This is a genomic window from Burkholderia sp. MBR-1, assembly GCF_013822785.1.
Lineage (GTDB): Bacteria > Pseudomonadota > Gammaproteobacteria > Burkholderiales > Burkholderiaceae > Burkholderia > Burkholderia vietnamiensis.
In genome coordinates this window covers 1,145,296-1,606,668 of the sequence record NZ_CP053610.1, presented here as the reverse complement: position 1 = coordinate 1,606,668, position 461,373 = coordinate 1,145,296, and the positions used below count along the sequence as shown (strand labels likewise).

Sequence of the window (461,373 nt, the reverse complement as noted above, 5' to 3'; positions counted from 1 at the left end):
CAGACCGGTCGACGTCGACGTCGACAGTGAGGCCACCGAGCTATCGGTCGAACTGAGGCCGGTCGACAGCGAACTGATACCGGTCGAGGTCGACGTGGACAGCGACGTGACGGAGCTCGTCGCCGACGAGAGGCCGGTCGACGTCGACGTCGACAGTGAGGCCACCGAACTGTCGGTCGAGCTCAGGCCGGTGGACAACGAGCTGATACCGGTCGAGGTCGAGGTGGACAGCGATGTGATCGAGCTCGTTGCCGACGACAAGCCCGTCGACGTGGACGACGACAGTGACGTCACCGAGCTGTTGGTCGAGCTGAGGCCGGTGGACAGTGAGCTGATACCCGTCGAGGTCGACGTGGACAGCGACGTGATCGAGCTGGTGGCCGACGACAAGCCCGTCGACGTGGACGACGACAGCGACGTCACCGAGCTGTTGGTCGAGCTGAGGCCGGTGGACAGCGAGCTGATACCCGTCGAGGTCGAGGTGGACAGCGATGTGATCGAGCTCGTTGCCGACGACAAGCCCGTCGACGTGGACGACGACAGCGATGTCACTGAGCTATTAGTCGAGCTCAGGCCCGTCGACAGGGAACTGATACCGGTCGAGGTCGAAGTGGAAAGCGAGACCACCGAACTATTGGTCGAGCTGAGACCTGTCGACAACGAGCTGATGCCCGTGGACGTCGAGGTGGACAGCGACGTGATCGAGCTATTGGCCGACGACAGCCCCGTCGACGTGGAGGTCGAAAGCGACGTCACCGAACTGTTGGTCGAGCTCAGGCCGGTGGACAGCGAGCTGATACCCGTCGAGGTCGAAGTGGAAAGCGAGCTGATCGAACTGGTTGCCGACGACAGACCCGTCGAAGCCGAAGTTGACAGCGACGTGATCGAGCTGGTGGCCGATGACAAGCCCGTCGACGTGGACGACGAAAGCGACGTCACCGAGCTGTTGGTGGAGCTCAGGCCGGTGGACAGCGAGCTGAGACCCGTCGACAACGAGCTGATGCCCGTGGAAGTCGACGTAGACAGCGACGTAATCGCGCTATTGGCCGACGAGAGGCCGGTCGACGTCGACGACGAAAGCGACGTCACCGAACTATTGGTCGAACTGAGCCCGGTCGACAGCGAGCTGATACCCGTGGAAGTCGACGTAGAAAGCGACGTCACCGAACTATTGGTCGAACTGAGGCCCGTGGACAACGAACTGATGCCGGTCGAAGTCGACGTAGAAAGCGAAGTAATCGAACTACCAACCGTCGACAGCCCCGTCGACGTCGAAGTCGAAAGACTGCTGATACTTGACGTCGTCGTGCTGGCGACCGAATAGAGCTGGCTTCCGTTGACCGCATCGGTGCTGCCGGAAGTCACGAGCCCGGCCGCGACGTTCTGGATCCGCCGCTCCGCGCCGGGGCTGCCGATGCTCACGACCCCCGCGGCCGAGCTCGTGCCGGCGAACCCGGTGAACGTCTGCGTGCCGACCGTCGCGCTGCCGACGGCCCCGGTGCCTGCCGTCGTCGTACCGCTCGTGCTTGTGGTCACGGCGTTCTTGCCGAGCGCGACCGAGCCGGCGACGTTGGCCGTCGCGCCGTTGCCGAGCGCGGTCGCGCCGCTGGCCGCCGCGGTCGCGGCGGAACCCAGCGCCGTGGCGTCGGTGCCGGCCGACGTGACGACCGAGTTGGCGCCGATCGCAACGCCCGACGTCGCCGCCGCATCGACATTGGAGAACCGGCCGATCGCGATCGCGTTCGTGCCTGCCGCGACCGCACCGCCCGTGCCGCTGCTGTTGCCGCCGCCCAGCGCGACCGAACTGATGCCCGATGCCGTCGTGTCGTTGCCGACCGCGGTCGCGCCGGTATTGAGTGCAGTGGAGCCGGAACCGATGCCGATCGAGCTCGAGCCGGTGGCCACGGAACGCTGACCGAATGCTTGCGAATAGTTGCCCGACGCTGTCGCGTTCGCGCCAATCGCGATCGAGGTTGCGCCGCTGGCCGTCGTCGTGCTGCCGGCGTTGCCGCCGATCGCGATCGCCTGCGACCCCAACGCGAGGACGGAGCCGCCGAACCCGCCCGCACTGTACTGCGCGTGCGCGACGTTGCCGACCGTCGCCCCCGCGACGAGCGCCACTGCCGCAACAGCCTTCGCGACGGCGGATTTGTTCGGCTTACCCCGTGCCGAGTCGTGTTCCGAGGCCGCGACCCAGGCGCCGAGAGCTTCGTTCCAGATCGAGCGGTATGTGCGGTTCATGTCCTGCTGCCTCCAAATAAGCGCGCCGCACACACCGCCTTTCATTAGACGAATATTTCGTGCGCTCGCGCGAAACTCTTAATCGATGCGCGAATTTTATTTGAGGCGTTATTTGTAAATTGACAAACAGTGATAAATGTAGCGCGTGGAAGTTTAAAGAATCGTTAATGCATCGCGATTTGATGTATTGATTAACAACCAATCCAAAAGTATGAAGAATTGTTTTTGTAAAGTGCCGGAGGTCTGATGTTCGCGCATAAAAGTAGTGTGAAATCAATGGTTTGCATGGGTTGTTTGTGCGATGACGCGCATTTTGGCCCCGGAAAGATAGGAAGAATTGAATGGCAAACGTTTGCGCGGCGCATGTTTCTTTCTGTTCTGTAATGCGACCACGATGTCGATCTACAAGAATATGAACATATTTATCAATTCGCTATTTTAATATCATGAGTGGCATTTTTATTATGTCGTTAATCATGGGAGATAATCGATTGACGACGCGGGGCGAGCCGTCGCGATATGCTGAATTGCGCATCGCGCCGCCCGCGCTGGTCCGTCGGGCGGGCTTCCGGCAGCGCTCACTATCAGTCGATGACAAAGAAACCGCTGCAGCGCAATCGCTCGCTAATTGAGAGCACATGTTGAAACGATCCTATTGATCGTGTTCCATATGGCGGGCAATTGAGCGATTCGGCTAATCGCCGATGGGGGCAGCCGGAGGCTCCAACCGCTCGGCTGCGCGAAGCCACCGGCGGGCGCGAAATTGTCAGATCATCGCCGCCGCGTCCGGGCCGACTGTCCACGGCGCAACTCCGTTACGAGGAGCGGCAAGCCGAGCAGCGAAGTGGAAACGCGAGTAGGAACGGCGATGCGCCATCGCATTCGAAACGGCCGTGCGGTAATGGCCGCGCACTGACCGGCATCGTGTCGCGCGCGATGCGACCCGGCCAAATCGGGAACCGTGCGTTTTTGCTCCGGGAGCAAGCCTGCAAACGTTGCGCGGCGGGCACAGCATGAGCCGGACGACACCACGATGGCGCCACCTGCCGCCCCGTTGGCCAGCACGAATCGCCGGCGGTCCGCGGCCGCGATACTCGTTCGCCGCAGAACCGCCCCGTCGCAACGACGCCTATTTCCGCAGAAAGCGCAGCGCGAGCCGCGCCATGCGCGGCACGAACGTCGGGCGCAGCAGCCGCTCGTCGTACCCGGCCATGCGTCGGTCGTTCTCCGTCAGACACAGCTCGATCAGCTCGCGCGGGTCGAGTGCGTCGCCGATTTCGGCGGTGCTCGTCGCCGGAAAGTTCGCGTCGTGCGCCACGCCGTCCGTATCGATCCCGCGCGCGATGCCGACGCGCTCCCATATCAGGAACGCCCATACGGCGACGACACGGGCGAAGAACCACGGTCGTCGCCACCACGGCAGATTGCGCCAGTACCACGCGTACCAGTTCACGAAGAACAGGATGTGGCGGCCTTCCTCCTGGATCACCGGTTCGAACGTCTCGACGAGTTCGGCCGGGAAATAGCCGGAGCGCTGCGCGGAGCGGAACAGCCCGAACGCGAAGAAGCTGTCGATGCATTCGCTGAAGCCGGTCACCATCCACGACCACTCCGCGTCCTTCGGCGCCGGATACGGCGGTTCGGGCGCAAGCTCGATGCCGTATGCGGCCACCAGCTTCGACAGCACGACCTTGTGGCGCGCTTCCTCGCCGCCGTCCATGTCGAGTGCGCTGCGCAGTAGCGGATCGTCGACGGTTGCCGCGAAGGTGGCGACGCGGACCGACGCGCGGCCTTCCGTCTGCACGGCGATGTCCCAGATCGGCAGCGACGTGAGCCGCTTGAGCGCGTCGGGTTTCAGCGGCGGCCAGTCGATGACGGCCGGTTTGTATGGGTTGTGCGTATCGAGGAGCATGCGGCAGAACATCCGCTTGTGCGCATCGGAACCGATCTTGACGGGACCTTGACTCTCGAAGGTCCAGTGGCGCATGGCGTGATCTGCCGCTGCATGTTGTTCCTGCAGCGTGTCGGACATGGCTATTGTTATACGATTACAAGACGAAAGATTCTTGCATAGCTTTCGTCAGCGCGTATTTTCGTGCAGCCCGGCGCTGCCGCGCGTCGCGTTCAGGCCTGCGTGTCGACCCACAGGCGTCCCCAGCGGGATGCATACGCGAGCGCGTGTTCCTCTTCGAAAAAGAAATCGATCGCGTCGAACGACACGGCGCGCGGCGACGGGCCGCCGCTCGCCTTCTCGATCGTCAGGTTCGCGGCGAACAGCCCGTTCGGCAGACGGGCGGCGGCGGGGGCGACTTCGTAGCCCTTGTAGCGGATCGTGCGGTTCATGGCTCGCGCTTGGAAGGTACGGGCTTTCAGCGTACGAAAACCCGCGCCGCGCGTGAACCAATCTTTCGGCCAATGCAAATCACGCGGTGAGCCGAATCGTTATCGGCTGGGGGAGTCGCGAACGGCGGGAGCATCGCGGCGGACGCCGCTTGAACGAGCGAACGCCGCGCGCGCGGCGAACGTCGCCGGCCGCGCGCGGGCGGTGTGCGGTTACTGGTTGGCGATCTTCAGTACGGGCGCGAGCGCGTCGACCGATGCAGCGTGCGTGGCCGCGCGATGCGACGCGAACGCGAGCGCGAATTCGGCCGCCTGCGAGCCGACCGTCTCGAGCTGCGCGACGACCTTCGGGTCCGAGCAGCTTTCGGCGCTCTCGAAGCGCGTTTCGAGCGTATTGACGGTCGCACCGAACGGCGTCGGCCAGCCGCGCAACGCATGGACGATCGACCGCAGCGACGTGAGCACGGTGCCGGCGGCCTGCCAGCCGTACGCGGTGACGATCAGGCCGACCGCGCGGCCGTCCAGATACGGGCGCTCGTCGGCGCGCAGTTCCTCGAGCGTGTCGAGCGCGTTCTTCACGAGGCCGGACACGCCGCCGTGATAGCCCGGCGTCGCGATGATGATCGCGTCGGCCTCGCGCACGGCGTCGATCAGCTCGCGCTGTGCGTCGGTCAAGGCCTTGTGCTCGGGGGCGTAGTGCGGCAGCGTGTGCAAGAACGGGCCGTCGAACAGGCGCGTGCGCGCACCGGCCGCCTGTGCGCCGCGCAGCGCGAACGACAGCGCGCGCTCGGTCGACGATGCGGCCCGGGTGGTGCCGCCGATGCCGACCACGAACGGCCGGCGGTGTTGATCGAATGCAGTCAAGGGGCGCTCCTTGGGGATGGTTGCCCGGCTAAGCGCAGGCTTAAAACCAGATGGTAACGACCCCGCCGCCACTCTGAAAACGACTTTTCGTTCTATCGATATGCGATGCGCGCAGGTCGCGCGCGGATGCGGCGCCGCAGATGGATAGCAGAAATGCTTGGTTGGGACGCCATGCCGGGCTCGATATGATGAGCCCGTCTCCTCCATGATGTCTCTACTGACATGGGTTGGCCCCGCCGCGCGGATGCAGGCGGGGCTTTTTTTCGTCCGGCGCCGCAAAGGCGCGGCTTACTCGAACACCGGCCGGAAGAAGCTGCGCTCGTAGCTGACGATGCAGCGCGTTTCCTCCGCGTAACGGAACGCGGCCTGGCATGCCGGGTCGGCCTTCGAGCGTTCGCGGTAGCGCTCGTATTCGGCAAGGCTCGGGAACGAGAACATCGCGAGCGCGATGTTGCTCGCGCCCTCGGACGGCAGGAAGTAGCCGTGATGCGTGCCGCCGAATTGCTCGACGAGCGGAATCCACATCTTGCCGTAGGTTTCGAACTGCTCGAGTTTGTACGGATCGACGACGTAACGAAGAAAGCAGGTGACCATGGGCGCTCGCAGGGCGATGAACGAGCAGCGAGCATGGAATGCGCGGCCGGCCGTGTCAACGGGGCGCCGTCCCGCGCATGGGTCCGGCGCCGTCATCCTGCCGCGCGATGCCACGTCATTCGTCGCGCTTGCGTACCTCGCCGCTGCCGCGCGCGAGACGCCACGCGATCGTGCCGAGCACCGCGACCGCGGCGACCAGCGCGCCCCACAGCACGTAGCGGCGGGTCGCGTCCGCGTCGGCGCTCGGCTCCGGCGCGGCCTCCGACGTCGCCAAAGCCGCGCCCACGCGCGCGGGACGCACTTCGGGCGCCATGCCGATCAGCAGCGCATCGCGGCTCACGGCCGACGACGACAGCGCCGCATTGCCGACTCCGAGCGTGAAGGGCGGCGTGCCGCGCGCGACGAACGTCAGTGCGGCCGGATGCCAGCCGATCGCCACGGCCGGCTGACCGCCGCCGAGCCCGCCGTTGCGCATGTCGACGACGATGCGCCAAGCCCGGTCGGGATTCGGCGCGAACGCGAGCGGCGGGTTGCGTTGCTCGCCGCCGTCGCGTTGCAGCCGGAACAGCACCGCATCGGCGACGTCGCGCCACGGCGACTGCGCATCGCTGCGGCTCTGCACCGTTGCGCGCGCAACCGTATTCGGCTGCGGCAGGTCGATGCGCAAGCGGTCGACCGGATACGGGCCGTCGGTGTCGAACCGGTATTCGCCCGGCGTGTCGCCGGCTCGCACGTGTACGGCGTCGCGCCATTGACGCGGCACCGCGGCGGCTTCCACCGCGCGCGCATCGCGCGGACGCGTCTCGACGTCGATCGAAGCGATCGACGGCACGTCGTCGAGCCATTCGAGCCGCAGGTAGCGCGAACTCATGCCGTCGAGTGCGATACGTTCCTGCACCAGCGTGTCGCCGCCGCGTGCCACCTTCAGCAACTGCACGCTGCCGAGCGAGCGCCAGTCGTGCAGATCGTCGCTGGCCTCGACCGCGACGCGTCCCTGGTAGCTGTCGTCGCCGAGGTGCACGAGCAGCGCGTCGACGTCGCCGTCCGCGTGAGACAGGTCGACGAGATCCACCGCATGCGTCGCGCGTGCCGGTGCGGCGACGGTTGCGCGTAGCGAACCGTCCGGCGCGACCGCTACGCCGAGCGGTCCGCGGTCGTCGTTGCCGCGCGTGCGCGGCAGCGCGAACCAGTGCGCCGGCGTGCGCGTCGGCGGCACCGCGGCCGCGGTCGTCGCGGGCGCATCGAGCGAATACGGCACCGGCTCGCCCGCGCCGTTGAAGATCCGCACGTCGCCGAGGTCGTCGCGCCGGCTGCCCGCATAGACGGGTTGCGGCACGGTGAGCTGGTAATACGCGGCGCTGCCGTCGAGATCGAGCGCGAAGCGCCGTGCGACGCGTTCGGCGCCGGGCGGGCCGCCAGCGGCCGCGAACGATGTCAGCAGGCTCAGGCTGAGCAGGGCTGCGAGTCGCTTCATGATTGGCGATCGTCCGGTTGAGCCGCTGCCTTCGGCGGCAGCGGCGAGAAATAGCCGATCAACAGCAGCAGCACACCGATGCCGATGAACGACACGATGCGTTCGATGCCGGTGACGTGCGACAGGTCGAACACGAACAGCTTGATCACCGTGAGCGCGAGCAGCGCGGCGCCGACGAACCACAGCGGACGCAGCCCGCGGCGCGTTGCCCAGATCATCGTCGCGAGCGCGCAGAGCGTCCAGTACACGGACACTGACGCCTGCACGAGCGTCGATTCCGCCATCGCGTCGAACGCATAAGGCACGCCCGCCCAGTGATGGAGCGTGCGCAGCAGGATCGCGTTCAGCCACAGGAACGCCGTCGCGCCGGCCGCCGCGAGCAGCTCGACGCGATACGCGCCGAACGACCAGCCGAGCCGGCGCACGCGCACGAACCACGACGCGGCGAGCGCGTAGACGGCCACCAGCACGAGATCGAGCGGATTGAGCAGCGGGATGCGCGCCCAGCTGCCGCCGTCCTGCGTGAAGTTCGCGTAGAAGGTCCAGAGCCACATCACGACGATCAGCGGCAGCGACGCGAGCGCGCAGATGCGTGCGATGGCGTCGCGCCGCATCAGCCACATGCCTGCGAACGCGAACACGCTCCAGCCGACCATGAACACCTGCTGCATGCCGAACGACGACAGCACGGCGTCGACGTCGTAAGCGAGGTGGAAATGGTGATGCAGCGTGCGCAGCAGCAGCGCGTTGAACCACAGGAACACCGTCGCGAGCGCCGCGAGATCGGCCGCGAGCGGATGCCACGTCACGCCGAGCGCCTTCAGGCGGCGCAGCCACATCGCGAACGCGACGAAGATCAACAGCTGCGCGACGTCGAGCGGATTGAGGATCGGCAGCCAGAACAGCGGCGACGCGTCGCCGTCGCTCGTCACGCTCGCGATGCTCCACAGCCACAGCAACGCGGCGAGCGGTGCGGCGCCCCACAGCTGGTAGGCGCGCGGGTACGCGCCGATCGGCCAGCGCAGCCGCGAGCCGGGGCCCGAAACCAGCAGGAGCAGCGCGCCGAAGCCGTACGCCCATGCGCTCCAGCTCCACGCGCCTTCGGGCACGAACGCGCGCAAGCGCCAGAAGCCTTCGAGCGAGCACAAGCCGCACAAGGTCCAGAACATCAGCGTGTGCAGCGGCGCGAGCCACGCCGCGGGCACGGCTGCGACGGTCGGCGCGCCGGTTGCGGCGCGGGCCGTCGCCGATGCCGCCGAGGCGGGGATCGCGCGCGACTGGCGCAGCAGCAGCGCATAGCACGCGATCACCGCGATCGGCCACGCGAACGCGCCCATGCCGGACAGCGGCGCGTCGTGCGTATCGAACGCGCGGATGGCGAGCAGCGCGAGCACCGGCGTCAACGCGAGCGCGGGCCATTCGGCGATCGGCCACGCGAGCTTGCGGCGCGCCAGGTGCGCGAGCCATGCGGTGCCGGCCGCGAACAGCGCGGTCGCATCGACGACGAAGCGGTCCGCATGCAGATCGACGTGGCGGCTCGCATAGACGAGGATCTCGTGCAGCCCGCCGCTGAGCCACCACAACAGCCCCCAGACCGCGGCCGCCGAGCCCACGTCGGGCATCCACGCATGCCACGCGCGCGCTTCGTTGCGCCCGTGCAGCCACCAGCCGGTGAAGAGCCCGGCGAGCGCGATCAGCAGCATCGCGATGTACGGGCTGTTGAGCACCGGCAGCGCGTTCGCGTCGGGCGCGCCAAGCAGGCTCGTGAAGAACGCGCCGGCGGCCGCGAGTTGCATCGACAGGCCGAAGGCGAACGGCGCGAGGCGCCGTTCACGCACGCCGACCCACACGATCGCCGCGCCTTCGATCGCCCACGCGGCGCTCGTCGTCGGGCCGGAGAACGCGAGCGGCACCGCGAGCGTCGCGAAGATCACCGCGAGCGCGAGCATCGCGTCGAACAGCAGCGCGAGACGCGCGCGGCGCCGCGCGAGCCACGCGACGACCACGAGGTAGAACGCCGACAGCGCGACCGCGCTCCACGCGAGCGCGAACGGGATGTCCTTCACGAGCGCCGCCTGCAGCGCGGTCGCGACGATCGGCGTGCCGAACACGAGCGTGCCGTCGACGTAGTGACGCAGCGCCAGCTCGCGCTTCACCGCATACAGCAGCGCGATGCCGACGTACATCAGGAAGAACAGGATCAGGAACGGTTCGGTGCTCGCCAGCAACGCGGGACGATACGCGGTCACGCCCCACGCCGAACCGATCGTGAACGTGAACACGAAGCCGAGCAGATTCAGCGGACGCCACGCCTTGAACCATGCGATCGCGAACACGCCCGCGTTCAGCAATGCGTAGTAGCTGAACAGCGCGACGTGGCTGCCGTGTCCGGTCGACAGCAGCACCGGCGCGAGGAAGCCGCCCGCGGTGCCCATGAACGCGAGCGGCAGCGCGTTCTGCATCACCGCGAGGAACGCGCCGAGCGCGCATATCGCGACCATCAGCGGGAACGCCGCGCCGACCGGCAGCAGCGCGTAGAGCTTGGTGGCGGCGAAGATCGTCAGATACAGGATGCCGATGCCGCCGCCTTGCAGCACGAGCCCGTATGCCGCACGCCGCGCGCGCACGCGCCAGCCGATCGCGAGCAGGGCGGCCGCGGCGAGCGCGGTGCCGGCCAGGCGGAATTCGATCGGCAGCAGGTCGTTGTCGGCGGCGTACTTGAGCAGGAACGCGACACCGAAGAACAGCACGATGATGCCGACCCGCACGACCGTGTTGCCGCCGAGCAGCCAGTCGCGTGCGGCGCGCAGCGCGCGCTCCGCGATACCGGGCTCGCGCGGCTTCGGCGGGGCGGGTGGTGCGGGCGGCGTGGTCGCGGCGGGCGTAAGCGTCGGTGCGACGGCGGCCGCAGGCTCGGCGCTCGCGCGCGCCGAAGCGGCAGGCGCGGGCGCAGGCGCAGGCGCAGGCCCAACCGCGATCGTCGACGCCGGCGTGGCGACACGCACGGCCGCCGGTTGCACCGACGGTTGCGGCGGCATCGCGGCGGGTGACGGCGTGACAGTCGGTTTGCCCGCCGGTATGACCGCCGACGCGTGCGCGGCGCTGCCGGCCGCGACGCCGGCGTTCGCGCCGGCCAGCTGCCCGCGTAGCGCGTCGAGCTCGTGGGTGAGCGCGTCGACGGTCGCTTCGAGCCGCGCGACGCGATCGGCGAGCGGCACCACCACAGATGGCGGCGCGCTGCCGGGTGTGGAAATTGCAGATGCGTCGGATGTCGTGTCGCCGCTCGTGCGCCTGCCTTCCTGCAGCGCGTAGCCGACGCAGAATCCGGTCACCGCGCCGAGCAGCGCGCCGGTGGTGACCGAGACATCCCCGAACAATGCGGCGATACCGCCCGCGATGAAGCCGATTGCGGCCAAGGCCCAAGTCATCGCCTAACTCCCTCTCTCATTTCGTTATCGTCCTTCGATCGTCGCGCTGCCCGATCGAGGCGGTTTTTCCATTCTGGCCGGCAGGCGAACCGGCATGCGCGCACCGCTCGAGCGTGCGCCGCGCAAGGCGCGCGGTGATGTCCCGAATGGCGTGGTTGCCGGCAATGTATCACAGTGGCCATGCGGGAATTTCAGGGTTGCCGACGGCCCGCGAACGTGGCGGTACACGTTCGCGATGCAGTCTTTTCGTACGACCATTCTTTTAATTTGCGCACGGCGCCGCGACGCGGCCGATCGGACGCAAAATTGTCGTAAAGCGACGCGCGCCACTTGTGTTTTTTCGCCCGACTGCGTGGGTTACGCGTCGCGCTGCTGCGCACAAGTCCGGGACGCGATGCCCGTCGTTGCTGACGCTGCGCGTAGTGCGTCGCCGCAATCGGGGGCCGCCGCGCGCCGCGGCCCGCGGGGCGCGGCTGTGGGGTGTGTCGTATTTGCGCAAGCGTTTGTCGTAATTCGTCGGCAGGTCGGGGTTTTTTCTGGCAACTATGTAGGCACGCTAGACACGCGTGAGTCCCCGCTACACGAGGAGAAGGTTTCGATGGATGCCCCCAAGGTCGTGGTCGAAGGTCTGTGCAAGGTGTTTGGAAGTAACCCGCAACAGGCGCTCGACATGCTCGCCGCCGGCGCGACGAAAGATGATGTGCTCAAGCGTACCGGTCAGGTCGTCGGCGTGCACAACGTATCGTTCGACGTGCAGGAAGGCGAAATATTCGTGCTGATGGGCCTGTCCGGCTCCGGCAAATCCACGCTGATCCGCCTCGTGAACCGGCTGGTCGATCCGAGCGCCGGCAAGGTGCTGATCGACGGGCTCGACGTCGCGTCGGCACGCCGCTCGGCGCTCACCGCGCTGCGCCGCAAGGACATGAGCATGGTGTTTCAGTCGTTCGCGCTGATGCCGCATCGCACCGTGGTGTCGAACGCCGCGTTCGGCCTCGAGGTCGCGGGCGTCGGCAAGAAGGAGCGCGAGCGGCGCGCGATGGAAGTGCTCGAGCAGGTCGGGCTCGCGCCGTTCTCGCACAAGCTGCCGTCCGAGCTGTCGGGCGGGATGCAGCAGCGCGTCGGCCTCGCCCGCGCGCTCGCGGTGAACCCGTCGCTGATGATCATGGACGAGGCGTTCTCCGCGCTCGATCCGCTCAAGCGCCGCGAAATGCAGGACGTGCTGCTGCAACTGCAGAAGGAGCAGCGCCGCACGATCATGTTCGTGTCGCACGATCTCGAAGAGGCGCTGCGCATCGGCAACCGCATCGCGATCATGGAAGGCGGCCGGCTCGTGCAGGTCGGCACGCCGCAGGACATCATCGCGAACCCGGCCGACGAGTACGTGCGCGCGTTCTTCGACGGCATCGACACCAGCCGCTACCTGACGGCCGGCGACCTGATGCAGACGGGCGCCGTGCCGCTCGTGTCGAAGTGCGATGCGGAAGGCGTCGCGGCGACGCTGAACGGCAGCGCCGAATATGCGTTCGTGCTCGACGCGCAACGCAAGATCCGCGGCTTCGTCACGCGCGACGCGCTCGGTCAGGCCACGCCGTCGGTGCGGCCGATCGAGAGCATCCGGCGCGACGCGTCGCTCGAACATGTCGTCGCGCGCGTCGTCGCGAGCCCGAATGCGCTGCCCGTCGTCGACGACGAAGGCTGCTACTGCGGCTCGGTCGACCGCGCACTTATCCTGAAGGCCATCACGCGTTCGCGAGGCTCCCATGTCTGAAATCATTCCACTCGGCAGCTGGGTCGACCAGTCCGTTCACTATCTGCTCGATCACGACGCAAAGACCTTCGACGCGATCGGCCAGGCGATCGAGAGCCTCGCCGCATTGGTCGAACACGGCCTGCAGGCGATTCCGATGTGGCTGATGATGGCGATCTTCATCGGCGTCGGGCTGTGGCGCGTCGGCTGGCGCTTCGCGCTGTTCACCACCGCATCGCTGCTGCTGATCTTCGCGACCGGCTTCTGGGATCAGACGGTCATCACGCTCGGCCTCACGCTGTCGTCGACGATCATCAGCCTCGTGCTCGGCATTCCGCTCGGCATCTGGGCGGCCAAGAGCAAGTGGGTCGCCGCGACCCTGCGCCCGGTCCTCGACCTGATGCAGACGATGCCCGCCTTCGTCTATCTGATTCCGGCCGCGATGCTGTTCGGCCTCGGCCGCGTGCCGGGCATCCTGTCGACGGTGATCTTCGCGATGCCGCCGGCCGTGCGGCTGACGAGCCTCGGCATCCGCCACGTGAACCGCGAGATCGTCGAAGCCGGCCAGGCGTTCGGCTGCACGCCGTGGCAACTGCTGTACAAGGTGCAGTTCCCGAACGCGCTGCCGTCGATCATGCAGGGCGTGAACCAGACGATCATGATGGCGCTGTCGATGGTCATCATCGCGTCGATGGTCGGCGCGGGCGGTCTCGGCAACGACGTGCTGGCGAGTATCCAGCGCCTCGACATCGGCCTCGGCTTCGAAAGCGGTCTGTCGGTCGTGCTGCTCGCGATCATCCTCGACCGCATCACCGAGAGCTTCGGCCGCGCGCCGGGTGCCGTGAAAGCGCCGCTGTTCTCGGGCCTGAAGCACCTGTTCCGCGCGAAGGCCGCGCCCGCGCAAGCGTAACGCCCGGCGGCCGCGCGCTGCGGCCGCTTTTCCCGATCCGATACCAGCTTCCGTGGCCTGCGCCACGGGGCTGGCTGCGTGCAACCTGATCAACCGTTCGCCAGGAGCCCGATGTGACGTTCGCCGCCGCCGCACCCGCCCCCTGCGTTTCACCGGTTTCTTCCCTCGCTCATTTCGGTTTTCTCACGCTGCCGAACTTCTCGATGATCGCGTTTTCGAGCGCGGTCGAAGTGCTTCGGATGGCAAATTACGTCGGCCGCGCCGATCACTACAAGTGGTCGATCTATTCGCTCGACGGCAAGCCGGCGCAGGCCAGCAACGGCATCGCGGTGCGGCCCACTCAGGCGCTCGACCATGACAACCTGCCCGACGTGATGATCGTGTGCGGCGGCGTGCGCATCCGCGACGTGGTCGACGACGTCGCGCGCGACACGTTGCTCGCGCTCGCCGAGCGCGGGCTGCCGCTCGGCGGCATCTGCACCGGCGCGTATGCGCTGATGTCGAGTGGGTTGCTCGACGGCTATCGCTGCACCGTGCATTGGGAGAATCTGTCGGCGCTGCATGCCGAGTTTCCGCGCGTCGGTTTCGCCGACGAGCTGTTCGTCGTCGATCGCGACCGCCTCACCTGCACCGGCGGCACCGCGCCGCTCGACCTGATGCTGAACCTCGTCGGCATGCGCTTCGGCCAGCAGCTCGCCGCGCAGGTGTCCGAGCAATTCATTCTCGAACGTATCCGCAGCGCCACCGACACGCAGCCGATTCCGGTCGATGCGCGCGTGGGTTTTTCGCGGGCGGAGCTGATCGAGGTCGTGCGGCTGATGGAGGCGAACATCGAGGAGCCGCTGTCGCTCGAGGAGCTCGCGCGGCTCGTGCGGCTGTCGCAGCGTCACCTGCAGCGCATGTTCAAGGTGTATCTGAACGTCTCGCCCACCCACTACTACCTGACGCTGCGACTGAAGCGCGCGCGCGACCTGCTGCGCACGACCGACGCGTCGATTGCGCGCGTGACGACGACGTGCGGCTTTCATTCGCCGTGCCATTTCAGCAAGGCGTATCGCGCGCAGTTCGGTCACGCGCCGAGCTACGAGCGCCGCCTGCCGGGGCGCTGACGCGAACGGCGCACCGATACGCGAACCATCCGGTCCGCGACGCCGCCGGGATCGCGGCGCGCGGCTTTACCCATCGATCCCGTAGCCCAAGCAAACGACGTCACTTTGAGGAGAAGAAAGATGAAGCGCCTATTGATCGCAACGGTATGCGGGATCGGGATGGCAGCGCCGATGTCGGCGGTTTACGCGGCCGACCCGCCCGTGTGCAAGACCGTGCGCTTCGCGGACGTCGGCTGGTCCGACATCGCGGCCACCACCGGCCTCGCATCGGCGATGCTGCAGGGGCTCGGCTACACGCCGACCAAGACGATCGCGTCGGTGCCGATCACGTTCGCGGGCATCAAGAGCAAGCAGATCGACGTGTTCCTCGGCTACTGGTCGCCGACGATGGACCCGATCATCCAGCCGTTCACGAAGGCCGGGCAGATCAAGGTGCTCGCCACGCCGAACCTGACCGGCGCGAAATACACGCTCGCGGTGCCGGACTACGTGTACCAGGGCGGCCTGAAGTCGTTCGCCGACATCCAGAAGTTCGCGGACAAGCTCAACGGCAAGATCTACGGGATCGAGCCGGGTAACGACGGCAATGCGCTGATCAAGAAGATGATCGACGGCAACCAGTTCGGCCTCGGCAAGTTCAAGCTGGTCGAGTCGAGCGAGGCCGGGATGCTGGTCGAAGTGAATCGCGCGATCCGCGACAAGCAGTGGATCGTGTTCCTCGGCTGGGAGCCGCATCCGATGAACGTGCAGATGAAGATCGATTATCTGAGCGGCGGCGACGACGTGTTCGGCCCGAACTACGGCGAAGCGAAGGTGCTGACCGCCACGCCGCCCGACTACGCGCAACGCTGCCCGAACGTCGCGAAGTTCGTGTCGAACCTGCAGTTCACGACGACCATCGAGAACCACGTGATGGTGCCGATCATGAACAAGCAGGACCCGAACAAGGCCGCCACCGAGTGGCTGAAGGCGAATCCGCAATCGCTCGACAAGTGGCTGGCCGGCGTGACGACGATCGACGGCAAGCCCGGCTTGCCGGCGGTGAAGGCGTATCTCGGCGTGCATTGAGCGAGGTCGTACACGGCGCGCCGGCCGAATGGTCCGGCGCGCCGGACCTCGCGCGTTACCCGAAGCGCACGCAATACACCGGCGGCAAATGCGCGGACACCTGACGCCAGTTCTCGCCGCCGTCGCCGGACGTCCATAGCCCGCCCGTCGTCGACGCCATCGCGAGGTGCGTGCCGGTGTCGTCCACCGCGAGCCCGTGCCGATACACGAGGTCGTAGGCCGGCGCGGGCGGCAATCCGTTCGACAGGCTCTCGAAGCTGCGGCCGCCGTCGCGCGTGCGCGTGACGACGAAGCGGCCGTTCACCGGAATCCGGCACGCATCCTTCACGGCCGGCACGAACCAGGCCGTGTCGGGATCCTTCGGATGCACGGCGACCGCGAAGCCGAAGCTCGACGGCTGCGCGTCGATGCGCTGCCAGCGTGCGGCGCCATCGGTCGAACGGAAGATCGCGCAGTGATGCTGCGTCCACAGTACGTCGGGCGCGGCCGCGCACTGGACGACCCGATGCGGATCCTGCGCGTTGGGCTCGCCGCGCCGCTCGGGCGGCATGTAGTCCGCTTCCATCCCGTCGGCGCTGACGTGCCAGCTCGCGCCACCGTCGACGCTCTGCCAGACGCCGCCGCACGAGATGCCGACCGTCAGATGTCGGCTGTCTCGCGGATCGACCATCACCGAATGGATGCCCGGCGCATCGTAGCCGCCGCCGAACCACTCGGCGCGTTCCGGGCGGTCCCACAGCGCACGGTTCAGCGCCCACGAGTCGCCGCCGTCGTCGGAGCGGAACAGCCCGCCCGGTATCGTGCCGGCCCACAGCACGCCGGGTTCGTCGGCGCCGCCGGGTTCCAGCGACCAGATCTGCTGAAGCGTCCACGGCGCGCGCGGCGCGGCGGGCGCTTCGGCATCCGTATTGCCGGCGCCCGCGTCGGCCGGCTGCGGCGGATAGACGGGCACCGCGCATTCCTCCCATTCGTCCGCATCGGCACGCCTGCGATGCAGCTTGACCCCGAAATGGCCGAGATGGAGCGCCGCATACAGCGTGCCGTCGCGCGGATCGGCGAGCGTCATGCCGACCGGCTCGCCGATGAAGTGCGGCTCGCCGAGCGACCAGCCGCCGTCGCCGTCGGCGTGCAGCACGAACAGGCCCTTGCGGGTCGCGACGAGCAATCGGTCGTTCATGTCCGGTGTCTCCTGTGGGCTCGGGCGCGGCTGGCTGCGCCGCGCATGCGCCCCGTTATCCGCCCGACAACGCCTGCACGACATAGACGCGGCTGGCGTCGTCGAGCGTATCGGACAAGTGTTGCCGGTCGCGTACCGGATGGCCGTCGATGAACACCGACAGGTGCTTTCTCAGCGCACCCTGGTCGTCGACGATGTAGCCGCGCAGCCGCGGCTGCGCGGCGAAGGCCGTTTCCAGCGCGTCGCGCAGCGTGCGCGCGTCGATGTCGCGCTCGGGCATGTCGACATGCCGTTGAATCGATGCCGCGAAGAAGAGGTGTGCCATGGCAGGGGCCGGCAGCAGCGTGCGGGGGACGGTCTGTAGTTTAGGCGATCGTTCGGCAAATCGAGCAGGGCATCAGCCCGCTTCACCGGGCCGGCCGGCGACGCCATGCGCTTGCTGCGCCGCGCAACGGCGGCGCGCGGCGCGGCGTTACGCGTACTTGTCGCCGACCGTGCTGCGGATCGGGTAGGTGTCGTAGATGATCGTCATGCGCTCGATGCGTGCGGCGTCGTCGAATTCGAATACGTCGACGCACTCGAAGCGCACCGCCGAGCCGTCGTTCAATCCCCAGTCGTACACGAAATAGCCGGTGGCCCGACGTGCGCCGGTCGTGCTGACGCAGACGTCGATCGGCGTGATGCGGCTCTGGCCGGACGCCGCCGCGACTTTTTCGAAGAACGGCTGCGGCGTCATCCAGCCCAGAAACGGCGAGAAGATGCGCGCATCGGGCGTGAACAACGCGCAGATCGCCGCGACGTCGCCGCGCTCGAGCGCCTTCAGGTAGGTATCGACCTGCCGCGTGTATAGTGCGTCGGACGACGAAATCATGGTATTTCTCCGCTGATGATGGACCGGCCCGTCGCGACTGCCGTCGCGCGCCGGTTCCACCACGATAGCGACGCAGCGATGACCGAACAAACGAATAATCCGCAACCCGGGTATGCGGCCGGCGCATACCCGCTGGCGGACCTGACGCGCGCATTGCCGCCGCTGACGGCGTTGCAGGCGTTCGTCGCCGCCGCCGAGCTCGGCAGCTTCAGCCGTGCGGCCGAGCATCTGTGCCGGACCCAGGGGGCGGTGAGCCGGCAGGTGCAGCAGCTCGAAGCGTATTACCGCTGTGCATTGTTCGTCCGCCATGCGTCGGGCTTGACGCTGACCGCCGAAGGCGGCGCGCTGCTGACGGTGGCCGTCGACGTGCTCGCCCGACTGGCGCGACACGCAGATGCGCACGCGCAGGCCGCGTCGGTCCTCACGCTGCGCGTGCCTTCCACGTTCGCGGTGCGCTGGCTGCTGCCGAGGCTCCCGGCGCTCAACCGCGCGTTGCCGCGCACCGAGTTGCGCATTCACACGTCGGCGGACGACACGCCGGATTTCACCGACGCCGGTTTCGACGCGATCGTCGTGCGCGGCAGCGGAACCTGGGCGGGAATGGCGGCCGTGCCGCTGTTCGATGAATGCTTGACGCCGATGTGCACGCGCGAGGCCGCTGCGTCGTTGCACGCGATCGACGACCTCGCGCGGGCCACGCTGCTGCATCCGGCGCGCAACCGCGACGAATGGCGCTGCTGGCTGGACGCGGTCGGCGCGACGCAGATCGACCGCAGCGCCGGCCTCGTGCTCGATACGCTCGAACTGACGCTGACGGCCGCGGAGCAAGGGCATGGCGTCGCGATCGGCGATCCGCGCATGGCGGCCGACCGGCTGGCCGCCGGAACGCTCGTCACGCCGTTTCCGCAGGTGGTGCGCAATGGCCTCGGCTACTACCTGGTTCATCCGGTGCAGCGCGCCGCGCAGCCGGCGATTCGCGCGCTCGCCGATGCGCTCGCGCAGCTCGCGCGCGAGGACTGACCGCTACGCAGGTGCGCCCGGTGGGCCGCTAAACGGGAATCGAGCGCCCGCGGATGCGGATCCCGAGCCGCACGATGCCGATCACCGCATTCGACAGCCACGTGAGCCATCGCGGCATTCCGCGCCGGCGGATGTCGAGCAGCAGCACGATGCGCACGTCGTCGCTGTCGTTCCATACCTCGTGCACGAACGTGTCGTCCCACAGCAGGAAGCGCCCTTCGTCGAGCCGGTATTCGCGGCCGTCGACCTTCAGCACGGCGGCGGGCGTGCCGTCCGCGCGCGTCGGCATCGACAGCACCAGGTAGCCGCGCAGGATGCCGCGAAACGGCCCGCGATGCGGCGGGATGTGCTTGCCCGGCGCGAGGAACGACAACGATGCGGACAGCACGTCCGGCGACGTCGCGACGAGCGACTCGACCGTCGGGCAGCGCGACAGGTTGCGCGGGAACGGCTGACCGTAAGCCTGCATGATGAACATCCGCCAGTCGCGCGCGTCGTTGGCGGAGATGTCGCGCTGCTCGCGCATGATCTCGTGAAAGCGCGGGATGCGCGGCATGTCGCGCGCCACGGCCAACGCCTCTGCCTGGATGTCGCGCCATGCGCCAACGAAACGCACGGCATCGGGAAACGCGGCCGTGTCGAGCACCGCGCTGCCGTCGATATGGCGGTCGTACAGCGTGCGAAGCAGGCCGGCTGCGTAGTCGTAAGCGACGGACATGATCGGAGGGCGATCCACGAGGTGTCGTCAGTCTGCCCCACGCGCGGTGGAGCGTGCGTTACGTGAGGTTACGCCCGCTGACGAAAGAATGACAGGGCGTTCGAGATGCGGCGCCGCGAATGAATGGCCACCATGCGTCGTCGGACCGGTGGTCATGCGCGCGCTCGTCGATTGGCGCAGCGATCGAATATGAAGCCGCAACGGCCAGGGGCCGCGACGTGCGTGGGCGGGTGCCCCGACGCCTGCATCGGCCCAGGTGCTGTCGCGCGCAGGTTTGCGACGCGCCGATCGGTGCGGCGGCGGCCGGTGTGGCCGGTAGAAGGGGGAAGGCGGGGATTCGGCGGAAGATCGCGACCTTGGCCGCCGTGCATAGGTACATGGGCACATCGACGATGCGGTAGCAGGCCGACGCCAGCCTGCTACCCGGTGCCGACGCGAGCGCGTCCCGCGTCGGCGCTACGGCATCGAGCATGCCGTTCCCGGCATGCTCACCACGGCATCATCCGCTGCATGGTCTGGTCGCGCAGCACGAAGCGATGCGCGAGTGCGGCCGCGACGTGCAGACAGATGCCGGCGAACAGCACCCACGCGAGCACGCCGTGCACGTCGCCCATCGCGTGCCCGAACTGCGATCCGGCTTCCGACAGCGCCGGCAGCGGCAGGACGCCGAGCAGCGTGACGGCCCATGCGCGCGACGACGCATTGATCCAGCCAAGCAGCGGCACGACGATCAGCAGCGCATAGAGCGCGAAATGGGTGGCGCCGGACAACTTGCGCATCGTGGGCGACAGCGTGTCGGCGGGCGGGCGATGCGTCACGCGCCACAGCACGCGGCACACCATCGCGGCGACCAGCGCGGTGCCGACGAGCAGATGCGCGGCGATCAAGCCGACCGGTTGCGTGTCGCGATGCACGTCGGGCATCGTCCAGCCGATCAGGTACTGCGCGACGACGAGCGCCACGATCAACCAGTGAAGAAGACGTGCGACGACGTCATAGCGTGCGGGTGTGGACATGGAGGCTCCTGGCAAGGCGGTGGGGATCGTAGGTATCGACCGGATTCTACGGCGGGATCGTTAACGAAACATTAAGCGTTCGGCAGCGCGCGGCGCCGCCGGTCCGGCGCATGACGCACCAGCTGCACGACGGCGTCGCCGCTCGAGCAGCCGGCGCGCGAGACGGTCGTTCATCATCGGCGAGATACGGGAATTACAGGTACGGCCGCAGCCAGCCGAGCCCTTCGGACGTGCCGGCCTTCGGGCGGTATTCGCAGCCGATCCAGCCGTCGTAGCCGAGCGCGTCGATCAGCGCGAACAGGTACGGGTAGTTCAGTTCGCCGACGTCGGGCTCGTGCCGCTCGGGTACGCCGGCGATCTGGATGTGGCCGATGCTCGCGAAGTCGCGCCTGAGCTTGGTCGCGAGGTCGCCTTCGACGATCTGGCAGTGATAGCAGTCGAACTGCACCTTCAGGTTCGGCGCGCCGACTTCCGCGCAGATCGCATGCGCATCGTCCTGGCGGTTCAGGAAATAGCCGGGCATGTCGCGCGGGTTGATCGGCTCGATCAGGATCGTGACGCCGTGCGCGGCGGCGGCCTGCGCCGCGTGGCGCAGGTTCGCGACGTAGGTGTCGCGCTGGCGCGCGCGGTCCGCGCCCGGCGCGACGATCCCGGCCATCACGTGCAGCTTCTTGTTGCCGAGCACGCGCGCATAGTCGAGCGCGCGGTCGATGCCGCGGCGGAATTCGTCGTCGCGGCCCGGCAGCGACGCGATTCCGCGTTCGCCGGCGTCCCAGTCGCCGGGCGGCGCGTTGAACAGCGCCTGCTCGAGGTCATGCGCGTCGAGGCGCGCGCGGATGTCCTCGGCCGCGAAGTCGTACGGGAACAGATACTCGACGGCGCGAAAGCCGTCGTACGACGCGGCGGCGAAGCGTTCGAGGAACGCGTGCTCGGTGTACATCATCGACAGATTGGCGGCGAAGCGGGGCATGGCAACGGGTCCAGGAAGTGAATGGGGCGGGGCACAGGGCGCCCCGCGTCGAATGTCGGTTCAGCGGTTCACGAGCCGCGCGCCGCTCGTGCACGCGCGATCGCATGCGCGCACAACCAAACGGCAGGCGCGCCGGTCAGTCCGGGATGTCTTCGACTGAATCGGCAACGGCAACGGCATCGGCCGCCACGCCGGCGTCCACGGCTTCGCCGCCGCGCTCGCGATAGGCGGCCGGCGGCACGCCGAACTGCTTGCGGAATTCGCGGCCAAGGTGCGACGCGTCGGCGAACCCGCAACTCGACGCGATATCGGCGACGGTGCGGTCGGAGCTGGTCAGCAGCCACGCGGCGGTGCGCAGCCGCACCTGCTTCGCGAACGCCTGCGGGCTCTTGCCGGTTTCGGCCTTGAACAGCCGCTCGAGCTGGCGCGTCGACATGTCGAGCTTGCAGGCGAGCTCCTCGAGCGGCAGCGCGCGCCCGACGTGCTGTTCCATCAGAAGAATCGCGCGCTTGACCTTCGGATGCGTGGCCGGCTCGAGTCCCGGCGGATGCGGTTGCGGCGCATTGCCCTTCTGCATCTCGCCGACCAGCAGGATGCGCAGCGCCTTCTGCACGGTCGCATGGTCGAAATGGCGCAGCAGGATCGCGGCGGCGACGTCGATCGACGCGCGCCCGCCCGAGCACGTGATGCGGCGCCGGTCGATCACGAACAGGCGATCGGCGATCAGCATGTCGGGGTCGGCGTTCGGAAAGCGTTCGACGAAATCCCAGTAATGGAACCAGCTGACGCAGGTGCGATAGCCGTCGAGCACGTTCGCGCGCATCAGCGTGAACACGCCGGTGCAGATGCCGACCACTGTCGCGCCGCCCGCGGCCGAGCGGCGGATGAACTCCAGCGTGTCGGGGCCGGCTTGCGGCCCCGAATGCAGCAGCCCGCCGACCACGACCACGTAGTCGAACGGCTCGGCGTTCTCGAAGGTTTCCCACGGCGTGATCTGGATCCCGCAGCTCGCCCGCACCGGCGCGAGCGTCTCGCCGATCACGCTCCACGCGCAGCGCACCGGCTTGCTGTAGTCGCCGTCGTCGGCGGACAGCCGCAGCATGTCGACGAACCCCGAAAAGGCCGTGAGCGTGAAGTTCGGCAGCAGCACGATGCCGAAGCGGATGCGCTGCGGCGCCGGTTCGGCGAGGGGGGAAGCGGGTACGTCGGATGTCATCGCGGTCAATCTCGTCACGCCCGGAAGGCGGGTCTCAGTCGTTTCACTCTGCGCGCGGGCACGGCGCCCGACTTGTGTTTTTGCGTCGCCAACCATCGTCAAAACGCATTTTCCTGCCGTCCTGCGTGGGGCTTGGCGGCGCTATCCCACGCCGATGCCGTTTTTGTTCTATCGGCCGATTTTACGCTTTGATGTACTGACGCCAACGACATTTCACGTACGCCTACCCAGAGGAAGCCAGATGAACGTCAGCGCGTTCGACCTGTTCAAGATCGGCATCGGCCCGTCGAGTTCGCATACGGTCGGCCCGATGATCGCCGCGTGCCGCTTCGCGTCGCACATCGACGATGCGAACCTGCTCGGCTTCGTGTGCCGCGTGCGGGTCGAACTATACGGGTCGCTCGGTGCCACCGGCAAGGGCCACGGCACCGACAAGGCGGTGCTGCTCGGCCTCGAGGGCCATCTGCCGGACACGATCGATCCCGACCTGATCGAGCCGCGGCTCGCGGCGATCCGCGCGGAGAAGTCGCTGACGCTGCTCGGCCGGCAGACGATCCGCTTCGAGGAGAAGGAGCATATCGGCTTCTTCCGCAAGATGATGAGCGGCACCAGCATCGTTCACCCGAACGGGATGCGCTTCCAGGCCTTCGACGAGCACGGGCAGTTGCTCGTCGAGAAAGAGTATTACTCGATCGGCGGCGGCTTCGTCGTGAACCGCGACGGCGATCGCGTGAACGGCGTGCGTGCGGCGGCCGACGTGCCGTATCCGTTCCGCACCGGCGACGACCTGATGCGCCAGTGCCGCGAGCACGGGCTGTCGATCGCCGAGCTGATGCTGCGCAACGAAGCCGCGCTGCGCCCGGCCGACGAAGTGCGCGCGGGGCTGCTCGCGATCTGGCGCACGATGGCCGCGTGCGTCGAGCGCGGCTGCAAGGTCGAGGGCGAGCTGCCCGGCCCGATGCGCGTGAAGCGTCGTGCGGCCGAGCTGAACGGCCGCCTGCGGGCGCGCTCGGAGGAGTCGCTGCGCGATCCGCTGTCGATGCTCGACTGGGTCAACCTGTACGCGATGGCCGTCAACGAGGAGAACGCAGCGGGCGGCCGCGTCGTCACCGCGCCCACCAACGGCGCGGCCGGCGTGATCCCCGCGGTGCTGCACTACTACGTGAAGTTCGTGCCGGGCTCGAACGAAGCCGGCATCCTCGAATTCCTGCTGACGGCCGCGGCGATCGGCATCATCTATAAGGAAACCGCGTCGATCTCCGGCGCCGAAGTCGGCTGCCAGGGCGAAGTGGGCGTCGCGTGCTCGATGGCCGCGGCCGCGCTCGCGGCGGTGATGGGCGGCACGCCGGACCAGGTCGAGAACGCGGCCGAGATCGGCATGGAGCACAACCTCGGGATGACCTGCGACCCGGTCGGCGGACTCGTGCAGATTCCGTGCATCGAACGCAACGCGATGGGCGCGATCAAGGCGCTGAACGCGTCGCGCATGGCGCTCAAAGGTAACGGCCAGCACTACGTGTCGCTCGATTCGGTCATCAAGACGATGCGCGAGACCGGTGCCGACATGAAGACGAAATACAAGGAAACGTCGCGCGGCGGCCTCGCCGTGAACGTCATCGAATGCTAACGAAGGATCACTAACATGAGCCGCTACTCGATATTCAGCCTGTTCCGCAACGGCCTCTCGTATCACGAGAACTGGGAGAAGCAGTGGAAGAGCCCGGAACCGAAGAAGGAATACGACGTCGTGATCGTCGGCGGCGGCGGCCACGGCCTCGCGACCGCGTACTACCTCGCGAAGGAGCACGGCATCACCAACGTCGCGATCCTCGAGAAGGGCTGGATCGGCGGCGGCAACACCGCGCGCAACACGACGATCGTGCGCTCGAACTATCTGTGGGACGAATCGGCCGCGCTGTACGAGAAGGCGATGAAGCTGTGGGAGGGCCTGTCGCAGGATCTCAACTACAACGTGATGTTCAGCCAGCGCGGCGTGATGAACCTCGCGCACACGCTGCAGGACGTGCGTGACACCGAGCGGCGCGTCAACGCGAACCGGCTGAACGGCGTCGATGCCGAATTCCTCACGCCGGCCCAGGTCAAGGAAATCGAGCCGACCATCAACCTGAACAGCCGCTACCCGGTGCTCGGCGCGTCGATCCAGCGCCGCGCGGGCGTCGCGCGTCACGACGCGGTGGCCTGGGGCTTCGCGCGCGGCGCCGACCGCGCCGGCGTCGACATCATCCAGAACTGCCAGGTGACGGGCATTCGCCGCGAAGGCGGCGCGGTGGTCGGCGTCGATACGGTGAAGGGCTTCATCAAGGCGAAGAAGGTCGCGGTGGTGGCCGCCGGCAACACGACGACGCTCGCCGACATGGCCGGCGTGCGCCTGCCGATCGAGAGCCACCCGCTGCAGGCGCTCGTGTCCGAGCCGATCAAGCCGGTGGTCAACTCGGTGATCATGTCGAACGCGGTGCACGCGTACATCAGCCAGTCCGACAAGGGCGACCTCGTGATCGGCGCGGGCATCGATCAATACACGGGCTTTGGCCAGCGCGGCAGCTTCCACATCATCGAAGGCACGCTGCAGGCGATCATCGAGATGTTCCCGGTGTTCTCGCGCGTGCGGATGAACCGTCAGTGGGGCGGCATCGTCGACGTATCGCCGGACGCCTGCCCGATCATCAGCAAGACCGACGTGAAGGGCCTCTATTTCAACTGCGGATGGGGCACCGGCGGCTTCAAGGCGACGCCGGGCTCGGGCTGGGTGTTCGCGCACACGATCGCGCGCGACGAACCGCATCCGCTGAACGCGCCGTTCGCGCTCGACCGCTTCTATACGGGCCACCTGATCGACGAGCACGGCGCCGCCGCCGTGGCGCACTGATCCCGACCACCATTGGAGAAACCAACATGTTGCTGATCGAATGTCCGTGGTGCGGGCCGCGCGCCGAATCCGAGTTCACGTGCGGCGGCGAAGCCGACATCGTGCGCCCGGTCGCTAACGAGAACATGACCGACCGCGAATGGGGCGAGTACGTGTTCATGCGCGAGAACAAGCGCGGGCTGCACCGCGAGCAGTGGCTGCACACGCAGGGTTGCCGCCGCTGGTTCAAGGTGACGCGCGATACGGTCACCTACGAAATCAAGGGTTACGAAAAGTTCGGCGGGGCCGCCGGTCACGCACACGAAGAGGGCACGAGCAAATGAGCCAGAAAGACCGCCTCGGCACCGGTGGCCGCGTCAATCGCGCGATTCCGCTGACGTTCACGTTCAACGGCCGCACCTATCAGGGCTTCCAGGGCGACACGCTCGCGTCCGCGCTGCTCGCGAACGGCGTGCACTTCGTCGCGCGCAGCTTCAAGTACCACCGTCCGCGCGGGATCGTGACGGCCGACGTCGCCGAACCGAATGCCGTCGTGCAGCTCGAAACCGGCCCGTACACGGTGCCGAACGCACGCGCGACCGAGATCGAGCTGTACCAGGGCCTCGTCGCGACGAGCGTGAACGCGCAGCCGTCGCTCGAGCACGACAAGTACGCGATCAACCAGAAGCTGTCGCGCTTCATGCCGGCCGGCTTCTACTACAAGACCTTCATGTGGCCGCGCAACATGTGGCCGAAGTACGAAGAGAAGATCCGCGAGGCCGCCGGCCTCGGCAAGGCGCCGGACGTGCTCGACGCCGACCGCTACGACAAGTGCTACGCGCACTGCGACGTGCTCGTGGTCGGCGGCGGCCCGTCGGGCCTCGCCGCCGCGCATGCGGCCGCGACGGCCGGCGCGCGCGTGATCCTCGTCGACGATCAGCGCGAACTCGGCGGCAGCCTGCTGTCGTGCCGGGCCGAGATCGACGGCAAGCCGGCGCTGCAATGGGTCGAGAAGATCGAGGCCGAGCTGCGCAAGCTGCCCGACGTGACGATTCTGTCGCGCAGCACCGCGTTCGGCTATCAGGACCACAACCTCGTGACCGTCACGCAGCGCCTGACCGAGCACCTGCCGGTGTCGATGCGCAAGGGGACGCGCGAACTGCTGTGGAAGGTCCGCGCGAAGCGCGTGATCCTCGCGACCGGCGCGCACGAGCGCCCGATCGTCTTCGGCAACAACGACCTGCCGGGCGTGATGCTCGCGGGCGCGGTGTCCACCTACGTGCATCGTTACGGCGTGCTGCCGGGCCGCAACGTCGTCGTGTTCACGAACAACGACCGCGCGTACCAGACCGCGCTCGACCTGAAGGCATGCGGCGCGAAGGTGACGGTCGTCGATTCGCGTGCGTCGTCGAACGGCGCGCTGCCGGCCGCCGCGAAGCGGCAGGGCGTGACGGTGATGAGCGGCGCCGTCGTCACGGCGGCATCGGGCAAATGGCGCGTATCGTCGGTCGACGTCGCGTCGTATTCGAACGGGCAGACGGGCGGCAAGCTGCAGTCGCTGGCATGCGACCTGGTCGCGATGTCGGGCGGCTTCAGCCCGGTGCTGCACCTGTTCGCGCAGTCGGGCGGCAAGGCCTGCTGGAACGACGAGAAGGCGTGCTTCCTGCCGGGCAAGGCCGTGCAGCCCGAGGCGAGCGTGGGTGCGGCGGCCGGCGAGTTCGGTCTTGCCCGCGCGCTGCGGCTCGCGGTCGATGCGGGCGCCGAGGCCGCGAAGGCGGCGGGCTTCGTCGCTGCGCAGCGCGCGGTCGCGCCGCAGGCCGCGGAACTCGTCGAAGGCGCACTGCAGCCGCTGTGGCTGGTCGGCAGCCGTGAGGCCGCGGCACGCGGGCCGAAGCAGTTCGTCGACTTCCAGAACGACGTGGCCGCGGCCGACATCCTGCTGGCCGCGCGCGAAGGCTTCGAATCGGTCGAGCACGTGAAGCGCTACACCGCGATGGGCTTCGGCACCGATCAAGGCAAGCTCGGCAACATCAACGGGATGGCGATCCTCGCGCAGGCGCTCGGCAAGACGATTCCGGAAACGGGCACGACGACGTTCCGCCCGAACTACACGCCCGTGTCGTTCGGCACGTTCGCGGGCCGCGAGACCGGCGACTTCCTCGATCCGATCCGCAAGACCTGCGTGCACGAATGGCACGTCGAGCATGGCGCGATGTTCGAGGACGTCGGCAACTGGAAGCGGCCGTGGTACTTCCCGAAGAAGGGCGAGGACCTCCATGCGGCCGTGCAGCGCGAATGCCTCGCGGTGCGCAACAGCGTGGGCATTCTTGATGCGTCGACGCTCGGCAAGATCGACATCCAGGGCCCGGACGCGGTGAAGCTGCTGAACTGGATGTACACGAACCCGTGGAACAAGCTCGAGGTCGGCAAGTGCCGCTACGGGCTGATGCTGGACGAGAACGGCATGGTGTTCGACGACGGCGTGACGGTGCGCCTCGCCGACCAGCACTTCATGATGACCACCACCACGGGCGGCGCGGCGCGCGTGCTCACGTGGCTCGAGCGCTGGCTGCAGACGGAATGGCCGGACATGAAGGTGCGGCTCGCGTCCGTCACCGATCACTGGGCGACGTTCGCGGTGGTCGGCCCGAAGAGCCGCAAGGTCGTGCAGAAGGTCTGCCAGGACATCGATTTCGGCAACGAAGCGTTCCCGTTCATGAGCTACCGGAACGGCACCGTCGCCGGCGTGAAGGCGCGCGTGATGCGGATCAGCTTCTCGGGCGAACTGGCTTATGAAGTCAACGTGCCGGCCAACGCGGGCCGCGCGGTGTGGGAGGCGCTGATGGCGGCCGGCGCCGAGTTCGACATCACGCCGTACGGCACGGAGACGATGCACGTGCTGCGCGCGGAGAAGGGCTACATCATCGTCGGCCAGGACACCGACGGCTCGGTCACGCCGTACGACCTCGGGATGGGCGGGCTCGTCGCGAAGTCGAAGGACTTCCTCGGCAAGCGCTCGCTGTCGCGCGCCGATACGTCGAAGGAAGGCCGCAAGCAGTTCGTCGGCCTGCTGACCGCGGACGATCAGCTGGTGCTGCCGGAAGGCGCGCAGATCATCGCGAAGGACACGCAGGTGTCGGCCGCCGAGCCCACGCCGATGATCGGCCACGTGACGTCGAGTTATTACAGCCCGATCCTGAAGCGCTCGATCGCGCTCGCAGTGGTGAAGGGCGGCCTGAACAAGATGGGCGAGAGCGTCGTGATTCCGCTGGCCGACGGCAAGCGCATCACCGCGACGATTTCGAGCCCGGTTTTCTACGATACCGAAGGGGTGCGCCAGCATGTGGAATGAAACCAGAAACCAGACGCCGGTGGCAGGCGCGGGCGTCATGCTTGAATCGCCGTTCGTCGGCGCGGCCGATGTGCTGAAGCCGCATCAGGCGCGCGCATCGAAGAAGTTCACGCTGCGCGAGCGGCCGTTCCTCGATCTCGTCAACGTGCGCGGCGAGCCGGGCGACGCGGCGTTCGTCGCCGCGTTCGAGCGGGTGGTGGGCTGCCAGCCGCCCTCGGCGCCCAACACGGTCGCGCGCGGCGTCGGATACGACGTGCTGTGGCTCGGCCCCGACGAGTGGCTCGTGCGCTCGAACGGGCCCGTGCAGGCCGGCATGCTCGAAGGGCAGCTGGCCGAGGCGATGCAGGGGCTGTATGCGGCGGCCGTCGACGTCGGCAGCGGCTACACCGTCGTCGAGATCAGCGGCGAACGCGTGCGCGACGTGATCGCGCGCGGCTGCCCGCTCGATCTGCATCCGCGCATGTTCAAGCCGGGCCAGTGCGCGCAGTCGCACTACTTCAAGTCGCCGATCACGCTGATTCCGACCGGCGACGATACGTTCGAGATCGTCCTGCGCCGCAGTTTCGCCGACTATTTCGTGCGCATCATGCTCGACGCCGCAGCGCCGCTGGCATCATGAAGCCGTTCGACGAACCGTTCGTGGCGATCGATGCGCCGCGCCTGCGCGGGCGCGGCTGGAGCGTGTTCGTCGACGAACTGAAGGTGCCCGCGCGCATCGGCATTCATGCGCACGAGCATGAAGCGCCGCAGCCGGTCGTGATCGATGCGCGGCTCGGTTATCGCTGCGAGCCGAGTGAGGAAGGCGAGTGGATCGATTACGACGGCTACTGCGCGCGCGTCGCGTCGTTCCTGTCGCACAAGCCGCATACGCGGCTGCTGGAGACGCTCGTCGCCGAGCTCGCGGTGATGTCGTTTCGTGAATGGCCGGCGCTGGAGTCGCTGACCTTGTCGATGTACAAGCCGAAGATCCGGCCGGGCACGAAACGCGTCGGCGTGTCGCTCGACTGGACGCGCGGCGATTACCTGCGGTGGACGGGCGCGGCGGGGCAGCTGTAAGCGCGCGTAGCGTCTACTTCGCGTTGCGGTTCGCCGATGGCGCCGCGCTCGACGGATCGCTGACCGGTATCATCCGCGGCGTCGCATCGGCGGCGTTGCGTGAGCCGTCTTCGGGTTCGAGCACGAAGCGGAACGCGTCGACGCGCTGCATCACCTTGGCCGCATAGGCATTCGATCCGCCGTAGCTCTTCAGGCCGGCCTGCACGTTGCCGCCGGCCGCGCGCACGTAACCCGACAGAATCCTGGAGCCGACGTCGACGTTCGCGTTCGGTTCGGTCAGGTCCTTCACGTCGCGCAGCATGCCGCGGTGGGCGGTCGGCACGACCTGCATCAGGCCGGTCGCGCCATGCTGGCCGCGCGCCTTTTCCTGGAAGCGCGATTCGATCGAAATGATTGCGTAAACCAGCGCCGGCGGCAGCGAATATTTCGTCGCGGTGAGGTTCACGATATCGGCGAGCCGCGTCGCCTTTTCCTTCGCGAGACCGAATTTCTTCGTCAGATACGACGTGATGCGGTGGTTTGCTCCGTTGGGCTGATCGTTGGCGAGCGGAGCGGATGCGGCGTCCGCTGCCGACGCGCTCGCTTGCGGCGCGGAGGCCGGTTGCGCGGAGGCCGGCAGCCCGGGCGCTTGCTGCGCCGCTGCCTGTTGCGCAATGCCGAGCGAAACCACGATCAGCCAGAGAAACCGTCGTCGCATGGTCGAGTGCGAGGAATTGGGAGGCGCATAGTATATCGGCCAATTGCGGCGCAGGGTCGAGCGCGGGGTCGAGTGAAAGGGCGATGTAGGGTTGGGGCGGTGGGGATGGGGATGGTTGTGGGCGCCCGCATCGGAGTCCGCATCGAGCGCGTGAGTCAGTCGCGCTCTGGCTCTGTTTTGGTCGCGAGTGAGCCGCCCACGCGCACTACCCCCGCCGCCCGCCCGCCACCCTCGCCAGCGCCCCGATCGCATCGCTGACCAGCACCGCGAGCAGCCCGACGATCACGCCGCCTTGCAGCACGAACGCGGTGTTCGACGTTTGCAGTCCTGCAATGATCACGTCGCCGAGGCCGCGCGCGGCGACCGTCGAGCCGATCGTCGCGGTGCCGAGATTGATCACGACCGCGAGCCGCACGCCGTTGACGATCACCGGAAACGCGAGCGGCAGCTCGATCGACACGAGTTGCTGCCAGCCGTTCATTCCCATCCCGCGCGCGGCCTCGACGATGTCGCGCGGCACGTCTTCAATGCCCGCGATCGTGCTCTCGAAGATCGGCAGGAGCCCGTACAGGACGAGCGCGATCAGCACCGGCTTCAACCCGAATCCGACCGCCGGCACCGCCAGCGCGAGCACGGCAACCGGCGGAAACGTCTGGCCGATGTCGGCCACGCTGCGCGCGACCGGCAGAAAATCCGCACCCCACGGCCGCGTGACGGCGATGCCCGCCGCGACCGCGACGAGCGTGCCGATCAGGCTCGACAACGCCACGGTGCCGAGATGCGCGAGCGTCAGGTCGAGCAGGCTCGCGCGGTCGTAGATGACGGGCGCGCCGTTGTCCGCGAACGGCGCGAACGCGCCTTGCAGCCACGCGGGGCGCAACAGCAGCACGAGCAATAGCGCGAGCGCGGCCGCGCGCGCGACCTGCGCGACATGCGGCGCCAACCGCCGCGGCAGCGGAGCACGCGCCGGCTGTGCAGGCGCGCTCATGCGGGCTTCCTCGCGTGCGCGCGAATCGCGTCGAGCGTGATGCGTCGCGCGGCCGGCGCACCGTGCGCGCCATCGCCGTTCGCCTCGCCGACCGGCAATGCTTCGACGCCGCGCCACAGCAGCTCGGACACCGCGTCGCGTAACGTGCGCGTCGCGGCGATCGGTTCGCCGTCCGCGTGACCGGGCTCGGCGACCGCGTCGATCGGCGTCAGCGCGAGCAGCCGCAGCGGCCGGTCGACACCGGCGACGAGCTGCTCGACCACACCCGCGGCCGGCTTGCCGAGAATCTCCGCCGGCGACGCGACCTGCAACAGCCGCCCGCCGTCCATCACGGCGATCGTGTCGCCGAGCTTCAGCGCTTCCTCGATATCGTGCGTGACGATCACGACGGTGATGCCGAGCCGGCGCTGCAGCGCGTACAGATCGTCCTGCGCCTTGTTGCGGATGATCGGATCGAGCGCGCCGAACGGCTCGTCCATCAGCAGCATCGCCGGCTCGGCGGCCAGCGCGCGCGCGACGCCCACACGTTGCTGCTGGCCGCCCGACAGCTCGTGCGGCAGCTTGTCCGCGAACTCGGACGGCGCGAGATGAAACAGCTCGAGCAGTTCGCGCACGCGCGCGTCGATGCGCGCGGCGGGCCAGCCGAGCAGGCGCGGCACGGTCGCGATATTGCGCGCGACGCTCCAGTGCGGGAACAGCCCGTGCCCCTGGATCACGTAGCCGATGCGCCGCCGCAGCTGCTCGGGCGGCACGCCCGCGGTATCGACGCCGTCGATGCGGATCGTGCCGCTGCTCGGCGCGATCAGCCGGTTGATCATGCGCAGCAGCGTCGATTTCCCGCTGCCCGATGCGCCGACGAGCGCGGTGATCGTGCCTTGCTTCATCGTCAGCGACACGTCGTCGACGGCGACGATCTCGCCGAAGCGTTTGCCGATGCGTTCGATCTCGATCATGCGGTACGTCCCTTCGCGAGCGTGGTCGCGGCCTCGAACACGACAGCGGCCGTCAGCGCGAGCGCGATCGTCGGAATCGCGCCGAGCAGCACGAGGTCCGCCGCCGATTGCCCGATGCCCTGGAAAATGAAAGTGCCGAAGCCGCCGCCGCCGATCAGCGCGGCCACCGCCGTCAGCCCGATGTTCTGCACGAGCACGATGCGCACGCCGCTGAGGATCACCGGCAGCGCGAGCACGAGATCGACGCGCAGCAGCCGCTGCACGCGCGTCATGCCCATCGCGCGCGCGGCTTCGGTCACATGCGGCGGCACCTGCGCGAGCCCGACCACGACGCTCGACGCGATCGGCAGCAACGAGTAGAGGAACAGCGCGAGCACGGCGGGCGCGACGCCGATCCCGCGAATCCCGAGCGCGGCCGCGAGCGGCACGCGCGCGGCCAACAGCCCGAGCGGCGCCATCATCAGCCCGTACATCGCGATGCTCGGGACCGTCTGCACGATATTGAGCACCGGCATCACGACGGTGCGTACCGACGCGAACCGCGTGCATGCGATGCCGAGCGGCAGGCCGGCGACCAGCGCGGCCGCGACCGAGCCGCCCGCGAGCGCGACGTGGCGCGTCGCCTCGCGCCAGAAGTCGTCGCTGCGCACCGCGTATTCGCGCATGATCGACAGCCCGTCCCACCAGCCGCTCGCCAGCGGCACCGAAATCGCCGCGATCGCGACTGCCAGTGCGGCGAGGCGCCGCCACGGGCCGAACGCGAGCCGTGCGAGCGCGTCCGCGACCAGCACGGCCGACGCGAACAGCAGCACCCACACGCTCGCGGCGGGCGACACGCGCGCGAGCATGTCGTCGGGTGCGACGACGTGCGCGGCGGCCGCGCCGAGCGCATACGCGAGCGTCGCGAGCGAGGCGCAACCGGCCGCGAGCCGCCACACGGGGCGGCTCGCCTTCATCGTCCACAGCGCGCCGGCGGTCCACAGCACGGCGAGCGCCGCGCCCGATGCGGCGGGCAGCGCGGCGAACACCGACAGCCCGGTGCCGGCCGCGATGCGGTTCGGCCGCAGCACGACGAACGGCATCCCGAACACCGCGATGATCGTCAGCACACCGATCAGGACGCCTAGCTTGTCGAGCGCGATGCGCGCCGCGCGTTCCGTCACTTAACGAAGCCCTTCGACTTCAGGTAGCGCTTTGCGACGCCGGCCGCCGGTTCGCCGTTGATCTGGATTCGTGCGTTCAGCGACTGCAGCGTCTTCAGGTCGAGGCTGGCGAACACCGGTTTCAGATAGTCGGCGATTTGCGGATGCGCCTTCAGCACGGCTTCGCGAATCACCGGCGTCGGCGCATAGACGGGCTGCACGTGCTTGTCGTCGTCGAGCACGACGAGGCCGCTCGACGCGATGCCGCCGTCGGTGCCGTACACCATCGCCGCGTTCACGCCGTCGGTCTGGTTCGCGGCCGCCTTGATGGTGGCGGCCGTGTCGCCGCCGGACAGCACGACCAATTGATCCTGCTTCAGCTTGAAGCCGTACGCCTTCTCGAACGACGGCAGCGCAGACGCGCTGTTCACGAACTCGGCCGACGCCGCGAGCTTGAGCTTGCCGCCGCCCGCGACCCATTTGCCGAGATCGGAGAAGGTCTTCAGATGCTGTGCCTGCGCGACGGGCGCGAGCACGGCGACGCCCCACGTGTTGTTCGCCGGCGCCGGCGTGAGCCAAACGAGATGGTTCGCCGAATAGTCGAGCTTCTTCGCGGTGTCATAGCCCTGGCTCGCGTTTTTCCACACCGGGTCGTCGGCCTTGTTGAAGAAGAACGCCGCGTTGCCGGTGTATTCGGGGTAGATGTCGATCTCGCCGCTGGTGAGCGCCTTGCGCACGATCGGCGTCGTGCCGAGCGCGATCTTCTCGGTGACGGCGATGCCGTGCGCCTTCAGCACCTGTGCGATGACGTTGCCGAGCAGGTTGCCTTCGGTGTCGATCTTCGACGACACCACGACGGGCGTATCGGCGTGCGCGCCGGGCGCGACGACGGCGGCGGCGAACGCGAGCCCCAGGAGCGGGGCGGGCAGGGCGAGCTTCATCGGGCCAATCTCCAGTATCGGGACGTACGCCGAAAGTTACTTGACTGGGCGGCCTTTGGCAAACCGCGCGCGGCGGCGTGCCCACAGCGTGCGTGGGGCTAACGGCACGCGCCGCGCGCCGTTGTTACACTGGAACGCATTCCCGCCTGCGGACACTTGCTGACATGAAACCCGAGTTGCTGGTTCTGATCGCGCTGCGCGACGACGCGCACCGCCGCATCGCCGCGTCGTACCACGTTCACCACGCGCCGACGGCCGAGGCGCGCGGCCAGGCGATCGCCGCACACGGCGGCACGATACGCGCGGTGCTGACCAACGGCAGCACGGGGCTCACGGCCGCGGAAATCGATCTGCTGCCGCAGCTCACGTTGGTCGGCGCGCTCGGCGCCGGCTACGAGCACATCGACGTCGCGCATGCGAAGGCGCGCGGCATCACAGTGGTCACCGGTGCGGGCACCAACGACGATTGCGTCGCCGATCACGCGTTCGCGCTGCTGCTGGCGGCCGTGCGCGACGTGGTGCGGCTCGATGCGGCCACGCGCGACGGCGTGTGGCGCGACGCGCTGCAGATGCCGCCGAACGTGTCGGGCAAGAAGCTCGGCATCGTCGGCCTCGGCAGGATCGGCGAGAAATGTGCGCGGCGCGCGGCGGGCTTCGACATCGAGATCGGCTATCACAACCGGTCGCGCAAGGAGGTTCCTTACCGCTATTTCGACCGGATCGACGCGCTCGCGCAATGGGCCGATTTCATGATCGTCGCGACGCCGGGCGGCGCGCACACGCGTCATCTGATCGACGGCGCGGTGCTCGATGCGTTGGGCGCCGGCGGTTTTCTCGTCAACGTGTCGCGCGGCAGTGTCGTCGATACCGCTGCTTTGGCGGAGGCGCTGCGCGAACGGCGCATCGCGGGCGCCGCGCTCGACGTGTACGAAGGCGAGCCCGAGCCGCCCCGCGCGCTGACGGCGCTCGACAACATCGTGTTGACGCCGCACATGGGCGGATGGTCGCCGGAGGCGCTCGATCGGTCGGTGCAGCTGTTTCTCGACAATGCCGCGCGGCATTTCGCGGGCGCGCCGGTGCTGACGCCGGTGTGAATGAAACGGCATGCGGTCGCATGCTCGAGCGGCGCGTGCTCGTAAGGAATCCGCAGCGCGACCGGACGCGCCCGGCAGTCGGTCATGCCGGGCGCGCCCGCTCAGCCGCTCACTCTCGCACCCGATCGCTCACGACGATACCAGCGGCACCGTGACCGACGTGCCTGCGGGATCGAGCGCAAGGCCCGTGCCGGGCGTCGGCCGCAACGTCGCTTCATAGTCGCTCGACAGCACGACGAGCCCGAGCGTGTGGCCCGCGGCGAGCGTGTAGTCGCGCGGCATGAAGGTCAGCTTCAGGTCGTACGGCATGCCCGGCAGCACGGGTTGCGAGAACCATTCCGACACGCGGTTGCGCGGGTCGGTCCATGCACGTGTGACGATCGTCGCCGTACCGTCGGGCGCACGATCGACCAGCAAGGCGGTGACGTTCGCGACGCCGGTGAAGGTCAAGCGCACGCGCGCGGTCGCGGTGCCCGACATGCGCGTCGCGGTCGCGAACGGCGCGGTCTCGAAGCGGCTGCGATGCTCGCCGGTCGTTGCATTGGCGAGCGTGAGCGCCGGTATCGACGCATCGTCGGTGAAGCGCGCGAGCGGACCGCCGCTCGGTATCCGCAGCAGCGTGCCGATACCGGTGCCGTCGCCGCCGGCGAAATATGCAACGGGCGTCGCGTGGCGCGCGGCCCAGTCCGCTTCCTTCAGCAGCGTGCCGTCGGGCTGCTCGATCACCGCGCGCGGGTCGCGCTCGACGCCGTTGTCGACGCCGATCAGATAGCGCGTGAACCAGCGGTTCACTTCGGCGGGCCACGCGTTCGCCATCGCCGGCACGCGGGTCGGGTCGGTGTGCTTCAGGCGGTGCAGCCACAGCTGCGTGGGCACGTGCTGGCGTCGCATCGCCAGATACCACGACGTCGACTGATCGGTGCGCACGTTGTCGTCCGTCAGCCCCTGTGCGACGAGCGCGGGCGCGACGGCCAGCGCGGTGGGGATCTCGCGCGCGGCCCAGAACGGCGAATAGTCGCCGGTCTTGCGGTCTTCCTGCTGCAACGCCTCGTCGACCAGGTGTGTGCAGCGCTCCGGATGCGCATTCGTCAGAAGCGCCTTGATATAGACGTCGACGTCTTCGCCCTGATAGCCCTCCGGCGCGCGCACGAGGCCGCCGGAGCGGTAGTAGCCGTACATGTTCGACAGCCCGGCGATCGGCACGATCGCATCGAGCCCGCGCGTGCGCAGGCTCGCGACCATCTTCGGCAGCGTGCCGTCGTACGACACGCCGTACATGCCGACGTGCCCGGTGGACCAGCTCGCGACGAGCGGCTTGCCGTTCGCATCCTTCGCGGTCGCATCGCGGCCGAGCCAGCGGATCACCGACGCCATTGCGACGGATTCTTCGCGGGTGAGGATGGTCGGACAGCCGTCGGAGCCGGCCGTGCCGAGCGAATCCGCATAGACGATCGTGAAGCCGCGCGGCACGAAATAGCTTTCGATCCACGAGCGGCCGGCCGCGGCCGCTTCGAGCTGCTGCAGCATCCGCGTTTGCGGCGCGGCGGCCATGATCCGCGTGGCCGAGCCGCCTGCGGCGGCGGTGGCGGTGGCGGGATGAGGCGTGCCGTCGAGCTCGACGTCGACATCGTGGTTGGGGCTGTCGGCGAGCCCGGCGTAGTACGGGCTCGCGAGCACGATGACCGGCGTGCGTGCGCCGCTGGCCGTTTCCGACGGGCGCACGATCCGTACGTGAATCCGGTCCCTGGTGCCGTCGCCGTCGGAATCGACCGGCGTGTCGACCCATGCATTTTCTTCGATCGTCGCGCCCGACAACGACGGCTGCACCTGGCCGTCGTCGATCACGGGCTTATAGCGGCCGCCGCTGGCCGGATTCGCATACGGGACGCCGGACGGCGACACGCGCGACGCGAGCGATCCAGCGGCGTCCGCCGAGGCGGACGCCGCGTCCTGTTGGGTTTGCGCGAGCGCGGACGCGCCCGCCACGCTGCCGCCGTCGTCGCCGCCGCACGCGGCGAGCGTCGCGGCTGCGGCCAGCGCCGGCAGCCATGCGCGACGGAATCCTCCTGGATGGAATTGCATTGTCGACCTCGTTGTTCTGATTGTGTGGATACGACCGTTCCGCGATACGCCCCCTGCGGGCCGGGCCGATTACCGCCTGCGACGAACAGATGACCGCACCGCCGCAAGCGCCGGGGCGACCGCCCACGGCCCGATGCGGCGCGGCTCATGCAGTACTGCCAATCAAAGTCGTGCCGGGTACCTTGCCTCGTCAAACCAGGCGGTATCGGCAGAGAAAACGGGGATATTGCGAGCTGCGGTGCTGTGCTGCGGACGACACGACACGCGTGCGAGCGGCGACGGGATGAAACGGACCGGCGATGTCCGACGCGCCGCGCGTCTTATGAGCTTGCCGGTCTGCGTTTGCTTTCCGGAAGCTTGCGCAAAACTTATCTCAGGGAAAACGGCGTGTCAAACTTTTTTAACCACAGGTAAATAAAGTTTCTCGCACTTGACCGGCGACGTGTCGGCGGCGTCGCCGGATGCAAAACGGGCGGCGACGGATCGCATCCGTTACCGCCCGCGCGTGGCCGTTCCGCCGTTCCGGGGTTTGCCGGCTGCGCGCCGTCACCCGCTTTCGGCCTTCGTCTGCAAGTCCTTCAAGCCCTGGATCACCACCAACAGCGCGCGCCCGTGCTCGTCCGAGCCGTCCCAGGCGTCGACGATCGCCTCGCGCAGCAGGTCGTTGTAGCGACGCGGGCCGGGCGCATTCAGTCCATAGAAACTGCATAGCTTATTGAATGGCGCGCTGCGCCGCAGCCGGCGCCCGTCCGACATCCGAAGCCGCGACACCGTCGGTTGGCTGACGCCAGAAAGTCGCGCAATTTCGCTGGACGAGCGTGTATCTGCCAGCAAGTGGCGTAACAGGTCTTGTACAGGAAAATCGCGGTCCGGGGCTTCCATGTCATGCATTATACCTATACAGTTATGGTTGTTGAATGGGCTTGCTGTCGCCAGCGAGGCTGTATCCCGAGAAAGTCGATGACACTGAAACACCTCCCTCCCACGTTCTGCTGGACGAAGATCGGTACCGAGTCCGGCGAGGAACTTCCGACCGTCGTGCTCCGCAAGGAATGGGAGCGCCGGCTCGGGGGCGGGCGCTTTCTGTGGGGCATCAACCAGCCGCTCGGCAGCAGCGCGCAGGTCGCCGCGCATCGCACCGGTTCGCTGCTCGCGTTGTTTTCGCCGGTGGCGTCGCGGGTGCGGCCGGGCGAGCGCAAGCGCGCGGACGCGCTGCTGTGGAATGCGTGGATCGATGCGAGCGGCCAGGTGCGGCCCCTGCCGCCTCATACCTTCATCGCCAGCCGCGCGACGCTGCCGTCGGGCCGGCGCCGCGAACAGCACTACGCGCTCGTATGCGCATCGTCGACCGCGTTGACGGTCGGTACGCAACTGCGCGTGTTTCCCGAGCACCTGCGCAGCGTGAGCACGGGCAAGCCGCTCGGCGTCGCGCAGGGCGCGGCCGTGGTCGATTGCGTCGGCCGCGCGAAGGAGCAAACGGGCAGGAGCTATCCGCTTGCGCTGTCGGTCGAGCTGGAAGCGCCGTATTTCGTGCGGCTCGCGCAGCCTTGCGTGCTGAAGGCACGCGATCTCGCTGACGTGAACAACGCGACGCGCGCCGGCGATTTCGATCGCTTCGTCGAGCTGGTTGCTCGTCTGCGCGGCCGGTCGCCGACGGACACCGTGCGCGGCGTCACGCGCGATCTGTTCGACGTGGCGCCGATTGAAACGGCTGCCGCCTATGTCGCGCCCGCGCACGTCGTGCGGCTTCGGCACCGGCCCGCGGCCGAGCATCCGCGCGAGCTCACCGGCGATCTGTTCGATCTGGGGCCGGCCGAGGCAGCCGCGTTCGGCGGTGTCGCGCAGCCGCGCATCGGCCGCGCGTGACGGTTGCGCCGCGAGCGCGCGGCGTGCGGTTCAGGGATTGAAGGTCGATGCGCGCGCAACGACCGGCAGCGGTGTCGCCATCATCGCGACGTGCGCAAGGAATTTGTTGCAATCTCGCCGTAGCGGGCAAGCGGACATCGCGCGACAATCGCGACGAAGCGCGCTGCTCGGCGATTCGCGCATCGCCCGGCAAGCGGCCGTCGGTCACGCGGCCGACACGCGGGCCGCGCACACTGCGCGGCGGCTTGCTTCACACTGCAATCCTCAGGGAGAAGTGTCGATGTCGATCCACATCCGTTCGCGGGAAGCCCGGGCCGCACAACGCTTCGTCGAGGCCACGCGCAACGTCGATCAGGCGTTTCGCGCCGTGCGCGGCGAAAGCGACGACGACATCTCGTCGGCCGACTATGCACGCGCGATGTCGCGCCTCGATCGCGCGCTCGACGAACTGGCGCGCGCGCAGGAGATCTTCGATCGAGTGGTGAACGCCGACGCGGCGCAGCGCAACTGAGCGCAACCGAGCGCGTGGTTCGGCTGGCGCTCGACGCTGGTTTTCCGTTTTCTTTTCCCTTCCTGTCGCGTCACCGCGCGCGCTCATCGTCTGTTGCACATCGCCATGCGAGCCGGTGCGATACGACACGCCACCCACTTGCCATGCGCCGGTAGTTCGTGCGTTACGCGTAACCGCCGTGCTGGAACGACGTCGCGAAGAACTGCATCTGATAGCGGATCGCGTGTGCCCAGTAATCCCAGGTGTGGCCGCCCGGGCGCTCCGCGTAGTCGTGCGGCACGCCGAGCGCGATGAGCCGTTGATGCAGCGTGCGGTTCGAGCCGACCAGCGAGTCGTCGCGGCCGCAGTCGATCGTCAGGTCGAGGTGCGCGCGCACGAACGTACGCGCGCTTTCGATGATCGCATTGCGGTTCCAGAACGACGGATGGCGGACGGGGTCGCCGAACACATGATCGATGCCGGGTTCGTCCTCGCAGCAGCGCGGGTCGACTGCGCCGCTGATGCTGCCGACCGCGCCGAACGTGTCGGGCCGGTCGAGCGCGATGCGCAGTGCGCCGAAGCCGCCCATGCTGAGGCCGGTGATCGCGCGCGCGCCCTTGGCGTCGATCGTTCTGAAATGGCTGTCGACGTACGACACGACTTCGTCGCCGATGAAGGTTTCGAAGCGGCTGGCCGAATCGAACGGACTGTCGATGTACCAGCTTTCGTGGCCGCCATCGGGCATGACGAGGATCACGTGATAGCGGTCGGCGAGCGCGGCGATTCGGGTGTTGGTGGTCCAGTCGGTGTGGTCGCCGCCGGAGCCGTGCAGCAGATAGACGACCGGAAAGCGCTCGACGCTGCGCTCCGGGCCGTGCCGAAGGCGCGCATACGCATCGGGCAGCACGACGGTCGCCTTCAGCGTCGCGTTCATCGCGGCGCTCGGGATCGTGACGATGCGCGACTCGAACGCGGCGGCCGGTACGGCGGCCGCGAGCAACAGCAGTAGCCACAACGTGCGTAACAGGTTCATGGAGCCTCGCATGTGTCGTGCCCTTTCGGCAGTCCGGCATCGGGAAAACCCTGTGCGGACACTCTAGCAACGGTGCCTTTCAGACAAATTTCTGCGAAGCCTACGAGTTGTCAGGCGGTCGTCGCATGACTGGTGAGTACGGGTATCGAGGAGCGGCATCGCGGGCTCGCCGCCCGCGCTTGATTAATCGCACCGATCGGCCGCTGCGCGACGACTCGACCGGCGCAGCGTGTGTCAGTCGATGGCCGCGCGGGCGCGGGACGAGATGCGCGGCCGGCCGTGCGCGTGCGTCGAGCGTGCCGATGAAACCGTGAACGCAGACAACCGACATGCACGACCGCTCATTCGGCGGTAGACGGGCGAAGCGGCGGCAACTCGAGTTCGGCGAGCAATTCGTCGAGTTCGAGAAGGTGGGTGCGATCGTGATCGAGCAGTTCGCGGACGAGTTCGTCGAGCGACATCCGGCGGATGCCGTCGCGTAGGCCGCAGCGTGCAAGTTCCTGTGGCTGCAGCGCCGCGACCGTCGCGCACAGCGCGGCGCGCCCGCGGCCGAACGCGGCGAGCGCTTCGTCGAGCGGCTGCGCGAGGTAGTCGCGCTGGGCGGCGAGCGCGGTGCCGTCGACGGACGCGATCACCGGCAATTCGCTGCTCCGGACCAGATCGATGCGCTCGGCGAACACGGCGTCGAGGTCGCGCAGGTGGCACGCATGCTCGACCAGCGAGAAGCCCGTCCCGGCCGGGCGGCGCGTGACGAGTGCGGCGGGAACGTGCGCCGCGTACGCGGCGATCCGGGACGGCATCTCGGCCAGCGCGGCCGCGAGGTCCGCGAACGGCAGCACCTGCGGATACGCGCTGAATACCGCGCCGTAGCTGAACAGGGCGCCGCCGAGCCGGCCGCGCGCCTGCACGACGTCGTGCCCGTGGCGACGCATCACGTCGGCGACCATCGAGCCGCAGAACTGCCGCGCCGTCGTATCGGCGGCGACTTCGGGGAATTTGCTCGCGATCTCGTGCTGGATCGCGCCGATCGCGGCGACGCCCACCCGCGACAGCGCCGCGAATTCGACGTAGCGCTCCGGTTGTCCGATCAGCGCTTCAAGCTGTGCGCCGAGCGGTGTCTCGCGAAAACGGTCGAAACGGGAATGCATGACGACGACTCCGTGTATTAACGTATCAAAACGATACGTTAATACACGGAGTCGTGTCAATCCGGGTGGTCGTCCTGCTCGCTGACCCGCGCCGGCGTGCCGCGCTCGGTCAGCGAACCGCGCCCACCCGTCGCCTCACTCGCCATGCTTGCCGTCCAGCTCCGCGCGCAGCCGCGCTTCCTGCGCCTGCAGCTCCGGCGTGAATGCCTCACCGAAGTCTTCGGGTGAAAAGATCGGGCGAATCTCGATGTCCGAGTCGACCGGCATCGGGTTCGGGCAGCGCTTGACCCATTCGACCGCCTCGTCGATCGAGCCGACCTGCCACACCCAGTAGCCGGCGATGAGTTCCTTGGTTTCGGCGAACGGGCCGTCGATCACGGTGCGCTCGTTGCCGGAGAAGTGCACGCGCTTGCCGCGCGAGCTCGGATGCAGGCCTTCGCCCGCGAGCATCACGCCGGCTTTCACCAGTTCCTCGTTGAAGCGGCCCATCGCGGCCAGCAATTCGGTGTCGGGCATCGCGCCCGCTTCGGAAGAGGCCGTGGCCTTGACGATCACCATGACGCGCATTGTCGTTGCTCCTTTGACGTGGGAAAGAGGCGTCCGTTTGCGGCCCGTCGTACCGACGTCGAAACGAACGCTTGCGTCACTGCGACGTGCGAGCGGCGCAGGAATCGACATCGCATATGAAATATTTTGGGTGGTAGCTGATGGTCAGGACGGTTTCCGCACGCCACCGCCGATGCGCTGCGGCCCGAAGCCGAAGCCCGCGATCACCCTCACGCCCCCATCGGCTCGGCGGTAACGGAGCCGGCCCGCAACGCGGTCCGGCTCAAGCCGCCTTCACATTCCGGTCGAGCACACTCCGAATCCGCGCCGCGAGCTCATCGCGGCGGTACGGCTTGCCGAGCAGCATCACACCGGGATCGAGCCGCCCCGAATGGAAAATTTCGTCGCGCGTATAGCCGGACGTGAACAGCACGGGCAGCGGCGGCGTGCGCTGCGCCGCACGGCGCGCCAGTTCGCCGCCCTTGATGTGCCCCGGCATGATCACGTCGGTGAACAGCAGGTCGATCGGCGTGCCGCTGTCGAGTATCCGCAGCGCGGCTTCGCCGTCCGACGCGCTGAGCACCTTGTAGCCGAGCTGCGCGAGCATGTCGACGACGGTGAGCCGGACGTCCGCGTCGTCCTCGACGATCAGGATGGTTTCCCGCCCGCGCACGGGATCGGGCCGCGGCGCGCACGCCGGTTCCTCGGCCAACGCATCGTGACAGCGCGGGAACGTCAGCCGCACGGTGGTGCCCTGGCCCGGCGCGCTGTCGATCGACGTATGGCCGCCGCTTTGCTTGACGAAGCCGAACACCATGCTGAGCCCGAGCCCCGTGCCTTCGCCGTCGGGCTTGGTCGTGAAGAACGGTTCGAACACGCGTTCGAGCACGTCCGGCGTCATGCCGCTGCCCGTATCGGTGATCTCGAAGGTCACGTATTCGCCGGGCGGCAGCGGCGTGCGCCGGGCGCCGACGGCAGTCGTGTCGTTGTAGGCCGCGATCGTCAGCGTACCGTCGCCGCGCATCGCGTCGCGCGCATTGATCGCGAGGTTCAGCAGCGCGTTTTCCAGCTGGTGGCGATCGGCGAGCACGTTGCCGACGTCGGGCGCCAGCGCGGCCACGACGCGCACGGTTTCGCCGAGTGCGCGGTGCAGCATCTCGCTCATGCCGTCGATCAGCTTGCGCGGGTTCAGCACCGTCGGCGACAGCGGCTGACGCCGAGCGAACGCCAGCAGGTGCGACGCCAGCTGCGCGCCGCGCCGCACCGCGTTGTTCGCGCTCTCGATCCGCGGCTGCGCGCTCGCCCGCTCGCCGAGTTCGACCGCCAGCACCTGCAGATTGCCGCTGATCACCTGCAGCACGTTGTTGAAGTCGTGCGCGATGCCGCCGGTCAGGCTGCCGATCGCCTCCATCTTCTGCGCGTGACGCAGCTGCTCCTCGATGGCCGCGCGCTCGGCGAGCGCGTCGGCGACGCGTTGTTCGAGCGTTTCGGTCAGCCGGCGCAGCGCGTCGTTCGACGCTTGCAGCGCGGCTTCCGCGTGTGCGCGTTGACGGGTGGCGAGCACGCGCTCGGTCGTCTCGATCACGACGGCGAGCACGCCGCCCGGCGCGCCGTCGTCGTCGGCGAGCGGGCTGTAGTGGAGGTCCATCCACACGTCTTCGGGCCGGCCGTGGCGCAGCAGCACGAGTTCCTTGTCGCGATAGGACAGCGTGCCGCCCGCGAGGCAGGTATTCATCACGTTGCGGTTGAAATCGGCGACTTCGGGCCAGCCGAGTTCGACCGGCTTGCCGAGCAGATACGGATGGCGGCCGCCGGAGAATGCGGCGTACGCATCGTTGTAGATCATGTAGCCGGGCCGGCCCCACAGCATCACCAGCGGCAGCGGCGACGCGAGCACGGTGCGCACGGCGGCGATCAGGCTCGCCGACCATTGCTCGATCGGCCCGAGCCCGGCCTCCGACCAGTCGAAGGCGGCGATGCGCCGGGCCATTTCACCTTCCCAGCCCGGACAACCGTGGTGTTGTGCGAACAACTCGACACGCATGAAAACGCTCCGAAAAAGACATCGCGGTAACGTGGCCGCGTCCGGGGACGGCGAGTTGGCAAGCGGGTCCATTCTAGTGCAGATCGACGGCCCGGCGGCGTTCCTGGCCGCCTGCCAAGCTGGTATGCTGACCAGCGTTACGTTCGTGCGGAGGGCGCCATGGCAGCGAAGGAAGTGTCGAAGAAGAAGTATCTGAAGATTCTGAACAAGCGTCTGCGGGCCGAGCCGGAGGCGCCGGCCGGTGCATCGTTCGTGTTCTTTCCGCTCGGCGCGAAGGCCAAGCATGCGACCGGCGTGGTGTCGGGCGAGCCGCACACCAAGCGCGAACTGGCCGTGCTGGCCGCCGTGCAGAGCAAGGCGGCCGACGAATTCGTCGTCACCGGCGCCTGAACGGCGGCCGTCGCCGCGCCGCGCTGTGCACTACGCGGCGGCAGCCTCGCAATGCGCGATGACGCCGGCGATCACGCGCTGAACGTCGCGCGTGATCGCCGGGCCGTGCATCGGCAGCACGATGTCGATATCGTGCGCCTGGACGCGGCGCAGCGCGCTCGCGAGATGCGCGAGCGACGGCAGGTAGTCGGCGCGGGCGATCGCGTCGAGGATCGCCGGCAGCGGATCGTCGGCGTCCTGCGTGCCGAAGCGCATCAGGATGTCCGACGACAGCAGCGCTTTGTACGCCGGCAGATAGACGACGAGCGCGTCCCACTGATGGACGTGCTTCGTGAACACCGGCACGACGTCGATGCCGGACAGCGTCGTCGGCTCGCCGTCCTGCAACGGTACGGCGCGCACGCCGAACACGTCGGCCAGCCCCCACGCGCACATCGGATGCGCGTAGGCGACGAGCGCCGGGTTGGCTGCGAGGAAGTCGGGCAACGCGCCCATCTCGTCGGCCTCGAAATGCGGGACGATCACGTTGCTGACCATCGACGGCGCAATGCCGACCGCGTCGAGCGCCGCGCTCAGTTGCGTGAAATTGGCGCGCGTGCCGGTTTCGACGCACAGCACGTCGCCGTGCGGCGAGCGTATGAAGAACTGGCTGAAGCCGAGGTTCAGCGTGTCGACGTAGGTGGTGGCGCGAAACAGGCCGTCGCGGACGGCGTCGATTCGGGAGGCGCTCATCGGGATCCTCGCGCAGGCAATGGGGCGGGAAGCGCGCCGCGCGTACCGCATCATGCTGCGATGCGGCAGGCGGCGCCGGTCGATCTCCGGCCCAGTCTAGCAGCGCAACTTCTCCCCGCGAACCGGGGCGATCCCGCGCCCGCGCGCGTCAGTTCTTCAGCTTGTAGCCGGTGCGGAACATCCACGCGACGATCGCGAGCAGGATCGCCAGGAACAGCGAGGTCGCCGCGAGGCTGATCCACACGTGCACGTCGGCCAGCCCGTAGAACGACCAGCGGAAGCCGCTGATCAAATAGACGATCGGGTTGAACAGCGTGACCACGCGCCACACGGGCGGCAGCATGTCCACCGAATAGAAGCTGCCGCCGAGAAACGTGAGCGGCGTGATGATCAGCAGCGGCACGAGCTGTAGCTTCTCGAAGCTGTCGGCCCAGATCCCGATCACGAACCCGAACAGGCTGAACGTGATGGACGTCAGCACGAGGAACAGCACCATCCAGAACGGATGCAGGATGTGCAACGGCACGAACAGGCCGGCCGTCGCGAGAATGATCAGCCCGAGCAGCATCGACTTCGACGCGGCCGCGCCCACGTACGCGATCACGATCTCCCAGTACGACACGGGCGCGGACAGCACCTCGTAGATCGTGCCCGTGAAGCGCGGGAAGTAGATGCCGAACGACGCGTTCGAGATGCTCTGCGACAGCAGCGACAGCATCACGAGGCCGGGCACGATGAACGATCCGTAGCCGATCCCGTTCACGTCGCTGATGCGCGAGCCGATCGCCGAGCCGAACACGACGAAGTACAGCGACGTCGAGATCACCGGCGCGATGATGCTCTGCATCAGCGTGCGTCGCGTGCGGGCCATTTCGGCGCGGTAGATCGCGCGGATCGCCTGCAGGTTCATGTTGGTCATGTGCGTTACGCCCCTTGTGCGCCGTTGCGGCGATTGTCGATCAGGCTCACGAAGATGTCCTCGAGCGAGCTCTGCGTCGTATGCAGATCGCGAAAACCGATGCCGGCCGCGCCGAGCGCGGCGATCAGCTTGGCGATGCCCGCGTCGTCGCGCTGCGAGTCGTAGGTGTAGACGAGCGCGGTGCCGTCGGCCGCGCGTTCGAGCCCGAACGCCGCCAGCTCGGCCGGCACCGCCGCGAGCGGCTGCTCCAGCTGCACGGTCAGCTGCTTCTTGCCGAGCTTGCGCATCAGTTCGTGCTTGTCTTCGACGAGCACGAGCTCGCCGCCGAGAATGATGCCGATGCGGTCGGCCATTTCCTCGGCTTCCTCGATGTAGTGGGTGGTCAGCAGGATCGTCACGCCGCTTTCGCGCAGCGAATCGACCAGCTTCCACATGTCGCGGCGCAGCTCGACGTCGACGCCGGCGGTCGGCTCGTCGAGGAACAGGATGCGCGGCTCGTGCGACAGCGCCTTCGCGATCATCACGCGGCGCTTCATGCCGCCCGACAGCGTCATCAGCTTGTTGTCGCGCTTGTCCCACAGCGACAGCGCCTTCAGCGTCTTCTCGATGTACGCGGGATCGGGCGCCTTGCCGAACAGGCCGCGGCTGAACGACACCGTCGCCCAGACGGTCTCGAACGCATCGGTCGTCAGTTCCTGCGGCACGAGCCCGATCATTTCGCGCGCCGCGCGGTAGTGATCGCGGATGTCGTGGCCGCCGACCGTCACGCGCCCTTCGGTCGGCGTGACGATGCCGCAGATCGAGCCGATCAGCGTGGTCTTGCCCGCGCCGTTCGGCCCGAGCAGCGCGAAGATCTCGCCGGGGCGGATGTCGAGGTTCACGTGCTTGAGCGCCTGGAAGCCGGACGCGTAAGTCTTGGAGAGGTCGGAAACGGAGAGGATCGGTTGCATGCTCACGGATGGCACGGCTGCTCGGGCCGACCCCGTGCGCCGCGCGAGCCCGGCGCCGCCGCTGCGACACGGCTGGCTGCGGGTGCGGCATGGCGAACGGGCGTCATGTCGAACGGCGTTGTGGTGCGGGATCGCAGGATCGCCATATTAGCAACCGGAAGATGGAAATGCATTTCGGCGCAAACGATATGCGATGCATGCACGGAATTCGCGCGAAATAGGCGCGCACTGCTCATCAATCAGGCGATTTATTTGAATCGGGTGAACAATGAGCGGTATTTTGCCGGAGCGTGCCGGGCCGGAGCGGTAAGCAGCACATGTACCGCCGAAGTATTTGTCTGAGCAAATAAATCGAAGGTCGTTTGAAAAATTGTGAAAGGCCCTGAGCGCGCTTGGATCGAGCCGTCCGGTTCGTTTGGAACTCTGCATCCATTTACTTGCGCGCAACGCCCGATCATAGTCTCGGCAAACGTCGCATCACGATAACGAATCCAGCGTACGTACGGAGACCAACCCATGAGACGCCTTTCCGAGGGCCCGGCCAAGCTGCCGTTCATCAGCTGTTCGCCTGACGCAGGCGCGACGCGAGTCGCCTGCCTGCGTTACCGCATCGCGTCGGCGCTGTAGCGACGCATCCCGATCCGTTTCGATTGTTCCGACGGCGCCGTGCCCGATGGCGGCGCTGCCGGCTTGCGCCTGCGTGTCGCCGCGACTCCGTGTTCGCTCGGACGAGCCGTGCGGCGCGCGCTGCGCGCATCGTCATGCGCCGCGCCCGATGTGCGCGGCGTGATACCAACCGGCGGGCCACGCAGCCCGACCGGACGAGACTCGTCGTACCTCAAAAGGAGGGGTTGATGCTTTGCATTCCTGAGTGGCGGAAAGCGATCCTGTCGTGTGCCGTGCTGGCGCTGCCGTTCGTCGCCGGCTGCGGCGGCGGTGACGACCCGGGGCCGATCAACGTGCCGCAGTGTTCGGGCAGCGCGTGCGGGCCGAGCGGCGCCGAAACGACGCCGCCCGTCGTGACGAAGCTGTGCCCGGATTCGCTCGACTACACGACCACCTACACCGGCGGCTCGGGCAGCGGCGAATACGTGAAGGTGAAGTTCGACACGACCAGGCTCACTTACCAGATGCAGTTCCTCGAATCGTCGGTGCCGACCTCGGCGGGGCAGGTCAACGACACGCGTGCGGGCCTGACGATCAGCGGCGCATTCCATCACCCGACCAACCTGCCGACCGCCGAGCAGAACCGCTGCGCGTTCGTGCTCGACAGCGGCGCGACGAGCGACGGTGCATATTCCGTGACGATCAATCGCGCCGATCCGCCGATGCTGTTCGTCGGCAACGGCGTGGTCGGCGGCGGCATTCCGGGTGCGACGATCGCGTTTCCGGGCATCGAGCTGCTGCCGGGGCTGTTCCTCGGCACCGTGCCGTCGCGTACGTTCGACTTCTATCCGTTCATCGGCTTCACCGACACCGAGACCGATTTCGCGAAAGTCGCGGGCAACTACAACGAGGTGGGCATCCATCTGTCGCCGCTCGGCGGCAACGCGCAGAGCACGGCCGGCCCGGTCGGCTGGGAGCCGGACGTCGTGAACTGGAACCAGACGCTCAATGCGGACGGCTCCTGCACGATCACGCCGAACAGCGACTACTCCTGCCAGACCACCGGCTCGCCGTGGACGCTGCGCAAGAACGCGGACGGATCGAACGACAACGTGTTCGTGAGCAATGCGGTGGCGAGCCAGTTCGGCACGCCGGTATACCCGCTCGCGGGGCAGGGCGCGTCGCTCGTGATCGCACCGAGCCAGGCGAAGGGCATCATGATCGTCGGCAAGCTCAACGGCGTGCGCGTGCCGGTCGTGATTCGCGTCGGCTACAACCACGTCGATGCCGGCAATCTGCTTGCGTCCGTCGCGGACCCCGAGGTCGGCATCTCGATGCTTTCGTCGACGACCGCGATCGCCGCGAATTCGCTGAAGGGCGGCTACATCGGCGCGACGAGCGCATCCGCATGCGGTGTCGTGACGTCGACCGGGCAGGCGAACGCGCTGGCGGTGGGCGGGCCGAGCCTGGACGTGAGCGTCCCGCACCCCGACCTGCCGGGCACGTTCATGAACGGCGCGTTCTATTCGGCGGCCGGCAGTTGCAACGACGGCACCGCCGTGTCGACGATGGCGGCGAACTACACGTCGACGCTGTTCCAGGGCGCCACCGCGGCGTTCATCGATCCGCAGACTTCGTCGGTCACCTCGCAGTTCGCGCTCGACTACACGCAGGCCACGCCGGGCAAGATCAAGGTGACGGTCGCCCAGGACTTCAACGCGAAGGGCGCGAACGGCAACGTGGCGATCTTCGCCAAGGGCGACACGGGCTGGCTCGTGACGGCGGGCAACGTCTACGCGATGGTGGTCAACAACAGCAAGGTCAACCCGTTCTTCACGGTCGGCGCGTTCGTTCAGTAACGGCGCATCGAACACGGAACCCCGGCGGCGCACGCAGCGCCGCCGGCGAACAAAATTTCAAGAGGATTCCTATGAACGTGAAGCATTGGATGGTGGCGGCGTCGCTCGCGCCGCTGGTGGCCGCGTGCGGCGGCGACGGCGACCCGCCGGCCGTCAGCCCCGTGCGGCTGTGTCCGCAGACGATCGACTACAACACGGCCTTCGTCGGCGGCTCCGGCTCGGGCGAGCTCGTGAAGGTGCAGCTCGACACCACGAAGATGACGTACCGCGTGACCTACCTCGCGTCGCCGGTCCCGACCACGACCGGCACGGTCCAGCCGACGCGCGACGCGGCGCCGGCCAACGTGGTCGACGGCACGCTGGTCGACGAGACGGGGCTGCCGACGGTGAAGCTGAACCAGTGCACGTTCCGGATGCAGAACGCGAGCCTCGACCCGACCCGGCCGGCCCGCCTGTTCCTCGGCGAAGGCGTGCTCGGCGGCGCGATTCCCGGCGCGACGATCCAGTTCGACGGCGTGATCGGCGTCGGCAAGATCTCGAAGACGACGTTCCCGTACTACCCGTTCATCAGCTTCTCGTCGCTCGAAACCGATCTGTCGAAGATCGCCGGCACCTACAACCAGCTCGGCTATCACCAGGTGCCGTCGCAGAGCTTCGCGCCGGTGGCACTCGACCAGCAGGTGACGATCCACGCGGACGGCAGCTACGTCGAAACCGACAACTTCGGCAAGAAGAACGGCGGGCAGCCGCTGGCGTCGAGCGCGACCGTGAACCAGCCGTTCACGCTGCGCGCCGACGCGCCGGCCTTCCAGTCGCTCAACTACCAGCCGCAGATTGCGCCCACGCTCGCGGCCGTCGATCCGGCGAAGGCCGGCAAGGGCATTCTGATCGTCGGCAAGCTGCGCAATCAGCTCGTGCCGATCTTCATCCGGACCGGCGCGGCGAATGCGGACCTCACGCAGGGCCCGCCGAGCGCCGACGACGAATCGGGCATCTCGTTCCTGAGCCCGCAGACGGCCATCGCGCCAGGCTCGCAGAACGGCGAGTACACGGGTGTCGACAGCGCGTTCAACTATCGCGCCACCGCGCTCGTCGGCGCGCAGGCGACGCTGCTCGATCCGTTCAATGCGTCGCAGGCCGCACTCGCGCGCGCGCTGAACCTCGACTTCACGCAGCAGGTGCCGGGCGTCGTGACGACCGTGCATGCGGACGCGGCGTCGGGGCCGGCGACCGGCAAGTTCGTGTTCACCGGCGGCGTGTTCGGGTTCCTCGACATGGCCGATGCAAGCAATCCGTACTTCACGGTCGGCGCGTTCGTGCAGTGACCGCGCGCAGCGACACGGCGGCGCTGCGCAGGTGCGCGGCGCCCGGACAGAACAGGGGAGACTTCATGAAGAAGGTGATTGCCGCGGGTGTCGTCGCATGCATGTCGACGCTCGCATCGGCGCAGCAGGCGGGTGACAACGTCGCGACGCTGGGCTGGCTGCACATCATGCCGCAGGATTCGACCAACGGGCTGACGACCAATCTCGCCAACATGCCGATCAACGGGCCGCTGCGGCTGCCCGGCTCGTTCACGTCGCCGGGCACCAGCCTGACGGTGAACAACGCCGATACGGTCGGCCTCACGCTCACGCACTTTTTCACCGACCACATCGCGGTGACCTCGGTACTCGGCGTGCCGCCCGAATTCACGCTGACCGGGCACGGCGTGATCCGGCCGCCGGGGCCGTCCGGCGCGCTCGGCTCGGTCGACATGGACAAGACGTCGAACCAGCCGGCCGTGAAGAACGCGCGGCAATGGAGTCCGACCGTCATTCTTCAGTACTACTTCAATGCGCCGACCGCGAAGTTTCGTCCGTTCGTCGGGATCGGCGTCGCGTACAGCTGGTTCAGCAACATCGAGCTGAACGGCAACTTCGCGAGGGACATCAACGAGAACCTCGGCAGCGTGCTGGCGGCCGGGGCCGGCAAGCCGGGACCGACGTCGGTGGAGGGCAAGGCGTCGTCGTCGTTTACGCCCGTCTACAACATCGGCGCGAGCTACGCGATTGACAAGCACTGGGGGCTGACGGCAACGCTGACCTACATGCCGCTGAAGACTTACTCGTCGCTCGTGATCAAGGCGGCCGACGGCTCGACGCTCGCCACCACGCGCACCAGGCTGAAGGCCGATCCGCTGATTACGTTCGTCGGGATTTCCTACAAGTTCTGAGCCGCGCGGCGCGCCCGGTGCGCGCCGTGCGGCTTCCTGCGACGGGCCGGCCGTTCGCTTCGTCCGGGCCGTCGCGTTTCCGGCGGCATGCCGCCATTTGTGAAGAGAGGGGGCAGTTCAAATGAGCATTCGTCAAATCGCATCGCTTGTTGCTGCAGTGGCATTCACCGCGGCTGCGGCCGCGCCCGCGTTCGCGGTGACCGTATCGCGCGCGGACGGCCAGCCGATGAACCCCAACGGCGAACCGTTCTCCGCGTCCGGGCTCACGACGCTCAGCAAGGGGTCGATCAATGCGGCATGCAACGCGACGTTCAACGGCACGATCACGTCGACCGGCATCGTCAACATCACGTCGACGACCTTCACGGGCGGCGCCACCTGCGGGCTGATCAGCGGCAGCGCGACGAGTGCGTCGCCGTGGACCGGCCAGGCCGACAGTCCGACCCAACTGTCGATCAACAACGCGAAGGTGACCGTCACGCTGCTCGGCACCTGCGGGCCGAGCAAGGTCGTGACCGCGTGGAGCGATCCGAACTCGTCGCTGACGTTCAACAACGCGGTGCTGACGCCGGACTGCAAGGTCAGCGGCACGGTCGTCACGTCGCCGAAGTTCCACGTGCAGTAAGCATCGCGCGATCGCGACCGCACGCCTGCCGGTTACGAGGGCCGTGAGAGGATGCGCGGCGGGCGTCGCGGTTTCGCGGGACTGGGCGTGGCCGCTCGGACCAGCGCGGATCGACGCGGCAGCGAGGCAGGCGGTGCGGCTCATCGCGCCGCCTGCGCTTGACGGGACCGCTCGACCGGCCCACTACATAACAACCATTCCGATTCGCCGGAACTCCTTCGGACCACCCATGCTCACCGACCCAGCGAAGTATGGCGATGCCCGCGGTGCGACGCCTGACCGGCTGCGCACGGCCGCGTGGCTGCAGTATCTGATCGAACGTCTACAGGTGCCGGCCGGTGCCGAGGCCGACGCGGCCGCTGCGGCCGCTGCTTCGTCGACGGACTCGCGCGATGCGCGCGTGCGCGCCGGCGCAGCGCTTTCCGATGAGGCGATCGCCGTCCTGCACGAGGTCGCGCCGTGGCTGGCGACGGATGGCGGCGGTTGCGCATGCGACGCGGGCGACGCGCTCGAAGCATGCGTGCACGTGCCCGACGCGCAGCAGTTGGCGCATGCGGAGCGTCGCTGCCCCGGTTCGCGCGTGGCGTTCGAAGCCGCTCACGGATTCGTCGCTGCGTGGACCTTCGACGATCCCGACGATGGCTGGGCCGCACTCGAGCGGATTGCCAGCGGCGTCGCCCTCGATGACGGCAGCGGCGAACGCGCACCGCATGAAGCCGAAGCAGACGGCGAAGCACCGCCTGCGAAGAACCCGAGAGAACGCCGCGTGGCGGTCGCCGCGGGCGGCATGGACGCGTCGGCCGGCCCCGACGCGATCATCGACGCGCTCGTGCTGCGCGTGTGCGGGCCGCGTGACGCGGCGGCCCGCATCGACGAGATGGCCGCGCTCGCGACGTACTGCGCGGCGCTCGCCGCAGGCACGCGGATGTCGCTGGCCGCATACGGCGGCCGGCACAATCTCGTCGCGCGCGCGATCCGCGAACGGCGCGGCGATCTCGCCTCGGTGTCCGGACTGCTCGCGGCGGTGTCGGTGTGCCGGCTCGAACGGCTCGTCGGCGCGGGCAGCTTCTGGGCGTATTACCTGCTGGCCGGCGTCGTGATCGCGGCGCCCGACACGGTGCGCGCATACGCGCGCCGCTTCTACGGCGATGCATGGCAGAGCTGGCTCGATCAGACGCTCGCATGGCCGGCGATCGGCCGCTTCGGTGCGAAGGAAGAGGTCGCATTCGACCGCTTGCGCGGCGCGATGAGCCTGACGTCGCGTGCGAACCCGATCGTGCGCGCGAAACGCGTACGCTCGCGAGCGACCGCGATCACGCGCTTCAATGCGGGCGGCAGCGACGCCCAATGAAAAACGGCTCGCGGCGAGAACGCCGCGAGCCGTGCACGCTGTCGTCGCGCGCGGACGCGCCTACGCCGTCTCCGGTTGCCGCACCGCTTTCGCGACGTTGCGCGCCGGCGCGCCGTTCGCGACGTAGTACGCGACGTTCGCACGCGCGAGCGGCTGACGCCCGCGAATCCGGTCGGCGATCTTCTCCGCGATCATGATCGTCGGCGCGTTCAGGTTGCCGGTCGTGATGATCGGCATGATCGACGCGTCGACGACCCGCAGCCCGTCCAGCCCATGCACGCGGCCTTCGTCGTCGACCACGGCCATGTCGTCGTAGCCCATCTTGCACGAGCACGACGGATGGAACGCGGTCTCGGCGCGCGCGCGCACGAACGTATCGAGTTCCTTGTCGGAGCGGCAGTCGGCGCCCGGGTTCAACTCGCGGCCGCGATAGCGGTCGAGCGCCGGTTGCCGCATGATCTCGCGCGTCGCGCGGATCGCATCGCGGAATTCGCGCCAGTCGAGCGCTTCGGCCATGTAGTTGAACAGGATGCTCGGATGGTCGTTCGGGTCGCGCGAGCGCAGCTTCACGCGGCCCCGGCTCGGCGAGCGCATCGAGCCGACGTGCGCCTGGAAGCCGTGCATCTCGATCGCGTTCGAGCCGTTGTAGTTGATCGCGACGGGCAGGAAGTGATACTGGATGTTCGGCCAGGGATCGTCGTCGCGCGTGCGGATGAAGCCGCCGGCCTCGAAATGGTTGCTCGCGCCAAGGCCCGTGCCGTTCAGCATCCATTCGAGCCCGATCTTCGGTTGGTTCCACCACTTGAGCGCCGGATACAGCGAGACGGGCTCCTTGCATTCGTACTGGATGTACATCTCCAGGTGATCCTGCAGGTTCTGGCCGACCCCCGGCAGGTCCAGCACGATCGGGATGTCGAGCTCCTTCAGCCATGCACCGGGGCCGACGCCCGAGCGCTGCAGCAGTTGCGGCGACGCGATCGCGCCGCTGCACACGAGCACCTCGCGGCGCGCATGCGCGGTCGCGCGCTCGCTGCCGCGCAGGTATGCGACGCCCGACGCGCGCTTGCCGTCGAACAGGATGCGGTCGGCCAGCGCGTGCGTGACGATCTCGAGGTTGGGGCGCGTCTTCGCCTGGTCGAGGTAGCCGCGCGCGGTGCTCGCGCGGCGGCCCTTCGGCGTGACGGTGCGGTCCATCGGACCGAAGCCTTCCTGCTGATAGCCGTTGAGGTCGTCGGTGCGCGGATAGCCGGCCTGCACGCCGGCCTCGACCATCGCTTCGAACAGCGGGTTCGCGCCCGGCTTGCTGGTCGTGACCGACACGGGGCCGTCGCCGCCGTGGTAATCGTTCGGGCCGACGTCGCGCGTCTCGGCCTTCCGGAAGTACGGCAGGCAATCGAGATAGGTCCAGCGCTCGAGGCCCTGGTGCGTCGACCAGTTGTCGTAGTCGAGCGCGTTGCCGCGGATGTAGCACATCCCGTTGATCAGCGATGAGCCGCCGAGCCCCTTGCCGCGGCCGCATTCCATGCGGCGGTTGTCCATGTGCGGCTCGGGGTCGGTTTCGTACGCCCAGTTGTAGCGGCGGCCCTGCAGCGGATAGGCGAGCGCCGCCGGCATCTGCGTACGGAAGTCGAAGCGGTAGTCGGGGCCACCGGCTTCGAGCAGCAGCACCGTGACGTTCGGATCTTCCGTCAGGCGCGTCGCGAGCACGTTGCCCGCGGAACCGGCGCCGCAGATGATGTAGTCGTATTCGCGTGTCGTCATGACGGGATATCTCCTATCGTTCTCAAAACACCGGGTTGTAGCGGCCGAGTTCGACCTGTACCGATTTGATCCGAGTGTAGTGTTCGAGCGTCGTGATGCCGTTCTCGCGCCCGACACCGGATTGCTTGTATCCGCCAACCGGCATCTCGGCCGGCGATTCGCCCCACGTGTTGATCCAGCAGATGCCGGCTTCGAGGCGATGGATCGTGCGATGCGCGCGCGACAGGTTCTCCGTGACGACGCCGGCCGCGAGGCCGTAGTGCGTGTCGTTCGCGCGCGCGATCACTTCGTCCTCCGATTCGAAATCGAGGATGCTCATCACCGGCCCGAAGATTTCCTCGCGCACGATCTTCATGTCGTCGCGGCAGTCGCCGAATACCGTCGGCGCGACGTACTGGCCGTTCGTGAAATGGCCGTCGGTGAGCCGCGAGCCGCCGGCCAGCAGCTTCGCGCCTTCCGCCTTGCCGCTGGCGATGAAGCCGAGCACCTTGTCGAGCTGCGCGGCCGACACGAGCGGGCCGAAGTTGGTGTCGGCATCGGTCGGCTTGCCCACGCGGATCCGCTTCACGCGTTCGAGCACCTTGGCGGTGAACGCGTCCTTGATCGAGCGCTGCACGAACACGCGCGTGCCGTTGGTGCAGACCTGGCCCGAGCTGAAGAAGTTGGCGGTCACCGCGATGTCGGCCGCGCGATCGAGGTCGGCATCGTCGAACACGATCAGCGGCGACTTGCCGCCGAGCTCCATCGTCACTTCCTTCAGCGACGACGCGCCGGCCAGCGACATCACCTTCTTGCCCGTCTCGACGCCGCCCGTGAACGACACCTTCGCGATGTCCGGGTGACCGGTCAGCAGCGCACCGACCGAGCCGTCGCCCTGCACGACGTTGAACACGCCGGCCGGCACGCCGGCTTCCGTATAGATCTCGGCGAGCTTCAGCGCGGTGAGCGGCGTGACCTCGCTCGGCTTGAACACCATCGCGTTGCCGGCCGCGAGCGCGGGCGCCGTCTTCCAGCATGCGATCTGGATCGGGTAGTTCCATGCGCCGATGCCCGCGCACACGCCGAGCGGCTCGCGGCGCGTGTAGACGAACGACTCGGCGCGCAACGGCACCTGCAGCCCTTCGATCGCGGTCGCGAGGCCCGCGTAGTACTCGATCACGTCCGCGCCGGTGACGATGTCGACCGCGAGCGTCTCGCCGATCGGCTTGCCGGTGTCGCGCGTCTCGATCGCCGCGAGTTCGTCGTTGCGCTCGCGCAGCAGATCGACCGCGCGGCGCAGGATGCGCGAGCGCTGCATCGCGGTCAGCGCCGCCCATTCGCGCTGCCCTTGCTGCGCCGAGGCGACCGCGCGGTCGACGTCGGCCGCGCTCGCTTGCTGCACCTGCGCGAGCAGCTCGCCGGTGGCGGGATCGAAGGTGTCGAAAGTCTTGCCGCTGGTGGCGTCGACATAAGCGCCGCCGATGTACAGGCGCTGCAAACCGTATACGGACATGAGGATCTCCAGGTTGGCGACTGCGCGACGCGTCACGCGGACGCGAGCAGCAGGTCGATGTAATCGTGGGCGAGCTTCAAGGCCGCCCGGGTGTCGATCGGGCCGCCGGCGAGCGCGCCGCGCAGCCACAGGCCGTCGATCAGCGCGGCGAGGCCGCTGGCCGCTTCGCGCGCCTTCGCGCGCGGCAGGCGCTTCGCGAATTCGGCGCACAGGTTCGAGTGCAGGCGCCGCGTGTTGACGTGCTGCAGGCGCTTGAGCCTCGGCTCGTGCATGCTCTGCGACCAGAACGCGAGCCAGGTCTTCATCACCGGCGCGCTGACCTGCGTGTCGTCGAAGTTGGCGGCGACGATCGCGCGCAGCCTTGCGCGCGGATCCTTGCGCGCGGCGACGCGGCGGCGCGTGGTGGCCGCCCACAGATCGCGCAGCACGTGCCGCATCGTGGCTTCGAGCAGGCCGTCCTTGTCGCCGAAGTAGTGACTGACGATGCCCGTCGAGATCTTCGCGCGCTGCGCGACCGACGCGAGCGTCGTGCCGGGCAGGCCGGCTTCGTCGATCGAGCGCAGCGTCGCGTCGATCAGCTGCGCGCGACGGATCTCCCGCATTCCGACTTTCGGCATCGCGCACTCCTTCGCCCCGGACGGGCCGTTCGTGGAAGTCGAGAGCTTATCGGTTTTTTATTGATCGTTCAATCAACAAAAAATCGGGTCCGACGATGTGCGGCGGGGATGCCGTGCGGCGGGCGCGGCGCCGGCTCGGGCTTCGCGCGGCCGATGTCGGCACCGTTCAAACACCTGTCGCGTTTGAGACATCGGCGCCCCGGTCTCGGGGACTACTCTCGAACAGCACGTTGCAGGTGCGCCGCAGTCGTGCGGCGGCCCGCAGCGCGAACCAACGAGACATGGAGACAATACGATGAGCAGCAATCGAGGTGTCGTCTATCTTGGGCCGGGCAAGGTCGAGGTGCAGAAGATCGATTATCCGAAGATGGTCGATCCGACCGGGCGCGCGATCGGCCACGGCGTGATCCTGAAAGTGGTGAGCACGAACATCTGCGGTTCCGACCAGCACATGGTGCGCGGCCGCACGACCGCGCCGGTCGGACTCGTGCTCGGTCACGAGATCACCGGCGAGGTGGTCGAGGTCGGCCCCGACGTCGAGACGCTGAAGATCGGCGATCTCGTGTCGGTGCCGTTCAACGTCGCGTGCGGACGCTGCGCGATGTGCAAGGACACCCATACGGGCGTGTGCCTGAACGTGAACCCGTCGCGTGCGGGCGGCGCGTACGGCTACGTCGACATGGGCGGCTGGATCGGCGGACAGGCCGAGTACGTGCTCGTGCCGTACGCCGACTTCAACCTGCTGAAATTCCCGGACCGCGATCAGGCGATGGCGAAGATCCGCGACCTGACCTGCCTGTCCGACATTCTGCCGACCGGCTACCACGGCGCGGTGAGCGCGGGCGTGAAGCCGGGCTCGACGGTCTATATCGCGGGCGCAGGCCCGGTCGGGATGGCGGCGGCCGCGTCGGCGCGGCTGCTCGGCGCGGCGGTCACGATCGTCGGCGACATGAACGCGGAACGCCTCGCCCATGCGCGCGCGATGGGCTTCGAGACGGTCGACCTGTCGAAGGACGCGTCGCTCGGCGAGCAGATCGCGCAGATTCTCGGCGTGCCGGAAATCGACTGCGCGGTCGACTGCGTCGGCTTCGAGGCGCACGGCCACGGCTCGTCGGGCAGTGCGGAGGAAGCGCCGGCGACGGTGCTGAACTCGCTGATGGAGATCACGCGGCCTGCCGGCGCGATCGGCATCCCGGGCCTCTACGTGACCGACGATCCGGGCGCGAAGGACAAGGCCGCGCAGCACGGCAGCCTGAGCATCCGCTTCGGCCTCGGCTGGGCGAAGTCGCATTCGTTCTTCACGGGTCAGACGCCGGTGCTGAAGTACAACCGCAACCTGATGCAGGCGATCCTGTTCGACCGGCTGCCGATCGCGAAGATCGTCAACGTCGAGGTGATCTCGCTCGATCAGGCGCCGGAAGGCTACAAGAAGTTCGACGGCGGCGCACCGCGCAAATTCGTGATCGACCCGCACGGCCTGCTCGCGGCCTGACGCGCGAACGGCTCACATGAAGCGGGCGGCGCCGGAGACGGCGCCGCCCGTTTTTCATTCCTCGACGACTCTCCCGACGCCTGCCTCGCTACCGGTCAGAACGAAGTCACCACCATCCCGACCGCGATCACGAACATCACGATCGTGGCGAGCCAGCCCAGCGCGCGCAGCCAGCCCTTGACGCTGAAGGCGCCCATGATGTCGGTGCGCGACGCGATCAACATCATCACGATCATCACGGGCACGGCGATCACGCCGTTGAGCACGGCGCTCCAGTAAAGCGCCTTGATCGCGTTGATGGACGTGAAATTGATGACCATCCCGATCAGCGTGGCGATCGCGATGGTGGCATAAAAGGCCTTGGCCTCCTGGACCTTCCGCGAAAACCCGACGGGCCAGTCGCGCGCCTCGCCTACGGCGTAGGCGGCCGAGCCTGCCAGCACCGGCACCGCGAGCAAGCCGGTCCCGACGATGCCGACGGTGAACAGCAGCGCCGCGAAGTGTCCCGCGATCGGCCGCAGTGCGAGCGCCGCCTGCGCCGAAGTCTGGATGTCCGTGATGCCGCCTGCGTTGAGTGTGGCGGCGGTGGTGGCGAGGATGGCGAGGGCGACCAGATTGGACAGGCCCATCCCGGTCACCGTGTCCATCTCGATGCGGTGCAGCGCCGTCGGCGCCTGTGCCGGCGCGCTGAAAAGGTCGCGGCGGGTCGGATGCGCGTGCATGTCCTCCACTTCCTCTTCCGACTGCCAGAAGAACAGATAGGGGCTGATGGTGGTGCCGAAGATCGCCACGACGAGCGTCAGGTAGGACGACGTCCAGCTCAGATGCGGAACGAACAAATGGCTCGCCAGACGCGCCCATTCGATATGCGCGATCGCGAGCACCGCGAAGTACGCGAACAGCGACAACGTGAACCATTTCAGCACGGCGACGTAGCGCGTGTACTGCAGCAGCAGCTGCATCGCGATGCAGATGGCCGAGAAAAGCAGCACGTACAGCCACTTCGGGCCGGGCAGCAGGAGCGCCATCGCATCGGCCATCGCGCCAAGATCGGCGCCGAGATTGATGATGTTGGCGATGAGCAGGAGCACGACGACCCATTGGAGCAGCCAGTCGGGATAGTGCCGGCGCAGCACGCCGGCGATGCCGTGGCCGGTGGTGCGCCCGATCCGGGCGCTGATCATCTGGATCGCGACCATCAGCGGATAGCTGAACAGCAACGTCCACGAAAGCCCGTAGCCGAACGCCGCGCCGGCCTGACTGTAGGTTGCGATGCCGCTCGGGTCGTCGTCCGATGCGCCGGTGATCAAGCCGGCGCCGAGAAAGCCGAACAGGCGCGGTTTGGACGGACCGACGACGGGGTCGCGCGTGGGTAGGGGATCGTTCTGTGAATTGCTGTCCATGGGACGAGGGTCTTTGCGCGAGGGCGGGAATTCGGGTGGGTGTCTACCGACGCGGGTTATGACGCGCGCCCGTTCCGTCAGACGCCCGCGAGGGTTGCGCCGTAAGCCGACCTGCCGTGCGGGATGAGCCGGTAGACGAGGCAGCCGATAGCGTATCGGATTCTGGCGAAGGAGGCATTCTCGTTCGCTCCGCGCGGCCGAGCGCGGGCGGTTGGTCGACCAGCGGCGGCGGGAGGCTTGCGAGCGGGGTCGTGACTATGCGGGGTTGGTCGGCGGGTGCGTGCGGCTGGCCGGGGCAGGCTTCGTCAGCGGCCACGGATGTTGTCCGGCGCCGACTGGAGCGGGGGCCACCGACGGCTCCGCTACCGACATCCGCGGCAACTGACGCGCAACCAGGTTCCTCGCTGCGCGGCCGTCAGTGTCCGCGGTACAGATAGGCCATTTCGGCGTCCGTTGCCCCGCGTCGCAGGTGGCGCGCGTGCCAGCTCACGCGACGGGTCGCATGCGTGCGCCGGGCCGGGACCCCGCCTTTCCAGTCGGCGACGCGGATGCCGCCTTGCGCGCGATCCGTGTCGCGAAGCGGCGGCACTTGCCGCGCGAGCGTCGCGGGCGCGCCTGCGCCCGCTCTCGCATTCGCCCTCGCGTGGCGGCTCGAGGCCGCACCACGCGGGCCGTCGACGGTGGCCGGCTGGCCGGCATCGGCGAGCGGGCCGGCCGCCGACGCCAGCGTCTCATCCCGACGAAACGCATAGACGGGTGCGGGCAGCACCGGCAACGCGGGCGTGTCGGCGACCTGCACGCCGGCGTCGGCCGCGCCGGTGCTCGTTGCGCCGTGGCCGCGACAGACCGGGTCGGCCCGGCACGTGCGGTCGAACGTCACGTAACCGCCGACAAGCAGGACCAGCGTCAACACGCTGAGCAACGGTGCGCTCGATGCGCGCGGCCGATGAATCGCCGCGTTGCGTACGGCGGCCGCGAAGCGCGACACCCATGTGGGTGCCGACGGCGCGCCGCGGTCGGGTGCGGCCGGATCGCCGCCGAGCCAGCGACCGAGCGGGGCGAACGGCCGGTTCCCCGTTCCGCACACGGGGCAGGTATCGCTGGCGCGGAATGCCATGAAGCCGCATTCCCGACAGCGCTGACTGACCGTCACGCGCGGCTGGACGCGCACATTCATCGCGCCGAGCAGCGTGTCGCGTGAGCGGATTCTCCGGCTGGGCAGGACTCGCATCGTCGTTGCTACCTCGTTTGTCGTTGCCGGTCGGCGAGCGTTCCGAGGGTCCGGATCGCATCCTCGACGGCGGGAGGCCACGGCCAGCGATGGCTGAGCCGGGTATGGCGTGCTTGAACTGGTCGGTCGACTGGAATGTCGCGTCGTCGTCGCGCGCGGTTTGCGACGCGTCGGTGCGGTGCTGGATCGCAATGCATTCGCGTGGCGTGGTGGTTCGGGACAAGCTGACCACGGCGCGCACATGCGGCGGTCGGCGGCTCGCTTTCGCACATGTAGAAGCCGCGCCGCGCGGTAGCAGGATTTACACGACGCGCGCCGCATGCGGACGGCTCAGTCGCGACGCGCGCGACATGGGAGAAATCACCGTACCGGATCGAGTTGGCGACCATTTGCGCGATCGCCGCATATCGCTTCATGCGTGGCCTCCGGCCGGGCGCGGCCGGCGCTGAAGAAAGAGTAGCAACGGCAACCGCCGCATTCAATCCCGCCCCAATCGCCAATGTTTCGCGGGCGATTCCGCTCCGCTGCATCGGTTCGGGAACCGGGCGTCCTGCGCAAGTCTCGTTCCCGCTGACGGGTCGGTACGGCGTCACGTTTTCCGCTGCCGAGCGGCGAGGTTGCTGAAGCCGAACGCGCGCGAATGCACATTCGAGGATCGTGTACGCGGCGCGCGATGCAGCCACCTGACACGCTCGCCGAAACGCACGCGCCGAAATCGTCAGCGCAAAAGAAAAGCGGCCATTGGGCCGCTTTCGTGATTGCAACGCTCGCGCCGCAGTCGGCGCCGGCGTCACGCATGGAGCGCATGCACCGGAAACATCGGCGCGGCCGCCGCCGCTGCGCCCTGCGCGAGCGGCGCCACCTGCTTGCGGCGCTCGCGCGTCGGCGCGACGCCGAACGCGTCGCGATAGCTCTTGCTGAAATGGCACGCCGACTGGAACCCGCACGCCATCGTGATGTGCATGATCGACATGTCGGTCTGCAACAGCAGCTCGCGTGCGCGGCGCAGCCGCAGCGTCAGGTAATAGTGGGTGGGCGTCATCCCGAGGTGCTCGCGGAACAGCCGCTGCAACTGCCGCTGCGACATGTTCGCGAGCCGCGCGAGCTCCTCGCGCGACAGCGGCTCCTCGATGTTGTTCTCCATCAGTGCGATCACTTCGAACAGCGACTTGTTCGCCGAGCCGAGCCGTGCGACGAGCGGCATCCGCTGCTGCGCGCTCGTGTCGCGCACGTGTTCGACGATGAACTGCTCGGCGATCTGCGTGACGCGCGCGGTGCCCACCCGTGCGGCGATCAGGTTCAGCATCATGTCGAGCGGCGCGACGCCGCCCGTGCAGGTGATGCGATCGCGGTCGATGACGAACAGCTCCTTCAGGAAGCGCGTGTCCGGAAACTCCTCCTTCAGCGCCGACATGTTCTCCCAGTGGATCGCGCACGCGTAGCCCGCGAGCAGCCCCGACTTCGCGAGCGCGTAGGTGCCCGTGCACAGGCTGCCGAGCGCGACGCCCGAGCGCGCGAAACGGCGCAGCGTCGACAGATGGTCGGGCGTGGTCGCGCGCTGCACGTCGACGCCGCCGCACACGAAGACGATATCGGGCAGCCCGACGCAATCGGCCGGCCCCGTGTCGACCGTGAGCCCGTTGCTGGCCGTCACCGGTCCGCCCTCCGGGCTGATCACCGACCAGCGGTAGAGCGGCTGGCCGCTCAGATAGTTCGCCATCCGAAGCACCTCGATCGCATTCGTGAACGCGATCATCGTGAAGTTCGGCAGGGGCATGAACGCGAAGTGAGACAGCGACGCTGTGCGGTCGGGCGACATGGGGAGCGTTCCTTGAATCTCTAATAGCTATGGGCCCGAGTGGCACGGATCGGGCTGCCGTATTGTGTGAGCCAGCGCAACAAGCGTGCCATACGGCTAAACCCTAGCTCCATACGTTGTCTGGGCGTCCGGCCGATATTGCACTGCACCGTAAGCGTGATGCGCTGCACCCCGCGCGCGCAGCGGCGGCACCGGCGAAGTGCTTGCGCACGAACGCAGCGCACGACGCCGCGCGCAGCGGCGCTTCGAAAAGCACGATCGGTCACTTGTGCAAAACGGACGCGCATGGCGGAAAAGGCAAAGAACGCGTCTAAATTCATCAATCCGCCGAAAATCCGAACGACAAGAATAGAGCCGTCGGCAGCCTTGCACTGGAAGCGCTGGAAACCCAGGTACGGCGGGCCTCGAGCTTCGGTTACACGCCCTTCATTCTTCGTCACGGACGCACTATGTCGAACACCCAGCCTTTCTTCTCGCAGCCCCTCGCCGAGCGCGACGCCCCGGTGCGCAGCGCCATCCTGAAGGAGCTCGAGCGCCAGCAGTCGCAGGTCGAGCTGATCGCGTCGGAAAACATCGTGTCGCGCGCCGTGCTGGAAGCGCAGGGTTCGGTGCTGACCAACAAGTATGCGGAAGGCTATCCGGGCAAGCGCTATTACGGCGGCTGCGAATTCGCCGATGAAATCGAGGCGCTCGCGATCGAGCGTGTGAAGCAGATCTTCAACGCCGGCTATGCGAACGTGCAGCCGCATTCGGGTGCGCAGGCGAACGGCTCGGTGATGCTCGCGCTCGCGAAGCCGGGCGACACGGTGCTCGGCATGTCGCTCGACGCCGGCGGCCACCTCACGCACGGCGCGAAGCCGGCGCTGTCGGGCAAGTGGTTCAACGCGGTGCAGTACGGCGTGAACCGCGACACGATGCGCATCGACTACGACCAGGTCGAGGAGCTCGCCCACCAGCACAAGCCGACGCTGCTCATCGCCGGCTTCTCCGCTTATCCGCGCGCGCTCGACTTCGCGCGCTTCCGCGCGATCGCCGACAGCGTCGGCGCGAAGCTGATGGTCGACATGGCGCACATCGCGGGCGTGATCGCGGCCGGTCGCCATGCGAACCCGGTCGAGCACGCGCACGTCGTCACGTCGACCACGCACAAGACGCTGCGCGGCCCGCGCGGCGGCTTCGTGCTGACCAACGACGAAGAGATCGCGAAGAAGATCAACTCGGCCGTGTTCCCCGGCCTGCAGGGCGGCCCGCTGATGCACGTGATCGCCGGCAAGGCCGTCGCGTTCGGCGAAGTGCTGCATGCCGACTTCAAGACCTACATCGACCGCGTGCTCGCGAACGCGCAGGCGCTCGGCGACGTGCTCAAGGCAGGCGGCGTCGATCTCGTCACCGGCGGCACCGACAACCACCTGCTGCTGGTCGACCTGCGCCCGAAGGGGCTGAAGGGCGCGCCGGTCGAGCAGGCGCTCGAGCGCGCGGGCATCACCTGCAACAAGAACGGCATTCCGTTCGACACCGAGAAGCCGACCGTCACGTCGGGCATCCGCCTCGGCACGCCGGCCGGCACGACGCGCGGCTTCGGCATGGCCGAGTTCCGCGAGATCGGCCGCCTGATTCTCGAAGTGTTCGACGCGCTGCGCGCGAATCCGGACGGCGACCACGCGACCGAGCAACGCGTGCGCCGCGAGATTTTCGCGCTTTGCGAGCGCTTCCCGATTTACTGACCGACGACCCCACACACGCAGAGACTAGAGCGAGAGGCAGATATGAGCACGCTGCATCAGGACAGCATCATCATCGACGGATTGAACATCTCGAAGTTCGAGAAGCCGGTGTTCGAAGACATGCGCCGCGGCGGCATCACCGCCGCGAACTGCACGGTATCGGTGTGGGAGAACTTCACCAAGACCGTCGACAACATCGGCGTGATGAAGAAGAAGATCCGCGACAACGGCGAGCTGCTGACGCTGGTGCGCACCACCGACGACATCTTCCGCGCGAAGCAGGAAGGCAAGACGGGCATCATCCTCGGCTTCCAGAACGCGCATGCGTTCGAGGACAACATCGGCTACATCGAGGCGTTCGCCGACATGGGCGTGCGCGTCGTGCAGCTTTGCTACAACACGCAGAACCTGGTCGGCACCGGCTGCTACGAGCGCGACGGCGGCCTGTCCGACTTCGGCCGCGAAGTGATCACGGAAATGAACCGCGTCGGCATCATGGTCGACCTGTCGCACGTGGGCGGCAACACGTCGTCGGAAGCGATCGCGTTCTCGAAGAAGCCGGTGTGCTATTCGCACTGCCTGCCGTCGGGCCTGAAAGAGCATCCGCGCAACAAGAGCGACGCGCAGCTCAAGGAGATCGCCGACGCCGGCGGCTTCGTCGGCGTGACGATGTTCGCGCCGTTCCTGAAGCGCGGGATCGAAGCGAACATCGACGACTACATCGAGGCGATCGAATACGTCGTGAACCTGATCGGCGAAGACGCGGTCGGCATCGGCACCGACTTCACGCAGGACTACGCGAAGGAATTCTTCGACATGCTGACGCACGACAAGGGCCGCTATCGCCAGCTGACGAACTTCGGCAAGGTGATCAACCCAGAAGGCATCCGCACGATCGGCGAATTCCCGAACCTGACCGCGGCGATGGAGCGCCACGGCTGGAAGGAGTCGCGCATCCGCAAGATCATGGGCGAGAACTGGGTGCGCGTGTTCAAGGACGTGTGGGGCGCGTAAGCGCACGCACGAACCGAACCGAGCCGAACCGCCCCAGCGATTCAACACCACTCAACACCACAAGAATCCGGCCGTGCCGGCGCGTCGCGCGCTGGCGCGCGGACGATATCGCGCCTGCGCCCGAGCCGCGCGGCGTTTTTCCTCACGGAGCCACCACGATGCAACCGCAACTGCCGATCAACGTCGATCCCGATACCGGCGTCTGGACCACCGACGCGCTGCCGATGCTGTACGTGCCGCGTCACTTCTTCACGAACAACCACGTCGCGGTCGAGGAAGCGCTCGGCGTCGAAGCGTATGCGCAGATTCTCTACAAGGCCGGCTACAAGTCCGCCTACCACTGGTGCGACAAGGAAGCGAAGCTGCACGGGCTGACCGGCATGGCCGTGTTCGAGCATTACCTGAAGCGCCTGTCGCAACGCGGCTGGGGCCTGTTCTCGATCATCGAAGCCGATCCGGCCAGCGCACGCGCGAAGATCGAGCTGCGCCACTCGTCGTTCGTGCTCCAGCAGCCGGAGAAGGAAGGCAAGCTCTGCTACATGTTCGCGGGCTGGTTCGCCGGCGCGATGGACTGGGTCAACGACACGACGCCGGAAGGCCAGGGTGCGCCGCGCGCGCAGTCGAAGGAAGTGCAGTGTGCGGCCGAGCACCACGATCACTGCGTCTTCGAAGTGTCCCCGATCGCCCACTGACGCACTGAAGCCGCCCAGCAACACCACAACACCCGCAATACGAGACATTCGAACGCCAGAGGTCGCCAGCGATGCGTTATCCCCACCTGTTCAAACCCATGCAGCTGAACCAGCTGACGCTGCGCAACCGGATCGTCAGCACCGCGCACGCGGAGGTGTATGCCGAGCCGGGCGGCCTGCCGGGCGACCGCTACATCCGCTACTACGAGGAGAAGGCCAAGGGCGGCGTCGGCCTCGCGATCTGCGGCGGCTCGAGCCCCGTGTCGATCGACAGCCCGCAGGGCTGGTGGAAGTCGGTGAACCTGTCGAACGACAAGATCATCGATCCGCTCACGCGGCTGGCCGACACGATGCACAAGCACGGCGCGAAGATCATGATCCAGGCGACGCACATGGGCCGCCGCTCGTCGTTCCACGGCGAGCACTGGCCGCATCTGATGTCGCCGTCGGGCGTGCGCGAGCCGGTGCACCGCGGCAACGCGAAGATCATCGAGATCGAGGAAATCCGCCGCATCATCGGCGATTTCGCGGCGGCCGCGAAGCGCGTGAAGGCGGCCGGCATGGACGGCATCGAGATCTCGGCGGCGCACCAGCATCTGATCGACCAGTTCTGGAGCAAGCGCTCGAACCATCGCACCGACGAATGGGGCGGCAGCCTCGAGAACCGTCTGCGCTTCGGCATCGAAGTGCTGACGGCCGTGCGCGAGGCGGTGGGCAAGGACTTCTGCGTCGGGCTGCGCATGTGCGGCGACGAATTCCACGAAGATGGCCTCGATCACGAAGCACTGAAGGAAATCGCGCAGGCGATGTCCGAAACTGGCCTGATCGACTACCTGAGCGTGGTCGGCTCGGGCGGCGACACGCACAACACGATCGCGAACTGCATGCCGCCGATGGCGCTGCCGCCGGAGCCGTTCGTGCATCTCGCGGCCGGCATCAAGTCGGTCGTGAAGATCCCGGTCATGCACGCGCAGAGCATCCGCGATGCGGGCCAGGCCGAGCGCCTGCTCGCGAACGGGATGATCGACCTGGTCGGCATGACGCGCGCGCAGATCGCCGATCCGCACATGGTGATCAAGATCCGCGACGGCCGCGAGGACGAAATCAAGCAATGCGTCGGCGCGAACTACTGCATCGACCGCCAGTACAACGGCCTCGACGTGCTGTGCATCCAGAACGCGGCCACCTCGCGCGAAGCGACGATGCCGCACATCATCGAGAAATCGCGCGGCCCGAAGCGCAAGGTCGTCGTGGTCGGCGCGGGCCCGGCCGGGCTCGAGGCCGCGCGCGTCGCGAAGCTGCGCGGCCATGACGTCGTGCTGTTCGAGAAGAACGCCGAGGTGGGCGGCCAGGTGATGATCGCGGCGAAGGCGCCGCAGCGCGAGCAGATGTCGGGGATCATCCGCTGGTTCGACATGGAAACGAAGCGGCTGGGCGTCGACCGGCGTCTGGGCGTCGCTGCCGACGAGAAGATGATCATGGCCGAGAAGCCGGACATCGTCGTGCTCGCGACGGGCGGCTCGAGCTTCACGTGGCAGGTGCCGGCGTGGGGCGTCGCCGAAGGGCTGGCGGTCAGCTCGTGGGACATCCTGACCGGCAAGGTCGAGCCGAAGCAGAACGTGCTGCTGTTCGACGGCGTGAGCACGCATGCGGGCGCGGGCGTCGCCGACTTCATGGCGAGCCGCGGCTCGAAGGTCGAGGTCGTCACGCCCGACGTGAAGGTGGCCGACGACTGCGGCGGCACGACGTTCCCGATCTTCTATCGGCGCCTGTACGCGCTCGGCGTGATCCCGACGCCGAACACGATGCTCGACCGCGTGTACGAGGAAGACGGCAAGAAGATCGCCGTGCTGCGCAACGAATACACGGAAGAACTCGAAGAGCGCGCGGTCGACCAGGTCGTGATCGAGAACGGTTCGTCGCCCAACGACGAGCTGTACTGGAAGCTGAAGCCCGAGTCGGTGAACCGCGGCCAGATCGATCCGCACACGCTGTTCGCGGCCGAGCCGCAACCGTGCCTGTCGGAAGAGCTGGGCAACGGCCGCTTCCTGCTGTTCCGTGTCGGCGACTGCATCTCGATGCACAACGTCCACGGGGCGATCTACGACTCGCTGCGTCTCGTCAAGGATTTCTGAAGATGAATCCGGCTTTCCTCATTACCGCACTGCTGTGGCTGTCGGTGGCGGGGCTCGTGTTCGCGGTCGCGAAGCGCTCGTCCTACTGGCGTCTCGGGCGCGCGACGGCGCCCGGCTCGTTCGGCGTCGCGAACCTGTTCGCGATTCCGAAGCGCTACTTCGTCGACCTGCACCACGTGGTCGCCCGCGATCCGTACATCGCGAAGACCCACGTCGCGACCGCGGGCGGCGCGATCGCCGCGCTCGCGCTGGTGTTCGTCAACTACGGCCTCGCGATCTATTCGCCGTGGCTCGACCGGCTGATCTTCGTCGCGGCGCTCGCGATGCTGGTCGGCGCGGTGTTCGTGTGGCGCCGTCGTGCGGCGAAGAACGTGCCGGCCCGGCTGTCGCGCGGCCCGTGGAACACGCTGCCGTGGATGCTCGGTTCGTTCGCGCTCGGCCTCGTGCTGTTCATGGTCGTGCCGACCGGCGCGATGTCGGGCGCGTTCGCCGTGCTCTGCGCGCTGCTGATCGCGGCCGGCGCGTTCACGATGACGGTCGGCGCCGCGAAGGGCGGCCCGATGAAGCATGCGATCGCCGGGCTGCTGCACCTCGCGTTTCACCCGCGTCAGGAACGTTTCGCGGCCACCCGTGAATCGTTCACCGGCAACGGCACCGCGACGCCGCCGACCGCGCTGAAGCTGCCCGATATCGAACACGACGAGTACGGCGTCGCGAAGCCGGTCGAATTCCGCTGGAACCAGCTGCTGAGCTTCGACGCATGCGTGCAGTGCGGCAAGTGCGAAGCCGCGTGCCCCGCGTTCGCATCGGGCCAGCCGCTGAACCCGAAGAAGCTGATCCAGGATCTGGTCGTCGGGATGGCCGGCGGCACCGATGCCGCGTATGCGGGCAGCCCGTACCCGGGCATCCCGGTCGGCCAGCATCGCGGCGAGCCGAACGGCCCGATCGTGTCGGGCCTGATCGAGGAGCAGACGCTGTGGTCGTGCACGACCTGCCGTGCATGCGTGCAGGAGTGCCCGATGCTGATCGAGCACGTCGACGCGATCGTCGACCTGCGCCGCAACCGCACGCTGGTGCACGGCACGGTGCCGGGCAAGGGCCAGGAGGTGCTCGCGAACCTGCGCGAGACGGGCACGATGGGCGGCTACGACACGGCCGCGCGCTACGACTGGTCGGTCGACCTGAACGCGCCGATCGCGCAAGCGGACAAGCCGGTCGACGTGCTGATCGTCGCGGGCGAAGGCGCGTTCGACATGCGCTACCAGCGCACGCTGCGCGCGTTCATCAAGGTGCTGAACAAGGCGGGCGTCGACTACGCGGTGCTCGGCGGCGCCGAGACCGACACGGGCGACGTGGCGCGCCGCCTCGGCGACGAGGCGACGTTCCAGCAGATGGCGAAGCGTCTGATCGGCACGCTCGGCGCGCTGTCGTACCAGCAGATCGTCACGGCCGATCCGCACGTGATGCACAGCCTGCGCAACGAGTATCGCGCGCTCGGTCTGCGCGTGACGGTCAAGCATCACACGACCTACCTCGCGGAGCTGGCCGACAGCGGCAAGATCGCGCCGAAGGCCGTCGATGCGCTGCACGAGAAGCGCACCACCTACCACGATCCGTGCTATCTCGGCCGCTACAACGGCGAGACGGAGTCGCCGCGCAAGCTGCTGAAGACGATCGGCATCCAGGTCGTCGAGATGGAGCGCAACGGCATGCGCGGGCGCTGCTGCGGCGGTGGCGGCGGTGCGCCGCTGACCGACATCCCGGGCAAGCAGCGCATTCCCGACATCCGCATCGCCGACGCGCGCGCGATCGGTGCGGACGTCGTCGCGGTCGGCTGCCCGAACTGCACGGCGATGCTCGAAGGCGTCGTGGGCCCGCGCCCCGATGTGCTCGACGTAGCCGAACTCGTTGCCGCTTCGCTGGAGTGAATCGATGAACCCGATCAAACGAATCGATCCGCGCCGGCCGTTCATCATCACGGCTGCGGGCCTGAAGCGCATCACGCTCGGCGAGGAAGGCAGCGCCGACGCGAGCGCCGCGCAGTGGTCCGCGCACGGTCATGGCGGCGCGGCCGCGAAGCCGCGCCGCGCGGTGCAGGACCCGAAGCACGTGATGCTGGTGGTCGCGCACACCGAGCGCGGCGCGCTCGACGACCACGCGCGGCAGGCGATCGCCGCCGCCGCGGTGCTCGCCGACGCGCAGACGGAAGTCGCGCTGCTGGCGTTCGGCGAACTGAAAGACGACGCGGCCGCGCTCGGCGTCGACAAGCTGGTCGAGCTGACCGGCTTCGACCGTCGCGCGTTCGCGCCCGAAAGCGAATTGCAGGCGTTGCAGGCCTGTGCGGCAGCGCTCGCGCCGAAGCACGTGCTGATGCCCGACAACGCGACGGGCGACGGCGATCTCGGCCGGCGCTACGCGGCGGCGGCCGGCGCGAGCGTCGCGACCCATGTGGTCGAGATCGACGCGAAGCACGTCGGCGCGTATGCGCACGCGGGCCGCGCGTTCGCCACCCGTGACCTGCCCGACGTGATCCTGCTCGCGCCGAACGCGGTGGAGCCGAAGCTGCCGTTCGTCGGCGCCGGCGAGCGCCTGGCTGCGGACTTCATTCATCCGACCGGCGACGCGGCCGGCGCGGCCGGTGCGGCCGACGCCTATCGCGACCTCGGCCTCGACGAAATCGACGCGGCGCAAGTCGCGCTGGAGGAAGCCGACTTCATCGTGTCGGCCGGCAACGGCGTGTCCGACATCGCCGCGTTCGAGCGGCTCGCCGGCGTGTTCGGCGCGGCGATCGGCGCGAGCCGCGTCGCGGTCGACAACGGCCATTTCACGCGCGACAAGCAGGTGGGCGCGACCGGCAAGACGGTCGAGGCGAGCGTGTACATCGCGTTCGGCATCTCCGGCGCGGTGCAGCATCTGCAGGGGATCAAGGACTGCCGCCACGTGATTGCGGTCAACCTCGACGGCAGCGCGCCGATCGCGAAGCGCGCGAACCTGACGGTCGTGGGCGACGCGCAGGCGACGATCTCGGCGCTGATCGAACAGGTGCAGGCCGCGCGCGCGGCGCGCGGACAATCGCCGGCCGCGGTCGGCGCCCGTGAAACGGAAGGAGTCGCAGCATGAACGCCCCCCGCCAGTTGCAACGCATCGCGGTGCTCGTGTCCGTGGGCCGGCATCCGGTCAGCGGCACCGCACGATACAGCCGCAACGACGCGGCCGCGCTCGAGCTGGGCCGCCAGCTCGCCGAGCGGCACCGCGCGCAGCTCGACGTCGTCCATGCGGGCGACCCCGCCAATCAGGCGCTCGCCGAATACCTCGCGCTCGGCGCGCGCGAGGTCGAGGTGCTCGCGTGCCGCGACGGCGACGACGCCGCGCACGCGCTCGCGGCCCGCGTCGAAGGCTACGACCTCGTGCTGACCGGCACCCGCGCGGAAGGCGCGTACGACACCGGCATGCTGCCGTACCGCGTCGCCGCGACGCTCGGCTACCCGCTGGTCGGTGCGGCCGTCGACGTGACGGTGGACGCCGGCCGCGCGGCGGTCCGGCAATTCTTGCCGAAGGGGCTGCGGCGCGGGGTCGACACGGCGCTGCCGGCGGTCGTCGCGGTGCATCCGCTCGCGAACGCGCAGCCGCGCTACGCGTATGCGCGGCTGCGGGCCGGCGCGATCCGGCCGGCGCTCGCGTCGAGCGGCGCGGATGCCGAGGCGGCCGCGTGGAAGGTCGGTCCGATCGAGCGTAAACCCGTAAAACTGGTCGCCGCCGAGAAGCGCTCCGGGCACGCGCGGATGCTGTCCGCGACGACGACCGAAAGCCGCGGCGGGAACGTCGTAAATGAAGGGAGTTCAGTCGAAAAAGCACAAGTGATCCTCGCGTATTTGCGCGAGCATCAGCTCATCGACTACTGATTTTTGGGGCCTGTCGGCAACCACCCAGGGATGCAAGGAATCCGGAGCAAACGATGAAAGTATCGGCAGACATTCGCGCACTGATCGAACGACGCAAGGCAGGCTACAGCCTCGAGGCACCGTTCTATACGAGCGAGGAAATTTTCGCGCTCGACATGGAGGCAATCTTCCGCCAGCACTGGATCCAGGTCGCGGTCGAGCCTGACGTCCCGGAGCCGGGCGACTACGTGACCGTCGAGCTGGGCAGCGACTCGATCCTGATCGTGCGCGACGACGACATGGAGATCCGCGCGTTCCACAACGTGTGCCGCCACCGCGGTGCGCGCCTGTGCAACGAGGACAAGGGTTCGGTGGGCAACATCGTGTGCCCGTACCACAGCTGGACCTATAACCTGACCGGGCAGCTGATGTTCGCCGAGCACATGGGCGAGCAGTTCGACCGCTGCAAGCACAGCCTGAAGTCGGTGCACGTGCAGAACCTCGCGGGCCTGATCTTCGTGTGCCTCGCCGACGAGCCGCCGGCCGACTTCGCGCAGCTGCGCGCGCAGATGGAGCCGTACATGCTGCCGCACGATCTGCCGAACGCGAAGATCGCCGCACAGGTCGACATCATCGAGGAAGGCAACTGGAAGCTCACGATGGAGAACAACCGCGAGTGCTATCACTGCGTCGCGAACCATCCGGAGCTGACGATCTCGCTGTACGAATACGGCTTCGGCTACCAGCGCTCCGACGCGAACGCCGAAGGCATGGATGCGTTCGCGGAAACCTGCGTGCGCCGCGGCAAGGAATGGGCCGAGATGGGCCTGCCGTCCGCCGAGATCGAGAAGCTGCTCGACGTGACCGGTTTCCGCACGCAGCGCCTGCCGCTCGACCGCAGCGGCGAATCGCAGACGCTCGACGCGAAAGTCGCGTCGAAGAAGCTGCTCGGCAAGTTCGAACAGGCCGACCTCGGCGGCCTGTCGTTCTGGACGCAGCCGAATTCGTGGCATCACTTCATGAGCGATCACATCGTCAGCTTCTCGGTGATTCCGCTGTCGGCCGGCAAGACGCTCGTGCGTACCAAGTGGCTCGTGCACAAGGACGCGAAGGAAGGCATCGACTACGACGTGAAGAACCTCACGGCCGTGTGGAATGCGACCAACGACCAGGATCGCGCGCTCGTCGAATTCTCGCAGCGCGGCGCGAGCAGCAGCGCGTACGAGCCCGGCCCGTATTCGCCGTACACGGAAGGCCTCGTCGAAAAATTCTCGGCCTGGTACATCGCCCGGCTCGCCGAAAAGATCGGCGCATAGTATCCAGCAGCGGACAAGCGGAGCAAGACATGATGCGAGATGCGGCCAATTTCGAGCCGGTGGACAGCCGGGTCACGCACCCGGCGTTCTGGAACGCGCTGCCGGAGCGCTGGACGAGCGACGTCGAGGAAACGCTGGTGTGCTGCCACGTGCGGCAGGAAACGCATGACGTGAAGAGCTTCTTCTTCCGTTCGCCGCAGGGCCGTACGTTCTCGTTCGAGCCCGGGCAGTTCATCACGCTCGAGCTCGACATCGACGGCGAGACGATCAATCGCTGCTATACGATCTCGTCGTCGCCCGCGCGGCCGCACACGATTTCGATCACGGTCAAGCGGGTGCCGGGCGGCAAGGTGTCGAACTGGCTGCACGACAACCTGCAGCCGGGCGCGCCGGTGCGCGTGCTCGGCCCGGCCGGCGAATTCACCTGCGCGCGGCATCCGGCGCGCAAGTATCTGTTCCTGTCGGCCGGCTCGGGCATCACGCCGCTGATGTCGATGAGCCGCGCGCATCACGATCTCGCCGAGGATCGCGACATCATGTTCGTACACAGCGCGCGCACGCCGGACGACATCATCTTCGCGCGCGAGCTGGACCTGATCGCATCGAACCACACGAACTTCCGCACGTCGTTCGTCGTCGAGCGCGTCGGCGCGCGCACCAACTGGCCGGGCGTCACGGGTTTCCTGACGCTGCCGCTGCTGAAGCTGATCGCGCCGGACTTCATGGAGCGCGAGATCTTCACGTGCGGGCCGGCGCCGTACATGAAGGCCGTGCGCGACCTGCTCGACGAGGCCGGCTTCGACCGCAAGCAGTATCACGAGGAGAGCTTCTCGTTCGAAACGCTCGCGCAGACCGCGAGCGACGACGTGCTCGCCGAACTCGTGCCCGCGGCCGACGGCGGCGACGTCGCGACGAAGCAGTACACCGTCAGCTTCGCGAAGAGCAACCGCGAGATCTCGTGCGGCTCCGAGCAGCACGTGCTCGACGCGGCGCGCCAGTCTGGCGTGCGGCTGCCGGCATCGTGCACGCAGGGCATGTGCGGCACCTGCAAGGTGAAGCTCGTGTCGGGGCAGGTCGAGATGAAGCACAACGGCGGCATCCGCCAGCGCGAGATCGATCAGGGCATGGTGCTGCTCTGCTGCAGCAAGCCGCTGTCGGATCTCGTCATCGACAAATAGCGCGCAACGCATCGTCGGCCGTCCGTGCGCGTCGCGTGCGGACAAGCATCCGTCGCAAAATAGCGATACCGTGGATTTGTGGTTGAAGAACCTAGAGAGGCAACGCGCAGTGAGCGCATATCAAGGAGATCGACCATGAAGCTGTTCGGGAAACTGCTGTGGGCCGGCGCAGTGTCGGCGATGGTGACGCTGAGCGCGTCGGCAATCGCGGATACGAAGCCGACGCTGAAAATCGGTTACGTAGAAGGCTGGGACGACAGCGTCGCGACGTCGAACGTCGCGGCCCGCGTGATCGAGAAGAAACTCGGCTACCACGTGCAGCTGGTGCCGGTCGCCGCCGGGATCATGTGGCAAGGCGTGGCGCGCGGCGACCTCGACGCGACGCTGTCGGCGTGGCTGCCCGTCACGCACGGCTCCTACTGGAGCGAATACAAGACGAAGGTCGTCGACCTCGGCGTGAACTTTCCGGACGCGAAGATCGGCCTGATCGTTCCGGATTACGTGAAGGCGAAGAGCATCGACGATCTCAACGCCGAGAAGAGCAGCTTCGGCGGCCGCATCGTCGGTATCGACGCGGGTGCGGGCGTGATGCGCAAGACCGACGAGGCGATCAAGAGCTACGGGCTCAGCTACACGCTGATGCCGAGCTCGGGTAGCGCGATGACGGCCGAGCTGTCGCGCTCGGTCGGTGCGAACAAACCGGTGATCGTGACCGGCTGGGCACCGCACTGGATGTTCGCGAAGTGGAAGCTGCGCTTCCTCGACGATCCGAAGAAGGTGTTCGGCGGCGCGGAGCACGTCGACAGCGTCGTCAATCCGCAGCTCGAAACGAAGGCGAAGCCGGTCGTCGCGTTCCTGAAGAAGTTCCAGTGGAAGCCGGGCGAGATCGACAGCGTGATGCTGGCGATCCAGAACGGCTCGAAGCCGGATGCGGCCGCCGACGCATGGATCGCAGCGCATGCGGACCGCGTGAATGCGTGGACCGAAGGCGCGCAATAAGCCGCAATAAGCCGCAATAAGCACACGACGGTTCGTCCCGCGAATCGTCACGACGACACGCCGGGAATGGCTCGCAGGAATCCGAAACAATCGTGAGCCCATGCGTTCATATCCCGGCTTTCTTTTGCTGATTCTGCAAAAAACCCCGCAAGTTGTTACACTACGGCGCTCGTGCGGAGTCGTCTGCTTTGCATCGAACCAGCGTAAACGCTAAAGCGCCAACACTGATCGAGAGGAGGAATTGGATGAGTCAAGCAGGACTGCGTGCGAACCGCACCAGCGATGTCGAGACAACCATCTCACATGATTCGACGGGCCACACGCTGCAGCGTGGCCTGACATGGAAAGACGCATTCTGGGTGACGAGCGGCGTGCCGGCTGGCGTGCTGTTCACGATCGGCGGCGTATGCACGACGATCGGCCAGCCCGCGTGGGCGATCTGGATCGCCGCGATCGCGATGGGGCTGATTCAAAGCGCGACTTATGCGGAAATTTCGGGGCTATTTCCTCATAAATCGGGCGGCGCGTCGGTGTACGGCGCGATCGGTTGGGTCCGTTACAGCAAGCTGATTGCCCCGGTTTCAGTGTGGTGCAACTGGCTCGCGTGGTCGCCGATGCTCGCGCTCGGCTGCGGCCTCGCGGCGAGCTACGCGCTCACGAGTCTCTTTCCCGCCGACGCGGCGGTGCTGCACTGGCAGCTCAAGGTCGCCGATCTCGGTTTCATCAAGCCCGGCCTCTCCCTGCGAATCAACGCGACGTTCATCATCGCGACGATTCTTCTCCTCATCACGTTCAAGCTCCAGCACAGCGGCGCATCGAAGGCGGCGCGCACGCAGCGCATCCTCGGCATCGCGTCGCTCACGCCGCTGTTGATCGTCGGCATCGTGCCGTTCGTCACCGGCGACGTGCCGATGTCGCATCTGCTCCCGCTGCTGCCGCTCGGTCACGACGCGAACGGCAACGTCACGGCCGCGACGTTCGGCACGTGGAACGGGCAGGGCGTCACGATGGCGCTCGGCGCGATGTTCATGGCCGGCTGGGCGTCGTATGGGTTCGAGACGGCCGTCTGCTATACGCGCGAGTTCCGCGATCCGCGCCGCGACACCGCGAAGGCGATCTTCTGGTCGGGCGCATTGTGCCTGGTCGTGATGACGCTGGTGCCGATGGCGTTCCAGGGCGCGCTCGGCACGCAGGCGCTGCTCGATCCGGCGATCGGCGACGGCACCGGCGTCGCGGCGGCGATGGCGAAGATCGTCGGCGGCGGCGTGTGGGTCGCGAATGCGGTCGTCGTGATGCTGATGCTGTCGATCCTGCTGATCGTGATGACGTCGATGATGGGCTCGTCGCGCACGCTGTATCAGGCATCGGTCGACGGCTGGCTGCCGAAGTACCTGTCGCACGTGAACGAGCACGGGTCGCCCACGCGCGCGATGTGGACCGATCTCGGCTTCAATCTCGTGCTGCTGATGATGTCCGACTACATGACGGTGCTGTCGATCTCGAACGTCTGCTACATGTTGTTCGTGTTCCTGAATCTGCAGTCGGGCTGGATTCACCGGATGGATCGCGGCAACTGGGAGCGGCTGTTCCGCTGCCCGACCTGGCTGCTCGTCGGCGGCGCGATCTGCGGCTATGCGAATCTCGTCTACGTCGGCGCCGGTGCGAACCTGCAGGGCGACGGGACGCTGCGCAACGGGCTGATCGCGATGCTGCTGATCGTGCCGGTGTTCCTGTATCGCCACTACTGGCAGGATCGCGGCCGCTTCCCCACCCAGATGCAGCGCGACATGGAGCTCGAAGTGCCGCAGCGTGCGATGTGGCTGAACCTGATGCCGTATGCGTCGCTGGTCGGCGCGGCGCTCGCGATCGGGTTGTCGTATTACTTCGCCTGGGTGAAATGAGTCACCGCGCGCGACACGCGTCGCGCGCAGCCCGCGTCCGAGCGGGACCGTCGGCGCGCGCTTACGGAAACACCACCGTCCGGTCGCCGTTCAGGAACACGCGCCGCTCGATGAACGCCTTCACCGCGCGCGCGAGCGTGAGGGATTCGACGTCGCGGCCCACCGCCAGCAACTGCTCCGGCCGCAGCGCATGATCGACGCGCTCGACGACCTGCTCGATGATCGGGCCTTCGTCGAGATCGTCGGTCACGAAGTGCGCGGTCGCGCCGATCAGCTTCACGCCGCGCGCATGCGCCTGGTGATACGGCTTCGCTCCCTTGAAGCCGGGCAGGAACGAGTGATGGATGTTGATCGCGCGATTCGCGAGCTTCGCGCTGGTCTCCTGCGACAGCACCTGCATGTAGCGCGCGAGGATCACGAGTTCCGCGCCGCTCGATTCGAAGAAGTCGAGCCACTGCGCTTCCTGCTGCGCCTTCGTATCTGCCGTAATCGGGAAATGGCGGAACGGCAGCCCGTGCTGCGCGGCGAGCGGCTCGAAGTCGGGATGGTTCGACACGATGCCGACGATGTCCATCTTCAGCTCGCCCATCCGCCAGCGGAACAGCAGATCCGCGAGGCAGTGCTCGAGCTTCGACACCATGATCAGCACCTTGGGCCGCGCGTTGACGTCGTGAATCGCCCATTGCGTGTCGCCGCCGTCACCGGCGAGCGCGGCCGCGATCGGCCCGAACTCGTGGCGCAGCGCGTCGATCTGCAGCGTCTCGTCGGTCGGATGAAACACGCAGCGCACGAAGAAGTGGTTGCTGAGATCGTCGTCGAACACGTTCAGCGCGTCGACATAGCAGCGATGGCGCTCGAGAAAGCCGACGACGGCGGCGACCTGGCCGGCCGCGCTCGGGCACGACAGCGTCAGGACGAATTGATCGGGGCGTGAGTCGGCGGTCATGGGATTCCTCGGGTGTCATGGGGCGCGAAGCCGCGGCGCAGCGCGGCTTCGCGCCGCGTGTCGCGGTAGCGGGAGGCTCAAGTAAATCAGGACGATTACGCGGCGGATAGAACCAACCCGCCGTGTGGCTGGTATCGGTGCGCCAGCGCCGCCGCGCCCATGCGCGATGGCGCGCGGCGCGTCACGCCGTTGCGCACGCGTCGAGCAGCCAGCGCCGGAACACGTGGGTCGCGTCGGTTTCGGGCCGTTGCGGCGGCCGCACCAGGAAGTAGCCGTGCGACGTGACGACCGGCGCGTCGACGAGTTTCACCAGTTGCCCGGACGCGACCAGCTCGTCGACGAGCGGCGACCAGCCGAGCGCGACGCCTTCGCCGAGCAGCGCCGCGTGGATCACCAGCGCATAGCTGTTGAAGGTCACGCCGCGCGCGGCGGCTGGCGCGTCGAGGCCGTGCGCGTCGAACCAGCCGGCCCACGACAGCCAGCGCTCCGGGTGCGTCGGCTGCACGTGCAGCAGTGGCAGCGCGTGCAGGTGTTCGGGCCGCGCGACGTGCGCGTGCGCCGCATGGAACGCCGGCGCGCAGACGGGCGTGACCGCTTCGGGAAAGAGCCGCGCGGCCGTGCACGACGGCCAGTGGCCGTCGCCGAACAGGATCGCGATGTCCGCGTGATCGCGCTGCACGTCGTAATCCTGTGACGTGACGACGCGCACGTCGACGTCCGGCATCACGCGTTTCAGCCCGGCCAGGCGCGGCATCAGCCAGTAGGTCGCGAAACCGACGTCGGTGACGATCGTCAGCGCGCCGTGCTCGCGGCGCGCGCGCAGCGTCGCGGTCGCGCCGCGCAGCGTCTCGAGGCTCGCGCGCACGGCTTTGTACAGGCACTGGCCGTCGTTCGTCAGCGTGACGCCGCGCGGGCTGCGCTCGAACAGCGGCACGCCCAGCTCCGCTTCCAGCTGGAACACCTGCTGGCTCACGGCCGGCTGCGTCGAGCCGAGCTCGCGCGCGGCGGCCGTGAAGCTCTGCAGACGCGCGGCCGATTCGAACGCGCGCAGCGCCTGCATCGACGGTAACGATTCGGATTTCGACATAAGCCTCTCTAATGGCCCCATAAGAGCCGGACGTCTTCCCGCGCGGATTCGGGCGGGAGATAGTGCATCGGACGGCTCGGCGCCGCGCGGCCTGTCGCGATTCTAGCCAGTCGCGGCCCGAGCGCGCGGCACTTCGTGCAGCCGCGTCCGTCATGCCGGCTGCGTCGCTGCAACAGCGTCGCGCCGTTCCGTTCGAACACCGATTTCCCCACGACCGCCGATGACGAACCCGACTCCCAACATCCTGATCCTGATGGCCGACCAGCTCACGCCTTTCGCGTTGCCGGCCTACGGCAACCGCGTCGCGCGCACGCCGACGCTCGACCGGCTCGCCGCGCAAGGCGTGGTGTTCGACGCCGCGTACTGCGCGAGCCCGCTGTGCGCGCCGTCGCGCTTCTCGCTGCTGACCGGCAAGCTGCCGTCGCGTATCGGCGCCTACGATAACGCCGCCGAATTGCCCGCGCAAACGCTGACCTTCGCGCACTACCTGCGCGCGGGCGGTTACCGGACGATGCTGTCCGGGAAAATGCACTTCTGCGGCCCCGACCAGTTGCACGGCTTCGAGGAGCGGCTCACGACCGACATCTATCCGGCCGACTTCGGCTGGGTGCCCGACTGGGACCACCCGACCGAGCGGCCGAGCTGGTATCACAACATGAGCTCGGTGCTCGACGCCGGGCCGTGCGTGCGCACCAATCAGCTCGACTTCGACGACGAAGTGACGTTCGCGGCCCGCCAGAAGCTGTTCGACGTCGCGCGCGAGCGTGCGGCCGGCCACGACGCACGGCCGTTCTGCATGGTCGTGTCGTTGACGCATCCGCACGATCCGTATGCGATCACGCGCGAATACTGGGACCTGTACCGCGACGACGAGATCGACATGCCGGCGGTGCGGCTCGACGCCCAGCAGAGCGATCCGCATTCGCAGCGGCTGCGCTTCGTCTGCGAGAACGACCGTACGCCGCCGACCGACGCGCAGATCCGCGCCGCCCGCCGCGCATACTACGGCGCGACCTCGTACGTCGACGCGCAGTTCGCCAGCGTGCTCGCCGCGCTCGAGCAATGCGGCTTCGCCGACGACACGATCGTGATCGTCACGTCCGACCACGGCGACATGCTCGGCGAGCGCGGGCTCTGGTACAAGATGACGTTCTTCGAGGGCGGCTGCCGCGTGCCGCTGATCGTGCATGCGCCGCAGCGCTTCGACGCGGCGCGCGTGCGCACGCCGGTGTCGCACCTCGACCTGCTGCCGACGCTGGTGGACCTCGCCGGTGTGACGCCGGCCGGCGGCTGGCCGGACCCGGTCGACGGCGCGAGCCTCGTGCCGCAGCTGCGCGGCGCGCCGGCGCACCACGTCGCGCTCGGCGAATATCTCGCCGAAGGCGCGGTCGCGCCGATCGTGATGATTCGCCGCGGCGACTGGAAGTACGTGCACTGCGCGGCCGATCCCGACCAGCTGTACAACCTCGCCGACGATCCGCACGAGCGCATGAACCTGGCCGGCCTGCCCGAAGCGGCGGAGGTGCTCGCCGCGTTGCGCGCGGAGGCCGCGCGGCGCTGGAACCTGACGGAGCTCGACGCGCAGGTGCGTGCGAGCCAGCGGCGCCGGCGCTTCCATTACGCGGCGACCACGCAGGGCCGCATCCACGCATGGGACTGGCAGCCGTTCACCGACGCGAGCCAGCGCTACATGCGCAATCACATCGAACTCGACACGCTCGAAGCGATGGCGCGCTTCCCGCGCGTCGGCCGCTGAACGCATACATCGCGCACACTGACGAACGACGGAGGAACCGACTCATGAAACGGCAATGCAATGCAGCAATCCGCAGACTCGGCACGGCGCTCGCCGCAGCCGCCTGCGTCGCGGCGACGGCGCTGCAGCCCGCGCACGCCGCCGACGCGCAGACGTGTCGCGACGTGAAGATGGCGGCGCCCGGCTGGACCGACATCGACGCGACCAACGCGATGGCCGGCGTGGTGCTGAAGGCGCTCGGCTACCGCCAGGACGTGGCGAACCTGTCGGTGCCGATCACGTACCAGGGGCTGAAGAAAGGGCAGGTCGACGTGTTCCTCGGCAACTGGATGCCCGCGCAGGCGCCGCTCGTGAAGCCGTTCGTCGACGAGAAGGCGATCGACGTGCTGCACGCGAACCTGAGCGGTGCGAAATTCACGCTCGCGGTGCCCGACTACGTGGCGGCGGCCGGCGTGCACACGTTCGCCGATCTCGCGGCCCACGCGGACCAGTTCGGCGGCAAGATCTACGGGATCGAGCCGGGCGCGCCCGCGAACCAGAACATCAAGCGGATGCTGGCCGATCATGCGCTGGGCGCGGCGAACTGGTCGCTGGTCGAATCGAGCGAGACGGGGATGCTCACGCAGGTCGAGCGCGCGGTGCGCGACAAGCGCTGGATCGTGTTCCTCGCGTGGGAGCCGCACCTGATGAACACCAAGTTCCATCTGACCTACCTGTCGGGCGGCGACGCGTACTTCGGGCCGAACTACGGCGGCGCGACCGTCAACACCGTGACGCGCGCGGGCTTTGCCGGCCAGTGCGCGAACCTCGCGCGGCTGTTCCGGCAGATGACGTTCTCCGTCGACGTCGAGAACCGCATGATCGCCGACATGCTCGACCACAAGACGCCCCCCGCCGTCGCGGCGCAGCACGTGCTGAAAGCGGACCCGCCGCTGGTCGAGCGCTGGCTCGACGGCGTGACGACCGCGGCCGGCGCACCCGCGCTGCCGGCCGTGCGCGCGGCGCTCGACGCGCGCTGACGGCCCCTCGGGCGGCCGGTTGCGGCCGCGCCGCCCGTCTCCGTGTTTTCCCGAACGGTCGTAACGAGACTATTTGTTGTCGCCTTTAGACGGGTGAGCCGAAATATGGGTTTGTACTTTTTGCCAATGGCTGCGTTATTGCGGAATACGTAATAGCGAAGCCAGAGGAGTACAAAATTCGAATCAGCCAGCGCAATGCGGCGCGCGCCAGCCAAGATTCCTTCCATCGAACGGTTCAGGGGGTAGTCGACAATGAAGCAAACGAAAGTTGCCGTAGCCGCCGCGCTCGCGTGCGCGGCCTGCATTCCCACCATCGGCCACGCGCAGAGCAGCGTGACGCTGTACGGGATTCTCGACGCCGGCATCACGTACGTGAACAACACGGGCGGCTCGCACGTGGTGAAGTTCGACGACGGCGTCTCGTACGGGAACCGCTTCGGCCTGAAAGGCACGGAAGATCTCGGCGGCGGCCTGAAGGCGGTGTTCGCGCTCGAGAGCGGTTTCCACCTCGGCAACGGGCAGCTCGGCTTCGGCGGCGCCGAATTCGGCAGGCAGGCTTATGTCGGGCTGCAGAACGACTGGGGCACGCTGTCGTTCGGCAACCAGCTCGACATCACGAACGAACTCGTATCGATCTACAACATCTCGGCGTGGGGCAGCGGCTATGCGATCCACCAGGGCGACTTCGACCGGTTCAACGGCGACCGCCTGCCGAATTCGGTGAAGTTCCTGTCGAACGACCTGAGTGGCTTCAAGTTCGGCGCGATGTACTCGTTCGGCAACGTCGCCGGCAACTTCCATCGCAACAGCGCGTGGAGCGCGGGCGCGAGCTTCACGAAGGGCGACTTCTCGATCGGCGCCGCGTACACGCGCCTGAACAACCCGAACGGCATCTATGCGTTCGACCCGTACGCGATGATCGGCACGCATACGTTCCTCGGGCAGCAAACGGTCACCGTCGATCCGGCCACCGGAGCACGCACCGACCTGTTCGCGAACACGGCGATGGACGTCGACAGCCAGGGCACGTTCGGCATCGGCACGAGCTACACGATCGGCAAGCTGTCGCTCGACGCGAACTTCTCGTACACGACGATCAAGGGCTTCGGCCAATCGTCGCACATGCAGGTCTACGAAGGCGGCGGCATGTACCAGTTCACGCCGGCGCTCAGCTTCATCGCCGGCTACCAGCACACGCGCTTCGAGGGCCACCACTGGAACCAGGGCACGGCCGGCCTGCACTACCTGCTGTCGAAGCGCACCGACGTGTACATCTCCGGCGATTACCTGCGCGCGTCGCAGGGCGTCGACGCGGTGATCGGCTACAGCTTCACGCCGTCGACCACGCAGACGCAGGCCGACGTGCGGATCGGGATGCGGCATTCGTTCTGAGCCCGGCAGGGTAGTTCATTCGACGTCTTCAGCGAGGTCTCTCTTTCGCGCGAACTGCGGTTCGCGCTTTTTTTTTGCTGCGATTTTTGTTGCGATAGGGCGCCGGGTGCGACATGCGCGTGCCGAGCGCGGTCGCGGCACTTGACGATATCATCGCGGTTCGACACGCGCCGTGTCGCGCCGATCGCCTGCCGGCGACACGACGATATCCCGTCGATATCCCGCCGATGACCCGATGACCACCCCGTTACCCGAATCCGCTCCGCCGTCGCCGCTACCGGCGAATCTGTTCCGCCATGCGCCGTTCCAGCGTTTCTGGGGGACGCGCGTGACGTCGTCCCTAGCGTTCCAGATCCTGTCGGTCGCGATCGGCTGGTACGTTTATACGCTCACGCACAGCGCGTTCGCGCTCGGCCTCGTCGGGCTTGCGCAGTTCGTGCCGATGTTCGCGCTGACGCTCGTCGTCGGGCAGGTGGCCGACCGCTACGACCGGCGGCGCATCGCGACGATCTGTCAGAGCGTCGAGGCGCTGGCTGCCGGCGTGTTCGTGCTCGGCGCGGCACGCGGCTGGCTGACGGCGCCGGGCGTCTACGCGCTCGCGGCGCTCGTCGGCACCGCGCGCGCGTTCGAATCGCCGTCGGTGTCGTCGCTGCTGCCGGCCGTCGTGCCGCGCGGCGACCTGCCGCGCGCGACCGCGCTGTCCACCTCGGCCAACCAGGCCGCGCAGATTCTCGGGCCGGCGTTCGGCGGGCTGCTGTACGGCGTCGGCGCACCGGCCGCGTTCGGCACGAGCGCCGTCGCGTTCGCGATTGCCGCGGTGCTCAGCGGCACCATCCCGCTGCGCAGCGCGCCGCCCGCGCGCGAGCCGGTCACGCTGCGTTCGGTGTTCTCGGGCATCGCGTTCATCCGGCGCGAGCCGGCGATCCTCGGCGCGCTGTCGCTCGACCTGTTCGCCGTGCTGTTCGGCGGCGCGACCGCGCTGTTGCCGATCTATGCGCGCGACATCCTGCAGGTCGGGCCGTGGGGGCTCGGCGCGCTGCGCGCGGCGCCGGCCGTCGGCGCGCTCGCGGGCACGCTGTGGCTCACGCGCTTTCCGCTCGACGTGCGGCCGGGCCGCGCGATGTTCGGCGGCGTGATCGCGTTCGGCATCGCGACGATCGTGTTCGGCCTGTCGCGGCATTTCGCGCTGTCGCTCGTCGCGCTGGCGGCATTGGGCGCGTCGGACGTGGTGAGCGTCGTCGTGCGTCTGTCGCTCGTACAGCTGCGCACGCCGGACGACATGCTCGGGCGCGTGAGCGCGGTGAATTCGCTGTTCATCGGCACGTCGAACCAGCTCGGCGAATTCGAATCGGGCGTGACGGCCGCATGGTGGGGCGCGCCGGCGGCGATCGTCGTCGGCGGCACGGCGACGATCGCGGTCGCGCTCGCGTGGATGCGCCTGTTTCCTCAGCTGACCGGCATGAAGTCGCTCGAACGCGACCGGTGATGCGCGTCACGCATCGGGCGTCACGCACACCGCGGTGCCGTAGCAGATCACTTCGGTGACGCCCGAGCCGATCTCGGTCGAGTCGTAGCGCATCGCGACGATCGCGTTCGCGCCGAGCTTGCGCGCATCCGCGAGCATCTTCTCGAATGCCTGCTCGCGCGCCTTCTCGCACAGCGACGTATAGAGCGTGATGTTGCCGCCGAAGATGGTCTGCAGCGCCGCGCCGAACGAGCCGACGATCGAGCGCGAACGCACGATGATGCCCTGCGCGACGCCGAGCGAGCGGACGGTCGTGTGGCCCGGCAGATCGAAGGCGGTCGTGACGCGTGCGGGCGTGAGCGTATCGGCGGAGCGGGAAAGGTCGGTCATGGCGGCGCACCGTATCGCGGAAGTGGATGGACGACGATTCTATCCGGAATGACGGGCCTGCCCGGCGCGGGCCGCGTGCGCATGCCGTGCGCGCACTGGCTGCGCGATCGCTAGCGTTCGCCTTCTGCCTCGTTCATTCGCCGCGTCGATCGCGCATCCGCGTGAAGGCGTCGCGCAACTCCACACAGAATGCATCGCCGAGCATCGACAGCGGCTGCGACGCGGACGTCACCAGATAGAAGTGATCGGGCACGGCCGGCTCGAACGGCTTCACGGCCACGCGATGCCCGGCAAAGGCCGCCGTCACCGGATCGATCAGCGCGACGCCGGCGCCGTTCGCGACGAAGGCGACGATCGTCTGCGACAGCTGCGCCTCGATCGACAGCACGCGCGACACGCCGGCCTCGACGAACAAGCGGTCGATCGCGCTGCGCGCGTCGAAGCTCGGCGGAAACGAGATGAACGACTCGCCGCTCAGATCGGCCGGCCGCACCACGCGCTTGCGCGCGAGCCGGTGCCCGCGCGGCACGATGCAGCACATCGCGCCTTCCGCGAGACGCTCGGTGCGCACCGCCGGATGCGGGACCGGCTCCGCGATCAAGCCGACGTCGCACTGGCCCGACGCGACCTTGTCGACCACGGTGGACGCGCTGTGCGCGAGCAGCGTGATGTCGACGCCCGGATGCGCGTGCGAGAAACGCGTGACGAGTTCCGGCAGCAGGTCGAGCGCGACGGCCGGCGAGCCGGCCACGCGCAGCGTGCCGCGCCGCATCGCGCGGATCTGCTCGGCGGCCTGCGCGACGCGATCGAGCCCGACGAACGCGCGCTCGACCTCCTCGTACAGCACGCGCGCCTGCGCGGTAGGCGTGAAGCGTCCCTGCTGGCGCTCGAACAGCACGAAGCCGACGCGATCCTCGAGATCGGCGATCAGCCGGCTCACGGCCGGCTGCGAGATATGCAGATCGCGCGCCGCGCGCGTGACGGTATGGCGTTGCATCACCGCGCGGAACGCTTCGATCTGCCGGATTCTCAGGGATGGCGTGGTCATAACACTGGATTATGGGTCGTTGATCAAGCTGTATTGGACAGCCTATTTTGCCTGCCCGAACATCGGTTCATCAACGATATATACGCAAGGAACCGCGCCGACATGGCCCATAACACGCATCGACCGACCGGCTCGCCGCGGAGCCGCACATGAGCACGCGCGGCTTCGACGTCGTCGTCGCTGGCGGCGGCCTCGTCGGCATGGCGCTCGCGTGGGGCATCGCACGCGCCGGCAAGCGCGTCGCCGTGTGCGACGGCGACGACATCGCGTTTCGCGCGGCCCGCGGCAACTTCGGGCTCGTCTGGGTGCAGGGCAAGGGCGGGCGCTGCCTGCCGTATGCGCGCTGGTCGCGCGAATCGTCGGAGCGCTGGCATGCCTTCGCGGCGCAGCTGCAGCGAGAAACCGGCGTGAACTGCGGTTTCGAACGCCCCGGCGGCATCGAACTGTTCGAGCACGCCGACGAACTCGCGAGCGCGACCGCGCTGCTCGAGTCGCTGCATCGGCAGGACGCGGCGCTGTCGTACGAAGTGCTCGATGCGGCCGCGCTGCGCAGACGGATCCCCGCGGCGTCCGCTGCGCTCGCCGGCGCGCTGTGGTCGCCGAACGACGGCCATGCGAATCCGCTCTATACGCTGCGCGCGATGCTGCAGGCGTTCGTGCAAAGCGGCGGCGTCTATCTGCCGCGCAACCCGGTGAACGAGATCCGTCCGCGTGCCGGGCGCTTCGAGATCGACACGCGCGAAGGCCGTCTCGAAGCCGGGCGCATCGTGCTCGCGGCCGGACTCGACAATGCACGCCTCGCGCCGATGGTCGACATGCACGCGCCGATCGCGCCGCTGCGCGGCCAGATCATGGTCACCGAACGGCTCGCGCCGTTTCTCGACTATCCGACGCTGGTCGTGCGTCAGACGCCAGAAGGCTCGGTGCTGCTCGGCGATTCGGCGGAAGACGTCGGCTTCGACGACGGCCAGACACGTGCCGCGATGGTCGACATCGCACGCCGCGCACGCACCGCGTTTCCGGTGCTCGCGCATGCGCGCATCGTCCGCGCCTGGGGCGCGCTGCGCATCATGACGCCCGACGGGCTGCCCGTGTACGAAGCGTCGACTACGCATCCCGGCGCGTTCGTCGCGATCTGCCACAGCGGCGTGACGCTCGCGGCCGCGCATGCCGACCTCGTCGCGCCCTGGATCGCAGGCGATGCCGCACCGGCCGACCTGTCCGCCTTCAACACCGCGCGCTTCGCCGCGCCCCCGGAGCACCGGCATGTTTGAATTCATCGTTCCCGCCGCCGCGACGCGCGAGCGCGTGCGCATCCATATCGACGGCACGCCGCACGACGTGCCCGCGCACTACAGCGTCGCCGCCGCATTGCTCGCCGCGGGCGTGCTCGCGTGCCGCGCCAGCGCCGTCGGCGGCGCACCGCGCGGCCCGTTCTGCATGATGGGCGTGTGCTTCGACTGTCTCGTCGACATCGACGGCGTGCCGAACGTGCAGGGCTGCATGACGCCCGTGCGCGACGGGATGCAGGTGCGTGCGATGCATGGCCGCGCGAGGCTCGCATGACGCGCAGCCAGTGCGATCTGCTGATCGTCGGCGCCGGGCCGGCCGGGATGGCCGCGGCCGCCGCCGCATGCAAGGCGGGGCTGTCGGTCGTGGTCGCCGACGAAGGCCCGGCGGCCGGCGGCCAGATCTATCGCAACGTCGCGGCCGCGCCTGCCGAATTCGCACAGTGGCTCGGCAAGGATTACGTCGTCGGCCGGCCGCTCGTCGACGCGTTGCATGCGAGCGGCGCGCGTTATCTGCCGCGCAGCACGGTATGGCAGGTGGCGTTGGAGCCGGAGCCGGTCGCGATGCTGACGCGAAGCGGTCCGTCGGGCGGCACGCTCGAAATCGGCGCGCGCGCGGTGCTGATCGCGGCCGGCGCGCAGGAGCGGCCGTGGCCGATACCGGGCTGGACGCTGCCGGGCGTGATGGGCGTCGGCGCCGCGCAGTCGTTGCTGAAATCGTCGGGGCTCGCGCCGTCGGCCGACACCGTGCTCGCCGGCAGCGGCCCGCTGCTGTGGCTGTTCGCGGCGCAATTGCTGAACGCGGGCAGGCGCGTGCGCGCGCTGGTCGACACGACGCCGCGCGATGCGTGGCGCCGTGCGCTTCCGCACGCGCTGCCGGCGCTGCGCGGCGCCGACTATCTGCTCAAGGGCTGGCGCATGCTGCGTGCGGTGCGCGATGCGGGCATCGCGGTTCATCGCGGCGCGACCGACGTGCGGATCGACGGCGACGGCCGCGTGCAAGCCATCCACTTTCGCGACGCGCACGGCATCGCGCATTCGCTCGACACGTCGCTCGTGCTGTTGCACCAGGGCGTGATTCCGTCGACGCAGCTCGCGCGCGCGCTCGGCTGCGCGCATGAATGGGACGGACGCGCGGCATGCTGGCGGCCGCAATGCGACGCGCGCGGCCGCAGCAGCGTCGCGCCGGTCTGGATTGCCGGCGACGGCGCCGGCATCGGCGGCGCGCAGGCCGCGGCACTGGCAGGCGAAGTCGCCGCGTTCGACGTTGCTGCCGCGCTCGGCGTGCTCGATCGGCACGCGCAGGCCGAACGCGAGCGCCCGTTGCTGCGTGCGCGGCGCCGTCATCTCGCCGTGCGTCCGCTGCTCGATGCGCTCTATACGCCGCCCGCCATGCTGCGCCGCCCCGACGGCGACACCATCGTATGCCGCTGCGAGGAGATCACGGCCGCCGAAATACGCGGCCTCGCGGCGCTCGGCTGTCCGGGGCCGAACCAGATGAAGGTGTTCACGCGCTGTGGAATGGGGCCGTGCCAGGGGCGCTGGTGCAGCACGACGGTCGGCGAACTGATCGCCGACGTGCAGCGGCGCGACGTCGGCGACGTGGGCCACTACCGGATCCGCGCGCCGATCAAGCCCGTGACCGTCGGCGAGATGGCCGACGCGCTCGAACTGTCGAACGATTTCCGGCGCGGCGAATTCCCGAGCTGACGCACGGCCCGCGCATGCCCCAGCTTGCCCACCCGAACGGAGCCTGACCATGAAGAACAAGACCCGCATCACGATCCTGCTTTCCGCCGCCACGATGGCCTTCGCGACGCTGGCGTCGGCGAAGGAGTGGACGACGATCCGCATCGGCGTGGACCCGACCTATCCGCCGTTCGAATCGACCGCGACCGACGGCAGCGTGCAGGGCTTCGACGTCGACCTCGGCAATGCGCTGTGCGCGAAGCTGAACGCGAAATGCGTGTGGGTGTCGAGCAGCTTCGACGGACTGATTCCGGGCCTGCAGGCGCGCAAGTTCGACGTGATCCTGTCGTCGATGGCCGCGACCGAACAGCGCCGCCAGCAGATCGACTTCACCGACCGCCTGTACCGCAACCAGACGCGCCTGATCGCCCGCACGGGCGCCGGGCTGCTGCCCGACGCGGCGAAGCTCGCCGGCAAGCGCATCGCGGTCGAACAGGGGACGATCCAGGAGACCTATGCGCGCGAGAAGTGGGCGCCGGCGAAGGTCGAGGTCGTGCCGTATCCGAGCTACGACCAGGCGTATGCGGACCTCGTGACGGGGCGCATCGACGGCGTGCTGATGGATGCGGTGCAGGGCCAGCTCGGCTTCCTGGCGACGCCGCGCGGCAAGGGCTTCTCGTTCGCGGGCGGCGTCGTGTTCGATCCGCGGATCATGGGCAACGGCGACGCGATCGGCGTGCGCAAGGCCGATACCGACCTGCGCGACGCGCTGAATCGCGCGATCGCGCAGATTCGCAGCGACGGCACGTATCGCAAGATCGAGTCGAAGTACTTCGACTTCGACATGTACGGGAATTGACGGCCTTCGCCGCGGCGCGCGGCAACGCATCGGTTCGCGGCGCGCCCCGCATCGCTCAGCGCTTCGGCGCGAGGCCGCCGCGGTCGCTGCGCGGGCTCACGCCGAAGCGCGTGCGGTACGTGCGCGAGAAATGCGACGGCGATTCGAACCCGCACGCGACGCACACCGACGTGATGCTCATGTCGGTCTGCTGCAGCAGCTCGCGGGCGCGATCGAGCCGCAGGTTCAGATAGAAGCGCGTCGGCGTGTCGTTCAGCGTCGCGCTGAACAGCCGTTCGAGCTGGCGTCGGGTGATCGACACCTCCTGCGCGAGCGCGTCGGAGCCGAGCGGCGTCTCCATGTGCCGCTGCATCGAGTCGATCACCTGGATCAGCTTGCGGTTGTGCACGCCGTAGCGCGCGGCGATCTCGAGGCGCTGGCTGTCCGAGCGCTGCCGGATGCGGCTCACGACGAACTGCTCGGAGATCGCCGCGGCGAGATCGGCGCCGTGCCGCCGGCCGATCAGGTCGAGCATCATGTCGATCGACGCGGTGCCGCCCGCGCAGGTGATGCGCCGCTCGTCGATCTCGAACAGCTCCTGCGTCGCGTTCAGGCGCGGGTAACGCTCGCGGAACGCGGCGAGCGCCTCCCAGTGCAGCGTCAGCGTTTGCGACGCGTCGAACAGCCCGGCTTCCGCGAGCACGAAGCTGCCGGTGTCGATGCCGCCGAGCGTCGCGCCGTGCCGGTGCTGGCGGCGCAGCCAGTCGGCGAGCGCGCGGTCGTAGCAGGCGAGCGGATCGAAGCCGGCGACGACGAACACCGTGTCGACCTGCCCGACGTCCGCATAGGCGGCCTCGGCCGCCACCGGGATGCCGTTGCTCGCGGCGACGGGCGCGCCGTCCGCGCTGATCACGTGCCAGCGGTACAACTCGGTGCGGAACCGGTTCGCGACCCGCAGCGGTTCGACCGCGGACATGAAGCCGAGCGCGGAGAAGCCGGGCAGCAACAGGAAGTGGAAATCCTCGGGCATCGCGGGGTCGCGTCGAATCGGATGAAGGCCGGGCGGCGAGCGGGGCGCAGCGCGCGCCGGACGCTCGACACTGGATTATCGCGGGTTTGCGCGGCGCTCCGCGTATTTTCGTGCGACGGCCGCTGCAGCCGCTCGACCGAGAAGCGGGCGACGAGATCGAAGTTCAGCGGGATCAGGCGGTACAGCGAATACTTCGACTGGCCCGCGAAACGCTCGGCGTGCGGTCGCCGACGGCAGCTCGCCGAATTGCGTGTTGTAGACGGTCGCGAAATTTCCGAGGCGGATGAGGCCCCGGCGCGCGGCGGCAGCGCTGACCGGCGTCTCGGCGTGGCGCGTGCCGCCGGTCTAACCGCTGCAGCCTCATCATGTTCAGATCTGTTGCTGACCGCCGTCGACGAACAGCTCGATGCCGTTCACGAAGCTCGCATCGTCCGACGCGAGGAACAGCGCAGCGCCCGCGATTTCCTCGGGTTCGCCGAGGCGCCCCATCGGAATCAGCGAAGCCAGATAGTCGGCGAGCCCTTGACGCTGCGCGGCGTCCTGGCCGGCGAGGTCGAGCAGGCCCGGCGTACGCGTCGCACCGGGGCTGATCGTGTTCACGCGGATGCCGCGCTCCTTGAGGTCGAGAATCCAGTTGCGTGCGAACGAGCGTACCGCGGCCTTCGACGCCGCATACACGCTGAACGCCGCGGTGCCGGCGCTGGCTGCCGTCGAGCCGGTGAGGATCACCGACGCGCGGTCGGCGAGCAGCGGCAACGCCTTTTGCACGGTGAACAGCACGCCTTTCACGTTGCGATCGAACGTGTCGTCGAAGTGCTCTTCGGTGATGCTGCCGAACGGCAGCATCGAGCCGCCGCCCGCGTTCGCGAACAGCACGTCGAGGCGGCCGCGTTCTTCGCCGATCTGCGCGTACAGCGCCTCGAGTTCGTCGAGCTTCGTCGAGTCGATCCGCACGCCGGTCGCGCTGCCGCCGTTGTCGCGGATCGAGCCGACCGCGGCGTCGAGTTCGGCCTGACGGCGGCCGGTCACGTAGACGTGCGCGCCTTCCGCGGCGAAGCGCTGGGCGGTCGCGAGGCCGATCCCGCTGGTGCCGCCGGTGACGAGTGCGATCTTGTTGTCGAGCTTGCGTGCCATGGTGCTTCTCCTTTCGATATCTGGATGAGGGGGTTCGTGTTACGTGCTGCGATGTAAGGAGAATATCGACGCACCCAGACTTTCGAAATAGAATTGATTGCAAGCCAACGTTGCATAAATGAAAAGATGAGGGGAAATGACCAGATTGCCTGACTTCGAGGGGCTCGCGATGTTCGCGAAGGTGGCCGAGGAGGGATCGTTCGCGGCGGCGGCCCGCTCGCTGGGCGTGTCGGTGGCGACCGTGTCGCGCGGCGTCGCGCGCCTGGAAGGCCGGCTCGGCGGGCGGCTCTTCAACCGCACGTCGCGGCAGCTCGCGCTCACCGAGTTCGGCCGGACCTTGTGCGAAAAGGCGGGCGACATGTATCGCCACGCGGAAGAAGCGGAGAGCGCCGCGCGCGAGATGGCCGTGCAGCCGCGCGGGCTCGTGCGGCTCGCGGTGCCGATGTCGTTCGGCCTGCGTTGGGTCGCGCCGCTGTTGCCGGCGTTCTTTCGCGCCTATCCGGAAGTGTCGATCGACCTGCATCTGTCGGATGCGTCGGTCGATCTGATCGCCGACGGTTTCGATGCCGCGCTGCGGATCGCCGCGCTGCCCGATTCGTCGCTGGTCGCGCGGCGCCTGTGCGCGGTGACGCAATACGTGGTCGCGTCGCCGGCCTATCTGGCGCGCGAAGGCCGGCCGACGCATCCGCGCGATCTGGCCGGGCGCGCATGCCTGTCGTACGCGTACCGCGCGCACAGCGACGTGTGGCGCTTCACGAACGACGCCGGCGAAGAAGAACCGATCCTGCCGGACGGGCCGCTGCGCGTGACGAATTCCGACGCGCTGCTGCCGACGCTGCTCGAAGGGCTCGCGATCGGCGAGCTGCCGGAGTTCATCGCCGGCGAATATCTGGCCGACGGCCGGCTCGAAGCGATCCTGACCGACTGGTCGCTCACCAAGGGCGGCCTGTACTTCATCACGCCTTCCGCGCGCGCCCGGCCGGCGAAGATCGCCGCGCTGTCCGACTTCTTCGCCGAACATCTGTCGGAGCCGAGCTGGCGGTGGCCGAGGTAGGCGAGCGGCGCGGCAACGCGCAGCGCGCCTGCGCGCCCCGTCGTACCAAGCGCAGCGGCTTTCGCTAGAATCGGTCGTCGTCGATGCAACCGTCATCCGATGTTGCATTGCAGCGGCGGCGTCCGCCCGGATGCCGCGCGCGCTCATCCCATGCCAGATTCTTTACCGGAGGCGAACGTGCCAGGATTACTTCCCGATGTCGACCGCGACGGGCTTCTCGAATATTCGGTGGTGTACACCGACCGGTCGATCAATCACATGTCGCAGCGCTTCCAGCACGTGATGCGCGACATTTCCGCTGCGTTGAAGCAGGTCTACCACGCGAAGGCCGTCGCCATCGTGCCGGGCAGCGGGACCTTCGGCATGGAGGCCGTCGCGCGGCAGTTCGCGACCAACCGCAAATGCCTCGTGATCCGCAACGGCTGGTTCAGCTTCCGCTGGTCGCAGATCTTCGAGATGGGCGGCATTCCGTCCGAAGCGATCGTGCTGAAGGCGCGTCCGGTCGAGCCGGGCCGGCAGGCCGCCTACGCGCCTGCGCCGCTCGACGAAGTGGTCACCGCGATTCGCGAGCACAAGCCGGATCTCGTGTTCGCGCCGCACGTCGAGACCGCCTCCGGCATGATGCTGCCCGACGCGTATCTGCGCGCGGTGGCGGACGCCGTGCATGCGGTCGGCGGGATGTTCGTGCTCGATTGCATCGCGTCCGGCACGGTGTGGGTCGACATGGAGGCGACCGGCGTCGACGTGCTGATCAGCGCGCCGCAGAAAGGCTGGAGCGCCTCGCCCGGCTGCGGACTGGTGATGCTCGGCGCGCTGGCGCGCGAGCGGATCGACGCGACCACCAGCACCAGCTTCGCGTGCGATCTGCGCAAGTGGCTGCAGATCATGGAGGCGTACGAGAACGGCGGCTTCGCGTATCACGCGACGATGCCGACCGACAGCCTCGCGACGCTGCGCGACGTCATCGCCGAAACACAGGCGTACGGCTTCGACAAGGTGAAGGCCGAGCAGCTCGAGCTCGGCGCGCGGATTCGCGCGTTGCTCGCGCAGAAGGGGTTTCGCAGCGTGGCGGCCGAAGGCTTCGAGGCGCCGGGCGTGGTCGTCAGCTATACCGACGACGACGGGATCCGTTCCGGCAAGAAGTTTGCCGACGTGGGCGTGCAGATCGCGGCCGGCGTGCCGCTGCAATGCGACGAGCCGGCCGACTTCAAGACCTTCCGCATCGGCCTGTTCGGCCTCGACAAGCTGCATGACGTCGATGCGGCGGTGGCGCGCTTCGCCGCTGCGCTGGAGCGCATCGTATAAGCGCAACGGGCGGTGCGCAGCACCGGACGGGGGGCCGCCTCGGCCGCCCCTCGTCCGTGGTCGTTACGCCGCCGCGTTGCGATTCGCCTCGATCACCGTCAACGCGGTCATGTTCACGATCCGCCGCACGGTCGCGCTCGACGTGAGGATGTTCACCGGCGCATTGACGCCGAGCAGGAACGGCCCGACCGCGACGTTGCTGCCCGCTTCGGTCTTGAGCAGGTTGTACGCGATGTTGCCGGCGTCGACGTTCGGGCACACGAGCAGGTTTGCCGCACCCTTGAGCGGCGACATCGGCAGCAGCCGCAAGCGCAGCGACTCGTCGAGCGCGCAGTCGCCGTGCATCTCGCCGTCGGCCTGGATGTCCGGCGCCTGCGCGCGGATGATCTCCAGCGCGTTGCGCATCTTCGCGCCCGACGCCGCGCTCCCCGACCCGAAGTTCGAACGCGACAGCAGCGCGACCTTCGGCGTCAGGTTCAGCCATTCCATCTGGCGCGCCGCCGCGATCGTGAATTCGGCGATCTGCTCCGCATCGGGGTTGTCGTTGACGTGCGTATCGACGAGCGCGACGGTCCGCTGGTTCAGCAGCAGGATGTTCATCGCCGCGTAGGTCGACGCATCGGGCTTCCTGCCGATCACTTCGTCGACGAAGCGCAGGTGGTTGTGATATTCGCCGACGGTCCCGCAGATCATCCCGTCCGCATCGCCGAGCCGCACCATCATCGCGCCGATCAGCGTCAGGCGCCGGCGCATCTCGACGCGCGCCATCTCCTTCGAGATGCCGTCGCGGCAACGCAGTTCCCAATACGTCGTCCAGTACTGCGGGAAGCGCTCGTCGTATTCCGGATTGGTGACCTCGACGTCCTGGCCGAGCCGCAGGCGCAGCCCGAAGCGCTCGATGCGCGCGAGCAGCACCTCGGGGCGACCGACCAGGATCGGACGCGCGAGCTTCTCGTCGACGATCACCTGCACCGCGCGCAGCACGCGTTCGTCCTCGCCCTCGGTGAACACGATGCGCGCCTTGCCGCCGTCGCGCACCAGCTGGCGCGCGGCCGCGAACAGCGGCTTCATGAACGCGCCCGAGTGATAGACGAACTGCTGCAGCTGCTCGACGTACGCGTCGAGGTCGGCGAGCGGGCGCGTCGCGACGCCGCCTTCGATCGCGGCCTTCGCCACCGCCGGCGCGATACGGACGATCAGGCGCGGGTCGAACGGCTTCGGAATCAGGTATTGCGGGCCGAACGACACCTCGTCGCCGCCATAGGCCGCCGCGACGATGTCGCTCTGTTCTTCCTGCGCGAGACCGGCGATCGCGTGGACCGCGGCGATTTCCATTTCACGCGTGATCGTGGTCGCGCCCACGTCGAGCGCGCCGCGGAAGATGTACGGGAAGCACAGCACGTTGTTGACCTGGTTCGGGAAATCCGAGCGGCCGGTCGCGATCACGACGTCGTCGCGGGTCGCATGCGCGAGCTCCGGGAAGATCTCCGGCGTCGGATTCGCGAGCGCGAGGATCAGCGGGCGCGCGGCCATCGCGCTCAGCATCTCCGGCTTCAGCACGCCGCCGGCCGACAGGCCGAGGAAGATGTCGGCGCCGCCGATCACCTCGGCCAGCGTGCGCGCGTCGGTTTCCTGCGCGAAGCGCTCCTTGGCCGGGTCCATCAGCGTGGTGCGGCCGCGGTAGACGACGCCTTCGATGTCGGTCGCCCACACGTTTTCGATCGGCAGCCCGAGGTCGACGAGCAGGTCGAGGCAGGCGAGCGCGGCCGCGCCGGCGCCCGAGGTCACGACCTTCACGTTCGAGATCGACTTGCCGACCACCTTCAGCCCGTTGATGAACGCGGCCGCGACGGTGATCGCGGTGCCGTGCTGGTCGTCGTGGAACACCGGAATCTTCATGCGCTCGCGCAGCTTGCGCTCGACGGTGAAGCACTCGGGCGCCTTGATGTCCTCGAGGTTGATCCCGCCGAAGGTCGGCTCGAGGCCGGCGATGATGTCGACCAGCTTGTCCGGGTCGGTCTCGTTGATCTCGATGTCGAACACGTCGATCCCGGCGAACTTCTTGAACAGCACGGCCTTGCCTTCCATCACCGGCTTCGACGCGAGCGCGCCGATGTTGCCCAGACCCAGCACCGCCGTGCCGTTGGTGATCACGCCCACCAGATTGCCGCGGCTCGTGAAGCGATGCGCGTTCAGCGGTTCGGCGGCGATCGACTCGCAGACGCTCGCGACGCCCGGCGTGTAAGCCAGCGCCAGATCGCGCTGCGTCACGAGCGGCTTGCTGGCGACGACCGAGATCTTCCCCGGCGTCGGAAACTCGTGATAGTCGTACGCGGCTTGCTGCTGAGTCTCTGTCTGTTTCATGTTTTGGGTCCGGGCAGGTGCGTCAGGCCAGTCCCGACGCGATCGATGACGGCCATTCTAGGGATCGGCCATAAGGAGATGATTCTGTTTTAATATCGGGCCATCACTTTTTCCTGATAGTGCGGCGGTCCCAAGGTGACATTCGACGCAAACGACGTGGTCCGGCGCCTCGGCGCGCGGCTGAAGATGCGGCATCTGATGCTGTTGCTGCAGATCCAGCAGCACGGCTCGCTGACGCGCGTGGCGGAGCACATGGCCAGCAGCCAGCCGGCCGTGACCAACGCGCTGTCCGAGCTGGAGAGCATGTTCGGCACGCCGCTGTTCGAGCGCTCGTCGCGCGGGATGCGGCCGACCGCGCTCGGCGCGGTCGTGCTGGAGCGCGCGAAGGCGATGCTGAAGGACCTCGAGCATCTGGCCCGCGAAATGGAGGCGGTGGCGGCCGGCCATGCGGCCCACCTGCACATCGGCGTGATCCCGTTCATTTCGGGCCAGATGCTGTCCGCGGCGCTCAAGCGGCTGCAGGCGGGGATGGAGCGGCGTCTGACCGTGACGATCCACGAGGGCACCAGCGACCAGTTGCTGCTGCAGCTGAAGGATCACAGCGTCGATCTGGTGATCGGCCGCGCGTCGTCGGCGATCGATCTCGGCCAGGTGTCGTTCGAAGTGCTGTATCAGCAGCAGCCGCGGATGATCGCGAGCCGGCGTCTCGCCGCGAAGCTGGCCCGCATGCCGCTCGACTGGGAGAAGCTGCGCGCGCTCGACTGGATTCTCGGCGCGCCGCACACGCCGATGCGCGAGCAGGTGACCGACCTGTTCCTGTCGGCCGGCATCGCGCCGCCGGTGCCGATCGTCGAGAGCTACTCGTCGAAGCTGATCGGCGAAATGATCGCGTCGAGCGACGACGCGGTGTCGATCGTGCCGGCCGATATCGCCGAGGAAATGGTGCGCATCGCGGGCGTCGCGATCGTGCCTTACTCGCTGGTCTGGACGCTGCCGCCGATCGCGCTGTTCACGCGCGCGGCCGAACCGCATGCGCCGACGCGCGATCTGCTGGTCGACGCGCTGCGCGCCATCTGCCGCGAAACCTACGTCGACGTACGGCGCTGACGCGGCGCCGCTGCGGCGCCTCCGCGTCACCGTCCCGACGCCGCATCCGGACAACCGCCCGCCCGCCGCGATCGCCGTAAAACCCCCGTCGCACAAGCCGCTGCGCGCGCGTAGTGGTTTCCACTCATAGTCGCAAACAGTCAAGAACAGGTCGCCGGCGGTCGCCTTGCGGGCAATATGGCCCGTTACTTTTACTCCCACGATGCAGGCCGGGACGCACTTCCGCGAACCCGTCGGACATCGGTCCAACCGGGAGAGAAGACCATGAAGTCGACAAAGATCGCCGCGTTCGCCGCGGCCGTGCTGGCGACCGGCGCATGCGCGACTGCCGCGCAGGCCGAGACGGAGGCGGCGAGCTGCCGCAACGTCCGCTTCGCCGACATCGGCTGGACCGACATCACGTCCACCACGGCGCTCGCGTCGACGGTGTTCGAAGGGCTCGGCTACAAGCCCACGACGACGATCGCGTCGGTGCCGATCTCGTTCGCCGGCCTGAAGAGCAAGCAGCTCGACGTGTCGCTCGGCTACTGGTGGCCGGTGCAGCAGAAGCAGCTGCAGCCGTTCCTCGACAGCAAGTCGATCAACGTGGTCGAGCCGCCGAACCTGTCCGGCGCGAAGGCGACGCTCGCGGTGCCGAGCTACGAATACCAGGCCGGCCTGAAGACCTTCGACGACATCGCCAAGCATCGCGCGGAGCTCGACGGCAAGATCTACGGGATCGAGCCGGGCAGCAGCGCGAACGCGACGATCCAGAAGATGATCGACACGAACCAGTACGGCCTCGGCGGCTTCAAGCTGGTCGAGTCGAGCGAGGCCGGGATGCTGGTGACGGTCGAGCGTGCGATCCGCGAGAAGAAGTGGGTCGTGTTCCTCGGCTGGGAACCGCATCCGATGAACATCCAGATCGGCATGAACTATCTGGCCGGCGGCGACGCGGCGTTCGGCCCGAACTACGGCGAAGCGCGCGTGTACACGCTGACCGCCTCCGACTTCATCTCGCGCTGCCCGAACGCCGGCAAGCTGGTCGAGAACCTGCGCTTCACGACGCAGCTGGAGAACCAGCTGATGCAGTCGGTGATGAACAAGACCAAGCCGTCCGATGCGGCGAAGGCCTACCTGAAGAAGAACCCGCAGGTGCTCGATGCGTGGCTCGCCGGCGTCAAGACGTTCGACGGCAAGGACGGGCTGCCGGCGGTGAAGGCCTATCTCGGCCTGTGACGCGGCACTGCGGAAACTGAACGACACGAACCGAATCAAGCGAGGGTAAGCGGCATGAACAATGAAGTCATCATCACCTGTGCGGTCACCGGTGCGGGCGATACGGTCGGCAAGCATCCGGCGATTCCGGTCACGCCGAAGCAGATCGCGGCGGCCGCGATCGAAGCGGCGAAGGCCGGCGCGACCGTCGCGCACTGCCACGTGCGCGATCCGCACACGGGCCGCGGCAGCCGCGACCCGAACCTGTACCGCGAGGTGGTCGACCGGATCCGCTCGGCCGACGTCGACGTGATCATCAACCTGACGGCCGGCATGGGCGGCGATCTGGAGATCGGCGCCGGCGAAGAGCCGATGCGCTTCGGCCAGGGCACCGACCTCGTCGGCGGCCTCACGCGCCTCGTGCACGTGGAGGAGCTGCTGCCCGAGATCTGCACGCTCGACTGCGGCACGCTCAATTTCGGCGACGGCGACTACATCTACGTGTCGACGCCCGCGCAGCTGCGCGCCGGCGCGCGGCGCATCCAGGAGCTCGGCGTGAAGCCGGAGCTGGAGATCTTCGATACGGGCCATCTGTGGTTCGCGAAGCAGCTGCTGAAGGAAGGGCTGCTCGACGATCCGCCGCTGTTCCAGCTGTGCCTCGGCATCCCGTGGGGCGCGCCGGCCGACACCGGCACGATGAAGGCGATGGTCGACAACCTGCCGCCCGGCGCGCACTGGGCCGGCTTCGGCATCGGCCGCATGCAGATGCCGATGGTCGCGCAGGCGATGCTGCTCGGCGGCCATGTGCGGGTCGGCCTCGAAGACAACATCTGGCTCGATCGCGGCGTCCATGCGACCAACGGCACGCTGGTCGAGCGCGCGCGCGAAATCGTCGAACGCCTCGGCGGGCGCGTGCTGACGCCGGCCGAAGGGCGTCGCAAGCTGGGCCTGCCGGCGCGCGGCGAGCGCGCGCTCGAGCGCCGCCCGATCACCGAATTCGCCTGAGCGCCGGTTCAGCAGTTCAGCGATTCATTGCGGCGGCGCGCAGCTGCGCGCGCGCCGTCCGATTTTCCTCGCTTCGAAGGATGCATTGACATGGCAGTGAAGACCGACATCAGGACGTTCGCCGCGATCGGCACCGGCGTGATCGGCAGCGGATGGATTTGCCGTGCGCTCGCGCACGGTCTCGACGTGGTCGTGTGGGACCCGGCGCCGGGCGCGCCGGAGCGGCTGCGCGCGAGCGTCGCGAACGCATGGCCCGCGCTGGAGCGCGTCGGCCTCGCGCCGGGCGCGGACCCGGCGCGGCTGCGTTTCGCAGCGACGATCGCCGAGTGCGTCGCCGACGCGGACTTCATCCAGGAAAGCGCGCCCGAGCGCGAAGTGCTGAAGCTCGAGCTGCACGAGCAGATCAGCCGCGCGGCGAAGCCGGACGCGATCATCGCGTCGTCGACGTCCGGGCTGCTGCCGACCGACTTCTATGCGCGGGCCATCCATCCGGAGCGCTGCGTGGTCGGCCATCCGTTCAATCCGGTCTATCTGCTGCCGCTCGTCGAGGTGCTCGGCGGCGAGCGCACGTCGCCGGAGGCCGTCGAAGCGGCGATGACGATCTATCGCACGCTCGGCATGCGGCCGCTGCACGTGCGCAAGGAGGTGCCGGGCTTCATCGCGGACCGGCTGCTCGAGGCGTTGTGGCGCGAGGCGTTGCATCTCGTCGACGAAGGCGTCGCGACGACCGGCGAGATCGACGACGCGATCCGCTTCGGCGCGGGCATCCGCTGGTCGTTCATGGGCACGTTCCTGACCTACACGTTGGCGGGCGGCGACGCGGGCATGCGACACTTCATGCAGCAGTTCGGCCCCGCGCTCGAACTGCCGTGGACGAAGCTGGTCGCGCCGCAGCTGACCGATGCGCTGATCGACCGCGTCGTCGACGGCACCCGCGAACAGCAGGGCACGCGCAGCATCAAGGAGCTCGAGCGCTATCGCGACGAGTGCATCACCGAGGTGCTCAACGCGATCGCGACGGTGAAGGCGCGGTATGGGATGCGATTCGAGGATTGAACCAACATGACCGGCGATACTCCGCTGACGATTTACCACGACGTCGTGCGGCCCGAGTGGGTCGACTACAACGGCCATCTGCGCGATGCGTTCTATCTGCTGATCTTCAGCTTCGCGACCGACGCGCTGCTGGACCGGATCGGCCTCGACGACGCCGCGCGTCGCGAGCGCGGCCGCTCGGTCTACACGCTCGAAGCGCACGTCAACTATCTGCAGGAAATCAAGGAGGGTGCGCGCGTGCGCGTCGACGTGCGCGTGCTCGCGCACGATGCGAAGCGGCTGCATCTGTATCTCGAACTGTTCGCCGACGGGTACGACGCCGCGGTGGCGGCGAGCGAGCAGATGCTGCTGCACGTCGCGACGCGCGGCGGCGCGAAATCGGCGCCGTTCGACGACGACGTGGCCGCGCGCGTGGCCGGCTTGCACGCGTTGCAGCTCGATTGCGCGGCGCCCGCCTACGCGGGGCGCGTGATCGGCCTGCCGCCGCGCCGCTGACGCGGCGAACGACGGCACGCACGCGATGCTCGAAGCGCAAATCGCAGCGTTCGTCGCGGCGGTCGACGCCGCGTATCCGGCCGGCACGGCCGCGCGCTCGCCGGCCGAGCAACGCCGCATCTACGATCGCTTCGCGGCCGCGTGGACGCCCGCCGAACTGCCGCCGGGCATCGTGCGGCACGACGCCTTATGGCGCGCGCCGCACGGGCCCGCGATCGCGCTGCGGCGCTACGCGCCGGCGCACGGCGCACCGCGCGGCACCGTGTTGTTTTTCCATGGCGGCGGCTTCGTCGTCGGCTCGCTCGACAGCCATGCGCTGATCACCGCGCAGCTCGCGGCCGACACCGGGCTCGCGGTGATCGCCGTCGCTTACCGGCTCGCGCCCGAGCATCGCGCGCCGGCCGCGCTCGAGGATTGCCTGGCCGTCACGCGCGCCGCGCGCGATGCGGCGCACTGGCCGTTCGGCCCGTGCGCGCGGCCGCTGACGCTCGCGGGCGACAGCGCGGGCGGCAATCTCGCGGCGGCCGTCGCGACCGCGCTGCGCGACGCCGGCGAAGCGGGCCTCGACGGCATCGCGCTCGCGTATCCGCTGCTCGGCATCGAGCCGCAGGCACCGGCGCGCGACACCGAAGCGCACGCGCCGATGCTCACGCTCGACGACGTTCGTCGCTATCGCGCGCTGTACTGGGCGCAGGCCGACGCAGCCGCACTGAGCGCCGATCCGCTGCTGCGCGCGTCGGTGCCGCTCGCGGCGTCGCGCTTCGACGGGCTGCCGCCGGTGCTCGCGATCGGCGCGCAGCACGATCCGCTGCGCGACGATGCGCGCGTCTACGTCGAACGGATCGTCGCGGCCGGCGGCGTGGCGCGTTACTGGATGGGGGAAGGGCTGGTGCACGGCTGCTGGCGCGCGCTCGGAACGAGCCCGCAGGCGGCGCAGATGCACCGGATGATCGGTGGGTTTCTGCTCGCACCACACGCGTAGCGGGCGTTTCCGGGAGGCAACGATGCAGGCAGCGCAACACCGTATCGAGGACTGGCGGACCTTTTCCGCCGACGCGACGATCGCCGCGGCGACGCTCGGCGACGCCGCGGTGGAGGTCGAGTGGAGCGACGCGCGCCGTTCGCCGTTCCACTTCGACTGGCTGCGCGACAACTGCGCGTGCGCCGCGTGCGTGCATGCGCTGACGCGCGAGCAGGTGTTCGAGATCGCCGATGCGCGCGCCGATCTGTCCGCGCGCGTCGTGCACGTCGACCGCGACGGCGCGCTGCACGTCGAATGGAACGACGGGCATCGCAGCGCGTGGTCGCCCGGTTGGTTGCGCACACATGCATATGACGACGCATCGCGCGCCGAACGCCACGCGGCGCACGGGCCGCACGTATGGCTCGGCGACGATGCCGCGGCGCTCGGCGTGTTCGCGTGGCGCGATCTGATGGACGACGACGGCGCGTTGCACGCATGGCTCGGCGCATTGCAGCGCACCGGCCTGACGCTCGTCGAGGGCGTGCCGGCCGAGCGCGGGCGGGTCGCCGACGTCGCGCGGCGCGTCGGCCTGATCCGCGAGAGCAATTTCGGCGTGCTGTTCGACGTCGAATCGAAGCCGCGGCCGGACAGCAATGCATACACGTCGCTGAACCTGCCGCCGCATACCGATCTGCCGACCCGCGAGTTGCAGCCGGGCGTGCAGTTCCTGCATTGCCTCGCCAACGACGCGACGGGCGGCGACAGCGTGTTCATCGACGGCTTCGCGCTCGCCGACGCACTGCGACGCGAACGTCCGGCCGATTTCGAGCGCCTCGTGTCGACGCCGTTCGAGTTCTGGAACAAGAGCGCGCACAGCGACTATCGCTGCTCCGCGCCCGTGATCGGGCTCGATGCGCGCGGCAACGTCAGCGAGGTGCGCGTCGCGAACTTCCTGCGCGGGCCGCTCGATGCGCCGGCCGATGCGGTCGCCGCCGTCTATCGCGCGTACCGGCGCTTCCTCGTGCTGGCGCGCGAGCCGCGGTTTCGCGTGCAGCGCCGGCTGCGCGCGGGCGACATGTGGGCGTTCGACAACCGCCGCGTGCTGCATGCGCGCACCGAGTTCGATCCGGCGACCGGTCGCCGGCATCTGCAAGGGTGTTACGTCGATCGTGACGAATTGCTGTCGCGCTGGCGCGTGTTGTCGCGAACGCTGGGCGCCGTGGCCGCGCCGCGTTGACGGCGCACGGCCTGGCCGCATCTACCTCGGCGGGGAAAAAGCGCCCGGACGCGGTGCGTCCGGGCGAAGCCACCCGTTGCCGGGCGGCGGAGGTATGCGTATCGCAAAACAAGACGAGCCCGCTTGACGGGCTCGTCCGGGTACTGCTTCAGCGCGTCAGGCGCTGTGCGCCCGCCGAGGGCGCGTCGGCTTACTGGCCGAAGAAAACCGAGTCGCGGGCGTTCGACGACGTTGCTGCCGCCGGGGCGCCCGAATGGACGACCGGCGCCGGCTGCGCGCCGTAACCGCTGGCGTCCGCACCGTGCACGCGCGCTTCGGCGGCCTGGATGTCGGTCGGGTAATACGGGCTCGCGAGGCCCGGCTTGTAGCCGGCCTTTTCGAGCTGAACCAGTTCGTTGCGCACTTGCGCACGCGTCACGGTGCTTTGAGCGAACGCGCCGAACGAAGCGGACAGCGCAACAGCGGCAACGACTGCGGAAACGAGCGATTTCATGATGACCTCCGGTGTTTTATTTGATTCGCTTGCGACACCATGTCTGCAGCGATTGGGTTGAATCTTAGTCACCGGGGCGTTCAGGGTAAACGCTGATTTTGACGATAGATTGTTTCCTGATGAGTAACAGTGCAGCGCCGATCCAGCCTTTCATCGTGCTTTCGTTTCCGCCTGTGCAATGAGTCGCAGCGCGCCGCGACGTCACGTCGGCCGACTCGGCTGCATGCCGGCGCGACGCCCGTGCGTGCGGATACCCACGGCGTGCGCGTCGGATGACACAGGCAGCAGAGACGGGGAATCGGCGCGCCGCTTGCGCGTCGCGCAGCCGCCGACGTGGCGGCGCCGCCGCGCGCTTAGCGGTTGCCGGCCAGCGCGAGCACTTCGGCCGCGGAGATCATCGCGGCCGCGTTGGCGGGCGCCGGGCGCTCGGCCGGGCGGAACACTTCGTCGCCGCGCTGGATCACCTGGCGCGACAGCGCGCAGGTGCCGGTGCGTTGCGCGAAGCGGCGGCGCCAGCGCTGTTCGCCGTAATGGCAGCGGCCGGGTTCGACCCAGCGAACCACCAGCAGCGTATCGGAACGTTCGAGAATTTCGACGTGGACGTCGGCGGGATCAAGCGCAGGCATGGATTGGGGTGCCTTCATTTTGCCGTTTCCTAAAGCGCAGTGCGGTTTCGTCGATGGCAGTGGATGTCACTACCCGAGCGCGAATCCGTAGCGGTTTCCATGAGTGGTGCGCTAAATGTAAGCGTCTGTGACGGGAAAAAACATCCTGTTTGGCTCAAATTACCTTTTGCCGATTTAGAAACAATGAGGGCGCGTTTTCGGGTAAAACGCCCACGACAAAAGCGCCCCGGACTTAAACGTCCGGGGCGCGAAATCGGCCCGCGCCAACGTGCCCGCTCGCCCGGGCACGTCGGACCCCGCGGGGGACGGAGATGCCCGCCGCACTTGGCGGCGGACGCTGCGGTGGACCGGTAGGGCGCGGCCGACGACGCCATGATCCCGTGCGCGCCCGGTTGCCAGCCTGACGCGAACATGACTTTTTTGTCAGTTTCGAGCCGGCCGCGCGCGCGGCGAGCGCGCGCCAATCGGCGCGAGCCGCATGCCTATTGGCGTTGCGGGCAATCGCGCGGCGCGGCGAAGGCTCGTTTCCCGACTTCTCCGCTGTTTGGCGACCGATTTTGTCGCTCGGGAAAACACTGAATCCCGCGTTCGTGACAAATCCGGATTCTCTTCCTAAGATTGGTTGGGCCTTTGGTCCTTTGTGCCAATCGGCCGGCTCGACCGGCTCTCCCGGAGGGGCTCATGAGATTGCAGGGCAAGCGTGCGCTGGTGACGGCGGCTGGACAGGGCATCGGCCGCGCGACCGCGCTGCGGTTCGCAAGCGAGGGCGCCGACGTGCTGGCGACCGACATCAACGACACCGCGCTCGAGCAGCTCGCGGCCGATGCGCAACGTGCGGGCGGCCGGCTGTCCACGCGCCGGCTCGACGTGACCGCTGCGGCCGACGTGGCGGCGCTGGCAGCGCGGGAACGCGCGTTCGACGTGCTGTTCAACTGCGCGGGCTTCGTGCATCACGGCTCGATCCTCGACTGCGACGAGCGCGCGTGGGCGTTTTCGTTCGATCTGAACGTCACGTCGATGTACCGGCTGATCCGCGCGCTGCTGCCGGCGATGCTGGAGGCGGGCGGCGCGTCGATCGTCAACATGGCGTCCGCCGCGTCGAGCGTGAAGGGCGTGCCGAACCGTTTCGTCTACGGCACGACCAAGGCGGCCGTGATCGGCCTCACCAAGTCGGTCGCCGCCGATTTCGTCGAACGGCGCATTCGCTGCAACGCGATCTGCCCCGGCACGATCGCGTCGCCGTCGCTCGAACAGCGCATCGCCGAGCAGGCGCGCGCACGCGAGGTGTCGACCGACAGCGTGCGCGCGGCCTTCGTCGCGCGCCAGCCGATGGGCCGCATCGGCACCGCCGACGAAGTGGCCGCGCTCGCCGCGTATCTCGCGTCCGACGAAGCGTCGTTCACCACCGGCACGATTCACGTGATCGACGGCGGCTGGTCGAACTGACCGCGGCGGCCGCCCGCACCTTTCCATCCACTTCCGTTTCGCTGGGACGACATGAAACTGCTGAGATTTGGCGACAAACACCACGAGAAACCGGGGCTGCTCGATGCGCAGCGCAGGATCCGCGACCTGTCGGGCGTGATCGACGACGTCGCCGGCGACGCGCTCACGCCCGCGTCGCTCGCGCGGCTGCGCGAGCTCGATCCGGCGTCGCTGCCGCTCGTCGACGGCACGCCGCGGCTGGGCGCCTGTGTCGGCCGGGTCGGCAAGTTCATCTGCATCGGCCTGAACTATTCGGATCACGCGGCCGAGTCCGGCATGGAGGTGCCGAAGGAGCCCGTCGTGTTCGGCAAATGGACCAGCGCGATCTGCGGGCCGAACGACGACGTCGAGATTCCGCGCGGCTCCGAGAAGACCGACTGGGAAGTCGAGCTCGGCGTGGTGATCGGCCGGCCCGGCCGCTATATCGACGAAGCCGAAGCGCTGTCGCACGTCGCCGGCTACTGCGTGGTGAACGACGTGTCGGAGCGCGAGTACCAGCTCGAACGCGGCGGCACGTGGGACAAGGGCAAGGGCAACGACACGTTCGGCCCGCTCGGCCCGTGGCTCGTCACGGCCGACGAAGTGCCGGACCCGCACGCGCTGCGCTTGTGGCTCGAGGTGGACGGCCACCGCTATCAGAACGGCTCGACCGCGACGATGGTGTTCCGCGTGCCGTTCCTGATCAGCTATCTGAGCCGCTTCATGAGCCTGCAGCCGGGCGACGTGATCTCGACCGGCACGCCGCCGGGCGTCGGCCTCGGGCAGAAGCCGCCCGTCTATCTGCGCGCCGGGCAGGTCATCACGCTCGGCATCGACGGGCTCGGCGAGCAGCGCCAGCGCACCGTGCAGGCCTGAAACCCTTTAACGGAGCGTTCGCCATGCCTGTCATTCGATCGATGCGCGTCCTCGACGTGCGCTTTCCGACCTCGCGCGAGCTCGACGGCTCCGATGCGATGAATCCGGACCCCGACTACTCGGCCGCCTACGTCGTGCTCGAAACCGACCGCGACGGGCTCGCGGGCCACGGGCTCACGTTCACGATCGGGCGCGGCAACGAGATCTGCTGTGCGGCGATCGAGGCGATGCGTCACCTCGTCGTCGGCCTCGATCTCGACTGGATCCACGAGGACATGGGCCGCTTCTGGCGGCACCTGACGTCGGACAGCCAGTTGCGCTGGATCGGCCCCGACAAGGGCGCGATCCATCTGGCGACGGGCGCCGTCGTCAATGCGGTGTGGGACCTGTGGGCGAAGGCGGTGGGCAAGCCGTTGTGGCGGCTGGTGGCCGACATGAGCCCGGAAGAGATCGTGCGCGCGATCGACTTTCGCTACCTGACCGACTGCCTCACGCCGGACGAGGCGCTCGACCTGTTGCGCCGCCAGGCGCCGGGCAAGGCCGCGCGGATCGCGGCGCTCGAGCGTGACGGCTACCCGTGCTACACGACCTCGGCCGGCTGGCTCGGCTACGGCGACGACAAGCTGCGGCGCCTGTGCCGCGAGGCGGTCGACGCCGGTTTCGACTACGTGAAGCTGAAGGTCGGCGCGAACCTCGACGACGACATCCGCCGCGTGTCGATCGCGCGCGACGTGATCGGCCCGGCGCGCAAGCTGATGATCGACGCGAACCAGGTGTGGGAAGTCGGCGAGGCGATCGACTGGGTGCGCGAGCTGGCGTTCGCGAAGCCGTGGTTCATCGAGGAGCCGACGAGCCCCGACGACGTCGAAGGGCATCGCAAGATCCGCGACGCGATCGCGCCCGTGCAGGTCGCGACCGGCGAGATGTGCCAGAACCGCGTGCTGTTCAAGCAGTTCATCGCGCGCGGCGCGATCGACGTCGTGCAGATCGACGCGTGCCGGCTCGGCGGCGTCAACGAGATTCTCGCGGTGATGCTGCTGGCCGCGAAATACGGGCTGCCGGTGTGTCCGCACGCGGGCGGCGTCGGGCTGTGCGAATACGTGCAGCATCTGTCGATGATCGACTACGTGTGCATCTCGGGCACGAAGGAAGGGCGCGTGGCCGAATACGTCGATCACCTGCACGAGCATTTCGTCGAGCCGTGCATCGTGCGCGGCGCGGCCTACATGCCGCCGACCGCGCCCGGCTTCTCGATCGAGATGAAGCCCGACTCGCTCGAGCAGTACCGGTTCCGCGGCTGACGCAGGGTGCTGGCGGCGCGGCGTCGCACGACGTCGCGCGACGAGATGGACGATACGAACGACACGAACGACGGAGACGCGAAGTGGATCTGGATCTGCAGGACAAGGTCGTGATCGTGACCGGCGGCGCATCGGGCATCGGCGCGGCGATCACGTTGCGGCTGGCCGACGAAGGCGCGATTCCGGTGGTGTTCGCGCGCCACGCCCCGGACGACGGCTTTTTGCGTGCGGTCGAACGGAAGCAGCCGCGCGCCGTGTGCGTGCGCGTCGAGCTGCAGGACGACGCGCAGTGCCGCGACGGCGTCGCGCAGACCGTCGCGCGCTTCGGCCGCATCGACGGGCTCGTCAACAACGCGGGCGTCAACGACGGCGTGGGGCTCGACGCCGGGCGCGACGCGTTCGTCGCGTCGCTCGAACGCAACCTGATCCACTACTACGCGATGGCGCATCACTGCGTGCCGCACCTGAAGGCGACGCGCGGCGCGATCGTCAACATCTCGTCGAAGACGGCCGTCACCGGGCAGGGCAACACGAGCGGCTATTGCGCGTCGAAGGGCGCGCAGCTCGCGCTGACGCGCGAATGGGCCGTCGCGCTGCGCGACGACGGCGTGCGCGTCAACGCGGTGATTCCGGCCGAGGTGATGACGCCGTTGTACCGCAACTGGATCGCCGGCTTCGACGATCCGGACGCGAAGCTCGCCGCCATCGCCGCCCGCGTGCCGCTCGGCAAGCGCTTCACGACGGCGGAAGAGATCGCCGATACCACCGTGTTCCTGCTGTCGGCGCGCGCGTCGCACACGACGGGCCAGTGGCTGTTCGTCGACGGCGGTTACACGCATCTCGATCGTGCGATCGACTGACGGCGGCAACCGATGCGAGCAGACCCGAACCCCAACGACGCGCCGCCGCTGATCGCGTTGAGCGGCGTCAGCAAGCGCTTTCCCGGCGTGCTCGCGCTCGACGACTGCCGCTTCGACCTGCGCGCCGGCGAAGTGCATGCGCTGATGGGCGAGAACGGCGCGGGCAAATCGACGCTGATGAAGATCCTCGCCGGCGTGTATCAGAAGGACGGCGGCGAGATCCGGATCGACGGCCGCGCGGTGGAGATCGCCGAGCCGCGCGCGGCGCAGGCGCTCGGCATCGGCATCATCCATCAGGAGCTGAACCTGATGAACCACCTGAGCGTCGCGCAGAACATCTTCATCGGCCGGGAGCCGCGCGGCCGCTTCGGCGTGTTCATCGACGAGGACCGGCTCAACCGCGACGCGGCCGCGATCTTCGCGCGGATGCGGCTCGCTCTCGATCCGCGCACGCCGGTCGGCCGGCTGACGGTCGCGAAGCAGCAGATGGTCGAGATCGCGAAGGCGCTGTCGTTCGACTCGCGCGTGCTGATCATGGACGAGCCGACCGCCGCGCTGAACAACGCGGAAATCGCCGAGCTGTTCGGCATCATCGGCGACCTGCGGGCGCACGGCGTCGGCATCGTCTACATCTCGCACAAGATGGACGAGCTGCGCCAGATCGCCGATCGCGTGACGGTGATGCGCGACGGCAAATGGGTGGCGACCGTGCCGATGGCCGATACGTCGATGGACGCGATCATCGCGATGATGGTCGGCCGCCAGCTCGATACGCAGCCGCGCACGCCGCCCGATACGTCCGCGAACGACGTGGCGCTCGAAGTGCGCGGGCTGTCGCGCGGCCGCGCGATCCGCGACGTCGGCTTCACGTTGCGGCGCGGCGAGATTCTCGGCTTCGCGGGGCTGATGGGCGCGGGCCGCACCGAGGTCGCGCGCGCCGTGTTCGGCGCGGACCCGGTCGACGCGGGCGAGATTCGCGTGCACGGCAAGCCGGTGACGATCCGCACGCCGGCCGATGCGGTCGCGCACGGGATCGGCTACCTGTCGGAGGACCGCAAGCATTTCGGGCTCGCGCTCGGCATGGACGTGCAGAACAACATCGCGCTGTCCAGCATGCCGCGCTTCGTGCATCGCGGCATGTTCGTCGACGCGCGCGCGCTGCGCGCCGCCGCGCACGCGTACGTGCGGCAGCTCGCGATCCGCACGCCGTCGGTCGCGCAGCCGGTGCGGCTGCTGTCCGGCGGCAACCAGCAGAAGATCGTGATCGCGAAGTGGTTGCTGCGCGATTGCGACATCCTGTTCTTCGACGAGCCGACGCGCGGCATCGACGTCGGCGCGAAAAGCGAGATCTACAAGCTGCTCGACGCGCTCGCCGCGGACGGCAAGGCGATCGTGATGATCTCGTCGGAGCTGCCCGAGGTGCTGCACATGAGCCACCGGATTCTCGTGATGTGCGAAGGGCGCGTGACCGGCGAGCTGCGCGCGGCCGACGCCACGCAGGAAAAGATCATGCAGCTCGCGACGCAGCGCGAGTCGACCGTGTTGTCCTGATTCAGGTGTCCACTCCGATCATGTCCAACGATACGCATCCCGTTCCGCCCCTCGCGTCCGCCGACACGCCGGCCGGCGCCGCGAACCTGAAGTCGCGCCTGTTCAACCCGGCCGCGCGGCAGAAGCTGCTCGCGTTCGCGAGCCTCGTGCTGCTGATCGTGTTCTTCGGTTTCGCGTCGCCGAACTTCCTCGAGGTCGACAACCTCGTCGCGATTCTGCAGGCCACGGCCGTCAACGGCGTGCTGGCCGTCGCGTGCACGTACGTGATCATCACGTCGGGCATCGACCTGTCGGTCGGCACGCTGATGACGTTCTGCGCGGTGATGGCCGGCGTCGTGCTGACCAACTGGGGGATGCCGCTGCCGCTCGGGATCGTCGCCGCGCTCGGCTGCGGCGCGCTGTCGGGCTGCGTGTCGGGCTTCGTGATCGCGAAGATGAAGGTGCCGCCGTTCATCGCGACGCTCGGCATGATGATGCTGCTCAAGGGGCTGTCGCTCGTGATCTCCGGCACGCGGCCGATCTACTTCAACGACACGCCGGGCTTCACGTCGATCGCGCAGGACTCGCTGATCGGCAGCGTGATCCCCGCGCTGCCGATTCCGAACGCGGTGCTGATCCTGTTCGTCGTCGCGATCGGCGCGTCGATCGTGCTGAACCGCACGCTGTTCGGCCGCTACACGTTCGCGCTCGGCAGCAACGAGGAAGCGCTGCGGCTGTCGGGCGTGAACGTCGATGCGTGGAAGATCGCCGTCTACACGTTCGGCGGCGCCGTGTGCGGAATCGCCGGGCTGCTGATCGCGTCGCGGCTGAACTCCGCGCAGCCCGCGCTCGGCCAGGGCTACGAGCTCGATGCGATCGCGGCGGTCGTGATCGGCGGCACGTCGCTATCGGGCGGCTCGGGTAGCATCGTCGGCACCATCATCGGCGCGTTCATCATGAGCGTGCTGACCAACGGGCTGCGCATCATGTCCGTCGCGCAGGAGTGGCAGACGGTCGTCACGGGCGTGATCATCATCCTCGCCGTCTACGTGGACATCCTGCGCCGGCGCCGCCGCTGATGCACGAAAGAACGCAGACACGCAAACCCGCATGCGCTTCATCGCCGGCCGGGCCGGCATTTCAGTCGATACAACCAAGGAGACGCGAAGTGATCAGGAGCAAGGTGTTGAACGCGATCGCCGGGCTGACGTTCGCCGTCGGCGTGACGGCCGGCGCGCATGCGCAGGAAGCCTATATCCCGCTGATCTCGAAGGGCTTCCAGCATCAGTTCTGGCAGGCCGTGAAAGCCGGCGCGATGCAGGCGGCGAAGGACTACAAGGTGAAGGTCACGTTCGAAGGCCCCGAGACCGAGGCGATGGTCGACAAGCAGATCGACATGCTGTCCGCGGCGATCGCGAAGAAGCCGGCCGCGGTCGGCTTCGCGGCGCTCGACAGCAAGGCCGCGCTGCCGCTGCTGAAGAAGGCGCAGGCGGAGAAGATTCCGGTGATCGCGTTCGACTCGGGCGTCGACAGCGACATTCCGGTGACCACCGCCGCGACCAACAACAAGGCGGCGGCCGCGCTCGCGGCCGACAAGCTCGCCGCGCTGATCGGCGACGAAGGCGAGGTCGCCGTGGTCGCGCACGACCAGACGAGCCGCACCGGCATCGACCGCCGCGACGGCTTTCTCGAACGGATGAAGGCCGCGCATCCGAAGGTGCAGGTGGTGACCGTGCAATACGGCGAAGGCGACCAGCTGAAGTCCACCGAGGTCACGAAGTCGATCCTGCAGGCGTATCCGAAGCTCAAGGGGCTGTTCGGCACCAACGAGGGCTCGGCGATCGGCGTGGTCAACGGCGTGCGCGAGATGAAGCGCAAGGTCGTGATCATCGGCTACGATTCGGGCAAGCAGCAGAAGGACGCGATCCGCAGCGGATTGATGGCCGGCGCGATCACGCAGAACCCGGTCGGGATCGGCTACAAGACGGTCGAAGCCGCGGTGAAGGCGATCAAGGGCGAAAAGCTGCCGAAGGTCATCGACACCGGCTTCTACTGGTACGACAAGACCAACATCGACGACCCGAAGATCACCGCGGTGCTGTACGACTGAGCGTCATGCGGCGCGCGACGATGCTGCGCGCGGCGACGACGCGGGGTGAAGCACGAGGACACCATGAGCGCAGTGCGTATCGATTCCCATCAGCACTTCTGGCGTTATCGCGCGGCCGACTATCCGTGGATCGGCCCGGCAATGGACGCGCTCGCCCGCGACTACCTGCCCGCTGCGCTGTGGCCGCAGATGCACGCGCATGCGCTCGCTGCGTCGATCGCGGTGCAGGCGCGCGCCGGGCGCGACGAGACGGCGTTCCTGCTCGAGCTCGCGCGCGACGACGCGCGAATCGCGGCGGTGGTCGGCTGGGAGGATCTCGCGGCGCCGGAGCTGGCCGAGCGCGTCGCCGCGTGGCGCAGCCCAAAGCTGCGCGGCTTTCGCCATCAGCTGCAGGACGAAGCCGACGTCGCGGCGTTCGTCGGGCAGCCCGCGTTCAATCGCGGCGTCGCGTGGCTTCAACGGCATGGCTACGTATACGACGTGCTGGTGTTCGAGCGCCAGTTGCGCGACCTGCGCGCATTCTGCACGCGGCACGACGCGCATTGGCTCGTGCTCGATCATGCCGGCAAGCCGGCGCTCGCCGAATTCGAGCGCGACGCGACGGCGTTCGCGCGCTGGCGTGCCGAATTGCGCGAGCTGGCCGCGCTGCCGCACGTCGTGTGCAAGCTGTCGGGGCTCGTGACCGAGGCGGACTGGCGGCGCGGCCTGTGCGCGCCGGACCTGCGCCACATCGAGCAATGCCTCGATGCGGCGCTCGACGCGTTCGGCCCGCAGCGGCTGATGTTCGGATCGGACTGGCCCGTGTGCTTGCTCGCGGCGTCGTATGACGAAGTGGCGTCGCTGGTCGAGCGCTGGGCCGCCGCGCGGCTGTCTCCGGCCGAGCGCGACGCGCTGTGGGGCGGCACGGCCGCGCGCTGCTATGCGGTGCCGGGCGATGCGATGGCCGGCATATAGAATAGGCGCGCACGGCCCGGCGCTCGATGCGTCGGACCGTTCGCAAAACAACCGCTCATCCGTATCGAAGTATGTCCATCCAGCCGATTCAGAACCGCCGCCTGTACCAGCAGATCGCCGACAAGCTCAGTGCGATGATCGAGTCCGGCGATTTCCCGCCGGGCAGCTACCTGCCGCCCGAGCGCGAACTGGCCGAGCGGTTCGGCGTGTCGCGCACGTCGGTGCGCGAGGCGCTGATCGCGCTCGAGGTCAACGGGCTCGTCAGCGTGCGCGTCGGCGACGGCGTGAAGGTGCGCCAGCGCGAGGCCGCTGCCGCGCCGCAGCCGCTTGCTGCCGCGAAGGTCGCGCCGTTCTCGATCGTCGAGATCGATCCGGAGCTCGGCATCGCGCTCGACCTCGACACCGAGATCCCGCCGTTCGCGCTGTTGCAGGCGCGCCGCCTGATCGAGCCGGAAGCGGCGGCGCTCGCCGCGCAGCACGGCTCGGACGCGCAGATCGAGGGGATTCGCGACGCGTTCCTGCGCAACCAGGAAGACAACCAGAGCGGGTCGCTCACGCATCCGGGCGATCGTCTGTTTCATATCCGGATCGCGGAGGCGAGCGACAACGCCGCTTATGCGCTGATGATCAAGCAGTTGCTCGCGCACAAATACGATCCGATGTTCCAGCGGCTGCAGTCGCTCTACATGCCGAACGACATGCCGCACCGGTCGGAGCTGGAGCACCGCGCGATCCTCGACGCGATTCGCGCGCGCGACCCGGAGGCCGCGCGTCGCGCGATGGCCGAGCATCTGGACGAAGTGATCGAGATCTTCGGCCGCGCGCTCGACTGAGCGCGGGCCGCCGGCGTCAGAAGCGCTCGGCGCGGTAGGGCGTCGGATCGGTGAACGGCGTTTCGCCGGTCATCATCTCGGCCAGCAAGCGGCCGGACACGGGGCCGAGCGTGAGCCCGTGATGGTTGTGCCCGAACGAGAACCACAGCCCGCGATGCGCGGGCGCGGGGCCGATCACCGGCCGCATGTCGGGCGTGCACGGGCGAAAGCCGAGCCACGGCTGCGGATCGAGCCGCTCGCCGAAGCCGAACACCGGACGCGCGATGCGTTCCGCGCGATCGAGCTGCACGCCGGTCGGCGGCAGGCCGCGGCGCGCGATTTCAACGCCCGTGGTGAGCCGCAAGCCGCGCCGCATCGGTGCGATCACGTAGCCGTATTCGCGATCGACGATCGGCGCCGACGGCGTGCCGCGCGCCGATGGCGCGTAGTGCATGTGATAGCCGCGCTTCTCGCGCAGCGGGATCTTGTAGCCGAACTTGCCGAACACCGTATCGGACCACGGGCCGAGCGCGACGACCATCGCCGGCGCGGCGATCTTGCCCTGGTCGGTCATGACCTGCCAGCCGGGCGACAGCGCGTCGACGCTCGCGGCATCGCCGGTGAGCAGCGTGCCGCCGCCTTGCACGAACAGCTGCGCATAGCTTTTGACGAGCGCGGACGGATCGACGACGCTTTTCGGATCGAGCCAGTGCAGTGCGCCGCAGAAGCCGGCCGCGAGGCTCGGTTCCTTGGCGCGCAGTGCTGCGGCGTCGAGCGGCTTGATGCCGAGCCCGTGGCGGCGCGCGGTGAGGCCCGCATCGGCGACGGCGCGCTCGAACGCGGAAGGCGTGCGGAACGCTTCCATCCAGCCGCTCGCGCGCACGAGCTCGCCTGCGCCGGCGCGCGCGATCAGCGCGTCGTGCTCGGCGATGCAGCGCTCGATCAGCGGCAGCATGTCGCGCGACGCGGCCGCGTGGCGCAGCGGCGCCGATTCCCACCAGAAGCGTGCGAGCCACGGCGCGAACGCCGGCAGCGACGCGCTGTGCCAGTAGAGATCGGTCGAGCGGTTCAGCGCATAGCGCATCAGCGTGAACGGGCTGCGCGGAAACGGATACGGCTCGATCGACGAGCGCTCGATCAGCCCCGCGTTGCCGAAGCTCGTGCCTTCGCCGGGCGCGGCGCGGTCGACGAGTGCGACCTTGCGGCCGCGATCCTGCAGGTGCAGCGCGGCGCTGACGCCGACGATGCCGGCGCCTAGAACGATTACGTCGAAGTCCATTCGGTAGTGGTGGTGGCGGTTGAAGTCGCTGATCGGCCAACTTGGCGGACGAGGCCGGATGCCGGATAACGCATCGGCATGTGGCTGCTCGTTAGCATACCCGCTCTGCCGTTCGCTTCGCAAAGCCTGGATGTGGTCTGCCGGGCGCGTCGTCAAGATCGGCGACATTTCCTGCGCAGCTCTCGAGCAAAGGATCGGCCGGAATCAGGCGGTTGCGATCTTGCGTCGGCGCGGTAACCCCATGAATTAGAATGAATTCGACGTACTGGTGAGGGCGATGTTGCGGCGCGCGCCCGGAGCGAATTGCGTAGCATGTCCGTGGCGAGTGACGCATCTATCTATCATGTGCCGATGGTGGATGGTGGATGGTGGATGGTGGATGGTGGATGGTGGATGGTGGATGGTGGATGGTGGCCCTTTTGAATCGATTGAGAAACTGGGATGAAACGAGAACCCGTTGAAGGCGTGCAGGCCGAGGTGTTGCGCTGGGCAAGAGAGACGGTCGGACTGTCGCTCGACGAGGTGGCGATCATGCTGCGCGTCCCCGCTGCCGAGGTTGCCGACTGGGAGGCCGGCGCCGGGGCGCCGACCTACGCTCAACTCGAGAAGCTCGCGTATCAAGTTTTCAAGAGGCCGCTCGCCGTCTTCTTTCTTCCGGCTCCGCCCGACGAGAAAGTACCCCAGAGCGAATTTCGGACGCTCCCGGAAGCCGACATGCGATCGCTTGCACGCGACACGTATCTGCAGATCCGGCAGGCTCAGGCATTTCAGCTCTCGCTCGGGGAGGTGTTCGGCGGGCGCAACCCGGCAGCCCGGATGATCTGGAAGTCGTCGTCGCTGTCACTATCGGAGCCCGTATCCAGGCAGGCCGCCAGGGTTCGCGATGCGCTCGGTATCACGCTAGATGAACAAGCGTCGTGGCGCAATGATGAACTCGCTCTCAAGCAATGGCGCAAGGCCGTTGAGGAAGCGGGTATTTTTGTTTTCAAGTCGGCATTCAGGCAGCGTGAAATCTCGGGCTTTTGCTTGATGGACGACGCATTTCCGATCATCTATCTGAACAACAGTACGACCAAGACGCGTCAAATATTCAGCCTCATGCATGAATTGGCGCACTTGCTCCTGAACATGAATGGCCTGAGCAAGCTCGATTCCGGTTATATCGATGCGCTTCCCCAAGCCGAAAGGAAAATCGAGCGATTCTGCAATGCCATCGCGGCGGAGATACTGATTCCGCACGCCGTATTCGACCGTCTTGCGGCAACGCTTCCTGCCAATGTCGAGTCTGTGTCCGAGGAAGCGTTTGCCGAGCTGGCCGGCTATTTCGGCGTGAGCCGCGAGGCCGTGCTGCGGCGCTTGCTGGACCAGGGACGAGTCAGTCCGGCTTTCTACAGGAGCAAGGCTGCGATGTGGTCGGCGCAGCGCAGAGATACGGCCGGCGGTAGCTACTATGCGAACCAGGGTGCATATCTGAGCGATCGATTCGCGCGGGAAGTCGTCGGTCGCCACTACCGGCACCAGATCACGCTCGAGCAGGCGGCGGATTTTCTCGGTATCAAGCCGAAAAGCTTCGCCGGATTTGAAGAGCATGTTCTTCATGGGGCCGGTGCATGATCTATGTCTTCGATACCAGCTCCATTCGATCATTGCAGCATTTCTATCCGCGCGTGTTCCGCAGTATCTGGGATGGTATCGAGAAACTCGTAAGCCAGCGGCGCTTGATTTCGACGAGAGAAGTGTTGAACGAAATCGAACGACAGGCCGTGAGCGCTGATGTGTCGGCGTGGGTGAAAGGCAACCGATCCGTATTCACGACGCCGACCGTGGACGAACTCCGATTCGTCGCAGCGATTTTGCGCATCAAGCACTTTCAGGCATTGATCGGGCAGCAGCAACGTCTCAAGGGCACGCCGGTCGCCGATCCGTTCGTCATAGCGTGCGCCAGGGTGCGCCGGGGAACGGTCGTGACCGAAGAGGGGTGGCAGCGTGCGGGCGCCGGCTTGGTGCCGAAGCCGCACGCCGCGAAGATTCCCAACGTATGCGCCCATTTCGAGATTCCGTGTATCGATCTCGAGGAGTTCATGCACCAGCAGGATTGGCAGTTCTGATCTGCCGGGCGACGGTGGCACAGGATGCCTGACGGCAACTGCTACCCCACCACAGCCCCCATCACCTCCCGATATTGCAAACCGACCGCGACGTCCCCGCGCCGCGCGTAACCACGCAACGCGAGCGCGCACCGTTGTCGTAGAACAACGCACGCGGCGGCGGTGGCAGCACAGCCGAATTGAACCGGTTCGACGCGTCGGGCACGTAGAGGAATGGATTCGGCGCGCCGATGGAGTAGTGCGGTACATCGACGGGCCGCTGCTCGTCGGCCCACAGATGTTCGTTCCGGCGCTGCTCGCGCTGTTCGATCTCCGACAGCACGCGACCGAGGCCGCCGCCCGTCGAAGGCTGCGGCTCGAGCTTGTCCCCCGACACACGCAATGCCCGCGTATCGCGCGTATCGAACGGGCTGCGCTTGAGCGGCGCCGCTTCCTTCGCGCGTCGTTTCGCGCGAACCGGGCGGACGTCGTTCCGGGCCGCGGCGCGACGTTCCGAATGAAACAGATTGGTATTGCCTGAACCGTCGATCAGCGAATCGCGACTCGAAGCGTCGGCAGCACCGAGCGAAAGCGCGCAGGCAATGGTGGCGGCGGAAGAAAAACGAAGAGGATGATGCATCGGGCCCTCCGGCAGGTGACATGCAACGAGAAAAAACGGCAGATCACTGGCTGGCTGCGGTGCGACAGGGGGCGCGACAGGGGCGCGTCAAACGACGTGCAGGAGGGCTGGCTGGATTGCGGTTGCGAGTTCGAATTATTTCACAGATATAACAATATGCTTTCGTAACGCGTGAAATCGTCAGCATAAAGAAGGAAATCGCGCGATCCGCTCGCGCCCCACGCCGGTGCGTTCGCCTGAATCCTCTGTTGAATACCTGCCGCGGCATACAGCCGTGCACGACTTCCGAATCACGCGTCATGTCTCCCGATCTCGCCGAACGCGTTGTCCAGCAAGGCTTCATCGTGCAGAGAGCTTCAAAATCGCAACCCGATTGCACCGGCCACCAACCTCACGACCGTCACCCAGTTGCTCCCCGATCGCCACCGCCACCGCCCGAGGTTTCTCCGTGTTTTCCCTCATAGGAGACGCATTTTTGACAGACGTTTCAAAAACGCCCATATAATTTCGGCTGCCTTGCCAACGGCTGTCGGAACATCCCTCCGACTAGCGATTTGGCAAGCGGGGCAGGCGAAACGCTTGCGCAATGCAAGACGCATCACGATGTCTTTCCGAACCAGACGTCCCCTTCGGGGACTGCAAGAGCCGGGCCCCGCTATGCATCATCCCTCCGCAGGTCCGTCTTCATGTGTCTCGGGCGTGTCCCATATCCTCGCCCCGGGTGCTGTTCGATTGCGCAAGTCATGCCGCCTTTGCCCGTATGACTAACAACATCGAGGAGTTCCTGATGACGCTGTCCCGTCTTACCTCCATTTCCGTCGCCGCCGTGCTGTTCGCCGCCGGCGCCGCCGCCGCGCAAGCGGAAACCGTGAAGATCGCCTTCGCCGGCCCGATGAGCGGCTCGGTCGCCCAGTATGGCGACATGGTGAAGGCCGGCGTGCTGACCGCGGTCGAACAGATCAACGCGGCAGGCGGCGCGGGCGGCAACAAGCTCGAACTGGTGACGATGGACGACGCATGCGAACCGAAGCAGGCCGTCGCCGTCGCCAACAAGATCGTCAGCCAGAAGATCAAGTACGTGATCGGCCACGTGTGCTCGGGCTCGACGATTCCCGCCTCCGACATCTACGAGAGCGAAGGCATCGTGATGGTCACGCCGTCGGCCACTGCGCCGCAGCTGACCGAAGGCAAGAAGCGTCACTTCATCTTCCGCACGATCGGCCGCGACGATCAGCAAGGCCCGGCCGCCGCGCACTACATCATCAACAACGTGAAGCCGAAGAAGGTCGCGATCCTGCACGACAAGCAGTCGTACGGCCAGGGCATCGCATCGTCGGTGAAGAAGGACCTCGAAGCCGCGAAGATCCCCGTCGTGCTGTTCGAAGGCATCAACGCCGGCGATTCGGACTACTCGGCGGTCATCACGAAGCTGAAGTCGCAAGGCGTCGATTTCGTCTACTTCGGCGGTTACCACCCGGAAATGGGCCTGCTGATGCGCCAGGCGCGCGAGCAGGGCGTGAAGGCCACGTTCATGGGCCCCGAAGGCGTGGGCAACAAGGACGTGACCGCGATCGCCGGCCCGGCTTCGGAAGGCATGCTGGTCACGCTGCCGGCCGACTTCTCGGCCGACCCGGCCAACGCGGGCCTCGTGAAGGCGTTCGCCGACAAGAAGCGCGACGCGAACGGCCCGTTCCAGATGCCCGCATACGCAGCGGTGAAGATCATCGCCGATTCGATCGCGGGCGCGAAGACGACCGACCCGACGAAGGTGGCCGCGTACATGCACAAGACGACGTTCGACACGCCGATCGGCAAGGTCGCGTACGACGCCCAGGGCGACCTGAAGGCGTTCAAGTTCGTCGTCTACACGTGGCACAAGGACGCGACGAAGACCGCCGCCAAGTAACAACGCAGTACCCGCCCGCGCACCCGCCTCGTCCGGCATCCGGACGGGGCGGCGTGCGTATTGGTCGCGTATTGGTCGCGCATCGGTCGCGCATCGGCCCGATGCGCGCCGACGGGCGGCCCGAGACACACCAGACACACCGTGCATCGCGCGCGGCCCCACGCCACGATCCGGCGGCGGCCCGCGACCGATGCCAACGGGAGCTTCCCGCACATGACTGACTTCTTTCCCCAATTCGCCCAGCAGCTGGTCAACGGCCTGACGCTGGGCGCGATCTATGCGTTGATCGCCATCGGCTATTCGATGGTCTACGGCATCATCGGCATGATCAACTTCGCGCACGGCGAGATCTACATGATCGGCGCGTACGTGGGCCTCGTGACCCTCACCGCGATCGGCATCTCCGCCGGCTATCCGCTGCCGCTCGTGCTCGGCGCCGCGCTGATCGTGTCGGTGCTCGTCACCGGCCTGTACGGCTTCGCGGTCGAGCGCGTCGCGTACCGGCCGCTGCGCGGCGGCCCGCGCCTCGTGCCGCTGATCTCGGCGATCGGCATGTCGATCTTCCTGCAGAACTACGTGCAGATCGGCCAGGGCGCACGCGACGTGTCCGTGCCGGTGCTGATCTCCGGCGCGTTCGACATCCATCTCGGCGGCGACTACGACGTGACGGTGCCGTATGCGCGCCTGCTGATCGTCGGCGTGACGCTCGTGCTGATGATCGCGCTCACGCTGTTCATCTCGCACTCGCGGATGGGCCGCGCGTGCCGCGCGTGTGCCGAGGACATGAAGATGGCGAACCTGCTCGGCATCGACACGAACCGCGTGATCTCGTTCACGTTCGTGCTCGGCGCGATGCTGGCGGCCGTCGGCGGCGTGCTGATCGGGCTGACGATCGGCAAGCTCAATCCGTACATCGGCTTCGTCGCCGGCATCAAGGCGTTCACCGCCGCCGTGCTCGGCGGGATCGGCAGCATCCCGGGCGCGATGCTCGGCGGCGTGCTGCTGGGCCTCGCCGAAACCTTCGCCGCAGGCTACATGCCGGCCGAGTACAAGGACGTGGTCGCGTTCGGCCTGCTCGTGCTGATCCTGCTCTTCCGCCCGACCGGCCTGCTCGGCAAGTCGGACATCGAAAAGGTCTGAGGGAGACGCAGATGAGTCAAGTCATTTCCGTGCGCCGTCCGTCCGCCGGCGCGACCGCCGGCCAGGCGCTGAAGAATGCGGTGGCCGCCGCGCTGCTGACCGCGATCCTCACGATTCCCGTGTTGGGCCTGCAGCTGAAGCTCGACGGCTATCAAGTGGTGCTGACGCCGCACTGGCGTCCGGTCTGGATCGCGGTCGCGGCCGTGTTCCTGTTCCAGCTGTTCAAGCCGTGGCTCGTGCGCGCGAAATCGGCGGTGAAGCTGCCGGCGGCGCCCGCGATCGGCGCGCAGCAGCAGCGCGCGATCATCTGGGTGCTGCTCGCGGTCGGGCTCGTGTGGCCGTTCTTCGGCTCGCGCGGCGCGGTGGACGTCGCGACGCTCGCGCTGATCTACGTGATCCTCGGCCTCGGGCTGAACATCGTGGTCGGCTTCGCGGGGCTGCTGGATCTCGGCTACGTCGGCTTCTACGCGGTCGGCGGCTATACCTACGCGATGCTCAACCAGTATTTCGGGCTGTCGTTCTGGGAGTGCCTGCCGATCGCGGCGCTCGCCTCGGCGACCTTCGGCTTCCTGCTCGGCTTCCCGGTGCTGCGGCTGCGCGGCGACTATCTGGCGATCGTCACGCTCGGCTTCGGCGAAATCATCCGCCTGCTCGCGAACAATCTGACCGACCTGACGGGCGGCCCGGACGGCATCTCGAGCATTCCGAAGCCGACGGTGTTCGGCTTCGAGATGGCGCGCTCGGCGAGCGTCGAAGGCGCGAAGACCTTCCACGAGCTGATCGGGCTGGAATACAGCGGCGAGCACATGGTGATCTTCCTGTACCTGATCGCGCTGGCGCTGGTCGGCTTCACGCTGTTCGTGACGAGCCGCCTGATCCGCATGCCGATGGGGCGCGCGTGGGAAGCGCTGCGCGACGACGAGATCGCGTGCCGCTCGCTGGGCCTGAACCCGACCCGCATCAAGCTGTCGGCGTTCACGCTCGGCGCGGCGTTCGCCGGCATCGGCGGCGCGTTCTTCGCGGCGCGCCAGGGCCTCGTGAATCCCGAATCGTTCACGTTCATCGAATCGGCGCTGATCCTCGCGATCGTCGTGCTCGGCGGGATGGGTTCGCAGCTCGGCGTGATCCTCGCCGCGATCCTGCTGACCGTGCTGCCCGAAGTCGCGCGCGGTTTCGCCGAATACCGGATGCTGATCTTCGGTCTGGTGATGGTGTTGATGATGATGTGGCGTCCGCAGGGCCTGCTGCCCGCGAGCCGTCCCCACGTGGAGCTGCCGCAATGAGCGCGAATCCAGAACTGTTGAAGGTCGCCGGGCTGCAGATGCGCTTCGGCGGGTTGCTCGCGGTGGACGGCATCGATTTCGACGTGCGCCGCAACGAGGTGTTCGCGATCATCGGGCCGAACGGCGCGGGCAAGACCACGGTGTTCAACTGCGTCGGCGGCTTCTACAGGCCGACCGGCGGCGACGTCGTGCTCGACGGTCATGCGATCGCCGGGCTGCCGAGCCACAAGATCGCATTGAAGGGCCTGGTGCGCACGTTCCAGAACATCCGTCTGTTCAAGTCGCTGACGGTGGTCGAGAACCTGCTGGTCGCGCAGCACCGCAAGGTGAAGTCGGGGCTGCTGCCGGGCCTGTTCGCGACGCCCGCGTATCGCCGCGCCGAGAAGGAAGCGCTCGAACGCGCGGCCGTGTGGCTCGACCGGATGGGGCTGACGGCGGTCGCCAACCGGCCGGCCGGCACGCTGTCGTACGGGCACCAGCGGCGTCTCGAGATCGCGCGCTGCATGATCACCGAGCCGCGCCTGCTGATGCTCGACGAGCCGGCGGCCGGCCTGAACCCGCAGGAGAAGATCGAGCTGCAGCATCTGATCGACAGGCTGCGCCGCGAGTTCGGCGTATCGGTGCTGCTGATCGAGCACGACATGAGCCTCGTGATGGGCGTGTCGGACCGCATCCTCGTGATGGAGCACGGCCGGCCGATCGTGATCGGCACGCCCGACGCGGTCCGCAACGACCCGCGCGTGATCAAGGCGTACCTGGGGGAAGAGTGATGCTGAAGCTGGAACAGGTCCATACGCACTACGGCGCGGTCGAAGCGCTCGCCGGCGTGTCGATCGAAGTGAACAAGGGCGAGATCGTCACGCTGATCGGCAGCAACGGCGCCGGCAAGACGACGTTGATGATGACCGTGTGCGGCACGCCGCGCGCGTCGTCCGGCCGCGTGCTGTTCGAGGGCAACGACATCACCGCGATGTCGACGCACCAGATCATGCGGCAGGGGATGGCGATCTCGCCGGAAGGGCGGCGCGTGTTCCCGAGCCTGACGGTGCTCGAGAACCTGAAGATGGGCGGCTTCTTCGCGAGCCGGCACGAGATCGACGACGGCATCGAGCACGTGTTCAAGCTGTTTCCGCGCCTGAAGGAGCGCGCGGCGCAGCGGGCCGGCACGATGTCGGGCGGCGAGCAGCAGATGCTCGCGATCGGCCGCGCGCTGATGAGCAAGCCGCGCCTGCTGCTGCTCGACGAGCCGACGCTCGGCCTCGCGCCGCTCGTGATCGCGCAGATCTTCGACATCATCCGGACGATCCGCGACGAAGGCGTCACGGTGTTCCTGGTCGAGCAGAATGCCAACAAGGCGCTCGGCGTGGCCGATCGCGGCTACGTGCTCGAGACGGGGCGCGTCGTGCTGGCCGACACCGGCGCGAACCTGCTCGCGAACGACCGGATCAAGCAGGCGTATCTCGGCGGCTGAGTGCACCGCGCGCCGCCGGCCTGCAACGGGCCGGCGGCTTGCGACGCTCGGTGCCGCTGCCGCTCGTTCACACGTACCGAGGAGGCAACCGATGAAGGTCAAACGCATCGTCGCGAACGTCGACACGCAGTCGGTCGACGACGCCAAGCGCTTCTATCAGCAGATCTTCGGTCTGGACCTGCTAATGGATCTCGGCTGGATCGCCACCTACGGCAGCGCCGAGCGGATGCGCGTGCAGATCAGCTTCGCATCGCAGGGCGGGTCCGGCACGCCGACGCCCGACCTGTCGATCGAAGTCGACGACCTCGACGAGGCGCTCGCGCGCATTCAGGCGGCCGGCATTGCGGTCGAATACGGGCCGGCCGACGAGCCGTGGGGTGTGCGGCGCTTCTTCGTGCGCGATCCGTTCGGCAAGCTCGTGAACGTGCTCGTGCATCGCTGACCGGCTCGCGCGCCGCGCCGCACGGACACCTTCATGCGTGCAGCGAGAGCCCCTTCACGGCCTTGTCGACGGCCTTCTTCGGCCCGTGCAGCGCGAGGCCGACCAGATCCAGATTGGCGGCATCCTCGGCGCGAAACGCGTCGCGGTTGGCCGCGTCGTGCCCGGTCGAGAACATCGCGCGCACGTACGGCACGATCCTCAGCTCGCGCGACAGCGCCTGCCGATGCGCGGCCTGCAGCCCGTTCAGATCGGCCGCGAACACCAGCATCGGCTGGCCGAGCATGCGGCCGTAGCGATTGCCGGCCGCATCCTCGTATGGCTCGCCGAGCGCATCGGGTGCACCGGCCGCGACACCCGTCGCGAGAAACGCGACCACGTTGAGTTTCTGCCACGCCGCGAGATCGTCGCGCACGATCAATGCCACCTTCGTATCGAACATGAGTGCTCCTGGTTGAAGCGCTCATGATCGGACGCCGCGCGCGTTCAGTCTGGAACGTTTGTGCAGATCCGCCGATACGCGGCCGGCGTCATCCGGTACGCGCGGCGGAACCAGCGGCCGAGGTGGCTCTGGTCGGCGAAACCGACGTCCGCGGCGGCCTGCGCGGGCGTGCGGCCGGCCGCGAGCAGCCGCCGCGCGGCGCGCAGCCGCAGGCGCACCAGATACGCGTGCGGCGACGTGCCGTAGGCCCGCTGGAACAGCCGCGTGAGCCGGAAGCGATCGACGCCAGCGAGTTCGGCGAGTTCGTCGAGCCCCGGGTTGCCGTCCATTCGCATGTGCAGCAGCTCGCGCACGCGCGCGATCGCGGGCGGCACGTCGCGGCCGCCGACGCCGGTCGGCGACGACGCGCGCAGCTGGCCGCCGAGCCGCGTGAGCAGACGGTCGAGCGTCTGGTCGCGCGCGAGCTTGCCTTCGTTGCCGTGCAGCGCGACGAAGGCGTCGCGGATCGCCTCGACGAGCGCGCGATCGTCGACCAGCGTATGGCCGAACGCGGCTTCGACGCCGCTCAGGCCGGGAAGATCGATGCGGCGCGCCGCACGCTCGACCCATGCCTGCGGCAGGTACAGCATCGAATACGTGAAGCCGCCGGCTTCCGGCGCATGGCCGTCGTGCGTCGCACCGGGCTCGATCAGGATCGCGCGGCCCGGCACGCTGGTATGCAGCGACCGATGACACTGGAACCGCTGCACGCCCTGTTCGGTGAAGCCGATCAGCATGTCGTCGTGATCGTGCGGGTCGTATGCGTGGCCGCTGAAATGCGCGCGCAGGCTTTCGATCCCCGTTTCAGGATCGCGGCGCGCGACGAGCCAGTGCTCGTGCGTGCCGCCGTCATCCGCTGCGCGTCCCATCGCTCGCCTCGCTGCCCGTCGTTGCCCGGCGGATAGTGTACGCAGATCGCGGAGGGTCCGTGCGGCGCCGGCGCACGCGACGGCGTTACAGCGCGCGCGCGATCGCCTGTTCGAGCAGCGACAGCCCGAGATCGATTTCGGCTTCGCTGACCGTGAGCGGCGGCGCGATCCGGAACACGCCGCCCATCCCCGGCAGCTGCACGATGTTCATGCTGAGCCCGAGCTTCATGCATTCGCGCGTGATCTTCGCGCCGAGGCCGTCCGCCGGCTCCTTCGTGCGCCGATCCTTGACGATCTCGACGCCGAGCAGCAACCCGCGTCCGCGCACGTCGCCGATGCATTCGAAGCGCTCCATCAGGTCGAGCAGCCCGCGCCGCAGCCGCTCGCCCATCAGGTTCGCGCGTTGCACGAGGCCGTCGCGCTGCACCACGTCGAGCACGCGCAGGCCGACCGCGGCCGGCAGCGGGTCCGACACGTGGGTCGTGTAGAACAGGTAGCCGAGCGCGTGCGCCCGCTCCTCGATCTGTGCGGACGTGACGACGGCCGCGAGCGGCAGCCCGGCGCCGAGCGTCTTCGACAGCGTCAGGATGTCGGGCGTCACGCCGTCGCGCTGGCACGCGAACATCGTGCCGGTGCGGCCGACGCCCGTCTGCGCTTCGTCGAGGATCAGCAGCATCCCGCGCTCGTCGCACTTGCGCTTGAGCGCCGCCATGTAGCCGTCCGGCAGTTCGATGATGCCGCCCGAGCTGAGGATCGGCTCCGCGATGAACGCGGCGAGATTGCCGCTGGACTGGCGATCGATCAGATCGAACGCGTAGTCGAGTTCCGCAAGGTAGTCGTACGCGCCGTTGCGCTCGAAGCGCGGCCGGTACGCGAACGGCGCCGGAATCGCGAACGAGCCCACGGCCGCCGGGCCGACGCCCCTGCGGCCCGCGCTGTAGGTGGCGGACGCCGCCGCGCCCGTCATCCCATGCCACGACTGCGCGAAGCCGACGATCTCGTACTTGCCGGTGACGAGCTTCGCCATCCGGATCGCCGCTTCGTTCGATTCCGCGCCGGTGCTCAGCAGCAGCGCGCGATCGAGGCCCGGCGGCGTGAGGTCGGCGAGGCGCGTCGCGAGCTCGACGACCGGCCGCGACAGCATCCCGCTGAACAGGTGATCGAGCTTGCCCGCATATTCGGCGATGACCGCGACGATGTCCGGATGGCAGTGCCCGAGCACCGCGCTCATCTGGCCCGACGTGAAGTCGAGGATCGCGCGGCCGTCCGCGTCGTAGACGAAGCTGCCCTGCGCACGCTCGACGATGAGCGGCTCGAACGTGCCGCCGTAGCGGATCAGGTGATGCGTCGCGTTGTGCCAGAACGTTGCGTCGTCGTTTGCGGACATCGTTTTCTCCAGGCGAGGGGCAGGGAACGCTTGCAGTCTAGGCGCCGCTCTGTTTTGATGGAAACGAATAGTTCTTATGCAAGGTAGAAAAGGAGCTAATACCTTGGCACGTTCGCTCGACATCGATCTGCTGCGCTCGTTCGTCGTGATCGCCGAAGTGCGCTCGCTCAGCCGCGCGGCGGCGCGGGTCGGCCGCACGCAGTCCGCGCTCAGCCAGCAGATGCGGCGGCTCGAGGAGAGCGTCGACCAGCCGCTGTTCCAGCGCACCGGACGCGGCGTGGTGCTCACGCATCCCGGCGAGCGGCTGCTGCTGCATGCGCAGCGCATCCTGCGGCAGCACGACGAGGCGCTGGCCGATCTGTGCGGCACGGGGCTGTCGGGCACGATCCGCTTCGGGTGCCCGGACGATTACGCGCAGGTGTGGCTGCCGTCGCTGCTGCGGCAGTTCTCGAGCCATCATCCGCACGCGATCGTCGAGGTCGTGTGCGGGCCGACGCCGCGGCTGCTCGAGCAGCTCGACAAGCGCGCCGTCGATCTCGCGATGATCTCGGTGCCCGACGAGGCGGCAACCGACGATTTCATCCGCCGCGAGCAGCTGGTGTGGATCGGCTATCCGGGGCTCGATACCGCGCAGTTCGAGCGGCTGCCGCTCGCGCTCTCCGATCCCGACACGCTCGACCACATCGCGGCGTGCGACGCGCTGGCGCGCGCCGGGCGCGACTATCGCGTCGCCTATGCGAGCAGCAGCCTCGCGGGGCTGATCGCGCTGGTGCGCTCCGGGCAGGCGATCGCGGTGATGACGCAAACGGCGGTGCCCGCGGACCTCGCGATCCTCGCCGCCGAACGCGGGCTGCCGCCGCTGCCGGCGGTGGGCATCACGCTGCGCTTCGACCGGAAGCGGCCGTCGCATCTGACGGCGGTGTTCGCCGAGCACATACGCGCGGTGTTGCCGCTGTTGTGACTCGCGGCGGCCGAGGCGGCGCATGCCGTTACCGTGCGTCGCAGCGCAACTCCCGTCAGAACCGATGATGCGCATGCCCGCGGTGCGGCTTTCCGCATCGCGGGTCGTAAGTTCGGTCGCGTGCAGGCGCGCTGCTGCCCCGCGACCGTCTTACGACGTCGCGCGCCTTCTGTCGCATTTACACGCGTCGATCGCGAAATAGACTTCGAATCGAGCGACCCGATGCGCGGGTCGACAGGGCCGCCCACCATCCCGCGTCGCTCATGCAACGGCCTTCGCACGTCGTTCGACGGTAGCTGGCTACCGGGGACCGTCGACCATCGGGCCGCGTTCGGGGGAGCGCGCCTGTTTCGGTGGAAGCGCGGGTGACGACGTCAAGCGATGCGCCACTCAACTGTTTTCGCACGAACCCGTTCCGTCCCGCTGGCCGACCTCGGTCGCGCCGGCTCGCCGTCGACCGCCGACCTCATCGGGCCGGATGCCGCCGCATCGGATGCCGCTGCGGGCGGATGGGCAACGAGGGGTCAGCATGAACAGGTCACTTCGGATCGTCAGTGCCGCGCTCGCCGCGCTGGCATGCAGCGCCGGCCATGCGCCGGTTCCGGCCCACGCGGCGACGCTCACGTATACCGCGCCGTCGCACGCGTTCCACCCATCCCGCGCATCGCGCGTGCGACCGGCCGCATCGGCTACGCTGCCGCCCGTGATCGTCAAGCCGGCCGTCGACGGCAGCGACCAGGCCGACGCATTGCAGGCGGCGCTCAATGCATTGCAGGCCGGACAAACGCTGATACTTTCGCCGGGACGCTATACGGTCAGCCGGTCGCTGTCGGTTGCGATGTCGGGTGTCGTCGTGTCGGGCTACGGCGCGACGCTCGCGGCGACGAATCCGGCCGACCAGACGATCGTGATGAGCGGCGCCGATTCGACGCTGGTCGGCGTCACGCTGATCGGCGCCGGCACGACGCGCCTCGCGACACCGGCGTCGACCAAGGTCGAAGTGACCGGCACCGGCGTTCAGGTGCTCGGCGTGACGGTGCAGGGCGGCGCGAGCGCGGGCATCTTCGTGTTCGGCGGCCGCAACGTCGCGATCGTCGGCAATACGGTGCGCGCGACGCTTGCCGACGGCATCCACATGACCGACGGCGCAGCCAACGTGCTGGTGCAGGGCAACACGGTGACGGGCACCGGCGACGACCTGATCGCCGTCGTCAGCTATCTGTCCGACGGCCGCGTGAGCAACAACGTGCTGATCGACCACAACACCGTATCGGGAAACTACTGGGGGCGCGGAATCGCCGTCGTCGGCGGCCAGGCGGTGACGATCTCGAACAATACGGTCGACGGCGTGCAGAAGGCGGCCGGCATTCTGGTCGCGCAGGAGGACAGCTGGCGCACCTACGGCGTCTCGAACGTCGTCGTCGACAACAACGTCGTGTCGAACGTCCAGAACGCGAACGTCGACAACGGACTGTTGCCGACGCAACAGGGCGCACTCGAGCTCGATACGTGGTCGGGCACGGTGTCGTACGTCGTCGTCACGCGCAATCGCGTGACCGGGTCCGGCTACACCGGGTTCCGCGCGCTGGGGAACGTGTGCGCGTTCGAGGCGGCAAACAACGCGTTCGCGTCGATCGCGCAAGCGCCGGTGTCGTTGCTGTCGCGCGGCTGCCCGGCCGGCCGGATCGTCGTGGCCGGCAACACGCTCGACGGCGTTGCGCTGGTCGCGCCGGTCGGCGCATCGCCGTCGGGAACGATTCAGGCGACCGGCGCGGCGACGGCGACGATGCCGCAGGTGCGTACCAATCTGATGCGGTAGCCGCGCGGCGCAACGCCGTCACGCGGCGCCGCACGGACCGCAGGTTTCGGCATACGCGTGCATCATCGTCGCGACGTGCGGCCGAATCGCGTCGGTGCCGAATGTTGGCCTCGGCGCGCGCCGACAAGCACATCGCGCGTCAGGCCATCCGGCGCGGGTGTGCCGGCAAATCCGGCCGCCGCATCGGGGCGTACATGGTGCGATCGGATCTCGCGGCGCTTGTCGCGCGTGCGCGAGCTGCCCATCCCGGCTCACAGCAGCCCGGCCTTGCGCGCGGCCGCTGCCGCCTGGGTACGGTTCAGCACATTGAGCGCCTTGAAGATCGCCGTGACGTGCGCCTTGACCGTCTTCTCGGACAGATTGAGGCGATCCGCGATCACCTTGTTGGGCACGCCTTCTGCAACGTATCGCAGCACCTCGATCTGGCGCTGCGTGAGCGGCCCGGCGCTGCGCGTCGCCGGCGCAGGACGCGGGCTGCCCGGTGCGGCCGACGACGAATCGTCGAGCATCAGCGGCGGCACGTAGCGCTCGCCGTCGAGCACCATCCTGATCGCCGACAGCACCGTATGCGGCCCCGCCGATTTCGGCACGTAGCCGAGCGCGCCGCGCGCGAAGGCGGCCCGCACGTCGGCCGCATCCTCGGACGTGGACAGCACGATGATCTGCAGTTGCGGGCACTTGCCGGCAAACGCGGAGATCGCATCGAGGCCGTTCATTCCCGGCAGCTTCAGGTCGAGCACGATCGCGTCGAAATCGGCGGATTGATCGAGCATCCGCATCGCATCGTCGGCGTTGCCGGCTTGCGCGACCGTTACGTCTTCGCCGTTTTGACGCAGCAATGCGGCTACGCCGTCGCGCAGAATCGGATGATCGTCGACGATGAGAATCTTCATGAGAATCCGCGATGCCGAAGGGAGGAAAAGCTGCCGGTTGAACGAGGCCCGAGGTTGCGTGCAAGGCCCGGATGGCTGGTCGTGGTCGCGTTCCGCCGTGCGATCTTACAGGCAATCGTGCGCGTGCAACGCGCCTGTTTCGGCGACGTCGATCGTTGCGGCGACATCGTATTTACATTGCCGCATGAATCGCCGCGACTGACTCGCGCCGGTAACCAATCCCCGGCGATCGTCGCTGCGTGGTGGCGTCCCGGTGCAGGCCCAATTCGATGCGCCGACAACCAAACAGAATCGCGGCAATGGCCGGATCGCCGGATGGGCGGACCGCCGGATTGCGCGGATTCGAACTGCAATTTGGCGCGGATGCCGAGTATTCGTGATTCGGGTGACGCAGTGTGGGAGTCGAACGTGTCGTACTTGTGGTTGTCGCTGCAACGACTGCTGGCGGATTGCGCGACCGCGACGTTCCGGCTCGGCATGACGGGCGACCCGGCCAATGCGAATGCATCGCTGTCGATGACGCTGAGGATCGAGAGGAGCGAACTCGCGTCGTTCGATCGATCTGCGTGCCGCGCCTGAGTGTGCCCGGCGTCATCGATGCGACGGCGCGCGGTTCGGCTCACTCCGGTTCGCCGCTCCGCGCGCGCACGCCGGCCGCGATCAGGTTGCCGATCGCCGCGCGCAGCTTGCCGTTCGGGATCGGCTTGTGCAGCAGCAGGCAATGGCTCGCATGGGCTTCGGCGAGGCGGTCGGCGGCCGTGTCGCCGCTGATCAGCAGTGCGGGGATGTCGTCGTTGTATTCGCTGCGCAGCCGCTCGATCACCGTCAGCCCGTTTTCGGCGCCGCGCAGGCGGAAGTCGCAGACGAGCAGGTCGGGGCGGCGCGCGCATGCCGACAAGCGTTCGATCGCAGCGTCGCCGCTGTCCGAGACGATCGTTTCATAGCCCCACAGTTCGAGCAGTCTGGCCATGCCGTCGCGGATCGCGAGCTCGTCGTCCACGACGACGACGAGCCCCGAGTGATGCGACACGTCGTCGGCGGGTTCGGCCGATGCGTCGGCTTGCGCCGCAGCGTGATCGCAGCGGCTCACCCACACTTCGAAGCACGATCCGCGGCCGGGCGCCGAGCGCACCTTCAGCTCGCATTCGAGCAGGTCGGCCAGCCGTCGCACGATCGCGAGCCCTAGTCCGAGGCCGTTTGCGCGGTCGCGTTCCGGGTTGCCGACCTGGTAATACTCCTGGAACACCAGCTCGAGCTGGTCGGCAGCGATCCCGCGTCCGGTGTCCCATACCTGGATCGCGACGCGTGCGCCGCGTCGTCGGCAGCCGACCACGATCCGGCCGGCATCCGTGTAGCGCACCGCGTTGGACACGAGGTTGCGCACGATGCGCTCGAGCAGCACCGGATCGGTATCGACGATCGCGCGGCACGGGACGCGCGTCAGCGTCAGGTTTTTCGCCGCCGCGTCGAGCATGTGATCGGTGCATGCGTGTTCGAGCACCGCGTCGACGTGCACCGGCCTGCGATGCACGTCCACCACGCCGGCATCGAGCCGCGACACGTCGAGCAGCGCGCCGAACAGCGAGTCGAGCGCATCGGTCGAACGCTCGATCTGCACGAGTATCTGCGCCCGCTCCGCGTCGGTCTTCGTGCCGCGCAACGCGCCGACCAGCAGGCTCAGCGCGTGGGACGGCTGACGAAGATCGTGGCTCGCGGCGGCGAGAAAGCGCGATTTGGCGAGATTGGCTTCTTCGGCGATCTGCTTCTGGCGCAGCAGGTCGTCCGCGAGCCGCTTCGCGGTCCGGTTGCGCGCGCGCAGATCGCGGGCGAGCTGTTCCGCGCGAAAGCGCAGGCGAATGTTCTGCGCCGCGCTTCGGTTGGCGAGCAGGCCGAGATAGGCGATCACGCAGACGAACAGGAACATCATCGGCGCCGTCGCCTGCTGCACGCGATTGTCGGACAGCGCGGCGGCGACGACGTATGGGACGGTGGCCGGCAACAGGAACGCGAGGAACGCCGGAAGATACGTGCCGAAGACCGGCACGGCGCCGGCCACTACCCCGAGCGTGGCGGTGACCGCGAGGCTCTCGACCTCGAACCCGCGTCCCTTCGCCAGTTCGATCGACGACCACCCCCAGCCGATCCCGGCCGCCGTGCTGCAGGCGACGAATCCTGCCGCCCAGCGCGATCTGCGCGTGTCGCGGTTGGCCGAGCGGTGGTAGCGCCACGCGAGGCACGCGTGCGCCGTCGAGCACGCGACGATGTACGACAGCCACGCGGCGCCGGCCAGCGGATCGACGCGCCCGAGGCGCTCCAGCGAAACGACGAGTGTCGCGGCCAGCAGCGTTCCGCCGCACACGCTCAGGGTCACGATGCCGTAGACGAGCTTCAGTTGTTCGGCGGCGATCGGGCTTTCCGGATGCATCGTCATCCAACGGGCTCCCCGAGGTACGAACGCAATTGCAGCAGGCGGCGCACGTCGGTCCTGCTGGGCCGGCATGTCGACGCTGGGTTGGTCGATCGTCGGCAAGGATCGCGCCGATGGACGGTCAAGTATCGCCATGTCGGATCATGGCGTCCATCGGTCGATCGTCCGTTTTGTGGCGCCGAGCGGAACGGCGTGGGGAGGGGAGCATCGCTCGCCGGGGAGCCGAGCGGGATCGGCCAACGATGTCGTGGCATGCTCGCTGCCGTCGATTGCTGCGGCCGAGCGATCCGCGCGTTGTGCGCGCCCAATAAAAAAACCGCGAAGCGTTGCGCTGTCGCGGTTTCTTTCCTATGCCCGAAACACGGTCGATGAAAACCGTATCTGGTGCCGACGGCGAGACTCGAACTCGCACAGCTTTCGCCACTACCCCCTCAAGATAGCGTGTCTACCAATTTCACCACGTCGGCACTTCGGTACTGCAAGGGGCGCAATTCTAGCGTCACATTGCGCGTTTGTGAAGGGGGTATGACGCGATTGCGCCGGCGGCGTGCGCGATCCCGGTAAAATCCGTCGGTCCGCCCGGCCCAACATCGCATCCGTACCCGCTTCTTCCCGTGACGACCACCCTCGAACGACTTCAATCCGGCCAGTTGTCCGGCGCCCGAGAACTCAAGCTCGCGTGCGGGCTGACCGAATTCCCGCGCGAGATCTTCGACCTCGCGGACACGCTCGAAGTGCTCGATCTGTCCGGCAATGCGTTGTCCACGCTGCCGGATGACCTCGCGCGGCTGCACCGGCTGCGCATCCTGTTCGCGTCCGGCAACCGCTTCACCGAATTTCCCGCAGCGCTCGGCGCGTGCCCGCAGCTCGACATGATCGGCTTCAAGGCGAACCGGATCCGCACGGTGCCGCGCGGCGCGCTGCCGCGTGCGCTGCGCTGGCTGATCCTGACCGACAACGAGATCGACGCGCTGCCGGCCGACATCGGCGACTGTTCACGCCTGCAGAAGCTGATGCTCGCCGGCAACCGGCTGCGCGCGCTGCCGGCCGAATTGGCGGCGTGCCGTGCGCTCGAGCTGGTGCGTCTGTCCGCGAACCGGCTCGACGCGCTGCCGGACTGGCTGTTGCGCCTGCCGCGCCTTTCTTGGCTCGCGGCCGCCGGCAATCCGCTCGGCGCGGGCCCGGAGGCCGCCGCGTCTGCCGAGCCCGGCGTGGCCGAGATCGATTGGGCGTCGCTCGCATGCGAACACCGGCTCGGCGAAGGCGCGTCGGGCGTGATCTACCGCGCGCAGTGGCGTGCGGAGGGCCGCGCGACGCGCGCGGTCGCGGTGAAGCTGTTCAAGGGCGCGGTGACGAGCGACGGGCTGCCCGACTGCGAAATGGCCGCGTGCCTGCACGCGGGCCGCCATCCGAACATGATTCCGGTGATCGGCAAGCTGCGCGGTCATCCGGACGGCGCGCACGGCCTCGTGATGGAGCTGGTCGATCCGGCGCTGACGAATCTCGCCGGGCCGCCGAGCTTCGCATCGTGTACGCGCGACGTCTATGCGGCCGATGCGCGCTTCGCGCCGGCCGACGCAGCGCGGCTCGCACACGGCATCGCGTCGGTCGCCGCGCATCTGCATGCGCGCGGCATCATGCACGGCGACCTGTACGCGCACAACATCCTGCACGACGGGGCAGGCGGCGCGCTGCTCGGCGATTTCGGCGCGGCGTCGCTCTACGACGTGAACGACCGCGTGCGCGCGGCGCGGTTCGAGCGGCTGGAAGTCCGCGCGTTCGGTTACTTGCTGCGCGAGTTGCTGGAGCGATGCGAGCCGCGTGCCTGGGCCGCCGCGCAAGCCCTCGGCGCGCTGGCCGCTGCGTGCGTGAACGACGAGGTCGACGCGCGGCCGTCGTTCGAGCAGATCGTCGCCGCGCTGGCTGCAACGATGGACTGACGGTGTCGTGCGCGCGGTGCCCGCGCGGGCGTTCGCGCTCAAGCTTGCCGCGCCGTCAGCAGCTTGATCCCGAGCCCGACGAACAGCAGCCCGCTCGCGCGCTTGGCCGCGCGCAGCCACGGGCTGACGCCCAAGCCGCGATGAAGCCGGCGCACGCCGAACGAATAGAGGCTGTGCACGACGATGACGGTGCATGCGATCGTCGCGTACATCGCGACGAACTGCATCGCGAGCGGCCGATCGTGCGAGATGAACTGCGGCATGAACGCGGACAGGAAGATCATCGTCTTCGGATTGCTGCCCGACACGAACAGCGCTTCACGGAACAGCTTGCTGCGATCCGGTTCGACGCTTGCCGCGCCGCTGTCCGGCGCGCGCCGGTGGCGATCGCCGCGCAGTTGCCGGATGCCGATGAAGATCAGGTACGCGGCGCCGACGACTTTCATCGCGACGAACAGCGGCGGCATCGCGGCCAGCACCGCGCCCACGCCGAGCGCGACCAGCCCGACCACCGCGCCCTGCGCGACGAGATTGCCGGCGATCGTGGCTGCCGTGCCGCGCGAGCCGTAGCGCACCGTATTGCGGATCACCAGCAGCACGTTGGGGCCGGGCGACAGCGTGGTCGCGAGATAGGCGGCGGCAAACAACATCCAGGTCTGAACGGACATGCGGCGCTCCGGAAGGCGGGGTCTGCGGTCGGGGTGAATCGCTGCATGATGCCACGGCTGCGCGCGGCTCACCCCGGCGCATCGCGTCAACGCGTGTCGCGCACGCAGGATGCGACGATCGACGCAGGCGAATCGATCGCGGCCGGCCGCGTGATCCACGCGACCCACGCCGCCCATAAACCGCAGACGATCAGCACGGCGAGATTCAGCGGCGTCCGGTAGCGGACGATCCGGTCGGCGAGCGTCGGGCGTTGGTGGCGCATGTTGGTCTCCTTCGGGCGGGAAATAGGGCGTTACTGGCCGGTGTACGACGGCGCCTTCGCGTCGCAGGTCACGGACACCGTCGAGCCGTCGGCGAAGTGCAGCGCGAGCGGCACCTTCGCACCGGGCGCGACCGGCTTGCGCGCGTCCTCGAGCATCACGTGATAGCTCTTCGGCTTGAACGTGACCGTGCCGTGCGCGGGCACCTCGACCGCGTCGACGTGGACCATCTTCGCGGTGCTGCCGGCCGTCAGCGTTTCGTGGATCATCGCCATCCCGTATGCGGGCGTGTCGATGCCGGTGAGCGTGGCCGGCTTGTCGCCGTCGTTCTTCAGCGTGAAGTAGCCGGACGACGGGACCGTCGCCGGCATCGTGCGGATCCAGCAGCCATCGGCCTGGACGGCCGACGCGGCGAAGGTGGCGGGCGCCTGCAGCGCGAGCAGGGCTAACAGCAGGCTGGCGGGAATCGAGCGTTTCATCGAGTGCATTCCTTGTCGGGTATCGGAAGTTGCCGTGCGGGCATCGTCGGCGTCACTTCACCGTGAACGTGTAGCGGCCCTGCGTGCGATGGCCGTCGCTTGCCACCGCGACCCACGCGACCGTGTACGTGCCGGCCGCGAGGCTTGCGAGGGCGACGTGCATGCGCTTGCGGTTGCCGGCGTCGACCGCCGATTTCCCGTCGGCGACCGACTGGCCGTGGCTGTCGGTGACCACGATCGAGCTGAATGCGGGTTCGAGCGTTTCGCTGAAGTCGATCACGACCTCGTGCGGCGCGCTCGCCAGCGTGGCATCGGCGGCGGGGTCGAGGGTTTTCGGGTGTGCGTGCGCATGAGCAGCCTGCGCGATGACGAAGCCGGCGACGACGAGTGCGCCGCGAACGAACGAAGTGATTTTCATGTTGGTTGATCCGATCGGAGATGACGAGGAGAACGATGCGTTCGACGCGTCGCCGCGCGCGTTCGCACGCGCGCATGCCGCAAGCGGGCGTGCGCGCACGGCGCGATGCCGCGGGCAGGCAATACGGTCGAACAGGAACGTTTTGGCGCCGCGCGCGACGAGGCGCGCGCAGGCGGACGGCGCGATGCGCCAACGCATCACGCGCGGTGACGGTGCTTCAGGCGGCGGACGGTGGCGCGCGCGGTTGCGCGACGGTGAGCGGCAGCGCGCGCGGCAGGCTCTCGAAGCGGGTCGCTTCGCGGTGCCGCAGCGGCGCAAGATTGGCCGCGAACGTCAGTTCGGGCGCGGGCAGGGCCGGCGTATGCGCGAGCAGGCTGCAATAGCCGCATGCCTGCAGATGGGCCTGCAGGCTCTTCGACGACGCAGCGTCGCCGTGGTCGGCATCGCTCGGCCCGGCCGTGCAGTAACCGGCGAGCAGCGCGTCGACGCGGTGTTGCGTCGTCAGCGCCTGTGAGATCGTCGGCGCGAGCGTCGTCATCAGGATGGCGAGCATCCCGATCAGACTGACGATCTTGCGGAGACGACGACTCAGCATGCGATGCGCGGCGGCATATGGAGGAAGGCGATGCTGCGGATTATGCCACGCAGCCGCCGCGGCGGCGGGCGCGGCACACGGCCGCGCGCCGCGCTCATTCGATCATTTGGGCGTCGGGCACGTCGAGCACGAGGTCCGACGTCGCGACGGCCACGCACGGCAGCGTATAGCCTTCGGCCTTCTCGTCGCGGCTCAGCCCCGGCCACTCGATCGTGTAGCGCACGCTGCCGCTGACGATCCGGCACAGGCAAGTGCGGCACGTGCCGTTGCGGCACGAGCGCGGCAGGCTGACGTGCGCGAACGCGGCGGCTTCGAGCAGCGTCAGCGAGTCGGGCGCGTCGAACGTCGCGCCGAGCGGCTCGACGCGCACGAGAGGGGGACGTTCCGGATCGGTCATGGTGAAGGCGGGCGGCAGGCGGCGGCAATGCGATGCGAGCGCCCAAGCATACCCGAAGCCGCGCGCGGCCGGCGCCGTGCAGGCCGCCGGCCGCGATCTCAGTGCCGGCGCAGATAGCGGTAGACGGTATTGCGCGCGAGCCCGAGCTCGCGCGCGGCAGCCGACACGTTGCCGCCGTGCCGCGCGAGCACCGCATCGATCACCGCGGCCTGGTGGCTCTGCAACGTCGTTGCCGCGCGCGTGCCGGCCGGCGCGGGCGAGCTTGCCGGCGCGTCTTCGCAGTCGAGCCAGAAATCGTCGGGCAGGTGCGCGAGCGTGATTTCGGCTTCGTCTTCGGCGAGCATGCCGGCCGTGCGCAGCACGTTGGTCATCTGCCGCAGGTTGCCGGGCCAGCGGTGGCGCAGGAATGCGTCGAGGACGTCGGCGGCGACGCGCGTCGGCATCGGCTCGCTGTGCGCGAGCCGCGCGAGGATGCGCTCCACCAGCACCGGCAGGTCGGTGCGCGCGGCGAGCGGCGGCAGCGTGACGGCGAGCCCGTTGATCCGGTAGAACAGGTCTTCGCGGAACGTGCGCTCGGCGATCATCGCGCGCAGGTCGCGGTGGGTCGCGCACACCACGCGCACGTCGACCGGCACCGCGCGTGCGCCGCCGAGCGGCATCACCGCGCGTTCCTGCAGCACGCGCATCAGCCGCACTTGCTGCGCGAGCGGCATGTCGCCGATTTCGTCGAGAAACAGCGTGCCGCCGTCGGCCTGCGCGATCTTGCCGGGGCTGCCGCGCTTGCGCGCGCCGGTGAACGCGCCGTCCTCGTAGCCGAACAGCTCGGCCTCGATCAGCGAATCGGGCAGCGCGGCGCAGTTGACGGCGACGAACGGGCCGTCGGCGCGCGGCGACGCCTGGTGCAGCGCGCGGGCGAGCCATTCCTTGCCGGTGCCCGTCTGGCCGAGGATCAGCAGCGGCAGGTCGCGCCCGCGGATCTTCGCGACCCGGTCGAGCACGGCAGCCATCCGTGTATCGCCGGTGTCGAGCGTCGCGAACGTGATCGCCTCGGGGTCGACCGCGCGCGGGCGCGCGGCGACGGGCGCCGGTGCGGGCGGCGTGACGGCGACGGCCGTCTTGCGCGCCTCGGCGAATTCGCAGCGCGCGAGCACGCGCACGCCGGTCGACAGCGTCAACTGGAACGGCGCGCCCGGTGCACGGGCCGCCTGCTGCGCGAGCTGATTGAACTGCATGCCGAACAGCGCGTCGCAGCCGCGATGCTGCAGTGCATCGAACGTCGCGCCGAGCTGAAACTGCGCGCTGCGGTTCGCGGCGATCAGTCCGCCGTCGCGGTCGAACGCGACGAGCCCGGCGAACAGCGAGTCGACGCAATCCTCGTGGGCGTGGAAGCGCAGCCGCAGCGCTTCGGCGCAGCGGTTCGCGAACAGATGGTTCTCGATCAGCTGCGCGGACATTCGCACGAGCGCGAGCGTGTGCGGGCTGAAGCCGCGCGGATCGCCGCTCACGTCCAGCGTGCCGAGCGTGCGGCCGAACGGATCGATGATCGGTGCGCACGAGCAGGTGAGGATGTGATTCGCGCGCAGGAAGTGTTCGTCGCCGTGCACGGCGACGGCCTGGCCCGACGCGAGCGCGGTGCCGATCGCGTTGGTGCCGCGCGTGCCTTCGGCCCACGACACGCCGGTGCACAGCGCGACGCGGTTCGCCTTCTCGATGAAGTCCGCGTCGCCGATGCTGTGCAGGATCACGCCGTCGGCATCGGTGAGGAGCACGAGGCTTTGCGTGTCGGCGATCTGCGCGTGCAGGTTCTCCATTACCGGGCGCGCGTGGGCGAACAGCGCATGGTTCGTGTCGAGGAGTTCGCGCAGCGCGAGCCGCGACAGCGGCGAGAAATCGGGGCGCTCGTCCGCGCGCAGGCCGAGCGACGTCGAGCGGGCGTGCGCCTGTGCGAGCAGGTCGTTGCGGCCCGCGGTGGCGGGCAGCACGAAAGGTTGAGGCATGTGTCGTCTCCTGTCGGCCGCGGGCGGCGCCGAAGCGCGTGCCGGGGCACCGTGCGTCGCGGTCGGCCCGCCGTGACGCGTTGCGCGGCGCCATCCGGGCTGCGCTTGGCGGGCTGCGCCCGCGCGCCTCGGCGGCCGCGATCGATATCGCCTCATCATACAAGCGCCGCGCGCGTTGTGCGCGCCGCGTATAAACCCGTCTTGCTTTCACGCGGCCGCCTGCAATGATGGAAGTGGAGCACGCACGCGCCGTGTTCCGCATTGCAACATGCATGCGACGTGACATGCATCCGTTCGGGAGACCCATCATGGTTCGGACGGAACTCAGAGTCGTGCTGGCGGCCATCGCCACTTTCATCATGCTCGGCGGCATCGGCGTCGCGATCCACGGTTTGCTGTTCGACGCGATCGACGCCGTCCGGTACGGGGCGGCCGCAATCGCGGTGGGCGCGACGACCGCCGCGATCGCGCTCAACATCTGGCCCACCGATCCTCACTGACGCCGCGCGGCGCACGCCGCCGCAGGGCGCGCTGGTCGGACGAAAATGCGCGTCGGAACGACGCACGCCCAAAATTTGCCTCCTGCGCGAAACCGTCTAAAGTGGAATGCAACCGGCACGCATCGTCCGCGCGACTAGCCCGCGGGCGACGCCGCTGCCGGCGAGCCCGCGTCCATTTTCGTCCGGCCGGTGGCGGACGACGGACGCGGTCACGTGTTGACTACCGGACGAAGGGCGGCGCCATGCAGATCCATTTCACGAACGAGAAACCCGAATATTCGGGGCGCGACCTGATGCTCGGATTCACGGCGCTCGTGAATGGCGAGCGCGTCAAATGCCAGATCACGGCCGAAGCGCTGGAAGACCATTTCGGCGCCGCGTCGCCGCGCTTCGAGGACATGGTCGGCGCGTACGACCAGCATCGCGAGCGCATCGAGGCGGCCGCACGGCGGCTCTTGTCCGAAACGCGCGCGCAATGCGTGACGCTGCGCAGCGGCTACGTGCGCTTCTACGAGGCGAACTGGCGCTGAGCCGCACGCTCGGGTAGTGACGCAGCGGGCGCCGAATTCCGGCGCCCGTGTCGTATCGGCGCGGCGCGCATGCGGCGCCGCGCGTGCGGCGACCCGCGCGTCGCATTGCGCCCGGTTCGCGCCGCCCGAACCCGTCAGGATTCCATCGCGTTCAATCCGTCGCGACCAGCGCATACGCGCCGTCGGTCGCGCCGTGCGCGCGGGCGATGCGAGCGAAGCCCGTATCGGCGAGGTGCATGCCCGCGATCATCAGGTTCTCCCCAGCGGCGTGCGCGAGCGTGGCCGCGCGCGTCGCGCATGCCAGCGACGCATCGTGGTCGAACGCGATCGACACGTCGGGGTGCGCGACCTGAACCGGCGCGAAATGCACGAGATCGCCCCAGATCAGCAGGCGCTCGCCGCGCGATTCGACGCGATAGCCGGTATGGCCGGGCGTGTGGCCCGGCAGCGGCACCGCCGCGATGCCGGGCAGCACGTTGCCGCCTGCGATGGTGCGCAGCTGCGCGCGACAGGCGTCGAACGCGCGCCGTGCCAGCTCGAAATTCCCGCGTGCGCGCTCGCTGGCGCGTTCGTATGCGTCGTGATCCAGCCAGAACGCCCGTTCCCGTTCGTGAATCAGCACCTCGGCGCGCGGGAAGGCCGGCTGTCCGCGCGCATCGAGCAGGCCGCCGATATGGTCGGGATGCGCGTGCGTCAGCAGGATCGTGTCGATGTCGCGCGCATCGATCCCGGCTTGCGACAGCGCCGCCGGCAGCAGGCCGCCCCAGTTGCGGAAGCCGCCGGCGCCGGCGTCGACCAGCACGGTCCGGCCGCCGCCGCGGATCACATAGCAGTTGATGTTGACGTCGGACGGCGCCGGCACGCCGGCCCGCTGCATGATGCCCGCGGCCGCGTCGACGTCGATGTTCGACAGCAGATCGAGGCCGGCGCTCAGCGTGCCGTCGCTGAGCGCAATGACGGAGAAATCGCCGATCTGACGGCACGGGAACGGCGGGCGCGCAATGGACGGGTTCATGGTCAGTTCCGGGCGTGAAGGTGGGCGCTGTCGTGGCCGAAGCAGCGGATGCGCGCGACCAAGCCGGTGTGGCGGAGAATTTCGCGGTCGAGCGAAGCCATGAATCGATCGATCAATTCGGCGGTGCGCAGTCGGCCGAGGCGAAAGCGGATCTCCGCGCTGACCGGGTGTCCGCAGCCGTGCCGCACTGGCACGAACGCGACGTGGACGGTGCCGGGCGCGGCATTCAGCACGTCGGTGCAGAGCGTGTCGCATGCCGACGACAGCGCGGCGAGGGACGTCTGCGCCGGCATGCCGGCCTCGGCGATGAAAATCGTGACGCTGGGCATGGCCGGCTCCCGTCAGCGTGCGGCGGCCGTGGCCGGCGTGCCGACGAGCTGCTCGCCGATCGGCGCATAGAGCCGGATCGCCGCGCCGGCTGCGTGCGACGCGAGCCGTGCTCCGTCGCGATCGAGCACGGCCAGCCAGCGGTGGGCCGGCCGACGATCCAGCGCGACCGCATGCAGCGCGGCGGCGGCGATGCCGGCCAGGGCGAACGGCGCGGCGTCGTCGCTCACGGCCAGCCATTGGCCGTCGGCGACGGCCGGCGCGGGCGCGGCGCTGTCGTACACGTTGCGGCGCCACTCGACGATGTGCGGCTGCCAGCGTGCGAAATTGCCGCCGCCCTTCGCGCGATACTCGGCCGACGTCAGCACGTCCGGCGCGTCGATCGTATGCAGCGCCAGATAGACGGGGCCGTCGCCGCCGAGCGCGCGAAAGCGTTGCGACGTGCGAAAGCCCGACACGGAGATCAGCGCGGGCAGTTTGACGCGGCTGTAGAAGTCGTTCCACTCGGCTTCGACGGCCGGCTCGGCGATGCTGCATTCAACGGCATAGATCATGACTTCTCCACGGGTGGCGAGCGGCCGTCGGCATCGGCGGGCTGGCTCGTTGATTGAGTTTTTGTCATGATAGTGAGCCGCAGAACCGCGGAAAAACGATGATTCGTCATCGTTCAGTGACATTCGATCAAGTTGTGGCCCAACCCGGGGGAAACGTGACGCGACGCAGGATTCCGAGCAACTCGGCCTTGATGGCATTCGAGGCCGCCGCGCGGCACGGCAGCTTCGCGCGGGCCGCCGACGAGCTCGCGCTGACCGAAGGCGCGATCAGCAGGCAGATCGGCCGGCTCGAGGCGTTCCTGGGCGTGGCGCTGTTCGAGCGTGTCGGCAACCGCGTGCGGGTCGTGCCGAACGGCGCGCGTTACGCGGCGCAGGTGCGCGAAGTGCTGGACCGGCTCGAGCGCGACAGCCAGTACCTGATGGGGCAGGCGGGCGACGGCGGCAGCATCGACATCGCGGTGACGCCGACCTTCGCGACGCGTTGGCTGATTCCGCGGCTCGGCGGATTCCAGGCGGAGCATCCGAACATCACCGTGCATCTGGCCGATCGGGCCGAGCCGTTCGTGCTCGCCGGCAGCGGCTTCGATGCCGCGATTCATTTCGAGCATCCGGCGTGGGCCGGCATGCATACGTATCGGTTGTGCGAGGAGGTGCTGGTGCCGGTCTGCCGCCCGTCGCTGCTCGCGGGCGGGCACCCGGACGCGCTGCTCGGCACGCTGCCGCGCCTGCACAAGCGGCAGACGCCCGATGCGTGGTCGGCCTACGTGCAGGAGACGGGATTGCCGGTCGACAACCCGGCTGTCGGCGCGCGCCACGATCTTTATTCGATGCTGATCGCCGCGGCGCTGGCCGGGCTTGGCGTCGCGCTGGTGCCGCGGCTCTACGTGGAAGCCGAGATCGCGCAGGGCTTGCTCGCGGCGCCCTGGCCGGACGGCCGCGGCGTGGTCAAGCGCTTCTGTCTCGTGGTGCCCGAAGCGCTCGAATTGGGCGACGGCCCGCTGCGCACGTTCGCGCGCTGGGTGCTTCGGCAGGCAGACGCGTGATGCGGCGGCGCGTGCGCCGCATGCGCGCCCCAACGAAAACGCCACCCGAAGGTGGCGTTGCGTCATCGTGGGTCGCGCCGCGGCGCGTGGGTCACTCGCCGCCGAGGTAGAAGTAGCGGAACAGGAACACGGCCGCGATGATCCAGACGATCGGCTTGACCGTGCGGGCCTGGCCGGTCAGCAGCTTCAGGCCGCCGTATGCGATGAAGCCGAACGCGACGCCGTTCGCGATCGAATACGTGAACGGCATCAGCAGCGCGGTGAGCGCGGCCGGCACGGCTTCGGTCGCGTCGTCCCACGGGACGTCGACCATCTCGCGCAGCATCAGGCACGACACGTACAGCAGCGCGGGCGCCGTCGCGTAGCCGGGCACGACGCCGGCGAGCGGCGCGATGAACAGGCAGGCGAGGAACAGCACGGCGACGGTGATCGCCGTCACGCCCGTGCGGCCGCCGGCCTGCACGCCCGAGGCGCTCTCGATGTACGCGGTGGTCGACGACGTGCCGAGCACCGAGCCCGCGACGATCGCGGTGCTGTCGGCGAGCAGCGCCTTGTTCAGGCGGTCCATCTTGCCTTCGACGAGCAGGCCCGCGCGGTTCGCGACGCCCATCAGCGTGCCGGTCGCATCGAACAGCTCGACGAGGAAGAACACGAGGATCACGTTGATGATGCCGGTCGACAGCGCGGCGCCGATGTCGAGCTTGAACAGCGTCGCGTCGATCGACGGCGGGGCGGAGAACACGCCATGGAACTGGTTGTCGCCGAAGAAGAACGACAGGACCGTGACGCCGATGATGCCGATCAGGATCGCGCCGCGCACGCGCAGATAGTCGAGCGTGACGATCGTGAAGAAGCCGACGATCGCGAGGATCGTGTCGTGTTTGTGCAGGTCGCCGAGCGTGACGAGGGTCGCGGGACTGCCGACGATCACGCCGGACGTCTTCAGCGAGATGATGCCGAGGAACAGGCCGATGCCGGCGGTGATCGAGATGCGCAGCGATTTCGGAATGCCGTTGACGATCGCCTCGCGCACGCGCAACAGCGTGACGAGCAGGAACAGGCAGCCGGAGATGAACACCGCGCCGAGCGCGGCCTGCCACGTGAAGCCCATGCCCTTGACGACGGTGTAGGCGAAATACGCGTTCAGGCCCATGCCGGGCGCGCACGCGATCGGATAGTTCGCGTACAGGCCCATGATGATCGACGCGAGCGCCGCGACGAGGCAGGTCGCCACGAACACCGATTCCTTCGGCATGCCGGCGTCGCCGAGAATCGCGGGGTTGACGAAGATGATGTAGGCCATCGTCAGGAACGTGGTGACGCCCGCGAGTATTTCGGTGCGGAAGTCGGTGCCGGCTTCAGCGAAGCCGAAATACCGCTTGATGGATTCCATGAAGGCGTTTCTCCGGTCGGGTTGTCGAGTTGCTTGTTGTTCGTGCCGAATTGTTGTAAGCCAGCGCGAGGCCGGCGTACTGTAACCAGCCACTATTGCGACGCTATCGGCGGATTGTAATAGCGTGGATAGCTCGGACGATATAGTCGCGGGGCGCGATCGCGCGCGTTCGCGCGGACGGCCGCAGATGCACGTTGCAGATGCACGTCGCGCGACGGCGGCGCGCATTTTACCGGTTCGGGCGAAGCGGCCGGGCGCAAACGATGGAAACGATTCGGTGGCGGGTACGACGGCGATGGCACGACGCCGTGCGGTAGAGAGGGTGCGCCTGCAAGGGCGCGCCCGCCCGAACGGGCGGGCAGCTGCGCGCGCCGGCCGTTCGGCAGGCCGGGCGGCGGCGGACATCGGGCTATGCTGCTCCGAAGCCGGCGCGTGCGCAACTGCGATTTCGCGCCGCTCGCGCGACTGTGGTTTCTGTGTAAAAGATCGCAAGACGCCATCGCGTTAACCGGCAAGTCTTTCTACGATAGATGAACCGTGCACGCACGCCGGCCGATCGCTGCCGACGCGGGGGAGTCGCAGTCCGTGCAGGCCAGGCGGCGAAGTGCGGTAACGGTCGTTGCGCGTTCGGGCACGCGCGACCGGTTGCGATAGCCCGATGCGGGTTCGTCCGTCATCACGGAGGTCAGCATGTTGAACTGGATCAGCCGTTGGGCGATGCGGCACGCCCCCACGCCGGAAAAAACCGCTGCGTCGATGCTCGTCACGGCGCGCATGGAACTGTTCACGGCCGAACAGCGCGTCATCGATGCGAAATTACAAGCGGATTACTGGCGCACGCGTGTGTCGTTCCTCGAGGAGGTGCAAAAGCAGGGCATCGATCCGTGGGTGACCTCGCAGGCGGCGCAACGTCCGGACGTCGACACCACACCCCGCGGTACGGGCCCGCGTCTCGCCGCCAGCACCTGACGCATGCGTTGCATGTGAAAGCTGCGCAGGGCGCGCGATCGCGCGCGGCACGCAGCGGCGTGCCGCGCCACTCGAAGCGCACCCGCGGCCGATTGCGCCGCGGGTGCGTTCGTTTTCCGACGCGGTCGTTCGCTGCGTCAACGCATTGCCCGGCAGCGCAGCGTCAGTCCCGCCTTCTCCCTCTTGCGGCGAGCCAGCCGCGCATCCGCGCGAGCGTGCGTCCGAGGCGGTCGCCGCGCCGCACGTATGCGGTCGTGATCGATGCTTCGGCGGGGCGGCCGTCGTAGGTGCCGAGCCAGATGCGATCGCCGCGCGCGATGCGCAGCACGTCGCCCGGCTGCACCCAGTAGTCGTCGACGCTCGGCGGGCGCGTGATCCACAGCGCGGCGCCGTGCGCGCGGATTTCCGCATCGCTCGGCGCGCGCCACGTCAGTGTCGTGTGCGGTGCAACCGCGAAGCGGATCACGACGGTCGGTAACGCGATCGCGCCGGCGCGGCGCGAGTCGGGACGGTCGAACAACGGGCTTGCCTGGTCCATCGTCTGCTCCATTCGTTGGGCCGGACGAATGAAGCGCACCAGAACAAAAAGGCCTCATCCGTTTCCGGTGAGGCCTCGTGTGACATGCGTACTGCTCGGATGCTAACGCACAAGCGCCTCCCGTGATCCATTCTTTCGAATGTTCACCGGGCAATGAATCGCGATGGCGATGAGCTTGAACGTAGGCATGCGAACGAGTGTGTCGATGTCGTACGGCGTTGTCAACGACTATTTGGGCGTCGCGCGGCGCTCACGCGTCGCGCTGCGCGAGGCCGTTCACGAGCAGTTCGGACAGCAGGCCCGTCATCCCGTTCGGATGGGTGGCCGCACGCGCCTTCAGCTGTTCGACGAGTTCGGCGTTGAGCTTGCACGCGAACGGCACGAGGCCCTGTTCCTGGTCGAGCTTGCGCTGCGCGCGGCGATCGAGCTTCGCCGCTTCGTCGGCGCCCTTGCCGAAGCGCGCGGAGCCGGACTGCTTCATCGCTTGCGTGAGCTTCAGCGCCTTGTTCTTTTCGAGATCGGTTTTCTTCATGGCCATCGCGGCACCTCCGGGAAATGAAGCCGCGATTGTACGCATTTCGGCGCACGCACCGCCGGAACCGTCGAGTTGCAGGGCGCGGCGCGGCGCGGGCGTCGTCCTTCGTCGCGCTCCGGTTGCCGTTCTGCGCGGCGGGCCGGCGCGTCATGTCATATATGAGAGCGCCGGTTCGAGCCTTCGCAATGCGGTGTGTATGTAACCGGGCTTGAAGTCACGCTGCGCCGCGCCGCTCGTTCCAGAACGACGGCCGGCGGTCGCGTCGCGACGCATGCGTCTCGACCGGGGGACGCGGCGCAGCGCCCCACGCGAGGTCCCCGCACGCGTCCGGATGTCGCGCCGGATCAATTCGCCGTCGCGTCGTGGCGCGACGCTGTCAAATTGCCGAAATAATTTCGTCACATCATTCGCCCCCATTCGACGCCTTTGCGGCCTCGAATGGGGGCGATGTGTCGCGCGTCGCGCGGGGCAGCGGCCGAAGCCGATTCGGCATTTCAACGGAGAGATACCATGCAACGCCGCAAGTTCATCAACACCCTTGCCGCGGCGACCGCTGCGACGCCGCTGATGCTCAAGGCCGGCATGGCCGGCGCGAAGAGCGCGACCGCGCCGGACGCGCTGGACCCCGGCCGCTGGTCGCCGTTCAACGCCGCGCGCCTGCAGACGGTGCTCGACCGGCATGGCGTCGCGAGCGCGGGCTACGACGCCAAGCGCCGCCCGTATGCGGTGTTCGACTGGGACAACACGTGCATCATGAACGACTGCGAAGAAGCGTTGCTGATGTACCAGATCAACCATCTGCAATACAAGCTGACGCCCGACGAGTTCGTCGGCGTGATGTGGAAGGACGTGCCGAAGGGCGCGTTCATGAAGGACTACACGACCGTCGACGGCAAGCCGGTGACGATGGAGGATCTCGCCGCCGACGTCGAGTCCGACTACCGCTGGCTCCATGCGAACTACCAGGGCTTCGGCGGCGACAAGAGCCTCGACGAGATTCGCGAGACCGACCAGTTCAAGGACTTCCGCGCGAAGCTGTACTTCATGTACGACGCGATCTGCGACACGCATCCGCTCGAAGTCGGCTACAAGTGGATCATCTACTTCTACAAGAACATGACGACCGCCGAGCTGCAGGCGATGGCGCAAGCGTCGAACAACTACGGCATCGGCGACGCGCTGCGCAAGGTCCGCTACGAAAGCCCGAAGGCGCTGCCGGGCAAGGCGGGCGTGGTGGCCGACACGCATTTCCACGGCATCCGCATTCACGAGGAGATCCGCTCGGTGATGCATACGCTGCGCGCGAACGGCATCGACGTGTACGTGAGCACCGCGTCGCTCGACGACGTCGTGCGCGTGTTCGCCGGCAACCCGAACTACGGCTACGGCGTGGCGCCCGAGAACGTGATCGGCCTGCGGCTCGACATGCAGGACGGCAAGTACACGAGCACCTATCCGGCCGGCTGGCATTTCAACTGGGGGCCCGGCAAGACGGTGGGGATCCGCAACGTCCTCGCGTCGAAGAAGGGCTACGGCCCGCTGCTGGTGTTCGGCGACAGCGACGGCGACGCGTGGATGCTGCGCGATTTCAAGGACACCGCAGCCGGCGTGATCGTCAACCGGATGAAGAAGGGCGAGATCGGCGCGGACAGCAAGCTCGCGTCCGAACAGATCGGCAACCCGGATGCGCGCTTCCTGCTGCAGGGCCGCGACGAGCACACCGGGCTGATGATTCCCGACGAGAAGTCGATCAAGTACGGCAAGACCGAGCGCAAGCTGCTGGCCTGACGCGCACCGGACGCGGGCGCCGCCGCACCCATCGGCGCCGGCGCCCGGCATATCCGAGCCTCAACGCTCGGGCGGTGCGCCCAGCCGGTCCAGCAACGCCCCGAGCAGATCGATCGGCAGCGGAAACACGATCGTCGAATTCTTGTCCGCCGCGATGGTCGTCAGGGTCTGCAGGTAGCGCAGCTGCATCGCCTGCGGCTGCTGCGCGAGCCGCTGCGCGGCCTGCAACAGCTTCTCCGACGCCTGCAATTCACCTTCCGCATGGATCACCTTCGCGCGCCGCTCGCGCTCGGCCTCGGCCTGCCGCGCGATCGCGCGGATCATCGTCTCGTTCAGGTCCACGTGCTTGATCTCGACCGTCGACACCTTGATGCCCCACGCGTCGGTCTGCGCGTCGAGCGTCTTCTGGATGTCGGCGTTCAACTGCTCGCGCTCGGCGAGCAGCGCGTCGAGTTCGTGCTTGCCGAGCACCGCGCGCAGCGTCGTCTGCGCGAGCTGGCTCGTCGCCTCGAAGAAGCGCGCGACCTGGATCACGGCCTTTTCCGGATCGACGACGCGGAAATACACGACCGCATTGACCTTCACCGACACGTTGTCGCGCGTGATCACGTCTTGCGCGGGCACGTCGAACACGACGGTGCGCAGGTCGATCCGCACGACCTGCTGGACGATCGGGATGATCAGCACGAGGCCCGGCCCCTTGACCTTCCAGAAGCGGCCGAGCATGAACACGACGCCGCGCTCGTACTCGCGGAAGACGCGGATCGACGAGGCGACGAGCACCACGACGAAGACGATCAGGACGCTGCCGAAGCCGAACGTATAGCCGATCATGACGGGGCTCCCCGCTGTTGTGGTTCGTGTGCCGGCACGTCGTAGAGCGGCGTGACGGTGAGCGTCAGTCCGTGGCGGCCGGTGACGCGCACGCGACAGCCGGCCGCCAGCGGCGTGCTGCTCGCGACGCGCCAGCGCTCGCCGTGCACGCGCGCCCAGCCCGCCGCCGACGGCGCGGGGCCGGCGGCGCCGTGCGGCTGGTCCGGACGCAGGCCGTCGTCGAGCACTTCGCCGACGCTGCCCAGCATCGCCTCGGCGCCCGTCACGACCGGCCGCCGCCGCGCGCGCAGCGCGACGCTCGACACGCCGGCCACCAGCAGCGCGCCGGCGGCCGCGAGGCCCGCGATCAGCGGCCACGGAATGCCGTAGCCCGGCACGTCGGTGTCGATCAGCATCAGCGCGCCGATCGTGAACGCGACGATCCCGCCGAAGCCGAGCACGCCGAAGGTCGGCAGGAATGCCTCGGCGACGAGGCAGCCGAGCCCGAGCAGCACGAGCCCGAGGCCCGCATAGCTGACCGGCAGCAACTGCATCGCGAACAGGCCGATCAGCAGGCAAATGGTGCCGGCCACGCCCGGCAGCACGAAGCCCGGATTCGCGAATTCGAAGAACAGCCCGTAGATGCCGATCGTCAGCAGGATCAGCGCGACGTTCGGATCGGCGACGATCGACAGGAAGCGGCTGCGCCAGTCGGGCGCGAGCACGACGAGCGGCGCGTGCGCGGTCGCGAGCCGCAGCGTGCCGGCGCTCGTCGTCACGGTGCGGCCGTCGAGCCGGCGCGCGAGATCGGCCGGATCCTGCGCGATCAGATCGACGACGTGCTGCGCGCGCGCGTCGTTCGCGGACAGGCTCACGGCCTCGCGCACCGCGCGCTCGGCCCAGTCGGCATTGCGCCCGCGCAGCTGCGCGAGGCCGCGGATGTACGCGGCGGCGTCCTGCGTCGCCTTGCGGATTTCGGTCGATTGCGTGTCGTTCGGCAATTCGGCCGACGTCGCCGACGTGCCGGATGCGCCCGAGGCCGCGGCAGGCGACGATCGCGGCGTACCCGGCGCGCCGCCGCCGATCCCGAACTGCACCGGCGACGCCGCGCCGAGATTGGTGCCGGGCGCCATCGCGGCGACGTGGCTCGCGTAGACGATATAGGTGCCGGCGCTCGCGGCCCGTGCGCCGCCCGGCGCGACGAAGGCCGCCACGGGCACCGGCGAGCCGACGATTGCCTTGATGATCTGGCGCATCGACGTGTCGAGCCCGCCGGGCGTATCGAGCTGCAGGATCGCGAGCGGCGCATGCACGCTTGCCGCACGGTCGAGCGACCGGACGATGAAGTCGGCACTGGCCGGGCCGATCGCGCCGTTGACCGGAATCACGACGACCGGCGCCGCGGCGGCGGGCGCGTTGGCCGGCGCGGCGGCGCCTGGAGCGGCAACCGCCGCGCACACGACGAGCAGCGCCGCGAACAGCGCGGCGCGCGCGACCCGCGCGGACAGCGGGTGACGGGAACGGGCGCCGCGCACGGCGGGCGCCGGCGGCGCGTGACGATGAATGCGCATCGGGGCGTCCGGGCGGCGCGCGGCCGCACGCCGTCCGGCTCGCGGAAATGGGCGTTGGCCCGATGCTTGAAGATTAGGCGCTTTCGGCGGAAAGCGCGAAGGCGGCGGCGTTCAGCGCGCGCCGCCCGCGCGCGCAAGCGCCTCTTCACGGTACTCGGCCGGGCTGCGCCCGCTCCATTTGCGAAACGCGCGGTAGAACGCGCTCGGTTCCGCGAACCCGGTGGCCGCCGCGACGTCGGCGATCGTGCGCGACGGATCGGCCAGCGCCTCGAACGCGAGATCGCGTCGCAGCGTGTCCTTGATCGACTGGTAGGCCTGGCCTTCCTGGTGCAGCTTGCGCCTGAGCGTCGCCTCGGCCACGTGCAGCCGCGCGGCCATCCCGTCCGCGCCCGGCCACGACGCGGGCGGCATCCCGCGCAGCACGGCGCGCACGCGCTGCGCGAGCGCGTTCGGATTGCGGTACTTGACGATGAAGCTGGCCGGCGCGGTGCGCAGGAAGGTCTTCAGCGTCTTTGCGTTCTGCACGACGGGCAGCGTCGCGAATTCCGGATCGAAATCGACATACGAATCGGGCTGGTTGAACCGCATGTCGTCGCACAGCATCGACGGATATTCGTGATCGGCGGGCGGCGTGTCGCAGCGAAAGCTCGCGTGCAGCACCGGGATGCGCCGCCCGATCAGCCAGCAGGTCAGCCCGTACACGATGATGAAATAGGTCGCGTACGTGAACATCGCCGGCGCAGCGCCGTTGTTGCGGTGCACGAAGCGCAGCCGCACACGCTGCGGATTGGCGTCGAGCTCCGCGTGGAGATCGTCGAGCACGCAGTGCATGAAGTTCACCGCGCGCGCCATCGCCCGCAGCCCGTCCTGCGCGGACAGCGCGGCCTGGCTCATCGCGATGAAGCTGCCGCTGCGCATCGGATGGCGGTCCTGCCCGAAAAACTCGTCGTCGAGCGCGCGCGCGATCGCATTCCACAGCGCGCCGTATTGCTGCGCGCTCACGCGCGCGCGCGGCTGCGCGAGCAGCGCGGGCGCGATGCCGGCCTGCGCGAGCAGCGGCTCCGCCGCGACGCCGCGGCGGGCGGCCAGCGCGACGCTGTACGCGACCAGGCTGATCGCGATGGTTCCCCTTTCGTCCTGCTTCATCCGTATCGCCGGTATGGCAAAAACGCTCAGTGTAAATGAGCGGCGCGAGCATCGAACACCGGCGCGCGCTTGCCTACACTTGTTGCATCGAAACGAAACGACGGTCGCCACAGGCGGCCGCAGGAGACGGCAGGACCATGGACGAGCTTTACACCGAAGATCAGCGGATGATCCGCGACGCCGCGCGCGCCTTTGCCACCGAGGTGCTGGCGCCGAACGCCGCGCAGTGGGACCACGACGCGCGCTTGCCCGACACCGTCGTCGCGCAGCTCGGCGAGCTCGGCCTGCTCGGGATGATCGTGCCGCAGGAGCTGGGCGGCGCCTATACCGACTACGTCGCGTACGCGCTCGCCATGGAGGAGATCGCGGCCGGCGACGCCGCCTGCGCGACGATGATGAGCGTGCACAACTCGGTCGGCTGCGGGCCGATCCTGGGCTTCGGCACGCCCGCGCAGAAGGATCGCTGGCTCGCCGAGATGGCGGCCGGCCGCGTGATCGGCGCGTTCTGCCTGACCGAGCCGCACGCCGGCTCCGAGGCGCACAACCTGCGCACCCGCGCGGAGCTGCACGACGGCCACTGGGTGCTCAACGGCGCGAAGCAGTTCGTGACCAACGGCCAGCGCGCCGGCGTCGCGATCGTTTTTGCCATGACCGATCCCGATGCCGGCAAGCGCGGCATCTCGGCGTTCCTGGTGCCGACCGACACGCCGGGTTTCATCGTCGGCAAGCCCGAAAAGAAAATGGGGATTCGCGCGTCCGACACGTGCCCGATCACGCTCGAGAACTGCACGCTTCCCGCCGACGCGCTGCTCGGCAATCGCGGCGAAGGGCTGAAGATCGCGCTGTCGAATCTCGAAGGCGGACGCATCGGCATCGCCGCGCAGGCGCTCGGCATCGCGCGCGCCGCATTCGACAAGGCGCGCCGCTATGCGGGCGAGCGCGTGCAGTTCGGCAAGCCGATCGCCGAGCATCAGGCGATCCAGCAGAAGCTCGCCGACATGGCCACCCAGATCAACGCGGCGCGCCTGCTCGTCCATCACGCGGCGAAGCTGCGCACGGCCGGGCTGCCGTGCCTGTCGGAGGCGTCGCAGGCGAAGCTGTTCGCATCCGAGATGGCCGAGCGCGTGTGCTCGGACGCGATCCAGATCCACGGCGGCTACGGCTACCTCGCCGACTACGAGGTCGAGCGCCACTATCGCGACGCGCGCATCACGCAGATCTACGAAGGCACCAGCGAAGTGCAGCGGATGGTGATCGCGCGGCAGCTGTGAGCGGCCGCGCGCGCAACGGAGCAACGGGCAATCAGGCAGGGCACGCAGCGACGCAGTGAAGGTGGTGAAGGCGGTGAACGCGGCACGCAACGACGTGACCGTGCGCCGCGACGATGGGGGGCCGGCGCATGCGCCGGTCGTCCGCAGTATGGATGGAGACAATCCGGGCACGGAGCGCGAGCAAGGTGCGATGCACCGACGCTCGCGGACAGGAGACGACACGATGACGGTACAGGCATTCCTGGACGCACGCGACTTTCTGCTGCGCCATCGCACCGACTACGAAACCGCGTACCGCGATTTCGAATGGCCGGTGCTCGATGCGTTCAACTGGGCGCTCGATTATTTCGACCCGATGGCGCGCGGCAACGACGCGCCCGCGCTGTGGATCGTCGATGCGGCGACCGGGACGGGCGACCCGTATTCGTTCGCGCAGATGTCCGAGCGCTCGTCGCGGATCGCGAACTGGCTGCGCGGCATCGGCGTCGTGCGCGGCGACCGGATCCTGCTGATGCTGCCGAACCGCGTCGAGCTGTGGGACGCGATGCTCGCCGCGATGAAGCTCGGCGCGGTCGTGCTGCCCGCGACCACGCAGCTGTCGGCCGACGACGTGCGCGATCGCGTGCAGATCGGCGGCGCGACCTATGCGATCGTCGACGAGCACGAAACCGCGAAGTTCGAACAGGCGGGCCTCGGGCTGAAGCGGAAGATCGTGGCCGGCGCGCCGCGCGACGGCTGGCTCGCGATGAACGACGGCTACGCGGCGAGCGCGGCGTTCGAGCCCGACGCCGTCACGCGGTCGAACGAAGCGATGTTGCTGTACTTCACGTCGGGCACGACGTCGAAGCCGAAGCTCGTCGAGCATACGCACCGCACGTACCCGGTCGGGCACCTGTCGACGATGTACTGGATCGGGCTGCAACCGGGCGACATCCATTGGAACATCAGCTCGCCGGGCTGGGCGAAGCACGCGTGGAGCTGCTTCTTCGCGCCGTGGAATGCGCAGGCGTGCGTGTTCGTCTTCAACTACGCGCGCTTCGAGCCGAAGGCGGTGCTCGATGCGCTCGTCAAATACCGCGTGACGACGCTGTGCGCGCCGCCGACCGTGTGGCGCATGCTCGTGCAGCAGCCGCTCGCGACGTTCGACGTGCAACTGCGCGAGATCGTCGGCGCGGGCGAGCCGCTCAATCCGGAGATCATCGAGCGCGTGAAGAAGGCGTGGGGCATCACGATTCGCGACGGCTACGGCCAGACCGAAACCACCTGCCTGATCGGCAACACGCCGGGGCAGCCGGTCGTCGCGGGCTCGATGGGCCGGCCGCTGCCCGGCTACCGGATCGCGCTGCTGGACCCGGACGGCGCGCCCGTCGGCGAAGGCGAGGTCGCCTTGCCGCTCGGCGGCGGCACCGGCGCGATGCGCCCGGTCGGGCTGATGAACGGCTACGCGAACAACCCGGATGCGACCGCGTACGCGATGCGCGACGGCCACTACCGCACGTCCGACATCGCGATGCGCGGCGACGACGGCTACTACGTGTACGTCGGCCGCGCGGACGACGTGTTCAAGTCGTCCGACTACCGGCTCAGCCCGTTCGAGCTCGAAAGCGTGCTGATCGAGCACCCGGCGATCGCGGAAGCGGCCGTGGTGCCGAGCCCGGACCCGGTGCGGCTGTCGGTGCCGAAGACCTTCATCACGTTGCGCGACGGCTTCGAGGAAAGCCCGGCGCTCGCGCTGGAGATCTTCCGCTTTTCGCGCGAGAAGCTCGCGCCGTACAAGCGCATTCGCCGACTGCAGTTCGCCGAGCTGCCCAAGACCATCTCGGGAAAGATCCGTCGCGTCGAGCTGCGCCGCCGCGAGATCGAGCGCGGCGACGATGCGACCGCACGCATGCCCGGCGAGTACTGGGAAGAAGATTTCGCCGCCGAACTGAAGTGACCGCCGGCGGGCCGGGCGCGCCGCTTGCGGCGATCATGCGCGGCCCGTCGACGCGGCAGAAGATGATCTAACCGATCGAACCGACTGACCCGGCCGCCCGGCGCGAGCGCGCGACGCGGCCCACTGCAAGGAGAGCACACCGATGAACGCGAATGCGACGCCCCAGCCGGGGCAAGACGTGCCGACGGTCAAGCTGCTGATCGACGGCGCCTTCGTCGAGTCCGCCACGAGCGAGTGGCGCGACATCGTCAATCCGGCCACGCAACAGGTGCTCGCGCGCGTGCCGTTCGCGACCGCGGCGGAAGTCGACGCGGCCGTGCAGGCCGCGCACGCCGCCTATGCGACCTGGAAGAACACGCCGATCTCCGCGCGCATGCGGATCATGCTGAAGTTCCAGGCGCTCGTGCGCGCGAACCAGCAGCGCATCGCGAAGACGCTGACCGCCGAGCAGGGCAAGACGCTGCCGGATGCCGAAGGCGACATCTTCCGCGGCCTCGAAGTGGTCGAGCATGCCTGCTCGATCGGCACGCTGCAGCTCGGCGAATTCGCCGAGAACGTCGCGGGCGGCGTCGACACCTACACGCTGCGCCAGCCGCTCGGCGTCTGCGCCGGCATCACGCCGTTCAACTTCCCGGCGATGATCCCGTTGTGGATGTTCCCGATGGCGATCGTGTGCGGCAACACGTTCGTGCTGAAGCCGTCCGAGCAGGACCCGCTGTCGACGATGGAACTGGTCGAGCTGGCGATCGAGGCCGGCGTGCCGAAGGGCGTGCTGAACGTCGTGCACGGCGGCAAGGAGGTCGTCGACGCGATCTGCACGCATCCGCTCGTGAAGGCGATTTCGTTCGTCGGCTCGACGGCCGTCGGCACGCACGTCTACAACCTCGGCAGCCAGCACGGCAAGCGCGTGCAGTCGATGATGGGCGCGAAGAACCACGCGATCCTGCTGCCCGACGCGAACCGCGAGCAGGCGATCAACGCGCTGGTCGGCGCGGGCTTCGGCGCGGCCGGCCAGCGCTGCATGGCGACTTCCGTCGCGGTGCTCGTCGGCAGCGCGCGCGAGTGGCTGCCCGACATCGTCGCGAAGGCGAAGGCGCTGAAGGTCAACGCGGGCTCGGAAGCGGGCACCGACGTCGGCCCGGTGGTGTCGCGCGGCGCGAAGGCGCGCATCCTGTCGCTGATCGATGCGGGCGTCAAGGAGGGCGCGAAGCTCGAACTCGACGGCCGCGACGTGAAGGTGCCCGGCTTCGAGGACGGCAACTTCATCGGTCCGACCATCTTCTCCGCCGTGACGACCGACATGACGATCTACACGCACGAGATCTTCGGGCCGGTGCTCGTCGTGATGGAGGTCGACACGCTCGACGAAGCCATCGCGCTCGTCAACGCGAACCCGATGGGCAACGGCGTGGGCCTCTTCACGCAGAGCGGCGCGGCCGCGCGCAAGTTCCAGAGCGAGATCGACGTCGGCCAGGTCGGCATCAACATTCCGATCCCGGTGCCCGTGCCGTTCTTCAGCTTCACCGGCTCGCGCGGCTCGAAGCTCGGCGATCTCGGCCCGTACGGCAAGCAGGTCGTGCAGTTCTACACGCAGACCAAGACGGTCACCGCGCGCTGGTTCGACGACGATACGACGGCCGGCCCGGTCAACACGACGATCCGGCTGCACTGAGCCGTGGAGGACACCAACATGAAGATCGGATTCATCGGCCTCGGCCACATGGGTGCGCCGATGGCGCTGAACCTGCTGAAGGCCGGCCACGAAGTGCATGCGTTCGACCTGAGCGCCGACGCATTGCGCGCGCTGCAGGACGCCGGCGCGCAGGTGGCCGCGTCGCCGCGCGATGCGGCGGCCGGCGCGGCGTTCGTGATCACGATGCTGCCGGCCGCGCCGCACGTGCGCTCGGTGCTCGCCGGCGAGAACGGCGTGCTGGCCGGCCTGGGCGCCGGCGCGACCGTGATCGATTCGAGCACGATCGACCCCACGAGCGCGCAGGCGTTCGGCGCGCTCGTGCGCGAGCACGGCGGCGCGTTCGTCGATGCGCCGGTGTCGGGCGGCACCGGCGGCGCGGCCGCCGGCACGCTGACCTTCATGGTCGGCGGCAGCGACGCCGATTTCGAGCGCGTGAAGCCCGTGCTCGCCGCGATGGGCAAGAACATCGTCCACTGCGGCGCGACCGGGATGGGGCAGGTCGCGAAGGTCTGCAACAACCTCGTGCTCGGCATCTCGATGGCGGCCGTGTCGGAGGCGATGTCGCTCGGCGTCGCGCTCGGCATCGATCCGAAGGTGCTGGCCGGCATCGTCAACACGTCGACGGGCCGGTGCTGGAGCTCGGACACCTACAACCCGTATCCGGGCGTGATCGACACCGCGCCTTCGTCGCGCGGCTACAGTGGCGGCTTCGGCACCGATCTGATGCTGAAGGATCTCGGCCTCGCGAACGATGCCGCGCGGCAGGCGCGCCAGCCCGTCTATCTCGGCGCGCTCGCGCAGCAGCTGTACCAGACGATGAGCAGCCGCGGCGACGGCCAACTCGATTTCTCGGCGGTGATCCGCCTGTACCAACCGGCTGGCAAGAAGGACGCGTGATGATCGAACTGGACTACGTCGACGACGGCGCGATCGCGTGCGCGACGCTCAAGCGTCCGCCCGCGAACGCCTTTACGGCCGACGGACTGCGGCAGCTGCAGGACACCGTCGCCGAACTGAACGCGAACCCGCGCGTGCGTGCGCTGGTGATCACCGGCGACGGCCCGAAGTTCTTCAGCGCCGGCGCCGATCTGAACACGTTCGCCGACGGCGACGCCGCGGTCGCGCGCGCGATGGCCGCGCGCTTCGGCGCGGCGTTCGAGGCGCTGCACGACGCACGCGTCGTGACGATCGCGGCGATCAACGGCTATGCGATGGGCGGCGGCCTCGAATGCGCGCTCGCGTGCGACATGCGCATCGCGGAGACGCATGCACAGATGGCGCTGCCCGAGGCGTCCGTCGGCCTGCTGCCGTGCGGGCTCGGCACGCAGACGCTGCCCTGGCTCGTCGGCGAAGGCTGGGCGAAGAAGATCATCCTGGCCGGCGCGCGCGTCGATGCGGCCACCGCGCTGCGCATCGGGCTGGTCGAAGACGTCGTCGAAAGCGGCGCGGCGCGCGACGCGGCGCTGGCGCTCGCGCGCAACGTCGTGCGGCAGAGTCCGCATGCGCTCGCGTACAGCAAGGAGCTGATCGGCCTCGCACGCCGCGGCGTGCCGCGCAGTGCGGCGCTCGCGGTCGAACGCGAACGCTTCGTCGACCTGTTCGATACCGCCGATCCGCGCGAGGGCGTGGCCGCGTTTCTCGGCAAGCGCGCGCCGCAATGGCATACCGATGGAGATACGCAACGATGAGCACGCCGATGACGACCGATGACCGCTTCGCGCAACCCGCGCCCGAGGTGCTGTTCCGCGTGGTGAACCGCGTGGCGTTGATCACGCTGAACCGGCCGGCCGCGCTCAATGCGTTGTCGTATTCGATGATCGGCGAGCTGGCCGCGCTGCTCGAGCGCTGCCGCGGCGACGACCAGATCGTCGCGGTGGTGCTGCGCGGCGCCGGCGAGAAGGGCTTCTGCGCGGGCGGCGACGTGCGCGCGCTGCACCGGATGGTCGCGCAGCGCGAAACCTGGCTGCCGTTCTTCGTCGACGAGTACCGGCTCGACTACGCCATTCACACGTTTCCGAAGCCGGTGGTCGCGTTGATGGACGGCGTGACGATGGGCGGCGGCATGGGCCTCGCGCAGGGCGCGGCGCTGCGCGTCGCGACCGAGCGCAGCAAGATCGCGATGCCCGAGACGCGCATCGGGCTCGTGCCCGACGTCGGCGCGACGCATTTCCTGGCGCGCATGCCGGTCGAGCTCGAGCTGTACGTCGGGTTGACCGGCGCGGTGTTGTCCGGCGCCGATGCGCTGATCGCGAAGCTCGCGGATCTGTGCGTGCCGTCGTCGTGGCTCGATACGTTCGAGACGCGCATCGAAAGCGTCAAATGGGACGGCGACGTGCTGGCGGCGCTGCGCAGGGTGTTCGAGCCGCCGTGCAACGTCGTGCCGCATGCGGCGCTCGACACGCAGATGGGCTGGATCGTGCGTCACTTCGACAAACGTTCGACCGTCGAGCGGATCGTCGCGACGTTGAAGCAGGAGTTCGCGCGCGACGAGCTGGCGCGCGAGCATCGGCAGTGGCTGCAGGCGACGCTCGACGCACTCGCCGGCCATTCGCCGACGATGCTGTGCGTGACGCGCGAAGCGTTGTTGCGCGGGCGGCAGATGACGCTGGCCGAGTCGCTCCGGATGGAGCTCGGCATCGTCGCGCGTGCGATCGAGGAGGGCGACTTCCGCGAAGGCGTGCGCGCGCATCTGATCGACAAGGACCGCAAGCCGCGCTGGGCGCCGGCGTCGCTGGTCGAGCTGCGTGCCGAGCGCGTGCGGCATTTCCTGACGTCGCCGTGGAAACTGTTCGCGCATCCGCTCGTGGATCTCGGCGGGGTGTGAACAAGGCGGGGTGATCGGCGCGGCGTGCCGGGCGCGGTTGCGCTCGCGTGCGCCGTGTTCAACCGGCTTTTTCGGGGTTCCGGGCGTCCGATCATCGGCGGCACCGCCTGAACGAGCGCGTCGATGATGGTGCGATCGCGCATTCAGAATGGACGCGCGCGTCCGGTCGCGGCGTCCCCCCATGACGAGTCCACGGCCGCCGCTCCGTTTCGTCATCCGTTCATATTCGTGCAACGTGGCTGCGGCAACAATCGCGGGCAGACATTCGACAACCTTGCGGCGCCGCTCGCGACCGCAAGCCTTTTCCGAGGACATGCCATGTTGAACACACTCGCCCGCACCGTGGCGGCGCTCGCCGTCGCATCCGCGTCGCTGCATGCCGTCGCTCAGACCAGCTACGACTACCTGTTGCTCGCCGCATCGTGGGAGCCCGGCTTCTGCGCGTCGCACGACACGCCGGAGTGTACGAACCTGGCCGGCACGTACGCGGCGACGAGCCTGTCGCTGCATGGCCTGTGGCCGAACAACTACGACGGCAACCAGCCGTTCTACTGCGGCGTGCCGCAGAGCGACGTCGACCTCGACAACGCGCACCAGTGGTGCAGCATGGATGCGTATCCGATCAGCACCACGACGCGCAACACGCTGTCGACGTACATGCCGGGCGTCGCGTCGTGCCTCGACAAGCACGAATGGTTCAAGCACGGCACCTGCTCGAATTCGGCATCGGCGGACGCCTACTGGAATCAGGCGACCGGCATGGTGAGCCGGCTCGGCAACACGTCGTTCAACGCGTTCCTGCAGGCGAACGCGGGCAAGACCGTGACGCGCAACCAGCTGCTGTCCGCGTTCGAAGGCGCGTTCGGCAGCAACACGCGCAGCGCGGTGTCGTTGAAGTGCACGAAGACCAACGGCGTCAGCTATTTCACCGAAGCATGGATCGCCGTGAAGACGAGCGCGACCACGCAGTTCCCGAGCGCGGCGTCGCTCGTGACCGACGGCAATACGCAGGGGACCTGTCCGACCTCGGGCGTGTATATCGCGAAGTGAGGCGCGACGTCGTGCGCGCCGCGCCGGCCGCGCTCGTTGTGGTCGGCGCGGCACGCATTCACGCGAGCAGGCGCAGCGCCTGTTCGAGCGACAACACCGTCGTGCGCGTCTCGAACGCGGTCGCGAACAGATGTTCGTGCACGATCGGGTCCGGGTCGTAACAGCAGTCCTTCACCGTGTACAGACGGAAATCCGCATCGCTTGCGTGCGCAACCGACGACAGCACGACGCCGGTCGACGCGATCCCGACCAGGATCAGCGTGTCGATGCTTCGCGCGGCGAGCCGTGCCTGCAGATCGGTGCCGAAGAACACGCTCGCGCGATGTGCGGCGATCAGCGGCTCGCCGTCGAGCCGGCCGAGTTCGGGGCATGGGCCGTCGTCGACGAACCGGCCGAGCTGCTTGATCCCTTGGCCGTTCTTGTTGCGCGGGCTGACTTCGGGGTAGCCGGGACTGAAGTGGAGATTCGCGAAGCAGACGTGCACGCCGCCCGCGCGCGCCGCGTCGCAGAGCCGGCGTGTGTTCGCGAGCAGCGTGGGCGCCACCGACGGAAACAGCCCGAGAATGTCGGTCTGGTAGTGCATGACGATCAGTACGGTTTGCGCGGGCACGAGCGGCGGAAGCGGCGCGTGTGCGCGTGCATCCGGGCCTGTCGGGTCGTTCGTGGCGTGATCTGAAGCGTGTTCCGGTTGCATGGCTGATGCTCTCCCGTGGGTCACTTCGATGGTCACTTCGGTGGGTTCAAACAATCGGCTGGGGCGGATATGGCGGCAACGGTTCGGGCGCGCGCGTGTTTCAGGTCGAGCAATGTAAGCCGGTGGGGTGGTACACGTGCCGACCATGCGGGCGTGCGCCGCGTTGCCTTCTGCCAGCGGCTGCGGCCATTATCGGCTATTCGCGAGCGGCGTTCGTGTCGGCGCTCAGGTTCGTGGAGTGCGGCAAAATATGCGTTTTGTCGCGCAGGCGGCCGCGATGGGCGGCATACCGGAGCGCGCGCGTCCCCAGGCGTGCGCCCCGTGCGATGATGCGCGACGATCAACACGAGAGATGGCATGACGACTACCTTCGACGAGGCGACAACGGCGGCGATCGCCGCGTTTGCCGAACTGGATTTCTATACGGCTGTGCAAGCGATGCGCGCCGAGGCCGATTACGACCGCGAGCTGGATCAGTGGATCTCGCGCTATATCGACGACCACGGCGGCGGCGTCGACGATGCCGAATACGACGCGTTGCATGCGCGGGCGCAGGCGACGCCCGAATACGCGCAGTTCGTCGATGCGGTACGCCGGGAGATTTGCGAATACTTCGACGTGACCGACGAGCAGCTCGACTGGATCGTCGTATTGCGCAACGACGACAGCGACGAGCTTTGGGCCGAAGTCAACCGGCGGCGCAGCGCGCTGGGAACGGGGGAGGTGCGGGGAGATTTGTGAGCGCGGTTCGGTGGTCGGTTCTGAGGTCTGACGCCGGAGATGTACGTTGCACGGGAATGCTTCGATCGCCGCAATGATACGAAGCTCCCGCACGATCGCACCGCCGGCGGTTCCGGTTGCGCGACCAACCGCTTTCCGCAGCCCGTTTTCCGCGTCGGCATCCGTATGGTGGGCTGGATGCATCGCGATCGCGTTCGGCAAGGGCTTGCGGCCCTTGCCTGAGCCATGTCGAAGCGGCGGCAGCAGTCCTACGACGATCGGGCAAAGTCCAATATGTCCTGATTGAGGCGATCCTTGTGCGTGTAGTACAACGCATGATAGGCGCCCTCGTAGACAACCAGTCTCGCACCGGGAATCAGCTCGGCAGACACCTTGCCCGAAAGGTCGATTGGCACAACGGGGTCGGCGCCGCCGTGGATGACCAGCGTGGGGATATCGAATTTTTTCAGGTCGGGACGCAAATCGGTTTCGGAAAACGATGCAATGCAGTCATGGGTTGCCTTGATGCTCGCCGTGATTGCCATATCGAATGTCCAGTCGAGCATCGCCTGCGTGACCACCGACGCGTCATGATCGGCTCCCGTAAAGGCGCGACCGAAATTGACCAGAAAATCGGCGCGATCATGGAGTACGCCGGCACGCAACCCGTCGAAAATGTCGCGGGGAACGCCCGCCGGGTTATCGGCCCCTGCCATGAGTAACGGGGTCGTCGCGCTGAGAAGAACGACCTTGGCGATACGCTTCGATCCGCGCGTACCGATGTATCGTGCAACTTCTCCGCCGCCCATCGAGTAGCCGACCAAAATGGCGTCGCTGAGGTCCAGCTGCTGAATCAACTCGTCCAGGTCGCTCGTGAGGCTGTCGTAGTCGTAGCCCGACCACGGCTGGCTCGACCGTCCAAAGCCGCGGCGATCATACGCTATGACGCGGAAGCCGTTGCTGGCGAGGAAGTGCGCCTGGTATTCCCACATGTCGGCGCTGACCAGCCACCCGCCAACCAGCACGATTGGCTGCCCGGTTCCCCAGTCGTTGTAATAGATTTCAGTACCGTCAGGCGTCGTAATCCGGCTCATTTTGCTCGCTCCTTCAGATGGGAATTGCCTTTCGCTTCATGGACCGGCTTTCCGCGCATCGATATGAAGAGCGTCGCGCGACGCTTCCGGCTGCTGTGCAGCAATGATAGGTTGGGCAGCAGAGCAGCAATCTGAAATGTTCTGAACGACGCTAGCGCAAGCGCTGAAAAAACAGCACGGGGCCACCGGCCGGGCGCCCGATCCAGTGTCGTCGGCTTATAGCCTCGAAGCCGCAATCAAGACCCCGCCAGTGCCTGCCGCCCGGCCTGCAGATATGCGTTCATCTCAGCTTCCGGCACCATACCGCCGCCCGTTGCCCAGATCACATGCGTCGCGTCCCGCATCACGGAGTCGTCCAGCTGCATGCGGGCACGGTAACCTTGCCGTTCCGTCGACACGCGCGCGAAACCCGGCGCGCCGGCCAGCGCCGACGGCTCCAGCCGGATGTCGCTCGTCTGCGCCATCAGCGCGAGCATTGCATATAGCTCGCGATCCTCGACGGTGAAATAGCCATCGATCATCCGTTGCATCGCACGACCGACGAATCCGGAAGGGCGTCCGACCGCGAGGCCGTCGGCGGCCGTCACGTTGTCGATACCGAAATCCTGCACCACAAGCTGCTCGTGCAAGCCGGTCAGCACGCCCATCAACATGCACGGCGAATGGGTCGGCTCCGCGAAAACACAGTGCACCGCATCGCCGAAGGCGAGCTTCAAGCCGAACGCGACACCGCCCGGGCCGCCGCCTACGCCGCAAGGCAGATACACGAAGAGCGGATGCGTCGCATCGACACGCACGTTCGACGCTTCGAGCTGACGCTTCAGGCGCTCACCCGCGACCGCATAGCCGAGGAACAGCGTCGTCGAATTTTCGTCGTCGACGAAGTGGCACATCGGATCGTTAGCCGCAAGACGCCGGCCGTTCTCGATCGCTTCGCCGTAATCGCCCGCATACTCCACGACCGTCACGCCATGCGCGCGCAGGCGGTCCTTCTTCCATTGGCGCGCATCGGTGGACATATGCACGGTCGCCGCAAAGCCGAGCGTCGCGCTCGCGATGCCGATCGACATGCCGAGATTGCCGGTCGACCCGACCGCGATGCGGTGCTCGCGAAACAGCGCGCGACATGCGTCGCCGGCGAGGACGCGGTAATCGTCGCCGTCGTTGAGCAAGCCGTGGCGCAGCGCAAGCTGCTCGGCGTAGAAGAGCACTTCATAGATGCCGCCACGCGCCTTGATCGAGCCGGAGATCGGCAGATGGCTGTCCTGCTTGAGCAGCAGGCGCCGCGGCGTTTCCACGCCGTAACGTTCGCTCAATGCCTGCGCGAACGCAGGCACGTCGGTGAGCGGCGATTCGATGATGCCGCCCGTGTCGCACACATCTGCGAACAGGTCGGCCAGCAGCGGCGCGAAGCGTTGCAGGCGCGCGCTCGCATCGGCGATATGCGAGGCGTCCAGCGCAATGTCATCGAGCGCTTCGGTCAGCGGCGCGACGGCGGGGTTGAACCACTCGACCGGCTCGAGCGCCATCAATGGGCGCAGAAGCGGGTAGTCGCGAAGCCAGGATTCGAGTGGCTTGCCGTAGATGGAATCGGTCATGGGCAAAATCAGACTGCCGAAGCGCAAGCGTGGGAGGACGACGCGGCGTCCAGCACCGGCGGATGCGTGACGATGGAACGGAGATCGACATCCGATGCGCGCAATTTCGCGACATCGGGAATCGGGCGGCGCATTTCGTCCGACGACTCGAAGAGAGTTTCGAATGCGCGTGCCGCGTCGAGCAGCGCAAGATCGCCGCGAAATGCACCGATCATCTGCAAGCCGAACGGCATGCCGCGATGATCGACGCCGCACGGCAGCGACACGGCCGGATTCGTCGTCAGCGTGACGACATAGGTCAGCGACAGCCAGCGATAGTAGTTTTCCAGTGCGATGCCGTTCACCGATTTCAGATACGGCTGCGTCCAACGGAACGGCGAAACAGGCGTCGTGGGCGACAGGATCACGTCGTAGCGATCGAACAGCGTCTGGAAGCGGCGGAACAGCCGCGTCTGGTCGGCATGCGCGCGCACGCAATCGGCAAGACCGAGGTTGATGCCCATTTCGTAGTTGGCGCGCGGATTCGGCCCGAGCAGATCGGGATTCGTCTCGTAGGCTTTTTGCAGACCCGCGACGAAGGCTTCCGCGCGCAGCACGTCGAAGCATTGATGCGCGCCCGAGAAATCGACGTCGATCGGCTCGCAGACGGCCACTTCGCCGCGCAGCAGCGCGATCCTGCGGCGAAACACGGCGCGGATATCGTCATCGACAGCGCAGACGCCGAAATCTTCCGTGTAGCCCACACGCAGCGTCGCGAGATCCGTGTGCGCGCGGCGTTCCATCGTCGCGTCGAGCGCGCACGGATAACCGAGCGGATCGCTCCCGGATTGCCCGACCGTCGCGGCGAGTTGGAGCCACGTGTCCTCGACGGTGCGACCCATCGGCCCCACCACGGCAATTGGCGTCCAGCCGAGCGGCTTGCGATCGCTGGGCACGAGCCCCGGCGAGGTGCGCAAACCGACCACGCCGCATTTGGCCGCCGGAATCCGTAGCGAGCCGCCCGTGTCCGAACCGGATGCGAGCGGCACCATATCGAGCGCAAGCGCCGCTGCCGAGCCGCCCGACGAACCGCCCGCATTCAGACGCGGATCGAATGGATTGCCCGTCGCGCCCCACACCGGATTGAAGCTGTTCGCACCCGCGCCCATTTCGGGCACGTTGGTCTTGCCGACCACGATCGCGCCTGCCACGCGCAACCGGCGCACCAGCGTGTTGTCCTGTGCGGGAATGTTTGCGCGGTACAACGGCGAACCGTAGGTGGTCAGAAGGCCTTCGGTTTCTTCGAGATCCTTGATGCCGACAGGCAATCCGTGCAGTACACCGACGGCATTGCCGCGTGCGAGCGCGGCGTCGGCGGCGCGCGCTTCGCGGCGTGCGCGTTCGAAACTCGTCGCCGTGATCGCGTTGACATACGGATTGAGCGTTTCGATGCGCGCGATGCAGGCATCGAGCAGTTCAACAGCGGAGATTTCCCGCGCCAGCAACAGCGCGCGCAACGCGACGGCGCTATGGCGGGTGAGTTCGTGGCGGTCGCTCATCGGGCGGTCCTTTAAACGGTCATGCAACAGAGCGCCAATGTAGACGACGAGAAAGGCAGCGACCAGTGATGAATATCGAAACGTGGATTCACTTTTGCTCAACGCGTGCGGCAGGTGCGAGCTCGCGGCTCAAGTGCTCGATAAACGCGTCCAGAAGCGGCGGCAACGCACGCCGCGCGAGCGTCTGGATTTCGATGGCGCGTTCGCTCGTCGTGAGTTCCGGCACGTGCAACGCGACCAGCTCGCCCGATGCCAGACGCGGCCGCACAAACAGTTCTCCGCTGAACGTGACGGCGTCGCTGGCGATGGTGAAGCCGAGCAGCGTTTCGAGCGTTGCGCTGCTCAGCACGCTCTTGCATGCGACGCCTTCGCGGCTGCAATAGATATCGATCAGCTTGTGCAGCGTCGAATGCACGCCCGGCAACGCGAGCGGATAAGCGAGCAGTTGACGGAACGAAACCTGCGGCACCCGCGCGAGCGGATGCGACGCCGCGACGATCGCGAAAATCGGCGAAGGCATGGAGAACGCCGTGTTGATGTCTTTTTCCGGTCCGAAACTGAACGTCAGACCGACATCGCATTCGGCTTCGCGCACGCGCTGAGTGACGCCTGCGGCCGTGTCGACCACGACCTCGAACGACGCCGGGGCGACGGTTCGGCGGAACACCGCCATCGCGCGCGGCACGAACGTGGCCGCGAATCCTTCCGTGCAGGCGATGCGGATCGTGCGTTCGGCTTCACCGCGCAGTGCGTCGATTTCCAGAGAAATCTGCTCCGCGTCGAGCTGCGAACGGCGCGCATACGCGGCGAGCATTTCGCCTGCCTTGCTCGGCACCATGCCGCGCGATCGCCGCACGAACAGCGGCGTGCCGAGCTCGCTTTCGAGCCGCGCGATTTGCCTGCTCACGGCGGAAGGCACGACGTTCAAACGACTGGCGGCGTCGGCAACGGAGCCGGTGTTGACCACTTCGAGGAAGTAGCGGACGGCGGCTTCCTGAAGAATGCGGGCGCTCATGATGGATCGATGTGATGACACGTGATGCTTCATCATAGCGCCTGTCGCCGACGTCGAGCGATCAGGCTTCTTTCGTCGCGCCCACGTGCGGAGTGGCTTCGGGCACCAGACGAATCGACAGACTCGTGACGAGCGCAAACGCCGTTGCCACAATCAGGAAGCCGAACACGGCGTCGTAGTTGCCCGTCGCCGACACCAGCAGGCCAATGATTGCAGGCGCAACGAATCCCGCCACCTGCCCGCCGAAGTTGACCATTCCCGCGCCTGTGCCGATGAGATTGGTCGGCAGGAATTTGGCCGGCAACGCGAACACGCCTGCGAACACGAACGATTTGAAGAAGTAGACGATCGACTGGTACGCGATCACGCCCGTCACCGTTTGCGCCGTGTACATCTGGTAGAGGAAGAACCCCGAGATCGCGCAGCACGCGGCCATCAGCCACTTCTCGCGACCATCGAACCAGCGCGTGAGAATCCAGCCGCCGAGTGCGGTCGAGATGCTCGCCGCGACGAACGGCAACGGTGTCAGCATGCCGACGGCCTTCAGATCGAGGTGGCGCTCGGTCAGCAGATACGCGGGCATCCATGCGTCGAGCCCCTTGTTGACGATGCCCATGCCGAACCACGTCAACAGGATCTTCCACATCAGCGGCATCTTGAGCAGCGCGCGCGTCGCGTCGCCGTCGATGCGCGCGGCGCGGCCATTTGAATCGCGCTTCTGATGCGTATCCTTCACGGCGAACAGATAAAACAGCGCGAACACGAGGCCGGCGCAGCCCGCAACGAAAAATGCATGGCGCCAGCCGAGCAGCAGAATCAGCGGTGCGATCGCGAGCGGCGCGATGAAACTGCCGACGTAGTTCGACGACATTAGCAGCGCGGACATCTTCGGACGATCCGCTCGCGCCACCGATTCGGTGACGCCCTTGACGGCCGCGCCGGGATAACCGCCTTCGCCCAGACCGAAGATGAAACGGATCGCGATCAGCGAGGCGAGCGACCACGCGAGGCCGGTCATCAGCGTGAACAGCGACCAGAATGCCACCGAGACGACGATGACCTTCTTGCTGCCCCAGCGGTCGGCGATCCAGCCGCCGGGAATCTGCATGGCGGCATAGCTGATATAGAACGTGCTCATGACGACGCCGAGCGCGGCCGAGCCGACATGAAACTCCTTGCCGATGGCAACGAGCGAGAGCGCGATCGCCGAGCGGTCGATGTATGAAATGCAATAGCCTAGATAGAGCAGCGCGAATACCGCGAAGCTGGCGCGTCTGCTCTTGTTCGGGTCGATCATGCCGGGCACCTGTCGATAGAGAAGAGACCGGGCTCGCGTCGGCCATGCCGAGCGCGCCCGCCTTGACTAGTCGAATCGATCGTAAGCAGCCGCAAATGTGCCGACAAGTGACATATTCCGATGTCTCCGTTCGCGAAAACTCATCCGAGAAGCGCGGCGACGGGGCGGAGTGAATTACTGCCCGCCGTGACCGGTCCCTAGATACGCGCGTGCTTCGCCGTGCTTGCGGTGCGACAGTCTGTATATTGGGCTGCGTTTCGTCACCTTTTCGCCAAGCTCGCGCATCGGCGCGATCCGGCGCCGTCTGTCATGGCACGATGCACGCTGCGCAACGAGGGACCGCTGGGGGCCGGAGCGATGCCCCCAACCCGTCGATTCCCCTTGCACCTGACGCTACGTCAGCTTTTAACGTTGACCCTCGACGATCGAGAAAGCAATGCGACTGAAAATCGGCGAACTCGCGAACAAGGCGGGATTGACTGTCCGTACGCTTCACCACTACGACGCGATCGGGCTGCTGTCGCCGTCGCAGCGTACCGAAGGCGGCGCGCGCCTGTATGGGCAGGATGACCTGATCCGGCTGCATCGCATCGAGGCGCTGAAACGTTTCGGGTATTCGCTGCCGGACATCAAGGCGAGCCTCGAGGGCGACCCGGCTCGCGTTCCGCTGGAACTGCTGCAACGACAGATCGCAGAGCTGAATGCGCAGGCGCTGCGCGCGCAGCGCCTTGGCCGTCGCTTGCAATACATCGTCGACATGGTTTGCGCCGGCAGCGAGATCGCCGCCGCCGATTGGATGAACGCTCTGGAGCTGATGAACATGTACCAAAAGCATCTCGATGACGAAGAACTCGATGCGTTGCTGGCATCCGGGCCCGAGACGGCGGCGCCGTCGGATCCGGCATGGGCCGCGCTGATAGAGGAGGTCCGCGTTGCCATGCAGAACGCGTTGCCCACCGCGAGCGATGCGGCGCAGGCTTTGGCGTGGCGCTGGATCCGGCTCGTGGTCCGGATGACGCGCAATGACCCGGACCTCGCGACCAAGCTGATGCTGATGCAACTGCGCGAGCCGCGTGCGCGGCAAATCGTGGGCATTACCGTCGAGATGCTGGAATGGATCGACGAAGCCTTCATGCACGCGCGCTGCGCGCTGCTCGCGAAGTATCTCAGTCCGGCGCAGGCCGACGAGGTGCGCCGTCGTCAGTTCGCGAGCGCGAAGCATCGCGCATGGCCGGCGCTGGTGGTCGAGCTGAGGGCGAACATGGCAGCCGGTGTCGACCCCGGCGCCGCGCCGGTGCAGGCGATCGTCGGGCGCTGGCAGCAACTGTTCCGCGACAGCTTTTGCGGAGACGACGCGGTGCTGGAGGCACGTGTGCGCGATGCGTTGATGCGCGAGCCCGATCTGCAACTGGGCGTGGGCCTCGACGATTCGCTGCTCGCGTATCTGAACGCCGCGCATCTCGCCGGCCGCGACATGTCGCCAGTCGACGGCGGCCCGAAGCCGAGCGCGTTGATGGTCGCGACGCAGCGCGCCGCACATCAACTGCTCGATCGGCCGCTGGTGCTCGACGATCCCGTTGCGCTGCCGATCCTCGGCGCCGCCGAAGCACAGGCGCTGCGTGACAATCTCGACCGATTCCGCGAGCCGCCGTCGGTCGGCATGCGCAGCTCGGTCATCGTGCGCAGCCGGCTGGCCGAAGACGTGTGGCGCGAGGCCGTCGAACGCGGCATTCGTCAGTACGTGATTCTCGGGGCGGGGCTCGATACCAGCGCGTTTCGGCATCCCGATATGCCCGGGCGAATCTTCGAGGTCGATTTGCCGGCAACGCAGGCGTGGAAGCAGGCTCGCTTGCGCGAGGCAGGCATCGCGGTGCCGTCGTCGCTGCATTTCGTGCCGGTCGACTTCGAAAGCGTCGGGCTGGCGGAGGGATTGGCGCGGGCGGGTTTCGACGCCGATGCGCCGGCCGTTTTCAGCTGGCTCGGCGTGACGATGTATCTCGACGAGGAGGCGGTCATCGACACGTTGCGCTTCATCGCCGGTTGCGCGAAAGGCAGCGCCGTGCTGTTCGAGTACGTGACGCCGCTTTCGGGCTTGCCGACGATCATGCGTATCGCGATGGAGCAGTTTACGGCGCGGCTCGCCGAGCGCGGCGAGCCGTGGAAAACCTTTTTCGAACCGGCCGTCATTGCCGAGAAGTTGAGTGCGTTGGGATTCGGCCAGATCAATGCGTGGACGCCGGAGGAGTTGAACCAGCGCTATCTGGCGAACCGCGACGACGGATTGCTCATCGGGGTGACGCCTGCGCGGTTGATTCTTGCGACGGTTTGAGAACGGTTCGTGCGTGGGGAGTTCGATACCGATAAGCGTCAAGACGAAGCATGCATTTGAATGCGACGGCTATTGAGCCGGTTTAGCCCATTTTGGCCGTGCTAGAGTGAGTCCGCCCGTCATGGTTTTCTCAAAGGCTACAGCGCTTATATGACCTACGTTGCCCAACTCGCCGCCGTCGGCGGCGTAATGCTTCTGGCCTGCGTCAGCCCCGGTCCCGACCTCATCGCCGTCACGTCGCATGCACTTGCCAAACGACGGGCCGGTCTTTATGCCACTGCCGGCATTTCGACTTCACATGCGTTATGGGCGGCGCTCGCAATCTTCGGCCTTGGGCTCATCCTCGCAAAGCTCGCGTGGCTGTATGAAGTCATTCGGATCGCCGGCGCGGTTTATCTCCTCTATCTCGGCGGAAAGACGCTCGCCGGGTTGAGAAAACCGATGCAGCAAACCGAGGTAGATGCGCAGTCCGCCAAGAGCGACGGGCAGGCATATCGACGAGGTCTGTTGGTCGGACTTACCAACCCGAAAGCGGCGGCGTTTTTCGGCAGCCTTTTCATCACGGTCCTGCCGGCGCATGCCCCGCTGTGGGTGCACGGCGCGACCCTGGCCATCGTTACGGCAGTCTCGCTGACGTGGTTCGGCGCGATGGCGATTCTGTTTTCCACCGAGCGCGTGCAAGTGGGTTACGCGCGCATACGCAAGCCGATCGATGCCGTGATGGGGACTGTCTTGCTCGGTCTGGGTGCGAAGCTCGCGCTGGATCGATAGCCCGGTTATCGGGCATCGCGGTTGCCGACCACGGCTGCCCGCAAGCGGCCGAGGGTGTGTCAAAACCCGCGCGATCGCCTAGACTGAATCAACCTGTTAGCGCGAGAGGCGGAGATGGGGCGATTCGTCGAAGGTGCAAGCCGCAATCAGGCCACGTTGCTGCCGGAGTGTCTCGAAGACTTTATCGCTGAAGACGATCCCGTGCGGATCGTCGACGCATTCGTAGACGAACTCGATCTGGCTTCCATGGGCTTCGAAGGCACCACGCCGGCGATCACGGGCCGACCGTCTTACCATCCGTCCGTTCTGCTCAAACTCTACATCTACGGCTACTCAATCGTGTGCAGTCGAGCCGACGTCTGGAGCGCGAGTGCCAGCGTAATGTCGAACTGATGTGGCTGACCGGTCGCCTCGCGCCGGACTTCAAGACGATTGCCGAGTTCACGGGCAGCAATGGCGCCGGCATTCGCAATGTATGCCGCCGCTTCGTGGTGATATGCCGCGACCTGAAGCTGTTCACGCAAGCAGTCGTTGCCATCGACGGCAGCAAGTTCAAGGCGGTCAACAGTCGCGATAACAACTTCACGCCCAACAAGATCGCAAAGCGTCAGGAGCAGATCGAGCAAAGCATCCAGCGCTATCTGGATGCGCTGGAAACTGCTGATCGCACGCAACCCGCAGAGGTCGAAGCGAAAACCGAACGGCTGCGGGAAAAGATCGAGACGCTGCGCGAGCAGATGCGCGATCTGGATCGGGCCGCGGAACTGTTGAATGATTTACCGGAAAAACAGGGTTCGCTGACTGATCCCGACTCACGTTCGATGATGTCGCAAGCCACGTGCACAGGCGTGGTGGGCTACAACGTTCAGGTGGCTGTTGATACGAAGCACCACCTCATCGTGACACACGAAGTGACGAACGTCGGTAGTGACCGCGCTCAGCTAAGCCCGATGGCCAAAGCCGCGCGTGAAGCGATGGGCAAGAAGAAGCTCAAGGCGCTGGCCGATCGCGGGTATTACAGCGGCACGGAGATCAAAGCATGCGATGACGCTGGTATTGCAGCGCTGGTGCCAAAAACACAAACCTCCAGTGCAAAGGCAGATGGACGGTTCGATCGGGCCGACTTCATCTACATCGCCAAAGACGACCAATACCTATGTCCAGCGGGGCAACGGGCGATTTACCGATTTACTTCCGTCGAGCGCGAAACTCCGGTGGCCCTGCGTACCTACTGGAGCAGCGCTTGCCCGAAATGCCCGATAAAGAACCGGTGCACGCCCACTGACTACCGGCGTATTCGACGATGGGAACACGCAGCGGTGCTCGAGGCGATGCAGTCCAGGCTGGATCGCCAGCTCGATGCCATGACGATGCGACGGCGCACGGTCGAGCACGTGTTCGGCACACTCAAGCACTGGATGGGGGCGACGCACTTCCAGACGCGCGGACTTGGCCATGTCGCCGCTGAAATGAGTTTGCACGTGCTGGCATACAACCTCAAGCGAGTCATCAGGATTCTCGGGTTCGCAAAGACGATGCGAGCGATGAAGCTGGCAGGCGCGTGAATGCGCGCGCCGACGCTGTTTGCCAGTAAAACATGATCACTTCATTTGCCTGCGTCACGTCCTAACGCAACTGTGCTCCCGCCGAGGAGGGATCGGTCGGCCGTTCTGCGCGTTTTTACACGGCCTCGGCCAGAAGCGGTCAGTCGACTGCCGAGGCAGAATCGTCGACAAAATCGGACAGACAGCGTTCCACAGCGCAGCCATGAGCGGTCGTTCCAATGCCAGCACTACAATTCCCACTTCGTAATCTGCTACTACGATCGTTGAACTACTCAACAAGGATGAGTGAAGATGATGAAAAGAACTCTGCTTGCTGCACTCTTCGTCGTGCAAGCAACGGGGTTGCCCCATGCTATGGCCGCCGGTGTTGACGATGGTTTTGGAGCGTACAAAGATGCGGACTGGCAGACCAAGTTTGTGGCGTGCGAGAAAGCGATCTACGAGCGGAACTGGTTCACTTACGACCGTGACCTTCTACTGAAAGGTGGCTTGAACACACAACAAGCGGAGGCGGTCTACGAGGCAATGAGAGAAGCAAGCATGCGCATGATCTTCTTCACCGCGCTGGCTCGAGGAACAGACAACGAGGCGTATTCAGGGAAGTCGCAGCAGGTGGACGCGGCCAATTTTGGCATGTACGAGCGAGACGCTGCTGCCGCAGTACGCGAATACAAGCGCCTTGGGGAGTATTGCTTGACCTATGTATACCCCGCATTGATTGCCCGTGGTAGCGCGTTGGCAGAACTGGACAAGTCCGTTCGTAGTACACCGATACCAGAAGAGTTGGCAAGGGCGGCCAAAGCCGAATTCATAAAGCAGGCGACAAAGGCTGTCGCAAAGTAGGTTGCGTTGCCGTTGAGTGGGATGAGCCGTCATGGCCAGGTACTCTTAGCTTTGCTCGTCGAAATCTTCTTTGGCACCACAAGGCTCAACGGTTGATTCGTGCTTTGGAGCGACCGCTTTGCAGAAAATCGAGGGACCGCTCCGGGTCAATCGCTGCCAATGGCCGAATCCACCATTAAGCGCACCGGTGCGCGCCGATATTCACCTGCCGCCGTCGCGCCCGCTGAGGCGAGCTTGTCCCCGCCACCTCAAAAAATCGACCGCCCCGAATACGTGGTCAGCCATTCGAGAGCCAGCGTCCCCGCCAACGAATTTCCATTCGCATCGAGCCCCGGCGCCCACACGCAAACGGCCATTTCCCCCGGCAGCACCGCGACGATCCCGCCGCCCACGCCGCTCTTCGCCGGCAGCCCGACCCGATAGACGAAATCCCCCGCCGCGTCATAGGTGCCGCAGGTCAGCATCAGCGCCGACAGCCGCTTGGCCGAGCTCGCATCGACGATCCGCTCGCCGGTGACGGGCGCGACGCCGCCGTTCGCGAGAAACAGCGCGGCCTGCGCGAGTTCGATGCAGTTCATCTCGATCGCGCACTGGCGACAGTACGCGTCGATCACCGTGTCCGGCGGCATCTGCATGTTGCCGAAGCTCGCCATGAAATGCGCCATCGCACGGTTGCGCTCCGCGTGCTGAAGCTCGGAAAGCGCGACGCGCGAATCGTAATCCACGTCGGTCGCGCCGATCAGCCGCCGCACGAATTCGACGAGCGCCGTCTCGGCCTTCACGAAACGGCGGCACAGCACGTCGGTGACGACCAGCGCGCCGGCGTTGATGAACGGATTGCGCGGCTTGCCGCGCTCGCTTTCGAGCTGCACCAGCGAGTTGAACGCGGTGCCCGACGGCTCGCGGCCCACCCGCTCCCACAGCGCGTCGCCGAGCAGCTGGAACGCCAGCGTGCACGCGAACAGCTTCGAGATGCTCTGGATCGAGAAGCGCTCCCGCGCGTCGCCGACCGTGTAAACGTTGCCGTCGAGCGTCACGACGGCCATCCCGAACTTGTCGGCCGGCACTTTCGCCAGCTCGGGAATGTAGTCGGCCACGCGGCCCTGGCCGATCCAGGGGGCGAGTTCGGTGTGGATGCGTTCGAGAATCGGCTGGTAGTTCATCACGTGGAGCAGGGCGGGCGCACGGCCCGAATTCCGGGGAGCCCGTATGGAACAGTTTTGCCGCCGATTCGTCAAGCGCGACCGCCATGGCGCCCTTATTTTCAAGATGCCTCAACGTGCGACCGGCGGGCGCAGTATCATGCGGTACGTTTCGGCCGCCGGCCGGTATCCGCGCAAGCCGGTGCCGGTACGGTCCTCCCGTATGTTCCGACCGTTGACCATGTCCTTTCGCATCCTGCTCGTCGAAGACGACACCCGCCTGTCCACGCTGATCGCCGGCTACCTGCGCAAGAACGACTATGAAGTCGACACGGTGCTGCACGGCGACGCCGCCGTGCCGGCGATCCTGTCGACGCGCCCCGATCTCGTCATCCTCGACGTGAACCTGCCGGGCAAGGACGGCTTCGAGATTTGCCGCGAAGCGCGCAAGCAGTACGACGGCGTGATCATCATGGTGACGGCGCGCGACGAGCCGTTCGACGAACTGCTCGGCCTCGAATTCGGCGCCGACGACTACGTGCACAAGCCGGTCGAGCCGCGCATCCTGCTCGCCCGCATCAAGGCACAGCTGCGCCGTGTCCCGGCGCGCTCGATCGAAGGCGCCGCGGCGCAGCCGGAGCGCTACACGTTCGGGCAGTTCTCGATCGATCGCACCGACCGCTCGGTCGTGCTGCCGGGCGGCGGCTCGCCAGACCTGACGTCGGCCGAGTTCGACCTGCTGTGGGTGCTGGTGTGTCGGGCCGGGGAAGTCGTCAGCCGCGACGACCTGATGCTGCAGCTGCGCGGCGTCGAATTCGACGGCCTCGATCGCACGATCGACGGCCGCATCTCGAAGCTGCGCCGCAAGCTGCACGACGACGCGGGCAACCCGCAGCGGATCAAGACGATCCGCAGCAAGGGTTACCAGTTCAGCAAGCATGCGTGGGACTGATGGCGCGCCGCCGCCGCTGCGCCGTCGGCCGCCGCATCCGCGCAGCGCACGATAGCCGGAAGCCGCGATGATCCGACGCAACCCCTCGCATCCCGACGCAGCGCCGCTGTCGCCGCTGCGCTACGCCAAATGGCGCTGGCTGCATTTCCGCCGCGCATGGACGGACACGCGCGCCGACCGCATTCCGAGCTGGTCGCGGCTCTACGTGCGCACCTACCTGCATCTGCTCGGCCTCGTGCTGCTGACCGCGCTCGTGCCGGGGCTCGCGCTGTGCGTCGTGCTGTCGCCGCAGGTCGTATGGCATGCGTTCGACGCGTTGCCGGGCGACATCTGGATCGTGCTCGCGTTCATGCTCGCCGCGCCCGCGCTTGCCGCCTATCGCTGGATGCGGCCGGTCTGGTCGGATCTCGTGATGGTGCGCGAGCGCGCGATCGACTTCACCGGCGGACGCTTCAACACGCGCGCGCGCGAATCGCACAGCGTGATCATCGGCCCGCTCGCGCGCACGCTGAATGCGCTGGCGATGCGCATGGAGCGGCTGATCGCCGCGCAGCGCGACCTGACCAACGGCATCTCGCACGAGCTGCGCACGCCGCTCGCGCGCGTGCGCTTCGCGCTCGAGATGCTGCGCGAGCCGGGCTCCGCCGCCGAATACTACGGCGCGCTCGACAGCATCGCGCAGGACGTGACCGAACTCGAAGAGCTGATCGACATGAGCCTCACCTATGCACGGCTCGAATACAGCTCGCTGCAGTCGAACCTCGAGCTGACCGCGCCCGTCGCGTGGTTCGAGCATCAGATCAGCGACGCGCAGCTGCTGTATCCGGAGCGCGCCATCGAGTCGCGCATCGCGATCGCGTCCGATCTGCGCGTGAAGATGGACCGGCGGCTGATGTCGTATGCGATGCGCAACCTGCTGCGCAACGCGAGCAAGTACGCGAACGCGCGGATCGTCGTCGGCATCGCGCTCGAGCACGGCAACATCGCGATCTTCGTCGAGGACGACGGCCCCGGCGTGCCGGAGAACGACCGCGAACGGATCTTCGACGCGTTCGTGCGCCTCGACCGCCGCACCGGCGGCTACGGGCTCGGGCTCGCGATCACGCGCCAGGTGCTGCACGCGCACAACGGCCGGATCGCCGTCGTCGATCCGGTCGTGCTCGGCGGCGCGCGGTTCGAGATCAGCTGGCCGATCTGAGCGCCTTCGCCTTCAATACGTGCGGCCGAGCTGCAGGTAGATGTTGCGCCGCCCGCCCGGCGCGAGCGCGACGCCCATGTACAGCGGCCCGAACGCGGTCGTCAGGCTCGTGAAGAACGTATAGCTCTGCTTGAGCGTGCTGCCGCCCACTTTCACGCCGCTGGTCCACACGTTGCCGAGTTCGGCGCTCGCGCCCACCGACAGCGCCTTGATGGGCGACGCGTTGAACGTCATCAGCTGGTTCATGTACGTCACGTTGCCGTACGCGAGCTCGTTGCCGGTGAGCTGGTCGGCCGCATACGCGGCCAGATGCTGGAAGCCGCCGAGCGTGAAGTTGAACGCGTTGATCAGGTTGGTGCCGCCGATGCTCTTGCCGCCCTCGAGCGTGGCGCTGACGCTGTGCCGGCCGTACTGCTGCGCGATCATCGCCTTGCCGTAGAGCTCGGTGTAAGGCTTGTTCGACGTATCTGCGAGATCCTCCGCCGACTGGCTGTTGTGCGACCACAGCGAGCGTTCGATGCGCAACTCGGTGTAGTAGCCGCGGCGCGGGAACATCGGGTCGTCGAGCTGATCGATGACGAGGCGCGCGCGCGCCGTCAGCGCCTGCGACGTGAAGCTCGGCCACATCAGCGTCGAGCCGTTCTCCTCGAACGGGAGCGGCAGGTTGTAGTTCGGCGAGCCGTGCCCGGTCGCGTAGCCGATGCCCATCCGGAAGTCGCCGAGCCGCGCGATCGGCAGCCCGAAGTCGAGCCCGGCGCGCGCCGTCTGCATCAGATACTGGTTCAGCTTGACCTCGCCGGTGTTGTCGTACACGTTCACGTAGCGGCGCTGATATTCCGCGTACGGCGAGATGTAGAAGCCATAGGCGGCCGGCAACGGTTGGCGCAGCTCAACGCGCGCGGACTGCAGGTCGCTGCCGATCGTCGCATCCGCACGGAATTCGAGGCCCGATTCGGTGAGCCACGGCCGCCGGTAGCCGACGTGCAGGCGGAAGCCGCCTTCGTCGGTCGAGCTGCTCGACATCCCGACGCCGAACAGCAGGAAATTCGGCCCCCAGTATTTCTCGCGCGCATCGATCTCGAGCACGTTGTCGTCGCCGTGGCTCACGATCTGCTGCGTCACGCTTTCGAAATTGCCGTCGGTCGTGAGCCGCAGCAGGTCCTGGCTGACGGTCGCCGGATCGTAGATGTCGCCCGGCTTCACGTGCAGCGCATCGCTGACGACGCGTTTCGGCACGCCGCCGGTCGTCTTGATCTCGATGCGCGTGATGCGGATCGGCGGCGGCAGCGGCTGCGCATGCGCGGACCGGTACGCCGCGTACTGCTCGGGCGTGAGCGCGAGGTGCCTGAGGCGCGGCAGCGCGGCCGTCGCTGCAGCCGCGCCCGCGGCGATCGCCTGCTTCGCGTTCTGAAAGTCGGTGAACGCCAGCGAGCCGAGGTCGGGCGTGAGCAGCACGTCCTGCGCGGCGAGCTGCTTGCGCTGCGACGTCACGTTCTGGCGAATCAGGATGCCGACCATCTGCTGCATCACGTCGGCCGGCGACGCGAGCGCGTCGAGCGGGCGCAGCTGCGAGCCGATGTCGACGGCGATCACGACCTTCGCGCCCATCTGCCGCGCGGTGTCGACCGGCAGGTTGCTGACGAGCCCGCCGTCGACCAGCGCGCGCCCGTTGATCTCGGCCGGCGCGAACAGGCCGGGCATCGCCATGCTCGCGCGGATCGCGAGCGGCAGCGAGCCGCGGTCCAGCACGACCATCTGGCCCGTCTGCAGATCGGTCGCGACCGCGCGGTACGGGATCGGCAACCGGTCGAACGGCTGGTTGGTCGGCACGGCGGCGGTCCAGTCGGCGAGCAGCGCCTGCAGCCGGTTGCCCTGCACGAGGCCGACCGGCGCCTTCACGCCTTTCTTGCCGAACCCGAGCGTCAGGCTGTTGATGTACAGGCGCTCGTCCTCGCGGCTGCTTTGCGGCAGGTCGGCGCGGTCGGTCACGTCGAACGCGATGTCGGTCAGGTTCACTTCGGACAGGCGCTTGCGCATTTCATCGGCGGCCATCCCGCTCGCATACAGGCCGCCGACCACGGCGCCCATGCTGGTGGCCGCGATGCAGTCGATCGGGATACGGTTGTCTTCCAGCACCTTCAGCACGCCGAGGTGCGCGTAGCCGCGCGCGCCGCCGCCCGACAGCACGAGGCCGACCGGTGGGCGGCCGGCCGGACCGCCGTCGGCGGTGCAGCTCGGTGTGGGGGCGGGTGCCGCGGCGGCGGCCACGGCTGCAGGCGCTATCGTCGCGGATGCCACGGCCGCGGCCGAAGCGGCGCCGGCCGCGCCGGCGCCTGCCTGGGCGGCGCGCGTTGCGGGGTCGGCGGCCGGCACGGGCTGCGCGGCGGCGGCGCAGCACCAGAGCGCAACGAGCGTTGCGCCGAGCCGGCGCGCCGCGAGCCAGCGAAGGGAGGCAGGCGCTGTCATGTTGGAATACCTGGCGTGATCGGGCGTCGGAAGCCTGCCGGGGGCAGGCAAGACCGAGAGATTACCGTGTTTTACAAGCGCAGCGCGAGCGCTCGGCGCGTAGTCGTGCGGCGGCCGGCCCGGGTTTTCGGTCATTTCGTCGCAAAAAAATCATTAGAATTGCCTAAAGTATCGGAACGATTTGCCGCTAAGTCCGTGATGGGACCGCAAATGCGTGCCGCATCGATGCGGGCCGGCCGTTCCGGCCGGTTTGTTCATGAAAAGGGTTGATATGTCGACACCGCTGTTCGGAAAGTTGTTTGCGCAACCCGTTGCGATCGACCCTGGAACGGCGAGTACGCGGATTTATACGCACGAGCGCGGCGTGGTCCTGAACCAGCCGTCGGTCGTCTGCTTCCGCAAGGCCGGCATGTCCGATGCGCGTCCGACCCTCGAAGCGGTCGGCGAGCGGGCGAAGGCGCTGCTCGGGCGCGAACCGGGGCATCTGCAGGCCGTGCGGCCGATGCGGCACGGCGTGATCGCCGATGCGCACGCCGCCGAACAGATGATCCGCCGCTTCATCGACATGTCGCACACGCGTTCGCGCTTTCGCCGGCGCGTCGAGGTCACGTTATGCGTGCCGTCGGACGCCACGGCGGTCGAGCGTCGCGCGGTGCGCGAAGCCGCGTTCGCGGCCGGCGTATCGGACGTGGCGCTGATCGAGGAAGCGCTCGCGGCCGGGCTCGGCGCGGGCCTGCCGGTCACCGAGCCGGTCGGCTCGATGGTCGTCGACATCGGCGCCGGGACGACCGAAGTCGCGGTGATCGCGCTCGGCGGCATCGTGTATCGCGAGGCGATCCGCGTCGGCGGCAACCAGTTCGACGCCGCGATCATCAACTACGTGCGCAACGTGTACGGCGTGCTGCTGGGCGAACAGACGGCCGAGCGCGTCAAGCAGACGATCGGCTCGGCCACCAGCGCCGTGCCGCGCACGTCGACGCGCGCGATCGGACGCGGCATCGGCGATGGGCTGCCGCGCTCGATCGAGCTGTCCAATCACGACGTGGCCGACGCGCTCGCCGCGCCGCTCAAGCAGGTGATCGGCGCGGTGAAATCGGTGCTGGAAAACGCGCCGGCCGAACTGGTGACCGACATCGCGCATCGCGGCGTGGTGCTGACGGGCGGCGGCGCGCTGCTCGCGGATCTCGAACGCCTGCTGCGCGACGAGACGGGGCTGGTCGCCCGCGTCGCCGACGAGCCCGCGACCTGTGCCGTGCGCGGCGCGGGCGAGGCGATGGGGCGGCTCGCGATGTGCCCGGTGGACTGACGCCGGGCGGGCCACGCCAGCCACTCGCGCCCACGCGCCCACGCAGCGCCTCTGCCACACACGCGCTGCGCACATCCATCGTTCTGGCCTATCCTGTGCGAAACACGCGACGCGCGCCGCGCGTTGCGTTTCGACACAGGAGCATCGATGCCGAATCACGCCGAAGCCACCACGACGCAGGCGCCGCAAGTCGCGCCGGTTTCTCCCGCCCGGGCGTCGGGTCCCGCGTTCATCGCGCCCGAAGCCGACCCGCAGGCGCTCGCACGCAACAATCAGTACGTCCTCAAATCCGGTGACGCGTTCGTCGTCAGCGATGCGCTCGGCGACATCGGCGGCCGCGACGACGGTCTGTTCGTCGACGACATGCGCGTGCTGTCCGCATGGCGTCTGACCTTCGGCGGTCGCGCGCCGTCCTTGCTGTCGGGCGCGACGAGCGCCGACAACGCGTCGTTCACCGCGCATCTGACGAACCGTCCGCTGCCGCCGCTCGGCGGCCACGAGACGCCCGAAGGCGTGATCCACATCGAACGCACGCGCGTGCTCGCGGGCGACGTGCTGTACGAAGCGCTGACGCTCACCAACTACGGCGCGAGCGAGGCCGAGGTGCCGCTGTCGCTGTCGTTCGCGGCCGATTTCAAGGACATGTTCGAAGTGCGCGGCACGCAGCGCCCGAAGCGCGGCACGGTCGCCGCGCCGCGCGTCGCCGACGGCGCGGTGCGGCTGCGCTACGACGGCCTCGACGGCGTCGAGCGCAACGTCACCGTGCATTTCTCGCCGGCGCCCGACGCGCTGTCGGTCGACCGTGCCGACTACACGCTGACGATCGCCGCCCAGGCGTGCCTGTCGATCTATCTGACCGTCGACGCGACGCTCGGCCCCGCGCACGACGGCGAAGGCCCCGGCTGCGGGCGCGTCGCGCTGCGCACCGCGCTCGTCGGCGTGCACCGCGAGATGCGTTCGCGACGCGAATCGATGGCGCGCGTGAACACCGGCAACCCGCTGTTCGACGCGTGGCTCGACCGCTCGCTCGCGGATCTCGGCCTGCTCACGACACAGCTCGACACCGGGCCGTACCCGTATGCGGGCATTCCGTGGTTCTCGACGCCGTTCGGCCGCGACGCGGTCATCACGTCGTTGCAGATGCTGTGGCTGCAGCCGTCGCTGGCGCGCGGCGTGCTGCGCTTTCTCGCGGAGCATCAGGCGCGCGAGACGTCGGCGTTTCGCGACGCGGAGCCGGGCAAGATCATGCACGAGTTCCGCCGCAGCGAGATGGCGGCCACCGGCGAGGTGCCGTTCGCGCTGTACTACGGCGGCGTCGACACGACTCCGCTGTTCATCGTGCTCGCGGGCGCCTACGTCGAACATACCGGCGACGATGCGCTGATCGACGAGCTGTGGCCCGCGCTCGAGCGCGCCGCGCAGTGGGTGATCGACAAGTGCGACCGCAATCCCTACGGCTTGCTCGATTATCAGCGCACGTCGGAGCGCGGCCTCGCGAACCAGGGCTGGAAGGACAGCCACGACTCGGTGTTCCACGCGGACGGCCGCTTCCCGGACGGGCCGATCGCGCTCGTCGAAGTGCAGGCGTATGCGTGCGCGGCGCTCGACGCGATGGCGACGTGTTCGCATCGGCGCGGTCATGCGGCCGATGCGGCGCGCTACGCGTTGCGCGCGAAGACGCTGCGCGAGCAGGTCGAAGCGCTGTTCTGGATGCCGGACGGCGACTTCTACGGGATCGCGCTCGACGGGCACGGCGAGCTGTGTCGCGTGTTGGCGTCGAACGCGGGCCATCTGCTCGCGTTCGGCTTGCCCGATGCCGAACGCGGGGCGGCCGTGGCCGGCGTGCTCGGCTCGACGCTGTTCCAGACCGGCTGGGGCATCCGCACGCTCGCGGCCGGGCAGCCGCGCTTCAATCCGATGGCCTATCACAACGGCTCCGTGTGGCCGCACGACAATGCGCTGATCGCACGCGGGCTCGCGCGCTATGGCGACAAGGCGGCCGCGGTGAGCCTGTTGCGTGCGTTGTTCGAAGCAGCGGTCAGCTTCGAGATGCGGCTGCCCGAGCTGTTCTGCGGCTTCCCGCGCCGGCGCGGCGAGCCGCCGACGGCCTATCCGGTCGCGTGTCTGCCGCAGGCGTGGGCGGCGGGCGCGCCGTTCATGATGCTGCAGGCGTGCCTCGGCGTGAGCGTCGACGCGTCGCGTCTCGAGGTGCGCGTCGAGCGCCCGGCGCTGCCGGAAGGGGTGGACTGGCTGCGCATCGACGAACTGCGCGTCGGCGACGAGACGGTCTCGCTGATGTTCCGCCGCGTCGACGGGCAGGTGGTCGCGGCGGCCGAGCGGTCCGGGCGCGTGAAGGTGGTCGCGGTGCTGTAGCGGCCGGGCGGCGCGTCGTTGAGCCAGGTCGTGCCACATACGCGCGCCGCGGCATAGAATCGCGACATGACCCTTTAACTATGGCGGAGGCATCCAAGATGACCACGGACAACCGGCCCGACGATCGGGACGAGCACAAGCTAGAAAATCTCGAAGCAGCAGTCGACCATCTGCACAAGTCGATCGAATCGCAGAGCATTGCGGCGGGCGCGGCGAAAGGCATTCTGTTCAGCCTGATCGAGACGCTCGGTGCGCTGATCGGCGACCCCGATCTGCCCGAACATGCGCGCTCGGGCTACGAGGCGCTGCGCGACAAGGCAAGCGAGCTGCGCAGCGGTCTCGACCGGCATTGACGCGGACAGTGCCGGCGCGTGCGTTGCTGCCCGCGCCGGCACTGCCCGATCCAGCGCCGCGCATACAAATTCCCGTGCGCTCAATGAGTTAGCGGCGCGGTGCGCAGGATATCCACACGCTTGCCAACAAAATCTGTGGAGAACCGGCTCACGATCGGACACTTGTCGGACGGTCGTGAAACGGGCACGGCACGGGCACCGCACAGGTGCCAATCGATGTCGCATCGTTGACCTGCGGCGCGCGATCTACCAAATCCCCTTTTGCATCAGTGGCTTGCGCGGCACTTTGGCGGAATATCCACAGGTTTGCCAACAAAATCTGTGGATAAGTGTCACGCGATAGATTCCTGATGGTTTGGAATCGGCCGCGTTCGCCTCGATCCTGTGGCGGCCAATGCGCGATGCGCACGTGGCACCTGGAATTCGTGCCCGATCAACGGGTTACGCGCCGGGTACCCAGGATATCCACATCCTTGCCAACATTTTCTGTGGACAAACACGCGTGCCTCATTCGTGCGGCGGGGCGTCGGCCGCTTCCGCGACGATCCAGTCGCGAAACAACTGCATCGCGGGCGTCAGCGGCTTCGACTTCAGCGACGTGAGCCAATAGGCGCCGCCGCGCACGTCGATGTCGAGCGGCCGCGCCAGCATGCCGAGCTGCAGCTCGCGCGCGAACATGCAGGCCGGCGCGAGCGCGATGCCCGCGCCCTGCATCGCGGCCTCCACCATCAGTCGCGATGAATCGAACACCGGCCCGTTGACCGTCCACGGCTCGACCTGCGCGGCGTCGAACCAGCCCAGCCATTCGTCGGTGCGGTACGAGCGCAGCAGCGTTTCGTTCGCGAGATCGGCCGGCCGCGACAGACGCCGCGCGATGTCCGGCGCGCACAGCGCGCTGAGCGGCGCGTCGAGCAGCCGCTCGTTGCGCGTCGCGGGCCAGTTGCCTTCGCCGAAGCGGATCGCGAAATCGAGGCCTTCGCCGGCGAGATCGACGACGTTGTTGTTGGTGCGCAGTCGCAGCTCGACGAACGGGTGCGTCTCGCCGAACCGCTTCAGGCGTGGCATTAGCCAGCCTATGGCAAAGGTGCCGACGGCACCGAGCGTCAGCACCTCGTGGAAGCGCCCGCCGTCGAACTGATTGAGCACGGTTTCGATCCGGCTGAAGGCGTCGCTGAGCACCGGCAGCAGCGCGCGCCCTTCGTCGGTGAGGCCCAGGCCGCGCGGCAGGCGCGTGAACAGCGCACAGCCGAGCCGCTCCTCCAGCGAACGCACCTGCTGGCTCACGGCTGCCTGCGTGACGCTCAGCTCGAGGCCGGCGCGCGTGAAATTCAGGTGGCGCGCGGACGATTCGAAGGCGCGCAACGCGTTCAACGGGAGACGAGGACGGAGCTTTGTCATAAGAAATTCTTTTGTCAGCGCCCAATTATCATTGCTTGTCGGACAAACGTAAAGTCACGATAGTGCTGTCTCGCCGGCCGGCCGTTCTGCATCCATTCCACCACGAGAGACATGACATGACCTACTCATCGCAACGTCGAACCTTGTTGCTGGCCGCGGCATCGGCGCCGCTCGTCGTGACCGTCGGCGCGTGCGCGGCGCCGTCGGCCGCCGCACCCGACATCGCGTCCGCCGCGACGTTCGCCGCGCTCGAGCGGGCGGCGGGCGGCCGCCTCGGCGTATGCGCGATCGATACCGCGAGCGGCCGGCGCGCGCAGCATCGCGCTGACGAGCGCTTTCCGTTCTGCAGTACGTTCAAGGCGATGCTCGGCGCGGCGGTGCTCGCGCGGAGCGTCGAGCATCCCGGTTTGCTGCAGCAGCGCGTGACGTATGCGCAGGCCGATCTCGTCAACTCCTCGCCCGTGTCGGGCCGGCATGTCGACACCGGGATGACGGTGGCGCAGCTGTGCGAGGCGGCGATCCAGTACAGCGACAACACGGCCGCGAACCTGGCGATGAAGCTGATCGGCGGGCCGGCGGCCGTGACCGCGTATGCACGCTCGATCGGCGACGACACGTTCCGTCTCGATCGCTGGGAAACCGAGCTGAATACGGCGCTGCCGGGCGACCTGCGCGACACGACGACGCCCGCGGCGATGGCCGCGAGCATCCGCGCGCTCACGCTCGGCGACGCGTTGCCGCCCGCGCAGCGTGCGCAACTGGTGGCATGGATGCGCGGCAACAAGGTCGGCGACAAGCGGATTCGCGCGGGCGTGCCGGCCGGTTCGCAGGTCGCCGACAAGACCGGCACCGGCGACTACGGAACGACGAACGACGCGGGCGTCGTGTGGTTGCCGTCGCGCGCGCCGATCGTGCTGACCGTGTACTACACGCAGGCACGCGCCGATGCGAAGGCGAAGGAGAACGTGATCGCCGCGGCGGCGCGGATCGCGGTCGCGACATTCGCGTGACGGGCGGGGGGCGGCGATCGAGGCAGGCGCTGCCGCAGTCGTGACCGCGGCAGCCAAACGTTGTGCGATCAACGACTTACGTCGCGCATGCTCAGGATATCCACATCCTTGCCAACAAAATATGTGGAAAAGCCGGCTGGCCGCCGCGCTTGCCGCAACGCGGCCGCGGCGGCGGCGGGCGCTGCCCGATTCGAAGCGATGGGAACAAAGTCTTTCGGATCAAGCGCTTGGTTGCGGTGTGCGCAGGCTATCCACATGCTTGCCAACACAATCTGTGGACAAGCGGGAGGCGGCGTTGCGCGCCGCGTGCCGCATTTGGAGCACCGCGCAGAAAGTCTTTCGGATCAAGCGCTTGGTGCCGGTATGCGCACGCTGTCCACATGCTTGCCAACATAATCTGTGGACAAGCGGGCCGGCCGGCTCATCCGATGCGCAGGCCGGTTCGCAAGCCCGTTATAAGCGTGAGCAGGCCCTAGCGTTGCCGATCGTCGGTGGCGGGCCAGCGTGCGAACGCGAAGACCCACAACATGATGAAGTTCAGCACCGGCACGAACATCGTCAGGATCCACCAGCCCGAGTGGCCCGTGCGCCGCACGATGCGCACGTACGGATAGACGACGATCGCGACGAGCACGAGCGCGACCAGCATTTGCCCTGCGTTGAAATGTTCCATGGCCTTCCTCGGAGTGATGTGTCGTTGTCGAATGCGGGCGGAGCGGCCGGCCCGTGGCGCCGACGCGTGACGTGCGCGGCGTCGTGTGATCGTGACGCGTCGCGTGTGCGGCCGTCAAGGGACGCACGGGGATCGCCGGTGCGGCGCGACGGCCGTGCCGAAACGTTGACATGGCGCGCGAATCGCCGGCCGATCAATGGCTTAGCGAACGCTTGCGCAGGATATCCACAAGCTTGCCAACACAATCTGTGTGTAAGTGCCGCGATGCGCACGTCGTGCAGCGCGGGTCTGGCCGCGTGGCATCGTGATGCGAACTGCGGCGAAGCCGTGCATAACGCGGCCCGGCTGGCGCAGCGTCTGCATCACACGTGCCAAAGTCTGTCGGATCAAGGGCTTAGCGTCGCGGTGCGCAGGATATCCACAAGCTTGCCAACATTTTCTGTGGAGAAGTGCATGTGGCGATCGTGTGGCGCGGTGTCCCGCTGCGCGGCGGTTCACGGCGTGCAAATGCCCGTCGGCGCGACTTTCCGGAACAACGGCAGCTGTTGTTTCGCGATGGCGGCTGATCGAAACGTCACGGTCGACCATTCGATCGCATCGTTGAAATACGTCGGACTGCTGGCGAGTGCGTGACGAAGCTGGGTCGGCATGAACTGCCGCTTCAATGAATTCGGTATCGCCGAGCCGCACGGTTCGCGATGTCGAGGCTACCAGCGGTGTCCGCGGCGACGTCGCTTTGCTGCGTATCACCTGCGATAGCCATGCGCGACGGCGCGTTTGCTGCGCACACCGATCAAATCTTTTCGGATCAATGGCTTGCTGTCGTTGGCGGCCGGTTGTCCACAAGCTTGCCAACACAATCTGTGGACAAGCCGCGCGACCGGCCCGCGTCAGGACTCGTCTGGCCTCGTCATGCCGCGGCCGGGAAGCGCACCGTCACCGTCAGCCCGCGTCCGCCCTCGGTCGTGCCGAGCGAGACGGTCGCGCGATGCTGTTCGGCGATCCGTTTGACGATCGACAGCCCGAGTCCGCTGCCGGACGACGTGACGGCCTGCGCGCCCGCGCCGCGATAGAAGCGTTCCCACACGTCGTTGCGTTCCGCCTCGGGGATGCCGGGGCCGTTGTCGGCGACTTCGAGCACGGGCGTCGCGCCTTCGACGCGTGCCGACACGTCGACGCGCGCACCTTCGCCCGCATAGCGGATCGCGTTGTCGACCAGGTTGTTCAACAGCACGCGCAGCGTGTCGGGATTGCCGGCGGCCATCACCGGCGACGACACGATCGCGCCGAGGTCGATGCGATGCGCATCGGCGACCCGCGCGCGCTCCGCGACGACCGAGCGGCACAGCGCCGCGAGATCGACGCGCGCGGCGGCCGCTGCGGCCGCCGGCGCATCCGGCTCGAGGCGCGCGAGCGTCAGCAACTGCTCGGCGAGATGGCCGAGACGCGTCGTGCCCGCATGGATCTGCGCGAGGATCTGCTCGCGTTCGTCGGCCGTCGACGCGCGCCGCAGCAGTTCCGACTGGATCGACAATCCCATGATCGGCGTGCGCAGCTCGTGCGCGGCGTCGGCGATGAAGTGCCGCTGCAGCGTGAAGGCGCGCTCGAGCCGCGCGAGCAGGTCGTTGATCGCTTCGGCGAGCGGGCGAACCTCGTTCGGCATCGACGCGACGTCGACCGGTTCGAGGTTGTTGGCATTCCTGTGCTTCAGCCCGGACGCGATCGTGCGCAGCGGCCGCAGCCCCGCGCCGATGCCGAACCACAGCCCGACCGCGAGCACCGGCAGCATTGAGAACACCGGCCACAGCAGATGCACGGCGATGCCCGCGATCGCTTCCCAGCGCGCGTGGCGCGCCTGTGCGAGCCGGATCGTGGTGCCGGCGCGTTCGGTCACGTAGGTGCGCCACGGCTGGCCGTCGACGTCGACGCTCGCGATGCCCGACCGCGTCGGCGGCGGCAGCGCCGATTCGCGATCGGTCGAATAGACGAGCGTGCCGTCGCGCCATACCTGCAGCAGTACGGCGTCGGGATCGTCGCGCTTGAAGCCGTGCTTGTCGCTGCCGCGATCGCGGAACGACAGCTCGCCGTTCGGGCCGACGACGATCTGCTTCGACATGCTGCGCATCTGATCGTCGAGCAGGTCGTCGAGTTCGCGCAGCGCGCCCCAGTAGGTACCCGCGCTCGCGACCAGCCCGATCGCGCAGGCGGCGGGCAGCAACCACATCAGCAGGCGCCGCCGCAGCGACGCGCTGCGCCAGCGCGCGATCGCCTGTTGCAGGCCGCTCATGCGCCGTCACCGATCCGGTAGCCGACGCCGCGCACCGTGCGGATCATGTCGTGACCGAGCTTCTTGCGCAGGTTGTGGATGTGAACCTGCACCGCGTTGCTCTCGATCTCTTCGCCCCAGCTGTACAGCCGTTCCTCGAATTGTTCGCGCGAAATCACCGCGCCGGGGTCGCGCATCAGTTCGTGCAGCAGCACGAACTCCTTCGGCGACAGCGTGACTTCGTCGTCGTTGAGCCACACCAGATGCTTGATCGGATCGAGCCGCAGCGGGCCGATCGCGAGCGTCGTCTGCGCGCGCCCGGCGTGACGCCGCGTGACCGCGCGAATGCGCGCGAGCAGCTCCTCGAGCACGAACGGCTTGACGAGGTAGTCGTCGGCGCCGCTGTCGAGGCCGGCGATGCGGTCCGGCACGCCGTCGCGCGCGGTGATGATGATCGCGGGCAGCGTTTCGTCGCGGCGGCGCAGTGCCGCGAGCACCGACAGACCGTCGCGGTTCGGCAGCCCGAGGTCGAGCAGCAGCAGCCCGTAGCCGGTCGAGCGCAGCGCGAGCGACGCGGCGTCGCCGTCCTTCACCCAGTCGACCGCGAAGCCTTCCTGTCTGAGGCCCTGTTCGAGCCCGCTGCCGATCAGCGGATCGTCCTCGACGAGCAGTACGCGCATGGATTGGTATCTCTTCAGCAGGGCGCGATGCGCCCGGGGTGTCCATGATAAGCGCCCGTATCTTAGGTCGTGCTTAAGTGCCGGCGCCCGGCGCCACGACCGCGTCGCGCGGTTCGCGCCTTCAGGTGCGCTTAATCTTACGCTTCGTAAGCTCTGGCCGTCGCGCTCGATCCGGGCGCGGCGCACCATCGAAGAAGAGGAAACGACATCATGAAGAAACTGTTCAGCATCCTGGCCGTCGCGCTCGCCACGCTGTCGGCGGGCGCGCACGCGCAATACACGGGGCCGTCGGCGGCCGCCGCCACGACCGTGAAGGACCTGCTCGCCACCGGCAAGGACGACCAGCCGGTGCAGTTGCACGGACGGATCGTCCGGCACGTCGGCGGCGACGACTACGAGTTCGCCGATGCGACCGGCACGATCCGCGTCGAAATCGACCGGAAGCTGTGGGCGGCGGGGCAGCCCGTCAGCGAGCAGAGCGACGTGAAGCTGACCGGCGAGTTCGAGCGCAAGTGGTCCGGCAGCGTGAAGGTCGACGTCGATCGCGTGGACGTGCTGCGCTGAACGGTGCGCGCGGGGCCGGTGATACCATGGGCGACCGGTTCCCGTTCTCACCAAGATGGCTGCCAATTTCGATGAACTCGCGTCCCGGATTCGGGCGCAATTTTCCGAACTGAGCCCGCAATTCCAGGCGGGTGCTGCATTTCTGCTCGATCATCCCGACGAGGTCGCCACGTCGTCGATGCGCAAGGTCGCGCAGCACGCGCAGGTTCAGCCCGCGTCGCTCGTGCGCCTCGCGCAGCAATTCGGTTTTCCCGGCTGGAACGAGCTGCGCGATCTGTGCGTCGCGCGCGTGCGCACGCGCCCCGAGCCGCTCACGCAGCGCGCGCGCTCGCTCGTGCGGCCCGACGCGAAGGCGTCGCTCGCGCACGACCTGCTCGCGGCCCAGCAGCACAATCTGTCGGCGACCGCCGCACAGAACGAGCACGCGCTCGCCGACGCCGCGAAGCTGATCCGCAAGGCAGCGCACGTGCACGTCGCGGGCTTCCGGTCGTGCTATCCGGTGGCGTTCGGTTTCGTGTACGGCTACCGGCTGTTCCGGCCGACCGTGTCGCTGCTCAACGGCGTCGCCGGTTCGCTGGAGATGGAGCTTCGCACCATCGCGAAACACAGCGTGACCGTGATCATCAGCTTCGCGCCGTATTCGACCGAAGCGACGCGCGTGGCGCAGGCCGCGAAAGCGCAGGGCAGCAAGATCGTCGCGATCACCGACAGCGCGGTCGCGCCGATCGCGCTGCATGCCGATGCGCAACTGATCTTCACGCACGACAGCCCGTCGTTCTTTCCGTCGCTGGTGGCCGCGCATGCGATGGCCGAAGCGCTGGTCGCGCAGCTGCTCGCGCTGGAAGGCAGCGGTGCGGTCGCGGCGCTCGAGCGCACCGAAGCCGAGTTGCATGCGAAGGGCGCGTACGTCGTGTAGCCGCGCGCGCGGCTGCGGGACGCTTGCGCCGCCGACGGCCTGACGCGGGTCTAACACGGCGGCAGACGGCCCGGCGCTCGCACGCGCATGGTCGCGATCAAACGGCGCGGCTCCCGTGCCGGTCTCGTCCGCATCGATATTTCAGCGCACGCCGAACCGTGCCCGCGCCGTGCGCGCGTATGCTGGCGTCTCCGTTCCGAGGAGACGACGATGTCCGATTCCGTTCTGCAATTGCGCCACGCGCAAGCGTTTCGTGCGCTGCATACGCGCCCCGGCGCGTTCATCATCCCGAACCCGTGGGATGCCGGCTCCGCGCGGCTGCTCGCGATGGCCGGCTTCGACGCGCTCGCCACCACCAGCGCCGGTTTCGCCTATTCGTGCGGCCGGCCGGACAACGCGATCGGCCGTGACGAAATGCTCGCGCACATCGCGGAGATCGTCGCCGCAGGCGGTCTGCCGGTCAGCGCCGATCTCGAGAACGGCTTCGGCGATGCGCCCGACACGGTGGCCGACACGATCCGGCTGGCAGCCGCGGCCGGCGCGGTGGGCGGCTCGATCGAGGATGCGACCGGACGCGCCGACGCGCCGATCTATCCGCACGACCTCGCGGTCGAGCGCATCGCGGCGGCCGTTGCCGCGGCGCGCGAGCTGCCGTTTCCGTTCATGCTGACCGCGCGTTGCGAGAACTATCTGCACGGACGCCGCGATCTCGCCGACACGATCGCGCGGTTGACCGCCTATCGCGATGCGGGCGCCGACGTGCTGTATGCGCCGGGCCTGACCGATCGCGACGACATCGCGGCCGTCACCCGCGCCGTCGGCGCGCCGGTCAATGTCGTGATGGGGCTGCGGGGCGGCGTGCTGAGCATGGACGAACTCGCCGCGCTCGGCGTGAAGCGCGTGAGCGTCGGCGGCGCGCTCGCGCGGACCGCGCTGGGCGCATTCCTGCGGGCGGCGACGGAAATGGCGCGCGACGGCACGTTTACCTTCGCGCAAGAGGCGGTGCCGGGCAGCGATCTCGATCGCTGGTTCGCCGAGCGGGACAATTCGCCGGTCCGTTTCGCAGAATGATCGTGGCTAAATCGGGGTAACGTTTTCCAGATGGATACCGGTTGACCGTTATCAAACGAAGCCGCAGTCGATTTAATCTTCGGTGACTGCGGCAATTACATCGTTTACTCTGCGAATTCCGGCCGATTGGCGGGAGTCGGCGCGCAAGCCGCGCCGGCATTGGCGCCAATCATGCGCCCGGCGTACCCGATTTACGTATTGTCCCGATTTTAAGACCGGTATTTTTTCGGTTTTCGGGAGTTGCCGGTTATTTTTCGGATTGTTAATCTGCGGCATATCCGAATGATCGGCCGGCGGGGCGCCGGAAATAATGAATATATAAAAATCGAGAGAGCGATGACAATCCGAGAAAATCACCGCAGCCGCTTTCGCGTCGGCGATGTCGTGACGCTGAAAACCGGCGGCCCGCGCATGACCGTGACTTACGCGGGCCCCGTCGTGTTCGACGACGCCGACTGGCTGATCTGCCAGTGGTTCGACGACGGCGGCCACTTTCGGCAGGAAATGTTTCACCACGAGACGGTCGCGCCCGAACCGCGCGCGATTTCGGCCGGCCGCGCGCGCGTGCGCATGCAAACGTTTCGCTTTCGTTCGGCGGCCTGACGCAGGAGCGGGGCGCCGGTTCGGTACGGCCGCTGCGCCGATTGTGCTGGCGCGTTCACCGCGGCATTGCGTCATTGCGGTCGTCGCGGCGATCCCGCTCACCGCGGCCACTGCGGCCACTGCGGTCACGCGCCCACGCAACCACGCCACCACGCCACCGCGCCACCGCGCCACCGCGGCCCGAAGCCCCCGCACACCCGCACACCCGCACACCCGCACACCCGCACACCCGCACACCCGCACATCGACATTTCACGTCGACCCGAAACATGCTGCCGGCCTGCGCGCCGATACTGCACGCATGAACCCGACCGATCCGATTGCCGCGGTTACGCACCGCGATCCCTATCCCTACTACGCGACGCTCGTCGACGGGCCGCCGCTCGCGTTCGACGCGACGCTCGGCCTGTGGGTCGCGAGCCGCGCGGCCAGCGTGGCGGCGGTGCTCGGCCATCCGACCTGCCGCGTCAGGCCGCTCGATGCGCCGGTGCCGCCCGCGTTGCGCGGCACCACCGCCGGCGCGCTGTTCGGCGACCTGATCCGCATGAACGACGGCGCGTTGCGCCACGACGTGCCGAAACAGGCGCTGCGCGCGGCATTCGCATCGATCGACGCGCACGCGTTGCGCGAGCGGACCGCGTCGCTCGCCGGCCGCCGCCTGCGCGCGCCGCTCGACGCTGAGGCATTGAACGCATGGTGCCTGACGGTGCCCGTCTGCGCGGTCGCCGATCTGCTCGGCTTCGATGAAGCACAGCTCGACGACATCGCTGCGCTCGTCGTCGCGTTCGTCGCCGCGCTGTCGCCGCTGTCGGACGACGCGACGCTGGCGCGTGCAAGCGATGCTGCGCGGCGCTTGCTCGAACGGATGACGGAGCGGGTCGCACGCACGCGCGCCCGGGACGGGTCGCTCGTCGCGGCGGTTCAGGATGCGGCGCGCGCCGCGGGCTGGCAGGCCGGCGGCGCGCTGGTCACGAATCTGGTCGGATTGCTGTCGCAGACATGCGAGGCGAGCGCCGCGTGGCTCGGCAATGCGCTGATCGCTTGGGAAGAGTCGGCGCGCGCGAGCGCGGACGGCGGGCGGGCGATTCCGGATGCCGCTGCGCTCGACGCATTCGTCGCGGAAGTGGGGCGCTTCGATTCGCCGGTGCAGAACACACGCCGCTTCGTCGCGTCGCATACGACGATCGAAGGCGTGAGCGTCGATGCCGGCGCGGCGATCCTCGTCGTGCTCGCCGCGGCGAACCGCGATCCGGCCGTGCATCGCGAGCCGCATCGCCTGCTGCCCGGCCGCGCGCCTGCGCCGACTTTCGGCTTCGGTAAGGGGCCGCATGGCTGCCCGGGCGAGCGCATCGCGCGGGCGGTGACGACGGGGGCGTTCGACGTGTGGTTACATGCGAGCAGCGGCGAGCTGCCCAGCGGGCTCGTGTGGGACTACCGCGCGTCGACCAACATCAGGATGCCGAACTTCGGCATCGCGAGCCAGGCGTGAACAGGCGGTTCAGCGGCAGCCCTGCTTTTCGGCCCATTGCTCCTGGGCGGCGATACGGCGCTGCACGCGCTCGACGAGGCCGGTCGAGAAGGTCCGCATGCTGATGCCGCGGCGCTTCGCGAGGATCGTTTGCGCGACGTCGGCCCGCGGGTTCGGCTGGCACGCCCAGTAGAGCGTCATCAGCCAGCCGATGCCGGTCCATCCGAACAGTGCGTTGAACATCGCGATCGTCAGCTTGTCGTGCCGCCCGCGCCGGTCGGCGATGACGGCCGGCAGGAAATAGAGCGCGATCGCTGCGATCGAACCGGCTACCTGAATCAGGACTGCGTGTGGCATGTTGCTACTCCGTCCAGACTGCAATGAGACCGATTGTCGCGCTTTTTCCGTTCGTGTGCAGGCCTTCCTTTGGCAATTGATTGTTGCGTTTTTAGCGACGATCAGTGCATGGCACCGGTTTCCATTTGCGCATCGTTGCTCAGCGCGAAACCCTCGTCGCGCCAGCCGGCGATCCCGCCGATCATCAGCTTCACCGGGCGGCCGAGCCGCGCGAGCCGGATCGCCGCGCGCGCGGCGCCGTTGCAGTGCGGGCCCGCGCAGTAGACGACGAACAGCGTGTCGGCCGGATGGTCGCCGAGCTTGCCCGCGACGATCTTGCGGTGCGGCAGGTTGCGCGCGCCCGGCACGTGGCCGGCCGCGAATTGTTCGGGACCGCGAACGTCGAGCAGCACGAAATCGGCTGCGCCGGACGTGAGCGCGTCGTGCACGTCCCAGCAATCGGTTTCGAACCGCAGCGACGCTTCGAAATGCGTGGCGGCGCTTGCGCTGTCGGCGGCCGGGACGTCGGTGACATATGACATGAAATGCGCTCCTGAGCAGGCGGCGCGGAATGCGCCGCAACGAGGCCAGTATCGCGTGCGCGCCGGTTTTCCGGCAGTGGCGCGATCGACAAGTTCCGGTAACATCGCGCCATGCACAATCATCTCGTCGTCGCGCTTGCCTACGATCGGCTCTGCACTTTCGAATTCGGCTGCGTGGTCGAATTGTTCGCACTCGAACGGCCGGAACTCGGCGTCGACTGGTATCGCTTCGCGGTCTGTGCGAGCGAGCCCGGGCCGGTGCGCGCCGCGGGCGGCATCACGGTCGCCGCGCCGTACCGGCTCGCGATGCTCGATCGTGCGGACACCATCGTGATTCCCGGCTGGCGCGACCCGGACGAACGGCCGCCCGAACCGCTGCTGAAGAAACTGCGCGCCGCGCATCGCCGCGGCGCGCGGCTCTGTTCGATCTGTTCGGGCGTGTTCGTGCTGGCGGCGGCCGGCGTGCTCGACGGGCTTACCGTGACGACCCACTGGCGTTACGCGGAGCGCCTGCAGGCGCGCTATCCGGCGCTGCGCGTGAACCCCGACGCGCTGTACGTCGATGCCGGGCAGATCGTCACGTCGGCCGGTTCGGCGGCCGGCCTCGACATGCTGCTGCATCTGGTGCGCCGCGATCACGGCGGCGCGATCGCGAACCGCGTCGCGCAGCGGCTCGTGCTGCCGCCGCATCGCGACGGCGGGCAGGCGCAGTTCGTGCCGCGCCCCGTCGCGCCTGGCGGCAGCGACCGGCTCGCGAAGCTGATCGACTGGATGCGCGCGCATGCGGCCGAGCCGCACACGCTCGCGTCGCTGGCCGCGCATGCCGCGATGAGCCCGCGCACGCTGCAGCGGCAGTTCGCCGACGCGACCGGGATGTCGCCACTCGCGTGGCTGATCCGCGAGCGCGTGAACGTCGCGAAGGATATGCTCGAAGCGCAGCCGTCCCTGTCGCTGGCGCAGGTTGCCGCGCGTGCGGGCTTCGGCTCGGAGGAATCGTTGCGCCGGCATTTCCGGCGCGTCGCGGCGACGAGCCCGGCCGCTTACCGGCGCGGCATGGATCGCGGCGTGCGGCCGCCGCGCGCGTGACGCGTCGCGGCGCTCCTGGACGGCTGCACGCGGCGGTCGCCTTTTCGCTTTTCCCGTTGCCCGTTTCCGCCACCGCGTCGCACGCGTAAGATGGCGGTCGCCGTGCGGCGGCCGTGGATGCGGCGCCGCCATTCCTTCACCATAACGACAAGGACCACGACATGGGTCTGCTGGGAAAGCTGTTCGGGAAGAAACCGCGCGACGAGGCCGCCTCGCTCACGCCGCCCGCATCGTCTACGCAACGCACGCAGCCGTCGGACGCCGACGCGGACGCGGACGAACAGCGCGGCCCCGACATCGCCCCCGAACTGGCCGCGGCGCTGGCGGCATATCAGGCCGGCCGGCACGAAGCGGCGATCGCGGCTGCCGCGCCGCATGCGCAACGGCTGGCCGACGCGGCGCGTCTGTGCGCGCTGTCGTATTCGGCGCTGCAGCGCTACGCGGAGGCATTCCCTTACTGGCTCGAATTGTTCGGCCATGAGCCGAGTGCGCACAACGCGGTGCAGCTCGCGACGACGTCGGCGATGTGCGACGAAGTGGAGCGCGGCGAGGCGTGGATGCAGAAGGCGGCCGAGATCAATCACGACACGCACGAACAGTCCGACGTCGCCGCGCGCACGAACTTCATTTCGGCATTGATGCAAAGCGGTCATGCGCGCGAGGCGCTGCCGCATCTCGGGTGGCTGCGCGACGTGTACGGCCATGTGCGCATCACCGATTCGACGTTCCTCTACATGCGCGGGATTCCGTTCTTCGGCGCGTTCCTCGAGAACAGCCTCGAGATCCTGAAGGCCACGCAGCCGGCCGACGCGATCGTGCAGTGGTATGGAGAACTCAGCGGCAAGCTCGACGACGAAGGCGAAGCGCAGCTTGCCGCGTGGGTCGCCAAGTTGCCCGCGTAGCGGGCCGGCACCCCCGGCCCCGGCCGGGGCCGTTAGCGACCGGCCGTGACGCCGGTCGCTGCTCACCGCCTTCGCTCAGCGCGCGGCGCTATCGCGGCCCGCCTGCCTGATGCACGCGATGCGGTACACGCCGTCGTCCACTTCGACGCCGTGCGTATCGTGCGTGAAGCCCGGGAAGCGCCGGTCGAACTGTTCGAGCGCCTTCAGGTAACCGAGCAGCGGACCGTCGGCCGGCCCTGCGTTCTCGCCCGGCATCAGCAGCGGAATGCCGGGCGGATAGGGCACGACGCCGGTCGCGACGGTGCGGCCGGCCATCTCCGACAGCTCGAGCATCTCGATGTCGTTGTGAACCAGATGCTCGTACGCCTCGGCCGGGCTGTAGTCCGGCTGCGGCAGCGTCGAGAAGCCGCGCGACATCATCTCGGTCGTCTTCAGGTCGCTCATCGCGGCGAACATCAGATCGCACAGCTCGCGCAGCCCCAGCTTGCCGTAACGCTCCGGATAGCGCGCGACGAGCTCCGGCAGCGCTTGCTCGAGCGGCGCGTTCGCATCGTAGTCGCGCTTGAAGTCGAGCAGCGTGTTGACGAGCGTGCCCCACTTGCCCTTCGTCACGCCGAGCGAGAACAGGAACAGGATCGTGAAGTCGGTCGTCTTCTCGACGACGATCCCTTGCCGGTCAAGATAGGCCGTCACCACCGACGCGGGAATGCCGACCGGCATCAGCCCGCCGTGCGGCGCGACGCCCGGCGTGACGATCGACACCTTGATCGGGTCGAGCATGCAGTAGTCGTCCTCGATCGCGCCGAAGCCGTGCCACGTGTCGCCCGGATGCAGCACCCAGCACGACGGATCGGTCGCGAGCAGCGTCTCGTCCGCTTCGTGGAACGGCACGCGTCGCCCGGTCTTGCGGTCGACGACCGTGTCCGGCTGCCAGCCGTCGAAGAACCAGTCGTCGTTCTCGTCGTATTCCGCATGCAGGCGCGCCAGCATCCGGCGAAACGACACGGCCTCGCGGATCGCGTCGGTCGTCAGCGCTTCGCCGCCGGGGCCGTCCATCATCGCCGCGCTCACGTCGTTCGACGCGATGATCGCGTAGTTCGGCGACGTCGACGCGTGCATCATGTACGCCTCGTTGAAGCGCGCGTGCTCGATCGGATTGCGGCCGTCGCGGATATGGATGAACGACGCCTGCGACAGCGCGGCGAGCAGCTTGTGCGTCGATTGCGTCGCGAACACCGTCGGCTTGCTCGCGTCGTGCCGCGCCGGATCGCCGTGCATCGCATAACGATCGCGGTAGATCGGGTTGAAGCGCGCATAGCCGTACCAGGCTTCGTCGAAATGCAGGCGGTCGACGCTCTGGCCGAGCAGCTCCTCGACGCGCGCGACGTTGTAGCACAGCCCGTCGTAGGTCGAGTTCGTGATCAGCGCGTGCACGGGCGTCGGGCTGATGCCGTCGCGGCCGCGCACCAGCGGGTTCGCGTCGATCGCGAGCCGCACGGCCGCGGCCGTGAGCCGCTCGGGCATGATCGGGCCGATGATGCCGTAGTGGTTGCGCGACGGGATCAGGTAGGTCGGAATCGCGCCGGACATCGTCATCGCGTGCTCGGCCGATTTGTGGCAGTTGCGGTCGCACAGCGCGACCTGATTGCGCGTGACGCTCGCCATCAGGATCACGCGGTTCGACATCGACGAGCCGTTCGTCACGTGATACGTGCGATGCGCGCCGAACACGCGCGCCGCATAGCGCTCGCTGTCGCCGATCGGACCGGAGTGGTCGAGCAGCGAGCCGAGTTCGCCGACCGAGATCGACAGGTCCGAACGAAACAGCGCTTCGCCGAAGAATTCGAAGTAGGCGCGCCCGACCGGCGACTTCAGGAACGCGGTGCCGCCCGTGTGGCCCGGCGTGTGCCACGAGTATTCGTACACGCGCGAGAACTGCGCGAGCGCGCGGAACATCGGCGGCAGCACCGTTTCGCGGTAGCGTTCGATCGCGGCGACGATCCGTCCGCCGATGAACGCGGTGGTGTCCTCCAGCATCCAGATGAAGTCGTCGGCCTTGCGCATCGCGTCGACCGGAATCGCGGCCGCGCTCGCGCGGCTCGCGAGCAGGAACACCGGCACCGTCGCATTGCGCGCGCGCATCGCGTCGAGCACGGCCTGCGCGGGCGCGTGGGCCGGATCGTTGCCGAGCTCCCAGTTGAGCAGCAGGCACTGGATCGCCGGATCGGCGACGACCACCGCGCACGCGTCGTCGGCGGAGGTCGCGATCACGACGTCGACGAGCCGCGTGCGCAATTCTTCGGCGAGCGCGGTGGCGGCGCGGCCGGTCGCGGTTCGCTCGTCGATGTCGTGCTGCACGAGCAGCGCCTTCATCCCGAGGCGGCGCAATGCCGGTTGGGTCAAGGAAGCGGTCATCTGTTATTCCCCCGTGTGCTGGGTTGCCGCGACGCCCGCGGCCGGCGAGCGTGCGTGAAGGATATCGGCCTCGTGCTGGCCGACGGAGATCCAGAACGTCGCGGCGAGCGCGACGATGGTGACGCCGAGCGCGAAGTAGCGCACCCAGCGCGGCGAACGGCCGCCCGGATGGACGTGGGTTTCCTCGATTTCGCGCTGGCGGTTGATCGACAGTTCGTAGAACACGATCGTCGCGATCACGAAGATCAGCGACCAGCGCGTCTGCTGGCCGTCGGAGCCGACCATCGCCCACAGCGAGTAGACCGCGCCGATCAGGCCGACGATCGTGTAGAACGTGAACTGGTGCGGCGGCATCTTGCCGTAGCCGAGCACCTTGATCGCGATGCACGAGTAGATGTACGGCAGCAGCGTCATGATCACCGCGATCGACGCGATCTTGCCGAACTGCTGGCTTGCGCTCGGCGACATCGTCGCGAGCACCTGCACGGTCATGATGACGGCGACGATCGCGAGCCCCGCCGACGGCACGTTCTTCGAGTTCACGCGTGCGAACACGCTGGCGAACAGGCCGTCGTCGGCTGCGGCCTTCGCGGTCTGTCCGACCAGCAGCGTCCAGCCCGCGAGCGAGCCGAGGCAGCCGAGCGCCGCGCACAGCGCGACCGCGTTCGCGGCGGTGTCGCCGAGCGCGAGGCGCGCGGCGTCGGCGAACGGCGCGCTCGAGGCGAGCAACGCCTTGTTCGGAATCATCCCCATGATGACGGTCGAGCTGAGCACGTAGCAGACCGCCGCGAGCACCACGCCGCCGACGGTCGCGATCGGCACGTTGCGCGACGGATTCTCGACCACGCCGGCCGACACCGACGCGCTCTCGACGCCGATGAACGCCCACAGCGTGAAGTTCAGCGTCGCGCCGATCGCGCCGATGCTGCTCGTGCCCGACACGTTCCAGCCCGCGAGATAGACGTCCTTGCTGAACCAGAACCAGCCGAACAGGGCCATCCCGAGGATCGGCACCAGCGCGACGACGGTCGTGACCGACTGCACGCGGCCGACCACGTTCGGCCCGAGGATGTTCGCGTAGGTGAACAGCCAGATCACGAAGATCTGCGCGAGCGCGAACACCAGCGGGTCCTTCATCACCGGGAAGAAGTGCGTGAGGTAGCCGAGGCCCGCGACCGCGAGGCCGACGTTGCCGAGCACGTTCGCGAGCCAGTAGATCAGGTTGGTCTGATAGCCCATGTACGGGCCGAACGATTTTCTGGCGTACGCGTAGGGGCCGCCGGCGGCCGGGTCGATCGCCGCGAGCTTCGCGAACACCAGCGCGAGCGAGACGGCGCCGACGACGGTGATCAACCAGCCGAAGATCGCGATGCCGCCGGTGGCGGCGAGGTTCGCGGGCAGCATGAAGACGCCGGAACCCATCATGTTGCCCGCCACCATCAGCGTGGCGGGAACGACGCCGATCTTCGGCGCGTCGGACGCTGCCGACGCAGCGGTGGAACGGGAGGAGGACGAGCTGGCATCGGACATGCGAGGCTCCTTGAACGGACGTGATGCGGTTGAGGTGGCGCGGCCGGCGCCGGTGGACGATTCCGAAATGGATCGCCGTTTTATTAACGTCGCCATGTTATCGCTTTGGCCCGTTCTGGTAATGGTAAACGCCGGAATTTAATGACTTTAATATTGATTCATGTCATTGAAAGTAGGCGGGCGGCGACGCGCCGTTTCGGTATGTCGGGCGCTCGGCCTTTACTGATAAGGGCTTCGCCGATTTTCTCGGTCATTCGCTGGATGCGCGGAACAACCGGCGTCCGGTAAATATCCTCGACGAAATGGCTAAATCAATTCGCAGCCTAAATAATCCGGCGGCTCGTAATCGTTTTGGTTGATGGGGCGCGTTCTGCCGGCCGGTATCGCTGGCCGGCCGTGGCGGAAAGGGCACTGAAAGCAAGCGCGCGGCGAATGCACCCGGGCGGCGGGCCGTCGGCGTATCATCCGAATCTTCGTCAGCCCGATCCCGGCACCCACCATGACCTCCGTCGACACTACCCCCGTCCTCGACCATGACAAGCTCGTCGCCTTCGTCGAGCGCAAGTGGAACGATGAAATCCTCCACGCCCTGACCGACTACATCGCGATCCCCGCGAAGAGCCCCGCGTTTGACCCGGACTGGGCGAAACGCGGCTATCTGGAGCGCGTCGTGACCGATGCCGCGCAGTGGGCCGAACGCCAGCCGGTGAAAGGGCTGAAGCTCGAGATCGTTCGGCTGCCGGGCCGCACGCCCGTGATCTTCTTCGAAACGCCGGCGACGCGCGCGGGCAGCACCGACACGATCCTGCTGTACGGCCACCTCGACAAGCAGCCCGAATTCGACGGCTGGCGCGCCGACCTCGGCCCGTGGACGCCGAAGTTCGAGAACGGCAAGCTGTACGGCCGCGGCGGCGCGGACGACGGCTATGCGATCTACGCGAGCCTCGCGGCGCTCGGCGCGCTCGACGAGCAGGGCGTCGAACGGCCGCGCTGCGTCGGCCTGATCGAGACGTGCGAGGAGTCGGGCAGCTACGATCTGCTGCCGTACGTCGACGCGCTGCGCGACCGGCTCGGCCAGGTATCGCTCGTCGTGTGCCTCGATTCCGGCGCAGGCAACTACGACCAGATGTGGCTCACGACGTCGTTGCGCGGGCTGGTGTCCGGCGATCTGCAGGTGGAGGTGCTCGACGAAGGCATTCATTCGGGCGTGTTCGGCGGTATCGCGCCGTCGAGCTTCCGCGTGATGCGGCAGCTGTTCGAGCGCCTCGAGGACGCCGGCAGCGGCAACCTGCTGCCGCGCGTGTTCCATTGCGAGATTCCCGACAGCCGCGTGCGCGAAGCCGATGCGGCCGCGGCCATCCTCGGCGATGCGGTATGGAAGGGCCTGCCGTGGGCCTGCGGCGCGGACGGCAAGCCGGTGCTGCCGACCACGACCGACCCGCGCGAGGCGCTGCTGAATTCGACGTGGCGGCCGTCGCTGTCGGTGACCGGCGCGTCCGGGTTGCCGGCGCTCGCCGACGCGGGCAACGTGCTGCGGCCGCGCACCGCGTTCAAGCTGTCGCTGCGCCTGCCGCCGCTCGTCGACGCCGCGCAGGCCGTGCAGCAGTTGAAGGAACTGCTCGAACTCGATCCGCCGTACAACGCGCGCGTCACGTTCAAGCCGGATGCGGGCGCCGCGACCGGCTGGAGCGCGCCCGATCTCGCGCCGTGGCTCGCGTCGTCGCTCGATGCCGCGTCGCACCGCCACTTCGGCGCAGCGTGCGGGTACATGGGCCTCGGCGGCACGATCCCGCTGATGAACGTGTTGCAGGCCGGCTTCCCGTCGGCGCAGTTCATGGTGTGCGGCGTGCTGGGGCCGAAGTCGAACGCGCACGGGCCGAACGAGTTCCTGCACGTGCCGTATGCGAAGAAGCTGACCGCGGCGGTCGCGGACGTGATCGCTTCCGCTCGCTGAGCGCGATGGTCGGCCGATCGCGCCGACGTCGGTCTGAACCCCTGGAGTCCTGCCGATGACTATGCCGCCGATACCCGATACCGATGCGTTGTGCATGCGCGCCGAACCGCTGCACGACTTCGTCGCCGCGCTGTGGGAACGGGCCGGCAGCAGCGCGCGCGAGGCGCGGCTGGTTGCCGAGCACCTGGTCGGCGCGAACCTCGCCGGTCACGATTCGCACGGCATCGGGACGATCCCGAACTACGTCGCATCCTGCCGCGAAGGGCAGTTGCAGTTGAACCGGCATGCGGCGATCGTGCGCGACGGCGGCGCGGTGCTGACGATCGACGGCGGCCGCGGCTTCGGGCAGGTGATCGCGTTCGAGGCAATGGTCGAGGGCATCGAGCGCGCGCGGCGCATGGGCATCTGCGCGATCGGATTGCGCGACGTGCATCATCTCGGCCGCATCGGCCACTGGGCCGAGCAATGCGCGCGATCGGGGCTCGCTTCGTTCCATTTCGTCAACGTGCCGGGCGATCTGCTGGTCGCGCCGCTTCACGGCGCCGATCCCCGGTTCGGCACCAATCCGTTCTGCGCCGCGTATCCGCGCGCCGGGCGCGCGCCGCTGCTGCTCGATTTCGCGACCAGCGCCGTCGCGTACGGCAAGACGCGCGTCGCGTACCACCAGCGCAAGCGCGTGCCGGCGGGCGCGCTGATCGACCATCGCGGGCGGCCGACCGACGATCCGGCCGTCATGCACGAGCAACCGTTCGGCGCGCTGCTGCCGTTCGGGCTGCACAAGGGTTATGCGCTCGCCGCGATGTGCGAGGTGTTCGGCGGCGCACTCGTCGGCGGGCATACGACCTACGACGGCACGTTGCAGAAGACCAGCGCGATCGTCAACGGCATGCTGTCGGTGTTGATCGATCCGAACGCGTTCGATGCGGCCGATGCGCAGCGCGAGGCCGATGCGTTCGTCGCGTGGGCGAAGGCGTCGCCGCGTTCCGGCGACGCGCCGGTGCAGATGCCCGGCGAGCCGGAGGAGGCGAGCCGCGCCGAGCGGCTCGCGCACGGCATCCCGGTCGATCGGCCGACGTGGCGTCAGATCGGCGACAGCGCGGCGGCGCTCGGCTTCGACGCCGCCGAATTCGACGCATGGACGCAACGCTGCGTCGGCGCCGCGTGATGCACCGGCAAGAAGGAGCGTGCCGATGAGCTGGCAGGCAGACAAGGCGCACGGCGACGAGATCGCGTATCGGCTCGCGATGCTCGGCAACGTCGTGGTGACGCGATTCTTCGGCGGCGCGGCGATGCGGCTCGACGGCGTGATGTTCGGCTTCCTTGCGCGCGGGTCGCTGTTCTTGCGCGTCGACGACGTGAATCGTCCGGCGTTCGTCGCGGCGGGGATGGGGCCGTTTTCGTATACGGGGCGCACGCGTACCGTCGCGCTCGAAGGCTATTACGAAACGCCCGCCGACGTGCTCGAGGATGCGGGCGCGTTGTTCGACTGGTGTCGCGGCGCGTATCGGGCGGCGTTGCTTGCGGGGGCGCCCAAGCGCAAAGCGAAGGCGAGGCGGAAGCCGGTGGACGAGGGTGAGGCGGAGTCGCGGTCGATGCGTGGGCGCAGTGTCAAGCCGTCCGCGAAACCTGACGCGAAGCGGGCGACGGAATCGGCTTCGAAGCGTGCGTCGAAAGCGGAAACGAAATCCGGAGCGAAACCGGCGTCGAAGCGTAAGCAGGCGTAGCGTCGGTCGGCGCCGCGGCGCTCGGTGTTCGCTGCGCTCGACGCTCGGCACGCGACGCTCAGGACTCTTACTCGATGCTCAGTGCCCTGCGCCGTCCGCACGCATACGCCCTGACGATTCGCGCGCCGCACGTTGCTCGCATCCGCTAGACGAAACTTCAAGCATGCCGCGCGCTGTTTCTCCGCGCTTCACAACGGCGGTCGCGGCGTTTATGATCGGCGCGAGCCGCACGCGACATCTGAGCGGCCCGCACCGCGACACCCGCCCCGCGAACGGCGCATCGACGCCGCGCTGAATGCATTCCCCACTCATCGTTGCAGATGGAGACAACCGATGCTCGTGCTGATTCTCGGTTTGGCGATCTTCCTCGGCGTACATTCGATCCGCATCGTGGCCAGCCGCTGGCGCGCCGCGACGATCGCGCGCGTCGGTGAGCGCGGCTGGAAGGCCGGCTATTCGGTTGCGTCGCTGATCGGCTTGGTGTTGATCGTGCGCGGCTACGGGATCGCCCGCGACAGCGCGACGCTGCTGTGGGTCTCGCCGGTCGGCGTGCGCCATCTGACGGGCATGTTGACTGCGATCGCGTTCGTGCTGATCGCCGCGTCGTACGTGCCGCGCAACCGGATCAAGACGCTCGCCGGGCATCCGATGGTCGCCGGCGTGATGGTGTGGGCCGTCGCGCATCTGCTCGTCAACGGCACGTTGCGGGCGGCCGTGTTGTTCGGCGCATTCTTCGTGTGGTCGCTCATCCTGTTCATCGCGTCGCGCACGCGCGATCGGCGCGACCGCGTCCGTTATCCGGCGGGCCGTCTGTCGGGCGATGTGTCGGCGATCGCGGCCGGCGTCGTCGCATGGGCGGTGTTTGCGCTGTTCCTGCACGGCCCGTTGATCGGCGTGCGGCCGTTCGGTTGAACGTTGCGCGTGCGCAGGCTCGGCGACTGCGTCACGCCGATCGGCCGCGGCCCGGCGCGCGAGCGGCAGGCATCGCCCGGCCTACCGGCCGACGCATTCAACATCGGTGGCGGCATTGACCGACGGCGGGCACGATCGCGCGGCGGCTGGCGAGTTCGCCCGCGCATCGACGCGGGCGCATGGCGACGACGCTCGCGGCACGCGCGTCAGAGCGGCCTGACGAACAGCCCGACCGTCAGTGCCGCGCCGATACAGACGATGGCGATCCGCAGCACGCGCTCGTTCACGCGATGCAGCGCCCATGCGCCGAGCAGGCCGCCGACGATCGCGCCGCTGCCGAGCGCAAGCGCCGCGCCCCAGTGCAATTGCGGCGAGGTGACGAACAGCAGGACCGCCGACGCGTTCATCACGCCCGCGAGCGCGTTCTTGGTCGACATCGCGTGACGCGGCGACAGGCCGGCCATCGTGAGCGCGGCCATCATCAGGAAGCCGATACCGCCGCCGAAATAGCCGCCGTAGATCGCGATCAGGAACTGCGAGATCCCGGCCGCCATCGGGCCGAGATGCTGCGCGGCCTCGGTCGGCTTGCGGAAGAAGCTGCCCCATGCGAACACGACGGTTGCGAACAGCACGAGCCACGGCACCAGCTGCGAGAAGATCGACGACGGCGTTTTGAGCAGCAGCAGCCCGCCGAGCGCGCCGCCGATCACGCTGATCACGAACAGCGCGCGAAACGACAGCGTGCCTGCGCCGCGGACCATCTTGCGGCTTGCCCAGCCGGTCGTGACCTGGCCGGGAAACAGCGCGACCGTCGACGTGATGTTGGCCGCGAGCGGCGACATCCCCGATACGATCAGCGCCGGTAGCGTGACGAACGAACCGCCGCCCGCGAGGGCGTTCTGGAGACCGGCCCACAGGCCGGCGAGGATGATGAGGACGAGCATCGGTGCGCAGGAAGGGTAGCGTGGCAGGGCGCGCCGGCGGCGAGCGCGAGCGCGAAGGTGGCCCGATGGTAATGCAGGATCGCGTCCGCGCAAAGGCGGTGCGTGCGCTCCGTTTCAGACGCGCACGGGCGGCCGCCGTGCGGCGGCGCATCGGCCGGCTGCGTCAACCGATCGTGTCAACCCGTCGCATCAACCAACCGCATCAACCAACCGCATCAACCAGCCGGCGCGGGCAGCGCCGACGCCCGGTCATTCGTTCGATTGCGCCGTGGCATCTTCCTGCGTATCGCCGTCGGCGTCCGGATAGACGACCGCACCGTCGTCGCGGACCGTCGCGCCGGCCGTGATGCGCGCCGGCTCGACACGATTCAGGCCCATGATGTGCAGCACCGTCTCGCCGCGCGCGAGCAGGTAGTCGGACACGATACGCCGGTGACAGCGCCACCAGACGGCCTCCGAACACATGAGCGCGCAGCGCTGCTGCTCCCCGAGTGCGATCAGCCGCGCGAGGCCGGCGCGGAATTCCGGCGACAGCGCGTAGTCGGCGTACCGATGGAAGCTGCGGTTCCTCCAGAAGCCGTTGAGCGCGTCGGGCACGTCGCGCGACTTGCCGCGCAGCCCGCCGAGTTCGGCGATGTGCTCGTAGCCGATGTCGGCCGCGGCCAGCGCGTCGGGCAGCGTTGCCTCGTTGAACTGCGGGTTGGTGCGCGAGCGCGTCATCTTGCGGATATCGACGAGCAGCGTGATGTCGACGGCCCGCAGCATCGCGACGAGTTCGTCGAGCGTGCGGTTCGAATGGCCGATCGTGTAGAACGGGAGCGTCACGTGCGCTCCTTGCCGGCGACGCGTTCGAGCACGCGGCCGCGATGCGCGGCGACGTGGTCGGTGCGATCGCTTTTGATTTCGTATTGGGGGTCGTCGGGCGACGCGCGATGACGATGGCCCTTGTAGTCGAAATCCTGCGTGTGCACCGCGATGATCGTGCCGGTCACGTAACCGGCTTCGGAATTCCAGCGGACATGGTCGCCCGGTTCGAACGGCGTCGTCATGCGGGAGCCTCCTCGTGGTGATGCTGTTGCGATACGGCCGCAAGCTGCGGGTGGAGCGAGCCACGCCAGTATGCACATTGCCGCGCTTTCGCGCGTGCGAGGTGCATCATGTGGGGTCTCGGGCAGGCTCGTCCATGCAATCTGCATGCCCTGTGTCGAGGTCTGAAGTGACATTTTTGCTTCGCGAGCATCGACGACTTTGCTTTGGCCGACGGCTCGACGACGATCAGGCGAAGCAGATGAAAGTCGATCCAGATCCGATCGTCCGGCATATGGCGCCGTCTCCGAACGACCGCCTCGAATCGGCGCGCGGTTCGGCAATGGACCGCCGACAGGACACCGTGCATCAGCAAAACTCTGGCAGTTTTTGCAGATGCGTTGTCATCTTCCACAAATTCATGCTCGCTGGATGTCGATAAAGTACGCATCACGGAGACGCTTCAAAGCACCGACGTGCCGGGTTCCGTGCTTCGGGCCGGTAGTGAACAAGCGTTGTGCGATGTCGATGGCCGCGATGCGTCATGAACCCATGATGCAGCGCTTCGAGCGCTGTTCAGCACCATCGACGGATCGCCGAGAGATCGACCGTAAGGTCGGGTCAGATTGGGGAGTCAATCATCATGAAACTTGTCATTTCGAAAGTCGCAAAGGCAATCGTGTCCGCGTGCGCGATTCAGAGGGCCGACGTCATGGTCTGCAATTCGGCGGGACAGCAGATCCCGTACGTCATGTTGTTCACCATGTATGGCTTCGTCTGAGCGCGGCGCCACGGCTTTACAAGGAAGGAGATTCTCATGCGCACGACAATTGCAGCGATACTCTGGTTCGTCACGTGCATCCCGTTGGTCGCGAGCGCCGGTGTAGTCGATGCGGGCTGCGCCGCGGCCGTGGTCACAAGTGGAAAGACGCGCGCCGAAGTGCGGGCCGAACTCGTTCAGGCAGAACGCGACGGCTGGATTCCGATTCACTCGCCCAGGCAGCGGACCTATCCGCCCGATATGGCGCAGGCTCGCCGGAATCGGGATGTCCGCGATGCAGGCGCGGTGGCGACGCCATCCTTGCAGGCGTCGAGCCAGCAGCCTTGAGTAATGACCCTGGCGTCCGCATGCCGGCGCTGCAATATCGCTGCATCGTCATGTGGGCTCCAGGGCGAGCAACGCTCAGAACTTATGTCGTATAGCGAGCCGATAAACCATCTGGTGGTTATTCGACGAATCTCCGGAGCCGCCGATGTTGGCGACGGCTGGCGCGCCCGTCGACGATGTGCCCGAAGCGCGCTGCCAGCCGCCGGAGAGGTACACGTCGGTACGCTTCGACAGCAGATAGTCCAGCGTGAACGCCACCTGATTGTAGTGCTGGTTGCCGACGGCATTGCCTTGTGCCGTCGTGACGCTCCGCGCGTTCATGTAGTCGTACGCGACGCCGACGAAAAAGACCGGCGTGACACGGTAGTTCAACCCGATGTCGTAGTTGTTGAAGACGGCGGTGCCGTTCATGAACCCCGCGCCGAGATTGGCGTATTGAACGTTCGAATACGATGCGCTGATCGTCGCGTTTCCGATCGTGTAGGCCGCCGCGATGACGGCGTCCTGATAGGCCTGCGCGACCTGATAGGCCGAGTTCAGAGAGGAGGCCAGCAGATTGAAGCCGCTTGCATAGTTGGTGAACCATCCGTTGCCTGGCGTCGAGGTCGGGTGTTTGAAGTAATCGAACGCCGCGCCGATCTGAAGCGGACCGTGTGTGTAACCGACTCCAAGCGAATAGCCCGACGTCGACGTGAAGTCGCCGGGTACGCCGCCAAGGCTATATTCGACGCCAAAGGAGAAGCCGCGGAAGTCCGGGCTCATGTAGCGCACCGAGTTGTTGAATCGCACGCTGTTGCTGGTGTTGTCGAAATCTCCCGGATGCGCGCTCGGCAGGTCGCCAACCGCCGCGGATCCGGCAAGAAACTCGGGGAAATACCACACCATGTCGTATTGGCGGCCGGCGGTGAGAGAGCCGTAAGTGTCGCTGCTCAGTCCGACGAAAGCCTGCCGGCCGAACGCCGTGCCGCCCTGGGCAAACTGTCCGTTGTTCACGTTGATGCCGGACTCGAGTGTAAAAATCGCCTTGAGACCGCCACCCAGATCTTCCTTGCCGGTCAGCCCCCAGCGGCTGCCGTCGATGCCGTCCAGCGAGTCCATGTAGACGGCCTTGCCGCCGCCTACGTTGGTCTGGTAATGAATGCCGTTGTCGATCTCGCCATAGAGTGTGACGCTGCTCTGGCTATGCGCGACGGAACTGGCCAGCCCCACGAGCGAGCCGACAATGATTTCGATTTTTTTGGTTTTCATGAGATCTCCGCAATCAAAAGGCCATACAAAAGAACGGTTCACTTGACGTTCATCGATTCAGCGAGCGGTACCGATCAGGCCGAAAAGGATTTCTTCAGGCCGTTCTTCGTCAGGCCATAGCAAGCGCCCATCAGCGCCACGCAAGCCGCTGCAATGAGGATTGGCGCGGCTGCCACGCGAAACATCGCGTCGACGCTCCAGTTGTTCGCGTACAGGACGCCCGCGAGGTAAGTGCCGCCCGCGGCGCCGAGCCGACCGAATCCGTAGGCCCACGCGACGCCCGGGGCGCGCAATTCCGGGCTATAGAACAGCGTGCACAACGCGATCGCACAGGTTTGTCCGCCGCTGATGCAAAAGCCGCAAAAGAAGATCGTCGTGAGTAAAGCGAGATGCGATGAGCCGATCGCGATGGAGATTGCGTACATCGACACGGCGCCGCCGACGTAGACCGCGGACAGAATTCTGTAAGGGCTCGTGCGATCCATGATGGGTCCCATCAGCAGACTGGCCACCATGCCGCCGATGATCACGGTGATGGTCGCCCAGACCACGAGCGCGGGTGGGAACGAGATGGACGCGAGAACGGTCGGCAGCCAGCTCTGCAGAAAATAGAACGCGGCCAGGTTGATGGCGAATACGGCCCACAGCAGGAATGTCCCCACGCGGAATGGTGCGGAGAACAATCCGAGCACACTTGCGTCTGCCGGCTTCTCTTCGTGAGTGACCAGTTCGCCGTCCGCTTGCAGCGTGAAATCGGGAAAGAGGCGCTTGGTTGCACGAAGCAATTCACCGCGCTGCGCGTTTGCCGACAGGTAGGCCACGGATTCCGGCAGCAGCGGGACGAGCAACACCGTCAAGCCGAGTGCCGCGAGCCCGCCCAGCCACAGTGGGCCTTCCCAGCCGAACCGCGGGATCAACGCGCTGCTGCAGATGCCCGCGAAGATGAACCCCAGCGCATATCCCATGTAGACGAGAATGACGAAAGTCGCGCGGGTTCTCTTCGGGCTGAATTCCGAAACGAGGCCCACCGCGCAAGGCGTGGCCGCTCCGAGGCCGATGCCGGTGAGGAACCTCAAGGCGATCAGCTGCGGCACGCTGGTGGCAAAGACGGTCAGGACGGTGAACAGGCCGAAAGCAGCGGTTGCCACGAAAGCGATCTTCTTCGTGCCGAAGCGTCGGGTCGCGAACGGAATGCCGAAATTGCCGATCAGCAACCCGAAGAACACCGCTGAAAAAATCGCACCGAATACGGCCTTGGGCAGTTGCCATTCTTTCGCGAGAACGGGCACGATGAAGCTGATGACCTGGGTGTCGAAGCCGTCGAAAAGCATCAGCAGCGCGCAGAAGGCGACGATGAAATACTGCCTCCTGCCGATTCTGCGACTGTCGATGATGTCGTAGACATTGATTTTCCGTATTTCCACATCGTTCTCCTCGCGTTAAAAGAAAAGGTTTTACTTCGGGTATTGCATTTTCTTGCCGGGTTAAAGGTGGTGGCGCGAATGGGCGAGCATTCGGTGCCATTAAAACGAGCTTGAGGAATCGACGATTAATACGACGAATACTTGATTAATTTACGAAGTTGATTGCTGATGCAAATGCGGCGGCCCGACGGATTCGATCGACGGCCGTGCCGTGCCGTCCCGTCCCGCACGGGGCAAGCGCCATGCACAATGGTGCGGCGCCGTCGTCCGTTCGGTATTGGTGTGAAAAAACTGTCTCGCTCGATTTATTATTCCGTCGCCCCGTATTTCATTGCGTTTGAAGAAATCCGGGCCGCCGGGATGGTGAAGTCATCTTGATTGCACGGAGAAATATTGCCGCAGTCCAGGCAGTATTTATTATTCTTGTGTTGCCGCGGCGGCGCTCCGTTCGGCAGATTGTGCGGTGAGAGCGGTCGATCGAAGCGTAATTCGCGGTCGGTGGCTCGCTGAACTTCGCGGTGCCGTCCACGCCGATCTGCTCGGCGCCATCGTGGCGTTCGTCCGGCTCGTGGAGCGTGCACGTGACGTGCCACAGCCCATGTACGAAGCACAATCGGGTCCGAACCGGACTGCATGGGCATCGACACCGTCGAACCGCTCACGCGCGAGCCCGGACGTCGGGCGTCCGCGAAGGGGCGGTCTCGCGCAATGAAGTCGTGGCGCCATTCCAGCGTGGCACGTGATGCGGCTGTGCCTGCTTATGCTTCGCATCGTTCGCCACAATTTCAACATGTCGCTAGAATGCCCGATATGAACCGTTACGTTAGCCTTCCTGATTTTGCGGATCCGGACGCGATCGATCGGCCGGCGGTGGCGATGTGCATGCACGTCGACGAGCATGCTGCCGAAATTCCGGTTCACAAGCATCAGAAGGGGCAGCTGGTGCTCGCGTTGCACGGCGCCGTGACCTGCCGGGTCGCGGGCGCGTTCTGGATCGTCCCGCCGCAATGCGGCGTCTGGATTCCCGGCGAGATGCCGCACAGTAACCATGCGACACCCAATGCCCGGCTTTGCTATCTGTTCGCCGAGCCCGGTGTCGTCGACTTGCCGACGGAGTGCTGCACGCTCTCCATTTCGCCGATGCTGCGCGAAATGATCCTGCATCTGGCCGGTGCGCCGCTCGACTACGAGCAGGGCGGCCATACCGACCGGCTTGCGCGCGTGCTGTTGCATGAGCTGACGTTGATGCCGGTCGAGCGCCTCTATCTGCCGGTTACGGATCATCCGCGCATCCGGCTGATGGCGGACGCATTGAACGCCAATCCCGGCGATCGCAGCACCGTCTCGCAATGGGCGAAGCGTCTCGCCATGAGCGAGCGTTCGCTGGCAAGACTCGTCGTCAGTGAAACGGGACTGACCTTCGGCCGCTGGCGGCAGCAGTTGCAACTGCTCGTTGCGGTGCGCGAGCTTGCCGGTGGCGCTTCCGTGCAACGCGTGTCGGACGAACTCGGCTACGAGTCGGTAACCGCCTTCATCACCATGTTCAAGAAAGCGCTCGGGCATTCGCCAGGCCGCTATTTCGCCGCGCTGGCTCGCACGCAATCGGAGGCCGGGCTCGCGCCGGCGGCTGCGACCGAGATGGACGACCGAGCGGATGGCGCAGCGGACGTTGTGGGCGGTGCATGAAGCCGCGCCTTCGTCCGTTTTCCCGCCCGTGACGCCGGGTTCTCCACGCGAGACCGCGCGCATCGAATAGAAATGCTGTAGATCGCGCATTCCGCAGAAGACACTGCAGCCGACACCGCTTTGGCGGCCTTCAATACGACCACACATTCTGCGGCATCCCCCGTAATCTTTGCGCACTCGCCACTGAACTCGCATTGCTTTTACGGAGTTGCAAGATGACCGACTTATCGACGGGGACACCCTCGATCCTTTCCCTGGGCCAGACGAAAATCGACGACGACCCACTCGAAACCGCCGAATGGCTCGATGCGCTCGATGGCGTGGTTCGGCATGCCGGTGCCGAACGGGCTCAGTACCTGTTCGATCGGCTCGCGGCCCACGCGTCGTCCAACGGTATCGCAACGGCGCGCCTCAATGTCACGCCCTACGCGAATACGATCGCCGTCGATCAGCAGCCGCCGTATCCGGGAGACTTCGATATCGAAGAAAAGCTTGCCGCCGCGCTGCGCTGGAATGCGCTGGCCATGGTCGTGCGGGCCAATCGCGCCTACGGTGAACTCGGCGGGCATATTGCCAGCTATGCGTCGGCGGCCGACCTGTTCGAAGTGGGCTTCAATCATTTCTTTCGCGGCGCGAACGATGCCAACGGTGGCGATCTCGTCTATTTTCAACCCCATTCCGCGCCGGGCGTTTACGCGCGGGCTTACCTCGAAGGTTTTCTCGACGAAGCGCATCTCGAGCATTACCGACAGGAAATCACCGGTGCGGGCCTGTGTTCCTACCCGCACCCGTGGCTGATGCCGGACTTCTGGCAGTTCCCGACCGGCTCGATGGGTATTGGGCCGATCAACTCGATCTACCAGGCGCGCTTCATGCGCTACCTGCAGAACCGCGGACTGCAACGCACGGAAGGCCGCAAGGTGTGGGGCTATTTCGGCGATGGCGAAATGGACGAACCCGAGGCGATCGGCGCACTGTCGCTGGCCGCGCGCGAGCGTCTCGACAATCTCGTGTTCGTGATCAACTGCAATTTGCAGCGGCTCGACGGACCGGTGCGCAGCAATGGCCGCATCATCGACGAACTCGAGGCGCAGTTCACGGGGGCGGGGTGGAACGTCATCAAGGTGTTGTGGGGTTCGGACTGGGATCCCCTGTTCGCACGCGATCGCAGTGGGGCGCTGTTGCGCGCGTTCGCGCACACCGTGGACGGCCAGTTCCAGACTTTTTCCGCCAACGACGGCGCCTACAATCGTGACCGCTTTTTCGGCCAGAACGCCGAACTGGCCGCGCTCGCCGCGCATCTGAGCAACGACGATATCGACCGCCTGCGGCGCGGCGGCCACGATGTGCGCAAATTGCACGCTGCCTACGACAAGGCGTCGAAACACCGCGGGCAACCTACGGTGATTCTCGCGAAGACGATGAAGGGCTTCGGCATGGGCTCGATCGGCCAGGGGCGCATGACCACACATCAGCAAAAGAAGCTCGACATCGAACAGTTGAAGGCGTTTCGCGACCGCTTTCGCCTGCCGCTCTCCGACGACGATGTCGAACAACTCAAGTTCTACAAGCCGGATGAAAACAGTGCCGTCATGCAGTATCTGCACGCGCGCCGTGCGGCGCTGGGCGGCTACCTTCCGCGCAGGCGCACAGCTGCGTCGCACGCGCCCGCCGTGCCCGCGATGTCGTCGTGGGGACGATTCGCGCTCGATACCAACGACAAGGAAATGTCGACCACGATGGCGTTCGTGCGCATGCTCGGCAACCTGTTGAAGGACGCCGAGCTGGGGCCGCGTGTGGTGCCCGTCGTCGCCGACGAGGCGCGCACCTTCGGCATGGCGAATCTGTTCCGGCAAATCGGCATCTATTCTCCGCTCGGTCAACTGTACGAGCCGGAAGACATGGGTTCGATGCTTTATTACCGTGAGGATACCGGCGGCCAGATTCTGGAAGAGGGCATCTCCGAGGCGGGCGCGGTGTCGTCGTGGATTGCGGCGGCGACGTCATACAGCGTGCACGATCTGACGATGCTGCCGTTCTATATCTACTACTCGATGTTCGGTTTCCAGCGCATCGGCGACCTGATCTGGGCGGCTGCCGACCAGCGCGCGCGCGGTTTCCTGATCGGCGCGACGGCCGGCAAGACGACGCTCGGCGGTGAAGGTTTGCAGCATCAGGACGGCACGAGCCACCTTGCGGCCTCGACGATACCGAACTGCCGCGCGTACGATCCGGCCTTCGCGTACGAAGTGGCGATGATCGTCGACGAAGGCATGCAGGAGATGATCGCGCGTCAGCGCGACGTCTTTTACTACATGACCGTCACCAACGAAAACTACGCACAACGTTCGTTGACTGAAGCCGATCTCGATCGCGTCCGTAGCGGCGTGCTCAAGGGGATGTACGTGCTGGAGCCCACGCAGATCGAGATCGCGCAGGTGCAGTTGCTCGGCTCGGGCGCGATTCTCGGTGAGGTCCAGGCCGCGGCACGGATGTTGAAAGACGACTGGAATATCGACGCGGCCGTCTGGAGCGTGACGAGCTTCACCGAATTGCATCGCGACGGCGTGTCCGCGGAGCGTGCGCAGCGGCTATTGGCGCGCGGCGAGCCTGCGGTGCCCTACGTGACGGCGGCCCTGGGCGCCGCGCGTGGACCGGTGATCGCCGCGACCGACTATGTGCGCGCCGTGCCCGAGCTGATCCGCGCCTATGTACCGTCCCGCTACGTCGTGCTCGGCACCGACGGCTTCGGGCGCAGCGATACACGTGCGGCGTTGCGTGCGTTCTTCGAAGTGGACCGTGCGTCGATCGTGATCGCCGCGCTGAAAGCACTCGTCGACGAGGGCCGGCAGGACCCTGACGTCGTGCGTCAGGCGATCGACCGATACGGGCGAAGCGGAACCGGGCTGACCGAACCCTGGCTGGTCTAGCACCCGTTGACCGGTGAGCGTCGTGCGAGCGGCGCGCGAAGCGGCTGCTCGAAGGCCTTGCGCGTCCATCGGTCCATCGCGGGAAATCCGATCGAACCAAGTGCGTCCGACCTGATGAAGAGGGGGCGTTGACTGTTGAAATGCTTGCTGTTGGAGACGAATGTGCGGGTGACACGAATAGAAGTGCCGGATATCGGCGATTACAAGAACATCCCCGTGATCGAAGTTCTGGTGGGAGTCGGACAACGCGTCGAACGGGAGCAGTCGCTCGTCGTGCTCGAGTCGGACAAGGCGACGATGGATGTGCCCAGTCCCGCCGCTGGCGTGATCAGGGAGATGAAGGTCGCGGTCGGCGAAACGGTGTCGCAAGGCACGTTGATCGCGCTGCTCGACAGCGACGGCGAGCGGCAGGACGACGCGGCGCCTGTGCCTGCGACCGCCTCGGCTGCGCGCGATCTCGCGTGTCCGTCGGCGAATGTCGCGACAGGGCTGGTGTCGGCGCTTGCGCCGGCGCCCGAACGGGAATCCGCATCCGCGCCATTGCATCGCGCGCCGGCGCGCGAAGGCGAGCCGTCTCGCGCGAGCCACGCGTCGCCGTCGGTGCGCAAGTTCGCGCGCGAGCTCGGCGTCGACGTCGCGCGCGTGCCGGGCAGCGGCCCGAAGGGGCGCATCACCAAGGACGACATCACGGGCTTCGTGAAGGGCGTGATGTCGGGCCAGCGCGCGGCGCCGGGCGCAGCAGCCGCGCCGGCAGGCGGCGGCGAGTTGAACCTGCTGCCGTGGCCGAAGGTCGACTTCGCGAAGTTCGGCCCGTTCGAGGCGAAGCCGCTGTCGCGCATCAAGAAGATCTCGGGCGCGAACCTGCATCGCAACTGGGTGATGATCCCGCACGTCACGAACAACGACGAAGCGGACATCACCGAGCTCGAAGCGCTGCGCGTGCAGCTGAACAAGGAGCACGAGAAGGCGGGCGTGAAGTTCACGATGCTCGCGTTCGTGATCAAGGCGGTGGTGGCCGCGCTGAAGAAATTCCCGACCTTCAACGCGAGCCTCGACGGCGACAATCTGGTGTTCAAGCAGTACTACCACATCGGGTTCGCGGCCGACACGCCGAACGGTCTGGTCGTGCCGGTGATCCGCGATGCGGACAAGAAGGGCCTCGTCGACATCGCGAAGGAAATGGCCGAGCTGTCGAAGGCCGCGCGCGACGGCAAGCTCAAGCCCGACCAGATGCAGGGCGGCTGCTTCTCGATCTCGTCGCTCGGCGGGATCGGCGGCACGCACTTCACGCCGATCATCAACGCGCCGGAAGTGGCGATCCTCGGGTTGTCGCGCGGGCAGATGAAGCCGGTGTGGGACGGCAAGCAGTTCGTGCCGCGGTTGACGTTGCCGCTTTCCCTGGCGTTCGATCATCGCGTGATCGATGGCGCTGAAGCCGCGCGGTTCAATGCTTATCTTGGCGCGTTGCTTGGGGATTTCCGTCGCATCGTTCTTTGATGAGAAGAGGGGCTCGCGGGGGCGTGGGTTTTTGTCGGTGCGCCTCTTACTGTCGTTGAACCTGTTTTGCATACGGTCTGCTAGCGTCGCCCCTGCGCGGGGCGGCGGTCACTTTTCTTTGTCTTCCAAAGAAAAGTAACCAAAAGAAAGGCGCGTCCTTGGGCGGACAGCAAAGGTGGTTCTGCCCAGGTTCGCGTTCTCTTGTCAGGCCGTGGCCGGTTCGTCGCGCGAGTTTCCATTCCCTCTCTCCGTAGCCAACAAGAAGGGGACGTACATGAGTCTCATCGAAGTCAAAGTTCCAGATATCGGCGATTTCAGCGGCGTCGATGTCATCGAAGTCAACATCAAACCCGGCGACGTGATCGAAAAAGAGCAAACGCTCCTCACGCTCGAATCCGATAAGGCATCCATGGAAGTGCCCAGCGACATCGCCGGCACCGTCAAGGAAATCAAAGTCAAAGCCGGCGACAAAGTCTCGCAAGGCACCGTGATCGCTCTCGTCGAAGCATCGACAGGCGCAGCCGCGCCGGCACCCGCGAAAGCACCCGACGCGCCGAAGCCCGCAGCGGCTGCGCCGGCTCCGGCCGCTGCCGCCCCGGCACCCGCGCCGCAAGCCGGCAGCTACGGCGGCTCTGCCGACATCGAATGCGACATGCTCGTGCTCGGCGCCGGCCCCGGCGGCTACTCGGCCGCGTTTCGCGCCGCCGACCTCGGCATGAAGACGGTACTCGTCGAACGCTATTCGACACTCGGCGGCGTATGCCTGAACGTCGGTTGCATCCCGTCGAAAGCACTGCTGCACACGGCGCTCGTCGTCGAGGAAGCCGCAGCGCTCGCGTCGCACGGCATCACGTTCGGCAAGCCCCAGGTCGACCTCGACAAGCTGCGCGACTTCAAGGGCGGCGTCGTCAAGAAACTGACGACCGGCCTCGCCGGCATGGCGAAGGCGCGCAAGGTCGAAGTCGTGACCGGCATCGGCGAATTCCTCGACCCGTTCCACATGGAAGTGCAGGGCGACAACGGCAAGAAGATCGTCAAGTTCAAGCAGGCCATCATCGCAGCCGGCTCGCAAGCGGTGAAGCTGCCGTTCATGCCGGAAGACCCGCGCGTCGTCGATTCGACCGGTGCACTCGAGCTGCGCCAGCTGCCGAAGCGGATGCTCGTGATCGGCGGCGGCATCATCGGCCTCGAAATGGCGACGGTGTACTCGACGCTCGGCGCCGAGATCGACGTCGTCGAAATGATGGACGGCCTGATGATGGGCGCCGACCGCGATCTCGTGAAGGTCTGGGAAAAGTTCAACGCGAAGCGCTTCGGCAACGTGATGCTGAAGACCAAGACGGTGGGCGCGCAAGCGAAGGAAGACGGCATCTACGTGAAGTTCGAAGGCGAGAAGGCGCCCGCGGAAGCGCAGCGCTACGACCTCGTGCTCGTCGCGGTAGGCCGCAGCCCGAACGGCAAGAAGATCGGCGCGGACAAGGCGGGCGTCGCGGTCACCGAGCGCGGCTTCATCGACGTCGACAAGCAGATGCGCACGAACGTGCCGCACATCTTCGCGATCGGCGATATCGTCGGGCAGCCGATGCTCGCGCACAAGGCCGTGCATGAAGGCCACGTCGCAGCCGAAGCCGCGCACGGCGAAAAGGCGTACTTCGACGCGCTGCAGATTCCGTCGGTGGCATACACCGATCCGGAAGTGGCATGGGCCGGCAAGACGGAAGATCAGTGCAAGGCCGAAGGCATCAAGTACGGCAAGGCAGTGTTCCCGTGGGCCGCGTCGGGCCGCGCGATCGCGAACGGCCGCGACGAAGGCTTCACGAAGCTGATCTTCGACGAGGCAACCCATCGCGTGATCGGCGGCGGCATCGTCGGCCTGAACGCGGGCGACCTGATCAGCGAAGTGTGTCTCGCAGTCGAAATGGGCGCGGACGCCGAAGACATCGGCAAGACGATTCACCCGCACCCGACGCTCGGCGAATCGGTCGGCATGGCCGCCGAATTGTATGAAGGCGTCTGCACGGATTTGCCGCCGCCCAGAAGGGCCTGATCGCCATCTCGGCTTGCGTGTCGCAAGTATGACGAGTTGCGGGTTTTCCCGAGCGTGCGGCGACAATGACCGTTTTTGGTGATAACTCGACTTTTTATCAGAATTTTCCGCGGAGCTGCCAGGCATAAACTTGTTCATCAGGTGATGTTGTTCGAATGCCTGCTGGAGCGGAAATCGATGTTCTGCCGCGCTAGCGAGCGTTCGAGCTTCAGGGCACCGGAGCCTTGTGCAAAGAGGAGACGCGGGCTATGAACGTTGCGCTGGACAGGATAGACCTTAGCATCCTGAGTGAACTTCAGGAGGACTCAAGTTTGACGAATCTCGAACTGGCGGCTCGAGTCAACCTGTCGCCCTCTCCCTGTCTCGTCAGGGTCAGAAATCTGGAGCGTCTCGGTGTAATCAGCCGACGCGTCGCCGTGCTCAATGCGTCCCTGCTCGGCCTGGGCATCATGGCCATCGTCGAGATCAGTCTGGAGCGGCAGGGCATGCAGGCGCGGGAGAGTTTCGCCGACACGGTCAGAGGCATCACCGAAGTCATGGACTGCTTCATGATGACCGGGCAAACCGACTATCTGCTGCGGGTGGTGGCGAGAGATCTCGTCGAACTCGAACACATCATCACGCACAAGCTGACGTCGCTTCCCGGTGTGGCCAGCGTTCGCTCGAACGTCGTCCTGAAACGGCTTGCCAACAAGACGACGCTTCCCATCGACAAGACGCGGCCCATCCAGATTCATGGACTGGCGCAGGCGTCGTGATCACATCGCGCAAGGTGCTCTCATGAGTAACGCAATGTCCGCCGGCCGGCCGGCAGATTCGCGCGCCGACATCGCAACGGCGTTGGAGATTATCGAAGAAGCGCGCGCCGGGCGGATGTTCATTCTGGTCGACGACGAGGATCGTGAGAACGAAGGCGACCTCGTCATTCCCGCGCAATTCGCCACGCCCGACGCCGTCAACTTCATGGCGACGCATGCGCGCGGCTTGATCTGTCTCGCGATGACGCGCTCGCGCTGCGAATCGCTGGGTTTGCATTTGATGAGCCGAATCAACGGTTCGCGGCACGAGACGGCCTTCACGGTGTCGATCGAGGCGCGTGACGGTGTGAGCACCGGCATCTCGGCGGCCGACCGCTCCCGCACGATTTCGCTGGCGATCAATCCGGAAACGGGGCGAGACGAGCTCGTTTCTCCCGGACACGTCTTTCCGCTCATGGCGCGCGACGGCGGCACGCTCGTGCGCGCGGGCCACACCGAGGCGGCGGTAGATATCGCCCGGCTGGCCGGGCTCGCACCGGCCGGTGCGATCTGCGAAATCATGAACGACGACGGCACCATGGCGAGGCTGCCGGACCTCATCGCATTTTCACGGCGGCATCAGCTGAAGCTGGGCACGATCGCCGATCTCATCGCGTATCGCCGACGAACGGAACGGCTCGTGGAGGCCGTTGAACACGGGAGCTTCACCGAGCCGAATGGACGGCATTGGCGGATCGTGGTCTACCGGAACCGGATCGATCAGGTCGAGCATATCGCCTTCGTCATGGGCGATCTACGGGGCGCCGACCCCGTTCTCGTGCGCATGCATGCAATGGATACCATGAACGACGTCATCGGCGGTCACCACCTCGCGTCCCTGCGCGGCGCCGCGCGTTTGCTGGAGAACGAGAGTCGCGGCGTCATCGTGGTGATCCGCGAATCCCGCCCGACGGCCGTGTCCGAGCGTGTGCGTGCCATGATGCATCCCAAGCCTGCCGAGCCGGAACTGCGCGATTACGGAATAGGCGCGCAAATTCTCACCGAACTCGGCGTGAAGAACATGATCCTGCTCTCCAATCATGAAAGAACGATCGTGGGCCTGGAGGGCTACGGTTTGAACATGGTCGAGCAGAGAAAAATAGAGCGGATTCACGACTATCAGGAAGTTTGACGCCATCCGGTCGCGCCGCCGTGCCGATGCAGAAATCGGGTCGTCCCGTTCCGATCGCGGGAGCGTTGTTCCGGATGAAGTCGTGACGCTCATCGCAGGGCGTTTCGTGACCATAAAAGCAACTGGAGGAGAGATGAGACACGCAGAAAACCCCGACATCGTCGGCGCGCGCGAGCGCCGTGGCCGCGGGGCGGCCCGCATGAAAACGACGGCAGACCATCCCTATACGACCGGACTCGAGCGCGACCGGGCGAACTTCATTGCCTTGTCGCCGCTGACGTTTCTCGAACGCGCCGCATCCGTCTGGCCGGAGCGCACGGCCATCGTGCACGGCACGATACGCCGCGACTGGGCCGAAACTTACCGGCGTTGCCGGCTGCTCGCCGGCGCGCTGCGCGGGCGCGGCATCGGCAACGGCGATACGGTGGCGATGATCGCGGCCAATACACCGGAACTGTTCGAGGCGCATTTCGGTGTACCGCTTTGCGGCGCCGTCCTGAACACCATCAACACACGGCTCGATGCCGACACGATCGCGTTCATTCTCGGTCACGGCGACGCGAAGCTGCTGATCACCGACCGCGAATTCTCCTCGACGGTGAAGAAGGCTCTGGCACGGCTCGGCCGTGCCATTCAGGTCATCGACATCGACGATCCACAGTTCGGAGAAGGCGATCTGCTCGGCGAAAAAGACTACGAGGCGTTGCTGCAGGAGGCCGCGCACACGGAATTTTCTGTCGCGATGCCGGAAGACGAATGGCAGGCCATATCGCTGAACTACACATCGGGCACGACGGGCAATCCCAAGGGCGTCGTGTATCACCATCGCGGCGCATATCTGAACGCCGTATCGAACGCACTATCGTGGCATCTGGACGAGGACACGACCTATTTGTGGACCTTGCCGATGTTTCACTGCAATGGCTGGTGCTTTCCGTGGACCATGGCGTTGGTGGCCGGCACCAGTGTTTTTCTGCGCCATACGCGGGCCGAGCGAATTCTCGCCGCCATCCGCACCGAGGCGGTCACGCATTTTTGTGCGGCGTCCGTAGTGTTGAACATGATCAATAACGCCGCGCCGGAGCTGAAAGCCGGCATCCGTCATGGAGTCAAGGTCATGACCGGCGGTGCACCGCCGCCCGCTTCGGTGATCGCCGGCATGGAGCGCATGGGCTGGGACGTGACGCACGCCTACGGGTTGACCGAGTCCTATGGGCCGGTCGTGCAATGCGTGTGGCGCGACTCGTGGAATGCACTCGATCTCGATGCGAAAGCGCGGCTCAAGGCCCGCCAGGGAGTGCGCGGCCCCGCTCTCGAGGCAGTGATGGTAGCCAGCCCCGATACGCTGGAGCCCGTTCCAAAAGACGGGCAAACGCTCGGCGAGGTATTTCTGCGCGGCAACAACGTGATGAAGGGCTACCTGAAGAATCCGGACGCCACCGTGGAGGCATTTTCTGGCGGGTGGTTTCACACGGGCGATCTCGCGGTATGGCACCCCGATGGCTACCTGGAAATCAAGGACCGCTCGAAGGACATCATCATCTCGGGAGGCGAAAACATTTCGTCGATCGAGATCGAGGACATACTGTATTCCCATCCCGCCGTTCTGGAGGCGGCAATCGTCGCGCGTCCCGACGACAAGTGGGGCGAGACACCTTGTGCTTTCATCGCGCTCAAAGCCGATTCGGCGGTGACCGAAGCGGACATCATCGCGTTTTGCCGCGAGCGGCTGGCACATTTCAAGGTGCCCAAGACCATCGTATTCTCGCCGCTGCCGAAGACAGCGACCGGCAAGATCCAGAAGTTCCACTTGAGGGAGCGGGCGCGCCAGCTGTGAAAGAGGCGGCGGCGTAGCGTCGGGCGCCGCGTTTCGATCAGCGCGAGGACGCCTCCTTCTGGTCCACGCGAAACTTGCCGGGACTTTGTCCCATGGTCTTCTTGAACATGGTGATGAACGAGTTCGGACCTTCATAGCCGAGCTCGAGCGCCACTGCGTGAACCGACGCGCCTGCCGACAATCGCTGAAGCGCAATGATGATATGCAGACGCTCGCGCCAGCGCCCGAAAGTCATGCCGGTTTCGCTGCGTACCAGCCGCGCGAGCGTACGTTCGCTCATCGCATATCGGCGCCCCCATTCCGCGATCGTGCTGCGGTCGGCGGGGTTGTCGAGCAACGCCGAAGCGATCTGTTGCAGCCGGGGATTGTCGGAGATCGGGAGAAAGACGTCGTCGGGCGCCAGCAGCGCGAGCTGATCCAGCAACACTCTGGCGAGCCGGCCCACCGGGCCGTCCTTCGGATAGTCGGGCGGGAACCTGGCCAGTGAACGGATCAGCTCGCGGATGAGCGGCGTGATCGTAAAGCTGCGGCAGTCGGTGGGCAGGCCGGCCTCGTCGGGCGGAATGAAGATGACGTACAGCTTGGCGAAATCGGAAGCATGATTGCTGTGCGGAATGCCGCCCGGAATCCACACCGCGCCGTTGGGCGGAACGATCCACCATCCGCTCGGCGATCGGCACATGACCGACCCGCTCAATGCGACGACCAGTTGCCCCTTGCGATGAACGTGCATCGGCAGTTCATCCTCTCTTCCGCTCGTCTCCAGGAGAACGGAAATGACCGGCAAATCGACGGAGTCCGGATCGAACGGCTGATAGTTGATCTTCACCGGGGCTGTCATGGCTCGCGAAGCGGACATGCCGATTTCAGGATTGTTGGGTTCCACGGTTCACTCGCTTTCTGCGCCTGCCTGGCCTCGGTGAATTCATGTATCGCCGCCCTCGGTGCAACATACGGTGGGCCATCCGACTGACGCGATTTTAATCCGCCGAATCAACGATGGCGCTGGCAAATCAAAATTAAATTTGGCCCCGTCGGACCTACACTGACTCGATGAAAATTCACGAGACATCAGGTATGAAAACCGACGAATTGATTTGCACACGGATCGACGCGGACGTCGTGCAACTGACGATCGACCGGCCGCCGGCGAACGCACTGAACGAACCGCTCATCACCGCATTGATGTCCGTCTTCCGCGACTTCGCTCGACATGACGTGCCACCCGGCATCGTGCTCACCGGGGCGGGAGAGAAGTTCTTTTGTGCCGGCGGCGATATCAATGAAGTGGCGGACCATGAGCTCGCCCTGTCGCGCATGGAAGCGTTCCACGCGTTCCTGGCGCAACTCGAGCAGTATCCGAGCCCGCTCGTGTGCGCGGTCAACGGCTATGCAGTGGGTGCCGGATTCGAAATGGCGCTGCATGCGGACTACGTCGTCGCGTCCGCTGAATCCCGGCTGGGATTTCCCGAGATCAATCACGGCCTGTTGCCCGCGGCAAAAGGCATGCGCCACGCAGCGGCCCTGCTGGGTCGACGGGCCGCGCGCTCGCTGCTTTTTTCCGGTGAACTGATCACGGCCGGAGAGGCGTTGGCGATAGGCGCGGTGGACGCGATATCCGCGCACGATGAAACGCTGAGAGACGCGCTGGCCAAATGCCGCGCGCTTTGCGCCAAAGATCGCCAGCTGTTCGCCGCCATCAAGCGAACGCTGCGCGAGAGTCCACGGATGAACGATGAAGCTCTGCTGCAGATGACGCTCGATGACCTGCGTGGATATCTCGGCAACGCGCGGACCGCGGACGCAAGATCCAGATTTCTGAACCGCAACAAGAAGGCCTGATCGTGAGCAATCTCAAACTGCCGGAAACGCTGCATCTTGCGCGCATGACGTATGAGGACGTGGCGGCCGCATTGGCCACGCAGTTCGATCGCGTCATCATTCCTTGCGGCGCAATCGAGCAGCACGGCCCCCATCTGCCGCTGAGCATGGATGCCGATCATGCGGACGCGCTGGCCGTGGAAATCGCCACGTTGCTGGGGCGAACCCTGATTGCGCCGACGATACGAGTGGGATGCTCGAAGCACCACATGGCCTTCCCGGGCACGATCTCGTTGCAGGAGCACACGTATGCCGCGCTCTGCCACGATTACTGCGTGAGCCTCGCGGCACATGGATTCAAGTGCATCTATCTGTTCTCGGCGCATGTCGGTAACTTCAATGCCCTTCATGCGATGTTGCCGGAATTGCGACAGGCCGTCGGGCCGGACGTCCAGGTGCTTGCCTATACGGATCATCAGGCGTGGCTGCGCGAATGGCGACTGGCCGTCGAGGAAGCCGGCGGCGATCCGGAATCCGTGGGTGGACACGCAGACATCGCAGAAACCTCCCTCATGATCCACCTTGATCCGGACAGTGTGCGACTCGCTCGACTCACGACCGGCCACGTGGGCGCCATGACGACCGAGCAATTGAACCGGATGTGGAAGGAGGGCGTGGCGTCGATCTCCCGAAACGGCGTGCTGGGCGATGCGCGAGGATCGTCACGCGAGATTGGCGAGGCCTGTTTGCGTGCGACGGCGAGGCTTCTCGCGTCGGCATTTGCGGCCGAATCGTCGACCTAGAAAAAGACGGAAAGCCGGCAGCATGATCTGCCGGTATCGGCAAGGTTGCGGCATGAAAAGAATAAAAAATGCTGCGGGATGTGCGGCAATATTTATTCACGAAAACAAAAGAGACATCAAGACAGAGAAGGCATCCGGATGGATAAGTGTCGCCATCCAATCTGGATGCGCTGTTTCTAAATCAGGTTAAACGACGATGTTAATTGGTTGGCGGCGTGACACTGCCCGAACCTCGGCAGCAGTTCGCACGCGCCGTGAATTTTCGAATTACGACTGTCAAGGAAAAGGAAATGCCATTGAAATTCGGTTTTTGGTCCGAGCAGGAGACGCAGGTCGGGCATAGCTACTCGAACAGGCTTCGCGAGCTGGTTCGCGAAGCGCGCTTCGCCGAGCAAATGGGTTTCGACTTTGTTGCGTTGTCGGAGCAGCACTTTGCGCTTGGCGGCGTGTCGAGTTCGGCGCCTGAAGTGGTGTTCGGTTATCTCGCGGCCGTCACTTCGCGAATCAAGCTGCGTCCTGCCGTGGCGCTGATGCCGAAGGCCATCAATCACGCGCTGCGTACCGCGGAACGGCTGGCGGCCACCGACATCCTCTCCGAAGGCCGGATGGAGATGTATTGCGGGCGCGCGAACACGACGATCGCAATGCGAGCGTTCAACGTATCGCCCGAGGAAACCCTGCCGCAAATGGAAGAGGGCATGGCGCTGTTGCGCAAAGCGATGCGTGATGACGTGTTCACCTTCGAGGGAAAGTACTACCAGGTGCCGCCCCGGTCGCTCGTGCCGAAGCCGTTGCAAAAACCGTATCCCGTCCTCGGCGTTGCCGCCACCAGCGCGAACAGCCATGCTTGGGCCGGCTCGGAAGGCCTCGCGGTGATGAGCCATGCGATTTATCAGGGATGGGAGAAACAGAAGGGGCTGCTGGACACCTACTGGAACAGCTGGAAGCGCGATGAGACCGGGCCGTTGCACAAGCCGCGCGCCGGCATGCCGCTCTTCATCGGTATCGGCAAGACCGACCAGGAAGCGAAGGACATTTACGCCGGCGCGATCATGAACTATGCGCGCATCTCGACCGATGCGTATCCGCGGCTCGCCAAACTCGCGGACAACTACGCGTACATGGCCGAAAGCGTGCCCGCAATGCAGCGCGCCGCCGAAGATTGGGACTACCTGCTGAACGAATCCGCCACCACGGTGTGCGGAAGCCCCGACACCGTCATCCGTCAGTTGGAGCAATACGAGAAGCTCGGAATCGACGAGGTGCTGCTGCATATCGACTCGGTGCCGCACGAGCAGATCATGTCGACGATCGACATGGTGGGCCGTTACGTGATTCCGCATTTCAACGATCGCAACAACATCGTCCGCCCGACCGACGAGTTGCTCGAGAAGATTCGCGCCATGCGTCCGCAGGCCGCCAACCCGAAGCAAAGTCAAGGATGAACCCATGAATACGTCTTCGCGCTATCAGTATCTGAATGTCGAACAACGGTCCTCCGGTGTCGCGATCGTCACGATGAATCGCCCGGAAATCCTGAACGCCATCAATTGGGACATGCACGACGAACTCGAACGGGTATTCGTCGAGCTGGATCACGACAAATCGGTCAAGGCGATCGTGTTGACCGGCGCCGGCCGCGGGTTCTGCTCGGGCGGCGACCAGAAGTCGATCGACAACGGCAATATCCCGTCGGCGACGCGTGGTGGCCGTCACCTCATAAGAAACATGCTGGAGGTCGAGGTGCCGATCGTGGCGGCGGTCAATGGCGTGGCCGTTGGCCTGGGCGCGACGCTCGCGCTGTTCTGCGACATGATTTATGCGAGCCCGACCGCACGGTTCGCCGATACGCACGTCAATGCCGGTGTCGTCGCGGGCGACGGCGGTGCGGTGATCTGGCCGCTTCTGCTCGGGCCGGTCCGCGCGCGGCACTATCTGATGACGGGCGACTTCGTCAGCGCGGAGGAAGCGCTGACGATGGGGATGATCAACAAGATCGTCGAAAGCGACAAGCTGCTGGAGGCGGCGCTCGATTACGCGGAGTTGCTCGCGAGCGGCCCGCGCGACGCGATCGTCTGGACGAAGTACTGCGTCAACAAGCTCGTCAAGCAGAATGCCCATCTGCTTCTCGACACGTCGATCGCTCTGGAGACGATCACGTTCAATTCGCCCGAGCGGCGCGAAGCGGTGGCTTCGTTTACCGAAAGGCGCAAGCGCTTTGGAGACAACTGGAAATGAGCGCGGCACCGTGGACTTCCGGCAATCAATTCGCGACCACCACCATTCCGGCCTTGCTGATCGAGCGCGTGAAGAACGGCGCTGACGCAGACGCGTTCTTTCAACGGCGTGCCGGAGCGTGGGTGCCCACAACCTGGAAGGGCTATGCGAACGCAGTCTGTTCCGTATCCGCAGCGCTCGGCGCGGCCGGGGTCGCACGAGGCGATCGGATTACCATCATGGGCGACGTATCGCGGGAGTGGCTGATTGCCGACATGGCGACGATCTGCTCGGGCGCGGTGACGGTAGGCGTCTATTTCACCGCGTCGGTCGAAGAGGTCCGCTACTACCTGGAGGATTCAGGGGCGACACTCGCTTTTGCCGGAAGTGCCGAGCAGCTTCGGGTCATGAAAGCGGCCGATACGTCCAGCAGGCTCCTCAAGATCGTGGTGCTCGATCCGGACTGGAAGCGCTCGCCTGACGAAACCGGCATGAATGTCGTTTCACTCGCCGAGTTCGCGTCGCATTTTGACGGCGACGAAGTCGCCTATCTGCGTGAGCAGTCCGAGCTTGCGCGGCCGACGGACCTGGTGAGCCTGGGTTACACCTCGGGAACCACGGGGGCGCCGAAAGGCGCGATGCTGACGCACGTGTCGATGCTCGCGGGTGCGTTCACGTGGCCGACCTTCTGTCCGGCGATATTGTCCGAACCGCAGCGCATGGTGATCCATCTGCCGCTTTCGCACACGGTCGCGCGCATTCAGGCGACGACGCTGCCGTTGATCGCGAAGACGGTACCTTACTTCGTCGACGTGTCGGCCGATTTCGCGAAGTGCATTCAGGAAGTCAGACCGACGTCCTATATGGCGCCGCCGCGCTTCTATCAGAAGTTCGCGACCCAGATCATCAACCACGTGAACGGCAGCAGCGAAGCCGAGCGGAGAAACTACACGCTCGCGCTCGGCATCGCGCGGGAAGTGCTGGCCGATCGCCAGGACGCAGGCACGGGCGACCCGTTCAAGGAACAGCTCTACGCCATCTGCCGTGAGCGCGTGTTCAAGCCGTTGCTGGCCAGAATCGGCTTCGACGATTTGCGCTATCCGTACACGGCCTCCGCTCCGGTGCCGCCCGAGGTCGTCACGCTGTTTCAGTTGTGGGGCGTCAACCTGAAAGAGAATTACGGGCAAACGGAGATGGTCGGCGGCAACCTCGCGCAGGTGACCGACTGGTCGAGGCCCGGCAACTCCGGGGTCCCGCTCGACGACCCCGCCTGGGAAACCCGCGTGTTGCCGGACGGCGAAATGATCGTTCGGGGGCCGGGGCTGTTCATCGGCTACTGGAACAAGGAAGCCGAAACGAAGGCCGCGCTGCGGGACGGCTGGCTGTACACCGGCGATATCGTCGACGTCGGCGCGGACGGTTCGTACAAGCTGATCGATCGAAAGAAGGAGCTCATCAATACGGCCGCCGGCAAATCGATCAGCCCGGTGCAGATCGAAAACGAACTGCGCCAGAGTCCGTACATTACCGAGGCACTCGTGATCGGCGAAGGGCGCAAGTATCTGACGGCGTTGATCGAAGTCGACGGCACGCTCGCCATGGACTGGGCCAGGACGCACGACCCGTCGGTCACGCAGTACGCCGATCTGGCCAGTTCGCCGCCCGTTATCGACCTGATCCGTGCGGAAGTGGAAAAGGCGAACGCGAGGTTGGCGCGCGCGGAGCAGATCAAGGCGTTCAGGATATTCCCCGAGGAACTCACACCGGAAAACGGCGTGATGACCGCCACGCGCAAGAAACGCCGCAAGGCATTGATGGCACGCTACGCGCACATTATTGCCGGCCTTTACGACGACGCCGAAGAGCGGTTGATCAAGGAGCAGCTCGTCGGTTCAGGGACAGCAGCGTCCGTTCACCGGCAATAGGAATCGCCGGCAGCGCAATTGGCCACGAGAACCCGTCGACGGTGCGGCGCGGGCGATGAACGGTGCAACGCCACGGGTACTTCGCCACGCATGCTTCATGCAAGGACCCGTGGCGCGCCGCCACGAAGCCGCACCGCCGTTCCGTTCACCGAGAGAGGTACCGCCGTGATAGCACTTTCCCCCGACCGCACGACCTTCCGCGAAGCCATGTCCCGTATCGGCGCAGCGGTGAATATCATCACCACCACGACGCCTTCCGGCGATGTCGGCATGACGGTGTCCGCGGTGTGCTCCGTCACCGACGATCCTGCTACGGTGCTCGTTTGCATAGGCCGGTCCAGCCGTCAATATGGACACTTCAGCAAGGCGGGCATCATCTGCGTCAACGTTCTTTCCCATGAGCACGAGATGATTGCACCGATCTTCGCGGGCAAGGGCGATGTCCAGATGACCGAGCGCTTCACGTACGGCGAGTGGATCCGTCTCGTCACGGGTGCGCCGGTGCTGGCCACAGCGGCCGCGAGTCTCGACTGCACGGTGGACCGGAGCATCGACATCGGCACACATACGGTCTTTTTCTGCGCCGTGCAGGCGCTACATCTCGGCTCCGCGTGTTCGGGCCTCGTCTATCACGGGCGCGCTTATCATCGGCTGCCGCAGCAGCATGCGTGACACGGCGCGGCCGTTTCCCAGCGACCACAAGGCCAGGCCGATTGTTGCCGTTCGAAGTTTCTGCTGACAGTGTCCGCCGATACTGCTGATGGGTGCGTTCGTGGTGGCGTCGTCAGCAAAGGACGAGAGCTACACCGAGGCGATGAAAGTCGATGGTGGGCTGCCCCGGCGTTATACAAACTGCGGGTCTTCCGATGTAGAGCGATGACCTGGTGCAGACGTGAGATGGCGGACTTCTAGGTCGGAGTGTTACGACGATGAATGGCGCTACGGGCGAACACGAACGATTACGACCGTTTGCGTTCGGAGCCGAATCCGGCGGGCGACGGCGTTGCTGCGCACTTTCCGCCAACAACGACGTTCTCACCATTGCTTGACGTAGACGAACGCGGTCAGCCAGTAGCCGAGGAAGCCGAGCGCGAAGCCGGCTTCGTCGCCTGCGGTGCCGTTGATGACGGCCCACGCACCTCACGCCTCCAGACGAGATTCGTGCGAAACCCTACACAGCATTTGACCCGCCAAGAAAGCGCAATACCGCCCAATTGAACGCCCCGGCGCGGTCGAGATTTGCATGATGTCCGCCTCCGGGAAGCGTTCCGTAGCGGGCACCCGGAATCATGGCAGCGAGCCGTTGCCCTTCGGTCGCCGGAAAAATGCTGCCGTCTTCGCTTTGCAACACGAGCGTTTCGCTGCGTACGAGATTCAGTCGCCTTCTGACGTCGTAGTTCGCGATCCCGATGCAAAGGCGGGCAAGCTGCGCGGAATCGGTGGTTGCCGCGCGCGCATGGCCGATCTGATACGCGATCTCGCCAGCTTCCGATTGAGCGAATTCGGCGCTCACCATCAGCGGCCACATTTCCTCGAACCAGCGGCTTGCGCCATCGTCGCGCGCGAAACCGCATTTCCAGAACTCGAAGCGCCGGACGAAATCGTCGTCGACCAGGTTCGAGAAGCCATTGCAGACGACCAGCTTGCCGACGCGTGCGGGCGCATCGAGCGCGATCGTCAAGGCGATCGCGCTACCAAGCGAGATGCCGACGAGGGCGGCACTTTCGAGGCCAAGATAATCCAGCAGAAACTGCAGGCTGCCGGCAAGTTCCCTCACGTCAAGCGTGCGATCCGGGTACGACGACGCACCGTGCCCCGGCAGATCCGGCACGATGACGCGATAACCCGCTTGACGCAGAAACGGCATTTGCCGTGCCCATGCGAGACCGCAGCTACCCAGATCGTGAATCAATATGATCGGTTGGCCGCTGCCGACGTCCGCATAATAAAGATCGTGGTCACTGAATGATAGTTTTGCCATCTGCCTGCTCCACTGCTGTCCCCCGTGTACTTCTGAACTATCTTAATATTGAGATATATTGGCTGCAAGTTGAGCGACCAAGCCCCCATCGAATGCGAGGATATTCATGACGGTTCCGGGTACCGAAGATCACGTTGACCTCGTCGTCGCGCAATGGCGCGACGAGCGGCCTGAACTCGATGTGGCGTCGATGGAGGTGTTCGGGCGTCTGGCGCGACTGGCAAAGCATTGCGAGAAGGCGCGGACCGAGGCGTTGTCGCCGTTCGGCTTCAAGGAAGGCGAATTCGACGTTCTGGCCACGCTTCGCCGGGCGGGCGCACCGTACGAACTGTCGCCCACGCAGCTGTACCGCTCGCTGATGATTTCGTCGGGCGCGATCACGAACCGGCTGATGCGACTCGAGCAGGCCGGCCTCGTCGAGCGCATTCCGAATCCGCAGGACGGCAGGGGAATGGCCGTGCGATTGACGCGCGAAGGGCTCGCACTGATCGACAGGGCGGTGAATGTACACGTGGACACACTGGATCTGTTGCTCGGCGGGCTGGATCGGGACGACCGCACGACACTTGCATCACTGCTGAAGCGTGCGCTTCTCGCGCTGCCGGGCGAAGCGCTCCCGCCCGATGGCGCAGGGTGGGCGCGAGGGGAGCAGGCGTGACAGACCGAACCTCGATGGGTTTAAGATAAAGACCGCAACAAATGAGGCCGGCGACAACAATAACGATAAGGAAATATCGTGCTTAACAGTAACGTATTGCGCCAACTCGATCTTCAGGACGTGATGGTATTTCTGTGTCTGTACGAACATAAAAGCGCGCGCCGCACTGCCGAGGTCCTGAGCATCAGCCAGCCGACGGTCAGCTATTGCCTGAAACGCTTGCGCAATTGCTTTCACGACGTACTGTTCGACGTCGATCGCGGCAGCCTCGTCGCGACGGCCAAGGCCGAGGCGATCGAGCCGTATCTGCGAAACGTGATCGACGCGGTGAACCACTGCGCCGACATGGACGACGACCAGGTGGCCGCCACGTCACGCCGTGTGATGCGCGTATGCGCGCCGGAGTACTTCGAGCTGCTGCTGTTGCCGGGGGTGCTCGAGTCGTTCATGAAGCGCGGCCGCGAAACCTCGCTGATCGTCGATCGCCTCGGCCGCGAGCTGCCGGTAGAACGGCTGCTGGCCGGCGAACTTGATTTCGCGATCGGCTTCGGCCCCGGCTATCATCGGTTGCATCCCGACCTGCAATGGGAGTCGGTGCTCTCCGACACCTTCGTGTGTCTGACCGCTTCGCGCAAGCTCGCACCGTCGACGCGCGTCTCGCTCGACGAATTCTGCGACATGGAGCACGTGTTCCCCACGCCGTGGGTATCCGAGCGCAACATGATCGACGGCTGGCTCGAAAAGCTCGGCCGCTCGCGCAGTATCGTCGCGCGCGCCAACACGTATCAGGCCTGCCTGAACATCGTCGCGCGGCTGCCGGTCGCGCTGACGCTGCCGCGGCGCCTGATCCAGCACCTGTCGATTCCGGCGAACGTACAGATCTGCGAAGTGCCGCTCGGCTTCCCGACCTTCACGCTGGACGTGATCTGGTCGACGCCGATGGAAAAGAACCCCGACATCCGCACCATGCGCAGCCTCTTCAAGGATCTCGCGAGTGCCAACGCGTTCGAGCCGGGGGAGTTGCCCCGCGCCTAGCCGCAATCGGTTCGCGCCGGCCGGCGAGCGGTGCGGGTTATTGCCAATGGGGAAGCAAAGCCGGGCTTCCTTTCAGGAACCTGAACAAAATTCACATCCACCATTTAATTTTTAAAACGGTGCGCCCCGCCGTGTCGGTAGATTAGTCAGTGTTCGACGAGGCCGTGCTTCGAACACAAAACTAACCACACTGAGAGGCAACCATGATGGATGTTGTTGATGTAGTCGCTGCGAGGGTTCAGCACAAACCGTTACCGCGTTTCGGCTTCGAGTTGATCGAAAGCCTCGAGGCCGGTCAGAAGGCGATCGACCTGGTCGATACCGATCAGTTGTACGAGCAACTCGCCCATTCGGGTGTCGTGATCTTTCGCAATTTCGCCGATACGCTCGACGATTTCAACCGCTTCGTCAGCCTGCATTCGGCGCGCGTCACGTTCGATCCCGCGCGCAAGACCTCGACGGAGAACACCGCCGAAATCGATGCCGGCGAGCTGGAAATGGGCCTGCACCGTGAGAACGGCAACCTGCCGTTCACGCCCGACCTGCAATGGTTCTACTGCCTCGAGCCGGCTCGCGTCGGCTCCGAAACGACGATCTGCGACGGGCAGCGCGTGCTGCAGGAACTGACGCCGGCCGTGCGTCGCCTGTTCGAGCAACGCCAGATCAAGTATTCGCGCCGCATTCCCTGGCCGAACGTGCAGCGCTTCCTGAGCGTCGAACTCCAGTTGCCGGCGCACGAGGTGAACGACTCGCACCTCGAGGTCGTCAACCAGCGCGTTCGTGGCCAGCACTATCGCCGTCTCGACCAGTTTCTCGTGTCGTCCGAGCGTGTCACCGATGCGATCACCGTCAGCTGCTTCTCCGGCCGTCGCGCGTTCTGCAACTCGCTGCTCGGGCCGAGCGTGAACTACGAGCCGCCGCTGATCACGTGGGCCGACGGTACCGACATCGATTTCGAGGTGTGGGACGAAATCAAGGACGTGACCGCCCGCTATACGTACGACCTGTTCTGGAACAAGGGCGACGTCGTCGTGATCGACAACAGCCGCGTGATGCACGGCCGCCGCCGTCTCGCCGACCCGGGCCGCCGCATCTTCGGTGCGCAAAGCTATCGCAAGGGAGCCATCGCATGATCAGCGCACTCATCGAACGTCATTTCGCCGAAGCGCCGAACCGCATCGTCGTGCGGGAGATGGACGGCCGCGAATACTCGCTCGATCAACTGCGCGCCGACGTCGCGCGGATCGGCGGCAAGCTGGAGGAGCTGTACGGCGATTGCAGCGGTCTCGTGTTCGGTATTGCCGCGCGCTCGAGCTACACGTGGGTGGCGACGATGCTCGCGATCCTGCGCGTGAAGGCGGTGCTTCTGCCGGTGCCGATCGAGTTTTCCGACGAGCAGATCGGCAGCCTGTTGCACAAGGCCACCGCGATCTTCGCGCAGGATGCGCAAACGGCCGCGCGCATCGGTTCGATCCTGCCCGGCATCTCGTGCATCGACGCCGCGAGCGAGCGCGACGAATGGCCCGCAGCGGGCGCACCCACCGGGGAGCGGATCGAGCCGGGCATCTGCGGGATCATCCATACGTCCGGTACGACGTCGAAGCCGAAGGGCGTGAAGATCCGCGACGAGGCGGTCGGCCTGCTGGTGACGAACGTGCTGAAGCGCGTGCCGGCCGGCCCGCTCGATTACCTGTCGATCGTGCCGATGAGCCTGCTGATCGAACAGGTGCTCGGCGTGTTCCTGCCGGTGCTGTCCGGCGGCTCGCTGACGCTGATGCCCGCGCACTACGCGGAGTACGGCGCACGCAGCGGCAATGCGCGCGAATACCTGGACCTGATCGCCCGCGTCGATCCGAACTTCCTGTACCTGCCGCCGAAGCTGCTCGAGGAGGCCGATGCCTTGCTGGAGTCGACCAGTACGACGCAACTGTTCGGCCGCCGCAATCCGCACATCATCACGGGCGGCGCGAAGATTCCGGCCACCGTGCTCGAATCGTTGGACAAGCGCGGCGTGCAGGTATACGAAGCGTACGGTCTCAGCGAGAACAGCTCGATCATCTCGCTGAACTATCCGGGGCAGCGCCGCATCGGTTCCGCCGGGACGTTCCTCGACGGCATCGAGCCGGTGATCGTCGACGGCGAGCTGCGCGTGCGCACACCGACGCTCTGCGCGGGCTACTACAACTCGGACGATACGTCGTGCGAGCTGACCGACGGCTACCTGCATACCGGCGACCTCGCCGAGATCGTCGATGGCTTCCTGTACATCACCGGCCGCAAGAAGCACGTGATCATCCTGTCGACGGCGCGCAACATCTCGCCGGAGTGGGTCGAGACGGTCTACAAGGAAAGCGCGCTGATCGATGACATCGTGGTGTTCGGCGAAGGGCGCGAAGAGCCGGCGGCGATCGTGCTGTCCACGCACGACGAAGCGGCGGTGCGCGACGAGATGGCGCGGCTCGAACCGCGGCTCGCGGATTTCGCGCGGGTGCGGCGCGTGCGGGTCGTGACCGACATCGAGCGCTTCCGCACGGATTACTACACGGTCACCGGGCGGCCGCGCCGTCAGCTGATCGAGCGTGACCATGCGGCGTCGCTTTACTGACCGGGGAGCCGAACGTGCAGATCGTACGGACCTTTCACCCGGGCCAGGACGCCTATCGCGAGATTCAGCTCGCGGTCTCGCAGCACTACTATCAGGCGCACGGCGCGCGTCCTGAGCCTCGCCCGGACCAGTTCTGGTGTCTGACCGACCGCGAGAGAACCTTGCCCGGATACGCATGCCTGGGGCTCAGCTGGGGCGATAGCGCGCGGCTGTTCTCGGAGCACTACCTCGACGAATCGCTGACGAGCCTGTATGGGCTGTCGCGTGCGGAGCTGATCGAGCTCGGGCAGTTCTCGTCGTTCGGCCCGAAGGGCGCCGGGCGCTACCTGATGGCGAGCGTGTTCCGCACCCTGGCCCAGCACCACTACCGGTACGTGCTGATGACGGCGACGGAGCGCGTGCGTTACATCGTGCAGTCGTTGCAGATCGCCTACGACGATCTCGGCCGCGCGTGCGTGAGCCGGGTGCGTGACCGGCATGTCGACTGGGGCACGTACTACGACAACGCGCCGCGCGTCATCATGGTGAGGATCGACGACATGGCCCGACGCAACGATTTGCCGATGTGGAGCCCGCTCGGCGATCCGCCCTCGGCCCGAATGCCGCCGAGGCAGGTCGAATGCACCGCCAACGGTCACTGATCCCGACAGGCCGCACGCACTCGCGTCGGCCTGTCCCGTCATTTCTGGAACGTCCCCATGTCCAACTCAAACAGATATGAAAACTTCCTCGTGTTCCTGGCGCCGCTGATCAATAGCGTCGGCGGGATCGCGATCGACCTCTATGCGCCCAGCATCCCGGCCATCGGTCGAGAACTCGACGTCATGCCGAGCATGATGCAGAACACGATCACGATCACGCTCGTGTTCTATGCGATCGGCCAGCTCGGGTTCGGCATCCTGGCCGACTGGTGGGGCAGACGCCCGTCGATACTGTTCGGCCTCGTGCTGTTCATCGCCGGCAGCGCGCTGGCGGTCGTCGCGCCTTCGTTCGAGGTGCTGATGGCGGGACGCGCGATTCAGGGCTTCGCGATCGGCTCGTGCCAGGTCGTCGCGCGCGCCGTGCTGGTCGACCGGCTGAAGGGCGACCGCTTCCGCGTCGCGATCGTCTACCTCAGCCTGGCGTTCGGGCTGGGCCCCGTGATCGCGCCGTACGTGGGCGGACACGTGCAGGAGTGGGCCGGCTGGCGCTGGAACTTCGTCGTGTACTGCGGCTACGGGCTCGTCGTGCTGTCGTTCGCGTTCGCGGGCCTGCGCGAGACGCTGCGGCCGGAGTTGCGGCGCACGCCGCGGCAAACCATTGCGGGCTATCGCGAGATCCTGTCTGATCCGCACTTCCAGTCGGCTGTCGCGATGCTCGGGATGAGCTTCTCGGCGTTCCTGATGTGGAACGTGATCGGCCCGTACATCGTGCAAATCCGCCTCGGGCATTCCGCGGCTTATTTCGGTTCGACTGCGCTCGGCGTCGGCCTGTGCTACCTCGGCGGCACGACGCTGAACCGGAGCCTGATCCGGCGCTACAGCGGCGAGCAGCTGATGCGCGTCGGCATCGCGACCTTTGCGCTCGGGGTGGCCTGCGTGGCGTCGAGCGGCGTCGAGCTGAGCCTCGTGACCGCCCTCGGCGGGATCATGCTGATCGCGTTTGCACAGGGCTTCATCTTCTCCAACGCGATGGCGCGCTCGATGGCCCTGTTTCCGGGCCGCGCGGGCGCCGCGGCGAGTCTGCAAGGGTGCCTGATGCTGGCGCTCGGTTCGATCGTGTCGGGGGTCGTCAGCGCATTGCCCATGGAGACGAACGCGACGATTGCCATCATGTTCGCGTGTCTGCTGGGCGTGACCATGATCGGCTTCCGGCAACTGCATCGCCGCCATCCGCAGGTGGCGCGATGAAGGCCGCCGTCGCGCTCGCGCTGCGGCTCGTACTCGGCGCGTTCTGGAGCTGGGCGGGCTTGACGAAGATCGTCGGACACTTCGATGCAGGCCCCTTTCTGACGGCTGCCGTCTCGCGATCCGCGGCGGCGCCCGAAGCCGTGCGGCTCGCGCTGACCGGCGCGATCGTGCACGTCGCGCTTCCGCACGTCGTCGCGGTGAACCTGATCGTGCCCTGGCTGGAACTGGCGGCAGGATTGTCGATCCTGCTCGGCATCGCGATCGCGTGGGGTGTCGCCGGCGCGGCGGCGATGTCGGTGCTGTTCCTGATGTGCGGGGCGGTCGGCACCAATCCATTGCTGCTGTTCGGTGCCGTCCTGTTGGCGATGTCACACCCGTATGCGCGCGCATGGACCCTTCATGCGCCGCGAGCGCCTGCCACGACCATCTGAGCTCGTAGCGGGCGTTGCTTCGCCGCTTGCCGCGTTCGTCGCGGCAAGCGGTTTTTTTTCGTGTCGGGCATGCGAAAAATTTAAACGGGGATTCGAAAAGTTGACGTCCGGGCGCGGCGGCTCCACCCAAACTGACGTCATGACTGATTCATTGGGGAGATATCGGTGAGACGCTCTGTGTTCCTTGCCGCAGGCGCGTTGGTCGTCCTGTCCGGCGCATTGTTCCTTTGGCGCACGGAACGTGTATCGGCGGCCGATCGGCCTGCGTCGCCACCGGCGCCGTTGCCGGTCGAAACCATCGTCGTGAAGCCGCAGGCCGATGCGCCGACGCTCGAGGCGGTCGGCTCGCTCGAAGCGGTGCGGCAGGTGACCATCGCGCCGGAAGTCGCCGGCCGCGTCGTCGACATCCGGTTCGTCGCGGGCTCGCGCGTGAGCGCCGGGCAAACGCTCGTGCAACTGTACGACGCACCCGAGCAGGCGAAGCTCGCCGGCTTGCAGGCGAAGGCCGACTACACGCGCCGGCAGTTCGACCGCGCCGTGCAACTCGTGCCGAACGGCGCCGAGCCGAAGGCGACATTCGACGCACGCCGCTACGAGCTCGACGCCGCGCGCGCCGATATCCGCGAGACTCAAGCGGTCATCACGCAAAAGCTGATACGCGCGCCGTTTTCCGGCGTGATCGGCTTGCGCCGCGTGAACCTGGGGCAGTACCTGAACCCGGGCGATCCGATCGCGACGCTGACGGATCTCGGCGTGTTGTACGCGAACTTCACGGTGCCGCAGAAGGAGTTGAGCCGCGTGTCGCTCGGCCAGACGGTGCGTGTGACGACGGATGCGTATCCGGGCCGGACCTTCGAAGGCCACGTGACGGCGATCGAGCCGCAGGTCGGCGACGAGACCCGCAACATCACTGTGCAGGCCACGGTGACCAATACCGGCCAGTTGCTGCGCCCCGGCATGTATATCGACGCGCATCTGGCGCTGCCCGGCCGCGACGCGGTGATCAGCGTGCCGGATACCGCCGTGCAGACCTCCCAGGCGGGCGACACCGTGGTGGTGGTCGAGCAGCGCGACGGGCGCGGCGTCGGCGTTGCGCGCGTGCGCCAGGTGCGTGCCGGCGCGCGTGAGCGTGGCCGCATCGTCATCGAGGACGGGCTGCGCGCCGGCGACGTGGTCGTGACGACCGGGCAGTTGCGCGTCGCACCGGGCGCGAAGGTGCAGGCGCTCGCCGATGCGGGCACACAACGGGAGACGGTGCGATGAGCCAGACCACGCAAGGCGCGCGTTTCACCGACATCTTCGTGCGGCGGCCGGTGCTGTCGATCGTCTGCAGCCTGCTGATTTTGCTGGTGGGCCTGCGCTCGCTCGGTGCGCTGCCGGTGCGCCAGTATCCGATGCTGGAGAGCGCGACGATCAGCGTCGAGACGGCCTATCCCGGTGCGTCGCAGGCGTTGATGCAGGGCTTCGTGACGACGCCGATCGCCCAGTCGATCGCAACCGCGGACGGCATCGAGTATTTGACCTCCACGTCCACGCAGGGCAAGAGCGTCGTGAAGGCGCGGCTGCGCCTGAATGCGAACGCCGATCGCGCGATGACGGAAATCATGGCGAAGGTGCAGGAGGTCAAGTACAAGATGCCCGAGGGTGCGTACGACTCGGTGATCACCAAGCTGACCGACGCGCCCACGGCCGTGATGTATCTGGGTTTCTCGAGCGATACGTTGTCGATCCCCGAGATCACCGACTACGTGGTGCGCGTGGCGCAGCCGCTGGTCACCACGGTGCCGGGCGTCGCCTCCGCCGAAATCGTCGGCGGCCAGAATCTCGCGATGCGCGTCTGGCTCGACGCGTCGCGGCTCGCCGCGCACGGGCTGTCAGCCGGCGATGTCGCGGCCGCGCTGAAGGCGAACAACGTGCAGGCTGCGCCGGGCCAGTTGAAGGGCGCGCTGACCGTCGCCGACATTTCCGCGAACACCGACCTGACCGACGTCGGCGCGTTCGGCAACCTCGTCGTGAAATCGGAGGCGAACGGCAGTTTCGTGCGCTTGCGCGACGTCGCGACGATCGAACTGGGCGGCCAGCAATACAACGCGAGCGCGCTGATGAACGGGCGCCGCGCGGTCAACATCGCGATCAACGCGACGCCGTCGGGCAACCCGCTCGACATCGTGCGCGGCGTACAGGCGTTGCTGCCGACGATGGAGCGCAGCAAGCCGGCCAGCATCAGGATCGGCGACGTGTTCGACGTCGCGCGCTTCGTCAACGCGTCGATCGACGAGGTGCGCGAGACGATCATCGAGGCGATCGCGATCGTCGTGGTCGTGATCTTCCTGTTCCTCGGCTCTTTCCGTGCGGTCGTGATCCCGGTCGTGACGATTCCGCTCGCGCTCGTCGGCTCGGCCGCGCTGATGCTGGCCGCGGGCTTCTCGCTGAACCTGCTCACGTTGCTCGCGATGGTGCTGGCGATCGGGCTCGTCGTGGACGACGCGATCGTCGTCGTCGAGAACATTCACCGGCACATCGAATCCGGCGAGCCGCCCGCGCGCGCGGCGCTGCTCGGCGCGCGCGAGATCGCGTCGCCGGTGATCGTGATGACCATCACGCTCGTTGCGGTGTATGCGCCGATCGGGCTGATGGGCGGGCTGACCGGCTCGTTGTTCCGCGAGTTCGCTTTCACGCTCGCGGGGGCGGTGTGCGTGTCCGCGGTGATCGCGTTGACGCTCTCGCCGATGCTCAGCTCGCTGCTGCTCGACAGCCGGATGTCGGAGGGCCGTGTCGCGCGGGCGATCGAACACACGCTGTCGCGCGTCACGCCCGCGTACCGGCGCCTGCTGCATGCGAGCCTCGGCGCGCGGCCGGCGGTGCTGGTTTTCGGAGCGGGCGTCCTGTTGGGCATCGGCCTGCTGTTCAGCGGCGTGAAGCGCGAACTGGCGCCGCAGGAGGACCAGGGCTCGATCATGCTGCAGGTGAAGGCGCCGCAGTACGCGAATCTGGACTACCTCGAACGCTACGCGCCGCAGATCGAGAAGGTGTTCCGCTCGCTGCCGGAAGCGGATACCAGCTTCGTGTTGAACGGTGTCGGCGGTGCGAATCTCGGCTTCGCCGGCGTGAACCTCGTCGACTGGTCGAAGCGCACGCGCAGTGCGGCCGACCTGCAGGCGCGGGTGCAGGCGGGCGCGAACGCGATCGCCGGCGACCAGGTGTTCACGTTCCTGCTGCCGTCGCTGCCCGCGTCGAGCGGCGGCCTGCCGATCCAGATGGTGCTGCGCGCGCCGGCCGATTTCAACGGCATCTTCGCGACGATGGACAAATTGAAGGCTGCCGCGTCGAAGAGCGGGCTGTTCGCGGTGGTCGACAGCGATCTGACGTTCGACAGCCGTGCGGTCGGCGTAACGATCGACCGCAACCAGGCGAATGCGCTCGGCGTGACGATGAAGGACATCGCCGATACGCTCGCGGTGCTCGTGGGCGAGAACTACGTGAACCGCTTCGATCACGACGGCCGCTCGTACGACGTGATTCCGCAGGTCGCGCGCGCCGAGCGCCTGTCGTCGGACATGCTGAACCGCTACTACGTGAAGACGCGCGGCGGCAAGATGGTGGCGCTGTCGACCGTCGTGCGCGTGTCGAACGGCAGCCAGGCCAACGCGCTCACGCAGTTCAATCAGATGAACTCGGCGACCCTGTCGGCGGTGGCCGCGCCGGGCGTGACGATGGGGCAAGCGGTCGAGTTTCTGCAGAAACAGCCGCTGCCGGCCGGCTACGAGATCGACTGGCTCGGCGAATCGCGGCAATACGTGCAGGAAGGCAACCGGCTGACGGTCACGTTCGTGTTCGCGCTCGTCGTGATCTTTCTGGTGCTCGCCGCGCAGTTCGAGAGCCTGCGCGATCCGCTGGTGATCCTCGTGTCGGTGCCGCTGTCGGTGTGCGGCGCGTTGGTGCCTCTGTACCTCGGCTTCGCGACGCTGAACATCTATACGCAGATCGGGCTCGTGACGCTGATCGGCCTGATTTCCAAGCACGGGATCCTGATGGTGAGCTTCGCGAACGAACTGCAACGCACGCAGCACCTCGACCGGCGCGCGGCGATCGAGCACGCGGCCGCGGTACGGCTGCGGCCGATCCTCATGACGACGGCCGCGATGGTCGCCGGGCTCGTGCCGCTGATTTTCGCGCGCGGCGCGGGCGCGGCCAGCCGCTTCGCGATCGGGATCACGGTCTCGACCGGCATGCTGGTCGGTACGCTGTTCACGCTGTTCGTGCTGCCGACCGTGTACACGCTGATCGCGAAGCGCCATCGCGAGGCCGCGAACAGCGAGCGCGCGCGCGTGCTGGAGACCGTATGACGATGCAATCTGCAACGCGTGCCGCGACGGGACGCAACGAGGGCAACATGAATGGATTTCGCATGGCGGCCGCCGCGGCGCTCGCGCTGTTCGCCACCGGCTGCACGATGGCGCCGCATTACACGCGGCCCGACGCGCCGGTCGCGCAGGCGTACCCGGCCGGCGGCGTCTACGCGACGCAGCCCGCCGCGGCCGGCACGCGCAGCGCCAACGGCCAGGCGGCGAGCGCCATCGGCTGGCGCGAATTCTTCGCCGATCCGCGCCTGCAGCGGCTGATCGAGATCGCGCTGAACAACAACCGCGACCTGCGCGTCGCGGTGCTGAACATCGAGGCGTCGCGCGCGCAGTACCAGATCACGCGCGCAGGGCTGTTCCCGACCCTCGACGGCACCGGCTCCGGCAACATCCAGCGCTATCCCGCTGGCGTGTCGACGACGCGCCAGCCGCTCATCACGCGCACCTACAGCGTCGGGCTTTCCGCGTCGTGGGAGCTCGACCTGTTCGGCCGCGTGCAGAGCCTGAAGGATCAGGCGCTCGCGCAATACCTGTCGACGTCGTATGCACGGCAGGCCACCGAGATCTCGCTCGTGTCGCAGGTCGCGGACCAGTATCTGACGTTGCTGTCGACCGAGGACCTGCTGAAGGTCACGGAGAACACGCTGAAGACCGCGCAGGCGTCGTACGACCTGACCAAGCTGCAGTTCGACAACGGTACGGGCTCGGAGCTCGATCTGCGTCAGGCGCAGACGGTCGTCGAGCAGGCGCTCGCGAACCAGCAGGCGCAGGCGCGCGCGCGGGCGCAGGCGGTGAATGCGCTGGTGCTGCTGATCGGCGAGCCGCTGCCGGACGATCTGCCGGCCGGCATGTCGCTCGACGCGCAGAACCTGCTCACGGACGTGCCGGCGGGCCTGCCGTCGGACCTGCTCACGCGTCGTCCCGACGTGATGCAGGCCGAGCAGACGCTGCTGGCTGCGAACGCGAACATCGGCGCGGCGCGCGCGGCGTTCTTCCCGCGCATCTCGCTGACGGCCGCGTTCGGCACGGCGAGCCCGACGCTCGGCGGGCTGTTCAAGGCCGGCACGGCGGCGTGGTCATTCGCGCCGCAACTGACGATGCCGATCTTCGAAGGCGGGCAGAACATCGCGAACCTGAACCTCGCGAACGTGCAGAAGCGCATCGAGATCGCGAACTACGAGAAGGCGATCCAGTCGGCGTTCCGCGAGGTGTCGGACGGTCTTGCCGCGCGCGACACGTACGATCTGCAGATCGCCGCGCTCGAGCGCAACGAGCACGCGCAGCAGCGTCGCTTCGATCTGTCGGACCTGCGTTACAAGAACGGTGTCGACAGCTATCTGTCGGTGCTGACGGCGCAGACGGATCTGTATTCCGCGCAGCAGTCGCTGATCAGCGCGCGCCTCGCGCGCTGGACCAACCTCGTCGATCTGTATCGTGCGCTGGGCGGCGGCTGGATTCAGCACGCCGGCGAGACGCCGCGCGCGCCGGATGCGTCGGCCGATTGAGACATGCTCCGCTCCCGAAGAAATCCGCGCTTGAACATGCAGCGCTGCTGCTGATCGGGCCAGCCAGCCGGCCAACGTTATGACGCAGCCCGATTAATTTATCGCTTTATATCGCTTGGGATACCGGGATCGGCGGAACAGAATGCCCGCTGCCGGAATGCAATCACGTCAGCCTGTCGACGCGCCCGCGTTCCGTCTAAATCCCGCCGATCGCGAATGCACCAGCCCGGGCTCCGGCTCCACGCCGGCCTCGGCGTGCATTCCGCCAAACCCCAAGGAATGCGATGAGTTCGATCGATCTAAGCCCTGCAACACCGGTTTCCGCTCCCATCCGCTCGGCCAGCGACGTCGCGCGCCTGATCAATACCGTGGACAGTTCGGTCAGCCATGCGCGGATGATCGTGCTGCTGGCGCTCGGCGGCGTGTTTCTCGACGCGTACGACCTCACGACGCTGTCCTACGGCATCGACGACGTCGCGCGCGAATTCGGGCTGACGCCCGCGCTGACCGGGCTCGTCGGTTCGGCGATCATGATCGGCACGATCTTCGGCAGCCTGATCGGCGGCTGGCTGACCGACCGGATCGGCCGCTATCAGGTGTTCATGGCCGACATGCTGTTCTTCGTGGTCGCGGCGATCGCGGCCGGCCTCGCGCCGAACGTCTGGGTGCTGATCGCGGCCCGCTTCGTGATGGGGCTCGGCGTCGGTATCGACCTGCCCGTCGCGATGGCGTTTCTCGCGGAATTCTCGAAGTTCAACGGGCGCGGCAACAAGGCGTCGCGGCTCGCGGCGTGGTGCCCGATGTGGTACGTCGCGTCGTCGGTCTGCTTCCTGCTGATCTTCGGCCTGTATTTCCTGTTGCCGGCCGAGCACGCGGGATGGCTGTGGCGCGCATCGCTGATCTTCGGGGCGGTGCCGGCGCTCGTCATCATCCTGTTCCGCAACCGGTTCATGAACGAATCGCCGCTGTGGGCCGCGAACCAGGGCGACCTGGCCGATGCCGCGCGCATCCTGCGCGAGTCGTACGGCATTCACGCGCATGAGGCCGACGATGCGCGGCGCGAGCCGAGTCCGCCGCCCGTGCGGATCCGCGTGCTGTTTCAGCGCCCGTATCTTGGCCGCACGATCGTCGCCAGCGCGATGAACCTGTGCATTCCGTTCGAGTACACGGCGATCGCGTTCTTCCTGCCGTCGATCCTGTCGCAGTTTCTCGGCGCGGGCGTGTTCGAAACGATCGCGGCGTCGCTTGCGCTGAACGTGCTGTTCGCGTTCACCGGCGGCTTGCTGGGCATGCGCCTCGCGTATCGCTATCCGTCGCGCCATGTCGCGATCGCCGGCTTCGCGCTGCAGACGATCGCGCTGGTCGCGCTGGCGCTCGCCGGGCATCCGCACGGCGCGATCGCGGTGGGCGTCGTGCTGCTGATGCTCGGGACCTGGCTGTTCGCCGAAGGATTCGGCCCCGGTGCGCAGATGATGATCTATCCGACGCTGTCGTATCCGGCCGCGATCCGCGGCACCGGCGTCGGCTTCGGACGCTCGCTGTGCGGCATCGGCCAGGCGCTCGCGCTGTTCGTGCTGCCGATCCTGCAGGCGCGTCTCGGCACCGACATGTTCTGGGTCGTCGCGGTCAGCGCGGTCACGCCGATCGCGTTCCTGCTGATCGTGCGGTACGAACCGACGGCGCACGACATCGACGACGAAAGCGTCGCGTGAACGCGCGGGGCAGACCACCCCGAAAAGCGCCAACGGCTTCGTCGAACCGCACGAAGCCGTTGGTATTGCAGCCGGTCGGCCCGCACGCGGGCAGACCGGCCTCGACATCCCGCTACGCGCCGACCGCCTCGCGCTCGGCTTCGCGCTTGACCTGCTCGATATTGCGAAACTGCGCGGCGGGATGCTCGTCGGGCAGCCGCGCCGCGCCGCCGAACAGCTTTTCGCGCAGCGTGCCCGGCGCATACGCGGTCGGATACACGCCGCGGCGCTGCAACTCGGGCACGAGATGACGCACGACATCCTCGAAGGTTTCGTGCGCAACCGCATACGCGAGATTGAAGCCGTCGACGTCGGTCGCCGCGACCCATTCCTGCAGGATGTCCGCGACGGTCGCGGCGGAGCCGACGAACACCGGCCCCATTCCGCCGATACCGCCCCACGTGGCCAGCGCCTCGATCGTCCACGCGGTGTCGCCGCCCGCCAGGTGCTCGACGGCCGACACGATGGCATTCGTTTCGACGCGCCGCACGGGATCGGTCGGCGCGTACTGGCCGAAGTCGATGCCGGTCCAGCCCGACATGAACACCAGCGAGCCATCGTACGACACGTAGCGGCGGTACTCGTCGAACTTGGCCTGCGCCTTTTCGTCGGTTTCGTCGACGATCACCGTGACGAGGTTGTAAATCAGCACCTTGGACGGATCGCGGCCTGCCGCGGCGGCCTGCGCACGCACGTCGGCCACGTAGCGTGCGAGCTGCTCGCGGGTCGGCGCGGCGACGAACACGCATTCCGCGTGCTGCGCGGCGAACGCCTTGCCGGGGCCGGACGCGCCGGCCTGGAACAGCACCGGCGTGCGCTGCGGCGACGGTTCGCACAGGTGGTAGCCGGGCACGTCGAAGAAGCGGCCCTTGTGGCCGATCTCGTGCACTTTCTCGGGATGCGTGAACACGCGGCCGTCGCGATCGCGCACCACCGCGCCATCCTCCCAGCTGCCCTCGAACAGCTTGTACAGCACCTCGACGTATTCGGCCGCGACCGCGTAGCGGTCGTCGTGCGTGCGCAGGCCCTGGTCGCCGACGTTCTTCGCGCCGCTCTCCAGGTACGACGTGACGATGTTCCACGCGAGCCGGCCCTTCGTGTGATGGTCGGCCGTCGACAGGCGGCGCGCGAACGTGTACGGGTGCTCGAACGTCGTCGACGCGGTAATGCCGATCCCGAGATGCTCGGTCGCCATCGCGATCGGCGCGGCGAGCTGCAGCGGATCGTTGACCGGGATCTGCGCGGCCTGATGCAGCGCGTGATAGTTGCTGCCCTGGTAGACGTCGTAATAGCCGATCACGTCTGCGATGAAGATCGCGTCGAAGATTCCGCGCTCCAGCACGCGGGCGAGGTCGGTCCAGTAGTCGAGGTCCTTGTACTGCCACGAGCGGTCGCGCGGATGCGCCCACAGGCCCGGCGACTGGTGGCCGACGCAGTTCATCTCGAACGCGTTGAAACGGATCGTCTTGCTCATCGTGCGCCTCCCGCTTCCACGCCGGTGCCCGCACCGTTGCCGACGCGCCAGACGAACGGCGGCGTGCGGCCGTTGACGACCCAGTCGCCGACGATCCGCGCCTTGTAGACGAGCGGATTGTGCGACGACACCGTGCGCGCGTTGCGCCAGTGGCGGTCGAGTGCGGTCGTGGTGCGCGTCGCGGACGCGCCGAGCGCGTCGAACAGGCGCGTCGCCGCGCGCAGCACGAGTTCGGACACGACGAGCTGGCTCTGCGCGGATTCGATCTCGGCCGCGACGTTCGCCGCGTGCTCGGTCGCTTCGTCGTCGCCGAAGCGCGCTTCATAGGCCTGTTGCAGCGGCTGCGCGGCGCGCAGCGCGAGCGCGTCGGCCGCATACGCCCACGACGCGATCTCGCCGATCACCTGCTGCAGCTGCACGTCGTCGCCCGCGCGCGGTGCGTTGCCGTGGCTGTACACGCGCGTCCGGTTGCGCACGAGCTCGCCGGCGTCGCGTACGATCGCGTGGCCGATGCCGGCCAGCGTCGCGACGTGGAACAACTGGTAGAACGCGGTCTGGTACTTGAAGCGGCGCGCGAAGTCGATCACGTGGTCGGCGTCGACGGTCGCATCCTCGAAGCGCGTGGTGCCGCTGCCGGTCGTGGTCTGGCCGAAGCCGTCCCAGTCGTCCTCGCGGATCACGCCGGGCTGCGCGGTCGCGACCGCGACGATCACGTCGCTGCCGTCGTGCGCGCGCTGCGCGAACACGTCGATCCAGTCGGCGAACAGGCTGCCCGTGCTGTAGAACTTCCGGCCGTTCAGCACGAGCCGGCCGTTGCGCTCCGACACCTTCGTGACGGTCTGGCCGAGCGGCACGTCGCCGGCCTCCGACCATGCGTTGCCGACCAGCTGGCCGCTTGCGAAGCGATCGAACCAGGTCGTGCGCTGCGGCCCGGACGGGGCGTTCAGCCAGTCCTCGACGAACGCGAAATGCCCGCGCAATGCCTGCGGCAGATTGGAATCGGCGGCGGCTAGTTCGGTCAGCAGCCGGAACAGCTGCGGCAGCGAGGCGCCGGCGCCGCCGGCGCTGGCCGGCAGCCGCACCGCGCCGAAGCCTGCGGCCTTCAACCAGCCGATCGCCTCGTGCGGCAACTCGCGGCGGCGTTCGCGTTCGGCGGTGCCCGTGGCGATGCGCTCGAAGATCGGCCTGAACCGGCTCGCGAGCGCGTCGTAGTCGGTACCGGTGGATAGGTCGGGGGCAGCGTGCAACGAAGTCATGCGGTATTCCTCGAAGAGCGGGCCGATTGCGCCGGGAGGCCAGTATAGGAAGCGCGACATGCGCGTTCCAATAACGGATTCGCAGATCGTTATCGTTGCTGCGTATTACCGCAGGCGCACCGCGATGCGGCGACGCCGGCGCGTCGATTGCGGCGCCGAAGCGCGTGTCGCCGGCGCCGATCGGGTCGTTTGTTATCCGGAGGAATATCGTTCCGAGAATCGCTCGTTTTTCCGGCCCGCGCTGCGCTGCTAGATTGAGTGCTTTCGCCATTCGACAGGAGAACCCGATGTCAGACACGAGCGCGACGATTCAGGAGCAGCCAGCCGATGTGCAACCACCCGCGGCCCGCGTGATCGCCGACGATGCGCAGGCGATCGCAGCCGCGCACGCGCTGGCGAAGCGGCTCGCGGAAGATGCCGCCGAGCGCGATCGCACGCGCCGCCTGCCGCGCGACGAAATCGAATGGTTCTCGCAGTCGGGGCTGTGGGCGATCACGGTGCCGAAGGCATACGGCGGCGCAGGCGTGTCGCATGTCACGCTGACCGAGGTCGTCAAGATCGTCGCGGCGGCCGATCCGTCGCTCGGGCAGCTGCCGCAGAATCATTTCGGGCTGGTCGACGTGATCGCGCTCACCGGCACCGACGCGCAGAAGCGCCATTTCTTCGCGGAGATACTGAGCGGCAAGCGCTTCGGCAACGGGTTCTCGGAGAAGGGCACGAAGCACGTGCTCGACCTGAAGACGCGCGTGCGCCGCGACGGAGACGACTATGTCGTCGACGGCACGAAGTTCTACTCGACCGGTGCGCTGTTCGCGCATTACGTACCGGTGCTCGGCCTCGACGACGCACGCCAGGCATGGCTCGCGTACGTGCCGCAACCGACGCCGGGGCTGGCCGTGATCGACGACTGGTCGGGATTCGGGCAACGCACGACCGCGAGCGGCACGGTCGTGCTCGATGCGGTGCGCGTTCCGGCGTCGCACGTGCTGCCCGCGCAGCGCGTGTCGGACGTGCCGACGCTCAACGGCCCGCTGTCGCAGATCATCCAGGCCGCGATCGACGCGGGCATCGCGAAGGCGGCCATCGACGATACGCTGGCGTTCGTGCGGACCCGCACGCGCCCGTGGGTCGACAGCGGCGTCGATCGTGCAGTCGACGATCCGCTGACGATTCGCGAGATCGGCCATCTGCACATCCAGCTGCATGCGGCCGAGGCATTGCTCGAACGCGCGGCACGCACGCTCGACGAGATCACGGCGCGCGGCGACGTGACCGAAGACGACGTTGCGCGCGCATCGGTCGCGGTCGGCGAAGCGAAGGTGCTGACGACCGAGGTGGCGCTGCTCGCGGGCGAGAAGCTGTTCGAACTGGCCGGCACGCAGTCGACGCTCGCCGAGCACAATCTCGACCGGCATTGGCGCAACGCGCGCACGCATACGCTGCACGATCCGGTGCGCTGGAAATATCACCTCGTCGGCAACTACTACCTGAACGGCGTGCGTCCGGCACGCCATGCGTGGAACTGAGCCGCTCGTCGGCCGCCGATCGCAGCCCGATCGATCGTCGCGTTGGCGATTGGCCGCGCGGTACCGTCGAGCTCGAACCCGAGTGCATCGACGACGAGAATCACGGCCGTCGGTTCGGAATACGCGCGCCGATCATGAATGCTTGAGAAGACGAGTAATCTTCTCGCGCAGTTGCATCGTCGCGATGGCCCGCATCGATGAACGTCCGCTGTTGCGTGCGGATTCGCCCCGTCGCGTGCCGACGCGACGGTGAGATAGACATTCGGCCGTTGCGGGATCCTACGTCGATGCGCGGGGACGCGCTTCCGACTCCTGCTTCAATGCTTCGGCAATATCCAGTGCTGCTTTTTGCAGCTCCGGCACATAGCGGCGCACGGCGTCTTCGAGCCGCACCGCGCGTGACAGGAAGATGACGTTGAGACTCGCGATCACGCGTTCGTCCGCGCTGATCGCGACCGCAACCGCACCGATCTTCGCCTGCGCGGTCCAGTCACCGTGGTTCGATCCGAAGCCGTCGTCGCGCACACGCCGGATCAGCTTGCGCACGAGCGCATCGTTTCTCGCGAACGCCTGTTGCTCGTCACCGCCCGCACCGGAGCGCAGCAGCTCCAGAATGTCCTCGCGCTCCTCGTCGGGGCACGTTGCGAAGTAGGCGCGGCCCGCGGCCGTCAGCAACATCGGCAGGCGCCGCCCGACCATCGCGCGATGAAACGACAGCCGGCTGAAGCGATGCGTCGTCTCGCGGATGATCATCGCGTCGCCATCGGGCGTGGTCAGATCGGATGGCCATGCCACGCGCTGCAGCAACTGACCCATGATCGGCGGCGCCACGGTCGCGATACGCTCGGTATCGGTGAATCCTTCGCTCAACGAACGCACCGCGAGCGTCAGGCGGAAGCTGTCGTCCGATGTGCTGCGGCGCACGAAACCTTCTTCCATCAACGTCTCGAGCAGACGGCGCACCGTGGTGCGATGCAGGCCGGTCAGATCGGCGAGTTGCTGACTCGTTGCATGGCCGTCTTCCATCGCGTTCAGCGCCCGCAGCACCTGCAGGCCGCGCGCCAGGCCGCGCACGTTTGTGTAGGTTGTCATGGAAAAAATCCCATTTAAATCAATCATGTGCATTCTATGCACATTCCTGAGATTTTGTTGAGGGGGTTTTCCGCCATCCCTAAACTGCGTCCATAAGCTGAACGAGCGACAGCCACGCGCTGCGTCGATTCAGCACAACGAACAAGCCCAGTCAGGAGACAAGCATGCGCCCCGCTTTTGAACCGGCGGCCGGCCTCGGCCGCGCTCATCCTCACGAAACGACACCTCGCTCGATCGACGCCGATGTCGCGATCATCGGTGCTGGCCCGGTCGGCCTGATGATCGCGAACATCCTCGGCCTGCAGGGCGTGCGCGTCGTCGTTGTCGAGAAGCTCACGCAGATCATCGACTATCCGCGCGCCATCGGGCTCGACGACGAAGCACTGCGCGTATTCCAGTCGGTCGGCCTCGCAGAGGCGCTGCTGCCGCACACCACGCCGAATCACTGGATGCGCTTCACGCTGAATGGGAAGTGCTTCGCGTCGATCGAGCCGCGCACCGACGAGTTCGGCTGGCCGCGCCGCAACGCCTTCATCCAGCCGCTCGCCGATCAGATCCTGTACCGCGGTCTCGAGCGTTTCGACCATGTGTCGACGCTGCTCGGCCACAACGTCGACCGCTTCGCGCAGGACGAGAGCGGCGTGACCATCGACGCGACCGATGCGCACGGCGTGCGCACGACGATCCGCGCCGCATACATGGTCGGCGCGGACGGCGGCAACAGCTTCGTGCGCCGCACGCTCGACGTGCCGTTCGAAGGGCGCACGAAGCCGAATCAATGGATCGTGATCGACGTGCGCAACGATCCGATCGGCTCCCCGCATGTCTATCTGCATTGCGACGCGCGGCGGCCCTACGTGTCGGCGGCGCTGCCGCACGGCATCCGGCGCTTCGAATTCATGGTGATGCCGGGCGAGACGGAGGAGGAGCTGTCGAAGCCGGAGAACATGGCGGCGCTGGTGCGCGGGGTGGTCGACGATCCTGACAAGGTCGACTACATCCGCCAGCGGGTCTATACGCACAACGCGCGGCTCGCGAGCGTGTTCCGCGTGAAGCGCATCCTGCTCGCGGGCGACGCCGCCCACATCATGCCGGTGTGGCAGGGGCAGGGTTACAACAGCGGGATTCGCGATGCGAGCAATCTCGGCTGGAAGCTCGCGATGGTCGTGAAGGGCACGGCGCGCGACGCGCTGCTCGATACCTACACGATGGAGCGGCGCGCCCACGCGCGCTCGATGATCCACCTGTCGGAAGTGGCCGGCGACATCTTCGCGCCGACGAGCTTCGTCGGAACGCGCGTGCGCGACGCGTTCGTGCGCTGCTTCGACGTGCTGCCGTCCCTGAAGCGCTACTTCGTCGAGATGCGTTTCAAGCCGATGCCGCGCTATGAAGACGGCGTCGTGCTGCTGGCACGACGCGCGCGGTCCGAAGGCATGCTCGCGCGGCTGATCGCCAGCCGGGGGCACGGCGCGCTCGGGCGGCTGGTCGGTCTGATGAGCGAGAAGCGCGAATCGTTGCTCGGACGGATCGTGCACGGCCGCGATGCGCAGGCGGGGACGCCCGTGGGCCGCATGTTCATCCAGCCGCGCGTGCGTGTCGCGGATGGCAGCATCGTCCGGCTCGACGATGCGATCGGCAACCGCTTCGCGATCCTGAGCTGGGGCACGGACCCGACCTTCGGCCTGACGCCCGAGGCGCGCCGCATCTGGAGCGCGCTCGGCGGATGCTTCGTGCTCGCGAAGCCCGACCCGCAGCTCGGCTTCCGCGACGACGTACCCGAAGACGTGATCGCGATCGGCGATGTCGACTCGCGCCTGCGCGACTGGTTCGCGCGGGTGCCGGAGTCGGTCGTGCTGTTGCGGCCGGACCGCTTCGTGGCAGGCATGTGCTCGCCGCAATGCGTATCGGAATGCGTGTCGCAGCTCGCCCAACGGCTGTCGCTTTCCGTGGCAACGGGCGCGCAGTCCGACGACGCGACGTTCGCGCCGGCCGCCGGCCTGGTGGGAGCCTGAGATGCCGATCCATCTCGAATGCATGTCGCACACGCCGCTGCACGGCTATTTCGATCCCGCGCCGGCAGTCGTCGCCGAAGTCGAGCGCGTGCAGCGCGCGGCGCGCGAGCGGGTCGACGCGTTCGATCCGGAACTGGTGATCGTGTTCGCGCCGGATCACTACAACGGCTTTTTTTACGACGTGATGCCGCAGTTCTGCATCGGCGCAAGTGCGACGGCCGTCGGCGATTTCGGCAGCGCGGCCGGCCCGTTGCCCGTCGCGCGCGATGCGGCGCTCGCGCTCGCCGATGCGGCGCTCGCGAGCGATATCGACGTCGCCGTGTCGTATCGGATGCAGGTCGATCACGGCTGCGCCCAGGCGCTCGAGGTACTCACGGGCCGCATCGACCGCTTCCCGGTGGTACCCGTCTTCATCAACTCGGTTGCGCCGCCGATGGCGTCGTGCCGCCGCGCGCGCCTGCTCGGCGACGCGATCGGCCGTGTCGTCGCGCGCATGAACCGGCGCGTGTTGCTGATCGGCTCGGGCGGCATCTCGCATGAGCCGCCCGTGCCGGAAATCGCCGGCGCGGACGACGTCGTCGCGGAACGGTTGATCGCGGGCCGCAACCCGTCGCCCGCGTCGCGCGATGCGCGGCAATCCAGCACCGTCGCGGCGGCCAGGGCATTCGCAGCGGGCGACAGCCGCCTGCATCCGCTCAATCCCGCATGGGACCGCAGGTTCCTCGAATTGCTCGAACGCGGTGACCTCACCGCCGCCGATGGCCTCACGAACGAAGCGATCACGCGCGATGCGGGCAAGTCCGCGCACGAGATCCGCACGTGGGTCGCCGCATTCGGCGCACTTGCGGCGAGCGGCCCGTACGCGGCGTCGATCGATTACTACCGCGCGATTCCCGAATGGATCGCGGGTTTCGGCGCGATGCACGCGCGAGAGCGGACCCTTTCCAGGAGATAGAACCATGTCGGATGACAACAGCATTGCTTCGATGGCCGCGCGCCTGCGTGAAGCACAGGCGTCGGGCCGGACGATCGCACCGCTGCGCGATACGTGTCCGGGAGGCGACGCGACGCTCGCCTATGCGATCCAGCAGATCAACAACGACTTGCGCAAGACCAGCGGCGAGCGTGTCGTCGGCAGGAAGATCGGCCTGACTTCGCCTGCGGTGCAGAAGCAGCTCGGCGTCGATCAGCCGGACTTCGGTGCGTTGTTCGCGTCGATGGCGTACGGCGACGGCGAGCCGATGCCGCTTGCGTCGTTGATCCAGCCGAAGGTCGAAGCGGAGATCGCGCTCGTGCTCGAACGCGACCTGACCGCAGAAAAACACACGTTCGCGGACCTCATCTCCGCGACCGCGTATGCCGTGGCCGCGATCGAGGTCGTCGACAGTCGCATCCGCGACTGGGACATCCGCTTTTTCGACACCGTCGCGGACAACGCATCGAGCGCGCTGTTCGTGCTCGGCAGCCGGCCGGTCCTGCTGCGCGACATCGATCTGACCGCGTGCGCGATGACGCTCGCGCAGGACGGCGAAGTCCTGTCGCGCGGCAACGGCGCCGCGTGCCTCGGCAATCCGCTGAATGCGGCCGCATGGCTCGCGGACCGGATGGTCCGACTCGGCACGCCGCTGCGTGCGGGCGACGTCGTGCTGACGGGCGCGCTTGGCCCGATGGTCGCAGTGAAGGCGGCCGGCACCTATGCGGCGCACATCGACGGGCTCGGCAGCGTGCGCGCCACTTTCACCGAATGACGGACGGAGACATTCCCATGGCAACAGACAACACCCGGTGCAAGGCCGCGATCATCGGCTCCGGCAACATCGGCACCGACCTCATGATCAAGATCATGCGCAGCGGCAAGCACCTCGAAATCGCCGCGATGGTCGGCATCGATCCGGCCTCGGACGGCCTCGCGCGCGCCGCGAGGCTCGGCGTGGCGACGACGCATGAAGGCGTGGAAGGGCTCGCGCGCCTGCCCGTGTTCGACGAGATCGACTTCGTGTTCGATGCGACGTCGGCCGGCGCACATGTGAAGAACGACGCGTTCCTGCGCGCGCTCAAGCCCGGCATTCGGATGATCGACCTGACGCCCGCTGCCATCGGCCCGTACTGCGTGCCGGTGGTGAATCTCGACGCGCATCTCGATGCGCCGAACGTGAACATGGTCACGTGCGGCGGGCAGGCGACGATCCCGATGGTCGCCGCGGTGTCGCGCGTCGCAAAGGTGCATTACGCGGAGATCGTCGCGTCGATCAGCAGCAAGTCGGCAGGGCCGGGCACGCGCGCCAACATCGACGAGTTCACGGAGACGACGTCGAAGGCGCTCGAAGCGGTCGGCGGTGCCGGCAAGGGCAAGGCGATCATCGTGCTCAATCCGGCCGAGCCGCCGCTCATGATGCGCGACACGGTGTATCTGCTGTCCGAAGCGGCGGACCGCGCGCTGATCGAAGCGTCGGTCAGCGAGATGGCCGCTGCGGTCCAGGCCTATGTGCCCGGCTATCGGCTGAAACAGTCCGTGCAGTTCGACGACATCCCCGCCGCTGCGCCGTTGCATATCCCCGGACTCGGCCGTTTCAGCGGACTCAAGACTTCGATCTTCGTCGAAGTGGAGGGCGCGGCGCATTATCTGCCGGCCTACGCCGGCAATCTCGACATCATGACGTCCGCCGCGCTGGCAACGGCCGAGCGCATGGCCGCGTCGCTCGTGAACGCCTGACGCAAGGAGCACTCGATCATGCACAAGAAACTCTACATTTCCGATGTGACGCTGCGCGACGGCATGCACGCGATCCGTCATCAGTATTCGATTCAGAACGTGCAGGACATCGCCCGCGCGCTCGACGAGGCGAAGGTCGACAGCATCGAGGTCGCACACGGCGATGGCCTGCAGGGTTCGAGCTTCAACTATGGCTTTGGCGCGCACAGCGATCTGGAATGGATCGAGGCGGTAGCCGAGGTGGTGAAGCACGCGCAAATCGCGACGCTGCTGTTGCCCGGCATCGGCACGATTCATGACCTGAAGGCCGCGTACGACGCGGGTGCGCGTGTCGTCCGTGTCGCAACCCATTGCACGGAAGCGGACATTTCGAAGCAGCACATCGAATACGCACGCGGCCTCGGCATGGATACCGTCGGCTTCCTGATGATGAGTCACATGACGACGCCCGACCATCTCGCGATCGAAGCGAAAAAAATGGAAAGCTATGGCGCGACCTGCGTGTACGTGGTGGATTCCGGCGGCGCGATGAACATGCACGACATCCGCGCGCGCTTCCGGGCGCTCAAGGCAGCGCTTCGCCCGGAGACCCAGACGGGCATGCATGCCCATCACAACCTGAGCCTCGGCGTCGCCAACTCGATCGCCGCGGTCGAGGAAGGTTGCGATCGCATCGATGCGAGCCTGGCTGGCATGGGCGCGGGAGCCGGCAACGCGCCGCTCGAAGTGTTCATCGCGGCGGCCGAGCGCCTTGGCTGGCACCACGGCACCGATCTCTATCGGCTGCTCGACGCGGCCGACGACATCGTGCGCCCGTTGCAGGACCGGCCGGTGCGGGTCGACCGCGAAACGCTCGCGCTCGGCTATGCGGGGGTGTATTCGAGCTTTCTGCGGCATGCCGAAATCGCGGCGAAGAAATACGGCCTGAAAGCCGTCGACATTCTCGTCGAACTGGGCAAGCGACGCATGGTGGGCGGTCAGGAAGACATGATCGTCGACGTCGCGCTCGATCTGAAGAGGCGCGAAGCACGCGCCTGAACCATCCGATATGCCAGGCGCCACGAAGAGCGCTGCATCGTTCAACCTGGAGACAACAATGAACACGTCAACGGCTTCCCCCCCGCGCGTCGGCGGCGGCATCACCATCGGCCTGTGCCTCGCGGTCGCGCTCCTCGAAGGGCTCGATCTGCAATCCACGGGCATCGCTGCGCCGCGCATGGCACGCGAGTTTCATCTCGCGGTGGCGCAACTCGGCTGGGCATTCGGTATCGGCGCGCTCGGCTTGTTGCCGGGCGCGGCGCTTGGCGGCAGGCTCGCCGATCGCATCGGCCGCAAGCGCGTGCTGATGATGTCCGTCGCGCTGTTCGGGATATTTTCGATTGCAACGACCCAGGTGTGGGATCTGCAGAGCCTGCTCGTCGCGCGCTTTCTCACGGGCCTCGGCCTCGGCGCGGCGATGCCGAACCTGATCGCCTTGTGCGCGGAGGCAGCGCCGCCCCGACAGCGCAGCACGGCGGTCGGCGCAATGTACTGCGGCATGCCTTTCGGCGCGGCGCTCGCGGCCGTGATCGGCATCGTCAGCCCGGGCGCCGAGGGCTGGCGGCAGATCTTCTATGTCGGCGGGATCGGGCCGCTGCTGACCTTGCCGCTGCTGGCGCTGTTCTTGAAGGAGTCGACGCAATTCGCCGCGGCGAGCCAGGGTGCGAGCCGCGCGTCGAAGGACGGCATCGTGCGCGCGCTCTTCAGCGACGGGCGCGCGGGGACGACCATCGCCCTGTGGATCAGCTACCTGGGGACGCTGATCGTGCTGTATTTCCTGATGAACTGGCTGCCGTCGATGGTGCTCTCGCGCGGCCTCACGCCGGTCCAGGCGAGCGTCGTGCAGATGATGTTCAACATCGGCGGCGGCATCGGCGCGATCGTGATCGCGGGGCTGTCGGATCGCATCGGCAAGCGGCCGGTCGTGGTCGGCATGTATGCCGGCATCGCGCTTGCGTTGCTGGCGCTCGCCGGTGCGACGGGGAGCGTGTCGATGGCATGGGGCGGCCTGCTGGCCGGCCTGTTTCTCGTCGGCACGCAGTCGGTGCTGTATGCGCTCGCCGGCGCGACGTATCCGACGCGGGTGCGGGGCACGGGCGTCGGCGCAGCGGTGGCCGTCGGCCGCATGGGTTCGATGATCGGCCCGCTGATCGCCGGGCAGCTGCTGGCGTTGGGCCAGAGCGCGTCGCTGCTCGTGATCTCGAGCATTCCGCTCATCGTGATCGCGGCGCTCGGTGCGCTCACCGCAGTCGCGAAATCTCCGCGCGAGTCGGTCAACGGCTCGCACACCCTTGGAACCGAATCGATCTGACGAAGGACATCGACATGACTGACACTGTGATTCATACCGAAAGCGCGACCAGCAAGTACGTGAACGTGGTGGAAGACGGCACGGAACTGCGCGTGCACTACAACGACACGGGCACCGGCAACGAAGCGCTCGTTCTGCTGCACGGCTCGGGGCCGGGCGCGACCGGCTGGGCGAACTTCCATCGCAACGTGGACGCATTCGCGAACGCGGGTTATCGCGTGATCCTCGTCGACTGCCCCGGCTGGGGCAAGAGCGATTCGATCGTCTGTACCGGCTCGCGCTCCGACCTCAACGCGCGCGTGCTGGCGGGCGTGCTGGATACGCTCGGCATCGGGCGCGCGCATCTCGTCGGCAACTCGATGGGCGGGCATAGCGCGGTGGCCTTCGCGCTGTCGTATCCCGAGCGGGTCGGCAAGCTGGTGCTGATGGGCGGCGGCACGGGCGGTCCGAGCCAGTTCGTGCCGATGCCGACCGAAGGCATCAAGCTGCTTCAAGCGCTGTATCGCGACCCGACGCTCGAGAACCTGAAGAAGATGCTCAACGTGTTCGTCTACGATGCGAGCACGATGACGGAAGAGCTGATGCAGACGCGGCTCGAGAACATGCTCGGACGGCGCGATCATCTGGAGAATTTCGTGAAAAGTCTGGCGGCCAATCCGAAGCAGTTTCCGGATTACGGTCACCGGCTGAGCGAGATCAAGGCGCCCGCGCTCGTGATTTGGGGCCGCGACGACCGGTTCGTGCCGATGGATGTCGGGCTGCGGCTCGTCTGGAATATGCCGAACGCCGATCTGCACGTGTTCGGGCGCTGCGGGCACTGGGCGCAATGGGAGCACGCGGAGCGCTTCAACCGGATGGTGCTCGAGTTCCTGCGCCGATAACGAAGGGTGGCATCGGTGGCGGCCGTTTGCCCGGCCTAACGACGTAAATCAGTCCAAGAAAATGGCCGCATCCCCGAAATCAACGGCGGCCTTTATGATCCGCCGCCGGCGAAGCTGAACAACCCCTTTGTCCGCCAAGGAATCGCAACGACCCTGTCAAAAGTGTCAGTTTCAATTCCATTAATATTTTGTTTTAATCGTTGTCCCTATTCCGAGGGCCACCAATAAATTGCCGGTGTCGTGAGTAGTCGTTCGTATGAAGATGCGCATTCGGCGCGATTCGATCGATTGCTTCTTCAAAACCGGTGTCTAAAAGTACCAGCCGTGCTTACGCCAGGCTGGCGCGTTGAAACTAAATCGCAAAAGAGTCAGGGCGGTGATCGCTGTTCATCTGCGCCTTGCGCCAGCGTGCGTACGTCGACATGTTCGGCTCGAGCACCGCAGACTCGAGTCGACTCCAGCCGTAGAACGCGCCATCCCATCCGGGAACGGGCAGCGGCCGGATTGACGGAACCCCCATCATGCCCGCGCGGTAGGCCTGAAATGGCCAATACAACGGCATGATGCGACGGGCTTCCATTTCCCGGCGCAGTGGGGAAATGTCGCCTTCATCGGCCACGATGCCGCACTGGAATGCCCATTCGTCGGCGTCCCACACGAGAAAAACACTCGGCTGACCACTGGCGTCGAACATCAGCACGGCGTTCTGATCGAGACGCCAGTAATATTCCACGATCCGTTCCCGCTCGACGATGGTCTGCATCACCGCCAGCGCTCTCGCGTCGCAGTACGTGGATCCGACGTCGTTGGCGCTGATCATTCCTCGCTCGGCACAGTGGCGTGCCTTCGCCTCCGTCAGTGCGCGGGTCAGCTTCTCCGTCATGTCCGGCGCGGACTTCTTCACGTACAGGTCGATGACGCCGGCGTTGAACGCCTCAACGGCTTCCCGCTCCGTCGCCACGCCCGTCAGCAAGATCTTCGTACACGGCATGTCGGCCAAGGCCGCGAAAACCTCGACGCCGTTCATTTCGTCCATCTCGTAGTCGGCAACGACGGCGGCCACTTCGTCGAATCGCGTCACGTCGGTCAGCGCATCGAGCCCCAAGGCATTGAAGCTGCGCTTTTCAAAATCGGAAAATTGCGATCCCGATAGCCGCTCGGGCGTGCCGCGACGGTGTTGCGATGTCAGGAAGTTCAATGCTTCGCGCGGTGAGCTGAAAAAGCGGTTCAGAGGCCCGTTCCGATAGGTTCCACGTAGCGCGTCGAGGAAGCCCGGATGATCGTCGACAAATACCGTGGACACGGGATAGAACACCGGCTGCCTGACAAAGCGACGCATAGCTGATCCGAGAAACTTGAATTAAACGAGCGAGCCATCCCGCATCGGGATATGGCGCCGCGCACCAGCGTCAGATTATCGGACATCTCAAAGGCGACCGGCAACTGCAGCCCATTTTGTCCGGGTACGACCAACAAAAATAGGGCAAATCCAAAATGGGACACGCCCTCATGCCGAAGGCGTGCGTTGCTGCCGCTTGCAGTCGTTCTTCTGGAAAAAAATCCATGTTGACGCGAAACGCAATCCCTCAAATCCTGCTCAATAACCCGGAGCTGCTGTCGTCGGAATTAAACACGGCTGCGCCTCACAAGACGTTCCATCACGTGATCGACATTTATCTGAAAGATTCCAATGCATTCATGAACACGTATTTCGCACGCTATTTCGAGTGGCAGGGCGTATGTCGTGAGCGCTGGTTCCACGAGTGCATTCACAACAATCTGCTGGCTTCCGGCGGCACGTTCGTCACGAAACGTGCGCACCAGGAATACGTTCAGGAGACGTTCCCGTTTCAGCGCGTCGATTGCTACCTCAATACGCTCCAGGTGCGGCAGTGCTCGGCCTATCTGGTGTTCCGCTTCTGCGTCGACGAACGCACGGTTTCGCTGGGATACCAGCAGATCCTCTTCGCGGGAACCGACAAGCGGATCCGCCGCTTCCCGGCCGGCATCATCGAGCGGGTCAAGGAATATGAACTGAACCTGCCGTCGCTCGAAAGCTAAGCTGTGTCGTCCCGCCCGGCGCGCCAGTGCCGGGCGGGCGCCGTATCGGCACGCCGGTCACCTGCGCGACGCAGGTGACCCGGCCTCAGGCAAGCGAATCGTGAAGGTCGTCATGACGCCCGGCACCGACTCGCACGAAATCTGACCGCCGAACATCTCGCAGACTCGACGGCAATACGCCAGCCCAAGGCCAGCGCCGCGGCCGTGCGACTTCGTGGAATAGAACGGATCGAAGATGTGAGGCAGAACATTGGCGTCGATGCCGGTACCGGTATCTCGAATCTGGAGCACGCAAGAACCGTCGTCTCGCTCGGCGAGGATCTCGATCCTGCCCGTTGTGCCGCCCATCGTTGCGTGCAACGCGTTTTTCAGCAGGTTGAACACGACGAAAAGCATCAGCGAATCGGACCCGAAGTACTGCAGCCGCGGGTCGATCGGCGCGACGTCGACACGCTCGCGTTCCCCGGCGGAAAAAGGATAGCAATCGAGCGCAACGTCGATGCAGCGCCCGATCGAATGAGTCGAGAAGCTTTGGCGATCCACGCTGTCCAGCGTAAACATCGCCAGCGACATTTTGACCATCGCATGCGTGCTGTCGACCTGGTGGCGTATCGCAGCGGGCAGCGCCGGAAGTCGCTCGAGCTGCTCGGTGTCCAAATCGCCATCCACGAGCCGATGCGTCACGGCGAGCTGATATCCACGTAGCAGGGCCGGCAGCGCTCGGTCGATTTCTGCCACATACATGCCGATCGTCGCAAGCGGGGTGGTCACTTCATGCGCTACCGTCGCCGCGACCAGGAACGGCCGCATCAGCCGATAGCGAACGATCGTCACAGCGAGGATGCCGAGGCTGAGCGCGATGAAGACGACGCCCGGCGGATAAAACGGGTAGCCGTAATTCACGGCGTAGTCGATGGCCGCGAGCGAATACAGCCCGAGGCTCAGCAGGCAGAGATCGAGGAGCTTGCGCTCGTCCCGGCCGCGAGCCGCCCGACGGCGCGCGGTGACCAGGAGCCAGCCGCTGCGACCGGCGAGGACGATCGTTTGCACGACGTGCACGGGATGCAGACGCCCGGCGCGGGGATAATCTCCGAAAGCAAATTGACGAACGCCGTCGACGACCTCGTTGCCGGTGAGCAGCAGTACCGCCAGCACCGCGCTGATGGCATATGACGCCAGCAGCAGCGGGCGTTCGTTTCGCCGGGCAACGGTTGCCGTTACAAAGTGATAGAACGTCGTCGGCAGGAACATGATGAACAGATAGCCGACCTTGGCCAGCACGCGGGCAACGTCCGGCTGGCTGGTCTGAAACAGGAAGGCCCACGTCCCCTGCCAGACGAAGGTGGTCATGCACATCAGCACGAAGGGCGTCGATCGTCGGGTCACGCCCTCGGTCAGCCATACATAGACACCAAATCCGAGAAAGAGGGCGGACACAAACGCCGGCAAGATCGAATACATGCAACTCGGTTCCGTTTCACAGGGTTGCCTACAGCGGACTGCTTAGTGCAGGGTTGAAGTTTCGTCGTCGATTCCGATGGCTGACTCGTTCAGCGATCGCATGGTTTGCCAGCTTCGATCGCGCCGCTGCCGGCATTCCGTTGCGGCGCATACGGGCGGATTGCGGCACGGAAGGCCGCGGTACGCCCCAGCCTCGAGAATATCGACGGTATTTTGCCTTGGAGGTCATCAACGATACCAGAGGATGAATCACGGTCGTGACGGTCAGCTTCAGATACTCGAGCGCGAGCATTTCGCTTTGGTTTTCGATTGCGTCATGTTTTTACTTTTCCGTGCGGGCGTTGGCACTTGCCGCCGCCCGTTTAAGAAAAAGCGCCGACGGGCGTGAACCGGTCGGCAGAGGGAGTTCCGGCATCCAAGGGTTGAATTGCATTGTCGAAACCGGGCAAAAGGGGACGCCGTCGTGGATTTACGATCGGCTTCGTTCTTGCCAGTCGATCAATTCGGTCTCCATTGTCGGAAGGTGCTGCGACGGCTTTTCTTGATGAGCAGGGCAGGCACGCCGTCATGTGTACCCCAAGGCGCAAGAGATTGAGTCACGCGGGACATGGCCTCGACGGAGGCACCTTCGCCAATCTCGCATCCCGGTAGTACGGAACCCGCGCCGATCGTTACGTGGCGGCCTAACCGCGCGGAAGCGATGTCGACACCTGGACGTTGTTCGGGCGGTACCAGCCAATGGCGCCTTCGACAGTCTCGAGGAAAGTCATCCGGATCAGTGGGGTGGCTCACAGTTGTAATTCTCTCGACATCGGCAGGAGTTTCTTGGTGTCGTACAGACGCGATTCGATGGCGGGGATTACTGCCGGTGTCGATAACGCCGGTTGCATCGCATGTCGGTTGCGAAGTGTGCGAGCCTGAGGCGCCGCAAAGTGGTGCATCCACGGCGGCATCATCGGGCGAACTTTCGCGCCGTGCGCGCAAGAGTGGGTGGACTTTAATTGCAGCCAGCGAACGCGGCGTGCCGCGTTGTGCTGATTAAATCAGACGCGCTCCAGTCGAGGCGGTGGTTGCGCGCTGGGAAGCCCTCGCGACGGGCGTTCGGATGTATATCACGGGTCGCCTGGTGCGCACCGCGCGCTGCCAGCCGAATGTCCCTCAATGTTGCCGAATGTCCGATTCGGCCACCAGAGCCCTAAATCGGCGACATTTGGTTCGTCGGACGGTACACGGACCGACTTACCTCCCCACGCTCGCCCCCTTGCCCGCATGAAATCGGCGTGCTAATTTTTCATGAAATTCACCTGCAAAAATTTCACGAAAACCCGCATGTTCGTGCAATCCGACCGTCACGTCGCCAGCTACTACGCCGCTGCCCACCCGGCACCGATCCCGCAGCGTCCTGAACTGGACGAGCGTATCGACGCCGACGTGCTGGTCGTCGGCGCCGGCTTCAGCGGCCTGCATACGGCATTGCGCCTCGCGCTCGCCGGCAGGCGCGTCGTCGTGCTCGAAGCGAGCCGGGTCGGATGGGCCGCGTCGGGGCGCAACGGCGGGCAGGCGCTGCTCGGCTGGTCGTGCGACATGCAGCCACTCGAGGATGCGCTCGGCCGCGATGGTGCGCGCCTGCTCTGGGACAGCATGCGCTGGGCCGCCGCCGAAGTGCGCGAACTGCCGGTGCGGCACGGTTTCGACATCGATTACCGGCCCGGCAGCCTGTGGGCCGCGGTGCGGCCGCGGCGCGTCGCGCTGCTCGCGCAGGCGCGCGACGAGGCCGCCGAGCGCTGGAGCTACGACCGCCTGCGCGTGATCGACAAGGACGAGATGCCCGCATGGATCGGCAGCGCACGCTATCTCGCGGCGCTGCACGATCCGGAAGCAGGCCATCTGAATCCGCTCAAGCTCGCGCTCGGCCTCGCGCAGACGATCGAACGCGCAGGCGCGCGCATCTACGAGCAAAGCCGCGTGCTCGACTGCCGCGAGACGCCCGACGGCCATATCGCCCGCACCGCGCGCGGCGAAGTGCGCGCCGACGTGCTGGTGCTCGCGTGCAATGCCTATGTCGACCGGCTCGATCCGGCGCTGTCGCGTCGGCTGTTGCCGGTCGGCACGTATCAGGTGGCGACCGCGCCGCTCGCGCCGGCGCTCGCACGCTCGCTGCTGCCGCACGACAGCTGCGTGATCGACAACCAGTTCGTGCCCGACTACTTCCGCCTGAGCCCGGATAACCGTCTGCTGTTCGGCGGCGGCTGCACCTATCTCGGCGGCATTCCCGCGGACATCGCGGCCGCCACGCGCCCGCGTCTCGAGCGCGTGTTCCCGCAGTTGGCGGGCGTGCGGCTCGACTACGCGTGGGGCGGCCATATCGACATCAGCATGCGGCGCACGCCCGACATCGGCCGCCACGGTCAGCGTTTCTGGCTGCAGGGCTTCTCCGGGCACGGCGTGCTGCCGACGCTCGCGGGCGCCCGCGCGGTCGCGGACGCCGTGCTCGGCGACGATCGCCTGCTCGCGCAGTATCAGCGCATCCGCAACCCGCGCTTCCCCGGCGGCGATCGCTTCGCCGCGCCGCTCGAAGCGCTCGGCAAGGCCTGGTACCGTTTGCGCGATACCGTCTGACGCACCGGAACTCACGATGAACGAACAGGAAGAAATAGAAAGTCTGGCGATCCTGATCCGCGACCTGCGCAAGCATCGCAAGGTCACGCTCAACGATCTCGCGGAGCGGATCGGCCGCTCGGTCGGTTTTCTGTCGCAGGTCGAACGCGGGCTGTCGCGTCCGACCGTCGCCGATCTCACCGCGATCGGCGAGGCGCTCGGCGTGCCGACCACGTACTTCTACAGCCTCAGCAAGCCGCGCAGCGTGCCGTGGGTCACGCGGCCCGACGAACGCCGCACCGTGTATTACGCGGCCGGCATCACCGACATCCTCGTCTCGCCGAACATGCGTTCGCGCTTCTCGATTCTCGAAAGCCATCTGGCGCCCGGCGCGAACAGCGGCGAGCGCCCGGTCGACGACAGCGACGAGCAGGGCGGCTTCGTGCTCGAAGGCGAGCTGACGATCTGGCTGGACGGCGACGACACGCCCGTCACGCTCGGCCCGAACGACGCGTTCCAACTGCCCGCGCACAAGCGGTTCCGCTACGCGAACCTGGGCGATGTGCCGGCGCGCGTGATCTGGGTGTTCACCTGAGCGATTGCATGCGGCCGGCAGGTCCGGCCGCAGGGCGGTTTCCCGCTACGCAGTACCGATTGACGGCTGCATGCGACGTGCCGCATGCCGATGAAGCGGTTCGCCGCGCCGCGGCGCCGCATACATGGAAAGGATTGAGACATGGCTGACGTCGTTCCCGCGCTGGTCGATGAAGTCCGCGCATTTCGGCACGCGTATCCCGAGATCCGTTATGTCGACCTGATCTGCCTCGACCTGCCGGGCCATTTCTACGGCAAGCGCTATCCGATCGATGCGCTCGAGAAGGTCGCGACCGGCTCGCTGCTGAAGCTGCCGCAGAACTGCGTGCTGCTCGGCACGCAGGGCGGCCTCTACAAGATCGGCGACTACTGCTTCAACGACGGCGACCCGGACGCGCCGCGCCGGCTGATTCCCGGCACGCTGAAGCCGGTGCGCTGGGAGCGGCAGCCGCTCGCGCAGATGCTGATCAGCTCGGACGGCACCGACGCGCCGATCGAATTCGAGCCGCGCGAGGTGCTCGCGCGCGTGCTGCGACGGTTCGCGGCGCGCGGCATCCGGCCGGTCGTCGCGTTCGAGCTGGAGTTCTATCTGTTCGCGGCGCAGCTCGCCGACGGCATGCCGCAGTATCCGCGCGACCGCCTGAGCGACGACGCCGACGATCAGCCGAATATGCACATCGAGCGTCTGTCGCGTTTCTCCGACGTGCTGCACGAGATGGTGGAAGCGGCGCGCGAGCAGGGCGTCGATGCGACCGTGATCACCGCGGAGCTCGGGCCCGGCCAGTTCGAGATCAATTTCGGCCACAGCGACGACGCGCTGCGTGCGGCCGACTGGTCGGCGCTGTTCTGTCGCAGCACGCGCGGCGTCGCGTTGCGGCACGGCTATCGCGCGAGCTTCATGGGCAAGCCGTACCTGCATGCGCCCGGCAGCGGGATGCACGTGCACGTGAGCCTGTACGACGAAGCTGGCCGCAACGTGCTCGCGGCCGACGATCAGCGGCCGCTGCGGCACGCGGTGGCCGGCTGTCTCGCGCTACTGCCGCATTGCATGCCGGTGTTCGCACCGAATCACAACGCGTTTCGCCGCTACGGGTCGATGGTGAACGCGGCGAGCCGCGCGAGCTGGGGCTTCGAGGATCGCGACGCGTGCCTGCGGATTCCGGAGTCCGATGCGCGCAATCTGCGCATCGAGCATCGGCTCGCGAGTGCGGACGCGAATCCGTATCTGGTGCTCGCGGCGATTCTCACCGGCATCGAGCACGGGCTCGACGCGCGGCTCGAACCGATCGCGCCGCTCAACGACGATCGCGGCAGCGGCATCGACTTCCCGAAGGAGATGCTGTCGGCGGTCGCCGCGATGCAGGATCATGCGGCCGTGCGCGATGGGCTCGGCAGCGAATTCGTGATGGTGTACTGCGAGAACAAGCGGCAGGAAGAGCTGGATTTTCGCAACGAGATCGGCGCGCGCGAGTATCGCTGGTTTCTGTGAGCGCGGCGCTATGAAGGTCCCGCGCCGCGACCGAGGCGTGGCACGGCGCGGAACCGGGGCAACGCTCAGTCGCCGAGCTTGGCCGTGACGCAGCCGGTGCTCGTGCACTCGCGTTCACGTTCGCGCAGGAACGTCAGCCGCGATTGCGTCGCGTCGATCGCGCATTGCAGGTTCACGAGGTAGCCGTCGTCGCGCGTTTCGCTGCAGCGGTCGTCGCGCTGCTTCATCCACGCGAGCTGGCCGGACTTCAGCTTCGCCTGCTGGTCGCCGCTCAACTGCTTGCGCAGGCGGCCGTATTGGTCGTTGAGTTCGCGATCGAGCTGCGAAAACTCGTTGCTGCTGCAATACACCTGGTCGAACGCGCTGCGCGGTTTCCCGCAACCGGCCGCGTGCGCCGCGAACGGCACGGCGAGCGCGAACAGCGCGCAGGATGCGAGCAGATTCTTCTTCTTCATCGTAGTGCTCCTCACTGGGTAAAACCGTTGAAAGCGGGCGGCCGCGTCTTCAGCGGGCCGCCGTACATGCGTCGATGCCGCCGGCGATCGAGGCGCCCAAACGCTGGATCGTGTCGCGCTGCGCGAGGCGCTTTTCCTCGTCGGGATTGACGATCACGCCGGCTTCGACGAGCACGGCCGGAATCGGCGCGGTGCGCAGCACGACCAGATCGTCGAAGCGGTGGATGCCGAGCTGCGGATCGATCAGCGGCCGGTTCTCGCCCTTGATCGGCTGCGCGTGATACAGCGATGGCCGTTCGCCGGCCGCGAGCAAGTGCTCGGCGATCGACTTCGCGCAGCGCAGGCCTTCCGCGTAGTGCGGATTGCGCTCCGACACGAACACCGCGAACCCGTGGAATTCGCGCTGCCGCCCCGCGTCGATGAACTGCTGCTGCATCGAATCGTGATGGATCGACACGAACAGGTTCGCATCGGGCGCCTGCGTCGAGCGCTGGTCGAGCGCGATCTCGCGGCCGTCGGCCGACGTACGCAGCACGCGGTCGCCGTGGGCGATGAGCGTGTCGGCGACGGCGGTGGACAGATCGAGGTTGTAGCGGTATTCGACGCGGCCGCTCGCGCCGGTCGCGCCCGGATGGGCCGGCGTATGACCGGTGTCGACGACGATGTAGCGGGCGGACGGCGGCGGCGCGTCGGGGCCGGCGGCGCGGGCCGCGCCAGGCACGAGCGGCGCAGCCAGCAGCGGCATGCACGCGAGCAGGCGCGCAACGGCGCGCGTGGACGAACGAAGGCGTCGAACGGTTCGGTTTGTCATTGTTGTCGTCGAGATGGGCATCCGGCGCGTCGCATCCCCGTCGCGCCGACGGCCTGCTCAAGCAGTCGGAATGTGGCGCGATTATAGCGGCTGCGTGCGGCGAGGCAATGACCGAATGCGCGGCGGCGCACGCGTGCTCGGCGCGGCAACGTGGGTGCCGCCGCGGGCCGCGTCAACGGCAAGCGGTGCGGATCGGACGAAGCCGCCGTCGCGCCGCATCGCGCTCGAGTCGAGCGCGCGCTCGATTGATTTTCGCGGCGAATTCTCCTACGATTGCGTCCATGCCTTCGGGACAGACCCGAAGCGTTTCAATCTCTTGAGGGAGCCTCATGAGTACGCAACAGAACCGGCGCTTCGACGCGCTCGTTTTCATTGGTCGTTTCCAGCCTCCGCATCGTGGTCACCTGAACTTGCTGAAGTCGGCATTGAGCCGCGCCGAGCGCGTATGCGTGCTGATCGGTTCGACCGACAAGCCCCGCACCGTCAAGGATCCGTTCTCGTTCGACGAGCGTCGCCAGATGCTCGCGTCGTTGCTCGACGCGTCCGAACGCGAGCGCGTGACGATCGCTGCCGTGCAGGATTCGACGTACAACGACGGCGACTGGGTGCGCTGGGTGCAGGACGCCGTGGCAAGCGCGCTCGGCGACGTCGCGCAGCGCAAGGTGGGCATCATCGGCCACGAGAAGGACCCGACGTCGTATTACCTGCGGATGTTCCCGCAATGGGAGTTCGTCGACGCCGATGCGTCCGAAGACATTTCCGCGACCGACATCCGCGACCACTATTTCGCGGAACGCACCAACAGCTTCGTGCAATGGGCGGTGCCGGAGCCCGTGTTCGGCTGGCTCGAGCGCTTCCGCACGCAGCCTGAATTCGCGCAGCTGAAGGCCGAGGCCGAGTTCATCGCCGCGTATCGCAAGGCGTGGTCGGCCGCGCCGTATCCGGTCACGTTCGTGACGGTCGACGCGGTGGTCGTGCACTCGGGCCATATCCTGCTGGTGCGCCGGCGCAGCGAGCCGGGCCGCGGGCTGTGGGCGCTGCCGGGCGGCTTCGTGAACCAGGACGAGCGGCTCGATGCGGCGTGCATCCGCGAGCTGCGCGAGGAGACCGGCCTGAAGCTGCCTGAGCCCGTGCTGCGCGGCTCGATCAAGGATCGTCAGGTCTTCGATCATCCGACGCGCTCGCTGCGCGGCCGCACGATCACGCACGCGTGCCTGTTCAACTTTCCGACCGGCGAGCTGCCGCGCGTGAAGGGCAGCGACGACGCCGACAAGGCGCGCTGGGTGCCGCTCAACGAATTCGCGCAGATGCGCAACGTGATGTTCGAGGATCACTTCGACATCGCGTATCACTTCCTGGGGAAGCTGTGATCCGCTGATTCCCCGGATACCGGTCCGCCGCGACAGACGCGGCGGCACTTCAACGGCCTAGAGGAGCTCTAGCCATGCAAGATCGTTCCGGCGGCTTTGCCGCAGTTCTCGCCAATCCGATCCTCAACACGGATTCGTACAAGGCTTCCCACTTCCTGCAATATCCGCCCGACGCGCAGGCGATGTTCTCCTACGTCGAATCGCGCGGCGGCCGCTACGACCGCACGCTGTTCTTCGGCTTGCAGATGCTGCTGAAGGAGTATCTGTGCCGCCCCGTCACGCACGCGATGATCGACGAGGCGCGCGATTTCTTCGCGGTGCACGGGCTGCCGTTCAACGAGGACGGCTGGCGCCATATCGTCGAGCGCTACGACGGCTTCCTGCCGGTGCAGATCCGCGCGGTGCCTGAAGGCTCGATCGTGCCCGTGCACAACGTGCTGATGACCGTCGAATGCGACGATCCGAAGGTGTTCTGGCTCGCGTCGTATCTGGAGACGATGCTGCTGCGCATCTGGTATCCGGTGACGGTCGCGACGCGCAGCTGGCATCTGCGGCAGACGATCCGCCGCTTCCTCGAGAAGACCGACGACGATCTCGCGCAGTTGCCGTTCAAGCTGCACGACTTCGGCGCGCGCGGCGTGTCGAGCGCCGAGTCGGCTGCGCTCGGCGGCGCCGCGCACCTGGTGAGCTTCATGGGCTCGGATACCGTGCTCGGCGTGCTCGCCGCGAACCGCTTCTATCGCGAGCCGATGGCCGCGTACTCGGTGCCGGCGGCCGAGCACAGCACGATCACGTCGTGGGGCCGCGAGCACGAGGCCGATGCGTACCGGAACATGATCGAGCGCTTCGGCCTGCCGGGCGCGATCGTGTCGGTCGTGTCGGATTCCTACGATCTGTTCGCCGCGCTCGACATGTGGGGCGGCCCGCTGCGTCAGGCGGTGCTCGATTCGGGCGCGACGCTCGTCGTGCGGCCCGACTCCGGCGACCCGGTGACGATCGTGCTGCAGACGGTGCGCGCGCTCGACGCGTCGTTCGGCTCGAGCGTGAACGGCAAGGGGCGGCGCGTGCTCGACCACGTGCGCGTGATCCAGGGCGACGGCGTCGACGAGCAGTCGATCGAGGCGATCCTCGCCGCACTCGACGACGCCGGCTACGCGGCCGGCAACGTCGTGTTCGGAATGGGCGGCGCGCTGCTGCAGCGGGTCGATCGCGACACGCAACGCTTCGCGATGAAATGCTCGGCGATCCGGCGCGGCGACGTTTGGCACGACGTCAGCAAGGATCCCGTCACCGATTCGGGCAAGCGCTCGAAGCAGGGGCGGCTCACGTTGCTGCGCAATCGGCACACGGGCGAATACCGGACGGTGGCGCTGCCGGTCGCATGGGACGATCGCGCGCTCGAAGGCGAGCGGGACGATGCGCTCGAGACGGTGTTCGACACCGGGCGGATGCTCGTCGATGCGACGTTCGCCGAGGTGCGGGCGAGGGCGCACGCGGCCGAGGTGTGAAGGTCGGCGTCGGGGCGCTGGTTCGCCCCGACATGCGCCCCGACATGCGCCGCGACATGCGCCGCGACGCCGGCGAGCGTCATCGTTCGCCGACCAGCGTGGGTCCGCCGTGTTCCGCGCGCCGCGCCGCGTCCATGGCGCGCGCGAGCGCATCGAATACCGCCGGCCCCTTGCAGCGCGACACGTTGAAGCGCATGAACGACGTCGCGCTGCGCGACGCGCTGAACACATCGCCGGGCGCGAGCACCACGTCATGGTCGAGCGCATGGCGCGCGACGCGCGCCGCATCGAGCCCGTCCGGCAGCGCCGCCCATACGAACAGACCGCCGCGCGGCTCCGTCCAGATCCGGAGCCCCGCGCGTGCGAGCCGCCGGATCGTTTCGCCCATCGCATCGGCCAGCTGCGCGCGCAGGCCGTCGAGATGCCGCCGGTACGTGCCGTCCACCAGCAGGCGATGCACGACGTTGGCGCCGATCTGCGCGTTGCCGAACGACGTCGCGAGCTTCAGGTCGACCAGCGCGTCGATCCATTCGGGGCGCGCGGCGACATAGCCGCAGCGGATCGCGGCCGACAGCGTCTTCGAGAAGCTGCCGATCGACACCACGCGCGACAACCCGTCGAACGCCGCCAATCGCGGTGCGGGCGTGCTTTCGAAGTCCGCGAAGATATCGTCCTCGACGATCAGCAGCCCGTGCTCCGCCGCCAGCGTCAGCAGCCGATGCGCAACGGGCGGCGCGAGCGTTGCGCCGGTCGGGTTGTGCAGCGCGGCGTTGGTGATGTACAGGCGCGGCCGGTGTTCGGCGAGCGCCTGTTCGAAGCGCGCGAGATCGGGGCCGTTCGGCGTGTACGGCACGCTGACGATGCGCGCACGATGCGCGCGCAGCAGCGCCTGGAAGTTGAAGTAGCACGGATCGTCGAGCACGACCGTGTCGCCCGGCTCGAGCAGCAGCCGGCACACCAGATCGAGCGCGTGCGTGCCGCCGTCGGTCAGCATGATCTGCGCGGGCTCCGCGTGGACGCCGTGCTGGGCGAGGCGCCACGCAAGCTGCTGACGCAGCGCGGGCAGCCCGAGCGGCGTCGCATAGTCGGTCAGCGCATCGGGTTCGTCGCGCGACACCGCGCGCAGTGCGCGGCGCAGACTCTCGTCCGGCAGCCACGACGACGGCAGCCAGCCGCAGCCGGGCTTCACCGAGCCCGGCGCCGCCTCGAGCGCCTGGCGCGACAACCACAGCGGATCGAGCTCGCGATCGAGCCGCGGGCCGAGCTCCGCGAGCGCGAGCGGCGGCGCATGGCCCGCCACGTAGAAGCCCGAGCCGCGCCGCGCGACGAGCACGCCCTCGCTCGCGAGCCGCTCGTACGCATCGACGACGGTCGATTTCGACACGCCCAGCGCGTCGGCCATCATCCGGATCGACGGCACGCGCGCACCGGGCATCAGCGCGCGGCTCGCGATCCGCGCGCGCAAGGTGTCCATCACGGTTTCCACGCGGGTGCGCGAGGGTGCGGGCGCGGTGGGCAACGGGGGAATCGGCACGGCACGGCTCATGGCTGAAAAGAACTGTACGGACGGTTGTTCAGTACAGTTTGGCGGAATTGTATTGGGCTGTAGCTTACGCGCTTTTCGCGCGCGGCGGATCATCGGTGATCTCCCTTCGACGATCAGGATTTCCCGTGCAAAAGACCACCGACGGATGGCTCAGCGGCCTGCTGGGCGTGATCATCTTCAGCGGCTCGCTGCCCGCGACGCGCGTCGCGGTGCAGGGGCTGGATCCGCTGTTCCTCACGTTCGCGCGCGCGACGATCGCCGGCGTGCTCGGCCTGATCCTGCTCGTCGCGTCGAAGCAGAAGCGGCCGACGCGCGCCGAGACCGCCTCGCTCGCCGTGGTCGCGCTCGGCGTCGTGGTCGGCTTTCCGCTGCTGACGGCCCTGGCGCTCAAGCACGTGACGTCCGCGCACGCGATCGTGTTCGTCGGGCTGCTGCCACTCGCGACCGCGCTGTTCGGCGTGTGGCGCGGCGGCGAGCGGCCGCGGCTGCCGTTCTGGATCTTCTCGCTGGTCGGCAGCGGCGCGGTGGCCGCGTTCGCGCTGCGCAACGGCGGCAGCGCGTCGGTGGTCGGCGATGCGCTGATGCTCGCGGCGATCGTCGCGTGCGGGCTCGGCTATGCGGAAGGCGCACGCCTGTCGCGCCAGCTCGGCGGCTGGCAGGTGATCTCGTGGGCGCTCGTGTTGTCGCTGCCGGTGATGCTGCCGCTCGCCGCGTTCACGTGGCCCGCGACGTTCGACGGCGTCGACGCCGCCGCGCTGTGGGGGCTCGCGTACGTGTCGCTGTTCAGCATGCTGATCGGCTTCGTGTTCTGGTATCGCGGCCTCGCGCTCGGCGGGATCGCGGGCGTCGGCCAGCTGCAATTGCTGCAGCCGTTCTTCGGCTTCCTGCTCGCCGCCGGGCTGCTGCACGAGACGGTGCCGCCGTCGATGCTCGTCGTGACGGCGGTCGTGGTCGGCTGCGTGGCCGGCGCGAAGTACTTCTCGAAGATGGCGCCGGTGCAGCGCGCGGGCTGACACGTGACTGCGCGGCGGCGGGTCAGGCGACGACGTTCAACGATCGCCGCGAGCGCAATCGCCTGACAACGAAACGGCCGCGCATGCCGGTAGCGGCATTGCGCGGCCGTTGGCGTTCGGCTCGCCGAACGCGGCGCGGGCGCGGGTGCGGATTTGGGCGGCGCGCGTTACTCGAAGGTCTCGAGCGCGAGCAGTTCGCCGATCGTCTGCCGGCGGCGGATCAGCCGCGGCGTGCCGCGATCGACGAGCACTTCCGGTGCGAGCGGCCGGCTGTTGTAGTTCGACGACATCGACGCGCCGTATGCGCCCGCATCGTGCAGGAACAGCAGATCGCCGATCTGCGGCTGCGGGAGCTTGCGGTGCGTGACCACGCCGCCCGCGTCCTGCGTGAACACGTCGCCGGACTCGCACAACGGGCCGGCGATCGCGATGTCGACGAGCGGGCGGCCGGCCGGCAGCGTGCCGTCCGGCGCGTGCACCGACACCGCGTGGTAGCTGCCGTACATCGACGGACGCATCAGGTCGTTGAAACCCGCGTCGATCAGCACGAAGTCGTGCTGCGGCCGGCGGTTCACGGCCTGCACTTCGGTGACGAGCGTGCCGGCCTCGGCGACGAGGAAGCGGCCCGGTTCGATCTCGATGCGCACCGCGTGGCCGAGATGCCGTTCGATCCGCTTGCGCGCGGCATCCCACTGGTTGAAGTAGTGACCGACGTCGACGCGCGGCTCGCCGTCGCGATACGGAATCGACAACCCGCCGCCCGCCGAAATGGCGTCGATATCGTGGCCGAGCGACGTGACGAGATCGACCATCGCGTCGCACACCTGCGACAGGTGGCCGTAGTCGACCCCCGAACCGATATGCATGTGGATGCCGACCAGTTTCAGCCCGTAGCGGCGCACGATCTCGATCGCGCGCGGCACGTCGTCGATCCAGATGCCGTGCTTGCTCTGCGGGCCGCCGGTGTTGGTCTTGTTGCTGTGGCCGTGGCCGAAGCCGGGGTTCACGCGCAGCCACACGCGATGGCCGGGCGCATGCTCGCCGACGCGCGCGAGCATGTCGAGCGACCCGGCGTTCACCGTCACGCCGTGCTTCAGCACGGCCGCGAGCGTCGGACGGTCGATCAGGTCGGCGGTGAACACGACGCCTTCCGGCTCGCCGGCCGGGCTGAAGCCGGCCGCGAGGCTGCGCTCGATTTCGCCGAGCGACACGGCGTCGACGCACGCGCCTTCTTCGCGCATCAGCTTCAGGATATGCAGGTTCGAGTTCGCCTTCTGCGCATAGCGGATCACGTCGAACTGGCGCAGTTGAGCGATGCGTTCGCGAATGACGTCGGCGTCGTACACCCACAGCGGGGTGCCGTATTGCTGCGCAAGCGTCGCGAGCTGGCGGGAATCGAGGGACATGGCGGTGGATCGGTCGAATGAACGGATAGCCGCCATGATGCGCCGGATCGTCTATACAGTAAAATGCCTGTTTATCTGTATTCGATTCATTCATGATATAGACGGGTGGCCATGCTGACACACCGGCACATCGAGGTCTTCCGCGCGCTGATGGTCACCGGCAGCACCACGCGTGCGGCCGAGATGCTTTATACGTCGCAGCCGACGATCAGCCGCGAGCTCGCGCGGATGGAGCAGGCGGTCGGCTTCGCGCTGTTCGAGCGCTCGCACGGCCGGCTGCGGCCGACGATGGCCGCGCTCACGCTGTTCGACGACGTGCGGCTCGCGTATGTGGGGCTCGAGCGCGTCGCGGCGACGGCCGCGCGGTTGCGCGAGTTTCGCGACGGCCAGCTGTCGGTGATCGCGCTGCCGGCGTTCGCGCATGCGATTGTGCCGGGCGCGTGCCGGCGTTTTCACGACGCGCATGCGGGCGTCAGCGTGTCGGTCGCGACGCAGGAGTCGCCGGTGCTCGAGGAGTGGCTGACCGCGCAGCGCTACGACCTCGGCTTGACCGAGCACGACGTCGCGCCGGCCGGCACCGTGCTCACGCCGCTGCTCGAGGTCGACGAGGTCTGCGTGCTGCCCGACGGCCATCCGCTGCTCGACAAGCAGGCGATCGATCTGGCGGATCTCGCCGATCGCCCGTTCGTGAGCCTGTCGCTGAACGACCCATACCGGATCCTGATCGACGAGGCGTTCGCGCAGCTCGGCGTCGCGCCGCGTTCGGTGGTCGAGACGCCGTCGGCCGTGTCGGTGTGCGCGTTCGTGCGGCAGGGGCTCGGCGCCGCGATCGTCAATCCGCTGACCGCGCTCGATTTCGTCGGCCGCGACCTGCATGTGCGGCCGCTCACGCGTTCGTTTGCGTATCGCGTCAGCGTGATCGTGCCCGAGCATCGGCCGAAGAACCTGCTGGTCGATGCGTTCACCGACGCATTGCGCGACGAAGCGACGGCGATCCGCAGCCGGCTCGCGGCCTTGCCGGGTTAGTGTGCGGGTAGCGCCGGCCGTATGATGGACGTTTCGCTGCATGCAGCCTCGCTTCGACGGAACCCGCGATGACCGACACTTCTTCGTTGCCCGCACAACCGACGCTCACCGGCGAGCACATCGTGCTGCGGCCGCTCGCGGTATCCGACCGGCAGGCGCTGCTCGATGCGGCGGCGGACGGGGAGTTATGGAATTTGAAGGTCACGGTCGTGCCGGACGAACGCACGGTCGACGCGTATCTCGACACCGCGCTGCAAGGCCGCGCGGCCGGCACGGTGATGCCGTTCGCGATCGTCGAGCGGGCATCGGGCCGCGTGATCGGCAGCACGCGCTTCTGGAAGATCGACCGCAACAATCGCAAGCTCGAAATCGGTCATACGTGGCTGAGCGCATCGGCGCAGCGCACGCGCGCGAATACCGAAGCGAAATGGCTGCTGCTCGCCTACGCATTCGACACGCTGCAGTGCGTGCGCGTGCAGTTCACGACCGACGAATTGAACGAGAAGTCACGCGCCGCGATACTGCGGCTCGGCGCGAAGCAGGAAGGGATCGTGCGTCACGAGCGGATCATGCCCGACGGGCGCAAGCGCAACTCGGTGCGCTTCAGCATCATCGACGACGAGTGGCCGGCCATCCGCGATCGGTTGAAAGCGAAGCTCGCGACCTGACGCTTGCCGTGTAGCGTCCGGTGATGCGCGTCGCGTGGCGTTGCCCGAGGGGAACGGCGGCGCGACGCGCGGGGATTCGGCATGCCGCCGCGCACGGCGCGCGGCGGTGCGTCGCGTTACTGCGCCGACGCGAGGTGATGACGCTGCGCGAGCTTCTGCGCGTCCGCGTAGTGCGCCTGCAGGATCGGCAGCGCCTGACGTGCGACTTCCTTCAGCTTCGCATCGCGGCCCGACGCGATTTCGGCCTGGAATGCCGAGATCGTCTTCTGCTGGCCGGCGAGCGCGACCTGCTCGATGTACGCCTTGTCGAACTCGGCGCCGCGCAGATTCTTGATGCCGTCGAGCACGGCGCGGTCGGGATCGTTGGCCGGCACGTCGACGCCGCGCGGGCTCGCGGCGCGCATCGCCTGGATGATCTTTTCATCGTCGGTCGACACGCGTTGCGCGAACGCCTTCACCTGGCTGTCCGACGTGCGCGAATCGGCGATGCGCGCGGCGTCGTGCTGGGTCGACACGGTCTTCGTGCCGTCGGTGATGAAGGCCTGGTCGGCTTCGTGGATGCGCGCCTGCGTCGTCGCGGCCGGCGCGGACGCCGACGGCTGCGCCGTTTGCGCGGTCGCCGTCACGGCGACGAGAAGCAGGCCAGCGGCAGACAGTGCAACGCGCGTGACTTTGGGAAAGCGGTTCATGGGACCTCCTTTCTATCGGGGCTCTGTTCAATGGACGGATCGCGTGATCCGCTGCTGTTGCGAGAGGCCGGGGCGCGGCCCGGTCCGGGCTCGAGCGCCGCTCTGCCGAGGCGGCTGTCGAAGTGTTTCCCGGCCCGACCGATTCTAGGAGAGCGTCTGCGTCGCAGGTGCAACCGCGCTGTGCTTTGTGTAACGGTTGGTAAGACGAATGGAAGGGCTCGCGAGCGTGCAGGTAGCGGCTACCTGCGGCGCGCTTTCATGGCGGCAAAATTTGCGTGCCTGACGTGCATCGGCCCGGCCGCGCTCGGCGCGCGTGTCATCGGCGTGTCATCGTCGAATCTGCAACGCGGCGCGTGAACACGCGCCGCGCCGCTATACGCGATCGAGCAATGCGTCGAGGCTCGGCAGCAACGGTGTGTCGCAATGCGGCTGCAATGCGTGCGGCGTCGTATAGCCCCACGCGACGCCTTGAAACGCGATGCGCGCGCGGCGCGCGGCCTCGGCGTCGCGGATCTCGTCGCCGACGTACAGCACGTCGGCCGGTTGCACGCCGGCTTCACGCACCAGCGCACGCAGCCTGCGCGCCTTGCCGAACAGCGGAATGCCGCACGCGAACGTATCGACGCGGCCGCTCGCATGCGGGCCGAGCCGGTCGCGCACGACGTCCTCGCTGTTCGACGTCGCGATCGCGATGCGGATGCCGCGCGCGGCGAGCGCGTCGAACGTGGCGGCGACGCCGGGGAACAGCTCCACCTGCGCGAGGCGCGGGCGCATCAGCCGGCGCACGTCGAGCGTCACGCGCGGCACCTTCCAGACGGGCACCTCGAGGGCGCGGATGATCTCGCGCGCGGACATCCCGCGCAGCGCCGGCCGCAGCTCGGGCGTCGCGTCGCGAAAGCCGTGCAGGCGCGAGGCGTCGGTCAGCGCCGACAGGAAACAGTCGAGGGAATCGGCGAGCGTGCCGTCGAAGTCGAATGCGATGAGTCGATAGGGCATGAAACGGTGCGGGATATTCATCGAGCGGCCGACGATAGCACCGAATCGGAAGCGCTGCTGGGCGGTTTGGCCGCGACGCGCGGGCCACGGCGCGCCTCGCGCCGCAGCCCTTCGATGCGCGGCCGCGCTGCTTGCCGCTCGTCCGGGCGCGCGCTATCGTTGCTGCTCCGCCCGCGACTCCCGGAGACCGACGTGCCCGATATCCCGCCCGCCACGCTGAGAATTTCCACCGACAAGCGCGAACTCGACGTCGACGCGATCTTCGAGTTCCTGCATCGCGACGCGTACTGGTCGCAGGGCATCCCGCGCGACGTCGTCGAGCGTGCGATCGAAGCCTCGCTGTGCTTCGGCGCCTACGTCGACGGCCGGCAGGTCGGCTTCGCGCGGCTCGTGACCGATCACGCGACGTTCGCCTACCTATGCGATGTGTTCGTGCTGCCGCACGCTCGCGGCAACGGCTACGGCCGCGCGTTGATCGACTACGTGTTCGCGCAGCCGATGGTGCAGGGCCTGCGCCGCATCATGCTCGTGACGGCCGACGCGCACGCGCTGTACCGGCCGGTCGGCTTCGAGCCGCCCGCGCATCCCGAGCGCATCATGGAGATCCGCCGCCCGGACGTGTACGTGAAGCGCTGACGCGCGGGGCGAAGCGCATGCGGCCCGAGCGGCGCATACAATACGCGCTTTCGTCTTGCAGAAGGAACGCCCATCATGACCGAACAGGAAGCCGAACAGCTCGCCACCCATCGCCACTACAAGGGCGGCCTCTATCGCTATATAGGCGTCGCGCGCCATTCGGAAACGGAGGAAGCGGTGGTCGTGTACGAGCACCTGTGGCCGCATGCGCGCGGCCTGTGGGTGCGCCCGGAAGCGATGTTCAACGAGAATCTGCCCGACGGCACGCCGCGCTTTCGCAAGCTGCGCGACTGATCGCCCGACTGATAAACCCGACCGATCCGCGCGTCAGCCGCCGCGGCGTGCGCCGTGCGATGCGTGGTCGCGCATCGCCATCGCGAAGAACCGCCGGATCTCGTCCATCAGCTCCGCGCGTGCCGACGCGAAGTCGAATGCGCGCCGGTTTTCCTGCGCGTGCACGCGCCGCCACTCGTCGGCCGCGTGGCGCGCTTCGCGTGCGCGCAGCGCATCGAGCTCCGGCGTGCGCAGCGCGTGATCGGCGATCAGCGTGACGCCTTCGCGGCTCACTTCGAGCACGCCGCCGGCCACCAGAATGCGGCGCCGCTCGCCGCTCGGCGCATCGACGAGCGTGACGACGCCGGGCCGGATGCGCGTGAGCAGCGGCGCGTGGCGCGGATAGATCCCGAGCTCGCCACTTTCGCCGGGGACGACGACGAAATGCGCGTCGCCCGAATACAGCACGTTCTCGACGCTCAGGATGTCGAGCTTCATCGACGTGTCCATCGTCGCCTCCTTCACTCGTTCAAACGGCCGCCGCGCCCGCGACGATCTCGCACAGCTCGGTGGTGATCTGCGCCTGCCGCGTCTTCTGGTAGAGCCGCCGCAGGTCGCGCAGCACGCGGTCCGCGTTGTCGGTCGCGGTCTGCATCGCGAACATGCGCGCGCATTGCTCGCACGCGTCGTTCTCGACGACGGCCTGGTACAGCATCGATTCGACGTAGCGCAGCAGCAGCGTCTCGACCGCCGGCCGCGGCGCCGGTTCGTACAGATAGTCGGACGACACGCTCTCGCTTGCCGGCGCGGCGTCGTCGGGCGTGGCGAGCGGCAGCAGCATGTCGATGCGCGGCTCGTACGCGAGCGGGCTCGTCAGACGGTTGTAAGCGATGTACACCGCGTCGAGTTCGCCGTCGACGAACGCGGTCAGCGGCACGAGCAGCGCGCCGAGCACGGTGTCGAAATGCGGTTGCGCGGCGAGGCCGCCCGAGCGCGCGACGATGGTCGCGCCGTGACGCATCAGCGGCTGCAGCCCGCGCGCGCCGATCACGCTCAACTCGCACGCGATGCCGTCGTGCTCCCATCGTTCCAGCGCATCCAGGCATTGCACCAGCAGCCGCGCGTTCAGCGGCCCGCACAGCCCGCGGTCGGTGCTGACGACGATCAGCCCGACGCGCCGCACCGTTGCGCGTGGCGTCATCAGCGTCGAGCCGTAATCGGGCCGGTCGCGCAGCACGCGTTCGGCGATCGCGCGCACGCGCTCGGCATACGGCCGGAAGTCGCGGGCGCGCCGCTGCGCGCTCGCCATTTTGGTCCGTGCCATCATCTCCATCGCCTTGGTGATCTGGCGCGTGGACGAGGTGCTGGCGATTTTCGAGCGAATTTCGCGGATGTGCATGGTCGGCAAGGAAGGGGATGCGAGGCAGGACGCGCCGCGTATGCAGGCGGGCTGCCATCGGTGCGTCATGGTGCGATTTCATGCTATCGGGACTTCACCTGAAACGATTGATACGGGTCAAACAATCGTCTGCGGATTCGCACCAGAATCGGTTCACGCGTTCCTTCACGAACCTTCACGAGAGGCAGTCATGTCCGACTCCCGGCAGCATCAGAAATACGACGCGCTGATCGCGCGATGCCGTACGGTGCGGCCGGTGACGGTCGCGGTCGTCCATCCGTGCGACGAAGTGTCGTTGCGTGCGGCCGTCGATGCCGCGCAGGCCCGCATCATCACGCCGGTGCTGGTCGGCCCCGCCGCGCGCATCACGGCGCTGGCCGCGACGATCGGCGTCGACGTGTCGGGCTTTCGGCTCGTCGATGCGCCGCACAGTCACGCGGCGGCCGCGTTGGCCGTCGCGCTCGTGCGCGCGGGCGACGCGCAGGCGCTGATGAAGGGCAGCCTGCACACCGACGAGCTGCTCGAAGAAGTCGTGCGGCCCGATACCGGGCTGCGCACGCAGCGGCGGTTGAGCCACGTGTTCATCATGGACGTGCCGACCTACTACAAGCCGCTGTTCATCACCGATGCGGCCGTCAATATCCGGCCGACGCTCGAGCAGAAGGCCGACATCGCGCAGAACGCGATCGATCTCGCGCATGCGCTCGGCATCGCGCAGCCGAAGGTCGCGATCCTGTCGGCGGTCGAGACGGTCAGTTCGAAGCTGCCGTCGACGGTGGATGCGGCCGCGCTGTGCAAGATGGCCGAGCGCGGCCAGATCACCGGCGCGCTGCTCGACGGGCCGCTCGCGCTCGACAACGCGATCAGCCCCGAAGCCGCGCGCCTCAAGCATCTCTCGTCGGCCGTCGCCGGCGACGCCGACATCCTGCTCGCGCCCGATCTCGAAGCCGGCAACATGCTCGCGAAAGAGCTGACGTTCCTCGCCAATGCCGATGCGGCCGGCATCGTGCTCGGCGCGCGCGTGCCGGTGATCCTGACGAGCCGCGCCGACAACGAGCGCACGCGGCTCGCGAGCTGCGCGATCGCGGCGCTGGTCGCGGACGCCGCGCGTGGCGCGGGCGTGCCCGCGGCCGTGGTGTCGCCGGCATCGGCCACGCCGGCCGAGGCGGCGGTGCTGGCGTCGGCGCAAGCCGCATCACGGTGAAGGAGGCGGCGATGCGGCATCCGGTGCTGGTCCTGAACGCAGGCTCGTCGAGCCTGAAATTTTCGGTGTACGACACGCGTGACGACCGGTCGCTCGACGCCGGCGTGCATGGGCAGATCGACAGCCTGCACGTCGCGCCGCGTCTCACCGTGGTCGATGCGCACGGCGTGCTGCTCGCCGATCGCGCGGTCGCACGCCCCGGCCATCATGCGGCGATCGAAGCGCTGCACGCGTGGTTCGCCGATCACGTCGGGCGCGAGGCGGCGTTCGACGGCGTCGGCCACCGCGTCGTGCACGGCGGCCCGTACTTCACCGCGCCGGTGCGGATCGATGCGCGCGTGCTGGAGACGATCGCGTCGCTGGCGCCGCTCGCGCCGCTGCACCAGCCGCATCATGTCGATGCGATTCGCGCGGTCGCCGCGGTCGCGCCCGAGCTGCCGCAGGTCGCCTGTTTCGACACCGCGTTCCATGCGACGATGCCCGCGCTCGAGCGCGAATTTGCGCTGCCGCGCGCGCTCACCGAACAGGGCATCGTGCGCTACGGCTTTCACGGGCTGTCGTACGAATATGTGTCGGGCGTGCTCGCGGAACTCGATCCCGCGTGGCGGCAGCGCCGCACCATCATCGCGCATCTCGGCAACGGCGCGAGCCTGTGCGCGCTCGAGCAGGGCCGCAGCGTCGCGACGACGATGGGCTTCACCGCCGTCGACGGGCTGCCGATGGGCACGCGCACAGGCAGCCTCGACCCCGGCGTGATCCTGTACTTGCTGCGACACGACGGGCGTTCCGTCGATGACGTCGAGCATCTGATCTATGCGGAATCCGGGCTGCTCGGCGTGTCGGGCGTGTCGAGCGACATGCGCACGCTGCTCGCGAGCGATGCGCCTTCGGCCGCGCATGCGGTCGAGCTGTTCGCGTATCGCGTCGCGCGCGAGATGGCCGCGCTGGCCGGCGTGCTCGGCGGCGTCGATACGCTGGTGTTCACCGCGGGCGTCGGCGAGCATGCGCCGCGCGTGCGCGAGCTGATCTGCGCGCGCGCCGCGTGGCTCGGCATCGCCGTCGACGCAAGCGCGAACGCGGCCGGCCGCGCGGTGATCTCGACCGACGCGTCGCGCGTGACGGTTCGCGTGATGCCGACCGACGAGAATTTGATGATCGCGCGTCACACGCGCCGCGTGCTGGACGGCGCGGTATTTTCTCCTTCGACCTCGAGCGCCTCACTATCCCGATGAAATCCACTCACCGACCCGCGACGGCGTCGCTGCCGATCTTCTGGCCGATGGCGGCCGCCGCCACGCTGTTCGAAGCCGGCTCCGAACTCACTGCCCGCAATCTGCGATTCGTCGCGGAGGAGGAGAAGCTGCACTTCGGCCAACGTCCGGCGCTCGCCACGGAGAACCGGCCGCTGCTCGAGCTGCGCACGATGATCTTTCGCGACTACTCGACGGCGCAGCCGCAAGGGCTGCCGACGATCGTCGACGCGCCGTACGCCGGCCACAGCGCGATGATCGCCGATTACCAGCCGGGGCAGAGCCTGATGCAGACGCTGCGCGAGCACGGCGTCACGCGGCTCTACCTGACCGACTGGCGTTCGGCGACCGAGGACATGAAGGATCTCGAGATCGACCAGTACCTTGCCGAACTGAACGTGTGTGTCGACGAGCTGGGCGGGCGCGTGAACCTCGTCGGGCTGTGCCAGGGCGGCTGGATGTCGGCGATGTACGCGGCGCGCTTCCCGCACAAGGTCGCGAGCCTCGTGCTCGCGGGCTCGCCGATCGACACGGACGCGGGCGACGGCCCGATCAAACAGATGGCGCATACCTATCCGCTGTCGTTCTACGAGGAGCTCGTTGCGATGGGCGGCGGCCTGATGCGCGGACGCTTCATGCTGCGCGGCTGGAAGAACATGCATCCCGACCAGCATTATCTGGCCGACCACGTCGATCTCTACGAACATCTCGACGACCCGGATTATCTGCGCAAGCGCGAGATATTCGCGAGCTGGTACGAGAGCCCGATCGACCTGCCGGGCCGCTGGTATCTGCAGGCGATCCAGCAGATCTTCAAGGAAAACCGGCTCGCGCGCGGCACCTTCGTTGCACTGGGCCGCACGCTCGACCTGAAGGACGTGCGCTGTCCCGCATTCCTGCTCGCCGGCGAAACCGACGACATCACGACGCGCGAGCAGGTGTTCGGCGCGCAGCAGTATCTCGGCACGCCGGCGGAGCAGGTGACGAGCCGGCTCGTGCCGGGCGGCCACATCGGGCTGTTCATGGGCTCGCGCACGTTGAAGGACACGTGGCCGGGGATCGCCGCGTGGATCGCGCAGCAGCGTTGATGCAGGCGGTTGGCGCGGCGCGGCCGGCGCGCCCGCCCGCTCATGCGCCGGCCAGTGCCTTCGTCAATTCCGGCGGCGCGTGCGCGACCGTCACCTGCGGCGTGCCATGCCACGCCGCCAGCCGTTGCACGGCCTTCGCGACATCGGCCGCGAGCCCCGTGCCGAATCGCACGCCGGGCTCGACGTGCACGGCCTTCAATTCGAACGTGCCGAGCGCGCGATGCGCTTTCGCGTCGACGCGTCCGATCAGCCGGCCGCGATGCAGCACCGGCAGGCAGAAGTAGCCGTAGCGCCGCTTGTGCGCAGGCGTATAGCACTCGATCGTGTAGTCGAATCCGAACAGCGTCGACGCACGCCGGCGGTCCCACACCACCGGATCGAACGGCGACAGCAGCGTCGTCACCGTCGAGCGCAGCGTGTCCGCCGCGGCGGCCGGCAGCAATGCGTCGAGCGAGCGATGCACGTAGGCGGGCTCCTTCCAGCCGGCCACTTCGACCGGAATCAGCTCGCCCGCGCCCGCGAGCGCGTCGAGTTCGGCACGATACGAGCGGCGCGGCAGCCGGTAGTAATCGGCGACCCAGTCCGCGCGCACGACGCCGAGCGCGCGGCAGGTGTAGTCGAGCAGCGCCGGCAGCACCGCCTCGCGCGGCGGCAGGTCGCGCGCATCGTCCCAGTCGGGCAGCACGCGTTCGCGCACGTCGTAGATCCGCTGGAAATTGCGGCGCTCCGATACCATCAGCTCGCCTAACGTGAACAGCACTTCCAGGTGCTTCTTCTCGGGTTTGCGGTCCCACCAGCCGTTGCCTGTTACGCCATCCTCACGGACGAAATCCGCCGATTTCACCGGGCCTTGCGCGCGGATCCGCGCCAGCAGCGAGTCGATCTCCGCGCGATTCTGCGCGTGCCAGTCGGCCGCGTATTTCCATCCCATTCCGCGCGGGTCGAGCATCTTGTAGCGCATCAGCCCGAACTGCTCGACGGGCAGGAAGCACGCTTCGTGCGACCAGTATTCGAACAGGCGCGCTTCGGCGAGATGCTCGTCGAGCCAACGCGGGTCGAAGTTGCCGACGCGGCTGAACAGCACCAGATACGGGCTGCGCGCGACGACGTGAATGGTGTCGATCTGCAATTGCGCCATGCGGCGGATCGCATTGAGGACGTCGGCCTTCGTGGCCTTGCGGCGCGGCGGGGTCAGCAGGCCCTGCGCGGCGAGATGCAATGCGCGGGCGGCGGCGGGCGAGAGCGTGAGCATCGGGACGGCGGCTGAGGTGGCGGTCGGGCATCACTGTAGCGCGAAAGCGGCGCGCGCGTGCACGCCGCGTGTCTGACAATGCTTGACAGATGCGCGGCGCGAGTTTCCTTATAGTGCTGCCATGACGCGATGAAACAGGCGCGCAACGATTCGGCTTCCGACGCACATATGTCAATGGCACGCAGGAAGCAGATCCGGGATTCTCACCCCCACGAGGAACCCGGAGCCCTGAGCGGACATCCATGCGGCTGTGCACCGGCCCCGTGTGGATGTCCGCTGTTTTTTTTCGTGGTCCGTTACGAACCGAATCTGTTTCTTCTGCCCATCTGGCGCATCATTTCCGCTTGCCGCGCGCGACCTCGTCGCCGGCGCCCGGCGGCAGCCGGCGCGTGATCGGAATCGACGCGAACGAGCACAGCCCGACCACGACGAACGCGGGCCAGAAGTCCGACCACACCATCGTCTGATGCCCCTGCAGCCAGTGTGACAGGTGCAGCACGAGGCCGGCGACCGTCACGCCGAGCCCGAGCGACATCTGCTGGACGACGCTGCCGAGGCTCGTCGCGCGCCCTGCATCGGCCTGCGAAATATCGGCGTAGATCATCGAGTTGAGGCTCGTGAACTGCAGCGCGGGAAAGATTCCGCCCACCAGCACGATGGTCCAGATCGCCCAGGTCGGCATGCCCGGATGGAACACGCCGTATGCGGCGATCGCGAGCCCGGCGAACGCGGCGTTGTAGATCAGCACCGTGCGAAAGCCGAAGCGGCGCAGCGTATGAGTGGCCGTCGAGCGGCTCACCGCGCCGCCGAGCGCCGACGCGCAGGTGATCAGCCCGGAGTGGAACGCGCTCATGCCGAGCCCTTCCTGCAGCGCGAGCGGCAGCAGGAACGGCACCGCGCCGAGGCCGATCCGGAACAGCGAGCCGCCTACCACGCTCGCGTGGTAGGTCGGAATCTTCAGGAAGCTCAGATCGAGCACCGGCCGCGTCTTGCGGCGCGCGTACGGCACGTACAGCGCGAGCATCGCCGCGCCGACCGCGCACATCGCGATCGCGTTGCCGCGCGACGTGAGCGCGCCGTCGATCAGCGTCAGCCCCATCAGCAGCAGCGCGGCGCCGCTCGCCGACAACAGGAACCCGAACCAGTCGAGCGGGCCGGGATCGGGCTCGTGCGTGTTCGCGATGTGCTTGCTCGCCAGATAGATGCCGTAGATGCCGATCGGTACGTTGATGAAGAAGATCATCCGCCAGTGCAGATAGGTCGTGATGAAGCCGCCGACCAGCGGCCCGAGCGTGGGGCCGAACAGCGCGGGAATCGCGAGGTAGTTCATCGCGCGCACGAGCTCGGCGCGCGGCACGGCGCGGAAGATGATGATGCGGCCGACCGGCACCATCATCGCGCCGCCGACGCCCTGCACGAAGCGCGCGAAGGTCAGCAGGCCGAGCGAGTTGGAGGCCGCGCACAACAGCGAGCCGGCGACGAAAATGCCGATCGCGGTGCGGAATACCGAACGTGCGCTGAAGCGGTCGGCGAGCCATCCGCAGATCGGGATGAAGACGCCGAGGCCGACCACGTAGGCCGTGATCGCGATGTTCAGGGTGACGGGACTGTGCCCGAAGTCTCTCGCCATCGCGGGCAGCGCGGTGACGATGATGTTGGCGTCGACGCTTTCCATGAACAACGCACAGGCAACGATGAGCGGTGCTAGAAAGACGGGCGACATGGGCAGGGCGCGCGGTAAAGGCGCCATTATGCCCACATTGTGGTGATCGCGTCACGCAGCCGTGCGCGTGTTCCGCATGTTGCAATAGTCGTTCCTGTTACGGCGTCGCGAAGCAGAGACGACTGCGCCGGCGCCTCGGCTCCCGGCGACGCGCCCCCCCGACTTGCGCGCGTCGCGCGTTTCGTGCGACAGTCCACCCACATCTGCGAAACACCACAATGCGCATCGATCGACGGCCATCGAGACGAGCGCCCGCGCGAACGAGACCCCTGCCGATCCACTGGCCACCGAAAGGAGGGGACACGTCATGACATCGCGTCGTGCCGAATCGATCGCATCACATCCCGGTCTGCATCCGTCCACGCCCGCGCCGCGTCCGCGCTGGGCGGCGGTACTTGCCATCGCTTATCTTGCCGTCGCCGGCTGCGCCGCACAGGCCGACAATGCGAACCACGCGGCGAGCCAGCCCGCGATGCAGACGGCCGCAGCGCCGGCAAGCGCCGCATCGGGCGCGCTGCTGCCGCCGCCGAGCCAGCTGTACGGCGACCTGTTCGTCGCGGTGCAGACCGCGCAGCTCTATCCCGACCAGAAGACGTTCGTCGACGCGACGCCCAATACCGATCCGGCGACGATCGTCCAGTTGTATCAGCAACAGAAATCGCAGCCGGGCTTCTCGCTGAAGGCGTTCGTCGACCAGTACTTCACGGCGCCGCCGCAGGGTGGCGTCACGCCGCCCGCGAACCTGACGCTGCGTCAGCACATCGACTGGCTGTGGCCGCAGCTCACGCGGACCACGACGAGCGTGCCGCCGTACAGTTCGCTGGTTCCGATGCCGAAGCCGTACGTCGTGCCCGGCGGCCGGTTCCGCGAAGGCTACTACTGGGACACCTATTTCACGATGCTCGGGCTGCAGGTGTCGGGGCGCGAGGATCTGGTCGACGACATGCTCGACAACTTCGCGTACCTGATCGACACGGTGGGCCACATCCCGAACGGCAACCGCACGTACTACGCGAGCCGCTCGCAGCCGCCGTTCTTCGCGTACATGGTCACGCTCGCCGCGCGGGCGGAAGGCGACACGGTCTACCAGAAGTATCTGCCGGCGCTGCGCAAGGAGTATGCGTACTGGATGCAGGGCGAAAGCGCGGCGCCGCGCGGCGAGGCCGTGCGCCACGTGGTCGCGATGCCGGACGGCGCGGTGCTCAATCGCTACTGGGATGCGAGCGACACGCCGCGCGACGAGTCGTATCTCGAGGACGTGACGACGGCGAAGGCCGTGCCGAGCCGTCCGGCGAACGACGTGTACCGCGACCTGCGCGCGGGCGCCGAAAGCGGCTGGGACTACAGCTCGCGCTGGTTTGGCGACGGCAGGACGCTCGCGACGATCCGCACGACGTCGATCGTGCCGGTCGACCTGAACAGCCTGATGTTCCATCTCGAGACGACGATCGTGAAGGGCTGCACGGTCGCGCGCGACGTCGGATGCGTGGTCGATTTTTCCGCGCGGGTCGCGCGCCGCGCCGCCGCGATCAACCGCTATCTGTGGAACCGCCGCGGCTATTACGGCGATTACGACTGGCAGTTGCGCAAGCCGCGTGACGGCGTGACGGCCGCTGCGCTGTATCCGCTGTTTGCCGGCGTCGCGTGGCCGGAGCGCGCGAAGGCGACCGCGCGCGAGGTACGCAAGACGCTGTTGCAGCCGGGCGGCCTCGCGACGACGACGCAGAACACCGGCCAGCAGTGGGATGCGCCGAATGGCTGGGCGCCGCTGCAATGGATCGCGATCGAAGGGTTGCGGCGCTACGGCGAACCGGCGCTCGCGAAGGACATCGGCACGCGCTTTCTCGCCGACGTGAAGCACGTGTATGCGACCGAAGGCAAGCTCGTCGAGAAGTACGTGGTGGAGGGCGCCGGCGAGGGCGGCGGTGGTGGCGGGGAATATCCGCTGCAGGACGGCTTTGGGTGGACCAACGGCGTCACGCTGAAACTGCTCGGGTTGTATGGGGAGTAGCGGCGGTTGGCGCTGACGTGTGGCGACTAACGTGCGTTGGTCGAGACCTGATCTCCCGGTCAGCGGGAGATCAGGTCGGGGATTGCTTTGAGGTTGCTTCGTCAAGGGGGCGCGATCGACCCGAAGCGGTCAGTAGGATGTCCCCAAAGCGGTCGTTCGGTGGCGGACAATCGTACCACCCTAGGTAATTGACCGCGACGGACCTTGTCGCCAACGTCAAAGTTTTATTAGACGGGGTACGAAAACGTCGAGATCTGAATAAACGGCTCGATTTGCAATCGAAATCCGTAAGGCGGCGTATGTGTCTGGTCGAATCGCCCTTCGAATACTTTGGCGGTACAGAATTCGATATATGTCCGACCGTCGTCTCGCATGACACGTGCACCTGGACAATCCAACAAGTTGAGCCGAACAAGCGGCTCTGCCCCCGCATTGCCAAGCAAAATCTCAACGTCGCAATTGAGCGGCCATATAGTTAGACTCAAGAAAACGGAGGCTCTCGAAACGAGATACCGATAGGAGATCCCATACTCTTCCTCGACTGGAGGGACTTCAAGTGCTTCAAGGAAATCCAACGGTTCCCACGAGAATGTCGGCATAGAGCTTCCTGTTGTATTGCAGCCGGTCGCCTGTGGCGGACTCTGCGCTAGCGCATCCGCTCTTCATTTGAATTTCGCTCACCTTGGTCGATGTCGTCGATCTAGGCTGCAGCGTCGAGCAACCGCTTTTGGCTGCGGATTCAACCTCGGCAACTCGATATCGCCACTCATATCAAAATACTTCGAACGAACACCAGGCGGGCACAAACTGCTCAAAGACAAAAAAGTCATCGATGTATGTCAGCCCAAGCCGTTCCAATGACTTCGTGCACTCATCGCCCGCATCGCCGCCGAAGAACGGGCCAAGCGACAAGAAACTATCGGATTCGTCAAAATATTCCCGAAAATTGAATTCGACCATGACCGACGATATGTCGACATTCTTGGCTGCTAGCGCAGCCCGCCGGACAACGATTCCGAAATCTCTCGAAACTTTCATCGATATTGACCAAAGGCAAGCGGGTACTGATCATTGTCGGCGATCTAGTCCGTATCGTCGAGTGTCTGAAACTGGCCGCAGTGCGCCCTTCGATTCAGTCATAGTACGACAGTGCGACCAAAGCGGCCCCATGCTCGCGCGTACGTCGCCAGTTCACGAAAGCGCACGCGTCTTGCAAAGACTCGAATAGATCTGGACAGCGCCTTCTGAAACTGATGACAGCGCCAAGCTGTATCGCCAACGTCTCTCCCGGCCTAACATGCAAGCTCGTCATCGCGGCCTCGGGATCATCGAGGTAACTCAAACAGTCAATCAACGCGTCCATGTTGTTGCCATAAAACGCGGGAAAACCAAAGATCTGCGAGAAGACCCGATGGAATGAAGGCCAGTCCGTAATTTTAGTCGTGTCTACGAATACGTTCGTCATCGCGCTATTCCGAATTCCATTTTGCGTCTGACCGGTTCCGATAGATGCTCCATCGTCGGATCGTTGACGATTCTTGCACCGAGTACCAGTGACCGTTCCTGGCCGAACCGAGTCAGCCGATCTGGTTCTGTCTATTTGGTTTAGCCGGCCTTAATACAGCTAACGGCAATCGGCTGCGACCGCCGGGGATCAGCTGCCGCAGCAGTAGCCGAAGCCCAATCCCCAAGCCGACTGCCCGTTCAACCACGCACCGCACTGCCGCGCGAGCGACGGTGAGGTGCGGCACCTCCCACCCAACCCGCCCATCAGAACGTAATCGTAGTGCGCACCCCGATCACCGTTTCATCCCCGATGCGCGCGCCGGCCGCGTTCGGGTTCGGGATCCCGCCGCCCGGCCGGAAGAAGTGCTGCAGGTCGGCCTGCAACTGCCACCACGGCGCGACCTGATACTGGTAGGTCGCCTCGATCACCGTTTCCGCGCGGCGCACCGGGTAGCCGGGCGTCTGATACGTGCCGGTGTCGCCGTCGAGCGCGCGCGCATGCGAGCCGATCTTGGTATAGCCGATCGCGATGCCGGCCGTGTCGTCGTCGCGGCCGCGGAACGGCGCCTTGAGCGTGATGCCCGCATTGGCCGCGAAATCGACGATGTTGCGATCGCCCGGCGCGCCCATCACGCGCGCGAACACGCCGACCGAACGCGGGCTGTCCGGCGCCGGCCGCCAGATCATCTGGTCCGCGCCCGCATAGAAGCCGTAGTTGCCGTGATGCGTGGCCGCAATCCCGTTGCTGGCGGGGTTCGCGAGCGACAGCCCGTCGGTGCCGACGCGCGGATCGTTCGCGTGCTGCGTCTGATACCAGAAGCCGATCTTGTAGGTGCCGGGCAGGCCGGCCGACGGCGGCGCCTTCGGGTCGGACGACGGCGCGTTCAGCGCGTACTGCAGCTCGCCGATCACGAATGCGCCGCTGCGCAGGTTGAAGTTGGTGCCGTGCGCGTTCAGCGTCTGCGCATCGCCGTCGCTGCGGCCGGCCGCGTTGCCGTCGTAGACGCCGATCATTGCGGTCCACGCGTCGGCTGGCTTCACGCGCAAGCGCACGCCGAGCGACGACAGCGGATACGCCGGGCCGCCGGCCGGCAGGTCGGTGGCCGGCAGCACCGGCCAGCCGAACGTCGAGTTGATGAACGTCGCCGCGTACTGGCTGACCATGAACTCCTGGTCGACGCTCTGCTGGCCGATCCGCACGTCCGCCTTGCCGTCGAAAAACGCCTGCTGGTACCACAGCTCCCACAGGCGCGTGGTCGAATTCGCCTCGATGCCGGTCGCCGTCTGCAGCGTCTGCAGATAGCGCGACGTGAGGTTGGTGCCGTGGATCTGCAGCCCCGACACGTTGAACGTGCCGCCCGGCAGCCCGATCGCCTTCTGCGCATCGACGGTGAAGCCGAACTGCGTGAGCCCCTGATAGGCGCCGCCGCGCTGCGTGCCGCCCGCGGCGTTGTACAGGTACTCGCTGGTTTCCTGCAGGTTCAGCGTGACGCCGTGCTCGCCGAGCACGTCGCGCAGGCCGCCGATGTTGCCGAACAGGTTCGACCGTTCCCACAAACCGGTGGGCTCGGCAGCATCGGCGGCCTGCGCGGGGGCAGCGGCGCCGCTCGCGCCGGCAGCCGGTTCCGGCGCGGCGGCGGGCGGCAGTGCCTGCGCGAGCGCCGGAGCGGACGCCAGCGACAGCAGCAAGGTGGCGAACGCCGGCAGGCGTGGCTTGCGAGCAACGGGTTCGAGATGGTTCTTCATGTGATTTCCGTGTGGCGGTCCGATCAGTGAGATTGACGAAGAAGGATTGCAGTGCGGCGCGCGTCGCGAAGCGCGCGCGGCAACGCCCTACGGCAGCCAGCCGGCGACGCGCGAAACCTGCGCGAAGCCGACTCGCGATGCGCTCGCGCAGAGCAGCGCGCCGAGCGCGACGGCCGCGGCCATCGCGGCGAGCAGCGCGCAATCGAGCGCGCGCCACGCGGCACGCAGCTGCACGCGTGCGGCGTCGCGCCGGTGGCGGCGTGCCCGCGCAAGCGGCGAGCGCCTGCGGAGCGCACAGCGCGTGCGTCCTGCCTGCAAGCATCGCTTGAGTCTGAGTGAAAACGATTGAACGACCATGACGCTGCCTCCGGCCGCACCGGCGCATGCCGGACGGCGTGATCGAGCGCGGGCGCGGCACGCGGCCTGCGATCGGCGATTGAAACGTAACGGAGCGTGCGACGGACGTACCGGCAATGCCGGCCGAAGGAAGCGCGCTAACCCGACTGATGCGAGCTAGCGGCGAAAGACGTGAGCCTGGCTGCTATCTCGCGATGGCTTGGCCGGCCTGAACCGGCACCGAACTGCAACTGGAGCTAGTGTCCACGGAGGGGACTCCCGTGATGAATTTGGGGCGGATTGTAGTCGCGACTTTTGCTGCGGTGCAAGCAAAAATCGCATGAAAGCTGCGGTCGCGGCGCGCCGATGCGCGGTGACGAGCCCCTGGCGGCGGCGCGACGCAGCGCGTCAAAGCGTGCCCCGGCGGGCGTTGCACCGTTGTTCGCGCGCATCGGCGCAACGCCGCGCCGCGACGCGCTGAAAGGTTGCGCCGCGTGATGTCGAGCGCAAATCTTTCAGCGTCGGCGGCCGCGAAAATTATTTCGGGAAATGGCGTTTCCAGGGGTTGACTTCACTTTCGGGCGATCCATAGAATCCGGCATCTTCACTCTTGGGGCCGCCGCCTTGGACGCCTGCAGTAGTCGATCTTCGAACGAAATTTCCGCCTGAGCGACCGACGTCCGCGCCTCATCGAAGCCGCCGTTTGTCCGTCAGGCAAACGGTGCGCGCAGCAGTTTCCGCAGTAACTCCCTACGTGCACCCTGATTCGCGCCGGTCGGCGTGATGCGTTCGCGCATCCGCATTCCGGTTTCGCCGCCGCCCGTTGCGCGGCCGCGTTCGCGCATGCGTTTCGCCTGCGCCCGAACGACGGTCCGCGCGCCGCGCGGCGGCCAACCGTGTTCTCCGGAACACCGCACAGGAGCCGCCATGAACGACAGTGACAGTTGTCCCTTATGCCCGTTGCACCCACCGACCCAATTGAACCGGGATCGCAGGGACTTTCCGGCCGACTAGCCTGACGCATCGTTCAGCCCCGGACTGGCCCCGCGCCCACCACGCGGCCCGGCATGCATGCCGCCCGCCAAGGAGCCAGATCATGAACTTCGGCCTTCTGCTGTCGAACCTTCCGCACGTCACGGAATCGCGCCGTCACTACGACGCGATGCTGACGCTCGACGCCCGCCCGCGGGTGTTCTCGCGCTTCATCTCCCGCTTGAAGTCGCTGTTCCACTGAATCGCAGCACCGAGCAAGCCTCGGCATGCGCGCGGCGGCCGCTCCGCGCGCGTATGCCAAGGCCACGCGCTTGGCCAAACACATCTGCCGTACGGAATTCATCATGTCCACGCCATCGAACGTCTCTCCACCGATCGCCGTCGAACGCAGCGCCGTGCTCGACGAAGCCCACCTGGGCGACATCCGCGGCGCGCTCGGCACGATCGCGCATCACGACACCGCCGCGCGCGGCACCTGGTGGGCGCGGCTGCGCACGCTGCTGGCGATCATCGGGCCCGGTCTGATCGTGATGGTCGGCGACAACGATGCCGGCGCGTTCGGCACCTATACGCAGGCCGGCCAGAACTACGGCACGACGCTGCTGTGGACGCTGCTGCTGCTCGTGCCGGTGCTGTACGTGAACCAGGAAATGGTGCTGCGGCTCGGCGCCGTCACGGGCGTGGGCCATGCACGGCTGATCTTCGAGCGCTTCGGCAAGTTCTGGGGTGCGTTCAGCGTGATCGACCTGTTCCTGCTCAACGCGTTGACGATCGTCACGGAGTTCATCGGCATCACGTTCGTGCTCGCATTCTTCGGTCTCCCGAAGGTGGCCGGCGTGTGCGTCGCGGCCGCGCTGACGATGGCCGCGGTGAGTACCGGCGACTTCCGGCGCTTCGAGCGCTTCGCGATCGTGCTGTGCGTGCTGAGCCTGCTGCTCGTGCCGGTGCTCGTGTCGATCCATCCGCCGGTGTCGCAGATGTCGCGCGACTTCTTCATCCCGAACTGGCCCGCGCACGCGAAGCTGTCGGACGTGATGCTGCTCGTGATCGGCATCGTCGGTACGACGGTCGCGCCGTGGCAGCTGTTCTTCCAGCAGAGCTACGTGATCGACAAGCGCATCACGCCGCGCTTCATGAAGTACGAGAAGATCGATCTGTGGATCGGCATCGCGTTCGTGCTGATCGGCGCGGTCGCGATGATCGGCTTCAGCGCCGCGCTGTTCGGCGGCCATCCGGAAGCCGGCAACTTCACCGATGCGGGCGGCATCATCGCCGGCCTCGAGAAATACGCGGGCCGCACGAGCGCGACGCTGTTCGCGGTCGCGCTGCTCGACGCATGCATCATCGGCGCCGCGGCCGTGTCGCTGTCGACCGCGTACGCGATCGGCGACGTGTTCAAGATCCGCCATTCGCTGCATCGCGGCGTGTCCGACGCGAAGGGCTTCTATCTCGTCTACTTCGGGATCGTCGCGGCCGCGGCCGCGCTGGTGCTGATTCCGGGCAGCCCGCTCGGCCTCTTGACCGAAGCGGTGCAGACGCTCGCCGGCGTGCTGCTGCCGAGCGCCACGGTGTTCCTGCTCGTGCTGTGCAACGATCGCCAGGTGCTCGGGCCGTGGGTCAACTCGACGCGGTTGAACGTGTTCACGGGCGCGGTGATCTGGGTGCTCGTGCTGCTGTCGATCATCCTGACCGCCTCGGTGATGTACCCGGACATCAGCGGCGAAGCGATCGTCGACGTGCTGGTGGGCGGCACCGTGCTCGCGATCGCCGGCTATCTCGCGACGGTGCTGATCCGCCGCAACCGGCGCGTCGTCGAGCCTGGCATCGACCGCTCGCTGCGCGACGCGTGGCGCATGCCGCCGCTCGATTCGCTCACGCCGCAGAAGATGACCGTCGCGACGCGCGTGTGGATGGCCGTGCTGCGCGGCTATCTGGTGGTGGCGGTGGGCTTGGTGATCGTCAAGGTCGTGCAGATGACGTTGCTGAAGTAGCGCGGCGCGCGGTGGTCGCGCCACATGCGAACATGCCGGCCCGCGAGGCCGGCATGTTCGTTTACGCAGTAGCATGAGCGGTTGCTTACGCCGCTGCGTTGCCCGCGTCAGATCAACTCGAGCTTCGACGTGAGGTACGTGAGCTGAATCCGGTTCGCGACGCCGAAGCGCTTGCGCAGCTTGCGCAGGTGATAGTCGACGTTGTGCGCGCTGGTGTCGAGGCGCCGGCCGATCTCCTTGTCCGAGGCGCCTTCCGCGATGCCCAGCAACAGTTCCTGCTCGAACGGCGTGAGCCCGTTGATCGCGCGTTCGCGCGACGTCGCGATCAGCTGCGGCGACGCGAACTTGTGCACCGACAGCCCGATCGACAGCGCCTGCTCGATCGTCGTCGGCGCGATCCATTCGCGGGTGCGGCGCGGCGCGGTGAAGCTCATGAACGCATGCAGCCGGGTGCCGGGCACGGCCATCGAATACATGATGCCGCTGCACATCCCGTCGTCCTGCATCGTCTGCAGGAAACCGTCGAGCGCGGCCGACGTCACGCACGGGCCGCCGTCGCGCTCGCGATGCTCGCGGCGCAGCTGTTGCAGATCCCACACGATCGGCATGTTGCACACACGCGCGCCAAGCGTGCGCGGATCGACGTCGTGATGGCTGTGGCGCACGTAGTCGCCGCGGTAGGTGGCCGGCGTGAACGCCTCGTGCAGATAGAGACTCTCGACGCGCTCGCGCGAGAACTCGAGCGCGAAATACGCGAAGGTCGAGAAGCCGGTCAGGTGCAGCAGGCTCGCGACGATCCGGTTGCGCTCGGCCGTGCTTTGCGCCTGCGCGAGCGTATCGGCGACGCCGAGCTTCGGCGCGTTCGGTTGCGCGACCTCGCCGAGCTTGACGTCGTCGCACCAGACGACCTGCACCGGCCGCTCCCTCGACGCGTTCGCGTTCGCGATCGGACGCTGCGACGAACGGGCCATGCTGCCTGGGGCGACCGCTTCTTCATGCAATGCAATATCGGACATGAGCCATCCCTCGGAATCGACGCGCATCGCCGGGCAGTTGCCGTGTCGTACACGGTGAGCGCGGCGTGCGATCGAGCATCGTTATGATTTGCGCCGATCGTCATCCTGACGAAACGCGGGGGCATTGTACAAAAATGCCTGGGTACGCGTAATATGCCGTAATACTAATCGCCGCGAAAGGTTCATGCTCGCGTGCGCATACAGCCGACCAGAAAATCATAAATAAAAGACCAGATCGTGACGGGGCAGGTTCACATATTGGGAAAGGGTGGGCGCCTCATGACACATGCTGACGACGCACCGCGCGTCGAATGGTTTTCGCAAACGGATATCGCGGCCGCTGCCGCTTATTCGACGGAAATTCACGCCGTCGAGCGCGACGTTTTTACCGGCGCGCGCATTCCATCCGGTAAATCGGACACATCTACGCTCGATTTCGCGCAATGCCATGCGCGCTTGAGACAAATCGGATTCAGCACGCTCGGCTACGGCGCATACGAGATGATCGGGCGGCGCATTCTGTGCGCGCATCTGTTGCGCGATCTTGCGCCGCCGACCTTCATGCAGCCGTATATCGAGGGCATGCTGTACGAGAACGATCCGCGCTTCGCGCAGGTTCGGCAAAGCGGTTTTCCGGTCGCGTGGCGGCTCGACGACATCGAAGGCGTCGCGCACGCGAGCGGCGATCGCAAGGTGCTCGCGCTGGCTGGACACCTGCGTGCGCATGCGATGAACAGCGGCGTGATCTTCAGCCTGTCGGCGCCGCGGCTCGATCTGCGCGTCGCGGTGAACCTGACGTCGGAGAGCCACGGCACCGAGTGGATCGACGATCGCGTGATCGGCGGCGCGCTGTCGGTGAGCCTCGCCGTGCATCGCGTCGCGTTGCCGTTCCTCGAGGCGCGCGTCGCGCGCATGCGCGGCTTCGCGCTCGGCGACGAGCAGCAGCAGGTGCTCGAGCGCCTCGTGCACGGGCTGTCCGACCAGGAAATCGCGAGCGCGCTGCGCACCTCGTTGCACAAGGTCGGCCACCACATCCGCTCGCTCGAAAAACTGTTCAACGTGCGCAACCGCGCGCAGCTCGCCTATCTCGCCGGACGTCGTCTGGAGTCCTGAGCCTGAGGTCATGGGAGGCCCGCGCGGCGCCCGCCGCGCGATGGAAGCGGTTCCGGCCGCGCGCCGCGACGGCCGTCATCGGGTTTCGTAGTCCGTTTCGGCGGCCGCCGGAAAACCGCCGGAACGCTACGAGGCGCGCCCGTTTTTGCGCGGTTGCGCGTCGCTACACTCGTCCCATTCAACGGTCCGCACTGCGGGGCATGACGGCCCGCGCCGCGCGACGACAACGACAGGACGACGGCACGATGGCAGAACCCAAGGCGCTTCCCCGCGACTGGCAGCGGATTTTTTCCGCCGGCCGGGGCGTGTCCGGGCAGCGTCTCGGCGCGTCGCCGCGCGCCGATCTGTTTCTCGCCGCGTTCATCGTGTCGGTGGTCGCGCTGTTCATCCTGCCGCTGCCGCAGGCCGCGCTCGACGGGATGATCTCGCTGAACCTCGCCGCCAGCGTCGTGCTGCTGACCGTGTCCACCTACGTGCCGTCCGCCGTCAGTTTTTCGGCGTTTCCGGCGCTGCTGCTGTTCACGACGCTGTTCCGGCTCGCGCTGAACATCGCGTCGTGCAAGCTGATCCTGCTGCATGCGAACGCCGGCCACGTGATCGACGCGTTCGGGCGGCTGGTGGTCGGCAACAACGTCGTGGTCGGCGGCGTGGTGTTCCTCGTGATCGCGGTCGTGCAGTTCATCGTGATCGCGAAGGGCTCCGAACGCGTGGCCGAAGTCGGCGCGCGCTTCTCGCTCGACGCGATGCCGGGCAAGCAGATGAGCATCGACGCCGACCTGCGCGCCGGCATCATCAGCGCCGACGAAGCGCGCGAACGCCGCGAGAAGCTCGAGCAGGAATCGCAGATGCACGGCGCGATGGACGGCGCGATGAAGTTCGTCAAGGGCGACGCGATCGCGGGCCTCGTGATCGCGTTCATCAACATCGTCGCGGGGATCGCTGTCGGCACGCTGATGCACGGAATGGACATCGGCGAGGCGCTGCAACGCTACGCGATCCTGACGGTCGGCGACGGCATGGCGTCGCAGATTCCGTCGCTGCTCGTGTCGATCGCGGCCGGCATCGTGACGACGCGCGTCGCCACGCGCGATGCGCGGCAGCGCCAGCTCGGCGAACAGCTGGGCGAGCAGCTCGGCGCACATCCGCGCGCGCTCCTCATCGCGGCGCTGGTGCTGGCCGGCTTCCTGGTCGTGCCCGGCTTCCCGAAATGGTCGTTCGCGCTCATCGCGCTCGGCCTCGGCGCGTTCGCGGTGGCGCAGCTGAAGCGCAAGACGACGGCGCCGAGCTTCAACCTGATCCACGTCGCCGGCCGCATCGGCGCGGCCGACGACGGGCAGCCGGCGAAGGTGTCGCACGCGGCGGGCGTCACGTCGCTGATCGCGGTGTCGCTGTCGGACGATCTGCGCGCGGCGCTGAACCTCGCGCAGCTGCAGACGGCGCTGTCGAGCGCGAAGGCGCGCGTCGATGCGGACATCGGCACGGTGTTTCCGCGCATCACGTTGAACGACGACGAAGGCGCACCGGCGTCGAGCTACCGGATCTACCTGCAGGACGTGCTGGTCGCGCACGGCGCGCTGAAGCCGGGCTGGCTGCTGTGGGATGGCGTGGCACCGCTGCCGGAGCGCGCGGAACGCCAGCCGGCCGAAGCATTCGGCCCGTTCGCGACCGCGCTGTGGATCAAGCCCGACGGCGCGGCGCCGGACGGCAAGTGGCTGACGAGCGAAGCGGCGCTCGCCGCGCACGTCGAGCAGATCGTGCGCCAGCACGCGGACGAACTGCTCGGAATCCAGGAGACGCAGGCGCTCGTGCATCTGGTGCGCCGCGATCATCCGGAGCTGGTCGGCGAGCTGACGCGGCTCGTGCCGCTGCAGCGCATCACCGAGGTGTTGCGCCGGCTGCTCGCCGAACAGGTGCCGATCCGCAACCTGCGCGTGATTTTCGAAAGCCTCATCACGTGGGCGCCGAACGAGCCCGACGACGTGATCGCGCTGGTCGAGCTGGTGCGCGTCGACCTGCGCCGGATGATCACCGACCGTCATGCGGGCGCAACGCGGCAACTGCGCGTCGTGCTGTTCGAGCAGAACCTGCAGGAGCGCATCGAGAACGCGGTGATGCGCACCAAGCAGGGCAATTTCCTCGCGCTGTCGAGCGCGGTCAAGCAGGACATCGGCGAACAGGTGCGCGCGATCGCCAACACCGCACAGGCTGCACCGGCCGCGCACGGCGCCGCCGCCGGCACGCCGAGGCTCGCGGTGATGGTCGCGCTCGGCGCGCGCCGCTACGTGAAGACGATCCTGCAGCCGGTGCTGCCCGATTTGCCCGTGCTGTCGTATCAGGAGATCGAGGAGGACGTGCAGCTGCACACGGTCGGCTGGGTGAAGAACCCGCCCGACGACGGCACGGTCGGCGCGGGCGCCGGCGTGCGCGCACCGGGAGCCGTGCAATGACCAGCTCGACGATTCTCGATCTGACGCGTCAGGCGCTGATGCTGGTGTTGCTGCTGTCGCTGCCGATCGTCGCGATCGCCACCGTCACGGGCCTCGTCGTCGCGATCCTGCAGGCCGTCACGCAGGTGCAGGACGCCAACATCGGCATCGCGGTGCGGCTGATCGCCGTGATGGTCGCGCTGGTGCTGCTGTCCGGCTGGCTCGGCGGCGAAGTGCTGCGCTTCGCGCAGCAGGCGCTGGAACGCATGTTCGTTTCTTCCACAGGAGTGCTTTGATGCGTCGACGCGTCGCCCCGATCCGGATTCAACCGCGCCGCCTGCAACGCGCCGCATTCGCGATGTGCGCGACCGCGCTGCTCGCCGCGGCGCTGTGCATGACGGTCGCGCAACCGGCGCGCGCGGCGGACCTGCGCTGGCGCAACAAGCCGTTCACGATCGTCGCGAACGGCAAGAAGATCGGCGACTTCATCCGCGAGCTCGCGTCGTCGCAGGGCGTGACGGCCGTGGTCGATCCGAAGGTCGACGGCGTGATCAGCGGCCGCTTCTCCGGCACGCCGCAGCAGACGCTCGACACGATCTGCTCGACCTACGGGCTCACGTGGTACTACGACGGCTCGTTCCTGTACGTCGATCCGGCCGACCAGTCGCAGACGCAGATGATCCCGATCCCGCCGAACGCGGCCGGCGAGATCGGCCGCGCGCTGCAGGCGATGCAGATTCCGGACAAGCGCTACACGCTCGTGATCAACGATCGCGCCAACAGCGTCTACGTGGCCGGCCCGCGCCGCTACGTCGAGCTGGTGCGGCAGGCGGTCGGCTCGGTCGGCGATCCGTCGGCGAACGGCGCGCACGCGGACATCCGCGCGTTCCGGCTGAAGTACGGCTGGGCGTCGGACTTCACGATCAACCGCTCGGGCAAGGAGGTGACGGTGCCGGGCGTCGCGTCGATCCTGCGCCGGCTGTTCGGCCGGGACGGCAGCACGAGCGCGCTGCCGTCGAGCACGCCGCTCGGGCAGGCCGCGCGTCAGGTGAAGCTCGGCTCGGGGCTCACGATCGCGGTGCCGCGGCTCGACTTCCCCGATATTTCCGGCGGCCCGCGGCAGGGCGGCTACGGCGGCTACGGCGGCGCGGACAGCGCCGCGGGCGGCATCTCGCCGTTCTCGGCCGGTGGCGGCGGCGATGCGCTGCCGCAGATCGTCGCCGATCCGGCGATCAACGCGGTGATCGTGCGCGACCTGCCGGAGAACATGTACCGCTACCAGTCGCTGATCGACCAGCTCGACGAGCGGCCGCGCATCGTCGAGATCAACGTGACGATCATCGACATCAACGAGGATTCGCTCGACAGCCTCGGGATCGACTGGCGCCTGCACACGACGCATGGCGACGTGCAGATCGGCAACGGCCAGAATCCGCTGAACGGCAACACGCAGTACAACGGCGCGGGCAACCCGCCGCTCACGTTCGGCATCGGCGCGTCGGAAACCGGCCAGACCGGCACCTTCATGCCGACCGGCATCGCGCTGACGGCGTCGATCGGCGGGTCGCTGCGCAACTACCTGCTCACGCGCGTGAACGCGCTCGCGCAGAAGGGCCAGGCGCAGCTGCGCTCGAAGCCGAAGGTGCTCGCGCTCGACAACACCGAGGCGATCCTCGAGAACCTCACGCAGTTCTACGTGCAGGTGCAGGGCTATCAGGATTCGTCGCTGTACAGCGTGACGACGGGGACGAGCATCAAGGTCACGCCGATGATCGTCGACGAGGCGATCCGCCATGCGGCCGCGGTGTCGGGCACGCCGCAGAGCGTGATGATGTCGATCGACATCCAGGACGGCAACATCGTGCCGGGGCAGGCGGTGTCGAACGTGCCGGTGATCCAGCAGCGCAACATCGTCACCAAGACGATGATCGACGAAGGCAAGAGCCTGCTGATCGCCGGCTTCAACGACGACGAGGTGCGGCTCAACAAGAGCGGCGTGCCGTGGCTGTCGGACATTCCGCTGATCGGCAACCTGTTCAAGTACACCGACAAGTCGGGCAACCACATGGAGCGCTTCTACCTGCTGACGCCGCGCGTGGTGACGAACGCGTCGATGTATGCGCCCGACGGCTCGCCGGTGAATCCGGGCGCGGACGCGCCGGCCGACCCGAACGCGATGTCGATGTATCGGCCGCCCGACAACGACGTCGCGGTGCCGCTCACGCCGCGGCCGCTGCCGGGCACCAAATTCGGTCCGCCTGCGCTGCCGCCGCCGCCCGATGCGGCGTCGCAGCCCGTGGCGGCGACTGCAGGAGCACCTGCCCATGTCGACGACCATCATTGAACCGCACGGCGACGGCCCGTTGCCCGGCGGCGCGGCAGGCGGCGCTGCGGGCGTCGTCGGTGCAGGCGGTGCAGGCGGTGCCGCGGCCGCGCTCGCGTCGCCGTGGAATCTGTGCTTCCTCAGCGGGCCGATGTACGGGCGCACGATGTCGCTCGCGCGCGGCGCGAACTGGGTCGGCACGGCGGCCGATTGCGAGGTGATCCTGCCCGATCGCGAGATCGGCGCGAAGCAGGTGTGCCTGCAGGTCGGCGCGCTCGCGGTGACCGTGCAGAACCACGGTGGCGAAGGCGCGGCGCCGGTGCTGTTCAACGACGCGCCGATCGGCGCGGGACGCCGCTCGATGACGCCGCAGGACGTCGTGACGGTGGGCTCGATCAAGCTCGGCATCGCGCGCCACGCGCAGGCTAGCGTCGCGGTGCCCGACGACGCGGATGCGCCGCACGCCGCGCACGACGCCGCCTGGCTCGCGTGGCTCACGGGCGGGCTGCGCCGGCTCGGCGGCCGACGGCTCGTGATCGTGCTGGCGGCGCTGTGGACCGGCGTGCTGCTCGGCGCGCTCGGCTACGGCTTCGTCGCGTGGTCGGGGCGGCTGCCGTGGCAGCACGAGTCGGTGCTCGCGCGCACGCACCGGTTGCAGCAGCTGCTGCACGCGTATCCGGAGCTGGCCGTCGCGCCGCGCGACGACGGCGTGATCGTGTCGGGCTACGTCGCCGATCCGGCCGCGCGCGAACGCGTCGCGCAAATCGTCGCGGGCGTCGACAACGCGGCGCTCGGCAACATCTACGTGGTCAGCGATCTCGTCGCGACCGCGCAGACTTATTTCAGCGACACGCCGCTGACGGTCGCCTATCTCGGCCGCGGCCGCATCGAGCTGACCGGCGCGGCCCAGCGCGCGCAGATCGAGCCGCGCATCCGCAACTACATGAAGGACGCGCGCCCGGCGCTCGAGGTAGTCGACCACGTGCGCGACGCCGATGCCGGCGCGCCGCGCACGGCGACGACGCTCGGCGGCGTCGCGGGGATTCCGGAGATCACGACCGTGTTCGCTGGCGACGGCGACCAGCGCTACATCGAGACGGTCGACGGCAGCCGCTATTTCGAAGGCGCGCGGTTGAAGGAAGGGCCGACCGTCGTGTCGATCGGCCCCGACGAGGTGGTGTTCGAGCGCAACGGCCAGCGCATCACGATGCCGCTCGGTGGTCCGCAGGCGAGCGCGCCCGAGCGCGTGCCGGCGCCGCCCGTGGCGCCGCTCGCGAGTGGCGCGGCGGCCGGCGTCGCGCAGCCGGTGCCGGGGCCGACGCTGCTGCCGGAAGCGCCAGCGACGCCGCCGACGACGTCCGCCGTCGCCCCGGCCGGCGCAGCAAAGGACGTGGCGAAGGACGCAACGAAGGACGCGGCGCACTAGCGCCGCGACAGGTCATGCGCATCGCGCGAGCGGTGCGCGCATCACGCGACGCGCCGCACGCATGCGGCGTGTCACGTCGCCGGCGCGGCATGGGGCCGCGGCCGGATCGGGAATCGTGGTTCACGTAAAGGAGCGCAGCATGGGTAACTCGACAGGCAGTGTGAGCAATACGGGCGACGTGCAGAAGCAGGCGGACGACCTCACCAAGACGCAGCTGGAACTCACGAAGATCAACTTCCAGGTCCAGCAGTCGACCGCGACGTTCGAAACCAGCAACGCAGTGACCGCGCAGGAAGGGACGGCGAACGCCCAGGTTGCGCAACACCTGAGTTCGGCCGGCCGCGCATGACGGCGGTCGCCGGCCGCGCCGCGCGACGCCGCGTGCACGGGCTGCCCGCGACGGGCGCCCGAGCGGACGCGGGCGCGCGCCGGCCGGCTCGTTTCCGGCTTTGCCGGTCAAGGAGGACACGATCATGTCGGTAACAGGCGTAGGCGCGGCGCCGCCGGGCGCGGCCGCGCTCGCGGGCGCCGCACAGCAGGCGGGCGCGGCGTCCGATCCGGCGCAGGTGCGCCAGTTCGATGCATTGATGCAGCCGGGGGCAGCGGGCGGGTCGTCGCCGTCGGCAGCGGGCGTCGCGATGTCGCGCGCGCCGGCCGATGCGGCGCCGGCCGTGCAGATGACGCCCGCGACGCCCGCGCAGGCGAACCATGCGTCGCTCGTCGAGCGCTTGCGCACGTACGGCAACGATCTCGACACGCGGTACGCGAACATCGACAAGCATCGCGCCGAGATGCTGACGTCGATGGCGGACAACCGCCGCGACCCGCTGATGACGATGGTGCAGGCGATGGACTTCCAGTGGACGGCGACCACCACGATTTCGGAATACCAGTTGAGCCTGTCGGTCGCGCAGGCGGCGAACGGCTTCACGCACACGGTGCTGAAGACGCAGGAGTGACGACGGCCGGCGCGCGGCCCGACGCGGCCGCGGGCCCTGAAGCGGACAAACGATGACGACGATCGATTCGACGCCGCGCACGCACGCGTGGCGCAGCCGGGCGGCGCGCGCGCTGCTCGCGGGGCTGCTCGCGCTGCTCGCGGGCTGCCAGAAGGAGCTGTACTCGGGCCTGTCCGAGCGCGATGCGAACCAGATGGTCGCCGTGCTCGGCGATGCGGGCATCGGCGCGTCGAAGGACAACGACGCGCGCGACACGTCCGATCGCAACGCGTGGCAGGTGAGCGTCGCCGATGGCGACATGCAGTCGGCGCTGACCGTGCTGCAGGCGAACGGGCTGCCGAAGCCGAGCTACGCGAGCCTCGGCGAGCTGTTCCAGAAGCAGGGGCTGGTGTCGACGCCCGCCGAGGAGCGCGTGCGCTATCTGTACGGCGTGTCGCAGGACCTGTCGCGCACGCTGCAGGACATCGAGGGCGTGGTGGTCGCGCGCGTGCAGGTCGTGATTCCGGAGAACGATCCGCTCGCCGACAAGATCAAGCCGTCGTCGGCCGCCGTGTACATCCGCTACCGGCCCGGCGTCGACCTGCGCGCGATGGCGCCGATGGTGAAGGATCTGGTCGCGCACAGCATCGAGGGGCTGCAGTACGACAACGTGTCGCTGTTCCTGCAGCCGGCCGCCGCGCGCGCGACGCGCGTCGACGGGATCGGCAGCGCGGTGTCGGACCTCCTGCGGCTGCGCTCGCCGCTCGGCTGGCTGGTGTTCGCGCTGATCCTGCTGACCGGCGCGGTGATCGCGCTGTCGGCCGCGCGGCGCGGCATGTTCGGCGCGCGGGTCGCCGCGCTGGTCGGCACGCCGCGCGGCGTCGCGGGCGGCAATGCGGCAGGCGCGGGCGCTGCGCAGACGGGCGGCGGCTTGCGCACGCCCGACGGCGCGCGCGACGGCGCATGAGCGAGGTGCACGCCGCGTCGCCGGGCGCCGCGCCCGACGCCGTGCCGCTGCCGTGGCTGCAGCCGCTCGGCGCGCCGCCTGCCGCGCGGCGCGCGGCGTTTCACGCGCTCGTGTGCGAATTCAATCTGCGCCCGGACCGCTATCTGCACGTGACGCGCGTGCCGGCCGCATGGCCTGCGCGCTACCGTTCGCTCGACGCGTTCGGTCCGGCCGGCCGCAGGCTGCTCGCGCGACATCTGCTCGACGCGCACGGCGTGGCCGGCCGTTACGACTTCGACGTCGCCGATCCGTGTGCGCGGCTCGCGCTGCTGCCGGGCGCGGCGCTCGAGCAGCTCGCGGCGTACGCGGGGCTGCTGCTGCATCGCGGCTGGCTGCGCGACGCGCTGAACGTGCGGCGCATTCGCGCGGAAGTCGCGGCGAAGCTCGGCGGCGACGCGCTGGAGCTGGCGCTCGAGCGCGCGCCGGAGTTCGGCGCGCTCGCCGACACGCTCGAGCCGTGGCGCGCCGATCCGGCCGCGCTGCCGGCGGTGATCCGCGCTCGCGGCGCGCGGCTGCTGGCCGATTTCATCGGCGTGGCCGGCGACGCGGTCGGCGTGCGCGCGCGGCTGAAATTCAACCGCGCGTGCGACGACGAAGCGCCGTACTGGCTCAATCGCGCGCAGCGCGACCAGTTCGGCGAGTTGCTGTTCCTGTTTCTGATTCCCGAGAGGCTTGCGTCATGGGACTGGCTTTTCTGATCACGAGCGACAACCTGCAGCTGCTGTCGGAGCGCAAGGTGCTCAAGGAGCGCGAATACGCGGCGCTGCTCGACGCATCCGCGGTGATCGCGACCGCGCGTGACGAGGCGGCGCGCATCGTCGCCGACGCGCAGCGCGAGTTCGACAGGCGTCAGGCGGCCGGCTACGACGAAGGGATGCGCCGCGCGCAGCGCGAGCATGCGGCGCAGGCCTACACGCAGGCGCTGGCCGCCGCGCGCACGATGGAGTCGATGAAGAACGCGATGGCCGACATCGTCGTGAAGGCCGTGCGCGCGATCGTCGGCGAGATGAGCACGCAGACGCTCTACGAGGCCGCGCTCGCGCGCATCGCGCCGCTCGTGCGCGACGAGGCGTTCCTGATCGTGCGCGTCGCGCCGGGCCGTCAGGACGAGATGCGCGACGCGCTCGACCGTGCGTTCGCCGGCCAGTCGAACCGGCAGCGCATCCGCATCGTCGAGGATGCGCAGCTCGAGCGCCATGCGTGCACGGTCGAGACGCCGTCCGGGCGCATCGACGCGAGCCTGGACCTGCAGATCGATGCGCTGCGCCAGGCGATTCGCCGGGACGTGCCGCGATGAACGCGCCGCTCGACGAACCGCGCCCGTTCGGCGGCGGCAGCAGCGACGACGGCGACGGCGCGCCGTTCGATCGCGGCCGTCTGGTCGGCGATCTCGACGCGGGGCTCGCGTTCTTCTCGCCGGTGTCGGTGCAGGGCCGCGTGAATCACGCGGTCGGGCAGATCCTCAATGCGACCGGCATCCGCGCGCGGCTCGGCGAGATCTGCGAGCTGCGCACGCCGAACCAGCCGACGCTGCTCGCCGAAGTGGTCGGCTTCTCGCGGCAGACCACGCTGCTCACGCCGCTCGGCGACGTGGCCGGCCTGTCGCCGGAAACGACGGTCGTGCCGTCCGGCCGCGAGCACGTGTTCGCGGTCGGCGACGCGCTGTTCGGCCGCGTGCTCGACGGGCTCGGGCGGCCGCTCGACGATCTCGGGCCGGTGACGGGCGCCGCCTGGGTGTCGACCCAGCAGGATCCGCCGAACCCGCTCGCGCGCAAGCTGATCGACACGCCGTTTCCGACCGGCGTGCGCGTGATCGACGGGCTGATCACGCTCGGCGTCGGCCAGCGGGTCGGCATCTTCGCGCCGTCCGGCGTCGGCAAGAGCACGCTGCTCGGGATGATCGCGCGCGGCGCGCAGGCCGACGTGAACGTGATCGCGCTGGTCGGCGAGCGCGGCCGCGAAGTGCGCGAGTTCATCGAGCACAGCCTGTCGCCGGAGGTGCGCGCGCGCTCGATCGTCGTCGTGTCGACGTCCGATCGCCCGGCGATGGAGCGCGTGAAATCGGCGCTCGTCGCGACCGCGATCGCCGAGCACTTCCGCGATGCGGGCAAGCGCGTGCTGCTGCTGGTCGATTCGCTGACGCGCTTCGCGCGCGCGCAGCGCGAGGTCGGCCTCGCGAGCGGCGAGCCGCCGACCCGGCGCAGCTTCCCGCCGTCGACGTTCGCGGTGCTGCCGCGGCTGCTGGAGCGCGCGGGGCAGGGCGCGCGCGGCTCGATCACCGCGCTGTACACGGTGCTGGTCGAGGGCGACGAGGAGTCCGACCCGATCGCCGAGGAGGTGCGCTCGATCCTCGACGGCCACATCGTGCTGTCGCGCAAGATCGCGCTCGCGAACCGCTATCCGGCGATCGACGTGCTCGCGAGCCTGTCGCGCGTGATGCCGCTCGTCGCGAGCCGCGCGCATCAGCAAGCGGCCGCGCGCGTGCGCGAGCTGATCGCGAAGTACCAGGAGATCGAGCTGCTCGTGCAGATCGGCGAGTATCGCGAAGGCAGCGACCGGCTCGGCGATCTCGCGCTGCGCGCGCGCGACGCGATCGGTGCGTTCTGCGCGCAGGCGTCGCACGAGGACGTGCGCTTCGACGCGCTGCTCGCGAAGCTGACGCGGCTCGCGAACGATCATGTCTGAAGCCGACGACCGCATCGTGCTCGCGACGCTCGCGCGGCTCAGGCGCGTGCGCGAGATGCGCAGCCAGATCGCGCGCGTCGCGGCCGCGCGCCAGCAGGGCGTCGCCGCGCAGAGCCGGCGCGCGCTCGACGCCGCGCAGGCGCAGCTCGCGCAGCAGGTCGCCGCGAAGGCGGCGATCCAGGCGCGCCTCGCCGACGACGTGCGCGAGGCGCGCGCGCTGCAGAACGCGGCGGCCGACACGCGCACGTTCGACCGCCATATCGGCGTCGCGAATGCGTCGGTCAGCGAGGCCGCGCACGTGCATCGCGATCACGAGGCGACGCTCGCCGACCTGCAGCGCGCCGCGCGCAAGGCGAAGGCGGCCGAGGACAAGCTCGACAAGGCGGGCGAGAAGGCGCTGCATGCGCGCGCCGCGCGCGTCGAGCGCGAGGCCGACGAAGTCGCCGATGCGCACGCGGTGCGTCGCTTCGCGACGGCCGGCGTGTGGGCCGCGGGCGGCGCGGATGGCCATGCTGCGCGCAGCCAGCCGGAGATGACGGCGGCGTTCGATGCGGAGATGGTCGGGGGCGCGGCGGAGGCGGGGGGGGATGTGGGCGATGTTGGCGATGGAGCCAATGCAGCCGATGCAGCCAGCGCAGACAACGCAGACAACGCAGACAACGCAGACAACGCAGACAACGCAGACAACGCGGGGGATGCCGCAGATACGGCAGATGCGGCAGCTGCCTCCGCCCACCCATCTCCGCACTTCGACGACACGGCACCCGCACCCGCACCCGCGCCCGTGCCCGTGCCCGTGCCCACGGAGCGCCGATGCTAGATCAAGCGGCGAACTTCAACGACATCGCCGGCACGCTGCGTCCGCTGCTTTACGTGATGCCGCGCCTGTTGCCGATCATGCTGATCGTGCCGGTGTTCAACGAGCAGATCGTCACGGGCCTCGTGCGCAACGGGATCGCCGTCGTGATCGCGGCGTTCGTCGCGCCGGCGATCGATCCGGCACAGGTCGCGTCGCTGCCGTTTCTCATGTGGTGCCTGCTCGTCGCGAAGGAGGCGGTGGTCGGCCTGCTGCTCGCGGGCGCGTTCAGCGCGGTGCTGTTCGCGATCCAGGGCGTCGGCTTCCTGATCGACTTCCAGACGGGCAGCGGCAGCGCCGCGTTCTTCGATCCGATGGGCGGCCACGAAGGCGGCCCGACCTCCGGCTTCCTCAACTTCGTCGCGCTCGCGCTGTTCGTCACGGCGGGCGGCCTGCAGGTGCTCGTGCAGCTGTTCGCGCAGTCGTATGCGTGGTGGCCGATCGGCTCGCTCGGCCCCGATCTCCCGTCGATGCTGCAGACCTTCGTCGTGCGGCAGACCGACACGATCTTCGAATGGATGGTGAAGCTCGCCGCGCCGGTGATCATCGTGCTGGTACTGGTCGAGCTCGGCATCGGGCTGGTCGGGCGCGCGGTGCCGCAGCTGAATGTCTTCGTGTTCTCGCAGCCGCTCAAGAGCGCGCTCGCGGTGCTGATGATGGTGCTGTTCCTGCCCGTCGTGTACGCGTCGCTGCATGCGCTGCTGAGCCCCGACAGCGGCTTGATGGCGCTGCTGCGCGCGCTGTTCGCCGCGCACGGCGGCGCGTGACGGCCGGCGCGGCGACGGAGCGACGATGGCCGAAAAGAACCAGCAGCCGACCGCGAAGCGCCTGCGCGAGGCGCGCGAAAAAGGCGACGTGCCGAAGAGCGCGGAGACGGTGTCGTCGGCGTTCTTCGTCGGCGTGTGCGTCGCGCTCGCGGTCGGCCTCGGCACGCTGTTCGCGCGGCTGCAGGCGCTGTTCCGGCTGGTGTTCGACGCGGCCGGCGCGGCCGACCCGGCCGCGCGGCTCGCGGTGCTGGTGGACGGCGCCGCGCGCGACTGGGCGCTGCTGTCCGCGCAGATCGTCGCGGCGGGGCTGCTCGCCGGCCTGCTCGCGGGCTTCGTGCAGGTCGGCGGCGTGATGGCATGGAGCCGCCTCGTGCCGCAGCTGTCGCGGCTCAATCCGGCCGAGGGGCTGAAGAACATGTGGTCGATGCGCAACCTCGTGAACCTCGCGAAGATGCTGCTGAAGACCGTGCTGCTGGTCGCCACGCTCGGCTGGCTGATCGTCGAGTCGCTCGATCCGTCGGTGCAGGCGGGCTTCACGCGGCCGGTGTCGATCCTCGCGCTGATCGTGAAGCTCCTGATGCTGCTGTTCGGCTGGGCAGCGCTGATCTACGTCGTGATGGCGCTGATCGACATCGTGCATCAGCGGCACGAGTTCAACCAGAAGATGAAGATGTCGATCGACGAGGTGCGGCGCGAGCACAAGGAGGACGAAGGCGATCCGCATATCGCGGCGAAGCGCCGGCAGCTCGCGCGCGAAGCGCAGTTCGCGGCGCTGCCGGACCGCATCGGTTACGCGTCGGTGGTCGTCTATTCGCCGCGCGTCGCGGTCGCGCTCTATTACGGCGGGATCGGCTCGCTGCCGTGGGTGCTCGCGCGCGGCGAAGGCGAGGCGGCCGAGCGGATCGTGCGGCTCGCGCGCGACGCGCTGCGCCCGACGCTCGCGAACGTCGGGCTCGCGCATGCGCTGTACGAAACCACGCCGGAGAACGGCACGATCCAGCAGCAGCATTTCCGCGAGGTCGCGCAGTTGCTCAAATGGGCGACCGGCGCGTAGTGGATGCGCGGCTCATGCGAACGAATCCATCATCGAATGCAGGGTCGCATCCCGCGCGCGCAGCACACGCGGTGCGAATCTCCGCGCCCATTTTCGCGCACGGTGCGGCAGCCGCTTGACGCCGTTTTTTTTCGGTAGCAGCACCGTTTCGCGCGGGAATTATTGCTGATTTATTTCTTCGTAAGATGGCTCGACCGTCAACCGGGCGGCGGGCCGCGAAGTCGCGCCGCCGTTGCCGGATCGGGTCAACAGGGGCAGACAAACCAATGTGCGGAATCGACGGCTTTCTGAATAGCGTCGCCTTCGATGAGGAGACAGCGCGCGGCACGCTTGCGCGCATGACGGCGAGCCTCGCGCATCGCGGGCCTGACGGGCAGGGCATGTGGGTCGATCCGGAGGCCGGCATCGCGCTCGGCCACCGGCGGCTCGCGATCGTCGATCTGTCGGTGCAGGGCCGGCAGCCGATGGCCTCCGCGTGCGGCCGTTACGTCCTCGTCTTCAACGGCGAAATCTACAACCATCGCGAACTGCGCGCGGAACTCGAACGCACGGGGCGCGCCCCCGCGTGGCGCGGCCGCTCGGACAGCGAAGTGCTGGTCGCGGCGATCGCCGCGTGGGGCGTCGACGCGACGCTGCGGCGCGCGACCGGCATGTTCGCCTTCGCGCTGTGGAACCGAGCGTCGCGGGTGCTGACCCTCGCGCGCGACCGGATCGGCGAGAAGCCGCTGTACTACGGCCGGATCGGCGACGCGCTGGTGTTCGCGTCCGAGCTCAAGGCGCTGCGCGGCTATCCGGGCTTCGACGGCGCGGTCGATCGCGACGCGCTGTGCCTGTACCTGCGCCAGTCCAGCGTGCCCGCGCCGCATACGATCTATCGCGGCATCAGCAAGCTGCCGCCCGGCACCTTCATCCAGTTCGAGCATGCGCGCGACACGCCGCGCGTGCGCGCGTACTGGACGCTCGAGCAGGCGATCGAGGCCGGCCGCGAGCGGCCGTTCGACGGCAACGCCGACGACGCCGTCGGCCAGCTCGACGCCGTGCTGCGCCAGGCCGTCGCGCGCCAGATGGAGGCCGACGTGCCGCTCGGCGCATTCCTGTCGGGCGGCATCGATTCGTCGGCGATCGTCGCGCTGATGCAGGCGCAGTCGGCCAAGCCGGTCGAGACGTTCACGATCGGCTTTCACGAGGCCGGCTACGACGAGGCCGGCTATGCGAAGGCGGTCGCGCGCCACCTCGGCACGCGCCACACCGAGCTCTACGTGACGGCCGACCATGCGCTCGCCGTCGTGCCGAAGCTGCCGTCGATCTACGACGAGCCGTTCTCCGATGCCTCGCAGATCCCGACCTTTCTCGTGTCCGAGCTGACGCGCCGGCACGTCAAGGTGAGCCTGTCCGGCGACGGCGGCGACGAGCTGTTCGGCGGCTATACGCGCTACTTCCTCACGCCGCGCCTGTGGCGCAAGCTGCATCGCGTGCCGGCCGCGGTGCGCGCGCGGATCGCGGCCGCGCTGCACGCGCTGCGGCCCGACCACGCGGACCAGCTCGCGGCCGTCGCGCAGGGCGCCTGGGGCGGCGTGGACGCGCGCGACGGCGCGTCGCGCATCGGCGACCGGCTGCACAAGCTCGGCCACGTGATGACGGCCGAGAGCCGCATCGGGCTGTACCGGCTGCTGATGTCGTCGGTCCATCATCCCGAGCGCCTCGCGCTCGCCGGCCAGGAGCCGCCGACGCCGCTCGACACGGTGTCCGCGTGGCCCGCGCATCTGAGCTTCGCCGAGCAGGCGATGGCGATCGACACGCTCACGTACCTGCCGACCGACATCCTCGCGAAGGTCGACCGCGCGGCGATGGCCGTCGGCCTCGAGACGCGCATGCCGTTCCTCGATCATCACGTCGTCGAATTCGCGTGGCGGCTGCCGGCCGCGGTGCGGCTGCCGCAGGGGCAGCCGAAGGCGCTGCTGCGCCGGCTGCTCGATCAGTACGTGCCGCGCGCGCTGATCGACCGGCCGAAGCAGGGCTTCTGCGCGCCGGTCGATCATTGGCTGCGCGGCGCGTTGCGCGACTGGGCCGAAGCCTTGCTGGAGCCGTCGCGGTTGCGCGCCGAAGGCTTCTTCGATGCGGCGGCGGTCGAGCGGCTGTGGCGCCAGCATCTGACGGGGCGGATGAACTGGCAGCATCAGCTGTGGACGGTGCTGATGTTCCAGGCGTGGCTCGAGGGACAGCGCGCGGCGTGACGGCCGGGTGAAACGCGATGCGCAACACGCGGAGGCCCGCGAACGGCCCCCGTCCTTGCCGGTTCAGGCCGTTCGAGGCTCACACTCCCACGCCGCTCAACCGATGTTCAGCGGCGTACCGACCGACAACTGGTTCGGATCGCCCGCGACCGACGGATTGAGCTGCAGGATTTCGGTCAGCGCGCGCGCGTCCTGCTGGTCGCGCGTCAACCCTTGCTGATCGGCGCGCGACACGTGCGCGGCATCGAGCAGCGACTGCCGATGCCGGTCGGCGATCACCCACAGCGAATCGCCGGCGACGACGATGTACGGCTGCGCGGCGGCCGGCGTCTGCGGCGTCGTCGGTGTCGTGGGCGGCGCCGCGGGCGCGACGTGCGCGTGCGTGCCCGATGGCGGCAGGGGCGGCACGGCCGGCGCGGAAGGCAGGCCAGGCGCGGAAGGCGCGCTGCCGTGGTGCGTGGTGCCGTTCGACGGCGGCGTGTTGTTGTTGCCGTTGTTACCGCCGTTGCCGCTGCTGCTGCCGCCGCTGACCGCCGTATAAACCCAGTTGCCGACGTAGATCCCGATCGGCGCGAGCAGCAGGATCGTCGGCATCTTGCCGGTGACGCGCTTGGTCAGGTTGGGGAAATGCGTGTCGGCGCGCGCGAGCGCGAGCAGCGTGGCCGAGCTGAGCGACGCGATCGCCGTCGGCAGGTTGGTGTGGATCGTCGCGGCCGCGCCCACGAACGGCGCGATATAGCCGCCGGCGATGCTCGCGAGGTCGGACGCGGTGTCGATGAAGCGCACGAAGCGGCTGCGCCGTTCGATGCTCAGGTGGGTGAACGCGCTGGCCTGCACGAGGCCGGTGTAGGTGAGGCCCAGCACCGCGCCGGTGGTGCCCAGCAGCGGCACCAGCGACGGATCCTGCAGTAGCGTATGCAGCGACATCTCGCCGAGGCTCGCATAACCCGCGATCGCGGCCGTGCGGCCCACCTTGCCGAGGAAGCGGCGCGGATTGCCGTGATGCAGCTGCTGGATCGACGTGCCGGCCAGCACGCCCTGCATCTGCTGGATCATGTCGTTCGCGAGCAGCTTCGTGTATTCGACCGTCTTGTCGGCGGACAGCGCGTTGCGGCCGTGCAGTTCGAGCTGCAGGTTGATCTTCGCGCGGCCTTCGCCGGCCAGCCGCACCAGCGACGCGCGACGTTGCGCCTCGTCCATCCGGTGCGCCGACAACTGGTTGTTGAGCCCGTTGATGAAGCGATCGATCACGTGGTTGAACAGCCGCGGATCGCCGCTTTGCAGCGCGCGCAGCGTGTCCTGATGCAGCGCTTGCACGAGCCGGCCGGTCCGCACGCCGACGAAGGTCGCGTTGGCCGCCTGCTTGTAGTCGGTCGGCGTCAGGCCGATATGGTGGACGGCGATGCCGGCGCCGATCCCGACCAGTCCCGACAGCACGTTCTTCCAGCTGAGCACCGACCACGAGCGTTCCATCTGCTGCAGGCGCAGCGCATTGAGTTCCGCGAAGGCGGCGAGCGGATCGCCCGGCTTCACGTAGTCGGCCGCCTGCGCGCTGATCAGGCGGCTCTCGCTGACCGGCAGCGACGCGTCGACCATCAGCGCCGGCCGTCGGACCACTTCGCGCCACGGTTCGAGCCCCGCCGCGACGGTGCTGCCGTCGACCAGCGTCGTATCCTGCTGCGGCGCGCGCAGCCGGGCGCCGACGTCCTTCAGCCAGGCCTCGTTGAACTTGCGCTCGCGCGACTTCTCGGACGGCGCATGGCTCGGGTCGGCGTGCCACGCGTCGGTCGCGAACTTCGCCGTCGCATAGCGCGCGCGATGCAGCAGGCGCGTCGTGTTGCCTTCGTACAGGCGCTGGCGCAATTCGGCGATCTGCGCGGGCGTGAAGCCCTTTTCGCGGCCGATCCGCTCGATCTCGGCCAGCAGCATCTGGTGCTGGTCGGCCAGCGTGTCGCGGTCGACGCGCTCGAACACGCGCGTCAGCGCGTCCGTGCCGTGCAGCCGCGCGAGCTTGCTGCGCGGTGCGTCTAGGCCGTCGGGCTGCGCGTATTCGTCCACGGCGCGCTCGACGAGCCGCTTCGCCAGCGCAGTCGTCAGCTCCTGGTTCGCGATGAAGTCGGCGCCGTGCGTCGCATACGACAGGCCGACGTGCACCCATTCGAGCGTGGGGCGATCGAGCAGCGAGTCGAGCAGCTCGAGGTGCCCGGCGCCGGGCACCGGCTCCGGCACCGCGTCCCAGCCGTGGAACGTGACCATCACGTGCGGCGCGGGTTCGCCCTCGTGCTCGGCGGCCCACGATTCGAGCAGCGCGCCGAGGCGTGCGTGATGGTGATAGCCGTCGTTGGTGCCCGCGAGGTGCCGGTAGTCGGCGGCCGACACGAGCGCGCGCGCGGGCGCCATCTCGAGGCGCAGCAGGAAGCCGGCCTCCGACGCCGCGTCGAGCCAGCGGTGCAGGTTCTCACGGGTCAGGTCGTCGAGGTGCATGACCTTGCCGTTCTCGCCGGTGATGGTGCCTTCCCAGTAGTCGATCTTCGCCTTGCGCTGGTCGCCGATCGATTTCACGTCGCCGACGAATTCCGGGTCGTGCTTCGCGCCGCGCGTCGCGTTCAGCGTGTGCGGATCGATCGGGATCGTCACGACCGGCATGACGCCGCCGTGGCGACGCGTCTGCGCGACGAATTCGGCCGGATCGTCGGACAGCCGGTACGCACGGCTCATCGGCACGAGGCGGTTGCGCACCGCGTCGCCGGCGCCGAGCACGGCGCGCCGCAGCGCGCGGTCGGTGGCGGCGGCCGTGCTGAGGCCGCGCTGCGCACGCCTGGAGAACGGCACCGGCGCGTAGCGCGCGCCGCCGCCCGACCAGTCGCGCGCCACGTACAACGGCAGGCCGGTGCCGCGCCATGCGGCGGCATCGGCCATCGTCGCGGGCGGCGGCGTCGTGGCCGTCGCGTCGGTCAGCTCGAGCGGCGGCAGGCGCGAATCGCGCTCGTGCTTCGCGAGCGCGTCGATCCGCTCGAGGTGCGCGAACAGGTCGGGCACGTTGCCGTCGCCATACAGGCGCTTCCATTCGACCAGCGTCGTGCTGACGAGCGACGGCTGGTACGGGCGCAGCTTGAGCTCCGGATAGGCCGGCTCGGGCAGCCCCTGGCGCTTCGCGGCCTTGGTCGCGGCCTTGATTTCCTTCTTCAGCGCCTTGCGTGCGCTGCGCGTTTCGCGGGCCGCGTCGCTTGCCCAGTTGCGCAGCGACGCGAAGGTGCTCGGCGACGTGTCCTTCGCGATCCCGTCCAGATACTCGACGCGCCGGTTCAGCGCGGCAAGGCGCGTGCCGCGCGCGTGGTCCGCGAGTTCGGCCGGCGTCAGCTCGGTGAGCAGCAGATGGGTGTCGGCGCCGTAGGGCCCCGCGCCGATCGGCGACGATTCGAGCGGCACGCCGGGCGCGCCCGGATTCTGCCAGTCGTGCCACGTCAGCTTGCCCTTCGCGTCCGGCACCAGCACGCCCTGCGGCGTGTCGAGCTGGTGGGTGAGCGGGTCGCTCGTGTCGTACACGTAGATGTGATGCTTGCCCGCATCGAGCGCGCCGAACTCGGCCGCACTCAGCAGATGCACCGCATTGTGGCCGCTGAAATCCAGCGCCGCGTGCTTGCCCGACGGCAGCAGGTTCCGGTCGAACAGCGGCACGCTCGCCGCCGCCGCCCCGGCAGCAGGCAGCGCGGCGCCCGTGCGGGCGCGGCCGAGCAGCGCCGCGGTGCGGTTGCGCGTCAACAGCGCGACGCGGCGCGGCGCGTTCAGCGTCTTGGTGATGCCGAGCTGGCCGAGGTAGCGCAGCCCGGGCCGCGGCAGCCTGTCCGGCTTGTCGGCCTTCGGCGGCTTCGGCGCATCGAAGCGATTGCCGACCTGTTCGAGCATGGCCGGATCGATGCCGCTGACCACGAACGACACGCCATGCCGGCGCGCCCGCGTGAGCGGCACGCCGTGCGGTTTGCCGTGCGGCCGCACGCGCACCTGCGCGCGGCGCGGATAGGCGTCGCGCAGCGGCCGCTCGCCGATGCGCGTCTGCGCCAGCGGCGCCTTCTCGTGGTAGTTCCACGAACCGCTCGCGGCATCGTAGGTCGCATGGCCGCGCAGCTCGCCCGTCGTGCGGTCGATCGCGTAGATGGTGTCGGTCCGCCCGGCCGCGCCGATCGCCTTGTGCGCGCTGCGATAGTGCTTCGCATCGGCGAGCGCGCCGATCGCATCGACGTAGCGGCTGCTCACGCGGCCGCGCCGCGTGAATTCGACGACCTTGCCGTCGCCCGCGTACTCGATCTTCGCCATCCCGCCGAGCGCCTGCAGCTGCTTGAGCGACACCGGCGACGCATGGAACGCGAAGCCCGCGCGCTCGGCCGCGGCCGGTGCGGGGTCGGCCGCGTCGTGGGCGGGATCGAGCGCGGCCGTGAGCGATTGCTGCTCGTCGGGCGTGAGCTTGCCGCCGACGAACTTCGGTTGCGCGATGGCGCCGTTCGCATCGATCCGTGCGGTCGCGACCACCTCGGGCACCGCCGCGGGCGTGATCTTGCCGGCGCGCGTGATCAGCAGCACGGTATCGGTGCCGGTCTGGCGCACGAGCGCGCGCAGCGACGCCGCATCGGCGCCGTCGACGCGCTTGAGCGTGCGCATCCCGCGCGCGTCGAGCCACGCGCGCGCACGCGTCATCTCGGCGCTGTCGAGCGCGTTGCGGCCCGACCGGGCGCCGCCGCGCCGCCCGCCGCCGCGTCCCGTGGCCGGGGCCGCCAGCGTCAGCGGCGCCGGCTCGCCCGCGAGCTCGGTGCGCGCCTGCTCGCCGTACAGCGCGCGATAGGTCGGCTTGCCGGGCAGCGACGTGCGGATCTCGCCGAACGCGTCGGCGAGCGCATCGAGCGCGGCCGGCTCGCCGCTGGCAAACGCGTGTTCCGCCGCGCGCGCGAGCGTCGCCGGCAGCTGCACGTGCGCGGCGACGTCGGGGCCGCCCGCCGCGAGGATTTCGGCGCGCACGCGATACGCGTTGAGCTGCGCACGCGCTTCGGCGAGCAGCAGGCTTTTCACGTACGCGTCGGGGCTGCTGCGGTCGAGGCCGAGCGTGTCGGTGGCGAGGTCGACGCTGTGCTGCGCTTCATGCGCGAGCGCGAACACCAGCGTGCCGGCGCGGCGTGTGTTGCCGTCGAGCACGATCCTGCGTCGCGCCGCATCGACATACTGACCGCCGCCGGGCGCGCCGAGCTTCACCTTCCAGCCGTCGGCGCGCGCGAGCCGCAGCTGCGCGCGCAGCGTCGGCGAGCGGCGCGCCAGCGCGTGGGCCTGCATCCTCAGCACGATGCCGCGGAAGGTCATGACGACGTGCGCGATCGCGCCGCGGCGCGGCGCATACGCGCCGGCCTCGTCGAACGCGGGATGCGCGAGCTTGATGCGGCCGTGCCTGAGCCCGGAGTGGATCTTCGCGGCGACTTCGTCGATCCGCGCGAGCACGGTGCCGTGCGGATCGCCGTGCGGCAGCACTTCGCCGGGATCGTGCAGCATCACGTCGCCGTTGCGGCCGAACAGCACCTGGAAGTCGTACAGCAGATGGTGGTCCTGCGTGACGCGGCGGATGCGGGCGAGATCCGTCAGGCCGCGGCTCGACACCACGGCCGGCAGGCCGATGTCGAACTCGACGTCGACGCTGCTCAACTGCGCGGACGGCTTCAGCACGACGCCCACGCGGTTCACGACCGAGAACGGCCCGTCGGTGGTGCTGGTCGGCAGCTCGTAGACCTCGCTCAGCGTCTTGAGCCCGCCTTGCTCGAGCTCGACCGCTTCGTACGCATCGGCGAGGCCGTCGATCGAGCCGTCGCGGTAGACGCCGAGCGCCTGGCCGGCGCCGCCGTCGAACACCGTCTTGTACGCGCCCGAGCCGAGCACCGGCCCGAGGTAATCGGCCGGATCGACCGGCCGACCGGGCGCGCCGTCGAGATGGAGCGTGCCGTGCGCGCCGTCGACCGACAGCTCGCCGAGCGACGGCTGGCGATAGCTGGCCGGCACGTAGCGGTTCATTGCCGACAGGTCGGTCGGCATGCCGTCCGCGCCGATCGCGTCGGGATGGACGGTGTAGATCGCGCGCTGCCACAGGTTCGCGAGCTGCGCGGCGCCGCCTTCGTTCGCATGCCGCGCCGCCAGGATCGTCGTGTAGCCGTAATCGGACGGCGGCGCGTTGAGCAGCGTGAACTCGTGCGGACCGACCGGCTGCCCGTCGGGGCCGAGCAGCGTGCCGTCGCGTAGCGTGTCGGCCGGCACGATCGCGATGCGCTGGCCCATGTCGAGCAGCACGCGGCCGTCGCGCAGCAGCGCGAGCGTGTCGACCGGCGGCGCTCCGCTCGCGCCGAACGGCGACGCGTCGCGTTCCGCATGCGCCTGCGACCATGCCGCGCGCTGCGCCTGGATCTCGCGCATCGTCGTCGGCGCGTCGCGCTCGCCATCGCCGTCGTGCGCGGCGCGCGTCTCGGGCGCCGGCATCGCGCGCGCGCGCCGGCCGGGGCCGCGATCGTACGCGTCGCCGTAAAACTCCGTGTAGGTCTTGCCGCGCGCGCCCGACACCGGTGCCTCGGCGAACGCGTCGGCGAGCCGTGCGAGCGCGCCGGCGTCGCCGCGCGCGGCCGGCCATGCGTCGGCTTCCGCCTGCAGCGCGTCGGGCAGCCGCACGTTCGCGGCGATGTCGACGCCGCTCGCCATCCGGATCTCGTAGCGGGCCTCGAATGCGTTGAGCTGCGCGCGCGCCTCGGCTTCGAGCGCCGTGCGCGTGAAGCGGCCGCGGCCGCTGTAGTCGAGGCCGAGCGTGCCCTCGATCGCGTCGACCGCATGCTGCGTTTCATGCGCGAGCACGTAGGTCATCCAGCCGGGGCCGGCCGCTGCGCCGTCGATCGTCACGCGCCGGTGCTTCGTGTCGATCCGGCTGCCGCCGCCGCGCTTGCCGACGCGCACGCGCCAGCCGTTCGCGTCGAGCATGCGCAGTTGCGCCGCGAGCGTGCCGGAGCGCTGCGCGAGCGCGCTGACCTCGGCCGGCAGCGGCGCGCCGCCCACCCGCATGCGCACGCGCGTGATCACCGACGGCTTCTGCACGAACGCATCGTCGGCCAGCGGCGTCGCATCGCGGGCCGGATCGAGCGCCGAATCGAGCGCGTCGACGCCATGCTGCTCGATCCAGCGGTGGATGCCTTTCTCGATCTCGAACAGGCGCGACAGCGACAGCGTGTGCGCCGCGTAGGTGTTCAGGATCGGGCCGGGATCGCAGACCAGAAAATCGCCCGAGCGCGTGAAGATGCCTTGCAGGTCGAAGCCGACCTCGTGTTGCTCGAGCACCTCGCGCGTCTTCAACACGTTCTGGATGGCCGCGCGCGCCACCGCGGGCGGCAGGCGGCCGCTCGCGAATTCGTCGCTGTGGAACACGCCGAGCGGGAGCGACAGCGCGGAGACGCGGTCGCCGAGCGCGCGGAACGGGCCGTCCAGCCGAACGGTGCGGATGCCCCACTGTTCCAGCTGTGCGAGCGCGCGTTGCTCGTCGCGCACGAGCTGCTCGTCGGCGGCGCGCTGCGCTTCGGGCGTCAGCGGTTCCTGCGGTGCGCCGGGCGGCTTCGGGCTGCGGTCGACGGTGGCGAGCGCGGCGTCGTCGCCGAGTGCGAACGCCGTCTTGCGCGCGCCGGCGCCGAGCAGTTCGCCGACGTTGCCGTCGATGTCGATCCGGCTGGCCGGATCGCCGGCCAGATGCACGCCGTCGGCGTCGGCCGCGAGTTCGCCGAGCGCGTGCGGCGCGGCGGGCGCGGGGTCGAAGCGGTGGAACATGCGCGTGTCGTGCACCGTCGCGTCGGCGCCGACCGCATGCTCGGGCGGCGCGTAGACGGCGCGCTGCCACACGTTCGCGAGCCGCGCGGCCGCTTCGTAGCCGCCTTGCCCGGCGGACAGCACGATCGTGTCCGCCTGCCTGAGCGTGGGCCACGGCGCCATCGCGAGCGCGTATTCGTGCGCGCTCACCGGCTTGCCGTCGACGAGCAGCGTGCCGTCGGGCAGCGTGTCCGCATGCAGCACCAGCACGTCGCCGTCGGCGAACGTCGACATGTGGCCGTCGCGGCGCGCCTGCAACGTGGCGGCATCGGGCGCCGGGCGCTCGCCGAACGGCGACTCGAGCACGGCGTGCGCGTAGCTCCACGCGGTGCGCGCGTCGAGCTGCTGCCGGCCGGCCGGCGCGCTGCCGTCCTGGCCGTCGGCGGGCTGCATCCGCGGCGCGGGCATCCGGCGCGGGACGCCGCCGCGGCGCTTCTGGCGCGCCCACACGTCGTCGTAGAACTCGCTATAGGTCTGCGCGTCGCGAGCGGCCACCGGCGCATCGGCGAAGTTTTCGGCGAGCCGCGCGACCGTGCCCGTGTAATCGCTCGTCGGCCCGTGCCAGTCGACGCCTTCGCGCGCGATCGCATCGGGCAGCTGCGCGTGTTCGGCGATGTCGACGCCGGTCGACAGCGCGATCTCGTAGCGCGCCTCGAACGCGTTGATCTGCGCGCGCGCCTCCGCTTCGAGCGCCTTGCGCGTGAAGCGGCTGCGGCTGCCGTAGTCGAGGTCCAGCGCGCCGGCCATCGCCTCGACCGCCTGGCGCGCCTCGCTCGCGAGCGTGTAGGTGATGCTGCCCGGTTCCTGAAGCGCGCCGTCGATCGTCATCACGCGCTTGCGCACATCGATGTGGCTCCCGCCGCCGCGCTTGCCGACCTTCACGCGCCAGCCGCCGTCGCTCAGCATGCGCAGCTGCGTGACGAGCGTCGCCGACTGCGAGGCGAGCGCCAGCACGGTGTCGGGCACCGGCGCACCGCCGAAACGCATCTGCATCCGCGTGAACCAGCCGGGGCCGGACGCGGCCGCTTCGGGCGGCGCGGCTTCGGTGATCTCCGGATGCGCGGCCACCAGGTCGGCATCGTAGGCGAGGGCGACGTCGTGGTGCGACACGGGCCGCGCGGCGCCGCCTGCGCGCTCGCGCGGCGGCGCGGTCTCGCCGTGTGCCGGCGCACGCTCGGGCGCGGCGCTGCGCTCGGACTTGACCAGCACCAGCACGCGGTTCGGCGCGCTGAAGCGGCCGTCGAGCGCCTTCAGCGGCCGCGGCGTCGCGGCGGGGCGCGGCAGCGCCGGCTCGTTCGGCCCGCGCTTGCCGGCGAGCACGATCACCGGCGCGTCGCCTGGCGCGCGGGCGGGCGACGCGTGCGGTGCCGCTTCGGCGTCGCCCGCGAGCGCGACGCCGTCGGGCGCCGGATCGAAACGCAGCGTGCGCGCGTCGGCGCGCAGCTGACCGTCGGCGTCGAGCGCCTCGGGCGTCGCCGCATAGACGGGCTTGTCCCAGCGGTTCGCGAGCTCGGGTGCGAGTTGCGCGTCGTGCTCGCCGGCGATCACGACGATCGGTTCGTCGAGATTCGGCGTGCGCGCGGCGGCGGGCGACGCGCTATGCGGCGCGTCGCCGTCGCGCACGATGTAGAGCGTGCGGCCGCCGACCTCGAGCGGTTCCGCGCTCGGCCCGCGCGGCACCGAGATGCCGGCCGGATCGGCCGTCGCCGCGCGGGCGGCGGGCTTCGCGCCGGTCAGGTCGACGACCCGGACGTCGACACGCGGGCGTGCCGCGGCAGGCGTCGTGCGCGCGCCCGCGCCGGGCGACGCGTCGGCGTCGAGCGGCCGGTAGCGCAGCGCCTGGGCGTCGGCGCTGCGCCGGTCGAGGTTCGCGTCGGTCGCGCGCTCGGCCGCGGCCTCGTCGCGCTGCGCGTCGACGCGCGCGCGTTCCTGGCTCGTGCGCCGCGTGCTGCGCGCGTCGTTCGCGGCGCTGGCCGTCTCGCCTTGCTCGGCCGCTTGCGCGAGGCTGCGCGGCGCCTGTTCGTCGCGGGCGGCCGCGTATTCGTCGCGCGCCTGCTGCAGCGTGCGGTCGAGCAGTTCGAGCGGTGTTCTCGCCACGACCTTCGGCGTCGTGCTCATGCCGCCGCCGTCGCCGAACGACAGCCGCTCGCCGGTGTCGGTCACCGAGTCGATCCGCGTGCCGTTGGTCCAGCTCTTGTCGGAGGCGGAGACGACCGACAGCTTGCCGTCTTCGCCGAGCACGACGAATTTGCCCGCGGGCAACGCGTTGCGCGACGTGCGGTCGAGCACGCGAATCGGCTGGTCTTCGTAGGTCAGGATCTTGTCGCCGACGCGCAGCGTGCCGTCCGGCGACACGGTGACGGCCTCGCCGTCGAGCGTCACGCGCGTGCGGCCGGCCGCGAGCGACGCGTCGTCGCCCTTGTTGAGGATCCGGCCGATCGTCTGACTGTCCACGCTGACGGTCTTGCCGTCCGCACCGCGGATCGGTATCGGCCTGCCGGTGCCCGTGCGCACCGACGTGACCACGCGCTCCTTGAGGCCGCCCGCGGCCATCAGCGCGACGTTCGTCAGCCCCGACTTGAGCTCCTCGCCGGCGGCCTTCTTGTCGCCGGTGACGAAGTAGTCGTAGCCGGCTTCGCCGAACGCCTCGAAGCCGGCGCCCAGACCGGTCACGACCGCGGTGGCCTTCGTGCCGCCGGCGAGCACCGACGCGACTTTCGGCGTGCGCGTGAGCGCCGTCACGGTGCGCGTGAACAGCTTGGCGCCGGCCAGCTTCGCGGCGCCCGCGGCGCCCATCGGCACGAGATTGATGAAGTCCATCCGCGCACCCGCGTCGGTGAACGGATTGATGCTGCGGCCGTGGTCGGCGCGGTTGGCCAGATCGAGCCCGGCGCTCGTCACCGTCGCGCCGATCGCGGTGTACATCATCCCCGCCCCGAGCAGGTTCAGCGGCACGCCGACGACCGCGCCGACGACGGTGCCGTCGAGCAGCGTGCCGAGGCCTTCGAGCGCCATCCCGCCGACCATCATGCCGATGTTCAGGCCGGTGCTGGTCAGCGTGTTCATGAAGCTGTCGAAGCCGCTCTCGTGGTGCGCGGCCTTCGAGACGAGCTGCAGCGTGCCGTCCGCGTTGTGGCCGGTCGCGATGTCGACGGTGCCGTCCTTCGACAGCTCGTTGTTGTCGATGTAGTCGTTGATGTCGTCGTAGGTGCTCGCCGTCTCGTCGACGTACTGCGTGCCGTCCTTGCCGCTGACCTTGAACAGCGCGCTGGTGGTCATGCCGGCATCCTTCGCCGCATACACCATCGGCAGCACGCTGACCTGCGTCGTCGCGCCGCCGCCGACTTTCAGCAGCTGGTCGCGCACGCTGTCGATCGTCGACAGCTTGTCCTTGTTGGTGAAATGCGTCTGCGTGTCGGTCGCGATGGACGTGTTCGACGACGCGTCGCCGCCGACGTCCGGCGCCATGCCGAGCGCGACGCCGATCAGATTGCGCTGCTGCGTGTCGCTCAGCTTGCCGAAGTCGATGGTCGCGCCTTTGCCGGTGCTCGCGCTCGCCGCGTCGAGCAGCGTGTTCGACAACTCGCTGCGGTGTGCCTCGTAGAAATCGTGCTGCGCGCTCTGGTAGTCCTTGTACGCGTCGGAATTCGGATCGGCATAGCGCAGCCGCTCTTCGAGTCCCGCGTCGAACTGGTCCAGCAGCACCTGCTGGTGGGCCGACTCGCTCAGCAACTGCAGCCGCTGCACGGTGTTGTCGGCGTTCTGCGCATCCTTCTTCGCCTGATCGAGCTGGGTCTGGTTCGGGTTCGGCAGCGGCGGCGTATACGCGGGCAGGATGTCGCCGTCGGCGAGCTGCCGGAAGCGCGTCGGCGCCGGATGCGAGGCCTGCCAGTCGTCGTATTGCTGCTGGATCGTCGCGAGCGTCGCGTGCTTCTGCGCTTGCTGGTTGCGCGCTTCGGTGAGCGCCGCGCCGGTCGCACGCTCGTTGACCAGATTCGACAGCCGGTTGTCGGCGGCGCGGATGGCGCCCGCGGTGACGCGCAGGCGTTTCGCGTCGAGCAGCGTCGGGCCGGACGGCGTGGCCGGGTTCGCCGCCGCATCCGCCGGCGCGAACGACAGCGGGCCGTTCAGCAACGGCGACGTGTTCCACAACGGCTGGCTGCCGTTCGGCGCGCCGTTGGCGTTCGGCGCGCCTGCGGCGTTCGTCTTCGGCAACGGCGACGAAAACAGCGGCGCCGCGTTCGCGGGGGTGCCGTTCGCTGAGGTGCCCGTCGTGTTCCACGGCGGCGGCGCGAACAGCTGCGACGGGTTCGCCGTGTTGAACGGCGAGGGACGCGCGGGCGGCTTGACGCTCGCCTCGATCTGCGCGGCCTGGTCGTCGTACTGCTGCGCGAGCGAGGCGCCGTACGCGACCACGAACGCGTCGTGCGCGATGCCGGCCTGCTGCTTCGCGAGCTGCAGCTGCTGGTACGGCTCGCTCGGATCGTCGGACAGGCGAGCGAGCTTGCCGTGGTAGTTCGCCTGCAACGTGTCGGCCTGCTGCTGCGCGGCCAGCATCTGCAGATAGCTGCTGCTGGTGCCCGCCGTGACCTGCGCATGAGCGAGCGCCGTCTTGTCCTTGGCGATCGCGTCGGGCACGATCACCGTCGGCCCTTCCTTGCCGTTGTCGGCATCGGACTGCTGCTGCGCCTGGGCGAGCGTCACGTTGTCGTTTGCCGCCGCGAGTGCGGCATTCGCGTAGTTCGCGTCCTTGGCCGCGGCCGTGACGGTCGTCTGCGCCGCATCCGCGGAATCCGGCGCGTCGGGCATCGACACCTGCAGGTCGAGCGGCTGCAACGCATCGTTGAGCCGGCCGACGCCCGCATCGAGCGCCGCCTTGTAGTCGGGATCGGCGAGGTACGACTGGAATTGCGCGTACGCGAGATTGGAGTTCGCGACGCCCGCGAAAAACTTCGCCGAGCCGGCCGACGCATGCGCCTGCGCCTTCTGCCAGTCGTCATAAAGCCGGATCTGCAGCGGGTTCTTGCAGTCGCTCGCCTGCGGCGCCCAGTTCGGATCGTCCGGGTGATCGGGGAATGCCGCGATCAGCGTCTTGAGCTGCTGGTCGGCCGCGTGCTGCGCGTCGCCGGGGTCCGTCACCTTGCCGGAATCGTCGAGCTTCATCCCGGCCGGCATGTCGGCGTTCGCCTGCTCGCCGTACAGGATCATGTAGCCGGCGTCGGTCGTCACGTTCAGCTCGCGCTGCGCGTCGTCGGCGGCCGCGCGCGCCTTCGCATAGTCGGCCTGCGCGCTCTTGCGCTCGGCGGGCGTCGACTCCGGGTCGCGGTTCGCCAGGTGCAGCACGTTCTGCGCGCCTTGCAGCGCCTGCGACGCGTTGTCGTACTTGGTCTGCGCGCCCTGGATCGCCTTCTGCACGGCGGTCGTCTTGTCGTTCTCCACCGTGATGTCGGGCGGCGGCGCCGTGTACTGCGCGGCCATGCTCTGGATCAGCGACGTGGCCGACTGGATTTCCGCGTTGGTCGGCTTGGCCGGGTCGGTGGCCAGCGACGCGGTGACGGGGATCGGCGGCGTCACGGTCGGATTCGCGGGGCCGGCTGCCGGATCGTCCTGCTTCGGCGGCGGGGGCGGCGGCGCGACGACCGGATTCAGCGTTTCCGACAGGAAGCGCTGCCAGTTGACACCCAGTCCCAGCCCGTCGATCGACAGCATGCTCGTCTCCGTTGAGCCGCGCGATGCGCGGCGCGCACGGCGCGCCACACGCCGCGCCGCGATCGTTCGAGTGTACGGACGCGCATCGCGGCGGGCGCACGGCTGTTTCGTAGCGCGGCGAGGCGCGCGGCGCGACGGCGCCGCACGCGCTACGAGAGCGGCGCGGGCTGCGGCGGTGCGGCGCGGCAGCGTCGTTCGACCCCTGAAAACGGCCCGCATCCGGCGATGCGCCGACGCGCGCTCAGCCCGTCACTGGTCGAGGCACCGCACGCACAGCCGCTTCGCCTGGCTGGCCGGCAAGCCGCGACACATCATCACGACGGGGCGCGCATGGCACGACGGCGCGTCCGCGGCGGCGGCCGCCGAGGGCAGCCGTCGCGCGCGCTCGGGCGGCGTGGTCGCGACCGCGTCCATGCGCCGCTGCCGCGCCGGCGGCGGCACGTCGCGCACGACCGGGATCGGCTCGACGCCGCCCTCGCGCGCATTGCGCTGTGCGCTGGCGACGACGCGGCTCACGTAGCCGCTCGAGAAGCCGGTCGTGAAGTTGCCGCTGTAGTAGCAGGACAGCGCCGCGCGCAACGCGGCCTGCGGCGAGCGGCCGGTGTTCGACGAGCGCGCGAAGCACTCGGTCAGGATCGCGCCGCCCGCGCGCAGGTTGCGGCACGGTTCGAACATCGTCGCGTCGTCGAGCCCGTACTTCGCGAAGTTGCGCTCGTTCACCTGCGCGAGCCCGACGCTGTAGCTGAAGCCGCGCGCGGCCAGCTCGCTCGCGGTCGCGCGCGCCTCGTCGAGCGACGCCGGCTGGCGCGTCAGATGGCCGCCGACCACGCCGATCGCATACGGATTGAAGCCGGATTCGGTCCGCACCAGCGCGGCGAGCGTATCGGGATCGACGTTCGGCGCGCACGCGCGCGCAAGTTGCGTGAAGGCCGCGGCGCTGCCTGCCGCGCGCGCGTCGCGCACGTTCAGGCCCGAGCACGCGAGCATCAGCGCGGCCAGCGCGTACAGGCCCGCGGCGACGCAGCGCAGCGCGCGCGCGTTCATCCCGCCCCCGCCACGCGGTACGACAGCACGAGCCCGTGCACGAGCAGCGACCAGCCGTCGAGCGCGACGAACAGCAGCAGCTTGAACGGCACCGAGATCGTCGTCGGCGAGATCATCTGCATCCCGAGCGCGAGCAGGATGTTCGCGACCAGCAGGTCGACGACGATGAACACGATATAGATCACGAAGCCGATCTGGAACGCCTTGGTCAGCTCGGCGAGCGTGAAGCTCGGCACCAGCACGAGCAGGTCGTCGTCCTTGATGCCGTCGGCGCGGTTCTTCGGCCACACCGACGTCGCGGTGCGCACGAAGAATTCACGGTCGCGCTGGCGCGTGTGCGAGACCAGGAAATCCTTGATCGGCGGCAGCGCGGCGTCGGCGAGCACGCCGATGTTCGCGGTCGACAACTGCCCCGCCGCGTCGAAGTGGCGCGCCTGCAGCGCGTCGCGGATCGACATCCCGACCGGCGCCATGATGAACAGCGACAGGATCAGCGCGATGCCGTTCAGCACGAGGTTCGGCGGCACCTGCTGGATGCCGAGCGCGGAGCGCAGCAGGCCGAGCACGACCACGAGCTTCGTGTAGCTCGTCACCATCAGCGCGGCGAACGGTGCGATGCCGAGCGCGGCGATCACCGCGATCAGCGCGACCGGATTCGGCAGATTGCCCATCGCTCAACGCTCGCGCGGGGCCGGCTGCGTCAGCGTGACGACGCGCACGCCGAGTTTCTGGCCGACCGCGATCAGATGCCCGGTGCCGATCAGCATGCCGTTCGCGACCAGATGGATCACGCTCTGGTTGATCCCTTGCTGCAGCTCGATCACCGCGCCCGGCTGCAGCGCGCCCAGTTCGCCGAGCGGGATCGACGTCGGCGGCAGCTCGAAGCGCAGGTCGACCGCGAGGCCGTCGAGCGAGCGCGGTGCGTCGTCCGGCGGCGCATCGTGTGCGGTCGCGGGCGGGGTGTCGGTGCGGGTCGGTTCCAAAGGCATCTCCCTGATTCGTTCGACGGTCAGCCGGGTGCCGGACGGCCGTCCGATGATCTCCCACGCCGGCGTGGCCGGCACGCGCGCGACGCACAGCAGGTTCTGCTCGTGCGCGCGCCAGCGTTCGATCGCGATGATGTCGCCGCCGACGACGTCGGCCAACTCGGCCGTCGTCAGTTCGGTGCGGCCGATCTCGAACACGAGCGGCACCGGCAGGCTCGCATAGGCCGCGTGCGGGGCCGGCCGCGCGGGCGCCGGTTGCGCGAAGAACACCGCGAGCGCGTCGGGCGCGTCGAACAGCAGCGCGCCGTGGCAGCGCCATGCGCCGTCGGCGCGGCGCAGCTCGAAGCGCAGCGCGGCCGGTGCGGTGCGCCATGCGGGCACGCTCGCGGGCGGCGGCAGCAATTCGACGCGCTGCCGCGTCGCGGCCTGTAGCACGGCCGCGAGCGGCGCCGCGAGATCGGCCAGCAACGCCGCTCGGATCACGGCCGGCACGGCCGGGTCGGCGGCATCGCCGAGCCATTCGGTTTCGGCGAGCGGGTCGAGCCACAGCGTGCCCGTGGCCGGGCCGACGACGAACCGGTATGCATGGGCATCGGCAACCGGCTCGGCGGCGACGCGCCAGCGCACCTCGTACGCGTGCTCGCCGAGCGTGACCGGCACGGCGGCCGGCGCGCCGTATGCATGCGACAGCCCGCGCGCGGCGGCCGCGGACAGACGCGGCAGATACGGCGACGCGTCGAGCGGGACCGCGACCGCGACCGGCGCGGGCGGCACGGCGGCGGCGGTCTGCGCGGCGGCCGGAGCGGCGGCGGGCGCTTGGTTCGCGGCGTCGCCGGTGTCGGCATTCGTCAAAGGCAGCGCAGGCACGGCGGGATCGGGGCGGATTCGGCGATGGTCGACGGGTTGTGGTGGCCGGCGGCGCGGGGGGCGCGCGGCTGCTGCGTCGATTGTAGGGACGGTGCCGGCCGCGTGCGGCGCCGGAATCCGTAGTCGCAGACGGCACGCGGCGCGGCTCGTGGTGGCGAGCTACGAAGCGTGTCGGGGGTGTGGGGGCGGGTGAGGGGGAAGGTGGGTGGGCTTGGGGCGTGGGGTTGGGGTGGCGCAGGGCGGTGTCGCGAGGACGCGGCGCGGTGTGGGGCTCGGGTTGGCGCTTGGGTTGCCGTGGCAGGGCTTGGCTCGTCTCGACCGGGCTCGGCTCGATGCGGCTCGACATGGCATGGCTCGGCCTCGCCTCTGCTCAACGCGCCCGATGTACCGCGCCCCACCCAACCAGAAAACCGGCCGGCGCGCCTCGGGGCGCCGGCGCGGCCGCGGGTCACGCGTAGTCGGCGGTCACCATCGGCTGCGGCGCGGCGCGCAGGATCGGCGCGGCATCGTGGCGCTCGACGTGCGTCATCGCCGCGCCGAACAGCACGAGCCGATAGCCGACCGCATAGATCGGGATGATCCGCAGGTTCTTGTCGTGATCGAGCTGCAGCTTCGAACGGATCCGCGAGATGTGCGTGTCGAGCGTGCGCGACGACACGCCGAGCTCCCGGCCCCAGACCGCTTCCTGGATCGCTTGCCGCGGAACGATCTTGTTCATGTTGTCGAGCAGGAACTCGACGACGTCGAATTCTCGCGGCGTGACGTCGACGACCTTGTCGTCGATTTCGATCGTCCGGCGCACGAAGTTGATTTTTATGTTGTCGATGTACAGGTATTTGCAATCCATGGTGGCCCTCGCATGTCCGTAAAGGAGTGTTGCGAGTCATGTACTGCAACTTCCGGGCCAGTGATGGAGCCGCCCCAGCCGTGCGGCGGGTCCCGGCGCCCGCAATCGCGCGCCGGTGTTGAATCTAAAAGAATTTTTAACGGTGCCGCAGCCGCGTGCCGCGGCGCCGGCCCGACCGATATTGAAGAATTGTTACGTAGCATCGCGCGGGAACGTTACGGGCGTTACGTGCGTTACGCGCGGCGTTACGGCGCAATGACGCGCAGCACGATGCGGGCGCGGCGGGGCGCCGCGCGGCACCGACGCACCGACGCACCGACGCACCGGGCAGCAACGCCACACCGCGCCGCCCGATGCGTCACACGCCCGTCAAGCCTTCGCGCCGCCGCCCGAATCGAACGGCAGCACGTAGTGCCGCTTGCCGGTCGCCGCGAAGATCGCGTTGGCCACGGCCGGCCCGACCGGCGCGACACCGGGCTCGCCGACGCCGGTCGGCGCCTGCGCGGACGGCACGATGTGCACCTCGACCTTCGGCATCTCGGCCATCCGCAGCACGTGGTAGCCGTCGAAGTTGCGCTGCTCGACGCGGCCGTCCTTCAGCGTGATCGCGCTGTGCAGCGCCGCGCCGAGCCCGAAGCCGATGCCGCCTTCCATCTGCGCGGCGACGATGTCGGGGTTGATCGCGATCCCGCAGTCGACCGCGCACACGATGCGCTCGACCTTCACGTTGCCGTCCGCGTCCACCGACACCTCGGCCACCTGCGCGACATAGCTCTTGAACGCCTCGGCCACCGCGATCCCGCGCCCGCGGCCCTTCGGCAGCGGCTGCGCCGGATCCCAGCCGGCCTTCTGCGCGGCCAGCTCGAGCACGGCGCGCATGCGCGGCTCCTTCGCGAGCAGGTCGCGGCGGAACAGGTACGGGTCCTTGCCGGCCGCGTGCGCGGCTTCGTCGATGAACGCCTCGACCGCATACGCGGTGTGCGAGCTGCCGACCACGCGCCACCACAGCACCGGCAGGCCGACCTTGGTCGTGGTGAGTTCGACCGACACGTTCGGCACCGCGTACGGCAGGTTCGCCGCGCCCTCGACCGACGTCGCGTCGATGCCGTTCTTCACCATGAACGCGGCGAACGGCGTGCCGGCGAGGATCGACTGGCCGACGATGCGGTGCCGCCAGCCGACCAGCCGGCCATCGGCGGTGAGCCCCGCATCGAGCTTGTGGAAGTACATCGGGCGGTAGAAGCCGCCCTGGATGTCGTCCTCGCGCGTCCACTGCAGCTTGACCGGCGTGCCGTCCGCGCCGAGCGCCTTCGCGATCGACACGGCCTCGACCACGTAGTCGGACCACGCGTTCGCGCGCCGGCCGAAGCTGCCGCCCGCATACAGCGTGTGGATGCGCACCTGCTCGGGCTCGAGCCCCGCGACCTTCGCGGCGTTGCCCTGGTCGATCGTCTGGAACTGGTCGCCGGCCCAGATCTCGCAGCCGTCGGCCGTCAGCTTGACGACCGCATCAAGCGGCTCCATCGGCGCGTGCGCGAGATACGGGAATTCGTAGGTCGCGCTGAGCTTGCGCGCGGCGCCGGCGATCGCCGCGTCGGCATCGCCGTCCTTGCGCGCCGACACGCCCGGTTTCGCGGCGAGCTGGCGGTATTCGCGCATGATCTCGTCGGAGCCGCGCTTTTCGGCGTGCGTTTCGTCCCAGTCGATTTTCAGTGCGTCGCGGCCCTGTTTCGCGGCCCAGAAGCCGGTCGCGACGACGGCGACGCCATTCGGCACCTGCACGACGGCCACGACGCCCGGCACCGCCTTCGCGGCCGTCGCATCGAACGACTTGACGGTCGCGCCGAAGCGCGGCGGCCGCTGCAGCAGCGCGACGCGCATGCCGGGGAAGGTCGTGTCGAGCGTGAATTGCGCGGTGCCGTTCGACTTCGCCGACGCGTCGACGCGCGGGATGCGATGGCCGATCAGCTTGAAATCGGCCGGCTGCTTCAGCGTGACGTGGTCGGGCACCGGCAGTTTCGCCGCATCGGCGACGAGCGTGCCGTAAGCGGCCGTCCTGCCGCTCTTCGCGTGCGTGACCACGCCGCCCGCGGTGCTCAGCTCGCCGGCCGGCACCTGCCAGCGCGCGGCCGCGGCCGACACGAGCATCGCGCGCGCCTTGCCGCCGGCTTCGCGCAGCTGCTGCCACGAGTTCGCCATCGCCGAGCTGCCGCCCGTGCCCTGTATCGTGCCGAACGCGAGGTTCGCGTAGCGCTTGGCGTCGGCCGGCGCGCTTTCGACGCGCAGGCTCGACCAGTCGGCGTCGAGCTCCTCCGCGACGATCGTCGCGATGCCCGTGTACGCGCCCTGGCCCATTTCGACGTGCTTGGCAATTACCGTGACCGCGCCGTCGGGCGTGATGCGCAGGAACGCGTTCGGCGCGAAGTCGGCGGCGGGCGGCGTCGCGGCGAGCGCGCGGCGGCCGAGGCCGGCCCATTCGAAGCCGATCGTCAGGCTGACGGCGGCTGCGGCGCCCGCGGTTTTCAGGAAGGTGCGGCGCGACGCGCGCACCGAACCGGCGTTGTCGAGTTCGATCGTCATGGTCACGCTCCCAGCGTCGCGGCCGCGTCGTGGATCGCGGCCCGGATGCGGGCGTAGGTCGCACAGCGGCACAGGTTGCCGTTCATCGCGGCGTCGATGTCCGCGTCGGTCGGCTTCGGGTTCTGTTCGAGCAGCGCGGTCGCGGACATGATTTGGCCGGACTGGCAATAGCCGCACTGCGGCACCTGCAGTTTCACCCAGGCGGCCTGTACGGCCTGCGCGGGCTTGCTCTGCAGGCCTTCGATCGTCGTCACCTGTTTGCCCGCGATGCCGGCCAGCGGCAGCACGCACGAGCGCACGGCCTGGCCTTCGAGATGGATCGTGCATGCGCCGCACTGCGCCATGCCGCAGCCGAACTTCGTGCCGGTCAGCCCCGCATGCTCGCGGATCGCCCAGAGGACGGGCATCGACGGATCGGCGTCGAGCGTGACGCTCTTGCCGTTGAGGACAAACGTGGTGGGCATTTTTTTGTCTCCGTGGGGAAAACCCGGCATGCGCCGGATCAGGTGGGAGTGTGCGCGAACGGCCCGTCGTTACGGCTATCCGATCCTGCAAATTTATTGAACAATCCTGCAAATCCCGGGCACGGCGGCGCGCGTTTCGCTATGCTCGCGCGATCCGCAAAACGACCCGAGGAACCGCCATGGACATGACCGATATCGCGGCATCGCGCGAATCCGGGCGGCGCGAGCTGGCGTCGCTGATCGGCCGCTTCGCGCCGGCGGACGGCTCGCACGCGACGGCCGTGCCGGCGCTGATGCTGCACCGCCATACGCGTGCGGTCGATCTCGGCTGCGGCGTGTCGCGCGCCGCGCTCGTGATCGCCGCGCAGGGCGCGAAGCGCGTGGTGGTCGCCGGGCAGGCCTACGAATACGACGCGCAGCACTGCCTGATTACGTCGATCGACTTGCCGATCCTGTCGCGCGTCACGCAGGCGTCGCCCGACGTTCCTTATCTTTGCCTGTCGCTGACGCTCGACCTGCAGCGCATCGTCGAACTCGCTGCCGAGATGCGTCTGCCCGAGCCGGAGGCCGGCCCCGAAGGCGAAGGCATCGCTGTCGCCGAGCTGACGCCGCCGCTGCTCGACGCCGCGCTGCGCCTGTTGCGGCTGCTCGATACGCCGGCCGACATCCCGGTGATCGCGCCGCTGATCGAAAAGGAACTGCTGTACCGGTTGATGACGAGCGGGCAGGGCGCGCGCCTGCGTCACATGGCCGTCGCCGGCAGCCACACGCACCGGATCGCGCGCGCGATCGAATGGATTCGCGACCACTACGCGGAACCGATGCGTGTCGAGACGCTCGCGCAGGCCGTCAACATGAGCGTGTCGTCGCTTCATCATCACTTCAAACACGTGACCACGCTCAGCCCGCTGCAGTATCAGAAGCAGTTGCGCCTGCACGAGGCGCGGCGGTTGCTGCTGCGCCTGGGCGGCGACGTGGCGTCGGTGGCCGCGACGGTCGGCTACGAGAGCGCGTCGCAGTTCAGCCGCGAATACAGCAGGCTGTTCGGCGCGCCGCCGATGCGCGACGTGGGTCATTTGCGCAGGAAGGAATTGCTCGGTACGTAGTCGGCGCTGCGGGCAGGTCGTCGGCCGATGAGGAGCGACGCGGGCCGTGCGGGCGGCGATGCTCCGTGCACGGCGAACCGCACGGTGCTGCAACCGGCATGCCAGCGGCGCGCGCGTCATATGCGGCGCGGTATCGGGTCGTGCCGCGGCGCGGCCGGCGCGCCGCTGTTCCACCCGTGTATCCCGCGCCGCGCCGCACGCATTCGGCGCTCGCGGCGTCGCCGCGTATCGACGCGCCGAAAATGCGAGAAACGCCATACCACGATGATTTTTTCGCGCCGAAACGACGCTTGCGCGCGCCGCTTCGCGCGCGGGAAAGCGGCGTCGACGTCGTTTCCGAGTTGTTTCTCCGGTGTATCGCGCGCCATGCGGACTCGCGTGACGCCCGCACGATACGCACATCGAAATGCAATGCGCCGGCGATCATTACCGGACGATGAAATGAATGTGCAACGTAATAAAACGCCCGATGTGCTGGCGGATACGCGCGAATGCCCGGCGTTTTTCATCGAATATGCGGGCCGGTAGAAAGCGGTGCGGCCCGTGCCGGTTTTGCGATTCGTCGCTCTGCGGCATTAACCACCGATGCGCGAGCGAGTCGGGATTTTCGCGGATGAATCAATCGCATTTTCGGGTAATCGGTTTGCCGTTGCATGCTTCGTGCAATCGGTCCCGTGCCGTATGCGCGCACGCTTTGCGCGAAGGCGCGCGACGCGCGAGCGACCCGTTCGCAACTTGCCGCAAGCCCGCGAAAGCCCGGTGGCAGGCCGTTTTCGGGCGTTGACGTGTCCATTGTTCCGAACCGGCAGCGCGCGATTCTCAACTCTGAAACAGACGTTCGGTAGCACACACATGCGGCGCCGCGCACCGCGTCGCGCGGCCTTCGGTGGGATTGCTTCTCGTCAGTCGATGATCGCCGCAGGCGGCCACCTGTTGCCGCGATACATTCCTGAAACGAAAACCGCATGTTTCCGCGCTGCCCGCGCGCCGTGCCACCCGCAATCGTCGGCGCAATCGTGCGTGGCATGCCGCTTGCGGTATTGACCGCACCGGCGGGCAGTCGACCTGATGCAGTGAAGATTGGGGGGGCGGCAGTCTCGTCAATAAGCAGTCGGGGAACAGCGATGAAGACCACAAGCAACAGCTTGATCCGCGCATTCTCAGCGCAACGATGGGGTAACCGTACGACTCGCGGCGCAGTGCCGGCGTCGCGAGTGCGTCGTTGCCGGCGTTCCGGTATCCGCGCATTGCGCGTGCTGGAGCAGCTGTCGTTTCGCGCCACCACTGATCGACAGCGGCGCTCTCGTCGACTCACTTCACCCTGATGGACCAGCAGTTCGTATCGGGCCGCTCGATGCCGATGCGCGCGTGCACGTCCATCGACATTTCGATCGCATCGCGGCAATAGCGGCGCGACCCGGACTGTACCGAAAACCCGCGAGCCGGATTATCCGCATGATCGGCGACCGGTAACTCACGAACAACGTTGCTGCGTGACGGTCAGGCGCGCGTGCACGGTTGCGCATTGTTGTCGCGTTGCCGCGATTACGCGGCGATTTTCAGCGGCAGGGCGTTCGCCTTCGGTAAATCGGGTCGTGCATTTTCGCTCGCCGGCAGTGGCGAGCCGCATGCCGGCGCGCGGCGCCGCCCGATATCGAACGACGCACGACGAACGATACGGAACGATGCATTCGTTTTCCGGGTTCGAGACTCGGTTTATTCCGGTGACTTCACCGGTGCGCAAGCCGGTATTCAAAACGATGAATCGCAGGGCCAATAAAACAGCGAATGGGATTTAGGCAATGAGTCGAATTGCGATCGGAGAAACGCTCGTTGCCGATTGAATGGCGGTCCTTGTGTTCAGGGATTGCTCGACGCAGGCAGGCTGAAGGCGTGCAGCTTCCTGCGCTTGTTCCGTCCACGCCGTTTTGGAGTCGACCATGAAGAAGCTTCTGATTGCAGCAGCAGTGATGGCGGTTTCGGGTGCAGCGTTCGCAGCGAGCGGCACCCAGTCGAGCAGCAGTTCGTCGAGCGGCGGCCAGACGATGGCGGGGGTGACCGGCTTCGGTCACTTCACCGCCACCGATTCGGGTGCGGCACTCGGCGCGGCCGGCGCGATGGCCGGCGGCGGCACCAGCGCGGCGGTGTCGTACACCGATCACACCAACACGTCGACGGTGGGCGGCTTCGGCTTCGGCGGCTCGCAGTCCGGCGGGCTGAGCGGCGCGAACGCAGGCTCCAGCGCCTGGACGTTCCGCCACTACTAAGCCGCCGCGCGCAGCGCTCGTCATCGAATGGTGGCGCGGACGCCGGGAATCGCCCCGCACGGGGCGGCCCGGCGATCCGGCCACCGACCTTCGTCATCGCAAGGAATTGCTATGAAAGCCAACGTCTTTTTAGCGACCGCGCTCGCCGTGCTGTCGTCGGCCGCAGCGGCCGCCGGCACGACGACCTTCAACCAGACTCAGTCCGTGGCGTCGGGCGTCTCGGGTTCGGTGCTGGTCGGCACCGGCAGCTATACGAGCAACACGACTTCGGTCGCAGGCGCGAGCGCCGGAAGCACGGTGACGCCTGCGGGCTCGACCGGCACGGCGTCCGCGTACCACGACTCGACGTCGACGGCCGGCGGGTGGGGCACCAACGGCGGCGCGTTCGCGGCTGGCGGCGGGATCGGCGCCGCGGGCTCGTTCGGCGGCACCGCCAATACGACCGAGAACGCGAATGCGTTGTCGGGCGGCGTGACCGCCACGATCGTGCTCGGCGCGAACCACTACACGGCGAGCGGCGGCAACGACGCCGGCATCGCGAACGCGGGTGCGAGCGGGCTGGCCGGCTTCGGCGGATCGTCGACGATCGCGGGCTCGAACCACTACAACACGTCGACCGTCTGGAGTACCGGGCCGGCCGGATCGCCGTCGGCGTCGGGCGGCAGTCAGGGCAGCTCCGGCGCGACGGCCGGCACGCCCTGATTCGGGTGGAAGGGACCAGTTTCCTGGTGACGCTGGTCTCTGTTGCGCCGTTGTCGTCACCGTAAGGAGCTGGCATGAAGCAGAACCTGATTGCCGCCGTCGTGATGCTCACGTCGCTGACGGCGTATGCCGCCGACCGCGCGACCGACGACGTGCAATCGAACGTACAGACGTCAAGTAACACTGAGCAGACAACCAAACCGTCACCGCAACACACGCTGTCGCCGGGCAATGCCGCCGGCGCGCCCGCGGCCCCGCCATCGCAGGGCATGCCGGGCGGTTCGTGGTCGCAGTTGGGCAGCGGCTGGAAGCAGTTCGGGGAAACAGGCAAAGCGGCAGGAACGCAACGGGATTGATGCGGTTGCCTGGGTAGGCGGTCCAACCTCGTCCGGAGATCGAAATGAACAGCAGCAAGATCAGGGCGGCCAGTGCGGCGATGTTCGCGCTGGCCACGATCGGCGCCCATGCGCAGACCGCCGACTCGACTTCAAGCGCGCAGTCCTCGACGTCGTCGACGGCCATCGGCCAGGGCGGCGGCTCGAGCATGAATACCAACGTGACGAGCTCGCGCGGCGGCAATGCGACGAGCGGCAGCACGAGCGGCGTGCGCGGCAGCGGCAATTCGAGCGTGCAGGTCAACTTGACGCTGCCTTCGTCGACGAGCGGCGGCTCGACCGTGACGCCGCAGAGCGCGAGCTCGCTCGCGGCCGGCGCGCCGGGCTCGAGCCCGTACAACACGCAGGTGGCGGAGAACGTCAACTACTCGGGCACGCAGACGATCAAGACGAACCCGGCGATCCAGGCGCCCGGGCTGACGACCACGTTGTCCGATACCTGCATGGGCTCGGTGAGCGTCGGCGTGTCGTTCCCGGGGTTCGGCGCGACCGGCGGCACGACGCTGGTGGATCAGGCGTGCGTGCGACGGCTCGATGCGCGCGAATTTCGCGCGATGGGCTTGACCGACGTCGCGCTGGCGCTGCTGTGCCAGAGCGACGCGAACCGCCGCGCGGTCGAGGCGACCGGCCATCTGTGCCCGGGCACGACCGCGCCGCTCGCGCGCTCGAACGTCGCGCCTGCCGCCGACGCGACCGTCGCCGACGACTTGAAGTACCGCGATCCGCTCGTGCGCAGCCGGATGGGGCTGCCGCCGCTCGATGCGGCTGGGCCGGCGCCTGCGCAGATGCGGGCGGTGGCGGCGAATGCGGGGCAGGCGGGGGCGTCCGTCGCGGGAGCGCCGATCGGCGCGCCGGCTGCGGCGGCGATGCCGGGTGCGGCGCAGGCGGCTGCGGGGAATGGTGCGCAGGCGGCCGCGGTCGTGCCGGGCGTGGCCGCGGTGTCCGCTGCGATGAGCGCGGTGCCCGCTGCAGCGACCGCTGCCGTGTCGCCGAGTGCCGCGACGGTTGCGGACAACGTGTCACGGCCTGCACCGGCACCGGTCGCGGGGGATAAGGTGCCCGCGCCTGCGTCGGTGATTGCGGAGAAGGTTTCGAAGCCTGCACCGATGGTTGCCCAGGAGGCGTCGAAGCCCGCACAAGTGGTTGCGGAAAAGGTACCGGAGCCCGTCCCGACGGTTGCGGAAAAGGCACCGGAGCCCGCGTCGACGAGTGCAGACAAGGCATCGACGCCTGCACCAGTGGTTGCGGATAAGGCATCGATGCCCGTTCCGACGGTTGCGGAAAAGGCATCAGAGCCTGCGTCGGCGATTGCGGAAAAGGCCTCGACGCCTGCAGCAGTGGTTGCAGAGAAGGCGTCGGCACCTGTCCCGACGGTTGCGGAAAAGGCGGCGGAGCCTGCGTCGACGATTGCGGAAAAGACCACCGAACCCGCGGCGACCGCCGCCGACAAGGCCCCGATGGTCGCCGACAAGCCCGCAGACCCCGCACCGTCGCTCGCCGCCAACGCGTCCGCGCGCACGCCGGCCGCGACCGACACCGGCGCACCGGCCATGCCGACGGCCGACGCCAACGCAGTCGACCGCGCGCCGCAAGCGCCGATCGCCTCGGCCATGCCTGCCGCCGAAGCCGCCCAGCCCGTGGCGGCGACGGCCCCGAGCGCTGCCGACGCAACGGCCGTGGTCGAATCCGCAGCCGTGCCGGCCGCGGACGTGCCCGCGACAGCCACGCCGGCGATCGACCAGCACGCCGCCCCGTCGGCGCCGCTCGCGCCCGCGCCGACCGTCGTCTCGACGAGCACGTCGTCGTGACCGGCAGCGCGCTTCGATGCAACCGGTATGCCGCCTGCACGGCAAGCGCCGCAACCGGTTGCGCGATGCGCGCGACAGCTTTGACGGGTGTTGGTTCTACCCCGAGGCCAACACCCCTTTTTGCCTGTCGAGGGGACAGGAGGCGCGGATCATGAGGTTCCTTTCGATCGTTCTGCTGCTGGTCGGCGCACACGCCGCCGCGCAGTCGCTGTTTCAGAATCCGGCGGTGTTCGTGATCCTGAACGAACAGAGCGTCGCGAACGCCGCGAGCATCCAGCAGTCGCTGACGACGCTCGGCCGCCCCGACAACACCGCATGCGTGCCGATGATGATGGTCGGCGATCCGCAGACGATCTACATGGTGCCCGAGGAAGGCCACGCGCCTTCATGGCAATCGCCGGTGTACGGCCGCGCCGCGCCGTTCGTCGCGCAGAGCGGCCCGACGCCGACCGGCAAGACGGTCGGCGCGATGCAGCACGCGGACGACATGCAGACGCAGCCCTGGGCCGACGGCAGCACGGTCACGCAGACGATCGCCGGTGCATCGAGTCTGTCGGCATCGGCGCGCGTCGACGACTGGCAAAGCCACGCCCTGGCCGCGATCGAGACGGCGCGCGCCGGCGACGTGACCGTGGACGGCAAGACCTACCGCCGCTATCGCGACGAGCTGGACCGGTCCGCGCGGCCCGTCGTCGAACCGCAGATCTATATGCGGCGTGTCGTGTTCTGCCGATAACGTCATTTTCCCGATCGGACCGGCAGGCCGCGCGCCATGTCGCGCGCCCCGCTCCGACCGACAACGCCATGTGACGAGGCCATCGTGAATCAATGTTGCCGGATCAGACTGTCGAGCCATCCTGAAACCGAGCGGATCGCGTGCATGCCGCCGCCGGTCGCGGCGTCGCGCCATCATGCCGCGCCGTCGCGCCCGCTCGTCTATGTGTCGCCGTATCCGGACGCCGCGCTCGTCGACTGTCTCGCGTCGCGCGGCTGGGACGTCTCGCGCGCCAAGTCCGTTGCGGACGCACTCAACCTCGTGAAGGCGAACCGCCTGCATGCGGGAATCGTCGACTTCACCGCGTTCAATATGCGTGACGCGGCGCGTGACGCGGCCGCGTTCGAGGCGCTGCTGCGCGACCCGCACGTCGGCTGGGTCGCGCTCGCCGACGACGCGCTGCTGCGCGATGTCGCGCTCGCGCGCCTGATCCGCCAGTGCTGTTTCGGCTTCGCGTCGCGCGCCGCGGGCTGCAAGACGATCGGCTATCTCGCCGGCCATGCGTACGGGATGCTGAAGCTCGCGCACGCCGACCCGGCCGCGCTCGCGATGCCACCCTGCGACACGATGATCGGCGCATGCGACGCGATGCGGCGCCTGTTCTCGACCATCCGCAAGGTGGCGAACACCGACGCTGCGGTGTTCATCGCCGGCGAATCCGGGACGGGCAAGGAGTTGACCGCCCGCGCGATCCACCGGCATTCGTCGCGCGCCGACGCGCCGTTCGTCGCGGTGAACTGCGCGGCCATTCCGCCGACGCTGCTGCAGGCCGAACTGTTCGGCCACGAGCGCGGCGCGTTCACGGGCGCGCACCAGCGCAAGATCGGCCGGATCGAGGCCGCGCACGGCGGCACGCTGTTTCTCGATGAAATCGGCGACATGCCGTTCGAGAGCCAGGCGAGCCTGCTGCGCTTTCTGCAGGAAGGCACGATCGAGCGGCTCGGCGCGCACGCGTCGGTGCCGGTGGACGTGCGGATCGTGTCCGCGACGCACGTCGATCTGGAGGCGGCGATGCAGGCCGGGCGCTTTCGCGCCGATCTGTATTACCGCCTGTGCGTGCTGCGTATCGACGAGCCACCGCTGCGTGCGCGCGGCCGCGACATCATGCTGCTCGCCGATCACGTGCTGCAGCGCTATCGGGGCGACAGCCCGCACCGGATTCGCGGCTTCATGCCGTGCGCGATCGAGGCGATTCACGACTATGCATGGCCGGGCAACGTGCGCGAGCTGATCAACCGGATCCGCTTCGCGGTCGTGATGACGAACGGCCCGCTGATCTCGGCCGACGATCTCGAGTTGAGCCAGTACCGGTTGCGCCGCCCGCCGACGCTCGTGGAGGCGCGCCGGCAGGCGGAGCGCCGCACGATCGAGGAGATGCTGCTGCGGAACCGTCGCCAGCAGCATGCCGACGTCGCGGCGCAGCTCGGCGTGTCGCGCGCCACGCTGTACCGGCTGATGACCACGCACGGCCTGCACGGCTGACGCGGCGCGTGCGCGCGCAGCGGGCGGCGGCCTGCGTCAGGGACCGCGCGGAAAAACTCACTCGTGGGGCCAGCGCAAGCCCTTTATTGGCGTGAACAGGCCCTAAGCCGGGCGCTCGAAATCCGATTCGATCCAGCGTGCGGCGCTGGCCTTGTTGAGCTTGAATCCCGCCGACACCTTCGCGTCGGCCAGCAGTTCGCCGTACGGGTCGAACGCCTTCAGTTCGGCATACGGCTCGAACTCGTCCGGCACGATGTCGAGCGTCACCGACACCTCGATGCCGTCGTCGCGCTGCACGGTCACTTCCTTGTGCAGCATCGCGCGGCGCTGCTGCTCGTGACGCATCAGCACTTCGGTCGCGGTTTTCACTAGCGTGCGGAACGCGTTCGCATCCATCGGCTTCGGGTTCTTCTTGTCGCGGCCCATCGTCCACGGCCCGACGAGTGCGGGCTCGGCCTCGCCGTCCTTGATCATTTCGACGGCCCAGCCGTCGTCGTCCTCGTTCTTGATGATGCGGGCCGTCCAGCCGTTGTCGCGCCAGAGGCCGTCTTCGTGGATGGTGGTGTCGTCGGAGTGCAGATCGGATTCGGTCATGGAAGAAGCAGGGGGCCGGCCGGCGGCGCACGGCCGGGCGTGCGCAGCCGTCGGCCGGTCGTCCGGAATGGCATGCTGGGCCGCAATTTTACCGCGCCGGCAAGCGGCGCGGCCCGCACGGCCCGCAACGTCGGCCGTCCGGACGATGCGCGCGTCCGCGATCGCGTACGACGATCGAAATATCAAACTCGTATTACGTCCCTGGACGCCCATCTATACCGCGTCCGATATCCCGGCCGCACGCCGTTTCATAGAATGACGGTGGGATAAAAATATCCCGCCCGCGGAGTCACCGCCCAACCGGCCGCGTCGCGACGTGTCGCGTCGCGCGGCCACGCGACCTTCAGGAACCACGCATGGGGAAATTCAACATTCGCACCGTTTTCGCGTACGACTGGCCGCTGACGCTGGCCGGCGTCGAGCATATCGCCGGCGACGCGTGCGCGATCGAGCTCGTCGGCGCCTACCGGAGCCCGTCCGACATGGTCGCGGCGCTGGCCGATGTCGACTGTGATATCGCGCTGGTTGACTATTCGATCCGCGGCGGCCCGCCGATGGACTGTCTGGCGCTGCTCGCATGGTTGCGGCGCATGCGCCCGGGCGTCGGGACGGTCGCGCTGGTCGGCAGCGAGAGCCCGGTGATCCTGCGCTCGATCGTCGCGCAGGGCTGTCCGAGTCTCGTCAGCAAGTTCGACGATGTCGGCCACATCGTCACGGCGATCCATTCGACCTACAGCGGCGGACGCTATGTGTCGCCGCTCGTGCGCGGCGCGCTCGATGCGATTGCCGAACAGGACGGGCCGCCCGTCAAGCTGTCAACGCGCGAAATCGAGGTGATCCGCCTGTATCTCGACGGCATGCCGATCAAGACGATCGCGCAGCGGCTGAACAAGGGCAAGCAGACGGTCAGTGCGCAAAAGATCAGCGCGATGAAGAAGCTCGGCGTGAACAACGATGTCGAGCTGATTCAACGGGCGGCCGCACTCGGCTTCGGCGGCGGACAGGCTGCGGGGCGGCTGCGCGGCGCGGGTGCGGTATCGGTGATGCAGCGCGAATGACGATGCCGACGCGTATGCGCGATGTCGATGGCGGCAAGGTCGCGCGGTGGGGCGGTATGCGATCGGCCGTGAACGCCGATCGGTGGGAAGGGTGAATGAGCGGAGTGGGCCGAATGCGCCGAGCGGGCTAAACGGACGAAGGGAGCTGAACGGCCGCGGCCGATATATCGTCGATCGACGTGCGACCCGCGGCGACGGCCGGGCAATTGCGTTACCGGCCGCGACACGAGACGCCAGTTCGCCGCGCGATCGTCGCCGCGCAAGGGGGCGTTCGCGCCTATGAAGCGCACGTGCGTGTGTCATCGCATCGACACCGCCCGCAACCGAATGTGAGCCCCGGCCAGCCACCCGACGCGAGCGCGCCGGGTGCAGCAGCGCGCCGCAAGCGCGCCGGTATCAGCCCGTCAGGCCGGCAACGAGAACCGCGTGACCGCGTCGCGCAGCGCCTCGGCCTGGTCGCGCAGCGAATGCGCGGCAGCGGCCGCCTGCTCGACGAGCGCCGCGTTCTGCTGCGTGACCTGATCCATCTCGCCCACGGCGCGGTTGACCTGTTCGATCCCGGCGCTCTGCTCGCGCGACGCGTGGCTGATCTCGTCGAGGATTTCGTTGACGCGGCGCACCGACTGCACGATCTCGGTCATCGTTTCGCCGGCGTGCGTGACGAGCGTCGCGCCGTGCTCGACCGTTTCGTTCGACGACACGATCAGCGACTTGATTTCCTTCGCCGCCGTGGCCGAGCGTTGCGCGAGCGAACGCACCTCGGCCGCCACCACCGCGAAGCCGCGGCCCTGTTCGCCCGCGCGCGCCGCTTCGACGGCCGCGTTCAGCGCGAGGATGTTGGTCTGGAACGCGATCCCGTCGATCACGCCGATGATGTCGCCGATCTTGTGCGAGCGGGCCGTGATCTCGTTCATCGTGCGCACGACGTCGTCGACCACCTCGCTGCCGCGCGTCGCGACCTGCGCGGCCTGGCCTGCCAGCGTTGCGGCCTGCGCCGCGCTGTCCGCGTTCTGTTTCACGTTGGCGGTCATCTCGTCCATGCTCGATGCGGTCTGCACGAGGGCGGCTGCCTGCTCCTCGGTGCGCTGCGACAGGTCGGTGTTGCCCGATGCGATCTCGCTCGCGCCGACGTTGATGTTCTCGGTGCCGGCCCGCACCCGCGACACCATGTCGATCAGGCCGCTCTGCATCGAATGCAGCGCGTGCAGCAGGCTGCCGCGATCGTCCTGCTTCACCGTCACGCGCGTGGTGAGGTCGCCTTGGGCGATGCGCTGCGCGGCGTCGAGCGCAGTCTCGAGTTCGCCGCCGAGGTTCGCACGCACGCTCTTCAGCACCAGCACCATCACGACGGTCGCGGCCGCGCCGAGCACGGCCGTCATCACGAGCCAGCGGCCGACGCTCGCGAGCACCGCCGCATAGACGTCGTCCATGTACATGCCCGTCACCAGATACCAGTCCCACGGCGCGAAGCGCTGCACCGCGCTGGTCTTGGCCTGCGGCTTGTCGGCGCCCGGCTTCGGCCACATGTATTCGACGAAGCCCTTGCCGCCGTCCGCGTTGCCGGCCTTCACGATCTCGATGAACAGATGCTTGCCGTCCGGGTCGGTGAAGTTCGACACGTCCTTGCCGTTGAGCTCCGTCTTGATCGGATGCATGACGATCGCCGGCTTCGAGTCGTTGATCGAGATGTAGCCGTCGGTGCCGTAGCGCATCGCGGCGATCGCTTCGAGCGCCTTCTGTTTCGCGTCGGCTTCGGACAGCGCGTTCTGCTGCGACAGCTTGTAGAAGTGATCGGCGACGTTGGTTGCCTGCGCAACCAGCGTGGACAACTGGTCGCGGCGGTCTGCCGTCATCGACGTGCGCGTCTGCCACGCGCCGATCCCGGCGATCATGAGCAGGCCGAGCCACAGGATGACGATCATCGAAGCGAGTTTCTGGTTCAGGGAAAGGGTGCGCATGGGTATCAGGTCGGTCGGTCAAGCAGGCGCGCCGGGACGGCCTAGCGGTTTACTTCTGGTTTACTTGTTTGTCGGCTCGACGCGACCGTTCCCGTAGGCGGGAAATCCCTTAGATGTCTTGCGAACGTCGCATGCCGGCCTGCGGTCATCCCTGCATATGCATAGGTTGTGTGGCTATACTGTCTGACGATTGCGGCCATGCGCCGGGCCGGCGAGCGGCCCGCGTGGCGGCATTGAACGAGGCGAAAGGAGGCAGCGATGCGGATTCTGGTGGTAGGGGCCGGCGCGGTCGGCGGATATTTCGGCGGACGCCTCGCGGCGGCCGCGCGCGACGTGACGTTCCTGGTGCGCGAAGGTCGCGCGGCGGCGCTCGCGCGCGATGGTCTGATGATTCGCAGCCCGCGCGGCGACCTGACGCTCGCCAATGTGCAGACGTTACGCACCGGCGACGCGGCCGCGCCGTTCGATCTGGTGCTGCTCAGCTGCAAGGCGTACAGCCTCGACGACGCGATCGCGTCGTTCGCGCCGTTCGTCGGGCCGTCGACGTTGATTCTGCCGATGCTCAACGGGATGCGTCATCTCGACGTGCTGCGCGAGCGGTTCGGCGCGGAGCGGGTGCTGGGCGGACTGTGCGTGATCGCGGCGACGCTCGATCGCGAGCAGCGGATCGTACATCTGAACGACACGCACGGCCTGTCGTTCGGCGAACTGGGCGGCGGCGAATCGGCACGCGTGCGCGCGGTGGCCGACGTGCTCGGCGGCGCGGGCTTCGACGCGACGCTCAGCGACGACATCGTCGCGCGGATGTGGGACAAGTGGGTGTTCCTCGCGACCCTGGCCGCGAGCACGTCGTTGTTTCGCGGCTCGGTCGGCGATATTCTCGCCGCGCCGGACGGGCGCCGCCTGCTCGAGGCCATGCTCGACGAGTGCAGCGCGATTGCCGCGCAGAACGGTTATCGCCCGGAGCCGGCCGCGATCGAGCGGATGCAGCGAATGGTGCTGACGCCGTCGCCGCTGACCGCATCGATGCTGCGCGACGTCGAGAACCGCGCGCGCGTCGAAGCCGATCACGTGCTCGGCGATCTGCTCGCGCGCCGCGACCCGCATGCGGCGGATGCACTGTCGCTGTTGCGCATCGCGTACAACCATCTGAAGACTTACGAGGCGCGCGTCGCGCGGGAAAGCGCGGCCGCTTAATGGCTGTTGCGGGTCACACGATGCGCGATGCGTGCGCAACCGTCGGCTAAACCGGATCCTTGCTCGGCGGCCCGTCCGGTTGTTGCGGATTCTCGTGAGGGTGGCCGGGCGCCGGCGGCGACAACGGGTCGTCTTCCGGATCGCGGTTCGGGTCGGCCGGGGGCTCGGGCATCGGGGTAGTGTGATCCATGGAGAGCTCGCGCAATGCGTGACAGGGGAAGCGGACGGCGCGGTGAGCGCGCCTCGTCTTCGTTATAGGCAATCGGGCATGCGTTTGCAGTGCGATTGCCTGCGATATTCGCTCGGCGGTTGATATCGCACCGAATCTCGGACCTTGCGCTGGCGGCGCGCGTCGACGTCAGCGCAGATCGGCCGGCGTATCGACGTCGCGCACGATGCCCGGATCGTCGACGTCGAGCAGCTGCACCGGCGCGCTGGCGAACAGCGCGCGGGCGCCCGTATCGCCGTCGAGCGCAGCGAGCGCATCGTAATGGTGCAGGGCAAAGCCGACCGGATGACCGCGCACGCCACGATGCATCGGCGCGACGATCGATGCGCGATCGGCATCTAGCGCGCGCGTGACGGCTTCGTAGGTGGATGCGGCGATCCACGGCATGTCGGCGAGCGCGACGAGCCAGCCGGTCGCGTCCGGCGCCGCGCGCACGCCGGCTGCGAGGCTCGCGCCCATGCCGCGCATCGCGTCGGGCGCGTAGACGACCTGGCAGCCGGCTTCGTTCAGCAACATCGCGAGTTTTTCGGCGCCGGGACGCACGACGGCGACGACGTCCGCCGTCGCCGCCGCAAGGTGCCGCGCAGCGGCGACCGCGACCGGCGTGCCGTCGGGCAGCCGTGCGAGCAGCTTGCTGTGCAGCCCCGTTGGATCGAAGCGTTGACCAAGACCGCCGGCGAGCAGGACGCCGGTGGCGAGTGACGCATAGGACATCGGCGCGGGGAGAGGAGGGCAGGTGGGCCGATTGTGCGGGAGCGGTCGGCGATCGGCAAGTGCCGATGTTACCGACGCAGGCGGATGGGTGGCGGAAAGAATGTCGGCGAGCGGTTGCGTTCGTGCATGGTCGCGTCGAGCGCAGCGGATTGCACGTGCTGAGCCGTGCATCGCCGCGTAGGCGCGGACGCCGCTCGCGTTACCGATGATCGTGACGATAGTCGTGCGAGTGGCGAGTGGTGAATGGCGACGTGACGCTCGCGCTGCCGGCATCGGCGTTCGCGGCCGGATGCGAACGAATCCGGCCGCGCGGCGCCGCTGCGCGTCAATCGATCCCGTGGAACACCGCGTCCTCCGGCCCGAGATACGCAGGCGGGCGCCACGTCGCGTCGCGCATCGAGTGCTGAACCAGATTCTCGACGCCGAGCAGCACCGCGAAGATCGCCATTCGCACGGGGATGCCGTTGTCGGTCTGGCGGAAGATTGCGAGGCGCGGATCGCGGTTCAGGTCGATGGACAGGTCGTTCGCGCCGGGCCGGCTGTCGCGCGGCAGCGGGTGCATGATCAGCGTGTCGGGCTTGCATACGGAGTCGACGAGCGCCTGGTTGATCTGGAATTCCGGCGTGTAGCCTTCGAACGATTCGTCGGTGAAGCGCTCCTTCTGGATCCGCGTCGCGTAGACGACGTCCGCGCCGCGCAGTCCGGCCGCGAGGTCGTTGGTCTGCTCGATCACGTGACCGTTCGTCGTGATCTGATCGATGATGTACGCGGGCATCTCGAGCGTCGGCGGCGACACCAGCGTGAACTTCAGCCCGCGATACAGCGCCAGCAGCTTGACGAGCGAATGGACGGTGCGGCCGTATTTCAGGTCGCCGACGAGCGCGATATGCGCGCCGTCGACGATCTTGCCCAGGCGCGAGAATTCGCGCTGGATCGTGTAAAGGTCGAGCAGCGCCTGGCTCGGGTGCTCGCCGGGGCCGTCGCCGCCGTTGATCACCGGCAGGTTGGTCGCGCGCGCGAATTCGGCCACCGAGCCCTTCTCCGGGTGGCGGATCACGAGGGCGTCGACGTAGCCGGCCATCACGCGGCTCGTGTCGTAGATCGATTCGCCCTTGGCCATCGACGAGAACGTGAAGCCGGTGGTGTCGCACACCGAGCCGCCGAGCCGGCAGAACGCCGCCCCGAACGACACGCGCGTGCGGGTGCTCGCTTCGAAGAACAGGTTGCCGAGCACCGCGCCCTCGAGCACGCGCGAAATCTTGTGGCGGCGCGCGATCGGCTGCATCACGTCGGCGACGCGGAACAGCGCTTCCACCGAGTCGCGCGAGAATTGGTCCACCGAGATCAACTGCGGCTTGCCTTCGAACAGGAACTGCTTCGCGAGGCCTTGCTTATCTACGCTTTGCGTATAGTCTTCGCCATCCGGGCCGGCCCGCCCGACGATTTCCGAGACGAAGCGCTCGACGATCTCGGGCATGCCGCGCGATTCCTGCGAATCGTCGGGCAGCAGCCACGTATCGAGCGCACGGCGGCTCACGCCGATGCGGCTGGCGAACGCTTCGCGCGTCATGTTGAGGCGGCGCATCGCGTCGCGCAGGAAGGCTTGCTGGGGAACGGTCATCGGCGGCACCCTGGTGGAAAATATACGCGATGCGTATATTAGTTCGGGCGACGGCGAAGTCAAGCAAAATCTGCGCGGCCGCGACGCTGCGTGCACTGGCGCGCGGCGGGCGTCTCCGTATAATCCGTTCAGGCCCCGTGTTCCGCATGCCGTGGGACGCGCCGCCTGACACGATCTGCCCGGTCGGGCTTGTTGACTCGAAGGAGAATGAGAATGACGCGTACGATTGCTGCAATGCTGCTGGTGGTGACCGCCGCGCTCGCCGGTTGCAATACCGTGGCCGGCATGGGGCAGGATATTTCGAAGGGCGGCCAGGCGATCAGCGACACGGCTGAGAAGGCGAAGTAAGCCGAACGGTTCCGGCTTGCGCGGAACACACCGGCCCGTCCCGCCGTTGCGGGGCGGGCCGGTGTTTTTTTGCGGCCCGCGATAGAGGCCGCGTCACGCCGAACGCGGCGTCAGGCGCTTTCGACGAAGGCGTAGCGGCCGTCGATCTTGCGCGGCGAAAACCAGCCGAAGTCGGGGAACATCCGGTTACGGACGAACCACACGTAGCCGACCAGGATCACGGTGACGGCGAGGCTCGGCAGCGCGGCGGACGGATCGCGACCGAGCGCGGCGATGGTTTTCGGCAGTTGCAGGAGCGACAGAACGATGAACGCGTGATACGCGCCGACGCGGTGAGTCGCGAAGCCCCAGATGAACAGCAGCGACAGCGACACGGTCAGCGCACCGAACAGCAGCGTCGCGCCGATGCCGAGCCCACCGGCGGCGAACACGTAGGCGAGTGCGACGCTGATCAAAAGCTGCGCGACGCCCAGCCCGACCAGGATGCGCGTGTGCACGCGGTTTCTCCAACACAGCGCGGGATCGGGGCGCGACGCGATCAGGCGCGCGAGCAACTGTTCCTTGAGACCGTGGCCCGCCAGCTCGGCGAGCACGTCGGCTTTCCTCGCGCCCGCGGACAACAGCGCCGCGATGCGTGTTTTGGCTTCCTTCTTGTTCATGGCGATGCGTATGCGTTCGGTGGTCGAATGGCCAGGCCACGCGAATATTGCATCTTGCGCGACGCGGCGCAACGGTTTTGCCACGCGCCGACACATTCCTACAATCGTTACCGTTGGCCGGTCACGCGGGATGCGCAGCGGACCGGATCACTCGGCGATCTGCGATGCGGAGGCGTCCGCCTGCGCCGCCGGTCGATGCGTCGTCGCATCACGCCGCCGCGTCGCGCCTACGAGCATCGCCGCGACGACGAGCGCAACGCCGAGTAGCTGCGTGCCGCCGAGCGTCTCACCGAACAGCGCCACCGCGAACAGCACGGCCGAGACCGGCGCGACGGCGGTGAACAGCGCCGCTTCGGTGCCGCTCGTGCGCGCCGAACCCGCGTACCAGCATACGTAGCCGAGCACAGTCGGCACCAGTGCGTAATACGCGATCGCACCGACGGCGCCGAGCGTCCAGCCGTTCGCCAGCGCATGCCATTCGAACGCGGCCGGCACGAGGGCGAGCACGAAGCCGAGCCCCGACATCGCGGCAGACAGCGCGAGCGGCGACAGCGGCGTCGACAGCCGCCGGTTCAGCAGGATGAACACGGCTTCGCATGCGACGGCGGCCAGCACCAGCGCGTTGCCGGCGAGCGTGCGCAGCGACGGCATGGCCTGCCCCGGCGCGAACGTGACGGTCAGCACGCCTGCGGTGGCGAGTGCGGCCGCGCACCAGTCGCGCGGCGTCTGGCGCTCGCGCAGCACGACGGCCGCGATCAGCGTCGACATCGCCGGCAGCGTGCCGAGCATCACGCCCGCATCGATCGGCGACGACAGTTTCGTGCCGCCGATCAGCAGCACCGTGTAGCCGACGCCGCCGGCCGCCGCCTGGACGACCAGCAGGATCGCGTCGCGTGTCGACACGCGCGGCCATCGTGCGCGCTGGATGCGCATCAGCGCGAGCAGCAACGGCGTTGCGATCAGGAAGCGCAGCGCGGTGGCGGTGAACGGCGGCAGGCCGCCGGCCGCGATGCGGCTCGCGATGACGGTGCTGCCGACGCCCGCCATCGCGGCGGTGAGATAGAGATAGCCGATCAGTCGTGTGTTCATGCGGCGCATCATCGCGGGTGACGATGCGGCCGTCTTGAATGAAATTGCGGGGGTGTTCCGGGCGGTGAGGGGCGGCGGGTGGTGTGGTCGTGCGGGGAGGGTGATTATCGTGTGCCGGGCGTGACTGCGATCGGGACCGTGACCGTGACCGTGACCGTGATTGCGATTGCGACTACGACTGCCGCTGCGCTACAACTGGGAATTCGACTTTGGCTTCGACTGGGACTGGGACTGGGACTGGGACTGGGACTGGGACTGGGGCTTCGGCTTCGGCTTCGACTGCGATTGCTATTTCGGCTACGACAGCGACAGCGATCGTGAGTACTGCCGCTACCGCCATCACCGCTCGGCGGCGATCATTGCTACCGACGCATCGCCAGCACCGCCCGCGCTATCGCGCGGAGCGTCATCCCGCCTGCAGGAATCGTCCCGGCGTGATCCCGAACTGGCGCGCGAACGCGCGCGTCAGATGACTCTGGTCGGCGAAGCCGGCTTCGGCCGCGGCATCCGCGATCGGCCGGCCGCTCGCAAGCAGCGCACGCGCGAGCCGCGTGCGCGACTGCATCAGATACGCGTGCGGCGTGATGCCCAGCTCGCGCGCGAAGCCGCGCAACAACTGGAAGCGGCTCACGCCGCCGAGCCCGGCCAGTTCCGCAAGCGATGCCGGTTCGGCTGGCGCCGCGTCGAGCCGTTCGCGCGCGGCGCGGATCGCCGGCGCGACGCACGCGGCCCGCAGCGTGCGATTCGAATGCCGCGCGAGCAGCGCGGCCACCAGCATCACGAGCGCTTCGTCGCGCGCCAGGTGCGGCGTGTTTCCCGCGACGACCCGCGCATGCAGTCGCGCGAACGCGGCTGCGAGCTGCTCGTCGCGCACGGCCGGGTTCGCGAGTTCCACACCGCCGATGCCTTCTTCCGCCGCTATGCCGGCAACCAGCGCGGGCGCGAGGTACAGCATTCGCCAGCGGCGACCGGTGCCCGCATCGATCGGCATGCCGTCGTGCATCTCACCGGGATTCACCATGATTGCGTCGCCGGCCAGCGCGTCGACCTGCCCGCGGCCGCTCCACGACCTGTGTGCGCCGCTGACGATCACGCCGACGCCGAATTCGTCGTGTGCGTGCCGCGGAAACGAGCGATCGGAATCAAGGCTGATCGCCTCGATGCCTTCGTCGATTCGTCGGTAATGCGTGACACGGTGCATGCTCGCTCCTCGCTCCGCCGCGACGCGGATCAAATGCACTTTAGCGCGTTCCCGTGTCGCGCGCCCCTCATCCGTTCGGCCGATACCGCGCGGCACACGCAGCGTGCACCATCTACACATGAGCAGCGTAGACGGCCCGCCGGGCCGGAAGCTGTGCGGGAGAAAGCAATTGCTACGACGGCACCCGGTATTCCTTCAGGTCGGCGCGCTCGCGGACGCCTTCGCGCCACACGCAAACATACTCGCGCCCGTGCGCGCGCTCGTCGGCCAGCCATGGTCCTTGCCGACGCGTGGGACGTGCGGCGCGCCTATTCGTTCGAGGTCGGCGCGCTGCAATGGCGCGACACGGCGAGCGACGCAGGCGGGCGCGCGCCGTGCCGCGTCACGCGGCCGCTCGAGGACCGGTACTTCGTCGACTACGTCGATCCCACCGAGCGCGCGACCTCCGTGAGCGTCGTGATCGACGTTGCGAACGACGTGTGGACATCGGTGACCGGCACACTCCAATCGATGCCGACGCGCCGCGATGGCTGCGATTGCGCGCGATCGATCCGCCGTCGCCGTCGCCTCGGCCGACAGCGCACGGACGCGCCCGCCGCCCCAGCTACAGCCAGCCGTTGTGGATGAACTCGACGACCGAGTACCGGCGCCGCTCGAGCGCGTGCTGCCGCACCGCCTCGACGATTCGCGACACGCCGTCCGCGTAGGGCGACGCGCCGTACACGCGCGATTCGAACTGGAGGCTGCACGCGCCATCGTCGATTCGGACCCGATGGAATGCATGGCGGCCGAGCTGATCGTCCGGAATCTGCAGGACATCGCGTTGCGCGTCGGGGTCGCGCACCGAGCGGATATCATGCGCCGGCACGCCGAGCGACCGGGCGATGCCGACTGCGGTACCGGGCACGGATGTCTTGCTCGCCTGATGCGACTCCGTCACGCTGATGCGGCAGTCGCGAAACAGATGGCCGCTGGTGTCGAGCATGCTCATGAACTTCAGCATCAAGATGTTGGTGTTCGGGCACAGCACGACGGGGAAGTCGTACGATCCGGTTTCGAGCGCGGAGCCGGTGGACAGCTCGACGAGCGGCGAGCCGGTTGCATCGCAGAACGCGATCACGGCGGGCAGCTCGCGGCCCGAGCCCGCATGCACGACGATCGCGCGGGTATCGGGGCGCGCGCGCTGCCGCCACGCGATCACGTCACAGGCGGCGGGATCGAGTCGGTGCGACGCGAGCAGTTCGGCGGCCAGTTTGCCGGTGCCGACGACGAGTACTTGCATGGAATGGGCGCGTGAGGTTGGAGTGGTGCCGTGCGGGCCGGACGCGGCGCTCTCGCGCCCGACGCGGCCGCGGTGCGCCGTGCGGCGCAGCGGCTTCGCGCATTATGCCCGCATGCCGAGCGGCTCGGTGCGTGCGCCGACGTGGCTGCCCGATCGCGCGGAGGTGTCGAGGCCGCCCGGCGGTCCTCAGCTACGCGCATGCGGCCGGGAACGGCGCTACGCTGTCGAAGCGCCGGCCCGCCGGATCGCGCGTAGCGCCTGCATCGATTGCGCACCGCGCATTACTCGACAGGCATCATTCAACTCGCATAGACCAAGGAGAACATATCGATGGAACACGACCTGCAAGGCAAGGCCGTTGCGATCACCGGCGGATTCGGCCATCTGGGCGTCGCCACGGCCGCATGGCTCGGCGGGCGCGGCGCCCGCGTCGCGCTGATCGGCCGAGGCCCGGCGCCCGAGCCACAGGCATTGCCCGACATACCGGCCGACGCGCTGCGCATCGGCGGCATCGATCTCGTCGATCCGCAGGCCGCCGTGCGTGCGCTGGAAACGGTCAATCGCGAATTCGGCAAGGTCGACGCGCTGCTGAACATCGCCGGCGCGTTCGTGTGGCAGACGATCGCCGACGGCGATGCAGCCACCTGGGACCGCATGTACGACCTGAACGTGAAGACCGCGTTGAACGCGTCGAAGGCTGCGCTGCCGTATCTGATCGCGAGCGGCGCCGGCCGCATCGTCAACATCGGCGCGGGCGCCGCGTCGAAGGCCGGCGCCGGAATGGGCGCATACGCGGCCGCGAAGGCCGGCGTCGCGCGGCTCACCGAGGCGCTGGCCGCGGAACTGCTCGATCGCGGCGTCACGGTGAACGCGCTGCTGCCGAGCATCATCGACACGCCGCCGAACCGCGCCGACATGCCGGATGCGGACTTCTCGCGCTGGGTGCGGCCCGAACAGCTCGCGGCGACGATCGGCTTTTTGCTGTCGGACGACGCGCAGGCGATCACCGGCGCATCGATCCCGGTGAGCGGGCGGGTCGCGTAGCGACGCGACACGCGAGCGCATTCGGCTTCGGCATCACGGCAGGCGTAAGCGCACGCGCACGCGCCACCGCGCGCGACGCCTGCCGGCCGATGTGCCGGCGAGACGCTGCATGCATGCGTGAGCCTGCGTGCAGCCGGCCATCGCCTTATACTCCGCGTTCGACATCAACCGACCGAAGCCGTGACGAAGCCTGACGCTGCGGATGCGCCCACCGACGATCCGCGTCCCATCCCGCCCGAACAACCTGAACTGGAAGACTGCTGCAACAGCGGCTGCTCGCCGTGCGTCTTCGACCTGTACGACGAAGCGCTTGCGCGCTATCGCGCCGAGCTCGCCGAATGGGAAGCGCGTCACGCGCCGCCCAAGCCGCAATCGTAAGCGGGCCGCGCGCAAGGGCTCGCTTGTGCACGGCGTTTGTCATGTCGCTGCCGGCGTCGCTGCGTCGCTGACGTCACGCGCGCGCCTGCGTCCGCCGCTGCAGCGGCCCCAATGCTGCCGACAACACGACGCACGCGAGGAACACTGCCGTCAGCGCCCACATCGTCGCGCTGAACGCGTGCACGTAGGCGGGCGGCGCCGGTCGCGCGCCGAGCCGCGCGAAGAACAGGCCACCGAGCGCCGCCGCGCCGACCGCCGCACCGATCTGCAGCATCGCCGTCACCATGCCGGACGCGACGCCGGCGCGCGCGGCGTCGGCTTCCGCGAGCACGATCCGCACGACCGAAGGCAGTACGAGGCCTTGCCCGATGCCGATCGCGGCGATCCCCGCATGAAAGCCCGGCCCGGGCGCGTGTTCGCCGGCCAGCGCGGCGGCCGTCGCGACGCCGGCCGCGAGCATCGCGAAGCCCAGCGTGAGTACGCGATGGCCGCCGAACCTGCCGACGAGCCGTGGCATCAGCAACGGGCTTGCCAGGAAGCCGACGCCGAGCGGCAGGATCGCGAGCCCAGACTGCAGCGCCGACCAGTTCAGGCATCCCTGCAGATAAATGCCGTAACTCAGGAAAAACGCGCTGAGCATGTAGAACAGGAACGCGAGCGTGAGGCCGAGCGCGATGACCGGATTGCGCAGCAGCCGCACGTCGAGCAGCGGGTCGCGTCCACCGGCGAGCTGGCGCGTTTCGACCGCGAGCAGCGCGCCGAGCATCGGCACCGCGCCGGCTACGCACGCGACCATCCACAGCGGCCAGCCGGCTTCGCGCCCATGCGTGAGCGGATAGACGAGCATCAGCAGGAACAGCGACAGCAGCGCCGTGCCAGGGACGTCGATGCGCTGGCCGCGCGGCGGCCTGCTTTCGGGAATGAAGCGCCAGCTGCCGAGCAGCGCGAGGATCCCGATCGGCACATTGACCAGGAAGATCGCGCGCCAGCCGAGACCGAACGGATGCAGCGCGATCAGCACGCCGCCGCCGAGCTGACCGATCACGGCCGCAAGCCCGAACACGAAACCGTAGAAGCCCATCACGCGCACCTGCTCGTGCGGGCTGAACACGCTGCGGATCGTCGCGAGTACCTGCGGCGCGAGGATCGCCGCGAACAGCCCCTGCAACACGCGGCCGCCGACCAGCACCGCGCCGCTGTCGGCCAGCCCGCACAGCGCGGACGCCACGACGAAGCCCGCCATCCCGGTCATGAACATCCGCTTGCGGCCGTACAGGTCGCCGAGGCGCCCGCCCGTGATCTGCACGACCGCGTTCGCGCATGCATACGCCGACACGACGAGTTGCAGCTCGGCCGGCCGCGCGCCGATGCCGTCGCGGATGGCCGGCAGTGCGAGATTGACGATGAAGTAGTCGAGCGGCGGCAGGATGGCGCCGATCAGCAGCACGACGAGAGCCCAGCCGTGATGGCTGCGTGCCGGTGCCGCGGCCGCAGTCCCGGCCGGGGCTGCGGCGCAACGGGCGAGTGTGTTGTCGGTCATGAACGAAAGTCCGAAAGAATGAGGGCCGCGCGGCATGTCGGGTGGTGCCGAAATGGAGCGACGCGGCGGTTGACCGACATTCTGATCATCGTCCATGGTTCGGAAAAGCGGGAATTGGTGGTAGCATCCATCGGGTTATTCGATGGATGGGGTGCGTGATGCGAGGTTTCGATCTGGATCAGTTGCGCACGTTCGCGGCGGTCGCGGACGCCGGCAGTCTGAGTGCGGCCGCGCCGTTGCTGCACTTGTCGCAGTCGACGGTCAGCGAGCAGGTGCGCAAGCTCGAATCGCGCGCCGGCATGTCGTTGTTCGTACGCAGCAAGCGCGGCGTCGAGCCGACGCCGGCCGGCGCGCGTCTGCTGCAACATGCGCGGCGCATCGTCGCGTTGAACGAGGCGGCGTTCGACGAGGTGCGCGGTCAGGCGATCAAGGGCGAGTTGCGCGTCGCGATCACCGACTATTACCGCACGCACGAAGTGGCGGGCCTGCTCGCGCGATTGCGCGAATGCTACCCGCAGCTGAGGCTGCACGTGAGCGCAATGAAGAGCATGGACATCGAAGCGGCCCATGCGCGCGGGCAGATCGATCTCGGCGTCGTGATGCACCTGTCGCGCGGGCCGTTCCGGCCTGCGTCGGCCGATACGCGCTGGGTGTTGCGGCGCGAGCCGCTGTCGTGGGTCGCGGCGCCGGCGCTGGCCGAACAGCTTCCGCAGCCGCTGCCGCTCGTGCTGCTGCCGGACGACTGCATGATGCATCAGATCGCCGTGCGCTCGCTCGATGAACAGCAGGTGCCGTACGGGCTCGTGCACAGCGCGTCGGGCGTCGCCGGGCTGCAGTCGTTGCTCGCGGCCGGGCTGGGCGTCGGCTGCCTGTGCGCGTCTTCGATCGGCGAAGGCCTCGTGCGGCTCGGGGCGAAATACCGGCTGCCGGCGCTGCCCGACGCGGTCTTTTCTCTGACGCCGCCGATGCCCGGCGAACGCGAGACGGTGACGCAGGCGCGTGAGGTGCTGTCGCGACAACTGCTGATGTGACGTCGGGGCGGGTGAGGGCGTCGCCGCGCTCGACGTGTATCGCGATGTGCTGCTTGCCAAGCTGAAGCGGTCGAAGCAGCCGAAGCAGCCGGAGCGGCCGGAGCAGCCGAAGCAGCCGAAGCAGCCGAAGCGGCCGAAGCGGCCGAAGCGGCCGAAGCGGCCAAAGCGACCGAAGCAACCGAAGCAACCGAAGCAACCGGAGTAGTCGAAGCGGCGCCCGCAGCCCAATCCCTCGACATCAACACCCGCGCCCCACATCCCAAATAGCCGCTCCGTCGCCCGCCGCACGCATCGCATCGCCCGCCCCAGCCATTCACGCGTACCGCAGCATCGAAGAACCCTACTCGCCGCCCCCCTCGGCATACCCACGCAGCCCGTTTGCGAGCGCGTCGAATACGACGCGACAGCGCGCGCTCGTGCGCAGATCCTCGTGCATGACCACCCAGGTCTCCAACGCGAGCGCGGGCGTATCCGGCAGCACGCGAACGAGCCGCGCATCGCGCCTGGCGAGCGCGCTCTGACAGAAACCGATCCCGTACCCCGCACGGATCATCGCCAGTTGCGCGAGATTGCTGTCGGTGCGCAGCGCGAACGCGTCGCGCTTCCACTGCGGCATCGCGCGGCCGGCCGCGCGAATGAACGGCGTCACCGTATCGAAACCGATCAGCGCGTGACGCGCGAGCTTATCGACCGTCGACGGCGCGCCGTTGCGCGCGAGATAGTCGTCGCGCGCATGCAGCGCGACCTCGATCGCGCCGATGCGCCGCGCGACGAGCGCGTCCTGCGCAGGCGGCGCCATGCGCACTGCAATATCGGCTTCGCGGTTCAGCACGTCCTGGATGCGGTCAGTCGAGACCAGTTCGATCACGAGCTCCGGATGGTCGCGGCGCAATTGCGCGAGCATCGGCGGCAGCACTTCGACCGCGATCACGTCGCTCGCCGAAATGCGGACGATCCCGCGCACGCCGGCGCCGTGGCTCGCAGCCGCGCGCTCGAACGCGGCGGCCGCACTGCGCAGCGCCTCCGCGTGACCGCGCAGCGCCACGGCCGCCTCGGTCGGGAGAAGCCCCGACGGCGATCGCGTGAACAAGGTCTGGCCGAATGCGGCCTCGAGCGCCGCGACGTGACGGCCGGCCGTCGGCTGCGTGATGCCGAGCGCGCGCGCGGCGCCCGACAGCGACCCTTCCGTCAGCACGGCGAGAAAGGTGCGGTAGCGTTCCCAGTTCAGATCGGTGGTCATGCATAAATGTATAGCCGGTCGCTCAAGCTCGGCAATTCATTATTAGCTCGCTCCGGCCGAGAATGGCGACCGACAACGGTTCATCACGGAGGGCGGTCATGACGGCAGGCGCAGCGGGGACACAACGGCAGGTACTCGTGCTTGGCGCGAGCGGCGGAATCGGCGGCGAGGTCGCGCGGCAATTGCGCGATGCCGGCTGGCAGGTGCGCGCGTTGAGCCGCAGTCTCGACGCCGCGAGCGTGGAGCGCGACGGCATCGGATGGGTGCGCGGCGACGCGCTCGACCGCGACGCGGTGCTTCGTGCGGCACGCGGCTGCAGCGTGCTCGTACACGCGGTGAACCCGCCCGGTTACCGGAACTGGTCGACGCAGGTGCTGCCGATGCTCGACAACACGATCGGGGCGGCCACGCGCGAGCAGGCGACGATCGTGCTGCCCGGTACGGTCTACAACTTCGGTCCGGACGCGTTTGCGCTGCTGCACGAGGACGCGCCGCAGCGGCCGGTGACGCGCAAGGGCGCGATCCGCGTCGAGATGGAGCGGCGGTTGCAGGCGGCGACGGCGAACCGCGTGCGCACGATCGTCGTGCGGGCCGGCGATTTTTTCGGTCCCCGCGCGGGCAACAACTGGTTCGGGCAGGGCATGGTGAAGGCGGGGCGTCCGGTCACGGCGATCGGCGTCCCGGGGCGGCCGGGCGTCGGCCATCAATGGGCATACCTGCCGGATGTCGCGCGCACGATGGTCGAACTGCTCGAGCGGCGCGACGCGCTGGAGCCGTTCGCGCGTTTCCATCTCGGCGGCCACTGGGACGCGGACGGCATGCAGCTGGCGCAGGCCGTATGTCGCGTGGCGCAGCGGCACGGGTTGCGGCCGACGATCCGGCGGTTCCCCTGGTGGCTCGTATGGGCCGCGGCGCCATTCGTCACGACGATGCGCGAGATGCTCGAGATGCGGTATCTGTGGCGCGAACCGCTGCGGATGGGGAACGCGCGGCTGACCGCGGTGCTGGGGCGCGAACCACTGACGCCGCTCGACACAGCGGTGGAGACGACGCTGGCGGGGCTCGGCTGCTTGTCGTGAACGGAGGCGGCGGTCGGAGGCCACGCGAGGAAGGCGCCGAATACGGAGAACAGACGAACGTGCGGCACCGAGCGAACCGATCGAGCGAACGGACATAACGAACCCCACGCACCCCGTGAACAGCTGCCACCCCGCGCCGACCGAATGCACGGCGCGCATCCAGGTGCGTCAGGCGTATTCGAACGCGAGCGTCGACACGTCCACGATCCATGCGCCGCCATCGGCGACGCGCGGCGCACCGGCTACGAACGACGCGGTCGCCCCTCGCGGCGAAGCGGCGAACACGCGCAGCGCCGATGCCGGCACCCGCGCCGGTGACCGCAATCATGCGGGGACGCACATAGCTCATGCGTTGCTCCGCAAAGATGCCTTGCCTCGTCACCGTACGCGGCGCGGTCGTACGCCGGCATCCGCGGAAAGGATGAATGCGATCGCCCGCACGATCCAAGCGGGCTGCCGCTGCCGGCCTGACCGGCGGCCAGACGCGCCATTTTGCAAAGGCTGACGATGTCCTGCACCGAATCGCTCTATCCTCCGTATTTTTGCGACAAGTCGTAAAAGCCCCGGCAAAATAGCGCCAAGGCCGGTGCCAAGGCCAGTGCAGACGCCATCGCCAACACCCGGCGGCGCGCCGCCAGCGCGCAACCGCCGACAGCGCCGCTGCCGCCAACTCACAGCCGATGCACCTGCATCGCGTGCGCCGAAGCCTCGTGCAACGGCGGCGCACTGCCCGTTGCGCGAACGGCACGGATTCGACAAGACAGGGAGGAGCCAGCAATGAGGCTGGACGACGAAAGAGAAAGCGTGAACGTCGAGGATCGACGCGGCGGCGGCTTCGGCGGCGGGCGCGCGACGATCGGCATCGGCACGATCGTGGTCGCGCTGGCCGTATCGTATTTCTTCGGGATCGATCCGCGCGTCGTGCTGCAAGGCGCGTCGGCGTTGCAGGGCCGCGAGCAGCAGACGCAGCCGGCGCCCACGCAGCATCAGGGCGCGCCGGCGAACGATGCGGGCGCGTTGTTCACGCGCAAGGTGCTCGGAAATATCGAGCGCACGTGGACGGGCGTGTTCAGCACGCAGCTGCATGCGCAATACGAGCCGCCGAAGCTGGTGATGTTCACGAATTCGACGCCGACGGCATGCGGCACCGGCCAGACCGCGATGGGCCCGTTCTATTGTCCGGCCGACCGCAAGGTGTACATCGACCTCGGCTTCTATGACGAATTGCGCAAGCGCTTCGGTGCGGGCGGCGATTTTGCGCAGGCCTACGTGATCGCCCACGAAGTCGGCCATCACGTGCAGAACCTGCTCGGCATTTCGGACAAGGTCGATGCCGCGCGCCGGCGTTCGAGCCAGACGCGCGCGAACGCGCTGTCGGTGCGGATGGAACTGCAGGCCGACTGCCTCGCGGGCGTGTGGGCGAACAACGCGCAGCGCGCGAACCAGCACCTGATGGAGCCCGGCGATTTCGAGCAGGGGCTGAAGGCGGCCGCCGCGATCGGCGACGACCGGCTGCAGCAGCAGAGCCAGGGCTACGTCGTGCCGGAGAGCTTCACGCACGGCACCAGCGAGCAGCGCGTGTACTGGCTGCGGCGCGGGATGGAGTCGGGTCAGGTGAGCGCCTGCGACACCTTCGCCGCGAACCCGAACCGATAATCGCCGACGCCGACGCGGCCCAGCGCGCAGCGGCACGCGCATCGCCGGGCTGCCGGTGAGGCGGCTCGTCCATCACGAATTGCGACACGGCGGCGGCTGGCGCCATCGCGATCCGCAGCCGCGCGCCAGCCCGGCCGCGATCTCTCGCTGGCACACCGTCTCTCGTCCTGCGCCGTCCAGCTGCCATCAATCCGTAACGATCGACGTGAACAATGGCGGTCGCTTCAGATCGACGGAAGCATAGCCATCGCTGCACACGTGTGCAGCGCGAGGCCGACCTGCCACCACGCCGAACGAGAGAGACCACATGACCTTGCTGAGCCGTCTGCGCGCGCTGTCCGCCGCCGTTACGCTGTCCGTTGCCGCTTCGCATGCCTTCGCGGCGGATCTCGTCATCGCGGGCCGCGACGACATCTACGGCAAGGGGCTCGCCGACGCCGTCGCCGGTTTCAACAAGCTGCATCCGGGCACCGACATCGAGCTGCTCAAGCTGCCGAACGCGAACCTGTACCAGAAGCTGAAGCTGTCGATGCGCGAAGGCACCGGCACGTACGACCTCGTGATGATGGACGACACGTGGGCGCCCGAATTCATCGGCAACGGCTGGTTGAAGCCGCTGCCCGCGGCGCTCGCCGACGCGGACCTCGTGCCGTCCGCGGTCGCGCTCGGCCGGAATGCGTCAGGCGCGCTGTACGCGCTGCCGATCGTCGGCAACGTCGAGATGTTCGCTTACCGCAAGGATCTGCTCGCGAAGTACCGCCTGCAGCCGCCGCGCAACTGGGACGACGTGCTGAAAATCGCACAGACCGTCGGCGCGGCGGACCGCAGCATGTCGGGCGTCGTGTTTCGCGGCACCAAGGGCAATCCGATCGTGACCGGCTTTCTGCCGATCCTGTGGGCGTACGGCGGCGACGTGTTCGATCGCGCCGGCAACGTGACGATCGATTCGCGCGAGGCGCAGGCCGCGCTGAAGACCTTCGTCGCGTTGAAGGCGTATGCGCCGAAGGACGTCGACGTGTACGGCGCCGCCGAAGTGCGCGACGCGCTGCAACGCGGCGCCGCCGCGCAGTCGATCGAGGTGTGGCCGGCGTGGATTCCGGCGCTCGACGATCCGAAGCAGTCGCGCGTGGCCGGGCAGATCGCGCTGCAGCCGCCGCCCGGCCAGACGGCCGGCCCGGCGCCGATGCTCGGCATCTGGCAGATGGGCATTCCGAAGGATGCGCCGCACGCGAAGCTCGCGCAGGACTTCCTCGCGTACCTGAGCTCGCGCGACACGCAGACGCGGCTCGCCGCGCTCGGCATTCCGCCGACGCGCCGCAGCGTGTTCGCCGATCCGGCGCTGGTGCGCCAGTATCGCTGGTATCCCGATCAACTGAAGGCGCTCGAAGCGGGCCGCGCGCGGCCGCGCGTGAAGGACTGGCAACAGGTCGAGAGCATTCTCGGCGATCAACTGCAGCTCGCGCTGACCGGGCAGGCCGCGCCCGACGCGGCGCTGCGCCAGGCACAGCAGAAGATCGCGCAGGCGATGGCCGCGGCCGGCAAGTGACGGCGCGCGTCCATGCGCGCGGCGGCGTCGCGCGCGTCAAGCCGTTGGTCCGCAGTCTGCCGTTCGTCGCGCTGCTCGGCCCCGCGCTGCTGGTGCTGGCCGCGCTCGCGCTGTACCCGGTCGCGCAGGTGCTGGTCGACTCGTTCTGCCGCGTCGACTATACGGCGGGCCGCCGCGCATTCGCGGGGCTCGCGAACTATCGCGCGGTGCTCGGCGACGACGCCTTCTCCGCCGGCTTCGGCAATACGCTGCGGTTCACGATCGTCGCGTCGCTCGCCGAAGTGGCGCTCGGCTTCGGCCTCGCGCTGTTGTTCGTGCGCGCTTTCCCCGGGCGGCGCATCGCGCTGCCGCTCGCGATTCTGCCGATGATGCTGTCGACGCTCGTGTGCTCGGCGATCTGGCGCAACTGGCTGAACTTCGACGGCTTCCTCAATGCGCTGCTCGCCGTGTTCGGCATCGAAGGCGTGCGCTGGCTGTCCGATCCGCATCTCGCGCTGTGGTCGCTCGCGCTGGTCGACGTGTGGCAATGGACGCCGATGGCGTTCCTGATCGTGCTGGCCGGGCTGCAATCGATTCCCCACGAGCTCTATGAAGCCGCGCGCGCCGACGGCGCGAGCGAATGGCAGTGCCTGCGCGACATCACGCTGCCGCTCGCGGCGCCGCAGATCGGCCTCGCGCTGCTGCTGCGCTCGATCGACACGTTTAAGCTGTTCGACAAGGTCTATGCGCTGACGGGCGGCGGCCCCGGCAACGCGACGCAGACCTTGTCGACCTACATCTACGACACGGGCTTCCGCTTTTTCGACGTCGGAACGGCGAGCGCCGCGTCGGTGCTGATGCTCGCGGCGTCCGCACTGCTGGTCTCGGGATACGTATGGCAAACGGTTCGCAAGCGGCGCGCGTGACGCCGCAACGCGTTGGCAACGCGCCTGCGCGCGCGGGCGCCGCGCTCGCGCACGCGGCGCCGTGGGTGCTGCGCCTCGTCGCGCTCGCGTTGCTGTTGCTGCCGTGTCTGTGGATGGCCGGCGCCGCGTTCATGCCGACGCTCGAACGCCTCGACCATCCGCTGCGGATCTGGCCGGCCGCGCCGACGCTCGAGCATTTTGCGTCGGTATGGTCGAACGGCATCGGCACGCCGCTCGCCAATTCGCTGCTGGTCGGCTTCGGCACGACGCTGCTCGCGCTGCTGCTCGCGTTTCCGGCCGCGTACGCGCTCGTGCGGCTGCGATTTCCCGCGCGGCTCGACGTGCTGTTCCTGATGCTCGTGCTCGCGTTGAAGCTGATGCCGCCGATCACGATCGCGGTGCCGCTGTTCGCGCTCGCGAAGCGCCTGCATCTGCTCGACTCGACGCCCGGCCTGATGCTCGCGTATCAGCTGTACGCGCTGCCGATGGCGATCTGGATGCTGCTTGCGTTCGTGCGCGACGTGCCGCTCGAATACGAGGAGGCCGCGTGCATCGACGGTGCGGGGCTCGCGCGCCGGCTCGTGCAGATCGTGCTGCCGCTGTGCGCGCCGGGGCTGATCGCGACCGCGATCTTCGTGTTCATCGCCGCATGGAACGAATTCCTGATCGCGCTGCTGTTCGTGTCGACGCCGAGCCGTTTCACGCTGCCGCTCGCGATCGCCGGCTACGTGACCGAGAACGGCATCGACTGGGGCGACCTCATGAGCGCGGGGCTGCTCGCGTCGCTGCCGACGCTCGCCATGGCCGGCTACGTGCAGCGCTACCTGCTGCGCGGCTTCGCGGGCGGGCTGAAGTGACGGCGCGCGTCACGCGCAACTGTGCCGCACCACGTGCGTGACCGGCACGACGCGCGTGCGCGACGCGCCGTCGAATGCGCTGATCCGGTCGGCGAGCAGGTCGACGGCCGCGTGCGCGAGACCTTGCGTATCCTGGCGCAGCGTCGTGAGCCGGTACGCGTCGTATGCGGCGGCGGGGATGTCGTCGAAGCCGATCACGCGGACGTCGTCGGGCACGCGCAGGCCGAACGCAGCGCGCGCGGCGTCGATCACGCCGAGCGCGAGCAGGTCGGACGAACAGAACACGCCGTCCGGGCGGTGGTCGGCCGCGAACAGCTGCTGCGCGGCGTCGAGGCCGCACGCATGCGTGTCGGATGCCGTATCGATCACGCTCGCGAGCGTCGCGCCGGACATGTTGCCGCGTTGCAGCGCGTGCGCGAACGCGTCGGCGCGCGAGCGCGCGCTGAAGCTCGCGGTATGCGGGCCGACGAACGCGAGCCGGCGTGCGCCGGCGTGCACGAGACGCTGCGCGGCCTCGGCGGCACCGGCCGCGTTGTCGCTGACGACGACGTCCGCGCCGGCCAGATTCGCTTCCCGGTTGATCATCACGACCGGAATCCGGTGCGCGAGGTATTGCCGCGCGACCGACAGCGGCGGCGACGCGGACGTCATCACGAGACCGGCGACGCGGTAGCTGAGCAGCCGTTCGAGCGCTTGCCGGAGCTGCTGCGGGTCGTCGGCGTTGGTCACGAGCGGCGTGAATGCGCGCTGCCCGAGCACGGCCATCAGGTCCGACAGCAGCCGCGCGCGCAACGGGTTCTCGAAACCCGCGGTCACGACGCCGATCATGCTGCTGCGCTGCGTGATCATGTCGCGTGCGATCAGGTTGACCTGATAGCCGAGCGCACGCGCGGCGGCCATCACGCGTTCGCGCGTGTCGGGCGCGATGCTCGCCGTCGACGAGAACGCGCGCGACACCGCGGAGCGCGACACGCCGGCGCGCGCGGCGACGTCCGACGCCGTGACCCAGGTTTTCCTTTCCTTGCCGATCATCGACACATGTTCCTCTCGACACACGAAACGCCCGCACCGCTGACCGACTGGATGTCGGCGCTCGACGACGCACGGCCGCTGCATACGCTGACCTTACCGGGCAGCCATGACACCTGTGCGTATACGGTCGACGATCCGCTCGTGCGCACGCAGCGCGCGCCGATCGCTGCGCAGCTTGCGCACGGCGTGCGGCTGCTCGACATCCGCTGCCGGCATCGTTGCGACACGTTCGACATTCATCACGGCGCGATCGCGCTCGGCATGTCGTTCGACGACGTGCTCGCCGATTGCGCGCGGTTTCTCGCCGCGCATCCGCGCGAATGCATCGTGATGTCGGTGAAGGACGAATGGCCCGCGCACGCGTGCACGCGCGGCTTCGATGCCACGTTCGACGCGCATCGCGCGCGTCATCCGGCACTGCGCTGGCATGCGGGCCGCGCGCTACCCGCGCTCGGCGACGTGCGCGGCGCGATCGTGCTGTTGCGGCGGTTTCGCAGCGGCCGGCCGCTCGGCATCGACCTGAGCGCGTGGCCCGACAACGCGACCTTCACGATCGATCATCCGGATGCGTCGTTCGTGATCCAGGACGAATACCGGGTGCCCGTCGTCGGTTCGATCCAGTACAAGTGGCGGGTGATCGAAGCGCTGCTGACCGGCATGCCGTCGCCGCAAAGCGGCCGCTGGGCGATCAACTTCTGCAGCGGTACGGGGATGGGCGCGAATCCGTCGATCGTCGCGCGCGGCGACGGCCGCGTGCAGGGCATCCATGCGCGGCTCGCCCAACACCTGCGCGAACGGCCCGGCCCGTGCGGCGCGATGCTGCTCGACTTCTGCGATGACGACGACTGGGCGCTCGTGCGCGCGCTGGTCGCGTGCAACGGTTTCGTGGTTGCGCGGCCGTGCGCGCCGAGCGGCTGTTAGCGCATGTGTGCGTTGAAGAACGCGAGCGCGCTCGCGTCGAGCGTCGCATGGAACGCCACGCGATCGAAACCCTTCGCGTCGGTGCAGACGGCCGGCGCGTGCTGCGCGAGTGAGGGCGGACACGGCGCGAGAAACGCGAAGTGCCCCGCATTGGGCACCACGTGCAGCTCGGGGCGCGCGGGCAGCAACTTGGCCAGCGCGGGGCCGGTGTGCGGCTCGACGCCGTCGCCGCCGAATTCGGAGGTCCATAGCTGGATCGGCGCGTGCACGTCGGCCAGCGTGGTGGCGCTCGGAAATTCGTCGAGTGGATCGGCGATCACGTAAGCCTTGATGCGCGCGTCGTGCGTCAACGGCTGGCGCGTGATGCTTTCGTCGTGAATCTGCTTGCAGATGCGCCACGCGGGGTTCGTGCATGCGACCGGCGCATGCACGAAATCGGGGTTGCCGCCCGCCAGCACGAGGCCCGTGTAGCCACCGCGCGAAAAACCGAAGAAGCCGATCCGCGCCGGGTCGATGCGTGCGGCGTCGGCCGAGGGGCCGAGCATGTAGTCGACCAGCCGCTTGATGTCGATCGGCCGTTCGAAGAATTCCTGCGCGTCGGCGGCGCGGCTCATGTCGGCGAACGTGTCGCCCGGATGATTGATCGCCGCGACGACGTAGCCCGCGTCGGCGAGCGTTTCCGCCAGATCGTGATGGCCGAGATACGTGCCGCCGTGGCCGTGCGAGATCACGACGAGCGGCAGCGCGTCGCCGACCGTCGCGCAGTCGCGCCGGCCTTGCAGCAGGTACGGGCCGACCGTCAGCGTCTGCGCGGCATCGGCGCAGGGCGTCCATATGATCGCGTGCAGTTCGGGGCCGGATGCATCGGCAGGAATCGTGGCGAACTTGACGCCGGCCGCCTGCGCGAGCGTCGCGCACAGGCACAGCAGCGAAGCGGACAGCCAGTGCTTCATGATGGACTCCTCCGGTGAGGCGAGTGCATGCGACGTGCTGGCCTGCGTGTCCGATCGTACGGACCTTCCGATTGGAGCCTGTCGCCGTTCGTCATGCCCGGCGAGGGCGAGTCACCGCACCGCGATCGCGACCGCCGCGCCGGCCATCGCGGTCGCACTCGTGCGGTTCGCGATCCGCTTCGCGCGTGCGGAGGTGAGGAACGCGCGCGCCCGCAGCGCGAGCAGCGACCAGAAGCAGTCGGTCAGGATCAGGATCACGAGCATCGTGCCGACCAGCTCGCCCCACGCGAGCACGCCGACCTGCGTCAGATCGACGATCGTCGGCAGCAACGCCAGATAGAACAGCATGATCTTCGGGTTGCCGAGCGTGACCAGCGTGCCGGCCGCGAACATGCGCCACGGCGACTGGCCGCGCGGCAGGTCGGCGGCTTTCGTGTCGGTCGGCGCCCGCCACATCTTCCACGCGAGCAGCAGCAGATACGCGACGCCGACGAGCTTCAGCACGAGCAGGCCGCTTTCGAACGTGCGCGTGAACGCGGACAGCCCGGCGACGGCCAGCGTGAGCCACAGCGCTTCACCGATCCACATCGCCGCGAGGAACGGCAGCACGTCGCGCACGCCGTTCGTCAGCACGCGCGCGACGAGCGCGGCGACGCTCGGGCCGGGCGTGCCGGCTAGGGCGAGAAGGGCGAAGGCGAACACGGCGAGCGCGGACAACGTCATGGCGAACCTCTGGCGGAAGGGGGCGTTCGAAAGGTATGAAGTTTCGATTATAGTGACGGCCGTTTCCGTCTGCCTAGGTTGCCGTGATGACAGTATCGATCCGGATTCGCCGCGCCACGCGCGCAGACGCGGCCGCGATGGCCGCCGTCGAAGTGGCCGCTGCCCGGCGCTTTCATTTCATCGGCATGCCGGACATTGCCGAAGGCGAGCCGACCGATGCGGCCGCCGTGCTCGAGCGCATCGACGCGGGCCACGCGTATGTCGCGACGGACGAAACGGGCGCGTGCGTCGGCTTCGCGTTCTACCGGCTGCTCGACGCGCGGCGGCTCTACCTGGAAGAACTCGATGTCGCGCCGTCGCATGCGGGGCAGCGCATCGGCGCGCGCCTGATTGAGCGGATCATGATGCGCGCCGCGCGCGACGGCTTTGCTGAGGTCGTGCTGTCGACGTTTCGCGACGTGCCGTGGAATGCGCCGTACTACGCGCGCGTCGGCTTTCGTGTGATCGACGACGCAGCGCTCGACGCCGCGCTGCGCGCGATTCGCGCGCATCACGTCGAGCGCGGGCTCGACGAGACGCGCCGCGTGTTCATGCGCGCCGACGTGCGCGCGTGAACGTCTGCGCCGTCAGGCTGCGTCGTCTAGCGCCGGATAGTCGGTGTAGCCCGTCTCGCCTTGCGCGTAGAACGTCTCCGGCACCGGCTTGTTCAGCGGTGCGCCGAGTTCGAGACGGCGCGGCAGGTCCGGGTTCGCGATGAACAGCTTGCCCCACGCGATCGCGTCGGCGCTGCCGTCGGCGAGCGCTTGCCGCGCCGAGTCGGGCGTGAATTGCTCGTTCGCGATCAGCGGGCCGCCGAACGCTTCCTTCAGGCGCGGGCTCAACTGGTCGCCCGTATACGACTCGCGCGTGAAGATGAACGCGATCTTGCGGCGGCCGAGTTCGCGCGCGACGTAGCCGAACGTTGCGGCCGGATCCGAGTCGCCCATCGTGTGTGCGTCGCCGCGCGGCGCGAGATGGACGCCGACGCGGCCCGCGCCCCACACGTCGATCGCCGCGTCGACCACTTCGAGCAGCAGGCGCGCGCGGTTCTCGATCGGGCCGCCGTACGCATCGGTGCGACGGTTGGTGCTGTCCTGTAGGAACTGGTCGAGCAGGTAGCCGTTCGCGCCGTGAATCTCGACGCCGTCGAAACCGGCCTTTTTCGCGTTTTCGGCGCCCTTGCGGTAGGCGGCGACGATGCCCGGAATTTCGTCGAGCTCGAGCGCGCGCGGCGTCACGAACGGGCGCTCCGGCCGCACCAGGCTCACATGGCCGCCTGCCGCGATCGCGCTCGGCGCGACCGGCAGGTCGCCGTCCAGGAACATCGGGTCGGAGATCCGGCCGACGTGCCACAGCTGCAGCACGATGCGGCCGCCGGCCGCGTGCACGGCCTGCGTCACGCGCTTCCAGCCTTCGACCTGTTCGTCGGACCAGATGCCCGGCGTATCCGCGTAGCCGACGCCTTGCGGCGTGACCGACGTCGCCTCGCTGATGATCAGGCCGGCCGACGCGCGTTCGGCGTAGTAGCGCGCCATCAGCTCGTTCGGCACGCGGGTCGTGCCGGCGCGGGCGCGCGTGAGCGGCGCCATGACGATGCGGTTCGGCAGCGTCAGCTCGCCGAGGGTAACGGGGTCGAACAGGGTAGGCATGGAGATAACCTTTTCACGATAGGCGGGAGGCCGTCGCTTCGCTTCGCGTGCGGCGGCCGGTCCGCAGGGTCAGAGTTCGCGGCGCACGGCGTCGAGAAACGCCTCGATGACGGCCTCGTTGCGCCGGAAGAACGCCCACTGGCCGATCCGTGTCGACGTCACGAGCCCCGCGCGCTGCAGCGTCGCGAGGTGCGCGGAGACGGTCGATTGCGACAGCCCGCAACGCGCGTCGATCTGCCCGGCGCAGACGCCGTGGTCGTACGGCAGCGTCTGCGCGGGGAAATGCACGTCGGGCGTTTTCAGCCAGACGAGAATCTCCCGGCGCACGGGATTCGAGAGCGCTTTCAGGATCGCATCGACGTCGAGTTCGGTCGGCATGGCAAGGTCAGATGTTCGGGCGGGAAAACTGGAGCACAACGAGTATCGCCGTTGACCGAATCATATATCGGAAAAAGACGATATGCACGATGGCACTGGTGGGAGTGGGGTTGATCGACGGCGCGTCCCGCATCGCTCACGCAGCCGCATACTGCGCAAACAGCCATCGGCGCATCGCTTCGAGCGTATCGGACTGCACATTCGCATTTGGAAAGACGACGTAGAAGCCGAGCGACATCGGAAACGAAAAATCGAATACGCGCCGCAGCCGGCCTTCGGCGATATCGCGCTCGACGAGCGGCTCGCTCGTCAAGGCGATGCCCTGGCCGGCGATCGCGGCGTCGATCGCGAGCAGCGACTGACTGAAGCGCGGGCCCTTGGTCGCGTCCACGCGGCCTCGTCCGCCGAGCTTGTCGACGAATTCGGGCCACAGATCGTGCGCGTCGTGCAACAGCACGTGCGTCGACAGATCGTCGATCGAGCGGATCGGCGGCGCGCCGTCGAGCAATTTGGGGCTGGCGACGGCGAACACGTCGAGCGGCGACAGTAACTGCGCGGTCAGCCCGGCGGGAAACGGCGGCTTGCCGAGCCGAATCGCGATATCGACGCCATCGGCCCGGAACGATGCGAGCCGCTCGTCCGCGACGACGCGCACTTCAATGTCGGGATGCTGCCGGCCGAAGTCGGCCAGCCGCGGAATCAGCCATTTCGACGCGAACGACGGCGTCGTGCTGACCGTGAGCGCCGCCGGCCGCTGGCCGAGCGCTTGCGTCGCGTCGGCGATCAGCTGCAGCGCGCGCTGGACCGACGAGAAATACTCGAGCCCGTCGCGCGTCAGCGCGAGCCCTCGCGGCAAGCGCCGGAACAACTGTACTTGCACCGCGTCCTCCAGATGCCGGACCTGCTGCGCGACGGCGCCCTGGGTGACGCCGAGTTCATCGGCGGCGAGGCGAAAATTCAGGTGGCGCGCGGCGGCCTCGAACGCGCGCAGCGCATTCAGCGGCGGAAACCGACGGGCATTGGACAGCGCCTTCATGCAGTAGAAAACCTACAGGGTAAATGCAGAAATGATCGTTCGACAGGCCGATTATAGAGGCCTAGAGTGGCGCTTTTGCACACGTCGGTAGCGTTGCGCCGACCATTCTGGAGAACGGCATGACTGTAGAAAAAGTGGCGTTGATCACGGCGGCGGGCAAGGGCATGGGTGCGGCGATCGCGCGCGACCTCGCGAACCACGGCTATCGCGTCGCGCTGATGTCGCCGTCCGGCAGCGCGGTCGAGCTTGCGACGGAACTCGGCGGTTTCGGCATCGCGGGCTCCGTCACCGACGACGCGGACATCGAGCGCTTCGTGAGCGGCACGCTCGCGAAATACGGCCGCATCGACGCGGTCGTCAACAACACCGGGCATCCGCCGAAGGGCGATCTGCTCGCGATCGACGACGCCAAATGGCACGAAGGGCTCGACCTGATCGTGCTCAACGTCGTACGCGTGCTGCGTCGCGTCACGCCGGTGTTCCTGCAGCAGGGCGGCGGCGCCGTGGTCAACATCTCGAGCTTCGCGGCCGATGCGCCCGAGCAGCCGATGCCCGTGTCGTCGGCGCTGCGGGCGGCGCTCAGTGCGTTCACGCGGCTGTACGCGGAGCGTTACGCGAAGGACAACATTCGCGTCAATTCGGTGCTGCCCGGCTTCATCGACAGCTGGCCGGAGACGCCCGAGATCGTCGCGCGCATCCCGGTCGGCCGGTTCGGCAGGACCGACGAGATCGCGCAGACGGTGACGTTCCTGTTGTCCGAAGGCGCCGGCTACATCACCGGGCAGAACCTGCGCGTCGACGGCGGCATCGTGCGCGCGCTCTGAGCGGCCGCGCGAGCGCGCGCCGCGGGCGGCACCACGCGACGCCGCCGCGCGGCGCGCGTCAGTTGTGCCGTTCGCCGATCCGGTTTTCTTCCGGGCTCCACACGCTCAAGCCCTCGGTCGGATCCATCGGCCGTTCCCACGGCCGCGCGGCGATCGCCTGCATCGTCGCGTCGAAACCGGCCTGGCGGCGCGCGGCAATCCCGTCCGGCGTGAAATCGATGTCCTTCCACTGATCGTCGCCGTCGAGTCGCGGCGCCGCGAGCTTGATGACGCGCATCGTAGTCTGACAGCCCCATGCGGCGAGCGCCTGCACGTCCGCCGACGCGCGCTCCGGCTCCGGTACGCGCATCACCAGTTCGTTGATCACGTGACGCAGCCGGTGAATCTGCTGCTGCCGCGCGATGTTGCCGTCGGTGCGGCTCGCATACTGGATGTCCTTCTGCCGTTCCGACACCTGCCAGATGCTCTGCGGCTCGGGGCCGACCGGATTCCACATCTGCACCGAGAAGATGATCGAGCTGCGGCGCGGCGCATCGTCCAGCACGACCTCGACCGGCGTATTCGAATAGATGCCGCCGTCCCAGTACGGCGCGCCGTCGACGCGCACGGCCGGGAACGCGGGCGGCAGCGCGCCGGAGCTCATCACGTGGTCGAGGCCGAGCCGGCGCTCGCGGGAATCGAAATAGCGCATCGCGCCGGTGCACGCGTTGACCGCGCCGACGGTGACGCGCGGCCGGCCCGCATTCAGCAGCTCGACGTCGATCAGCGAAGCGAGCGTGTCGCGCAGCGGCTCGGCCACGTAGTACGACGCGTGCTCGACGCCGACGTGCGCGAGCGGCCCGAGCCACGCGGCAGGGTTCGGCCGAAAAAATCCGGGCAGCCCCGCGCCGATCACCGCGAACTCGGCGCCGATCTTGTTCCAGGTCGTCGGCAGGCCCGGCACGTTCACCGCGGGGCGTTCGGTCACGTGACGCCAGAACTGTGCGATCCGCTGCGCGCGCTGCGCCGGCGCGTTGCCGGCGATCAGCGCCGCGTTGATCGCGCCGATCGACGTGCCGATGACCCAGTCGGGCTGGATGCCCGACGCGTTCATCGCTTCGAACACGCCGAGCTGGTACGCACCCAGTGCGCCGCCGCCTTGCAGCACGAGCACGACCTGGCCGGGCAGTTTCGGGTGTGCGGGTTGACTCACCGTCATCGTTCGCCTCGCGGTCGGTGACGGCCGGCGGGCGCCGGCCGGATGGAAGCAGTGTAGGCGATGGCCGGCGGCGCCTGCGCTGCGCGGTGCGTTGCCCGATGCCGCGGCGTACGAAGGGGGCGAGCGCATTTGAGTGGCGGATGCGCGTTTCGCCGATGGCGCGAGGCGGCTTCGCATCGAAGTGCTTCCTGCTGCCGTCATCGGCATCGAAGCGGACCTGCGATCGCGATACGCCGAATGCATGCCGGCCGGCCACTTCGACGGGCGGATCGTGCGCGCACTGGCGAGCGCCACGTGGCTTCTGTCTGCGACGTTCAATGCGAAGCGAAAGCTGTCGCGCTGCGCCAACGTTTGCGACCGGTTCCGCGACCGGCAATGTGTTGCATGTCAATGTCCTGTAAGTGACACGTCACATTTGCGTCATGCCGGCCCGATAGCCTGCGACACCGAATCGTCACTCCGGAGCCCATGATGCCGAACCTCGCGGCAACGGAACCCCGCGCCGCGGCTCGCTGCCGCGCGTCCGCCGTTGGCGTCTGCCGACGGCCTGCCTGGGGCCACGCACGCTGACGCGGCCATCGGCTGCGCGCGCGGCCGCTCCCATCGATTTTCAATTTCACCCACACGCTACCGATGGATATCCGCTTCTTCGATCCGAATCGCACCGCCAATGCGTCCGCGTGGCGCGTGCTGCCCAACCGCTGGGACGCGGTCGCGTTTCCGCTGATCATCGGCATCCTCGCGATGGCGATCGTCGGCTTCCACGAAACGATGGCGCCGATCGCGACGCTGCAGACGCAGAAGATCTCGCTCGATCCGTCGAACCTGCCCGAATACGCGTTGCGCACCACGCTGCGGATGCTCGCCTCGATGGTCGCGTCGCTCGTGTTCACGCTCGGCTACGGCACGCTCGCCGCGAAGAGCCGCCGTGCGGGCATGGTGCTGATTCCGATCCTCGACATCCTGCAGTCGGTGCCGGTGCTCGGCTATATCTCGTTTACGGTCACGTTCTTTCTCGCGCTGTTTCCGGGCCGCGTGCTCGGCGCGGAGCTCGCCGCGATCTTCGCGATCTTCACGAGCCAGGCGTGGAACATGACGTTCAGCTTCTACCAGTCGCTGCGCACGGTGCCGCGCGATCTGAGCGAGGTGTCGCGCGGCTTCCACCTCACGCCGTGGCAGCGCTTCTGGAAGCTCGAAGCGCCGTTCTCGATGCCGGGCCTGATCTGGAACATGATGATGTCGATGTCGGGCGGCTGGTTCTTCGTCGTCGCGTCGGAGGCGATCACCGTCGGCAACCGCACGATCACGCTGCCGGGCATCGGCGCGTATCTCGCGCAGGCGATCGCCGACAAGAATCTCGCTGCGGTCGGCTGGGTGATCGTCGCGATGTCGGTCGTGATCCTCGCATACGACCAGTTGCTGTTCCGGCCGCTCGTCGCGTGGGCCGACAAGTTCCGGATGGAGAACACCGCGTCGGGCGACGCGCCGCAATCCTGGCTGCTCGACATGATGCGCCGCACGCACCTGATCCATCAGCTGCTGGTGCCGGCCGGCTGGCTGCTGTCGCAGGCGGCGCGCATTCCGCTGCGCGCGCCGTCAGTGACGCTCGCGCGGTCGCGCGGCAAGTCGGCGCGCCGTTCGTCGCGCGTCGGCGACCTCGTGTGGGCCGCCGTCGTGATCGCGTTGACGCTGTATGTCGCGTGGCGCGTCGTCGGCTTCGTGGCGACCGGCGTCACGCTGGCCGAGGTCGGCCACGTGCTCGTGCTCGGGCTCATCACGCTGCTGCGCGTGCTGGTGTTGATCGCGATCGCATCGGTGGTGTGGGTGCCGCTCGGCGTGCTGATCGGGCTGCGCCCGAAGCTCGCCGAGAAGATCCAGCCGCTCGCGCAGTTCCTCGCTGCGTTCCCGGCCAACCTGCTGTTCCCGGTGTTCGTGATCGTGATCGTCCACTTCCACCTGAACGCGGACATCTGGCTGTCGCCGCTGATCGTGCTCGGCACGCAGTGGTACATCCTGTTCAACGTGATCGCGGGCGCGATGTCCTATCCGAACGACTACAAGGAAGCGACGAAGAACTTCCGCATCCGCGGCTGGCAGTGGTGGCGTCAGGCGATGCTGCCCGGCATCTTTCCGTACTACGTGACGGGCGCGATCACGGCGTCGGGCGGCGCGTGGAACGCGAGCATCGTGTCCGAATTCGTGCAGTGGGGCGACACGAAGGTCGTCGCGCACGGCCTCGGCTCCTATATCGCGCAGACCACCGCGGCCGGCGATTTCCCGAAGATCATCCTGGGGATCGCCGTGATGTCGCTGTTCGTTACGCTGTTCAACCGTCTGCTGTGGCGTCCGATGTACGCCTATGCGGAATCCCGGCTCCGTCTCGATTGAGAGTAAGCGCGATGCAAAACCCCACCGTAATCAACGCCCCCGTCCAGACGTCCCAGCCGCTTCAGCCGCCGCGGCCCGGCGCCGAAATCCTGCGCGTCGACCACGTGAGCCGCGGCTTCAACAAGACGCAGGGCGAATTGCTCGTGCTCGACGACGCGAACCTGTCGCTGCGCGAAGGCGAAATCGTCGGGCTGCTCGGCCGTTCCGGCTCGGGCAAGTCCACGTTGCTGCGGATCATCGCCGGGCTGATCGAGCCGACCGGCGGCGAAGTGACCTATCTCGGCAAGCCGCTGACCGGCCCGGCCGAGGGCGTCGCGATGGTGTTCCAGACCTTCGCGCTGTTCCCGTGGCTGACCGTGCTGCAGAACGTCGAAGCCGGCCTCGAGGCGCTCGGCGTGGGCGCGCGCGAGCGCCGCGAGCGCGCGCTGGCCGCGATCGACCTGATCGGCCTGGACGGCTTCGAAAACGCGTACCCGCGCGAGCTGTCGGGCGGCATGCGTCAGCGCGTCGGCTTCGCGCGCGCGCTCGTCGTCGATCCGACCATCCTGCTGATGGACGAGCCGTTCTCCGCGCTCGACGTGCTGACGGCCGAGACGCTGCGTACCGACCTGCTCGACCTGTGGACGCAAGGCCGCATGCCGATCAAGTCGGTGCTGATCGTCACGCACAACATCGAGGAAGCGGTGTTCATGTGCGACCGGATTCTGGTGCTGTCGTCGAATCCGGGACGCGTGATCGCCGAGATCAAGGTGCCGTTCAAGCATCCGCGCAACCGGCTCGATCCTGAGTTTCGCAAGCTGGTCGACGATATCTACGCGAAGATGACCGCGCGCCAGACCGGCGAGGCGACCAAGAAGGGGCTCGAACTCGGCAGCTGGTTGCCGCAGGTGTCGACCAACCTGATGGCCGGTCTGATCGAAACGCTCGCGATGGCGCCGTACCACGGCCGCGCCGACATGCCCGAAATCGCGCGCACGCTGCATCTGGAGATCGACGATCTGTTCCCGATCGCCGAAGTGCTGCAGTACCTGGGCTTTGCCGACGTGCGCGAAGGCGACGTGTTCCTGACGCCGCCGGGCCGCGTGTTCGCCGAGTTCGGCACGCAGGAACGCAAGCTGATGTTCGCCGATCATCTGCTCAAGCACGTGCCGCTCGCCGCGCGGATCAAGAAGGTGCTGAACGAACGGCCGGGCCATCGCGCGCCGCGCGTGCGCTTCGAGCAGGAGCTGGAGGATTTTCTGCCGGACGACACGGCCGAGGAAACGCTCGACGCGGTGATCGACTGGGGGCGTTACGGGGAAGTGTTTTCGTACAACGACAAGACGGAGGTGTTCAGCCTCGAGGACGTCGAGAGCTGACGCTTCATCGCCGCTGATGCGCGGCGACCGATGCGGCCCGCCGCGCCGCTCACTCCGGCAGGTCCCACCGGTCGGCATCCTGCGCGCCGCCGCCCGTACCGAGCCGCTCGATCTTCTCCATGCGCTGCCGCGCGAGCTCCGGCAGCCGGTTCGTGACGCCGATCACGAGCGCCTCGGCGAGCGCGAGCGCGGGCACGTTGGTCTGCAACATCGCGAACGGCCGCCCGAGGATGCGCAGCACGATTTCGGCGAACGCGCTGATCGGCGAGCGCCATTCGTCGGTGATCAGCAGCACGCGCACGCCGAGCGCGTGCGCAGCCTGCGCGAACCGGACGCTGTCCTTCTGATAACGGCGAAAGTCGAAGATCACGAGCACGTCGCCGGGCTCCATGTCGGCCAGCGACACCGACGCGACGTTCACGTTCGGCTCGACGTAGTGAACGTGCGGCCGCGCATACGCGAGCGTGAACGAGAACAGCGAGGCGAGCGGTGCCGTATAACGCCCGCCGCCGCAGAACACGCGCACCTCCGGCGCCGCGAGCAGCGCCACCGCGGCGTCGAACGCGGCCGCGTCGAGCCCGTCGATCGTCGTCGCGAGCGATTGCGACAGCCGCTCGAAGATGGCCGCATGACTGTCGCGCATGCCGGTTTTCGAATGAAACGCGTCCATGCGCGCGAGCGGCGAGTTCATCGCCGCGTCGATCTCGTCGTGCAGCGCTTGCTGAAACGACGAGTAATTCGGAAAGCCGATCCTGACGACGAAGCGAAACACGGTCGGGTCGCTCACTTCGGCTTGCTTCGCGAAGCTCGCGATCGGCCCGAGCCCGAGGCTCGGGTAGCGATCCAGCAGCGCATGCGCCACCTTCTGTTCCGACGGCGTGAAGCTGTCCATCTGCGATAGCAGCAACGCCCTGATGCTTGTCCCCATGGGCCCCCCGGCTGGCTCGTGGCTGAACGACGAACGGCAGAACTGCGTCTGCCGGCGAGCGTGCATGGTAGCCGATGGACGCCGCGCGAGGCGGGCGGCCCGACCGTTCCGACGCAAGCATCCAGACGACGCGCCGCTCCGCCGATCGTGTAACGAATCAAACATTCTCCGATCTCGCGCGCGGGTTTCGCGCAGAAAGCACGGTAAATCCCCTAGTTTTTGACGGAAAAATGCCGATGCTATGATCCCAGCCTTGCTGAAATGTATCGTTCATTACATTCGACCGGAGCCGGATCGGCCGGCCGCCCGGCGCATCGCGCATCCCGGCATCGCCGGTCAATCGTCTGGAGGATTCCGTCATGAGACGGCTCGTCGTACTCACCTTGTTGTCGGCCGTCGGCGCATGCGCGTTCGCGGCTTCGGAGCCCGCGGTGGAAGCCACCCACGGCATGGTCGTGTCGTCGCAGCATTTCGCGTCGCAGATCGGCGTCGACATCCTGAAGGCCGGCGGCAACGCGGTGGACGCGGCCGTGGCGGTCGGCTACGCGCAGGCGGTGACCAATCCGTGCTGCGGCAACATCGGCGGCGGCGGTTTCATGACCGTGCATCTGGTCGACGGCCGCGACCGCTTCATCAATTTCCGCGAGACGGCGCCGGCCGCGGCGTCGGCGAACATGTACCTCGACGCGAACGGCAACGTGATTCCGAACCAGAGCCTGTACGGCTATCGGGCGGTCGGCGTGCCGGGCACGGTCGCCGGCCTCGACCTCGCGCAGCGCAAGTACGGCAAGTTCACGCGCAGGCAGGTGATGGAGCCGGCGATCCGGCTCGCGCGCGACGGCTTCGTGCTGACGCGCGGCGATACCGACATCCTCGACACGACGATCGAGCGCTTCAGGAAGGACCCGGAGGCCGCGCGCATCTTCCTGCGCGCGGACGGCACGCCGCTGCAACCGGGCGACCGCCTGGTGCAGAAGGACCTCGCGCGCACGCTCGAGCGCATCGCGGAGCAGGGCCCGGACGCGTTCTATCACGGCGAGATTCCGAAGCTCGTCGAAGCCGCGTCGACGCGCGGCGGCGGCGTGATCACGGCGGCCGACTTCGCGTCGTATCGCGCGCAGGACATCGCGCCGCTGACCTGCACGTATCGCGGCTACGAGTTCGTGTCGGCGCCGCCGCCGAGTTCGGGCGGCGTGACGATGTGCGAGACGCTGAACGTGCTCGAAGGCTACGACCTGCGCAAGATGGGCTACCAGTCGGCGGCCGTCGTCCATTACATGACCGAGGCGATGCGCCACGCATACGAGGATCGCAACACGCTGCTGGGCGACCCGAACTTCATCGACAATCCCGTCGCGAAGCTGACCAGCAAGCAGTATGCGGCCGAGATCCGCAAGCAGATCAGCGACGACGCGGCGACGGCGTCGGTGGCCGTGCAGCCCGGTATCGGCGTGCACGAGAAGCCGGAGACGACCCACTATTCGATCGTCGATCGCGACGGCAACGCGGTGTCTACGACGTACACCGTCAACGGCCGCTTCGGCGCGGTCGTGATCGCGCCGGGCACCGGCTTCTTCCTGAACGACGAGATGGACGACTTCACCGTCAAGGTCGGCGCGCAGAACCTGTTCGGGCTCGTGCAGGGCACGCGCAACTCGATCGCGCCGGGCAAGCGTCCGCTGTCGTCGATGGCGCCGACGATCGTGAAGAAGGACGGCAAGGTGTTCATGGTGGTCGGCTCGCCGGGCGGCTCCCGGATCATCACGATCACGCTGCAGACCGTGCTCAACGTGATCGACTACGGGATGACGCCGCAGGATGCGGTCGGCGCGCCGCGCATTCACCATCAGTGGCTGCCCGACGAGGTCTATTACGAAACCCGCGGCCTGTCGCCCGACACGCTGTCGATCCTGCGCAAGATGGGCTACAAGATGGTCGAGCAGACGCCGTGGGGCGCCGCCGAGCTGATCCTGGTCGGCCTGCCGGGCACCGAGGTGGCGAGCCGCCAGAGCTCGGGCAACGACGCGTCGGTGTCGGGCAACGTGCGCGTCGGCTATCTCTATGGTGTCAACGATCCGCGCCGTCCGGCCGGAGCCGCGATCGGGTATTGATCCTCGGTGTCGACACGTTTCTCGACATGGGGCGCTCGGTTACCACCGCGGTCGGAAGCTGGATCGCGAGTGAGGTGGTCGCGAAGGGGGAAGGGGAACCGATGACGGAGTCCGAGGCGCTTGTGCATGCCGCGCATTTCGACGCGGAACTCGAACGGCGCAACGGCGACGTCGGCTATGGAGGCGGGCGCGCGGCGTCGGTTTGAGCGGGAGGTTTGCGTTGGCGGTGGGCGGTCGCTGGTCGCTGGTCGCCGGGTGCCGCGAGCAGCACCGCGCGGTATCGCTTTCGGCGTTGCGTCCGCCGACCGCGCCGACGCCTATCGCCAGCCACCTTCGACGTAGACCCAGCCCGGCCCCTGGCGTCTCCAATAGCCAGGCACCCAGCGATGTCCCGGGCGGCGCGCGACCCAGCGTCCCGACACCCAGATGTATTGGCCGCGCTGCCAGCGCCAATACCCGTCGGTCCAGACGTAGCCATGCGGCTGAGGCGGCGGCGGCCGGCGATCGCGTCGCGGCGCCGGCGGCGCGAAGCGCGGGCGATCGGCGTAAGGCCGGCCGCCGGGCCCGTGATCGGGGCCGGGCCGGGGCGGAGGGCGATAGCCGGGCGGCGCGGGTTGCGCCGATGCGCCAGGCAGCCAGCCGCCGATGCCGGCCACGGCCGCGGTCAGTCCGATGGTGCGCAGCCACGAGCGTCGATTCATTTGCGGGTCCTCTTTATATGCAACAGAAGTGGGCCTTACCTTAGCGCGCAGCTTCCGTCCTCGGGTTACGGTGGCCGTTAAGGCTGTTACCGCATGTCACCGCCTCCTGCGGACCGCGGCCCATGGCCGATGCGGGTTTCGTTTGAGGACTTCGCCATGCTGATTGCCTCGCTCGAGGCCGTCTCGGAGTGTTTACCGTTCGATGGTTGGGTGTTTAGCCCCCGCAACCCCAATATTTGAGATCCGAATGGGTAAAAATTACCGTTTTTAGGTGTATCCACGGATTCCGTTTGTTGTTTCTATGCAACCGTCAAGACGATGACACGAAAGAATGATGGGATGAAAGGCTTCAAAAAGAAGTCGTCAAGAGGTCAAAAAAATCCTTTAAAACAAATACTTATGAAGTGCCCCTGATTTGATTATTTCTAGTTCAGGAAAAGGTTATTTCTTTATTTGCGGATCGCTGCCCTAGGGTACACCCCTAAACTCACGGTTCCCAAACGGGCAACTCTCCGGGCGCAGCCAGCAGGACCGATGGCGTTTCCGGGCGGTTGCAGACCGTTTATGAACAAGGTCGCGAGACCTGCCTCTTTTTAGAAGGGAGCTCCACGAATGAACAAGACTCTGATCGTTGCAGCAGCTGCAGCATCGTTCGCTACCGTTGCTCACGCGCAAAGCAGCGTCACGCTGTACGGCGTGCTGGACGCTGGCATCACCTACCAAAGCAACGTTGCAAGCAAGTCGCTGTGGTCGATGGGCTCGGGCGTTGACCAAAGCCGCTTCGGCCTGCGTGGTTCGGAAGACCTCGGTGGCGGCCTGAAGGCAATCTTCACGTTGGAAAGCGGCTTCGGCATCGGTAACGGCAAGCTGTCGAACAACGGCGGCATGTTCAACCGTCAAGCGTTCGTCGGTCTGTCGAGCCAATACGGCACCGTCACGCTGGGCCGTCAGTACGACTCCGTCCAGGACTACCTGGCACCGCTGACCGCAACGGGCACCTGGGGTGGTACGTACTTCGCGCACCCGGGTAACGTTGACCGCCTGAGCACGAACGGCGACGTCGCACTGAACAACTCGGTGAAGTTCACGAGCGCTAACTACGCTGGCCTGCAATTCGGCGGCACGTACTCGTTCTCGAACAACCAAAACTTCGGCAACAACCGTGCTTACAGCGGCGGCCTGTCGTACCAGTTCCAAGGCCTGAAGCTGGGTGGCGCGTACTCGCAAGCAAACCTGGGTGACGGTACCAACGGCAACGGCGCGACGAACATCGCTTCGCAAGGCCGTGTCCGCACGTACGGTGCAGCTGCTGGCTACGCATTCGGCCCGGCACAAGTCGGCGCAGCTTGGACGCAATCGCGTGTGGACAACACCGCAGTTGCTGGCCAGTCGGTCCGCGCAGACAACTACGAAGTCAACGCAAAGTACAACCTGACGCCGGCTCTGGGTCTGGGTGTTGCTTACACGTACACGAACGTTCGCCTGTCGAACACGGTTGATGGCCTGAACAGCGCCCACTTCCACCAAGTTGGCGTGCAAGCAGACTACTCGCTGTCGAAGCGCACGGATGTCTACGCACAGGCTGTGTATCAGCGTGGCAGCGGTCTGAACGCATCGATCTACAACGGCGACCTGACCACGCCGTCGAGCTCGTCGATGAACCAAACCGCAGCAACGGTTGGTCTGCGTCACCGCTTCTAAGCGTGACGGCTGGGTAACCAGCTTCGCAGCATCGAAAAAGGCGCCTTCGGGCGCCTTTTTTTTCGCGTACGAGATGGGTGTACCGGAAGCGATCACGACATTGCGAAGCGTCGGAGCAAAAAAGCGAGGCGGCGAGCCTCGCTTTTTGCGTTGGTGCGTCAGGATGTGCCGGCGGTCGGCACGGGCCTCAGCGCATCGTCAGCGCGTGTATTCGCCGTTGGCTTCCGGCTGGAACACGATCGCGGCGACCTTCATCAATTTTTCAATACCGCTCGGCTGCATCACTTTCACCGACTGGCCACGTTGCGTACCGAGCAGCGCCATGCCGACCGGCGAGAACACGTTCAGGCGCCCGAGTTCGAGATTGGCGGCATCCGGATAAACGATTGTCCAGGTGGTTTGCTCCTGCGACGTTTCATCCAGCAGCGTGATCTGTGAATTCATCGTGACGACGTTCGCTTTGACGGCGTTTGGCTGCACGATGTCGGCACGCTCAAGCAGCGTGTCGAGCATCGTCTGGAAGCGCGGGTTGTGCTCGGCGTGCTTTTCGAGACGAGCCACGTCGAGTTCGGTCAACTGATAAAGGCGAGGTTTCATGGTGGATCTCCAAATGATCGGCATGGGGCAGGCGTGGCGTGCCTATGAGGATCGCCCGGAGCCTGTCTGAACTGGCTCCGGAAGGAGGCCGAGCTGTCAGATCAGACGCCGGGCGAGGGCGAGCGGCGTCTGGGCCGTGCGTCGAACGCTGGGTCGTGTCGGATGGCCGGCGCGCGCACGCACGCCGGCCGGGCCGGATGGCGAAACGAACAGCAGCGCGGGCGCGTACATGATGGCGGGAAATAGACGGACGAAAAACCTTACGATTCTACAACACAACCTTTGAACTGATGGTTCTGCTGTCGGCAATTCGACAGCTATTGTTTCCGAAATGATCGAAGTGGCCGGGATCTCGATGCGCGTCGACCGCCGATTTTTTCCAGAAACGCAACGCTGTATGTTCAAACCAAGGGTTTCCCCTTGGTTCGGCGCGGCCTACACTTGATCCATCGCTTCGGACAAGTCCCACCGAAAGCGACGTCAAAACAGAACACATTTCGGAGGTCCATCATGAAGTCGATCATCTACGCAGCGATCGCTGCATCCGTTCTTGCCGCGCCGATTGCCTCGTTTGCACAGTCCGAGCAAGGCTTGACCCGCGCACAGGTTCGCGCCGAGCTCGTGCAGCTCGAGCAGAACGGCTACAAGCCGCTCGCGAGCGACGCGCAATACCCGCAGAACATCGAGGCGGCCGAGCAACGGATCCAGCCGAACCAGCCGGTGCTCGCGCAGGCCGATACCAGCGGCTACGGCGCCGTCGCGACCGGCGCCGGCCAGTCGGGCCGTCGTAGCACGCATGAAGCGCCGAATCCGGTGAACTCCGTCTACTTCGGCAACTGAACGATTCCGGGTCTGCCCGAGCACAGCATGTGACCGACGAGGCGCGCGCGAGGCGCGCGTCCTTGTCAGCAGAGCAGAACCTCCGTCGCCGCATTCCGGCGGCTTTCCAGCCCAGACGCTCGTGCGTTTGGGCCTTTTTTGCTGAGGTTGGTCAGGCGGACGTGATCACCGGTGTGCCGTGGATATAGTGTTCGAGCTGGCTGATCGTGAACTGCTGATCGGCGATCACACTCTTGACGAGGTCGCCGATCGAGATCAGCCCGATGAGCTTGCCGCCGTCGAGTACCGGCAGGTGGCGCATACGGTGTTCGGTCATCAGCGCCATACACTCGTCGCTGGATTGCGATGGTTCGACGTAGCGCACCTTGGACGTCATGATTTCGTCGACGCGGGTGGCCTTCGACGACCGGTCCTGCAATACGACCTTGCGCGCGTAGTCGCGCTCGGTGACGATTCCCGCGATTTCGTCGCCCTCCATCACCAGCAGCGCACCGATTCCTTTTTCGGCCATCAGCTTGACGGCGTCGTAGACGAAATCGGCTTTGGTGACGGTGTAGATGGTGCGGCCGGAATCCGGCTTGGCTTTGAGAATCTGCGCGACAGTCGTGCTCATATGCTTCTCCGTGTGCGTGACGATGCAGGGAAGGCAGGGCGTGATGCGCGACACCCGACGGGCTCAGTATAGCGGCGCCCGCTGCGGCAGTCGCGTGACGTTTCCAGATTAGCGGTAAACTCCGGTCACGCACTATCCACACAACTCCTACATTCCTGATCGTTTCCACTGAATTCATGATGTCTTCGCGTCCCCAATCGCCCGTGCCGGGCAATGGCCAGGCCGACGAGTGCGTCACGCTCGTCGCCACCGCGACGCTGCCCACGCGCTACGGTACGTTCACGTCGTATGCATTCCGCGTATCGGGCAGCGATGCCGAACATCTCGCGCTCGTGATGGGTGACGTCGGCGGCGCGCAGTCGGTACTGACGCGTCTGCATTCCGAGTGTCTGACCGGCGACGTGTTTGGCTCGTATCGCTGCGATTGCGGCGAGCAGCTCGATCTCGCGCTGCGCTACATCGCCGCGGAGGATCGTGGCGTGCTGCTGTATCTGCGGGGTCACGAAGGGCGCGGTATCGGCCTGAGCAACAAGATCCGCGCTTATGCGCTGCAGGAGCAGGGGCGCGATACCGTCGAGGCGAATCTCGACCTCGGCCTGCCCGACGATGCACGGGAATACGATTCGGCCGCGGCGATCCTGCGTATCCTGGGCGTGACGTCGGTGCGGTTGATGAGCAACAACCCGAAGAAGTTCGATACGCTCGTGAAGCACGGGATTCCTGTCTGCGAACGCGTGGCGCTCGCGGTGCCGATGCGCGAGGAAAACGAACGGTATATCCGGACCAAGCAGGTCAAGTTCGGGCATTACTTCGAAGAGAACGAGTAACACGATCGACTGGCTCCGAGGAGCCGGAACCAACAAATCAAAAAATTGTAGATCGTGAAGCTTTCTCGAATTCCCGAACTTGACCTGCTTCGGTTCGTCGCCGCACTTGCCGTAGTGTTTTTTCACTTTGCATTTCGGGGCCATGCAGCCGACGACCTGACCATCATGCATTATCCGCCGCTGGAGCCGATTTCTCGGTACGGTTTCCTCGGCGTGCATCTGTTTTTCATGATCAGCGGGTTCGTAATCCTCATGACGGCCGGCGATGCGAGCATCAAAAAATTCATTGCGTCCCGTGCGGCTCGTCTGCTGCCGGCGTTTTGGGTTTGTTGCACGGTCACTTTCTTCGTGACGCTCGCAGTTGGCGGGAACAGGTTTACGGCGACATGGCCCCAATACATCGTCAACATGCTGACGCTCGGCGGCGGGTTTGGGGCCGATCCGATCGACGGCGCATATTGGTCGCTCGGTGCAGAACTGCGGTTCTACAGATTGGTCGCGATTCTGATCATCGTCGGCCAAATTGGCCGTTCAGAGCGATGGCTCTTTGTATGGTTGATCGGCACGGTGCTCGTGGAGATATTCCCGTTCATCAAGCTCAAGACTTTCCTGGTGACGGATTACGCTGGCTTCTTCATCGCTGGCGCGGCGTGCTTTCTCATTCGGGCGCACGGGCTATCGCGCTCACGCGTCGTGCTGCTGTGTGCCTCGTGGGCACTATCGCTGTATCACGAATTCCAGTTGCTGCCATCCTTTAGCGAACACTTTCGATTGGACCTGAGCCCGGTGGTCATCGGTATCGTGATGACGTCTTTTTTCGTGGTACTGCTCGGGCTCGCGCTTCGTCGAACGCCGATCCTTCACGGTTCGCGATGGGCCTGGTTCGGTGCAGTTAGCTATCCGCTTTACCTGATTCATCAGAACGTCGGTTACATGCTATTCAACTTGACCGACGCAACGGCGAATAGCGACGTGCTGTTTTGGAGCGTTATCGCGGCGGCCATCGCGTTTGCATTGATGGTGCATGTAGCCGTCGAGAAACCGCTCGCACGGCCGCTGAGGAGCGGAATCGTGCTTGGGCTTGATGCGCTTCGCAACTGGGCTTTAACTGCGCAACGGAGCCGAATGCGCCAGTAACGCTCTGCGTTTCTGCATGAGATTCATTTTGCCGCCTTCGGGCGGTTTTTTCGTTTACGGGGATTCGAGGCAAGACCACGAAAAGACGATTCTGGAATGGACCATCATCGGCACATTGATTGGTGTCGCGAAGGTGCCGGTCGGCAGCACGCAGCAGGATTCGGCTGGCTATGTGGCAGGGCGGCATTGAGGCCAGAAGGTGACTGATCGTCCTTTGGAGCGGCGTGAGATTTGGCTAGGTGTGATGTTCTACCTTTGAATAACAAGCCCGGCATTACTTCGAGGACAATGAATCCTGAAACGGTGGCGCAGTACGGCGGGACGGTTCAATCGACCAACATCACGGCCTATCGCGTCGACGGTGGCATATTGACCGGGCTTCAGGAAGGGCGGCTCGGACCGATCGGTGACGGTACTGCGCAGCTCATGCCGAAAGCGGTCGGTACTCCCGTCACGCTCGATGGTCAGAGCATCACGACTGTTGGCCGTCACTTGATGGGTGACGTGACGAACGGGATCAACCAGCAGGTCACGACGGATCAGTTCGGCCTGGTTTCACAGGTGAATTCATCTCACTGATGCGATACAAGAAAGCGATAACCGCCGGCGCGATTGCCGCACTCGTTGGAGTGACCTCACCGCTCTGGTGGTCCACTCAAGCCCAAGGGACCAACATGACTGGCTTCCAACGTTACGCACCGGAAGATTTCTTTTCGGGGCAGCAACTCACGTTGGCTCAGGCCATTCATGACGGCGATCTCGGCCGGGTTCAGCAACTCGCGCCGAAGACCGATCTGAATGCGCGCGGCGCGAAGAACACGACGCTGCTGTCGTACGCAGTGCAGGAAATCGTTCCGGTCAAGAACGATGCGTCTAATCCGCGGTACCAGATCATTTCGGTGCTCGTGAAGAGCGGTGCGGATCCGAAGGCCCCGGTTGGCAGCAGCGGTGGATCGGTGGTCGATGTCGCATTGCGGGCCGATACGCCCAACCTTCTGCGCGTGTTGTTGAACAGCGGACTCGATCCCAATTGGCTGTACAACGGCGACACGCCGATGATCTTCGCGGTTGCAGAGAACCGGCTGCTGCCCCAGCTGAAGCTGCTGGTCGAGCACAAGGCGAACGTGAATGCGCGCGACTCGCTCGGAAAGACCGCACTCTTCGAGGCGACGATGATTCAGCAGTGGGACGTCGTCGACTACCTGCTCGCGCACGGCGCCGATCCGAAGACTGCCAGCCAGCTCGGGGTGTCGTACGGGTGGGTGCTGCAGAACGAATTGAAGAACCATACGACCGCGGATTCGTCGGCGCGTACGCGTATCGAGGGGATTCGTCGCAAGATCGTCGCGGCCGGCGCGCCGTGGCCGCCGCTCGATCCGAAGGCGCAACGCGCAGCGATGCGCGCTCGCGGCGAGAAGGTCGTGACGCCGGCAGGCCAGACGGATTGAACGCACGCGGGACGGTTGAAGCGTCGCACGCCCGACTCTCATCGCTTTGCGAAGCTACAAAACCGCCACGCCGCCGGCAGCCGGACTGCATCCCTCATCCGTCCCCATCAAAATATCGCAGACAAGAAAAAGCCCGCTACTTGAGCGGGCTGAATCCATGCTTGGAGACATGGAGGAGACAGTTCGAACTTTAAGGGAAAACCCGAGGCCTGGCAAGCCCTAGTTGTAATTGTGCAACGCAACGTTCCCCGAGAATCCGCCGAACCGCTCCTGCGCGACCGGCACCGCGTACTTGTCGCGCATTTCCGTCTCGATCCAGGCGCAAGCTTCTCGCGCGCAATCGGTCAGTGCGTGCCGGGTCGCATGCCCATTGACGTCATAGACGAACCGTACGCCGACCTCGTCGTCTGCCACCTGCCGCTGCAACTGATTGAGGTGCAATTGCGGGCCGCGCTCCTGCGCCAGCGCATGCAACTCGTCGAAGTGATATTCGAGCCAGTCGGCGAAGAAGAGGGCGTCGCTGTGGCTGCTCAGGCGGAACGCCGCCGTGCGCGATGGCCGTTGCGCGGTATCCGTCACCTGCCCGTCGCCGCCCGGCGCGATCGCGGTGTCGATGGCGCGGTCGATCGGCGCGAGCGGCTCGCGAATCCGACGGTACGGTTCGCGCTCGCGCAACGCGTGCCATAGCAGTTCGTCGCCGGCGGCGCCGGACGGCTGCATCGTCAGGTCGTGCCGGCCGTCGCCTGCGGCACAGACGTCGCGAATCACGAGGCGCAGCGAGCAGAGCGGCTCGTCCGCAATCAGCAGCGTGGCGGGGCGCGGCAGCCCGCAGACGAGCGGCGCGACGCCGCTCGCGCGAAACACCAATCCGCGTCGATCGAGCCGCACGAGCGGCAGCGCGCGCGGGAACAACGGGTAGGCGAGCGTGATGCCGGCTCCGGCAGCGCCCGTCAATCCGGGCATCATTGCGCGAAAGACCTGAGACTGATCCACACTGATTCTCCTTTGTTACGATTCCGTCCGGCCGGACTACGCGCGTTCCGGCTCAGGCGGCGATGGCTTGCCGGGCAGCCCGTCCCGGCGTAATTCCAAGTGCCGCAAACGTTTGCGGGTCGATATCGATCCAACATGCGACCACCAGACGGCCATCCACCTGTTTCGGCGGTCCGGCGCGGTGCGCGTGCACGCCGATCCTGCGGAACAGCCGCTCCATGCTCGCGAACGTCACGCCGATCAGCTGCCGCGCGCCGAGCTGCGCAGCACATTCGACGACGGCTGCCAGCATCGGCCGCACGGCCCAGTCGGCATTGCCCGCGCCGCCTTCGTCGCCGGTGGCCGCGAACCGCGACAGCTCCCAGACGGCCGCCGATTGCGGCAGGGCGACGTCTTCGGCGATGAGATCGGCGAACAGCGACTCCAGCAGATACGGACGCGTGGTCGGCAACAGGCGCGCACAGCCGCACACGTCGCCGCCGGCGTCCCGCGCGAACACGTAGACCGTATCGTCACGGTCGAACTGATCGTGCTCGAAACGCTCGTTTGCAGACGGAAGTGCCCAGCCGAGTTGCTCGATGAACACACGGCGCCGATAGCGCCCCAGTTCCGCTGCAAGCTCGCTTGGCAGCCGCCCTTCCTCGTGAACGAAGGTCCGCATGGTGTCCTCGGATCGGTACTTTGGGATGCACGCATTACATCGCGCGGCCCGAGGAGGCTGTAACTGGTAACTCTTACAGGGTGGCGGCTTACCGGTATCATTCGACCGGTGGTAACGGTTTCTTGATCGGCGGGATTGAAATACGGGCGGCTTTTGCTTATAAAGAGCGCCAGTCTTGCGGAAAAGTCAGAGGAAAGCCGGGACGGTTGTCACTGGAGCGTGGGACCGGCATGATAGGCGTCGTTGCGACCCAGTACCGATGCAGCGACCGCGGCGGCCCAGTCGAGATCCGTGAGCCGGGTGGCGAGCGCGGCCGCGGTGCGGAACATGCCGAGATCGGCGCCCGTCGCGTCGACGGCCATGATGTTGCTGCGGACGTCGCCGTATGCGATCACGAAGGTGCTCGTCGCGCGGTCGAGATACCAGTCCCACCCGACCGTCAGGTATGCGACACCGACGCTCGCCGGGCGGTGCCATTCGGTATAGCCGGCCAGGCGCGCGTCGATGCCGCCTTCGCGCAATTCGTCGAGCAGCGAGGCATCGAGACCGCTCGCGACATGGTTGAGCGCGAGCGCGGCCAATGCGCTTGCGGACAGGCGCACGTAGCCGTCCAGAGACGGACTGCGGACCGGGTGCAACAAAGGTGAAGTCATGCGCGGAATGTATCAGCCCCCAACCGGTGCTGGCACCTGACAGGTATGACAGCGTGACGTTGTCGGAGAAAGAATGGAACTGCGCTGGCAGGATGCCTACCAACAATTCAGCGCCGCGGAAGACGAGCAGCAGCTCTTCCAGCGGATCGCCGCCTATTCTAAACGGCTCGGCTTCGAATATTGCTGTTACGGCATTCGCGTGCCGCTGCCCGTATCGAAGCCGGCGGTCGCGATCTTCGATACCTATCCGGACGGCTGGATGGCGCACTATCAGGCGCGCAACTACATCGAAATCGACTCGACGGTGCGCGAAGGCGCATTGAGCACCAACATGATCGTGTGGCCGGACGTCGACCGGATCGACCGTGTCCGTTGTGGGAGGACGCGCGCGACTTCGGGCTGGCCGTGGGCGTCGCGCAGTCGAGCTGGGCCGCGCGCGGAGCGTTCGGGCTGCTGAGTATCTCGCGTCACGCGGACCGCCTCACGCCCGCCGAGATCAACATGCTGACGCTGCAGACCAACTGGCTCGCGAACCTGTCGCACTCGCTGATGAGCCGCTTCATGCTGCCGAAGCTGTCGCCTGCGGCGGGCGTCACGCTGACCGCGCGCGAGCGCGAAGTGCTGTGCTGGACGGCCGAAGGCAAGACCGCGTGCGAAATCGGCCAGATCCTCAGCATCTCGGAGCGCACGGTGAACTTCCACGTGAACAACATCCTCGAGAAGCTCGCGGCGACCAACAAGGTTCAGGCGGTGGTCAAGGCGATCGCTGCCGGCCTCATCGACACGCCCTGACGCGGCACCGCAGCCGCCTGCATGCCCGCATGCACGCGCGCATCGGGCGGCCGCCGCTCACTCCATCATCGGCTCCGCCTCCTTCGCGGTCCAGCTCACGCTTGAAATGCTCTTCTCCATACTGATCCGGCTCGCGATCTGTTCGAGTTTCTGCTGATCTTTCGGATGCAGCTTCAGCGTCGCGGTGACCTTCAGCCGGTCCGGCTGCTCGGGCACGTCCTCGCTCGTCAGGCTCTGGAACGACAGCGGCTTCGCGTACATCGCGTTCGACAGCAGCGTGCGGATGTGCACTTCGTCGGCGGCCAGGCAGATCACGGTGATCCGGTATTCGCGCACCAGATCGGCATTCGACACCGGCGTTGCGTTGATCGCCTGACTGACGCCGCGCAGCACCGTGTTGGCGAGCAGCACCACGCCCGTGCCGGCCAGCGCGGGCACGAAGTGGCCGGCGCCGGCGAGCACGCCGACGGCGGCCGAGCACCACAGCGTCGCGGCCGTGTTGATGCCCTGGATCGAGCCCTTGTCGCGCATGATCACGCCGCCGCCGAGAAAGCCGACGCCGGACACGACGTACGCGGCGATCTGCGTGACGCCGGCCACGCCGTTGCCGGTCAGCACGCCGAGCGTCACGAACAGGCAGGCGCCGCTCGCCACCAGCGTGATCGTGCGCAGGCCGGCCGTGCGTTGGCGCATCTGGCGTTCGAGGCCGATCGCGACGCCGCAGGCGAACGCGGTGAAAAGACGGAGTGCGAAATCGAGCGTCATGTTGGTCCTGCCGTGTAAAGCGCGCTTGCCGGCCCGCATCGCGGCGGCGCTGGGCGAGCGCGATGCGATGGCCGTCATCGCGCGGTACTGTACCGCGCGAATGCGTCATTCAGTGTGAAACGGGAAGCGTGCGGACTCGCGGAACGCGAGTCGCGGCAGGATTGCTGCGTGGGACAGGCGTTCAGGCGGCGAGCGGCGCACGCAGCGAAGGGCTGCAACTGTCCACGATGGTTCCTGAAGGAGGGATGGGCGGCATTCTAGTGGGCGGCTCGCGCGTACGTCAATCGCGTCGGCAGCGTCGGCGGACGGCCGCCGCATGCGGTAATGCTCATTGCGCCGCGTCGATCGTCTCCGTCATGAGCGCGGCCGCCGCCGCCCGCTCAGGTACGCCCGACGCGCGTCCCGTCGTGCCGCCCGGTATCTGTGTACCATCGGACATAGGGCGCGCGACGCCGGACACAACGTGAGCCGACGTCATGTTCACGTCCGGCGCGCGGCGCGCAATCGATATCCCGATCAGGACGAGCATTCCATGCGAAGTTTCTTTGTCCGATTCATTGCAATCGGCGTGCTGTTGCATCTGTATGTCGGGATGCGGATCATCCCCGACGCGTTCACGTCGCCGCTCGCGCGAACCGTAGCGGCGCTTGTGCTCGCGAGCTTCGTCGTGCTGATTCCGGTCGGCATGTTCTCGCGCCGCTTCGACGAGGGCTGGGCCGCCACGTTGTTCGGCTGGACCGGCGCGCTCGCGATGGGCTTCTTCTCGTCGCTGCTGGTGCTGACCTTGCTGCGCGAACTGGTGCTGCTCGGCGTGGTCGCCTGGCGGCAATTCGTGCATCCCGGCGCGTGGAGCGATGCGGCGTCCGCTACGGCGCTCGCAGTGTTGGCAGCCGCGGTACTGGTCAGCGCGATCGGTTTCGTGGGCGCGCGGCGCACCGCGGCGGTCAAGCGCGTGTCGATTCCCGTCGACGAGTTGCCGGCTGCGCTCGACGGGCTGACGATCGTGCAACTGTCGGACATTCACGTCGGGCCGACCATCAAGCGGCCGTTCATCGAGCGGATCGTGCGCGTGGTCAACGCGCTCGATGCGGATCTGGTCGTCGTGACCGGCGACGTGGTCGACGGCTCGGTCGAGCGGCTGCGCGAGCATACGGCGCCGCTCGGCAGCATGCGCTCGCGGCACGGCAGCTTTCTCGTCACCGGCAATCACGAGTACTACGCCGGCGCGCATGCTTGGATCGACGAGTTCCGGCGGATCGGCCTGACGGTGCTGCTCAACGAGCACGTGCTGATCGAGCGCGACGGCGCACGCGCGGTGCTCGCGGGCGTCACCGATTTCACGGCGGGCGGCTTCGATCCCGGGCATCGCAGCGATCCCGAACAGGCGCTCGCGGGCGCGCCGCCCGACGTCGCCACCAGGATCCTGCTCGCGCACCAGCCGCGCAGCGCGCAAGCGGCGAGCCGCGCCGGTTTCACCGTGCAGTTGTCCGGCCATACGCACGGCGGCCAGTTTCTGCCGTGGCCGCCGTTCGTGCGCCTGCAGCAGCCCGTGATCGGCGGGCTGAACCGGATCGGCGCGATGTGGCTCTACACCAGCCGCGGCACCGGCTACTGGGGGCCGCCGAATCGCTTCGGCGTGCCGTCCGAGATCACGTTGATCCGTCTGACGCGCGGGAGCTAGAGCGTGGCGTGCGTCAGGGGCGATGTCGTCCGGATGGAGGTGTGGGATGTGCGCGAGCATACGTGCCGGTTCGGCATGCCTGGCGCCAACGACGCAGCTCGTGCGGATCGGGATGTTCGGCAGGGCTCACCGGTCTGCATGGCGACGCGGCCGCACGCTTGACATGGGCACCGCGACGATCGCGCATGGCGGCGCGAGGCGGCGTTGGCTACCATGCATGGATGATTCGCTCCCGTCCTTCGCTCTCTGTCTGATCCCGCCATGTCGACGCCCGATCTTTTCGCCGATACGCCGGCTCCCGAGGTGGACTGGTATCCGGACTGGCTCGCCCCGGCCGATGCCGACCGCCTGCTGGCCGCGCTGATCGACGAGGTCGCGTGGCGACAGGACACGATCCGCACGCCGCGCGGCCGCATTCCGCTGCCGCGGCTGACCGCGTGGCAGGGCGAGCACGATGCCGTCTACGTTTATTCGGGGATCCGCAACGTGCCGGCGCCGTGGACGCCGGCCGTGCTCGAGCTGAAGCGCGCGGTCGAGGAGACCAGCCGCGCGCCCTTCAACAGCGTGCTGCTCAATCGTTACCGCAACGGCCAGGACAGCCTCGGCTGGCATGCGGACAACGAGCGCGAGCTGGGCGACGCGCCTGTCATCGCGTCGGTGAGTCTCGGCGCGATGCGCGTGTTCGACCTGCGTCATCGCGCGAGCGGCGTCACGCATGCGTACCGGCTCACGCACGGCAGCCTGCTGGTGATGCGCGGGCGCACGCAGGCCGAATGGCTGCACCGCGTGCCGAAGGCGCCGGCCGTGCAGGGCGAGCGCGTCAATCTCACGTTCCGGTTCGTGACGCCGACCGCGCAGTAGCAGCCGGAGGCTCGTGCCGGAGTGCGGTCGCTGCGTTCGGGCACATCTGGCGCGCCCCGATTACGTATGTCGCCATTGGCTGGTCGTCGATGTGGCACGTTGACGCACGGCGCGCTGGCGCGCCGCGGAGGGCGGCCTGCGAGGCCCGTGCCGCTTGACTTGCGAACAGTTTCGATCGACTGGCCGGTTCCGATAGGCAAGTGTAAGCCCTGATGGTGCGTCGCAACATTCTTTGACTAGACTGGCGAATGGCAGGATCGCGTCGGCACTCGGCGCAATTTTTCGACATGCCCGGCGGCGCCGATGCGACGCGCAGGGCAGGAGCACAATCCGTGATCGTACTGGACTCATCCCTCGAACCCTCGCTGCACGTCTTCGAACAAGACGGCGGATGGCAATGGGCGCTGACGGTGAAGCGGACGTCCGGCGTGGGCGTGAAAGTCGTCGCGTTCAGCACCGAGGGCTACCACCGCGAAGCCGACGCGTATGCCGCCGGCGAGCGGGCGCGCGCCGAGTATGACGACGCCGTGACGACGTGAGCCGCTGACGCTGCCGCATCGGGCGGTATGCGGGCAGGCGTCCGTTCGTCGTCTCCTTTCTTTCTGCCTTTCCGATTTTCTTAGCTCTCTACCCCGCATCGCGCCAGACACCGGCGTGACCTCGGGCCGCGCGCCAATCGAGCCAAATAATCCGCACGCTTCGATACACCGCTGCAATACGCGGTGCTCGTCGCCGATTTCCTCCATTCGCTGCCACGCATTGCGTCACGCGCACGCGTGCCTCAGGCCGCCCGCGGTCCGACCGAAACGATCCGGACCCTTCGAATTTCCTCAGTTCCTCGCGACGCATCGCGTCATGCAACGACGTGGTGCCGGGGCATGCGTCGCCCGAAATGATTCGTAGCTTTCGCCACGCATCTGCCATACGTGCCGCTTTCCCCACTTTGCTGCGCTCCCCGTCACGCATTCGCGTCACTTATCGGCGTGATCCTGGCGCGTGCGCCGCCCAAAATGATCCGAACCTTTCGACACGTCCGTGCCATACGCTCCGCTTAACGTGCACGGGTGGCGTCCGCCATGGCGACGCTGCGCGACGCGTCGCGTGCCCGGCGCACGCCGCGCGGCGGCGACTCACCGACTCGAACGCAGCTCATGTGCGACGACAGAACCGACACTTTCCGCGCTGCTCGGGCATCGCGACGGGGCTTCACATTGATCGAGGTGCTGATCGCGCTGGCGATCGTCGCGGTGGCGCTCGGCGCCGTGATGCGCGCGATCGGCGCGCTCGCCGCGGATACCGACACGACCCGCATGCGGCTGCTCGCGCTCTGGAGCGCAGACAACGCGCTCGGCGAACTGCGCATCGCGTCGAGTTGGCCGGACGCCGGCACGCAGACGTTCGCGTGCCCGCAAGGCCGTTACCGGTTCGTCTGCCGACAGTCCGTCGCCACGCTGCCGAGCCCGCTCGTGCGGCGCGTGACGGTCAGCGTTTATCCGTCGGCATCGAGCGGCACCGTGCTCGCCGAAGTCGTGACGGTGATCCAGAATGAAGCACGGCGCTGATCGGCCCGCGCGCCTCCATGCGCGCGGCTTCACGCTGATCGAGATGCTGGTCGCGATCGCGCTGCTCGCGGTGATCGCGCTGCTGTCGTGGCGCGGCCTCGATGCGACGATTCGCGGCCGCGACGACATCGCGTCGAATCTGGCGCAAACGCGTCTGCTCGGCCGCTACTTCTCCCAGCTGCAGTTCGACCTGATGAACCTCGTGACGGCCGACGAGGTGTTCGGGCCGCCGCTGCGCATCCGGCCGAACGAGCTCGTGATGGTGCGCCGTCTCGGCGTCGGCAGCGGGCCGACGCACGTGCAGGTCGTGCGCTACCGGCTGAACGGGCGCGCACTCGTGCGCAGCGCGTCGCAGCCGCTCGCCACGCTCGCCGAGGTGGACGCGGCGCTGCGGCACATGGACGATTTCGCGCAGGTCGTCGTCAGCAGCGATGCACGCGCGATGCAGCTCGCGGTATGGATCGCCCCCGGCGGCTGGACGACCAGCCAGGCCGCGATCGAGCAAGCCTACGCGCAGTTTCTCGCGCAGCACGGCATCAGCAATTCAACGTCGCTCGGGATGCCGCTGCCGCGCGGTGTGCGCTTCGCCGTGACGATCGGCGCGCCGCCGGTCGAATACGTGAGGACGATCGCGATCGGTCAGTGACGGCGGCGGCAACGCCCTGCGGCGCCGGCACGGCCGCGGTCGGCCGCAGCCGACCGAGCGCTGCGTGACCCGGCAAAAATGGTCCGTAACTTTCGTCATACGGCTGTTATCGGGCGTCCGTTAGTCTCGTGCCGAACATGACCGCCGCGACCGGCCGCTTCGGCCCGTCGCCGGCATCGGCAAACGGGAAGGGGGCGAACGTGACGGTCGAGCACCGGCATGATCCACACGCGGGCGCGCCGGCGAACGGTGCGTCCGGGCAATGGCAAGCGGCGGCGCTCCTCGGCCGCGCGCAGCAATGGCACGGCGCCGGGCGCTTCGACGATGCGGCACGCGACTATCTCGCCGTGCTCGCGAACGAACCCGATCATCCGCAGGCGCTGCACCTGTACGGCGTGCTGCAGTTCCAGCGCGGTGCGGCCGATCAGGCCGAAGCGCTGCTGCGCCGCTCGATCGCGCTCGACGCGAGCGCACGCGCGTTGTCGGATCTCGGCGCGCTGGTAGGCGAGGAGGGACGCGTCGACGAGGCGCTCGACCATTTCGCGGCGGCGCTGCGGGCATCGCCCGACGACGTGCAGACGCTCGTGCGCCGCGGCAACACGCTGCTCGGGCTGCGGCGCTACGACGACGCGCTTGCGTCGTTCGATCGCGCCCTGGTGCTGTCGCCGCTCGTGCTCGATGCGCTGTGCAATCGCGGCGGTGCGCTGCGGGCGCTCGGCCGCTTCGACGAAGCGCTCGACACCTACGAGCGCGCGCTGATGGTCGACCCGCAATCGTGCGAATCGTGGTTCAACCGCGGGCTCGTGCTGCGCGAGCTGCAGCGATCCGTCGACGCGCTGCACTGCTTCGAGCGTGCGCACGCGCTGCGGCCGGGCGTGGCCGCGATCGAGGCCGAGCGCGGCCGCGCACTGGCCGATCTTGGCCGCGACAACGAAGCGCTCGCCGCGTTCAACGATGCGATCGCGGCCGACCCGGCGCGGCTCGACGTGCTGCGCGACAGCGCGGCCGTGCTCGAACGGCTCGGTCGCGCGGACGAAGCGCTTGCCCGCTGGGAGCGCGTGCTGGCGTCCGATCCGGATCAGGTGCGTGCGCTGGCAGGTGGCGGCAATGCATTGCCGCCACTTCGCCGCGACGACGACGCGCTCGACGGCCGCGCGAGGTCCTCGAACCTGGAACGAGCGCCACGCGCGAGCGCGCCGGCCGCGCCGCGATCGGCCGATGGCAGTCAGCACGATGGCAGCGCGTCGGTTGGTCATCAGCCAGATGCCAGGCGAGCCGATGCCGGCCGGTCCAATGGCAACCGGTCCGATGCGAGCTCGCCCGACGACAGCGCGCCCATTGGTAACCAGCCCGATGCCAGGCGAGCCGATGCCGGCCCGTCCAGTGGCAGCCGGACCGATGCGAGCTGGCCCGACGACAGCGCGCCCATTGGTAACCCGCCCGATGCCAGGCGAGCCGATGCCGGCCGGTCCAATGGCAGCCGGCCCGGTGCGAGCCAGCCCGATGACAGCGCGCCCATTGGTAACCCGCCCGATGCGAGCCGAGCCGATGCCGGCCCGTCCAATGCCAGGCAACCCAATCCCAGCGCCCCCGAAGCGCTCGCCCCCGACCAACTACTCGCCCGCGCACGCGCCGCGCACCGCGACGGCGCGCTGCAGCAGGCCGAGCACGCGTACGCCGCGCTGCTCGCAGCCGATCCCGACCATCCGGAAGCGCTGCACCTGCTCGGCGTGTTGCGTTTCCAGCAGGGACGGCTCGACGATGCCGAGCCGCTGATGCGGCGCTCGATCGAGCGCCAGCCGGCGCCGCTAGCGCTCGCGAACTACTCGGCGGTACTCGCTGGGCTCGGCCGCACACACGACGCACTCGCACGGCTCGACGATGCGCTCGCGATCAATCCGACGCACGCGCGCGCACTGTTCCAGCGCGCGGGCCTGCTCGCGGAACTCGGCCGGCACGACGAAGGCCGCATAGCCTACGACCGGCTGCTCGCACTGACCCCGGGCTTCGCCGACGGCTACGTGAAGCGAAGCGACACGCAGCGCGCGCTCGGCCACCACGCTGCGGCGCTGGCCGACTGCGATCGCGCAATCGCGCTCGCGGGCCGCACGTTCGACGCGATGCGCGCGCGCGGTCTCGCGCTGCGCGAACTCGGCCGCTATCGCGACGCGGCCGACAGCTACGACCATGCGCTCGCGCTGGCGCCCGGCAGTGCCGACGTGCTGTTCCTGCGCGGCGTCGTTCATCTCGATCTGCACGATCCCGAGCGCGCGCTCACGGATTTCAACGCGGCGATCGCGACGAAGCCGACCTTCGTCGATGCGCTCGTCAACAGCGCAATCGCGCTCGAGCAGCTTGGCCGCCACGACGAAGCGCTGCTGCGCTGCGACCGCGCGCTTGCGCTCGAGCCGCGCCACGCGTGCGCGCTCGCCACCCGCGGCAACGCGGCGAGCCAACTCGGACGTCACACGGACGCAATCGATAGCTATGCGCGCGCGCTCGACGCCGATCCGCTCAGCACCGTCGTGCTGTGCAACTTCGCCGATGCGCTGATGCGCGTCGATCGCCACGCCGACGCGCACGCGCTGTGCGAGCGCGCGCTCGAGCTCGACCCGCAGTGCGCGCCGGCGTGGTTCACGCGCGCACGCGTGCGGCTCGAAACGCATCGTTACGACGATGCGCTCGACGATCTCTCACGCGCGATCGCGCTCGCGCCGCTCGACAAGCTCGCGCACTTCCATCGCGGCCACGCGTTGCGCGCGCTGCGCCGGCACGACGACGCGCTGCACGCCTACGCGCGCGTGCTCGACATCGATCCGGACGATGCCGCCGCACACTGCACGCGCGCCTTCCTGTGCCTGTCGACCGGCGATTTCGAAACCGGCTGGGCCGAGTACGAATGGCGCTGGCGCGACAGTCAGCTCGACGCCAGCCGGCGCGATTTCGCGCAACCGCGCTGGACGCGCGGCATGCCGCTCGACGGTCGCACGATCCTGCTGTATCCGGAACAGGGGCTCGGCGACACGCTGCAGTTCTGCCGCTACGTGCCGCTGGTGAAGGCGCTCGGCGCGCGCGTCGTACTGGAGGCGCCGGTCGAGCTGACGACGCTGTTCGCCACGCTCGACGGCGTCGACGTGCTGGTCGCGCGCGGCGAGCCGCTGCCGCCGTTCGACCTGCATTGCCCGCTGCTGAGTCTGCCGCTCGAATTCCGCACGAACCTCGCGTCGATTCCCGCGGGCGCGCCGTACCTGCGCGCCGATCCCGAGCGGGTCGAACGGTGGCGTGCGCGTCTCGGCGACAGCGGTCGCGCGCGCATCGGCCTCGTATGGACCGGCAACCCGCTGCATCTGAACGATCGCAACCGTTCGATGACGCTGGCCGAGCTGCTGCCGCTGCTCGACGATCGCTACGACTGGATCAGCGTGCAGAAAGTGATTCGCGACGACGACCGCGCGGTGCTCGACGCGAGCGCGATCCGTTTCGTGGGCGACGACCTGACCGATTTCGCCGAGACGGCCGCGCTGATCGGCGCGCTCGATGCGGTGATCAGCGTCGATACGTCGGTTGCGCACCTGGCCGGCGCGCTGGGCTGCCCGCTCGCCGTGCTGCTGCCGCACACGCCCGATTTCCGCTGGCTGCTCGATCGCGACGACAGCCCGTGGTATCCGCGCGCGACGCTGTTCCGGCAACCGGCCGGCGGCCAGTGGGTGCCGGTGGTCGAGCGCGTGCGCGCCGCGCTGCCGGCGCTGCTTGCGCGCGCGACGCGATGAGCACCGTGCCCGCGCCGCCGCTGCGGGCGGCCGTCGACGACGCGCTGCGACACGCGCGCGCGAAGCTCGCGCAGCGCGATTTCGCCGGCGCGGCGCGGCTCTACGAAGGTGTGCTCGCGATGCTGCCCGATCACGTCGAGGCGTTGCACCTGCTCGGCGTCGTGCATCTGGAACGCGGCGACCCGTCGCGCGCGGAGCCGCTGATCGCGCGCTCGATGCGCTTCGGGCTCGATCAGCCGTGGAATTTCACCAACCATGCGGCGGCGCTGACCGGCATCGGCCGCCATCGCGACGCGCTCGACGCGGCCACGCAGGCGCTCGCGCGCGATCCCGGCCATGCGCGCGCGCATGCGGTGCGCGGCGACGCGCTGCTTGCGCTCGGCCGGCATGCGGAAGCGCTCGGCGCATACGACCTCGCGCTGCTGCGCGAGCCGGGGCGCGTCGCGACCTGGGTGCGGCGCGGCGAGGCGCTGCGCGTGCTGGGCCGTCCCGCCGACGCGCTGATCAGCATCGAACGCGCGCTGCAGATCGACGCGCACGACGCGGACGCGCTCGCGCAACGCGGCCATGCACTGCGCGCGCTGGGGCGCGGCGACGAGGCCGTGCATTGCTTCCGGCTCGCGATGGTGGTGCGCGGCAAGACCGCCGAACTCGTCTACGCATGCGGCCATGCGCTGATCGAACTGGGCCGCCCGGCCGACGCGCTCGCATGCATCGACGAAGTGCTGACGCGCATGCCCGACGACGCCCAGTTGCTGTTCGTCAGCTGCGTCGCGCTCGATCTGCTGCATCTGCACGACGAATTGCTGAAGCGCGCCGACCGTCTGCTCGCGCTCGACCGCGACAGCGTCGGCGCGTGGCTCGGCCGCGGCAACGCGTTGCTCGGACTGCGCCGTCACGACGAAGCGGTGCGTGCCTACGACGAAGCGCTGGCGCGCGCGCCGGGCGACTTCGACGCGCTGCGCAATCGGGCGGGCGCGCTGCGCACGCTGGGCGCCTGTGAAGACGCGCTTGCCGATTACGATCGCGCGCTCGCCGCGCGCGGTCCGCATGCCGAAGTGCTGTGCAATCGCGCGATCGCGCAGCAGTTGCTCGGCCGTTACGACGATGCGCTCGCGAGCTACGCGGCCGCCGCCGCCGCGCCCGGCAGCACCGCGCAGGAGCTCTGCACGCGCGCGGTCGCGCGCCAGCAGCTCGGCGACTACGCGGGGGCGCTCGCCGATTTCGCGCTGGCCTGCCGGCACGACCCGAATCACGGCATCGCCCGCCGTTCCGATGCATTCTGCCGTCTGCTGACCGGTGACTTCGCCACCGGCTGGCGGCTGCACGAGGCGCGCTGGGACGCCGCCGACGTGACGTTGCACCGGCGTCATGCGAGCCGCCCGCAGTGGACCGGCGACGCACCGCTCGCGGGCCGCACGCTGCTGCTGCACGCGGAGCAGGGCTTCGGCGACACGCTGCAGTTCTGCCGCTACGCGAGCCTCGCGCACGATCGCGGGGCCACCGTCGTGATCGATGCGCCGGCTGCGCTGGCCGAGTTGCTCGGCACGCTGCGCGGCGTGAGCCGCGTCGTCGCCGCTGGGCAGCCCGCGCCGGCGTTCGACCTGCATTGCCCGATGATGAGCCTGCCGTTCGCGTTTCGTACGACGCTCGACACGGTGCCGGCCGACGTGCCGTATCTGCATGCCGACCCGCGGCGGCGCGCTGCCTGGCGCGCGCGGCTCGACGCGGCCGCGCCGTCGCGGCGCCTGCGCGTCGGGCTCGCGTGGTCGGGCAATCCGCATCACGCGAACGACGAGAACCGGTCGATGACGTTGGCGGCGCTGGCGCCGCTCATGGCGCTCGACGCGACCTTCGTCAGCCTGCAGGTCGACGTGCGCGCGCGCGACGCCGCCGCGTTCGCGGCCGGCGGCGTGCTGTCGTTCGCGAACGCGTTGACCGATTTCGCGGAAACGGCCGCACTCGTCGACGCGCTGGATCTCGTGATCGCCGTCGACACGTCGGTCGTGCATCTGGCCGGCGCGCTCGGCCGGCCGGTGTGGGTGCTGCTGCCGCGCGTGCCCGACTGGCGCTGGCTGCTCGAGCGCGACGACAGCCCGTGGTATCCGCACGCGACGCTGTTCCGCCAGCGCCTGCCGGGCGACTGGCCGGCGGTGGTCGAGCGCGTGGCCGATGCGCTCGCCGCGCGTGTGCGCGCCCACGCGGCCGGCCGACTGTGACAAAAGCTACGGACCATTCGCGCGCGGCCGGAATGGTCCGTAACACCCGCCATGTCGCTGCCATCGGGCCTTCGTATGTTCTCGGGATTCCCGCGGCCGGGTTCCGGCCGACGCGCAACGACCAGGCGCGGCAACGGATCGGCGTCGTGGGCGGCGCGATCGTCGCCGAGCGCCATTTCATAGGATTCGGGGTGACGAATGGCAGCACGCGCACGTACGGCACGACAATCTGACGCGACGGGGTCGCGCTCGACCCTCAACTCGGAACTGCGGCCGCTGGTGCGCGCCGCTGCGCTGATGTTGCTGGCTGCGGCGTCCGCGCATGCGCACGCGGCCGGCATCATGAACCTCGGCGCGGCCACCGCGCGCGCCGCGGGCGGCGGCAGCGGCGCGGCCGGCGGCGTGCCGGGCATGCCGAACCTCGGCGTGTCGCCGCAGCAGGCGGCGCAGGCGAGCCAGCCGTCGATCCGCAACCTCGGCTACGCCGCGCATGCGATCGCGGCCCAGATCGCCGCGCAGCAGAACGCGGCCGCCGCCGCGGCGAAGCTGCCGTCGAGCGTGCCGAACGGGCTCGCGCCGGGCGGGCTGCAGGTGGCGGCCGGCGCGACGGCCGACACGAGCAACCCGGTGCTGTGGTTCAACGCGAACGCGCCGACGCAGAGCGTCGACGCGAACGGGCACGTGAACGTCGACGTCAAGCAGACCGGCCAGAATGCGGTGCTCACGTGGGAGACGATGAACGTCGGCCGTCAGACCACGCTGAATTTCGACCAGTCGGGCGGCACGCAGACCAACGGTGCGAACAACTGGGCGGTGCTGAACCGCGTCAACGATCCGAGCGGCCGGCCGAGCCAGATCCTCGGCAACATCGCCGCGCAGGGCGCCGTCTACGTGATCAACCGCAACGGCGTGCTGTTCGGTGCCGGCTCGCAGGTCAACGTGCATTCGCTGGTCGCGTCGTCGCTGAACCTGCTCGACATGAAGAAGCAGCTCGTGCCGACCGCGGACGGCATCGTCGCGAGCAACCTGCAGTTCCTGAGCGTGCAGCCCGGCAAGACGGGCGGCCTGGCCTATCCGCAATCGGGCAGTTCGAGCGGCGTGGCGGGCGCCATCGGCCGCCCGAACGAGGTGCTCGGGCTCGGCGGCCCGGTGCTGCTGAGCGGCGCGTATCAGGCGCCGGGCGACGTGACCATCGAGCAGGGCGCGTCGATCACGACGCACACCAATGGGACGGCGAGCGACGGCGGCTTCGTCCTGGTCGCGGCGCCGAACGTGACGAACGCCGGCAGCATTTCCGCGACGGCCGGACAGGTGGTGCTGGCGGCGGGCGTCGGCGTGAGCCTGCGCCCCAACACCGCCGGCGTGACGGCTAATCCGCAGGTGCTGTTGCCGGAGTTGAGCGGACAGATCGTCAAGACCGACCTGCAGACCGGCGGCACGATCGACGTCACGCCCGCCGGCACGCTGACCAATACCGGCATCGTCCAGGCCGCGCGCGGCAACGTGAACCTGCTCGGCAGCCGCGTCGCGCAGAACGGCGTGGTCGGCGTGACGACGAGCGTGAACACGCCGGGCACGATCACGATCTCGACCGCGGACGAATATGCGTCGAACGATCCGCTCGGCAATCCGTACCCCGGCTCGGGGCTGGTCTCCAGCGGGACCGGCGGCGCCGACAACGTCAATCGCGCGGGCCTGCTGAGCTTCGGGCCGCAATCGGTGACCACCGTGCTGGCGGACAGCGCCGGCCAGACGGCGACGTCGACGCCGGGCACGACCTTCACGCCGGGCGGCATCGCGATGACGGCCGGTTCGGTGTGGTTCCAGCGCGGCTCGCTGATCGAGGCGCCGGGCTCGAACGTGTCGGTGACGGCCTATGTGCCGTCCGTCGTGTCGAATTCGACGCCGGGGCAGAGCGCGGTGCCGGGCCGCATCTACGTGGACGACGGCGCGACGATCGACGTATCGGGGCTGGCCGACGTGCACGCGCCGATCTCGCAGACGCTGCTGACCATCGACCGGATCGGCCAGAACGAGCTGGCCGACTCGCCGTTGTTGCGCAACAGCTTCCTGTTCGGGCTGAAGGGCGTGGTCGTCGACAGCACGCTGACCGGCACGCGCAGCGACGGCGTGCAGTGGGTCGGCAGCCCGATCCTGAACCTGTCCGGCTACGTGAACCTGATTCCGCGCACCGTCGATCAACTGCTGACCAACGGCGGCACGATCACGCTGTCCGGCAACGAGGTGATGACCGCGACCGGTTCGTCGATGAACCTGAACGGCGGCTACGTGCATTACGACGGCGGGATGGTGAACACGACGCGGCTGGTGGACGCCAACGGCGCGATCGTGCCGATCGGGCAGGCGAGCCCGTACGAGCGCTATGTCGGCATTGCCGGGCAGTTCGTCGAAAGCCATCCGCGCTGGGGCGTGACGAAGTCGTGGTTCAACCCGCTGCAGACGGGCGCCGCGTACCAGGCCGACTACATCGTCGGCGGCAATGCGGGCACGCTCGACCTGTTCGCGTCGCAGGCGCTGGTGCTCGACGGCGACGTCAGCGCGCAGGCGTTCGGCGGCGCGAAGCAGACGCAGGGCAACAGCCTGCCGTCGGGCGGTACGTTCAACCTCGGCGCGGACCCGAAGCTGGCCGGCGGCGCGCTGGCCGGGATGGCGTGGAACGCCGCGGCCAGCACGTCGCTCACGATCAACGGCATCGCAGGCCTCGTGATCCTGCAGAACGAAGCGCCGCAGCTCGGCGCGTTGATGCCGGGCTTTTCGATCGACACGCGGCTCGACCCGAGCGCGTCGGCGGCGCTCGCCGCGAACGATCCGGACAATCTGCCGGCCACGCAGGTCGTGCCGGTGGCGACGCTGAATCGCGGCGGCTTCGCGAGCCTGAACGTGACCGGCGACAGGAACGCCGGCAAGGGCATCGAGGTCGCGCAGGGCACGCAGCTGAACCTGCAGCCCGGCGGCTCCGTTTCGCTCGACAGCTCGGCGATCGGCGCGGACGTGAACATCGCGGGGCGTGTCTCGGCGCCGTCCGGCAAGATTTCGGTCACGAGCGGCGGCAATGTCGTGGTCGGCCCGCACGGCGCGCTCGACGCGGCCGGCCAGTGGGTGAACAACGACGTGCAGGCCGCGCCGGGCACCACGCCCGGCAACAGCCAGTTCGTCGACGGCGGCAGCATCTCGCTGTCGGCGATGCAGGGCTCGACGCGCGTGAACGGCGCCGACGTGGATGCGACCGGCTCGATCGTGCTGCAGCCGGGCAGCGTGCTCGACGTGTCGAGCGGCGGCGAGATGCTCGCGAACGGGCAACTGCTGATGCGCGACGGCGTGCCGGTCGGGCGCGGCGGCAACGTCACGTTGCAGACCTATGCGGCATCCGGCGCGACCAGGCAGTTCGGTCACACGCTCGACGGCGGTGCGCCGCTGCCCGCCACGCAGCCGAGCGCCGGCACGATCGCGATGGGCGGCACGATACTGAGCGAAGGCTTTTCGGGCGGCGGCACGCTGACGCTCGAGGCGCTCGGCTTGCGGATCGGCGGCGACCGCTCGGCCGCCTCGCCGTGGGACGTGTACCTGCCCGACAGCTTTTTCGCGCAGCAGGGCTTCGGCAAGTACGTGCTGAACGCGTACTACGGCTCGACCATCGCGCCGGGCGCGACGCTCGCGCTGACGCAACGCAACCGCATGCCGGACGCGCTCGCGCTGCAGCGCACCGGTTCGGGCGCGAACCTCGCGTCGGCGGGACTGACGACGATCGGGCAACTCGACGCCTATCACCGGCAACCGACGAGCCTCGTGTTGACGGGCGGCAACTATCTGACTTGGCAGAGCACGCCCAATGGCCCGCCGCCGTCCTATGCGGACGTGACCGGCGCCGTGACGCTGGCGTCGGGCGCGTCGATCCATGCGGATGCCGGCGCGAGCATCGGCTTCGGTTCGCCGCTGCAGGTGACGGTGCTCGGCTCGGTGGTCGCGCCGGGTGGCTCGATCACGCTGAGCGCCGATACGGGCGGCGGCCCGTTTGCGCAGCCGGGGCAAGCCACCGTGTTCACGCCGAGCGCCGGCCGCTCGGTGTGGCTGGGCGCCGATGCGACGCTCGACGCGGCCGGTGTCGCGTTGGCCGATCCGCTGGCCGCGCCGGTCAGGATCGGCGCGACGACGGTCACGCCGCATACCGGCAAGGTGTTGCCCGGCGGCTCGGTGACGCTGTCGAGCGATGCCGGCTACGTGGTCGCGCAAGCCGGCTCGACGATCGACGTCTCGGGCGCGTCGACGAACTTCGACCGCCTGCAGGCGAACGGCGCCTATGCGTCGCAACCGGTGTGGAGCGACGCCGGCTCGATCACGCTGTCGGCCGCATACGGGCTGTTCGCGGACGGCAAGCTGGCGGGCCACGGCGGCGCGTCGCAAGCGCGCGGCGGCACGCTGACGATCCTGCCGCACCAGAACGGCGGTTCGCCCGGCGCGACCGCGCTCGTCGTGCGGCAGAGCGGCACGTTGCTGCCCGCCGGGTTCGCGCCGGGCGCGGCTGTCCCGACGCCGGCCGATAGCGCGGCCGGCCAGCCGAGCGGCGTGATCGAGTTCGCCGCGGATCGCCTCGACGGTTCGGGGATCGCGAATCTCGTGTTGGGCGACAGCACGCCGTCGCCGCTTTCGGCGCCGGTGCCGACGATCGCTTTCGCGGGCAACGTGAGCCTCGCGCTGCCCGAGTCGGTGACGCTCAATGGCGGGCGCATCGCCGCGATCGGCATGGACCAGCTGCAGACGCTGCTGGCGACGCCGCAGCAGCCGGGCGCCGCCGGTTCGGCGCTCGACGCCCTTTTGTCGCAGGCGCCGGCTCACCCGCTCGGCACGAAGGTGACGATCGACGCGCCGTACGTCGCGCTGGCGGGCCCGACGGCAACGTCGTCGACGCCGCAGTTCGCGCCGGTCGAGACGCTGTCCGACGCGACGCTGAACGTCAATGCGTCGTTCGTCGATCTGCGCAACCAGATCCAGCTCAACAACTTCGGTCACGCGAACCTGAGCAGCCGCGGCGACATCCGTCTGAGCTCGACGAGCGTGTCTCAGCAGGGCAATGCGCTGCTGCCGGGCGTGCTGTACACGCCGGGCAACGTCACGTTCAATGCGGCGAGCCTGTATCCGGCCACCGGCAGCACCTTCATCGTCGATGCGGTCGGTCCCGTCGATCCGGTCACGGGCCAGCGTGCGCCGACCACCGTCACGTTCGGCTCGACCGGCGCGTCCGGCACGCCACCGTCGGCGGGCGGCACGCTGCTCGTCGACGCCACCGACATCGTGCAGGGCGGCACCGTGCGCGCGCCGTCGGGCGCGCTCGTGTTCGGCGTCGGCGATCCTGCGAGCGGTGCGACGCAGAAACAGTTCGGCACGCTGCCGCTCGTCGCGACCGATTCGGTGACGTTCGCGAACGGCAGCGTCACGTCGGTCTCGAACGGCACGTCGATCATTCCGTACGGCACGACGATCGACGGCGTCGAATGGCAGTTCAATCCGCTCGCCGGCGCGTCGGCGGGGGACCTGAACGCGCCGCCCGCGAAGTACGTGGGCGTGAACGGCGCGCGCGTCGCGCTCGGCAAGGGCGCGACGATCGACCTGTCGGGCGGCGGCGATCTGCAGGCCGCCGAATGGGTGCCGGGCACGGGCGGCACGCGCGACGTGCTGGCGCAATACAACGTGAGCTATGCGAGCGGCAACGGGGCAACGGCGGTGCCGGTCAACGCCGGCGCCGGGAACGTCTACGCAATCGTGCCGGGCGTCCAGTCGCCGGTCGCCGCATACGATCCGATGTTCGCGCAGACGCTGCAGCCGGGCGTCGCGAGCAACGGGACGCCGACGACCACGACCGCGACGCTCGATGTCGGCCAGGCCGGCTTGCACGACGCGATCGGCAAGGCTGTGTACCTGTCCGGCGTGCCGGGCCTGCAACCCGGCTACTACACGCTGTTGCCGGGCAAGTACGCGACGCTGCCGGGCGCGTACCGCGTGACGGTGTCGGGCACCGGCGGCAACGTCGTTCCGGGCGCGACGCAGGTGCGGCCGGACGGCACCGTGACGACGGCCGGCTACTTCGCCGACGCGGTCACCGGCGGCCGCAGCGCGACGCCGACGCTGTTCGACGTGCAGTCGGGCGCAACCTGGCAGCAGTATTCGCAGTACACGCTGAAGGGCGCGAACGATTTCTTCGCCGCGCAGGCCGCGAAGCAGGGCAACGTGACGCCGCCGCTGCCGGTGGACGGCGGTCAGCTCGTGCTCGCCGCGACCAAGGCGCTGGCGCTCGGCGCGACGCTCAACGCGGCGCCCGGTGCACTCGGCGCGCCGGCGGAGGTCGACATCGCGTCGCGCGACATCCAGATCACCGGCAGCGGCAGCGCGGCATTGGCCGGCTATCTGCAGATCGGCAGCGATGCGCTCGATTCGCTGAATGCCGGCAGCCTGCTGATCGGCGGCACGCGTGCGGCGACCGCGAACGGCGTGACGATCACGCCGATCGCGAACAGCGTGGTCGTGTCGAACGACGCAGGTTCGTCGCTGAAGGGCCCCGAGATCCTGATCGCGACGAGAACCGACGCGAGCGGTACGGATCCGAATGCGGCGAACGGCTTGCGCGTCGACGCCGGGGCATCGATCGCGGCGGCGGGCGACTACCCGGCGGCCAAGGATCAACCGATCACGATCGCAGGCGACGGCGCGCTGCTGCGCGTATCGAACGGCGCGATGGCGCCGCTCACGCGCAGCGGCGCGACCGGCGCCGGGCTGTTGACGGTCGGCGCGGGCGCGACGCTGTCGGGCGGACAGGCGCTGCTGCTCGATTCGTCCGGCACGCTGAAGGCCGACCCGAGCGCGCTGCTGTCGGCCAAAGCGATCACGGTGGACGGCTCGGCGATCACGTTCACGAATGCGGGCGGCGCAGCCGCGGCGAGCCTGCCCGGTTTCGTGATCGATCCGTCGGGCCTCGCGCAGTTCGCGAACGCCGATCTCGTGTCGTTGCGCAGCTATGGCGCGATGGGCTTCATCGGCGACGTGAATGCGACGTTCGGCAAGCACGTCGACCTCAGCGCGGGCACCTTCACGAGCGACGGCGGCCGCGTGACGCTGAACGGGCAGCAGATCGCGTTCACCAACGAGACGGGCGCGCCGAACGGCGCCGTCACGCCGGGCCGCGGCACGCTGACGGTCAACGCGCAGGAGATCGATTTCGGCGCCGGCACGAAGTCGCTGAGCGGATTCGCGTCGGCGAACCTGAGCGCGAGCGCCGGCATCGTCGGGCAAGGCACGGGGACGTTCGATTTCGGTGCGCTGCCGGTGACGCTGAACGCGCCCGTGTATCTGGCCGATACGCGCTCCGCGTCGACCGTGAAGACGGCCGGCGCGCTGACGTTGAACGGCGCGGCGGGCGCCGCGTTGCCGCAGACGCCGGTCGGCGGGGCATGGCACTTCGTCGGCGCCACGCTCGCCGACAACGGCGCGACGATCGCGGCGCCGGCCGGCAACGTGAGCCTCGAGGCGACCACCGGCAATCTGACGATCGGCAGCGGTTCGACGGTCAGTTCGGCAGGCGTGTCGAAGCAGTTCTTCGACGTGACGCAGTACGCGCCGGCCGGTTCGATCACGCTGACCGCCGATGCGGGGACGGTCGATCTGCAGCCGGGCGCGACGCTCGATTTCTCGGGCGCGAAGGGCGGCGGCGCGGCGGGCAGCCTGACGCTGTCGGCGCCCAAGCAGGTCGTGAACCTGAACGGCACGATCAAGGGCGGCGCGGCGAGCGGCTATGCGGGCGGCTCGCTGTCGCTCGACACGGCCGGTGCGGCCGACCTCGACGCGCTGGCGAAGACGCTCGCGTCGAGCGGCGTGAACCAGTCGATCGACATTCACACGCGCTCGGGCAACCTGACGCTGTCGGCCGGCAATGCGCTGTCCGCTCACGCGGTGTCGCTGACGGCCGACGGCGGCGCGGGCAACGCGTCGGATACGGCGAACGGCAACGTCGACGTGCTGGGGACGATCGATGCGTCCGGCAAGGCGGGCGGGCAGATCAGCCTGTACGGCAAGAGCGGCGTCGATATCGAGGGCTCGCTGCTCGCGAAGGCAACCGATGCGAGCCAGCGCGGCGGCAAGGTCGCGATCGGCACGAGCGCGACGTTCGATCCGGCCGTCGCCGATCCGTACAACGCGAGCTACGGCTACGAGAACGTGTCGGCCGCGCAGTCCGGCGCGATCCGGCTCGGTTCGAATGCGTCGATCGACGTGTCCGGCGGTACGCCCGGCGGCACGCTGGACGGCACGGTCGATTTCCGCGCGCCGCTGCTGCGCGACGGCACGGTCAACGTCGTGCTCGACGGAAGCCGCGTGCGCGGGTCGCGCAAGACGACGGTCGAAGCGTATGCGGTGTGGAGCACCGCCGATGCGACGACCGGCTCGCAGCATTTCGACGGCCTCGTCGATCCGGCCGGCTGGTACGACGGCAGCGGCCATCTGCTGGCGGGCACGTTCACGGTGCCGGGCAGCACGCCGGCGACGTACAGCTATACGCCGGGCGGCGCGGGCGGCGGAACGCTCGTCAACGACGCGACCGGAGAGTCGACGGCGGTGACCGAGGATCAATTGCGCAACGGGATTTCCGGCAGCGGCTTCACCGGGCTGTCCGGCGCGTACTTCGCCGCCGCGGCCGCCAACGCCGATCATGTCGCGTTCTACGGGTATCGCGCCGACGCGTCCGGCGCAGCGCCGGGCACGCTGATGGCATTCGTCCAGCATGGACCGGATGGCGTCGCCGGCCAGTTCGCCGCTGCATCGCTGCAGAATTTCAGCGTCGCGCCGGGCATCGAGCTCGCCAATCCGGGCCATGCGGTGAACGGCGGCAATATCTCGGTGCTGTCGAACTGGAACCTCGGCGCGGGCGCACCGAACAACAGCGGCAGCATCACGCCGGATTTCCGCTATCGGTCGACGATCGCGCCGACGCTGACGTTCCGCGCGGCCAACGATTTCGATGCGTACGCAAGCATTTCGGACGGGTTTTATCAGAGCCAGGTGGCGTCGATCCTGGGCGGATCGGGGCCGGCTACGGCAACCGGCACTTATACGGACGCGAAGCAGCAATTCGACCAGTTGGTGTCGCTTGACGATCCGACGCAGGTGACCGTGACGTTTACGAACGGGGGAACGGCGGGCCTCACGTCGCTGGATCCGAATGCAATGCTGGTATCGCCGCTGACGGGGCAGACCGGTGGCTATTACTCGGCATATCTGTCATATACCGGCGCGTGGCAACAGGATATCGAAGCGTGGACGTCGCCGAATTCCTCATCGATTTACACCGGGCACATTCTGCCGGTCAGGCCGTCGGTTACGCCGGCGCCGGTACTGGCCGATCATTCGACCTACAGCGACTATCTGACGGCCTATTGGGGCTCTGACCTCACGAGCGGCCCCGCGCCCGGCACTTACATGAATGGGTACACCCCCAGGACGGTTACGAGTTTTGGCACACCTGCCGCACCGACTCCGCCGACCGGCCTGGCCGCGAACGCGACGTTGTCGGAGCAGCGTGCCTACCTTGCCGATTACGCGAACTATATGCTCGCATATTCACGCTATTTCAATCGTCGGCTCCCGAGCCTGTTCACACCGCCTGTACGCGCATACAACGTGTTCTATGCGCCCATTGCGCCTTCGTCGGTGCCGGATACCGGCGTCGTGAATATCGGCGCGCTACCCGGCAACGCGGTGGCGAACGTGCCGACCGCGAACAATCCGCTACCGGTCGCTTTCGCGACCTTGCTCGGCGGCGAAAGCTCGTCGTACCGGATCGTATCCGGCGCCGATGTGTCGAGCGCGAACCCGCTCGCGTTGCAGCCGGCTTCGACGTCCACGAACGCAGCGGCGGCTTCCGCCAACCTCGGCAACGTGGTGCTGAGCGGGCATACGGGCTACGTGGACAGCAACGGCTTGACGCTCGTCGAACCGGTAACGATCCGGACCGGCAAGGGATCGATCGACGTGGCGGCCGGCAACGACGTGTCGTTGTTCGACACGTCGCGGGTCGCCGATCCGTCGACGCTGATCATTCCGGGCGTGATCTATACGGCCGGCGCGCCGGCGGCAGGCGCGCCGCCGGTCGGTTTGACGACCGCGATCGCGCATGGCAACGTCGCCGGCCTGCAGGACGTTCTGGTGACTTCGGCAGTGAATCCCGATTCGGCCGGCGACATCACGATTCATGCGCGACGTGACATCAAGGGCATGCAGAAGGTGATCGACGCGAACGGAACCGTGACCGGAAATGCCGGTAACTCGATCGACCAGTATTGGTGGCAGTGGATGCAGATCACCGGCGCGAAAACGGCCGACGGCAACACACTCGTTGCTCCGCTGGCCCGGACCTCGATCGATTTCGGCGCCTTCGACCAGGGCGTGATGAGCGTCGGCGGCAATGTTTCGCTCAGTGCCGGCGGGAATATTTCGGATCTCGCGGTGTCGTTGCCGACCACCTGGTACAAGGACGCAACTGGCCAGCCCGTCACCGTCGGCGGCGGCAATCTGTCGGTACGCGCCGACGGCGACATTTTGAGCGGCACTTACTTCGTCGCGAAAGGCGCGGGCGTGATCTCGGCAGGCGGCAGCATCGGCTCGGACATCGCGGTGCCGGTGTCGATCCCCGGGCAAGCTCCAGTAGCGGTATCGACGATCCTGGCGACCCAGGACGGCGTGTTCGACGTGACCGGCCGACAGGGGGTCGAGCTCGGCGCGGTGCTCGATCCGTCGTATGCGAGCGCGTTCCCTCAGGCAGGCGATTCGCCGACCCACCAGATCAACCTGCAGTACTACGGGCAGTACGCCGACAGCCAGGGCTACTCGCCGACCTCGTCGGTGAACGTGTCGTCGACGACCGGCGATATCCGGCTCGGCGCAATCGGCAGCCTGTTGACCGGTGCGAACGGCGTGCTGCCGGCCAGCGTCAATCTGACCGCATTCAGCGGCGGTATCGACGTCGAATCGGGCGGTACGCTGTTTCCGTCGGCGCTCGGACAACTGAACCTGATCGCGGATCGGTCGGTGCGTCTGTCCAACGCCGCGGCGTTGTCGGTCGGCAGCGACACGGCGCCGGCGACGCAATTCGGCCTGTCGGACGCCGATCCGTCGACGATGCCGTCGCCGACCAACCCGCTGCCGGTCGCCGCGATCCCGGCGCTGACCGACGCGACGCTCGCCGCCCATGCGCGCACGGCGCTGCACGGGGACGACGCGACCCCGGCGCGGATCTACAGCGTGAACGGCAGCATCGTCAACGGCGTCGCCGACACGTCCGCCGACGGCGACGGCTTCTATCGCAACCTCCTCACGCTGTCGATCGACAAGCCGTCGCTCGTGCAGGCCGGACAGGACATCGTGAACCTCGCGTTCTGGGGGCAAAACCTGCGCGGCTCGGACGTGACGCGGATCGTTGCCGGCCGCGACATATACGACACGCCGACGCCTCAGAACGGCAGCGGCGTGGTGCCAGTCCTGTCGGTCGGCGGCCCTGGCTGGTTCGATGTCCAGGCCGGCCGCAACATCGGCCCGCTGACGAGCCAGGCCGAGCTCTACAACCAGCACGCCAACACAGGCGGAATCGCGCACGTGTTCACGGGCATCGACGCGGTCGGCAACGCGAACAACCCGAATCTGCCGCACCAGAGCGCGAACCTCGACGTGCTGTTCGGCGTGGGCCCCGGCATCGACGTTCCCGGTTTCGTGGCGGCCTACGTCGCGCCGGGCAGTTCGGTCGCCGGCGTGCCGAGCGCGACGCCGGCGTTGATCGCGTTCATGGAGCAGTACGACGCGGGGCTGCGCGTCGATACGGGGCTGCAGGCCGACCACGACGCGGCGCTCGCGAAGGTCGGCCGGCTGACGGCCGCCGAAGCGTGGAAGCAATTCCAGGCGTTGCCGTCGTATGTGCAGCAACGCTTCGCGCAGAAGGTGCTGTTCGGCGTGCTCGCGCAGGTCGGGGCCGACTACAACGATCCGTCGAGTCCGTACCGCGGCCAGTATGCGCGAGGCTATCAGGCGATCAACACACTGTTCCCCGGTTCGCTGGGCTATACGGCGAACAGTCTGGGCGGCGGATCGAACGGCGCGAACCGGCAGGTCGCGACCGGCAATCTCGACATTCGCAGCACGACGATCCAGACCCAGCAGGGCGGCGACGTGACGATCCTCGGCCCCGGCGGGCAGGCGCTCGTCGGCAGCACGACGGCGCCGCCGCAGATCGTCGACGGCACCGGGAGCGTGGTCGCCGGCCCCGGCACGATGGGGATCCTGACGCTCGAGAAGGGCAACGTCGACATCTTCACGGACCAGAGCGTACTGCTCGCGCAGAGCCGGATCTTCACCGAGCAGGGCGGCGACATGACGATCTGGAGTTCGAGCGGCGACATCAACGCGGGCAAGGGCGCGAAAACGGCGGCCGACACGCCGGCGCCGCAGTACGTGTGCGACGCGAACCATTACTGCACCGTCGACGCGCGCGGGCAGGTGACGGGCGCCGGCATCGCGACGCTGCAGAGCATACCGGGCGCGCCGAAAGGCACGGTGAATCTGATCGCGCCGCGCGGCACCGTCGATGCGGGCGACGCCGGCATTCGTGCGGGCAACCTGAACGTTGCCGCGTTGCACGTCGTGAATGCGGACAACATCCAGGTGACGGGCACCGTGAACGGCATCCCGCTCGTGCAGGCGGTGAACACCGGGGCGTTGACCGCCGCGAGTTCGGCCGCCTCGGCCGCGAGCCAGGCCGCGCAGGACATTGCGAAGAACAACGCGTCGGGCGTCGCGCCGCGTCGCTGGACGATCAGCGTGCAGGTCGAGGGCTTCGGCGACAACGGTCCGGATGGCGGATCGAAGCGGCGCAGGCCGGAGCAGGTCGGCTACGATTCGTCGAATTCGGTTTCGCTGCTCGGCTTCGGCGCGCCGGGGGCGACGCAGAAGACGCTGCTGAGCAAGGACGAGCTGGCGAAGCTGAACCGGTTCTGAAGCGCGCGTCGCAGCGGGACGCGCGCTGACGGGGCGGCGACGGGTGACGTCGGTCGCCGGCCGCGGAAAGTCGACATCGAGATCGACCATGTGACGCGCGTAGTGCTTGGCGGGATTTCATCGACGCTGGGGCAGTCGCAGACGCCGTGTGCTTCGGCCCCAGAGTGATCGGTTATCGGCTCACTGTGCCGCATCGGGCAGCGCCGTATCGCGCAGGCGCTCGGCTCTCTCCTTTCGGTTGGAACCCGATGCATCGCTTCACCACGGCTCGCGTGAATCGCTGCGCTGTCCGCAATGAAAAACCCCAAAGGTCGGCTTCCGACCTTTGGGGCTCCGTCCGTCACTCGACGCGCTTCATCCGCGCGCCGATTCGGAAGCGATCCGGCTTACCGGCCCGCGTAGCCACCCGAACCGCAGATGGTCGAGTCGTTGATGTCGAGGAAGTTGCCGCTCGAGTTGCTCAGGAAGTTCGCGGAAATCGCGGTCTGGAAGCTCGACGGAACGGTGTCGAAGCCGTTGCCGTGCACGACCGACGCGTAGCTCGCGTTCGTGTAGTGGTTGTTGAGGAAGTCGTGGATCGCCGTAGCCGCGGCGCCGTTCGCATAGCACTGGCTCAGGATGATCTGGCTCGTGCCGGAGACCGGATAACCGGATGCAGGGTTCGCCAATGCGGTATACGCCGAGCCCGACACCGGCACCCAGTTGGTCGGATCGCTGGCGGCAATGCCCGAAGGCGGAGCGATCGTGCCGAGCGCCGTCTTGGCGTTCGTATACGTCGGGGCGTAGTACGCCTTGGCCGCCGTGTTGTACAGGCTCGCGATCGGCAGTTGCAGCGCGCCCGACGACGTGACGACCGAGCTTTGCGACGCGAGGAACGTGTTCGTGTAGTCCGGGCTCAGATACGCGACGGCGGCCGTACCGGCAGCCGACAACGACGCGAGCGAAGCGCGCACGCCGCCGCTGCCCGACGCCGCGACGAAGTTCGCCGGCACGCCGGACGGGAATGCGACCGTGTTCGCGAACGTCAGCGAATCGACGAACGACACGCCGGTCTTGGTATTGGCCGTCGTGCAAACCGCGTGCAGATGGCGGGTCAGCAGTTCGGTCGTGCCGCTGCCGTCCGCACGGTAGACGACCGAGATCGCCTTGTTCAGCGGATAGGCCGAGCCGGTTTCCGGGTTGGTGACCTGGTTCCAGTTCGTCAGCTTGCCCGAGAAGATGCCGCACAGGTCGTCGTCGTTCAGCGCGACGCTGTGCGCCTGACCCGGCGTCGTTTGCGGCGTCGTCGTGCTCGTCACGGCCGGGCCGTTGACGACCGGCACCGTGATGGCCGTCACGATGTACGGGATCTGGATCAGCGGGCCGTTGCTGGTGCCGAGGCCCGTGTTGTTGTACGCGCTGACCTGAGCGGTCGTGAGCGCGGCATCGCTGTTGGCGAAATGCACCGTGCCGGTCACGCCCGAGCCGAAGAAGGTCGGCTGGTTGTTCAGGAACGCGTTCTGGCCGGCGCCCGAGCCGACCGAGTAGTACGTGAACGTGCCTTCGGACGTGCCGAACAGGCCGATTTCACCGGACGCCGGCGACACGGCGCCGATCGTCGGTGCGACGAGCGACGAGCCGCCGCCCTGAAGCACCGGGCCGGCGGCCATCGCCACCGATGCGCCCATGCCCGCGACGACGAGAGCCAGGACCTGACAGATCTTGCGCTTGCTGGATTTCATGAGAAATTTCCTTGGACGAAGATAAACGGGAACCCCTGCTACTGCGGTTGGAATACTTGTGGACCGCCGGGTAAATGTAGGTGTAAATCGAAAATGTCCGTGTGAATTTTTCATAACGAATGATGCGTAACATTTTGAGCGAATACGGCATTGCGTTACTGGAATTGGCGATGCCGTTATTTCGCCTGCGTTCGCTGCGGACCGGCGTCCCGGATGTTGGGCATTCGCATCGACGCATCATCGCAATGCTCGCTCGGGCACCGCGCTTGCGCTGAGTCGGCGCGCTGCAAAGCGCTAACCCAATGCCAAGTCGGTTTCATGTCGAATGGTGCGTAACATTTCACGCGTCGTCGCTTGAACGACGTTTTCGTCGGCGTATTTAAATCGGCGAAACGTATTGAATCGAGTATTCGATCTGCATTATAAGAGCGAGTGATTTAAAGATTCGGAGATTAAGGTGCGTGTTCTGAAATCGTTTTTGTGTGAGGCGAGTTGAATCGTATCGGCCGATAATCGGCCGCGATCAAAAAGGTAGCCCAACATCGGTCACAAATTTGCGCCGGTTCGCGCCTTAGTCTTGCGCGGGCGACGCGATCCGCCTTGCCGTCTCAAGTCATCGCGGGCGGTCGCGTACGTGACAGGAGAATCCCGGCATGTCGGCATTCCGCTACGAAGCGATCGATCCCACCGGCCGCACGCTGAAGGGCGTGCTCGAAGCCGACAGCGCGCGCGCCGGCCGCAGCCAGTTGCGCACGCAAGGCCTCACCCCGCTCGTCGTCGAACTGGCCGCGCAACGTCTGAACGGTGCGCGTCAGCGGCGTCTGTCGCTCGGCCGCAAGCTGTCGCAGCGCGAACAGGCGATCATCACGCGCCAGCTCGCGAGCCTGCTCGTCGCGGGGCTGCCGCTCGACGAATCGCTGTCGGTGCTGAGCGAGCAGGCGGAGCGCGAATACGTGCGCGAACTGATGGCGTCGATCCGTGCGGAAGTGGTCGGCGGGCATTCGTTCGCGAATGCGTTGACGCAGCATCCGCGCGACTTCCCCGACATCTACCGCGCGCTGGTCGCGGCCGGCGAACACACCGGCAAGCTCGGCGTCGTGCTGGCGCGGCTCGCCGACTACATCGAGCAGAGCAACGCGCTGAAACAAAAGATCCTGCTGGCCTTCACGTATCCGGGCATCGTCACGCTGATCGCGTTCGGCATCGTCACGTTCCTGCTGAGCTACGTGGTGCCGCAGGTGGCGAACGTGTTCACCAGCACGAAGCAGCAGCTGCCGACGCTGACGGTCGTGATGATGGCGCTGTCCGGTTTCGTGCGGCACTGGTGGTGGGCGTCGCTCGCGGCGACGGTCGCGATCGTCTATGCGATCCGCAAGGTGCTGTCGCGCGATGCGCCGCGCCTCAGGTTCGACACGTGGGTGCTGACCGCGCCGCTCGCCGGCAAGCTCGTGCGCGGCTACAACACGGTGCGCTTCGCGAGCACGCTCGGCATTCTGACGGCGGCCGGCGTGCCGATCCTGCGCGCGTTGCAGGCGGCCGGCGAGACGCTGTCGAACCGCGCGATGCGCGCGAACGTCGACGATGCGATCGTGCGCGTGCGCGAAGGCTCGGCGCTGTCGCGCGCGCTGGCCCATACGAAGACGTTTCCGCCGGTGCTCGTGCACCTGATCCGCTCCGGCGAAGCGACCGGCGACGTGACGACGATGCTCGATCGCGCATCCGAAGGCGAGTCGCGCGAGCTGGAGCGCCGCACGATGTTTCTGACCAGCCTGCTCGAACCGCTGCTGATCCTCGCGATGGGCGGCGTGGTGCTCGTGATCGTGCTGGCGGTGATGATGCCGATCATCGAGCTGAACAACATGGTGCAGTGATGGGCGTGTCAGCGCACGAACGCGTCGGCGTGCCCGGCCGCGGGCAGCGTGATCTCGCGGCGCAGCCCGTTGTGCTCGACGACGATCGAACGCGCGCGCACGTCGGCGAGCGTCGCGGTTGCGCCGATCGTCGCGCCGCGCGACACGACGCGGGCCGCGTCGCCGCCGACGCCGACGATCGCGGCCGCGCGGCGTGCGTCGAATGCGATCACGCCGAGCACCCGGACCGCATCGCGCCCGTCATCGGGTGGCGCGCCGAACAGCCGTGCGCCGGCCGTGACGTCGGGCGGTGCGGGCAGCATCGGCGCGGCAACCGGCGCTGCGGTCGTGCCGAGCACGCGCACCGCATACAGCGATACGGCGCCGAGCGCGGCCGCGGCGGCCAGCGTCGCGACGACGGCGACGGGATCCGCGCGGGACGCGACGGTGTGGAGCAGCGTGAGCGGTTTCATGGCGATCGGGCGGTTCGGGCGACGCTTTCCATTCTTTGACGCAACGGTGAATCCACGATGACGCGGCACGAAAACCCACGAACCACGGACGCGCGGCGGCCGCGCACAGGGACGCAACGCGGCTTCACGTTGCTCGAGATGCTGGTCGTGCTCGTGATCGTCGGGCTGCTGGTCGCGGTCGTCACGCTCACGCCGTCGCGCAATCGCCGTACCGATCTCGCCGAGGAAGCGCAGCGGCTCGCGAACCTGCTCGAATCGGCGGGCGACGACGCGCAGGTGCGCTCGATACCGATCGCATGGCAAGCGGTCGGCGGCGGCTACCGGTTCGTCCAGCGCACCGACGGCGGTGGCTGGGCGCCGATGACGGACGACCTGTATCGCGCGCGCCGCTGGGGCGCCGCGGTGACCGGCGTCACCGTACGCTACACCGGCGGCGGCGACGCACCGTCGCCGGTCGTGCTCGGCAACGAGGGCATCGACGTGCCCGTCACGATCACGCTGTGGTCCGGCGACGTGCGGATGGCGGTGATCGGCACCGGTATCGGCAACTTCGTCGTGCGCCGGCCGTGAGCGATGCGGCGCATGAGGCGGGCCGGTTTCGCGCGACCGCACGCTTCACCTGACTGTCACAGTGGCCGCTCACAATCTGACGTTCGCTCGCGACGGTACGGCTGTCGGCGGGATGCGTTCCGGCACGCGGCGTGCAACTCCACTTCCGACCAGGGATTCATGACTCGTTCACGGGCGCCGACCGGTGTCGTGGCGCTCGTCGCGTGGCTCGTGTTCGTCGTGCCGTGCCTGCGCGGCGCGCTCGCGCAGGAGGCGGGTGTCGCGGGCCGCCCGCCGGGCAGCGTCGCGCACTTCGCGCTGCGCGCGCAGCCGCTCGCGAAGGCGCTGCAGGATTTCGCGCGCTTGACCGAGCTGCTCGTGCTCGCGCCGGCGCCGCTGCTCGACGGCCGCACGAGCGCACCGGTGCAGGGGGATTTCGCGTCGCGCGACGCGCTCGAGCGGATGCTGACAGGAACGGGGTTGCGCGCGGAATTCGCGCGCCCGGACGAAGCGATCATCGTCGCGCAGCCGGCCGCCGACGCGGCGCCGTCCGCGGCCGACGCATCGGACGCCGCGCTGCCGATCGACGGGCTCGGCGAATCGGGCGAGCGGCGTGCGTTCGCGGGCATGCTGCAGGCGCATCTGATCGATGCGCTGTGCGCGCAGCCCGCGGCGGTGCCGGGCAGCTATCGACTCGTCGCGCAGGTGCGCATCGACAACAGGGGGACGGTGGTGGCAGTCAACATGGTGGCATCGAGCGGTTCGGCCGCCCGCGACGCGGCGGTGCTGCACGCGTTGCGCGCGCTGAAGCTGGACGATGCGCCGCCGGCCGACCTGCCGCAGCCGGTCACGATCCTGCTGCGGCCGGAGGGCAACGGCGTGCATTTTCGTTGTCCGCCGGCGGCGTCGCGAGGCTAGGGCGACATGTCCGATACGTCAGATACGTCCGACACCACGCGCGGCGGCCTCCGGAAGCTGCTGGCGGCGCGCTACGCGTACCTGGTCAGGCGTCTGGAGCGCGTGACCGGCTCGAAGGACGGCGCGACCGACGCGCTGCACGAGACCTGGCTGCGCCTCGAGAACGCCAACGTGTCGACGCAGGTGACGAACGCGGACGCCTACATCCTCGGGATGGCGAACAATGTCGCGATCGACCAGCATCGCCGCGAGCGCCGCCATCTGCACGACGACGACGTCGAAACGCTGCTCGAGACGCCCGACGAGCTGGCCGACCCGGAGCGCATCGTTGCGGCGCGCCGCAAGGTCGACACGCTGAAGGACGTGCTGCTCGGCCTGCCGCCGCGGCGCCGTGCGATCCTGCTGGCCGCGCGCGTGGACGGGCTGCTGAACCGCGAGATCGCCGAGCAGTTCGGCATCTCGTTGCGGCTCGTCGAAAGCGAACTGAGCGCGGCGATGAAATACTGCCTGCAACGCATGCAGGAAGACGGCGATTCGTACACGGGCTCGCGAGGCGGGCCGCGTAAATTTTGAGTACCCGGATGATGACGAAAGCCCAGGCAGAACCCGCCCACGACGCCCTCGACGAAGCGAGCGCGTGGCTGCTGCGTCTGCGCTCGGGCGAAGCGAGCCAGGCCGACGCCGACGCGTTCGAGCGCTGGTGCGCGCAGCGTCCGCAGGCGGCCGCGCTGCTGCGCGACACGTGGGGATCGTTGCGCACGGCGGCCGCCGAACTCGCGCAGGAAGAGCGCACGAGCGCCGCGTGGGCCAGCGTCGCGAAGCGCGAGCGCACGATGCGCAGGGGCCGCCGCGCGTTCATCGGCCTCGCGGTGGCCGCGGGCGCGTCGTGGCTCGCGGTGCGCCCGCCGCTGCAGCTGTGGCCGTCGCTCGGCGACCTGACCGCCGATTACCACACGGGCACCGGCGAGCAGCGCAGCGTCGCGCTGTCGTCGCGCGTGACGGTCGCGCTCAACACGCAGACGCGCATCGACATGCTGCCCGCGAGCGATGCCGCGCACGGTGTCGAAGTCGTCGCGGGCGAGGCTGAGATCGACGCGGCCACGCCGCCCGCCGGCCGCGCGACGCCGCTGCAGCCGGTGACCGTGGTCGCCGGCGACGGCCGCATGCAGGCTACCGTCGCGCGCTTCAACGTGCGGCGCACCGGTGCGCAGGTGTGCGTGACGTGCCTGTCCGGCACGGTCGCGCTCGCGCATCCGCGCGGCGCGCGCACGCTGAAGGCCGACGATCAGGTGGTCTACGACGATCGCGGCGTGCAGCTGGTGACGCGCGCCGATCCGGGTGCGATCAGCGCGTGGCGGCGCGGCATGCTGGTGTTCAACGACGTGCCGCTGTCGAGCGTCATCGACGAAATCAACCGCTATCGTCCCGGCCGGGTCGTGCTGCGGCGCACCGCGCTCGGCGCGAACCGGATGCAGGCGCAGTTTCCGATCGCGCGGCTCGACGACGTGATCGACATGGTCGGCCGCCTGTACGGCGCGCATATCACGCGCTTGCCCGGCAACATCGTGTTGCTGAGCTGACCGGCGCGTTCGTCGCCTTCTTTCTCCTTCTTCTCCTTCCTCTGCCGCAACGGCCGGCGCGCTCGCGCTGCCGCGCGCGCGTTGCGGGTTACCGTCGACCGATACGACCTGATCAATGAGGGCCGGCAAACGTCGGGCCGCCGTATGCGGCTGCCCGGTGGCGCGTGGTCGGATCCGGGGCGTGGATGGCGGGCGCCCCGGCCGTGCAGCGATGCGCGGCGCGGGGGATCGGTGTCGAGGCAGCTTCGGGCGGTGGCGTGATGATCGACGAATCGCAACGGGATGCGGATTCCGGCGCCGCGCACGCGCGCGCCGACGCGATCCGCGAAGGCGCGGTGCGCTGGCTGCTGTGGCTGCGCACCGGCGAGACCACGGAACACGAACTCGACGCGTTCCGGCGCTGGCGCGCGCAGAGCGACGAGCATGCGCGCACCGTGCGCGAGCTGATCTGGATGTGGGCCGTGCTCGCGGCGATCGGCGGCCCGGAGCGGGGCGGCTCGACGCGTACGCATTGAGCGCCCGGTCCACGCGGCATGCCGGGCCGCGGCGGAATCGTTTTCGTCTGCGCGGCAGCGCGTCGTGCGCGAAATTCTGCGGGTTAGGCGCGCCCGCTTCGACCTTGTATACGAGAGAGCGAGGGGGCCGTGAAGCGGGACCGGAGGCCGATGCGGGCCTGCGGATCGCCGCCGCGTGGGGCGTGGGGTGTGGCGCAGTGAGCGGCCGGCCGCGGGCAGTCGTACGTGCCACGCCGCGCGGCGTCTAGCCGATCGTCCACGTCGCGTGGCGGTTCACACAGAAACGGGAAGCGTTCGAACAACGGGCGGATTCTTGCAGAGCAACGATATGGTCGACCATCCATTGCAGCAGCTCGCCGCCGTGCCGGACCTGCGCCGGGCGCCAGTCAGGCATCGTCGCGACGTGCGCGTAAGTGAAGTGCGCGTCACCGCGTGCGTCGATGGCGAACCGCGCGCCGCGACGGCAGGCGGCGGTGCGCGTTCGGTCGCTCGCGAGGCGGCTGCTGCGGCCCGGCAACGGCGAGCGTGCCGGGGCGAACGATACGGAGCGGCCCGATGACGCGCGCGGTGGTCGAACGCTTCGTCGAACAGAGCCCGATGGCGATCATGACGCGGCTCATGCTGCAATGCGCGCTGCACGACGACTGGCCCGATACGCGCGACGATGCAGGCGGCGAGCCCGACGACGAGCCGATCCGCGAGGCGCTGTTCGCGCGCGCGGTCGATGCGATCGCGGCGATCGCTGCACGGGCGCGCACGCGATCCGATGCGGGCGGCAGCGCATCGACCGGCGGCGCCGCGGTCGCCGCGCTGCACGACGCGATGAGCCGGCTGCGCGCCGGCTGGGGGCGTGCGCTCGTGAAGGACAGCGCGGAGCTGCTGCAGCCGATCGCGGCGGTGCGCGCGGACGAGCGCGGATTCGAGGGGATGCGACTGCGCGTGCTCGAGGACGCGGACGACGGATGGATGGCCGCGCCGGATGCCGGCGATGGCGGCCGGCCGCGCGACGCTGCTGCGCGCGAACGCGCGCCCGACACCGGCGCGCGCGTGCTGCCCGTCTACGATCCCGATCTCGGATTGATCGTCGATCTGCTGCCGGTCGAACGCGGCCGGCAGAACGCGCGCGCGTTCGTCGCCGCGCTGCTCGAGACGGTGCGGCCCGGCGAGCTGTGGATCGTCGACGGAGGCTTCGATGCGGACGCGATCCTGTCGGGCTGGCCGCGCCGCGGCGGCGCGTTGATCTTGCGCGAACATGGGCGCGCAAGCGGATGCCGGCCGCTCGGTGCGTGGCGCGAGGCCGGCGCATGCGGCGACGGCCTCGTGTACGAGCAGCCGGTCGCGATGGCGGGCGACGACGATGCGGCCGGTGCGTTGCGCCGCATCGAATGGCGTCGCGCGCGGGCGGACGGCGAGCTTGCGGGGACGACCACGCTGTTGACGGACTTGTCGCCCGCCCGGTTCGATGCGGTGCAGATCGTGCAGCTGTCGCGCCGACGCTGGCGCGACGCGCTGCCGTTGCCGCTCGAGCCGGTACGGGAAGGTGCGCCGTTCGGCGACGCGCCGGCGCGCGCGTCGCTGCTCGCGTGCGGTATCGCGGCGCTCGCGTACAACGCGTTCAGCATGATGACCCAGGTGATCGGCGCGGCGCTCGACCTCGACGCGCGCAACGCCGAGCGTCTTCCTGCGCATATCGCCGACGGCGTCACCGCGGTCTACGCGGGGATGATGGTCGCGCTGCCGCCCGACTGGTGGCGCCGCTACGACCAGCTGCCCGCGACCACGCTCGGCCAGATCGTGCGGCTGCTCGCCGTGCATGTCGATCCGCGCAGCGAGCGGCGCAAACGGCGCGACCGGCTGTCCGCGAAATCGCAGGCGCTGCTGCGCGCGGCGACGCTCGAACGGCTGCTGCACGACGACGGCGACGATACGGCCGCGAACGTGTTCAGCCTGCGCACGATCGCGATGGGGACGCGCGACTTCAGCAGCAATCCGTCGAAGGCGCTGCGGCATGCGGGCGATGCGCTCGTGATGGTCACGAAATACAACCGGCCGATCGCGCTGCTCGTGTCGATCGACGACTGGAACCGCCTGCTCGGCGAAGTGCGGGAGACGAGCCTCACGCGCTTGACGTTCGAGTGTGCGATGGCCCCGCAAGCGGCGCGCACGGTCGGGTTGACCGAGTCGTCGCCCGTCTAGCGCGGCGGCGCCTGCGCAACCAGCGCGGCCCGCTTCAACTCGTGAGCCGCCGCACCCAGATCACCGATGTCCACGTGAAGTTGCCGCTGCCGTAGCGCGCGATCAGCGTGTCGACGCGTGCGTTGATCCGCGCTGAATGCACGCGGCAATGCACGATGAAGTAGCCGCTGGTGACGCCCACGGCCGCGCCGTCGGGCAGCGTCGCGTTGCCGCCCGGCGCGGGCAGCAGATATTCGGCGATGTCGCCGGTGCTGACGAAGTACGCGGTGGCGCGCCGGTCGACGAGCCGCTTTGCCTGGCTTGCCGACAGCGTCGGAATCGCCGCGACGAGCACCGGCTCGGCCGCCGTGTTCGCATTTACCATCGTCAGGTCGGGCAGCACCGTCACGAACGGTGCGAGCGCATCGATCGCACGTGCGTCGTAGCCGGGAATGCGGGCGAGATCGTCGACGCTCACGAGTTGCAGCGGCCAGCCGTCGGGGCCGTTCGTGTCGCGCAGCGAGCGCAGCATGTAGTCGGCCGTCGCTTGCGCGAGCGCGGCGTCGAGCCCGAGTGCGCCGAGCAGGCGCCGATACGCGAGCACGCCTTCCGCGTTGGCCTGCCACGGCTTGCCCGGCGCGACGCGCGACACGAGGTTCAGCAGGTTGAAGCGCGCCTGCGCGTCCTCGACGTTGCCGGCGATCGACGCGCGCGCAAGCTCTGCATTGACCGCGATCGCATCCGGCGGCAGCAGGTCGGACAGCCGCACGTCGGCGAACGGCGTCGACCACGGCTGGCCGACGAAGGTGACGTTCGACGTCGCGTTCTGCGCGCGCAGCAGCGCACGCGCCCATTCGACCGCGGCGCGCTCGACCCACATCGTTTGCGTCGCGAGCCGCTGGTTCTCGACGTCGCGCGTCGCCACCTGCTGGCGCCACAGCACGCTGGCCGCGAGTGTCGCCGCCAGCGCGACGACCAGCAGCACCGTCACGATCGCGATGCCGCGCGCGCGCGGCGCGCGTGTTGCACAGGATCTTCCGTATCGATGCATTCGCGTGCCCCCGTTATGTGGTCGCAGCCGCGTTCAGATCCTGATTCAGGCCTCGAACGCCAGCCATGCGTGAGCGATGCTCGCATGCGCAGATGACGTGACGCCGAACGTCGCCGCAAGCGCCGCGACCCAGCATGCGAGCGTCGCGGGGCGCAGGTCGCCGCCGTCGACGGCGAGCGGCCCGACCAGCGCCGCGATCGCATGCGAGCGCCACATCAGCAGCACGAACAGCGTGCAGCCGATCGCCGTCGCAACGAAGAACATGAACAGCGCGACCGTCGAGCGGCGCGTGAACGGCATGCGGTGATGGCGCTGATTCGCCGCGACGATCGCGATGCCGTTCGCGACGGGCACGATCGCGATGGCGAATGCCCAGAACAGCGGCTGGTCGCTCGACGCGTTGACCAGCAGCAGCGCGCCGATCGACCAGACCGGCGGTGCGAGCAGCGTCAATGCGCACCATGACAGCAGTTGCCACGCGAGCCACGGCGCCCGCCAGCGCAACGGACGCGACGGACGCGGCGGCACGGTGCTGCGGGCGACGGCCGCGCGCTGCGGGTTCGGCGGTGCGGCCACGCCGGCGATTCGACCGGCGAGCCAGCGCACGAGCATCGTGGCGAATGACATGAAACGGACCCTTCGTCGGCGTGTTGTTCTCATTTGATTAAGACGGATCGGGGCGCGCGATACCGCAGCCTTTCACGATGCGTGCGCGATCGCCGTCGCTCTGGTGGATATCTTCAGCTCAATGTCACAAAAACTTCCCGATAGCATCAGACGATGGTCGGGCTGCCCGCATGGCGCGTCGCGCATCGCGCGATGCCCGTCGGGCGGCGTACGTTTGCCGACGCTGCAAGCAAGTGCAACGCCGTAGAGCCGTGATGGCCACGCAAACGATACGCATACGAAACCGGGGGCCACGCACATTCCTGCACGGCATCCCGCGCGAGCGCGCGGGCTTCCGCCGTGCGCGCATTGCAGGCCGCATGCCGTCGACGCCGCTGCTGGAGCGGCGCCGTCGGCCGCGCGTATTCGCGGGCCGAGCGGCGGCTGCACGTGTTAGGCGTCGCGCCGGCTGCTCGCACAAAAAAGTTTGCGGCAATGCGTACTTCGTTCCGTCTAGGTAGGTGAGAGCGGCAAGCCGGTGCATCGGGCACGCTCGCGACGCGGTCGAATGCGATGCGGCCGCGTCGATGGTTGCGGGTTGTGCGATGACGATTCGTCCTTTCCGATTGACACGGTCGAGGCCGTTCGACAGTGCGACGGCGGCGACACGAACGGCGCCATCGTTCGATGCTACGGCTGCGGGTATCGGAAATCTCGGCAACGCACCGCGCAGTCCACGATAAGGATGGCGAACCAAGCGTCATCAAAGTGAAACAGGCATTTGATAACGGAGCGGGCGGCGCATGCAGCACGGCCGGTCCGGGAATCGGAACCACATAGGGGAATGGCGCATGCCGCCGAGAGTAGACCGCAAGTCACGCGAACGATGGCGGCTGAGATGCCGATGCCTGGCCGGCGCCGTATTGGCCGGCGGCCTATGCGGCGCACCGGGCGTGCGCGCACAGCAAGCCGCCGCGGCGCCGGCCGCGAGCGCCGCCGCGCCGCAAGCGCCGGCGCCGCAGACGTTCGACGTCAACGCATTCGTCGTGCGCGGCAACACGACGTTGCCCGCGCTCGAGATCGAGAAGGCCGTCTATCCGTTCGAAGGGCCGGGCCGCACGCTGGCCGACGTGAACGGCGCGCGCGATGCGCTGCAGAAGGTCTATCAGGATCGCGGCTATCAGTCGGTCGTCGTCGAGTTGCCGCAGCAGCAGGTGAAGAACGGCGTGATCCTGCTGCAGGTGACCGAGGCGAAGGTCGGCCGGCTGCGCGTCGAAGGTGCGCGATACGACTCGCCGCAGAACATCCGCGACGCGGTGCCCGCGCTCGCCGAAGGCAAGGTGCCCGACTTCAACCAGGCGCAGCAGCAGCTCACGGGCCTGAACCGCTCGGCGGATCGGCAGGTGATTCCGGTGCTCAAGCCGGGCACGATGCCGCAGACGGTCGACGTGGATCTCAAGGTCGACGATCACAGCCCGCTGCACGGCACGCTCGAACTGAACAACGACAACAGCCCCGGCACGTCCGCGCTGCGCACGAGCGCGAGCCTCAGCTACTCGAACCTCTGGCAGCTCGGCCACGTGATCTCCGGCACCTACGTGATCGCGCCGCAGCATCCGAACGATGCGCGCGTCTATGCGTTTTCGTATCTCGCGCCGATCAAGGACACGCGCTGGAGCTTCCTCGCGACCGTCGTGCATTCGGACAGCAACGTCGCGTCGGTCGGCGGCACCAACGTGCTCGGCAAGGGCACGACGTACGGCTTCACCGCGATTTATGCGCTGCCCGGATCCGACACCTACGCGCACACGGTCAGCATCGAGATCGACCGCAAGCATTACGACGAGAACGTGAGCGTGGTCGGCCAGACCTCCACCGCGCCGCTGACCTATGTGCCGGTGACGTTCTCGTACAGCGGCCAGCTGAGCCTGACGAACTCGCAGACGTCGTTCTCCGCGTCGCTGACGACCAACATCCGCGGCCTCGGCAGCGACTGGGGTGCCTGGGACAACAAGCGCTACAACGCGACGCCGGATTTCGTGTACGGCAAGTTCGACGTCAACCATACGCAGCGCTTCGCGAACGACATGCAGGCCAACGCGCACGTGAGCGCGCAGCTGTCGAACTCGCCGCTCGTGTCGAGCGAGCAGTTCGCCGCGGGCGGGATGAACAGCGTGCGCGGCTACATGCAGGCCGAAGACACCGCGGACAGCGGCGTGATCGCGTCGCTCGAGCTGCGCAGCCCGTCGCTGTCGAAGTGGCTCGGCGGCGCGGTCGGCAGCCGCGTGAACGAGTGGCGCTTCCACGCATTTTTCGACGCCGCGCATCTGTGGCTGCTGAGCCCGCTGCCGGAGCAGACGTCGCGCTTCAACCTGATGAGCGTCGGCGTCGGCACGCGGCTGCAGCTGATGAAGTACGCGAGCGCGGATTTCGAGGCCGGATGGCCGCTGAAGGCCGGCGTCTATACGCGGCAGTACAGCCCGCGTTTCGATTTCTACGTACGGCTGGGGTTCTGACGGATTTTTTTTTGACCGTGCCGGGGCGCTGCGGCGAGCGCGGCGCCCGCACATTCGGGGAGTGGATCGTGAAGCGAGTCTTGTTTTTCCTGTTGGCGGCGATGCTCGGCGTGCTGCCCGGCATTGCCAACGCATGGTGGCAGAACGACTGGTCGTACCGGAAGGCGATCACCATCGACGCGAGCCCGAAAGGCGCGAACCTCGCCGAGTCGGCCGGCCGCGTGCCGCTGCTGATTCGCCTGCATTCGGGCAACTTCCAGTTCGACGGGCTGGCCGACAACGGCGCGGACATCCGCTTCGTCGCGGCCGACGACAAGACCCCGCTGAACTACCACGTCGAACAGTACGACCCGGTGCTCGGCGTCGCGCTGATCTGGGTCGACGTGCCGAAGATGCCGGCGGGCGCGGCGGAATCGATCTGGATGTACTACGGCAACAAGAAGGCGCCGGACGGCGGCAAGCCGGCCGACACGTTCGACGCCGACTACACGCTCGTGTACCACTTCAACGGCGCGCCGGGCACGCCGCCGAAGGACGCGACCGCGTACGCGAACAACGCGCAGAACGCGACGTCGCGCGCGATCGAGGACGGCATCGTCGGCAAGGGCGCGCGCTTCGACGGCAATGCATCGCTGACGCTGCCCGCGAGCCCGTCGCTGAACGTGCCGGCCGGCGGCAGCTTCACGTTCAGCGCGTGGGTCAAGCCGGCCGCGCTCGCGCCGAACACGCTGCTGTACGGCCGCCGCGACGGCGCGAACGCGTTGCTGATCGGCCTCGACAACGGCGTGCCGTTCGCGCAGGTCGACGGCGCGGCCGGCAGCGCGGCGCCGGTGCGCACGCCGACTGTGGCGCCGCTCGCCGCGAACCAGTGGGCCTATCTCGCGGTGACCGCCGACGGCAAGAACCTCACCGTCTACGTGAACGGCAAGCAGGCCGCGCAGGTCGCGGCGGTGCTGCCGGCGCTGAACGGCGCGGCGACGGTCGGTGCGGACGCGCCCGGCGCGCCGGCCGGCTTTGCCGCGTACAACGGCGCGCTCGACGAGCTGCGGCTGTCGAAGATCGCGCGCACGCCGGCCGCGCTCGCGCTCGATGCGCTCGCGCAGGGCTCGGAATCGAAGCTCGTCGCCTACGGCGCGGACGAGAAGCAGTCGGGCTTCGGCTTCGGCTACTTCGGCGTGATCGTGCAGTCGGTGACGGTGGACGCCTGGGTCGTGATCACGATCCTGCTCGGCATGGCGCTCGTGTCGTGGGTCGTGATGTGGACCAAGGCGCGCTACGTCGGCACCGTCGACAAGGCGAACCAGTACTTCGTGCAGCGCTTTCGCGAAGTGGCCGGCCGTCATCTGGTGGGCCTCGCGCACGTCGACGAGGCGAGCGCCGACGGGCGCCGGCTGTACCAGTCGTCGCTGTACCGCCTCTACAAGGCCGGTGTGCACGAGATCCACAGCCGCGTGGACGGCAACGGCCGCACGGTGATCACCAGCGAATCGATCGAGGCGATTCGCGCGTCGATGGACGCGACGCTCGTGCGCGAGAACCAGCGGCTGTCGAAGTCGATGGTGCTGCTGACCATCGCGATCTCCGGCGGCCCGTTCCTCGGCCTGCTCGGCACGGTGGTCGGCGTGATGATCACGTTCGCCGCGATCGCCGCGGCCGGCGACGTGAACGTGAACGCGATCGCGCCGGGTATCGCGGCCGCGCTGCTCGCGACGGTCACCGGGCTGTTCGTCGCGATTCCCGCGCTGTTCGGCTACAACTACCTGCTGATCCGCAACAAGAACGTGACCGCCAACATGCAGGTGTTCGTCGACGAGTTCGTCACGCGCCTCGCCGAAGCGCACCGCACGCCGGATCACGCGGTGCTGGCCGACTGAACGCACGCAGGAGACCACCATGCAGGTTCAGGACGACGACAAGCCGTACGACGACATCAACATCACGCCGATGCTGGACCTCGCGTACGTGCTGCTGATCATCTTCATCATCATGACCACCGCGTCGGTACAGGGCATCAAGGTCGATCTGCCGAAGGCGAGCTCGTCCGCGAGCCTCGCGAAGCCGAAGACGAAGGCGATCACCGTGGCCGATTCCGGGCAGATCTTTCTCGACGCGTATCCGGTGACGATGGACGAGCTAGAGAGCCGGCTGCGCACCGAGAAGGCGACCAACCCGGAATTCCCGATCGTGCTCAAGGGCGATGCCGCCGTGCAATACCAGAAGGTGATGGACGTGCTCGACCTGCTGCGCCGCCTCGACCTGTCGCAGGTCGGCCTCGTGACGGGCAAGGCGAAGCAGGGCGGCTGACGCGATGGAAATGACCTACAACGGCGGCCCGCCGCACAAGGGCCCCGGCCGCTACGTGAAGCCGGTCGCGATCGCGCTCGCGCTGGCCGCGCTCGCCGCGCTGATCTGGCATTTCGCGGGCGATACGGCCGGCGTGAAGCGCGCGAGCGCGCCGCAGGTGACGACGGTGATCCCGCTGCCGCCGCCGCCACCGCCGCCGCCGAAGAAGCCGCCGCCCGAGAAGGTGAAGGACGAGGTCAAGACGCCGGTCGAGCGGCCGACGATCGCGCCGAAACCGTCCGAAGCGCCGAAGCCGTCGGACGACCAGCCGAAGCAGATGACGATGAACGCGCCCGCGCAGGCCGGCACCGACAGCTTCAACATCGGCGCGGGCGACGGTTCGGGGATGGTCGGCAGCGGCGGCGGCAAGTTCGGCAATGCGAGCTACGCGCAGTACATGGTGTACGTGCTGCAGCGCGCGATCGAGCAGGACAAGGGCGTGCAGGAAGCCGGCGGCGCGCGCTTCGCGGGCAGCCTGAACCTGTGGATGGACGCGTCCGGGCGCATCACGAAGGTGACGATCGCGCAGTCGACCGGCGACGCGAAGATCGACGCGGCGGTGCTCGCGGCGGTCGAGTCGCTCGGCCGGGTCGACGAAGCGCCGCCGCCCGCGACCGCGTATCCGGTGCTGGTGCGGCTGCAGGGGCGCAAGCCCGCATGACGCACCGCGCGCGAATGGCGAATCAATCCAAGGGGCAGATCCGTCGCACGGATGCTGCCGCACAAGAAACGGAAATTGTTCGGAGTGCTTCGATGAGTCACAAGATGAATGGACCGGGCGCGGCGCCCCGCAGCGGGGCGCTGCCCGCGCGCCTGTCGCGCGTCGGCGCGGCGGTGCTCACGCTCGGGCTGGCCTGCGCGTCGACCGCGCACGCGCAATCGCTGGCCACGCAAGCCGCGGCGGGCAAGGCCGCGCCGACCGAGAGCGTGGTGATCAACCTGATCAACCTGCTCGTCAAGCGCGGCGTGCTCACGCAGCAGAACGCGAACGAGTTGATCAGCGAGGCGCGCAGCGAGGCCGTGCAGGCGCGCGCCGCGCGCGGCGCCGGCGTGCCGGTCGCGGCCGCGGCGGGCGTCGTGAACCCGCCGACGCAGCCGGGCGACGTCGCGGTGCCGTACGTGCCGCAGCTCGTGCGCGACCAGATCCGCGACCAGGTGAAGCAGGAGGTGATCGCGCAGGCGAAGGCCGAGAACTGGGCGCAGCCGAACACGTTCCCCGACTGGGTGTCGCGCATCAAGCTCGACGGCGACATGCGCGTGCGCGACGAATACCACTTCTACGGCAGCCGCAACGCGAACAACGTGACGAACTTCGCGGCGATCAACCAGGGCGGCGGCTTCGACATCAACTCGAACACCAACACCACGCAGCTGCCGACGCAGAACACCACGCAAAACCGCAACAACCTGCTGCGCTACCGTGCGCGGCTCGGCGTGACCGCGACGCTGTCCGACGAGATGATCGCCGGCCTGCAGCTCGCGAGCGGCAATGACAACGGCCCGGTGTCCACGACGGGGACGGCCGGCGGCGGCTGGGGCAAGAAGAGCATCTGGCTGAACAAGGCGTTCTTCGCGTACCGGCCCGCGCCGTGGCTGAACCTGACGGCCGGCCGTTTCGACAATCCGTTCTTCAAGTCGGACCTGGTGTTCTCCGACGACCTGATGATGGACGGCTTCGCCGCGAACCTGCAGCATGCGCTGCCGTGGAATCCGGACGTCACGCTGTTCGGCACGCTCGGCGTGTTCCCGATCCAGTACACGGGCGAGAACTTCCCGTCCAACAGCACCGACAAGGCCGGCAGCGATACCAAGTGGATGTTCGGCGCGCAGTTCGGCGCGGACTGGAAGATCGACGCGCGGAACCGGCTGAGGGGCGCGGTCGCGTACTACGACTTCCAGAACATGCGCGGCACGCTGTCGTCGCCGTGCGCGCTGTATCTCGGCGCGACCAGCTGCAGCACCGACAACGAGGCGCCCGTGTTCATGCAGGGCGGCAACACGCTGATGGCGCTGCGCAACATCGTGCAGAACCCGAACCTCGCACCGGGGATGACGCCGCAGCCGCAGCTGTTCGGTCTCGCGTACAACTACCGGCTGCTCGACCTGAAGGCGCAGTGGGATACGGTCGTCGCCGATCGCATCAAGCTGCGCCTGGACGGCGAATACGTGCGCAACCTCGCGTACAACGACAACAAGGCGTTCGCGGCGGCGTCGCTGCCGGTCAACAACTACGAGTCGACGTCGGTGAACGCGACGCGCGCCGACTATCGCAGCGGCCCGAACGGCTTCCTCGCGAAGGCGACGATCGGCGAGCCGGAGCTGCGCGAGAAGGGCCAGTGGAATTTCTCGATCGCATACAAGTACCTGCAGCCGGACGCGGTGCTCGACGCATTCAACGATTCCGACTTCCATCTCGGCGGCACCAACGCGCGCGGCTACGTGATCGGCGCGGCCTATGCGGTCGCGCGCGATACGTGGGTGTCGGCCCGCTACCTGAGCTCGAAGGAAGTGTACGGGCCGCCGGTGTCGATCGACGTGCTGCAGCTCGAGCTCAACGCTCGTTTCTGACCGGAGCCGCGCATGAACACGACCTATCGCACGATGCTCGCGGGCGTGCTGCTGCTGGCGGCCGGCGCAGCGCATGCGCAGAGCATCGACGACAAGCTGCGCAGCCAGCTGCGCTCGACCGTGCAGGAGTTGCGCCAGCTGCAGGACAACCAGGCGCAGTTGCAGGCCGACAAGGCGGCCGCTGAGAAGCAGCGCGACGACGCGCTCGCCCAGTTGAAGGCGGCGCAGGCCCAGCTCGCGGCCGCACGCGGCGACACGGGCGCCGAAGCGGCCGCGAAGCGCGCGCTGGCGGCCGAACGGGCGGCGCGCGAGCAGGATGCGCGCTCGCTCGCGAAGTACAAGGCGTCGTACGACGATTTGCTCGCCGTGTCGCGTACGCGCGATGCGCAGCATGTGCAGGCGCAGCAGGATCTCGCCGCGCGTGACACGCAACTGAAAACCTGCGAGGCCCACAATGCGGCGCTGTATCGCGTCGGCCACGAGATCCTCGACGCGTACGAGCATGTCGGCATCGGCACGTTCTTCGCGTCGCGCCAGCCGTTCGCGCAGTCGGTGCGCGTCAGGTACGACGAGCTCGCGCAACGCTACGGCGATGCGCTGTATGCGGGCAAGTACGACGCGGCCGCACGCGCGCCGGCTGCGGCGCCCGCGTCGGCGGCCGCCGCATCGGCCGCGTCCTCCGGCGCAAGCGCTGGTGCAAGTGCGAGCGGGCAGTGACCGCGAGCCGGCGCCGGCCCGAACCGATCGATTCGTTGAATACCGGGAACACAGACATGGAACATGAGCAAACCAACACCGCCGACGAACGCGCGGCACACGATGCGCCGATCGAAGCCGTCAGCGCCGAGCGTCTCGCCGAGATCCTGCGACGCGCGGGCTATCGCGTGACGGTGGCCGAACAGAACGGTGCGATGCAGCTGATGAGCGCGAGTCAGGGCGTCGGCTTCGCGGTGCGCTTCGGCAATCCGGCCGTAGGCGTGCCGCCGGCCATCGACGCCGCGCGGATCGTCTACCTCGACTACACGCTGTCCTGCGTGTTGCAGGTGCAAGGCGAGTTGCCGGCCGAACTGGTGGCGAACTGGAACCGGACCAAGCGCTTCGCGCGTCTCGCGAGCCACGGCGCGTTTCTCGCGCTCGAGATGGACGTGGTGGTCGCGGGCGGCGTGTCCGAGCGCCATCTGCGCTCGACGGTCGAGCTGTGGGACCGGCTGATCCAGGAATTCCTGCTGCATCTGCGCAACCGTCCGACGCTCGCCGAGCAGGAAGCGGCGGCCCGTGCGGCCGACGCCGACCGTCCGGATGCGCCGGCTGCCGTGGCGGCGTCGTCCGGGGCCGCGGTGCCGTCATGATCGCCGCGAGCGCACGCGTGGGACGTCGGATCGGTGCCGCGCTGCGTGCGCTGCTGCCGCCGCATGCGCTGCCCGCTGCGAGCGCGGTGGCGAGCGACGCGGCGCCGGCCGTCTGGGTCGCGTATGCGGAGTGCGTGTCGCGGCGCCTGCAGGCGGTGCTCGACGGCGACGATGCCGTCGCGTGCCGGGTGCGCGCGGATGTCGGGCGCTGGGCCGATCGGCTCGCCGATACCGGCGACGACCGGCCGGTGCTGCCGATACGTGCGTGGCTCGACGGGCGCGGGCACGTGACGCGCGTCGATAGCGTGCCGGCCGGCGATCCTGCGGTCGATGCCGCGCTGCGCGACGCGCTCGTGGGCCGCGCGGTCGGCAGTGCGCCGCCGCGGGGCATGACGCAGCCGATCGTGTTGCGCATGACGCTGTCGAGCGTGCGCTAGGGCGATGCGGCGATGAACGTGAGGACGCACATGCCGTGCGACCGGCGGCGTGCGCACTTGAACAGCAACCGAGAGGGCAGTGCAACGATGATGACGAAGATGAAGACGCGGGCGCTCGTGACGGCCGGCTTGCTGCTGGCCGCACCGCTCGCCGCGCATGCGCAGGACGACGTGATCGCGAGCGTCGCGCAGGCGTCGGTCACGCAGGCCGATATCGCCGGCGTGCTGAAGGCGGTGAACGCCGAAGGCCGCGAGCGGCTCGCTGCCGACCCGGCGGCGCTCGACCAGGTCGTGCGCGCGACGCTCGCGCAGAAGGCGGTGCTCGCCGAGGCGAAGTCGAAAGGCTGGGAGAAGGACGCGCAGGTGCAGGCGGCGATCGAGCAGGCGCGGCGCGACATCGTCGCGCGCAGTTATCTCGCATCCGTCAGTGCGCCGCCTGCCGACTATCCGTCCGATGCCGAGATCCAGTCCGCATACGAGCAGAACCGCGCGGCGCTCACTACGCCGCGTGCGCTGCACGTCGCCCAGATCTACCTCGCGGTGCCGTCGAACGCGGACGCCGCGACGCTGGAAGCCGCTCGCAAACGGGCGGCCGATCTCGCGAACCGCGCGCGCAGCGGCGATTTCGCGGCGCTTGCGCGGGCGAATTCGCAGGACGCCGCGAGCGCGGCGAACGGCGGCGATCTCGGTTTCGTACCGGATTCGCTGATGCTGCCGGCCGTGCGGCAGGCGGCCGACGCGCTGAAGCCCGGGCAGGTGTCCGCGCCGGTTCGCACGCCGTCGGGTTTTCATGTCGTGAAGCTGATCGACGTGCGCGCGGCTGCGCCGCGTCCGCTGGCCGACGTGAAGGAGCAGCTGCGCACGATGCTGCGCGCGCAGCGCACGCAGCAGAATGCGCGCACGTATCTCGCGAACCTTGCCGCGAACGCGCCGATCAACGAAGACGCGCTGAAGAAAGCGCTCGCCGCTGCCCGGTAGGCCGCCATGGCAACTGTCCGTCCGACGCCGCCGGTCGCGGCTCCCGATGCGCGCACGCCGGAGCGGCGGCGCGCGGCCGTCGCGTCCGATCGTCCGCGCCTGCCGAAGGCGACGCCGTGGCCGAGCCGCCGCGGCGAATGGCCGACGCATTGTCCGCTGTGCTTCGGCGCGCTCGAGCCGCTGCCCGGCGCGGGCGGCTATGCGCGGCACCGCAGCGCGCGTTGCTCCGCGCAATGCGTGCTGACGACGCGGCAATATCAACCGGATGAGCTCGCGATCCGCGGGTCGAGCGATGTGGAGGTCGCGGCGCGTCATCGCGAGCGGTTCGTCGCGCGGTGGGCGTGTCATTACGCATCGATGCGGCATGTGTGGCCCGCGCTGACGATCGAGCGCTTCATCGCGGTGATCGCGTGCGCGGACGTCGCGGATCTGTGGTCGTACCGAATGTTGCGCGACGACGATCTGGCGGCCGTGCTGCTCGTGCTGGCGGGGTTTATGCGCGTGCCGGAGGTGGTGGGTGGGGATGCGGTGCGGGCGGATACAGCGGCTGGTGATGTGGCGTGTGCTGTTGCGCGGTTTGCCGATGCGTCGTCCGCTGTCACGCCGTCTTCTGGTGCGCGATTTGCCGATGCGTCGTCCGCGGATACACCGTCTCTCGACACACCTCCGGCCGCCGCACGCAGCGCTGCCGCGCTCGCCCCGACGGCGCGCTGGGTGCGTTTCTGGTTCGACGCGAGCGTGCGTGACTTCGGCGATTTGTGGACCGCGGGCGGCGATGCGCCGCGGCTCTTTCGCGTCGACTATCGCGAGCCCGTCGTCACGCCGTATCCGACCGGCGCGCAGGTGCTCGCGTGGCAGCCGATCGACGGGATGCGCGACGTCTGGGTGCAATGCGGGGATGCGCACGAGCCAGCGGTCGGCGCGGCCGAGCGCGCGGCGTTCGCGCGCTTTCTGGCGCAACCGGTCGCGTGCGCGGTGCGTGCATGAGCGCGCGAATGCTGACGGACCGGTCATGATCCACGGAGAACGGATGAACAGACGACTTGGGGTAATGATGACGATCGCATGCGTGCTGCAGGCCGCGGGCGCGCACGCGCAGGGCGGCGGCGCGGCTGCCGAGCCCGGTTCGGCTGGGAAGCCGGTGTGCGTCGATGCGGAGGTCGACGGCAAGCGCGCGCTGTCCTATGACTGCCTGAGCCGGCAACTGAAGCCGGCGTCCGACGCGCAACCGGGCGGCGCACCGCAGACCGATGCCGAACGGCTGTCGAAGCAGCCGTCGAACCGCATCGGCACGTTCAACCTGTCGACCGAACGCAACCGCTTCGGCTCGAACTGGGGCCGCTCGGCGACGCCGCAGCGGCCCGACGCGCCGGTCGCGGTGCCGCCGAAGCGATGATCGCGCGGTATCGGCGGCCGGCGCGCAGCGATGCCATGAGCATGCGCATGAAGGCGGATCGCGCCACGCTGCTGCGAGTGCTGAGAGGCGGGCTCGTGCTCGCGTGCGCGGGGATTGTGGCTATCACAGTTGCCAGGGCTGCCACGGTTGCCACGGCTCCAACGACTTCCACGACTTCCGCGATTTCCGCGGCTTCCACGGTTGCCACGGCTTCCACGACGCCCGCGCCAACCGAGCGCAGCCCCATCGCCACGAACAACCGCGCATCCGCAACCGTCGCACTGCCGAACTTCGCGGCGCTCGTGCGGCGCGTAGGCCCGGCCGTCGTCAACATCAGCGTCACGCGCGAAGTCGCGCAGATGGGCATCCAGCTGCCGCCCGGCATCGCACCCGATCATCCGCTCGCGCCGTTTCTCGCGCGACGTGTGATCGGCAACCGCGAGGAGGTGAGCCTCGGCTCCGGCTTCATCGTCGACGCGGACGGCGTGATCCTCACGAACCGGCACGTAGTCGGCGACGCAACGAGCGTCGACGTGAAGCTCACCGACAAGCGCGAGTTCACGGGCCGCGTGCTCGGCAGCGATCCGCTGTCCGACGTCGCGGTGATACGTATCGACGCGCACAACCTGCCGGTCGTCGCGACCGGCGATCCGGCACGCACCGAGGTCGGTGACTGGGTGATGGCGATCGGATCGCCGTACGGGTTTGCCAATACGGTCACGCAGGGCATCGTCAGCGCGAAGTCGCGCTCGTTGCCCGGCGAGCGCGCGATTCCGTTCATCCAGACCGACGTGCCGATCAATCCCGGCAATTCGGGCGGGCCGCTGTTCGATCTCGACGGCCGCGTGATCGCGATCAATTCGATGATCTTCTCGAAGACGGGCGGCTATCAGGGGCTCGCGTTCGCGATCCCGATCGATATCGCGCTCGACGTGAAGGACCAGTTGCTGCGCACCGGCAAGGTCGTGCGCGGCCGGCTCGGCGTGGCCGTGCAGGAAGTGAGCCGCGCGCTCGCGCGCTCGTTCGGCCTCCCGGGCCCGGACGGCGCGCTGATCACGATGGTCGAGCCCGACGGCCCGGCCGCGCAGGCGGGATTGCAGGCAGGCGACGTCGTGCTCGCGGTGGACGGCAACGCGGTCGCCGAATCGGCGGATCTGCTCGGCACGATCGCCGGCATGCGGGCCGGGCGGCAGGTCGATCTGCTCCTGTGGCGCGCGGGGCGGGCGATGCATGTCGGCGCGACGGTCGGCGCGTTCGACAGCGGGGCGGCGCCGGCCGGCGTCGCGCGCGGACCGGCCCGCTTCGGGCTCGTGCTGCGCGCCGCGACCGACCGCGAACGGCGGCGGCTCGGCGTGGGCCAGGCGCTCGTCGTCGAACGGGCGAGCGGTCAGGCGGCGCGCGCGGGGTTGCAGCCGGGCGACGTCGTGCTGTCGGTCAACGGCGCGACGGTCGCGAGCATCGACACGTTGATGGCCGCGATGGACGCCGCGCACGGCAACGTCGCGCTGCTCGTGCAACGCGGCGGCACGCGGCTGTATGTGCCGATCGGGGCAGGATGAACGCGCAGGCCGACGCGGTGCGATGCGCGCCGTTCGCGCACGCGAGCGATACACATGGAACGGGAGGCGGGATGACGCGAACGCGGGTAGGGACGGTATCCGGATGGTTGCGCGCAGGCGTTTGCGCGGCGCTGCTGGCCGTGTGCACGTCGATCGCCGCACAGACCACCGACGTGCCGCAGTCGTGGGTCACATATGCCCAGTTGGTCGGGCATCAGTTCGAGATGTGGCTCGAAGCGGGTGGAGACGCGTCGCAGCGGCTGCATCGTTATCTCGAAGCGCGCGGCCCGGATGTGAGCGCCGATGCGCCGTCGCCGATCGCGATACGCGCATGGATCGGTGCGAACGGCGTGGTCACACGAGTGGATTTCGCGACGCTCGGCTCGGCCGACGCGGACGCGGCGCTGCGTCAGTTGCTCGTCGCGCGAGCGCTCGCCGAAGCGCCGCCGCCGGACATGTTGCAGCCGCTGCGCGTGCGCTTGCAGCTGATCGCGAATCCGCAAGCTGCGGCGGCGTCGGACACGCGTACGCCGTGACGAGACGTCGCGCGACATGACGCGCGCAGTCCATCCTGAGCAACACCGAAACGGCCTCCGCACGCGCGATCGATCCCGCCTCTGCGCTGCGAACGAATGTCGCATCGGCATCGTGCGGTGTGCGTACTAGAGTCGGACGGTAGCGTACCCACCGACTTCAGGACAACGCATCATGGCCAAGAAATTCGCGCTGCACCCGGCGCATCCGGAGCGGATCTGCTGGGGGTGCGACAACTACTGCCCGACGGATGCGATGCGTTGCGGCAACGGCTGCAGTCGCACGCAGCATCCATGCGAATCGCTCGGCGAAGACTGGTATCGCTACGGCGACTGGGGCATCGAATTCAGCGAAGGCGACGCCGACGACGCGCCCGCCGAACCGGCCGGCGCGCAGTCATAGCGACAAGTTGTCCCACACGTGTGCTTTTTTGATCTGCGTCAGGGTGGCAGATGCTGCGCCGAAAGATCATGAAAAAGATGCATAAAGAACGCATCTTGAAGCGGGCGTAGCGCCCGGCGGCCGAAACACGATTTGCGGCGCCGACGCACCGACCCGCGTCCCCATGATCGACAAAGGAGAGCACCGTGTTTTGCTATCAATGCGAACAGACCGACCGGACCGGCGCACGGCCCGGCTGTGCAACGGCGAAGGGCAACTGCGGCAAGGACGAGACGACTGCCGACCTGCAGGATCTGCTGATCCATGCGGTGAAGGGCATCGCGCAGTACGGCGCACTCGCGCGCACGATGGGCGTGCGCGACCGCGAAGCCGACCGGTTCGTGCTGTACGCGATGTTCACGACGCTGACCAACGTGAACTTCCACGCCGCGCGCTTCGTCACGCTGCTGCGTGAAGCGGCGCAGACGCGCGACCGCGTGAAGGCCGCATGCGACGCGCAGGCGCGCGCCACGGGCGCGGCGCTGCCGGCGCTGCAGGGTCCGGCCGCGTGGCAGCCGGCGGACGATCTGCCCGGTCTGCTGAAGCAGGCAGCGGCCGTCGGCATCGACGCGGGCCTCGATACGGTGGGCGCCGACATCGTCGGGCTGCGCGCACTGGTGCTGTACGGGCTGAAGGGCGTGTGCGCATATGCACACCATGCACGCGTGCTCGGCTACGAACGCGACGACATCTACGAAGGCATCGAAGCGGCGCTCGCGTTTCTCGCGACCGACCCGACCGACGTGAACGCATTGCTCGAGCAGGCGCTCGATCTCGGCCGGCTGAACCTGACGGTGATGGAGCTGCTCGACAGCGCGAACACCGGCCGCTTCGGCGCGCAGCAGCCGAGCGCCGTGCGCGTGTCGCCGGTGGCCGGCAAGGCGATCCTCGTGTCGGGCCACGACCTCGGCGATCTGCATGCGCTGCTCGAACAGACGGCGGGCACCGGCATCAACGTGTACACGCACGGCGAGATGCTGCCCGCGCATGCGTATCCGGCGCTCAACGCGTTTCCGCATCTGGTCGGCAACTACGGCGGCGCGTGGCAGGATCAGCAGAGCGATTTCGCGCACTTCCCCGGCCCGATCCTGATGACGTCCAACTGCATCATCGAGCCGCTGCCGCAATACCGGCAGCGGATCTTCACGACGGGGCCGGTCGGCTGGCCCGGCGTGCGGCACCTCGAACATCACGATTTCTCGACGCTGATCCGTGCCGCGCAGGCGCTGCCCGGCTTCCCGGCCACCGCGCCCGAGGAGACCATCACCGTCGGCTTCGGCCGTCATGCGGTGCTCGGCGTGGCCGACAAGGTGATCGACGCGGTGAAGGCCGGCCAGATTCGCCACTTCTTCCTGATCGGCGGCTGCGACGGCGCGGCGCCGGGACGCAACTACTACACCGAGTTCGCGGAGCAGGCGCCGGACGACACGGTCGTGATGACGCTCGGCTGCAACAAGTACCGCTTCAACCGGCACGCGTTCGGCGATATCGGCGGCATTCCGCGTCTGCTCGACGTCGGGCAGTGCAACGACAGCTATTCGGCGATCCGCATCGCGACGGCGCTCGCGGACGCATTCGAATGCGGCGTGAACGACCTGCCGCTGTCGCTCGTCATCTCGTGGTTCGAGCAGAAGGCCGCGGCCGTGCTGCTGACGCTGCTCGCGCTCGGCATCCGCAACATCCGGCTCGGACCGACGCTTCCGGCGTTCATCACGCCCGGCGTGCTCAACGTGCTGGTCGATCAGTTCGGCATCCAGCCGATCGGCGACGCCAGTGCGGACCTCGCCGCTGCGCTGTCGCGCCAGGCAGCGTGAGCGGGATGATTCGATGAGCTATCGGATCGAGATCACGACGCGCGACGGCGAGCCGTTCGGCTTCGACTGCGAACCGGGCCAGGACGTGCTCGCCGCCGCTGCGCAGGCCGACATCACGCTGCCGTCGCAATGCCGGCGCGGCAGTTGCGGCGCGTGCCAGGCCACCGTCGTCGACGGCCCGTACGAGCTGCAGGGGCACAGCGCCGACGCGCTTGCGGCAGGCCAATCCGGCGCGGTGCTGCTGTGCCGGACGACGCCGCTCGGCGATCTGCGGGTCGCCGCACCGTACGACCGCAGCAAGGTGCTGCTGCAGCCGGTGCCGGTGCGCACGGCGCGCATCGTGACGCTCGACACGATCGCGCGGGACACGATGCGCGTCGAGCTGCAGATCGAGCCCGACGACGTGTTCGGCGCGGCGGCGGAATTCGAGGCCGGCCAGTTCGCGGAGCTGGAGGTGCCGGGCAGCGGCCTGCGCCGCCCGTATTCGCTCGCGAATACGAGCAACTGGGACGGCCGCCTGGAATTCCTGATCCGGCTGCGGCCGGGCGGCTGGTTCTCCACCTATCTGCGCGAGCGCGCACGGCTCGGCGACGCGCTGACGGTGCGCGTGCCGATGGGCGGCTTCGGACTGTTCGCGGACAGCTTGCGGCCACGCTGGTTCGTCGCGGGCGGCACGGGGCTCGCGCCGATCCTGTCGATGCTCAGGCGCATGGCCGAGTATCAGGAGCTCGCCGACGCGCGGCTGTTCTTCGGCGTCAATGAGGAAAGCGAGCTGTTCCTGCTCGACGAGCTGGAGCGGCTGCAGGCCGACCTGCCGCAGTTGCGGGTCGACCTGTGCGTGTGGCGGCCCGGCCCGCAATGGGCCGGACTCCACGGCACGCCGGTCGATGGATTGCGCGCGGCGCTCGCGCAGGCCGACGTGTCGCCGGACCTCTACGTGTGCGGGCCGCCGCCGCTCGTCGAGGGCGCGCGTGAAGCGGCCGCCGCGGCCGGCCTGCCGGCCGCGCAGTTCGCCAGCGAGCGCTTCACCGTGTGATGCGCGTGCGCCGTGCGGTCCGGCAGCGGCTTGCCGGATTGCGCGGGCGCACGTACGCTGCGTCGATACCGCGGCTCTCGAGCAGGTGATCGACCATGCAAGCCCTTCCTTTACGTCTGTCTCCCGGTGACGATCTGCGCGCGTCGATCGAGCACGCGTTGCGTCGGCTCGATGTTCATGCGGCGTTCGTGCTGCAGGGCATCGGCAGCCTCAGCGTCGCGCGCGTGCGTTATGCGGGCGTCGATTCGCCGGCCGAGTTGCACGGCGACCTCGAAATACTGACGCTGGCCGGCTCGGTGTCGCCGGACGGCGCGCACCTGCACATGACGGTTGCCGACGCATCCGGGCGCGTGTCGGGCGGACACGTCGCGAGCGGCTGTGTCGTGCGTACGACCGTTGAACTGCTCGTTGCATCGTTGCCCGCGCATCGATTTTCGCGCGAACGCGATGCGCGTACCGGCTTCGACGAGCTCGTGATTCGGCCGGCGAGCGGTTGATCGGGTGGGGTGGCCGGCTGGGTCGATCGTGTGCGATACGGTGGGGCCGGGCCCGGAGCGAGCTGGTGCGGCCGTGCGCGATACGGGCGCGGCCCGAAGCGGCACGACACGACATGGCGCGGCCCGAAGCGGCACCGTGCTACACCGCGCATCGCGTGATCCTGCGGCCAAGGTTCAGCGACCCGTCCTCCGCAGCACATGGCGACGGCAATGCTCCAGATACGCCTGCTCATGCGCGGCCATCAATTCGATGATGCTTCGCCACAGCCAGGACGGTGCGTCTACCGTCTTCGGACGCCGGCTCCGCAACTCGTTACGCCATGCCCGTTGCGTCGCGTCGTCCATCTGTATCGCATGTGCGTGTCCGACCACGCGCGCAAGATATCGCGCCGCGTCGATCGCGTCCGCTTCCGACAGGCGTTCGGCGTCCAGCTTCAGATCCTGCGGCATCAATTCGCGCATGACGACCGGGCGCCCGTCGAGGCGCGCCGCGCACATGCGACTTCCGAGCATCGGCGACACGTGCCGCGCGCCTTCGAGCACGCGCTGCGCGGCGTCCTGCGGCATGCGTATGCCTCTCTGTTTCGGCGCGTCGGCCGTGGTGGCCTCCTTGATGTCGATCAGATAGGGGCGGCGCTCATCGGGACACCCGTCGTCGATCTCGAGCATCACCGCGAAGCGGCGCCGGCCGAGCGAGCTGCATCCCTTGACCCAGTAGGCGGCGTCGAGCACCGTCATGCGCGCGTTGGCGCAAGCCGCATGACTGAGCGCGGCGCTGACCGGAGACACCGGAGCCGATTCGAACAGCACGTGAATGGCGCGCCGCTCGGCTTCGGACAGTGGCCAGAAGCGCTTGCCGAGCGGAATGTGCGGCGCGCGTTTGCGCAGCGTCTGCCGCTCGAGCTTGCGCCACGATCGGTGCAGCGCCGCCTGCATCGCTACTTTCACTGCGGTCGGGCGCTTCGTTCGGGCGAGTTCGTCGCGACGCCGCGGATCGAACGCGAGCGCATAGCCGTCGATCAGCGCTTCCATCATGCGCCATGTGATGACGCCGGGCAGATCCGAGCTGCGCGCCGCGGTCGCCAGCGAGAAGCCGAGCCGCAGCAGGTCGTGCACCGGATTGCCGATCACGCTCTGGTCGAGGTCGCGTATCTGCACGGCGACTTCGCCCGTCTTCGCCGCGACCGGCCCGAGGTTGCCGAGATGGCAGTCGCCGCAGATCCACACCGCGGGGCCGTCGGGCAACGTGCCGGTTCGATGGTCGGCCAGCCACGCGTAGAAGCGTTCGGCGCTGCCGCGCGTGTACGTGTGGATCGAGCGCGCCATCTTGCGGCTGCGCAGGCGCTCGAGAATGCGCGCGCGTTCGTCGCTCGCGGGCAGCCGCGCGGATGCTGCGCTTTGTTTCGCCACGATGCTTCCTCCTTCTTCCACACGGCGCCGGCCTGTCGGCAGGCAGGTCGGCGCACGAGACGTCCGCCGAGCGCGCCGGGATCGGCCTTGCGGCTCAGCCCGGCACGAACACGCCGGTGGCGGCGATCGCCATCGCGGCCGTCGCGATCCAGCCGCCCCAGGCCAGCACGCCGCGGACCGCGAACTCGCCCATGATGCGTCGGCTGCGCGCCATCAACATCATCACGATCATGATCGGCACGGCGGTCACGCCGTTGATGACCGCGCTCCAGTAGAGCGCGCGGATCGGATCGAAATGCATGAACGTGATCGCGACGCCGCCGATGATCGCCAACGCGATCACCGCATAGAACTCGGGCGCGACACCGACCTTCAGCGCGAGACTGTTGCGCCAGCGGAAGGTGCCCGCGGCCGCGTAGGCGGCCGATCCGGCGAGCACGGGCAGCGCCAGCAGGCCCGTGCCGATGATCCCGAGCGCGAACAGGATGTACGCGAAGTGGCCGGCAATCGGTTCGAGCGCGCGCGCGGCGTCCGCCGAGGTCTTCACGGCGATGTGATGGCGGTTCAGCGTGGCCGCGGCCGTGAGCGTGATGAAGAATGCGATGACGTTCGATACGCCCATGCCGACCCAGGTGTCGAAGTTGATTCGTTGCAGTTGCGCGGGGGCCTGATGCGGCGCCCGCCGCAACGACTTCTGGTTCGGTTTCGCGCGCAATTCCTCGACTTCCTGCGATGCCTGCCAGAAGAACAGGTAAGGGCTGATCGTCGTGCCGAGCACGGCGACGACCGTGGTCAGGTACGCCGCGGTCAACTGGAACCGCGGCCGCACGAGCGCGCGGCCGACTTCACCCCAATCGACCGGCACGATCAGCGCGACTGCGACATACGCGAGCAGCGCCAACGCGGTCCATTTGAGCAGGCGCGCATAGCGGTCGTACGGCACGAAGATCTGCAGCAGGGCCGACAACGCGCCGAGGAAGACGACATAGAGTTCCTGCGGACCGTGCAGCAGCAGATTGACGGCTGCGCCCATCGCCGCGAGGTCGGCCGCGATGTTGATCACGTTCGCGACGATCAGCAGCACCACGGTGGCGTAGAGCAGCCACGGCGGATAGTGGGCGCGCATGTTCGAGGCGAGCCCCTTGCCCGTCACGCGACCGATGCGCGCGCTGACGAGCTGGATGGCCGTCATCAGCGGATAGGTCAGCAGCAGCGACCACAGCAGTTCGAGGCCGAATTGCGCGCCGGCCTGCGAGTAGGTGCCGATGCCGGAAGGGTCGTCGTCGGCGGCGCCGGTGACGAGACCGGGGCCGAGGCGACGCAGCCACGAGCCGCGATGCGGACGAGTTTGGGCGGAATCGAGTGAGTTGTTGTCGTTCATGTAGGTTGGCGGCCCGTGGGGATATGGCGATCGGGGAGCAATCGGTGTACCTGGGGGAGGCGGTCGCTGCGAGGGGCTCGGGACGAGCGATGCGGTGGGCTGTCGACAACAAACGATGGGGATCGGGGACGCGGCGCGGCGGAGGCGCGTGGCCGTCGTGTTGTGAGCGTCGCGGGCGTTGGTTGCGGCGCGGAACGGCAGCGGCGGCCGTGTCGGCCGAGGGATGCGGCGTGCGTGTCTATCGACCGCGTCGGGCGCAGTAGGGTAGTGGGGCAAGTATCACCGCGATGTGGGTGTCGGCTCCATCAGTCGCAAGCCGCGGAAGCCGAAAGCCGGAAGCCGGAAGCCGGAAGCCGGAAGCCGGAAGCCGGAAGCCGGAAGCCCGAAGCCCGAAGCCCGAAGCCCGAAGCCCGAAGCCCGAAGCCCGAAGCCGCAAGCCGCAAGCCGCAAGCCGCAAGCCGCAAGCCGCAAGCCGACGAAAAGCGCCGATCGCTACCGAAGTCCGCGCGAGAGCCGCAGCGGACGCCGCGCACCGAACGTCAACGGGACGCGGTCGTCGCATCCATATCGGCGCGCCCGCTCACGAGGCATCCCGACATGAACGCCTCGCTTTGGCTGCCGGCAGCCGCGGCGCCGAAGCCGCGGCTGAGCGCGTCGTATTTCACCTGCTCGGCGCGCTGCGAGCATGCACTCGGCGTGGCGTCGCGGCCTTGCGCGTGCAGCAGCGCGCGATCGCCGATCAGGTATGCCAGCAGCGCAAAAAAAGCGATGTGCACGACTCGTCTCATGATTCGTCTCCTCGTTGCCCGAGCGTAACGCGGGCACGGCTCGCGCCGCACTTGGGGCTTCCCCCGGTTAACGTCTGCGGAAACGGCTGGCCGGAATCGGTCGTGTCCTTTTTTCACCGGCAGCGCAATCGGGCGCGATCGTCCCGGCAGCGGCGCGAGTGACGCGAGTTTGACCAATATCAGGATGCGCGCGCGGGCTGACGGTCGCGCGCGCGTTCAAAGCGATAGCATGAATGCATGTTTGTGGAACACGATGCGCGGGCATGTGACCGCGCAGCGGCTCCGCTCCGGGCACTGCGGTCATTCGTTGCACACCGCTATCGAAATGGTGAGGAATCCAAATGCTAAACGTCTCTTCCGTACTGATCAGCATGGCGCCGTTGTGGGTCATCCTGCTGGGCGCGTCTTCATTGGCAACCTATCTGCTGTTCGTCCGCAAGGTCATCAAGTAAGCACGCCGGCGCTGCGCGCACGCATACTCAGGCGCAGCGCAGCGGTGTAGACGGTGCGGTACGGCATCGCGTCCGTCACGGCGCATCGCCGCGCCGACTTGAATCGAAAGTCCAGCCGAATCCGGTCCACGACCGATTCGTCGCGCCGCGCACCGATGCTGCCGGCGCAATTCTCTTCAGCCGCCTATCGGACGGCCGTCACCGGCACGTTCGAGATCCGGACCAGCCGGCTCATCACGCTGCGGCGAAACATCGACAGCAGGGCATGAATCGGGTCGTGCCGCGGCGCGACCACGACGATCTCGTCGCAGCCCGTCTCGGCCGCTGCGGCCGCGATCGTGTCGGCCACCGGCCCGACCTTCTTCACCACGCTGTATCTGGCGCCGGCTTCCCGCAGCACGCGCTCGGCCATCGCCAGATCGTCGCACGCAAACCTGTCCTCGATCGAGCGCAACCGCGACAGCGGGTGAAACGCCTCCAGCCGTGTCGCTTCGAGCGGCGGCTGCACATTGATCAGCACGATTTCCGACGCACAACGTTCGCGATACAGAAAGGCCGCGTGGCGCACCGCGTGCAGCGAGCGGGGCGAATGACCGATCGGAACCAGCAGCTTGAGCATGGCGAGCGCCCGGAAGTGGTGACGGTTGCAGCGTAGCGCGCGCCAGGAAGGCACGCGCTAAAGAAAGCGGCCGGCCGCGTAAAAATGTCGTCAACGCCGGCCGGCTTGCCGCTCTTATTAGAGATATAAGAAATTTAAGTTTATGCGCATAAACGTTTTCACTGATCGCGGCGCGGGACGGGGATTTCAGTGACGTGGCGGTCGGTCGGTACGTCAGTCCGGCGCTTCGTCGAGGCGGGGTACTGCGTGCGCCGAGCATCGCTGCGCACCGTCATTCGTCGCATGAACGGTTCGGCGCGCCTCCGTGCTGCGAGTCGTCGATGCGCAATTGAGGCTGTCGTATCGGCAAGTCGGTCGCCGCGTTCGAGATCACCCCGCCGCGTCACCGTGCGCGGGCGCTTCGCGACGCCGATAGCAACGACGGCTTCGAGCCGCGACGTACAACTTCGCGAATTTCCACGGCTACTCCATGCTGCCGCCTCTATCGACAGCGGGCGTGACGCCTGTACGGCTCAAACGCTAATGACTCTGCCGATCCACGAAATCATCGAGCCGGTTCCTCGCATCCGATTCGTGATGACTCGCATCGTGGCCCACGCCGGCGTCCAATTCGAAACCCTTCCGAACGTTGATTGAATTGCGCGCACTACCGGCGACGCGATTTGATGGATTCGATTGACTTATTTTATTCGACCGAATTCGAATCGGCGTCATAGTCTGGGTCAATTGAAGGAATAAATACTACCGATTGGCCGACGAATTCCCTACAAGATCACAATCCTCCCGCATTCCAACATTACGTTCAATTGTGGAGAGGTCATATGCAAAGAAATCGTATCGCAAAATCGGTGCTGGCTGCGCTCGCCGTTATCGCGATGAGCGCCGGTTCCATTTCTGCCCGCGCGGACGGAGCGCCGCGCGCGAATGGCTTCTGGTGGCCGGAGACGCTCGATCTTTCGCCGCTACGTCAGCACGATGTCGAGTCGAATCCGTACGGCAAGGATTTCGACTACGCGCAGGCATTCCAGAAGCTCGATATCGAGGCCGTGAAGAAGGACATTCGGACGACGCTCACGACCTCGCAAGACTGGTGGCCCGCCGACTACGGCAACTATGGTCCGTTCTTTATCCGCATGGCCTGGCACGGCGCCGGCACCTATCGCACCTACGACGGCCGCGGCGGCGCCGGCGGCGCACAGCAGCGATTCGAACCGCTGAATAGCTGGCCGGATAATGCAAATCTCGATAAAGCTCGCCGTTTGTTGTGGCCGATCAAGAAGAAATATGGCCAGAATATTTCGTGGGGCGACCTGATGGTTCTGACGGGCAATGTTGCGCTCGAATCCATGGGTTTTCAAACCTTCGGATTCGGCGGCGGCCGTGAAGACGATTGGCAATCGGATCTGGTTTATTGGGGCGCGGGACCGAAATTCATGTCGAATAACCGCGACAAGAACGGCAAACTCGAAAAGCCGCTCGCTGCGACCCAAATGGGTTTGATTTACGTCAATCCGGAAGGTCCGAATGGCAATCCTGATCCCGTTGCGGCGGCGCAGGACATTCGCGAAGCCTTCGGCCGCATGGCGATGAACGACGAGGAAACCCTCGCCCTGATCGCCGGCGGCCACACGTTCGGCAAGGCGCATGGCGCGGCTTCCCCGGACAAATGCGTCGGCGTGGCGCCTGCCGGCGCGGGCGTCGAAGCGCAAGGTCTCGGCTGGGCCAACAAGTGCGGCACCGGCAAGGGCGTCGACACGATCACCAGCGGCCTCGAAGGCGCGTGGTCGGTCGATCCGGTGCATTTCACGATGCAGTACCTCGACAACCTGCTCGGCCACGACTGGGTGCTGACGAAGAGCCCGGCCGGTGCGCACCAGTGGATGCCGAAGGATGCGCAGAGCATCGTGCCGGACGCACACGATCCGTCGAAACTCCATCCGTTGATGATGTTCACGACCGATATCGCACTGAAGGTCGATCCCGCGTACAGCAAGATCGCGAAGCGCTTCGAGGAGCATCCCGACGAATTCAAGCTGGCCTTCGCCAAGGCCTGGTTCAAGCTGACGCATCGCGACCTCGGGCCGAAGGCGCGCTATCTGGGCAAGGACGTGCCCAAGGTCGACCTGATCTGGCAGGACCCGCTGCCCGTCGCCGGCTACCAGACGATCGGCGCTGCCGACATTGCGGATCTGAAGAGCCGAATCCTGGCATCGGGGCTGCCGAAGTCGGAGCTGATCAAGACCGCGTGGGCATCGGCGGCGTCGTTCCGCGGCACCGACTACCGAGGCGGCGCCAATGGCGCGCGCATCCGTCTCGCGCCCGAGAACGGCTGGGCCGTGAACGATCCGGCGAGCGTGGCGAAAGTGCTGAAGTCGCTGGAAGCCATCCAGTCCGGCTTCAACAAGGGCAGAACGGACGGCAAGCAGGTGTCGCTCGCCGACCTGATCGTGCTGGGCGGCAGCGCCGCCGTCGAGGATGCGGCCCGCAAGGCCGGTTACGACATCACCGTGCCGTTTGCGCCGGGACGCGTGGATGCGACGCAGGCGCAGACGGATGTCGCGTCGTTCGCCGTGCTCGAGCCGACCGCCGACGGGTTCCGCAACTACTACCAGAAAGGCAATGAGCGCTCGCCGGCCGAATTGCTGGTGGACCGCGCGAGCAAGCTGGATCTGACCGTGCCGGAGATGACGGTGCTGGTGGGCGGCCTGCGCGCGCTCGACGCGAACACGGGCCATTCGAAGCTGGGCGTCCTGACGAATCATCCCGGCACGCTGAGCAACGAGTTCTTCGTGAATCTGCTGGACATGTCGACCGAATGGAAGAAGTCGCCGAGCGCCGACGGGACTTACGAAGGGCGCGATCGCAAGACGGGTGCGCTCAGGTGGACGGCAAGTCCGGTCGATCTGGTGTTCGGGTCCAGTTCCGAGCTGCGCGCCGTCGCCGAAGTCTATGCATCGGACGATGCGCACGAGAAGTTCGTGCGCGACTTCGTCGCTGCGTGGACCAAGGTCATGAACCTCGATCGCTTCGATCTGAAGCGCATCTAATACCGTGATCAGACCGGCCGCGGAAGCGATTCCGCGGCCGGTCCATCGGAGGGCGAAATGAGGAAAATCGGATGGCTGCGCCTGATCGCAGGTGCGGGGCTACTGGTATCGATGGGCGCGCATGCGGCCGATGTCGAGGTTCGGATGTTGAACCGCGCGTCGGACGGTCAACGGGGCTTCGAGCCGGCCCTCGTCCACATCGACGTGGGCGACAGCGTGCATTTTGTTGCCGCGGACAGCGGGCATGGCGTCGAAAGCATTCCCGGCATGGCGCCGGCCGGAGCCGGGGCCTTTTCCGGAAAGATCAGCGAAGATCTGACCGTGAAGTTCGACAAACCGGGCGTCTATGGCTATCGCTGCATCCCGCATTACATGTTGGGGATGGTCGGCTTGATCGTGGTGGGACACCCGACCAACGAGGCCGCGGCGCGCAGCGTCGCGCAGCCGCGCGAGGCGAAGGCGCGTTTCGATCAACTGTTCGCGACGCTGGACCACGAGCAGCCCACGCAGAAGTAGCCGATGCGTCGGCCGGGGGCGGGGCGCGCCAACCCGGCCGCGCTCGAAACGGTGTGGGGCGCCGGATCGATGACGGTTCGGTCGCAGCGAGCGCGCGCAGGCGTCGGACGCGCGATGGGCAGGATCGCTTGCCCGGCGTCGGATAGCCCGGCCGGCCATGCGGTCATGGCCGAGACGCATGCCGTCTGAAACGCGATCTCCGACGGGCACCGTATCGATGCGGCACGCCATGAGCCGTAGCCACTCACGCGTCGGGCAACCCGCGACGAGTCGCGTACAGTTGAGCGTCGGCCGCAGCGCGCCTCCATTCCGGCTGTCCGGAACGGAGCGCCGCCATCGCGCGGCCCTCGGCCCATCCCGATCCCAGGAGAACCCGCATGCCGCACCGCGCCCCGTATCTCGCTCCCGCCTCCATCCCCGTCGATCCGCTGGTGCGCCTGTCGGCCGGCGAGCTCGCGTCGGCGATCCGCCGCAAGGCGGTCTCGTGCGTCGAGACGATGCGTGCATATCTCGATCACATCGAGCGGGTGAACGGTGCGGTGAACGCGCTGATTTCGCTGCGCGATCGCGCGACCTTGCTCGCCGAAGCCGCGGAAAAGGACGCGGCGCTGGCCCGTGGCGAATACCACGGCTGGCTGCACGGGATGCCGCAGGCGCCGAAGGATCTCGCGATGACGAAGGGGCTGCGCACGACCTACGGCTCGCCGATCTTCCGCGATCACGTGCCGCAGGCCGATTCGATCGGCGTCGGCCGCATGCGGGCGGCCGGCGCGATCTTCATCGGCAAGACCAACACGCCGGAGTTCGGCCTCGGCTCGCACACGTTCAACGACGTCCATGGCGCGACGCGCAATCCGTACGACCTGACGCGCAGCGCCGGCGGCAGCAGCGGCGGCTCGGCCGCGGCGCTCGCGGCGCGCATGCTGCCGGTGGCCGACGGCAGCGACTTCGGCGGCTCGCTGCGCAATCCTGCGGCATTCTGCAACGTCTACGGCATGCGCCCGTCGCAGGGCCGCGTGCCGCGCTGGCCCGCCGTCGACGTGTTCATGCAGCAGCTCGGCACCGAAGGGCCGATGGGCCGCACGGTCGGCGACGTCGCGCAACTGCTGGCGATCCAGGCCGGCTACGACGCGAACGATCCACTGTCGCTCGCGGAGCAGCCGTTGGTGTTCGCGACGCCGCTGGACACGGATCTGCGCGGCCGGCGCATCGCGTGGGTCGGCGACTGGGACGGCTATCTCGCGACCGAGCCCGGCGTGCTCGCGCAGTGCGAACAGGGTCTCGCGACGCTGCGCGAGATCGGCTGCGACGTCGATGCCGCGCTGCCGGCCTTCGCGCCGGAGCGCATCTGGCGGCTGTGGCTCGCGCATCGGCATCTGCTCGCAGGCGGCGGGCTGCTCGCGCACTATCGCGACCCGGCGCGGCGTGCGCTGCTCAAGCCCGAGGCGATCTACGAGGTCGAAGGGCTGCTTGCGATGGGCGGCGCGGCCGTGTTCGACGCGAGCGTCGAGCGCACCGCGTGGCATCAGGCCGTGCTGCGCTTCTTCGATCGCTACGACTTCATCGCGGCGCCCAGCGCGCAGGTGTTCCCGTTCGACGTCGAGCTGCGCTGGCCGCAGGCAATCGCGGGCCGCCCGATGGACACCTATCACCGCTGGATGGAAACGGTCGTGCCGTGGACGCTGGCCGGCTGTCCGGTGATCAGCGTGCCGGTCGGTTTCAACGACGATGGATTGCCGATGGGGATGCAACTGATCGGCCGGCCGCGCGCGGATCTCGCGGTGCTGCAGCTCGCGCGCGGCTACGAGCAGGCGGCCGACTGGGTCGGCCGGCGGCTGCCCGGCTGGATGGCCGCGTAGTGGGTGCGTAGCAGGCGCGTAATGGGCGCGTAATGGGCGCGTGGTGCGCGCCGCGCGATCGTCTCGCGAAGCCGCCGACCCGCGACATTGATGCGCGTGAGGAACGAATTCCGGCGATAGCGGCCCATCGCGCGGCCGCTGCCGACGAATGCGCGCGACCAACGGCACGCGCGGCGCAATTGCAAGCGATTGCCGCGTGCGATTTCGTTTCGATGTGTTTCAGTCGTTGCGGCGGCGCGCGACGCGCTTCGACAATATCGGCCTCAATCATTCGGCACGAGGGAAACTGATGAAGCACATTCGCGCGACGGGCAAGCAGCTGGCAGCGGCCGGCATCGCATTCGGCATGCTGCTCGGCATGAACGGTCACGCCGATGCGCAGCTCGACCTTCAGTCGATCGGCTCGGCGCTGCTCGGCGGCGG

392 protein-coding genes, 1 tRNA gene and 7 pseudogenes (2 of these 400 cut by a window edge) are annotated in these 461,373 nt (G+C 67.8%); 243 read left to right on the top strand and 157 right to left on the bottom strand.

The window, feature by feature from the left end:
* From MBR110_RS21850 to MBR110_RS21820, 7 genes are all read right to left on the bottom strand, one after another.
* Positions 1-2,241 carry the beginning of an ESPR-type extended signal peptide-containing protein gene (locus tag MBR110_RS21850; protein ID WP_181709514.1) on the bottom strand. Its footprint begins 7,605 nt before the window's first position, so 2,241 of the gene's 9,846 nt are visible here — the first part of the coding sequence; the start codon lies at positions 2,239-2,241; its stop codon lies off the left edge, out of view.
* 1,129 nt (positions 2,242-3,370) lie between these two features.
* Positions 3,371-4,273 carry a hypothetical protein gene (locus MBR110_RS21845; protein WP_014724012.1) on the bottom strand — a complete coding sequence of 301 codons (903 nt, stop codon included), beginning with the start codon at positions 4,271-4,273 and terminating at the stop codon, positions 3,371-3,373.
* A 92-nt stretch (positions 4,274-4,365) separates the two neighbouring features.
* The gene (locus tag MBR110_RS21840; RefSeq protein WP_006749916.1) at positions 4,366-4,584 is read right to left on the bottom strand and encodes a hypothetical protein; all 219 of its coding nucleotides are present in this window, start codon (positions 4,582-4,584) and stop codon (positions 4,366-4,368) included.
* A gap of 210 nt (positions 4,585-4,794) precedes the next feature.
* Positions 4,795-5,445 carry an NADPH-dependent FMN reductase gene (locus tag MBR110_RS21835; protein WP_014724011.1) on the bottom strand — a complete coding sequence of 217 codons (651 nt, stop codon included), beginning with the start codon at positions 5,443-5,445 and terminating at the stop codon, positions 4,795-4,797.
* 288 nt (positions 5,446-5,733) lie between these two features.
* Positions 5,734-6,039, bottom strand: coding sequence for an NIPSNAP family protein (locus tag MBR110_RS21830; protein ID WP_011880828.1), 306 nt, complete (start codon positions 6,037-6,039; stop codon positions 5,734-5,736).
* A gap of 115 nt (positions 6,040-6,154) precedes the next feature.
* Positions 6,155-7,513: a DUF3999 domain-containing protein gene (locus MBR110_RS21825; protein ID WP_045577706.1), complete on the bottom strand. Its 1,359-nt coding sequence runs from the start codon at positions 7,511-7,513 to the stop codon at positions 6,155-6,157.
* Positions 7,510-10,941, bottom strand: a complete 3,432-nt coding sequence (locus MBR110_RS21820; protein WP_181709332.1) for a DUF2339 domain-containing protein — start codon at positions 10,939-10,941, stop codon at positions 7,510-7,512. The genes MBR110_RS21825 and MBR110_RS21820 overlap by 4 nt, the downstream gene beginning before the upstream one ends.
* Positions 10,942-11,035: 94 nt before the next feature.
* On the opposite strand from MBR110_RS21820, the pseudogene MBR110_RS21815 reads away from it, so the two are divergent.
* The 4 genes and pseudogenes from MBR110_RS21815 to MBR110_RS21800 all read left to right on the top strand — a co-directional run bounded on the left by MBR110_RS21815 (position 11,036) and on the right by MBR110_RS21800 (position 15,775).
* A pseudogene (locus tag MBR110_RS21815) lies at positions 11,036-12,709 on the top strand (quaternary amine ABC transporter ATP-binding protein).
* Positions 12,702-13,598 carry a choline ABC transporter permease subunit gene (gene choW / locus MBR110_RS21810; RefSeq protein WP_011880824.1) on the top strand — a complete coding sequence of 299 codons (897 nt, stop codon included), beginning with the start codon at positions 12,702-12,704 and terminating at the stop codon, positions 13,596-13,598. Before MBR110_RS21815 ends, choW begins: the two are co-directional and overlap by 8 nt.
* A gap of 113 nt (positions 13,599-13,711) precedes the next feature.
* Entirely contained in the window at positions 13,712-14,707 is a 996-nt protein-coding gene (locus MBR110_RS21805) for a GlxA family transcriptional regulator (RefSeq protein WP_011880823.1), read from the top strand.
* A gap of 120 nt (positions 14,708-14,827) precedes the next feature.
* Positions 14,828-15,775 carry a choline ABC transporter substrate-binding protein gene (locus MBR110_RS21800; protein ID WP_014724007.1) on the top strand — a complete coding sequence of 316 codons (948 nt, stop codon included), beginning with the start codon at positions 14,828-14,830 and terminating at the stop codon, positions 15,773-15,775.
* Positions 15,776-15,830: 55 nt separating this feature from the next.
* Here the strand turns inward: MBR110_RS21800 and MBR110_RS21795 are convergent, their stop codons facing one another.
* From MBR110_RS21795 to MBR110_RS21785, 3 genes are all read right to left on the bottom strand, one after another.
* Positions 15,831-16,952, bottom strand: a complete 1,122-nt coding sequence (locus MBR110_RS21795) for a WD40/YVTN/BNR-like repeat-containing protein (protein WP_011880821.1) — start codon at positions 16,950-16,952, stop codon at positions 15,831-15,833.
* Between the two features lie 55 nt (positions 16,953-17,007).
* A complete protein-coding gene (locus MBR110_RS21790) occupies positions 17,008-17,277 on the bottom strand; it encodes a MoaD/ThiS family protein (protein ID WP_011880820.1) in 270 nt (89 codons plus the stop codon).
* Between the two features lie 147 nt (positions 17,278-17,424).
* Positions 17,425-17,823: a nuclear transport factor 2 family protein gene (locus MBR110_RS21785; RefSeq protein WP_014724005.1), complete on the bottom strand. Its 399-nt coding sequence runs from the start codon at positions 17,821-17,823 to the stop codon at positions 17,425-17,427.
* A gap of 78 nt (positions 17,824-17,901) precedes the next feature.
* On the opposite strand from MBR110_RS21785, the gene MBR110_RS21780 reads away from it, so the two are divergent.
* Entirely contained in the window at positions 17,902-18,843 is a 942-nt protein-coding gene (locus MBR110_RS21780) for a LysR substrate-binding domain-containing protein (RefSeq protein WP_181709331.1), read from the top strand.
* A 28-nt stretch (positions 18,844-18,871) separates the two neighbouring features.
* Here MBR110_RS21780 and MBR110_RS21775 read toward each other — a convergent pair whose 3' ends face one another.
* The 4 genes from MBR110_RS21775 to MBR110_RS21760 all read right to left on the bottom strand — a co-directional run bounded on the left by MBR110_RS21775 (position 18,872) and on the right by MBR110_RS21760 (position 22,763).
* A complete protein-coding gene (locus tag MBR110_RS21775) occupies positions 18,872-19,561 on the bottom strand; it encodes an aspartyl/asparaginyl beta-hydroxylase domain-containing protein (protein ID WP_014724003.1) in 690 nt (229 codons plus the stop codon).
* Positions 19,562-20,049: 488 nt separating this feature from the next.
* Complete coding sequence (locus tag MBR110_RS21770; protein ID WP_034195515.1) at positions 20,050-20,577, bottom strand: cytochrome b; 528 nt, start codon at positions 20,575-20,577, stop codon at positions 20,050-20,052.
* 193 nt (positions 20,578-20,770) lie between these two features.
* Positions 20,771-21,547: a 2-oxo-tetronate isomerase gene (gene otnI / locus MBR110_RS21765; RefSeq protein WP_014724001.1), complete on the bottom strand. Its 777-nt coding sequence runs from the start codon at positions 21,545-21,547 to the stop codon at positions 20,771-20,773.
* Positions 21,548-21,683: 136 nt separating this feature from the next.
* Positions 21,684-22,763 (bottom strand): GlxA family transcriptional regulator, encoded by a 1,080-nt coding sequence (locus MBR110_RS21760; protein ID WP_011880814.1) that lies wholly within the window; start codon positions 22,761-22,763, stop codon positions 21,684-21,686.
* A gap of 241 nt (positions 22,764-23,004) precedes the next feature.
* Between MBR110_RS21760 and MBR110_RS21755 the strand changes: the two genes are divergently transcribed.
* Genes MBR110_RS21755 through MBR110_RS21730 form a run of 6 tightly spaced genes read left to right on the top strand, consistent with a single transcriptional unit; the run spans position 23,005 to position 30,037 of the window.
* A complete protein-coding gene (locus tag MBR110_RS21755; RefSeq protein WP_181709330.1) occupies positions 23,005-24,390 on the top strand; it encodes an L-serine ammonia-lyase in 1,386 nt (461 codons plus the stop codon).
* Positions 24,391-24,405: 15 nt separating this feature from the next.
* Positions 24,406-25,650 (top strand): sarcosine oxidase subunit beta family protein, encoded by a 1,245-nt coding sequence (locus MBR110_RS21750; protein WP_011880812.1) that lies wholly within the window; start codon positions 24,406-24,408, stop codon positions 25,648-25,650.
* A 26-nt stretch (positions 25,651-25,676) separates the two neighbouring features.
* Positions 25,677-25,973, top strand: coding sequence for a sarcosine oxidase subunit delta (locus MBR110_RS21745; RefSeq protein ID WP_011880811.1), 297 nt, complete (start codon positions 25,677-25,679; stop codon positions 25,971-25,973).
* Complete coding sequence (locus tag MBR110_RS21740) at positions 25,970-28,981, top strand: sarcosine oxidase subunit alpha family protein (protein WP_011880810.1); 3,012 nt, start codon at positions 25,970-25,972, stop codon at positions 28,979-28,981. The genes MBR110_RS21745 and MBR110_RS21740 overlap by 4 nt, the downstream gene beginning before the upstream one ends.
* Positions 28,971-29,600 carry a sarcosine oxidase subunit gamma gene (locus MBR110_RS21735; RefSeq protein ID WP_011880809.1) on the top strand — a complete coding sequence of 210 codons (630 nt, stop codon included), beginning with the start codon at positions 28,971-28,973 and terminating at the stop codon, positions 29,598-29,600. The genes MBR110_RS21740 and MBR110_RS21735 overlap by 11 nt, the downstream gene beginning before the upstream one ends.
* Complete coding sequence (locus tag MBR110_RS21730; protein WP_034195511.1) at positions 29,597-30,037, top strand: dihydroneopterin aldolase; 441 nt, start codon at positions 29,597-29,599, stop codon at positions 30,035-30,037. Before MBR110_RS21735 ends, MBR110_RS21730 begins: the two co-directional genes overlap by 4 nt.
* A 13-nt stretch (positions 30,038-30,050) precedes the next feature.
* Here the strand turns inward: MBR110_RS21730 and MBR110_RS21725 are convergent, their stop codons facing one another.
* The 5 genes from MBR110_RS21725 to osmF all read right to left on the bottom strand — a co-directional run bounded on the left by MBR110_RS21725 (position 30,051) and on the right by osmF (position 34,758).
* Positions 30,051-30,734: a lytic transglycosylase domain-containing protein gene (locus MBR110_RS21725; RefSeq protein ID WP_034195510.1), complete on the bottom strand. Its 684-nt coding sequence runs from the start codon at positions 30,732-30,734 to the stop codon at positions 30,051-30,053.
* A gap of 205 nt (positions 30,735-30,939) precedes the next feature.
* Positions 30,940-31,722: an ABC transporter permease gene (locus tag MBR110_RS21720; RefSeq protein ID WP_011880806.1), complete on the bottom strand. Its 783-nt coding sequence runs from the start codon at positions 31,720-31,722 to the stop codon at positions 30,940-30,942.
* Positions 31,719-32,675: an ABC transporter ATP-binding protein gene (locus tag MBR110_RS21715; RefSeq protein WP_014723999.1), complete on the bottom strand. Its 957-nt coding sequence runs from the start codon at positions 32,673-32,675 to the stop codon at positions 31,719-31,721. The genes MBR110_RS21720 and MBR110_RS21715 overlap by 4 nt, the downstream gene beginning before the upstream one ends.
* Complete coding sequence (locus MBR110_RS21710) at positions 32,672-33,838, bottom strand: ABC transporter permease (RefSeq protein WP_034195508.1); 1,167 nt, start codon at positions 33,836-33,838, stop codon at positions 32,672-32,674. The genes MBR110_RS21715 and MBR110_RS21710 overlap by 4 nt, the downstream gene beginning before the upstream one ends.
* Positions 33,835-34,758 (bottom strand): glycine betaine ABC transporter substrate-binding protein OsmF, encoded by a 924-nt coding sequence (osmF, locus tag MBR110_RS21705; RefSeq protein WP_045577714.1) that lies wholly within the window; start codon positions 34,756-34,758, stop codon positions 33,835-33,837. Before osmF ends, MBR110_RS21710 begins: the two co-directional genes overlap by 4 nt.
* A gap of 164 nt (positions 34,759-34,922) precedes the next feature.
* Between osmF and MBR110_RS21700 the strand changes: the two genes are divergently transcribed.
* Complete coding sequence (locus tag MBR110_RS21700) at positions 34,923-35,852, top strand: 2-hydroxyacid dehydrogenase (RefSeq protein WP_014723996.1); 930 nt, start codon at positions 34,923-34,925, stop codon at positions 35,850-35,852.
* Between the two features lie 129 nt (positions 35,853-35,981).
* On the opposite strand, the gene MBR110_RS21695 is transcribed toward MBR110_RS21700, so the two are convergent.
* Complete coding sequence (locus MBR110_RS21695) at positions 35,982-37,934, bottom strand: Xaa-Pro dipeptidyl-peptidase (RefSeq protein ID WP_059460605.1); 1,953 nt, start codon at positions 37,932-37,934, stop codon at positions 35,982-35,984.
* Between the two features lie 546 nt (positions 37,935-38,480).
* Positions 38,481-38,816, bottom strand: coding sequence for a helix-turn-helix domain-containing protein (locus MBR110_RS21690; RefSeq protein ID WP_011880800.1), 336 nt, complete (start codon positions 38,814-38,816; stop codon positions 38,481-38,483).
* Between the two features lie 78 nt (positions 38,817-38,894).
* Here MBR110_RS21690 and MBR110_RS21685 point away from each other — a divergent pair, with 78 nt between their 5' ends.
* Positions 38,895-39,800: a hypothetical protein gene (locus MBR110_RS21685; protein ID WP_034195504.1), complete on the top strand. Its 906-nt coding sequence runs from the start codon at positions 38,895-38,897 to the stop codon at positions 39,798-39,800.
* 280 nt (positions 39,801-40,080) lie between these two features.
* Entirely contained in the window at positions 40,081-40,311 is a 231-nt protein-coding gene (locus MBR110_RS21680; RefSeq protein WP_014723991.1) for a hypothetical protein, read from the top strand.
* A gap of 163 nt (positions 40,312-40,474) precedes the next feature.
* Here the strand turns inward: MBR110_RS21680 and MBR110_RS21675 are convergent, their stop codons facing one another.
* The 4 genes from MBR110_RS21675 to MBR110_RS21660 form a co-directional block, all read right to left on the bottom strand.
* On the bottom strand, positions 40,475-41,323 hold the full coding sequence (locus MBR110_RS21675; protein WP_059734143.1) for an alpha/beta hydrolase: 849 nt from the start codon (positions 41,321-41,323) through the stop codon (positions 40,475-40,477).
* Positions 41,324-41,664: 341 nt separating this feature from the next.
* Positions 41,665-42,471, bottom strand: a complete 807-nt coding sequence (locus tag MBR110_RS21670; RefSeq protein ID WP_059462660.1) for a DinB family protein — start codon at positions 42,469-42,471, stop codon at positions 41,665-41,667.
* 135 nt (positions 42,472-42,606) lie between these two features.
* The gene (locus MBR110_RS21665; protein WP_014723988.1) at positions 42,607-43,038 is read right to left on the bottom strand and encodes a YciI family protein; all 432 of its coding nucleotides are present in this window, start codon (positions 43,036-43,038) and stop codon (positions 42,607-42,609) included.
* 262 nt (positions 43,039-43,300) lie between these two features.
* Positions 43,301-45,061 (bottom strand): ATP-binding protein, encoded by a 1,761-nt coding sequence (locus tag MBR110_RS21660; protein ID WP_045577717.1) that lies wholly within the window; start codon positions 45,059-45,061, stop codon positions 43,301-43,303.
* Positions 45,062-45,220: 159 nt separating this feature from the next.
* Here MBR110_RS21660 and MBR110_RS21655 point away from each other — a divergent pair, with 159 nt between their 5' ends.
* On the top strand, positions 45,221-45,451 hold the full coding sequence (locus MBR110_RS21655) for a hypothetical protein (RefSeq protein ID WP_011880793.1): 231 nt from the start codon (positions 45,221-45,223) through the stop codon (positions 45,449-45,451).
* A gap of 30 nt (positions 45,452-45,481) precedes the next feature.
* Here the strand turns inward: MBR110_RS21655 and MBR110_RS21650 are convergent, their stop codons facing one another.
* From MBR110_RS21650 to MBR110_RS21640, 3 genes are all read right to left on the bottom strand, one after another.
* Positions 45,482-46,183 (bottom strand): MBL fold metallo-hydrolase, encoded by a 702-nt coding sequence (locus MBR110_RS21650; RefSeq protein WP_181709329.1) that lies wholly within the window; start codon positions 46,181-46,183, stop codon positions 45,482-45,484.
* A 148-nt stretch (positions 46,184-46,331) separates the two neighbouring features.
* Positions 46,332-47,093 carry an ABC transporter permease gene (locus tag MBR110_RS21645; protein WP_085954514.1) on the bottom strand — a complete coding sequence of 254 codons (762 nt, stop codon included), beginning with the start codon at positions 47,091-47,093 and terminating at the stop codon, positions 46,332-46,334.
* Between the two features lie 14 nt (positions 47,094-47,107).
* On the bottom strand, positions 47,108-48,052 hold the full coding sequence (locus tag MBR110_RS21640; protein WP_014723986.1) for an ABC transporter ATP-binding protein: 945 nt from the start codon (positions 48,050-48,052) through the stop codon (positions 47,108-47,110).
* Positions 48,053-48,906: 854 nt separating this feature from the next.
* Here MBR110_RS21640 and MBR110_RS21635 point away from each other — a divergent pair.
* The 5 genes from MBR110_RS21635 to MBR110_RS21615 all read left to right on the top strand — a co-directional run bounded on the left by MBR110_RS21635 (position 48,907) and on the right by MBR110_RS21615 (position 54,708).
* A complete protein-coding gene (locus MBR110_RS21635) occupies positions 48,907-50,517 on the top strand; it encodes a DUF2957 domain-containing protein (protein ID WP_059474651.1) in 1,611 nt (536 codons plus the stop codon).
* A 71-nt stretch (positions 50,518-50,588) separates the two neighbouring features.
* Positions 50,589-51,842, top strand: a complete 1,254-nt coding sequence (locus MBR110_RS21630; protein WP_045577721.1) for a DUF2957 domain-containing protein — start codon at positions 50,589-50,591, stop codon at positions 51,840-51,842.
* A gap of 65 nt (positions 51,843-51,907) precedes the next feature.
* Complete coding sequence (locus MBR110_RS21625) at positions 51,908-52,732, top strand: OmpW/AlkL family protein (RefSeq protein WP_045578390.1); 825 nt, start codon at positions 51,908-51,910, stop codon at positions 52,730-52,732.
* Between the two features lie 121 nt (positions 52,733-52,853).
* Complete coding sequence (locus MBR110_RS21620; protein WP_011880786.1) at positions 52,854-53,357, top strand: hypothetical protein; 504 nt, start codon at positions 52,854-52,856, stop codon at positions 53,355-53,357.
* A 229-nt stretch (positions 53,358-53,586) separates the two neighbouring features.
* Positions 53,587-54,708, top strand: coding sequence for a hypothetical protein (locus tag MBR110_RS21615; RefSeq protein WP_059474653.1), 1,122 nt, complete (start codon positions 53,587-53,589; stop codon positions 54,706-54,708).
* A 60-nt stretch (positions 54,709-54,768) separates the two neighbouring features.
* On the opposite strand, the gene betA is transcribed toward MBR110_RS21615, so the two are convergent.
* Genes betA through betI form a run of 3 tightly spaced genes read right to left on the bottom strand, consistent with a single transcriptional unit; the run spans position 54,769 to position 58,578 of the window.
* Entirely contained in the window at positions 54,769-56,469 is a 1,701-nt protein-coding gene (gene betA, locus MBR110_RS21610; protein ID WP_034195499.1) for a choline dehydrogenase, read from the bottom strand.
* 22 nt (positions 56,470-56,491) lie between these two features.
* The gene (gene betB, locus MBR110_RS21605) at positions 56,492-57,961 is read right to left on the bottom strand and encodes a betaine-aldehyde dehydrogenase (RefSeq protein ID WP_059460613.1); all 1,470 of its coding nucleotides are present in this window, start codon (positions 57,959-57,961) and stop codon (positions 56,492-56,494) included.
* Positions 57,962-57,993: 32 nt separating this feature from the next.
* The gene (gene betI, locus MBR110_RS21600; RefSeq protein WP_011880782.1) at positions 57,994-58,578 is read right to left on the bottom strand and encodes a transcriptional regulator BetI; all 585 of its coding nucleotides are present in this window, start codon (positions 58,576-58,578) and stop codon (positions 57,994-57,996) included.
* Positions 58,579-58,873: 295 nt separating this feature from the next.
* Here betI and fdhA point away from each other — a divergent pair, with 295 nt between their 5' ends.
* Positions 58,874-60,070 carry a formaldehyde dehydrogenase, glutathione-independent gene (gene fdhA, locus MBR110_RS21595; protein WP_011880781.1) on the top strand — a complete coding sequence of 399 codons (1,197 nt, stop codon included), beginning with the start codon at positions 58,874-58,876 and terminating at the stop codon, positions 60,068-60,070.
* A 95-nt stretch (positions 60,071-60,165) separates the two neighbouring features.
* Here the strand turns inward: fdhA and MBR110_RS21590 are convergent, their stop codons facing one another.
* From MBR110_RS21590 to MBR110_RS32225, 4 genes are all read right to left on the bottom strand, one after another.
* On the bottom strand, positions 60,166-61,473 hold the full coding sequence (locus MBR110_RS21590) for an NRAMP family divalent metal transporter (RefSeq protein WP_011880780.1): 1,308 nt from the start codon (positions 61,471-61,473) through the stop codon (positions 60,166-60,168).
* Positions 61,474-61,888: 415 nt separating this feature from the next.
* Positions 61,889-62,704, bottom strand: a complete 816-nt coding sequence (locus MBR110_RS21585; protein WP_181709328.1) for an ATP-dependent serine protease — start codon at positions 62,702-62,704, stop codon at positions 61,889-61,891.
* Between the two features lie 790 nt (positions 62,705-63,494).
* Positions 63,495-64,523 (bottom strand): GlxA family transcriptional regulator, encoded by a 1,029-nt coding sequence (locus MBR110_RS21580; protein WP_011880777.1) that lies wholly within the window; start codon positions 64,521-64,523, stop codon positions 63,495-63,497.
* Positions 64,524-64,543: 20 nt separating this feature from the next.
* Positions 64,544-64,963: a hypothetical protein gene (locus MBR110_RS32225; protein ID WP_014723976.1), complete on the bottom strand. Its 420-nt coding sequence runs from the start codon at positions 64,961-64,963 to the stop codon at positions 64,544-64,546.
* Between the two features lie 9 nt (positions 64,964-64,972).
* Between MBR110_RS32225 and MBR110_RS21570 the strand changes: the two genes are divergently transcribed.
* The 11 genes from MBR110_RS21570 to MBR110_RS21520 all read left to right on the top strand — a co-directional run bounded on the left by MBR110_RS21570 (position 64,973) and on the right by MBR110_RS21520 (position 79,363).
* The gene (locus MBR110_RS21570; protein ID WP_175983828.1) at positions 64,973-66,247 is read left to right on the top strand and encodes a serine hydroxymethyltransferase; all 1,275 of its coding nucleotides are present in this window, start codon (positions 64,973-64,975) and stop codon (positions 66,245-66,247) included.
* 42 nt (positions 66,248-66,289) lie between these two features.
* Entirely contained in the window at positions 66,290-67,261 is a 972-nt protein-coding gene (locus MBR110_RS21565) for a dipeptidase (protein ID WP_011880775.1), read from the top strand.
* 158 nt (positions 67,262-67,419) lie between these two features.
* Positions 67,420-67,953: a DUF5943 domain-containing protein gene (locus MBR110_RS21560; RefSeq protein WP_014723974.1), complete on the top strand. Its 534-nt coding sequence runs from the start codon at positions 67,420-67,422 to the stop codon at positions 67,951-67,953.
* A gap of 71 nt (positions 67,954-68,024) precedes the next feature.
* Positions 68,025-70,088 (top strand): NADH:flavin oxidoreductase, encoded by a 2,064-nt coding sequence (locus MBR110_RS21555; protein WP_041494001.1) that lies wholly within the window; start codon positions 68,025-68,027, stop codon positions 70,086-70,088.
* Positions 70,089-70,090: 2 nt separating this feature from the next.
* A complete protein-coding gene (locus MBR110_RS21550) occupies positions 70,091-72,016 on the top strand; it encodes a (Fe-S)-binding protein (RefSeq protein ID WP_181709327.1) in 1,926 nt (641 codons plus the stop codon).
* A gap of 4 nt (positions 72,017-72,020) precedes the next feature.
* Complete coding sequence (locus MBR110_RS21545; protein WP_011880771.1) at positions 72,021-73,208, top strand: electron transfer flavoprotein subunit alpha/FixB family protein; 1,188 nt, start codon at positions 72,021-72,023, stop codon at positions 73,206-73,208.
* Complete coding sequence (locus tag MBR110_RS21540) at positions 73,205-73,990, top strand: electron transfer flavoprotein subunit beta/FixA family protein (protein WP_181709326.1); 786 nt, start codon at positions 73,205-73,207, stop codon at positions 73,988-73,990. The genes MBR110_RS21545 and MBR110_RS21540 overlap by 4 nt, the downstream gene beginning before the upstream one ends.
* A gap of 53 nt (positions 73,991-74,043) precedes the next feature.
* Positions 74,044-75,285: an aromatic ring-hydroxylating oxygenase subunit alpha gene (locus tag MBR110_RS21535; protein ID WP_011880769.1), complete on the top strand. Its 1,242-nt coding sequence runs from the start codon at positions 74,044-74,046 to the stop codon at positions 75,283-75,285.
* A gap of 29 nt (positions 75,286-75,314) precedes the next feature.
* Positions 75,315-76,463, top strand: coding sequence for a hybrid-cluster NAD(P)-dependent oxidoreductase (locus tag MBR110_RS21530; protein ID WP_011880768.1), 1,149 nt, complete (start codon positions 75,315-75,317; stop codon positions 76,461-76,463).
* Between the two features lie 135 nt (positions 76,464-76,598).
* Positions 76,599-77,462, top strand: coding sequence for a glycine betaine ABC transporter substrate-binding protein (locus MBR110_RS21525; protein ID WP_034195493.1), 864 nt, complete (start codon positions 76,599-76,601; stop codon positions 77,460-77,462).
* A gap of 245 nt (positions 77,463-77,707) precedes the next feature.
* Positions 77,708-79,363, top strand: coding sequence for an APC family permease (locus tag MBR110_RS21520; RefSeq protein WP_181709325.1), 1,656 nt, complete (start codon positions 77,708-77,710; stop codon positions 79,361-79,363).
* Between the two features lie 61 nt (positions 79,364-79,424).
* On the opposite strand, the gene purU is transcribed toward MBR110_RS21520, so the two are convergent.
* Both purU and MBR110_RS21510 read right to left on the bottom strand, forming a co-directional pair.
* Complete coding sequence (gene purU / locus MBR110_RS21515) at positions 79,425-80,309, bottom strand: formyltetrahydrofolate deformylase (protein ID WP_011880765.1); 885 nt, start codon at positions 80,307-80,309, stop codon at positions 79,425-79,427.
* A 181-nt stretch (positions 80,310-80,490) separates the two neighbouring features.
* Complete coding sequence (locus MBR110_RS21510; RefSeq protein ID WP_181709324.1) at positions 80,491-81,417, bottom strand: choline sulfate utilization transcriptional regulator; 927 nt, start codon at positions 81,415-81,417, stop codon at positions 80,491-80,493.
* Between the two features lie 199 nt (positions 81,418-81,616).
* Here MBR110_RS21510 and betC point away from each other — a divergent pair, with 199 nt between their 5' ends.
* The 4 genes from betC to MBR110_RS21490 all read left to right on the top strand — a co-directional run bounded on the left by betC (position 81,617) and on the right by MBR110_RS21490 (position 87,049).
* A complete protein-coding gene (gene betC / locus MBR110_RS21505; RefSeq protein WP_126220619.1) occupies positions 81,617-83,152 on the top strand; it encodes a choline-sulfatase in 1,536 nt (511 codons plus the stop codon).
* Positions 83,153-83,196: 44 nt separating this feature from the next.
* Positions 83,197-84,171, top strand: a complete 975-nt coding sequence (choX, locus tag MBR110_RS21500; RefSeq protein WP_034195489.1) for a choline ABC transporter substrate-binding protein — start codon at positions 83,197-83,199, stop codon at positions 84,169-84,171.
* Positions 84,172-84,423: 252 nt separating this feature from the next.
* Positions 84,424-85,563 carry a porin gene (locus MBR110_RS21495; RefSeq protein WP_034195488.1) on the top strand — a complete coding sequence of 380 codons (1,140 nt, stop codon included), beginning with the start codon at positions 84,424-84,426 and terminating at the stop codon, positions 85,561-85,563.
* A gap of 235 nt (positions 85,564-85,798) precedes the next feature.
* On the top strand, positions 85,799-87,049 hold the full coding sequence (locus tag MBR110_RS21490; RefSeq protein ID WP_059474663.1) for an MFS transporter: 1,251 nt from the start codon (positions 85,799-85,801) through the stop codon (positions 87,047-87,049).
* A 6-nt stretch (positions 87,050-87,055) separates the two neighbouring features.
* Here the strand turns inward: MBR110_RS21490 and MBR110_RS21485 are convergent, their stop codons facing one another.
* A complete protein-coding gene (locus MBR110_RS21485) occupies positions 87,056-87,418 on the bottom strand; it encodes a YbjQ family protein (protein ID WP_011880759.1) in 363 nt (120 codons plus the stop codon).
* 133 nt (positions 87,419-87,551) lie between these two features.
* Positions 87,552-88,466, bottom strand: a complete 915-nt coding sequence (locus MBR110_RS21480; protein WP_011880758.1) for a LysR family transcriptional regulator — start codon at positions 88,464-88,466, stop codon at positions 87,552-87,554.
* A 149-nt stretch (positions 88,467-88,615) separates the two neighbouring features.
* On the opposite strand from MBR110_RS21480, the gene MBR110_RS21475 reads away from it, so the two are divergent.
* Genes MBR110_RS21475 through MBR110_RS21460 form a run of 4 tightly spaced genes read left to right on the top strand, consistent with a single transcriptional unit; the run spans position 88,616 to position 92,303 of the window.
* Positions 88,616-89,740 carry an NAD(P)/FAD-dependent oxidoreductase gene (locus MBR110_RS21475; protein WP_011880757.1) on the top strand — a complete coding sequence of 375 codons (1,125 nt, stop codon included), beginning with the start codon at positions 88,616-88,618 and terminating at the stop codon, positions 89,738-89,740.
* The gene (locus tag MBR110_RS21470; protein ID WP_181709323.1) at positions 89,733-90,032 is read left to right on the top strand and encodes a (2Fe-2S)-binding protein; all 300 of its coding nucleotides are present in this window, start codon (positions 89,733-89,735) and stop codon (positions 90,030-90,032) included. Before MBR110_RS21475 ends, MBR110_RS21470 begins: the two co-directional genes overlap by 8 nt.
* Positions 90,029-91,465: an FAD/NAD(P)-dependent oxidoreductase gene (locus MBR110_RS21465; RefSeq protein WP_181709322.1), complete on the top strand. Its 1,437-nt coding sequence runs from the start codon at positions 90,029-90,031 to the stop codon at positions 91,463-91,465. Before MBR110_RS21470 ends, MBR110_RS21465 begins: the two co-directional genes overlap by 4 nt.
* A 49-nt stretch (positions 91,466-91,514) precedes the next feature.
* Entirely contained in the window at positions 91,515-92,303 is a 789-nt protein-coding gene (locus MBR110_RS21460) for an ABC transporter substrate-binding protein (protein ID WP_011880754.1), read from the top strand.
* Positions 92,304-92,358: 55 nt separating this feature from the next.
* Here the strand turns inward: MBR110_RS21460 and MBR110_RS21455 are convergent, their stop codons facing one another.
* The 3 genes and pseudogenes from MBR110_RS21455 to MBR110_RS21445 all read right to left on the bottom strand — a co-directional run bounded on the left by MBR110_RS21455 (position 92,359) and on the right by MBR110_RS21445 (position 94,446).
* Positions 92,359-93,312: a GlxA family transcriptional regulator gene (locus MBR110_RS21455; RefSeq protein WP_011880753.1), complete on the bottom strand. Its 954-nt coding sequence runs from the start codon at positions 93,310-93,312 to the stop codon at positions 92,359-92,361.
* Positions 93,313-93,434: 122 nt separating this feature from the next.
* Positions 93,435-93,533 (bottom strand): annotated as a pseudogene (locus MBR110_RS21450) (glycosyltransferase); the annotation flags it as partial.
* Between the two features lie 148 nt (positions 93,534-93,681).
* Positions 93,682-94,446, bottom strand: a complete 765-nt coding sequence (locus MBR110_RS21445) for an SDR family NAD(P)-dependent oxidoreductase (RefSeq protein ID WP_181709321.1) — start codon at positions 94,444-94,446, stop codon at positions 93,682-93,684.
* A gap of 136 nt (positions 94,447-94,582) precedes the next feature.
* On the opposite strand from MBR110_RS21445, the gene MBR110_RS21440 reads away from it, so the two are divergent.
* Together MBR110_RS21440 and MBR110_RS21435 are read left to right on the top strand one after the other, a co-directional pair.
* Positions 94,583-95,500 (top strand): LysR family transcriptional regulator, encoded by a 918-nt coding sequence (locus tag MBR110_RS21440; RefSeq protein ID WP_181709320.1) that lies wholly within the window; start codon positions 94,583-94,585, stop codon positions 95,498-95,500.
* Between the two features lie 177 nt (positions 95,501-95,677).
* Positions 95,678-96,805, top strand: a complete 1,128-nt coding sequence (locus MBR110_RS21435) for an aminotransferase class V-fold PLP-dependent enzyme (protein WP_175949132.1) — start codon at positions 95,678-95,680, stop codon at positions 96,803-96,805.
* A gap of 63 nt (positions 96,806-96,868) precedes the next feature.
* Here MBR110_RS21435 and MBR110_RS21430 read toward each other — a convergent pair whose 3' ends face one another.
* Positions 96,869-99,169 (bottom strand): NADP-dependent malic enzyme, encoded by a 2,301-nt coding sequence (locus tag MBR110_RS21430; RefSeq protein ID WP_059474710.1) that lies wholly within the window; start codon positions 99,167-99,169, stop codon positions 96,869-96,871.
* Between the two features lie 135 nt (positions 99,170-99,304).
* Between MBR110_RS21430 and MBR110_RS21425 the strand changes: the two genes are divergently transcribed.
* From MBR110_RS21425 to MBR110_RS21395, 7 genes are all read left to right on the top strand, one after another.
* Positions 99,305-100,276: a LysR substrate-binding domain-containing protein gene (locus MBR110_RS21425; protein ID WP_034195484.1), complete on the top strand. Its 972-nt coding sequence runs from the start codon at positions 99,305-99,307 to the stop codon at positions 100,274-100,276.
* A 264-nt stretch (positions 100,277-100,540) separates the two neighbouring features.
* The gene (locus MBR110_RS21420) at positions 100,541-101,494 is read left to right on the top strand and encodes a choline ABC transporter substrate-binding protein (protein WP_011880747.1); all 954 of its coding nucleotides are present in this window, start codon (positions 100,541-100,543) and stop codon (positions 101,492-101,494) included.
* Positions 101,495-101,548: 54 nt separating this feature from the next.
* Positions 101,549-102,478 (top strand): 3-keto-5-aminohexanoate cleavage protein, encoded by a 930-nt coding sequence (locus MBR110_RS21415; protein ID WP_059460595.1) that lies wholly within the window; start codon positions 101,549-101,551, stop codon positions 102,476-102,478.
* A gap of 90 nt (positions 102,479-102,568) precedes the next feature.
* On the top strand, positions 102,569-103,534 hold the full coding sequence (locus MBR110_RS21410) for an L-carnitine dehydrogenase (RefSeq protein WP_181709319.1): 966 nt from the start codon (positions 102,569-102,571) through the stop codon (positions 103,532-103,534).
* 6 nt (positions 103,535-103,540) lie between these two features.
* A complete protein-coding gene (locus tag MBR110_RS21405) occupies positions 103,541-104,029 on the top strand; it encodes a thioesterase family protein (protein WP_011880744.1) in 489 nt (162 codons plus the stop codon).
* A gap of 25 nt (positions 104,030-104,054) precedes the next feature.
* The gene (locus MBR110_RS21400) at positions 104,055-105,011 is read left to right on the top strand and encodes an alpha/beta hydrolase (RefSeq protein ID WP_059460593.1); all 957 of its coding nucleotides are present in this window, start codon (positions 104,055-104,057) and stop codon (positions 105,009-105,011) included.
* A 22-nt stretch (positions 105,012-105,033) separates the two neighbouring features.
* Positions 105,034-106,230 carry a TauD/TfdA family dioxygenase gene (locus MBR110_RS21395; protein WP_059734125.1) on the top strand — a complete coding sequence of 399 codons (1,197 nt, stop codon included), beginning with the start codon at positions 105,034-105,036 and terminating at the stop codon, positions 106,228-106,230.
* 190 nt (positions 106,231-106,420) lie between these two features.
* Here the strand turns inward: MBR110_RS21395 and MBR110_RS21390 are convergent, their stop codons facing one another.
* Positions 106,421-106,723, bottom strand: a complete 303-nt coding sequence (locus MBR110_RS21390; protein WP_011880741.1) for a DUF4148 domain-containing protein — start codon at positions 106,721-106,723, stop codon at positions 106,421-106,423.
* A gap of 353 nt (positions 106,724-107,076) precedes the next feature.
* Positions 107,077-107,367 (bottom strand): DUF3331 domain-containing protein, encoded by a 291-nt coding sequence (locus MBR110_RS21385; RefSeq protein ID WP_011880740.1) that lies wholly within the window; start codon positions 107,365-107,367, stop codon positions 107,077-107,079.
* A 663-nt stretch (positions 107,368-108,030) separates the two neighbouring features.
* Between MBR110_RS21385 and MBR110_RS21380 the strand changes: the two genes are divergently transcribed.
* The 9 genes from MBR110_RS21380 (at position 108,031) to MBR110_RS21340 (ending at position 117,277) form a co-directional block, all read left to right on the top strand.
* Positions 108,031-108,795, top strand: coding sequence for an SDR family oxidoreductase (locus MBR110_RS21380; protein WP_011880739.1), 765 nt, complete (start codon positions 108,031-108,033; stop codon positions 108,793-108,795).
* A gap of 51 nt (positions 108,796-108,846) precedes the next feature.
* Entirely contained in the window at positions 108,847-109,689 is an 843-nt protein-coding gene (locus MBR110_RS21375) for an ureidoglycolate lyase (RefSeq protein WP_014723946.1), read from the top strand.
* Positions 109,690-109,712: 23 nt separating this feature from the next.
* Entirely contained in the window at positions 109,713-110,990 is a 1,278-nt protein-coding gene (locus MBR110_RS21370; RefSeq protein WP_045577739.1) for an L-fuconate dehydratase, read from the top strand.
* Positions 110,991-111,073: 83 nt separating this feature from the next.
* Complete coding sequence (locus MBR110_RS21365) at positions 111,074-111,850, top strand: SDR family oxidoreductase (RefSeq protein ID WP_011880736.1); 777 nt, start codon at positions 111,074-111,076, stop codon at positions 111,848-111,850.
* A 12-nt stretch (positions 111,851-111,862) separates the two neighbouring features.
* Entirely contained in the window at positions 111,863-113,401 is a 1,539-nt protein-coding gene (locus MBR110_RS21360; RefSeq protein ID WP_181709318.1) for a sugar ABC transporter ATP-binding protein, read from the top strand.
* A gap of 20 nt (positions 113,402-113,421) precedes the next feature.
* A complete protein-coding gene (locus MBR110_RS21355) occupies positions 113,422-114,459 on the top strand; it encodes an ABC transporter permease (RefSeq protein WP_011880734.1) in 1,038 nt (345 codons plus the stop codon).
* Between the two features lie 89 nt (positions 114,460-114,548).
* Positions 114,549-115,490, top strand: coding sequence for an ABC transporter substrate-binding protein (locus MBR110_RS21350; protein ID WP_011880733.1), 942 nt, complete (start codon positions 114,549-114,551; stop codon positions 115,488-115,490).
* A gap of 63 nt (positions 115,491-115,553) precedes the next feature.
* Positions 115,554-116,444, top strand: a complete 891-nt coding sequence (locus MBR110_RS21345; protein WP_046423125.1) for an amidohydrolase family protein — start codon at positions 115,554-115,556, stop codon at positions 116,442-116,444.
* Between the two features lie 71 nt (positions 116,445-116,515).
* On the top strand, positions 116,516-117,277 hold the full coding sequence (locus tag MBR110_RS21340) for a FadR/GntR family transcriptional regulator (protein WP_014723942.1): 762 nt from the start codon (positions 116,516-116,518) through the stop codon (positions 117,275-117,277).
* A 16-nt stretch (positions 117,278-117,293) separates the two neighbouring features.
* On the opposite strand, the gene MBR110_RS21335 is transcribed toward MBR110_RS21340, so the two are convergent.
* Entirely contained in the window at positions 117,294-118,535 is a 1,242-nt protein-coding gene (locus MBR110_RS21335) for an NAD(P)/FAD-dependent oxidoreductase (protein WP_045577741.1), read from the bottom strand.
* A gap of 441 nt (positions 118,536-118,976) precedes the next feature.
* On the opposite strand from MBR110_RS21335, the gene MBR110_RS21330 reads away from it, so the two are divergent.
* Positions 118,977-120,149 (top strand): XRE family transcriptional regulator, encoded by a 1,173-nt coding sequence (locus MBR110_RS21330; protein WP_011880729.1) that lies wholly within the window; start codon positions 118,977-118,979, stop codon positions 120,147-120,149.
* A complete protein-coding gene (locus MBR110_RS21325; protein ID WP_011880728.1) occupies positions 120,146-120,643 on the top strand; it encodes a PIN domain-containing protein in 498 nt (165 codons plus the stop codon). Before MBR110_RS21330 ends, MBR110_RS21325 begins: the two co-directional genes overlap by 4 nt.
* 61 nt (positions 120,644-120,704) lie before the next feature.
* Here the strand turns inward: MBR110_RS21325 and MBR110_RS21320 are convergent, their stop codons facing one another.
* Positions 120,705-121,262, bottom strand: a complete 558-nt coding sequence (locus tag MBR110_RS21320) for a hypothetical protein (RefSeq protein ID WP_060122698.1) — start codon at positions 121,260-121,262, stop codon at positions 120,705-120,707.
* 787 nt (positions 121,263-122,049) lie between these two features.
* Here MBR110_RS21320 and MBR110_RS21315 point away from each other — a divergent pair.
* The 6 genes from MBR110_RS21315 to MBR110_RS21290 all read left to right on the top strand — a co-directional run bounded on the left by MBR110_RS21315 (position 122,050) and on the right by MBR110_RS21290 (position 127,504).
* Positions 122,050-123,168: a branched-chain amino acid ABC transporter substrate-binding protein gene (locus MBR110_RS21315; RefSeq protein WP_059695878.1), complete on the top strand. Its 1,119-nt coding sequence runs from the start codon at positions 122,050-122,052 to the stop codon at positions 123,166-123,168.
* Between the two features lie 213 nt (positions 123,169-123,381).
* Positions 123,382-124,308 carry a high-affinity branched-chain amino acid ABC transporter permease LivH gene (livH, locus tag MBR110_RS21310; RefSeq protein ID WP_011880725.1) on the top strand — a complete coding sequence of 309 codons (927 nt, stop codon included), beginning with the start codon at positions 123,382-123,384 and terminating at the stop codon, positions 124,306-124,308.
* An 11-nt stretch (positions 124,309-124,319) separates the two neighbouring features.
* Positions 124,320-125,591: a high-affinity branched-chain amino acid ABC transporter permease LivM gene (locus tag MBR110_RS21305; RefSeq protein WP_059460590.1), complete on the top strand. Its 1,272-nt coding sequence runs from the start codon at positions 124,320-124,322 to the stop codon at positions 125,589-125,591.
* Positions 125,588-126,361, top strand: a complete 774-nt coding sequence (gene livG / locus MBR110_RS21300) for a high-affinity branched-chain amino acid ABC transporter ATP-binding protein LivG (RefSeq protein ID WP_046423030.1) — start codon at positions 125,588-125,590, stop codon at positions 126,359-126,361. Before MBR110_RS21305 ends, livG begins: the two co-directional genes overlap by 4 nt.
* Entirely contained in the window at positions 126,361-127,062 is a 702-nt protein-coding gene (locus MBR110_RS21295) for an ABC transporter ATP-binding protein (protein WP_006484776.1), read from the top strand. The genes livG and MBR110_RS21295 overlap by 1 nt, the downstream gene beginning before the upstream one ends.
* A gap of 91 nt (positions 127,063-127,153) precedes the next feature.
* A complete protein-coding gene (locus MBR110_RS21290) occupies positions 127,154-127,504 on the top strand; it encodes a VOC family protein (protein ID WP_011880721.1) in 351 nt (116 codons plus the stop codon).
* A 31-nt stretch (positions 127,505-127,535) separates the two neighbouring features.
* Here the strand turns inward: MBR110_RS21290 and MBR110_RS21285 are convergent, their stop codons facing one another.
* The 3 genes from MBR110_RS21285 to MBR110_RS21275 form a co-directional block, all read right to left on the bottom strand.
* Positions 127,536-127,943 carry a DUF2000 domain-containing protein gene (locus MBR110_RS21285; RefSeq protein ID WP_011880720.1) on the bottom strand — a complete coding sequence of 136 codons (408 nt, stop codon included), beginning with the start codon at positions 127,941-127,943 and terminating at the stop codon, positions 127,536-127,538.
* Positions 127,944-127,987: 44 nt separating this feature from the next.
* Entirely contained in the window at positions 127,988-128,851 is an 864-nt protein-coding gene (locus MBR110_RS21280) for an AraC family transcriptional regulator (protein ID WP_011880719.1), read from the bottom strand.
* Positions 128,852-128,936: 85 nt separating this feature from the next.
* Entirely contained in the window at positions 128,937-130,238 is a 1,302-nt protein-coding gene (locus tag MBR110_RS21275; RefSeq protein ID WP_034195474.1) for an aspartate aminotransferase family protein, read from the bottom strand.
* 76 nt (positions 130,239-130,314) lie between these two features.
* Here MBR110_RS21275 and MBR110_RS21270 point away from each other — a divergent pair, with 76 nt between their 5' ends.
* Both MBR110_RS21270 and MBR110_RS21265 read left to right on the top strand, forming a co-directional pair.
* Positions 130,315-131,199 carry a LysR family transcriptional regulator gene (locus MBR110_RS21270; RefSeq protein ID WP_181709317.1) on the top strand — a complete coding sequence of 295 codons (885 nt, stop codon included), beginning with the start codon at positions 130,315-130,317 and terminating at the stop codon, positions 131,197-131,199.
* A 529-nt stretch (positions 131,200-131,728) separates the two neighbouring features.
* Positions 131,729-133,018, top strand: a complete 1,290-nt coding sequence (locus MBR110_RS21265) for a right-handed parallel beta-helix repeat-containing protein (protein ID WP_181709316.1) — start codon at positions 131,729-131,731, stop codon at positions 133,016-133,018.
* Between the two features lie 251 nt (positions 133,019-133,269).
* On the opposite strand, the gene MBR110_RS21260 is transcribed toward MBR110_RS21265, so the two are convergent.
* Positions 133,270-133,911: a response regulator gene (locus MBR110_RS21260; protein ID WP_011880715.1), complete on the bottom strand. Its 642-nt coding sequence runs from the start codon at positions 133,909-133,911 to the stop codon at positions 133,270-133,272.
* Here MBR110_RS21260 and MBR110_RS21255 point away from each other — a divergent pair.
* Positions 133,885-134,490, top strand: a complete 606-nt coding sequence (locus MBR110_RS21255; protein WP_155625423.1) for a flagellar transcriptional regulator FlhD — start codon at positions 133,885-133,887, stop codon at positions 134,488-134,490. The genes MBR110_RS21260 and MBR110_RS21255 overlap by 27 nt on opposite strands.
* Before the next feature lie 40 nt (positions 134,491-134,530).
* Here the strand turns inward: MBR110_RS21255 and MBR110_RS21250 are convergent, their stop codons facing one another.
* Complete coding sequence (locus MBR110_RS21250; RefSeq protein WP_011880714.1) at positions 134,531-136,342, bottom strand: ATP-binding response regulator; 1,812 nt, start codon at positions 136,340-136,342, stop codon at positions 134,531-134,533.
* A 379-nt stretch (positions 136,343-136,721) separates the two neighbouring features.
* Positions 136,722-136,806, bottom strand: a tRNA-Leu gene (locus tag MBR110_RS21245).
* Positions 136,807-136,953: 147 nt separating this feature from the next.
* Here MBR110_RS21245 and MBR110_RS21240 point away from each other — a divergent pair.
* Positions 136,954-138,279 (top strand): leucine-rich repeat-containing protein kinase family protein, encoded by a 1,326-nt coding sequence (locus MBR110_RS21240; protein ID WP_014723930.1) that lies wholly within the window; start codon positions 136,954-136,956, stop codon positions 138,277-138,279.
* A 38-nt stretch (positions 138,280-138,317) separates the two neighbouring features.
* Here the strand turns inward: MBR110_RS21240 and MBR110_RS21235 are convergent, their stop codons facing one another.
* The 7 genes from MBR110_RS21235 to MBR110_RS21205 form a co-directional block, all read right to left on the bottom strand.
* On the bottom strand, positions 138,318-138,947 hold the full coding sequence (locus tag MBR110_RS21235) for a LysE family translocator (protein WP_014723929.1): 630 nt from the start codon (positions 138,945-138,947) through the stop codon (positions 138,318-138,320).
* Between the two features lie 86 nt (positions 138,948-139,033).
* Positions 139,034-139,210: a hypothetical protein gene (locus tag MBR110_RS21230; RefSeq protein ID WP_181709315.1), complete on the bottom strand. Its 177-nt coding sequence runs from the start codon at positions 139,208-139,210 to the stop codon at positions 139,034-139,036.
* A gap of 30 nt (positions 139,211-139,240) precedes the next feature.
* Positions 139,241-139,687, bottom strand: a complete 447-nt coding sequence (locus MBR110_RS21225) for a copper chaperone PCu(A)C (RefSeq protein ID WP_014723928.1) — start codon at positions 139,685-139,687, stop codon at positions 139,241-139,243.
* 52 nt (positions 139,688-139,739) lie between these two features.
* A complete protein-coding gene (copC, locus tag MBR110_RS21220; protein ID WP_059734152.1) occupies positions 139,740-140,105 on the bottom strand; it encodes a copper homeostasis periplasmic binding protein CopC in 366 nt (121 codons plus the stop codon).
* Between the two features lie 217 nt (positions 140,106-140,322).
* On the bottom strand, positions 140,323-140,700 hold the full coding sequence (locus MBR110_RS21215) for a DUF2946 domain-containing protein (RefSeq protein WP_034195468.1): 378 nt from the start codon (positions 140,698-140,700) through the stop codon (positions 140,323-140,325).
* Positions 140,701-140,794: 94 nt separating this feature from the next.
* Entirely contained in the window at positions 140,795-141,097 is a 303-nt protein-coding gene (locus MBR110_RS21210) for a 2Fe-2S iron-sulfur cluster-binding protein (RefSeq protein WP_034195467.1), read from the bottom strand.
* 98 nt (positions 141,098-141,195) lie between these two features.
* Complete coding sequence (locus MBR110_RS21205; RefSeq protein ID WP_059734117.1) at positions 141,196-143,094, bottom strand: sigma-54-dependent Fis family transcriptional regulator; 1,899 nt, start codon at positions 143,092-143,094, stop codon at positions 141,196-141,198.
* 224 nt (positions 143,095-143,318) lie between these two features.
* Between MBR110_RS21205 and MBR110_RS32530 the strand changes: the two genes are divergently transcribed.
* Together MBR110_RS32530 and MBR110_RS21195 are read left to right on the top strand one after the other, a co-directional pair.
* The gene (locus tag MBR110_RS32530) at positions 143,319-143,594 is read left to right on the top strand and encodes a DUF2964 family protein (RefSeq protein ID WP_226184110.1); all 276 of its coding nucleotides are present in this window, start codon (positions 143,319-143,321) and stop codon (positions 143,592-143,594) included.
* A 242-nt stretch (positions 143,595-143,836) separates the two neighbouring features.
* The gene (locus MBR110_RS21195; protein WP_011880704.1) at positions 143,837-144,124 is read left to right on the top strand and encodes a DUF1488 domain-containing protein; all 288 of its coding nucleotides are present in this window, start codon (positions 143,837-143,839) and stop codon (positions 144,122-144,124) included.
* 151 nt (positions 144,125-144,275) lie between these two features.
* On the opposite strand, the gene MBR110_RS21190 is transcribed toward MBR110_RS21195, so the two are convergent.
* Genes MBR110_RS21190 through MBR110_RS21180 form a run of 3 tightly spaced genes read right to left on the bottom strand, consistent with a single transcriptional unit; the run spans position 144,276 to position 146,020 of the window.
* The gene (locus tag MBR110_RS21190; RefSeq protein ID WP_014723921.1) at positions 144,276-145,139 is read right to left on the bottom strand and encodes an MBL fold metallo-hydrolase; all 864 of its coding nucleotides are present in this window, start codon (positions 145,137-145,139) and stop codon (positions 144,276-144,278) included.
* A 2-nt stretch (positions 145,140-145,141) separates the two neighbouring features.
* On the bottom strand, positions 145,142-145,468 hold the full coding sequence (locus tag MBR110_RS21185; protein ID WP_045577754.1) for a hypothetical protein: 327 nt from the start codon (positions 145,466-145,468) through the stop codon (positions 145,142-145,144).
* Positions 145,469-145,480: 12 nt separating this feature from the next.
* The gene (locus tag MBR110_RS21180) at positions 145,481-146,020 is read right to left on the bottom strand and encodes a hypothetical protein (RefSeq protein WP_045577755.1); all 540 of its coding nucleotides are present in this window, start codon (positions 146,018-146,020) and stop codon (positions 145,481-145,483) included.
* 191 nt (positions 146,021-146,211) lie between these two features.
* Between MBR110_RS21180 and MBR110_RS21175 the strand changes: the two genes are divergently transcribed.
* Positions 146,212-147,063 carry a LysR substrate-binding domain-containing protein gene (locus MBR110_RS21175; RefSeq protein WP_059462634.1) on the top strand — a complete coding sequence of 284 codons (852 nt, stop codon included), beginning with the start codon at positions 146,212-146,214 and terminating at the stop codon, positions 147,061-147,063.
* A 91-nt stretch (positions 147,064-147,154) separates the two neighbouring features.
* Here MBR110_RS21175 and MBR110_RS21170 read toward each other — a convergent pair whose 3' ends face one another.
* Positions 147,155-148,456 (bottom strand): NCS2 family permease, encoded by a 1,302-nt coding sequence (locus MBR110_RS21170; RefSeq protein ID WP_011880699.1) that lies wholly within the window; start codon positions 148,454-148,456, stop codon positions 147,155-147,157.
* 690 nt (positions 148,457-149,146) lie between these two features.
* On the opposite strand from MBR110_RS21170, the gene MBR110_RS21165 reads away from it, so the two are divergent.
* Entirely contained in the window at positions 149,147-149,425 is a 279-nt protein-coding gene (locus MBR110_RS21165) for a hypothetical protein (protein ID WP_011880698.1), read from the top strand.
* A gap of 163 nt (positions 149,426-149,588) precedes the next feature.
* On the opposite strand, the gene MBR110_RS21160 is transcribed toward MBR110_RS21165, so the two are convergent.
* Complete coding sequence (locus tag MBR110_RS21160; RefSeq protein ID WP_059457308.1) at positions 149,589-149,963, bottom strand: DUF2917 domain-containing protein; 375 nt, start codon at positions 149,961-149,963, stop codon at positions 149,589-149,591.
* Positions 149,964-150,213: 250 nt separating this feature from the next.
* Complete coding sequence (locus MBR110_RS21155) at positions 150,214-150,501, bottom strand: hypothetical protein (RefSeq protein WP_011880696.1); 288 nt, start codon at positions 150,499-150,501, stop codon at positions 150,214-150,216.
* Between the two features lie 507 nt (positions 150,502-151,008).
* Here MBR110_RS21155 and MBR110_RS21150 point away from each other — a divergent pair.
* A complete protein-coding gene (locus MBR110_RS21150) occupies positions 151,009-152,286 on the top strand; it encodes a haloacid dehalogenase-like hydrolase (protein WP_011880695.1) in 1,278 nt (425 codons plus the stop codon).
* 60 nt (positions 152,287-152,346) lie between these two features.
* Here MBR110_RS21150 and MBR110_RS21145 read toward each other — a convergent pair whose 3' ends face one another.
* From MBR110_RS21145 to MBR110_RS21135, 3 genes are all read right to left on the bottom strand, one after another.
* Positions 152,347-153,120, bottom strand: coding sequence for a slipin family protein (locus tag MBR110_RS21145; protein WP_011880694.1), 774 nt, complete (start codon positions 153,118-153,120; stop codon positions 152,347-152,349).
* Positions 153,117-154,670, bottom strand: a complete 1,554-nt coding sequence (locus MBR110_RS21140) for an NfeD family protein (protein ID WP_059623243.1) — start codon at positions 154,668-154,670, stop codon at positions 153,117-153,119. The genes MBR110_RS21145 and MBR110_RS21140 overlap by 4 nt, the downstream gene beginning before the upstream one ends.
* A 111-nt stretch (positions 154,671-154,781) precedes the next feature.
* The gene (locus MBR110_RS21135; protein ID WP_059669136.1) at positions 154,782-155,816 is read right to left on the bottom strand and encodes an AraC family transcriptional regulator; all 1,035 of its coding nucleotides are present in this window, start codon (positions 155,814-155,816) and stop codon (positions 154,782-154,784) included.
* Between the two features lie 137 nt (positions 155,817-155,953).
* On the opposite strand from MBR110_RS21135, the gene MBR110_RS21130 reads away from it, so the two are divergent.
* The 7 genes from MBR110_RS21130 (at position 155,954) to MBR110_RS21100 (ending at position 164,590) form a co-directional block, all read left to right on the top strand.
* The gene (locus MBR110_RS21130; protein ID WP_014723911.1) at positions 155,954-157,087 is read left to right on the top strand and encodes an acyl-CoA dehydrogenase family protein; all 1,134 of its coding nucleotides are present in this window, start codon (positions 155,954-155,956) and stop codon (positions 157,085-157,087) included.
* Positions 157,088-157,310: 223 nt separating this feature from the next.
* Complete coding sequence (locus MBR110_RS21125; RefSeq protein ID WP_045577759.1) at positions 157,311-159,023, top strand: AMP-binding protein; 1,713 nt, start codon at positions 157,311-157,313, stop codon at positions 159,021-159,023.
* A gap of 142 nt (positions 159,024-159,165) precedes the next feature.
* Complete coding sequence (locus MBR110_RS21120) at positions 159,166-160,695, top strand: CoA-acylating methylmalonate-semialdehyde dehydrogenase (protein WP_059460576.1); 1,530 nt, start codon at positions 159,166-159,168, stop codon at positions 160,693-160,695.
* 18 nt (positions 160,696-160,713) lie between these two features.
* On the top strand, positions 160,714-161,613 hold the full coding sequence (gene mmsB / locus MBR110_RS21115; RefSeq protein ID WP_176000128.1) for a 3-hydroxyisobutyrate dehydrogenase: 900 nt from the start codon (positions 160,714-160,716) through the stop codon (positions 161,611-161,613).
* A complete protein-coding gene (locus tag MBR110_RS21110) occupies positions 161,613-162,404 on the top strand; it encodes an enoyl-CoA hydratase (protein ID WP_011880687.1) in 792 nt (263 codons plus the stop codon). Before mmsB ends, MBR110_RS21110 begins: the two co-directional genes overlap by 1 nt.
* Positions 162,401-163,540, top strand: a complete 1,140-nt coding sequence (locus tag MBR110_RS21105) for an enoyl-CoA hydratase/isomerase family protein (protein ID WP_060042521.1) — start codon at positions 162,401-162,403, stop codon at positions 163,538-163,540. The genes MBR110_RS21110 and MBR110_RS21105 overlap by 4 nt, the downstream gene beginning before the upstream one ends.
* A 318-nt stretch (positions 163,541-163,858) precedes the next feature.
* The gene (locus MBR110_RS21100; RefSeq protein WP_011880685.1) at positions 163,859-164,590 is read left to right on the top strand and encodes a ribonuclease T2; all 732 of its coding nucleotides are present in this window, start codon (positions 163,859-163,861) and stop codon (positions 164,588-164,590) included.
* Between the two features lie 58 nt (positions 164,591-164,648).
* Here MBR110_RS21100 and MBR110_RS21095 read toward each other — a convergent pair whose 3' ends face one another.
* Entirely contained in the window at positions 164,649-165,284 is a 636-nt protein-coding gene (locus MBR110_RS21095; RefSeq protein WP_060042523.1) for an isochorismatase family cysteine hydrolase, read from the bottom strand.
* A 357-nt stretch (positions 165,285-165,641) separates the two neighbouring features.
* Here MBR110_RS21095 and MBR110_RS21090 point away from each other — a divergent pair, with 357 nt between their 5' ends.
* The gene (locus tag MBR110_RS21090; protein WP_014723903.1) at positions 165,642-166,025 is read left to right on the top strand and encodes a hypothetical protein; all 384 of its coding nucleotides are present in this window, start codon (positions 165,642-165,644) and stop codon (positions 166,023-166,025) included.
* Between the two features lie 248 nt (positions 166,026-166,273).
* Here MBR110_RS21090 and MBR110_RS21085 read toward each other — a convergent pair whose 3' ends face one another.
* The 5 genes from MBR110_RS21085 to MBR110_RS21065 all read right to left on the bottom strand — a co-directional run bounded on the left by MBR110_RS21085 (position 166,274) and on the right by MBR110_RS21065 (position 172,546).
* Complete coding sequence (locus MBR110_RS21085) at positions 166,274-167,098, bottom strand: alpha/beta fold hydrolase (protein ID WP_059623234.1); 825 nt, start codon at positions 167,096-167,098, stop codon at positions 166,274-166,276.
* Positions 167,099-167,334: 236 nt separating this feature from the next.
* On the bottom strand, positions 167,335-168,696 hold the full coding sequence (locus MBR110_RS21080; protein WP_059669133.1) for a D-serine ammonia-lyase: 1,362 nt from the start codon (positions 168,694-168,696) through the stop codon (positions 167,335-167,337).
* Between the two features lie 8 nt (positions 168,697-168,704).
* Positions 168,705-170,234, bottom strand: coding sequence for an amidase (locus tag MBR110_RS21075; protein WP_059460571.1), 1,530 nt, complete (start codon positions 170,232-170,234; stop codon positions 168,705-168,707).
* An 88-nt stretch (positions 170,235-170,322) separates the two neighbouring features.
* Positions 170,323-171,249 (bottom strand): LysR family transcriptional regulator, encoded by a 927-nt coding sequence (locus MBR110_RS21070; protein ID WP_230946548.1) that lies wholly within the window; start codon positions 171,247-171,249, stop codon positions 170,323-170,325.
* 61 nt (positions 171,250-171,310) lie between these two features.
* Positions 171,311-172,546 (bottom strand): MFS transporter, encoded by a 1,236-nt coding sequence (locus MBR110_RS21065; protein ID WP_045577767.1) that lies wholly within the window; start codon positions 172,544-172,546, stop codon positions 171,311-171,313.
* Positions 172,547-172,982: 436 nt separating this feature from the next.
* Here MBR110_RS21065 and MBR110_RS21060 point away from each other — a divergent pair, with 436 nt between their 5' ends.
* The 4 genes and pseudogenes from MBR110_RS21060 (at position 172,983) to MBR110_RS21045 (ending at position 178,054) form a co-directional block, all read left to right on the top strand.
* A complete protein-coding gene (locus MBR110_RS21060; protein ID WP_059460568.1) occupies positions 172,983-174,875 on the top strand; it encodes an SAM-dependent methyltransferase in 1,893 nt (630 codons plus the stop codon).
* A 150-nt stretch (positions 174,876-175,025) separates the two neighbouring features.
* Positions 175,026-175,646, top strand: coding sequence for a LysE family translocator (locus MBR110_RS21055; protein ID WP_014723897.1), 621 nt, complete (start codon positions 175,026-175,028; stop codon positions 175,644-175,646).
* Between the two features lie 114 nt (positions 175,647-175,760).
* Positions 175,761-177,211: pseudogene (locus MBR110_RS21050) on the top strand (IS1182 family transposase).
* A 291-nt stretch (positions 177,212-177,502) separates the two neighbouring features.
* Positions 177,503-178,054: a hypothetical protein gene (locus tag MBR110_RS21045; RefSeq protein WP_041493998.1), complete on the top strand. Its 552-nt coding sequence runs from the start codon at positions 177,503-177,505 to the stop codon at positions 178,052-178,054.
* Between the two features lie 248 nt (positions 178,055-178,302).
* Here MBR110_RS21045 and MBR110_RS21040 read toward each other — a convergent pair whose 3' ends face one another.
* Positions 178,303-179,217 carry a glutaminase gene (locus tag MBR110_RS21040; protein ID WP_011880674.1) on the bottom strand — a complete coding sequence of 305 codons (915 nt, stop codon included), beginning with the start codon at positions 179,215-179,217 and terminating at the stop codon, positions 178,303-178,305.
* Positions 179,218-179,437: 220 nt separating this feature from the next.
* Here MBR110_RS21040 and MBR110_RS21035 point away from each other — a divergent pair, with 220 nt between their 5' ends.
* Both MBR110_RS21035 and MBR110_RS21030 read left to right on the top strand, forming a co-directional pair.
* Positions 179,438-180,148 (top strand): response regulator, encoded by a 711-nt coding sequence (locus MBR110_RS21035; protein ID WP_011880673.1) that lies wholly within the window; start codon positions 179,438-179,440, stop codon positions 180,146-180,148.
* Positions 180,149-180,215: 67 nt separating this feature from the next.
* Positions 180,216-181,346 (top strand): ATP-binding protein, encoded by a 1,131-nt coding sequence (locus MBR110_RS21030; protein ID WP_011880672.1) that lies wholly within the window; start codon positions 180,216-180,218, stop codon positions 181,344-181,346.
* Between the two features lie 12 nt (positions 181,347-181,358).
* On the opposite strand, the gene MBR110_RS21025 is transcribed toward MBR110_RS21030, so the two are convergent.
* Positions 181,359-183,812 carry a patatin-like phospholipase family protein gene (locus MBR110_RS21025; protein ID WP_034195447.1) on the bottom strand — a complete coding sequence of 818 codons (2,454 nt, stop codon included), beginning with the start codon at positions 183,810-183,812 and terminating at the stop codon, positions 181,359-181,361.
* Between the two features lie 271 nt (positions 183,813-184,083).
* Here MBR110_RS21025 and MBR110_RS21020 point away from each other — a divergent pair, with 271 nt between their 5' ends.
* From MBR110_RS21020 to MBR110_RS21010, 3 genes are all read left to right on the top strand, one after another.
* Positions 184,084-185,118, top strand: coding sequence for a rod shape-determining protein (locus MBR110_RS21020; protein WP_034195446.1), 1,035 nt, complete (start codon positions 184,084-184,086; stop codon positions 185,116-185,118).
* A gap of 147 nt (positions 185,119-185,265) precedes the next feature.
* Entirely contained in the window at positions 185,266-187,491 is a 2,226-nt protein-coding gene (locus MBR110_RS21015) for an amylo-alpha-1,6-glucosidase (protein WP_011880669.1), read from the top strand.
* Between the two features lie 98 nt (positions 187,492-187,589).
* Positions 187,590-187,844, top strand: coding sequence for a hypothetical protein (locus MBR110_RS21010; RefSeq protein ID WP_011880668.1), 255 nt, complete (start codon positions 187,590-187,592; stop codon positions 187,842-187,844).
* Between the two features lie 507 nt (positions 187,845-188,351).
* Here the strand turns inward: MBR110_RS21010 and penR are convergent.
* Positions 188,352-189,242, bottom strand: a complete 891-nt coding sequence (penR, locus tag MBR110_RS21005; protein ID WP_034195445.1) for a beta-lactamase transcriptional regulator PenR — start codon at positions 189,240-189,242, stop codon at positions 188,352-188,354.
* A gap of 116 nt (positions 189,243-189,358) precedes the next feature.
* Between penR and blaPEN-bcc the strand changes: the two genes are divergently transcribed.
* Complete coding sequence (blaPEN-bcc, locus tag MBR110_RS21000; protein WP_059460564.1) at positions 189,359-190,252, top strand: PEN family class A beta-lactamase, Bcc-type; 894 nt, start codon at positions 189,359-189,361, stop codon at positions 190,250-190,252.
* Between the two features lie 472 nt (positions 190,253-190,724).
* Here the strand turns inward: blaPEN-bcc and MBR110_RS20995 are convergent, their stop codons facing one another.
* From MBR110_RS20995 to MBR110_RS20985, 3 genes are all read right to left on the bottom strand, one after another.
* Positions 190,725-190,925, bottom strand: a complete 201-nt coding sequence (locus MBR110_RS20995; protein WP_011882712.1) for a DUF805 domain-containing protein — start codon at positions 190,923-190,925, stop codon at positions 190,725-190,727.
* 910 nt (positions 190,926-191,835) lie between these two features.
* Complete coding sequence (locus MBR110_RS20990) at positions 191,836-193,212, bottom strand: ATP-binding protein (RefSeq protein ID WP_181709314.1); 1,377 nt, start codon at positions 193,210-193,212, stop codon at positions 191,836-191,838.
* On the bottom strand, positions 193,209-193,871 hold the full coding sequence (locus MBR110_RS20985) for a response regulator (RefSeq protein WP_011882710.1): 663 nt from the start codon (positions 193,869-193,871) through the stop codon (positions 193,209-193,211). The genes MBR110_RS20990 and MBR110_RS20985 overlap by 4 nt, the downstream gene beginning before the upstream one ends.
* A gap of 210 nt (positions 193,872-194,081) precedes the next feature.
* Here MBR110_RS20985 and MBR110_RS20980 point away from each other — a divergent pair, with 210 nt between their 5' ends.
* The 5 genes from MBR110_RS20980 to MBR110_RS20960 all read left to right on the top strand — a co-directional run bounded on the left by MBR110_RS20980 (position 194,082) and on the right by MBR110_RS20960 (position 198,514).
* Entirely contained in the window at positions 194,082-194,435 is a 354-nt protein-coding gene (locus MBR110_RS20980) for a YgiW/YdeI family stress tolerance OB fold protein (protein ID WP_011882709.1), read from the top strand.
* Between the two features lie 55 nt (positions 194,436-194,490).
* Complete coding sequence (locus tag MBR110_RS20975) at positions 194,491-195,351, top strand: MurR/RpiR family transcriptional regulator (protein ID WP_060081791.1); 861 nt, start codon at positions 194,491-194,493, stop codon at positions 195,349-195,351.
* Between the two features lie 210 nt (positions 195,352-195,561).
* Complete coding sequence (locus MBR110_RS20970; protein WP_181709313.1) at positions 195,562-196,422, top strand: isocitrate lyase/PEP mutase family protein; 861 nt, start codon at positions 195,562-195,564, stop codon at positions 196,420-196,422.
* Positions 196,423-196,758: 336 nt separating this feature from the next.
* A complete protein-coding gene (locus MBR110_RS20965; RefSeq protein WP_043292321.1) occupies positions 196,759-197,025 on the top strand; it encodes a YodC family protein in 267 nt (88 codons plus the stop codon).
* A gap of 301 nt (positions 197,026-197,326) precedes the next feature.
* Positions 197,327-198,514 carry a cytochrome P450 gene (locus tag MBR110_RS20960; protein WP_014725482.1) on the top strand — a complete coding sequence of 396 codons (1,188 nt, stop codon included), beginning with the start codon at positions 197,327-197,329 and terminating at the stop codon, positions 198,512-198,514.
* A gap of 9 nt (positions 198,515-198,523) precedes the next feature.
* On the opposite strand, the gene MBR110_RS20955 is transcribed toward MBR110_RS20960, so the two are convergent.
* Together MBR110_RS20955 and MBR110_RS20950 are read right to left on the bottom strand one after the other, a co-directional pair.
* A complete protein-coding gene (locus MBR110_RS20955) occupies positions 198,524-198,850 on the bottom strand; it encodes a superinfection immunity protein (RefSeq protein ID WP_011882704.1) in 327 nt (108 codons plus the stop codon).
* Positions 198,851-198,951: 101 nt separating this feature from the next.
* Positions 198,952-199,371, bottom strand: a complete 420-nt coding sequence (locus MBR110_RS20950; protein ID WP_041494226.1) for a rhodanese-like domain-containing protein — start codon at positions 199,369-199,371, stop codon at positions 198,952-198,954.
* Between the two features lie 111 nt (positions 199,372-199,482).
* Here MBR110_RS20950 and ftrA point away from each other — a divergent pair, with 111 nt between their 5' ends.
* Positions 199,483-200,457 carry a transcriptional regulator FtrA gene (gene ftrA, locus MBR110_RS20945; protein ID WP_011882702.1) on the top strand — a complete coding sequence of 325 codons (975 nt, stop codon included), beginning with the start codon at positions 199,483-199,485 and terminating at the stop codon, positions 200,455-200,457.
* A gap of 161 nt (positions 200,458-200,618) precedes the next feature.
* Positions 200,619-201,359: a hypothetical protein gene (locus tag MBR110_RS20940; protein WP_059734100.1), complete on the top strand. Its 741-nt coding sequence runs from the start codon at positions 200,619-200,621 to the stop codon at positions 201,357-201,359.
* A gap of 75 nt (positions 201,360-201,434) precedes the next feature.
* Here the strand turns inward: MBR110_RS20940 and MBR110_RS20935 are convergent, their stop codons facing one another.
* Positions 201,435-203,774: an Orn/Lys/Arg decarboxylase N-terminal domain-containing protein gene (locus MBR110_RS20935; protein WP_034195436.1), complete on the bottom strand. Its 2,340-nt coding sequence runs from the start codon at positions 203,772-203,774 to the stop codon at positions 201,435-201,437.
* A 3-nt stretch (positions 203,775-203,777) separates the two neighbouring features.
* Positions 203,778-205,304, bottom strand: coding sequence for an arginine/agmatine antiporter (adiC, locus tag MBR110_RS20930; protein WP_034195435.1), 1,527 nt, complete (start codon positions 205,302-205,304; stop codon positions 203,778-203,780).
* On the opposite strand from adiC, the gene MBR110_RS20925 reads away from it, so the two are divergent.
* From MBR110_RS20925 to MBR110_RS20905, 5 genes are all read left to right on the top strand, one after another.
* Positions 205,198-205,446 (top strand): hypothetical protein, encoded by a 249-nt coding sequence (locus MBR110_RS20925; protein ID WP_162471376.1) that lies wholly within the window; start codon positions 205,198-205,200, stop codon positions 205,444-205,446. The genes adiC and MBR110_RS20925 overlap by 107 nt on opposite strands.
* A 357-nt stretch (positions 205,447-205,803) precedes the next feature.
* A complete protein-coding gene (locus MBR110_RS20920) occupies positions 205,804-207,258 on the top strand; it encodes a M20 family metallopeptidase (RefSeq protein WP_059562019.1) in 1,455 nt (484 codons plus the stop codon).
* Between the two features lie 55 nt (positions 207,259-207,313).
* A complete protein-coding gene (locus MBR110_RS20915) occupies positions 207,314-208,423 on the top strand; it encodes a malate/lactate/ureidoglycolate dehydrogenase (protein WP_181709312.1) in 1,110 nt (369 codons plus the stop codon).
* Between the two features lie 25 nt (positions 208,424-208,448).
* Positions 208,449-208,982 carry a TfoX/Sxy family protein gene (locus MBR110_RS20910; protein ID WP_059474703.1) on the top strand — a complete coding sequence of 178 codons (534 nt, stop codon included), beginning with the start codon at positions 208,449-208,451 and terminating at the stop codon, positions 208,980-208,982.
* A gap of 333 nt (positions 208,983-209,315) precedes the next feature.
* Positions 209,316-209,894, top strand: a complete 579-nt coding sequence (locus tag MBR110_RS20905) for an NnrU family protein (RefSeq protein ID WP_011882695.1) — start codon at positions 209,316-209,318, stop codon at positions 209,892-209,894.
* A 206-nt stretch (positions 209,895-210,100) separates the two neighbouring features.
* On the opposite strand, the gene MBR110_RS20900 is transcribed toward MBR110_RS20905, so the two are convergent.
* The 3 genes from MBR110_RS20900 to MBR110_RS20890 all read right to left on the bottom strand — a co-directional run bounded on the left by MBR110_RS20900 (position 210,101) and on the right by MBR110_RS20890 (position 211,887).
* Entirely contained in the window at positions 210,101-210,838 is a 738-nt protein-coding gene (locus MBR110_RS20900; protein WP_011882694.1) for a sulfite exporter TauE/SafE family protein, read from the bottom strand.
* 249 nt (positions 210,839-211,087) lie between these two features.
* Positions 211,088-211,663 (bottom strand): DUF488 domain-containing protein, encoded by a 576-nt coding sequence (locus tag MBR110_RS20895; RefSeq protein ID WP_059462620.1) that lies wholly within the window; start codon positions 211,661-211,663, stop codon positions 211,088-211,090.
* A complete protein-coding gene (locus MBR110_RS20890) occupies positions 211,660-211,887 on the bottom strand; it encodes a DUF2945 domain-containing protein (RefSeq protein ID WP_046422958.1) in 228 nt (75 codons plus the stop codon). Before MBR110_RS20890 ends, MBR110_RS20895 begins: the two co-directional genes overlap by 4 nt.
* Before the next feature lie 794 nt (positions 211,888-212,681).
* Between MBR110_RS20890 and MBR110_RS20885 the strand changes: the two genes are divergently transcribed.
* Positions 212,682-212,972: a DUF4148 domain-containing protein gene (locus tag MBR110_RS20885; protein WP_081054192.1), complete on the top strand. Its 291-nt coding sequence runs from the start codon at positions 212,682-212,684 to the stop codon at positions 212,970-212,972.
* A gap of 75 nt (positions 212,973-213,047) precedes the next feature.
* Here the strand turns inward: MBR110_RS20885 and MBR110_RS20880 are convergent, their stop codons facing one another.
* Positions 213,048-214,220 (bottom strand): porin, encoded by a 1,173-nt coding sequence (locus tag MBR110_RS20880; RefSeq protein ID WP_041494224.1) that lies wholly within the window; start codon positions 214,218-214,220, stop codon positions 213,048-213,050.
* A gap of 74 nt (positions 214,221-214,294) precedes the next feature.
* Positions 214,295-215,644, bottom strand: a complete 1,350-nt coding sequence (locus MBR110_RS20875; protein WP_181709311.1) for an MFS transporter — start codon at positions 215,642-215,644, stop codon at positions 214,295-214,297.
* Positions 215,645-216,352: 708 nt separating this feature from the next.
* On the opposite strand from MBR110_RS20875, the gene MBR110_RS20870 reads away from it, so the two are divergent.
* The 7 genes from MBR110_RS20870 to MBR110_RS20840 all read left to right on the top strand — a co-directional run bounded on the left by MBR110_RS20870 (position 216,353) and on the right by MBR110_RS20840 (position 227,570).
* Positions 216,353-217,330, top strand: a complete 978-nt coding sequence (locus MBR110_RS20870; protein ID WP_081059539.1) for an AraC family transcriptional regulator — start codon at positions 216,353-216,355, stop codon at positions 217,328-217,330.
* 215 nt (positions 217,331-217,545) lie between these two features.
* Positions 217,546-220,260, top strand: a complete 2,715-nt coding sequence (mdeB, locus tag MBR110_RS20865) for an alpha-ketoglutarate dehydrogenase (RefSeq protein ID WP_059990006.1) — start codon at positions 217,546-217,548, stop codon at positions 220,258-220,260.
* A gap of 162 nt (positions 220,261-220,422) precedes the next feature.
* Entirely contained in the window at positions 220,423-221,757 is a 1,335-nt protein-coding gene (gene aceF / locus MBR110_RS20860; RefSeq protein WP_258569979.1) for a dihydrolipoyllysine-residue acetyltransferase, read from the top strand.
* A 274-nt stretch (positions 221,758-222,031) separates the two neighbouring features.
* The gene (gene lpdA / locus MBR110_RS20855) at positions 222,032-223,804 is read left to right on the top strand and encodes a dihydrolipoyl dehydrogenase (protein ID WP_181709309.1); all 1,773 of its coding nucleotides are present in this window, start codon (positions 222,032-222,034) and stop codon (positions 223,802-223,804) included.
* A gap of 248 nt (positions 223,805-224,052) precedes the next feature.
* Positions 224,053-224,562, top strand: a complete 510-nt coding sequence (locus MBR110_RS20850; protein ID WP_011661374.1) for an Lrp/AsnC family transcriptional regulator — start codon at positions 224,053-224,055, stop codon at positions 224,560-224,562.
* A 22-nt stretch (positions 224,563-224,584) separates the two neighbouring features.
* Positions 224,585-225,733 (top strand): 3,4-dihydroxy-2-butanone-4-phosphate synthase, encoded by a 1,149-nt coding sequence (ribB, locus tag MBR110_RS20845; protein ID WP_176155164.1) that lies wholly within the window; start codon positions 224,585-224,587, stop codon positions 225,731-225,733.
* Between the two features lie 199 nt (positions 225,734-225,932).
* A complete protein-coding gene (locus MBR110_RS20840) occupies positions 225,933-227,570 on the top strand; it encodes an acyl-CoA synthetase (protein ID WP_181709513.1) in 1,638 nt (545 codons plus the stop codon).
* A 37-nt stretch (positions 227,571-227,607) separates the two neighbouring features.
* On the opposite strand, the gene MBR110_RS20835 is transcribed toward MBR110_RS20840, so the two are convergent.
* Positions 227,608-228,429, bottom strand: coding sequence for an AraC family transcriptional regulator (locus MBR110_RS20835; RefSeq protein WP_181709512.1), 822 nt, complete (start codon positions 228,427-228,429; stop codon positions 227,608-227,610).
* 218 nt (positions 228,430-228,647) lie between these two features.
* Between MBR110_RS20835 and MBR110_RS20830 the strand changes: the two genes are divergently transcribed.
* The 6 genes from MBR110_RS20830 (at position 228,648) to MBR110_RS20805 (ending at position 235,008) form a co-directional block, all read left to right on the top strand.
* Positions 228,648-229,412 carry an enoyl-CoA hydratase/isomerase family protein gene (locus tag MBR110_RS20830; protein WP_014725460.1) on the top strand — a complete coding sequence of 255 codons (765 nt, stop codon included), beginning with the start codon at positions 228,648-228,650 and terminating at the stop codon, positions 229,410-229,412.
* 2 nt (positions 229,413-229,414) lie between these two features.
* Positions 229,415-230,194 (top strand): creatininase family protein, encoded by a 780-nt coding sequence (locus MBR110_RS20825; protein WP_046428728.1) that lies wholly within the window; start codon positions 229,415-229,417, stop codon positions 230,192-230,194.
* 290 nt (positions 230,195-230,484) lie between these two features.
* Positions 230,485-231,639 (top strand): LLM class flavin-dependent oxidoreductase, encoded by a 1,155-nt coding sequence (locus tag MBR110_RS20820; RefSeq protein ID WP_181709308.1) that lies wholly within the window; start codon positions 230,485-230,487, stop codon positions 231,637-231,639.
* 4 nt (positions 231,640-231,643) lie between these two features.
* Complete coding sequence (locus tag MBR110_RS20815; protein ID WP_011882678.1) at positions 231,644-232,432, top strand: enoyl-CoA hydratase/isomerase family protein; 789 nt, start codon at positions 231,644-231,646, stop codon at positions 232,430-232,432.
* Positions 232,429-234,336 (top strand): AMP-dependent synthetase/ligase, encoded by a 1,908-nt coding sequence (locus tag MBR110_RS20810; protein ID WP_059562362.1) that lies wholly within the window; start codon positions 232,429-232,431, stop codon positions 234,334-234,336. The genes MBR110_RS20815 and MBR110_RS20810 overlap by 4 nt, the downstream gene beginning before the upstream one ends.
* Before the next feature lie 165 nt (positions 234,337-234,501).
* Positions 234,502-235,008 (top strand): flavin reductase, encoded by a 507-nt coding sequence (locus tag MBR110_RS20805; RefSeq protein ID WP_230681630.1) that lies wholly within the window; start codon positions 234,502-234,504, stop codon positions 235,006-235,008.
* 499 nt (positions 235,009-235,507) lie between these two features.
* On the opposite strand, the gene MBR110_RS20800 is transcribed toward MBR110_RS20805, so the two are convergent.
* Positions 235,508-236,317 carry an alpha/beta fold hydrolase gene (locus MBR110_RS20800; RefSeq protein ID WP_045577782.1) on the bottom strand — a complete coding sequence of 270 codons (810 nt, stop codon included), beginning with the start codon at positions 236,315-236,317 and terminating at the stop codon, positions 235,508-235,510.
* A 106-nt stretch (positions 236,318-236,423) separates the two neighbouring features.
* On the opposite strand from MBR110_RS20800, the gene MBR110_RS20795 reads away from it, so the two are divergent.
* The 11 genes from MBR110_RS20795 (at position 236,424) to MBR110_RS20745 (ending at position 250,513) form a co-directional block, all read left to right on the top strand.
* Positions 236,424-236,975, top strand: coding sequence for a MarR family winged helix-turn-helix transcriptional regulator (locus MBR110_RS20795; protein WP_059669258.1), 552 nt, complete (start codon positions 236,424-236,426; stop codon positions 236,973-236,975).
* A gap of 78 nt (positions 236,976-237,053) precedes the next feature.
* Positions 237,054-238,010: a LysR family transcriptional regulator gene (locus tag MBR110_RS20790; RefSeq protein ID WP_014725453.1), complete on the top strand. Its 957-nt coding sequence runs from the start codon at positions 237,054-237,056 to the stop codon at positions 238,008-238,010.
* 203 nt (positions 238,011-238,213) lie between these two features.
* Positions 238,214-239,143 (top strand): TauD/TfdA family dioxygenase, encoded by a 930-nt coding sequence (locus MBR110_RS20785; protein ID WP_059462426.1) that lies wholly within the window; start codon positions 238,214-238,216, stop codon positions 239,141-239,143.
* Positions 239,140-240,615, top strand: a complete 1,476-nt coding sequence (locus tag MBR110_RS20780) for an AMP-binding protein (protein ID WP_181709307.1) — start codon at positions 239,140-239,142, stop codon at positions 240,613-240,615. The genes MBR110_RS20785 and MBR110_RS20780 overlap by 4 nt, the downstream gene beginning before the upstream one ends.
* 14 nt (positions 240,616-240,629) lie before the next feature.
* Positions 240,630-241,256, top strand: a complete 627-nt coding sequence (locus tag MBR110_RS20775) for a thermostable hemolysin (RefSeq protein WP_034194523.1) — start codon at positions 240,630-240,632, stop codon at positions 241,254-241,256.
* 57 nt (positions 241,257-241,313) lie between these two features.
* The gene (locus tag MBR110_RS20770) at positions 241,314-242,504 is read left to right on the top strand and encodes a multidrug effflux MFS transporter (RefSeq protein ID WP_034194524.1); all 1,191 of its coding nucleotides are present in this window, start codon (positions 241,314-241,316) and stop codon (positions 242,502-242,504) included.
* Positions 242,501-242,935 (top strand): hypothetical protein, encoded by a 435-nt coding sequence (locus MBR110_RS20765; protein ID WP_059734744.1) that lies wholly within the window; start codon positions 242,501-242,503, stop codon positions 242,933-242,935. The genes MBR110_RS20770 and MBR110_RS20765 overlap by 4 nt, the downstream gene beginning before the upstream one ends.
* A gap of 159 nt (positions 242,936-243,094) precedes the next feature.
* A complete protein-coding gene (locus MBR110_RS20760) occupies positions 243,095-244,198 on the top strand; it encodes an efflux RND transporter periplasmic adaptor subunit (RefSeq protein ID WP_081052796.1) in 1,104 nt (367 codons plus the stop codon).
* Positions 244,195-247,281, top strand: coding sequence for an efflux RND transporter permease subunit (locus MBR110_RS20755; protein WP_181709306.1), 3,087 nt, complete (start codon positions 244,195-244,197; stop codon positions 247,279-247,281). The genes MBR110_RS20760 and MBR110_RS20755 overlap by 4 nt, the downstream gene beginning before the upstream one ends.
* Positions 247,282-247,328: 47 nt before the next feature.
* Positions 247,329-248,801: an efflux transporter outer membrane subunit gene (locus MBR110_RS20750; RefSeq protein WP_175949108.1), complete on the top strand. Its 1,473-nt coding sequence runs from the start codon at positions 247,329-247,331 to the stop codon at positions 248,799-248,801.
* A 284-nt stretch (positions 248,802-249,085) separates the two neighbouring features.
* Positions 249,086-250,513 carry an MFS transporter gene (locus MBR110_RS20745; protein ID WP_034194530.1) on the top strand — a complete coding sequence of 476 codons (1,428 nt, stop codon included), beginning with the start codon at positions 249,086-249,088 and terminating at the stop codon, positions 250,511-250,513.
* 112 nt (positions 250,514-250,625) lie between these two features.
* On the opposite strand, the gene MBR110_RS20740 is transcribed toward MBR110_RS20745, so the two are convergent.
* Both MBR110_RS20740 and MBR110_RS20735 read right to left on the bottom strand, forming a co-directional pair.
* The gene (locus MBR110_RS20740) at positions 250,626-252,026 is read right to left on the bottom strand and encodes an LLM class flavin-dependent oxidoreductase (RefSeq protein WP_181709305.1); all 1,401 of its coding nucleotides are present in this window, start codon (positions 252,024-252,026) and stop codon (positions 250,626-250,628) included.
* A complete protein-coding gene (locus tag MBR110_RS20735; protein WP_060043132.1) occupies positions 252,023-253,282 on the bottom strand; it encodes an acyl-CoA dehydrogenase family protein in 1,260 nt (419 codons plus the stop codon). Before MBR110_RS20735 ends, MBR110_RS20740 begins: the two co-directional genes overlap by 4 nt.
* Before the next feature lie 287 nt (positions 253,283-253,569).
* Here MBR110_RS20735 and MBR110_RS20730 point away from each other — a divergent pair, with 287 nt between their 5' ends.
* Entirely contained in the window at positions 253,570-254,808 is a 1,239-nt protein-coding gene (locus MBR110_RS20730; RefSeq protein ID WP_011882655.1) for an SfnB family sulfur acquisition oxidoreductase, read from the top strand.
* A gap of 279 nt (positions 254,809-255,087) precedes the next feature.
* On the opposite strand, the gene MBR110_RS20725 is transcribed toward MBR110_RS20730, so the two are convergent.
* Positions 255,088-255,900 (bottom strand): DNA-binding transcriptional regulator, encoded by an 813-nt coding sequence (locus MBR110_RS20725; protein WP_181709304.1) that lies wholly within the window; start codon positions 255,898-255,900, stop codon positions 255,088-255,090.
* Between the two features lie 164 nt (positions 255,901-256,064).
* Here MBR110_RS20725 and MBR110_RS20720 point away from each other — a divergent pair, with 164 nt between their 5' ends.
* The 7 genes from MBR110_RS20720 to MBR110_RS20690 are packed head-to-tail and all read left to right on the top strand — an operon-like array spanning position 256,065 to position 263,856.
* Positions 256,065-257,912: a bifunctional 3-(3-hydroxy-phenyl)propionate/3-hydroxycinnamic acid hydroxylase gene (locus tag MBR110_RS20720; protein ID WP_181709303.1), complete on the top strand. Its 1,848-nt coding sequence runs from the start codon at positions 256,065-256,067 to the stop codon at positions 257,910-257,912.
* A 1-nt stretch (position 257,913) separates the two neighbouring features.
* Positions 257,914-258,867: a 3-carboxyethylcatechol 2,3-dioxygenase gene (locus MBR110_RS20715; RefSeq protein WP_011882652.1), complete on the top strand. Its 954-nt coding sequence runs from the start codon at positions 257,914-257,916 to the stop codon at positions 258,865-258,867.
* 4 nt (positions 258,868-258,871) lie between these two features.
* A complete protein-coding gene (gene mhpD, locus MBR110_RS20710; protein ID WP_059456001.1) occupies positions 258,872-259,660 on the top strand; it encodes a 2-keto-4-pentenoate hydratase in 789 nt (262 codons plus the stop codon).
* A 17-nt stretch (positions 259,661-259,677) separates the two neighbouring features.
* Entirely contained in the window at positions 259,678-260,625 is a 948-nt protein-coding gene (locus MBR110_RS20705) for an acetaldehyde dehydrogenase (acetylating) (RefSeq protein WP_011882650.1), read from the top strand.
* A gap of 15 nt (positions 260,626-260,640) precedes the next feature.
* The gene (gene dmpG / locus MBR110_RS20700) at positions 260,641-261,663 is read left to right on the top strand and encodes a 4-hydroxy-2-oxovalerate aldolase (RefSeq protein WP_330987172.1); all 1,023 of its coding nucleotides are present in this window, start codon (positions 260,641-260,643) and stop codon (positions 261,661-261,663) included.
* A gap of 58 nt (positions 261,664-261,721) precedes the next feature.
* Complete coding sequence (gene mhpT / locus MBR110_RS20695) at positions 261,722-262,975, top strand: 3-(3-hydroxy-phenyl)propionate transporter MhpT (protein ID WP_011882648.1); 1,254 nt, start codon at positions 261,722-261,724, stop codon at positions 262,973-262,975.
* Positions 262,976-262,989: 14 nt separating this feature from the next.
* Positions 262,990-263,856 carry an alpha/beta fold hydrolase gene (locus MBR110_RS20690; protein ID WP_014725432.1) on the top strand — a complete coding sequence of 289 codons (867 nt, stop codon included), beginning with the start codon at positions 262,990-262,992 and terminating at the stop codon, positions 263,854-263,856.
* Between the two features lie 352 nt (positions 263,857-264,208).
* Here MBR110_RS20690 and MBR110_RS20685 read toward each other — a convergent pair whose 3' ends face one another.
* Positions 264,209-265,195: a response regulator gene (locus MBR110_RS20685; protein WP_011882646.1), complete on the bottom strand. Its 987-nt coding sequence runs from the start codon at positions 265,193-265,195 to the stop codon at positions 264,209-264,211.
* Between the two features lie 224 nt (positions 265,196-265,419).
* Here MBR110_RS20685 and MBR110_RS20680 point away from each other — a divergent pair, with 224 nt between their 5' ends.
* The gene (locus MBR110_RS20680) at positions 265,420-265,917 is read left to right on the top strand and encodes an acyl-CoA thioesterase (RefSeq protein ID WP_011882645.1); all 498 of its coding nucleotides are present in this window, start codon (positions 265,420-265,422) and stop codon (positions 265,915-265,917) included.
* A gap of 57 nt (positions 265,918-265,974) precedes the next feature.
* Here the strand turns inward: MBR110_RS20680 and MBR110_RS20675 are convergent, their stop codons facing one another.
* Positions 265,975-267,378, bottom strand: coding sequence for a sensor histidine kinase (locus MBR110_RS20675; protein ID WP_011882644.1), 1,404 nt, complete (start codon positions 267,376-267,378; stop codon positions 265,975-265,977).
* 1,329 nt (positions 267,379-268,707) lie between these two features.
* Here MBR110_RS20675 and MBR110_RS20665 point away from each other — a divergent pair.
* The 3 genes from MBR110_RS20665 (at position 268,708) to MBR110_RS20655 (ending at position 272,059) form a co-directional block, all read left to right on the top strand.
* Positions 268,708-269,997: an NAD(P)/FAD-dependent oxidoreductase gene (locus MBR110_RS20665; protein ID WP_181709302.1), complete on the top strand. Its 1,290-nt coding sequence runs from the start codon at positions 268,708-268,710 to the stop codon at positions 269,995-269,997.
* A 16-nt stretch (positions 269,998-270,013) separates the two neighbouring features.
* Positions 270,014-270,571, top strand: coding sequence for a helix-turn-helix domain-containing protein (locus MBR110_RS20660; RefSeq protein WP_034194540.1), 558 nt, complete (start codon positions 270,014-270,016; stop codon positions 270,569-270,571).
* Positions 270,572-270,712: 141 nt separating this feature from the next.
* Positions 270,713-272,059 carry a glutamine synthetase family protein gene (locus MBR110_RS20655; protein ID WP_011882641.1) on the top strand — a complete coding sequence of 449 codons (1,347 nt, stop codon included), beginning with the start codon at positions 270,713-270,715 and terminating at the stop codon, positions 272,057-272,059.
* Between the two features lie 65 nt (positions 272,060-272,124).
* Here MBR110_RS20655 and MBR110_RS20650 read toward each other — a convergent pair whose 3' ends face one another.
* A complete protein-coding gene (locus MBR110_RS20650) occupies positions 272,125-272,514 on the bottom strand; it encodes a lysozyme inhibitor LprI family protein (protein WP_014725429.1) in 390 nt (129 codons plus the stop codon).
* Positions 272,515-272,563: 49 nt separating this feature from the next.
* Positions 272,564-273,325 (bottom strand): N-acetylmuramoyl-L-alanine amidase family protein, encoded by a 762-nt coding sequence (locus MBR110_RS20645; RefSeq protein WP_069263794.1) that lies wholly within the window; start codon positions 273,323-273,325, stop codon positions 272,564-272,566.
* A 329-nt stretch (positions 273,326-273,654) separates the two neighbouring features.
* Between MBR110_RS20645 and MBR110_RS20640 the strand changes: the two genes are divergently transcribed.
* Both MBR110_RS20640 and MBR110_RS20635 read left to right on the top strand, forming a co-directional pair.
* Positions 273,655-274,695 (top strand): bifunctional nicotinamide-nucleotide adenylyltransferase/Nudix hydroxylase, encoded by a 1,041-nt coding sequence (locus tag MBR110_RS20640; RefSeq protein ID WP_011882638.1) that lies wholly within the window; start codon positions 273,655-273,657, stop codon positions 274,693-274,695.
* A gap of 74 nt (positions 274,696-274,769) precedes the next feature.
* A complete protein-coding gene (locus MBR110_RS20635; RefSeq protein ID WP_181709301.1) occupies positions 274,770-276,203 on the top strand; it encodes a nicotinate phosphoribosyltransferase in 1,434 nt (477 codons plus the stop codon).
* Positions 276,204-276,282: 79 nt separating this feature from the next.
* Here the strand turns inward: MBR110_RS20635 and MBR110_RS20630 are convergent, their stop codons facing one another.
* Complete coding sequence (locus tag MBR110_RS20630; protein ID WP_181709300.1) at positions 276,283-277,749, bottom strand: aminotransferase-like domain-containing protein; 1,467 nt, start codon at positions 277,747-277,749, stop codon at positions 276,283-276,285.
* A 125-nt stretch (positions 277,750-277,874) separates the two neighbouring features.
* On the opposite strand from MBR110_RS20630, the gene MBR110_RS20625 reads away from it, so the two are divergent.
* Positions 277,875-278,762: a DMT family transporter gene (locus MBR110_RS20625; RefSeq protein ID WP_034194546.1), complete on the top strand. Its 888-nt coding sequence runs from the start codon at positions 277,875-277,877 to the stop codon at positions 278,760-278,762.
* Positions 278,763-278,929: 167 nt separating this feature from the next.
* On the opposite strand, the gene lysA is transcribed toward MBR110_RS20625, so the two are convergent.
* A complete protein-coding gene (gene lysA / locus MBR110_RS20620; protein ID WP_046423731.1) occupies positions 278,930-280,168 on the bottom strand; it encodes a diaminopimelate decarboxylase in 1,239 nt (412 codons plus the stop codon).
* Positions 280,169-280,279: 111 nt separating this feature from the next.
* On the opposite strand from lysA, the gene MBR110_RS20615 reads away from it, so the two are divergent.
* Both MBR110_RS20615 and MBR110_RS20610 read left to right on the top strand, forming a co-directional pair.
* Complete coding sequence (locus tag MBR110_RS20615; protein WP_181709299.1) at positions 280,280-281,194, top strand: LysR family transcriptional regulator; 915 nt, start codon at positions 280,280-280,282, stop codon at positions 281,192-281,194.
* A 68-nt stretch (positions 281,195-281,262) separates the two neighbouring features.
* The gene (locus tag MBR110_RS20610; protein WP_181709298.1) at positions 281,263-281,862 is read left to right on the top strand and encodes a GNAT family N-acetyltransferase; all 600 of its coding nucleotides are present in this window, start codon (positions 281,263-281,265) and stop codon (positions 281,860-281,862) included.
* Between the two features lie 116 nt (positions 281,863-281,978).
* Here the strand turns inward: MBR110_RS20610 and MBR110_RS20605 are convergent, their stop codons facing one another.
* Together MBR110_RS20605 and MBR110_RS20600 are read right to left on the bottom strand one after the other, a co-directional pair.
* Positions 281,979-282,551, bottom strand: coding sequence for a DUF4142 domain-containing protein (locus MBR110_RS20605; RefSeq protein WP_014725422.1), 573 nt, complete (start codon positions 282,549-282,551; stop codon positions 281,979-281,981).
* A 372-nt stretch (positions 282,552-282,923) separates the two neighbouring features.
* On the bottom strand, positions 282,924-283,547 hold the full coding sequence (locus MBR110_RS20600; RefSeq protein ID WP_034194550.1) for an HAD hydrolase-like protein: 624 nt from the start codon (positions 283,545-283,547) through the stop codon (positions 282,924-282,926).
* 192 nt (positions 283,548-283,739) lie between these two features.
* Here MBR110_RS20600 and MBR110_RS32215 point away from each other — a divergent pair, with 192 nt between their 5' ends.
* Together MBR110_RS32215 and MBR110_RS32210 are read left to right on the top strand one after the other, a co-directional pair.
* Positions 283,740-284,183: a GNAT family N-acetyltransferase gene (locus MBR110_RS32215; RefSeq protein ID WP_258569977.1), complete on the top strand. Its 444-nt coding sequence runs from the start codon at positions 283,740-283,742 to the stop codon at positions 284,181-284,183.
* A 75-nt stretch (positions 284,184-284,258) separates the two neighbouring features.
* Positions 284,259-284,477 (top strand): DUF1653 domain-containing protein, encoded by a 219-nt coding sequence (locus tag MBR110_RS32210; RefSeq protein WP_009687837.1) that lies wholly within the window; start codon positions 284,259-284,261, stop codon positions 284,475-284,477.
* A gap of 33 nt (positions 284,478-284,510) precedes the next feature.
* On the opposite strand, the gene atpC is transcribed toward MBR110_RS32210, so the two are convergent.
* Positions 284,511-284,966: an ATP synthase F1 subunit epsilon gene (atpC, locus tag MBR110_RS20590; protein ID WP_011882628.1), complete on the bottom strand. Its 456-nt coding sequence runs from the start codon at positions 284,964-284,966 to the stop codon at positions 284,511-284,513.
* Positions 284,967-284,985: 19 nt separating this feature from the next.
* Positions 284,986-285,855 (bottom strand): ATP synthase F1 subunit gamma, encoded by an 870-nt coding sequence (gene atpG, locus MBR110_RS20585; RefSeq protein ID WP_034194551.1) that lies wholly within the window; start codon positions 285,853-285,855, stop codon positions 284,986-284,988.
* Here atpG and MBR110_RS20580 point away from each other — a divergent pair.
* Genes MBR110_RS20580 through MBR110_RS20570 form a run of 3 tightly spaced genes read left to right on the top strand, consistent with a single transcriptional unit; the run spans position 285,848 to position 289,397 of the window.
* Positions 285,848-287,059: a phosphate acetyltransferase gene (locus MBR110_RS20580; RefSeq protein WP_308726569.1), complete on the top strand. Its 1,212-nt coding sequence runs from the start codon at positions 285,848-285,850 to the stop codon at positions 287,057-287,059. The genes atpG and MBR110_RS20580 overlap by 8 nt on opposite strands.
* A gap of 11 nt (positions 287,060-287,070) precedes the next feature.
* Positions 287,071-288,291, top strand: coding sequence for an acetate/propionate family kinase (locus tag MBR110_RS20575; RefSeq protein ID WP_046423883.1), 1,221 nt, complete (start codon positions 287,071-287,073; stop codon positions 288,289-288,291).
* Positions 288,288-289,397: an alpha/beta fold hydrolase gene (locus MBR110_RS20570; RefSeq protein ID WP_011882624.1), complete on the top strand. Its 1,110-nt coding sequence runs from the start codon at positions 288,288-288,290 to the stop codon at positions 289,395-289,397. The genes MBR110_RS20575 and MBR110_RS20570 overlap by 4 nt, the downstream gene beginning before the upstream one ends.
* 40 nt (positions 289,398-289,437) lie before the next feature.
* On the opposite strand, the gene MBR110_RS20565 is transcribed toward MBR110_RS20570, so the two are convergent.
* Together MBR110_RS20565 and MBR110_RS20560 are read right to left on the bottom strand one after the other, a co-directional pair.
* The gene (locus MBR110_RS20565; protein ID WP_181709297.1) at positions 289,438-290,649 is read right to left on the bottom strand and encodes a winged helix-turn-helix domain-containing protein; all 1,212 of its coding nucleotides are present in this window, start codon (positions 290,647-290,649) and stop codon (positions 289,438-289,440) included.
* 334 nt (positions 290,650-290,983) lie between these two features.
* Positions 290,984-292,372: an MFS transporter gene (locus MBR110_RS20560; protein ID WP_014725415.1), complete on the bottom strand. Its 1,389-nt coding sequence runs from the start codon at positions 292,370-292,372 to the stop codon at positions 290,984-290,986.
* 307 nt (positions 292,373-292,679) lie between these two features.
* Between MBR110_RS20560 and treA the strand changes: the two genes are divergently transcribed.
* Complete coding sequence (gene treA, locus MBR110_RS20555; protein ID WP_059735330.1) at positions 292,680-294,383, top strand: alpha,alpha-trehalase TreA; 1,704 nt, start codon at positions 292,680-292,682, stop codon at positions 294,381-294,383.
* Positions 294,384-295,154: 771 nt separating this feature from the next.
* On the opposite strand, the gene MBR110_RS20550 is transcribed toward treA, so the two are convergent.
* The 4 genes from MBR110_RS20550 to MBR110_RS32620 all read right to left on the bottom strand — a co-directional run bounded on the left by MBR110_RS20550 (position 295,155) and on the right by MBR110_RS32620 (position 297,869).
* On the bottom strand, positions 295,155-295,421 hold the full coding sequence (locus MBR110_RS20550; protein ID WP_144410611.1) for a hypothetical protein: 267 nt from the start codon (positions 295,419-295,421) through the stop codon (positions 295,155-295,157).
* Between the two features lie 94 nt (positions 295,422-295,515).
* Positions 295,516-295,848: a barstar family protein gene (locus tag MBR110_RS20545; protein ID WP_045577810.1), complete on the bottom strand. Its 333-nt coding sequence runs from the start codon at positions 295,846-295,848 to the stop codon at positions 295,516-295,518.
* Between the two features lie 305 nt (positions 295,849-296,153).
* Positions 296,154-297,635, bottom strand: a complete 1,482-nt coding sequence (locus tag MBR110_RS20540; protein WP_011882617.1) for a carbohydrate porin — start codon at positions 297,633-297,635, stop codon at positions 296,154-296,156.
* Between the two features lie 87 nt (positions 297,636-297,722).
* On the bottom strand, positions 297,723-297,869 hold the full coding sequence (locus MBR110_RS32620) for a hypothetical protein (protein ID WP_370687176.1): 147 nt from the start codon (positions 297,867-297,869) through the stop codon (positions 297,723-297,725).
* Positions 297,870-299,067: 1,198 nt separating this feature from the next.
* Here MBR110_RS32620 and MBR110_RS20530 point away from each other — a divergent pair.
* Together MBR110_RS20530 and MBR110_RS20525 are read left to right on the top strand one after the other, a co-directional pair.
* A complete protein-coding gene (locus MBR110_RS20530) occupies positions 299,068-299,205 on the top strand; it encodes a hypothetical protein (RefSeq protein ID WP_014725409.1) in 138 nt (45 codons plus the stop codon).
* Between the two features lie 103 nt (positions 299,206-299,308).
* Positions 299,309-300,955 carry an Nramp family divalent metal transporter gene (locus MBR110_RS20525; RefSeq protein WP_011882616.1) on the top strand — a complete coding sequence of 549 codons (1,647 nt, stop codon included), beginning with the start codon at positions 299,309-299,311 and terminating at the stop codon, positions 300,953-300,955.
* Between the two features lie 107 nt (positions 300,956-301,062).
* On the opposite strand, the gene MBR110_RS20520 is transcribed toward MBR110_RS20525, so the two are convergent.
* Positions 301,063-301,971: a helix-turn-helix transcriptional regulator gene (locus MBR110_RS20520; RefSeq protein ID WP_011882615.1), complete on the bottom strand. Its 909-nt coding sequence runs from the start codon at positions 301,969-301,971 to the stop codon at positions 301,063-301,065.
* Positions 301,972-302,250: 279 nt separating this feature from the next.
* Between MBR110_RS20520 and MBR110_RS20515 the strand changes: the two genes are divergently transcribed.
* The 15 genes and pseudogenes from MBR110_RS20515 (at position 302,251) to asnB (ending at position 318,799) form a co-directional block, all read left to right on the top strand.
* The gene (locus tag MBR110_RS20515) at positions 302,251-303,084 is read left to right on the top strand and encodes a helix-turn-helix transcriptional regulator (RefSeq protein ID WP_011882614.1); all 834 of its coding nucleotides are present in this window, start codon (positions 302,251-302,253) and stop codon (positions 303,082-303,084) included.
* 245 nt (positions 303,085-303,329) lie between these two features.
* On the top strand, positions 303,330-305,531 hold the full coding sequence (sctV, locus tag MBR110_RS20510; protein WP_041494328.1) for a type III secretion system export apparatus subunit SctV: 2,202 nt from the start codon (positions 303,330-303,332) through the stop codon (positions 305,529-305,531).
* Entirely contained in the window at positions 305,528-305,806 is a 279-nt protein-coding gene (sctS, locus tag MBR110_RS20505; protein WP_034194311.1) for a type III secretion system export apparatus subunit SctS, read from the top strand. The genes sctV and sctS overlap by 4 nt, the downstream gene beginning before the upstream one ends.
* Positions 305,806-307,854 carry a type III secretion system outer membrane ring subunit SctC gene (sctC, locus tag MBR110_RS20500; protein WP_045577812.1) on the top strand — a complete coding sequence of 683 codons (2,049 nt, stop codon included), beginning with the start codon at positions 305,806-305,808 and terminating at the stop codon, positions 307,852-307,854. The genes sctS and sctC overlap by 1 nt, the downstream gene beginning before the upstream one ends.
* Positions 307,835-309,259, top strand: a complete 1,425-nt coding sequence (gene sctD / locus MBR110_RS20495; protein WP_045578399.1) for a type III secretion system inner membrane ring subunit SctD — start codon at positions 307,835-307,837, stop codon at positions 309,257-309,259. The genes sctC and sctD overlap by 20 nt, the downstream gene beginning before the upstream one ends.
* A gap of 139 nt (positions 309,260-309,398) precedes the next feature.
* Entirely contained in the window at positions 309,399-309,608 is a 210-nt protein-coding gene (locus MBR110_RS20490; RefSeq protein WP_011882609.1) for a hypothetical protein, read from the top strand.
* Positions 309,609-309,732: 124 nt separating this feature from the next.
* Complete coding sequence (locus tag MBR110_RS20485) at positions 309,733-310,218, top strand: hypothetical protein (RefSeq protein WP_011882608.1); 486 nt, start codon at positions 309,733-309,735, stop codon at positions 310,216-310,218.
* A 52-nt stretch (positions 310,219-310,270) separates the two neighbouring features.
* On the top strand, positions 310,271-311,164 hold the full coding sequence (gene sctJ / locus MBR110_RS20480; protein WP_014725404.1) for a type III secretion system inner membrane ring lipoprotein SctJ: 894 nt from the start codon (positions 310,271-310,273) through the stop codon (positions 311,162-311,164).
* Complete coding sequence (locus MBR110_RS20475) at positions 311,161-311,901, top strand: SctK family type III secretion system sorting platform protein (RefSeq protein ID WP_011882606.1); 741 nt, start codon at positions 311,161-311,163, stop codon at positions 311,899-311,901. The genes sctJ and MBR110_RS20475 overlap by 4 nt, the downstream gene beginning before the upstream one ends.
* Positions 311,883-312,500: a type III secretion system stator protein SctL gene (gene sctL / locus MBR110_RS20470; RefSeq protein ID WP_181709296.1), complete on the top strand. Its 618-nt coding sequence runs from the start codon at positions 311,883-311,885 to the stop codon at positions 312,498-312,500. Before MBR110_RS20475 ends, sctL begins: the two co-directional genes overlap by 19 nt.
* Positions 312,497-313,888, top strand: coding sequence for a type III secretion system ATPase SctN (sctN, locus tag MBR110_RS20465; protein ID WP_181709295.1), 1,392 nt, complete (start codon positions 312,497-312,499; stop codon positions 313,886-313,888). Before sctL ends, sctN begins: the two co-directional genes overlap by 4 nt.
* Positions 313,881-314,543 (top strand): annotated as a pseudogene (locus MBR110_RS20460) (hypothetical protein); the annotation flags it as partial. The gene sctN and the pseudogene MBR110_RS20460, both read left to right, overlap by 8 nt.
* Before the next feature lie 158 nt (positions 314,544-314,701).
* Positions 314,702-315,511: a type III secretion system export apparatus subunit SctT gene (sctT, locus tag MBR110_RS20455; RefSeq protein ID WP_034194305.1), complete on the top strand. Its 810-nt coding sequence runs from the start codon at positions 314,702-314,704 to the stop codon at positions 315,509-315,511.
* Between the two features lie 25 nt (positions 315,512-315,536).
* Positions 315,537-316,565 carry an EscU/YscU/HrcU family type III secretion system export apparatus switch protein gene (locus MBR110_RS20450; protein ID WP_011882601.1) on the top strand — a complete coding sequence of 343 codons (1,029 nt, stop codon included), beginning with the start codon at positions 315,537-315,539 and terminating at the stop codon, positions 316,563-316,565.
* A gap of 266 nt (positions 316,566-316,831) precedes the next feature.
* Positions 316,832-318,799, top strand: a complete 1,968-nt coding sequence (gene asnB, locus MBR110_RS20445; RefSeq protein ID WP_181709293.1) for an asparagine synthase (glutamine-hydrolyzing) — start codon at positions 316,832-316,834, stop codon at positions 318,797-318,799.
* A gap of 96 nt (positions 318,800-318,895) precedes the next feature.
* Here asnB and MBR110_RS20440 read toward each other — a convergent pair whose 3' ends face one another.
* The 7 genes from MBR110_RS20440 to MBR110_RS20410 form a co-directional block, all read right to left on the bottom strand.
* Positions 318,896-332,374 (bottom strand): LWXIA domain-containing protein, encoded by a 13,479-nt coding sequence (locus MBR110_RS20440; RefSeq protein WP_181709292.1) that lies wholly within the window; start codon positions 332,372-332,374, stop codon positions 318,896-318,898.
* 249 nt (positions 332,375-332,623) lie between these two features.
* Complete coding sequence (locus MBR110_RS20435; RefSeq protein WP_014725395.1) at positions 332,624-333,418, bottom strand: lytic transglycosylase domain-containing protein; 795 nt, start codon at positions 333,416-333,418, stop codon at positions 332,624-332,626.
* A complete protein-coding gene (gene sctR / locus MBR110_RS20430) occupies positions 333,415-334,089 on the bottom strand; it encodes a type III secretion system export apparatus subunit SctR (RefSeq protein WP_059895829.1) in 675 nt (224 codons plus the stop codon). The genes MBR110_RS20435 and sctR overlap by 4 nt, the downstream gene beginning before the upstream one ends.
* A gap of 3 nt (positions 334,090-334,092) precedes the next feature.
* Entirely contained in the window at positions 334,093-335,271 is a 1,179-nt protein-coding gene (gene sctQ / locus MBR110_RS20425; RefSeq protein ID WP_059463052.1) for a type III secretion system cytoplasmic ring protein SctQ, read from the bottom strand.
* A 448-nt stretch (positions 335,272-335,719) separates the two neighbouring features.
* The gene (locus MBR110_RS20420; protein WP_011882595.1) at positions 335,720-336,118 is read right to left on the bottom strand and encodes a winged helix-turn-helix domain-containing protein; all 399 of its coding nucleotides are present in this window, start codon (positions 336,116-336,118) and stop codon (positions 335,720-335,722) included.
* Positions 336,119-336,487: 369 nt separating this feature from the next.
* A complete protein-coding gene (locus MBR110_RS20415; protein WP_181709291.1) occupies positions 336,488-338,698 on the bottom strand; it encodes a xanthine dehydrogenase family protein molybdopterin-binding subunit in 2,211 nt (736 codons plus the stop codon).
* A 2-nt stretch (positions 338,699-338,700) separates the two neighbouring features.
* Positions 338,701-339,162, bottom strand: coding sequence for a (2Fe-2S)-binding protein (locus tag MBR110_RS20410; RefSeq protein WP_011882593.1), 462 nt, complete (start codon positions 339,160-339,162; stop codon positions 338,701-338,703).
* Between the two features lie 179 nt (positions 339,163-339,341).
* Here MBR110_RS20410 and MBR110_RS20405 point away from each other — a divergent pair, with 179 nt between their 5' ends.
* A complete protein-coding gene (locus MBR110_RS20405; RefSeq protein WP_046423768.1) occupies positions 339,342-340,268 on the top strand; it encodes an AraC family transcriptional regulator in 927 nt (308 codons plus the stop codon).
* Positions 340,269-340,384: 116 nt separating this feature from the next.
* Here MBR110_RS20405 and MBR110_RS20400 read toward each other — a convergent pair whose 3' ends face one another.
* On the bottom strand, positions 340,385-340,777 hold the full coding sequence (locus MBR110_RS20400; RefSeq protein ID WP_181709290.1) for a hypothetical protein: 393 nt from the start codon (positions 340,775-340,777) through the stop codon (positions 340,385-340,387).
* A gap of 977 nt (positions 340,778-341,754) precedes the next feature.
* Between MBR110_RS20400 and MBR110_RS20395 the strand changes: the two genes are divergently transcribed.
* From MBR110_RS20395 to MBR110_RS20365, 7 genes are all read left to right on the top strand, one after another.
* The gene (locus MBR110_RS20395) at positions 341,755-342,048 is read left to right on the top strand and encodes a hypothetical protein (RefSeq protein ID WP_014725389.1); all 294 of its coding nucleotides are present in this window, start codon (positions 341,755-341,757) and stop codon (positions 342,046-342,048) included.
* A gap of 160 nt (positions 342,049-342,208) precedes the next feature.
* Positions 342,209-342,535 (top strand): hypothetical protein, encoded by a 327-nt coding sequence (locus tag MBR110_RS20390; RefSeq protein ID WP_011882588.1) that lies wholly within the window; start codon positions 342,209-342,211, stop codon positions 342,533-342,535.
* A 111-nt stretch (positions 342,536-342,646) separates the two neighbouring features.
* Positions 342,647-343,237: a hypothetical protein gene (locus MBR110_RS20385; protein WP_011882587.1), complete on the top strand. Its 591-nt coding sequence runs from the start codon at positions 342,647-342,649 to the stop codon at positions 343,235-343,237.
* Positions 343,238-343,311: 74 nt separating this feature from the next.
* Positions 343,312-343,593: a hypothetical protein gene (locus MBR110_RS20380; RefSeq protein WP_011882586.1), complete on the top strand. Its 282-nt coding sequence runs from the start codon at positions 343,312-343,314 to the stop codon at positions 343,591-343,593.
* Between the two features lie 44 nt (positions 343,594-343,637).
* Entirely contained in the window at positions 343,638-345,440 is a 1,803-nt protein-coding gene (locus MBR110_RS20375) for a chemotaxis protein CheA (RefSeq protein ID WP_181709289.1), read from the top strand.
* Positions 345,441-345,591: 151 nt separating this feature from the next.
* Positions 345,592-346,176, top strand: coding sequence for a hypothetical protein (locus MBR110_RS20370; RefSeq protein WP_011882584.1), 585 nt, complete (start codon positions 345,592-345,594; stop codon positions 346,174-346,176).
* 144 nt (positions 346,177-346,320) lie between these two features.
* Positions 346,321-347,697: a sigma-54 dependent transcriptional regulator gene (locus tag MBR110_RS20365; RefSeq protein ID WP_226152897.1), complete on the top strand. Its 1,377-nt coding sequence runs from the start codon at positions 346,321-346,323 to the stop codon at positions 347,695-347,697.
* A gap of 102 nt (positions 347,698-347,799) precedes the next feature.
* On the opposite strand, the gene MBR110_RS20360 is transcribed toward MBR110_RS20365, so the two are convergent.
* Entirely contained in the window at positions 347,800-348,291 is a 492-nt protein-coding gene (locus tag MBR110_RS20360; protein WP_011882582.1) for a hypothetical protein, read from the bottom strand.
* Positions 348,292-348,647: 356 nt separating this feature from the next.
* Between MBR110_RS20360 and MBR110_RS20355 the strand changes: the two genes are divergently transcribed.
* Positions 348,648-349,349: a response regulator transcription factor gene (locus MBR110_RS20355; protein ID WP_060121649.1), complete on the top strand. Its 702-nt coding sequence runs from the start codon at positions 348,648-348,650 to the stop codon at positions 349,347-349,349.
* A 404-nt stretch (positions 349,350-349,753) separates the two neighbouring features.
* Here the strand turns inward: MBR110_RS20355 and MBR110_RS20350 are convergent, their stop codons facing one another.
* The gene (locus MBR110_RS20350) at positions 349,754-351,307 is read right to left on the bottom strand and encodes a methyl-accepting chemotaxis protein (RefSeq protein WP_011882580.1); all 1,554 of its coding nucleotides are present in this window, start codon (positions 351,305-351,307) and stop codon (positions 349,754-349,756) included.
* A 258-nt stretch (positions 351,308-351,565) separates the two neighbouring features.
* On the opposite strand from MBR110_RS20350, the gene panE reads away from it, so the two are divergent.
* The gene (gene panE / locus MBR110_RS20345) at positions 351,566-352,504 is read left to right on the top strand and encodes a 2-dehydropantoate 2-reductase (RefSeq protein ID WP_059895834.1); all 939 of its coding nucleotides are present in this window, start codon (positions 351,566-351,568) and stop codon (positions 352,502-352,504) included.
* A gap of 46 nt (positions 352,505-352,550) precedes the next feature.
* Here panE and MBR110_RS20340 read toward each other — a convergent pair whose 3' ends face one another.
* From MBR110_RS20340 to MBR110_RS20330, 3 genes are all read right to left on the bottom strand, one after another.
* A complete protein-coding gene (locus MBR110_RS20340) occupies positions 352,551-352,694 on the bottom strand; it encodes a hypothetical protein (RefSeq protein ID WP_165487640.1) in 144 nt (47 codons plus the stop codon).
* A 168-nt stretch (positions 352,695-352,862) separates the two neighbouring features.
* Positions 352,863-353,447 carry a nucleotidyltransferase family protein gene (locus MBR110_RS20335; RefSeq protein ID WP_046423779.1) on the bottom strand — a complete coding sequence of 195 codons (585 nt, stop codon included), beginning with the start codon at positions 353,445-353,447 and terminating at the stop codon, positions 352,863-352,865.
* A 325-nt stretch (positions 353,448-353,772) separates the two neighbouring features.
* A complete protein-coding gene (locus MBR110_RS20330) occupies positions 353,773-355,068 on the bottom strand; it encodes an aspartate carbamoyltransferase (protein ID WP_011882576.1) in 1,296 nt (431 codons plus the stop codon).
* 213 nt (positions 355,069-355,281) lie between these two features.
* Between MBR110_RS20330 and MBR110_RS20325 the strand changes: the two genes are divergently transcribed.
* Complete coding sequence (locus tag MBR110_RS20325) at positions 355,282-355,416, top strand: entericidin A/B family lipoprotein (protein ID WP_009688930.1); 135 nt, start codon at positions 355,282-355,284, stop codon at positions 355,414-355,416.
* A gap of 110 nt (positions 355,417-355,526) precedes the next feature.
* On the opposite strand, the gene MBR110_RS20320 is transcribed toward MBR110_RS20325, so the two are convergent.
* From MBR110_RS20320 to MBR110_RS20310, 3 genes are all read right to left on the bottom strand, one after another.
* Complete coding sequence (locus tag MBR110_RS20320) at positions 355,527-356,075, bottom strand: hypothetical protein (protein WP_011882575.1); 549 nt, start codon at positions 356,073-356,075, stop codon at positions 355,527-355,529.
* 147 nt (positions 356,076-356,222) lie between these two features.
* Positions 356,223-357,164, bottom strand: coding sequence for a DMT family transporter (locus MBR110_RS20315; RefSeq protein WP_059668655.1), 942 nt, complete (start codon positions 357,162-357,164; stop codon positions 356,223-356,225).
* Between the two features lie 406 nt (positions 357,165-357,570).
* Entirely contained in the window at positions 357,571-358,365 is a 795-nt protein-coding gene (locus MBR110_RS20310) for an AraC family transcriptional regulator (protein WP_181709288.1), read from the bottom strand.
* A 118-nt stretch (positions 358,366-358,483) separates the two neighbouring features.
* On the opposite strand from MBR110_RS20310, the pseudogene MBR110_RS20305 reads away from it, so the two are divergent.
* A pseudogene (locus MBR110_RS20305) lies at positions 358,484-358,893 on the top strand (MoaF N-terminal domain-containing protein); the annotation flags it as partial.
* A 76-nt stretch (positions 358,894-358,969) separates the two neighbouring features.
* Here the strand turns inward: MBR110_RS20305 and MBR110_RS20300 are convergent.
* Positions 358,970-359,647: a dihydrodipicolinate reductase C-terminal domain-containing protein gene (locus MBR110_RS20300; RefSeq protein ID WP_059668629.1), complete on the bottom strand. Its 678-nt coding sequence runs from the start codon at positions 359,645-359,647 to the stop codon at positions 358,970-358,972.
* A 330-nt stretch (positions 359,648-359,977) separates the two neighbouring features.
* On the opposite strand from MBR110_RS20300, the gene MBR110_RS20295 reads away from it, so the two are divergent.
* Complete coding sequence (locus MBR110_RS20295; protein WP_045577825.1) at positions 359,978-360,691, top strand: SDR family NAD(P)-dependent oxidoreductase; 714 nt, start codon at positions 359,978-359,980, stop codon at positions 360,689-360,691.
* 180 nt (positions 360,692-360,871) lie between these two features.
* Complete coding sequence (locus MBR110_RS20290; protein WP_043292283.1) at positions 360,872-361,069, top strand: oxidoreductase-like domain-containing protein; 198 nt, start codon at positions 360,872-360,874, stop codon at positions 361,067-361,069.
* A 73-nt stretch (positions 361,070-361,142) separates the two neighbouring features.
* On the opposite strand, the gene MBR110_RS20285 is transcribed toward MBR110_RS20290, so the two are convergent.
* Positions 361,143-362,609 carry an MFS transporter gene (locus tag MBR110_RS20285; protein ID WP_059735322.1) on the bottom strand — a complete coding sequence of 489 codons (1,467 nt, stop codon included), beginning with the start codon at positions 362,607-362,609 and terminating at the stop codon, positions 361,143-361,145.
* Between the two features lie 158 nt (positions 362,610-362,767).
* Here MBR110_RS20285 and MBR110_RS20280 point away from each other — a divergent pair, with 158 nt between their 5' ends.
* Positions 362,768-363,640: a LysR family transcriptional regulator gene (locus MBR110_RS20280; RefSeq protein ID WP_011882568.1), complete on the top strand. Its 873-nt coding sequence runs from the start codon at positions 362,768-362,770 to the stop codon at positions 363,638-363,640.
* 340 nt (positions 363,641-363,980) lie between these two features.
* Here the strand turns inward: MBR110_RS20280 and MBR110_RS20275 are convergent, their stop codons facing one another.
* Positions 363,981-364,880: a LysR family transcriptional regulator gene (locus MBR110_RS20275; RefSeq protein ID WP_181709287.1), complete on the bottom strand. Its 900-nt coding sequence runs from the start codon at positions 364,878-364,880 to the stop codon at positions 363,981-363,983.
* A 98-nt stretch (positions 364,881-364,978) separates the two neighbouring features.
* On the opposite strand from MBR110_RS20275, the gene MBR110_RS20270 reads away from it, so the two are divergent.
* The 5 genes from MBR110_RS20270 to MBR110_RS20250 all read left to right on the top strand — a co-directional run bounded on the left by MBR110_RS20270 (position 364,979) and on the right by MBR110_RS20250 (position 370,923).
* Positions 364,979-365,959 carry an NAD-dependent epimerase/dehydratase family protein gene (locus MBR110_RS20270; RefSeq protein WP_176299951.1) on the top strand — a complete coding sequence of 327 codons (981 nt, stop codon included), beginning with the start codon at positions 364,979-364,981 and terminating at the stop codon, positions 365,957-365,959.
* 777 nt (positions 365,960-366,736) lie between these two features.
* Positions 366,737-367,615: a KPN_02809 family neutral zinc metallopeptidase gene (gene ypfJ / locus MBR110_RS20265; protein WP_011882564.1), complete on the top strand. Its 879-nt coding sequence runs from the start codon at positions 366,737-366,739 to the stop codon at positions 367,613-367,615.
* A gap of 307 nt (positions 367,616-367,922) precedes the next feature.
* Positions 367,923-369,161 carry an ABC transporter substrate-binding protein gene (locus MBR110_RS20260; protein WP_011882563.1) on the top strand — a complete coding sequence of 413 codons (1,239 nt, stop codon included), beginning with the start codon at positions 367,923-367,925 and terminating at the stop codon, positions 369,159-369,161.
* Positions 369,158-370,066, top strand: a complete 909-nt coding sequence (locus tag MBR110_RS20255; RefSeq protein WP_220138106.1) for a carbohydrate ABC transporter permease — start codon at positions 369,158-369,160, stop codon at positions 370,064-370,066. The genes MBR110_RS20260 and MBR110_RS20255 overlap by 4 nt, the downstream gene beginning before the upstream one ends.
* Positions 370,036-370,923 carry a carbohydrate ABC transporter permease gene (locus MBR110_RS20250; protein ID WP_181709286.1) on the top strand — a complete coding sequence of 296 codons (888 nt, stop codon included), beginning with the start codon at positions 370,036-370,038 and terminating at the stop codon, positions 370,921-370,923. The genes MBR110_RS20255 and MBR110_RS20250 overlap by 31 nt, the downstream gene beginning before the upstream one ends.
* A gap of 9 nt (positions 370,924-370,932) precedes the next feature.
* Here MBR110_RS20250 and MBR110_RS20245 read toward each other — a convergent pair whose 3' ends face one another.
* Positions 370,933-371,955: a LacI family DNA-binding transcriptional regulator gene (locus tag MBR110_RS20245; RefSeq protein ID WP_014725361.1), complete on the bottom strand. Its 1,023-nt coding sequence runs from the start codon at positions 371,953-371,955 to the stop codon at positions 370,933-370,935.
* Between the two features lie 6 nt (positions 371,956-371,961).
* Between MBR110_RS20245 and MBR110_RS20240 the strand changes: the two genes are divergently transcribed.
* A complete protein-coding gene (locus MBR110_RS20240) occupies positions 371,962-372,876 on the top strand; it encodes a phosphatidylinositol-specific phospholipase C (protein WP_155626096.1) in 915 nt (304 codons plus the stop codon).
* Here MBR110_RS20240 and MBR110_RS20235 read toward each other — a convergent pair.
* Both MBR110_RS20235 and MBR110_RS20230 read right to left on the bottom strand, forming a co-directional pair.
* Complete coding sequence (locus MBR110_RS20235) at positions 372,873-373,829, bottom strand: alpha/beta hydrolase family protein (RefSeq protein WP_181709285.1); 957 nt, start codon at positions 373,827-373,829, stop codon at positions 372,873-372,875. The two genes, MBR110_RS20240 and MBR110_RS20235, sit on opposite strands and share 4 nt — an antisense overlap.
* A 111-nt stretch (positions 373,830-373,940) precedes the next feature.
* On the bottom strand, positions 373,941-374,552 hold the full coding sequence (locus tag MBR110_RS20230) for a LysE family translocator (RefSeq protein WP_011882557.1): 612 nt from the start codon (positions 374,550-374,552) through the stop codon (positions 373,941-373,943).
* 86 nt (positions 374,553-374,638) lie between these two features.
* Between MBR110_RS20230 and MBR110_RS20225 the strand changes: the two genes are divergently transcribed.
* The gene (locus MBR110_RS20225; RefSeq protein ID WP_011882556.1) at positions 374,639-375,166 is read left to right on the top strand and encodes a GNAT family N-acetyltransferase; all 528 of its coding nucleotides are present in this window, start codon (positions 374,639-374,641) and stop codon (positions 375,164-375,166) included.
* Between the two features lie 12 nt (positions 375,167-375,178).
* On the opposite strand, the gene MBR110_RS20220 is transcribed toward MBR110_RS20225, so the two are convergent.
* The 3 genes from MBR110_RS20220 to gcvA all read right to left on the bottom strand — a co-directional run bounded on the left by MBR110_RS20220 (position 375,179) and on the right by gcvA (position 377,654).
* Entirely contained in the window at positions 375,179-376,240 is a 1,062-nt protein-coding gene (locus tag MBR110_RS20220) for an alkene reductase (RefSeq protein WP_011882555.1), read from the bottom strand.
* 69 nt (positions 376,241-376,309) lie between these two features.
* Positions 376,310-376,618, bottom strand: coding sequence for an ArsR/SmtB family transcription factor (locus MBR110_RS20215; RefSeq protein WP_034194241.1), 309 nt, complete (start codon positions 376,616-376,618; stop codon positions 376,310-376,312).
* A 136-nt stretch (positions 376,619-376,754) separates the two neighbouring features.
* Positions 376,755-377,654, bottom strand: a complete 900-nt coding sequence (gene gcvA, locus MBR110_RS20210; protein ID WP_059669275.1) for a transcriptional regulator GcvA — start codon at positions 377,652-377,654, stop codon at positions 376,755-376,757.
* A gap of 119 nt (positions 377,655-377,773) precedes the next feature.
* Here gcvA and MBR110_RS20205 point away from each other — a divergent pair, with 119 nt between their 5' ends.
* Positions 377,774-378,478, top strand: a complete 705-nt coding sequence (locus MBR110_RS20205) for an SDR family oxidoreductase (RefSeq protein ID WP_014725324.1) — start codon at positions 377,774-377,776, stop codon at positions 378,476-378,478.
* A gap of 58 nt (positions 378,479-378,536) precedes the next feature.
* Here the strand turns inward: MBR110_RS20205 and MBR110_RS20200 are convergent, their stop codons facing one another.
* A complete protein-coding gene (locus tag MBR110_RS20200; RefSeq protein WP_011882551.1) occupies positions 378,537-379,676 on the bottom strand; it encodes a patatin-like phospholipase family protein in 1,140 nt (379 codons plus the stop codon).
* A 633-nt stretch (positions 379,677-380,309) separates the two neighbouring features.
* Here MBR110_RS20200 and MBR110_RS20195 point away from each other — a divergent pair.
* Both MBR110_RS20195 and MBR110_RS20190 read left to right on the top strand, forming a co-directional pair.
* The gene (locus tag MBR110_RS20195; RefSeq protein ID WP_181709284.1) at positions 380,310-382,064 is read left to right on the top strand and encodes an ABC transporter permease; all 1,755 of its coding nucleotides are present in this window, start codon (positions 380,310-380,312) and stop codon (positions 382,062-382,064) included.
* Between the two features lie 11 nt (positions 382,065-382,075).
* Positions 382,076-383,422, top strand: a complete 1,347-nt coding sequence (locus tag MBR110_RS20190; RefSeq protein ID WP_014725322.1) for an ABC transporter ATP-binding protein — start codon at positions 382,076-382,078, stop codon at positions 383,420-383,422.
* A 49-nt stretch (positions 383,423-383,471) separates the two neighbouring features.
* On the opposite strand, the gene MBR110_RS20185 is transcribed toward MBR110_RS20190, so the two are convergent.
* Together MBR110_RS20185 and MBR110_RS20180 are read right to left on the bottom strand one after the other, a co-directional pair.
* Positions 383,472-384,350, bottom strand: coding sequence for a MurR/RpiR family transcriptional regulator (locus MBR110_RS20185; RefSeq protein ID WP_011882548.1), 879 nt, complete (start codon positions 384,348-384,350; stop codon positions 383,472-383,474).
* A gap of 157 nt (positions 384,351-384,507) precedes the next feature.
* Positions 384,508-384,711 carry a hypothetical protein gene (locus tag MBR110_RS20180; RefSeq protein WP_148278594.1) on the bottom strand — a complete coding sequence of 68 codons (204 nt, stop codon included), beginning with the start codon at positions 384,709-384,711 and terminating at the stop codon, positions 384,508-384,510.
* On the opposite strand from MBR110_RS20180, the gene ggt reads away from it, so the two are divergent.
* On the top strand, positions 384,710-386,461 hold the full coding sequence (ggt, locus tag MBR110_RS20175; protein WP_059734316.1) for a gamma-glutamyltransferase: 1,752 nt from the start codon (positions 384,710-384,712) through the stop codon (positions 386,459-386,461). The two genes, MBR110_RS20180 and ggt, sit on opposite strands and share 2 nt — an antisense overlap.
* Positions 386,455-386,667, top strand: a pseudogene (locus tag MBR110_RS20170) (dicarboxylate/amino acid:cation symporter); the annotation flags it as partial. The gene ggt and the pseudogene MBR110_RS20170, both read left to right, overlap by 7 nt.
* A gap of 111 nt (positions 386,668-386,778) precedes the next feature.
* On the opposite strand, the gene MBR110_RS20165 reads toward MBR110_RS20170, so the two are convergent.
* On the bottom strand, positions 386,779-387,162 hold the full coding sequence (locus MBR110_RS20165) for a YXWGXW repeat-containing protein (protein WP_014725317.1): 384 nt from the start codon (positions 387,160-387,162) through the stop codon (positions 386,779-386,781).
* A 612-nt stretch (positions 387,163-387,774) separates the two neighbouring features.
* Here MBR110_RS20165 and MBR110_RS20160 point away from each other — a divergent pair.
* Entirely contained in the window at positions 387,775-388,863 is a 1,089-nt protein-coding gene (locus tag MBR110_RS20160; protein ID WP_011882545.1) for a porin, read from the top strand.
* Positions 388,864-389,061: 198 nt separating this feature from the next.
* Here the strand turns inward: MBR110_RS20160 and MBR110_RS20155 are convergent, their stop codons facing one another.
* Entirely contained in the window at positions 389,062-389,460 is a 399-nt protein-coding gene (locus tag MBR110_RS20155) for a GreA/GreB family elongation factor (RefSeq protein WP_011882544.1), read from the bottom strand.
* Positions 389,461-389,970: 510 nt separating this feature from the next.
* Between MBR110_RS20155 and MBR110_RS20150 the strand changes: the two genes are divergently transcribed.
* Entirely contained in the window at positions 389,971-390,300 is a 330-nt protein-coding gene (locus MBR110_RS20150; RefSeq protein WP_011882542.1) for a DUF4148 domain-containing protein, read from the top strand.
* A 151-nt stretch (positions 390,301-390,451) separates the two neighbouring features.
* On the opposite strand, the gene MBR110_RS20145 is transcribed toward MBR110_RS20150, so the two are convergent.
* The gene (locus tag MBR110_RS20145; protein WP_011882541.1) at positions 390,452-390,913 is read right to left on the bottom strand and encodes a CBS domain-containing protein; all 462 of its coding nucleotides are present in this window, start codon (positions 390,911-390,913) and stop codon (positions 390,452-390,454) included.
* Positions 390,914-391,089: 176 nt separating this feature from the next.
* Here MBR110_RS20145 and ribA point away from each other — a divergent pair, with 176 nt between their 5' ends.
* The 5 genes from ribA (at position 391,090) to MBR110_RS20120 (ending at position 394,325) form a co-directional block, all read left to right on the top strand.
* Positions 391,090-391,740, top strand: a complete 651-nt coding sequence (gene ribA / locus MBR110_RS20140) for a GTP cyclohydrolase II (RefSeq protein ID WP_011882540.1) — start codon at positions 391,090-391,092, stop codon at positions 391,738-391,740.
* Between the two features lie 54 nt (positions 391,741-391,794).
* Complete coding sequence (locus MBR110_RS20135) at positions 391,795-392,877, top strand: acyltransferase family protein (RefSeq protein WP_014725312.1); 1,083 nt, start codon at positions 391,795-391,797, stop codon at positions 392,875-392,877.
* A 16-nt stretch (positions 392,878-392,893) separates the two neighbouring features.
* Positions 392,894-393,067 carry a hypothetical protein gene (locus MBR110_RS20130; RefSeq protein WP_155121977.1) on the top strand — a complete coding sequence of 58 codons (174 nt, stop codon included), beginning with the start codon at positions 392,894-392,896 and terminating at the stop codon, positions 393,065-393,067.
* Between the two features lie 98 nt (positions 393,068-393,165).
* On the top strand, positions 393,166-393,456 hold the full coding sequence (locus MBR110_RS20125) for a VgrG protein (protein ID WP_258569976.1): 291 nt from the start codon (positions 393,166-393,168) through the stop codon (positions 393,454-393,456).
* Positions 393,456-394,325: an ankyrin repeat domain-containing protein gene (locus tag MBR110_RS20120; protein WP_059461375.1), complete on the top strand. Its 870-nt coding sequence runs from the start codon at positions 393,456-393,458 to the stop codon at positions 394,323-394,325. The genes MBR110_RS20125 and MBR110_RS20120 overlap by 1 nt, the downstream gene beginning before the upstream one ends.
* 219 nt (positions 394,326-394,544) lie before the next feature.
* On the opposite strand, the gene MBR110_RS20115 is transcribed toward MBR110_RS20120, so the two are convergent.
* The 3 genes from MBR110_RS20115 to MBR110_RS20105 form a co-directional block, all read right to left on the bottom strand.
* A complete protein-coding gene (locus tag MBR110_RS20115; protein ID WP_174479778.1) occupies positions 394,545-395,318 on the bottom strand; it encodes a hypothetical protein in 774 nt (257 codons plus the stop codon).
* A gap of 52 nt (positions 395,319-395,370) precedes the next feature.
* Positions 395,371-395,979, bottom strand: coding sequence for an acyl-homoserine-lactone synthase (locus MBR110_RS20110; RefSeq protein ID WP_011882534.1), 609 nt, complete (start codon positions 395,977-395,979; stop codon positions 395,371-395,373).
* A 209-nt stretch (positions 395,980-396,188) separates the two neighbouring features.
* A complete protein-coding gene (locus MBR110_RS20105) occupies positions 396,189-396,632 on the bottom strand; it encodes a DUF4902 domain-containing protein (RefSeq protein ID WP_181709282.1) in 444 nt (147 codons plus the stop codon).
* Between the two features lie 73 nt (positions 396,633-396,705).
* On the opposite strand from MBR110_RS20105, the pseudogene MBR110_RS32615 reads away from it, so the two are divergent.
* Positions 396,706-397,118: pseudogene (locus MBR110_RS32615) on the top strand (autoinducer binding domain-containing protein); the annotation flags it as partial.
* Positions 397,119-397,133: 15 nt separating this feature from the next.
* Positions 397,134-397,424, top strand: a complete 291-nt coding sequence (locus MBR110_RS32610; RefSeq protein WP_408913049.1) for a response regulator transcription factor — start codon at positions 397,134-397,136, stop codon at positions 397,422-397,424.
* Between the two features lie 57 nt (positions 397,425-397,481).
* Here the strand turns inward: MBR110_RS32610 and MBR110_RS20095 are convergent, their stop codons facing one another.
* Together MBR110_RS20095 and MBR110_RS20090 are read right to left on the bottom strand one after the other, a co-directional pair.
* Positions 397,482-398,189 carry an MgtC/SapB family protein gene (locus MBR110_RS20095; RefSeq protein ID WP_011882531.1) on the bottom strand — a complete coding sequence of 236 codons (708 nt, stop codon included), beginning with the start codon at positions 398,187-398,189 and terminating at the stop codon, positions 397,482-397,484.
* A 328-nt stretch (positions 398,190-398,517) separates the two neighbouring features.
* Positions 398,518-398,718: a hypothetical protein gene (locus tag MBR110_RS20090; RefSeq protein WP_034195251.1), complete on the bottom strand. Its 201-nt coding sequence runs from the start codon at positions 398,716-398,718 to the stop codon at positions 398,518-398,520.
* A gap of 3 nt (positions 398,719-398,721) precedes the next feature.
* Here MBR110_RS20090 and MBR110_RS20085 point away from each other — a divergent pair, with 3 nt between their 5' ends.
* The 9 genes from MBR110_RS20085 to MBR110_RS20045 all read left to right on the top strand — a co-directional run bounded on the left by MBR110_RS20085 (position 398,722) and on the right by MBR110_RS20045 (position 421,972).
* A complete protein-coding gene (locus tag MBR110_RS20085; RefSeq protein ID WP_034195250.1) occupies positions 398,722-399,870 on the top strand; it encodes a metallophosphoesterase in 1,149 nt (382 codons plus the stop codon).
* 261 nt (positions 399,871-400,131) lie between these two features.
* Positions 400,132-400,731, top strand: a complete 600-nt coding sequence (locus tag MBR110_RS20080; protein WP_034195249.1) for an alpha-ketoglutarate-dependent dioxygenase AlkB family protein — start codon at positions 400,132-400,134, stop codon at positions 400,729-400,731.
* 332 nt (positions 400,732-401,063) lie between these two features.
* On the top strand, positions 401,064-401,270 hold the full coding sequence (locus tag MBR110_RS20075) for a hypothetical protein (RefSeq protein WP_043292475.1): 207 nt from the start codon (positions 401,064-401,066) through the stop codon (positions 401,268-401,270).
* Positions 401,271-401,882: 612 nt separating this feature from the next.
* Entirely contained in the window at positions 401,883-402,293 is a 411-nt protein-coding gene (gene gspI / locus MBR110_RS20070) for a type II secretion system minor pseudopilin GspI (protein ID WP_063710896.1), read from the top strand.
* Complete coding sequence (locus tag MBR110_RS20065; protein WP_034195246.1) at positions 402,277-402,939, top strand: PulJ/GspJ family protein; 663 nt, start codon at positions 402,277-402,279, stop codon at positions 402,937-402,939. The genes gspI and MBR110_RS20065 overlap by 17 nt, the downstream gene beginning before the upstream one ends.
* A 137-nt stretch (positions 402,940-403,076) precedes the next feature.
* Complete coding sequence (locus MBR110_RS20060; RefSeq protein WP_258569975.1) at positions 403,077-406,709, top strand: tetratricopeptide repeat protein; 3,633 nt, start codon at positions 403,077-403,079, stop codon at positions 406,707-406,709.
* Entirely contained in the window at positions 406,706-408,928 is a 2,223-nt protein-coding gene (locus MBR110_RS20055; protein WP_181709281.1) for a tetratricopeptide repeat protein, read from the top strand. The genes MBR110_RS20060 and MBR110_RS20055 overlap by 4 nt, the downstream gene beginning before the upstream one ends.
* A gap of 32 nt (positions 408,929-408,960) precedes the next feature.
* Positions 408,961-409,161, top strand: coding sequence for a hypothetical protein (locus MBR110_RS20050; RefSeq protein WP_014725296.1), 201 nt, complete (start codon positions 408,961-408,963; stop codon positions 409,159-409,161).
* A gap of 64 nt (positions 409,162-409,225) precedes the next feature.
* Positions 409,226-421,972: a filamentous haemagglutinin family protein gene (locus tag MBR110_RS20045; protein WP_181709509.1), complete on the top strand. Its 12,747-nt coding sequence runs from the start codon at positions 409,226-409,228 to the stop codon at positions 421,970-421,972.
* A 386-nt stretch (positions 421,973-422,358) separates the two neighbouring features.
* Here the strand turns inward: MBR110_RS20045 and MBR110_RS20040 are convergent, their stop codons facing one another.
* Complete coding sequence (locus tag MBR110_RS20040) at positions 422,359-423,693, bottom strand: substrate-binding domain-containing protein (protein WP_045577856.1); 1,335 nt, start codon at positions 423,691-423,693, stop codon at positions 422,359-422,361.
* Positions 423,694-424,346: 653 nt separating this feature from the next.
* Here MBR110_RS20040 and gspF point away from each other — a divergent pair.
* On the top strand, positions 424,347-425,564 hold the full coding sequence (gene gspF, locus MBR110_RS20035; RefSeq protein ID WP_034195244.1) for a type II secretion system inner membrane protein GspF: 1,218 nt from the start codon (positions 424,347-424,349) through the stop codon (positions 425,562-425,564).
* A gap of 8 nt (positions 425,565-425,572) precedes the next feature.
* On the opposite strand, the gene MBR110_RS20030 is transcribed toward gspF, so the two are convergent.
* Positions 425,573-426,016: a general secretion pathway protein GspC gene (locus tag MBR110_RS20030; protein WP_059568682.1), complete on the bottom strand. Its 444-nt coding sequence runs from the start codon at positions 426,014-426,016 to the stop codon at positions 425,573-425,575.
* A 57-nt stretch (positions 426,017-426,073) separates the two neighbouring features.
* Between MBR110_RS20030 and MBR110_RS20025 the strand changes: the two genes are divergently transcribed.
* From MBR110_RS20025 to MBR110_RS20005, 5 genes are all read left to right on the top strand, one after another.
* Positions 426,074-426,586, top strand: coding sequence for a prepilin-type N-terminal cleavage/methylation domain-containing protein (locus MBR110_RS20025; RefSeq protein ID WP_046425327.1), 513 nt, complete (start codon positions 426,074-426,076; stop codon positions 426,584-426,586).
* A gap of 159 nt (positions 426,587-426,745) precedes the next feature.
* Complete coding sequence (locus MBR110_RS20020; RefSeq protein ID WP_181709280.1) at positions 426,746-427,483, top strand: secretin and TonB N-terminal domain-containing protein; 738 nt, start codon at positions 426,746-426,748, stop codon at positions 427,481-427,483.
* Positions 427,484-427,489: 6 nt separating this feature from the next.
* The gene (locus tag MBR110_RS20015) at positions 427,490-428,056 is read left to right on the top strand and encodes an RNA polymerase sigma factor (RefSeq protein ID WP_011882516.1); all 567 of its coding nucleotides are present in this window, start codon (positions 427,490-427,492) and stop codon (positions 428,054-428,056) included.
* Positions 428,057-428,064: 8 nt separating this feature from the next.
* Positions 428,065-429,063: a FecR family protein gene (locus MBR110_RS20010; protein ID WP_059734328.1), complete on the top strand. Its 999-nt coding sequence runs from the start codon at positions 428,065-428,067 to the stop codon at positions 429,061-429,063.
* A gap of 260 nt (positions 429,064-429,323) precedes the next feature.
* Complete coding sequence (locus MBR110_RS20005; protein WP_059560454.1) at positions 429,324-429,578, top strand: FecR/PupR family sigma factor regulator; 255 nt, start codon at positions 429,324-429,326, stop codon at positions 429,576-429,578.
* A 244-nt stretch (positions 429,579-429,822) separates the two neighbouring features.
* Here the strand turns inward: MBR110_RS20005 and MBR110_RS20000 are convergent, their stop codons facing one another.
* Positions 429,823-430,095 carry a hypothetical protein gene (locus MBR110_RS20000; protein WP_034195241.1) on the bottom strand — a complete coding sequence of 91 codons (273 nt, stop codon included), beginning with the start codon at positions 430,093-430,095 and terminating at the stop codon, positions 429,823-429,825.
* A 38-nt stretch (positions 430,096-430,133) separates the two neighbouring features.
* Between MBR110_RS20000 and MBR110_RS19995 the strand changes: the two genes are divergently transcribed.
* A complete protein-coding gene (locus MBR110_RS19995; protein ID WP_069240333.1) occupies positions 430,134-431,774 on the top strand; it encodes a type II toxin-antitoxin system Phd/YefM family antitoxin in 1,641 nt (546 codons plus the stop codon).
* A gap of 34 nt (positions 431,775-431,808) precedes the next feature.
* On the opposite strand, the gene gspK is transcribed toward MBR110_RS19995, so the two are convergent.
* On the bottom strand, positions 431,809-432,804 hold the full coding sequence (gspK, locus tag MBR110_RS19990) for a type II secretion system minor pseudopilin GspK (protein WP_069240332.1): 996 nt from the start codon (positions 432,802-432,804) through the stop codon (positions 431,809-431,811).
* 45 nt (positions 432,805-432,849) lie between these two features.
* Positions 432,850-433,431, bottom strand: a complete 582-nt coding sequence (locus MBR110_RS19985; RefSeq protein ID WP_046425334.1) for a hypothetical protein — start codon at positions 433,429-433,431, stop codon at positions 432,850-432,852.
* Positions 433,432-434,261: 830 nt separating this feature from the next.
* On the opposite strand from MBR110_RS19985, the gene MBR110_RS19980 reads away from it, so the two are divergent.
* The 17 genes from MBR110_RS19980 to MBR110_RS19900 all read left to right on the top strand — a co-directional run bounded on the left by MBR110_RS19980 (position 434,262) and on the right by MBR110_RS19900 (position 450,878).
* Entirely contained in the window at positions 434,262-435,926 is a 1,665-nt protein-coding gene (locus MBR110_RS19980; RefSeq protein WP_226145891.1) for a ShlB/FhaC/HecB family hemolysin secretion/activation protein, read from the top strand.
* A 68-nt stretch (positions 435,927-435,994) separates the two neighbouring features.
* Positions 435,995-437,800: a DUF2341 domain-containing protein gene (locus MBR110_RS19975; RefSeq protein WP_060044577.1), complete on the top strand. Its 1,806-nt coding sequence runs from the start codon at positions 435,995-435,997 to the stop codon at positions 437,798-437,800.
* A 19-nt stretch (positions 437,801-437,819) separates the two neighbouring features.
* The gene (locus MBR110_RS19970; RefSeq protein WP_014725280.1) at positions 437,820-438,230 is read left to right on the top strand and encodes an ExbD/TolR family protein; all 411 of its coding nucleotides are present in this window, start codon (positions 437,820-437,822) and stop codon (positions 438,228-438,230) included.
* 4 nt (positions 438,231-438,234) lie between these two features.
* Positions 438,235-438,930 carry an energy transducer TonB family protein gene (locus MBR110_RS19965; RefSeq protein WP_051974503.1) on the top strand — a complete coding sequence of 232 codons (696 nt, stop codon included), beginning with the start codon at positions 438,235-438,237 and terminating at the stop codon, positions 438,928-438,930.
* Between the two features lie 92 nt (positions 438,931-439,022).
* Positions 439,023-440,837, top strand: coding sequence for a putative porin (locus MBR110_RS19960; protein ID WP_014725279.1), 1,815 nt, complete (start codon positions 439,023-439,025; stop codon positions 440,835-440,837).
* A gap of 12 nt (positions 440,838-440,849) precedes the next feature.
* A complete protein-coding gene (locus MBR110_RS19955; RefSeq protein WP_034195236.1) occupies positions 440,850-441,554 on the top strand; it encodes a hypothetical protein in 705 nt (234 codons plus the stop codon).
* Positions 441,555-441,610: 56 nt separating this feature from the next.
* Positions 441,611-442,186 carry a YbjN domain-containing protein gene (locus MBR110_RS19950; RefSeq protein ID WP_181709279.1) on the top strand — a complete coding sequence of 192 codons (576 nt, stop codon included), beginning with the start codon at positions 441,611-441,613 and terminating at the stop codon, positions 442,184-442,186.
* Positions 442,187-442,203: 17 nt separating this feature from the next.
* The gene (locus tag MBR110_RS19945; RefSeq protein ID WP_224056194.1) at positions 442,204-442,623 is read left to right on the top strand and encodes a hypothetical protein; all 420 of its coding nucleotides are present in this window, start codon (positions 442,204-442,206) and stop codon (positions 442,621-442,623) included.
* 87 nt (positions 442,624-442,710) lie between these two features.
* Positions 442,711-443,601, top strand: coding sequence for a peptidylprolyl isomerase (locus tag MBR110_RS19940; protein WP_059739119.1), 891 nt, complete (start codon positions 442,711-442,713; stop codon positions 443,599-443,601).
* Between the two features lie 6 nt (positions 443,602-443,607).
* A complete protein-coding gene (locus MBR110_RS19935; RefSeq protein WP_181709278.1) occupies positions 443,608-444,588 on the top strand; it encodes a hypothetical protein in 981 nt (326 codons plus the stop codon).
* Positions 444,589-444,655: 67 nt separating this feature from the next.
* Positions 444,656-444,997 (top strand): hypothetical protein, encoded by a 342-nt coding sequence (locus MBR110_RS19930; RefSeq protein WP_175995154.1) that lies wholly within the window; start codon positions 444,656-444,658, stop codon positions 444,995-444,997.
* A 47-nt stretch (positions 444,998-445,044) separates the two neighbouring features.
* On the top strand, positions 445,045-446,556 hold the full coding sequence (locus MBR110_RS19925; protein ID WP_404842298.1) for a Do family serine endopeptidase: 1,512 nt from the start codon (positions 445,045-445,047) through the stop codon (positions 446,554-446,556).
* Positions 446,557-446,663: 107 nt separating this feature from the next.
* Complete coding sequence (locus MBR110_RS19920; protein WP_226256332.1) at positions 446,664-447,092, top strand: YbaB/EbfC family DNA-binding protein; 429 nt, start codon at positions 446,664-446,666, stop codon at positions 447,090-447,092.
* A 172-nt stretch (positions 447,093-447,264) separates the two neighbouring features.
* Positions 447,265-447,492, top strand: a complete 228-nt coding sequence (locus MBR110_RS19915) for a DUF3079 domain-containing protein (protein ID WP_181709277.1) — start codon at positions 447,265-447,267, stop codon at positions 447,490-447,492.
* Between the two features lie 185 nt (positions 447,493-447,677).
* Positions 447,678-449,345, top strand: coding sequence for a hydroxylamine reductase (gene hcp / locus MBR110_RS19910; RefSeq protein ID WP_034195232.1), 1,668 nt, complete (start codon positions 447,678-447,680; stop codon positions 449,343-449,345).
* A 13-nt stretch (positions 449,346-449,358) separates the two neighbouring features.
* Complete coding sequence (locus MBR110_RS19905; protein WP_045577868.1) at positions 449,359-450,381, top strand: 2Fe-2S iron-sulfur cluster-binding protein; 1,023 nt, start codon at positions 449,359-449,361, stop codon at positions 450,379-450,381.
* Positions 450,382-450,476: 95 nt separating this feature from the next.
* Positions 450,477-450,878, top strand: coding sequence for a PPC domain-containing DNA-binding protein (locus MBR110_RS19900; RefSeq protein WP_011882493.1), 402 nt, complete (start codon positions 450,477-450,479; stop codon positions 450,876-450,878).
* 174 nt (positions 450,879-451,052) lie between these two features.
* Here the strand turns inward: MBR110_RS19900 and MBR110_RS19895 are convergent, their stop codons facing one another.
* The 4 genes from MBR110_RS19895 to MBR110_RS19880 form a co-directional block, all read right to left on the bottom strand.
* Positions 451,053-452,288, bottom strand: a complete 1,236-nt coding sequence (locus MBR110_RS19895; RefSeq protein ID WP_059461390.1) for a DUF2252 family protein — start codon at positions 452,286-452,288, stop codon at positions 451,053-451,055.
* A 94-nt stretch (positions 452,289-452,382) separates the two neighbouring features.
* Positions 452,383-453,669, bottom strand: coding sequence for an Nramp family divalent metal transporter (locus MBR110_RS19890; protein WP_011882491.1), 1,287 nt, complete (start codon positions 453,667-453,669; stop codon positions 452,383-452,385).
* 539 nt (positions 453,670-454,208) lie between these two features.
* Positions 454,209-454,457 (bottom strand): hypothetical protein, encoded by a 249-nt coding sequence (locus tag MBR110_RS19885; RefSeq protein ID WP_014725266.1) that lies wholly within the window; start codon positions 454,455-454,457, stop codon positions 454,209-454,211.
* A gap of 636 nt (positions 454,458-455,093) precedes the next feature.
* Positions 455,094-455,528: a universal stress protein gene (locus tag MBR110_RS19880; RefSeq protein WP_014725264.1), complete on the bottom strand. Its 435-nt coding sequence runs from the start codon at positions 455,526-455,528 to the stop codon at positions 455,094-455,096.
* Positions 455,529-456,349: 821 nt separating this feature from the next.
* On the opposite strand from MBR110_RS19880, the gene katG reads away from it, so the two are divergent.
* The 4 genes from katG to MBR110_RS19860 all read left to right on the top strand — a co-directional run.
* On the top strand, positions 456,350-458,575 hold the full coding sequence (katG, locus tag MBR110_RS19875) for a catalase/peroxidase HPI (RefSeq protein ID WP_011882486.1): 2,226 nt from the start codon (positions 456,350-456,352) through the stop codon (positions 458,573-458,575).
* Between the two features lie 57 nt (positions 458,576-458,632).
* Positions 458,633-459,091 (top strand): pseudoazurin, encoded by a 459-nt coding sequence (locus MBR110_RS19870; RefSeq protein WP_011882485.1) that lies wholly within the window; start codon positions 458,633-458,635, stop codon positions 459,089-459,091.
* A gap of 377 nt (positions 459,092-459,468) precedes the next feature.
* Positions 459,469-460,950: an amidase gene (locus MBR110_RS19865; protein WP_014725260.1), complete on the top strand. Its 1,482-nt coding sequence runs from the start codon at positions 459,469-459,471 to the stop codon at positions 460,948-460,950.
* A gap of 289 nt (positions 460,951-461,239) precedes the next feature.
* Positions 461,240-461,373: the 5' portion of a hypothetical protein gene (locus MBR110_RS19860; protein WP_181709276.1), read on the top strand. 559 nt of this gene lie beyond the right edge of the window; the window shows 134 of its 693 coding nt (coding positions 1-134); the start codon lies at positions 461,240-461,242; the stop codon falls past the right edge of the window.

Excerpts from the sequence above, each read along its gene's own strand:
- MBR110_RS21075 (WP_059460571.1), bottom strand. The coding sequence starts at position 170,234 with ATGAGCGACCGCCACGAACTCACCCGCCATAGCGCCGTCGCGTTGCGC.
- sctN (WP_181709295.1), top strand. The coding sequence starts at position 312,497 with ATGAACGCGCCGCTCGACGAACCGCGCCCGTTCGGCGGCGGCAGCAGC.
- MBR110_RS20150 (WP_011882542.1), top strand. The coding sequence starts at position 389,971 with ATGAAGTCGATCATCTACGCAGCGATCGCTGCATCCGTTCTTGCCGCG.
- MBR110_RS21730 (WP_034195511.1), top strand. The coding sequence starts at position 29,597 with ATGAAGCCGTTCGACGAACCGTTCGTGGCGATCGATGCGCCGCGCCTG.
- MBR110_RS19885 (WP_014725266.1), bottom strand. The coding sequence starts at position 454,457 with ATGAGACGAGTCGTGCACATCGCTTTTTTTGCGCTGCTGGCATACCTG.
- MBR110_RS20285 (WP_059735322.1), bottom strand. The coding sequence starts at position 362,609 with ATGACCGACAACACACTCGCCCGTTGCGCCGCAGCCCCGGCCGGGACT.
- MBR110_RS20235 (WP_181709285.1), bottom strand. The coding sequence starts at position 373,829 with ATGAAGCACTGGCTGTCCGCTTCGCTGCTGTGCCTGTGCGCGACGCTC.
- MBR110_RS21185 (WP_045577754.1), bottom strand. The coding sequence starts at position 145,468 with ATGCCCAGCGTCACGATTTTCATCGCCGAGGCCGGCATGCCGGCGCAG.
- MBR110_RS20830 (WP_014725460.1), top strand. The coding sequence starts at position 228,648 with ATGAAAACCGACGAATTGATTTGCACACGGATCGACGCGGACGTCGTG.
- MBR110_RS20600 (WP_034194550.1), bottom strand. The coding sequence starts at position 283,547 with ATGCCCTATCGACTCATCGCATTCGACTTCGACGGCACGCTCGCCGAT.
- MBR110_RS20220 (WP_011882555.1), bottom strand. The coding sequence starts at position 376,240 with ATGCCTACCCTGTTCGACCCCGTTACCCTCGGCGAGCTGACGCTGCCG.
- MBR110_RS20965 (WP_043292321.1), top strand. The coding sequence starts at position 196,759 with ATGACAATCCGAGAAAATCACCGCAGCCGCTTTCGCGTCGGCGATGTC.
- MBR110_RS20705 (WP_011882650.1), top strand. The coding sequence starts at position 259,678 with ATGGCAACAGACAACACCCGGTGCAAGGCCGCGATCATCGGCTCCGGC.
- MBR110_RS21275 (WP_034195474.1), bottom strand. The coding sequence starts at position 130,238 with ATGTCCGCAAACGACGACGCAACGTTCTGGCACAACGCGACGCATCAC.
- MBR110_RS21695 (WP_059460605.1), bottom strand. The coding sequence starts at position 37,934 with ATGCAATTCCATCCAGGAGGATTCCGTCGCGCATGGCTGCCGGCGCTG.
- MBR110_RS20940 (WP_059734100.1), top strand. The coding sequence starts at position 200,619 with ATGGGTCTGCTGGGAAAGCTGTTCGGGAAGAAACCGCGCGACGAGGCC.
- MBR110_RS21290 (WP_011880721.1), top strand. The coding sequence starts at position 127,154 with ATGAAGGTCAAACGCATCGTCGCGAACGTCGACACGCAGTCGGTCGAC.
- MBR110_RS21015 (WP_011880669.1), top strand. The coding sequence starts at position 185,266 with ATGCCGAATCACGCCGAAGCCACCACGACGCAGGCGCCGCAAGTCGCG.
- MBR110_RS32210 (WP_009687837.1), top strand. The coding sequence starts at position 284,259 with ATGACCGAACAGGAAGCCGAACAGCTCGCCACCCATCGCCACTACAAG.
- MBR110_RS21195 (WP_011880704.1), top strand. The coding sequence starts at position 143,837 with ATGCAGATCCATTTCACGAACGAGAAACCCGAATATTCGGGGCGCGAC.
- MBR110_RS20325 (WP_009688930.1), top strand. The coding sequence starts at position 355,282 with ATGACGCGTACGATTGCTGCAATGCTGCTGGTGGTGACCGCCGCGCTC.
- fdhA (WP_011880781.1), top strand. The coding sequence starts at position 58,874 with ATGAGCAGCAATCGAGGTGTCGTCTATCTTGGGCCGGGCAAGGTCGAG.
- MBR110_RS20645 (WP_069263794.1), bottom strand. The coding sequence starts at position 273,325 with ATGACAAACCGAACCGTTCGACGCCTTCGTTCGTCCACGCGCGCCGTT.
- MBR110_RS19950 (WP_181709279.1), top strand. The coding sequence starts at position 441,611 with ATGGAACATGAGCAAACCAACACCGCCGACGAACGCGCGGCACACGAT.
- MBR110_RS21645 (WP_085954514.1), bottom strand. The coding sequence starts at position 47,093 with ATGAACCTGCAGGCGATCCGCGCGATCTACCGCGCCGAAATGGCCCGC.
- MBR110_RS21825 (WP_045577706.1), bottom strand. The coding sequence starts at position 7,513 with ATGAAGCGACTCGCAGCCCTGCTCAGCCTGAGCCTGCTGACATCGTTC.
- MBR110_RS21410 (WP_181709319.1), top strand. The coding sequence starts at position 102,569 with ATGGCAGTGAAGACCGACATCAGGACGTTCGCCGCGATCGGCACCGGC.
- ggt (WP_059734316.1), top strand. The coding sequence starts at position 384,710 with ATGAGACGGCTCGTCGTACTCACCTTGTTGTCGGCCGTCGGCGCATGC.
- MBR110_RS21495 (WP_034195488.1), top strand. The coding sequence starts at position 84,424 with ATGAAGCAAACGAAAGTTGCCGTAGCCGCCGCGCTCGCGTGCGCGGCC.
- MBR110_RS21570 (WP_175983828.1), top strand. The coding sequence starts at position 64,973 with ATGTCGAACACCCAGCCTTTCTTCTCGCAGCCCCTCGCCGAGCGCGAC.
- MBR110_RS20960 (WP_014725482.1), top strand. The coding sequence starts at position 197,327 with ATGAACCCGACCGATCCGATTGCCGCGGTTACGCACCGCGATCCCTAT.
- MBR110_RS20030 (WP_059568682.1), bottom strand. The coding sequence starts at position 426,016 with ATGAAACCGCTCACGCTGCTCCACACCGTCGCGTCCCGCGCGGATCCC.
- MBR110_RS21485 (WP_011880759.1), bottom strand. The coding sequence starts at position 87,418 with ATGACCGACCTTTCCCGCTCCGCCGATACGCTCACGCCCGCACGCGTC.
- MBR110_RS20580 (WP_308726569.1), top strand. The coding sequence starts at position 285,848 with ATGTGCATGGTCGGCAAGGAAGGGGATGCGAGGCAGGACGCGCCGCGT.
- MBR110_RS20690 (WP_014725432.1), top strand. The coding sequence starts at position 262,990 with ATGACTGACACTGTGATTCATACCGAAAGCGCGACCAGCAAGTACGTG.
- MBR110_RS20815 (WP_011882678.1), top strand. The coding sequence starts at position 231,644 with ATGAATACGTCTTCGCGCTATCAGTATCTGAATGTCGAACAACGGTCC.
- MBR110_RS19890 (WP_011882491.1), bottom strand. The coding sequence starts at position 453,669 with ATGAACGACAACAACTCACTCGATTCCGCCCAAACTCGTCCGCATCGC.
- MBR110_RS20610 (WP_181709298.1), top strand. The coding sequence starts at position 281,263 with ATGACCGACACTTCTTCGTTGCCCGCACAACCGACGCTCACCGGCGAG.
- MBR110_RS20390 (WP_011882588.1), top strand. The coding sequence starts at position 342,209 with ATGAAGAAGCTTCTGATTGCAGCAGCAGTGATGGCGGTTTCGGGTGCA.
- MBR110_RS20915 (WP_181709312.1), top strand. The coding sequence starts at position 207,314 with ATGACTATGCCGCCGATACCCGATACCGATGCGTTGTGCATGCGCGCC.
- MBR110_RS20485 (WP_011882608.1), top strand. The coding sequence starts at position 309,733 with ATGTCGGTAACAGGCGTAGGCGCGGCGCCGCCGGGCGCGGCCGCGCTC.
- MBR110_RS21095 (WP_060042523.1), bottom strand. The coding sequence starts at position 165,284 with ATGCAACCGGAACACGCTTCAGATCACGCCACGAACGACCCGACAGGC.
- ribB (WP_176155164.1), top strand. The coding sequence starts at position 224,585 with ATGAGTAACGCAATGTCCGCCGGCCGGCCGGCAGATTCGCGCGCCGAC.
- MBR110_RS20565 (WP_181709297.1), bottom strand. The coding sequence starts at position 290,649 with ATGCTCACGCTCTCGCCCGCCGCCGCCCGCGCATTGCATCTCGCCGCG.
- MBR110_RS21820 (WP_181709332.1), bottom strand. The coding sequence starts at position 10,941 with ATGACTTGGGCCTTGGCCGCAATCGGCTTCATCGCGGGCGGTATCGCC.
- MBR110_RS20085 (WP_034195250.1), top strand. The coding sequence starts at position 398,722 with ATGCGAAGTTTCTTTGTCCGATTCATTGCAATCGGCGTGCTGTTGCAT.
- MBR110_RS20385 (WP_011882587.1), top strand. The coding sequence starts at position 342,647 with ATGAAAGCCAACGTCTTTTTAGCGACCGCGCTCGCCGTGCTGTCGTCG.
- MBR110_RS21235 (WP_014723929.1), bottom strand. The coding sequence starts at position 138,947 with ATGTCCGTTCAGACCTGGATGTTGTTTGCCGCCGCCTATCTCGCGACC.
- MBR110_RS21460 (WP_011880754.1), top strand. The coding sequence starts at position 91,515 with ATGAAGAACAAGACCCGCATCACGATCCTGCTTTCCGCCGCCACGATG.
- MBR110_RS21265 (WP_181709316.1), top strand. The coding sequence starts at position 131,729 with ATGAACAGGTCACTTCGGATCGTCAGTGCCGCGCTCGCCGCGCTGGCA.
- MBR110_RS21385 (WP_011880740.1), bottom strand. The coding sequence starts at position 107,367 with ATGAAGGCACCCCAATCCATGCCTGCGCTTGATCCCGCCGACGTCCAC.
- MBR110_RS20015 (WP_011882516.1), top strand. The coding sequence starts at position 427,490 with ATGTCCGATACGTCAGATACGTCCGACACCACGCGCGGCGGCCTCCGG.
- MBR110_RS20340 (WP_165487640.1), bottom strand. The coding sequence starts at position 352,694 with ATGGATCACACTACCCCGATGCCCGAGCCCCCGGCCGACCCGAACCGC.
- MBR110_RS20200 (WP_011882551.1), bottom strand. The coding sequence starts at position 379,676 with ATGACGGTGAGTCAACCCGCACACCCGAAACTGCCCGGCCAGGTCGTG.
- MBR110_RS20540 (WP_011882617.1), bottom strand. The coding sequence starts at position 297,635 with ATGAAGAACCATCTCGAACCCGTTGCTCGCAAGCCACGCCTGCCGGCG.
- MBR110_RS20025 (WP_046425327.1), top strand. The coding sequence starts at position 426,074 with ATGACGCGGCACGAAAACCCACGAACCACGGACGCGCGGCGGCCGCGC.
- MBR110_RS21170 (WP_011880699.1), bottom strand. The coding sequence starts at position 148,456 with ATGGAATCCATCAAGCGGTATTTCGGCTTCGCTGAAGCCGGCACCGAC.
- MBR110_RS21430 (WP_059474710.1), bottom strand. The coding sequence starts at position 99,169 with ATGAAACAGACAGAGACTCAGCAGCAAGCCGCGTACGACTATCACGAG.
- MBR110_RS20295 (WP_045577825.1), top strand. The coding sequence starts at position 359,978 with ATGGAACACGACCTGCAAGGCAAGGCCGTTGCGATCACCGGCGGATTC.
- MBR110_RS21325 (WP_011880728.1), top strand. The coding sequence starts at position 120,146 with ATGATCTATGTCTTCGATACCAGCTCCATTCGATCATTGCAGCATTTC.
- betA (WP_034195499.1), bottom strand. The coding sequence starts at position 56,469 with ATGACGACACGCGAATACGACTACATCATCTGCGGCGCCGGTTCCGCG.
- MBR110_RS21285 (WP_011880720.1), bottom strand. The coding sequence starts at position 127,943 with ATGTTCGATACGAAGGTGGCATTGATCGTGCGCGACGATCTCGCGGCG.
- MBR110_RS20190 (WP_014725322.1), top strand. The coding sequence starts at position 382,076 with ATGCAAAACCCCACCGTAATCAACGCCCCCGTCCAGACGTCCCAGCCG.
- lysA (WP_046423731.1), bottom strand. The coding sequence starts at position 280,168 with ATGTCCCTCGATTCCCGCCAGCTCGCGACGCTTGCGCAGCAATACGGC.
- MBR110_RS20230 (WP_011882557.1), bottom strand. The coding sequence starts at position 374,552 with ATGACGTTGTCCGCGCTCGCCGTGTTCGCCTTCGCCCTTCTCGCCCTA.
- penR (WP_034195445.1), bottom strand. The coding sequence starts at position 189,242 with ATGACAAAGCTCCGTCCTCGTCTCCCGTTGAACGCGTTGCGCGCCTTC.
- MBR110_RS21665 (WP_014723988.1), bottom strand. The coding sequence starts at position 43,038 with ATGCGCGTCATGGTGATCGTCAAGGCCACGGCCTCTTCCGAAGCGGGC.
- MBR110_RS21800 (WP_014724007.1), top strand. The coding sequence starts at position 14,828 with ATGAAGCGCCTATTGATCGCAACGGTATGCGGGATCGGGATGGCAGCG.
- MBR110_RS21140 (WP_059623243.1), bottom strand. The coding sequence starts at position 154,670 with ATGCGCATTCATCGTCACGCGCCGCCGGCGCCCGCCGTGCGCGGCGCC.
- copC (WP_059734152.1), bottom strand. The coding sequence starts at position 140,105 with ATGAAAATCACTTCGTTCGTTCGCGGCGCACTCGTCGTCGCCGGCTTC.
- MBR110_RS20765 (WP_059734744.1), top strand. The coding sequence starts at position 242,501 with ATGAAGGCCGCCGTCGCGCTCGCGCTGCGGCTCGTACTCGGCGCGTTC.
- MBR110_RS21760 (WP_011880814.1), bottom strand. The coding sequence starts at position 22,763 with ATGACATCCGACGTACCCGCTTCCCCCCTCGCCGAACCGGCGCCGCAG.
- MBR110_RS20720 (WP_181709303.1), top strand. The coding sequence starts at position 256,065 with ATGCGCCCCGCTTTTGAACCGGCGGCCGGCCTCGGCCGCGCTCATCCT.
- MBR110_RS21360 (WP_181709318.1), top strand. The coding sequence starts at position 111,863 with ATGCGAGCAGACCCGAACCCCAACGACGCGCCGCCGCTGATCGCGTTG.
- MBR110_RS20005 (WP_059560454.1), top strand. The coding sequence starts at position 429,324 with ATGATCGACGAATCGCAACGGGATGCGGATTCCGGCGCCGCGCACGCG.
- MBR110_RS20880 (WP_041494224.1), bottom strand. The coding sequence starts at position 214,220 with ATGAAAACCAAAAAAATCGAAATCATTGTCGGCTCGCTCGTGGGGCTG.
- MBR110_RS21550 (WP_181709327.1), top strand. The coding sequence starts at position 70,091 with ATGAATCCGGCTTTCCTCATTACCGCACTGCTGTGGCTGTCGGTGGCG.
- MBR110_RS20120 (WP_059461375.1), top strand. The coding sequence starts at position 393,456 with ATGCGATACAAGAAAGCGATAACCGCCGGCGCGATTGCCGCACTCGTT.
- MBR110_RS21735 (WP_011880809.1), top strand. The coding sequence starts at position 28,971 with ATGTGGAATGAAACCAGAAACCAGACGCCGGTGGCAGGCGCGGGCGTC.
- gspF (WP_034195244.1), top strand. The coding sequence starts at position 424,347 with ATGTCGGCATTCCGCTACGAAGCGATCGATCCCACCGGCCGCACGCTG.
- MBR110_RS20320 (WP_011882575.1), bottom strand. The coding sequence starts at position 356,075 with ATGAACAAGAAGGAAGCCAAAACACGCATCGCGGCGCTGTTGTCCGCG.
- sctL (WP_181709296.1), top strand. The coding sequence starts at position 311,883 with ATGGGACTGGCTTTTCTGATCACGAGCGACAACCTGCAGCTGCTGTCG.
- MBR110_RS20260 (WP_011882563.1), top strand. The coding sequence starts at position 367,923 with ATGACCTTGCTGAGCCGTCTGCGCGCGCTGTCCGCCGCCGTTACGCTG.
- MBR110_RS20745 (WP_034194530.1), top strand. The coding sequence starts at position 249,086 with ATGAGTTCGATCGATCTAAGCCCTGCAACACCGGTTTCCGCTCCCATC.
- MBR110_RS19870 (WP_011882485.1), top strand. The coding sequence starts at position 458,633 with ATGAGGAAAATCGGATGGCTGCGCCTGATCGCAGGTGCGGGGCTACTG.
- MBR110_RS20055 (WP_181709281.1), top strand. The coding sequence starts at position 406,706 with ATGAGCACCGTGCCCGCGCCGCCGCTGCGGGCGGCCGTCGACGACGCG.
- MBR110_RS21025 (WP_034195447.1), bottom strand. The coding sequence starts at position 183,812 with ATGACAGCGCCTGCCTCCCTTCGCTGGCTCGCGGCGCGCCGGCTCGGC.
- MBR110_RS21335 (WP_045577741.1), bottom strand. The coding sequence starts at position 118,535 with ATGGACTTCGACGTAATCGTTCTAGGCGCCGGCATCGTCGGCGTCAGC.
- MBR110_RS20685 (WP_011882646.1), bottom strand. The coding sequence starts at position 265,195 with ATGCGTCGCTTTGTCAGGCAGCCGGTGTTCTATCCCGTGTCCACGGTA.
- MBR110_RS19995 (WP_069240333.1), top strand. The coding sequence starts at position 430,134 with ATGACGCGCGCGGTGGTCGAACGCTTCGTCGAACAGAGCCCGATGGCG.
- MBR110_RS21155 (WP_011880696.1), bottom strand. The coding sequence starts at position 150,501 with ATGGCCATGAAGAAAACCGATCTCGAAAAGAACAAGGCGCTGAAGCTC.
- MBR110_RS20130 (WP_155121977.1), top strand. The coding sequence starts at position 392,894 with ATGAGATTCATTTTGCCGCCTTCGGGCGGTTTTTTCGTTTACGGGGAT.
- MBR110_RS20405 (WP_046423768.1), top strand. The coding sequence starts at position 339,342 with ATGGACATGACCGATATCGCGGCATCGCGCGAATCCGGGCGGCGCGAG.
- MBR110_RS21785 (WP_014724005.1), bottom strand. The coding sequence starts at position 17,823 with ATGATTTCGTCGTCCGACGCACTATACACGCGGCAGGTCGATACCTAC.
- MBR110_RS20840 (WP_181709513.1), top strand. The coding sequence starts at position 225,933 with ATGAAAACGACGGCAGACCATCCCTATACGACCGGACTCGAGCGCGAC.
- MBR110_RS20450 (WP_011882601.1), top strand. The coding sequence starts at position 315,537 with ATGGCCGAAAAGAACCAGCAGCCGACCGCGAAGCGCCTGCGCGAGGCG.
- lpdA (WP_181709309.1), top strand. The coding sequence starts at position 222,032 with ATGAGTCTCATCGAAGTCAAAGTTCCAGATATCGGCGATTTCAGCGGC.
- MBR110_RS20270 (WP_176299951.1), top strand. The coding sequence starts at position 364,979 with ATGACGGCAGGCGCAGCGGGGACACAACGGCAGGTACTCGTGCTTGGC.
- MBR110_RS20250 (WP_181709286.1), top strand. The coding sequence starts at position 370,036 with ATGGCAAACGGTTCGCAAGCGGCGCGCGTGACGCCGCAACGCGTTGGC.
- adiC (WP_034195435.1), bottom strand. The coding sequence starts at position 205,304 with ATGTCCGATGCCAGCTCGTCCTCCTCCCGTTCCACCGCTGCGTCGGCA.
- MBR110_RS21280 (WP_011880719.1), bottom strand. The coding sequence starts at position 128,851 with ATGGGACGCGCAGCGGATGACGGCGGCACGCACGAGCACTGGCTCGTC.
- MBR110_RS21405 (WP_011880744.1), top strand. The coding sequence starts at position 103,541 with ATGACCGGCGATACTCCGCTGACGATTTACCACGACGTCGTGCGGCCC.
- atpG (WP_034194551.1), bottom strand. The coding sequence starts at position 285,855 with ATGCACATCCGCGAAATTCGCTCGAAAATCGCCAGCACCTCGTCCACG.
- MBR110_RS20355 (WP_060121649.1), top strand. The coding sequence starts at position 348,648 with ATGGGGAAATTCAACATTCGCACCGTTTTCGCGTACGACTGGCCGCTG.
- MBR110_RS20415 (WP_181709291.1), bottom strand. The coding sequence starts at position 338,698 with ATGACGATCGAACTCGACAACGCCGGTTCGGTGCGCGCGTCGCGCCGC.
- sctC (WP_045577812.1), top strand. The coding sequence starts at position 305,806 with ATGCGTCGACGCGTCGCCCCGATCCGGATTCAACCGCGCCGCCTGCAA.
- MBR110_RS20185 (WP_011882548.1), bottom strand. The coding sequence starts at position 384,350 with ATGGGGACAAGCATCAGGGCGTTGCTGCTATCGCAGATGGACAGCTTC.
- MBR110_RS20955 (WP_011882704.1), bottom strand. The coding sequence starts at position 198,850 with ATGCCACACGCAGTCCTGATTCAGGTAGCCGGTTCGATCGCAGCGATC.
- mhpD (WP_059456001.1), top strand. The coding sequence starts at position 258,872 with ATGTCGGATGACAACAGCATTGCTTCGATGGCCGCGCGCCTGCGTGAA.
- MBR110_RS21295 (WP_006484776.1), top strand. The coding sequence starts at position 126,361 with ATGCTGAAGCTGGAACAGGTCCATACGCACTACGGCGCGGTCGAAGCG.
- MBR110_RS21110 (WP_011880687.1), top strand. The coding sequence starts at position 161,613 with ATGATCGAACTGGACTACGTCGACGACGGCGCGATCGCGTGCGCGACG.
- gspK (WP_069240332.1), bottom strand. The coding sequence starts at position 432,804 with ATGCATCGATACGGAAGATCCTGTGCAACACGCGCGCCGCGCGCGCGC.
- MBR110_RS20900 (WP_011882694.1), bottom strand. The coding sequence starts at position 210,838 with ATGCTCGTCCTCATCATCCTCGCCGGCCTGTGGGCCGGTCTCCAGAAC.
- MBR110_RS19880 (WP_014725264.1), bottom strand. The coding sequence starts at position 455,528 with ATGCTCAAGCTGCTGGTTCCGATCGGTCATTCGCCCCGCTCGCTGCAC.
- MBR110_RS20660 (WP_034194540.1), top strand. The coding sequence starts at position 270,014 with ATGAACGAACAGGAAGAAATAGAAAGTCTGGCGATCCTGATCCGCGAC.
- MBR110_RS20990 (WP_181709314.1), bottom strand. The coding sequence starts at position 193,212 with ATGAGCGGCCTGCAACAGGCGATCGCGCGCTGGCGCAGCGCGTCGCTG.
- MBR110_RS21055 (WP_014723897.1), top strand. The coding sequence starts at position 175,026 with ATGACCTACGTTGCCCAACTCGCCGCCGTCGGCGGCGTAATGCTTCTG.
- MBR110_RS21640 (WP_014723986.1), bottom strand. The coding sequence starts at position 48,052 with ATGCAACCGATCCTCTCCGTTTCCGACCTCTCCAAGACTTACGCGTCC.
- MBR110_RS21315 (WP_059695878.1), top strand. The coding sequence starts at position 122,050 with ATGACGCTGTCCCGTCTTACCTCCATTTCCGTCGCCGCCGTGCTGTTC.
- MBR110_RS21270 (WP_181709317.1), top strand. The coding sequence starts at position 130,315 with ATGCAAGGTAGAAAAGGAGCTAATACCTTGGCACGTTCGCTCGACATC.
- MBR110_RS21180 (WP_045577755.1), bottom strand. The coding sequence starts at position 146,020 with ATGATCTATGCCGTTGAATGCAGCATCGCCGAGCCGGCCGTCGAAGCC.
- MBR110_RS21340 (WP_014723942.1), top strand. The coding sequence starts at position 116,516 with ATGTCCATCCAGCCGATTCAGAACCGCCGCCTGTACCAGCAGATCGCC.
- MBR110_RS21830 (WP_011880828.1), bottom strand. The coding sequence starts at position 6,039 with ATGGTCACCTGCTTTCTTCGTTACGTCGTCGATCCGTACAAACTCGAG.
- mdeB (WP_059990006.1), top strand. The coding sequence starts at position 217,546 with ATGACCGACTTATCGACGGGGACACCCTCGATCCTTTCCCTGGGCCAG.
- MBR110_RS21030 (WP_011880672.1), top strand. The coding sequence starts at position 180,216 with ATGATCCGACGCAACCCCTCGCATCCCGACGCAGCGCCGCTGTCGCCG.
- MBR110_RS20315 (WP_059668655.1), bottom strand. The coding sequence starts at position 357,164 with ATGAACACACGACTGATCGGCTATCTCTATCTCACCGCCGCGATGGCG.
- sctD (WP_045578399.1), top strand. The coding sequence starts at position 307,835 with ATGTCGACGACCATCATTGAACCGCACGGCGACGGCCCGTTGCCCGGC.
- MBR110_RS21370 (WP_045577739.1), top strand. The coding sequence starts at position 109,713 with ATGCCTGTCATTCGATCGATGCGCGTCCTCGACGTGCGCTTTCCGACC.
- MBR110_RS20950 (WP_041494226.1), bottom strand. The coding sequence starts at position 199,371 with ATGTCATATGTCACCGACGTCCCGGCCGCCGACAGCGCAAGCGCCGCC.
- sctT (WP_034194305.1), top strand. The coding sequence starts at position 314,702 with ATGCTAGATCAAGCGGCGAACTTCAACGACATCGCCGGCACGCTGCGT.
- MBR110_RS21545 (WP_011880771.1), top strand. The coding sequence starts at position 72,021 with ATGAACCCGATCAAACGAATCGATCCGCGCCGGCCGTTCATCATCACG.
- MBR110_RS21700 (WP_014723996.1), top strand. The coding sequence starts at position 34,923 with ATGAAACCCGAGTTGCTGGTTCTGATCGCGCTGCGCGACGACGCGCAC.
- MBR110_RS20885 (WP_081054192.1), top strand. The coding sequence starts at position 212,682 with ATGCGCACGACAATTGCAGCGATACTCTGGTTCGTCACGTGCATCCCG.
- katG (WP_011882486.1), top strand. The coding sequence starts at position 456,350 with ATGCAAAGAAATCGTATCGCAAAATCGGTGCTGGCTGCGCTCGCCGTT.
- sctV (WP_041494328.1), top strand. The coding sequence starts at position 303,330 with ATGGCAGAACCCAAGGCGCTTCCCCGCGACTGGCAGCGGATTTTTTCC.
- MBR110_RS21215 (WP_034195468.1), bottom strand. The coding sequence starts at position 140,700 with ATGCTGAGTCGTCGTCTCCGCAAGATCGTCAGTCTGATCGGGATGCTC.
- MBR110_RS21470 (WP_181709323.1), top strand. The coding sequence starts at position 89,733 with ATGTTTGAATTCATCGTTCCCGCCGCCGCGACGCGCGAGCGCGTGCGC.
- MBR110_RS20375 (WP_181709289.1), top strand. The coding sequence starts at position 343,638 with ATGAACAGCAGCAAGATCAGGGCGGCCAGTGCGGCGATGTTCGCGCTG.
- panE (WP_059895834.1), top strand. The coding sequence starts at position 351,566 with ATGCGGATTCTGGTGGTAGGGGCCGGCGCGGTCGGCGGATATTTCGGC.
- MBR110_RS20165 (WP_014725317.1), bottom strand. The coding sequence starts at position 387,162 with ATGAATCGACGCTCGTGGCTGCGCACCATCGGACTGACCGCGGCCGTG.
- MBR110_RS21525 (WP_034195493.1), top strand. The coding sequence starts at position 76,599 with ATGAAGCTGTTCGGGAAACTGCTGTGGGCCGGCGCAGTGTCGGCGATG.
- MBR110_RS20605 (WP_014725422.1), bottom strand. The coding sequence starts at position 282,551 with ATGAACCGCTTTCCCAAAGTCACGCGCGTTGCACTGTCTGCCGCTGGC.
- MBR110_RS21565 (WP_011880775.1), top strand. The coding sequence starts at position 66,290 with ATGAGCACGCTGCATCAGGACAGCATCATCATCGACGGATTGAACATC.
- MBR110_RS21510 (WP_181709324.1), bottom strand. The coding sequence starts at position 81,417 with ATGGGGCCATTAGAGAGGCTTATGTCGAAATCCGAATCGTTACCGTCG.
- MBR110_RS20975 (WP_060081791.1), top strand. The coding sequence starts at position 194,491 with ATGGCTGCCAATTTCGATGAACTCGCGTCCCGGATTCGGGCGCAATTT.
- MBR110_RS20045 (WP_181709509.1), top strand. The coding sequence starts at position 409,226 with ATGTTGCTGGCTGCGGCGTCCGCGCATGCGCACGCGGCCGGCATCATG.
- MBR110_RS19900 (WP_011882493.1), top strand. The coding sequence starts at position 450,477 with ATGCAAGCCCTTCCTTTACGTCTGTCTCCCGGTGACGATCTGCGCGCG.
- MBR110_RS21535 (WP_011880769.1), top strand. The coding sequence starts at position 74,044 with ATGAAAGTATCGGCAGACATTCGCGCACTGATCGAACGACGCAAGGCA.
- gcvA (WP_059669275.1), bottom strand. The coding sequence starts at position 377,654 with ATGAAGGCGCTGTCCAATGCCCGTCGGTTTCCGCCGCTGAATGCGCTG.
- MBR110_RS21490 (WP_059474663.1), top strand. The coding sequence starts at position 85,799 with ATGACCACCCCGTTACCCGAATCCGCTCCGCCGTCGCCGCTACCGGCG.
- MBR110_RS20010 (WP_059734328.1), top strand. The coding sequence starts at position 428,065 with ATGATGACGAAAGCCCAGGCAGAACCCGCCCACGACGCCCTCGACGAA.
- MBR110_RS21150 (WP_011880695.1), top strand. The coding sequence starts at position 151,009 with ATGCAACGCCGCAAGTTCATCAACACCCTTGCCGCGGCGACCGCTGCG.
- atpC (WP_011882628.1), bottom strand. The coding sequence starts at position 284,966 with ATGGACACGTCGATGAAGCTCGACATCCTGAGCGTCGAGAACGTGCTG.
- MBR110_RS20310 (WP_181709288.1), bottom strand. The coding sequence starts at position 358,365 with ATGCACCGTGTCACGCATTACCGACGAATCGACGAAGGCATCGAGGCG.
- MBR110_RS21010 (WP_011880668.1), top strand. The coding sequence starts at position 187,590 with ATGACCACGGACAACCGGCCCGACGATCGGGACGAGCACAAGCTAGAA.
- choW (WP_011880824.1), top strand. The coding sequence starts at position 12,702 with ATGTCTGAAATCATTCCACTCGGCAGCTGGGTCGACCAGTCCGTTCAC.
- MBR110_RS20040 (WP_045577856.1), bottom strand. The coding sequence starts at position 423,693 with ATGAAATCCAGCAAGCGCAAGATCTGTCAGGTCCTGGCTCTCGTCGTC.
- MBR110_RS19955 (WP_034195236.1), top strand. The coding sequence starts at position 440,850 with ATGAACACGACCTATCGCACGATGCTCGCGGGCGTGCTGCTGCTGGCG.
- MBR110_RS19930 (WP_175995154.1), top strand. The coding sequence starts at position 444,656 with ATGACGATCGCATGCGTGCTGCAGGCCGCGGGCGCGCACGCGCAGGGC.
- MBR110_RS21060 (WP_059460568.1), top strand. The coding sequence starts at position 172,983 with ATGCGACTGAAAATCGGCGAACTCGCGAACAAGGCGGGATTGACTGTC.
- MBR110_RS20810 (WP_059562362.1), top strand. The coding sequence starts at position 232,429 with ATGAGCGCGGCACCGTGGACTTCCGGCAATCAATTCGCGACCACCACC.
- MBR110_RS20300 (WP_059668629.1), bottom strand. The coding sequence starts at position 359,647 with ATGCAAGTACTCGTCGTCGGCACCGGCAAACTGGCCGCCGAACTGCTC.
- MBR110_RS20240 (WP_155626096.1), top strand. The coding sequence starts at position 371,962 with ATGTTCCTCTCGACACACGAAACGCCCGCACCGCTGACCGACTGGATG.
- MBR110_RS20105 (WP_181709282.1), bottom strand. The coding sequence starts at position 396,632 with ATGACTTCACCTTTGTTGCACCCGGTCCGCAGTCCGTCTCTGGACGGC.
- MBR110_RS20890 (WP_046422958.1), bottom strand. The coding sequence starts at position 211,887 with ATGACGACGCCGTTCGAACCGGGCGACCATGTCCGCTGGAATTCCGAA.
- MBR110_RS21585 (WP_181709328.1), bottom strand. The coding sequence starts at position 62,704 with ATGCGAGTCCTGCCCAGCCGGAGAATCCGCTCACGCGACACGCTGCTC.
- MBR110_RS21680 (WP_014723991.1), top strand. The coding sequence starts at position 40,081 with ATGTCGATCCACATCCGTTCGCGGGAAGCCCGGGCCGCACAACGCTTC.
- MBR110_RS21635 (WP_059474651.1), top strand. The coding sequence starts at position 48,907 with ATGCTTTGCATTCCTGAGTGGCGGAAAGCGATCCTGTCGTGTGCCGTG.
- MBR110_RS21375 (WP_014723946.1), top strand. The coding sequence starts at position 108,847 with ATGAAACTGCTGAGATTTGGCGACAAACACCACGAGAAACCGGGGCTG.
- MBR110_RS21560 (WP_014723974.1), top strand. The coding sequence starts at position 67,420 with ATGCAACCGCAACTGCCGATCAACGTCGATCCCGATACCGGCGTCTGG.
- MBR110_RS20970 (WP_181709313.1), top strand. The coding sequence starts at position 195,562 with ATGTCCGATTCCGTTCTGCAATTGCGCCACGCGCAAGCGTTTCGTGCG.
- MBR110_RS21085 (WP_059623234.1), bottom strand. The coding sequence starts at position 167,098 with ATGAGCCGGATTACGACGCCTGACGGTACTGAAATCTATTACAACGAC.
- MBR110_RS20050 (WP_014725296.1), top strand. The coding sequence starts at position 408,961 with ATGGTCCGTAACACCCGCCATGTCGCTGCCATCGGGCCTTCGTATGTT.
- MBR110_RS19865 (WP_014725260.1), top strand. The coding sequence starts at position 459,469 with ATGCCGCACCGCGCCCCGTATCTCGCTCCCGCCTCCATCCCCGTCGAT.
- MBR110_RS21480 (WP_011880758.1), bottom strand. The coding sequence starts at position 88,466 with ATGACCACGCCATCCCTGAGAATCCGGCAGATCGAAGCGTTCCGCGCG.
- betI (WP_011880782.1), bottom strand. The coding sequence starts at position 58,578 with ATGCCGAAAGTCGGAATGCGGGAGATCCGTCGCGCGCAGCTGATCGAC.
- MBR110_RS19905 (WP_045577868.1), top strand. The coding sequence starts at position 449,359 with ATGAGCTATCGGATCGAGATCACGACGCGCGACGGCGAGCCGTTCGGC.
- MBR110_RS20225 (WP_011882556.1), top strand. The coding sequence starts at position 374,639 with ATGACAGTATCGATCCGGATTCGCCGCGCCACGCGCGCAGACGCGGCC.
- MBR110_RS20205 (WP_014725324.1), top strand. The coding sequence starts at position 377,774 with ATGACTGTAGAAAAAGTGGCGTTGATCACGGCGGCGGGCAAGGGCATG.
- MBR110_RS21380 (WP_011880739.1), top strand. The coding sequence starts at position 108,031 with ATGAGATTGCAGGGCAAGCGTGCGCTGGTGACGGCGGCTGGACAGGGC.
- purU (WP_011880765.1), bottom strand. The coding sequence starts at position 80,309 with ATGACCGCCGACTCACGCCCCGATCAATTCGTCCTGACGCTGTCGTGC.
- MBR110_RS21065 (WP_045577767.1), bottom strand. The coding sequence starts at position 172,546 with ATGATCGACCCGAACAAGAGCAGACGCGCCAGCTTCGCGGTATTCGCG.
- MBR110_RS21720 (WP_011880806.1), bottom strand. The coding sequence starts at position 31,722 with ATGAGCGCGCCTGCACAGCCGGCGCGTGCTCCGCTGCCGCGGCGGTTG.
- MBR110_RS20335 (WP_046423779.1), bottom strand. The coding sequence starts at position 353,447 with ATGTCCTATGCGTCACTCGCCACCGGCGTCCTGCTCGCCGGCGGTCTT.
- MBR110_RS20110 (WP_011882534.1), bottom strand. The coding sequence starts at position 395,979 with ATGCGGACCTTCGTTCACGAGGAAGGGCGGCTGCCAAGCGAGCTTGCA.
- choX (WP_034195489.1), top strand. The coding sequence starts at position 83,197 with ATGAAACGGCAATGCAATGCAGCAATCCGCAGACTCGGCACGGCGCTC.
- MBR110_RS20490 (WP_011882609.1), top strand. The coding sequence starts at position 309,399 with ATGGGTAACTCGACAGGCAGTGTGAGCAATACGGGCGACGTGCAGAAG.
- MBR110_RS20145 (WP_011882541.1), bottom strand. The coding sequence starts at position 390,913 with ATGAGCACGACTGTCGCGCAGATTCTCAAAGCCAAGCCGGATTCCGGC.
- MBR110_RS20530 (WP_014725409.1), top strand. The coding sequence starts at position 299,068 with ATGAACTTCGGCCTTCTGCTGTCGAACCTTCCGCACGTCACGGAATCG.
- MBR110_RS20215 (WP_034194241.1), bottom strand. The coding sequence starts at position 376,618 with ATGCCGACCGAACTCGACGTCGATGCGATCCTGAAAGCGCTCTCGAAT.
- sctJ (WP_014725404.1), top strand. The coding sequence starts at position 310,271 with ATGACGACGATCGATTCGACGCCGCGCACGCACGCGTGGCGCAGCCGG.
- MBR110_RS20370 (WP_011882584.1), top strand. The coding sequence starts at position 345,592 with ATGAGGTTCCTTTCGATCGTTCTGCTGCTGGTCGGCGCACACGCCGCC.
- MBR110_RS20755 (WP_181709306.1), top strand. The coding sequence starts at position 244,195 with ATGAGCCAGACCACGCAAGGCGCGCGTTTCACCGACATCTTCGTGCGG.
- MBR110_RS20850 (WP_011661374.1), top strand. The coding sequence starts at position 224,053 with ATGAACGTTGCGCTGGACAGGATAGACCTTAGCATCCTGAGTGAACTT.
- MBR110_RS20245 (WP_014725361.1), bottom strand. The coding sequence starts at position 371,955 with ATGATCGGCAAGGAAAGGAAAACCTGGGTCACGGCGTCGGACGTCGCC.
- MBR110_RS21260 (WP_011880715.1), bottom strand. The coding sequence starts at position 133,911 with ATGAAGATTCTCATCGTCGACGATCATCCGATTCTGCGCGACGGCGTA.
- ribA (WP_011882540.1), top strand. The coding sequence starts at position 391,090 with ATGATGTCTTCGCGTCCCCAATCGCCCGTGCCGGGCAATGGCCAGGCC.
- MBR110_RS21135 (WP_059669136.1), bottom strand. The coding sequence starts at position 155,816 with ATGAAGCAGGACGAAAGGGGAACCATCGCGATCAGCCTGGTCGCGTAC.
- MBR110_RS21690 (WP_011880800.1), bottom strand. The coding sequence starts at position 38,816 with ATGGAAGCCCCGGACCGCGATTTTCCTGTACAAGACCTGTTACGCCAC.
- MBR110_RS20475 (WP_011882606.1), top strand. The coding sequence starts at position 311,161 with ATGAGCGAGGTGCACGCCGCGTCGCCGGGCGCCGCGCCCGACGCCGTG.
- MBR110_RS20410 (WP_011882593.1), bottom strand. The coding sequence starts at position 339,162 with ATGCCCACCACGTTTGTCCTCAACGGCAAGAGCGTCACGCTCGACGCC.
- MBR110_RS21390 (WP_011880741.1), bottom strand. The coding sequence starts at position 106,723 with ATGAAATCGCTCGTTTCCGCAGTCGTTGCCGCTGTTGCGCTGTCCGCT.
- MBR110_RS20560 (WP_014725415.1), bottom strand. The coding sequence starts at position 292,372 with ATGTCGCCCGTCTTTCTAGCACCGCTCATCGTTGCCTGTGCGTTGTTC.
- MBR110_RS20155 (WP_011882544.1), bottom strand. The coding sequence starts at position 389,460 with ATGAAACCTCGCCTTTATCAGTTGACCGAACTCGACGTGGCTCGTCTC.
- MBR110_RS21255 (WP_155625423.1), top strand. The coding sequence starts at position 133,885 with ATGATCGTCGACGATGAGAATCTTCATGAGAATCCGCGATGCCGAAGG.
- MBR110_RS21395 (WP_059734125.1), top strand. The coding sequence starts at position 105,034 with ATGCAGGCAGCGCAACACCGTATCGAGGACTGGCGGACCTTTTCCGCC.
- MBR110_RS20020 (WP_181709280.1), top strand. The coding sequence starts at position 426,746 with ATGACTCGTTCACGGGCGCCGACCGGTGTCGTGGCGCTCGTCGCGTGG.
- MBR110_RS20160 (WP_011882545.1), top strand. The coding sequence starts at position 387,775 with ATGAACAAGACTCTGATCGTTGCAGCAGCTGCAGCATCGTTCGCTACC.
- MBR110_RS20630 (WP_181709300.1), bottom strand. The coding sequence starts at position 277,749 with ATGAGCCGTGCCGTGCCGATTCCCCCGTTGCCCACCGCGCCCGCACCC.
- MBR110_RS21745 (WP_011880811.1), top strand. The coding sequence starts at position 25,677 with ATGTTGCTGATCGAATGTCCGTGGTGCGGGCCGCGCGCCGAATCCGAG.
- MBR110_RS21580 (WP_011880777.1), bottom strand. The coding sequence starts at position 64,523 with ATGTCGCCCGACCGCACAGCGTCGCTGTCTCACTTCGCGTTCATGCCC.
- MBR110_RS20935 (WP_034195436.1), bottom strand. The coding sequence starts at position 203,774 with ATGACCGCTTCCTTGACCCAACCGGCATTGCGCCGCCTCGGGATGAAG.
- MBR110_RS21445 (WP_181709321.1), bottom strand. The coding sequence starts at position 94,446 with ATGGCACGCAAGCTCGACAACAAGATCGCACTCGTCACCGGCGGCACC.
- MBR110_RS20980 (WP_011882709.1), top strand. The coding sequence starts at position 194,082 with ATGAAGAAACTGTTCAGCATCCTGGCCGTCGCGCTCGCCACGCTGTCG.
- MBR110_RS21175 (WP_059462634.1), top strand. The coding sequence starts at position 146,212 with ATGGCATTCGAGGCCGCCGCGCGGCACGGCAGCTTCGCGCGGGCCGCC.
- MBR110_RS21400 (WP_059460593.1), top strand. The coding sequence starts at position 104,055 with ATGCTCGAAGCGCAAATCGCAGCGTTCGTCGCGGCGGTCGACGCCGCG.
- MBR110_RS20665 (WP_181709302.1), top strand. The coding sequence starts at position 268,708 with ATGTTCGTGCAATCCGACCGTCACGTCGCCAGCTACTACGCCGCTGCC.
- MBR110_RS20525 (WP_011882616.1), top strand. The coding sequence starts at position 299,309 with ATGTCCACGCCATCGAACGTCTCTCCACCGATCGCCGTCGAACGCAGC.
- MBR110_RS20785 (WP_059462426.1), top strand. The coding sequence starts at position 238,214 with ATGATGGATGTTGTTGATGTAGTCGCTGCGAGGGTTCAGCACAAACCG.
- MBR110_RS21770 (WP_034195515.1), bottom strand. The coding sequence starts at position 20,577 with ATGTCCACACCCGCACGCTATGACGTCGTCGCACGTCTTCTTCACTGG.
- MBR110_RS21455 (WP_011880753.1), bottom strand. The coding sequence starts at position 93,312 with ATGCCCGAGGATTTCCACTTCCTGTTGCTGCCCGGCTTCTCCGCGCTC.
- MBR110_RS21440 (WP_181709320.1), top strand. The coding sequence starts at position 94,583 with ATGACCAGATTGCCTGACTTCGAGGGGCTCGCGATGTTCGCGAAGGTG.
- MBR110_RS20330 (WP_011882576.1), bottom strand. The coding sequence starts at position 355,068 with ATGACCGTTCCCCAGCAAGCCTTCCTGCGCGACGCGATGCGCCGCCTC.
- MBR110_RS21775 (WP_014724003.1), bottom strand. The coding sequence starts at position 19,561 with ATGTCCGTCGCTTACGACTACGCAGCCGGCCTGCTTCGCACGCTGTAC.
- MBR110_RS20570 (WP_011882624.1), top strand. The coding sequence starts at position 288,288 with ATGAAATCCACTCACCGACCCGCGACGGCGTCGCTGCCGATCTTCTGG.
- gspI (WP_063710896.1), top strand. The coding sequence starts at position 401,883 with ATGTGCGACGACAGAACCGACACTTTCCGCGCTGCTCGGGCATCGCGA.
- osmF (WP_045577714.1), bottom strand. The coding sequence starts at position 34,758 with ATGAAGCTCGCCCTGCCCGCCCCGCTCCTGGGGCTCGCGTTCGCCGCC.
- MBR110_RS20650 (WP_014725429.1), bottom strand. The coding sequence starts at position 272,514 with ATGAAGAAGAAGAATCTGCTCGCATCCTGCGCGCTGTTCGCGCTCGCC.
- MBR110_RS21465 (WP_181709322.1), top strand. The coding sequence starts at position 90,029 with ATGACGCGCAGCCAGTGCGATCTGCTGATCGTCGGCGCCGGGCCGGCC.
- MBR110_RS20740 (WP_181709305.1), bottom strand. The coding sequence starts at position 252,026 with ATGAGCAAGACGATCCGTTTCAACGCGTTCGAGATGAACTGCGTCGGC.
- MBR110_RS21080 (WP_059669133.1), bottom strand. The coding sequence starts at position 168,696 with ATGACCGATTCCATCTACGGCAAGCCACTCGAATCCTGGCTTCGCGAC.
- MBR110_RS21250 (WP_011880714.1), bottom strand. The coding sequence starts at position 136,342 with ATGACGATGCATCCGGAAAGCCCGATCGCCGCCGAACAACTGAAGCTC.
- MBR110_RS21090 (WP_014723903.1), top strand. The coding sequence starts at position 165,642 with ATGACGACTACCTTCGACGAGGCGACAACGGCGGCGATCGCCGCGTTT.
- MBR110_RS20820 (WP_181709308.1), top strand. The coding sequence starts at position 230,485 with ATGCCATTGAAATTCGGTTTTTGGTCCGAGCAGGAGACGCAGGTCGGG.
- MBR110_RS21630 (WP_045577721.1), top strand. The coding sequence starts at position 50,589 with ATGAACGTGAAGCATTGGATGGTGGCGGCGTCGCTCGCGCCGCTGGTG.
- MBR110_RS21615 (WP_059474653.1), top strand. The coding sequence starts at position 53,587 with ATGCTCACCGACCCAGCGAAGTATGGCGATGCCCGCGGTGCGACGCCT.
- MBR110_RS21190 (WP_014723921.1), bottom strand. The coding sequence starts at position 145,139 with ATGAACCCGTCCATTGCGCGCCCGCCGTTCCCGTGCCGTCAGATCGGC.
- MBR110_RS20870 (WP_081059539.1), top strand. The coding sequence starts at position 216,353 with ATGAAGTCGTGGCGCCATTCCAGCGTGGCACGTGATGCGGCTGTGCCT.
- ypfJ (WP_011882564.1), top strand. The coding sequence starts at position 366,737 with ATGAGGCTGGACGACGAAAGAGAAAGCGTGAACGTCGAGGATCGACGC.
- MBR110_RS20835 (WP_181709512.1), bottom strand. The coding sequence starts at position 228,429 with ATGTCCGCTTCGCGAGCCATGACAGCCCCGGTGAAGATCAACTATCAG.
- MBR110_RS19965 (WP_051974503.1), top strand. The coding sequence starts at position 438,235 with ATGGAAATGACCTACAACGGCGGCCCGCCGCACAAGGGCCCCGGCCGC.
- sctS (WP_034194311.1), top strand. The coding sequence starts at position 305,528 with ATGACCAGCTCGACGATTCTCGATCTGACGCGTCAGGCGCTGATGCTG.
- MBR110_RS21035 (WP_011880673.1), top strand. The coding sequence starts at position 179,438 with ATGTCCTTTCGCATCCTGCTCGTCGAAGACGACACCCGCCTGTCCACG.
- MBR110_RS20060 (WP_258569975.1), top strand. The coding sequence starts at position 403,077 with ATGACCGCCGCGACCGGCCGCTTCGGCCCGTCGCCGGCATCGGCAAAC.
- MBR110_RS21840 (WP_006749916.1), bottom strand. The coding sequence starts at position 4,584 with ATGAACCGCACGATCCGCTACAAGGGCTACGAAGTCGCCCCCGCCGCC.
- MBR110_RS21330 (WP_011880729.1), top strand. The coding sequence starts at position 118,977 with ATGAAACGAGAACCCGTTGAAGGCGTGCAGGCCGAGGTGTTGCGCTGG.
- MBR110_RS20995 (WP_011882712.1), bottom strand. The coding sequence starts at position 190,925 with ATGGAACATTTCAACGCAGGGCAAATGCTGGTCGCGCTCGTGCTCGTC.
- blaPEN-bcc (WP_059460564.1), top strand. The coding sequence starts at position 189,359 with ATGACCTACTCATCGCAACGTCGAACCTTGTTGCTGGCCGCGGCATCG.
- MBR110_RS20350 (WP_011882580.1), bottom strand. The coding sequence starts at position 351,307 with ATGCGCACCCTTTCCCTGAACCAGAAACTCGCTTCGATGATCGTCATC.
- MBR110_RS21670 (WP_059462660.1), bottom strand. The coding sequence starts at position 42,471 with ATGCATTCCCGTTTCGACCGTTTTCGCGAGACACCGCTCGGCGCACAG.
- MBR110_RS20910 (WP_059474703.1), top strand. The coding sequence starts at position 208,449 with ATGAGCTGGCAGGCAGACAAGGCGCACGGCGACGAGATCGCGTATCGG.
- MBR110_RS20680 (WP_011882645.1), top strand. The coding sequence starts at position 265,420 with ATGTTGACGCGAAACGCAATCCCTCAAATCCTGCTCAATAACCCGGAG.
- MBR110_RS32530 (WP_226184110.1), top strand. The coding sequence starts at position 143,319 with ATGATGGAAGTGGAGCACGCACGCGCCGTGTTCCGCATTGCAACATGC.
- MBR110_RS20515 (WP_011882614.1), top strand. The coding sequence starts at position 302,251 with ATGACACATGCTGACGACGCACCGCGCGTCGAATGGTTTTCGCAAACG.
- MBR110_RS21020 (WP_034195446.1), top strand. The coding sequence starts at position 184,084 with ATGTCGACACCGCTGTTCGGAAAGTTGTTTGCGCAACCCGTTGCGATC.
- MBR110_RS21795 (WP_011880821.1), bottom strand. The coding sequence starts at position 16,952 with ATGAACGACCGATTGCTCGTCGCGACCCGCAAGGGCCTGTTCGTGCTG.
- MBR110_RS20715 (WP_011882652.1), top strand. The coding sequence starts at position 257,914 with ATGCCGATCCATCTCGAATGCATGTCGCACACGCCGCTGCACGGCTAT.
- MBR110_RS21225 (WP_014723928.1), bottom strand. The coding sequence starts at position 139,687 with ATGAAACGCTCGATTCCCGCCAGCCTGCTGTTAGCCCTGCTCGCGCTG.
- MBR110_RS21650 (WP_181709329.1), bottom strand. The coding sequence starts at position 46,183 with ATGAGCGCCTCCCGAATCGACGCCGTCCGCGACGGCCTGTTTCGCGCC.
- MBR110_RS21420 (WP_011880747.1), top strand. The coding sequence starts at position 100,541 with ATGAAGTCGACAAAGATCGCCGCGTTCGCCGCGGCCGTGCTGGCGACC.
- MBR110_RS21620 (WP_011880786.1), top strand. The coding sequence starts at position 52,854 with ATGAGCATTCGTCAAATCGCATCGCTTGTTGCTGCAGTGGCATTCACC.
- sctR (WP_059895829.1), bottom strand. The coding sequence starts at position 334,089 with ATGGGCAATCTGCCGAATCCGGTCGCGCTGATCGCGGTGATCGCCGCG.
- MBR110_RS21625 (WP_045578390.1), top strand. The coding sequence starts at position 51,908 with ATGAAGAAGGTGATTGCCGCGGGTGTCGTCGCATGCATGTCGACGCTC.
- MBR110_RS20615 (WP_181709299.1), top strand. The coding sequence starts at position 280,280 with ATGCTGACACACCGGCACATCGAGGTCTTCCGCGCGCTGATGGTCACC.
- ftrA (WP_011882702.1), top strand. The coding sequence starts at position 199,483 with ATGCACAATCATCTCGTCGTCGCGCTTGCCTACGATCGGCTCTGCACT.
- MBR110_RS21555 (WP_041494001.1), top strand. The coding sequence starts at position 68,025 with ATGCGTTATCCCCACCTGTTCAAACCCATGCAGCTGAACCAGCTGACG.
- MBR110_RS20065 (WP_034195246.1), top strand. The coding sequence starts at position 402,277 with ATGAAGCACGGCGCTGATCGGCCCGCGCGCCTCCATGCGCGCGGCTTC.
- MBR110_RS20905 (WP_011882695.1), top strand. The coding sequence starts at position 209,316 with ATGCTCGTGCTGATTCTCGGTTTGGCGATCTTCCTCGGCGTACATTCG.
- MBR110_RS20770 (WP_034194524.1), top strand. The coding sequence starts at position 241,314 with ATGTCCAACTCAAACAGATATGAAAACTTCCTCGTGTTCCTGGCGCCG.
- MBR110_RS19915 (WP_181709277.1), top strand. The coding sequence starts at position 447,265 with ATGGCCAAGAAATTCGCGCTGCACCCGGCGCATCCGGAGCGGATCTGC.
- MBR110_RS21725 (WP_034195510.1), bottom strand. The coding sequence starts at position 30,734 with ATGCGACGACGGTTTCTCTGGCTGATCGTGGTTTCGCTCGGCATTGCG.
- MBR110_RS21790 (WP_011880820.1), bottom strand. The coding sequence starts at position 17,277 with ATGGCACACCTCTTCTTCGCGGCATCGATTCAACGGCATGTCGACATG.
- MBR110_RS20800 (WP_045577782.1), bottom strand. The coding sequence starts at position 236,317 with ATGGCAAAACTATCATTCAGTGACCACGATCTTTATTATGCGGACGTC.
- MBR110_RS21715 (WP_014723999.1), bottom strand. The coding sequence starts at position 32,675 with ATGATCGAGATCGAACGCATCGGCAAACGCTTCGGCGAGATCGTCGCC.
- MBR110_RS20780 (WP_181709307.1), top strand. The coding sequence starts at position 239,140 with ATGATCAGCGCACTCATCGAACGTCATTTCGCCGAAGCGCCGAACCGC.
- MBR110_RS21540 (WP_181709326.1), top strand. The coding sequence starts at position 73,205 with ATGAACGCCCCCCGCCAGTTGCAACGCATCGCGGTGCTCGTGTCCGTG.
- MBR110_RS20985 (WP_011882710.1), bottom strand. The coding sequence starts at position 193,871 with ATGCGCGTACTGCTCGTCGAGGACGATCCGCTGATCGGCAGCGGGCTC.
- MBR110_RS19985 (WP_046425334.1), bottom strand. The coding sequence starts at position 433,431 with ATGTCATTCGCCACGATGCTCGTGCGCTGGCTCGCCGGTCGAATCGCC.
- MBR110_RS21105 (WP_060042521.1), top strand. The coding sequence starts at position 162,401 with ATGAGCACGCCGATGACGACCGATGACCGCTTCGCGCAACCCGCGCCC.
- MBR110_RS21145 (WP_011880694.1), bottom strand. The coding sequence starts at position 153,120 with ATGATCGGCTATACGTTCGGCTTCGGCAGCGTCCTGATCGTCTTCGTC.
- mmsB (WP_176000128.1), top strand. The coding sequence starts at position 160,714 with ATGAAGATCGGATTCATCGGCCTCGGCCACATGGGTGCGCCGATGGCG.
- MBR110_RS20520 (WP_011882615.1), bottom strand. The coding sequence starts at position 301,971 with ATGTCCGATATTGCATTGCATGAAGAAGCGGTCGCCCCAGGCAGCATG.
- MBR110_RS20640 (WP_011882638.1), top strand. The coding sequence starts at position 273,655 with ATGAGTACGCAACAGAACCGGCGCTTCGACGCGCTCGTTTTCATTGGT.
- MBR110_RS20180 (WP_148278594.1), bottom strand. The coding sequence starts at position 384,711 with ATGACGGAATCCTCCAGACGATTGACCGGCGATGCCGGGATGCGCGAT.
- MBR110_RS20575 (WP_046423883.1), top strand. The coding sequence starts at position 287,071 with ATGCGGCATCCGGTGCTGGTCCTGAACGCAGGCTCGTCGAGCCTGAAA.
- MBR110_RS21120 (WP_059460576.1), top strand. The coding sequence starts at position 159,166 with ATGAACGCGAATGCGACGCCCCAGCCGGGGCAAGACGTGCCGACGGTC.
- MBR110_RS21845 (WP_014724012.1), bottom strand. The coding sequence starts at position 4,273 with ATGTCCGACACGCTGCAGGAACAACATGCAGCGGCAGATCACGCCATG.
- MBR110_RS20095 (WP_011882531.1), bottom strand. The coding sequence starts at position 398,189 with ATGACGCTCGATTTCGCACTCCGTCTTTTCACCGCGTTCGCCTGCGGC.
- MBR110_RS20280 (WP_011882568.1), top strand. The coding sequence starts at position 362,768 with ATGCGAGGTTTCGATCTGGATCAGTTGCGCACGTTCGCGGCGGTCGCG.
- MBR110_RS20750 (WP_175949108.1), top strand. The coding sequence starts at position 247,329 with ATGAATGGATTTCGCATGGCGGCCGCCGCGGCGCTCGCGCTGTTCGCC.
- mhpT (WP_011882648.1), top strand. The coding sequence starts at position 261,722 with ATGAACACGTCAACGGCTTCCCCCCCGCGCGTCGGCGGCGGCATCACC.
- MBR110_RS20400 (WP_181709290.1), bottom strand. The coding sequence starts at position 340,777 with ATGAAAAACGCCGGGCATTCGCGCGTATCCGCCAGCACATCGGGCGTT.
- MBR110_RS21345 (WP_046423125.1), top strand. The coding sequence starts at position 115,554 with ATGAGCGCAGTGCGTATCGATTCCCATCAGCACTTCTGGCGTTATCGC.
- MBR110_RS21660 (WP_045577717.1), bottom strand. The coding sequence starts at position 45,061 with ATGCGTGTCGAGTTGTTCGCACAACACCACGGTTGTCCGGGCTGGGAA.
- MBR110_RS20655 (WP_011882641.1), top strand. The coding sequence starts at position 270,713 with ATGGCTGACGTCGTTCCCGCGCTGGTCGATGAAGTCCGCGCATTTCGG.
- betC (WP_126220619.1), top strand. The coding sequence starts at position 81,617 with ATGACGAACCCGACTCCCAACATCCTGATCCTGATGGCCGACCAGCTC.
- MBR110_RS20635 (WP_181709301.1), top strand. The coding sequence starts at position 274,770 with ATGCAAGATCGTTCCGGCGGCTTTGCCGCAGTTCTCGCCAATCCGATC.
- MBR110_RS21475 (WP_011880757.1), top strand. The coding sequence starts at position 88,616 with ATGAGCACGCGCGGCTTCGACGTCGTCGTCGCTGGCGGCGGCCTCGTC.
- MBR110_RS21520 (WP_181709325.1), top strand. The coding sequence starts at position 77,708 with ATGAGTCAAGCAGGACTGCGTGCGAACCGCACCAGCGATGTCGAGACA.
- MBR110_RS21530 (WP_011880768.1), top strand. The coding sequence starts at position 75,315 with ATGATGCGAGATGCGGCCAATTTCGAGCCGGTGGACAGCCGGGTCACG.
- MBR110_RS21100 (WP_011880685.1), top strand. The coding sequence starts at position 163,859 with ATGTTGAACACACTCGCCCGCACCGTGGCGGCGCTCGCCGTCGCATCC.
- MBR110_RS20435 (WP_014725395.1), bottom strand. The coding sequence starts at position 333,418 with ATGAACGCGCGCGCGCTGCGCTGCGTCGCCGCGGGCCTGTACGCGCTG.
- MBR110_RS21655 (WP_011880793.1), top strand. The coding sequence starts at position 45,221 with ATGGCAGCGAAGGAAGTGTCGAAGAAGAAGTATCTGAAGATTCTGAAC.
- MBR110_RS20675 (WP_011882644.1), bottom strand. The coding sequence starts at position 267,378 with ATGTATTCGATCTTGCCGGCGTTTGTGTCCGCCCTCTTTCTCGGATTT.
- MBR110_RS19970 (WP_014725280.1), top strand. The coding sequence starts at position 437,820 with ATGCAGGTTCAGGACGACGACAAGCCGTACGACGACATCAACATCACG.
- MBR110_RS21320 (WP_060122698.1), bottom strand. The coding sequence starts at position 121,262 with ATGCATCATCCTCTTCGTTTTTCTTCCGCCGCCACCATTGCCTGCGCG.
- MBR110_RS20195 (WP_181709284.1), top strand. The coding sequence starts at position 380,310 with ATGGATATCCGCTTCTTCGATCCGAATCGCACCGCCAATGCGTCCGCG.
- livH (WP_011880725.1), top strand. The coding sequence starts at position 123,382 with ATGACTGACTTCTTTCCCCAATTCGCCCAGCAGCTGGTCAACGGCCTG.
- MBR110_RS21040 (WP_011880674.1), bottom strand. The coding sequence starts at position 179,217 with ATGAACTACCAGCCGATTCTCGAACGCATCCACACCGAACTCGCCCCC.
- MBR110_RS21355 (WP_011880734.1), top strand. The coding sequence starts at position 113,422 with ATGTCCAACGATACGCATCCCGTTCCGCCCCTCGCGTCCGCCGACACG.
- MBR110_RS19980 (WP_226145891.1), top strand. The coding sequence starts at position 434,262 with ATGCCGCCGAGAGTAGACCGCAAGTCACGCGAACGATGGCGGCTGAGA.
- MBR110_RS21125 (WP_045577759.1), top strand. The coding sequence starts at position 157,311 with ATGACGGTACAGGCATTCCTGGACGCACGCGACTTTCTGCTGCGCCAT.
- MBR110_RS20420 (WP_011882595.1), bottom strand. The coding sequence starts at position 336,118 with ATGGATTGCAAATACCTGTACATCGACAACATAAAAATCAACTTCGTG.
- MBR110_RS21070 (WP_230946548.1), bottom strand. The coding sequence starts at position 171,249 with ATGAGCGCCCGCATTCTTCAGGAAGCCGCCGTCCGCTACTTCCTCGAA.
- MBR110_RS20725 (WP_181709304.1), bottom strand. The coding sequence starts at position 255,900 with ATGACAACCTACACAAACGTGCGCGGCCTGGCGCGCGGCCTGCAGGTG.
- MBR110_RS20365 (WP_226152897.1), top strand. The coding sequence starts at position 346,321 with ATGCCGCCGCCGGTCGCGGCGTCGCGCCATCATGCCGCGCCGTCGCGC.
- MBR110_RS20360 (WP_011882582.1), bottom strand. The coding sequence starts at position 348,291 with ATGACCGAATCCGATCTGCACTCCGACGACACCACCATCCACGAAGAC.
- MBR110_RS21755 (WP_181709330.1), top strand. The coding sequence starts at position 23,005 with ATGAACGTCAGCGCGTTCGACCTGTTCAAGATCGGCATCGGCCCGTCG.
- betB (WP_059460613.1), bottom strand. The coding sequence starts at position 57,961 with ATGTCCGTATACGGTTTGCAGCGCCTGTACATCGGCGGCGCTTATGTC.
- MBR110_RS20440 (WP_181709292.1), bottom strand. The coding sequence starts at position 332,374 with ATGCTGTCGATCGACGGGCTGGGACTGGGTGTCAACTGGCAGCGCTTC.
- livG (WP_046423030.1), top strand. The coding sequence starts at position 125,588 with ATGAGCGCGAATCCAGAACTGTTGAAGGTCGCCGGGCTGCAGATGCGC.
- MBR110_RS20735 (WP_060043132.1), bottom strand. The coding sequence starts at position 253,282 with ATGACTTCGTTGCACGCTGCCCCCGACCTATCCACCGGTACCGACTAC.
- MBR110_RS21685 (WP_034195504.1), top strand. The coding sequence starts at position 38,895 with ATGACACTGAAACACCTCCCTCCCACGTTCTGCTGGACGAAGATCGGT.
- MBR110_RS21750 (WP_011880812.1), top strand. The coding sequence starts at position 24,406 with ATGAGCCGCTACTCGATATTCAGCCTGTTCCGCAACGGCCTCTCGTAT.
- MBR110_RS20730 (WP_011882655.1), top strand. The coding sequence starts at position 253,570 with ATGTCAGACACGAGCGCGACGATTCAGGAGCAGCCAGCCGATGTGCAA.
- MBR110_RS21305 (WP_059460590.1), top strand. The coding sequence starts at position 124,320 with ATGAGTCAAGTCATTTCCGTGCGCCGTCCGTCCGCCGGCGCGACCGCC.
- treA (WP_059735330.1), top strand. The coding sequence starts at position 292,680 with ATGACATCGCGTCGTGCCGAATCGATCGCATCACATCCCGGTCTGCAT.
- MBR110_RS21780 (WP_181709331.1), top strand. The coding sequence starts at position 17,902 with ATGACCGAACAAACGAATAATCCGCAACCCGGGTATGCGGCCGGCGCA.
- MBR110_RS21210 (WP_034195467.1), bottom strand. The coding sequence starts at position 141,097 with ATGACCGATCCGGAACGTCCCCCTCTCGTGCGCGTCGAGCCGCTCGGC.
- MBR110_RS20545 (WP_045577810.1), bottom strand. The coding sequence starts at position 295,848 with ATGACGAACGTATTCGTAGACACGACTAAAATTACGGACTGGCCTTCA.
- MBR110_RS20275 (WP_181709287.1), bottom strand. The coding sequence starts at position 364,880 with ATGACCACCGATCTGAACTGGGAACGCTACCGCACCTTTCTCGCCGTG.
- MBR110_RS21230 (WP_181709315.1), bottom strand. The coding sequence starts at position 139,210 with ATGCGCCACCAACGCCCGACGCTCGCCGACCGGATCGTCCGCTACCGG.
- MBR110_RS21415 (WP_059460595.1), top strand. The coding sequence starts at position 101,549 with ATGAACAATGAAGTCATCATCACCTGTGCGGTCACCGGTGCGGGCGAT.
- MBR110_RS20920 (WP_059562019.1), top strand. The coding sequence starts at position 205,804 with ATGACCTCCGTCGACACTACCCCCGTCCTCGACCATGACAAGCTCGTC.
- MBR110_RS32610 (WP_408913049.1), top strand. The coding sequence starts at position 397,134 with ATGCTGACGCTGCAGACCAACTGGCTCGCGAACCTGTCGCACTCGCTG.
- MBR110_RS20925 (WP_162471376.1), top strand. The coding sequence starts at position 205,198 with ATGTTGCCCGCCACCATCAGCGTGGCGGGAACGACGCCGATCTTCGGC.
- MBR110_RS19935 (WP_181709278.1), top strand. The coding sequence starts at position 443,608 with ATGGCAACTGTCCGTCCGACGCCGCCGGTCGCGGCTCCCGATGCGCGC.
- MBR110_RS20080 (WP_034195249.1), top strand. The coding sequence starts at position 400,132 with ATGTCGACGCCCGATCTTTTCGCCGATACGCCGGCTCCCGAGGTGGAC.
- asnB (WP_181709293.1), top strand. The coding sequence starts at position 316,832 with ATGTGCGGAATCGACGGCTTTCTGAATAGCGTCGCCTTCGATGAGGAG.
- MBR110_RS20550 (WP_144410611.1), bottom strand. The coding sequence starts at position 295,421 with ATGAAAGTTTCGAGAGATTTCGGAATCGTTGTCCGGCGGGCTGCGCTA.
- MBR110_RS21160 (WP_059457308.1), bottom strand. The coding sequence starts at position 149,963 with ATGGACCAGGCAAGCCCGTTGTTCGACCGTCCCGACTCGCGCCGCGCC.
- MBR110_RS20795 (WP_059669258.1), top strand. The coding sequence starts at position 236,424 with ATGACGGTTCCGGGTACCGAAGATCACGTTGACCTCGTCGTCGCGCAA.
- MBR110_RS20125 (WP_258569976.1), top strand. The coding sequence starts at position 393,166 with ATGAATCCTGAAACGGTGGCGCAGTACGGCGGGACGGTTCAATCGACC.
- MBR110_RS19960 (WP_014725279.1), top strand. The coding sequence starts at position 439,023 with ATGAGTCACAAGATGAATGGACCGGGCGCGGCGCCCCGCAGCGGGGCG.
- MBR110_RS21675 (WP_059734143.1), bottom strand. The coding sequence starts at position 41,323 with ATGAACCTGTTACGCACGTTGTGGCTACTGCTGTTGCTCGCGGCCGCC.
- MBR110_RS21205 (WP_059734117.1), bottom strand. The coding sequence starts at position 143,094 with ATGCCTCAACCTTTCGTGCTGCCCGCCACCGCGGGCCGCAACGACCTG.
- otnI (WP_014724001.1), bottom strand. The coding sequence starts at position 21,547 with ATGCCCCGCTTCGCCGCCAATCTGTCGATGATGTACACCGAGCACGCG.
- MBR110_RS21130 (WP_014723911.1), top strand. The coding sequence starts at position 155,954 with ATGGACGAGCTTTACACCGAAGATCAGCGGATGATCCGCGACGCCGCG.
- MBR110_RS21590 (WP_011880780.1), bottom strand. The coding sequence starts at position 61,473 with ATGGACAGCAATTCACAGAACGATCCCCTACCCACGCGCGACCCCGTC.
- MBR110_RS20380 (WP_011882586.1), top strand. The coding sequence starts at position 343,312 with ATGAAGCAGAACCTGATTGCCGCCGTCGTGATGCTCACGTCGCTGACG.
- MBR110_RS19940 (WP_059739119.1), top strand. The coding sequence starts at position 442,711 with ATGATGACGAAGATGAAGACGCGGGCGCTCGTGACGGCCGGCTTGCTG.
- MBR110_RS21165 (WP_011880698.1), top strand. The coding sequence starts at position 149,147 with ATGTTGAACTGGATCAGCCGTTGGGCGATGCGGCACGCCCCCACGCCG.
- MBR110_RS19925 (WP_404842298.1), top strand. The coding sequence starts at position 445,045 with ATGAAGGCGGATCGCGCCACGCTGCTGCGAGTGCTGAGAGGCGGGCTC.
- MBR110_RS21045 (WP_041493998.1), top strand. The coding sequence starts at position 177,503 with ATGATGAAAAGAACTCTGCTTGCTGCACTCTTCGTCGTGCAAGCAACG.
- MBR110_RS21740 (WP_011880810.1), top strand. The coding sequence starts at position 25,970 with ATGAGCCAGAAAGACCGCCTCGGCACCGGTGGCCGCGTCAATCGCGCG.
- MBR110_RS20090 (WP_034195251.1), bottom strand. The coding sequence starts at position 398,718 with ATGCTCGTCCTGATCGGGATATCGATTGCGCGCCGCGCGCCGGACGTG.